The organism is Acidovorax sp. NCPPB 3576 (assembly GCF_028473605.1).
Classification (GTDB): domain Bacteria; phylum Pseudomonadota; class Gammaproteobacteria; order Burkholderiales; family Burkholderiaceae_C; genus Paracidovorax.
Genome location: NZ_CP097267.1, coordinates 1,882,088 through 2,337,130 on the forward strand (window position 1 = coordinate 1,882,088; position 455,043 = coordinate 2,337,130).

Annotated in this window: 404 protein-coding genes, 7 tRNA genes, 1 pseudogene and 3 riboswitches (2 of these 415 only partly in view); of the genes and pseudogenes, 240 read left to right on the forward strand and 172 right to left on the reverse strand. The window is 65.6% G+C overall.

Annotation, left to right across the window (positions count from 1 at the left end; all coding sequences use genetic code 11):
- The 6 genes from pgsA to M5C98_RS08730 all read left to right on the forward strand — a co-directional run.
- Window positions 1–452, forward strand: partial view of a CDP-diacylglycerol--glycerol-3-phosphate 3-phosphatidyltransferase gene (pgsA, locus tag M5C98_RS08705; protein WP_272552212.1) — the 3' portion only. 118 nt of this gene lie to the left of the window's left edge; only the last 452 of its 570 coding nucleotides appear in the window; its start codon lies beyond the left edge, outside the window; the stop codon is at window positions 450–452.
- A gap of 348 nt (window positions 453–800) precedes the next feature.
- Window positions 801–1,073, forward strand: a complete 273-nt coding sequence (locus M5C98_RS08710) for an HU family DNA-binding protein (protein WP_007858657.1) — start codon at window positions 801–803, stop codon at window positions 1,071–1,073.
- Window positions 1,074–1,091: 18 nt separating this feature from the next.
- A tRNA-Val gene (locus tag M5C98_RS08715) sits at window positions 1,092–1,167 on the forward strand.
- A 59-nt stretch (window positions 1,168–1,226) separates the two neighbouring features.
- Window positions 1,227–3,149 (forward strand): SurA N-terminal domain-containing protein, encoded by a 1,923-nt coding sequence (locus M5C98_RS08720; protein WP_272552214.1) that lies wholly within the window; start codon window positions 1,227–1,229, stop codon window positions 3,147–3,149.
- Between the two features lie 51 nt (window positions 3,150–3,200).
- Window positions 3,201–3,276: transfer RNA gene (locus tag M5C98_RS08725), tRNA-His, on the forward strand.
- Window positions 3,277–3,426: 150 nt separating this feature from the next.
- The gene (locus tag M5C98_RS08730) at window positions 3,427–3,702 is read left to right on the forward strand and encodes a hypothetical protein (protein ID WP_272552215.1); all 276 of its coding nucleotides are present in this window, start codon (window positions 3,427–3,429) and stop codon (window positions 3,700–3,702) included.
- 62 nt (window positions 3,703–3,764) lie between these two features.
- On the opposite strand, the gene ygfZ is transcribed toward M5C98_RS08730, so the two are convergent.
- Window positions 3,765–4,682, reverse strand: coding sequence for a CAF17-like 4Fe-4S cluster assembly/insertion protein YgfZ (ygfZ, locus tag M5C98_RS08735; protein ID WP_272552217.1), 918 nt, complete (start codon window positions 4,680–4,682; stop codon window positions 3,765–3,767).
- Window positions 4,683–4,728: 46 nt separating this feature from the next.
- Between ygfZ and mltG the strand changes: the two genes are divergently transcribed.
- From mltG to M5C98_RS08765, 6 genes are read left to right on the forward strand one after another with little or no spacing between them, the layout of a single operon-like run.
- On the forward strand, window positions 4,729–5,730 hold the full coding sequence (mltG, locus tag M5C98_RS08740) for an endolytic transglycosylase MltG (RefSeq protein WP_272552218.1): 1,002 nt from the start codon (window positions 4,729–4,731) through the stop codon (window positions 5,728–5,730).
- A gap of 29 nt (window positions 5,731–5,759) precedes the next feature.
- Window positions 5,760–6,440, forward strand: coding sequence for a dTMP kinase (tmk, locus tag M5C98_RS08745; RefSeq protein ID WP_272553218.1), 681 nt, complete (start codon window positions 5,760–5,762; stop codon window positions 6,438–6,440).
- Entirely contained in the window at window positions 6,437–7,441 is a 1,005-nt protein-coding gene (locus M5C98_RS08750) for a DNA polymerase III subunit delta' (protein WP_272552219.1), read from the forward strand. Before tmk ends, M5C98_RS08750 begins: the two co-directional genes overlap by 4 nt.
- Before the next feature lie 18 nt (window positions 7,442–7,459).
- A complete protein-coding gene (locus M5C98_RS08755; RefSeq protein WP_272552220.1) occupies window positions 7,460–7,819 on the forward strand; it encodes a PilZ domain-containing protein in 360 nt (119 codons plus the stop codon).
- Window positions 7,820–7,879: 60 nt separating this feature from the next.
- Window positions 7,880–8,689 (forward strand): TatD family hydrolase, encoded by an 810-nt coding sequence (locus tag M5C98_RS08760; RefSeq protein WP_272552221.1) that lies wholly within the window; start codon window positions 7,880–7,882, stop codon window positions 8,687–8,689.
- Window positions 8,686–9,369, forward strand: coding sequence for an ankyrin repeat domain-containing protein (locus M5C98_RS08765; RefSeq protein WP_272552222.1), 684 nt, complete (start codon window positions 8,686–8,688; stop codon window positions 9,367–9,369). Before M5C98_RS08760 ends, M5C98_RS08765 begins: the two co-directional genes overlap by 4 nt.
- Before the next feature lie 42 nt (window positions 9,370–9,411).
- Here the strand turns inward: M5C98_RS08765 and msbA are convergent, their stop codons facing one another.
- Window positions 9,412–11,193, reverse strand: coding sequence for a lipid A export permease/ATP-binding protein MsbA (gene msbA / locus M5C98_RS08770; protein WP_272552223.1), 1,782 nt, complete (start codon window positions 11,191–11,193; stop codon window positions 9,412–9,414).
- A gap of 122 nt (window positions 11,194–11,315) precedes the next feature.
- On the opposite strand from msbA, the gene tolB reads away from it, so the two are divergent.
- The 6 genes from tolB to M5C98_RS08800 all read left to right on the forward strand — a co-directional run bounded on the left by tolB (window position 11,316) and on the right by M5C98_RS08800 (window position 17,396).
- Window positions 11,316–12,635, forward strand: a complete 1,320-nt coding sequence (gene tolB / locus M5C98_RS08775; protein WP_272553220.1) for a Tol-Pal system beta propeller repeat protein TolB — start codon at window positions 11,316–11,318, stop codon at window positions 12,633–12,635.
- Between the two features lie 58 nt (window positions 12,636–12,693).
- Window positions 12,694–13,245: a peptidoglycan-associated lipoprotein Pal gene (pal, locus tag M5C98_RS08780; protein WP_272552224.1), complete on the forward strand. Its 552-nt coding sequence runs from the start codon at window positions 12,694–12,696 to the stop codon at window positions 13,243–13,245.
- Window positions 13,245–14,039, forward strand: coding sequence for a tol-pal system protein YbgF (ybgF, locus tag M5C98_RS08785; RefSeq protein ID WP_272552226.1), 795 nt, complete (start codon window positions 13,245–13,247; stop codon window positions 14,037–14,039). The genes pal and ybgF overlap by 1 nt, the downstream gene beginning before the upstream one ends.
- A gap of 92 nt (window positions 14,040–14,131) precedes the next feature.
- A complete protein-coding gene (locus tag M5C98_RS08790; RefSeq protein WP_272553221.1) occupies window positions 14,132–14,866 on the forward strand; it encodes a tRNA threonylcarbamoyladenosine dehydratase in 735 nt (244 codons plus the stop codon).
- A 68-nt stretch (window positions 14,867–14,934) separates the two neighbouring features.
- Window positions 14,935–15,010, forward strand: a tRNA-Lys gene (locus M5C98_RS08795).
- Between the two features lie 745 nt (window positions 15,011–15,755).
- Window positions 15,756–17,396, forward strand: coding sequence for a hypothetical protein (locus M5C98_RS08800; protein WP_272552228.1), 1,641 nt, complete (start codon window positions 15,756–15,758; stop codon window positions 17,394–17,396).
- A 1,037-nt stretch (window positions 17,397–18,433) separates the two neighbouring features.
- On the opposite strand, the gene M5C98_RS08805 is transcribed toward M5C98_RS08800, so the two are convergent.
- The 3 genes from M5C98_RS08805 to M5C98_RS08815 form a co-directional block, all read right to left on the reverse strand.
- Window positions 18,434–18,610 (reverse strand): DUF3606 domain-containing protein, encoded by a 177-nt coding sequence (locus M5C98_RS08805; RefSeq protein ID WP_272552229.1) that lies wholly within the window; start codon window positions 18,608–18,610, stop codon window positions 18,434–18,436.
- A 112-nt stretch (window positions 18,611–18,722) separates the two neighbouring features.
- Complete coding sequence (locus tag M5C98_RS08810; RefSeq protein WP_272552231.1) at window positions 18,723–19,004, reverse strand: hypothetical protein; 282 nt, start codon at window positions 19,002–19,004, stop codon at window positions 18,723–18,725.
- 43 nt (window positions 19,005–19,047) lie between these two features.
- Window positions 19,048–19,359: a hypothetical protein gene (locus tag M5C98_RS08815; RefSeq protein WP_272552232.1), complete on the reverse strand. Its 312-nt coding sequence runs from the start codon at window positions 19,357–19,359 to the stop codon at window positions 19,048–19,050.
- A gap of 152 nt (window positions 19,360–19,511) precedes the next feature.
- Here M5C98_RS08815 and M5C98_RS08820 point away from each other — a divergent pair, with 152 nt between their 5' ends.
- Both M5C98_RS08820 and M5C98_RS08825 read left to right on the forward strand, forming a co-directional pair.
- On the forward strand, window positions 19,512–19,871 hold the full coding sequence (locus tag M5C98_RS08820; RefSeq protein ID WP_272552233.1) for a hypothetical protein: 360 nt from the start codon (window positions 19,512–19,514) through the stop codon (window positions 19,869–19,871).
- Between the two features lie 125 nt (window positions 19,872–19,996).
- Entirely contained in the window at window positions 19,997–20,149 is a 153-nt protein-coding gene (locus M5C98_RS08825; RefSeq protein WP_272552234.1) for a hypothetical protein, read from the forward strand.
- Window positions 20,150–20,252: 103 nt separating this feature from the next.
- On the opposite strand, the gene M5C98_RS08830 is transcribed toward M5C98_RS08825, so the two are convergent.
- Window positions 20,253–21,158: a LysR family transcriptional regulator gene (locus M5C98_RS08830; RefSeq protein ID WP_272552235.1), complete on the reverse strand. Its 906-nt coding sequence runs from the start codon at window positions 21,156–21,158 to the stop codon at window positions 20,253–20,255.
- Between the two features lie 81 nt (window positions 21,159–21,239).
- On the opposite strand from M5C98_RS08830, the gene M5C98_RS08835 reads away from it, so the two are divergent.
- From M5C98_RS08835 to M5C98_RS08850, 4 genes are all read left to right on the forward strand, one after another.
- The gene (locus M5C98_RS08835) at window positions 21,240–22,592 is read left to right on the forward strand and encodes an acyclic terpene utilization AtuA family protein (protein ID WP_272552237.1); all 1,353 of its coding nucleotides are present in this window, start codon (window positions 21,240–21,242) and stop codon (window positions 22,590–22,592) included.
- Between the two features lie 23 nt (window positions 22,593–22,615).
- Window positions 22,616–23,050, forward strand: coding sequence for an AtuA-related protein (locus tag M5C98_RS08840; protein ID WP_442867248.1), 435 nt, complete (start codon window positions 22,616–22,618; stop codon window positions 23,048–23,050).
- A gap of 79 nt (window positions 23,051–23,129) precedes the next feature.
- Window positions 23,130–24,155 carry a Bug family tripartite tricarboxylate transporter substrate binding protein gene (locus M5C98_RS08845; protein ID WP_272552238.1) on the forward strand — a complete coding sequence of 342 codons (1,026 nt, stop codon included), beginning with the start codon at window positions 23,130–23,132 and terminating at the stop codon, window positions 24,153–24,155.
- Between the two features lie 187 nt (window positions 24,156–24,342).
- Window positions 24,343–26,436, forward strand: a complete 2,094-nt coding sequence (locus M5C98_RS08850) for an alpha/beta hydrolase domain-containing protein (protein WP_272553223.1) — start codon at window positions 24,343–24,345, stop codon at window positions 26,434–26,436.
- 78 nt (window positions 26,437–26,514) lie between these two features.
- Here the strand turns inward: M5C98_RS08850 and M5C98_RS08855 are convergent, their stop codons facing one another.
- Window positions 26,515–27,975 carry an aminotransferase-like domain-containing protein gene (locus M5C98_RS08855; RefSeq protein ID WP_272552239.1) on the reverse strand — a complete coding sequence of 487 codons (1,461 nt, stop codon included), beginning with the start codon at window positions 27,973–27,975 and terminating at the stop codon, window positions 26,515–26,517.
- 155 nt (window positions 27,976–28,130) lie between these two features.
- Here M5C98_RS08855 and M5C98_RS08860 point away from each other — a divergent pair, with 155 nt between their 5' ends.
- From M5C98_RS08860 to typA, 9 genes are all read left to right on the forward strand, one after another.
- Window positions 28,131–28,898, forward strand: coding sequence for a c-type cytochrome (locus M5C98_RS08860; RefSeq protein ID WP_272552240.1), 768 nt, complete (start codon window positions 28,131–28,133; stop codon window positions 28,896–28,898).
- Window positions 28,895–30,178 carry a cytochrome c gene (locus tag M5C98_RS08865; RefSeq protein ID WP_272552242.1) on the forward strand — a complete coding sequence of 428 codons (1,284 nt, stop codon included), beginning with the start codon at window positions 28,895–28,897 and terminating at the stop codon, window positions 30,176–30,178. The genes M5C98_RS08860 and M5C98_RS08865 overlap by 4 nt, the downstream gene beginning before the upstream one ends.
- Before the next feature lie 18 nt (window positions 30,179–30,196).
- The gene (locus M5C98_RS08870) at window positions 30,197–30,577 is read left to right on the forward strand and encodes a thioredoxin family protein (protein WP_272552244.1); all 381 of its coding nucleotides are present in this window, start codon (window positions 30,197–30,199) and stop codon (window positions 30,575–30,577) included.
- A 249-nt stretch (window positions 30,578–30,826) separates the two neighbouring features.
- Window positions 30,827–31,417 (forward strand): ribosome maturation factor RimP, encoded by a 591-nt coding sequence (gene rimP / locus M5C98_RS08875; RefSeq protein ID WP_272552245.1) that lies wholly within the window; start codon window positions 30,827–30,829, stop codon window positions 31,415–31,417.
- A gap of 76 nt (window positions 31,418–31,493) precedes the next feature.
- Window positions 31,494–32,978: a transcription termination factor NusA gene (nusA, locus tag M5C98_RS08880; protein WP_272552246.1), complete on the forward strand. Its 1,485-nt coding sequence runs from the start codon at window positions 31,494–31,496 to the stop codon at window positions 32,976–32,978.
- Between the two features lie 23 nt (window positions 32,979–33,001).
- A complete protein-coding gene (gene infB / locus M5C98_RS08885) occupies window positions 33,002–35,851 on the forward strand; it encodes a translation initiation factor IF-2 (RefSeq protein ID WP_272552248.1) in 2,850 nt (949 codons plus the stop codon).
- Between the two features lie 15 nt (window positions 35,852–35,866).
- Window positions 35,867–36,238, forward strand: a complete 372-nt coding sequence (gene rbfA, locus M5C98_RS08890; protein WP_272552249.1) for a 30S ribosome-binding factor RbfA — start codon at window positions 35,867–35,869, stop codon at window positions 36,236–36,238.
- Between the two features lie 89 nt (window positions 36,239–36,327).
- On the forward strand, window positions 36,328–37,317 hold the full coding sequence (gene truB / locus M5C98_RS08895) for a tRNA pseudouridine(55) synthase TruB (RefSeq protein WP_272553224.1): 990 nt from the start codon (window positions 36,328–36,330) through the stop codon (window positions 37,315–37,317).
- The gene (typA, locus tag M5C98_RS08900) at window positions 37,314–39,134 is read left to right on the forward strand and encodes a translational GTPase TypA (RefSeq protein ID WP_272552250.1); all 1,821 of its coding nucleotides are present in this window, start codon (window positions 37,314–37,316) and stop codon (window positions 39,132–39,134) included. The genes truB and typA overlap by 4 nt, the downstream gene beginning before the upstream one ends.
- 63 nt (window positions 39,135–39,197) lie before the next feature.
- On the opposite strand, the gene M5C98_RS08905 is transcribed toward typA, so the two are convergent.
- The gene (locus tag M5C98_RS08905) at window positions 39,198–40,964 is read right to left on the reverse strand and encodes an ABC transporter ATP-binding protein/permease (RefSeq protein ID WP_272552251.1); all 1,767 of its coding nucleotides are present in this window, start codon (window positions 40,962–40,964) and stop codon (window positions 39,198–39,200) included.
- Between the two features lie 240 nt (window positions 40,965–41,204).
- Here M5C98_RS08905 and M5C98_RS08910 point away from each other — a divergent pair, with 240 nt between their 5' ends.
- Window positions 41,205–42,305 (forward strand): enoyl-CoA hydratase/isomerase family protein, encoded by a 1,101-nt coding sequence (locus M5C98_RS08910; protein WP_272552252.1) that lies wholly within the window; start codon window positions 41,205–41,207, stop codon window positions 42,303–42,305.
- Between the two features lie 9 nt (window positions 42,306–42,314).
- On the opposite strand, the gene M5C98_RS08915 is transcribed toward M5C98_RS08910, so the two are convergent.
- The 4 genes from M5C98_RS08915 to smpB form a co-directional block, all read right to left on the reverse strand.
- A complete protein-coding gene (locus tag M5C98_RS08915; RefSeq protein ID WP_272552253.1) occupies window positions 42,315–43,136 on the reverse strand; it encodes an anti-sigma factor family protein in 822 nt (273 codons plus the stop codon).
- 7 nt (window positions 43,137–43,143) lie between these two features.
- A complete protein-coding gene (locus tag M5C98_RS08920; protein ID WP_272552254.1) occupies window positions 43,144–43,659 on the reverse strand; it encodes a sigma-70 family RNA polymerase sigma factor in 516 nt (171 codons plus the stop codon).
- 32 nt (window positions 43,660–43,691) lie between these two features.
- Window positions 43,692–44,075: a COG4315 family predicted lipoprotein gene (locus M5C98_RS08925; protein WP_272552255.1), complete on the reverse strand. Its 384-nt coding sequence runs from the start codon at window positions 44,073–44,075 to the stop codon at window positions 43,692–43,694.
- Window positions 44,076–44,175: 100 nt separating this feature from the next.
- The gene (gene smpB / locus M5C98_RS08930; protein WP_272552256.1) at window positions 44,176–44,649 is read right to left on the reverse strand and encodes an SsrA-binding protein SmpB; all 474 of its coding nucleotides are present in this window, start codon (window positions 44,647–44,649) and stop codon (window positions 44,176–44,178) included.
- Between the two features lie 141 nt (window positions 44,650–44,790).
- Between smpB and M5C98_RS08935 the strand changes: the two genes are divergently transcribed.
- Both M5C98_RS08935 and M5C98_RS08940 read left to right on the forward strand, forming a co-directional pair.
- A complete protein-coding gene (locus M5C98_RS08935; RefSeq protein WP_272552257.1) occupies window positions 44,791–45,231 on the forward strand; it encodes a type II toxin-antitoxin system RatA family toxin in 441 nt (146 codons plus the stop codon).
- Entirely contained in the window at window positions 45,224–45,580 is a 357-nt protein-coding gene (locus M5C98_RS08940) for an RnfH family protein (RefSeq protein WP_272552258.1), read from the forward strand. Before M5C98_RS08935 ends, M5C98_RS08940 begins: the two co-directional genes overlap by 8 nt.
- 75 nt (window positions 45,581–45,655) lie before the next feature.
- On the opposite strand, the gene M5C98_RS08945 is transcribed toward M5C98_RS08940, so the two are convergent.
- Window positions 45,656–46,171, reverse strand: coding sequence for a DUF4124 domain-containing protein (locus M5C98_RS08945; protein ID WP_272552259.1), 516 nt, complete (start codon window positions 46,169–46,171; stop codon window positions 45,656–45,658).
- A gap of 105 nt (window positions 46,172–46,276) precedes the next feature.
- Between M5C98_RS08945 and guaB the strand changes: the two genes are divergently transcribed.
- Window positions 46,277–47,752 (forward strand): IMP dehydrogenase, encoded by a 1,476-nt coding sequence (guaB, locus tag M5C98_RS08950; RefSeq protein ID WP_272552260.1) that lies wholly within the window; start codon window positions 46,277–46,279, stop codon window positions 47,750–47,752.
- Window positions 47,753–47,827: 75 nt separating this feature from the next.
- A complete protein-coding gene (gene guaA / locus M5C98_RS08955; protein WP_272552261.1) occupies window positions 47,828–49,447 on the forward strand; it encodes a glutamine-hydrolyzing GMP synthase in 1,620 nt (539 codons plus the stop codon).
- A 261-nt stretch (window positions 49,448–49,708) separates the two neighbouring features.
- On the opposite strand, the gene M5C98_RS08960 is transcribed toward guaA, so the two are convergent.
- Complete coding sequence (locus M5C98_RS08960) at window positions 49,709–50,191, reverse strand: Hcp family type VI secretion system effector (RefSeq protein ID WP_272552262.1); 483 nt, start codon at window positions 50,189–50,191, stop codon at window positions 49,709–49,711.
- A 627-nt stretch (window positions 50,192–50,818) separates the two neighbouring features.
- On the opposite strand from M5C98_RS08960, the gene M5C98_RS08965 reads away from it, so the two are divergent.
- The 19 genes from M5C98_RS08965 to M5C98_RS09055 all read left to right on the forward strand — a co-directional run bounded on the left by M5C98_RS08965 (window position 50,819) and on the right by M5C98_RS09055 (window position 76,739).
- Complete coding sequence (locus M5C98_RS08965; RefSeq protein ID WP_272552263.1) at window positions 50,819–52,780, forward strand: serine/threonine protein kinase; 1,962 nt, start codon at window positions 50,819–50,821, stop codon at window positions 52,778–52,780.
- On the forward strand, window positions 52,777–53,595 hold the full coding sequence (locus M5C98_RS08970) for a PEGA domain-containing protein (RefSeq protein WP_272552264.1): 819 nt from the start codon (window positions 52,777–52,779) through the stop codon (window positions 53,593–53,595). Before M5C98_RS08965 ends, M5C98_RS08970 begins: the two co-directional genes overlap by 4 nt.
- A 1-nt stretch (window position 53,596) precedes the next feature.
- Entirely contained in the window at window positions 53,597–54,076 is a 480-nt protein-coding gene (locus M5C98_RS08975) for a TssQ family T6SS-associated lipoprotein (protein ID WP_272552266.1), read from the forward strand.
- A 27-nt stretch (window positions 54,077–54,103) separates the two neighbouring features.
- Window positions 54,104–56,287, forward strand: coding sequence for a type VI secretion system-associated FHA domain protein TagH (gene tagH / locus M5C98_RS08980; protein WP_272552268.1), 2,184 nt, complete (start codon window positions 54,104–54,106; stop codon window positions 56,285–56,287).
- A complete protein-coding gene (locus M5C98_RS08985) occupies window positions 56,284–57,072 on the forward strand; it encodes a PP2C family protein-serine/threonine phosphatase (protein ID WP_272552269.1) in 789 nt (262 codons plus the stop codon). Before tagH ends, M5C98_RS08985 begins: the two co-directional genes overlap by 4 nt.
- 29 nt (window positions 57,073–57,101) lie before the next feature.
- Window positions 57,102–57,671 carry a type VI secretion system lipoprotein TssJ gene (gene tssJ / locus M5C98_RS08990; protein ID WP_272552270.1) on the forward strand — a complete coding sequence of 190 codons (570 nt, stop codon included), beginning with the start codon at window positions 57,102–57,104 and terminating at the stop codon, window positions 57,669–57,671.
- A 5-nt stretch (window positions 57,672–57,676) separates the two neighbouring features.
- Window positions 57,677–59,011, forward strand: a complete 1,335-nt coding sequence (gene tssK / locus M5C98_RS08995) for a type VI secretion system baseplate subunit TssK (protein ID WP_272552271.1) — start codon at window positions 57,677–57,679, stop codon at window positions 59,009–59,011.
- An 8-nt stretch (window positions 59,012–59,019) separates the two neighbouring features.
- Window positions 59,020–60,360 carry a DotU family type VI secretion system protein gene (locus M5C98_RS09000; RefSeq protein ID WP_272552272.1) on the forward strand — a complete coding sequence of 447 codons (1,341 nt, stop codon included), beginning with the start codon at window positions 59,020–59,022 and terminating at the stop codon, window positions 60,358–60,360.
- Window positions 60,361–60,362: 2 nt separating this feature from the next.
- The gene (tssM, locus tag M5C98_RS09005; RefSeq protein ID WP_272552273.1) at window positions 60,363–63,989 is read left to right on the forward strand and encodes a type VI secretion system membrane subunit TssM; all 3,627 of its coding nucleotides are present in this window, start codon (window positions 60,363–60,365) and stop codon (window positions 63,987–63,989) included.
- 80 nt (window positions 63,990–64,069) lie between these two features.
- Window positions 64,070–64,681 (forward strand): type VI secretion system-associated protein TagF, encoded by a 612-nt coding sequence (tagF, locus tag M5C98_RS09010; RefSeq protein WP_272552274.1) that lies wholly within the window; start codon window positions 64,070–64,072, stop codon window positions 64,679–64,681.
- Between the two features lie 71 nt (window positions 64,682–64,752).
- The gene (gene tssA, locus M5C98_RS09015) at window positions 64,753–65,754 is read left to right on the forward strand and encodes a type VI secretion system protein TssA (protein WP_272552276.1); all 1,002 of its coding nucleotides are present in this window, start codon (window positions 64,753–64,755) and stop codon (window positions 65,752–65,754) included.
- A gap of 315 nt (window positions 65,755–66,069) precedes the next feature.
- A complete protein-coding gene (tssB, locus tag M5C98_RS09020; protein WP_272552277.1) occupies window positions 66,070–66,609 on the forward strand; it encodes a type VI secretion system contractile sheath small subunit in 540 nt (179 codons plus the stop codon).
- Between the two features lie 18 nt (window positions 66,610–66,627).
- Window positions 66,628–68,124, forward strand: a complete 1,497-nt coding sequence (gene tssC, locus M5C98_RS09025; RefSeq protein WP_272552278.1) for a type VI secretion system contractile sheath large subunit — start codon at window positions 66,628–66,630, stop codon at window positions 68,122–68,124.
- A 198-nt stretch (window positions 68,125–68,322) separates the two neighbouring features.
- Entirely contained in the window at window positions 68,323–69,117 is a 795-nt protein-coding gene (locus tag M5C98_RS09030; RefSeq protein WP_272552280.1) for a type VI secretion system accessory protein TagJ, read from the forward strand.
- 8 nt (window positions 69,118–69,125) lie between these two features.
- Window positions 69,126–69,650, forward strand: a complete 525-nt coding sequence (tssE, locus tag M5C98_RS09035; protein WP_272552281.1) for a type VI secretion system baseplate subunit TssE — start codon at window positions 69,126–69,128, stop codon at window positions 69,648–69,650.
- A gap of 66 nt (window positions 69,651–69,716) precedes the next feature.
- Window positions 69,717–71,591, forward strand: coding sequence for a type VI secretion system baseplate subunit TssF (tssF, locus tag M5C98_RS09040; protein WP_272552283.1), 1,875 nt, complete (start codon window positions 69,717–69,719; stop codon window positions 71,589–71,591).
- Entirely contained in the window at window positions 71,588–72,718 is a 1,131-nt protein-coding gene (gene tssG, locus M5C98_RS09045) for a type VI secretion system baseplate subunit TssG (protein WP_272552284.1), read from the forward strand. The genes tssF and tssG overlap by 4 nt, the downstream gene beginning before the upstream one ends.
- Window positions 72,719–72,755: 37 nt before the next feature.
- Entirely contained in the window at window positions 72,756–75,506 is a 2,751-nt protein-coding gene (tssH, locus tag M5C98_RS09050) for a type VI secretion system ATPase TssH (protein WP_272552286.1), read from the forward strand.
- 498 nt (window positions 75,507–76,004) lie between these two features.
- Window positions 76,005–76,739, forward strand: coding sequence for a DUF2325 domain-containing protein (locus M5C98_RS09055; RefSeq protein WP_272552287.1), 735 nt, complete (start codon window positions 76,005–76,007; stop codon window positions 76,737–76,739).
- 140 nt (window positions 76,740–76,879) lie between these two features.
- Here the strand turns inward: M5C98_RS09055 and putA are convergent, their stop codons facing one another.
- Entirely contained in the window at window positions 76,880–80,683 is a 3,804-nt protein-coding gene (putA, locus tag M5C98_RS09060) for a trifunctional transcriptional regulator/proline dehydrogenase/L-glutamate gamma-semialdehyde dehydrogenase (protein WP_442867249.1), read from the reverse strand.
- Between the two features lie 62 nt (window positions 80,684–80,745).
- Here putA and M5C98_RS09065 point away from each other — a divergent pair, with 62 nt between their 5' ends.
- The 3 genes from M5C98_RS09065 to rlmD all read left to right on the forward strand — a co-directional run bounded on the left by M5C98_RS09065 (window position 80,746) and on the right by rlmD (window position 83,145).
- Window positions 80,746–81,222, forward strand: a complete 477-nt coding sequence (locus M5C98_RS09065) for an Lrp/AsnC ligand binding domain-containing protein (protein ID WP_272552290.1) — start codon at window positions 80,746–80,748, stop codon at window positions 81,220–81,222.
- A gap of 120 nt (window positions 81,223–81,342) precedes the next feature.
- Complete coding sequence (locus M5C98_RS09070; protein WP_272552291.1) at window positions 81,343–81,657, forward strand: hypothetical protein; 315 nt, start codon at window positions 81,343–81,345, stop codon at window positions 81,655–81,657.
- A 48-nt stretch (window positions 81,658–81,705) separates the two neighbouring features.
- The gene (gene rlmD, locus M5C98_RS09075) at window positions 81,706–83,145 is read left to right on the forward strand and encodes a 23S rRNA (uracil(1939)-C(5))-methyltransferase RlmD (protein WP_272552292.1); all 1,440 of its coding nucleotides are present in this window, start codon (window positions 81,706–81,708) and stop codon (window positions 83,143–83,145) included.
- A gap of 38 nt (window positions 83,146–83,183) precedes the next feature.
- Here the strand turns inward: rlmD and M5C98_RS09080 are convergent, their stop codons facing one another.
- On the reverse strand, window positions 83,184–83,561 hold the full coding sequence (locus tag M5C98_RS09080; RefSeq protein WP_272552293.1) for a hypothetical protein: 378 nt from the start codon (window positions 83,559–83,561) through the stop codon (window positions 83,184–83,186).
- A 158-nt stretch (window positions 83,562–83,719) separates the two neighbouring features.
- Window positions 83,720–84,412: a Bax inhibitor-1/YccA family protein gene (locus M5C98_RS09085; protein ID WP_272552294.1), complete on the reverse strand. Its 693-nt coding sequence runs from the start codon at window positions 84,410–84,412 to the stop codon at window positions 83,720–83,722.
- A 230-nt stretch (window positions 84,413–84,642) separates the two neighbouring features.
- Here M5C98_RS09085 and M5C98_RS09090 point away from each other — a divergent pair, with 230 nt between their 5' ends.
- Entirely contained in the window at window positions 84,643–85,050 is a 408-nt protein-coding gene (locus M5C98_RS09090) for a GlcG/HbpS family heme-binding protein (RefSeq protein ID WP_272552295.1), read from the forward strand.
- A gap of 212 nt (window positions 85,051–85,262) precedes the next feature.
- Here the strand turns inward: M5C98_RS09090 and hemP are convergent, their stop codons facing one another.
- The 8 genes from hemP to yedA all read right to left on the reverse strand — a co-directional run bounded on the left by hemP (window position 85,263) and on the right by yedA (window position 89,452).
- The gene (hemP, locus tag M5C98_RS09095; protein WP_272552296.1) at window positions 85,263–85,481 is read right to left on the reverse strand and encodes a hemin uptake protein HemP; all 219 of its coding nucleotides are present in this window, start codon (window positions 85,479–85,481) and stop codon (window positions 85,263–85,265) included.
- A 90-nt stretch (window positions 85,482–85,571) separates the two neighbouring features.
- Window positions 85,572–85,979, reverse strand: a complete 408-nt coding sequence (locus M5C98_RS09100) for an ExbD/TolR family protein (RefSeq protein ID WP_272552297.1) — start codon at window positions 85,977–85,979, stop codon at window positions 85,572–85,574.
- 5 nt (window positions 85,980–85,984) lie between these two features.
- Window positions 85,985–86,701, reverse strand: coding sequence for a MotA/TolQ/ExbB proton channel family protein (locus M5C98_RS09105; RefSeq protein WP_272552298.1), 717 nt, complete (start codon window positions 86,699–86,701; stop codon window positions 85,985–85,987).
- Between the two features lie 15 nt (window positions 86,702–86,716).
- The gene (locus M5C98_RS09110; RefSeq protein ID WP_272552299.1) at window positions 86,717–87,418 is read right to left on the reverse strand and encodes an energy transducer TonB; all 702 of its coding nucleotides are present in this window, start codon (window positions 87,416–87,418) and stop codon (window positions 86,717–86,719) included.
- A gap of 97 nt (window positions 87,419–87,515) precedes the next feature.
- Complete coding sequence (locus tag M5C98_RS09115; RefSeq protein WP_272552300.1) at window positions 87,516–87,788, reverse strand: (2Fe-2S)-binding protein; 273 nt, start codon at window positions 87,786–87,788, stop codon at window positions 87,516–87,518.
- A 38-nt stretch (window positions 87,789–87,826) separates the two neighbouring features.
- On the reverse strand, window positions 87,827–87,967 hold the full coding sequence (locus M5C98_RS09120) for a hypothetical protein (protein WP_272552301.1): 141 nt from the start codon (window positions 87,965–87,967) through the stop codon (window positions 87,827–87,829).
- A gap of 33 nt (window positions 87,968–88,000) precedes the next feature.
- Window positions 88,001–88,309, reverse strand: a complete 309-nt coding sequence (locus M5C98_RS09125) for an SWIB/MDM2 domain-containing protein (protein WP_272552302.1) — start codon at window positions 88,307–88,309, stop codon at window positions 88,001–88,003.
- A gap of 219 nt (window positions 88,310–88,528) precedes the next feature.
- A complete protein-coding gene (yedA, locus tag M5C98_RS09130) occupies window positions 88,529–89,452 on the reverse strand; it encodes a drug/metabolite exporter YedA (protein ID WP_272552303.1) in 924 nt (307 codons plus the stop codon).
- Between the two features lie 93 nt (window positions 89,453–89,545).
- Between yedA and M5C98_RS09135 the strand changes: the two genes are divergently transcribed.
- Window positions 89,546–90,037 carry an Lrp/AsnC family transcriptional regulator gene (locus M5C98_RS09135; RefSeq protein ID WP_272552304.1) on the forward strand — a complete coding sequence of 164 codons (492 nt, stop codon included), beginning with the start codon at window positions 89,546–89,548 and terminating at the stop codon, window positions 90,035–90,037.
- Window positions 90,038–90,058: 21 nt separating this feature from the next.
- On the opposite strand, the gene M5C98_RS09140 is transcribed toward M5C98_RS09135, so the two are convergent.
- A complete protein-coding gene (locus tag M5C98_RS09140; protein ID WP_272552305.1) occupies window positions 90,059–91,039 on the reverse strand; it encodes a DMT family transporter in 981 nt (326 codons plus the stop codon).
- Window positions 91,040–91,088: 49 nt separating this feature from the next.
- Between M5C98_RS09140 and M5C98_RS09145 the strand changes: the two genes are divergently transcribed.
- From M5C98_RS09145 to M5C98_RS09215, 15 genes are all read left to right on the forward strand, one after another.
- Complete coding sequence (locus M5C98_RS09145; RefSeq protein WP_272552306.1) at window positions 91,089–91,517, forward strand: gamma-glutamylcyclotransferase family protein; 429 nt, start codon at window positions 91,089–91,091, stop codon at window positions 91,515–91,517.
- A 249-nt stretch (window positions 91,518–91,766) separates the two neighbouring features.
- A complete protein-coding gene (aceA, locus tag M5C98_RS09150) occupies window positions 91,767–93,086 on the forward strand; it encodes an isocitrate lyase (RefSeq protein ID WP_272552307.1) in 1,320 nt (439 codons plus the stop codon).
- A gap of 267 nt (window positions 93,087–93,353) precedes the next feature.
- On the forward strand, window positions 93,354–95,273 hold the full coding sequence (gene thrS / locus M5C98_RS09155; RefSeq protein WP_272552309.1) for a threonine--tRNA ligase: 1,920 nt from the start codon (window positions 93,354–93,356) through the stop codon (window positions 95,271–95,273).
- A 152-nt stretch (window positions 95,274–95,425) separates the two neighbouring features.
- Window positions 95,426–95,950: a translation initiation factor IF-3 gene (infC, locus tag M5C98_RS09160; RefSeq protein WP_272552311.1), complete on the forward strand. Its 525-nt coding sequence runs from the start codon at window positions 95,426–95,428 to the stop codon at window positions 95,948–95,950.
- Between the two features lie 187 nt (window positions 95,951–96,137).
- Window positions 96,138–96,341 (forward strand): 50S ribosomal protein L35, encoded by a 204-nt coding sequence (gene rpmI / locus M5C98_RS09165; RefSeq protein WP_092745026.1) that lies wholly within the window; start codon window positions 96,138–96,140, stop codon window positions 96,339–96,341.
- Between the two features lie 24 nt (window positions 96,342–96,365).
- Complete coding sequence (gene rplT, locus M5C98_RS09170) at window positions 96,366–96,728, forward strand: 50S ribosomal protein L20 (RefSeq protein ID WP_092745027.1); 363 nt, start codon at window positions 96,366–96,368, stop codon at window positions 96,726–96,728.
- 111 nt (window positions 96,729–96,839) lie between these two features.
- Entirely contained in the window at window positions 96,840–97,892 is a 1,053-nt protein-coding gene (gene pheS / locus M5C98_RS09175) for a phenylalanine--tRNA ligase subunit alpha (RefSeq protein WP_272552313.1), read from the forward strand.
- A 75-nt stretch (window positions 97,893–97,967) separates the two neighbouring features.
- Entirely contained in the window at window positions 97,968–100,409 is a 2,442-nt protein-coding gene (pheT, locus tag M5C98_RS09180) for a phenylalanine--tRNA ligase subunit beta (RefSeq protein WP_272552314.1), read from the forward strand.
- The gene (locus M5C98_RS09185) at window positions 100,409–100,762 is read left to right on the forward strand and encodes an integration host factor subunit alpha (RefSeq protein ID WP_272553225.1); all 354 of its coding nucleotides are present in this window, start codon (window positions 100,409–100,411) and stop codon (window positions 100,760–100,762) included. The genes pheT and M5C98_RS09185 overlap by 1 nt, the downstream gene beginning before the upstream one ends.
- Before the next feature lie 98 nt (window positions 100,763–100,860).
- Window positions 100,861–101,280, forward strand: coding sequence for a MerR family transcriptional regulator (locus tag M5C98_RS09190; protein WP_272552315.1), 420 nt, complete (start codon window positions 100,861–100,863; stop codon window positions 101,278–101,280).
- A gap of 29 nt (window positions 101,281–101,309) precedes the next feature.
- A tRNA-Pro gene (locus tag M5C98_RS09195) sits at window positions 101,310–101,386 on the forward strand.
- Between the two features lie 293 nt (window positions 101,387–101,679).
- Window positions 101,680–102,852, forward strand: a complete 1,173-nt coding sequence (locus M5C98_RS09200) for a sedoheptulose 7-phosphate cyclase (RefSeq protein WP_272552316.1) — start codon at window positions 101,680–101,682, stop codon at window positions 102,850–102,852.
- On the forward strand, window positions 102,839–103,273 hold the full coding sequence (locus tag M5C98_RS09205; protein ID WP_272552317.1) for a GlcG/HbpS family heme-binding protein: 435 nt from the start codon (window positions 102,839–102,841) through the stop codon (window positions 103,271–103,273). Before M5C98_RS09200 ends, M5C98_RS09205 begins: the two co-directional genes overlap by 14 nt.
- Window positions 103,270–104,025 (forward strand): SDR family NAD(P)-dependent oxidoreductase, encoded by a 756-nt coding sequence (locus M5C98_RS09210; protein WP_272552318.1) that lies wholly within the window; start codon window positions 103,270–103,272, stop codon window positions 104,023–104,025. Before M5C98_RS09205 ends, M5C98_RS09210 begins: the two co-directional genes overlap by 4 nt.
- A gap of 9 nt (window positions 104,026–104,034) precedes the next feature.
- Complete coding sequence (locus M5C98_RS09215; protein ID WP_272552320.1) at window positions 104,035–104,934, forward strand: DMT family transporter; 900 nt, start codon at window positions 104,035–104,037, stop codon at window positions 104,932–104,934.
- Here the strand turns inward: M5C98_RS09215 and M5C98_RS09220 are convergent.
- Window positions 104,931–105,752: a LysR substrate-binding domain-containing protein gene (locus tag M5C98_RS09220; RefSeq protein ID WP_272552321.1), complete on the reverse strand. Its 822-nt coding sequence runs from the start codon at window positions 105,750–105,752 to the stop codon at window positions 104,931–104,933. The genes M5C98_RS09215 and M5C98_RS09220 overlap by 4 nt on opposite strands.
- Here M5C98_RS09220 and M5C98_RS09225 point away from each other — a divergent pair.
- Window positions 105,715–106,719 carry an ROK family protein gene (locus M5C98_RS09225; protein ID WP_272552322.1) on the forward strand — a complete coding sequence of 335 codons (1,005 nt, stop codon included), beginning with the start codon at window positions 105,715–105,717 and terminating at the stop codon, window positions 106,717–106,719. The genes M5C98_RS09220 and M5C98_RS09225 overlap by 38 nt on opposite strands.
- A gap of 1 nt (window position 106,720) precedes the next feature.
- Complete coding sequence (locus M5C98_RS09230) at window positions 106,721–107,638, forward strand: carbohydrate kinase family protein (protein ID WP_272552323.1); 918 nt, start codon at window positions 106,721–106,723, stop codon at window positions 107,636–107,638.
- Between the two features lie 87 nt (window positions 107,639–107,725).
- On the opposite strand, the gene M5C98_RS09235 is transcribed toward M5C98_RS09230, so the two are convergent.
- From M5C98_RS09235 to M5C98_RS09245, 3 genes are all read right to left on the reverse strand, one after another.
- Window positions 107,726–107,815, reverse strand: a tRNA-Ser gene (locus M5C98_RS09235).
- A gap of 61 nt (window positions 107,816–107,876) precedes the next feature.
- On the reverse strand, window positions 107,877–108,797 hold the full coding sequence (locus M5C98_RS09240; protein ID WP_272552325.1) for an SPFH domain-containing protein: 921 nt from the start codon (window positions 108,795–108,797) through the stop codon (window positions 107,877–107,879).
- 65 nt (window positions 108,798–108,862) lie between these two features.
- Window positions 108,863–109,288: an NfeD family protein gene (locus tag M5C98_RS09245; RefSeq protein ID WP_272553227.1), complete on the reverse strand. Its 426-nt coding sequence runs from the start codon at window positions 109,286–109,288 to the stop codon at window positions 108,863–108,865.
- Between the two features lie 134 nt (window positions 109,289–109,422).
- Between M5C98_RS09245 and M5C98_RS09250 the strand changes: the two genes are divergently transcribed.
- Window positions 109,423–111,804, forward strand: coding sequence for an arginine/lysine/ornithine decarboxylase (locus M5C98_RS09250; protein ID WP_272552326.1), 2,382 nt, complete (start codon window positions 109,423–109,425; stop codon window positions 111,802–111,804).
- Between the two features lie 176 nt (window positions 111,805–111,980).
- Complete coding sequence (locus M5C98_RS09255) at window positions 111,981–112,541, forward strand: fasciclin domain-containing protein (RefSeq protein ID WP_272552327.1); 561 nt, start codon at window positions 111,981–111,983, stop codon at window positions 112,539–112,541.
- Between the two features lie 140 nt (window positions 112,542–112,681).
- On the opposite strand, the gene M5C98_RS09260 is transcribed toward M5C98_RS09255, so the two are convergent.
- On the reverse strand, window positions 112,682–113,557 hold the full coding sequence (locus M5C98_RS09260) for a DNA ligase (protein ID WP_272552329.1): 876 nt from the start codon (window positions 113,555–113,557) through the stop codon (window positions 112,682–112,684).
- 75 nt (window positions 113,558–113,632) lie between these two features.
- Window positions 113,633–114,430 (reverse strand): enoyl-ACP reductase FabI, encoded by a 798-nt coding sequence (gene fabI, locus M5C98_RS09265; protein ID WP_272552330.1) that lies wholly within the window; start codon window positions 114,428–114,430, stop codon window positions 113,633–113,635.
- Between the two features lie 125 nt (window positions 114,431–114,555).
- Here fabI and M5C98_RS09270 point away from each other — a divergent pair, with 125 nt between their 5' ends.
- Genes M5C98_RS09270 through M5C98_RS09285 form a run of 4 tightly spaced genes read left to right on the forward strand, consistent with a single transcriptional unit; the run spans window position 114,556 to window position 120,236 of the window.
- Window positions 114,556–116,388 (forward strand): extracellular solute-binding protein, encoded by a 1,833-nt coding sequence (locus M5C98_RS09270; RefSeq protein ID WP_272552332.1) that lies wholly within the window; start codon window positions 114,556–114,558, stop codon window positions 116,386–116,388.
- A 59-nt stretch (window positions 116,389–116,447) separates the two neighbouring features.
- Complete coding sequence (locus M5C98_RS09275) at window positions 116,448–117,485, forward strand: microcin C ABC transporter permease YejB (RefSeq protein WP_272552333.1); 1,038 nt, start codon at window positions 116,448–116,450, stop codon at window positions 117,483–117,485.
- Window positions 117,478–118,563, forward strand: coding sequence for an ABC transporter permease (locus M5C98_RS09280; protein WP_442867250.1), 1,086 nt, complete (start codon window positions 117,478–117,480; stop codon window positions 118,561–118,563). The genes M5C98_RS09275 and M5C98_RS09280 overlap by 8 nt, the downstream gene beginning before the upstream one ends.
- Window positions 118,560–120,236 (forward strand): ABC transporter ATP-binding protein, encoded by a 1,677-nt coding sequence (locus M5C98_RS09285; protein ID WP_272552335.1) that lies wholly within the window; start codon window positions 118,560–118,562, stop codon window positions 120,234–120,236. The genes M5C98_RS09280 and M5C98_RS09285 overlap by 4 nt, the downstream gene beginning before the upstream one ends.
- 138 nt (window positions 120,237–120,374) lie before the next feature.
- Here M5C98_RS09285 and M5C98_RS09290 read toward each other — a convergent pair whose 3' ends face one another.
- From M5C98_RS09290 to M5C98_RS09300, 3 genes are read right to left on the reverse strand one after another with little or no spacing between them, the layout of a single operon-like run.
- A complete protein-coding gene (locus tag M5C98_RS09290) occupies window positions 120,375–120,758 on the reverse strand; it encodes a FlxA-like family protein (RefSeq protein ID WP_272552336.1) in 384 nt (127 codons plus the stop codon).
- A 58-nt stretch (window positions 120,759–120,816) separates the two neighbouring features.
- A complete protein-coding gene (locus M5C98_RS09295) occupies window positions 120,817–123,075 on the reverse strand; it encodes a diguanylate cyclase domain-containing protein (protein ID WP_272552337.1) in 2,259 nt (752 codons plus the stop codon).
- A gap of 47 nt (window positions 123,076–123,122) precedes the next feature.
- Window positions 123,123–124,181 (reverse strand): AI-2E family transporter, encoded by a 1,059-nt coding sequence (locus tag M5C98_RS09300; protein ID WP_272552338.1) that lies wholly within the window; start codon window positions 124,179–124,181, stop codon window positions 123,123–123,125.
- Between the two features lie 231 nt (window positions 124,182–124,412).
- Here M5C98_RS09300 and M5C98_RS09305 point away from each other — a divergent pair, with 231 nt between their 5' ends.
- From M5C98_RS09305 to M5C98_RS09325, 5 genes are all read left to right on the forward strand, one after another.
- Window positions 124,413–127,292, forward strand: coding sequence for a 2-oxoglutarate dehydrogenase E1 component (locus M5C98_RS09305; protein WP_272552339.1), 2,880 nt, complete (start codon window positions 124,413–124,415; stop codon window positions 127,290–127,292).
- Window positions 127,293–127,344: 52 nt separating this feature from the next.
- Window positions 127,345–128,631 carry a 2-oxoglutarate dehydrogenase complex dihydrolipoyllysine-residue succinyltransferase gene (gene odhB, locus M5C98_RS09310; RefSeq protein ID WP_272552340.1) on the forward strand — a complete coding sequence of 429 codons (1,287 nt, stop codon included), beginning with the start codon at window positions 127,345–127,347 and terminating at the stop codon, window positions 128,629–128,631.
- An 86-nt stretch (window positions 128,632–128,717) separates the two neighbouring features.
- A complete protein-coding gene (gene lpdA / locus M5C98_RS09315; protein WP_272552341.1) occupies window positions 128,718–130,145 on the forward strand; it encodes a dihydrolipoyl dehydrogenase in 1,428 nt (475 codons plus the stop codon).
- A gap of 86 nt (window positions 130,146–130,231) precedes the next feature.
- Complete coding sequence (zapE, locus tag M5C98_RS09320; RefSeq protein WP_272552342.1) at window positions 130,232–131,329, forward strand: cell division protein ZapE; 1,098 nt, start codon at window positions 130,232–130,234, stop codon at window positions 131,327–131,329.
- 14 nt (window positions 131,330–131,343) lie between these two features.
- A complete protein-coding gene (locus M5C98_RS09325; protein WP_272552343.1) occupies window positions 131,344–132,045 on the forward strand; it encodes a hypothetical protein in 702 nt (233 codons plus the stop codon).
- 53 nt (window positions 132,046–132,098) lie between these two features.
- Here M5C98_RS09325 and M5C98_RS09330 read toward each other — a convergent pair whose 3' ends face one another.
- The gene (locus M5C98_RS09330) at window positions 132,099–132,887 is read right to left on the reverse strand and encodes a PP2C family protein-serine/threonine phosphatase (RefSeq protein WP_272552344.1); all 789 of its coding nucleotides are present in this window, start codon (window positions 132,885–132,887) and stop codon (window positions 132,099–132,101) included.
- A gap of 196 nt (window positions 132,888–133,083) precedes the next feature.
- On the opposite strand from M5C98_RS09330, the gene M5C98_RS09335 reads away from it, so the two are divergent.
- Entirely contained in the window at window positions 133,084–135,189 is a 2,106-nt protein-coding gene (locus tag M5C98_RS09335) for an ATP-dependent DNA helicase (RefSeq protein WP_272552346.1), read from the forward strand.
- On the opposite strand, the gene M5C98_RS09340 is transcribed toward M5C98_RS09335, so the two are convergent.
- A complete protein-coding gene (locus M5C98_RS09340) occupies window positions 135,152–135,949 on the reverse strand; it encodes an outer membrane protein assembly factor BamD (RefSeq protein WP_272552348.1) in 798 nt (265 codons plus the stop codon). The genes M5C98_RS09335 and M5C98_RS09340 overlap by 38 nt on opposite strands.
- 189 nt (window positions 135,950–136,138) lie before the next feature.
- Between M5C98_RS09340 and dnaE the strand changes: the two genes are divergently transcribed.
- From dnaE to clpA, 3 genes are all read left to right on the forward strand, one after another.
- Window positions 136,139–139,687: a DNA polymerase III subunit alpha gene (gene dnaE / locus M5C98_RS09345; RefSeq protein ID WP_272552350.1), complete on the forward strand. Its 3,549-nt coding sequence runs from the start codon at window positions 136,139–136,141 to the stop codon at window positions 139,685–139,687.
- Window positions 139,688–139,776: 89 nt separating this feature from the next.
- Window positions 139,777–140,136: an ATP-dependent Clp protease adapter ClpS gene (gene clpS, locus M5C98_RS09350; protein ID WP_442867251.1), complete on the forward strand. Its 360-nt coding sequence runs from the start codon at window positions 139,777–139,779 to the stop codon at window positions 140,134–140,136.
- A 57-nt stretch (window positions 140,137–140,193) separates the two neighbouring features.
- Window positions 140,194–142,545, forward strand: a complete 2,352-nt coding sequence (clpA, locus tag M5C98_RS09355) for an ATP-dependent Clp protease ATP-binding subunit ClpA (protein WP_272552353.1) — start codon at window positions 140,194–140,196, stop codon at window positions 142,543–142,545.
- A gap of 139 nt (window positions 142,546–142,684) precedes the next feature.
- On the opposite strand, the gene M5C98_RS09360 is transcribed toward clpA, so the two are convergent.
- Window positions 142,685–144,070 carry a lytic murein transglycosylase gene (locus tag M5C98_RS09360; protein ID WP_272552354.1) on the reverse strand — a complete coding sequence of 462 codons (1,386 nt, stop codon included), beginning with the start codon at window positions 144,068–144,070 and terminating at the stop codon, window positions 142,685–142,687.
- A gap of 61 nt (window positions 144,071–144,131) precedes the next feature.
- On the opposite strand from M5C98_RS09360, the gene sbcB reads away from it, so the two are divergent.
- From sbcB to M5C98_RS09375, 3 genes are all read left to right on the forward strand, one after another.
- Complete coding sequence (gene sbcB / locus M5C98_RS09365) at window positions 144,132–145,568, forward strand: exodeoxyribonuclease I (RefSeq protein ID WP_272552355.1); 1,437 nt, start codon at window positions 144,132–144,134, stop codon at window positions 145,566–145,568.
- A gap of 120 nt (window positions 145,569–145,688) precedes the next feature.
- Window positions 145,689–146,504 (forward strand): NAD-dependent protein deacetylase, encoded by an 816-nt coding sequence (locus tag M5C98_RS09370; protein ID WP_442867278.1) that lies wholly within the window; start codon window positions 145,689–145,691, stop codon window positions 146,502–146,504.
- Between the two features lie 132 nt (window positions 146,505–146,636).
- Window positions 146,637–148,766, forward strand: coding sequence for a sigma-54-dependent Fis family transcriptional regulator (locus M5C98_RS09375; protein WP_272552356.1), 2,130 nt, complete (start codon window positions 146,637–146,639; stop codon window positions 148,764–148,766).
- Here the strand turns inward: M5C98_RS09375 and M5C98_RS09380 are convergent.
- The 3 genes from M5C98_RS09380 to adh all read right to left on the reverse strand — a co-directional run bounded on the left by M5C98_RS09380 (window position 148,705) and on the right by adh (window position 151,834).
- Window positions 148,705–149,166 (reverse strand): DUF779 domain-containing protein, encoded by a 462-nt coding sequence (locus M5C98_RS09380; RefSeq protein ID WP_442867279.1) that lies wholly within the window; start codon window positions 149,164–149,166, stop codon window positions 148,705–148,707. The two genes, M5C98_RS09375 and M5C98_RS09380, sit on opposite strands and share 62 nt — an antisense overlap.
- Window positions 149,167–149,171: 5 nt before the next feature.
- Window positions 149,172–150,206 (reverse strand): alcohol dehydrogenase AdhP, encoded by a 1,035-nt coding sequence (gene adhP / locus M5C98_RS09385; RefSeq protein WP_272552359.1) that lies wholly within the window; start codon window positions 150,204–150,206, stop codon window positions 149,172–149,174.
- Between the two features lie 107 nt (window positions 150,207–150,313).
- On the reverse strand, window positions 150,314–151,834 hold the full coding sequence (adh, locus tag M5C98_RS09390; protein ID WP_272552361.1) for an aldehyde dehydrogenase: 1,521 nt from the start codon (window positions 151,832–151,834) through the stop codon (window positions 150,314–150,316).
- A 321-nt stretch (window positions 151,835–152,155) separates the two neighbouring features.
- Here adh and M5C98_RS09395 point away from each other — a divergent pair, with 321 nt between their 5' ends.
- Window positions 152,156–152,560, forward strand: coding sequence for a TfoX/Sxy family protein (locus M5C98_RS09395; protein ID WP_272552362.1), 405 nt, complete (start codon window positions 152,156–152,158; stop codon window positions 152,558–152,560).
- Between the two features lie 259 nt (window positions 152,561–152,819).
- Window positions 152,820–153,533, forward strand: a complete 714-nt coding sequence (locus M5C98_RS09400) for a YebC/PmpR family DNA-binding transcriptional regulator (RefSeq protein WP_272552363.1) — start codon at window positions 152,820–152,822, stop codon at window positions 153,531–153,533.
- 161 nt (window positions 153,534–153,694) lie between these two features.
- On the opposite strand, the gene M5C98_RS09405 is transcribed toward M5C98_RS09400, so the two are convergent.
- On the reverse strand, window positions 153,695–154,243 hold the full coding sequence (locus tag M5C98_RS09405; RefSeq protein WP_272552364.1) for a hypothetical protein: 549 nt from the start codon (window positions 154,241–154,243) through the stop codon (window positions 153,695–153,697).
- A 114-nt stretch (window positions 154,244–154,357) separates the two neighbouring features.
- On the opposite strand from M5C98_RS09405, the gene M5C98_RS09410 reads away from it, so the two are divergent.
- Window positions 154,358–155,893: a winged helix-turn-helix domain-containing protein gene (locus tag M5C98_RS09410; RefSeq protein ID WP_272552365.1), complete on the forward strand. Its 1,536-nt coding sequence runs from the start codon at window positions 154,358–154,360 to the stop codon at window positions 155,891–155,893.
- Window positions 155,894–155,974: 81 nt separating this feature from the next.
- The gene (locus M5C98_RS09415) at window positions 155,975–158,104 is read left to right on the forward strand and encodes an NAD(P)/FAD-dependent oxidoreductase (protein WP_272552366.1); all 2,130 of its coding nucleotides are present in this window, start codon (window positions 155,975–155,977) and stop codon (window positions 158,102–158,104) included.
- A gap of 52 nt (window positions 158,105–158,156) precedes the next feature.
- Here M5C98_RS09415 and M5C98_RS09420 read toward each other — a convergent pair whose 3' ends face one another.
- Window positions 158,157–159,431 (reverse strand): amidohydrolase family protein, encoded by a 1,275-nt coding sequence (locus M5C98_RS09420; RefSeq protein WP_272552367.1) that lies wholly within the window; start codon window positions 159,429–159,431, stop codon window positions 158,157–158,159.
- A gap of 231 nt (window positions 159,432–159,662) precedes the next feature.
- On the opposite strand from M5C98_RS09420, the gene M5C98_RS09425 reads away from it, so the two are divergent.
- Entirely contained in the window at window positions 159,663–160,052 is a 390-nt protein-coding gene (locus M5C98_RS09425; protein ID WP_272552369.1) for a VOC family protein, read from the forward strand.
- 75 nt (window positions 160,053–160,127) lie between these two features.
- On the opposite strand, the gene M5C98_RS09430 is transcribed toward M5C98_RS09425, so the two are convergent.
- The 6 genes from M5C98_RS09430 to M5C98_RS09455 form a co-directional block, all read right to left on the reverse strand.
- Entirely contained in the window at window positions 160,128–160,832 is a 705-nt protein-coding gene (locus tag M5C98_RS09430; RefSeq protein ID WP_272552371.1) for an AraC family transcriptional regulator, read from the reverse strand.
- A 16-nt stretch (window positions 160,833–160,848) separates the two neighbouring features.
- The gene (locus tag M5C98_RS09435) at window positions 160,849–161,463 is read right to left on the reverse strand and encodes a GNAT family N-acetyltransferase (protein WP_272552372.1); all 615 of its coding nucleotides are present in this window, start codon (window positions 161,461–161,463) and stop codon (window positions 160,849–160,851) included.
- A gap of 28 nt (window positions 161,464–161,491) precedes the next feature.
- Window positions 161,492–162,415, reverse strand: coding sequence for an ABC transporter permease (locus M5C98_RS09440; protein WP_272552373.1), 924 nt, complete (start codon window positions 162,413–162,415; stop codon window positions 161,492–161,494).
- A 109-nt stretch (window positions 162,416–162,524) separates the two neighbouring features.
- A complete protein-coding gene (locus M5C98_RS09445) occupies window positions 162,525–163,586 on the reverse strand; it encodes an ABC transporter permease (RefSeq protein WP_272552375.1) in 1,062 nt (353 codons plus the stop codon).
- Window positions 163,583–165,235: an ABC transporter ATP-binding protein gene (locus M5C98_RS09450; protein WP_272552376.1), complete on the reverse strand. Its 1,653-nt coding sequence runs from the start codon at window positions 165,233–165,235 to the stop codon at window positions 163,583–163,585. The genes M5C98_RS09445 and M5C98_RS09450 overlap by 4 nt, the downstream gene beginning before the upstream one ends.
- A 33-nt stretch (window positions 165,236–165,268) precedes the next feature.
- The gene (locus M5C98_RS09455; RefSeq protein WP_272552377.1) at window positions 165,269–166,279 is read right to left on the reverse strand and encodes a BMP family protein; all 1,011 of its coding nucleotides are present in this window, start codon (window positions 166,277–166,279) and stop codon (window positions 165,269–165,271) included.
- A gap of 215 nt (window positions 166,280–166,494) precedes the next feature.
- Between M5C98_RS09455 and M5C98_RS09460 the strand changes: the two genes are divergently transcribed.
- The 11 genes from M5C98_RS09460 to M5C98_RS09510 all read left to right on the forward strand — a co-directional run bounded on the left by M5C98_RS09460 (window position 166,495) and on the right by M5C98_RS09510 (window position 189,197).
- Window positions 166,495–168,741, forward strand: a complete 2,247-nt coding sequence (locus M5C98_RS09460; RefSeq protein ID WP_272552379.1) for a type I secretion system permease/ATPase — start codon at window positions 166,495–166,497, stop codon at window positions 168,739–168,741.
- Entirely contained in the window at window positions 168,738–170,276 is a 1,539-nt protein-coding gene (locus M5C98_RS09465; RefSeq protein WP_272552381.1) for an HlyD family type I secretion periplasmic adaptor subunit, read from the forward strand. The genes M5C98_RS09460 and M5C98_RS09465 overlap by 4 nt, the downstream gene beginning before the upstream one ends.
- Window positions 170,277–170,531: 255 nt before the next feature.
- Window positions 170,532–171,413, forward strand: coding sequence for a hypothetical protein (locus M5C98_RS09470; RefSeq protein ID WP_272552383.1), 882 nt, complete (start codon window positions 170,532–170,534; stop codon window positions 171,411–171,413).
- Window positions 171,414–171,556: 143 nt separating this feature from the next.
- Window positions 171,557–172,405 (forward strand): hypothetical protein, encoded by an 849-nt coding sequence (locus M5C98_RS09475; RefSeq protein ID WP_272552384.1) that lies wholly within the window; start codon window positions 171,557–171,559, stop codon window positions 172,403–172,405.
- A 122-nt stretch (window positions 172,406–172,527) separates the two neighbouring features.
- Window positions 172,528–173,679 carry a hypothetical protein gene (locus M5C98_RS09480; protein WP_272552385.1) on the forward strand — a complete coding sequence of 384 codons (1,152 nt, stop codon included), beginning with the start codon at window positions 172,528–172,530 and terminating at the stop codon, window positions 173,677–173,679.
- 37 nt (window positions 173,680–173,716) lie between these two features.
- Complete coding sequence (locus tag M5C98_RS09485; RefSeq protein WP_272552387.1) at window positions 173,717–174,106, forward strand: hypothetical protein; 390 nt, start codon at window positions 173,717–173,719, stop codon at window positions 174,104–174,106.
- A gap of 4 nt (window positions 174,107–174,110) precedes the next feature.
- Entirely contained in the window at window positions 174,111–175,286 is a 1,176-nt protein-coding gene (locus M5C98_RS09490; RefSeq protein WP_272548362.1) for an IS5 family transposase, read from the forward strand.
- A 69-nt stretch (window positions 175,287–175,355) separates the two neighbouring features.
- Window positions 175,356–175,970, forward strand: a complete 615-nt coding sequence (locus M5C98_RS09495) for a hypothetical protein (RefSeq protein ID WP_272552388.1) — start codon at window positions 175,356–175,358, stop codon at window positions 175,968–175,970.
- Window positions 175,970–178,195 (forward strand): hypothetical protein, encoded by a 2,226-nt coding sequence (locus M5C98_RS09500; RefSeq protein WP_272552389.1) that lies wholly within the window; start codon window positions 175,970–175,972, stop codon window positions 178,193–178,195. Before M5C98_RS09495 ends, M5C98_RS09500 begins: the two co-directional genes overlap by 1 nt.
- A 29-nt stretch (window positions 178,196–178,224) precedes the next feature.
- Complete coding sequence (locus M5C98_RS09505; protein ID WP_272552390.1) at window positions 178,225–179,106, forward strand: hypothetical protein; 882 nt, start codon at window positions 178,225–178,227, stop codon at window positions 179,104–179,106.
- Window positions 179,107–179,222: 116 nt separating this feature from the next.
- Window positions 179,223–189,197, forward strand: coding sequence for a putative Ig domain-containing protein (locus M5C98_RS09510; RefSeq protein WP_272552392.1), 9,975 nt, complete (start codon window positions 179,223–179,225; stop codon window positions 189,195–189,197).
- 57 nt (window positions 189,198–189,254) lie between these two features.
- Here the strand turns inward: M5C98_RS09510 and upp are convergent, their stop codons facing one another.
- The 3 genes from upp to M5C98_RS09525 form a co-directional block, all read right to left on the reverse strand.
- The gene (gene upp / locus M5C98_RS09515) at window positions 189,255–189,884 is read right to left on the reverse strand and encodes a uracil phosphoribosyltransferase (RefSeq protein ID WP_272552393.1); all 630 of its coding nucleotides are present in this window, start codon (window positions 189,882–189,884) and stop codon (window positions 189,255–189,257) included.
- A 109-nt stretch (window positions 189,885–189,993) separates the two neighbouring features.
- Complete coding sequence (locus tag M5C98_RS09520; RefSeq protein ID WP_272552395.1) at window positions 189,994–190,968, reverse strand: threo-3-hydroxy-L-aspartate ammonia-lyase; 975 nt, start codon at window positions 190,966–190,968, stop codon at window positions 189,994–189,996.
- A 182-nt stretch (window positions 190,969–191,150) separates the two neighbouring features.
- Entirely contained in the window at window positions 191,151–191,993 is an 843-nt protein-coding gene (locus tag M5C98_RS09525) for an enoyl-CoA hydratase-related protein (protein WP_272552396.1), read from the reverse strand.
- Here M5C98_RS09525 and M5C98_RS09530 point away from each other — a divergent pair.
- Complete coding sequence (locus M5C98_RS09530; RefSeq protein WP_272552398.1) at window positions 191,962–192,615, forward strand: basic amino acid ABC transporter substrate-binding protein; 654 nt, start codon at window positions 191,962–191,964, stop codon at window positions 192,613–192,615. The genes M5C98_RS09525 and M5C98_RS09530 overlap by 32 nt on opposite strands.
- Before the next feature lie 96 nt (window positions 192,616–192,711).
- Entirely contained in the window at window positions 192,712–193,479 is a 768-nt protein-coding gene (locus M5C98_RS09535; protein WP_272552399.1) for an amino acid ABC transporter permease, read from the forward strand.
- Window positions 193,480–193,506: 27 nt separating this feature from the next.
- On the opposite strand, the gene M5C98_RS09540 is transcribed toward M5C98_RS09535, so the two are convergent.
- Both M5C98_RS09540 and M5C98_RS09545 read right to left on the reverse strand, forming a co-directional pair.
- Window positions 193,507–194,208 carry a glutathione binding-like protein gene (locus M5C98_RS09540; RefSeq protein WP_272552401.1) on the reverse strand — a complete coding sequence of 234 codons (702 nt, stop codon included), beginning with the start codon at window positions 194,206–194,208 and terminating at the stop codon, window positions 193,507–193,509.
- 36 nt (window positions 194,209–194,244) lie between these two features.
- Entirely contained in the window at window positions 194,245–195,753 is a 1,509-nt protein-coding gene (locus tag M5C98_RS09545; protein WP_272552402.1) for a helicase HerA-like domain-containing protein, read from the reverse strand.
- Between the two features lie 80 nt (window positions 195,754–195,833).
- Between M5C98_RS09545 and M5C98_RS09550 the strand changes: the two genes are divergently transcribed.
- The 5 genes from M5C98_RS09550 (at window position 195,834) to rlmH (ending at window position 200,437) form a co-directional block, all read left to right on the forward strand.
- Window positions 195,834–196,553, forward strand: coding sequence for a YebC/PmpR family DNA-binding transcriptional regulator (locus M5C98_RS09550; protein WP_272552404.1), 720 nt, complete (start codon window positions 195,834–195,836; stop codon window positions 196,551–196,553).
- 82 nt (window positions 196,554–196,635) lie between these two features.
- A complete protein-coding gene (gene purD, locus M5C98_RS09555; RefSeq protein ID WP_272552405.1) occupies window positions 196,636–197,916 on the forward strand; it encodes a phosphoribosylamine--glycine ligase in 1,281 nt (426 codons plus the stop codon).
- A complete protein-coding gene (hemF, locus tag M5C98_RS09560) occupies window positions 197,916–198,887 on the forward strand; it encodes an oxygen-dependent coproporphyrinogen oxidase (RefSeq protein ID WP_272552407.1) in 972 nt (323 codons plus the stop codon). The genes purD and hemF overlap by 1 nt, the downstream gene beginning before the upstream one ends.
- Window positions 198,888–199,078: 191 nt before the next feature.
- On the forward strand, window positions 199,079–199,948 hold the full coding sequence (gene rsfS, locus M5C98_RS09565; protein WP_272552408.1) for a ribosome silencing factor: 870 nt from the start codon (window positions 199,079–199,081) through the stop codon (window positions 199,946–199,948).
- A 21-nt stretch (window positions 199,949–199,969) separates the two neighbouring features.
- The gene (gene rlmH, locus M5C98_RS09570) at window positions 199,970–200,437 is read left to right on the forward strand and encodes a 23S rRNA (pseudouridine(1915)-N(3))-methyltransferase RlmH (RefSeq protein WP_272552409.1); all 468 of its coding nucleotides are present in this window, start codon (window positions 199,970–199,972) and stop codon (window positions 200,435–200,437) included.
- Between the two features lie 21 nt (window positions 200,438–200,458).
- On the opposite strand, the gene M5C98_RS09575 is transcribed toward rlmH, so the two are convergent.
- Window positions 200,459–201,094 carry a GNAT family N-acetyltransferase gene (locus M5C98_RS09575; protein ID WP_272552410.1) on the reverse strand — a complete coding sequence of 212 codons (636 nt, stop codon included), beginning with the start codon at window positions 201,092–201,094 and terminating at the stop codon, window positions 200,459–200,461.
- Window positions 201,095–201,209: 115 nt separating this feature from the next.
- On the opposite strand from M5C98_RS09575, the gene M5C98_RS09580 reads away from it, so the two are divergent.
- The 5 genes from M5C98_RS09580 to M5C98_RS09600 all read left to right on the forward strand — a co-directional run bounded on the left by M5C98_RS09580 (window position 201,210) and on the right by M5C98_RS09600 (window position 205,150).
- Window positions 201,210–201,827, forward strand: coding sequence for a Maf family protein (locus M5C98_RS09580; protein WP_272553230.1), 618 nt, complete (start codon window positions 201,210–201,212; stop codon window positions 201,825–201,827).
- A 76-nt stretch (window positions 201,828–201,903) separates the two neighbouring features.
- Window positions 201,904–203,391, forward strand: coding sequence for a ribonuclease G (rng, locus tag M5C98_RS09585; protein ID WP_272552412.1), 1,488 nt, complete (start codon window positions 201,904–201,906; stop codon window positions 203,389–203,391).
- 197 nt (window positions 203,392–203,588) lie between these two features.
- Window positions 203,589–204,104, forward strand: coding sequence for a TetR/AcrR family transcriptional regulator (locus tag M5C98_RS09590; RefSeq protein ID WP_272552414.1), 516 nt, complete (start codon window positions 203,589–203,591; stop codon window positions 204,102–204,104).
- Window positions 204,101–204,442 (forward strand): DMT family transporter, encoded by a 342-nt coding sequence (locus M5C98_RS09595; RefSeq protein ID WP_272552417.1) that lies wholly within the window; start codon window positions 204,101–204,103, stop codon window positions 204,440–204,442. The genes M5C98_RS09590 and M5C98_RS09595 overlap by 4 nt, the downstream gene beginning before the upstream one ends.
- A gap of 30 nt (window positions 204,443–204,472) precedes the next feature.
- Entirely contained in the window at window positions 204,473–205,150 is a 678-nt protein-coding gene (locus tag M5C98_RS09600) for a pentapeptide repeat-containing protein (protein WP_272552418.1), read from the forward strand.
- 128 nt (window positions 205,151–205,278) lie between these two features.
- Here M5C98_RS09600 and M5C98_RS09605 read toward each other — a convergent pair whose 3' ends face one another.
- From M5C98_RS09605 to lptF, 6 genes are all read right to left on the reverse strand, one after another.
- Window positions 205,279–205,890 (reverse strand): hypothetical protein, encoded by a 612-nt coding sequence (locus tag M5C98_RS09605; RefSeq protein ID WP_272552419.1) that lies wholly within the window; start codon window positions 205,888–205,890, stop codon window positions 205,279–205,281.
- Between the two features lie 211 nt (window positions 205,891–206,101).
- Window positions 206,102–207,274: a pyridoxal phosphate-dependent aminotransferase gene (locus M5C98_RS09610; protein ID WP_272552421.1), complete on the reverse strand. Its 1,173-nt coding sequence runs from the start codon at window positions 207,272–207,274 to the stop codon at window positions 206,102–206,104.
- Between the two features lie 68 nt (window positions 207,275–207,342).
- Window positions 207,343–208,284: a CysB family HTH-type transcriptional regulator gene (locus M5C98_RS09615; protein WP_272552422.1), complete on the reverse strand. Its 942-nt coding sequence runs from the start codon at window positions 208,282–208,284 to the stop codon at window positions 207,343–207,345.
- A 193-nt stretch (window positions 208,285–208,477) separates the two neighbouring features.
- Window positions 208,478–208,780 (reverse strand): sirohydrochlorin chelatase, encoded by a 303-nt coding sequence (locus M5C98_RS09620; RefSeq protein ID WP_272553231.1) that lies wholly within the window; start codon window positions 208,778–208,780, stop codon window positions 208,478–208,480.
- An 88-nt stretch (window positions 208,781–208,868) separates the two neighbouring features.
- The gene (gene lptG, locus M5C98_RS09625) at window positions 208,869–209,972 is read right to left on the reverse strand and encodes an LPS export ABC transporter permease LptG (protein ID WP_272552423.1); all 1,104 of its coding nucleotides are present in this window, start codon (window positions 209,970–209,972) and stop codon (window positions 208,869–208,871) included.
- Complete coding sequence (gene lptF, locus M5C98_RS09630; protein WP_272552424.1) at window positions 209,969–211,063, reverse strand: LPS export ABC transporter permease LptF; 1,095 nt, start codon at window positions 211,061–211,063, stop codon at window positions 209,969–209,971. Before lptF ends, lptG begins: the two co-directional genes overlap by 4 nt.
- 23 nt (window positions 211,064–211,086) lie before the next feature.
- Here lptF and M5C98_RS09635 point away from each other — a divergent pair, with 23 nt between their 5' ends.
- The 4 genes from M5C98_RS09635 (at window position 211,087) to M5C98_RS09650 (ending at window position 214,917) form a co-directional block, all read left to right on the forward strand.
- Window positions 211,087–212,598: a leucyl aminopeptidase gene (locus M5C98_RS09635; RefSeq protein ID WP_272552425.1), complete on the forward strand. Its 1,512-nt coding sequence runs from the start codon at window positions 211,087–211,089 to the stop codon at window positions 212,596–212,598.
- A 19-nt stretch (window positions 212,599–212,617) separates the two neighbouring features.
- A complete protein-coding gene (locus M5C98_RS09640) occupies window positions 212,618–213,052 on the forward strand; it encodes a DNA polymerase III subunit chi (protein WP_272552426.1) in 435 nt (144 codons plus the stop codon).
- Window positions 213,053–213,348: 296 nt separating this feature from the next.
- Window positions 213,349–213,636: a hypothetical protein gene (locus M5C98_RS24705; protein ID WP_336298497.1), complete on the forward strand. Its 288-nt coding sequence runs from the start codon at window positions 213,349–213,351 to the stop codon at window positions 213,634–213,636.
- Between the two features lie 150 nt (window positions 213,637–213,786).
- Window positions 213,787–214,917 (forward strand): branched-chain amino acid ABC transporter substrate-binding protein, encoded by a 1,131-nt coding sequence (locus M5C98_RS09650; RefSeq protein WP_272552428.1) that lies wholly within the window; start codon window positions 213,787–213,789, stop codon window positions 214,915–214,917.
- Window positions 214,918–215,058: 141 nt separating this feature from the next.
- On the opposite strand, the gene M5C98_RS09655 is transcribed toward M5C98_RS09650, so the two are convergent.
- Entirely contained in the window at window positions 215,059–216,066 is a 1,008-nt protein-coding gene (locus M5C98_RS09655; RefSeq protein WP_272552429.1) for a D-2-hydroxyacid dehydrogenase family protein, read from the reverse strand.
- Window positions 216,067–216,418: 352 nt separating this feature from the next.
- Here M5C98_RS09655 and M5C98_RS09660 point away from each other — a divergent pair, with 352 nt between their 5' ends.
- On the forward strand, window positions 216,419–218,131 hold the full coding sequence (locus M5C98_RS09660; RefSeq protein ID WP_272552430.1) for a long-chain fatty acid--CoA ligase: 1,713 nt from the start codon (window positions 216,419–216,421) through the stop codon (window positions 218,129–218,131).
- Window positions 218,132–218,155: 24 nt separating this feature from the next.
- Here M5C98_RS09660 and M5C98_RS09665 read toward each other — a convergent pair whose 3' ends face one another.
- Complete coding sequence (locus M5C98_RS09665) at window positions 218,156–218,539, reverse strand: PilZ domain-containing protein (protein WP_272552431.1); 384 nt, start codon at window positions 218,537–218,539, stop codon at window positions 218,156–218,158.
- Window positions 218,540–218,658: 119 nt separating this feature from the next.
- Here M5C98_RS09665 and M5C98_RS09670 point away from each other — a divergent pair, with 119 nt between their 5' ends.
- Both M5C98_RS09670 and M5C98_RS09675 read left to right on the forward strand, forming a co-directional pair.
- A complete protein-coding gene (locus M5C98_RS09670) occupies window positions 218,659–219,408 on the forward strand; it encodes a 2OG-Fe dioxygenase family protein (RefSeq protein ID WP_272552432.1) in 750 nt (249 codons plus the stop codon).
- 137 nt (window positions 219,409–219,545) lie between these two features.
- On the forward strand, window positions 219,546–219,983 hold the full coding sequence (locus M5C98_RS09675) for a universal stress protein (RefSeq protein WP_272552433.1): 438 nt from the start codon (window positions 219,546–219,548) through the stop codon (window positions 219,981–219,983).
- Between the two features lie 153 nt (window positions 219,984–220,136).
- On the opposite strand, the gene M5C98_RS09680 is transcribed toward M5C98_RS09675, so the two are convergent.
- The 10 genes from M5C98_RS09680 to gcvT all read right to left on the reverse strand — a co-directional run bounded on the left by M5C98_RS09680 (window position 220,137) and on the right by gcvT (window position 232,743).
- Window positions 220,137–221,120 (reverse strand): Bug family tripartite tricarboxylate transporter substrate binding protein, encoded by a 984-nt coding sequence (locus M5C98_RS09680; protein WP_272553233.1) that lies wholly within the window; start codon window positions 221,118–221,120, stop codon window positions 220,137–220,139.
- 134 nt (window positions 221,121–221,254) lie between these two features.
- Window positions 221,255–222,013: an SDR family NAD(P)-dependent oxidoreductase gene (locus tag M5C98_RS09685; protein ID WP_272552435.1), complete on the reverse strand. Its 759-nt coding sequence runs from the start codon at window positions 222,011–222,013 to the stop codon at window positions 221,255–221,257.
- A 133-nt stretch (window positions 222,014–222,146) separates the two neighbouring features.
- Window positions 222,147–222,848, reverse strand: coding sequence for an RluA family pseudouridine synthase (locus M5C98_RS09690; RefSeq protein ID WP_272552436.1), 702 nt, complete (start codon window positions 222,846–222,848; stop codon window positions 222,147–222,149).
- Window positions 222,832–225,027 (reverse strand): PAS domain-containing hybrid sensor histidine kinase/response regulator, encoded by a 2,196-nt coding sequence (locus tag M5C98_RS09695; protein ID WP_272552437.1) that lies wholly within the window; start codon window positions 225,025–225,027, stop codon window positions 222,832–222,834. The genes M5C98_RS09690 and M5C98_RS09695 overlap by 17 nt, the downstream gene beginning before the upstream one ends.
- Before the next feature lie 188 nt (window positions 225,028–225,215).
- On the reverse strand, window positions 225,216–226,547 hold the full coding sequence (locus M5C98_RS09700; protein ID WP_272552438.1) for an MFS transporter: 1,332 nt from the start codon (window positions 226,545–226,547) through the stop codon (window positions 225,216–225,218).
- An 81-nt stretch (window positions 226,548–226,628) separates the two neighbouring features.
- Window positions 226,629–227,651: a MerR family transcriptional regulator gene (locus M5C98_RS09705; RefSeq protein ID WP_272552439.1), complete on the reverse strand. Its 1,023-nt coding sequence runs from the start codon at window positions 227,649–227,651 to the stop codon at window positions 226,629–226,631.
- 22 nt (window positions 227,652–227,673) lie between these two features.
- Window positions 227,674–228,021, reverse strand: a complete 348-nt coding sequence (locus tag M5C98_RS09710) for an FKBP-type peptidyl-prolyl cis-trans isomerase (RefSeq protein ID WP_442867280.1) — start codon at window positions 228,019–228,021, stop codon at window positions 227,674–227,676.
- 174 nt (window positions 228,022–228,195) lie between these two features.
- The gene (gene gcvP / locus M5C98_RS09715) at window positions 228,196–231,114 is read right to left on the reverse strand and encodes an aminomethyl-transferring glycine dehydrogenase (protein WP_272552441.1); all 2,919 of its coding nucleotides are present in this window, start codon (window positions 231,112–231,114) and stop codon (window positions 228,196–228,198) included.
- 43 nt (window positions 231,115–231,157) lie between these two features.
- A complete protein-coding gene (gene gcvH, locus M5C98_RS09720; protein WP_272552443.1) occupies window positions 231,158–231,532 on the reverse strand; it encodes a glycine cleavage system protein GcvH in 375 nt (124 codons plus the stop codon).
- Window positions 231,533–231,612: 80 nt separating this feature from the next.
- Window positions 231,613–232,743, reverse strand: a complete 1,131-nt coding sequence (gene gcvT / locus M5C98_RS09725; protein ID WP_272552444.1) for a glycine cleavage system aminomethyltransferase GcvT — start codon at window positions 232,741–232,743, stop codon at window positions 231,613–231,615.
- Between the two features lie 47 nt (window positions 232,744–232,790).
- Window positions 232,791–232,904: riboswitch (glycine riboswitch) on the reverse strand.
- A 23-nt stretch (window positions 232,905–232,927) separates the two neighbouring features.
- Window positions 232,928–233,015: riboswitch (glycine riboswitch) on the reverse strand.
- A gap of 262 nt (window positions 233,016–233,277) precedes the next feature.
- On the opposite strand from gcvT, the gene M5C98_RS09730 reads away from it, so the two are divergent.
- Window positions 233,278–233,736 carry an Lrp/AsnC family transcriptional regulator gene (locus M5C98_RS09730; RefSeq protein ID WP_272552445.1) on the forward strand — a complete coding sequence of 153 codons (459 nt, stop codon included), beginning with the start codon at window positions 233,278–233,280 and terminating at the stop codon, window positions 233,734–233,736.
- Window positions 233,737–233,873: 137 nt separating this feature from the next.
- On the opposite strand, the gene M5C98_RS09735 is transcribed toward M5C98_RS09730, so the two are convergent.
- On the reverse strand, window positions 233,874–234,476 hold the full coding sequence (locus M5C98_RS09735) for a lipocalin family protein (RefSeq protein ID WP_272552447.1): 603 nt from the start codon (window positions 234,474–234,476) through the stop codon (window positions 233,874–233,876).
- Between the two features lie 293 nt (window positions 234,477–234,769).
- Window positions 234,770–236,476: an electron transfer flavoprotein-ubiquinone oxidoreductase gene (locus M5C98_RS09740; RefSeq protein ID WP_272552448.1), complete on the reverse strand. Its 1,707-nt coding sequence runs from the start codon at window positions 236,474–236,476 to the stop codon at window positions 234,770–234,772.
- A gap of 139 nt (window positions 236,477–236,615) precedes the next feature.
- On the opposite strand from M5C98_RS09740, the gene M5C98_RS09745 reads away from it, so the two are divergent.
- The 5 genes from M5C98_RS09745 to M5C98_RS09765 all read left to right on the forward strand — a co-directional run bounded on the left by M5C98_RS09745 (window position 236,616) and on the right by M5C98_RS09765 (window position 241,766).
- Window positions 236,616–237,398, forward strand: a complete 783-nt coding sequence (locus M5C98_RS09745) for an SDR family oxidoreductase (protein WP_272552449.1) — start codon at window positions 236,616–236,618, stop codon at window positions 237,396–237,398.
- Between the two features lie 10 nt (window positions 237,399–237,408).
- On the forward strand, window positions 237,409–238,323 hold the full coding sequence (locus M5C98_RS09750; RefSeq protein WP_272552450.1) for a DMT family transporter: 915 nt from the start codon (window positions 237,409–237,411) through the stop codon (window positions 238,321–238,323).
- A 154-nt stretch (window positions 238,324–238,477) separates the two neighbouring features.
- Window positions 238,478–239,197 (forward strand): autoinducer binding domain-containing protein, encoded by a 720-nt coding sequence (locus M5C98_RS09755; RefSeq protein WP_272552452.1) that lies wholly within the window; start codon window positions 238,478–238,480, stop codon window positions 239,195–239,197.
- A gap of 257 nt (window positions 239,198–239,454) precedes the next feature.
- The gene (katB, locus tag M5C98_RS09760; protein WP_272552453.1) at window positions 239,455–240,978 is read left to right on the forward strand and encodes a catalase KatB; all 1,524 of its coding nucleotides are present in this window, start codon (window positions 239,455–239,457) and stop codon (window positions 240,976–240,978) included.
- 146 nt (window positions 240,979–241,124) lie between these two features.
- The gene (locus M5C98_RS09765) at window positions 241,125–241,766 is read left to right on the forward strand and encodes an ankyrin repeat domain-containing protein (protein WP_272552455.1); all 642 of its coding nucleotides are present in this window, start codon (window positions 241,125–241,127) and stop codon (window positions 241,764–241,766) included.
- A gap of 93 nt (window positions 241,767–241,859) precedes the next feature.
- Here the strand turns inward: M5C98_RS09765 and M5C98_RS09770 are convergent, their stop codons facing one another.
- Complete coding sequence (locus M5C98_RS09770) at window positions 241,860–242,759, reverse strand: metal-dependent hydrolase (RefSeq protein WP_272552456.1); 900 nt, start codon at window positions 242,757–242,759, stop codon at window positions 241,860–241,862.
- Between the two features lie 369 nt (window positions 242,760–243,128).
- On the opposite strand from M5C98_RS09770, the gene M5C98_RS09775 reads away from it, so the two are divergent.
- The gene (locus tag M5C98_RS09775) at window positions 243,129–243,551 is read left to right on the forward strand and encodes an acyl-CoA thioesterase (RefSeq protein WP_272552458.1); all 423 of its coding nucleotides are present in this window, start codon (window positions 243,129–243,131) and stop codon (window positions 243,549–243,551) included.
- Window positions 243,552–243,564: 13 nt separating this feature from the next.
- Here the strand turns inward: M5C98_RS09775 and garD are convergent, their stop codons facing one another.
- The 3 genes from garD to M5C98_RS09790 form a co-directional block, all read right to left on the reverse strand.
- Window positions 243,565–245,160, reverse strand: coding sequence for a galactarate dehydratase (gene garD / locus M5C98_RS09780; protein ID WP_272552460.1), 1,596 nt, complete (start codon window positions 245,158–245,160; stop codon window positions 243,565–243,567).
- A gap of 70 nt (window positions 245,161–245,230) precedes the next feature.
- Entirely contained in the window at window positions 245,231–246,406 is a 1,176-nt protein-coding gene (locus tag M5C98_RS09785) for an L-talarate/galactarate dehydratase (RefSeq protein ID WP_272552462.1), read from the reverse strand.
- A gap of 67 nt (window positions 246,407–246,473) precedes the next feature.
- Window positions 246,474–247,433, reverse strand: a complete 960-nt coding sequence (locus M5C98_RS09790) for a Bug family tripartite tricarboxylate transporter substrate binding protein (protein ID WP_272552464.1) — start codon at window positions 247,431–247,433, stop codon at window positions 246,474–246,476.
- Between the two features lie 332 nt (window positions 247,434–247,765).
- Here M5C98_RS09790 and M5C98_RS09795 point away from each other — a divergent pair, with 332 nt between their 5' ends.
- On the forward strand, window positions 247,766–248,773 hold the full coding sequence (locus tag M5C98_RS09795) for a LacI family DNA-binding transcriptional regulator (RefSeq protein ID WP_272552465.1): 1,008 nt from the start codon (window positions 247,766–247,768) through the stop codon (window positions 248,771–248,773).
- 135 nt (window positions 248,774–248,908) lie between these two features.
- The gene (locus M5C98_RS09800; RefSeq protein WP_272552466.1) at window positions 248,909–249,571 is read left to right on the forward strand and encodes a TetR/AcrR family transcriptional regulator; all 663 of its coding nucleotides are present in this window, start codon (window positions 248,909–248,911) and stop codon (window positions 249,569–249,571) included.
- A gap of 20 nt (window positions 249,572–249,591) precedes the next feature.
- Here M5C98_RS09800 and M5C98_RS09805 read toward each other — a convergent pair whose 3' ends face one another.
- The 6 genes from M5C98_RS09805 to M5C98_RS09830 all read right to left on the reverse strand — a co-directional run bounded on the left by M5C98_RS09805 (window position 249,592) and on the right by M5C98_RS09830 (window position 256,056).
- Entirely contained in the window at window positions 249,592–250,368 is a 777-nt protein-coding gene (locus M5C98_RS09805; RefSeq protein ID WP_272552467.1) for a DJ-1/PfpI family protein, read from the reverse strand.
- A 2-nt stretch (window positions 250,369–250,370) separates the two neighbouring features.
- The gene (locus tag M5C98_RS09810) at window positions 250,371–250,859 is read right to left on the reverse strand and encodes a hypothetical protein (RefSeq protein ID WP_272552468.1); all 489 of its coding nucleotides are present in this window, start codon (window positions 250,857–250,859) and stop codon (window positions 250,371–250,373) included.
- 27 nt (window positions 250,860–250,886) lie between these two features.
- On the reverse strand, window positions 250,887–252,407 hold the full coding sequence (locus M5C98_RS09815) for a tyrosinase family protein (protein WP_272552469.1): 1,521 nt from the start codon (window positions 252,405–252,407) through the stop codon (window positions 250,887–250,889).
- Between the two features lie 42 nt (window positions 252,408–252,449).
- A complete protein-coding gene (locus tag M5C98_RS09820; RefSeq protein ID WP_272552470.1) occupies window positions 252,450–254,468 on the reverse strand; it encodes a multicopper oxidase family protein in 2,019 nt (672 codons plus the stop codon).
- 127 nt (window positions 254,469–254,595) lie between these two features.
- Window positions 254,596–255,168: a peroxidase-related enzyme gene (locus M5C98_RS09825; RefSeq protein ID WP_272552471.1), complete on the reverse strand. Its 573-nt coding sequence runs from the start codon at window positions 255,166–255,168 to the stop codon at window positions 254,596–254,598.
- Window positions 255,169–255,219: 51 nt separating this feature from the next.
- Window positions 255,220–256,056: an IclR family transcriptional regulator gene (locus M5C98_RS09830; protein ID WP_442867252.1), complete on the reverse strand. Its 837-nt coding sequence runs from the start codon at window positions 256,054–256,056 to the stop codon at window positions 255,220–255,222.
- A 111-nt stretch (window positions 256,057–256,167) separates the two neighbouring features.
- On the opposite strand from M5C98_RS09830, the gene M5C98_RS09835 reads away from it, so the two are divergent.
- The 6 genes and pseudogenes from M5C98_RS09835 to M5C98_RS09860 all read left to right on the forward strand — a co-directional run bounded on the left by M5C98_RS09835 (window position 256,168) and on the right by M5C98_RS09860 (window position 263,378).
- Entirely contained in the window at window positions 256,168–257,175 is a 1,008-nt protein-coding gene (locus tag M5C98_RS09835) for a Bug family tripartite tricarboxylate transporter substrate binding protein (protein ID WP_272552472.1), read from the forward strand.
- Between the two features lie 165 nt (window positions 257,176–257,340).
- Window positions 257,341–257,736 (forward strand): annotated as a pseudogene (locus M5C98_RS09840) (amidohydrolase family protein); the annotation flags it as partial.
- 168 nt (window positions 257,737–257,904) lie between these two features.
- The gene (locus M5C98_RS09845) at window positions 257,905–258,591 is read left to right on the forward strand and encodes an RraA family protein (RefSeq protein ID WP_272552474.1); all 687 of its coding nucleotides are present in this window, start codon (window positions 257,905–257,907) and stop codon (window positions 258,589–258,591) included.
- Window positions 258,588–259,526, forward strand: a complete 939-nt coding sequence (locus M5C98_RS09850) for an NAD(P)-dependent oxidoreductase (RefSeq protein WP_272552475.1) — start codon at window positions 258,588–258,590, stop codon at window positions 259,524–259,526. The genes M5C98_RS09845 and M5C98_RS09850 overlap by 4 nt, the downstream gene beginning before the upstream one ends.
- Window positions 259,527–259,675: 149 nt before the next feature.
- Window positions 259,676–261,931 carry a catalase/peroxidase HPI gene (katG, locus tag M5C98_RS09855; RefSeq protein WP_272552477.1) on the forward strand — a complete coding sequence of 752 codons (2,256 nt, stop codon included), beginning with the start codon at window positions 259,676–259,678 and terminating at the stop codon, window positions 261,929–261,931.
- A 166-nt stretch (window positions 261,932–262,097) separates the two neighbouring features.
- The gene (locus tag M5C98_RS09860; protein ID WP_272552478.1) at window positions 262,098–263,378 is read left to right on the forward strand and encodes an NAD(P)/FAD-dependent oxidoreductase; all 1,281 of its coding nucleotides are present in this window, start codon (window positions 262,098–262,100) and stop codon (window positions 263,376–263,378) included.
- A 79-nt stretch (window positions 263,379–263,457) separates the two neighbouring features.
- Here M5C98_RS09860 and M5C98_RS09865 read toward each other — a convergent pair whose 3' ends face one another.
- Complete coding sequence (locus tag M5C98_RS09865) at window positions 263,458–264,330, reverse strand: hypothetical protein (RefSeq protein WP_272552479.1); 873 nt, start codon at window positions 264,328–264,330, stop codon at window positions 263,458–263,460.
- 173 nt (window positions 264,331–264,503) lie between these two features.
- Window positions 264,504–265,049, reverse strand: coding sequence for a PAS and helix-turn-helix domain-containing protein (locus M5C98_RS09870; RefSeq protein ID WP_272552480.1), 546 nt, complete (start codon window positions 265,047–265,049; stop codon window positions 264,504–264,506).
- Window positions 265,050–265,127: 78 nt separating this feature from the next.
- On the opposite strand from M5C98_RS09870, the gene M5C98_RS09875 reads away from it, so the two are divergent.
- The 3 genes from M5C98_RS09875 (at window position 265,128) to M5C98_RS09885 (ending at window position 267,362) form a co-directional block, all read left to right on the forward strand.
- Window positions 265,128–265,940: a CoA transferase subunit A gene (locus M5C98_RS09875; protein WP_272552481.1), complete on the forward strand. Its 813-nt coding sequence runs from the start codon at window positions 265,128–265,130 to the stop codon at window positions 265,938–265,940.
- Window position 265,941: 1 nt separating this feature from the next.
- Window positions 265,942–266,583: a 3-oxoacid CoA-transferase subunit B gene (locus tag M5C98_RS09880; RefSeq protein ID WP_272552483.1), complete on the forward strand. Its 642-nt coding sequence runs from the start codon at window positions 265,942–265,944 to the stop codon at window positions 266,581–266,583.
- Between the two features lie 269 nt (window positions 266,584–266,852).
- Entirely contained in the window at window positions 266,853–267,362 is a 510-nt protein-coding gene (locus M5C98_RS09885; RefSeq protein WP_272552485.1) for a chemotaxis protein CheW, read from the forward strand.
- Window positions 267,363–267,516: 154 nt separating this feature from the next.
- Here the strand turns inward: M5C98_RS09885 and M5C98_RS09890 are convergent, their stop codons facing one another.
- Window positions 267,517–268,833, reverse strand: a complete 1,317-nt coding sequence (locus M5C98_RS09890; protein ID WP_442867253.1) for a GNAT family N-acetyltransferase — start codon at window positions 268,831–268,833, stop codon at window positions 267,517–267,519.
- Window positions 268,834–269,115: 282 nt separating this feature from the next.
- Between M5C98_RS09890 and M5C98_RS09895 the strand changes: the two genes are divergently transcribed.
- Together M5C98_RS09895 and M5C98_RS09900 are read left to right on the forward strand one after the other, a co-directional pair.
- A complete protein-coding gene (locus tag M5C98_RS09895) occupies window positions 269,116–270,768 on the forward strand; it encodes an NAD+ synthase (RefSeq protein ID WP_272552486.1) in 1,653 nt (550 codons plus the stop codon).
- A 62-nt stretch (window positions 270,769–270,830) separates the two neighbouring features.
- A complete protein-coding gene (locus M5C98_RS09900) occupies window positions 270,831–271,169 on the forward strand; it encodes a P-II family nitrogen regulator (RefSeq protein ID WP_272552487.1) in 339 nt (112 codons plus the stop codon).
- A 67-nt stretch (window positions 271,170–271,236) separates the two neighbouring features.
- On the opposite strand, the gene M5C98_RS09905 is transcribed toward M5C98_RS09900, so the two are convergent.
- From M5C98_RS09905 to M5C98_RS09930, 6 genes are all read right to left on the reverse strand, one after another.
- Window positions 271,237–271,833, reverse strand: a complete 597-nt coding sequence (locus tag M5C98_RS09905; RefSeq protein WP_272552488.1) for a TIGR00730 family Rossman fold protein — start codon at window positions 271,831–271,833, stop codon at window positions 271,237–271,239.
- A complete protein-coding gene (locus tag M5C98_RS09910) occupies window positions 271,826–272,221 on the reverse strand; it encodes a diacylglycerol kinase (protein ID WP_272552489.1) in 396 nt (131 codons plus the stop codon). The genes M5C98_RS09905 and M5C98_RS09910 overlap by 8 nt, the downstream gene beginning before the upstream one ends.
- Before the next feature lie 62 nt (window positions 272,222–272,283).
- Window positions 272,284–272,802 carry an RDD family protein gene (locus M5C98_RS09915; RefSeq protein WP_272552490.1) on the reverse strand — a complete coding sequence of 173 codons (519 nt, stop codon included), beginning with the start codon at window positions 272,800–272,802 and terminating at the stop codon, window positions 272,284–272,286.
- 33 nt (window positions 272,803–272,835) lie between these two features.
- Window positions 272,836–273,690 carry a DUF3106 domain-containing protein gene (locus M5C98_RS09920; RefSeq protein ID WP_272552491.1) on the reverse strand — a complete coding sequence of 285 codons (855 nt, stop codon included), beginning with the start codon at window positions 273,688–273,690 and terminating at the stop codon, window positions 272,836–272,838.
- Window positions 273,691–273,706: 16 nt separating this feature from the next.
- The gene (locus M5C98_RS09925) at window positions 273,707–274,153 is read right to left on the reverse strand and encodes a DUF3619 family protein (RefSeq protein WP_272552493.1); all 447 of its coding nucleotides are present in this window, start codon (window positions 274,151–274,153) and stop codon (window positions 273,707–273,709) included.
- Complete coding sequence (locus tag M5C98_RS09930; RefSeq protein WP_272552494.1) at window positions 274,150–274,719, reverse strand: RNA polymerase sigma factor; 570 nt, start codon at window positions 274,717–274,719, stop codon at window positions 274,150–274,152. Before M5C98_RS09930 ends, M5C98_RS09925 begins: the two co-directional genes overlap by 4 nt.
- A gap of 285 nt (window positions 274,720–275,004) precedes the next feature.
- On the opposite strand from M5C98_RS09930, the gene M5C98_RS09935 reads away from it, so the two are divergent.
- The 6 genes from M5C98_RS09935 to M5C98_RS09960 all read left to right on the forward strand — a co-directional run bounded on the left by M5C98_RS09935 (window position 275,005) and on the right by M5C98_RS09960 (window position 282,388).
- Window positions 275,005–276,792 (forward strand): acetolactate synthase 3 catalytic subunit, encoded by a 1,788-nt coding sequence (locus M5C98_RS09935; protein WP_272552495.1) that lies wholly within the window; start codon window positions 275,005–275,007, stop codon window positions 276,790–276,792.
- Window positions 276,793–276,934: 142 nt separating this feature from the next.
- Window positions 276,935–277,426 carry an acetolactate synthase small subunit gene (gene ilvN, locus M5C98_RS09940; protein ID WP_092743827.1) on the forward strand — a complete coding sequence of 164 codons (492 nt, stop codon included), beginning with the start codon at window positions 276,935–276,937 and terminating at the stop codon, window positions 277,424–277,426.
- Window positions 277,427–277,490: 64 nt separating this feature from the next.
- Window positions 277,491–278,507 (forward strand): ketol-acid reductoisomerase, encoded by a 1,017-nt coding sequence (ilvC, locus tag M5C98_RS09945; RefSeq protein WP_272552497.1) that lies wholly within the window; start codon window positions 277,491–277,493, stop codon window positions 278,505–278,507.
- Window positions 278,508–278,706: 199 nt separating this feature from the next.
- On the forward strand, window positions 278,707–279,540 hold the full coding sequence (gene pssA, locus M5C98_RS09950; RefSeq protein ID WP_272552498.1) for a CDP-diacylglycerol--serine O-phosphatidyltransferase: 834 nt from the start codon (window positions 278,707–278,709) through the stop codon (window positions 279,538–279,540).
- A gap of 96 nt (window positions 279,541–279,636) precedes the next feature.
- Window positions 279,637–281,175: a 2-isopropylmalate synthase gene (locus M5C98_RS09955; RefSeq protein ID WP_272552499.1), complete on the forward strand. Its 1,539-nt coding sequence runs from the start codon at window positions 279,637–279,639 to the stop codon at window positions 281,173–281,175.
- A gap of 115 nt (window positions 281,176–281,290) precedes the next feature.
- Window positions 281,291–282,388 (forward strand): serine hydrolase, encoded by a 1,098-nt coding sequence (locus tag M5C98_RS09960; protein WP_272552500.1) that lies wholly within the window; start codon window positions 281,291–281,293, stop codon window positions 282,386–282,388.
- A gap of 107 nt (window positions 282,389–282,495) precedes the next feature.
- On the opposite strand, the gene M5C98_RS09965 is transcribed toward M5C98_RS09960, so the two are convergent.
- From M5C98_RS09965 to M5C98_RS09990, 6 genes are all read right to left on the reverse strand, one after another.
- Window positions 282,496–283,299 (reverse strand): IclR family transcriptional regulator, encoded by an 804-nt coding sequence (locus M5C98_RS09965; protein ID WP_272552501.1) that lies wholly within the window; start codon window positions 283,297–283,299, stop codon window positions 282,496–282,498.
- Window positions 283,300–283,364: 65 nt separating this feature from the next.
- Window positions 283,365–284,102 carry an arginyltransferase gene (locus M5C98_RS09970; protein ID WP_272552503.1) on the reverse strand — a complete coding sequence of 246 codons (738 nt, stop codon included), beginning with the start codon at window positions 284,100–284,102 and terminating at the stop codon, window positions 283,365–283,367.
- On the reverse strand, window positions 284,099–284,857 hold the full coding sequence (gene aat / locus M5C98_RS09975; RefSeq protein WP_272552504.1) for a leucyl/phenylalanyl-tRNA--protein transferase: 759 nt from the start codon (window positions 284,855–284,857) through the stop codon (window positions 284,099–284,101). Before aat ends, M5C98_RS09970 begins: the two co-directional genes overlap by 4 nt.
- Window positions 284,858–285,066: 209 nt before the next feature.
- A tRNA-Asn gene (locus M5C98_RS09980) sits at window positions 285,067–285,142 on the reverse strand.
- A gap of 64 nt (window positions 285,143–285,206) precedes the next feature.
- Window positions 285,207–285,282: transfer RNA gene (locus tag M5C98_RS09985), tRNA-Asn, on the reverse strand.
- 93 nt (window positions 285,283–285,375) lie between these two features.
- A complete protein-coding gene (locus M5C98_RS09990) occupies window positions 285,376–285,795 on the reverse strand; it encodes a YbaN family protein (RefSeq protein WP_272552505.1) in 420 nt (139 codons plus the stop codon).
- 88 nt (window positions 285,796–285,883) lie between these two features.
- Here M5C98_RS09990 and def point away from each other — a divergent pair, with 88 nt between their 5' ends.
- Window positions 285,884–286,423 (forward strand): peptide deformylase, encoded by a 540-nt coding sequence (gene def / locus M5C98_RS09995; RefSeq protein ID WP_272552506.1) that lies wholly within the window; start codon window positions 285,884–285,886, stop codon window positions 286,421–286,423.
- A gap of 119 nt (window positions 286,424–286,542) precedes the next feature.
- Here the strand turns inward: def and M5C98_RS10000 are convergent, their stop codons facing one another.
- Together M5C98_RS10000 and map are read right to left on the reverse strand one after the other, a co-directional pair.
- Window positions 286,543–289,137, reverse strand: coding sequence for a [protein-PII] uridylyltransferase (locus M5C98_RS10000; RefSeq protein WP_272552507.1), 2,595 nt, complete (start codon window positions 289,135–289,137; stop codon window positions 286,543–286,545).
- A gap of 114 nt (window positions 289,138–289,251) precedes the next feature.
- Complete coding sequence (gene map, locus M5C98_RS10005) at window positions 289,252–290,067, reverse strand: type I methionyl aminopeptidase (protein WP_272552508.1); 816 nt, start codon at window positions 290,065–290,067, stop codon at window positions 289,252–289,254.
- A gap of 221 nt (window positions 290,068–290,288) precedes the next feature.
- On the opposite strand from map, the gene purL reads away from it, so the two are divergent.
- Entirely contained in the window at window positions 290,289–294,299 is a 4,011-nt protein-coding gene (gene purL, locus M5C98_RS10010) for a phosphoribosylformylglycinamidine synthase (protein WP_272552510.1), read from the forward strand.
- Window positions 294,300–294,364: 65 nt separating this feature from the next.
- On the opposite strand, the gene M5C98_RS10015 is transcribed toward purL, so the two are convergent.
- Window positions 294,365–295,081 (reverse strand): class I SAM-dependent methyltransferase, encoded by a 717-nt coding sequence (locus M5C98_RS10015; protein ID WP_272552512.1) that lies wholly within the window; start codon window positions 295,079–295,081, stop codon window positions 294,365–294,367.
- Window positions 295,082–295,283: 202 nt separating this feature from the next.
- Between M5C98_RS10015 and M5C98_RS10020 the strand changes: the two genes are divergently transcribed.
- Together M5C98_RS10020 and M5C98_RS10025 are read left to right on the forward strand one after the other, a co-directional pair.
- Window positions 295,284–296,276, forward strand: coding sequence for a DUF808 domain-containing protein (locus tag M5C98_RS10020; RefSeq protein ID WP_272552514.1), 993 nt, complete (start codon window positions 295,284–295,286; stop codon window positions 296,274–296,276).
- A 149-nt stretch (window positions 296,277–296,425) separates the two neighbouring features.
- Entirely contained in the window at window positions 296,426–297,022 is a 597-nt protein-coding gene (locus tag M5C98_RS10025) for an OmpW/AlkL family protein (RefSeq protein ID WP_272552515.1), read from the forward strand.
- A gap of 66 nt (window positions 297,023–297,088) precedes the next feature.
- On the opposite strand, the gene M5C98_RS10030 is transcribed toward M5C98_RS10025, so the two are convergent.
- A complete protein-coding gene (locus tag M5C98_RS10030; protein ID WP_272552516.1) occupies window positions 297,089–298,129 on the reverse strand; it encodes a metal-dependent hydrolase in 1,041 nt (346 codons plus the stop codon).
- A 311-nt stretch (window positions 298,130–298,440) separates the two neighbouring features.
- On the opposite strand from M5C98_RS10030, the gene egtD reads away from it, so the two are divergent.
- Window positions 298,441–299,358, forward strand: coding sequence for an L-histidine N(alpha)-methyltransferase (egtD, locus tag M5C98_RS10035; RefSeq protein WP_272552517.1), 918 nt, complete (start codon window positions 298,441–298,443; stop codon window positions 299,356–299,358).
- Complete coding sequence (gene egtB / locus M5C98_RS10040) at window positions 299,355–300,665, forward strand: ergothioneine biosynthesis protein EgtB (protein ID WP_272552518.1); 1,311 nt, start codon at window positions 299,355–299,357, stop codon at window positions 300,663–300,665. Before egtD ends, egtB begins: the two co-directional genes overlap by 4 nt.
- A gap of 123 nt (window positions 300,666–300,788) precedes the next feature.
- Here egtB and M5C98_RS10045 read toward each other — a convergent pair whose 3' ends face one another.
- Both M5C98_RS10045 and M5C98_RS10050 read right to left on the reverse strand, forming a co-directional pair.
- On the reverse strand, window positions 300,789–302,075 hold the full coding sequence (locus M5C98_RS10045; protein WP_272552519.1) for an O-acetylhomoserine aminocarboxypropyltransferase/cysteine synthase family protein: 1,287 nt from the start codon (window positions 302,073–302,075) through the stop codon (window positions 300,789–300,791).
- 201 nt (window positions 302,076–302,276) lie between these two features.
- On the reverse strand, window positions 302,277–304,286 hold the full coding sequence (locus M5C98_RS10050) for a peptidase U32 family protein (RefSeq protein ID WP_272552520.1): 2,010 nt from the start codon (window positions 304,284–304,286) through the stop codon (window positions 302,277–302,279).
- A 287-nt stretch (window positions 304,287–304,573) separates the two neighbouring features.
- Between M5C98_RS10050 and M5C98_RS10055 the strand changes: the two genes are divergently transcribed.
- The 6 genes from M5C98_RS10055 (at window position 304,574) to M5C98_RS10080 (ending at window position 310,898) form a co-directional block, all read left to right on the forward strand.
- Complete coding sequence (locus tag M5C98_RS10055; RefSeq protein ID WP_272553237.1) at window positions 304,574–305,647, forward strand: branched-chain amino acid ABC transporter substrate-binding protein; 1,074 nt, start codon at window positions 304,574–304,576, stop codon at window positions 305,645–305,647.
- A 195-nt stretch (window positions 305,648–305,842) separates the two neighbouring features.
- Window positions 305,843–306,094 carry a hypothetical protein gene (locus M5C98_RS10060; RefSeq protein WP_272552521.1) on the forward strand — a complete coding sequence of 84 codons (252 nt, stop codon included), beginning with the start codon at window positions 305,843–305,845 and terminating at the stop codon, window positions 306,092–306,094.
- A gap of 55 nt (window positions 306,095–306,149) precedes the next feature.
- A complete protein-coding gene (tadA, locus tag M5C98_RS10065) occupies window positions 306,150–307,547 on the forward strand; it encodes a tRNA adenosine(34) deaminase TadA (RefSeq protein WP_272552522.1) in 1,398 nt (465 codons plus the stop codon).
- A 65-nt stretch (window positions 307,548–307,612) separates the two neighbouring features.
- Window positions 307,613–308,596, forward strand: coding sequence for an LD-carboxypeptidase (locus M5C98_RS10070; protein WP_272552523.1), 984 nt, complete (start codon window positions 307,613–307,615; stop codon window positions 308,594–308,596).
- A gap of 236 nt (window positions 308,597–308,832) precedes the next feature.
- On the forward strand, window positions 308,833–309,771 hold the full coding sequence (locus M5C98_RS10075) for an adenylate/guanylate cyclase domain-containing protein (RefSeq protein ID WP_272552524.1): 939 nt from the start codon (window positions 308,833–308,835) through the stop codon (window positions 309,769–309,771).
- 110 nt (window positions 309,772–309,881) lie between these two features.
- Window positions 309,882–310,898 (forward strand): asparaginase, encoded by a 1,017-nt coding sequence (locus M5C98_RS10080; RefSeq protein ID WP_272552525.1) that lies wholly within the window; start codon window positions 309,882–309,884, stop codon window positions 310,896–310,898.
- A gap of 39 nt (window positions 310,899–310,937) precedes the next feature.
- Here the strand turns inward: M5C98_RS10080 and M5C98_RS10085 are convergent, their stop codons facing one another.
- Complete coding sequence (locus M5C98_RS10085; protein ID WP_272552526.1) at window positions 310,938–311,639, reverse strand: hypothetical protein; 702 nt, start codon at window positions 311,637–311,639, stop codon at window positions 310,938–310,940.
- 158 nt (window positions 311,640–311,797) lie between these two features.
- On the opposite strand from M5C98_RS10085, the gene M5C98_RS10090 reads away from it, so the two are divergent.
- Window positions 311,798–312,523: a hypothetical protein gene (locus M5C98_RS10090; RefSeq protein ID WP_272552528.1), complete on the forward strand. Its 726-nt coding sequence runs from the start codon at window positions 311,798–311,800 to the stop codon at window positions 312,521–312,523.
- A 63-nt stretch (window positions 312,524–312,586) separates the two neighbouring features.
- Here M5C98_RS10090 and M5C98_RS10095 read toward each other — a convergent pair whose 3' ends face one another.
- The 5 genes from M5C98_RS10095 to M5C98_RS10115 form a co-directional block, all read right to left on the reverse strand.
- Entirely contained in the window at window positions 312,587–313,861 is a 1,275-nt protein-coding gene (locus M5C98_RS10095) for an acyl-CoA dehydrogenase family protein (RefSeq protein WP_272552530.1), read from the reverse strand.
- A 62-nt stretch (window positions 313,862–313,923) separates the two neighbouring features.
- Window positions 313,924–315,009, reverse strand: coding sequence for a phosphotransferase (locus tag M5C98_RS10100; RefSeq protein ID WP_272552532.1), 1,086 nt, complete (start codon window positions 315,007–315,009; stop codon window positions 313,924–313,926).
- A gap of 35 nt (window positions 315,010–315,044) precedes the next feature.
- The gene (locus M5C98_RS10105; RefSeq protein ID WP_092743762.1) at window positions 315,045–315,764 is read right to left on the reverse strand and encodes a Crp/Fnr family transcriptional regulator; all 720 of its coding nucleotides are present in this window, start codon (window positions 315,762–315,764) and stop codon (window positions 315,045–315,047) included.
- A gap of 227 nt (window positions 315,765–315,991) precedes the next feature.
- Window positions 315,992–316,771 (reverse strand): oxepin-CoA hydrolase, alternative type, encoded by a 780-nt coding sequence (locus M5C98_RS10110; RefSeq protein WP_272552533.1) that lies wholly within the window; start codon window positions 316,769–316,771, stop codon window positions 315,992–315,994.
- A 72-nt stretch (window positions 316,772–316,843) separates the two neighbouring features.
- On the reverse strand, window positions 316,844–318,367 hold the full coding sequence (locus M5C98_RS10115; protein WP_272552534.1) for a 3-hydroxyacyl-CoA dehydrogenase: 1,524 nt from the start codon (window positions 318,365–318,367) through the stop codon (window positions 316,844–316,846).
- A 112-nt stretch (window positions 318,368–318,479) separates the two neighbouring features.
- On the opposite strand from M5C98_RS10115, the gene M5C98_RS10120 reads away from it, so the two are divergent.
- Complete coding sequence (locus M5C98_RS10120) at window positions 318,480–320,714, forward strand: hypothetical protein (protein WP_272552535.1); 2,235 nt, start codon at window positions 318,480–318,482, stop codon at window positions 320,712–320,714.
- Between the two features lie 103 nt (window positions 320,715–320,817).
- Here the strand turns inward: M5C98_RS10120 and M5C98_RS10125 are convergent, their stop codons facing one another.
- The 4 genes from M5C98_RS10125 to M5C98_RS10140 are packed head-to-tail and all read right to left on the reverse strand — an operon-like array spanning window position 320,818 to window position 323,891.
- Window positions 320,818–321,741: a thiamine phosphate synthase gene (locus tag M5C98_RS10125; protein ID WP_272552536.1), complete on the reverse strand. Its 924-nt coding sequence runs from the start codon at window positions 321,739–321,741 to the stop codon at window positions 320,818–320,820.
- Complete coding sequence (locus tag M5C98_RS10130; RefSeq protein ID WP_272552537.1) at window positions 321,734–322,564, reverse strand: thiazole synthase; 831 nt, start codon at window positions 322,562–322,564, stop codon at window positions 321,734–321,736. Before M5C98_RS10130 ends, M5C98_RS10125 begins: the two co-directional genes overlap by 8 nt.
- 5 nt (window positions 322,565–322,569) lie before the next feature.
- Window positions 322,570–322,767 (reverse strand): sulfur carrier protein ThiS, encoded by a 198-nt coding sequence (gene thiS / locus M5C98_RS10135; protein ID WP_272552538.1) that lies wholly within the window; start codon window positions 322,765–322,767, stop codon window positions 322,570–322,572.
- The gene (locus M5C98_RS10140) at window positions 322,764–323,891 is read right to left on the reverse strand and encodes an FAD-dependent oxidoreductase (RefSeq protein ID WP_272552539.1); all 1,128 of its coding nucleotides are present in this window, start codon (window positions 323,889–323,891) and stop codon (window positions 322,764–322,766) included. Before M5C98_RS10140 ends, thiS begins: the two co-directional genes overlap by 4 nt.
- A 246-nt stretch (window positions 323,892–324,137) precedes the next feature.
- Here M5C98_RS10140 and thiD point away from each other — a divergent pair, with 246 nt between their 5' ends.
- Entirely contained in the window at window positions 324,138–324,992 is an 855-nt protein-coding gene (thiD, locus tag M5C98_RS10145) for a bifunctional hydroxymethylpyrimidine kinase/phosphomethylpyrimidine kinase (RefSeq protein ID WP_272552540.1), read from the forward strand.
- Window positions 324,993–325,154: 162 nt separating this feature from the next.
- Here the strand turns inward: thiD and M5C98_RS10150 are convergent, their stop codons facing one another.
- The 10 genes from M5C98_RS10150 to M5C98_RS10195 all read right to left on the reverse strand — a co-directional run bounded on the left by M5C98_RS10150 (window position 325,155) and on the right by M5C98_RS10195 (window position 336,051).
- Window positions 325,155–326,432: a purine-cytosine permease family protein gene (locus tag M5C98_RS10150; protein WP_272552541.1), complete on the reverse strand. Its 1,278-nt coding sequence runs from the start codon at window positions 326,430–326,432 to the stop codon at window positions 325,155–325,157.
- 189 nt (window positions 326,433–326,621) lie between these two features.
- The gene (locus M5C98_RS10155) at window positions 326,622–327,767 is read right to left on the reverse strand and encodes an NAD(P)/FAD-dependent oxidoreductase (RefSeq protein ID WP_442867254.1); all 1,146 of its coding nucleotides are present in this window, start codon (window positions 327,765–327,767) and stop codon (window positions 326,622–326,624) included.
- A complete protein-coding gene (fdxA, locus tag M5C98_RS10160) occupies window positions 327,725–328,048 on the reverse strand; it encodes a ferredoxin FdxA (RefSeq protein WP_272552543.1) in 324 nt (107 codons plus the stop codon). The genes M5C98_RS10155 and fdxA overlap by 43 nt, the downstream gene beginning before the upstream one ends.
- Before the next feature lie 105 nt (window positions 328,049–328,153).
- A complete protein-coding gene (locus M5C98_RS10165; RefSeq protein WP_272552544.1) occupies window positions 328,154–329,533 on the reverse strand; it encodes a sulfate adenylyltransferase subunit 1 in 1,380 nt (459 codons plus the stop codon).
- Window positions 329,533–330,465: a sulfate adenylyltransferase subunit CysD gene (gene cysD, locus M5C98_RS10170; protein WP_272553239.1), complete on the reverse strand. Its 933-nt coding sequence runs from the start codon at window positions 330,463–330,465 to the stop codon at window positions 329,533–329,535. The genes M5C98_RS10165 and cysD overlap by 1 nt, the downstream gene beginning before the upstream one ends.
- 71 nt (window positions 330,466–330,536) lie before the next feature.
- Entirely contained in the window at window positions 330,537–330,917 is a 381-nt protein-coding gene (locus tag M5C98_RS10175) for a DUF934 domain-containing protein (protein ID WP_272552545.1), read from the reverse strand.
- 34 nt (window positions 330,918–330,951) lie between these two features.
- Complete coding sequence (locus M5C98_RS10180; protein ID WP_272552546.1) at window positions 330,952–332,790, reverse strand: nitrite/sulfite reductase; 1,839 nt, start codon at window positions 332,788–332,790, stop codon at window positions 330,952–330,954.
- Window positions 332,791–332,800: 10 nt separating this feature from the next.
- Window positions 332,801–333,604, reverse strand: a complete 804-nt coding sequence (locus M5C98_RS10185) for a sulfite exporter TauE/SafE family protein (protein WP_272552547.1) — start codon at window positions 333,602–333,604, stop codon at window positions 332,801–332,803.
- A gap of 159 nt (window positions 333,605–333,763) precedes the next feature.
- Window positions 333,764–335,764 carry a tRNA (5-methylaminomethyl-2-thiouridine)(34)-methyltransferase MnmD gene (gene mnmD / locus M5C98_RS10190; protein WP_272552548.1) on the reverse strand — a complete coding sequence of 667 codons (2,001 nt, stop codon included), beginning with the start codon at window positions 335,762–335,764 and terminating at the stop codon, window positions 333,764–333,766.
- Window positions 335,765–335,778: 14 nt separating this feature from the next.
- Complete coding sequence (locus tag M5C98_RS10195) at window positions 335,779–336,051, reverse strand: oxidative damage protection protein (protein ID WP_092743728.1); 273 nt, start codon at window positions 336,049–336,051, stop codon at window positions 335,779–335,781.
- Between the two features lie 143 nt (window positions 336,052–336,194).
- Between M5C98_RS10195 and M5C98_RS10200 the strand changes: the two genes are divergently transcribed.
- From M5C98_RS10200 to M5C98_RS10250, 11 genes are all read left to right on the forward strand, one after another.
- The gene (locus tag M5C98_RS10200; RefSeq protein WP_272552550.1) at window positions 336,195–337,217 is read left to right on the forward strand and encodes a sulfate ABC transporter substrate-binding protein; all 1,023 of its coding nucleotides are present in this window, start codon (window positions 336,195–336,197) and stop codon (window positions 337,215–337,217) included.
- Window positions 337,218–337,262: 45 nt separating this feature from the next.
- Window positions 337,263–337,853, forward strand: coding sequence for an NADPH-dependent FMN reductase (ssuE, locus tag M5C98_RS10205; protein WP_272552552.1), 591 nt, complete (start codon window positions 337,263–337,265; stop codon window positions 337,851–337,853).
- A 146-nt stretch (window positions 337,854–337,999) separates the two neighbouring features.
- The gene (locus M5C98_RS10210) at window positions 338,000–338,962 is read left to right on the forward strand and encodes a sulfonate ABC transporter substrate-binding protein (protein ID WP_272552553.1); all 963 of its coding nucleotides are present in this window, start codon (window positions 338,000–338,002) and stop codon (window positions 338,960–338,962) included.
- A gap of 12 nt (window positions 338,963–338,974) precedes the next feature.
- A complete protein-coding gene (locus tag M5C98_RS10215; RefSeq protein ID WP_272552554.1) occupies window positions 338,975–339,160 on the forward strand; it encodes a hypothetical protein in 186 nt (61 codons plus the stop codon).
- Window positions 339,161–339,179: 19 nt separating this feature from the next.
- Window positions 339,180–340,343 carry an FMNH2-dependent alkanesulfonate monooxygenase gene (gene ssuD / locus M5C98_RS10220; RefSeq protein WP_272552556.1) on the forward strand — a complete coding sequence of 388 codons (1,164 nt, stop codon included), beginning with the start codon at window positions 339,180–339,182 and terminating at the stop codon, window positions 340,341–340,343.
- Window positions 340,344–340,359: 16 nt separating this feature from the next.
- Window positions 340,360–340,734 (forward strand): VOC family protein, encoded by a 375-nt coding sequence (locus tag M5C98_RS10225; RefSeq protein ID WP_272552557.1) that lies wholly within the window; start codon window positions 340,360–340,362, stop codon window positions 340,732–340,734.
- Window positions 340,731–341,585 carry an aliphatic sulfonate ABC transporter permease SsuC gene (gene ssuC / locus M5C98_RS10230; RefSeq protein ID WP_272552558.1) on the forward strand — a complete coding sequence of 285 codons (855 nt, stop codon included), beginning with the start codon at window positions 340,731–340,733 and terminating at the stop codon, window positions 341,583–341,585. The genes M5C98_RS10225 and ssuC overlap by 4 nt, the downstream gene beginning before the upstream one ends.
- A gap of 159 nt (window positions 341,586–341,744) precedes the next feature.
- Window positions 341,745–342,701 carry an aliphatic sulfonate ABC transporter substrate-binding protein gene (locus M5C98_RS10235; protein ID WP_272552559.1) on the forward strand — a complete coding sequence of 319 codons (957 nt, stop codon included), beginning with the start codon at window positions 341,745–341,747 and terminating at the stop codon, window positions 342,699–342,701.
- 4 nt (window positions 342,702–342,705) lie between these two features.
- On the forward strand, window positions 342,706–343,545 hold the full coding sequence (locus M5C98_RS10240; RefSeq protein ID WP_272552560.1) for an ATP-binding cassette domain-containing protein: 840 nt from the start codon (window positions 342,706–342,708) through the stop codon (window positions 343,543–343,545).
- Between the two features lie 78 nt (window positions 343,546–343,623).
- On the forward strand, window positions 343,624–343,839 hold the full coding sequence (locus M5C98_RS10245; RefSeq protein ID WP_092743710.1) for a TOBE domain-containing protein: 216 nt from the start codon (window positions 343,624–343,626) through the stop codon (window positions 343,837–343,839).
- 261 nt (window positions 343,840–344,100) lie between these two features.
- Window positions 344,101–344,352 (forward strand): hypothetical protein, encoded by a 252-nt coding sequence (locus M5C98_RS10250; protein WP_272552561.1) that lies wholly within the window; start codon window positions 344,101–344,103, stop codon window positions 344,350–344,352.
- A 99-nt stretch (window positions 344,353–344,451) separates the two neighbouring features.
- On the opposite strand, the gene M5C98_RS10255 is transcribed toward M5C98_RS10250, so the two are convergent.
- On the reverse strand, window positions 344,452–345,174 hold the full coding sequence (locus M5C98_RS10255) for a TetR/AcrR family transcriptional regulator (protein WP_272552563.1): 723 nt from the start codon (window positions 345,172–345,174) through the stop codon (window positions 344,452–344,454).
- On the opposite strand from M5C98_RS10255, the gene M5C98_RS10260 reads away from it, so the two are divergent.
- The 6 genes from M5C98_RS10260 (at window position 345,166) to M5C98_RS10285 (ending at window position 352,356) form a co-directional block, all read left to right on the forward strand.
- Window positions 345,166–345,879: a nitroreductase family protein gene (locus tag M5C98_RS10260; protein WP_272553240.1), complete on the forward strand. Its 714-nt coding sequence runs from the start codon at window positions 345,166–345,168 to the stop codon at window positions 345,877–345,879. The genes M5C98_RS10255 and M5C98_RS10260 overlap by 9 nt on opposite strands.
- Before the next feature lie 370 nt (window positions 345,880–346,249).
- On the forward strand, window positions 346,250–348,412 hold the full coding sequence (locus M5C98_RS10265; protein WP_272552564.1) for a TonB-dependent receptor: 2,163 nt from the start codon (window positions 346,250–346,252) through the stop codon (window positions 348,410–348,412).
- Window position 348,413: 1 nt separating this feature from the next.
- Entirely contained in the window at window positions 348,414–349,190 is a 777-nt protein-coding gene (locus M5C98_RS10270) for an ABC transporter ATP-binding protein (protein ID WP_272552566.1), read from the forward strand.
- On the forward strand, window positions 349,187–350,185 hold the full coding sequence (locus M5C98_RS10275) for an ABC transporter substrate-binding protein (RefSeq protein WP_272552568.1): 999 nt from the start codon (window positions 349,187–349,189) through the stop codon (window positions 350,183–350,185). The genes M5C98_RS10270 and M5C98_RS10275 overlap by 4 nt, the downstream gene beginning before the upstream one ends.
- Window positions 350,182–351,228 carry a FecCD family ABC transporter permease gene (locus M5C98_RS10280; protein WP_272552569.1) on the forward strand — a complete coding sequence of 349 codons (1,047 nt, stop codon included), beginning with the start codon at window positions 350,182–350,184 and terminating at the stop codon, window positions 351,226–351,228. The genes M5C98_RS10275 and M5C98_RS10280 overlap by 4 nt, the downstream gene beginning before the upstream one ends.
- A 195-nt stretch (window positions 351,229–351,423) precedes the next feature.
- Entirely contained in the window at window positions 351,424–352,356 is a 933-nt protein-coding gene (locus M5C98_RS10285) for a CysB family HTH-type transcriptional regulator (protein ID WP_272552571.1), read from the forward strand.
- Window positions 352,357–352,384: 28 nt separating this feature from the next.
- Here the strand turns inward: M5C98_RS10285 and M5C98_RS10290 are convergent, their stop codons facing one another.
- On the reverse strand, window positions 352,385–352,669 hold the full coding sequence (locus M5C98_RS10290; protein WP_272552572.1) for a c-type cytochrome: 285 nt from the start codon (window positions 352,667–352,669) through the stop codon (window positions 352,385–352,387).
- 360 nt (window positions 352,670–353,029) lie between these two features.
- Here M5C98_RS10290 and M5C98_RS10295 point away from each other — a divergent pair, with 360 nt between their 5' ends.
- The 4 genes from M5C98_RS10295 (at window position 353,030) to alaS (ending at window position 359,457) form a co-directional block, all read left to right on the forward strand.
- Window positions 353,030–353,998 carry a sulfurtransferase gene (locus tag M5C98_RS10295; protein ID WP_272552573.1) on the forward strand — a complete coding sequence of 323 codons (969 nt, stop codon included), beginning with the start codon at window positions 353,030–353,032 and terminating at the stop codon, window positions 353,996–353,998.
- 84 nt (window positions 353,999–354,082) lie between these two features.
- Window positions 354,083–355,273, forward strand: coding sequence for a YeeE/YedE family protein (locus tag M5C98_RS10300; protein WP_272552574.1), 1,191 nt, complete (start codon window positions 354,083–354,085; stop codon window positions 355,271–355,273).
- A gap of 228 nt (window positions 355,274–355,501) precedes the next feature.
- Window positions 355,502–356,614 carry an ROK family protein gene (locus M5C98_RS10305; RefSeq protein ID WP_272552575.1) on the forward strand — a complete coding sequence of 371 codons (1,113 nt, stop codon included), beginning with the start codon at window positions 355,502–355,504 and terminating at the stop codon, window positions 356,612–356,614.
- Window positions 356,615–356,829: 215 nt separating this feature from the next.
- Complete coding sequence (gene alaS, locus M5C98_RS10310) at window positions 356,830–359,457, forward strand: alanine--tRNA ligase (RefSeq protein WP_272552577.1); 2,628 nt, start codon at window positions 356,830–356,832, stop codon at window positions 359,455–359,457.
- Window positions 359,458–359,522: 65 nt separating this feature from the next.
- On the opposite strand, the gene M5C98_RS10315 is transcribed toward alaS, so the two are convergent.
- The 5 genes from M5C98_RS10315 to M5C98_RS10335 form a co-directional block, all read right to left on the reverse strand.
- Window positions 359,523–360,569, reverse strand: coding sequence for a GGDEF domain-containing protein (locus tag M5C98_RS10315; protein WP_272552578.1), 1,047 nt, complete (start codon window positions 360,567–360,569; stop codon window positions 359,523–359,525).
- Between the two features lie 27 nt (window positions 360,570–360,596).
- Window positions 360,597–361,391: a tRNA (guanosine(46)-N7)-methyltransferase TrmB gene (gene trmB, locus M5C98_RS10320; protein ID WP_272552579.1), complete on the reverse strand. Its 795-nt coding sequence runs from the start codon at window positions 361,389–361,391 to the stop codon at window positions 360,597–360,599.
- On the reverse strand, window positions 361,361–362,347 hold the full coding sequence (gene gluQRS, locus M5C98_RS10325) for a tRNA glutamyl-Q(34) synthetase GluQRS (RefSeq protein ID WP_272552581.1): 987 nt from the start codon (window positions 362,345–362,347) through the stop codon (window positions 361,361–361,363). Before gluQRS ends, trmB begins: the two co-directional genes overlap by 31 nt.
- Window positions 362,344–363,366 (reverse strand): NAD(P)/FAD-dependent oxidoreductase, encoded by a 1,023-nt coding sequence (locus M5C98_RS10330; protein WP_272553241.1) that lies wholly within the window; start codon window positions 363,364–363,366, stop codon window positions 362,344–362,346. The genes gluQRS and M5C98_RS10330 overlap by 4 nt, the downstream gene beginning before the upstream one ends.
- A 211-nt stretch (window positions 363,367–363,577) precedes the next feature.
- Window positions 363,578–364,516 carry a LysR family transcriptional regulator gene (locus tag M5C98_RS10335; RefSeq protein ID WP_272552583.1) on the reverse strand — a complete coding sequence of 313 codons (939 nt, stop codon included), beginning with the start codon at window positions 364,514–364,516 and terminating at the stop codon, window positions 363,578–363,580.
- A gap of 110 nt (window positions 364,517–364,626) precedes the next feature.
- Here M5C98_RS10335 and M5C98_RS10340 point away from each other — a divergent pair, with 110 nt between their 5' ends.
- From M5C98_RS10340 to M5C98_RS10355, 4 genes are all read left to right on the forward strand, one after another.
- Window positions 364,627–365,328 (forward strand): pirin family protein, encoded by a 702-nt coding sequence (locus M5C98_RS10340; protein WP_272552584.1) that lies wholly within the window; start codon window positions 364,627–364,629, stop codon window positions 365,326–365,328.
- A gap of 107 nt (window positions 365,329–365,435) precedes the next feature.
- Window positions 365,436–365,990, forward strand: a complete 555-nt coding sequence (locus M5C98_RS10345; protein WP_272552585.1) for a flavodoxin family protein — start codon at window positions 365,436–365,438, stop codon at window positions 365,988–365,990.
- A gap of 45 nt (window positions 365,991–366,035) precedes the next feature.
- Entirely contained in the window at window positions 366,036–366,443 is a 408-nt protein-coding gene (locus M5C98_RS10350; RefSeq protein WP_272552586.1) for an OsmC family protein, read from the forward strand.
- Window positions 366,440–367,324, forward strand: coding sequence for a pirin family protein (locus M5C98_RS10355; protein WP_272552587.1), 885 nt, complete (start codon window positions 366,440–366,442; stop codon window positions 367,322–367,324). The genes M5C98_RS10350 and M5C98_RS10355 overlap by 4 nt, the downstream gene beginning before the upstream one ends.
- Before the next feature lie 56 nt (window positions 367,325–367,380).
- On the opposite strand, the gene M5C98_RS10360 is transcribed toward M5C98_RS10355, so the two are convergent.
- From M5C98_RS10360 to M5C98_RS10375, 4 genes are read right to left on the reverse strand one after another with little or no spacing between them, the layout of a single operon-like run.
- Window positions 367,381–368,169 (reverse strand): sulfurtransferase, encoded by a 789-nt coding sequence (locus tag M5C98_RS10360; protein WP_272552588.1) that lies wholly within the window; start codon window positions 368,167–368,169, stop codon window positions 367,381–367,383.
- 44 nt (window positions 368,170–368,213) lie between these two features.
- On the reverse strand, window positions 368,214–369,068 hold the full coding sequence (locus M5C98_RS10365; RefSeq protein WP_272552589.1) for a MinD/ParA family protein: 855 nt from the start codon (window positions 369,066–369,068) through the stop codon (window positions 368,214–368,216).
- 10 nt (window positions 369,069–369,078) lie between these two features.
- A complete protein-coding gene (locus M5C98_RS10370) occupies window positions 369,079–369,861 on the reverse strand; it encodes a GGDEF domain-containing protein (RefSeq protein ID WP_442867255.1) in 783 nt (260 codons plus the stop codon).
- 54 nt (window positions 369,862–369,915) lie between these two features.
- Window positions 369,916–371,607 carry a SulP family inorganic anion transporter gene (locus tag M5C98_RS10375; RefSeq protein WP_442867256.1) on the reverse strand — a complete coding sequence of 564 codons (1,692 nt, stop codon included), beginning with the start codon at window positions 371,605–371,607 and terminating at the stop codon, window positions 369,916–369,918.
- A gap of 132 nt (window positions 371,608–371,739) precedes the next feature.
- Here M5C98_RS10375 and M5C98_RS10380 point away from each other — a divergent pair, with 132 nt between their 5' ends.
- The 3 genes from M5C98_RS10380 (at window position 371,740) to M5C98_RS10390 (ending at window position 373,744) form a co-directional block, all read left to right on the forward strand.
- Entirely contained in the window at window positions 371,740–372,201 is a 462-nt protein-coding gene (locus M5C98_RS10380; protein ID WP_272552593.1) for a BON domain-containing protein, read from the forward strand.
- A gap of 69 nt (window positions 372,202–372,270) precedes the next feature.
- Entirely contained in the window at window positions 372,271–373,494 is a 1,224-nt protein-coding gene (locus tag M5C98_RS10385) for a PLP-dependent transferase (RefSeq protein ID WP_442867257.1), read from the forward strand.
- 73 nt (window positions 373,495–373,567) lie between these two features.
- Entirely contained in the window at window positions 373,568–373,744 is a 177-nt protein-coding gene (locus tag M5C98_RS10390; protein ID WP_272552597.1) for a hypothetical protein, read from the forward strand.
- 98 nt (window positions 373,745–373,842) lie between these two features.
- Here M5C98_RS10390 and M5C98_RS10395 read toward each other — a convergent pair whose 3' ends face one another.
- Window positions 373,843–374,502: an arylesterase gene (locus M5C98_RS10395; protein ID WP_272552600.1), complete on the reverse strand. Its 660-nt coding sequence runs from the start codon at window positions 374,500–374,502 to the stop codon at window positions 373,843–373,845.
- A gap of 15 nt (window positions 374,503–374,517) precedes the next feature.
- On the opposite strand from M5C98_RS10395, the gene M5C98_RS10400 reads away from it, so the two are divergent.
- The 4 genes from M5C98_RS10400 to ribB all read left to right on the forward strand — a co-directional run bounded on the left by M5C98_RS10400 (window position 374,518) and on the right by ribB (window position 377,988).
- Window positions 374,518–375,213 carry an ABC transporter ATP-binding protein gene (locus M5C98_RS10400; protein ID WP_272552601.1) on the forward strand — a complete coding sequence of 232 codons (696 nt, stop codon included), beginning with the start codon at window positions 374,518–374,520 and terminating at the stop codon, window positions 375,211–375,213.
- 113 nt (window positions 375,214–375,326) lie between these two features.
- Window positions 375,327–376,076: a 23S rRNA (guanosine(2251)-2'-O)-methyltransferase RlmB gene (gene rlmB, locus M5C98_RS10405; RefSeq protein ID WP_272552603.1), complete on the forward strand. Its 750-nt coding sequence runs from the start codon at window positions 375,327–375,329 to the stop codon at window positions 376,074–376,076.
- 22 nt (window positions 376,077–376,098) lie between these two features.
- On the forward strand, window positions 376,099–376,917 hold the full coding sequence (locus tag M5C98_RS10410) for an SIR2 family NAD-dependent protein deacylase (protein ID WP_272552604.1): 819 nt from the start codon (window positions 376,099–376,101) through the stop codon (window positions 376,915–376,917).
- Between the two features lie 3 nt (window positions 376,918–376,920).
- Window positions 376,921–377,123, forward strand: a riboswitch (FMN riboswitch).
- 106 nt (window positions 377,124–377,229) lie between these two features.
- A complete protein-coding gene (ribB, locus tag M5C98_RS10415) occupies window positions 377,230–377,988 on the forward strand; it encodes a 3,4-dihydroxy-2-butanone-4-phosphate synthase (protein ID WP_442867258.1) in 759 nt (252 codons plus the stop codon).
- An 85-nt stretch (window positions 377,989–378,073) separates the two neighbouring features.
- On the opposite strand, the gene M5C98_RS10420 is transcribed toward ribB, so the two are convergent.
- From M5C98_RS10420 to M5C98_RS10430, 3 genes are all read right to left on the reverse strand, one after another.
- On the reverse strand, window positions 378,074–379,033 hold the full coding sequence (locus M5C98_RS10420) for an aldo/keto reductase (protein WP_272552605.1): 960 nt from the start codon (window positions 379,031–379,033) through the stop codon (window positions 378,074–378,076).
- A 210-nt stretch (window positions 379,034–379,243) separates the two neighbouring features.
- Window positions 379,244–379,843, reverse strand: a complete 600-nt coding sequence (locus tag M5C98_RS10425; RefSeq protein ID WP_272552606.1) for a chromate transporter — start codon at window positions 379,841–379,843, stop codon at window positions 379,244–379,246.
- On the reverse strand, window positions 379,840–380,454 hold the full coding sequence (locus tag M5C98_RS10430) for a chromate transporter (protein WP_272552607.1): 615 nt from the start codon (window positions 380,452–380,454) through the stop codon (window positions 379,840–379,842). The genes M5C98_RS10425 and M5C98_RS10430 overlap by 4 nt, the downstream gene beginning before the upstream one ends.
- A 274-nt stretch (window positions 380,455–380,728) precedes the next feature.
- Between M5C98_RS10430 and xopAJ the strand changes: the two genes are divergently transcribed.
- The 3 genes from xopAJ to M5C98_RS10445 all read left to right on the forward strand — a co-directional run bounded on the left by xopAJ (window position 380,729) and on the right by M5C98_RS10445 (window position 383,480).
- A complete protein-coding gene (xopAJ, locus tag M5C98_RS10435) occupies window positions 380,729–382,264 on the forward strand; it encodes a XopAJ/AvrRxo1 family type III secretion system effector zeta toxin (RefSeq protein WP_272552608.1) in 1,536 nt (511 codons plus the stop codon).
- 11 nt (window positions 382,265–382,275) lie between these two features.
- The gene (locus M5C98_RS10440; protein ID WP_272552610.1) at window positions 382,276–382,572 is read left to right on the forward strand and encodes a hypothetical protein; all 297 of its coding nucleotides are present in this window, start codon (window positions 382,276–382,278) and stop codon (window positions 382,570–382,572) included.
- Window positions 382,573–382,634: 62 nt separating this feature from the next.
- Entirely contained in the window at window positions 382,635–383,480 is an 846-nt protein-coding gene (locus tag M5C98_RS10445; protein ID WP_272552611.1) for a fumarylacetoacetate hydrolase family protein, read from the forward strand.
- 21 nt (window positions 383,481–383,501) lie between these two features.
- Here M5C98_RS10445 and M5C98_RS10450 read toward each other — a convergent pair whose 3' ends face one another.
- Together M5C98_RS10450 and M5C98_RS10455 are read right to left on the reverse strand one after the other, a co-directional pair.
- Window positions 383,502–385,634: a TonB-dependent receptor family protein gene (locus M5C98_RS10450; protein ID WP_272552612.1), complete on the reverse strand. Its 2,133-nt coding sequence runs from the start codon at window positions 385,632–385,634 to the stop codon at window positions 383,502–383,504.
- Window positions 385,634–386,335 (reverse strand): superoxide dismutase family protein, encoded by a 702-nt coding sequence (locus M5C98_RS10455; RefSeq protein ID WP_272552613.1) that lies wholly within the window; start codon window positions 386,333–386,335, stop codon window positions 385,634–385,636. The genes M5C98_RS10450 and M5C98_RS10455 overlap by 1 nt, the downstream gene beginning before the upstream one ends.
- 371 nt (window positions 386,336–386,706) lie before the next feature.
- On the opposite strand from M5C98_RS10455, the gene M5C98_RS10460 reads away from it, so the two are divergent.
- Complete coding sequence (locus M5C98_RS10460) at window positions 386,707–387,276, forward strand: retropepsin-like aspartic protease family protein (protein WP_272552614.1); 570 nt, start codon at window positions 386,707–386,709, stop codon at window positions 387,274–387,276.
- 37 nt (window positions 387,277–387,313) lie between these two features.
- Here M5C98_RS10460 and mmsB read toward each other — a convergent pair whose 3' ends face one another.
- The 4 genes from mmsB to M5C98_RS10480 all read right to left on the reverse strand — a co-directional run bounded on the left by mmsB (window position 387,314) and on the right by M5C98_RS10480 (window position 391,564).
- The gene (gene mmsB, locus M5C98_RS10465; protein WP_272552616.1) at window positions 387,314–388,210 is read right to left on the reverse strand and encodes a 3-hydroxyisobutyrate dehydrogenase; all 897 of its coding nucleotides are present in this window, start codon (window positions 388,208–388,210) and stop codon (window positions 387,314–387,316) included.
- A gap of 93 nt (window positions 388,211–388,303) precedes the next feature.
- Window positions 388,304–389,470, reverse strand: a complete 1,167-nt coding sequence (locus M5C98_RS10470) for an acyl-CoA dehydrogenase family protein (RefSeq protein ID WP_272552618.1) — start codon at window positions 389,468–389,470, stop codon at window positions 388,304–388,306.
- A gap of 76 nt (window positions 389,471–389,546) precedes the next feature.
- Window positions 389,547–389,972: a lysozyme inhibitor LprI family protein gene (locus tag M5C98_RS10475; RefSeq protein WP_272552619.1), complete on the reverse strand. Its 426-nt coding sequence runs from the start codon at window positions 389,970–389,972 to the stop codon at window positions 389,547–389,549.
- Window positions 389,973–390,025: 53 nt separating this feature from the next.
- The gene (locus tag M5C98_RS10480) at window positions 390,026–391,564 is read right to left on the reverse strand and encodes a CoA-acylating methylmalonate-semialdehyde dehydrogenase (protein WP_272552620.1); all 1,539 of its coding nucleotides are present in this window, start codon (window positions 391,562–391,564) and stop codon (window positions 390,026–390,028) included.
- A 244-nt stretch (window positions 391,565–391,808) separates the two neighbouring features.
- On the opposite strand from M5C98_RS10480, the gene M5C98_RS10485 reads away from it, so the two are divergent.
- The 3 genes from M5C98_RS10485 to M5C98_RS10495 all read left to right on the forward strand — a co-directional run bounded on the left by M5C98_RS10485 (window position 391,809) and on the right by M5C98_RS10495 (window position 395,142).
- Window positions 391,809–392,729: a LysR family transcriptional regulator gene (locus tag M5C98_RS10485; RefSeq protein ID WP_272552621.1), complete on the forward strand. Its 921-nt coding sequence runs from the start codon at window positions 391,809–391,811 to the stop codon at window positions 392,727–392,729.
- Between the two features lie 216 nt (window positions 392,730–392,945).
- On the forward strand, window positions 392,946–394,415 hold the full coding sequence (gene cycA, locus M5C98_RS10490) for a D-serine/D-alanine/glycine transporter (RefSeq protein WP_272552623.1): 1,470 nt from the start codon (window positions 392,946–392,948) through the stop codon (window positions 394,413–394,415).
- A 331-nt stretch (window positions 394,416–394,746) separates the two neighbouring features.
- Window positions 394,747–395,142: an EF-hand domain-containing protein gene (locus M5C98_RS10495; protein WP_272552625.1), complete on the forward strand. Its 396-nt coding sequence runs from the start codon at window positions 394,747–394,749 to the stop codon at window positions 395,140–395,142.
- Between the two features lie 83 nt (window positions 395,143–395,225).
- Here M5C98_RS10495 and M5C98_RS10500 read toward each other — a convergent pair whose 3' ends face one another.
- From M5C98_RS10500 to M5C98_RS10520, 5 genes are all read right to left on the reverse strand, one after another.
- Entirely contained in the window at window positions 395,226–396,104 is an 879-nt protein-coding gene (locus tag M5C98_RS10500) for an alpha/beta fold hydrolase (RefSeq protein ID WP_272553244.1), read from the reverse strand.
- 249 nt (window positions 396,105–396,353) lie between these two features.
- Complete coding sequence (locus tag M5C98_RS10505; protein WP_272552627.1) at window positions 396,354–397,058, reverse strand: SDR family oxidoreductase; 705 nt, start codon at window positions 397,056–397,058, stop codon at window positions 396,354–396,356.
- A 75-nt stretch (window positions 397,059–397,133) separates the two neighbouring features.
- On the reverse strand, window positions 397,134–398,135 hold the full coding sequence (locus M5C98_RS10510; protein ID WP_272552629.1) for an NADP-dependent oxidoreductase: 1,002 nt from the start codon (window positions 398,133–398,135) through the stop codon (window positions 397,134–397,136).
- A 163-nt stretch (window positions 398,136–398,298) separates the two neighbouring features.
- Window positions 398,299–398,904, reverse strand: a complete 606-nt coding sequence (locus tag M5C98_RS10515) for a TetR/AcrR family transcriptional regulator (protein ID WP_272552631.1) — start codon at window positions 398,902–398,904, stop codon at window positions 398,299–398,301.
- Between the two features lie 149 nt (window positions 398,905–399,053).
- On the reverse strand, window positions 399,054–399,212 hold the full coding sequence (locus M5C98_RS10520; RefSeq protein ID WP_272552633.1) for a DUF3309 family protein: 159 nt from the start codon (window positions 399,210–399,212) through the stop codon (window positions 399,054–399,056).
- A gap of 220 nt (window positions 399,213–399,432) precedes the next feature.
- On the opposite strand from M5C98_RS10520, the gene M5C98_RS10525 reads away from it, so the two are divergent.
- The gene (locus M5C98_RS10525) at window positions 399,433–400,389 is read left to right on the forward strand and encodes a hypothetical protein (protein WP_272552635.1); all 957 of its coding nucleotides are present in this window, start codon (window positions 399,433–399,435) and stop codon (window positions 400,387–400,389) included.
- 15 nt (window positions 400,390–400,404) lie between these two features.
- On the opposite strand, the gene metE is transcribed toward M5C98_RS10525, so the two are convergent.
- Entirely contained in the window at window positions 400,405–402,792 is a 2,388-nt protein-coding gene (gene metE / locus M5C98_RS10530) for a 5-methyltetrahydropteroyltriglutamate--homocysteine S-methyltransferase (protein ID WP_272552637.1), read from the reverse strand.
- Window positions 402,793–402,901: 109 nt separating this feature from the next.
- Between metE and M5C98_RS10535 the strand changes: the two genes are divergently transcribed.
- Complete coding sequence (locus tag M5C98_RS10535) at window positions 402,902–403,828, forward strand: LysR family transcriptional regulator (protein ID WP_272552639.1); 927 nt, start codon at window positions 402,902–402,904, stop codon at window positions 403,826–403,828.
- Here M5C98_RS10535 and M5C98_RS10540 read toward each other — a convergent pair.
- Window positions 403,815–404,243 (reverse strand): nuclear transport factor 2 family protein, encoded by a 429-nt coding sequence (locus M5C98_RS10540; RefSeq protein WP_272552641.1) that lies wholly within the window; start codon window positions 404,241–404,243, stop codon window positions 403,815–403,817. The genes M5C98_RS10535 and M5C98_RS10540 overlap by 14 nt on opposite strands.
- Window positions 404,244–404,341: 98 nt before the next feature.
- On the opposite strand from M5C98_RS10540, the gene M5C98_RS10545 reads away from it, so the two are divergent.
- The 7 genes from M5C98_RS10545 (at window position 404,342) to M5C98_RS10575 (ending at window position 409,451) form a co-directional block, all read left to right on the forward strand.
- Window positions 404,342–405,259 (forward strand): LysR family transcriptional regulator, encoded by a 918-nt coding sequence (locus tag M5C98_RS10545; RefSeq protein WP_272552642.1) that lies wholly within the window; start codon window positions 404,342–404,344, stop codon window positions 405,257–405,259.
- 59 nt (window positions 405,260–405,318) lie between these two features.
- Window positions 405,319–406,608 carry a M20/M25/M40 family metallo-hydrolase gene (locus M5C98_RS10550; RefSeq protein ID WP_272552643.1) on the forward strand — a complete coding sequence of 430 codons (1,290 nt, stop codon included), beginning with the start codon at window positions 405,319–405,321 and terminating at the stop codon, window positions 406,606–406,608.
- Between the two features lie 82 nt (window positions 406,609–406,690).
- Entirely contained in the window at window positions 406,691–406,894 is a 204-nt protein-coding gene (locus M5C98_RS10555; RefSeq protein ID WP_272552645.1) for a hypothetical protein, read from the forward strand.
- A 13-nt stretch (window positions 406,895–406,907) separates the two neighbouring features.
- Window positions 406,908–407,258 (forward strand): helix-turn-helix domain-containing protein, encoded by a 351-nt coding sequence (locus tag M5C98_RS10560; RefSeq protein ID WP_272552647.1) that lies wholly within the window; start codon window positions 406,908–406,910, stop codon window positions 407,256–407,258.
- Window positions 407,259–407,406: 148 nt separating this feature from the next.
- On the forward strand, window positions 407,407–407,967 hold the full coding sequence (locus M5C98_RS10565; protein WP_272552648.1) for a sugar O-acetyltransferase: 561 nt from the start codon (window positions 407,407–407,409) through the stop codon (window positions 407,965–407,967).
- Window positions 407,968–408,082: 115 nt separating this feature from the next.
- Window positions 408,083–408,544 (forward strand): Rrf2 family transcriptional regulator, encoded by a 462-nt coding sequence (locus M5C98_RS10570; RefSeq protein ID WP_272552650.1) that lies wholly within the window; start codon window positions 408,083–408,085, stop codon window positions 408,542–408,544.
- Window positions 408,534–409,451, forward strand: coding sequence for an NAD(P)/FAD-dependent oxidoreductase (locus M5C98_RS10575; RefSeq protein ID WP_272552651.1), 918 nt, complete (start codon window positions 408,534–408,536; stop codon window positions 409,449–409,451). The genes M5C98_RS10570 and M5C98_RS10575 overlap by 11 nt, the downstream gene beginning before the upstream one ends.
- A gap of 173 nt (window positions 409,452–409,624) precedes the next feature.
- Here the strand turns inward: M5C98_RS10575 and M5C98_RS10580 are convergent, their stop codons facing one another.
- Window positions 409,625–409,777 carry a hypothetical protein gene (locus M5C98_RS10580; protein WP_272552652.1) on the reverse strand — a complete coding sequence of 51 codons (153 nt, stop codon included), beginning with the start codon at window positions 409,775–409,777 and terminating at the stop codon, window positions 409,625–409,627.
- Between the two features lie 234 nt (window positions 409,778–410,011).
- Window positions 410,012–411,847 (reverse strand): ABC transporter ATP-binding protein, encoded by a 1,836-nt coding sequence (locus M5C98_RS10585; protein ID WP_272552653.1) that lies wholly within the window; start codon window positions 411,845–411,847, stop codon window positions 410,012–410,014.
- A gap of 218 nt (window positions 411,848–412,065) precedes the next feature.
- Between M5C98_RS10585 and M5C98_RS10590 the strand changes: the two genes are divergently transcribed.
- Window positions 412,066–413,331 (forward strand): SLC13 family permease, encoded by a 1,266-nt coding sequence (locus tag M5C98_RS10590; RefSeq protein WP_272552654.1) that lies wholly within the window; start codon window positions 412,066–412,068, stop codon window positions 413,329–413,331.
- Between the two features lie 42 nt (window positions 413,332–413,373).
- On the opposite strand, the gene M5C98_RS10595 is transcribed toward M5C98_RS10590, so the two are convergent.
- The gene (locus M5C98_RS10595; RefSeq protein ID WP_272552655.1) at window positions 413,374–414,045 is read right to left on the reverse strand and encodes a hypothetical protein; all 672 of its coding nucleotides are present in this window, start codon (window positions 414,043–414,045) and stop codon (window positions 413,374–413,376) included.
- Between the two features lie 173 nt (window positions 414,046–414,218).
- Here M5C98_RS10595 and M5C98_RS10600 point away from each other — a divergent pair, with 173 nt between their 5' ends.
- The 4 genes from M5C98_RS10600 (at window position 414,219) to M5C98_RS10615 (ending at window position 418,182) form a co-directional block, all read left to right on the forward strand.
- On the forward strand, window positions 414,219–414,518 hold the full coding sequence (locus tag M5C98_RS10600) for an iron uptake protein (RefSeq protein WP_272552656.1): 300 nt from the start codon (window positions 414,219–414,221) through the stop codon (window positions 414,516–414,518).
- A gap of 90 nt (window positions 414,519–414,608) precedes the next feature.
- The gene (locus M5C98_RS10605) at window positions 414,609–416,291 is read left to right on the forward strand and encodes a PepSY-associated TM helix domain-containing protein (RefSeq protein ID WP_272552657.1); all 1,683 of its coding nucleotides are present in this window, start codon (window positions 414,609–414,611) and stop codon (window positions 416,289–416,291) included.
- Entirely contained in the window at window positions 416,284–416,628 is a 345-nt protein-coding gene (locus M5C98_RS10610; protein WP_272552658.1) for a DUF3325 family protein, read from the forward strand. The genes M5C98_RS10605 and M5C98_RS10610 overlap by 8 nt, the downstream gene beginning before the upstream one ends.
- Window positions 416,629–417,183: 555 nt before the next feature.
- Window positions 417,184–418,182, forward strand: a complete 999-nt coding sequence (locus M5C98_RS10615; protein ID WP_272552659.1) for a hypothetical protein — start codon at window positions 417,184–417,186, stop codon at window positions 418,180–418,182.
- Window positions 418,183–418,242: 60 nt separating this feature from the next.
- Here the strand turns inward: M5C98_RS10615 and M5C98_RS10620 are convergent, their stop codons facing one another.
- Complete coding sequence (locus tag M5C98_RS10620; protein WP_272552660.1) at window positions 418,243–418,713, reverse strand: CopD family protein; 471 nt, start codon at window positions 418,711–418,713, stop codon at window positions 418,243–418,245.
- Between the two features lie 295 nt (window positions 418,714–419,008).
- On the opposite strand from M5C98_RS10620, the gene M5C98_RS10625 reads away from it, so the two are divergent.
- From M5C98_RS10625 to ligA, 5 genes are all read left to right on the forward strand, one after another.
- Window positions 419,009–422,161, forward strand: coding sequence for a bifunctional diguanylate cyclase/phosphodiesterase (locus M5C98_RS10625; protein ID WP_442867259.1), 3,153 nt, complete (start codon window positions 419,009–419,011; stop codon window positions 422,159–422,161).
- Window positions 422,162–422,228: 67 nt separating this feature from the next.
- Complete coding sequence (locus M5C98_RS10630; RefSeq protein WP_272552670.1) at window positions 422,229–422,561, forward strand: YnfA family protein; 333 nt, start codon at window positions 422,229–422,231, stop codon at window positions 422,559–422,561.
- Between the two features lie 210 nt (window positions 422,562–422,771).
- On the forward strand, window positions 422,772–426,296 hold the full coding sequence (gene smc, locus M5C98_RS10635) for a chromosome segregation protein SMC (protein WP_272552672.1): 3,525 nt from the start codon (window positions 422,772–422,774) through the stop codon (window positions 426,294–426,296).
- A 28-nt stretch (window positions 426,297–426,324) separates the two neighbouring features.
- Complete coding sequence (locus tag M5C98_RS10640; protein ID WP_272552674.1) at window positions 426,325–427,431, forward strand: cell division protein FtsZ; 1,107 nt, start codon at window positions 426,325–426,327, stop codon at window positions 427,429–427,431.
- A 42-nt stretch (window positions 427,432–427,473) separates the two neighbouring features.
- A complete protein-coding gene (gene ligA, locus M5C98_RS10645) occupies window positions 427,474–429,711 on the forward strand; it encodes an NAD-dependent DNA ligase LigA (RefSeq protein ID WP_272552675.1) in 2,238 nt (745 codons plus the stop codon).
- Between the two features lie 53 nt (window positions 429,712–429,764).
- On the opposite strand, the gene M5C98_RS10650 is transcribed toward ligA, so the two are convergent.
- The gene (locus M5C98_RS10650; protein WP_272552676.1) at window positions 429,765–430,247 is read right to left on the reverse strand and encodes a hypothetical protein; all 483 of its coding nucleotides are present in this window, start codon (window positions 430,245–430,247) and stop codon (window positions 429,765–429,767) included.
- Window positions 430,231–431,202: a hypothetical protein gene (locus tag M5C98_RS10655; protein WP_272552677.1), complete on the reverse strand. Its 972-nt coding sequence runs from the start codon at window positions 431,200–431,202 to the stop codon at window positions 430,231–430,233. Before M5C98_RS10655 ends, M5C98_RS10650 begins: the two co-directional genes overlap by 17 nt.
- Window positions 431,203–431,626: 424 nt before the next feature.
- On the opposite strand from M5C98_RS10655, the gene M5C98_RS10660 reads away from it, so the two are divergent.
- The 3 genes from M5C98_RS10660 to M5C98_RS10670 all read left to right on the forward strand — a co-directional run bounded on the left by M5C98_RS10660 (window position 431,627) and on the right by M5C98_RS10670 (window position 435,325).
- Window positions 431,627–431,761: a hypothetical protein gene (locus M5C98_RS10660; protein ID WP_272552678.1), complete on the forward strand. Its 135-nt coding sequence runs from the start codon at window positions 431,627–431,629 to the stop codon at window positions 431,759–431,761.
- A 94-nt stretch (window positions 431,762–431,855) separates the two neighbouring features.
- Window positions 431,856–434,411, forward strand: coding sequence for a penicillin-binding protein 1A (locus tag M5C98_RS10665; RefSeq protein ID WP_272552679.1), 2,556 nt, complete (start codon window positions 431,856–431,858; stop codon window positions 434,409–434,411).
- 131 nt (window positions 434,412–434,542) lie between these two features.
- On the forward strand, window positions 434,543–435,325 hold the full coding sequence (locus M5C98_RS10670) for a transporter substrate-binding domain-containing protein (RefSeq protein WP_442867260.1): 783 nt from the start codon (window positions 434,543–434,545) through the stop codon (window positions 435,323–435,325).
- A gap of 134 nt (window positions 435,326–435,459) precedes the next feature.
- Here the strand turns inward: M5C98_RS10670 and M5C98_RS10675 are convergent, their stop codons facing one another.
- Both M5C98_RS10675 and M5C98_RS10680 read right to left on the reverse strand, forming a co-directional pair.
- A complete protein-coding gene (locus M5C98_RS10675) occupies window positions 435,460–436,008 on the reverse strand; it encodes an NUDIX hydrolase (protein ID WP_272552680.1) in 549 nt (182 codons plus the stop codon).
- 100 nt (window positions 436,009–436,108) lie between these two features.
- The gene (locus M5C98_RS10680) at window positions 436,109–436,804 is read right to left on the reverse strand and encodes a fumarylacetoacetate hydrolase family protein (protein ID WP_272552681.1); all 696 of its coding nucleotides are present in this window, start codon (window positions 436,802–436,804) and stop codon (window positions 436,109–436,111) included.
- Between the two features lie 160 nt (window positions 436,805–436,964).
- Between M5C98_RS10680 and maiA the strand changes: the two genes are divergently transcribed.
- Entirely contained in the window at window positions 436,965–437,633 is a 669-nt protein-coding gene (maiA, locus tag M5C98_RS10685) for a maleylacetoacetate isomerase (RefSeq protein ID WP_272552682.1), read from the forward strand.
- Window positions 437,634–437,641: 8 nt separating this feature from the next.
- Window positions 437,642–438,532 (forward strand): polyphenol oxidase family protein, encoded by an 891-nt coding sequence (locus M5C98_RS10690; RefSeq protein ID WP_272552683.1) that lies wholly within the window; start codon window positions 437,642–437,644, stop codon window positions 438,530–438,532.
- On the opposite strand, the gene M5C98_RS10695 is transcribed toward M5C98_RS10690, so the two are convergent.
- On the reverse strand, window positions 438,440–438,808 hold the full coding sequence (locus M5C98_RS10695) for a hypothetical protein (protein ID WP_272552684.1): 369 nt from the start codon (window positions 438,806–438,808) through the stop codon (window positions 438,440–438,442). The two genes, M5C98_RS10690 and M5C98_RS10695, sit on opposite strands and share 93 nt — an antisense overlap.
- 135 nt (window positions 438,809–438,943) lie before the next feature.
- Between M5C98_RS10695 and M5C98_RS10700 the strand changes: the two genes are divergently transcribed.
- From M5C98_RS10700 to phbB, 3 genes are all read left to right on the forward strand, one after another.
- The gene (locus tag M5C98_RS10700) at window positions 438,944–440,668 is read left to right on the forward strand and encodes a PHA/PHB synthase family protein (RefSeq protein WP_272552685.1); all 1,725 of its coding nucleotides are present in this window, start codon (window positions 438,944–438,946) and stop codon (window positions 440,666–440,668) included.
- Window positions 440,669–440,776: 108 nt separating this feature from the next.
- A complete protein-coding gene (locus M5C98_RS10705) occupies window positions 440,777–441,958 on the forward strand; it encodes an acetyl-CoA C-acetyltransferase (protein ID WP_272552686.1) in 1,182 nt (393 codons plus the stop codon).
- Window positions 441,959–442,179: 221 nt separating this feature from the next.
- A complete protein-coding gene (phbB, locus tag M5C98_RS10710) occupies window positions 442,180–442,917 on the forward strand; it encodes an acetoacetyl-CoA reductase (protein ID WP_272552687.1) in 738 nt (245 codons plus the stop codon).
- Between the two features lie 415 nt (window positions 442,918–443,332).
- Here phbB and M5C98_RS10715 read toward each other — a convergent pair whose 3' ends face one another.
- The 6 genes from M5C98_RS10715 to dapC form a co-directional block, all read right to left on the reverse strand.
- Complete coding sequence (locus M5C98_RS10715; RefSeq protein ID WP_272552688.1) at window positions 443,333–445,366, reverse strand: ABC-F family ATP-binding cassette domain-containing protein; 2,034 nt, start codon at window positions 445,364–445,366, stop codon at window positions 443,333–443,335.
- Between the two features lie 145 nt (window positions 445,367–445,511).
- Window positions 445,512–446,459: a 50S ribosomal protein L3 N(5)-glutamine methyltransferase gene (gene prmB, locus M5C98_RS10720; RefSeq protein ID WP_272552689.1), complete on the reverse strand. Its 948-nt coding sequence runs from the start codon at window positions 446,457–446,459 to the stop codon at window positions 445,512–445,514.
- On the reverse strand, window positions 446,456–447,631 hold the full coding sequence (gene dapE, locus M5C98_RS10725; RefSeq protein WP_272552690.1) for a succinyl-diaminopimelate desuccinylase: 1,176 nt from the start codon (window positions 447,629–447,631) through the stop codon (window positions 446,456–446,458). The genes prmB and dapE overlap by 4 nt, the downstream gene beginning before the upstream one ends.
- 39 nt (window positions 447,632–447,670) lie before the next feature.
- Complete coding sequence (locus tag M5C98_RS10730; protein ID WP_272552691.1) at window positions 447,671–448,831, reverse strand: PilT/PilU family type 4a pilus ATPase; 1,161 nt, start codon at window positions 448,829–448,831, stop codon at window positions 447,671–447,673.
- Between the two features lie 82 nt (window positions 448,832–448,913).
- Window positions 448,914–449,738, reverse strand: coding sequence for a 2,3,4,5-tetrahydropyridine-2,6-dicarboxylate N-succinyltransferase (gene dapD, locus M5C98_RS10735; RefSeq protein ID WP_272552692.1), 825 nt, complete (start codon window positions 449,736–449,738; stop codon window positions 448,914–448,916).
- 8 nt (window positions 449,739–449,746) lie between these two features.
- Window positions 449,747–450,949, reverse strand: coding sequence for a succinyldiaminopimelate transaminase (dapC, locus tag M5C98_RS10740; protein ID WP_272552693.1), 1,203 nt, complete (start codon window positions 450,947–450,949; stop codon window positions 449,747–449,749).
- A 214-nt stretch (window positions 450,950–451,163) separates the two neighbouring features.
- Here dapC and M5C98_RS10745 point away from each other — a divergent pair, with 214 nt between their 5' ends.
- Window positions 451,164–452,660 carry a methyl-accepting chemotaxis protein gene (locus M5C98_RS10745; protein WP_272552694.1) on the forward strand — a complete coding sequence of 499 codons (1,497 nt, stop codon included), beginning with the start codon at window positions 451,164–451,166 and terminating at the stop codon, window positions 452,658–452,660.
- A gap of 36 nt (window positions 452,661–452,696) precedes the next feature.
- On the opposite strand, the gene rsxB is transcribed toward M5C98_RS10745, so the two are convergent.
- The 3 genes from rsxB to M5C98_RS10760 form a co-directional block, all read right to left on the reverse strand.
- Window positions 452,697–453,380, reverse strand: a complete 684-nt coding sequence (gene rsxB, locus M5C98_RS10750) for an electron transport complex subunit RsxB (RefSeq protein ID WP_272552695.1) — start codon at window positions 453,378–453,380, stop codon at window positions 452,697–452,699.
- Window positions 453,377–454,801 carry a polyhydroxyalkanoate depolymerase gene (locus M5C98_RS10755; RefSeq protein ID WP_272552696.1) on the reverse strand — a complete coding sequence of 475 codons (1,425 nt, stop codon included), beginning with the start codon at window positions 454,799–454,801 and terminating at the stop codon, window positions 453,377–453,379. Before M5C98_RS10755 ends, rsxB begins: the two co-directional genes overlap by 4 nt.
- Window positions 454,802–455,017: 216 nt before the next feature.
- Window positions 455,018–455,043, reverse strand: partial view of a GTP pyrophosphokinase gene (locus M5C98_RS10760; RefSeq protein ID WP_272552697.1) — the final stretch only. It continues 1,042 nt past the right edge of the window; only the last 26 of its 1,068 coding nucleotides appear in the window; the start codon falls outside the window, past its right edge; the stop codon is at window positions 455,018–455,020.

Here is a 455,043-nt window from a genome sequence, read left to right on the forward strand (position 1 = left end):
TGTTCGTCATCTTCGCGGCGACCGACTGGCTGGATGGCTACCTTGCGCGCAAGCTCAATCAGACCTCTTCGTTCGGCGCCTTCCTCGACCCAGTGGCCGACAAGTTCCTTGTGTGTGCTTCGTTGCTCGTGCTCGTGCATCTGCAGCGGGCCGACGTCTTCGTCGCAATGATCATCATCGGCCGAGAGATTGCGATCTCGGCGCTGCGCGAGTGGATGGCGCAAATCGGTGCTTCCCGCAGTGTGGCAGTGCACATGCTGGGCAAGGTCAAGACCACGGTGCAGATGGTCGCGATTCCTTTCCTTCTCTACGACGGACGGGTGTTCGGCGTGATCGATACCGGGGTGTGGGGTACTTGGCTCATCTGGATTGCCGCAGTACTCACCGTTTGGTCGATGGTGTACTACCTTCAAAAAGCGCTTCCGGAAATCCGTGCACGGGTCAAGAAGTGATGTCTGCCTCATCGCTTCTCTGGTGGCAGTCTGAGCGTGAAAATTCCACTCCGCAGATTGTCAATACGGGATGAGCCTATGGCCGCAACGGCGCTCAGAAAAAGCCTCCGCAAGGCCCAGCCCGCTTCACAAATGCGTCTAGAATCCGCTGCTACGCTGCCGTTGAACGGCGCACTGTATTGACACCCGGAAAGTCGATGGCTTTAATCTGACACAGCAGAATCTGCCTCCGTGTCAGCCCTTCCCCGCCTGCTTGAAGTGCTGCCTTGCCGCAGTCCGACGTGGCGCGTTTCAGAGGGCCAGATTTGCAAAAGACATTCCATCCACTCTTTTCCCGAGAGGCTTCTTGTGAATAAAACCGAACTGATTGAGCACATTGCTAACAACGCCGATATCTCCAAGGCTGCAGCAGCGCGAGCGCTGGAGTCCACGATCGAAGCGGTCAAGAAGACCTTGAAAAAGGGCGGTACGGTGTCTCTCGTCGGTTTTGGTACTTTTGCCGTGGGCAAGCGCGCTGCGCGCACCGGCCGTAATCCCCGTACGGGCGATACGATTAAGATCAAGGCTGCTAAAGTTCCTAAGTTCCGTCCAGGCAAGGCATTGAAGGATGCTCTGAATTGATGGTTTATGTTTAAGGTGGGGTGCTTAGCTCAGTTGGTAGAGCGGCGCCCTTACAAGGCGTAGGTCGGCGGTTCGACCCCGTCAGCACCCACCACCGAACAAAAAGGCGAACGCGAGTTCGCCTTTTCTTTTGTCGCCACTGAAAGATCGCACATGTTCGAATCCATCCGCAAGCACTCCAAGATCGTGATGTTCTTGCTGTTCTTGCTGATCATTCCGTCTTTTGTCTTTGTTGGCATCGACCGCAGCTACTTCTCGGGCAAAAGCCCCGTGGTGGCCCGCGTCGATGGCCATGACATCACGCAGGACGAGTGGGACAACGCCCACCGCGCCGAAATGGATCGCATCCGCGCGCAATCTCCTACGGTGGACGCCAAACTGCTCGACACCCCCCAGGCACGCTATGCCACTTTGGAGCGCATGGTGCGGGATCGTGTGCTTCAGACCGCCGCAAAGAAGATGCACCTCATCGCCAGCGACGCGCAACTTGCCCGTACTCTGCAGGGTATTCCTGCCATCGCGAATCTCAAGCGTCCCGATGGCACGCTGGATGCTGAAGCCTATCGTGCCATCGTGGGCGCGCAAGGGCTGACTCCAGAGGGCTTCGAAGCCAACGTGCGCCGCGACCTCTCCGTCAATCAGGTGATGTCGGGGGTGCTCGGTTCGGCATTGAGCAGCAACGCACAGTCCCAGTTGGCGCTGGATGCCTTGTACCAGCGTCGCGAAATCCAGATCGCGCGCTTCAATGCTGCCGACTTCGCAGGGAAGATCGCACCCTCGGACGCTGACCTGGAGGCCTATTACACATCGCATGCCGCGTTGTTCCAGCAGTCCGAGCAGGCCAATGTCGAATATGTGGTGCTGGACACGAACGCAGTCCAGGCCAGCATGGTGGTGAACGACGAAGACTTGCGCACTTACTACAAGCAAAATCTGGAGCGCTTGGCTGGCAAAGAAGAACGCCGTGCCAGCCACATCCTGATCAACGCGAGCAAGGATGCCTCCAAGGCGGATCGTGAGAAGGCCAAGGCCCGAGCAACCGAGTTGCTGGAGCAGGTGCGCAAGGCGCCCGGAACGTTCGCTGAGCTGGCAAAAAAATACTCGCAGGACACCGGTTCTGCAGCCTCTGGCGGGGACCTGGATTTCTTCGGCCGCGGTGCCATGGTCAAGCCCTTTGAAGATGCCGCTTTTTCTATGAAGAAGGGCGATATCAGCAATGTGGTGGAGTCTGACTTTGGCTATCACATCATTTTGCTGACCGACATCAAGGCACCCAAGCAACCCAGCTTTGAACAGTTGCGCCCTACGCTGGAGGCAGAGCTCAAGCAGCAGCAGGCCCAACGCAAGTTTGCCGAAGTGGCCGAAGCCTTCACCAATGGAGTTTACGAACAGGCCGACGGTCTGCAATCCGTCGCAGACAAGTTAAAGCTCAAAGTGCAAACCGCCAACGGCGTGACCCGGACCCCTGCGCCGGGCACGCAAGGTCCGCTGGCCAATCAGCGCTTCCTTGAAGCGCTGTTCTCGCCGGACTCCCTGGAGCACAAGCGGAACACGGAAGCCATCGAAACCGGGCCGAGTGCTTTGGTTGCTGGGCGAATCACAGCGTACACGCCTGCACGTGCATTGCCGCTGCAAGATGTTCGCGCTCGCGTGAAGGATTTGTACGTGGCTGACAAGTCTGCCGAGATGGCTCGCAAGGAAGGGGAGGCAAAGCTGGCGGCCTGGAAGGCAGCGCCTGCGTCGGCCACGGGTCTTGCTCCTGCAGTCACTGTTTCCAGAGATCAGCCGCAGAATTTGCCCCGTGCCGTGATTGATGCCGCGTTGCAATCCAATGTGGATGCGTTGCCTTCATGGGCAGGCGTCAGCCTCGGTTCTCAGGGCTATGCTGTGTTGAAGGTTAACCGCGTGGTGCCGCGTCCTGCCCCTGATGAAGCAGCGAACCGCCAGCAGCATCAGCAATACGCGCAGGCGACGGCTTCTGCGGAAGCGCTTGCCTATTACGAGTTGTTGAAAGACCGCTTCAAGGTCCAGTTCAAGGTGCCGCGTCCGGTGGCCGCAACTGCTGTGGAAAATTGATCGGCATTCCTTCGGATTGTGACTAATTTATGGGTATAATTTGAGGCTACGGTGGCTGTAGCTCAGTTGGTAGAGTCCAGGATTGTGATTCCTGTTGTCGTGGGTTCGAGCCCCATCAGCCACCCCAAATCAGTCAAGCGCTGCAATCGAAAGGTTGCAGCGCTTTTTCTTTTTGCGCGATGTGTTGTCCCAATGTTGTGGGTTGCCGATAGGGTATCGATAAGCTGGGATCGCATAGGTTGGTCGCCTACAAAAACAGTCAGCCCACCTGTTCAGAATGGAGCAAATTCTGAAAGGGCTTGAAATGCACGAGAAACACGCGCAAGAAACAGTTTTCGGGGTTGCCGACGGAGCCACCTACACGGCTGAACTGTGCTTGAGCAAAGCAGGGCACTACTACTTCATGCAGATCCAGGTGGATGGCCACAACCTGCCTGTGACCGAAAGCCATTGGCCTACTCGCGACCAAGCTATGGTCGCTCTCACTGAATATGCGTCCGGTGCCCGAAGGCTGGACGATCCTCCGGTAGTGGGCATCCTCGCAAAAGATTGATCCAATTGCCCTTGGATGCTTTAGCCGCGCTACGGGCTCTACTCAGCCCCTTTTGAAGGCGTTCAGATGTCTTCAAGCAACGAATAAGGCAAGGTGTTCAATACAAATGGAACACCTTCAATGCCGCCCACGCGCAACGACTCGCCCGCAGAGGCAATTTGGAGCGATACCAGAGCATCCATTCCTCCATCAGGGGCCTCAGCGGTTTGCACCACTACACCGCAAGGTTGTTCCGTGTCGCTGGTGGCAAACACTTCCGACCCCACCGTGATCGGCGCGGGCGCATGAACGAGATAAGTGCGTCGTTTCAACGTGCCACGGAATTGGCTGCGAGCTACGATCTCCTGGCCGGGATAGCAGCCCTTCTTAAAGCTCACCCCTCCAAGGGATTCGTAATTCAACATCTGAGGCACGAACAAATCCACCAGGGGCGCAGTCAAGGTTGCCACACCACTCTGTACTTCGCTCCATTCCCATAATCCGGGCGCAAGCAAATTGCCCGCAGGCGCAGGCGCTGTGGATGGAGCAACCCATAAAGCGCGCGGGTGGCCAGCGGCAGGGTAGAGGTGCACAATGGTGGCCAGCTCTCGCATGGCCTTAGACCACGGAGGCAGTAGCACGCCGTCTGTCAGAGCTGTCAACGCCTCGCCTGCCAACCCATAGAGCGCAAAGTCTGCCGTGGCATCAGTCAATCGCGCCTTCGCACGCAGCACGAACATGGACAGCCTTTTGAGGGTAGGGGCCAGAAGGTCGCTGCTACAAATCAGCAGCACTTCCGTGGCACTGCGTTTGAATCCAATAAAACTCGCCTGAACACGTCCTTTGGCAGAAAGGAAAGCGGCCAATCGGGCCTGATCCATGCCCAGCAGCGCGAAGTCCTGTGTCAGCTGGCCATGCAGGAAATTCGCTGCATCTTCCCCCGCTACACGAATCACGCCGAGGTGGGATAGGGGGGCTATGCCGTTCAAGGGATAAGTCATGGCTGAATTATGATGCCCGGTTACTTTCCTACAGGCTGCCAAGGTTGTGCGTCGTTTTCTTGCGTTATTGCTAGTCATTGTTTGCGCTGCGACAGCTGCAGCGGCTTGGTGGTTGCACCAGCCGTTGCCCATTCGCGGCGGCTTGCCATCTTCCCAATCACTCGAGTTGGCGATCGAGCCTGGCACCACGCCCCGGGGCGTCGCGCGCGATGTGGTCGCCGCTGGTGTCGACACCGATCCGCGCTTGCTTTATGCGTGGTTCCGCCTGTCTGGCCAGGATCGTTTGATCAAGGCCGGTAATTACGAACTCCCACCAGGCACCACCCCCCGAGAGTTGCTCCAGAAACTCGTGCGTGGCGAAGAGGCCCTGCGTGCCGTTACTCTGGTGGAGGGGTGGACTTTTCGACAGGTCCGTCAGGCGCTGTCACGCGAAGACCAGTTGAAACCCGATACCAAGGGTCTGGCCGACGATGCCATCATGGCGCGGCTCGATCGCCCAGGCGTCCCGCCAGAGGGTCGTTTTTTCCCCGATACCTACACCTACGCGAAGGGAAGCAGTGATTTGGCCTTGCTACGCCGGGCAATGCACGCCATGGATCGGCGCCTGGAAGCGGCCTGGGCGCAACGATCGGCAGACACGCCTTTGCGAAGCGCTGACGAAGCCCTCGTTCTTGCGAGCATCGTGGAGAAGGAAACGGGCCGTCCTTCCGACCGCGCACAGATCGCCGGTGTCTTCAGCAACCGATTGAAAGCGGGCATGCTGCTTCAAACGGACCCCACGGTGATTTACGGTTTGGGCGAGAAGTTCGATGGCAACCTGCGAAGACGTGATCTGCTAGCGGACACGCCCTGGAACACCTATACCCGCCCGGGCCTGCCCCCTACGCCCATTGCCATGCCTGGGAAAGCGTCTCTGATCGCTGCTGTCCAGCCAGAGAGGACCAACGCTTTGTATTTCGTTGCAAGAGGCGATGGCACCAGCCATTTCAGCCCGACTCTCGACGAGCACAACCGGGCCGTCAACCGCTATCAGCGGAGCCAGCCCTGACCATGCCCAACGAAGCCAGAAAGTCCACCATGGAGCCAGCGGGTCGGTTCATCACATTCGAAGGCATTGACGGTGCGGGAAAGTCATCGCACATCGAGGCTCTGGCCTCGGTCTTTCGGCATCAGGGCCATACCGTCACGGTGACCCGGGAGCCCGGCGGCACCCCGCTGGCGGAGAAGATACGCGCGCTTTTGCTGAATGACGCCATGGATGCTCTCACGGAGTCGTTGCTGGTATTCGCGGGCCGTCGCGACCATCTGAGATGCGTGATCGAGCCTGCATTGGCGAAGGGCGAGGTGGTGCTGTGCGATCGCTTCACCGACGCCACCTTTGCCTATCAAGGCAGTGGACGCGGCTTCGATACCAAATTGCTATCAATATTGGAGCAGATGGCCCAATCTGGTATTGCGCTGGATGCAAAAAAGATGCGTGATCCTGATTTGACGCTGTGGTTCGATCTCGCCCCCGGGGTTGCGGCTGCACGCCTTGCGGATGCACGCGCGCCCGACCGTTTTGAATCCCAGCCTGCCGAGTTTTTCAGCCGGGTACGACAAGGGTACGCCGAGCGTGCATCGGCTGCGACGCATCGTTTTGTGCGCCTGGATGCAGGGAAGGCTCGAGGCGCGGTTTGGTCGCAACTGATCGGCTCGCTCGTGCAGCGGGGCTGGTTGCCAGCGACCGCGGCAGACATTGCTGCGGATGCGCCGTGAGTGGTCTTTCATCAATCGCACCGTGGATCGCGGCGCAGCGCCAGACGCTGCTGGCACAGCGAGGCCATGCATGGCTGCTGAGTGGCCCATCCGGGCTGGGCCAGTATGCGCTGGCGATGGAACTGGTTCGTGCCTGGTTGTGCGACGAGCCCACGGGTGACGGGGCATGCGGTCACTGTGGCAGTTGCCACGCGGTCGACGTCAGAACGCATGCTGATCTGTGCGTACTCATGCCTGAGACGCAAATGATGGAGCGTGCCTGGCCCCTGCCGGAAAAGGCGCAGTCTGAAATCGATGATAAAAAACGCAAGGCAAGCCGCGAGATCCGCGTCGATGCCATGCGGGATGCCGTGCAATTCGCGCAGCGCACATCTGCCCGTGGCCGTGGCAAAGCTGTGCTTGTGTACCCGGCCGAGCAGATGAACAACGTGACGGCCAATGCATTGCTCAAGACGCTGGAGGAGCCTGCGGGCGACGTGCGCTTTGTACTGGCCACCGAGGCGGCGCATCAGTTGCTGCCTACCATCCGCAGCCGCTGCCTCGGTCACTCGATGGTATGGCCCGCAGAATCCGACATGGTGACCTGGCTGGTGCAACAAGGGCTGGAATCCGATGCTGCCAGTGCCTTTCTGCGGGCGTGCGGTGGCCGCCCCGACGACGCGCTGAGCTTGGCCCGCGCTGGACGCAGTCCGCAAGCGTGGTCGCAACTGCCCAAAGCGGTTGCCAGGGGAGATGCCACGGCATTGGCCGACGTTTCTCCGGCCCAGGCAGTGGATACCCTGCAGAAACTTTGCCATGATCTGATGGCGTGTCGGGTCGGTGCCGCGCCACGCTACTTTGTGGCTGCCGATCTGCCGCCGCCGCCGGGTATCGGGCCTTTGAGCCGCTGGGCGAAAGCGCTGGCGAAGGAGGCGCGTACTGCAGATCACCCCTTCAATGCGGGCCTCATGCTCGAAGCGCTTGTTGCCCAAGCGCGAAACACCCTACACTCGCGCCATTGAAGAAGACGCCCCAAGACCATGAGCAGCCCCTCTACCGCGCCCCGTCCCAGCGTCATGCAGCTGGCCATCAAGGAGAAGGCGGCTCTGTATGCGGCTTACATCCCCCTCTTTTCCGAAGGCGGCATCTTTGTGCCTACGCAGCGCGAATACAAGCTCGGTGACGATGTCTATGTGTTATTGACGCTGCCGGAAGACACGCAGCGGTATCCCGTCGCTGGAAGGGTGGCCTGGGTGACGCCCGCCCGGGCTGCCGGCAATCGGACACAGGGTGTCGGCATCCAGTTTCCGAGGGACGAAAAATCCCGCGTTCTCAAGCTCAAGATCGAAGAGCTGCTGGGTACCAGCCTGGGATCGGATCGGCCGACCCAGACCCTCTGAGGGCCCCGCGCCGTTGCCATGCCGACCGTTTGCCGGTCGGCATTTTTGTTTGGATTGCGCATGTTCACAGACTCCCATTGCCATCTCACCTTTCCTGATTTGGCCACCCAACTCCCTGCCATCCGCCAAGCCATGGCCGATGCCGGCGTGGATCGCGCGCTTTGCATCTGCACCACCCTGGAAGAGTTTTCCGACGTGCATGGATTGGCCTTGGCCTACGACAATTTCTGGAGCAGCGTGGGCGTGCATCCCGACAATGAAGGCGTTACCGAACCATCCGAGCAGGACCTGCTCGACCGCGCCGCCTTGCCGAGGGTGATTGCCATCGGCGAAACCGGGCTTGACTATTTCGGCATGGAAGACCGCAAGGGCGGCCGCAGCATCGCCGATCTGGAATGGCAGCGCGATCGGTTCCGCACGCACATCCGGGCTGCTCGCAAGTGTGGCAAGCCATTGGTCATCCACACGCGAAGCGCATCGGACGATACCCTGGCTATCTTGCGCGAAGAGGGCGAAACTGGCGCTGGCAATCGGGCGGGCGGGGTCTTCCACTGCTTTACCGAGACGGCCGAAGTGGCCCGTGCTGCCCTCGATTTGGGCTACTACATCTCGTTTTCCGGCATCGTTACCTTCAAAAGCGCCCAGCACTTGCGTGATGTGGCAGCCTTCGTGCCCTTGGACCGGATGCTCATCGAGACGGACAGCCCTTACCTCGCCCCGGTGCCCTACCGTGGCAAGACCAACAATCCGTCTTATGTTCCCTTCGTGGCGAAGCAGCTGGCCGAAGTCAAAGGGCTGCCGGTGCAGGAAGTGGCGCAGGCCACCAGCCGCAATTTCGACACCCTGTTCTTTTCTGGAGCCACCCCATGATGATGGTCCGCCGCCGAGTGCTGGCTTCGTTCGCTTTGGCCACTGCGGCGCTGTGCGGTGCGTGCGCGCACGCCGGAGCCTACGAGGATTTCTTCACGGCCGTGATGCGCGACGACGATTCCGGCATCACTTCTCTGGTACGTCGGGGCTTCGATCCGAATACGCGCAGCGCCAAGGGCGAGGTCGCGCTGACGCTCGCTTTGAAAGAAGGTTCCATGAGGGCTTTCGCAGCACTGATGGCGGCCAAGGGCATTAAAGTGGAGGAGCGGAACGCCAAGGATGAAAGCCCGTTGATGCTGGCTGCGATCAAAGGCAATATTGAAGCGGCCCGTGCGCTCATTGCCAAGGATGCTGATGTCAATAAAACAGGTTGGACACCGTTGCACTACGCGGCATCCGGCACCACGCCGCAGCAAGCCGTCATCACGTCGCTGCTGCTTGAAAACCATGCCTACATCGATGCTGCCTCGCCCAACGGCACCACGCCGTTGATGATGGCCGTGAGCTATGGCACGGCCGATGTGGCCAAGCTGCTACTGGACGAAGGCGCAGATCCCACGTTGCGCAATCAGATCGGCCTGGGCGCCGCTGACTTTGCGCGCCGGGCCGATCGCAAGGACATGGAAGAACTTGTGGCGGAGGCCGTGCGCCGGCGCCAGCCTCGCCGCGGACAGTGGTAAGCCGGCTAAAAGCTTAAGTCTTGCCTGTGGCGCAGTCTGTGGTCAGTGCCCGGCCGGGCGGGTTTGAAGCCGGGCGTACAGGCCGCCTTGCGCCATCAGTGCAGCATGCGTGCCTTGTTCGGCAATGCGGCCGCGCTCCATCACCACCACGCGATCCGCGTGCTCGATGGTGGACAGCCGGTGCGCGATCACCAGCGTGGTCCGCCCCTGCATGAGGCGTTGCAGCGCGTCCTGTACCAAACGTTCCGACTCCGTATCGAGTGCCGAAGTGGCTTCGTCCAGAATCAGAATCGGCGCGTCCTTGTAGAGCGCCCGGGCGATCGCCAGGCGCTGGCGTTGCCCCCCCGAGAGTTGCGTGGCGTTGTGCCCCACCACCGTGTGCATGCCGGAAGGCAGGGCCGCCACATGCTCCGAGAGGTTGGCAGCCACCAGACATTCCTGCACGCGCTGCTCGTTCACTTCGCCTCCCAAGGCCACGTTGGCCGCCACCGTGTCGTTGAACATCACCACGTCTTGGCTGACCATGGCGAATTGCGACCGCAGGGTTTGCAGGTTCCATTGCGACACGGGATGCCCGTCCAGCAGGACTTGGCCGCTACTCGGTGTGATGAAGCGTGGCAACAGGTTCACCAAGGTGGTTTTGCCGGCGCCAGAAGGGCCCACCAGCGCTACGGTTTCTCCGGGGTGCACGGTCAAATTCACTCGGTCCAAGGCCATGGCCTGCTCATCGCCGAACGCCACGGTGACGTCTTGCAGCGTAATGGCTCCCGTTGTGCGCGCAGGCGCATGGCTGCCTCCTTGTTCTGCCCGCGTGTCTCCCAGCAAGGCCAATCCGCGTTCCAGGGCTGCGACACCGCGAGTCACGGGATTGGCCACGTCGGCCAAGCGTCGGATCGGAGCGATCAGCATGAGCATGGCGGTGATGAAAGCCGCAAAGCCGCCCACCGTCACGTCCCGGTCGCCGCTGGCATGGCTCTGCCAGAGTGCCACGCAGATAACGCCTGACAGCGCCGCTGCCGCGAGCAGTTGGGTGAGGGGGGTCATTGCCGCTGAGGCAATGGTGGCCTTGATGGCCAGGCGCCTCAGGCTTTGGCTCAGAACGCCGAAGCGCCGCGACTGGCTGGGCTGCGCGCCGTGCAGACGAACCATGCGGTGTGCCAGCACGTTTTCCTCCACCACGTAGGCCAACTGGTCCGTTGCTTCCTGGCTGCTCTTGGTGATGTGGTAGAGCCGTCTGGACAACGTCTTCATGATCCAGGCCACCCCTGGCACCACGATGGCAACGATCAGCGTGAGTTGCCAGTTGAGGTAGAGCAAATAACCCAATAGCGCGATCAAAGTGAAGCCATCGCGCGACAGTCCCATCAGGGCTTGAACCAGCAGCGTTGCGCCGGTCTGGACCTCATACACCACCGTGTTGGAAAGGGTGCTGGCCGACTGCCGTGTGAACAGGGCCATCTCCGCCGCGAGCAAGCGGTCGAAAAGCGCTTCGCGCAACTTCATCATGCCTTCGTTGGCGATGCGGGCAAGGGCATATTGACCGACGAACTGTGCCAATCCCCGCACCAGAAACACCCCCATGATGGCCAGCGGGACCATCCACAACTTCAAGGAACCTTCGGTAAAGCCCTGGTCGAGCAATGGCTTGAGCAGGGCAGGAATGAGGGGCTCGGTGACCGCTCCTATCAGCGTGGCCAGTATGGCGAGTATCCACGCGGAGCGCTGGTTGCCGAAGTACACCGAAAGCCGGCGAAGCCTCTCGGTCAGGGTCAGTCGGGTGGTTTGCTCGGAGGCCGGCGGGGTGCGTGGGTCTTGGGCTTGCATGAGGCGCGGATTCTACGTAGGACCGCATCCAAACCTTGCACAGTTTGTCACAGGGGTATCCCACCAGTGTGTAACATCCACGGTCTGTCCACCGGCATTTGCTCGGTATCCGATGGCTGCCAATGACTATTGACCGAAATCCATCCTCCATTCCTGCTGCGGCCCTGCCGCACCTCTCTCGCCGGCACGCTATCACCGCGCTGGTTTCTTCCTCCGCACTGCCTGCACTGGCTCAATTCAGGGTCGAGATCACCGGCGTGGGTTTGACCCAGCTTCCCTTTGCGGTTTCGCCATTTCGTGGTGAGGCGCAGTCTCCCCAAAAAATTTCCGCCATCATCCAGGCCGACCTGGAGCGAAGCGGCCAGTTTCGGGGAGTCGATTCGTCCGGCCCTGCGCTCGATGAAACGTCTCGCCCGGATGTTGCCCTGTGGAAGCAAAAGGGTGCCGAGTCGCTCACGACTGGCAGCGTCACACGCTTGCCCGATGGCCGTTTCGACATCCGCTTTCGCCTGTGGGACGTGGTGCGCGGCCAGGACCTCGGCGGCCAGAGTTTCGTAGTCACGCAGGGCGACCTGCGGCTGGTGGCTCACCGCATCGCTGATTTCATCTACGAAAAGCTCACGGGCCAGCGCGGCGTGTTCTCGACCCGCATCGCGTATGTCACCAAGTCCGGCACGCGCTATAGCCTTTGGGTGGCCGATGCGGACGGCGAGAACGCGCAATCAGCGCTGTCCAGCCCCGAGCCCATCATCTCGCCAGCCTGGTCGCCCAGCGGAGGGCAGTTGGCCTATGTGTCGTTCGAATCGCGCAAGCCGGTTGTCTACGTGCACGACGTGGCGTCGGGCCGGCGCCGTTTGATCGCCAACTTCAGGGGCTCCAACAGCGCGCCCGCGTGGTCGCCTGATGGCCGGACGCTTGCCGTGACGCTGAGCCGCGACGGTGGCTCCCAGCTCTACACCATCGATGCCAATGGCGGCGAGCCGCGTCGGCTCATGCAGAGCACCGGCATCGATACCGAGCCGATGTTCTCCAGCGATGGCCGAAGCATCTACTTCGTAAGCGACCGGGGCGGTGCGCCACAGATCTACAAGGTCGGCACCTCCGGGGGCAACGCCGAGCGCGTGACGTTCACTGGCTCCTACAACATTTCCCCCAGTATCAGCCCCGACGGCAAATGGTTGGCTTATGTTTCCCGCATCGGCGGCGCCTTCAAACTGCATGTCATGGATTTGGCAAACGGCACCGTCACGGCTGTGACCGACACGACGGCGGACGAGAATCCCAGCTTTGCGCCCAATAGCCGCTTGATCGTCTATGCAACGCAGCAACAGGGCCGTGAAGCGCTGATGACGACCACGCTGGACGGCAAGATCAAGGCACGCTTGGCCGGGCAGGGCGGTGACATCCGCGAGCCCGACTGGGGCCCGTTCCAAAAACAGTGAACCAACAAAATTTTTTCGATTTTCGATTTTTGATTATTTGGACTTGAGGAGTATTTCAATGAACCGTTTTCCCTTCAAACGCATTTCCGCCATCGTCATCGCTGCCGCCATCGTGGCCGGCTGCAGTTCCGGCGTGAAGCTGGAAGATGTGCCTGTCGAAGACAAGGGCGCAACGTCCACCATGCCAGGCAATGGTGGTGCCAACCCCAACGGCGCTTCGCAAAGCGGCGTTGCACCGGTGGACCTGAGCCAGTCGGCCCGTGACGGCGCTGGTCCAGTCGGGGTGAGCCGCATCGTGTATTTCGACTACGACAGCTACGCAGTCAAGCCTGAGTTCCAGTCGCTGATCGAACAACATGCTCGCTTCATCAAGGCAGGCCAGAACCGCAAGGTCATGATCGAAGGCCACACCGACGAGCGCGGTGGGCGGGAATACAACCTGGCCCTGGGCCAAAAGCGCGCGGAGGCCGTGCGCCGTTCGCTCGCTTTGCTCGGCGTGTCGGAAGCCCAGATGGAAGCCGTGAGCTTCGGTAAGGAAAAGCCTGCGGCCCAAGGCAGCACGGAAGACGTGTACGCCCAGAATCGCCGCGTTGAGTTGTCTTACCGTTGATGAGCGCGCAGATGGTGGTTCCCCGCAAGGCGCTGGCCGCACTGGCCTTGGCCATATCGGCGGCGTTTGCCCCGGCAAGCCATGCCGCACTGTTCGAGGATGAGGAAGCGCGTCGCGCCATTCTCGAACTGCGCCAGCGCGTGGACACATTGCAGCAGGCCAATCAGCGTGCTGGCGATGATCTACGCCGCTCTGGCGATGAAACCTCGCAGATGCGTCGCAGCCTGCTTGATCTGCAAACGCAGATCGAGACACTGCGTACCGAGCAGGCCAATCTGCGTGGGCAGAACGAGCAGTTGCTGCGGGACGTCTCCGAGTTGCAGCGCCGCCAGAAAGACATCGCTCAGGGGGTGGACGAGCGACTGCGCCAGTTCGAGCCTGCCAAGGTCGCCATGGATGGTCAGGAGTTCCAAGCCGATCCCGCCGAGAAGCGGGATTTCGATGCGGCACTGGCAGTCTTTCGCACCGGCAAGTTTCCGGATGCCGTGAGCGCATTCGGAAATTTCCTGAAGCAGTATCCACGCAGCGGCTATGCGCCTTCAGCCAGGTTCTGGCTGGGCAATGCGCAATACGCCACACGCGACTACAAGGAAGCCATCAACAACTTCAAGGCTTTGCTGGCCGCGGCGCCTGACCATGCACGTGCCCCGGAGGCCGCGTTGTCGATCGCCAACTGCCAGATCGAGTTGAAAGACACGCGCGCCGCCCGCAAGACGCTGGAAGACCTGATCCGCGTCTATCCCCAGTCCGAAGCGGCTGGAGCGGCCAAAGAACGCCTTTCGCGCCTGAAGTGACGGGCACGTTCGAGCCTTCGGCGAAGACCCATTCGCAGGCCCACGCGACGGAGGAGGTCGGCGGCGCCGATCTTCAGCGCCGCTTTGGCGGCCTGGAGCGGCTCTATGGCGTGGACGGCGCTGCACGCATCCGCAGCGCGCATGTGGCCGTGGTGGGCATTGGCGGCGTGGGTTCATGGACTGCGGAAGCGCTGGCCCGCAGCGGTGTCGGGCGCCTCACCTTGATCGACCTGGACCAGGTGGCTGAGTCCAATATCAACCGCCAGATCCATGCCCTGTCCAGCACGGTGGGCCAGGCCAAGGTCGAAGCCATGCGAGACCGCATTGGACAGATCAATCCTGAATGCGAGGTGATCTGCATCGAGGAGTTTGCGGATGCGGACAACTGGCCAGCATTGCTACCGCACCGGGTCGATGCGGTCGTGGATGCCTGTGACCAGGTCAAGACCAAGGCGGTGATCGCTGACTGGGCGATTCGCGGCAAACATCGGCTGGTGGCGGTGGGTGCCGCAGGCGGCAAACGGTTGGCGCACAAGGTGGACATCGACGATCTGTCGAATACCACGCACGATCCGTTGCTCGCCCAGATGCGCTACCGGCTCCGCAAGCACTATGGTGCCGCGAAAGAGGGGCGCCGCATCGGCGTTCAGTGCGTATTCAGCCGGGAAGCGGTGGCACCTCCCCATGCCTCCTGTGATATCGCGGGCGACAGTGATGGTTCGCTCAATTGCCATGGCTACGGCTCGGTGGTGGCTGTGACTGCCACATTTGGCCAGTGTGCCGCTGGTTGGGTTTTGGACATGTTGGCAACCAGCCCTGGGCGATAGATTCGCTCTTAAAAGACGCTATAATTCGAGGCTTTGCTGCGGCGGCTACGGCTGATGTGGCAAATGATGGGACGTTAGCTCAGTTGGTAGAGCAGCGGACTTTTAATCCGTTTGTCGTGGGTTCGACCCCCGCACGTCCCACCAAGTATGCAAAGGCGCTACAGCTATCAAAGTTGTAGCGCCTTTTTTATTCCCACCGTGGGAATTCAACCTAGGCCTGCTGCTGTCCCAACGCCAGCACCTGCCCCGCAGCCAGAAAGCTGGAGCACCTGGCCCGGCGCGTTCGCGACGTCCACGCGCGGGGGACAGAGCGCAAGGACAGCATCTCGCCCCTCGTGTCCGGTGGCGGCGGGGACTTTGGCGGCGGTGGCGCATCGGGCACCTGGGTCTCTGGATCCTCGTGCAGTGACGGCGGATCTTCCGCAACGTGTTCGTCATCCGATTGAAAGAATGCCATGACCATCAAAGTTGCCATCGAACTGGAGGCCGTGAAGATCGGGGCTGCCGTGCGCGCCGCTCTGTAGGAGTTCGCCCAGACCACTGCCATGCAAGCCATGTGAAAGTGGACTGGGTCACGGCGAACACCCTCGACAAGGCCAGCCCTGACCACTACGTCGGGCGCCTTGTCATCGAGGTTGGCGGCCTGTATGTCGAGGCGTGAACAAACCGCGCATCCCCGCTGCCGCCACCCGCATCACCATGGCCCAGGCCACACGGAAGCATGGCTCCGCATCTAGCAGGAAAATTGAACTCCACCTTCCTGCAGTGCAGCATCGAGATAAACCTCGTTGTATCCACGACCCCTCTATATGATCGTCAGTGACGCATCTGGTTAAGAAAATCGGAGGTCATCGCTCGCGAAAGCGCTCTATTTAAGAGGGAGAAACCAATGGCTACTGACGGTTGCTGGGTGCAGTTTTACGACGGTGAGAAAAAGAGCGGCGGAACGAAGCGTTTCGACGGCCCGCTAGACGTGGCGGACCTGAACGACTACACGTTCTCGACCGGCGAAAAGGGAGGCGACGAAACCGATTCCCTTGTACTCGGTTCGCGGGCGTGGATTCAGGTATTCAAAGATGATGATTACGGCGGCAAGACGGCCTATTTCTATCCCAACCAGACGATTGAAGACTTGGACGCGTACGGAATGGGCGGCACTATCGACAGCTTCAAGCTCTACGATTACCAACCGGCGTCCTTTCCTGCACCGACAACGGTGACCTGGGCCGTTGAGGACAACGACGGTGTGGTCTCAGCCTCTACCATCAACAACTTCTTCCGCACGGCTCTCGGCTCGGCGTTGATGCTGGTCCCCGTCGTGGGCGCTGCGCTCAAGACCATGGTGTACGGTCTTTGGCCCGATCCCCGAACCAACAAAGAGCAGGCTTGGGCCAGCTTTCAAAACTACATCAGTCAGGTGGTCGGCACGGTGTATGACCAGCTTATCGATAAAGAGCTCACCATTAAGCTGCAAGGCCTCTACAACGTGATGCGCAACTATGTGGAGTCGACAGAATCGGAGCGTGCAGGAAATTTCACAGCGCTGATTAACACGCTGGATTTCCTGGAGCCGAGTTTTCTTGACGTGGAGGATCCTCAGAAAACCCTCAAGTTTTCTTTGCCCTTCGGCTCGATCATGTTGCTCACCATGCGGGAGGAAATCCTGTTCCATGAGGAAATATTTGGTGACCGGCTTAGCCCTGATGAACGCGCTAAACGAGTACGCCGGTTGCAGGAGAAGATTGATGTATACCAAGCGGCCATCGCCGCAGCACGTGCTGAGCTGCTGGCGCTGCGGGCAACCATGATCAAGCTGCAGGACAATAGCTCGATCACCGTCGATAAGTGGACGCCGTATGACACTTACAGTGGATGGCGAGGTGTGGAGGAATACAGCGGTGGAGCCAAGAGGCGCGCCGAGTACGCGGCAGCCAAGCACACTGAGGTGGTGACAAACGAATTGGCTTGGCAGATCGATCAGAACACCGCTCAGACTCAGCTCTGGAGTTGGACTAATCCCGACAACCTCACACCCATTCGGGCGCCAGAAGTGGTTTTTGTGGAAGGGCCATATGGCGATTTTCAGGAGAGCACGAGGTTCAGCGCGGTAGCGGATGATGGCAAACGGATCACACAGGTGCGAGTGCGAGCGGGTGACCTGATCGATTCGTTGGAGGTGTTTATAGACGGCACTTCCACTGGTGTGCAGGGCCGCACCGGTGATACGAATGCCGCCCCTTTCGAGGTCGCACTGGCCACTGGCCAGAGCATCATTAACTCAAAAGGTCGCTCTTCCACTCTGATCAACGCGTTGGGTTTCACTGCTGATAACGGGCAGAGCTTTCTCGCCGGAAGCCCTGGAAATAGTGGATTCGACTCCCATGCGCCTGAAGGAACGGCCGACGGCCGGCTGGTTGGACTGTCGGGCTACAGCTTAAACGGCACCACCACCGGGTGTAATTTGAAGGTGCTAACTTTCCACTGGTACTGCACGTTGCCATTGCCGGAAAAGCCCGTTCTGCCAAATTGACGCGGCCTTTTCATTCCGACGGGAGCGCGACGTCGCCGCCCACTCCGCAATGCTCAGCTCAGGTGGCCCTGCGGCTCGCGCTGACCTGCCCGGATTCTTCGGTCTACTGATTTCTAGGAAGATGGCTCTGAATCAATGAATATTAGATTCTGCTCAGGACTTTAATCCGTTTGTCGTGAGTTAGACACCCGCACATCCCATCGGAGATAGCAAAGCGCTGCACCCGTTTGGGTTGCGGCGCTTTTTGCTTTGTGGTGGTCGGATTTTCAGGCCTTACATGGCTGCTCGATGGCATTGGTATACAGTATTTGCGCCTTCGCCGAAACTGAAAATGCTCGCGTATGAATGCTGCGATCAGCGGTGTGAAGCGTCTTGCGGCATCAACACGCCGCTCATTAAGAAACCACACCCCCCAGTGATTAGGAAGATGGCCATGACGCACTGCGAAGGCGCGTGAACAAGGCAATGGGCTTCTATCGCATCAACGGAGTATTTGCCCTGGGCCATGCCGTTTCGCAAGCATGACAGGCGTGACCTTTCTTCCATCCTTTTGCATTGTGCATTCAAGTCGGCCATGACGAGAACGAAAGTGCAGCACAAAAAAGGCAGCCCGCACGAGGCGGGCTGAAACTTGCTCAAGAGCAAGAAAGGGAGGTGTCGACAGGGAGTGTCGACAGGTCGATATTAGGTGCTGTTGGCCAGCGTTACGTCCCACTGCATGGAAAGTGCTTTATTGGTGCAGAGCAGCTCGATGTGGCCTGCTTGGGCACGGAGATGGTGCGCGAGCACCCAAGCGCTTGTTGGGCCAATCCAGCCATAGAAACCCTGCCGCTGATCCGTCCAGACAGCCATCAACCAGACTGTTTTGAAGGCGCGTCCGCATGGCTCATCTGTACGCGGGCTTCGGCTTCAAGTTGTGCTTGTTGTGGCTGCAGTGGCAAAAGAGCAGCGTCCATCGGGTCATCCCATGACTGCGACATGCAGGCTTGCCGAAGATCCGCCAATTTGCCTACTGGTTCTTTCCACATCGCGGCCACCTACCGGTTCGCAAGGTACGAGCGCACGGCCTGCGCCGAATGGCCCACGGCTTTGACTGCGGCGCGCAATTCATCTTCGGTGCAGTTCAAAGACTGGGTCCAGTCGCGCACCTCATAGGCTTCGGCCAAGCTGATGAGGTTGCGGTCTTCCGCGATTTTCGTGGAGTCATCCGACATGTCTCGCTCCTGATGATTTGAGAGCGCCCATGCTAGGTCTGCAGCGCTCAAGCGTCGCGTAGGACGAGTGCGGCAGGACGGGGAGCGTCGCGGCGCCTGGCCTGCAGCAGGATCACGGTCTGCGTTGCGGGGCCAGTTGAATGGTTGCAATGCCTTGCGGCGCGTGGCGTGCCGTCAGCCAATGAATCCACAGGCCGCGAAGCCAGGCACCCATGTAGAGGATGCTGACGGCGAAGATGCCCCACTGGCCGGCCGTCCAACTGGCATAGAACCAGAAAGGCTGGCCCAGCATGCCGAAGATGCAGGCCCAGCGCCGCCGCTCTTCGTGGCGTGACTGCGAAAGCCAGGCAGCGGTCGCCCCCAGCAATGCAATGGCGATTTGGTCGAAACCCATGGGCGTGGACAAGGATTGAAAAAGAACAGGCAACAACGCCGATTCATCCCGCCAGATGCACGTCGAAGTACGCGCCTTCCGCTTCGCCCAGTCCCTGGAATGCCGCCTGGCGCGCCGCGGTGCTGGCTTTGCCCCATTGCCGCAGCAAAGTGAGGTCTGCGGGTAGCACGACTTCCGGCGGCGACTCTTCCAGGCTGCGCAACGTGTCCAGCGCGGCGGCGACCTGGGCGGCCGACCCAAACGCCTTTTCCATCGCTTTGGCATAGCGGCGTTCAGCGCTGGCGCGCTCCCGTTCGGGCAAGGTCTCTGGATAGTCGCGCAGGGTGACCGTGTAGATGAGTTCTTCCGTTTCCATGGGGCGCTCCTGTGTTTGATGCTGTATGAATTTACAGTATTTTGGCGCAATTTTCATCCGGGTTTTTGGGCAAACGACTTGGAAGCACTGGTCCTACACCTGCCTTTCGGTACCAGGCCTAGGCTGGCAGCTTCCTTTTCAGGAGCGAAAAAATGGCACACGACAAATTGACGCCCGAGCAGGATCGCCAGCGCGATCAGGGCCACTTCAACCTCTATGGCATGCGGGACGACTCGCGCGGCAGCAGCGAGGTGGATGGTGAAAACCGGGGCGATGGCGCAAGCGCCAGGCGCTTTGGGGCCAGCGGCGACGAGTCCAGTTACGCCAACCGGGCGCCTGAAAACCCTGTGCATGAGGACCCCACCGGCCCGATCGCAGCCGTCGATGCTTCCGGCTCGGCGCGCGGCCTGGGCCTGGACTACGGGGGCGAGGCGCACAAGGCGCCCCGCCTGTCGTCACGGCAGGGAGCAGCGCTGATCGGCGAACTCGATGACCGGAAAAAGACGGAGTAGCACGCTCGCGTTGTTGTCCGCAGCTCGTTGCTGGGTTTTGCCGCGCTGCAACGCGCATCGACAACCCCCCATCGCTGTCGACAGAGCCCTTCCCGAGGTTTCCATTGACCCAATAGAGGCTACCCATGCACGCATCCTCCGTACCCATTCCGACCCCCACTCCACTGCCACCCCTGGACACGCCGCCGCAACCCGCCTGGGCTCCCGTATCGCCGGTCGAAGACCCGCCGCCTGCGGGCGATGAACCCCCGGTGCAGGAGCCGCCTCCGCACCACTGAGGCCGGTTCGCGGGTGGGTCGGCGATGATGGACTGCTGGTTCATTTGGCCGCCACCGCAATAACCACGTCTTTGTTTGCTATATAAATAGTAGCAAATGGCTGTCATCGCGGCCGGTGCGCCATGACCAGTGCATACATGGCCTTGGCAGCGACCGACAAGCTTCTATCCCGCCGGCGAACCAGGTAGATCTGCCGCGTGAGGCCCGGCAGTGTCAGGGCTCGCGTCACCAGCCCCGGCTGGTCGAAGTGGAACAGGGTGAGCGTGGGCACCACGCTGATGCCCAGGCCCGCACGCACCATGCCCATCACGGTGGCGAGCTGTTCCACTTCCATGAGCGTGCTCATTGCCTGTGGATGCAGGGCGGCTTCCAGGTACTGGCGCACGCTGCTGGTTCGCGCCAGGTGCACGAAAGGGAACGCTGCCAGGTCGGCGGGTTGCAGGGCAACGACCTTGCCGCCGCTGCGCCGGCGGCGCGCGAGCGGATGGTCGGCGCGGCACACCAGGTGAAAACCGTCGCTGCTGAACGGCTCGGCCTGCAATTCCGGCGTATCGGCCCGGATGGCGGCCAGCGCGAAGTCGGCCTTGCCCGTGGCCACACGCTCGATGCAGGGTTCCGACAGCACATCGGCAATGTCCAGCTCTATGCCGGGATGGGCTGCGCGATACGCCGCAAGCACGCCCGGCAGCCAGCCCGCCGCCAGGGATGGCAGCAATGCGATCGCCACCCGTCCACGCCGCAGCGTGGCGGTGTCGTGCACCGCGGCGAAAGCGTTGTCGACCTCGGCCCGGATGCGGCGCGCGGATTCCAGAAAATCCTCCCCTTCCGCCGTCAGGTCCACATGGCGCGTGCTGCGGTCGAACAGCCGCAGGCCCATCGCATCTTCCAGCGTGCGGATGAGCGCGCTGAATGCAGGCTGCGAAAGGTGGCAGTGCGCGGCCGCCCGCGTGAAGCTGCGCTGCCCGGCCAGGGCGAGGAAGGCGTCGATCTGTCGCGTGGAGATATTCATTGGAAATTTGGATGAATCAATCTTGATTATCTATTTCACAGAATAACGCGCGGAGCCTACATTGGCCACCAGGAGACAACCATGGCCCCCCCAAAGAACCTGCTGGTCGGCTGCGCCGCCGGCTTTTCGGGCGACCGCACCGATGCCGCCGCACCTGTGGTGCAGGCCCTCATCGCCAGCGGCCAGCCTGCGGTATTGATTTTCGAAACCCTGGCCGAGCGCACCCTGGCCCTGGCCCAGTTGGCGCGCCGTGCCAATCCGGACGCCGGCTACGAGCCGCTGCTCGACGACCTGCTGCGTCCCGTGCTGGCGCAATGCCTGCAGCACGGCATTCGCATCGTGAGCAATTTCGGCGCGGCCAATCCGTCGGGCGCTGCGCGCCGCATCCACCAATTGGCTGAAGCACTGGGTGCCCGCCGCCCGCGCATTGCCGTGGTGCAGGGCGATGACCTGAGCGGAGACGGGCACCGTGCCGTGCTGGCGAAGGCGCTGGGCGCGGCCCTGCCCACCGACCCCATCGTGAGCGCCAATGCGTACATCGGCGCGCAGCCGATCGCGGACGCGCTGCGCGCCGGCGCCGACATCGTGGTGTGCGGCCGCGTGGCGGACCCCTCGCTGGTGCTCGGGCCGGCCTTGGCGCACTTCGGCTGGGCCCCGGACGATTGGGATCGCCTGGCGCGCGCCACCATGGCCGGGCATCTGCTGGAATGCGGCGCGCAGGTCACCGGCGGGTACTTCGCCGACCCGGGCTACAAGGACGTGCCGGGCATGGCGCAACTGGGCTACCCCATCGCCGAGATCGACGCGGACGGCCACTGCACCATCGCCAAGCCCGCGGGCACCGGCGGGCGCATCGACGAGCGCACGGTGAAGGAGCAGTTGCTGTACGAGCTGCACGACCCGGCCGCCTACCTCACGCCCGATGTGGTGGCCGACATCACCACCGCGCGCGTGCTGCCGGCCGGCACCGACCGCGTGCGGCTGGAAGGGGTGAGCGGCCATGCACGGCCACCGTCGCTCAAGGTGAATGTGTGCTTCGAATCCGGCTGGTTCGCCGAGGGCGAGATTTCCTATGCGGGGGCGCGTGCCGAAGCGCGCGCGCGGCTGGCGGGCGAGGTTCTGCGCGAGCGCCTGGCCGGCGTCGCCCCGCTGCGCATCGACCTGATCGGGGTGACCAGCGTGTTCGGCGACGACGCCGGGCATTGGCGGGACGCGGCTGCGGCCGGCGATGCCCGCGATGTGCGCCTGCGTGTGGCGCTGCAGCACCGGGAGCATGCCAGCGCCCAGCGCCTGGTGCGCGAAGTGACGGCGCTTTACTGCTGCGGCCCGGCGGGCGGCGGCGGCGTGCGCACCGCGATGCGCCCGCGCCTGGGCACGGTGTCGTGCCTGGTGCCGCGCGAGTCCGTGGCCGTGGGCCACGTGATGCTGGATTGACGCCGAGCCCCGAGGAACCCGCCATGACCACCGCCATCCCTTCGATCCCCGCATCGGCTGCCGCCCCATCTTCCGATGCTGCCTCCGCTGCAGTGTCTGCCGCGCCCTTGACCGTGCCCCTGTACCGCCTCGCGCACAGCCGCACGGGCGACAAAGGCAACCGCTCCAACATCAGCGTGATCGCCTGGCATCCCGCGCTGTGGGAGGTGCTGACCGCGCAGGTCACCGAGGCCGCCGTGGCGCGCCAGTTCGCGCTGCGCCGGCCCAGCCGCGTCGCGCGCTACCTGCTGCCGAACCTGCACGCCATGAACTTCGTCATCGACGACGTGCTGGACGGCGGCGTGAACGATGCGCTCAACCTCGACAGCCACGGCAAGGCGCTGTCGTTCCTGCTGCTCGACCTGCCCGTCGAGGTGCCTGCCGCACTGGCCGCGCACCTGGCGGGACCGCCCGGGTGACGCTTTTCGAATGCCGCGCCCGGCCATGCGCCGGCCCGCGGTCCTGCATCGCTTTTTCCATAACCACACAGGAGACGACATGAACCCCTTTTCCCCACCCCAGCCTCGCCCCGAACCGCACCGGCATGCCTCGCGCCGCCATGCGCTCGCCGCCACCGCGGCGGCGGTTCTGGGCCTGGCGGTGGCCGGGCCGGCCGCTGCCCAGGTCCCGGCCTATCCGTCCAAGCCCATCACCTTCGTCGTGCCGTTCGCCGCGGGCAGCGCCACCGACCAGCTCGCGCGCGCCATCGGCCAGTCCGTGACCACCGACACCAGGCAGGCGGTGGTGGTGGACAACAAGGCCGGCGCCAGCGGCATGATCGCCGCGCAGGCCGTGGCCAAGGCCGCGCCGGACGGCTACACCGTGCTCATCACCACCAACACCACGCACGCCGCCAACGAGCACCTGTACAAAAAGCTGTCCTATGACCCGGTAAAGGATTTCGTGCCGGTCACCGGCCTGGGCAAGGGTGGGCAGGTGCTGGTGGTGAACGCCGCGGCACCCTACAAGAACGTGGGCGAGCTGATCGCGGCGGCCAAGAAAAGCCCGGGCAAGCTCAGCTTCGGCAGCGGCAGCTCGTCCAGCCGCGTCGCGGGGGAAATGCTCAAGCAACTGGCCGGCGTGGACATCCTGCACGTGCCCTACAAGAGCAACCCCCTGGCCATCACCGACCTGCTGGGCGGGCAGATCGATCTCATGATCACCGACACCTCCACGGGCGTGCCGCAGATCAAGGCCGGCAAGCTGCGCGCGCTGGGCTATTCGACGAAGAAGCGCGGCGCGCAACTGCCCGACGTGCCCACCATCGAGGAGGCCGGCGTGAAGGGCTACGACATGGGCTACTGGTTCGCCGCCTACGTGCCGGCGGGCACGCCGGCCCCCGTGGTGGCGCGGCTCAACGAATTGCTCGGGCAGGCCACCAAGAGCGCGGCGGCCCAGTCTTTCTATGACATGGCGGGCTCCGAGGCCTGGACCACCACGTCCGACGAACTCGCGAAGTTCCAAGCCACCGAAACCCAGAAATGGGGCCAGGTCATCAAGGCCGCGGGCATCCAGCCCGAATAGGTTCTCGACCCCTTCACGGCCCACCGGGCCGCGCCCTGAAGGCGCGCACGTCCCCGCCGCAGCGCACGGCGGGGTGGGCGCAGCCTTGCCCTGCACCGACGACGACACCCAAGAACCTTCCGGAGACAAGACCATGACATTCCCGTCCTTCGCGATTTCCTCGCCGGACCGCCCCCGGCTGCGCGCCATGGCGCCCGTGCTGGCCGCGGCGCTGCTGGCCGCCTGCGGCGGCAGCGATTCCCCTCCCGCGGCCACCGCCCCGCAGATGCGCCTTTCCATCACGGCCACCGAAGATGTCGCAGGCACCTACGGCAGCGTGGGCGCCTACGAGAAACTGACCGGCACCCTGCGCGGCGAGGTCGATCCGGCCGACCCGCGCAATGCGGTGATCCAGGACCTGCAGCTGGCCCCCGTCAACGCGCGCGGCATGGTGGAGTACAGCGCCGACTTCGTGATGCTCAAGCCCAAGGACATGGCCCGCGCCAGCGGCGTGCTGCGCTACGACGCGCCCAACCGCGGCAACATCCTCACGCAGCCCAACCCGGCCGCGACGCCGGGCGATGCGGTGTACTTCGAGCGGGGCTACGTGATGCTGTATTCGGCCTGGCAGGGCGATGTGCCCAAGAGCACGCCCGCACGCCTGACCGTGACGGTGCCCGTGGCCCGGAACCAGGACGGCAGCACCATCACCGGCCCCTACCGCACCGAACTCGTGCCCACGGCCGCCGTGCCTGCCATGGCGCTGCCGGGCGGCGTGTTCAACGGCACCATGATCCCGTACGAGCCCGCCAGCCTGGACAACACCCAGCCCGGCTATTCGCTCACCCGCCGGCGCAACGAGACCGATGCGCGCGAGCCCGTGCCCGCGGGCCAGTGGAAGTTCGCCACCTGCGATGCGGCCGCCAACCCGTTCCCGGGCACGCCCAGCCCGGCCAGCGTGTGCCTGCAGGGCGGCTTCGATCCGCAGTACCTGTACGAGCTGGTCTATGTGGCGAAAGACCCCAAGGTCATGGGCGTGGGCCTGGCGGCGCTGCGCGACACGGTGAGCTTTTTCCGCAGCGCGGCCGCCGATGCCGACGGCCGGGCCAACCCGGTCGCCGGCCGCATCCAGTCCACGCTGGGGCAGGGCACCTCGCAGTCGGGCAACGCGATGAAGACCTTCCTGCACCTGGGCTTCAACCAGTCGCTGCGCGGCGGCAAGGTGTTCGACGGCATGTTCGCCCACGTGGCCGCGCGCCAGACCCACATCAACACGCGCTTCGCCGTGCCGGGCGGCGGCGGTGGGCTGCGCACGGACCACACGGCCTTCGGCCAGACGGCGCCGCGCGGGCTGGACAAGGACTACCGCGACGAGGTGAGCGGCCGGCAAGGCGGCGTGATGAAGCGCTGCGCGGCCACCGACACCTGCCCGAAGTTCTTCCTGGGCCTGTCGGGCACCGAGTTCTGGCAACTGCAGGGCTCGCCGGTGCTGACGGATGCCAACGGCCTGCGCGACCTCGCCCAGCCCGCCAATGCACGCATCTACTACTACGCCAGCACGCAGCACGGCGGCACGGGCGGCACCGAAAGCATCAGCTACGCGCCCACGCGCAATGTCTATCCGGCCGGCACGGTGGTGCACTTCACCGACACCTTCCGAGCGCTGTTCATCGCGCTGGAAGACTGGGTGGTGCGCGGCACCGAGCCGCCGGCCAGCCAGGTGCCCAAGGTGGCCGACGGCACGCTGGTGCCGCCCGCGAAGCTCGTGTATCCGGCCATGCGGGGATTGACCTGGAACGTGGGCGGCACGCCGACCGTCATCCCGGCGTTCGACTACCTCGCGCGCTACAACGGCTTCTCGCTGCTGGACTTCGGGCCGCAGTACGTGCCGCAGGACGAGTCCGGCATCGCCACGCTGCAGCCGCCGCGCGCCCTGGGCCGCGACTACGCCATCTTGGTGCCGCAGGTGGACCCGTCCACCGGCCTGGCCCGCGCCGGCATCCAGAGCGTGGAAGCGCGTGCGCCGCTGGGCACGAGCATCGAGTTCAACTACGTGGCCACACCGGGCATCACCGACCTGTCCAACCTCACCGGCAGCTTCATTCCCTTCCACAAGACGCGCACTGCGCGGCTGGCGGCGGGCGATGCACGGCCCTCGCTGGAAGAGCGGTACGGCACGCAGGCCGGCTATGTGGCCGCGGTCACCCAGGCGGCGGATGCGCTGGTGGCAGGGCGCCTGCTGCTGCGGCGCGATGCGGATGCGCTGGTGGCCAAGGCCAGGGCGTCTTCCGTGCTTCCCTGACGCGGCAGGAGGGTGGGGCAGAGGTTTGAAAGAAAAAGTGCCGATGCCCTAGTACTCATTGCCTCTTTTGCTATTGATTTAATAGCAATCGGTGGCGGCGCCGGTGGACCCGCTCCGGCACAGCGCGCCGGCCAGCGCGCCCACGGTGCGCAGGGCCTCGTCGAACCGCACCGCGGCCGGGTGGCCGCAGTTGATGCGCACGCAATGCGAGAAGCGCCGATCGGTGGAAAAGAGTTGCCCCGGCGCCAGGCTGATGCCCTGGCCCAGCGCCGCACGGTGCAGGGCCAGCGCGTCCACCGGCTGGGGCAGCTCCACCCACAGGAAGTACCCGCCGTCCGGCCGCGACACGCGCGTGCCGGGCGGAAAGTGCTCGGCGATCAGCGCCTGTGCGCGTGCCTGCTGGCGCGCCAGCGTGCCGCGCAACTGGCGCAAATGCCGGTCGTAGCCGCCCTGGTCCAGGTATTCCGACAGCGCCTGCTGCGACGGCGTGGCGGTCGAGAGCGTGGTCATCAGCTTCAACCGCTGCACCGCGCCGGCAAAGCGGCCCGCGGCCACCCAGCCCACTCGGTAGCCGGGCGCCAGGCATTTGCTGAACGAACTGCAGTGCAGCACCTGGCCCCCGGTATCGAAGGCCTTGGCCGGCGGCGGGCGGCGCGGGGCGAAGTGCAGTTCGCCGTACACGTCGTCCTCGATCAGCGGCACGCCGTGGCGGGCCAGCAGCGCCACCAGCGCCTTTTTGCGCTCCTCGGGCAGGGTGCTGCCCAGCGGGTTCTGGAACGTGGGCATCAGCCAGCAGGCCTTGACGGGGTGCGCGTGCAGCGCGCGTTCCAGGGCGCCCAGGTCGATGCCTTCGCGCGGGTGGGTGGTGATCTCCACCGCGCGCAGCCGCAGCCGCTCCAGCGCCTGCAGCGCCGCGTAGAAGGTGGGCGACTCCAGCACCACGATGTCGCCCGGCTGCGTGATGGCCTCCAGGCACAGGTTGAGCGCCTCCATCGCGCCGTTGGTGGTCACGATCTCGGCCGCATCCACCGCCATGCCGTGCAGGCCGTAGCGCAGCGCGATCTGCTGGCGCAGCCGCTCGTCGCCCGGTGCCAGGCTTTGCACGATGGCGGCCGGGTCCAGCCGGCGCATGCCGCTGGACAGGCAGCGCGCCAGACGCGCCAAAGGAAAAAGTTCAGGGCCCGGGAACGCCGACCCGAGCGGCACCAGGTGCGGGTCGCGCGCCGAGCCCAGCACGTCGAACACCAGATCGCTGATCTCCACGCCGCGGGAGCCGTCGTGCGGCGCCGAAGGCTGGGGCTCGGCCGGGACGCGGTCCGTGGCGGACGGCTGCCGGTGGCTCACGTAGTAGCCCGAGCGCGGCCGCGCATGCACCAGTCCCTGCGCCTCCAGCAGGTCGTAGGCCGCGAACACGGTCGAGGGGCTGATGCCCCGGGCGCGGCTGGTCTCCCGCACCGAGGGCATGCGGTCGCCCGCGCGCAGAGCACCGCTGTGGATCAACTGGGCGAGGGCATCGGCATGGCGTTCGTAGCGTTTCATAGGCGGGTGCGTACGGGAAGGAAGGGGCAGTGGCGTGGACGGCGCGCAACTGATCCGTATTTTTAGCGGCAAACTGAATCTGTACTGTTTTGCAGGGCGTGCGTAGAGTCGCACCATGGCAGACCCGCCGCATTCCAACGTCCGAACGGATCCCCATGAATGAAACCGCACGCCGGGCCCGGCGCCTGGCCTTGCCGGCCCTTCTGTCGCTGCTGTCGCTGCTGACGGCGGCTGGGCCGTCCACCGCTGCGGCCCCTGCCGACGGGCCTGCCGCTCCGGGGCTGGGCGACCGCGTGCTGGCCTGCACCGCCTGCCATGGCCGGGAAGGGCGCGCCACCCAGGAGGGCTACTTTCCGCGCATCGCCGGCAAGCCGGCGGGCTACCTCTACCACCAGCTGCTCAATTTTCGGGACGGCCGCCGCAGCTATCCGCAGATGGCCTACCTGCTGGAGCACATGACCGACGACTACCTGCGCGAGATCGCCGCGCATTTCGCCGCGCTGGATCTGCCCTACGCCCCGCCGCCCGCGCCCCAGGCGACTCCTGCGGCCCTGGAGCGCGGGCGCACGCTGGTGCGCCAGGGGGATGCGGCGCTGGGCATTCCTGCCTGCGTGCAGTGCCATGGTGCCGCCATGACCGGCGTAGCGCCGGCCATTCCCGGCCTGCTGGGATTGCCGCGCGACTACCTCAACAGCCAGATCGGCGCCTGGCAGACCGGCCAGCGGCGCGCCCAGGCGCCCGATTGCATGGCCCACGTGGCCCGCCAACTGGCGCCCGAAGACGTGAGCGCAGTCACCGCCTGGCTGTCCGCACAGGCCGTGCCCGCCGATGCTCGGCCTGCCGCTGCCTTGCCCGGCCGGCTGCCGATGCCCTGCGGCGGCGTGGCCGCTGCCGGCACAGGCCCATCGGGGGGCTTGCGATGAAGCGCGCGCTGAAAGGGCTGGCCGGCCTGGTGCTGCTGGGCGCCTTGGTATGCACCGTGGTGGTGTTCCTGAACCTGAGCGGCGAAGCGCCCTTGCCGCCGCAGGACGTGCCCCTGGCCCAGCCCGCGCCGCAGGCCGTGCAGCGTGGCGAATACCTGGCGCGTGCGGGCAATTGCATGTCGTGCCACACCGCGCAGGGCGGGGCGCCGTTCGCCGGAGGCCGGGGCGTGGAGACGCCGTTCGGCGTGGTGTTCGCCAGCAACCTCACGCCCGACGCCGAGACCGGCTTGGGGCGCTGGACAGCGGCGGAGTTCTGGCGCGCGATGCACCACGGCCGGTCCCGCGACGGCCGTCTGTTGTACCCCGCGTTTCCCTACCCCAACTACACCCACGTCACGCGCGAGGATTCCGACGCGATCTACGCCTACCTGCGCAGCCTGCCGGCCGTGCAGCGGCCCAACACCCCCCATGCGCTGGCTTTCCCGTTCAGCACGCAGGCGGCGCTGGCCGGCTGGCGTGCGCTGTTTTTCCGGCCCAGCGCATTGGCGCCCGACCCGCAGCAATCGGTCGAGTGGAACCGCGGTGCCTATCTCGTACAGGGACTGGGCCATTGCGCGGCCTGCCACAGCCCGCGCAACGCCTTCGGCGCGACGAGCGAATCGCAGGCGTTCCGTGGCGGGCTCATCCCGGTGCAGAACTGGTACGCCCCGGCGCTCAACGCCGCCGCCGAAGCGGGCGTGGCCCACTGGCCGCAGGAAGACGTGGTGGCGCTGCTGCGCACCGGCGTGGCGCCGCGCGGGTCGGTCACCGGCCCCATGGCCGAGGTCGTTTTCCGCAGCACGCAATATCTGAACGATGCCGACCTGGGAGCCATGGCGACCTACCTGCGTGCGCTGCCTGAGCACGAGCGCCCTGCACCCGAGAGGGCCCCGCCATCGCCTTCAGCCATGGAGCGGGGCGCGGCGGTGTACGCGCAGCAGTGTGCGCAGTGCCACGGAGAGCGCGGCGAGGGGCGGGCCGGGGCGTTTCCTGCATTGGCAGGCAACCGGGCCGTGGCGATGGAAAGCCCGACCAACCTGGTTCGCATGGTGCTTCTGGGCGGCTATCCACCCACCACGGCGGGAAACCCGCGCCCCTATGGCATGCCGCCATTCCGGCAGGTGCTGAGCGACGAAGAGGTGGCAGCGGTCGCCACGTATGTCCGCAATGCCTGGGGCAACCGGGCGGCCGGTGTGGGTACGATGGACATCTACCGCGCCCGCGAGGGGCGCAGTCCCTGAGACCCATCCTTATCTTCCATGACCGAGCCGGCCGACTCTCCCGACATTTCTTTTCAAAGCGCTACCGCCGGTTGGTGGGTGGTCTGCCTGTGTGCCGGCTGGTGTGGCGCGTGCCGTGAATACCGGGCGGTGTTCGACTCCGTGGCGCCATCCCATCCGCAAGCGCGCTTTCTGTGGGTGGACATCGAAGACGAAGAAGACCTAGTGGGCGATCTGGACGTGGAAACCTTTCCCACCTTGCTCATCGCCGATCCGGCCGGGGCCCGCTTTCTCGGCCCGTTGCTTCCCCAGCCGGGGGTACTGGTACGCCTGCTGGACAGTTTGGCGTCGCAGCCGCCAGCACGGCGGGAGCCACAGGCCCAGACGCTCATCGAGCGCATCCGCGCAGCGCATGGGTAACAAAAACATTCCTTGATCTCATCGTTGGCGCACGGTCGAGCGGGCAGCCTGTGGCGCCAATGCAAATTGCATGCCGCCGCCTTTGCAAAGCGGCGCGTGACCGGCTACAATCCGGGCTTCACGACCAAACGGGCGGGTACCTACCGCCCGTTTTTTTTGGCCGTTCGCTTTTGGAGCTCGAAGCTGCCCTGGAAGGTCCTAGGTGGTTATCGGGTTTTTTGTACTTCTGGATACTGAACAGAACAACACGTGGCATTGCAGCAGATCGTTGAACAAACCGTGACCGGGCTGGGCTATGACCTGGTGGAGATTGAACGCTCCGCCGGCGGCCTGCTGCGCATCACCATCGATTTGCCTTGGCAGGCGCCCGTGGAGGGCGAGCCCGCGTTGCCTGAGCAGTTCGTCACCGTTGAAGACTGCGAAAAGGTCACGCGGCAGTTGCAGTTTGCGCTGGAAGTCGATGGCGTCGAATACAAGCGCCTGGAAATCTCCTCGCCCGGCATCGACCGTCCTTTGCGCCACGAGCAGGATTTCATCCGTTTCGCCGGGCACATGGTGGATCTCACGCTCAAGGCCCCCATCGGCGAAGCCGGGGGTGGGCAGGTCAATGCCAATCGCAAGAAATTCCGTGGCACCCTGGAGCGCGCCGAGGGCGGTGGCTGGCAAGTGGTCTGGAGCGAAGAGCCTCCCGTGAAGCCCGGGCACAAAGTCAGCAAGAAACGCGTTCCGGCGCCGCTGCAGGCGCTGGGTTTCACGATGGATGAGTTGCGCGATGTGCGCCTGGCGTCCATCGTCGATTTCAAGGGGCGGGGATCGAAAGACGGGCCGGTCCAGGCTTGACACAGCAAACGAATACAAAGGTTGGCGCGTTGTGCGCGGCGGCCTTCAAGAGATTGAAAAATAGGAGAGTCGTCGCATGAATCGCGAACTGTTGATGTTGGTTGAAGCCATTTCGCGCGAAAAGAACGTGGAACGCGATGTGGTCTTTGGCGCCGTCGAATTGGCCCTCGCCCAGGCCACGAAGAAGCTGTACCAAGGCGAAGTGGACATCCGTGTCGCCATCGATCGTGACAGCGGCAACTACGAGACTTTCCGTCGCTGGCTCGTCGTGCCCGACGATGCCGGTCTGCAGAATCCCGAAGCCGAAGAACTGCTGATGGATGCGCGTGAACGCATCGCCGACGTCGAAGTGGGGGAGTTCATCGAAGAAGGCGTCGATTCCGTGCCGATTGGCCGCATCGGCGCCATGGCCGCCAAGCAGGTCATTCTGCAGAAGATCCGCGATGCCGAGCGCGAAATGCTGCTCAACGACTTCATGTCGCGCGGCGAAAAGATCTTCACCGGCACCGTCAAGCGCATGGACAAGGGCGACATCATTGTCGAATCGGGCCGCGTGGAAGGCCGCCTGCGCCGCTCCGAGATGATTCCGAAGGAAAACCTTCGCAGCGGCGACCGCGTTCGCGCCATGATCATGGAAGTGGATCTGACGCTTCGCGGCGCACCCATCATCCTCTCGCGCTCTGCGCCCGAGTTCATGATCGAGCTGTTTCGCAACGAAGTGCCGGAGATCGAGCAGGGCCTTCTGGAAATCAAGAGTTGCGCCCGCGATGCCGGCAGCCGCGCCAAGATCGCCGTGCTGTCGCATGACAAGCGCGTCGATCCCATCGGCACCTGCGTGGGCGTGCGTGGCACGCGTGTCAATGCCGTTACCAATGAACTGGCCGGCGAGCGGGTCGACATCGTGCTGTGGTCCGAAGACCCCGCCCAGTTCGTGATCGGCGCCCTGGCTCCCGCCAATGTGTCGTCCATCGTGGTGGACGAGGAAAAACATGCCATGGACGTGGTGGTGGACGAGGAAAATCTCGCCATCGCCATCGGCCGAGGCGGTCAAAATGTGCGCTTGGCTTCCGACCTGACGGGTTGGAAGATCAACATCATGGACGCCGCCGAAAGCGCGCAAAAGCAGGCCACCGAGACCGACACGGCCCGCAAGCTGTTCATGGAAAAGCTCGATGTGGACGAGGAAATCGCCAACATCCTGATCGAGGAAGGTTTTGCCAGCCTCGAAGAAGTGGCCTATGTGCCGCTGCAGGAAATGCTGGAGATCGAAAGCTTCGACGAAGAAACCGTGAACGAGCTGCGTGCCCGCGCCAAGGATGCGTTGCTCACCATGGAAATTGCCCGAGAGGAAAGCGTGGACGGCGTTTCGCAGAACCTGCGCGATCTCGAGGGCCTAACGCCCGAGTTGATCGGCAAGCTCGCCGAAGGCGGCGTGAACACCCGGGATGATCTGGCCGACTTAGGCCTTGACGAACTGACCGCCCTGACCGGCCAGTCTGAAGAAGATGCCAAAGCCTTGATCATGAAGGCGCGCGAACATTGGTTCGCGGGGCAAGAGTAGGTCAGGGGAGGTACGAACCAAATATGTCCAGTAACACAGTCGCCGAGTTCGCCACTGAACTCAAGAAATCGCCAGAAACCCTGCTCGACCAGCTCAAGTCTGCCGGGGTGGCCAAGGCCGCCCCGACCGATGCCCTGACCGAAACGGACAAGCAAAAGCTGCTGGCCTTCCTTCAGGCCAGCCACGGCACCGCCTCGGCCGATCGCAAGAAGATCACCTTGACGAAAAAATCCACCAGCGAAATCAAGCAGGCCGATGCCACCGGCAAGGCGCGCACGATCCAGGTGGAAGTGCGCAAGAAGCGCACCTTCATCAAGCGCGACGAAGGCGGCGAAGGCACCTCTGACGCCGGAGCCGACGAGTCTGCGGAAGCCATGGAAACCGCGATGTCTCCGGAGTCGCAGGATCTCGTGCGCCGCGAAGAAGAAGCGCGCCGCCAGGCCGAGCTGATCGGCCACCAGGAAGCCGAGCTGAACGAGAAGCGCCGCGAGCGGGAAGCCCGCGAGCAGCGCGAGCGTGAAGCCGAAGAGCGTGCCGCTGCCTACGCTGCGCAGGAACAGAATCGCAAAGCCCAGGTGCAGGCCGAAAAGCAGGAAGCCTCCCGCGAGCAGGCGGCAGAAGCCGTTGCACGCCAGACGGCCCAGGCCGAAGCCCGCGCCAAGGCCGAAGAAGAATCCAAGGCCCGCGTGGCCGAAGAAACGGCACGCGCCGTCGATCTGGACGAGCGCCGCCGCAAGGCATTGGCCGAAGCCGAAGCGATTCGCGCCATGATGGCCGCGCCCAAGAAGGTGCTCGTGGCCAAGAAGCCCGAGGAGCCCAAGCCCGCCGCGACGGCTGTCAAGCCTGCGGGCGCCGATGCCAAGAAGGGCACGCTGCACAAGCCAGCCGCTGCACCGGGTGCCCGTGCGCCTGCAGCGCCTGTGGGTGGCAACAAGGAGGTGAAGTCCGCCAAGCTGTCGTCCAGCTGGGCCGGCGATCCTGCCAAGAAGAAGGAAATCAAGACGCGCGGCGACAGCAGTGGCGGCGTGGGCCGAAACAATTGGCGCGGTGGTCCCCGTGGACGCCGCAACGAGCGCGACGACCACCATCACCAGCAATCCGCGCCGGTGGAAGCCCGCATCATCGAAGTGCACGTTCCGGAAACCATCACGGTGTCCGAACTCGCGCACAAGATGTCGATCAAGGCGTCCGAGGTCATCAAGGCGCTGATGAAGATGGGCCAGATGGTCACCATCAACCAGCCGCTGGACCAGGACACCGCCATGATCGTGGTGGAAGAAATGGGCCACAAGGCCGTGGTGGCGGCGCTGGACGATCCAGAAGCTTTCACCAACGACGACGTGGCGGGTGCCCAGGCCGAGTCGGTCTGGCGCGCTCCAGTCGTGACCGTCATGGGCCACGTGGACCACGGCAAGACCTCGCTGCTGGACTACATCCGCCGTGCCAAGGTGGCGGCGGGCGAAGCCGGCGGCATCACGCAGCACATCGGTGCCTACCACGTGGAAACGCCGCGCGGCATGATCTCGTTCCTGGACACCCCAGGCCACGAGGCGTTCACCGCCATGCGGGCCCGCGGCGCGCAGGCCACCGACATCGTCATCCTGGTGGTGGCTGCCGACGACGGCGTCATGCCGCAAACCAAGGAAGCCATCAAGCACGCGAAGGCGGCCGGCGTTCCCATGGTGGTCGCGATCACCAAGTCCGACAAGCCCGATGCCAACCCCGACCGCGTCAAGCAGGAACTGGTGGCCGAGCAGGTCGTGCCCGAAGAGTACGGTGGCGATTCGCCTTTCGTGCCCGTGTCCTCCAAGACCGGCATGGGCATCGACGATCTGCTCGAGCAGGTGCTGCTACAGGCCGAAGTGCTGGAATTGCGCGCCCCGGTCGATGCAATGGCCAAGGGCCTTGTGATCGAAGCCGAGCTGGACAAGGGCCGCGGCCCCGTGGCCACGGTGCTGGTTCAGTCCGGCACGCTGAAGGTCGGCGATGTGGTGCTGGCTGGCCAGACCTACGGCCGCGTTCGCGCCATGCTGGACGAAAACGGCAAGGTCGCGAAGTCCGCTGGTCCGTCCATCCCGGTGGAAATCCAGGGCCTGACCGAAGTGCCGCAGGCCGGCGACGAATTCATGGTGCTGGGCGACGAACGCCGGGCCCGCGAAATCGCCACCTACCGTGCTGGCAAGTTCCGCAACACCAAGCTGGCCAAGCAACAAGCCGCCAAGCTGGAAAACATGTTCGCCGACATGACGGCGGGCGAGGTCAAGTACCTGCCCATCATCGTCAAGGCCGACGTGCAGGGTTCGCAGGAAGCGCTGTCGCAGTCGCTGCTCAAGTTGTCCACGGACGAGATCAAGGTCCAGCTCGTGTATGCGGGTGTGGGCGGCATCAGCGAGTCCGACATCAACCTGGCGATCGCCTCCAAGGCCATCGTGATCGGCTTCAACGTGCGTGCCGATGCCGGCGCGCGCAAGACGGCCGAGAACAACGGCGTCGATCTGCACTACTACAGCATCATCTATGACGCCGTGGACGAGCTGAAGGTCGCCATGTCCGGCATGCTGGCCCCCGAGCAGCGCGAGGAAGTCATCGGCACGGCCGAGATCCGCACGGTGTTCGTGGCCACGAAGATCGGCACGATTGCCGGTTCGTACATCACCTCGGGCATGGTCCATCGCAACGCACGCTTCCGCCTGCTGCGCGACAACGTGGTGGTCTATACGGGCGAAGTCGATTCGGTCAAGCGCCTCAAGGACGATGTCAAGGAAGTCAAGGAAGGCTTCGAGTGCGGTATCAAGCTCAAGAACTACAACGACATCAAAGAAGGTGATCAGCTGGAGTTCTTCGACATCAAGGAAATCGCGCGGACGCTGTAAGGCTCTGGGCTCGACATGGCTGCGAAGAAATCCTCTACCCCCAACCGCGGCTTCAAGGTCGCCGATCAGATCCAGCGCGATCTGACGGAGCTGATCGCGCGCGAATTGAAAGATCCGCGCGTGGGCATGGTGACGCTGCAGGCCGTGGAGGTGACTCCCGACTATGCGCATGCCAAGGTCTTCTTCAGCGTGCTGATCGGCGATCCCGACGCCACGCAGGTGGCCCTGAACCAGGCCGCGGGTTTCCTGCGCAACGGGCTTTTCAAGCGCTTGCACATCCACACCGTGCCGACGCTGCACTTCCTGTTCGACCGCACCACCGAGCGTGCGGCCGACATGAACGCCCTGATTGCCAAGGCGGTTTCTTCGCGCGCCCAAGAAGACTGAGCATGCATACCGACGGGCCGCCCCAGGGAGCGAGTGCCCCCTTGGGGGGCAGCGATTTGCACGCAGCGAACGGGCCGCGTGGTGGTGCAGTGCGCGTGCCACGCACCCGCATTCAGCGGCGTCCGGTGCATGGCGTCTTGCTGCTGGACAAGCCCCTGGGTCTTTCGAGCAACGATGCCTTGCAGAAGGCGAAGTGGCTGTTGCGCGCGGAAAAGGCCGGCCACACTGGCACGCTCGATCCGCTGGCCACGGGGGTGCTGCCGCTGTGCTTTGGCGCTGCGACCAAGTTCAGCCAGCTGCAGCTGGACGCACCCAAGACCTACGAAGCCATTGCGTTGCTCGGAACGACCACCACCACTGGCGATGCCGAAGGCGAGGTGCTGGCGCAGCGCGAAGTCGATCCGGCCCAACTCACTCCTGAGCGCCTGGCCGAAGTGCAACGCCAGTTCACGGGGCCGATCCGGCAGGTGCCGCCCATGCACAGCGCGCTCAAGAAGGACGGCAAGGCGCTGTACGAGTACGCGCGTGCCGGCATTGCGGTCGAGCGCGAGGCGCGCGACGTGGTCATCCATGCATTGAAACTGGCTCTGGCGCAAGAAAAACTAGGGCAGTTTGCTATCAAAATAATAGTAACCTGCAGCAAAGGCACCTACATCCGCACGCTGGGCGAGGACATCGGTGCCGCGCTCGGTTGCGGCGCGCACCTCACGTTCCTGCGGCGCATCGACACGGGTGGGCTGGCGGTGGAGCGTTGCGTGACGCTGGCCGAGCTGGAAGCGATGGAGGAAGGGGAGCGCATGGCCTGCGTGCACCCGGCCGAAATCCTGCTGGCACAGCATGTGCGTGTCACGCTGGACAGCGAGAATGCCGGGCGGTTCCTGTCCGGCGTGCGCCGCCGCGGTCCGTGGCCGGATGCGCCTGCGGTCGCGGTTTTCGGAGACGATCCCCATGCCTTGCTGGGCGTGGGCCACACCACAGCGGGTGAACTGGTGCCTGACCGGCTCCTGAGCCCCTTGGAAATTCAACAGATTCTAGAAAGCACGCCGCAGGTAGAGCGCGGCATATTGGAAGCACTATGAGCAAACAAATCCGCAATATCGCCATCATCGCCCACGTTGACCATGGCAAAACCACCATGGTTGACCAGCTGCTGCGCCAGTCCGGCACCTTCGCCGACCATGAAAAGGTCGTCGATACCGTGATGGACAACAACGCCATCGAAAAAGAGCGTGGCATCACCATCCTGGCCAAGAACTGCGCCGTGAGCTGGGAAGGCACGCACATCAACATCGTCGATACCCCAGGCCACGCGGACTTCGGCGGCGAAGTGGAGCGTGCTCTGTCCATGGTGGACAGCGTGGTGCTGCTGATCGATGCGCAAGAGGGCCCCATGCCCCAGACGCGTTTCGTGACCAAGAAGGCCCTGGCCCTCGGCCTGCGCCCGATCCTGGTCGTGAACAAGGTGGACAAGCCCGGTGCCAACCCCGACAAGGTGGTGAACGCTGCGTTCGACCTGTTCGACAAGCTGGGTGCCACCGACGAGCAACTCGACTTCCCCGTGGTGTATGCCTCGGGCATCAACGGCTGGTCGTCGCTGGAAGAAGGCGCGCCGGGCGAGCAGTGGGGTCCCGATATGTCGGCCCTGTTCAACACCATCCTGAAGCACGTTCCCCCGAACTCGGGTGATCCGGCCGCTCCGCTGCAACTGCAGATTTCGGCGCTGGATTTCTCCACGTTCGTGGGCCGCATCGGTGTGGGCCGCATCAGCCAGGGCACCGTCAAGCCCGGCCAGGACGTGCTGGTCATGGAAGGCCCGGACGGCAAGACCGCCAAGGGCCGTATCAACCAGGTGCTGACGTTCCAGGGCCTGGATCGCATGCAGACGCCGCTGGCGGGCCCGGGCGACATCGTGCTGATCAACGGCATCGAGGACATCGGCATCGGCGTGACCGTGACCGACCCTGCCAACCCAGCTCCACTGCCCATGCTGAAGGTGGACGAGCCCACGCTGACCATGAACTTCTGCGTGAACACCAGCCCGCTGGCCGGCCGCGAAGGCAAGTTCGTGACCAGCCGCCAGATCTGGGACCGCCTGCAAAAGGAACTGCAGCACAACGTGGCACTGCGCGTGTCCGAGACCGACGAAGAAGGCATCTTCGAAGTCATGGGGCGCGGCGAACTGCACTTGACCATTCTGCTGGAGAACATGCGCCGCGAAGGCTATGAACTGGCCGTGTCCAAGCCCCGCGTCGTGTTCAAAGACGTGAACGGCGAAAAGCACGAGCCGATCGAGCTGGTGACGGCTGACATCGAAGAAGGCCACCAAGGCGGCGTGATGCAGGCTCTGGGCGAACGCAAGGGCGAGCTGGTGAACATGGAGTCCGACGGCCGTGGCCGCGTGCGCCTGGAGTACCGCATTCCGGCCCGTGGCCTGATCGGTTTCACCAACGAATTCCTGAACCTGACGCGTGGTTCCGGCCTGATCTCCAACATCTTCGACAGCTACGAACCGCACAAGGGCGCCATCGGCGGCCGCAAGAACGGCGTGCTGATCTCCATGGACGACGGTGAAATCTTCACCTACGCCCTGGGCAAGCTGGACGACCGCGGTCGCATGTTCGTGAAGGCGAACGACCCGGTGTACGAAGGCATGATCGTCGGCATCCACAGCCGCGACAACGACCTGATCGTGAACGCCACGCGCACCAAGCAGCTGACCAACTTCCGCGTCTCCGGCAAGGAAGACGCGATCAAGATCACGCCGCCGATCGACCTCACGCTGGAATACGGCGTGGAGTTCATCGAGGACGACGAACTGGTCGAGATCACGCCCAAGAGCGTGCGCCTGCGCAAGCGCTTCCTGACGGAAAACGAGCGCAAGCGCGCTGGCCGTTGATCGGTTGAAGGGGCGATTCCCTTTGAGACAAGGCACCGCAAGGTGCCTTTTCCTTTTCTGCGCTCAGGCGGGCAGGCCGGTATCGACGCCGGACAGGCCTGGCGCTGGCTCTTGCGGGGCGGATGCGATGGGTGGTGCGGCGCCATGGCTGGGCCCCAGCACCAGTTGCCGCGAGTGGAAGTCGGCCAGAGCGTCCCGGTGGCCCACGCTGATGATCGTGGCGGCGGGCAGGCGCTCGGCCAGCAGCGTGTACAGCATGCCCTCCGCCGCCGGGTCCAGCGCGCTGGTGGCTTCGTCCAGCAGCAGCCATTCGGGTTGCTGCAGCAGCGCGCGCGCAAACGCCAGCCGCTGCTGCTCGCCGGGCGACAGGCGCTGCGCCCAGGGCGCCACCTCGCCGAGCAGGCCGCTGAACTGCGCAAGGCCCACGGATTCCAGCGCCGCGCGCACCTGCGATTGCGTATATTCGCCGGGCGTGCCTGGGTAGATCAGTGCATCGTTCAGGCTGCCCATCGGCAGGTAGCTGCGCTGCGGCACGAAGAGCATCCGCGTGCGCGGCCGGTCGATGGTGCCGCTGCCGAAATCCCACAAGCCTGCGAAGGCGCGCAGCAAGGTGCTCTTGCCTGCGCCGGAGGGGCCGCGCAGCAGCCAGCGTTCGCCCTGCGCGATGCGCAGGTCCGGCACGCTGAGCAGCGTCGCGCCGCCTGGCAGGGCCAGTTGCAGGCCGCGCGTGGACAACGCGGGGCCGTCCCCGGTTTGCAGCCGTATCCCTTGGGATGGCGCGGCAGGTACGGTGGCGAGCACGTCGCGCAGTTCAGCCAGCCGGTTCACCGTGGCGCGCCATTCCGCGAGCGTGGCGTAGCTGTTGATGAACCAGGACATCGCCCCGCTCACCGTGTCGAAAGCACGGCTGATCTGCATCAGCACCCCGAAGCTGTAGGCTCCCGCGAAGTAGCGCGGCGCCGCCAGCGCGAGTGGCAGCACGACGGCGATCTGTGCGTACAGCGAGTTCACCAGCGTGAGGCGCTTGGTGTAGCGCATCACCATCTGCCAGTTGTCCTGGATGCGGCCGAACAGGGTGGCGGAGTGAGCGGCTTCGGCCCGGGCCCCGTCGTACAGCGCAATGGGCTCTGCGTTTTCGCGAACCCGCACCAGGCCGAACCGGAAGTGCGCTTCCACCTGCTGCTGGCGGTAGTTCACGGCCACCAGGCGGTGGCCGAAGGCCTGCATGGCGATCGAGCCCACCACGGCATAGGCCGCCGCGGCCCAGACCATGTAGCCCGCAATGGTGGCGCTGTAGCCCGCGAAATGCACCAGGAGCGGCCCGCCCACGGACCAGAGGATGAAGACGAACGACCCGAGCGTGACCAGGGTGGACAGCAGATCCAGCGTCAGCGCCAGCGTAGTGGTCGCCAGGCTGCTCAGGTCTTCGGCGATGCGCTGGTCCGGATTGTCGGCCAGCCGGTCGCGCTCGATGCGGTAGAACGCGTTGCCGTGCAGCCACCGCTGCAGGTAGTCGGTCGTGAGCCAGCGGCGCCAGCGAAAGCCCAGCATCTGCTTGAAGTACAGCGCATACACGGCCAGGACGATGTAGGCCAGCGCCAGCCCGGTGAACAGGAGCAGCAGGGGCCCGAACCGGGCGGTGTCCCGCGCTTCCAGGGCATTGAAGAAATCGGCGCTCCAGCCGTTGAGGCGCACGTTGATGTACACGATGCCCAGGTTCATCGCCACGATCAGTATCAGCAGGCCGCGCGCGGACCAGCGCTCCTGCGAGAACCAGTAGGGGCGTATCAGGGACCAGGCAGACGTCTTCGCGGGCGCGGTTTTGGGCATCGATGGCACGGGTGTGGTTGGGGAAAGCCAGTGTGCCGTGTGCAATGGGCGGCTGGCTTAGCCCGGCCTTAAACGCGGTGCCGTGCGGTGGCGGGAACCAAGGTGGCGGCTGTCCATCGCCTGACATCCGCGGCGGGCAACAAGCCCTAAGATTCCGACCGGCTTGGCCGGCAGCGTGCAAGGATGCAGAAATGCAGGTGGGCCTTTCAGGTATTGGATCGTTTGCAAAAAGGAACAGCGATGACGGAGACGACAACGACGGAAGCAGAGGTTTTGGCCCAGGTGCGTGGGCAGGTGGGGTTCATCACCCTCAACCGCCCCCGGGCGCTGAATGCCCTGTCGCTGGGCATGGTGCGCGCGCTCATGGAGACCCTGCTGGCATGGCAGGCCGACGAGCGCATCCTGGCAGTGGCCATTCGCGGCAGCAACAAGGAAGGCCCGTTCGGCGCCTTCTGCGCGGGCGGCGACATCCGCTTTCTGCACCAGGCGGGCAGCCAGGGCGATCCGAGGCTGGAGGATTTCTTCACCGAGGAATACGCGCTCAACCACCTGATCCACCACTACGGCAAGCCCTACATCGCGTTCATGGACGGCATCGTGATGGGCGGCGGCATGGGCATCAGCCAGGGGGCGAGCCTTCGCATCGTGACCGAGCGCACGAAGATGGCCATGCCCGAGACGGCCATCGGCCTGTTTCCGGATGTGGGTGGCGGCTACTTCCTGTCGCGTTGCCCGGGGCACGCCGGCGAATGGCTGGGGCTGGCGGGCGACACCATCGGCGCGGGCGATGCGGTGGCGCTGGGCCTGGCCGACGGCTGCCTGCCCTCCGATCAGCAGGCGGCGGTCTGGGATGCGTTGGGTTCGGAGTCCTTCACTGACGCAGCGGCTCTGCAGGCCTCGATTGCTACTAAATTTGTAGCACAAGAGGCAATGAATACTAGGGCATCGGCCGAAATCGATCGGTATTTCGCGTTGGACAGCGTGCAGGCCATCGTAGCTGCCCTGGAGGCCGCCGGCACCGACTGGGCCCGCACCACGGCAGCCACCTTGCGCAAGCGCTCGCCGCTCATGCTGCACGTGGTGCTGGAGCAGATCCGCCGCGCCCGCAACATGGACCTGGCCGCCGACCTGCGCATGGAGCGCGACATGGTGCGCCACTGCTTTTTCCTGCGGCCCGGCCAGAGCGAAACGGTCGAAGGCATCCGGGCATTGGCGGTGGACAAGGACCACACCCCGCGCTGGAGCCCGGTGCGCATCGAGGACGTGACGCCGGACATGGTGGCGCCGTTCTTCGAGAGTCCGTGGCCGGCGCATGCCCACCCGCTCGCCGCGCTGCGCTGAGCGCGGCCATCACAACTGCGGATGCACCGCCGTGGCCAGCCCCAGCAGGGCGGCGCGCGGCAGGGCGCCGCTGAGCGCATAGCCGAAGCCGCCATCCGTCCAGTAAAAGCAGGGCACCGGGCCATCCGGATCGAAACGGAAGGCCGTGTCGGTGGCACCGGGCTGGCCCGCAGCCAAGGCGCCGAGGTACAGCGTGACGCGCTCTCCGGCGGCGTTCTGGTACATGAACTGGGCGCGTGCGCCCGTGTCTCCCGGCAGCAGCCGCCCGCCCACCAGCTCGTACCCCTGTGCCGCCAGCACGGGAATCCTGAGGGGCCGCCCCAGCCGCTTGGACAGCCACTGCACCAGATGCTCCTGCTGGGCGGCGGCCACCTCCACGGGGTGCCTCTGCTCGGGCTGGTACACCGCGTGCGCCACGGCCGCCTGTTGCGCGAATCGGCGGGCACCGGGCGGGGCATCGGCCATGCGGCCGGCGGTCTGGCCCCGGTGGTCGTTGGGCCACTGCCCATGCACGGTCCAGCCCAGGCCGAAGGCGAGGACCATCGAGGCGGCCATGCCGCCCAGGCGCCACCAGCGAGCCTCGCGCTCCCGCAAGGCTTGAAGGCGGCCCGCCGCGCGGCGCAGGCCATCCGGCACGGGGGCCGTATCCCAGGCGGCGTGCAAGGCTTGCAATTGCTCGCGCTGGGCCTGCCAGGCCGCTGCGGTGGCCTCGTTCTCGGCGTCACGGGCGAGGCGGGAACGCAGGACCTCGGCTTGCGCCGCTGAAAGCCGCCCGTCGGTCAGGGCGTGCAATGCGTCCTCGGAAATGGGGATGTCGTCTTGGGAGGCCATGGGGTCCTCACTTCATGCGGCGCAGCGCGGGTGGGGCGTCGCTGGGCGCTGGGCGCGCTGCGGCGGGCGCCTGCATCAGTTCGCGCAACCGGGCCCGTGCGCGGGACAGGCGCGACATCACCGTGCCGACGGGGATCTGCAGCACACGGGCCGTCTGCGCGTAGTCCATGTCTTCGAGTGTGACCAGCAGCAGCACCGCGCGCTGGTCGGAGGGCAGGCGCTGCAGGCAGCGGTCCAGATCGATGGCGTCGTCAGATGTCGGCGCAGGGGCCTGGAGGCTGTCCTGCACGGCCTCGATGTCCAGCAGTGGGAGGGCCGAAACCGAGCGCTGCTGGTTCAGGTACAGGTGGTGCATCAGGGTGAACAGCCAGGCCCGCAAATCGCTGCCCGAGCGCCAGAGCAGCCACTTGCGGCAAGCGCGCTCCAGCGTGTCCTGCACCAGATCGTCCGCCGCCCAGGCATTGCCTGTCAGGACCCGCGCATAGCGACGCAGGCTGGGCAGGTGTTCGACGATCTGGTCCATGGGGATGGGGCGGGCGCTGGGCCGGTCCCCGATCAGGGCTTGGCGGTGTGCCAGACCTGGTTGACACCGTCGCCGGTGCGATCGCCCGGCTTGGCGTCCTTGACCCAGTAGTAGAGCGGTTTGCCCTTGTAGGCGAGCTGGCTGCTGCCGTCGTCGCGGCGCACCACGCTGTAGTCGCCGGTCGGGGTGGCGTTGCCGGACATCAGCGGCGGCCAGTTGGTCGCGCATTGGCCGTTGCACACCGACTTGCCACTGCCGGCCGTATCGCGGTCGAAGGTGTACAGGGTCATGCCGTTGGGGCCGGTCAGCGCCCCGTCCTTGGCCTGGACGCCAGCCGGCGCTGTCATCATGGAAGAGCAGCCGGCCAGCGCCAGTGCAAAGGCGGCGGTGGCCACGGAGGAAGCGATGCGGATCATGGGTGTCTCCAGTCGATGGGGTGCGGGCGATGCGAAATGCGGCCCTGCACCGAGATGAACACCGAAGGATGCGCCTTTATTCCCCCGCACCGCTAAAAAACTACCGGCTGCGGCTTTTCATGGCGCGCTCCACTTCCCGCTTGCCTTCGCGGTCCTTGATGGTGTCGCGCTTGTCGTGTTCGGCCTTGCCCTTGGCCAGCGCGAAATCGCACTTCACCAATCCATCCTTCCAGTGCAGATTGAGCGGGACCAGCGTGTACCCCTTTTGCTCGACCTTGTTGATCAGGCGGTCGATCTCCTGGCGGTGCAGCAGCAGTTTCTTGGTGCGCGCTGCCTCGGGGCTGACGTGGGTCGAGGCGGTCTTGAGTGCATTGATCTGGCAGCCGATCAGGAACAGTTCGCCTTCGCGGATCACCACGTAGCCGTCGGTCAGTTGCACCTTGCCCTCGCGCAGCGCCTTGACTTCCCAACCATGCAGCACCATGCCGGCTTCGTAGCGTTCCTCGAAGAAGTAGTTGTAGGCTGCCTTTTTGTTGTCGGCGATGCGGGACTGTGTTTCGGGTTTTTTGGCCATGGGTGTTTAGATGCGGCGCAAACCGGGAGATGAAAGCCCTCCCTACAATCGTTGTCGTCTCGCTTCCAAGATTTTAGGCCCACGCGCTTGCGGCTCTCCGCAGGGCATTCGGCCCTTTGCCCTCGGCGCCTTCTTCCATTCATGAAAAACGTCAACAAGTCCGTCCTGATCTGGTACAGCCCCGAGGAAATGTTCGCCCTGGTCACCGACGTGGCCAAGTATCCGGAGTTCCTGCCCTGGTGCGACCATGCCGCGGTTTTGGACCAGGACGCGCAAGGCATGACGGCCGAGGTCGGCATTGCGCTGGGCGGTCTGCGCAAGACGTTCGTCACACGCAACACGCAGGAGGCAGGCCGACGCGTCCAGATGCGCCTGGTCAAAGGACCGTTCTCTCAACTGGATGGCGATTGGAACTTTCATCCCGTGGGAGATGGCTCGCAGCGGGCTTGCAAGGTCGAGCTGACGCTGAACTACGGCTTCGACAGCATGGCGCTCGCGGCCTTGGTCGGTCCGGTTTTTGATCGCATTGCCGGCACGATGGTGGACGCGTTCATCCAGCGCGCCGAGCAGGTATATGGCTGAACGGCCGGCGCCTCCGGAAGCCGCTGCTGCGTCAGAGTGGCTGACGGTCACCGTGGTGCACTCCTCGGCACCCCGATCGACCGTGGAGCGGGTCTTGCCGTTGCCCAGGGGTGCCACCCTGGCCGATGCATTGAAGGTCTGCGGGCTGAATGCGGGCGACGGCGCCTGCGGCCTATGGGGGAGGGTGGTGGCGCCCGACCAGGTTTTGCAGGACGGGGACCGGGTGGAGCTGTACCGGCCTTTGGTGGTGGACCCCAAGGTAGCGCGGCGCGAGCGTTTCGCCCGCCAGGGTGCCCGATCCACCGGCCTGTTCGCGCAGCGCAGGCCGGGGGCGAAGGCTGGCTATTGAGCGCTGGCGGGTACGGGGGTATTTGAGATGCCCGAGCGGGCGGTCATCCAATGACCGTGCCGGTTTTTGCCGGGCTCAGCGTGGCGCGCACTCGGACGCGATCACGCTGTCGGCACGGCGGGCCTCTGCGGCCTTGGCGGACTCGTCCATGAACACGCGCTCTCCCTGCGCATTGGTCTGGCTGAACAACTGGCCGGATGTCATCGCCGCCTTGGATTGCCGTGCCCGCTCGCAGTTTTCGGCCCGCAGCTTGGCTTGTCGGTCCTCGTCGGCCCTCTTCTTGGCGGCTTCCGCCGCGTCGGCCTGGGCCTTGCGCTCTTCCAGTTCCTTGTCTTTGCCGGTGGGGCGTGGCGCACTGGCTGCCGCCATGGCGGCAGATGCCCCATCCGCCGCAGGCGGCACGGCAACCGGGCGGGCCGAGATCGCATTGCCCCCTGGCTGCTTGAGAATGCTCTTTTGCGGAATCTCCGCCGGTGGTGGCCGGTCGCTGAAGACCTTGCGGCCGTCCTTGTCGATCCACTGCCATTGCGCCGCAGCGCCCATGGCCCACGTGCAGGCGAGGGCGGCCAAAAGAAGCTGGGAGGTTTTCATGCGACGCAAGTTTAGCGGTCGAAGCCCCCTGGCGCCATGGTTGCCAAACCACAACGCAAGCACACGCACTGCCCGCAGGTACAATCGTTTTTTTGGAGCTTTCTCATGCGTCTTCTTGGAAAAGCGCTCACCTTCGACGATGTGTTGCTGGTGCCAGCGTACTCCCAGGTCCTTCCCAAGGACACGTCCCTCGCGACGCGACTCTCTCGCAATATTTCCCTCAACCTGCCGCTGGTGTCCGCTGCCATGGACACCGTCACCGAAGCGCGCCTGGCCATTGCCATCGCGCAAGAGGGCGGGATGGGTATCGTGCACAAGAACCTCACGCCGCAGGAGCAGGCTGCCCATGTGGCCAAGGTCAAGCGATATGAGTCCGGCGTGGTCCGCGATCCCGTCGTCATCACGCCTGAGCACACTGTGCTGCAGGTGTCGCAACTGTCGGAGCAACTGGGCATTTCGGGTTTTCCGGTGTGCGACGGTGGCAAGGTCGTCGGCATCGTGACGGGGCGCGACCTGCGCTTTGAAACGCGCTACGACGTCAAGGTGCATGAAATCATGACGCCGCGCGACAAGCTCATCACGGTCAACGAGAAGGAGGGCACTTCTCCCGCCGCAGCCAAGGCCTTGCTCAACAAGCACAAGCTCGAGCGGCTGCTCGTGGTCAATGACGCATTCGAGCTCAAGGGCCTGATCACGGTGAAAGACATCACCAAGCAGACCAGCTTTCCCAATGCCGCCCGGGATGCCGCTGGCCGCCTGCGCGTCGGCGCGGCCGTCGGCGTGGGAGAGGGCACGGAAGAGCGCGTCGAAGCGCTGGTGAAGGCCGGTGTCGATGCCATCGTGGTGGACACCGCCCACGGCCACAGCAAGGGCGTGATCGACCGGGTGCGCTGGGTCAAGCAGAACTACCCCCAGATCGATGTGATCGGTGGCAACATCGCCACGGGCGCTGCTGCGCTGGCACTGGTAGAAGCCGGCGCCGATGGCGTCAAGGTCGGTATCGGCCCGGGGTCCATCTGTACGACCCGCATCGTCGCAGGCGTGGGCGTGCCGCAGATCATGGCCATCGACAACGTGGCCACGGCGCTCCGGGGCACCGGCGTTCCGCTCATCGCCGATGGCGGTATCCGTTACTCTGGCGACATCGCCAAGGCTTTGGCGGCCGGCGCCAGCGCCGTGATGATGGGTGGCATGTTCGCTGGCACGGAAGAAGCGCCGGGCGAGGTCATTCTGTTCCAGGGCCGCAGTTATAAAAGCTATCGCGGCATGGGCAGCATCGGCGCCATGCAGCAGGGCAGTGCGGACCGCTACTTCCAGGAATCCAGCACGGGCAACCCCAACGCGGACAAGCTGGTGCCGGAAGGCATCGAAGGCCGTGTGCCCTACAAGGGGTCGATGGTCTCCATCGTTTTCCAGATGGCTGGCGGCGTGCGTGCCGCCATGGGTTATTGCGGCTGCGCCACCATCGAAGAAATGAACAACAAGGCCGAGTTCGTCGAGATCACCACCGCAGGCATTCGCGAAAGCCATGTCCACGATGTGCAGATCACGAAGGAAGCGCCCAACTACCGCGCCGACTGATCTTGTCGCCCCCACAGGCCCGAACCCTTCTTGCGGTGTTCGGGCCTTTGTTTTTTCCTCTCTCCGTCGCCTGCCATGCAACACCAGAAAATCCTCATCCTCGATTTTGGCTCTCAGGTCACCCAGCTCATCGCGCGCCGTGTGCGCGAAGCGCATGTGCTCAGCGAAGTGCATCCCTGCGATGTCACGGATGAGTGGATTCGCGAATACGCCAAGGACGGCTCGCTCAAAGGGGTGATCCTCTCCGGCAGCCATGCCAGCGTGTACGAGGACACGACCGACAAGGCGCCGCAAGCTGTGTTCGAGCTCGGCGTTCCCGTCTTGGGCATCTGCTACGGCATGCAGGCCATGGCCCACCAACTGGGCGGCAAGGTCGAGGGGGGGCACAAGCGCGAGTTCGGTTTCGCGGCGGTGCGTGCTCGTGGCCACACCGAGTTGCTGCGTGGCATTGCCGACTTCACCACGGAAGAAGGCCACGGCATGCTCAATGTGTGGATGAGCCATGGCGACAAGGTCACGGAACTGCCCCCGGGCTTCAAGCTCATGGCCAGCACCGAGAGCTGTCCCATCGCCGGGATGGCGGATGAAGAGCGCAAGTTCTATGCAGTGCAGTTTCACCCGGAAGTCACGCATACGGTGCAGGGCAAGGCGCTGCTGGAGCGTTTCGTGCTCGGCATCTGCGGCGTTCGCCCCGACTGGATCATGGGGGACTACATCTCCGAAGCGGTTCAGAAGATCCGCGACCAAGTGGGTGATGAGGAGGTCATCCTGGGACTGTCCGGCGGAGTGGATTCTTCGGTGGCTGCCGCGCTGATTCACCGCGCTATCGGCGACCAGCTGACCTGCGTTTTCGTGGACCACGGCTTGCTGCGTTTGAACGAGGGCGACTTGGTCATGGAGATGTTCCAGGGCAAGCTGCATGCGAACGTCATTCGCGTCGATGCGAGCGATCTTTTCCTTGGCAAGCTGGCGGGAGTGAGTGACCCGGAAGCCAAGCGCAAGATCATCGGCGGCGAGTTCGTGACGGTGTTCAAACAAGAGGCCGCCAAACTCAAAGCGGGCGACAAGGGTCATAAGGGCGCCACCTTCCTGGCGCAAGGCACGATCTATCCCGATGTGATCGAGTCGGGCGGCGCCAAAAGCAAGAAGGCTGTCACCATCAAGAGCCACCACAATGTCGGCGGTCTGCCGGAACAACTGGGCCTGAAGCTGCTGGAGCCGTTGCGCGATCTGTTCAAGGATGAGGTGCGCGAACTAGGCGTCGCTCTGGGTTTGCCGCCTGAGATGGTGTATCGCCATCCTTTTCCTGGCCCCGGCCTGGGCGTACGCATTCTTGGGGAAGTCAAAAAGGAATACGCCGATCTGCTTCGGCGTGCCGATGACATCTTCATCCAGGAACTGCGCAATTTCGTTGATCCCGATACCGGCAAGAGCTGGTACGAGTTGACTAGCCAGGCTTTCACCGTGTTCTTGCCGGTGAAGAGCGTGGGTGTCATGGGCGACGGGCGTACTTACGATTACGTGGTGGCACTGCGTGCAGTGCAGACCAGCGACTTCATGACAGCGGATTGGGCCGAGTTGCCTTACGCATTACTCAAAAAAGTCTCGGGCAGGATCATCAATGAGGTTCGCGGTATCAATCGAGTGACCTACGATGTTTCCAGCAAGCCGCCTGCGACGATTGAGTGGGAGTGATTTGATCTATTGATGGTGGATGCCAATGTGTCCAGCCATCAGGCAAGGGGGCGGGGTCAATGTGTCCGGTCCACACTGATTGGCTGTGGAATCCGCGCACGGTTTCGTGAAGCGTTTGGCTTTTGTTCAGCCACCCCTCGATTGAGCGATGCATATGCATGGGTCATAGGCTGGTGGTTTACCGCAATTGATTACCAACGAAGAGCAGGAAATAAAAAAAGCCACACAGAGTGTGGCTTTTTTGTTGAGCAAGGGGGCTGATTAGGCTTCCTTGTTTTCCTTGATGTTGAAGCCCATTTGGCTTTCTGCACCTTTGCCGCCTTGGTTCGTTTGTTCCCAGTACTGGGTCTTGACCTTGGCTGCTTGGAAAGCGTAATTCACCAGAACGGAATCGCTGCCATCGGTTCCGCTCACGGTCACGCTGGTGACCATCACGTCGGTCAAAGTGATCTTGCCAAATTCGATTTGCGTACCGCCAGCCTTGCAAAGAGAAATTTCCACTTGCCCCAAGTGCTTACCCGTTGCGCAATGCTTGAGCACGGCGGGATAGCATTTGTCAATGGCCGCCACAATGTTCAGGTCATGGAAAGTGACCTTGCCGGCTCCGGCACCGCCACCGCTGGCCATGGAGTTCGGCTGGGTAGCGCCCCAGGTGAACGAGTTGATGTCAGTCCAGCCCTTATGGTTGGAATCTTGCGATTCACCGCTGGCGCCTTCGACCTTCATGAACATATCGACTGACATTATTGCTTCTCCTGTAGTTGCGATGTTTTGTACGCAAAGTCAATGAAAAGTCCGCGAATCCCAAAATTTCCGGGAGGCGCTGACCTGAAAAAACAGTCACTGTGTAGAAAGGCTGCAAGGGAAAGTACAAATGCCCATTGGAGCAAACTTTCCCGCTGCTCCACGTGTGCGGCGCCGATCCGTGATCTGTTTATCTGCCGGCGATCATAAGAGTGCCGCGTGTCATTTCGGTGATACAAGTTCGGACTAATTGGCGCCGCAAAGAAACAGAGGAAACAATTTGTTATGTACTTTGAATTGGCTTCAATAGGTAACTTGTTGCACATGCATGAAGGTAGACTCGCGACTTTTGAAAATAGGCGTGATGACAACGGCCCCCGTCCTGGGGACTGCGATCTGAGAGATCTGCAGCCTCCCGGGCCTATCGCTGCTCTATGATGCGGCGGCAACACTCCAGGGCTTGGGCTCGGTAGTGAAAGAATCCCGTCCACAATCCCACTTGACCTGTTTGGCGGCAAGTGCTTGTGCGTTCCATCCCTGCCGTTGGGGCTTGGTGCGCGGGGCACTCAGAGTTGACTTGATTCATTCTTCAACTTCCACGAAATAGATGCGCAAAAGCGTGAAAACATGCACAAGGAAATAAGTGGTTCGGCGAACTGCCTGGCTCCCGGTGTCCAGGTTGGTGAATACCGGCTGAGCGATGTCATCGGAGAGGGGGGGTTTGGCATCGTCTACCGGGCCAGAGACCTGAGTCTTGATCGCATCGTCGCGATCAAGGAATACATGCCATCGACGTTGGCAGGGCGTAAGGAATCCAATCAGATCCATGTCCGCTCCCAGCACCGTGGGGCTTTCGACGCGGGGTTGCGCAGTTTCATCAACGAAGCGCGTCTGCTGGCCAAGTTTTCGCACCCGGCTTTGGTGCATGTCTATCGTTTTTTCGAGGCGAACGGTACTGCGTACATGGTCATGCAGTATTACGAAGGCCAGACTTTCCGGACCTTTTTGAACCAGCAGCCCAAGGCCATGGATGAGCAGTGGCTTTCAGCCATCATTGCTCCAATACTGGATGTTTTGGAGATGTTGCACGCTGCGGATTGTTACCACCGGGACATCGCTCCGGACAACATATTCCTGCAGTCTTCCGGCATGCCTGTGCTGCTGGATTTCGGCGCTGCGCGGCGAATCATCGGTGACATGACCCAAGCCCTGACGATGGTATTGAAGCCTGGTTTTGCACCCATCGAGCAGTACGTCGACGACGGTGCCATGCCGCAAGGCGCATGGACCGATATTTACCAATTGGGCGCATTGCTCTATCTCTCGATCACCGGTCGCCCGCCTGCGACGTCGGTCGCTCGGATGATCAATGATCCGGTATCGGCTCTGGTGCCCGAGAACTGTCCAGGTTTCAGTGCCCGCTTCCTTAGTGGCGTACACCACGCTTTGGCGATCAAGCCGCAGGACCGCCCTCAGTCCATCGGGGATTTACGGCACCTGCTGGGTTTGAAGACGGTCACTTTGTCCTGGCCCAGTTCGGGTTTGATGGGCCTGGGTGCCGCGGAGGGCGCATCTCCTTCTTCGGATGCGCTCACGCCTGTACTCCCTGCTGTCTTGGTTCCGCCCGTGTCTGCGGCACCGCCGTCCCAAGTGCAGGGTGACGCGCCTCTTACCCCTCATCCCGATGCGCTGCATGGATTTGCGCACAACGATGCGCCTCCATCCACCGCTGTGGTGCCCAGCGGGGGGCAGGAGCATCGCTCTCCTGCCGAAGTCCAGGCGCCCAAAAGCGCAAAATCGGCAATGCCCGCGCAGCCCACACCCTCCGCGGAGGCTTCTGCCGAAGCGCTTTCCCGGAAAAACAAATCCGCTGCCAAGCAAGGCACGGCCGTTAAGCGCTCATCTGCTCAACGTCCTGCGTGGCTGATTCCTGTATTGGGCTTCGCCGTTTTCGTTGTTGTCGCAGGCGGTGCATGGTGGGCCACCAGCGGTGGGGACACTGCAAAGACAGCGGTTGTCGTCCCCGATGCGCAGGAGTTGGACCAGTGGACGTTGGCAGCCCGCATCAATACGCCTGATTCGCTGCGGACTTATTTGAGCCTCTTTCCGAATGGCGCTCATCGTGCTGAAGCGGAAGAGCGCATTGCCATCCTGACGTCTCCCTCTGCGCCGGCTTCCGCACCCCTGGCGCAGCAAGCACCGGCTGCCGCGCCCGCAGTGGTCGCTTCTGCGGCTGCGGTCGTGGCGGACGCCGCACCTGCAAAATTGCCTCCTGTGCCCACGCCTTCTGCTTCGGTTCCGACAATGCCGGGCGCTTTGCCAACACCTGAAGAGCCAGTCCGCTTACCTACGCAGGCGGCTCGCGCTGCAGATGCTGAAAGCAAGGGCAAGATCATTTTGCGCGTCATGCCTTGGGGGAATGTGTCGGTTGACAGGGTCCCGGCAGGAACGACCCCACCGCTCACTCAGTTGACCCTGTCCGAAGGCCTTCATCGCATCGACATCTCCAATCCTGTCGCGCCCACTGTGACGCAGATGGTGCTGGTGAAAAAAGGCGAGTCGGTCGTTTTGACGCACAAATTCGAATGATGCATTTCTGGTCATCCTTGACGGTTGGGCAGGCTGCCTGTGCACTTGCTTTGGCCTATGCGCCTTTGCTGCACGCAGCCGCAGACTGTGATGAGAAACCGGTATCCGCCAGATCGGAAACCGCACCAGCCAACACCGGGCGTCAATACCTGGGCCAAGGCATTGCACTGTTTGATGCCAAAGACTTTCAAACCGCTGAGCGCGCCTTTCAATCGGCATTGTTTGCCGGACTGCCGGATGTTCAGGAGCGAGCCTCTGCGCATAAATATCTGGCATTCATCTATTGCACGAACGGGGAAGGCAAGCGCTGCGAATCAGAATTCGATGCGGCGTTCGCTGCGCGCCCCTCGTTCAAAATCGATGGCTATGAACTCAACAATACCCCTTGGCGTAGTGCATATTTTCGCTCGCAGGCGCGATGGGCCACACGCTGTGGAAAGCCGGTGCTGGATGCTTCGTCGGACTCGATGGCAACCCCTGGCGCTGGCCGTCCTGCGGATGCAGTGACAGCGGTTGCTTCACCCGCCTCCCGGGCGCCGGTTGCTCAGGCGTCGAACTCCGTGCCGGTCAGCACGCTGTTCAAGGCCGTGGATAAAGAATCGGCGTTCAATGTTCGTATTCGGCTGGCGCCATGGGGCAACGTGCAAGTCGATGGAAAACCTCTGGGGGTGAGCCCTCCATTAACGCAGCTGAAATTGCCTGCTGGCTCCCATTCATTGGAACTGTCTAATCCAGGTTTTGAAACCGTTAAGAAAGTGATCACGGTCATCGATGGCGAGACGTTCACCATCGAGCATGATTTTGATGCGAGGTAGCATGAAATACAGATTCCCTTTGATAGTTGGCCATTGCCTGCTCGGCTTGTTGCTGACTGCTTGCCAAACGGCTCCCGAAGCACCCGCAGCACCGGGAGCGGATGCGGCGGCTCAGCAGCCCGCCGCGCAAGAGCCTGCCAAGCAGGACCCGGTGGCGGTTAAGGAGCAAGCGCTTGCGCGCGCTTTGGATGTCTACGCAGACGGCCGTTATGACGATGCGATTGCTTCGTTGAGTTCCTTGGCTGGTGCTCCCGAGTTGCCCTTGGCCTCTCAGGTGAAAGCACTCAAGTTCATTGCCTTCAGCCACTGTGCAATGGGCAGGCTCAGGCAGTGCCGCCAACACTTCGACCTGGCACTTGAACAAGACCCCACCTTCCAATTGACCGAGGCGGAAAAAGGCCACCCTGTATGGGGCCGGGAATTCAATGCAGCGCGTGCTGCAGCAGCCCGTGCAAAGCGCGGCAATCGAAAAACCCCTTAAGTCAAGTGGATCAGTCAGGCACCGTCCATGGATAAAGTCGAACTCAGAGTCGCTCAACAGGCCGATCTTTCAGTAGATCGGCCATGGTCTGCAGTTTTCGGCGTCGCCGGAGGCACCATCGGCCGCGGAGGCCAGAACAAACTGGTACTGCCGGACTCCGATGCAAGTGTGGCGCGCGTGCATGCAATGGTCCGCATGGAGTCCGAGGCGGCTTACATTGCCAATCTGTGCGAACGACGATCGATCACGGTGGCAGGACAGGAAGTGCGTTCTGGTGAAGAGGTGCCATTGGCGATCGGCGATGAAGTGATCATCGGTCCTTATCGCTTGTACGCGTTGCTGCCAGGGCAGCCGTTGCCAGCGCCCCAAACAACCGTTTCAGCGCCAGCCATGGACGCCGCAGTTGGGGTGCCAGCAGCAGCTCAGGCCCCGGCTGTGGCTCCGGTAGCGCAGGTGGTCGTTCCACCAGTGGAAGCAAATGGTTTCCTAGAGGTGGCGCCTGCGGTTAACGCGAACGATACCAACCCTTTCTCCATCCTGGGGCTGGTGTCCTCCCCCTCTGAGGCCGTGGCGGGCGCTGAGCCGCCGACCTTGCCTGCTTTCATGGCAGGTCCTCAGGATGTAGTAGGCGCTGCTGCCGTTCCGGCTCCGGCCGAGTTTTCTGAGCCACCGCTTTCTGAAGTGCCGCAGGAATTCGGCGTGCAGACGCCCGTCATCCCCGTTGCTGCCTTCAGCACGCCAGCAATGCCTGCTGCATCGCTTCCCTCGGGATGGGATGACATGCCGGTTGCTCGGCAAAAGCAGGCCGCTGTGCCTCGCGCACTGGTCATTCCCGACGATTTCGATCTGTTCGCTCAGGATCCGAACAAGCAGGCCCAAAAGGGTGATCCCTGGGCCGGAGGTTTGCAGACGAAGAGTTTGACGGACGTTGCCAATCTTAGGCACGACGAAATGCTCAAAGCGTTACCGATATCCGGTCGCTTCGAACATGAGATGGACGACCCGTCTCACACAGGGCTTCCGAAAGCCCTGGAGCCCCGCAACGAGTTGGACCCGCTGCGTCTATTCCAGCAGGGCAGCGAATTGCCTGCTGTTCAGGACGCCGGGCCCGCGGCGCTGGGATGCGATCTGTCGCAAGCTTTCAGCATGCCAAAAAATGCGGTGGCGGTTGGCCTTCCGCAGGAGCGTATCCAGGTGGCGTCGTTGGGAATTGAAGCCATCAGCGTCGATGCTGCCGTGTCTTCCACGATAGCCAAAGCTGCCTCTTCCGATTCCGCGCCACCTGCGCCGAAAGGGCCTGCGATAGAGCCTTTGACAGGCCTTCGCAAAGTCGAAGGGCTGAACCTGGACAGCTTCGGCAGTGCCTTGCCGATATCCGATTCCGATTGGATACCCTCGGGGGACACGGCGTTGCCCTCGGAAAAAAGCCAGGGCCATCCGACCTCCTTCGAAAGCAAGCCAAGCCACCAGGGCGAAGAAACAATTATTCCCTTTGCAGACCCCGCCGCGGCTGCGCCTTTCCCCTCCAATCTGCCTGCGCCTGCGCCTGCGCCTCAGCGGTCGGACGCCATGCCAGCGACCTTGCCGGGTCTGGCCACCTTGCCTCCTGCAGAGTTGAGTGCATTGGTCACCGCTTTTTTGGACGGTGCTGGCGTACTCCCCAAAAAGCTGGAACCCACTCTCACGCCAGAATTCATGCGTTCTTTCGGTGAAGCCTTCCGCGTCGCGGTGCAGGGGACCATTGACTTGCTGGCTGCGCGCTCGGAGATCAAGCGTGAGTTCCGTGCAGGTGTGACGGTGATCGCGTCCGGTGCCAATAATCCATTGAAGTTTTTGCCCACTCCCGATGGCGTCATCATGCAGATGATCGGGCAGAATTTTCCCGGTTTCATGCAGCCCGTTCCGGCCATGAAGGACGCCTATCAGGATCTGTGTGTCCACCAATTGGCATTGATGGCAGGCATTCGGGCTGCCTATGCAGAGGCACTGGCGCGGTTTGATCCTGTCGAGTTGGAAAAGCAGGCAGCTTCTATCGGCGGGATGCTTGGGAAAGTCTCCACGATCGGTCGCAAGGCGGCTTTGTGGGACGAGTACAAGAAGAACTTCGATGCCATCCGCCGAGATGCGGAAGACGATCTCACGGCATTCTCCGGCCAAGCCTTCCTGGAAGCCTACGAGAACGCTGAAGCCGCTGCAAAGGCCAAATTGTGATTGCACACGTTGTTGGCGATCAGTACCGTTTTCGTTTGACTGCAGCGTCGCTATCCGACAGGGGATCGCGTGCGACCAATGACGATTTCATGGGCATGGTGGATGTAGAGGGCCGCGGTTTTTGCTGTGCATTGGCCGATGGAGCCGGCGGCCACGGCCATGGCGGTTTGGCTGCACGGTTGACGGTCAATGCGGTACTCGATGGGTTCCGCCACAACCCGCTGTTTGCCCCGGCAGGCCTGGCCTCTCTAATTTCGTTGGCAGAACATACAGTCGCGGTGGAGCAGCCCTTATCGGTCTCCCGCAGGCACATGAGTGCCACGGTGGTCCTGCTGTGTCTGGATCTGGCCAAAGGCCGGGCGCTGTGGGCGCACTGGGGTGATTCACGCCTGTATTGGTTCAGGGACCAGCGGGTTCATCGCGTGACGGAAGACCACAGCGTAGTGCAGCAATTGCTGCACGCGGGTGTGTACCGCAATGAGGATCCTCGGGACCTTCCGAATCGGAGCGTTCTTGCCGGTGCCATCGGAGCCGAATCGCAGATTCCTCCAACAGTGCTTTCCAAGGCCGTTGACCTGTTGGCTGGAGATGCCTTTCTGCTGTGCTCGGATGGCCTTTGGGAAGGCATTCATGAGGACGATATGGAAGAGGCATTGCGGCTTAGCCAGAATCCAGAGGATTGGCTGGAGCACATGGAGACTACGCTGCGCGCGAAGGGAAAGCCGCATCAAGACAATTTCAGCGCATTTGCCGTCTGGGTGTCACCCAATGAAGACGGGCTGTGAAACCAGCTCTACGAATAAAGGAATCGACGATGCTTGATCGGATATATGGATTGCGCCGTGCTTTGCTGGCAGGAGCGATGGGCACTGCCGTTCTGGGTATTGCCGGGTGCGGCGTCATCGGTTCGATGAATCGCCCTCAAGAGGCGCCGACGGCTGTTCCCCCGGCCGTCTTTGAAATCGTTGCCGATGCCAAGCTCAACCCCGATGTGCATGGGGCTCCCAAGCCCATCTTGCTTCGGATGTACGAATTGCGCGCCACCGCTGCGTTCGACAAGGCCAGCTTTCTAGATCTTCAAGAAAAAGACGAAGCCCAATTGGCCAGCGACTTCGTGCGCAGGGAAGAGTTTCTGGTGGTCCCAGGTGAGCGTCGGGTTTTTGAGCGAAAGGGAAGTGCGGAGGTGCGCGCTTTTGCTTTTTTCGCCGGCTACCGGGATCTTGAGAAGAGCACTTGGCGTGCAACCGCTCCAGCGCCTAATTCTGTCGAGATGCGCCGACGCTGGTGGGGTCTGGGTGAGACCGAGCGTTTGAAGCCCGTGCGTTATCTGGTCACCGTTTCACAAGACGCGGTCAAAGTTCAAATCCAAGAAAAATCGCAGTAACTATCATGGTCTGGCAGCGCAAGGTCGTATGGGCAGAGGGCATGTTTTTGCGCCCTCAGCATTTTCAGCAGCAAGATCGGTTCACTGATTTTCTGGTGCAGGCACGCACGTTGCCGACGCAGTTTTTCTTCTGGGGGTTTTCGAGCCTCGTTCTGGATACGGAGCTTCTTGGGTTAGGAAAAATCGGGCTGATTTCCGCCGAAGGGGTGCTGCCGGATGGCACGCCCTTTAGCATTCCCCATCACGACGAGCCGCCGCCAGCACTGAGCATCGGCAAAGACGTGAAAGACACGGTCATTCATCTGGCCTTGCCGATGCGTAGGCGCATGGCGGCGGAAGTGTCTCTTGGCTCCGAGTCGAATGCGCTCGTGCGCTATGCCGCAGAGGTGGTCGAGGTTGCGGACGTCAACGACGTCGGTGCACAGGCGGCCGAAGTGCAGGTCGGGCAGATCAAGCTTGCACTGCGGGCATCGCAAGACGTTGCCGACGGTTGGGTGAGTCTGCCGGTGGCGCAGGTAGTGGAGCGCCGCGCGGACGGTTCACTGTTGCTCGATCCCACCTTCATACCCACCGTGGTCACCAATGCCGACATGTCCAATCTCGCGGTGTTCTGCCGCGAATTGTTTGGCCTGCTTCGGCAGCGTGGCGCAGCGTTGGAAGAGCGGCTTACCCAGCCAGGCCGCGGCGGTGTGGGCGAGGTGGGCGACTTCCTGATGCTCCAGTTTTTGAACCGTTGGGAGCCAGCGGTCGAGCATTGGGTTCGCATCCGCTCCATCCATCCTGAGCGGCTGTTTGACGACCTTCTCAAGATGGCAGGCGAACTGGCAACCTTCACGCGCGATCAGCGGCGTCCTGCGCCCATGCCTGCCTACGACCATGACGATTTGCGAAGCTCCTTTTTACCTTTGATGCTGGAGTTGCGACGTGGCCTGTCTTCGGTGCTGGAGCAGAATGCGATCCAGATCGAACTGCAAGAGCGCCAATATGGCGTGCATGTCGCGTTGATTCCGAGCACCGAGCTTTTGACCAGTTGCGAATTTGTGCTGGCTGTGCATTCCCAGGCAACGGTGGAGTTTCTGCGGGCGCATTTTCCGACCCAGATCAAACTGGGTCCGGTGGAGCGCATTCGCGACTTGGTGAATCTGCATTTGCCGGGCGTCACCCTGCGTTCCTTGCCGGTCGCTCCCCGCGAAATTCCATACCATGCGGGATATTCGTATTTCGAATTGGATACGGCGCACGACTTGTGGCGCCAACTTCAGAACTCCGGCGGGCTCGCCCTGCATGTGTCCGGCGAGTTCCCCGAATTGCAGCTTGAGATGTGGGCTATTCGCCGTTAAGAACCGATATGTCCATTCAAACCTCTGGCAATGTGTTTGCCTTCGATACGGGCACTGGGACCGCAGCCCCGCGGCCTGAGGCCGCTGCACAACAACCTTCCGGTGGCGCGGTGCGTGAAACGGCCCTGCCCGATGTCGTCAGCGGGGGCAATCCTCTGGTGGCTGCCTCCAACACGCTACTGAATCTCATCCCTCAGATCCGGGCCATGGCCACGAACGGGGATCCCGGCGGATTTCAGCAGTTTCTTCTGGAAAACATCCGCCAGTTCGAAAGCCGTGCGGGTAACACCGGCGTGCCGATGGAGACGATCATCGGTGCACGGTATTGCATCTGTACTGCCATCGACGAGGCCGCAGCACAGACCCCCTGGGGCGGTTCGGGCGTCTGGCCCAAATACAGCTTGCTGGTTGCGTTGCACAACGAGACCTGGGGCGGCGAGAAGTTCTTCCAGTTGCTTTCCAAGCTGGTGCAGACGCCCAATCAGCACATCGATCTCATCGAGTTGATGTATTTTTGCCTGATGCTGGGTTTCGAAGGCCGTTATCACGTCGTCGAAAACGGCAAGAGCCAGTTGGAGAGTCTCAAGTCCCGGCTACTGCAAGTCATCGAAGGGGCGAGGGGAGACCGCAGCGGTGCTTTGTCTCTGCATTGGCGTGGAGTCCAGCGCGCCGCCGTGCCGCCCTGGACGTTGATCCCTTTCTGGGTCGCTGCGGCATTGGCCTTGCTCATTGCTTTTTTGATCTTCCTTTGGTTCAACTATCGATTGGCATCGCGGTCTGACGATCTGTTTGCCGCGATCAATGGCATTCGCCTTCCCCAGGCCCCCGCTGTCATCGCCGCTGCGCCTAAACCCAGGCTGCGCCAGTTTCTGGAGCCCGAGATTCGAGAGGGCTTGGTCGAGGTGAACGATCTTGCGGATCGAAGCATCATCATCTTGCGCGGAGATGGGTTGTTCGATGCCGGGGCCACGGTGGTGAAGCCCCGGTATGTGGGCGTGATCGAACGCATTGCGGCTGCCTTGAACGAGGTATCTGGAAAGGTCGTCGTCAATGGCTACACCGATAACTCGCCCATCCGGACTGCCCGGTTTCCTTCCAACTGGCATTTGTCCCAGGAGCGTGCGCAAGCCGTTACCACCATGCTGACGAAGAGTGTCTCCGACGGGCGCAGGTTGCATGCCGAAGGCCGTGCGGAAAGCGATCCGGTGGCTCCGAACACCACACCTGAGGGCAAGGCGCTCAATCGCCGCGTGGAGATCGTTTTGCATGTTGCCCCGCAAACCCGCGACAGCGAGCTGCAGATCACCCCGGGTGCGAATCCCCGAGGCGGCGCTACCAATCAAAAATAAGCATGTTCCGCAAGATATTCGATTTCCTGTTCAACCGGTTCACTCTAGTCCTGCTCGGGCTGGTGCTTTTGAGCTTGGTCATCTGGTTCATTGGGCCGCTGATCTACATCAAGCCCTACCAGCCCCTGGAAAGTCCCCAAGTCCGTGGCTGGATGATCTTTGCGATCTTCGCTTTCTGGTTCTTGAAACTCACGGTTCAATGGTGGCGTGCGAAGCAGATGAATGCTCGCCTTCTGTCTCAGTTGGCACGGTTCGGCACGAGTGATCGACTAGCTGAAAAAGCCGGTCCCGGGCAGGAAGAGGTCGCTGAACTGGAAAGTCGCTTCAAAGAGGCGATCGGTGTCTTGAGCAAGACCCGGTTCGGCCAGACAGAGCAGGGCTGGTTCGGCAGGCTGAACCGTCGCTACATCTACCAGTTGCCCTGGTATTTGATCATCGGCTCGCCAGGCTCGGGCAAAACCACGGCGTTGGTCAATTCCGGCCTGGACTTTCCATTGGAGGCCCAATTCGGAAAGGCCTCCATTCGGGGGGTGGGCGGCACGCGCAACTGCGACTGGTGGTTTACCGACCAAGCCGTGCTTTTAGACACTGCCGGTCGTTACACGACCCAGGAAAGCGACGAAACACAAGACAAAGCCGCCTGGGGTGGATTCCTGTCTTTGCTACGTCGGTTCCGTGGGCGGCAACCTGTTAATGGCGTGCTAGTCACTCTCAGCGTCCAAGAGTTGCTGAGCAGCACCGATGCAGAGCGTGACCGTTTGGCGCGGCTCATTGGCATGCGCCTGGGTGAGCTATGCGAAGAGCTCGCCATCAAATTTCCTGTGTATGTGCTGGTCACCAAAACCGATTTGCTGGCGGGATTCAACGAATTCTTCGGCAACATGAATCGCGAAGAGCGGGCCCAGGTTTGGGGTTTCACCAGCCCTTACAACGAAGGGGGCGTCCAGGAGGAGCCGGCGGCTCGCTTCCGCGCCGAATTCGACGAGTTGGCAGGGCAGATCAATCGCCTGCTGCCTCAGCGCCTGCTTTCCGAGCCCGACTTGGCGCGTCGGGGGCTGATCTATGGTTTGCCACAGCAGTTCGTCGGTTTGCGCGATGTGTTGCAGGAAACGCTCTCCACGATCTTTGCATCGTCACGGTTCAAGGAAAAACCGCTGTTCCGGGGGGTGTATTTCACCAGCGGAACGCAGGAAGGCATGCCCTTCGACCGGGTGCTTTCGGCGCTCTCCCGCCGTTTCGCCGTTCCTTCGCCCGCAGGGGCGTCGGTAGGGGCCAAAAGTGGAAAGAGCTATTTCATTGAAACGCTGCTCAAAGGCGTGATGTTCAATGAGGCAGGCCTGACTGGCCGCAATGCCAAGAAGGAACGGCAGTTGCGTCTCGTCCAGGCGGGTGGGCTGATTGCTTTGGTTCTGGCTCTGGTTGGTGTGACGGTGGCATGGACTGTCAGTCATGACAACAACGTCGCCTACATCGGCGAGGTGAAAGATCGGGTTCCGGCGCTTAAGCAGGCAGTCAACGATGCGCGCGACGCCGACCCCGAAGACATGGTGAGCTTGCTGCCGCTATTGAACAACGCGGAGTCGCTGGCCGTGAGTCAACGCTATGAAGGGGACTCTGCTCCGCTGAGCTGGCGCCAGGGATTGCTTCAGGTGCCCAAGGTCCAGACGGCTGCGGATGCCACCTATATGCGCCTGCTCGAAGATGCGTGGCTGCCCCGCTTGTCGCGGCATCTGCGCCGTTCACTGCAGCAAACGTCCACCAGCAATCCGGAGGCGAGCTTCGAAGCGCTGAAGGTCTATCTGATGCTGTACGAACCTGAGCGGTTCAACGCCAAGTCGATACGCGCGTGGATGGTCAACGACTGGGAGGCATCTCTTCCGCCCGGCTTGGTGCAATCCGGCGTCGTCAATCAATTGGCCCATCACCTCGACAATTTGATGGAAGACCGTGCGCTGGTGGCGCCTGTGCCGATGGATCAGCAACTGGTGGCGGAAGTGCGCCAAAGATTGGCACAGATGTCCCCGGCGCAGCGGGCATACAGCCGTCTCAAGCAACTGCTGCTGACCGGCAATTCTTTGCCGCCTGAATTCACGGTGGTTCGGGCGAGCGGCCCGGAGGCGCCGCAGGTTTTTTCCCGCCGCAGCGGCCGTCCGCTGACGCAGGGCATTTCCGGCCTGTTCACCTATGACGGGTACTACGGGGCGTTCGCACAAGAATTGCCCAAGGTCACGGCATTGCTGTCCCAAGAGGAGAGCTGGGTGCTCGGCAAGGCCGATGGGCGGCGAAGTACCGCCAACGAAGTCCTGACGGGCCAGTTGGCGCTCGAGGTCAAGCGACTCTATCTGATGGAATACGCCAAGCTCTGGGAGGACTTCCTGGCCGATGTGCGGCCGGTACGCATCGCCTCCCTCGATCAGGCAGGGGAACAGGCGCGCCTTTACTCCGCCGCCAATTCCAGCCTCGAACAGTTCATCCGTGCCGTTGCCAAGGAAACCACGCTCGGTCAGCGCCCCTCAGCCGGGGGCGGAACCAGCAGTTGGCTCGGCGAGAAGATCAATCGCATCAAGGAAGAGCAAGAGCAATTGAGCCGGCTGACCGGCAAGCAGGTGAATGTGGCTGGGTTGACATCCAGCGGTACGCTGGAGGCTGATCTGGTCGATTTCCGCTTCCGCGAGTATCGGCGGCTGGCCACCTCGAACGGTTCGGGTCCTTCTCCCATGACCGCGAGCCTGCAGGTGCTGAATGAGGCGGCCGCGGTGATCGCATCGGCGCGGCAGCAGGTCAGTGCGGGCGGCACGGTGCCACCTTCGCTGTCCGCCACGCTGGAGCGGGTGCGCACGGAAGCCAAGCGCGTGCCGCCACCCCTCAACGTCATGTACGAAGATTTGGCAGGAGCCACTTCGGCTTTCGTGGGACGCGATGTACGGGCCGCCGTAGGCGGGAATCTCAACGCCACGATCGGTGCCTTTTGCCGGCGTGCAATCCTGGGGCGCTATCCATTCACGCGCAGCGCAGGCCGCGATGTGACGACGGATGACTTCGCCCGCCTGTTCTCCGTGGGCGGCACCATGGATGAATTCTTCCGGACCACGCTGCAGCCGATGGTCGATATTTCCACCAATCCCTGGAGCTTCAAGCAGGGCGTGGACGGTTCGCCCGTGGGCGGCTCTGCCGCGCTGGCTTCGTTCCAGCGCGCCGCCGTCATTCGGGATGTTTATTTCCGGGCCGGCGGCAAGGCACCCTCGATCCGGCTGGACATCAAGCCCTTGGAGATGGATGCTGCCATCACGCAAATGGTGCTCGATGTCGATGGCGAAGTGCTGCGCTACCAGCACGGGCCTCAGATTCCGAAGTCGGTCAACTGGCCAGGCGCCCGCGGTACGGGGCAGGTGCGGCTGCAGTTGACCGGATCGGGGGCTGAAAATACCGGCTTGGTCACCGAGGGCCCCTGGGCGTTGCATCGGTTTTTTGACCGGGCGCAGATTCTGCCCGGTAACGCGCCTGAGCGTTTCATTGCCGCTTTCAATATCGATGGGCGACGCCTGCGATTCGAAATCACCACTGGCAGTGTGCTGAATCCTTTCCGTCTCAAAGCCATGGAGGAGTTCGAGTGTCCTGGCAACCTGTGAGTCAAGCATCGCCGCAAGTGCAGTCCCGCATTTCCTGGTTTGGAAAGCTGCCGGGGCAGGGCGATTTCGTGGGACGCAGGATGCCCCGCTCCATCGGTGACGAATGGGACGCCTGGTTGAGCCACGGACTGGATCAATTGCGTGCCCAACGTCCTGGGCAGTGGGAGCCAGGCTTCATACAGTCGCCGCTGTGGTTCTTCATTGCCAGCCTGGGCGGGAAGACCCTTCCGGTGTGCGGCGTGCTGGCTCCCAGTGCAGACCGCATTGGAAGGTGCTATCCCATCACCGCAGTGGCCATCGCCGCCGATCGAGCCTGCTCCCTGGTGCCGGACCCCACCCTCGAGCGGTTTTTCTCTGGCACGCGGGAGGCCATCGTCGAGGCGCGCAGGCTGGCACTACCTGCCGAAGAGCTGGATGCGAGGCTTTCTTCGCTGCCGTGGCCATTCCATGCAGACCAGCCAGCGCCAGCGGCTGCGCCCTCGATGGCCGGCATCCTGGCAGACCTGGGGCTGAGTCCGTCCAGTGGCAACGCATCCGGTGGCCGGCCCTGGGGGGCTGGGCGCGATATCTTGCGCTCGCAGCAGGCGCGCAGCGTTTGGTGGTCCGACGCGGCCGGAGGCGGGGAAACGCTGGAGCACAGCGGTCCTTTCGATGGCCATTTGTTCTCACGGCTTTTCAAAAAGGCACTCTAGGATGTCCGTGCCCTTCGTTCTATTTTTATTGAGCCAATCGCGCATTTTCAATGCGAGCGGACGGATATTGAATGATTGATCTTGACGCCCTGCTGGTCCCTACCAACGATGCCCCACCCTGCGGGGAAGACCTGACGTACGACGCTGAGTTTCTCGCGCTTGAGAACGCGGCCAGCGGCAAGCCGGAACAGCAGTTCGGCGAAACCGTGATTCCGGCCGAGCCACCCGACTGGCGTGAAGTCGAGAAGCGGTCGATTGCGCTACTGTCCCGCACGAAAGACATCCGGGTGGTCGCAAAGCTCTCCCATGCCTTGACCAACACGCAGGGCGTGCGTGGCATGTCGCAAGGTGTGCAATTGATGGCCGCTATGTTCAGCCAGCATTGGGACCATCTCCATCCTCTGCCTGAAGATGGCGATCACTTCATGCGGATGAATGCCGTTGCTTCGTTGAACGACGTGACCGGGCAGTTGAGGGATCTTCGCCAGCAAGACTTTCTGCGATCGGCCGCCGGCGCCATCAATGTCCGCGATGCCGAGTCCCTCGCGCGCGGCACCGCAGCTGACGGCACCATCAAGATGTCGCTGGACCAGTTGCGAGGCGCTGTGTTCGACGCTTGGCGGCAGGGTAACGAGACACTTGGTGCTTGGGTCGTGGCGAGCGAGTCTTTCGATTCGATGCAAGCCATCTTCCGTGACCGGCTCGATGCGGACCAACGCCCCGATCTGGAACAGATTCGGGGTGTGTTCAGTGTGCTCTGCGACTTGATCCCCAAGGATGCCGATGCTCTCGCGCCACCGCTGGAAGAAACCCAGAATACAGTGCCAACGGACCCTTCGCCGGCTACTGCGGTGACTCAGGGGTTTGCGTTGCGCACGCGCTCGGATGCCGTGGCGCGCCTGATGGAAATTGCGGAATTTCTGGAGCGGACCGAGCCGACGAATCCCGCGCCCTTGCTGATTCGCAGAGCCGTCCGCCTGATGGGTCTCGATTTTCTGGACATTCTTCGTGAACTGTCGCCCGACAGCGTGGCACAAGTAGAAAATATTACCGGGGTGAAGAGCCCGCTTTGAAAACGTTTTGTAGCATTTGGGGGGCGGGGCATGGAGATACTGGCGGGACGGAGCGTGAACGCGATCTGATCGCACATCTAAAGTTCCCATGACAGTTGCCGGGCTGATCCAGACGGCTTTCTCTGCGTTATCTTCCAAGAACCGGACGATGGTCTTGCAAGTCAAGAATCGCACCGCAGAGTGTTCGAAAAAACGGGCGTTCCATTTCGTTATGAATTTGTAAGTCGATGTTATTGAGAAGTCGTTGTAACTGCGATGCCTTCACAAGACTCTACGCTCGCGTTTTATAAATCCTAGGAAAAGAGAAGTTACATCATGACACTGAGCAAAACGGGCAAGAGTGGTCAGAAATTCATTGCTCGCAATCGCGCGCCACGGGTTCAGATCGAATACGACGTGGAGATCTACGGCTCCGAGAAGAAGGTTCAGATCCCTTTTGTGATGGGTGTGATGGCCGATCTGTCTGGCAAGCCATCGGAGGCGCTTCCTGAGATCGCCGACCGCAAGTTTCTGGAAATCGACATCGATAATTTCGATGCGCGGATGAAATCCATCAAGCCCCGAGTGTCCTTCAATGTGCCCAATACACTGACCGGCGATGGTCGCCTGCACATCGAACTCACGTTCGACAGCATGGAGGATTTTTCGCCTGCCGCCATCGCCCGCAAGGTCGGCGCACTCAATTCCATGCTCGAAGCGCGCACCCAACTGCATAACCTCCTGTCATACATGGACGGCAAGCAAGGGGCTGAAGAATTGATCAGCAAGGTCTTGAAAGATCCGGCATTGCTCAAGTCGCTCGCCGCCATGCCCAAGCCGGCTGACAGCGCCGAGCCATCCACGGACGTGAAATAAGCGAGGAGTGACCCGATCATGAACGCACGCCAAATGGAAGCGGCACCAGCCGCCCAGACACTCGAAGGCAACGAATTCGCTTCGTTGTTGCAAAAAGAATTCAAGCCCAAGACCGATCAAGCACGCGAAGCGGTCGAGGCTGCCGTGCAGACCTTGGCACAGCAAGCCCTGGCGGCCTCTGCCACGCTGTCGGATGACGCCTATCAAACGGTGCAGGCCATCATTGCGGAAATCGACCGCAAGCTGTCCGAGCAGGTCAACCAGATCATTCACCACAGCGAATTCCAGCAACTGGAAGGCGCGTGGCGCGGTCTGCATCACTTGGTCCACAACACCGAAGTGGACGAAATGCTCAAGATCCGTGTGATGAACATCTCCAAGAAAGAACTGCACCGCAACATGCGGCGCTACAAGGGGGTGGGTTGGGATCAAAGCCCCATCTTCAAGAAGGTGTACGAAGAGGAATACGGCCAGTTCGGTGGCGAGCCCTTCGGGTGCCTGGTGGGCGACTACCACTTCGATCACAGCCCGACCGATGTCGAATTGCTGGGCGAGTTGGCCAAGGTGTCTGCCGCGGCGCATTGCCCGTTCATTGCCGGTGCCTCGCCTGCCATGATGCAGATGGAGTCGTGGCAGGAACTGGCCAATCCCCGTGACCTGACGAAGATCTTCACCAACACCGAGTACGCCGCCTGGCGCAGCCTGCGCGAGTCCGATGATTCGAAGTACATCGGCCTGGCCATGCCGCGTTTCCTGGCGCGTCTGCCCTACGGTGCCAAGACCAATCCGGTGGACGAATTCGACTTCGAAGAAGAAACCGCCAGCGGCGATCACAGCAAGTATTGCTGGGCCAACTCGGCCTATGCGATGGCTGTGAATATCAACCGCTCCTTCAAGTACTACGGCTGGTGCACGTCCATCCGCGGCGTCGAGTCGGGCGGTGCGGTCGACAACCTGCCTGCCCACACTTTCCCGACGGACGACGGCGGTGTGGACATGAAGTGCCCGACTGAGATCGCGATCAGTGATCGCCGCGAAGCGGAACTCGCCAAGAACGGCTTCATGCCACTGGTGCACCGCAAGAACTCCGATGTGGCCGCCTTCATCGGTGCGCAGTCGCTGAACAAGCCTGCCGAGTATTACGACGCAGACGCCACGGCCAACGCCAACCTGTCGGCACGCCTGCCTTATATGTTCGCCTGCTGCCGCTTTGCGCACTACCTCAAGTGCATCGTGCGCGACAAGATCGGCTCGTTCAAGGAGCGTTCCGACATGGAGCTGTGGCTGAACGACTGGATCATGAATTACGTGGATGGCGATCCAGCCAACTCCTCGCAGGAAACCAAGGCCCGCAAGCCGCTGGCGGCCGCCGAAGTGCAAGTGGAAGAAGTCGAGGGCAACCCCGGCTACTACACCTCCAAGTTCTTCCTGCGCCCGCACTACCAACTCGAAGGGCTTACCGTTTCGCTGCGCTTGGTTTCCAAGCTGCCGTCGGTCAAGCAAGCCGGCAACTGATCGAGGTTTGTCGCTGCAGGCGATGGGGTCGAGTTTCCCTTTCGCCTGTGGTGAATAGACTGCCGCTCCGGCTTTCAATCGGCGCATGCCACGAGGCGCCGTTCTTCGCGCATCGGTTCGGTCGCGCGCTGACTCCCTGTCGAAGGGCTTATCGGCGGCGGCGTCTCATGCCCCTTAGTTCAAGATTCCATCCCTCCCATGATCTTTGATTCCAAGCTTCCGTTGGATACGCAGTTGAGTTCTCTGAAGGACGCCATTCGCAAAGATCCGGCCGATGCTTCCCTGCGCGTCTATTACTTTCAAATGCTGGTGCTGTTTGGCGAATGGCAGAAGGCGCTCGATCAATTGCAGATCTGTGCCCAACTGGACAGCAAGACGGCCCCGATGGCCAAAGCCTACCGGGAAGTGATCCTCTGCGAAGTGGCTCGGCGGGACGTGTTCGCGGGCCGGCGCACCCCGCAGATCCTGGGGGACCCACCGGCTTGGCTGGGTTGGATGGTCGAAGCGCTCCAGTGCGCAGCGGATGGGCAGGCCGAAAAAGCAGCCGAATTGCGCAGCAGTGCCTTCGATGAAGCGCCGGCTTCGCCGGGCGAGCTGGACGGCAGCCCTTTCGAATGGCTGGCAGATTCCGATGCACGGCTGGGTCCGGTGTGCGAGTTGTATGCCAATGGCGGGTACTACTGGGTGCCCTTCACGGCGATCCAGCAGATCAATTTCGAAAAGCCCCAGGACTTGCGCGATCTTGTCTGGTCCGCCTGCGAAGTGACGCTGGTCAACGGCGGCCAGATGCTCGGATTCATTCCCACCCGATATCCCGGTTCGGAAAGCGTCGCATCCGACGGTGTGCGGCTGTCGCGCACCACGGAGTGGAGCGAGCTGGGGCAAGAGCAGGTGGCCGGCCTGGGCCAGCGCGTGTGGATTTCCGACCAGGCGGACCACGCGCTGCTGGACGTTCGCCGCATCAAGTTCTCGGCTGAAGCCACCGAAGGCTGACCCTTCTCATGGCGACCACGCGGCCCAACGACAATTTCGGCAACGGAAAAGACCGCCTGCAGCCGGCCCTGCTGGACCGCCTGACGGACCACGAGCCCAGCAAACGCACCGAGCGTGCCGATGCCGTCTATGTCACCGAGGCCCGCCTGCGCCAAGCCCTGTTGCGGGATCTGAACTGGTTGCTCAACGCCTCGGATGCGACCTCGCACATCGATTTCGAAGGGCTTCCCGAGGCGGAGCGATCGGTGATCAACTTCGGCATGACGCCACTGGCAGGCCAGTTGCTGTCCGAGCTGGACTGGAAGGACATCGAGAAAGCCATTCGCAAGTCCATCCTCGCCCACGAACCCCGCATTCTTCGCGACACGCTGACGGTGGCCTTGGCGCCCTCCAGCAAATTGTTCAGCCACCACAACACGCTGCAGTTCGAAATCCGCTGCCAGTTCTGGTCTGCGCCTTATCCGATGGAATTGCTGCTCAAGACCAGCCTGGACCTGGAAACGGGGCAGGTGGTCGTCTCTGATTTACGGTGAAGTGATCCAGGCCATGCATATTTGCGCCATCCGACCGGGCTTCGATGTGCCGGAGGGCATGTCCCGATGAATCCTCGCCTGGTCGAGTACTACAACCGCGAACTCAGCTACCTGCGGGAGTTGGGCGCTGAGTTTGCTGCCGCCTTTCCCAAGGTGGCCGGCCGCCTGTCGCTGCGCGAGCTGGAGGTGGCCGACCCCTACGTGGAGCGCCTGCTGGAGGGGTTCAGCTTCCTGACTGCCCGCATCCAGATGAAGATGGACGCGGAGTTTCCCCGGCTCTCCCAGCGCATTCTGGAAATGGTCTGCCCGCACTATCTGGCCCCCACGCCGTCGATGGTGGTGGTGCAGATGGACCCCAGCGCGAGCGAGGGCAGCCTCGCCGATGGCTACACGCTGCCCGTGGGCAGCGTGCTGAGGGCACGCAAGACGGCAGAGGAGCAGACGCCGTGCGATTTCCGCACCGGGCACGAGCTCACGCTGTGGCCGATCGATCTCACCCAGGCCCGTCTCGGCGGCCCGCCGCTGGATCTGCCGCTGTCGCGGTTGCGCCTGCCCGAAGAGCCGGCGGCGCATTTGCGCATCGACCTGTCTACACGCGGAGCGCTGCGGTTCTGCGATCTGCGCATGGACCGGCTGGATGTGCATATTTCGGCGGGTGATGCGGTGGCATCGCACCTTCAAGAACTCATCCATGAATCGCTGATCGGCATCGTGGTGCACGATGCGCAGGACCCCTCGCGGGTCTGGGCCCACTTGCCGGCCGATGCCCTGCTGGCGGAAGGCTACGAGCAGTCGCAGGCCCTGCTGCCGTACTCGCACCGCAGCTTCCAGGGGCACCGGCTGCTCCATGAATATTTCGCGTTCCCGGCGCGGTTCCGGTTCTTCTCGATTCGCGGACTGCAGACCGCACTGGCCAAGGCCGAGACCAAGACCATCGCCATCACCTTGCTGCTGCGCCGTGCCCAGCCTACGCTGGAAGCCCAGGTGGATCGGCACAAGTTCCTGCTGCACTGCGTGCCCGCGATCAACCTGTTCGAACGCCCGGCCGACCGCATCCATGTGGCGCCGAACGTCAACGAATACCACGTGGTGCCCGACCGCACCCGCCCTCGGGATTTCGAGGTGTACAGCGTTCTGGGCGTGACGGGCCACCGCGAGGGGCAGCTCAACGATCGCGAGTTCGTGCCGCTGTTTTCTTCCATCCATGGCATCCGGTCCAGCGACCAGGCGTACTTTGCCGCGCGCAGGGAGCCTCGGCTGTTTTCGGAGCATGCGGCACGGTTTGGCCCCCGCACGCAGTATCTGGGCAGCGAGGTGTTCATCTCCCTGGTGGATCAGCGGGAGGCCCCGTTCTCGGACGATCTGAAGCAGCTGAGCGTGCGCACCCTGTGCACCAACCGCGATCTGCCGTTGCTGATGGGCGGGCGCAGCAGCGAGGGCGACTTCACCACCGTGGAATCCGTTCCAGTGGACCGCGTGCGCACGGTGGCCGGGCCCACGCGGCCCACGTCCAGCGTGGCCGAGAACGAGATCACCTGGCGCCTCATTTCGCACCTGTCCCTGAACTACCTGGCGATGACCGACCTGTCGGAAGAAGAGGGCGCGGCCACGCTGCGCGATCTGCTGCGGCTTTACCTCGACCTGGGCGACAAGGATCTGTCCGGCCAAGTCTCCAGCATCAAGGGCGTGGGCATTTCCGCCATCACCCGCCGCCTGCCGCAGCATGGGCAACTGGTCTATGGCCGGGGCGTGGGGATCTCGGTCGGCGTGGACGAAAGCTCCCTGGCCGGCGTCAGCCCCTGGCCGCTGATGGCCGTCCTGGAGCGCTTCTTCGCGCGGCACGTGGGGGTGAACAGCTACACCGAATTGGCACTCGACTCGCGCCAGCGCGGACGCATCGCGCAGTGGCGGGTGCGGCCCGGCCAAAGGCCCTGCACATGAGCCGTTTGCCCACGCTCGACGCGGGCGACGCCCGGCAGGCGCGGATTGCACGGCCACCGAGCGATGCCGGGGTGGCGCTCTTTTGGCAGAAGCTGAAAGACAACCCGCACGAATTCGACCTGTTTTTCACCTTGCGGCTGCTGCAGGCCCGCCAGCCCGAGTTTCCCCGGTTCGGCCGGGCCCTGCGGCCCAAGGGCGAGTCCCTGCGCCTGGGCCAGGACCCGTCGCTGGCCTTTGCGCCGGCGACCCTCGCCGAAGTGTTGCCTGGTGTGGCGGGCCAGCCAGAGCGTTTGATGGTGTGGAATTTCGGGCTCTACGGGCCCAACGGGCCGATGCCCACGCACCTTACGGAGTACGTGCGGGAACGCCTGCGGCAGTACGACGACCCGACGCTGGCGCGCTTTTCGGACATCTTTCACCACCGGCTCTTGCTGCTGTTCTTTCGGGCCTGGTCGGACCCGCAGCCGACCACCTCGCTGGACCGGGCAGGCGACGATTCCTTCGGCCGGCACGTGCGCAGCCTGGTGGGGCTGGGCGAGCCCACGCAACTGTCCCGCGACGCGGTGCCGGACCACGCCAAGCAATACATGGCGGGCCATCTCACCCGCTGGACGCGCAACCCGGAAGGCCTGACGGCGGCCATTCGCCTGTATTTCGGCGTGCCGGTGGAGTTGATCGAATACGCGCTGCACTACCTAGAGCTCGAACCCCGCCAGCAGACGCGGCTGTCGCGCAATGCCTGCAATTCGCAGCTGGGCGTGGACACCGTGGTCGGTAGCCGCGTGCCCGACGCGCAGAGCAAGTTCCGGCTGCGGATCGGGCCGCTCACGCTGGCGCAGTACGAACGCTTCCTGCCTTCGGGCGAAGACTTCCAGGCGCTGGTGGACTGGGTGCGCAACTACCTGGGCATCGAGTTCGCGTGGGACTTCGAGCTGGTGCTGCGCCGCGAAGACGTGCCCCCCTGCCAGCTCGGCGGCGCCACGCGGCTGGGGTGGACGACCTGGTCACTTTCGGCTCCCGCCACCCGCGATCCGGACGACTTCCGCCTGGACCCCGAGCACTGGCTGACCCTGCGCAAGGGCGCTGCCCGCCGCGCCCCTGCTCCACCCAATTCCGCGCACGCCTGATGCGCTCCTTTTTTAAAAACTGACTCACCGAGGTCCCATGTCTGAAATTAGCCGGCAAGCCCTTTTCGGAAAATTGAATCCCCTGTTGTTCAAATCGTTGGAAAGCGCCACGGTTTTCTGCAAGCTGCGCGGCAACCCATATGTGGAGCTGGTGCACTGGCTGCACCAACTGCTGCAGGAAACCGATTCCGACCTGGTGCGCGTGTTCCGCCACTTCGAGATCGACGCCGAAAAGCTCGCGGCTGACGTGCTGCAGAGCCTGGACCGGCTTCCGCGCGGGGCCACCTCGATCAGCGATTTCTCGGCACAGATCGAAACCGCCATCGAGCGCGGCTGGGTCTATGCCACGCTGATGTTCGGCGAGTCGCAGATCCGCAGCGCCTACTGGCTCTCCGGCATGGTGCGCACGCGCGCGCTGGCCAATGAATTGCGGGCCATCTCCAGCGAACTGGGCCGCTTGACGGAGCCGGCCTTGAGCGACGCATTCGCGCGGCTGCTGCCCGATTCGCCGGAGTCGCGCCTGGGCGCGGCGGACGGGTCCGGCCTCTCGGGCGTGCCCGGCGAGGCCAGCGGTGCCACGGGCCCGGCCGGCACGGGGCGCGGCGAGGCACTGCAGAAATACACGGTCGATCTGACCGAGCGCGCACGCCAGCAAGAGCTGGACCCCGTGACCGGGCGCGACGAAGAAGTGCGCCAGATGGTCGACATCCTGATGCGCCGCCGCCAGAACAACCCCATCCTCGTCGGCGAGGCCGGCGTGGGCAAGACGGCCGTCGTCGAAGGCCTGGCGCTGCGCATCGCGGCGGGCGATGTGCCGCCGCCGCTCAAGGACGTGCAACTGCGCGTGGTGGACATCGGCCTGTTGCAGGCCGGCGCCAGCATGAAGGGCGAGTTCGAGAACCGCCTGCGGGCATTGCTGGACGAGGTACAGGCCAGCACCGCGCCCATCGTGCTGTTCATCGATGAGGTGCACACGCTGATCGGCGCGGGCGGGCAGGCCGGTACGGGCGATGCGGCCAACCTGCTCAAGCCCGCGCTCGCGCGCGGCGTGCTGCGCACAATCGGCGCGACCACCTGGGCCGAGTACAAGAAGTACATCGAGAAAGACCCGGCGCTCACCCGGCGCTTCCAACTGGTGCAGATCCACGAGCCGGACGAAGCCAAGGCCGTACTCATGCTGCGTGGCGTGGCCGCCAAGCTGGAGGGCCACCACCGCGTGCGCATCGGCGACGACGCAGTGGCCGCCGCCGTCAGCCTGTCGCACCGCTATATCCCCTCGCGGCAACTGCCCGACAAGGCGGTGAGCCTGCTGGACACCGCCTGCTCGCGCGTGGCGATGGGCCTGCACGCCACCCCGGCGCGCCTGGAGGCTGTGATCCGGCAACTGGAGTCGCTCGCGGTCGAGAAGGACATCGTGCAGCGCGAGCTGGACCTGGGCGTGGGCGAGACCGAGCGCTTCGACGAAATCAATGCGTCGCTGGCGCGGCTGGAGGCGGAGCATGAAGTGCTCAAGGCCCGCTTCGAAAGCGAAAAGGCCATGGTGCAGCAGATCGTGGACGCCGAGTCGGCCGTGCTGGCCCGCCGCGTGGCCAAGGAGGCTGCTGCCCAGGCCACGCCGCCGGGGGAGGCCGCACAAGGCAGTTCCATTGCAGCCGCCGAAGCAGAAACTCCCGCTGTCACGGCGCCTGCGGACGGGGCCGACCCCGCAGCCGTTCACCAACTGAGCGGCTTGCGCGACGAGCTGCTGCGCATGCAGGGAGAGGACCCTTTGCTGCAGCCCGTGGTCGATGCCAGCGTGGTGGCCGCCGTGGTGGCGGAGTGGACCGGCATTCCCGTGGGCCGCATGGTGCGCGACGAAGTGAAATCGGTGCTCACGCTGGCGGACACGCTGGAGAAACGGGTGATCGGCCAGCGGCACGGCCTGGAGGCCATCACACGGCGCATCCAGACCGCCCGCGCGCAGCTGGACAACCCGGGCAAGCCCATCGGCGTGTTCCTGCTGGCGGGCCCGTCGGGCGTCGGCAAGACCGAGACCGCGCTTTCGCTAGCCGAGGCGCTGTACGGTGGCGAACAGAACCTCATCACCATCAACATGAGCGAGTTCCAGGAAGCGCACACGGTCTCGACCCTGAAGGGCGCGCCGCCCGGCTACGTGGGCTACGGCGAAGGCGGCGTGCTGACCGAGGCCGTGCGCCGGCGTCCCTACAGCGTGGTGCTGCTCGATGAGATCGAGAAGGCCCACCCCGACGTGCACGAGCTGTTCTTCCAGGTCTTCGACAAGGGTTGGATGGAAGACGGGGAAGGGCGCTACATCGACTTCAAGAATACCGTGATCATCCTGACCTCCAACGTGGGCTCGGAGTTGATCGCCGGCATGTGCCGCGATCCCGATCTGGTGCCGCCACCCGAAGCCTTGGCCAAGGCCGTGCGCCAGCCGCTGCTCGAAAAGTTTCCGGCCGCGCTGCTGGGCCGTCTGGTGGTGGTGCCGTACTTCCCCATCTCGGACGCGATGCTGGACCAGATCATCCGGCTGCAGCTGCAGCGCATCCAGACGCGCATCCTGGAGCGGCACAACGCCCAGTTCACGTTCGACGAGGCCGCGGTGCAGCTGATTCGCCAGCGCTGCAGCGAGGTCGAATCCGGCGCGCGCATGGTGGACGGCATCATCACGCAGAACCTGCTGCCGCGCCTGGCCATGCAGTTTTTGCAATCCTCCGTTGACGCGCATGTCATCCGGAAGATCGAGCTCAGCGCATCGGACAGCGATTTCGAGATCGTGTTCGGCTGAGGCCCTCTTTGCGCTGAAACGCGCTCGGGTCTGACCACTACCTACCATGGGCCTGCGCTGCGCAGGGGCCCATGGTGGTCGCAGCGCCGCACGCATTGGAATAGGGAGAGGGACGGGCGCGGGCGGCAGTGCATGCAAACGCCCAATCCGTCGAACCCGCTCTCCAGAGCGGATGGATTCATCGCAAAAAAAGCCTGGCTACGCGAGCACGCCCGTTGGCTGGCAAAAAACGACCCGTCGGACGGAGAGTCCGGGAGTCGCCCCACGATGAAATTTGTCGGGGGCTGACCGGGCATTGCGGGGATTCCGAGATGAACCCACCGAACACCGAGCCAGCGATTGACGCCAGTGTATCATTAAATGAGAATGGTTATCAATCAATTGACTGACGGGCACCGTGGCGTCTTTGGCATCTCACTGCCTGTCGAGCGGGACGCGGCCTGATGGGCAGCACGGGCATACCGGCTGTCCAGAGTCGTTTTTCAAAAGGGAGTGCAGATGATCGCCAATCCAGTGGAGGACCTCATCGAAGAACACCGTGTGCTGCTGGATGGGTACGGGCGTGCTCAGATCCGCTGCAGCCGCCTGTTGGCCGCACAGGCCGCGGAGATCGAGCGGCTGCAGATCCAGGCCATTCGCCTGCGTGCGCGGGCCATCGTGGCGGAGTCGGCGCTGGCGTTTGCTCGCCAGGAGGCTGCCGAGGGGGCGGCCGCCGCTTCGCTGCACGGACCGGCCCGGCGGCGTGCCATGGGCCGGCAGATCGAAGCCCTGGGACAGCGCATCCATGAGCTGATGCGCGAGGTCTTGCACTGGCAGTGGCGGGCCGCGCGATCCCATCACGCCACGCCGCCGCCCGCCATGGTGTTTCGGTCAGGGCTTGCCGAGGCAGTTTCGGCCCCGGTCAGGCCCATGCGGTCGGTGGTCTGCATCGCGCAGGACGCGGCGGGCAGCCTCGTCGCGCAGCCGGTGGGTCGCAAGCTGCCAACTGCGCTGGAGGATGAAGCCGTTTCCTGCCCCTCCTTGCCCAGCGGCAATGCGGCCCTGGAGGCCAGCTTGATCGCCGCCGATTTCGTGATCTGCCAAACGGGCTGCGTCGGCCACGACGATTACTGGCGGGTACAGGACCATTGCAAACGCACGGGCAAGCCGTGTGTGCTGGTGGACCAGCCCCAGGTCGTTCAGATCATGCGGGGGCTGGCGCACCCGCAGGATGGGTTGGTAACGCAGAGGTAGGCGGGCGGCTTGCGCACCAGGGACAGGCCCGCCCGCATAACCTATGAGGGCTTGGCATCGAATGCTATTGAATTAATAGCAGTGTGCCCTAGTGAATCATGCGCTGGAGGCCATTTTGACCATTGGCCTCCTGTCACGCCTCAGGCCATGGTCATCAGGCTGGCGTTGCCTCCGGCCGCGGCGGTGTTCACGCTCAGCGCGCGTTCGATCACCAGCCGCTCCAGCGGCACCGCAGTGGTCCCTGCAGGCAGTGCGGTAATGCCGACGATGGGGCCCGGCCGCTGCGCCATCTGCTGGCACAACGCGGCCAGTGCGTCTGCGCTGCCCTGGTGCAGCACGGCATCCAGCGCCACGCCGGGGCTGCGCCAGTCGTTCACCAAGGCCACACGCGTCTGGACGCTGGCCGGCAGACGGGCGTGCAGGGCTGCGGTTTCGTCCGCAGGCCACACGGCGGTGCCGCCCACTGCCAGCACCGCGGCGAGCTGGGTGAGGCGGTCGGTATCGTTGTCGGCCAGGCAGAGCGTGCGGGCACGGGGCGCCAGCGTGTATTGGTTGCGCTCGCCGGTGGGACCGGGCAGGGTGCAGGCCAGGCCGGCCACCGCGGCATCGGCCAGGGCTGCGCATGTGTGGGCAAGCTGCGCGTGGCCGGCGGCCGGCGCCCATTCGGCCATTGCCTGCAGCGGAGCCTGCAGCACGGCGCGTGCGGCCAGATCGGGCGTGGCGGCGGCCGTGGTGGCAATGGCCGCCCGCGCTGCGTCGGCCGGGTGTCGGGAGAGCAGGCGCAGCAGGTACAGTGGCCCGCCGGCCTTGGGGCCCGTGCCGGACAGGCCTTCGCCGCCAAAGGGCTGCACGCCCACGACCGCGCCCACCATGTTGCGATTCACATAGACATTGCCGGCATGCGCGCGGCGCACCACACGCTCCACGGTTTCGTCGATGCGTGTGTGCAGCCCCTGCGTGAGTCCGTAGCCCGTCGCGTTGATCTGGTCGAGCAAGGTGTCCAGGCCATCGCTGGCATAGCGCACCACGTGCAGCACCGGGCCGAACACCTCGCGCTGGAGTTCGCCGATGCTGGCCAGCTCGATGAGCGTGGGGACAACGAAGGTGCCGCGTGCCAGCACGTCGGCATCCACCGCGGGGCGGAAAACGGCGCGGCCGGCGGCGCGCAGCGTGGCCACGTGCTGCTCGATGCCGGCGCGCGCCTCTTCGTCGATCACCGGGCCGACGTCCACCTTCAGCAGGCTGGGATCACCCACCGTCAGTTCGGCCATGGCCCCCTTGAGCATGGAGATGACGCGGTCGGCCGCGTCGGCCTGCACGCACAGCACGCGCAGGGCGGAGCAGCGCTGCCCGGCGCTGTCGAAGGCCGATGCCACCACGTCGCCCACCACCTGCTCCACCAGCGCGGAGGAGTCCACGATCATCGCGTTCTGCCCGCCGGTCTCGGCGATCAGCGGAATGGGGCGGCCTTGGGCGTCGAGCCGCCCGGCCACGCTGCGTTGCAGGATGCGCGCGACTTCAGTGGAGCCGGTGAACATCACGCCCATGACGCGGGCATCGCCCACCAGCCGCGCACCGACCGTCTCGCCGCGCCCCGGCAGCAGCTGCATTGCACCGGGTGGAACGCCCGCCTCGTGCAGCAGCCGCACGGCTTCGGCGGCGATCAGCGGGGTTTGTTCGGCCGGCTTGGCAAGCACGGCGTTGCCCGCCGCCAAGGCTGCGGCCACCTGGCCCATGAAGATGGCGAGCGGAAAATTCCACGGGCTGATGCAGACGACCGGCCCGAGCGGGGCGTGAGTGGCATTGTCGAAATGGCTCTCGGTCTGCACGGCGTAGTAGCGCAGAAAGTCCACCGCCTCGCGCACTTCGGCCACGGCGTTGGCGCAGGTCTTTCCGGCCTCGCGCATCAGCAGGCTCATCAACTGGGGCAGGCCGGCCTCGAGCAAATCGGCGGTGCGGCGCAGCGCAGCGGCCCGGGCTGCAGGCGCGGTGGCCGCCCAGGCAGGGCCGGCATCGCAGGCGGCCTGCAGCGCGCAATCCACTTCGGCATCGGTTGCCTCTTGCACATGGCCGACGACATCGGTGGGGTCTGCGGGGTTGCGCACGGCCAGCGTCGCACCTGCATCGGCCACCGGCCCATCGATGAGAGGCTCGGCCTGCCAGAACTGCTGCTTTTCAGCGGCCAGCGCATTCGACAGCCGGGCCAGCACGGCCTCGTTGGACAGGTCCACCCCCGCCGAATTGATGCGGCGGGCGCCATACAGGTCCTTGGGTAGCGGAATGCGGGGATGGGGCAGGGCGGTGGTGCCTTCTGCCACCGCGGCGGCATCCACCGTGGCGACGGGGTCGCTGACGAGCGATTCCAGTGCCAGCGTGGTGTCGGCCACGCGGTTCACGAACGAGGTGTTGGCCCCGTTTTCCAGCAGCCGGCGCACCAGGTAGGCGAGCAAGGTCTCGTGCGTTCCCACCGGTGCATAGATGCGGCAGGGACGGCCCAGTTTGCCGTCCGATGGCGCGCCCACCACCTGCTCGTACAGGGGCTCGCCCATGCCGTGCAGGCATTGGAACTCATACTGGCCGGGCCGATAGTCCGGGCCTGCCAGTTGGTAGATGGTGGCCAGCGTCTGGGCGTTGTGCGTGGCGAACTGGGGGTACACCACGTCGGTGGCTGCGAGCAGCTTGCGCGCGCAGGCGATGTAGGAGACATCGGTGTGGGCCTTGCGGGTGTACACCGGATAGTCGGCCAGGCCGTCCATTTGCGCCCGCTTGATCTCGCTGTCCCAGTAAGCGCCCTTGACCAGGCGGATCATCAGGCGGTGGCCCGTGTTGCGGGCCAGGTCGATCACCCAGTCGATCACGTGCGGACAGCGCTTCTGGTAGGCCTGGATGACGAAGCCGATGCCGTTCCAGCCCGCCAGCGAAGGGGCGCGGCACAGCCGCTCCAGCAGGTCGAGCGACAGTTCGAGCCGGTCCGCCTCTTCGGCGTCGATGTTCAGGCCGATGTCGTATTGGCGGGCCAGCTCGACCAAGTGCAGCACCTTGGGGTACAGCTCGTCCATCACCCGGGCATATTGCGCCCGGCTGTAGCGCGGGTGTAGCGCCGAGAGCTTGATCGAGATGCCGGGTCCGTCGTACACGCCGCGGCCGGCGGATGCGCGGCCGATGGCATGGATCGCCTCCACGTAGGAGCGCAGATAGCGCGCTGCATCGTGCGCGGTCAGCGCGGCCTCGCCCAGCATGTCGTAGGAGTAGCGAAAGCCCTGTGCTTCCATCGTGCGGGCGTTGGAGAGCGCTTGCTCGATCGTCTCGCCGGTAACGAACTGCTCGCCCATCATGCGCATCGCCATGTCCACGCCCTTGCGGATCAGCGGCTCGCCGCCCATGGCGGTCAGGCGCCGCAGTGCGGAGGTCAGGCCGCGTTCACTGTGCGTGGCCACGAGCTTGCCAGTGAGCAGCAACCCCCAGGTGGCGGCGTTCACGAACAGCGAGGGGCTCTTGCCCAGGTGGGGTTCCCAGTCGCCCGAACGGATCTTGTCGCGGATCAAGGCATCGCGCGTGGCGCTGTCGGGAATGCGCAGCAAGGCTTCCGCCAGGCACATGAGCGCGACGCCTTCCTGGGAGGACAGCGAAAATTCCTGCAGCAACCCCTGCACGATGCCGGCACGCCCGCCAGCGCTTTTGCGATGCCGAAGGGTGTCGGCCAAGCGCAGTGCCAGCGCCTGTACATCGCCGGACACGCGGGCCGGCAAACTTGCCAACTCCAGCAGAGGGGCCAGGGCCTCGGGTTCAGGCCGCCGGTACGCTGCGGTGATGGCATGGCGCAATGGATGGCTGTCCGGGGAGCGGGGCGCGAAGGCGAAAGCGGTCGCTGCGGTTGCGGCAGAGTCGGCGGTGAGGGACATGGCGGTGTGGAAAGACCAGCAAGGTGAAAGTCTTTCCATCATGCAAGGGTTTAATTTGAATTACTTTCCAAAAAAACCCGAGGTAACAGAATAAAAATCCAAAAATGCAAGACTCCGAACCCTTCATTGATCGCATCGATCGCCGCATCCTCAAAACACTGCAAGAAGACGGGCGCATTGCCAATCTCAAGCTGGCGGAACGCGTTGCGCTCTCGCCCACAGCGGTGCTGTCCCGGGTGCAGCGTCTAACGCGCGATGGCTACATCCTGGGGTACGAGGCCCGGCTCAATCCCATCAAGCTGGGGGCAGGGTTGCTGGTGTTCGTGGAGGTGCTGCTGGACCGAACCACGCCCAACGTGTTCGACCAGTTCAAGGCGGCGGTGCAGGTGCGCCCCGAGATCCTCGAATGCCACATGGTGGCGGGTGGGTTCGACTATCTGCTCAAAACCCGCTCTGCCGACATGAAGGCCTACCGCGAATTTGCCGGGCATGTACTCTGGCAGTTGCCGGGGGTGCGCGAGACACGCACTTATGCCGTGATGGAAGAGGTCAAGCACTCCACCCATCTGAATCTGGGCTGAAACGGCGCGATGGCTGTCGCGCCGTGGTTCCTGGTTCCAATCACTGATCCGCCCGGGCATGAAGTCCGCAATAATCGGCGCCATTCAACTGCGATAACGCATCGAGGAAGGGACCCCACCATGCCAGCCATCCGCTATGCCGCCGCCGCACTCCTGGCCGGCTTTTTCTCCCAGGGCGCATCCGCCGCCTGCTACCTCGTCTATGGCGCCGATCAGCAGGTGCTCTACCGCTCGCAACGGCCGCCGGTGGACCTGGCCCGCCAAGTCCACGAAACCCTCCCCCGCGTGGTTCCTGGCGGCACGCTGGTGTTCACCTTGGACAACTACGGCTGCGAGCTGGAGATCAACCGGCTTCCGGTGTCTGCCTCCATGGGGGGCGCTTCGGCGCGAGCCGTGCCCGCCACCCCGCGCCGGGCACGCGCCGATCGCAGTTGACGTTTTTCGTGCGCCGGGAAGGCCGGCGCGGCCTGAGACAATCGGGGAATGAGCGACCCCACAGAAACAAACATCCCCACGAACGAATGGCCCGAAGGCTGGCTGGAAGTCACGTCCATGGACATGGACGCGCAGGGCGTGGCCCGCAAGCCCGACGGCAAGGTCGTCTTCATTGACGGCGCCCTGCCACTGGAACTGGTCACCGCCAATACCCACCGCAAGAAGAACAACTGGGAGCAGGCCAGCCTGACGGCGATCCACCGCGAATCGTCGCAGCGCGTGCGCCCGGGCTGCCCGCATTTCGGCCTGCATGCCGGCGCGTGCGGCGGCTGCAAGATGCAGCACTTGCATGTGGCGGCCCAGGTGGCCGTGAAGCAGCGGGTGCTGGAAGACAACCTCTGGCATCTGGGCAAGGTCAAGTCTGAAACCATCCTGCGGCCCATCGAAGGCCCGGCCTGGGGATACCGCTATCGCGCGCGCCTTTCGGTCCGCCATGTGATCAAGAAGGGCCAGGTGCTCATCGGCTTCCACGAGCGCAAGAGCCGCTACGTGGCCGACATGGAGGTCTGCCCGGTTCTGCCCCCCCATGTGAGCGCCATGCTGTTGCCGTTGCGCGCCCTTATCGCATCCATGGAAGCGCGAGACACCTGCCCCCAGATCGAACTGGCCTGCGGCGACCAAGTCACGGCCCTTGTCCTGCGGCATCTGGAACCCCTGAGCGACGGGGACTTGGCCAAGTTGCGCGCCTTTGCCGCGGATCAAGGCGTGCAATGGTGGCTGCAGTCCAAGGGCCCAGACACCGTGAAGCTGCTGGATGCCGAGAGCGAGCAACTGTCCTATGCGCTGCCCGACTTCGGCATCACCATGCCGTTCAAGCCCACGGATTTCACACAGGTGAATCCGCACATCAACCGCGTCCTGGTATCGCGCGCATTGCGTTTGCTTGATGTGCGCAAGCACGAACGGGTGATCGACTGGTTCTGCGGCCTGGGCAACTTCACCCTGCCGATCGCCACGCAGGCGCGAGAAGTGCTGGGAATCGAAGGCAGTGAGGCGCTGGTGGCCCGCTCGCGCGAGAACTACCGATACAACCAAACCCTGGCTGCCGAAGGGCAGCCCCTGGCCTCGACGGACTTCGTTGCCAGGAATCTGTTCGACATGACCCCGGAGATGTTGGTGGCCGACGGCGTTGCCGACAAGTGGCTGGTCGATCCTCCCCGCGAAGGCGCCTTTGCTCTGGCCAAGGCCCTTGCGGACATCCACCAAGCCCGCCTGGGTGCCGAAGAGGCGCCTGCGCTGCCGGCGGGTGCCGAAGGATGGACTCCACCTCGGCGCATCGTGTATGTGAGTTGCAACCCGGCTACTTTGGCCCGTGATGCCGGGCTGCTGGTGCACCAGGCAGGTTATCGGTGCGTGGCTGCGGGCGTGGTCAACATGTTTCCGCACACGGCCCATGTGGAAAGCATGGCGGTGTTCGAACGTGTCTGATGGCAGGGCAATTGCAGGCCGATAGTGCGCTTGTCAGGTCAGCTGCGGTTGCGGGAAGGCGTGCTGGGCTCGCCTGAGTTTTCCGCCTCACTGCGGCTGGCTCGTTCAGGCTTGGCCTCCAGCTTGCCCAGCACGGAAGGAGCGCCCTCCAGCTTGTTGTCACGCATGTACTGGTCCATGTCTTTCCAGCCGGCAAAGACAGAGGCCTTGGCTGCCTTGGGATTCAGCGTGAAGCAATCCTCCAGGCCACGCAGCGCATGCCGGCATGCGCCGCCGATCGCCTTGGCTTCTGCTTCCTTCTGAGCCACCCGGGGATCTGGTCCCAGGCCCGGGATTTCGCAACCCGACAAAAGCACCAGTGCCAGGGATGCAGCGGCGTAGCGCGGGCGCAGGAGGGGGGCTGGAAGATAAGCCATGTGCATTGATTATCGGCATGCCGCCTGAAGGATTGAGGGCAGTGCACGGCTTTTCCATGGAAATATATTTCCCAGCGCTTGCCTGCATGCCTCTGTACCCCATTGAAAAAGGCCTCTCGCGAGGCCTTTTCGAATGAACGGTCAATCAATGCAGCGCATCAGTCGCGCTCACCGCCGGCGATTCCCAGCAAAGCGAGCAGGCTTTGGAACACGTTGAAGATGTCGAGGTAAAGGGCGAGCGTGGCGCTGATGTAATTGGTCTCGCCGCCATCCAGAATCTGCTTGAGGTCATACAGCATGTATGCACTGAAGATTCCAATGGCTGCGACCGAGATCGCCATCATGCCGGCCGACGAGCCCACGAACACATTGATCACGGCACCCACCATGAGCACCATCGCACCCACGAACAGCCACTTGCCCATGCCCGACAGATCGCGCTTGATCACGCTGGCCAGCGTGGCCATCACGAAGAACACGCCTGCGGTGCCGGCAAAAGCGGTCATGATCAGGTCCGTGCCGTTCTTGAAGCCCAGCACCGTGCCGATCAGTCGGGACAGCATCAATCCCATGAAAAACGTGAAGGCCAGCAACACAGGAACACCTGCTGCAGAGCGTTTGGTTTTCTCGATTGCATACATGAAGGCGAAAGCGCCGCCAAGGAACACGATCAGCCCAACGCCGCCGCGCAGCGACTGGGTGATGCCGGTTGCGACGCCGACCCACGCGCCCAGTACCGTCGGCAGCATGCTCAGTGCAAGCAGCCAATAGGTATTGCGCAGCACTTTCTGCCGCTGCTCCTGCGAGACCCCATATCCCGCTGAGCCCAGGGTGGTGACTTGATCGTTCATCTTCTATCTCTCCTTTGAGGCCTGCACAGCGCAGACCTACAAATTCTAGGTGGTGGCGATCACGGCACTTTCAAATACCCTCTCTCGATCCCGTACTTTAAGGATGCAGTCCTTTGCCCTGCACCCGCAGGATGCCGTCCTTTGGAGCCGGTATGCTCGTGCACTTCGTCGGGGCCTGGAGCCTCGCCCTCTCTGCTCTCTGATTTGTACTGGACTAGAACGCAACCGCCATGAAAACCAAACCTGAACTCGAAGCCGCCGACGTCAAGAAGATCGCTGCCGCAGCCGAGGCTGAAGCCCTCAAGAACCAATGGGCGGTCACGATTGCCATCGTGGACGACGGTGGGCATTTGCTGTCCCTTCAGCGCCTGGATGGAGCCGCCCCCGTGTCCTCCCATATCGCGCCTGGAAAGGCCCGCACGGCTGCACTTGGGCGTCGCGAGAGCAAGGTCTACGAAGACATCGTCAATGGTGGCCGCACAGCCTTTCTGAGCGCTCCGTTCATCGACGGACTGCTGGAAGGTGGCGTGCCGATCATGAAGGACGGCCAATGCTTGGGCGCGGTGGGGGTGAGCGGCGTCAAATCGACGGAAGACGCACAAATCGCCAAGGCTGGAATCGCCGCACTGGGGCTTTGAACAAATTGGTCGCCAGGATGCTGAGCGAACGCCGTGGTGTGAAGCCCGTGCGGCAAACGCCGGATCACCATGCAGCATGAAAAAACCGGCCTTCAGGGCCGGTTTTGTTTTGGTGCGGTGAGAAAAAAAGCCTGGCTACGCGGGCAAACCGTTGGCTGGCAAATACGACCCGCCAGGCACTCAACGTGCCCTGGAGTCGCCCCACGATGAATCTATTTGGTCAGGATCAGTTTGCCCAGCTTGGTGGCCTGCAGGCGGTACACCGAGCCGTTGTGGCAGATGGCGACCGTCTTCTGGCCCTTGAGCAATTCCCGGCTGTCTACGGCGGGGGCAGAACTCGCCAAGTGCGCTGCACCGGACGGCTCGCGCTCAGGAAAGACGGCAGAGCCAAAAAAGGAAGAAGAAGGCAGGGTGTTGAGACTGGCGTGCATGAGAAATCCTCTGTGCTTTGCGATTGAGTTAATGATAACTATTCGCAATTGTTCGTCAAGTAAAGCACGCGCCTATCTTGTAAATATTTATCACTGCGGCTCGGTCACAAAGCCGATTTTTCGCACGCCGGCCCGCTGAGCGGCAGACATGGCCTGCGCCACGCGCTCATAGCGCACTTCCTTGTCGCCACGAATGTGCAGATCGGGTTGCGGATCTTTCACCGCTTCGGCTTTGAGGCGAGGTTCGAGCTCTTCGTCGCCGATCGTCAGTTCGTTCCAGTGGTATTTGCCATCAGCGGTGACGCTGAGGCGAATGGTTTCGGGCTTGACGTCTTCGCGCTGATTGGAAGCGCGTGGCAAATCCACCGGCACAGCGTGCTTCATCACCGGCACCGTGATGATGAAGATGATGAGCAGCACCAGCATGACATCCACCAGCGGCGTCATGTTGATCTCGTTCATCACCTCGTCGGCGTCGTCCTGGGTTCCGAAAGACATGGTTTTCAGCCCTTCTTGATTGGCAGAACCTTGGCTTGTTCGCCAGGGGCGCTGACGCGTGCGCCCGTCACGAAGTAGGCGTGCAGGTCATGCGCGAAGCTGTTCAGGTTGTTCAGGATGGACTTGTTGCCCCGCACCAGCGCGTTGTAGCCCAGCACCGCAGGAATCGCCACGGCCAGGCCGAGGGCGGTCATGATCAGCGCCTCGCCGATCGGGCCGGCCACCTTGTCGATGGTCGATTGGCCCGAAGTGCCGATCGCCACCAGGGCATGGTAGATGCCCCAGACGGTGCCGAACAGGCCGATGAACGGGGCCGTCGAGCCGACCGAGGCCAGCACGGCCAGGCCCGATTGCACGCGGGCCGTGAACTCATCGATGCAGTTGCGCAGGCTGCGCGTGACCCAGTCGCTCACGTCCAGGCTGTCATGCAGATGCGCCTTGGTGTTGCGGTGGTGCGCCGTGGCTTCACGCCCTTCCTGGGCCAGATGGCGGAAGGGGTTGGCAGGGTCGTCGCCAAGCTTGCTCAGGCCAGCCGCGAAGTCTTCGCTGTGCCAGAAATCACGGGCTCCGCGCGCGTGCTTTTTGAAGCGGAAGATATCCATCGCCTTGATCAGGATGACGATCCAGGAGGCCAGAGACATGCCGAGCAGTAGCACCGCAACAGCGCGGGTGACAAAGTCACCCTGGATCCAAACGTTGGCAATGCCGAAATGCGATTCCATGAAAACTCCTGAAAATTATTCGAGAACAAAATTGACGGGGACCAGGTTCCACATGGTCTCGGGCTCGCCGTTGCGTTTGCCCGGGACGAAGCGCCAGCGCATCACGGCGTCCTGGGCCTGGCGATCCAGCCGGTCGAAACCGCTGGATTTGTTGATTTCCACCTTCTGCGGTAGCCCGTCCGTACCGATGAGCACGCGCAACACGACCTTGCCTTGTTCACCCAGCCGCTTGCTGATGGCGGGGTAGGTCGGCCTGGGATTGTTCAGGTAGGCCGCGTCGCTGGACGGCAACTCGATCTTGGGAGGTGCGGGCGGCGCAGGTGGAGCAGGCGGCGGCGCAGGGGGCGCCATGGGTGCTGCGATGGGCGGTGCAGGAGGCTGGGGTTCGGTGATCCCGGTGGGCGCATTGGGCGCGGGCGTGCGGTCGGGTATGGCCACCGGCATGGGAGCCGGACGGGGGGCGGGCGCTTTGGGGGCCGGTTTCGGCGGAGGGGGGGGCGCCGGCTTGGGCGGGAGTGGAACGGGCGGTGCAGGGGGCGCTGGCGGCGTGATGAACTCGCTCAGCACTTCGGCAGGCACGATGACCTCTGCGGCCTTGCGCAGCAGACCCGACTGCAGTGCCCACAATCCGGCCACGTGCAACAGCACGACGGAACCTGCGATCACGGCGTTGCGGCTCACACCCCGTGAGGAGCCATATCGATCAAATTGGGACATAAAAATGATAGCTGCCAACGCCCACAGGAAAAGCGCCAGAGGCCTAAAAGGCCAAGTTACTTACGGAAGATCCACCACACGGAGCCGATGACGAGGATCAGGCTGCCTGCGAGGGTTGAGAGCAGTTCCATGCTTTGCTTTCCAAAATGGAGTTGGCAAGCTGGATCGTCTGCGAGGCGATCTCTTTGTGCAGCGCGGCGACCGGGTGCGACACGCTGCACTGGGCCACGACATCCCGTGCGCAGCTTTCGCAACGGCCGCATTGCGTGGCCACGCCCAGCTCGAACTGGATCTCGTCGAAACTCATGCCAGCATGAGCATGGCGTGCAATTTCGCGGTCAGAAACCCGGCGGCAGACACAAACGATCATGGTGCAGGCAGTGTTGGCTGGCTGTTGACAATAGCGCATTATAAATGCGAATTCATCGCATTTGCAATCCGTGGAGCTTTTCCTTTTTGAAAAACAGTGTATTGACGCGGCGGCATCTCGCGGGTTCCCCCAGGCGAGGGCGAAAAAAAGCCGGCATGGATGCCGGCTTTGTTTTTCATGCGCCGTCTGCTGAACGCGCAGGCGATGAATTTTTACTTCACATGCTTGCCGATCAGGCCAGCCATTTCGAACATGGAAACCTGGGGCTTGCCGAACACTTCCTTGAGTTTGGCGTCGGCATTGATCATGCGCTTGTTGCTTGCGTCTTGCAGGTCGTTGGCCTTGATGTAGACCCACAGCTTGCTGATGATCTCGGTACGGGGCAAGGGCGTGGAGCCCACGACGGCAGCCAGGGCAGGGCTGGGCGTAAGGGCTTTCATGAAAGCGGCGTTCGGGGTGCGCTTCTTCGCGGGGGCTGCGGCCTTGGCTTCGGAGGCCGGCGCTTTCTTTGCAGTTGCCATGTTGGGTTTTCCTTGTTGGAAGTGAAATATCGTCACCAGCGAAAACCTGCTTCTCCACTGGCCCGCAGATGCTACTGGGAAAAAAACGCGTTTCCAAGGGAGACAGGGCTTTTTTTGCCTCCATTTGTTGCGCGGCTACTGCGCGGTCAGCACACCGAGTCAAGCTCCCGAAGCTATTGGAATGGATGCACATGCTCCCGAATGAACGTAGGCAGCATCTCAACGTGCTCGCCGCGAGATGAAAATGGCCACGACCGCTGACAGGATCACTGCGCAGGCCACCCATTCGCCAGCGGTCAGGTGCTCGCCAGCGATTGCGCTGCCGATTAGCAGGGCAATCAGTGGATTGACGAATGCGTAGCTCGATGCCAGTGCTGGAGTCGCATGGCGCAGCAAATAAAGGTAAGCGCTGAACCCGAACAGGGAGCCCAGTGTCACCAGGTAGAGCCATGCGGCCACGGCCTCGGGTTGTGGTGGCCACACAGGCTGCTCGCCCAGTGCCAGGGAGACGGCCATCAGCACGGCGCCTCCGCACAGCATCTCGCTGGCGAAACCACTGGCCCCGTCCGCTAGCGGGAAACGCGTGGTGGAGAGGACAGATCCCAAAGACCAGGACAAGGTCGCTGCGAGCATGCAGACCATGCTGAGGGGCGATGCAGAAAAGCTGGCACCTTGCATCAGCACCACAACACCCAGGGCGCCCAGCACCATGCCCATCGTCTCGCCGCCGGTCGGCCGCCTTCCCCACAACAGCCCCCATGCGGCGATCATCATTGGCACCACGGCCACGCAAGCCGCAATGAGGCCGGAGCCGACGTGCAGGCTCGCGGTGGCCGTCAGCCCCATCCCACCGCCCAGCATTAGCGCACCGACGATGAGCGCGTGGAGCCACTGCCGCTTCGTCGGGAGTCTTGGTGGGTTGCCGCAGCGGGGTGTGCGCCATGCCACCCACGCCATCAGCAGCGCCCCTGCAGCAAGAAAGCGGGTCCCCATCTGAAAGAACGGCGGAAAGCTTTTGAGCGCCACCTGGATGGCGAGATAGGTCGAACCCCAGATGAGATAGCAGGCCAAAAGGGCCAGGAGCAGCACCGTGGGGAGGCTGCGTGCAGCGGGGCTGGCGGGGGATGTGGAAAGTGAAGTCATGCCGCAAATGCTATGCAGGCTGAGCGTGCTATTCCATGGTATTTGAAAGGCTGAAGATATAGATCACCTTTGTTTCAATGGTTAAATAACGCCATGGCCGAAGTTTCTCAATTGGATGCCCACGACGGCAGAATCCTGGCCGAATTGCAGCAGGATGCCCGCATTTCGATGGCCGAACTGGGCCGGCGGGTGCACCTCAGCCAGCCTGCAGTGACCGAGCGGGTTCGCAAGCTGGAAGCCTCGGGCGTGATCCGGGGTTATGGCGTTCGTCTGGATTACTCCCGCCTGGGCTATGGCATTCGCGCAGTCATCCGAGTAGGCCGGGCGGAATATGCCCGGGTGGTTCGGCTGATCGAAGAGACGCCCGAGGTCTTGAACGCCTACAACGTCACGGGAGAAGACAGCTGGGTCCTAGAAATCGCAGTGATCGATGTCAGCCACCTGGATGCCGTGGTGACGGGGTTCTGCCTGCTGGCGGAAACCTCCACGTGCATCGTGCTCAACGCCCCTCGCGAGCACGCACAAGTGTTGCCGGCGCGGCGCGACAGCATCAAGCCCCCCATTCGCAAAGTGACAGGGCGTTAGCCACTGGAGCAGAAGGCGCAATCAATGCCGAGGCGATTGCGAGTCCATCGCTTCAGCATTGGCTTCAGATGAAAGCCGGCGCATTGAAGATTTTTCAGGAAGCGTGGCCAGGACGACGCTGGCGATCGCAATACCGAAAGCGATCAGTTGAACCGGGGCAAGACGCTCTCCGAGCACCAGCACCCCCACCAACGCCGCGCTGATGGGCAGCATCACGGTAAAGACGCCGCCTTGTGCGGCAGGCACCGCTTTGAGCCCCGTCATCCACAGCCACACGGTCCACATGCTCGCGGCTAGCGCATAGAAGATGAGTAGCGTCCACAGGCCGGGGGTAAGCGTGGCAAAGTCAAAATGCCATGCTGCGTACAGTCCCATGGGGGTGGCCAGCGCGAATCCCCACAGGTTGATCAATGAAGTGATGCGGCGCGGCCCCAGCGTGCCGGTCAGTTTCTTGCCGATGACCGAATAGGCCGCCTCGCACAGAACGGCACCCAGCAAGAGCAATTGCCCAAGCCAAACCAGATTGGGATCATTTTCGCCCTCATGCCGGGAATTTACTTGGTTGTGATGCTCTGAATTTGATAGCGAAAAGAGCGCGATGCCGACGACGGCGCACCCGACCGCGATCCAGGTTCGCGCAGAAACCTTTTCCTTCAAGAAGAACCAGCTCATCACCGCCACCGCGGCGGGTATTCCGGCCATCGTCACCCCTGCAGATACGGCGCTGGTGAGACTCACGCCCGAGATCATGCAAAGGGTGAAGAGGAAGTTGCCCAAAAAAGACTCGAGGAAAAGCAGGCGCCGGACTTGCGGTGTCATCGGGCCTTCATCTGCGGGTTTCTTGAGCCAGTGGAGCATTCCCAGCCCCCCAATGCCAAACCGCATCCACGCCAGCAAAAAGACCGGCAGCGCGGCAGCAAGGGGCTTGGACAAGGCGACGTAGCTGCCCACGAGCGACATGCTCAATGCAAGGCAGAGATAGGCTGCGGGGCGGCTTGGCATGTTCGCGTGTTGGATAGACTTTGCGGGTAGTACCCTGGAGCGCGCCATCATGCCCGACGAAACCCTTCATCCTTTTTCACGATATGTTTTTGTTTATGGCACTTTGCGCCGTGGCGGGAGCAACGACATCACCCGGTTGGCACCCCCGGCAATCTTTTTAGGGGAGGCGTTCGTCCGCGGGACGCTTTACGACTTGGGTGCCTATCCAGGAATCGCTCTGCACCTGGTGGATTCCGCGGAGCACGGAGACTTCTCCGTGCGTGGGGAGATCTATGCGATTTCGCCTGAACTGGAACGTCGGCTGGATGAAATCGAGGGTCTCCTTCCAGAGCCCAACGGGGAGTATCAAAAGCGTGAAATAACGGTTTTGTTGGATGGGCAGCACTTGGAATGCCTTGTCTACGAAATCAATTCTGAACATCTTGAGAACGCAATCCGCATAGCCCACGGCGACTGGATGAAAGATCGCAGGCTATAAGGTTTTGCATCGCAAAATTGGATTTTCACATTGCGAAATTATTGCGTGTTGCATTGCCGCAAAATTTCTTGATATGAGAAATTAAATTTCGCATTAAGAAATTTTATGTATAAGTCAATGATTTAAAACAACAATTTTTATCTCTTATATAAGACATAAGAGCTTGCTCCAGTCTTGTACAAGACTTAAAGTGATTTCCAAGGGCCGCCTCTTTCAGCCCGGCTTTTCAATCAACCCACGGAGTGACTCATGCCTCAATCCTTCAACGAACAACTCAGCCGCGAACAGCAAATTGCCGCCCTGGAAAAAGACTGGGCACAGAATCCCCGTTGGAAGGGAATCAAGCGTGGCTACAGCGCTGCAGATGTCGTGCGTCTTCGGGGTTCCTTTCAGGTGGAGTACACATTGGCTCGGCGGGGTGCCGAAAAGTTGTGGGGTCTGGTCAACAACGAGCCCTACGTGAATTGCCTGGGTGCGCTCACAGGCGGCCAGGCCATGCAGCAAGTCAAGGCCGGGATCAAGGCGATCTATCTGTCCGGCTGGCAAGTGGCAGCAGACAACAATGAATATGCGGCGATGTATCCCGACCAATCGCTTTATCCCGTTGATTCGGTACCGAAGGTGGTTGAGCGCATCAACAATGCCTTCACCCGTGCGGATGAGATTCAGTGGTCCAAAGGTGCCAACCCTGGCGATGCAGGCTTTGTCGACTACTACGCACCCATCGTGGCCGATGCCGAAGCAGGGTTTGGCGGCGTGCTGAACGCCTATGAGTTGATGAAGGCCATGATCCGCGCAGGGGCCGGCGGTGTGCATTTCGAAGACCAACTGGCCTCTGTGAAAAAGTGTGGCCACATGGGCGGCAAGGTGCTGGTTCCTACCCAGGAAGCGGTGCAAAAGTTGATCGCTGCACGCATGGCTGCAGACGTCTATGGTGTGCCGACCCTGGTGATTGCGCGGACCGATGCGGAGGCCGCCGACCTGATCACCAGCGATTACGACGCCAACGACAAACCGTTCCTGACAGGTGAGCGCACGGCCGAAGGTTTCTACAAGACCAAGAAAGGCTTGGATCAGGCCATCAGCCGCGCGGTTGCGTATGCGGATTACGCGGATCTGGTGTGGTGCGAGACCGGCACGCCGGACCTGGAATTCGCTAAGAAGTTTGCGGATGCCGTGCATGCCAAGCACCCCGGCAAGATGCTGGCGTACAACTGCTCGCCATCATTCAACTGGAAGAAGAACCTCGACGATGCCACCATCGCCAAGTTCCAGCGCGAACTGGGCGCCATGGGCTACAAGTACCAGTTCATCACGCTGGCCGGCATCCACAGCATGTGGTTCAACATGTTCGACCTAGCGCAGGATTACGTGAAGCGCGGCATGTCGGCCTATGTCGAAAAGGTGCAGGAGCCTGAATTCGCAGCACGCGATCGTGGCTACACCTTCGTTTCGCACCAGCAAGAAGTGGGGACGGGTTATTTCGACGATGTGACCACGGTGATCCAGGGCGGCAAATCCAGCGTGACGGCACTCACGGGTTCGACCGAAGAAGAGCAGTTCCACTGACCTTGCGTTGTCGATTGGCCTGGGGCTTCAAGGCCCCAGGCTTTTTCCATGGGGCAGGTTAGAATCCCGCGATCATCACATCAGCACAAGAGCGAGAAAGGCACATCTGGTTATGACACCGCGAACTACAACGGAGATGTTGACCGGCCTTTAAGGCTGCCTGTTCGCGCCTGCACAGATTTGCACTCTTCTTTCAAAAGCGCGGACTTCGTTCCGCGCTTTTTGCTTTGTGGCACCGCGCGCCACTCCCTCGACAAGGATTCTTCAATGATTCAGATCACGCTCCCCGACAACTCCCAACGCGAATATCCCGGCCCGGTGACGGTGGCAGAGGTGGCTCAGTCCATCGGCCCGGGACTGGCCAAGATGACGGTGGCAGGCAAAGTGGATGGGCGCCTGGTGGACGCCAGCGATGTGATCGACCACGATGCCCGCTTGCAAATCATCACGCCGCGCGATGAGGAAGGCGTGGAGATCATCCGTCACTCTTGCGCTCACCTGGTCGGGCACGCCGTGAAGCAGCTCTATCCTACGGCCCGGATGGTCATCGGCCCCGTCATCGACGAAGGCTTTTATTACGACATCGCCTATGAGCGGCCTTTCACGCCGGACGACATCGCTGCCATCGAGCAGCGCATGAAAGAACTGATTGCGCAGGACTACGACGTGATCAAGAAAATGACACCGCGGGACGAGGTGATCGAGGTGTTCAAGGCCCGAGGCGAAGACTACAAACTCCGCCTTGTGGAGGACATGCCCGAAGAGAAAGCCATGGGCCTGTACTACCACCAGGAGTACGTGGACATGTGCCGCGGCCCCCACGTGCCGAACACTCGATTCCTGAAAGTCTTCAAGCTGACCCGGGTGTCCGGTGCTTACTGGCGTGGCGATGCCAAGAACGAGCAATTGCAGCGTGTCTATGGCACCGCGTGGGCCGACAAGAAGGACCTGGAGGCTTACGTCAAGCGCATCGAGGAGGCCGAAAAGCGCGATCACCGTCGCCTCGGCAGAGAGCTGGACCTGTTCCACATCGACGAGCACTCGCCCGGTACCGTTTTCTGGCACCCAAAAGGCTGGACGATCTGGCAGGGCGTCGAGCAGTACATGCGCCAGGTGTATCGTGACAACGGCTATCAGGAGGTGAAGGGCCCGCAAATCCTGGACAAACACCTGTGGGAAAAGACGGGGCACTGGGACAAGTACCGCGAGAACATGTTCACGACGGAGAGCGAAAAGCACGACTACGCACTCAAGCCGATGAACTGCCCCGGGCACATCCTGATCTTCAACCAAGGCGTGAAGAGCTATCGTGATCTGCCTTTGCGCTTCGGCGAATTCGGCCAGTGCCATCGCAATGAGCCGACGGGTGGCCTGCATGGAATTATGCGGGTTCGTGCGTTCACCCAGGATGACGGACATATCTTCTGCACCGAAGAGCAGATTCAGCAGGAGTGCATCAACTTCACGACGCTGTTGCAGAAGGTCTACAAAGACTTCGGCTTCACCGACATCATCTACAAAGTCGCCACCCGGCCTGAAAAGCGCATCGGCTCTGAGGAAAGCTGGGACAAGGCAGAGAATGCATTGATTGAAAGCCTGAAAGCCTCTGGCTGCGACTACCAAATCGCCGTCGGTGACGGGGCTTTCTACGGCCCCAAGCTGGAATACACGTTGCGTGATGCCATTGGCCGTCACTGGCAGTGCGGCACCATTCAGGTCGATCCTTCCATGCCTGAACGGCTGGGTGCCGAGTACGTGGGGGAAGACGGTGCCCGGCATCGTCCCATCGTTTTGCACCGCGCCATTGTTGGCAGCTTGGAGCGTTTCATCGGAATTCTGATCGAACAGCACGCAGGCGCATTGCCAGTCTGGTTGGCTCCAGTGCAGGTGGCCGTGCTGAACATCACGGGTGCACAGGACGATTACTGTCGTGAAATCGCCGCAAAGCTTCAAAAAGCACTGCCGAATCAAGACCTTAGGGTGGCGCTTGACCTGCGTAACGAAAAGATTACGTATAAAATACGAGAGCATTCGTTGCAAAAGCTGCCTTACATCATCGTTGCCGGTGAGAAAGAAAAGGTAGCAGGAGCCGTCGCAGTGCGCGCCCGGGGCAATCGAGACCTCGGTGTGATGTCCCTCGAAGCGTTCGTAGCGCTCATCGCCCAGGACATCGCTTCTAAAGCTTGATTTGGTGTCAAACTTGGCTTTAGCCCGCGTGAGTTGTGCGGTATTCGCTACGGTATTCGTAGCATTTTGATTGAAGGAAGATAGCCATCGCTACTGAATTTCGTGATCGTCGCCAGCGCGAAGAGCGCAAGCACCGCCTGAACCGTGAAATCATGGCCCCTGAGGTTCGCCTCTCTGGTCCTGAGAACGAGCCGCTCGGGGTCGTAAGCCTCATGGAAGCCCTCCGCATGGCGGGTGAGCTGGATGTGGACTTGGTGGAGATTGCCGCAACGGCCAACCCTCCTGTGTGTCGCCTGATGGACTATGGCAAGTTCAAGTATCAGGAGCAAAAACGCGCGGCAGAGGCCAAGGCCAAGCAGACGGTCATCGAGATCAAGGAAATCAAATTCCGTCCCGGTACGGATGATGGTGACTACAACATCAAGATGCGCAACATTCGCCGCTTTCTGGCGGAAGGTGACAAATGCAAGATCACCTTGCGCTTCCGCGGCCGGGAGATCACCCATCAGGAATTGGGGTTGGCCTTGCTCAATCGCATTCGCGATGATTTGGGCGACACCATCCTGATCGAGCAGTTTCCCAAGCTCGAAGGCCGGCAAATGATCATGATGATCGCGCCTGGCAAGAAGAAGCCCGCTGGCAAGCCTGCAGCGGAAGGCGCCACCACCGCTGCTTGAGGTGGCTGGTGAGCTAGGCGTTTAAGTGAATTGACTGGGTCAGCCCCAAGGCTGGCTCGGGCATAGGGGCCGTGAAAGCGGCACCGAACGGCAGGCCAAGGTTTGCCGTCAAAAAGTGACTCGGGGCCAACAAGGTTGCGGATCGGTTCGCAAACGCCTCGCGAGCACAAACAAAAGGAGCATTCACATGCCCAAAATGAAGACCAAGAGCAGCGCGAAAAAGCGTTTCCGCGTTCGTCCCGGTGGTACCGTCAAGCGCGGTCAAGCCTTCAAGCGTCACATCTTGACGAAGAAGACCACCAAGAATAAGCGCCATCTGCGTGGTGCAGTTTCTGTGCATGAGACCAATATGGGCTCCATTGCACAAATGCTGCCTGGTGCTGGCCTTTAATAACGACGAACAAGGAGTACTCACATGCCTCGCGTCAAACGTGGTGTAACGGCCCGTGCCCGTCACAAGAAAGTTCTGGCCCTTGCAAAGGGTTTCCGTGGTCGCCGCGGTAATGTTTTCCGTATCGCCAAACAGGCGGTAATGAAGGCTGGGCAGTATGCCTACCGTGACCGCCGCACCAAGAAGCGCGTGTTCCGCCAACTGTGGATCGCCCGTATCAACGCCGCTTCGCGCGAATTGGGCCTGACCTACAGCCAATTCACGAACGGCTTGAAGAAGGCTGCCATCGAGATCGACCGCAAGATGCTGGCCGACCTCGCGGTGCACGACAAGGCTGCCTTCGGCAGCATCGTGGAGCAAGTCAAGGCCAAGCTGGCTGCTGCTTGAGTTCACGACTGGTAGCTATCTTATTGATAGCTGCTTGCGCAATAAACGCAAGGGCTAGGGCTTGAAAAGGCACTAGCCTTTGTTCATTTCCAAGAGACGATGAGAGTTGGTATGAACGAGTTGGACTCCCTGGTCGAAAGCGCGCGGAACCTGTTCGCGCAAGCCGTCACCCCTGCCGATCTGGAAAATGCCAAGGCGCAGTTCCTGGGCAAGTCGGGGCGCGTGACCGAGCTCATGAAAGGTATGGCCCAGCTGTCCGTTGAGGAAAAGAAATCTCGCGGTGCCGCCATCAACGTCGCCAAGCAGGCCATTGAAGCATCCCTGAACGCAAGCCGAAAAGCGTTGGCGGATGCCGAGCTGGAAGCACAACTGCAGGCGGAATCGTTAGATGTCACCCTGCCCGGCCGTCAACGTGGGCAAGGTGGACTGCATCCTGTGTCCTTGACCCTGGAGCGCATCGAGGGCATTTTCGGCTCGATGGGTTTTGACGTGGCCGAAGGACCTGAGATTGAATCCGACTGGTTCAATTTCACGGCCCTGAACACGCCCGAAGACCATCCGGCGCGCTCCATGCACGACACGTTCTATGTTGAGGGCGGCACTGCCACCGCTCCGAACCTGTTGCGCACGCATACCAGCCCAATGCAGATCCGCCATGCTGTTCAGCATGTCAAAAAAAATCGCGCTTTGATCGACTCGGGCCAGGCCATGCCGGAGATCCGAGTGATTGCCCCAGGTCGCACTTACCGGGTGGACAGCGACGCCACGCATTCGCCCATGTTCCATCAGTGCGAGGGTTTGTGGATCGGCGAAAACGTGAGCTTCAAGGATCTGAAGGTCGTCTTCACCGACTTCTGCCGTACTTTCTTTGAAAGTGATGACTTGGTCTTGCGCTTTCGTCCCAGCTTTTTCCCTTTCACCGAGCCCAGTGCCGAAATAGACATCCAGTTCCAGACAGGCCCCTTGGCCGGGCGCTGGCTCGAAGTGGCGGGCTCTGGGCAGGTGCATCCGAACGTCGTGCGGAACATGGGCCTTGATCCAGAAAAATACATCGGCTTTGCGTTCGGCATGGGCCCTGACCGGCTGACGATGCTGCGCTATGGGGTCAATGATTTGCGCCTGTTCTTTGAGGGCGACATTCGTTTTCTTTCGCAGTTCCAGTAAACCGCAAGCCGCGTTCCATACAGGCGGCCCACCTACCGCAGGGCTGCTGCGCTCAAGAATCACTGAAGACCGAATATGCAATTTCCAGAATCCTGGCTGCGCGAGTTTTGCAATCCTCCGCTTTCGACCGCTGAGCTGGCTGAGACACTGACCATGGCGGGGCTCGAAGTGGAAGAGCTGCAGCCTGTGGCGCCTCCTTTCACGAAGATAGTGGTGGGAGAAATCAAGGAGGCGGTGCAGCATCCAAATGCCGATCGCCTGCGCGTTTGCCAAGTCGATGTGGGGCAGGGTGCTTTGCTCAACATCGTGTGCGGTGCGCCCAATGCACGCGTCGGTATCAAAGTGCCCTGTGCGCTTGTTGGTGCGGAGTTGCCTCCCGGCGAGGATGGAAAACCGTTCTTGATCAAGGTGGGCAAACTTCGTGGCGTGGAAAGTCAGGGCATGCTGTGCTCTGCCAGGGAGTTGAAGCTTTCGGAAGACCATGGAGGCCTTTTGGAACTGGCGCCCGATGCTCCGCTCGGGCAGGACATTCGGGTGCATTTGAACCTGGACGACACGCTGTTCACCCTCAAGCTCACGCCCAACCTGGCACATGCCTTGAGCGTCTATGGCATTGCGCGCGAAGTCTCTGCGCTGACTGGATCGCCGCTGAAGCCGCTGCAATTTCCTGCGGTCCCGGTGGGCCATGGCGACGTTTTGCCGGTCAAGATCAGTGCCTCGGATCTGTGCGGGCGCTTCTCAGGACGTGTCGTTCGCAATATCAACACGCAAGCCGCAACTCCGCAGTGGATGCTGGACCGGCTGGCACGTTGCGGGCAGCGAAGCGTTTCCCCATTGGTCGATATTTCCAACTATGTGATGTTCGAGTTGGGCCGCCCCTCTCACATTTTTGATTTGGACAAAATTCACGGCGCCTTGGATGTGCGTTGGGCGCGTGCCGGTGAAGAGCTCAAGCTGTTGAATGGCAACACCGTCGCCCTTGATGAAAAGGTGGGTGTCATTGCGGATGCAAGCCAAGTCGAATCGCTAGCTGGCATCATGGGCGGCGATGCGACGGCAGTGTCGAACGACACCCGCCATATCTACATTGAAGCCGCTTTCTGGTGGCCCAAGGCCGTTGCTGGCCGCTCGCGCCGCTATAACTTCTCGACCGATGCCGGACATCGTTTCGAACGTGGCGTGGATCCCAGCCAGACCGTGGAGCACATTGAGCGCATCACCCAGTTGGTGATCGACATCTGCGGCATGCCTGAAACCGTTTGCGGGCCGATGGATGACCAGTGTCCGAACGTGCCTGAAGCCAAGCCCGTCACCCTCCGCGTTGCCAGAGCCGTCAAGGTGATCGGCATGCCATTGACGCAAGAGCAGTGTGCCGATGCGCTGGGGCGCCTGGGACTGCCGGTGACCTCCGGCGAGGGCACGTTGACGGTGCTGCCGCCTCCCTATCGGTTCGATCTCGCGATCGAGGAAGATCTTATTGAAGAAGTGGCCCGCATGGTGGGCTACCAGCAATTGCCTACCACGCCGCCATTGGCGCCCATCACGCCCAAGCTGCGTGCCGAAGCGCGGCGGGGGCCTTTTGCCGTGCGTCGTGCATTGGCGGGGCTTGGATACCAGGAAACCATCAATTTCAGCTTCGTAGAGGAGCATTGGGAGCATGAGTTGGCGGGCAATCCGCAGCCCATCCGTTTGCTGAACCCCATTGCCAGTCAAATGAGCGTGATGCGCTCGTCGCTGTTGGGCTCCTTGCTGCAGGTTTTGAAGTTCAACCTGGACCGCAAGGCGCCGCGTGTGCGGGTCTTCGAATTGGGCCGGGTCTTTCTGCGCGATACCTCCGTTGCGGGGTCCGATACCACGGTAGAGGGTTTTCATCAGCCCATGCGCGTGGCTGGCCTCGCGTATGGCGCATCCGATGTCCTCCAATGGGGATGCAAAGAGCAGGGGGTGGATTTCTTCGATGCCAAAGGTGATGTCGAGGCACTGCTTGCTCCCCTGAAGCCCGTTTTTGAGCCTGCAACGCACCCGGCCATGCACCCTGGCCGCTGTGCCCGCGTGCTGCTGGATGGCCAAGCCATTGGGTTCATCGGGGAGTTGCATCCTCGGTGGCGCCAATCCTGGGAACTTCCCCAGGCTCCGGTCATGTTCGAGTTGGAACTCGATGCGGTCATGCAGCGGCAAATCCCTCGATTTCATGCGGTGGCCAAGCACCAAGCGGTCGAGCGGGATCTGGCAGTGGTGGTTGCCGAGCGGGTCACGCACGCCGATGTGATGGCAGCCATTCAGGCTACCGTGCCTCCTACACGGCTTCGCGCAGCGGTATTGTTTGATGTGTTCCGGCCCAAGCCTTTGCGTGATGGCGAAGCAGCTGTTGGTGGTCTCGCCAGCGGTGAAAAGAGCTTGGCCGTGCGCCTGACGCTGGGGGCTGACGGTGCCACGCTGACAGATGCTGAAATCGAGGCGACGATTCAGTCGGTGGTCGAGCAACTGTCGAATCGTACCGGTGCGAGGTTACGGTGATGATGCTGAACGGGAGCGCTGACGTGATGGAATTTGCGGTAGAAAGCCTGGAAACCCCTGCGTTGACGAAGGCGCAGCTGGCAGACCTTCTGTTCGATCACATTGGGCTGAATAAACGTGAATCGAAAGACATGATCGATGCTTTTTTCGATCTGATTGCGCAGCGCCTGGTGGACGGTCAAGACGTGAAGCTGTCGGGCTTCGGTAACTTTCAGATCCGCACCAAGGCCCCGAGGCCAGGGCGAAATCCCCGGACGGGCGAGGCGATCCCGATCCAGGCTCGCCGCGTCGTGACCTTCCACGCCAGCAGCAAACTCAAGGAGCAGATCCAGAACGCGGGCGCTGCTGGCTGAAACGCTGTCTCTTTCCCGCCTGCCTCTGAACGGAAGTGGCTGGCGCCTTTGTTCCGGCTGCAGTACGCTGCTCGTTTATTCGCTAGAAACCGCGTCCCATGGGTACACCGCTTCCTCCCATTCCGGCCAAACGGTATTTCACCATTGGGGAGGTGGCCGCGTTGTGTGGCGTGAAACCCCATGTTTTGCGCTATTGGGAGCAAGAGTTCACCCAGCTTCGCCCGATGAAGCGCCGGGGGAACCGTCGCTACTATCAGCATCATGAAGTGCTCATGATTCGCCGGATCCGAGACCTGCTGTACGAGCAAGGTTTCACGATCAGCGGTGCGCGCAACCGGCTACAGGAGGTCGATTCCCAGCCTTCCGAGTTGAATAGTCACTCTTCTTTTGCTATGCAGACGGTAGCTGGGGCAGGCTTGGCTAGTTCCTCAACGGCGCTACCTTCGGTCTCCATCTTGGATGCGCAGGACCTGCGGCGGGAATTATTTGAAATTCGTGCACTGCTTTCTTTGAGCTAAGATTTTTGTGCATATAATCTAAGTCTTGTCGGCGTGTAGCGCAGCCTGGTAGCGCACTTGCATGGGGTGCAAGGGGTCGCGAGTTCGAATCCCGCCACGCCGACCATTTATAAAAAAATCAACGGGCTACCGCCAAAAGCGGTAGCCCGTTTTTTCTTGTCTTGTCCCGCACTTCGTTTGCTGCATCCCACCGCAAGACGGCGACCTCCCCCTTTTCTTCCAGTGTCAGCCTCCTAGTCCTTGGCGAGCTGCTCAGCAAAACTCAAGCTTGGCCCGTGCCGCTAGTTTGTGCTTTCGGGTAATTGATCAACGATGCCGTAGAAAGCTCGCGAAACGTTCAGCAATGCAAACGTCGCTTCGCAATACGCTTAGCCCCTATAAAAAAGGTGGAGGGCAGGGATGAACGATCGGGCGATATGGCCGGCAAGCATGGGGGCGTTGACCCGTTTTGAGCCGCAAAGCTGGAGGGTAAATGCAACACAGGAGGTTTCCTACGAAGTGCGTCAGGTCGATGGCATCTTCACACCCAACTCCCTTCAATTGATCACTTGTGGCAAGGCGAAGCCCTGTTCACGCCAAGTCATTGTGATCGACGCGCATGTGGACCAAATCTACGGAGATGAGATGCGTGCCTACTATGCTCATCATCGGGCTGACGTTTCCATCCTGAGCCTTTCGGTTTCAGAGGAATCGAAAGACCTGGATTCAGCATTGATGATTGCTCGCCATATCGAAACTGCAGGTGTGCTGCGTCGTTCTGAGCCCGTGGTTGCTATCGGCGGCGGAGTATTGCTGGACCTGGTTGGATTTGCTGCTGGCTTGTATCGGCGGGGCATTCCTTACGTCAAGGTTCCTACCAACGCGATGGCGCTGTGGGATGCCGCAGTCGGCATCAAGACCGCCGTGAATGCGCTTGAGCGTCGAAATCGCTTGGGCTCATACCATGCGCCAACCTTGGCCTTGCTGGATCGCAGCTTTCTATCGACGGTGGAGTCCCGCGAACTGTCCAATGGGATGGGAGAGTTGCTCAAGCTCGCGGTGATCAAGAGCCCCCGTTTGTTCGACCTGCTGGAGCGGCATTCCGAGATGCTGCTGCTGACACGATTCCAGGACGCGATCATTGCTCCGGAAGTCATCGGTTTGGCGGTTGAAGGCATGCTGGAGGAGTTGGCTCCCAACCTGTGGGAACTCACGCTGGATCGATGCGTCGATTTTGGGCACTCGTTTGCACCCCTTCTCGAGATGAAGGCCCTGCCTGAACTGCTGCACGGCGAGGCAGTCGCTCTGGATGTGCTGTTTTCTTGCCGTTTGGCGCGCGCTAGAGGACTCCTTTCTGACCGGGACGTTCATCGGGTCGTGCGTGTGATGAAATCCATGCAGTTGCCTTTGCGGCATCGCTTCTTCGAACAGCCCGGCTTGCTTCAGGAGGCGCTGGAGGACACGATGCGTCATCGTGACGGGAGACAGCGATTGCCTCTGCCTGACGGGATTGGTGCATGCTGCTTTGTGAATGATGTGGATGCCCATGCCATTTGCGCTGCTGCCAAGGAGATGGCACATGCAGACGCTTGAAACCGGTCTCTCGCGGTTGAGCGCCTGCCAGGCGCAGCAATTGGTGCAGAGCGCGCTGATCACAGGATTGGACGAAGGCTTGGCCGTCTCGGCTGCAGCAGTAGACAGCTCAGGACACTTGCTGGCGTTTGCCCGTGCGGATGATGCCTTTCTGGGATCGATCGACGCGTCGATTGCGAAGGCGCGGACGGCAGTTTATTTCCGCAGGGACACCGCCACGATGCAGCAGGCGCTGGAACAGGGCAAGACCGCTTATCTCGCTCTGGCCGACGTTCTGCCATTGGAAGGCGGCGTTCCACTCCTGGTCGGAGGAACGTTGGTGGGCGGACTCGGAATCAGCGGCGCCGCGTCTGTGCAGGATGGGGTGCTGGCCCGGGCCATTGCATCGTTGCTGAACTCGTTGTCAGGTCGGACCACATGAACGCTTTCAAGGAAAGAGTGGTGCTGGTGACTGGAGGAGGCACTGGCATCGGGAGGGCGACGGCGATGGCTTTCGCCAAGCAAGGCGCCCAGGTGGCCATTGCAGGGCGCACGGTGTCGTCCTGCGCGGAAACCGCAAAGATGATTCTGGATGCTGGCGGCATCGGCTTTGCGGTCGCCTGCGATGTTTCCAGCGAAAACGACGTCATGAATCTGATGGACGAAGTCGAGCGCCGTCTTGGCGTGGTGGACATCGCTTTCCTGAATGCGGGCGTCGGAACGGCCTCGGCCATCGTCGATCAAGACATTGATGCTTTTGAGGCGGTCATGCGCACAAACTGCACCGGGCTCATGCTGTGCATGAAGCACTTGCTGAGACCGATGTACGAACGTCGCTCGGGTTGCATCGTCAACAACCTTTCTGTACACGCCCATCGCACGATTCTGGAGGGGACTGGCGCGTACACCGCGTCAAAGCATGCGGCCCTTGCACTGACGAAGGCCGCCGCAGTCGAGGCGGCGACCTATGGCGTGCGTGTGAATGCCGTGTCCCCTGGGCCGATTTCCACAGAGATGCTGGCCCGCTCCAGTGCCGTTTCTGGAGGCCTCGAGGGCTGGGCGCAGCGTCTGCCCATGAAGCGCGTTGGTGAACCGCATGAGGTGGCGCAGGCCGTGCTCTGGCTCTGCAGCCCTGAGGCGTCATTTCTGACAGGTGCGGTCGTTCCAGTGGACGGTGGGTTTCTCTCACTTTGAAGCCCGGCCATGACATGGATTGTTTTGGGCCTGCTTGCGGGTCTGGTGCTGGGAACCTACGATTTTTTGACCAAGCTCGCGCTCAAGGAAAAAACAGTTCTGGAGGTGGTGTTTTGGTCATCCGTTCTTGGGGCGCTGATCTGGATACCTTTCTTCTTCCTACCCACCGTGTGGGCGGGCTCTTTGCAACCGATGGGTTTGTACCCCGCAGCGTTGACCACAGCCGAGCAACTGGCCTTGCTACCCAAATCCGCAATGATGGTGGTCACTTGGGTTCTGTCGTATTACTCGGTCAAATCATTGCCGCTTTCGATTTCCGCTGGCGTGCGCGCTTCGGGCCCCCTCTGGACGGCGGTAGGAGCCATCGTTTTTCTATCCGAGCAACTCAACTGGTGGCAGTGGCTGGGGCTCGCGGTTTCCATGGGTTCCTATTATTTGTTTTCGTTGATTGGGCAAAAAGAAGGCATCAGTTTCCAGCGCAACGGCTGGGTGCTTTGCATGCTCGCAGCCACATTGCTGTCGTCTGCCAATGCGCTTTACGACAAGCACATTCTTGCGACCCTTCAACTGGATTTGGCCGCGGTTCAAGCGTACTCGGCGGTTCAGCGCGGTGGGATGGCGCTGCTGCTGTTGCCGTGGGTACTCGGAACGCTGGAATGCCGAAGCCTGCTGTCCCGAAATTGGGCGGTGCCCGCCATCGCCGCAGCCTATGTACTGGCCGAGTTCATTTATCTGACCGCCGTGCAAACCGAAGGGGCACTGATCTCGGTGATATCGGTGCTTCGGCGAACCAATCTGGTCATGGTGTTTGCCTTGAGCGCTCTGTTTTTTGCCGAGCGATTCATCCGGCAAAAAATATTGGCGATTGCAGGTGTTCTGGTCGGTATCGTGCTCACCATCGTTCATTAGCCGTCCTGGACCAGAGAGCGAATCCAATGGATCACCGTGCTGCCATGGCGAGAGATCATGGCCCGTTCCGATGCAAGCAAAAAATACGACTGCTCAGAAGGAATGGCGATGTCGGAGACCTGGACCAAGCTGCCGTTTTGAAGGAGACCTTTGACAAGGGAACGTCGGCCCAGCGCGATTCCTTGCAGATTGAGAGCCGCATCCAACATGAAACCAGTGTCGGAATACGTCAGCGTCCGCTGTGCCGGAGAAATCTGTATCCCTGCTTTTGTCAGCCAGGGCTCCCAAGGCTGCCTGCTGTGGGACAGAAATACCGCGCGTTTGAACAGGTCAGCGACGCTGTGTGTATTCCACTGTTTCAGGTAAGCCGGAGCTGCCACGGGAAACCATTCGTCCTCCAGCAACGGTTCGCAATGATGGGCTTGAGGGCGGGCCTTGGCGAACCGGATGGCAATGTCTGCCTCCCCTTGGTCAATGTCTACTTTGCAAGTCGTCGGCGACACCTCGATGGAAACGGCGGGATGCAAGCGCTGAAATTCCGTGAGCGCAGGCACCAACCGAAAGCGCGCAAAGGAGGGCAATACGCTGATCCGGATGACGCTGCGCTCTTGAGCGAAGCCAGAGAAAGCGGCCTCCAGCGTGTCCAGCGAGTCTTTCATTCGTTGATGCAGATACTCGCCCTCAGTGGTCATTGCGACCGAGCGAGTGGTCCGCATGAACAAACTGCTGCCCAGCAGGCGTTCAAGTTCACGAATCCGGTGGCTCACAGAACTGTGGGAAATGTTCAGCTCATCCGCCGCTTTGTTGAAGCTGCGCATGCGCGCTACAGCGTCGAAAGCAAGAATCAAATGGATGGGAGGTATCTTTCGCATGGACGCGGATAAGGAAAATTCGAAGGAAAGATTCCATATCGGGATCGATCTGGGTGGGACAAAAATCGAAGGCATCGTACTCGACCATCAATATCGAGAATGCCGGCGAATCCGAATGGAAACCCGATCCAGCGATGGATATGCCAATGTTTTACAGCGCATTATCGAAATCCATTCCCAGCTGGCGATGGTGGCTTTGGGTAAAGAGGTGACATTGGGAATCTGCACTCCTGGATCCATCTCGAAAACCAACGGGCTGTTGAAAAATTGCAATGCAACCGAATTGAATGGGCATCCTTTGCAGGCAGATCTGCTTCAGCGTCTGGGCCGTCCGTTCACGATGGAAAACGATGCCAATTGCTTTGCGATCGCAGAAGCCCGCCATGGCGCGGGCAGCGGGCACGGCTGTGTGCTGGGAATCGTGCTCGGCACGGGAGTGGGGGCAGGCATCGTAGTCAATGGGCACCTTTGGAGCGGGCGTCATGGCATTGCCGGTGAGTGGGGCCATATGTCTGTCGATCCCAATGGACCTCCTTGCTACTGCGGCCGCAAAGGGTGTGCCGAGCGCTATCTGAGCGGGGCAGCCTTGGAGGCCAACTACCAGCAGTCCACAGGCCAGTCTGCCGATGCAGCCCGCATCGTCGAAATGGCGCGGCGGGGTAACAAAGCTGCGTTCGACGTGTTGGACCAGTTTCTCAGCCGGTTTGCCGGAGCGGTCGCCAACGTGGTTGCCGTGCTGGACCCGGATGCCATCGTCATTGGCGGCGGACTTGCAAGCATCGATGAACTGTACGAAGAAGGTGCCCTGCGGTTGCAGCGGATGGTTTTCAACGATGCCTTTCATACCCCGGTGCTACGCAATAGGCTCGGCAACTCGGCGGGCGTGATCGGCGCTGCCATGGTGGGGGTTTGACGTGCGTGTGGTCACGATTGGCGGTGCCACCCTCGATATCGTGGTTGCAGGAGCGAATACAGCGCTTGGCCCCGGAGCCAAACATGACGTGGCCAGCATAGGCTGGTCGATGGGCGGAGGTGCGGTGAATGCTGCGCTGGGGTTTGCTGCCTTTCACGCGCACGTGATTGCCTTGTGCGCCGTTGGTGCGGATGTGGAAGGCCGATGGTTGCGTGATACGTTGATCCGGCAAGGCATTTCGGTGGAAGGCGTACAAACCATTCCCGGATGCGCCACGGGTAAAGCCGTGATCCACCTGGACCCGCAGGGCGAGGCTGCCGTGTTCGCACAGCGTGGTGCCAGCACCCGGCTGTCGTTGAAGGGGGCGGCTGCGATGCTCATGCAAGCAGACGTGGTGTATATCTCTGCATTGGCAGATGCAGCCACTGTCCAATTGAACCAGACACTGACCGAGCCTTCGTGCCATCCTTTTCGTTTGGCGGTCAATCCGGGCGCACGTCAGTTGCGGCAATCGCCACACCTTTTGGAGCCGTCATTGCAAGCGGCAGACTTGATTTGCTTGAATGCAGTCGAAGCACAACTGCTGGCAGCCAGCAGGAAATTGGCCTGCACAGGAGATCTGAGCGCAAGCGACGCCGTAGAGCTCGCTTGTGCATTGGCGCATCGTCCGGCGCAATGCGTGCTGATTACCCTCGGAGCTGACGGGGCCGCGTTTTTCGATGGGTCGAAGGGACACTATCACCCTGCAGAGCGCGTAGCCGTCGTTTCCACGTTGGGCGCTGGAGATGCTTACGCGTCGGCCTTTGCTTTTCACTGGTTTTCAGGCCATGGCGCCAGCGCGTCCTTGCTGGCCGCCAATCGCAGCGCTGCCGTCGTGCTTCAAGTCGCTTCTGCAAATCAGGCAACTTTGGCCATGTAGAAAATCACCGGAGCGAACTGGCGAACAAATAAAAAAGCCACCCGAAGGTGGCTTTTTTATTTCCCGGCTTGGAGTCGGAACTGTTTTTGGCGGAGAGGGCGGGATTCGAACCCGCGGTGGGGATTAGCCCACACACGCTTTCCAGGCGTGCGACTTAAACCGCTCATCCACCTCTCCGAAGCCCGCGATTGTAGCAGCGGTTTTGGCCTGTTTTTTGAAAATCGTTGAAGGCTGCCGCTCAGGTCGCGCGCTGGGTGGTTTGAACCATCTTCATCGCAGAGCCGATGAGGGCGGACACCTCGCTCATGTTGCTGGGCACGATAAGGGTGGTCGTCGCATCTGCGGCCACCTTGCCGTAAGCGTCCACGGCCCGCTCTGCCACCTTCAGCTGCACGGCCTGCTCGCCGCCCGGTTGCCGGATGGCCGCCGCGATGCGTTCGATGGCCTGTGCCGTGGCTTCTGCCACCGCGGTGATGGACGCGGCCTCACCCTGTGCGTTGTTGATCTGCGCCTGCTTTTCGCCTTCGGAACGCGCAATGAATGCTTCGCGCTCGCCGGTGGCGATATTGATCTGCTCCTGCCGGCGGCCTTCCGATGCGGCGATGAGGGCGCGCTTTTCCCGCTCCGCCGTGATCTGGGCCTGCATGGAGCGCAGGATTTCAGCCGGCGGGGTGAGGTCCTTGATTTCGTAGCGCAGCACCTTCACGCCCCAATTCAGCGCGGCCTCGTCGATCGCCTGGACGATCTGGGCGTTGATGATGTCGCGTTCTTCGAACGTCTTGTCGAGTTCGAGCTTGCCGATCACGCTGCGCAGCGACGTTTGCGCCAGTTGGGTCACGGCCATGATGTAGTTGCTGGAGCCGTAGCTGGCGCGCATGGGGTCGGTCACCTGGAAGTAGAGGATGCCGTCCACCTGCAACTGGGTGTTGTCACGCGTGATGCAGACCTGGCTGGGCACATCGAGCGGAATTTCCTTGAGGCTGTGCTTGTAGGCCACGCGATCGACGAAGGGCACGAGGAAGTTCAGTCCTGGCGTGAGGGTGCCGGCATATTTGCCCAGCCGTTCCTTGACCCAGGCGTTCTGTTGCGGAACCACCTTCACCGAGCGTGCGATGAAGATGCCGGCGATGACGACGATGACGAGGGCAATGATTTCCATGGGGTCCTTTGCGATGGTGAAGATTCGGGGCGGTATGCCACTGTGCAGGATCGTGACGGAGAGACTCAGGCCTTGTCGACCAGCAGGCGGTTGCCGATGACTTCCGCCACGCGATGCAGACCGGAGGAGGGCGCGTTGCCGGGTCGCAGAACCACTGTCCATTGGGCGCCGCGGTAGCGCACCTGCGCGGTGCCGTCGGGATTCCATATCTCCACGTTCACGGACTCGCCCACGTCCATGTTCACGTCGCGGTTGCTCGATGCAGGCTGGGCGCCAGGGCTTTTCTTCCTGAACACATAGCAGCCCACCACACCCGCCGACCCGACAGCGGCGGCGGCCAGCAGTTGCACCGCGACCGAGGCGCCCGCATGGGCTGCGAGCGCGCCCGCGGCCAGGCCCACGGCCAGCATGAGCAGGTAGAACGTGCCTGTGAAAAGCTCCACGGCAACGGCCCCTCCCGCCATCAGCCACCAGAGGGTGGATTGCTCTATCACTGCATGCTCCTCGATGTGTTTAGTGCACCACATTCTGGGTCAAAAGACCGGACCGTCAAAGGCGTGACAACGTTATTCCTTACACTTCGCGCCTGTTTCGTTTTTTGAGCCCGCTCGCTCGGAGGCTGCGCATGAAATTCCGCTTTCCCATCATCATCATCGATGAGGACTATCGTTCCGAGAACACGTCGGGTCTGGGCATCCGCGCGCTGGCGCAGGCCATCGAATCGGAGGGCTTCGAGGTGCTGGGGGTCACAAGCTACGGCGACCTGTCGCAGTTTGCGCAGCAGCAAAGCCGCGCGAGCGCTTTCATCCTGTCGATCGACGACGAAGAGTTCACCCTCGGCTCGGGCCTGGACCCCATCGTGCTGAGCCTGCGCAACTTCATCGCCGAAGTGCGCCGCAAGAATTCCGACGTGCCGATCTACGTGCATGGCGAAACCAAGACCAGCCGCCACCTGCCCAACGACATCCTGCGCGAGCTGCACGGCTTCATCCACATGTTCGAGGACACGCCGGAGTTCGTGGCCCGCCACATCATCCGCGAGGCCAAGAGCTATCTGGAGGGCGTGCAGCCGCCGTTCTTCAAGGCCTTGCTGGACTATGCGGAAGACGGCTCCTACAGCTGGCACTGCCCTGGCCACTCGGGTGGCGTGGCGTTTCTCAAGAGCCCCGTGGGGCAGATGTTCCACCAGTTCTTCGGCGAGAACATGCTGCGCGCCGACGTGTGCAATGCGGTCGAAGAACTGGGCCAGCTGCTCGACCACAACGGCGCCATCGGCGAGAGCGAGCGCAATGCCGCGCGCATCTTCAATGCGGACCACTGCTTTTTCGTGACCAACGGCACCAGCACGTCCAACAAGATGGTGTGGCACCACACGGTGGCGCCCGGCGATGTGGTGGTGGTGGACCGCAACTGCCACAAGTCCATCCTGCACAGCATCATCATGACGGGCGCCATTCCGGTGTTCATGAAGCCCACGCGCAACCACTTCGGCATCATCGGCCCGATTCCCCAGTCGGAATTCGAGCCCGAGGCGATCCAGGCCAAGATCCGCGCCAATCCGCTGCTCAAGGGCGTGGATGCGAAGGCCGTGAAGCCGCGCGTGCTCACGCTCACGCAGTCCACCTACGACGGGGTGCTCTACAACACCGAAACCATCAAGGGCATGCTCGATGGCTACGTGGACAACCTGCACTTCGACGAAGCATGGCTGCCCCATGCGGCGTTCCACCCGTTCTACGGCAGCTACCACGCGATGGGCAAGAAGCGCGCGCGGCCCAAGCACTCGGTGGTGTATGCCACGCAGTCCATCCACAAGCTGCTGGCAGGCATTAGCCAGGCCAGCCACGTGCTGGTGCAGGACTCGCAGACGGTCAAGCTCGACCGGCCGCTGTTCAACGAGGCGTACCTCATGCACACCTCGACCTCGCCGCAGTACAGCATCATTGCCAGCTGCGATGTGGCCGCCGCGATGATGGAGCCGCCCGGCGGCACCGCGCTGGTCGAAGAGAGCCTGCTCGAAGCCTTGGACTTTCGCCGCGCGATGCGCAAGGTGGAAGAGGAGTTCGGCAAGAACGACTGGTGGTTCAAGGTGTGGGGGCCGGACAAGCTCGTGGACGAAGGCCTGGGCCGCGCCGAGGACTGGGTCATCCGCAGCGACGGCAAAGGCAAGAAGAACCACGCCAGCAAGTGGCACGGCTTCGGCCAACTGGCCGACGGCTTCAACATGCTGGACCCGATCAAGTCCACCATCGTCACGCCCGGCCTGAACCTGGATGGCAAGTTCGACGCGAACGGCATTCCCGCATCCATCGTGACCAAGTACCTGGCCGAGCATGGCGTGGTCGTGGAGAAGACGGGGCTCTACAGCTTCTTCATCATGTTTACCATCGGCATCACCAAGGGCCGCTGGAACACGCTGCTGACGGCGCTGCAGCAGTTCAAGGACGACTACGAGAAGAACCAGCCGATGTGGCGCATCCTTCCGGAGTTCTGCCAGCAGCACAAGAAATACGAACGCATGGGCCTGCGCGATCTGTGCCAGCACGTTCACCAGCTCTACGCCAAGTACGACATCGCACGCCTGACCACGGAGATGTACCTGTCGGACCTGACGCCTTCGATGAAGCCGAGCGACGCCTATGCGCACATCGCGCACCGCAAGACCGAGCGCGTGGAAATCGATGCCCTGGAAGGCCGCATCACGACGAGCCTGATCACGCCGTACCCGCCTGGCATTCCGCTGCTCATTCCGGGCGAGGTCTTCAACAAGAAGATCGTGGACTACCTCAAGTTTTCGCGTGAGTTTTCCAAGCTGTGTCCGGGTTTCGAAACCGACATCCACGGCCTGGTGGAGATCGAAGACGACAACGGCAACGTGCGCTATTACGCCGATTGCGTGGCAGCCGCGCCCCAGGCGGCGCCTGCACGCAAGAGCCGCAAGAACGCCCCTGCCGCACAAGACATCGTGCAGGTGGGCAGCGACGGACCGTTCGGCCGCACGATCTGATCGCCGCGCGGCGCGCTGGATATCCCTTTTGAAAAAGCCCGGCGGCGCGAAAGCGCCTCCGGGCTTTTTGTATGGGAATGTCAACGCGTGAATCCAAGCGGCCGCCAGGCCCGTATGAGTGTTCAGCCGCTCGAATTGTCGGGCGGCGTCAGACCACCAACTACCGGAGATTTGCAATGACCTTCCGCCTGAATGCCCGCCTGGCTGCCGCCGGCCTCACGCTCGCCCTGTCTGCTGCCGCAATGCCGGCCCTCGCGCAAGTGACCGTCGGTGGCGCGCCGATGTACCCCACCAAGGACATCATCGACAACGCGGTGAACTCCAAGGACCACACCACGCTGGTCGCCGCCGTGAAGGCTGCAGGCCTGGTGGACACGCTGAAGGGCCCTGGACCCTTCACGGTGTTCGCGCCCACCAACGCCGCGTTCGCCGCATTGCCTGCTGGCACGGTGGACACGCTGCTCAAACCCGAAAACAAGGCCACGCTGACCAAGGTGCTGACCTACCACGTGGTGGCGGGCAAGGTCGATGCGGCATCGCTGTCGAAGATGATCGCCGATGGCAAGGGCTCGGCCAGCTTGAAGACCGTGGCCGGTGGCATGCTGACCGCCAAGGCCAGCGGTTCCACGATCGCGCTGACGGATGAAAAGGGTGGCACGTCCAATGTGACCATCGCCGACGTGTACCAGTCCAACGGCGTGATCCATGTCGTGGACAAGGTGCTGCTGCCCAAGTAAGCCGAAGCGACAGGGCCGTTCTGTTCGCATTGCCGGTTCTGGGTGACTCCCAGCCGGTGCGAACCCTGCCAGAAAAAGCAAAGCCGCAAACGCGCCCATTGAGAGCGCCTTTGCGGCTTTCGTTTTGGCGCTGGGGCAGGCTAAGGGGCGGCGGTGTGCATGTCCTCGCGCACGCGCAGGAAGCTGGCGAAGCGCGGCAGACCGCCCTCGTGCGTGCCGCGAAAGCGGTAGGTCACCCAACTGCCCAGGGGCGGTGGATGATCCCGGTCCGCATCGGTGAAGCCCGCGCCCAGCTTGAATCGCTGGCCGCCGGGCATCTCCACCAGCAGCGCCCCCATGCGGCCCCGGTGCCGGCCTTTGCCGGGCACGTGGCCCACGACCCGCGCTTCGGTGTCCTCATGGGTCTTGAGCTTGATGAGATCATCCCCGCGGCCGGCTTGGTACAGCGACGCCCCACGGTGCAGCATCAGCCCTTCGCCCCCGTCGCGCACCGTGCGGTGCAGCAGGGCCTGCAACCGGGCATCGGTGGCGATGCGCTGCTGGGGCACGGCCTGCACCCAGGGCTGGCCGATGCGGGCCACGGCGGCCTGCAATGCCGGCAGGCGCTCATCGAAAGGGCCGCCCTGCGCAGGCAGATCGAACACCATGAACTGCAGGTGGCGCCAGGCCGTGTCGTCGGGCCGCCGCTGCCGCACGGTGGACTGCGCCTGGGCGAAGCGGCCCCGGCCGGCCCACAACTCGCCATCCATCGGGATCGCGGGCCAGCCCTGAGTGAACCAGGCGGGCGCATTCACCCGCTCGCCACCGCGCGTGTGCAGCTGATGTCCGTCCCAGTAGCCGCGCACCCCGTCGTACTTTTCGCTCACCCAGTAGTCCGCCAGCGGCAGCCCGGCACGGTAGATGTTGGCCAGGAGCAGTGGCGGCGGCGAGGCGGGCGATACCGGCGTCGGGGGTTGCGCCCAGGCCGGCAGCGCGCCGCAGACCAGCAGGACGGTGATGGCAATGCGGCGCAGCATGGGATTATTTTGCTATTGTTTTAATAGCGACATGCCCTAGGGAAATATGCGCTGGTGGCCGATTTGGCTCAAACCTCAGGACAGTTCGGCGCTTTCTCGGCTGATGCCGCCCGTTTGGCTGAAGCCGCCGTCCACGTACATGATCTCGGCCGTCACGCCGCTGGCCAGGTCCGACAGCAGGAAGGCGGCGGCGTTGCCCACGTCTTCGATCGTCACGTTGCGGCGCAGGGGCGAGGCGCCTGCGACCACGCCCAGCAGCTTGCCGAAGTCCTTGATGCCGCTGGCCGCCAGGGTCTTGATGGGTCCGGCGCTGATGCCGTTGGCGCGCATGCCGCGCGGGCCCAGCGATTCGGCCAGGTAGCGCACGCTGGCCTCCAGGCTGGCCTTGGCCAGGCCCATGGTGTTGTAGTTGGGCACCGTGCGCAGCGCGCCCAGGTAGCTCAGGGTGACCACGGACGATTTATCGTTGAGGTAGGGCAGGGCGGCCTTGGCCATGGCGGGAAAGCTATAAGCGCTGATGTCGTGCGCGATGCGGAACGACTCGCGCGACAGCCCTTCGAGGAAGTCGCCGGCGATCGCCTCGCGCGGCGCGAAGCCGATGCTGTGCACGAAGCCGTCGAACTTCGGCCAGGCCTGCGACAGGTCGGCGAATAGGCGGTCGATCTGCTCGTCGCTGCCCACGTCGCAATCGAAGATGAGCTTGGAGTCGAACTCGGCAGCGAAGTCGGTGATGCGGTCCTTGAAGCGCTCGCCGACGTAACTGAAGGCAAGTTCTGCGCCTTGTGCGTGGCAGGCGCGGGCGATGCCGTAGGCGATCGAGCGGTTGGACAACACGCCGGTGATAAGCAGCTTCTTGCCGGTCAGAAAACCCATGTTTCTTCTCCTGTGGAATGCGGGGGATTGGGGGCGTGGCGGCGGCGTGTGCGCCGCTGATAGACCCACCGGGGCATGTGACATGCGACCCGTCGGGGCGCAGCCAGCTAGTGCAGAATTGTCGCATGCGTCTTTGGCCGATCTTGTTGCTGTGGGGGAGTGCGATGCCCGTGTGGGCGGGACACGCCTATGCGCTGTGGGGCGAGCCCCGGATGCCTGCGGGCTTCGACCACTTCGGGTACGTCAACCCCGACGCGCCCAAGGGCGGCGAACTGCGGCTGGTGAGCAACCTGCGCGTCTCCACCTTCGACAAATACAACCCGTTCACCATCAAGGGCAATTCCCCGGCCTACCTGTCGGACCTGATGTTCGATACGTTGCTCACCGGCTCGCTGGACGAGACCGCCACCGGCTACGGCCTGCTGGCGCAGGACGTGGAGGTGGCCGCCGATGGCCTCTCGGTGGTGTTCCGCCTGCGGCCCGAAGCGCGCTTTCACAACGGCAAGCCGGTGCTGGCACAGGATGTGAAGTTCAGCTACGACACGCTGATGGGTCCCTACACCTCGCCGGCCTACAAGACGGCGCTGTTCGACGTGGCGGGCATCGACGTGATCGACGACCGCACGGTGCGCTACCGCTTCAAGCACCCCAACCGCGAGCTGCCGCTCACGGTGGGCGGGCTGCCGGTCTTCAGCCGCGACTGGGGCGTGCAGAACGGCAAGGCCAAGCGCTTCGATCAGGTGGTGATGGACATCCCGATCGGCAGCGGCCCCTACAAGATCGGGCCGGTGCGCTTCGGCAAGGACATCACCTACGTGCGCGATCCCGGCTACTGGGCGCGCGATCTCAACGTGCGCAAGGGCACCGCCAATTTCGACCGCATCCTGGTGAAGATCTACCGCGACAACACGGCGCGACTGGAGGCGCTCAAGGCCGGTGAGTTCGACCTGATGCGCTTTTTCAGCGCGGGCGACTGGGCCCGCCGCGTCACGGGACGCAAGTTCGATACCGGCGAGCTGGTCAAGGGCGATTTCGCGCACAAGCTGCCTTCGGGCTTCCAGAGCTACGTGCTCAACACGCGCCGCCCGCTGCTGCAGGATGCCCGCGTGCGTGAAGCGCTGGGGCTGGCCTACGACTTCGAGTGGATGAGCCGCCAGCTGTTCTACGGCGCCTACCAGCGCATCAACGGCCTGTTCGGCAACACCCTGTGCGAGACCCGCGGCACGCCCACGCCCGAGGAACTGGCGCTGATGGAGCCCTGGCGCCAGAGCCTTCCCGCCAGCGCCTTCGGCCCCATGACCATGCCGCCGCGCACCGAGGGCGGCACGACGCTGCGCGACAACCTGCGCCGTGCGCAGGCCCTTTTGAGAGAGGCGGGCTGGGAGGTCAAGGACGGCGCGCTGCGCAACGCCCAAGGCCAGGCCATGGTGCTGGAGTACCTGGACAGCAGCGAGGGCGGCGTGCGGTCGCTGTCGTCATGGATCCGCAACCTGCAAAAGCTCGGCATCACGCTGAACTTTCGTGCGGTGGATTTCGCGCTCTATCAGCAGCGCCTGAGCAAGTTCGACTTCGACATCACCACCATCGCGTACCAGGGCACCAACAACCCGGGGCAGGAGCTGGCCGACATGTTCGGCTCGCAGGCGGCGGACACGGAAGACTCGGGCAACTTTCCCGGCGTGAAGAGCAAGGCCGTGGACGCGATGATCCGGGGCATCGTGTCGGCCAAGACGCTGGACGAGTTGCTGCCCGCCTGCCATGCCCTGGAGCGCGTCATCGCGCACGGGCACTACCTGATTCCCCAGTACACGGCGCCCTCGCACCGCATGGTCTATAACGCCTGGCGCCTGGAGCGGCCGGCCACGCTGCCGCCGTATTCCACGGGCGAGGCCTGGGCCATCGACACCTGGTGGGCCCGCATGCCGCCCCAGACGGCGCCGGACCCCGCGCGGCGCTGATCCGCCCGCACCCCCCGGCCCCGTCCTGACCTGCCCACATTCCGACCCTCACCGCCGCCATGTTCGCCTACATCCTCAAGCGCGTGCTGCTCATGCTGCCCACCCTGCTCGGCGTGCTGCTGCTGACCTTCGTGGTGATCCAGTTCGTGCCCGGCGGCCCCGTCGAGCAGTACCTGGCCGAGTCCAAGGCGGGCATGGGGCGCGGCGGCGGCGGGGCCGAAGGCGGAGGCCTGGCTTACCGGGGGGCGCAGGGCGTGGACCCGAAACGGCTGGAGCAGATCAAGGCGCTCTACGGTTTCGACAAGCCGGCGCATGAGCGCTTTTGGCAGATGCTGGGGCAATTCGCGCGCTTCGACCTGGGCCGCAGCTTCTTTCAGAACAAGGACGTGTGGCAGCTCGTGAAGGAAAAGCTGCCCGTGTCGATCAGCCTGGGCCTGTGGACCTTCTTCATCAGCTACCTCGTGGCCGTGCCGCTCGGCGTGGCCAAGGCGGTGCGGGCGGGCTCGCGCTTTGACTTCGTCACCACGCTCATCGTGCTGGCGGGCTACGCCATCCCCGGCTTCGTGCTGGGCGTGGCGCTGCTGGTGATCTTCGGCGGGCAACTGCAGTGGTTCCCGCTGCGGGGGCTCACCTCGGCGAACTGGGACGAGATGACCTGGGGGGCGCGCATCGTGGACTACCTGTGGCACATCACGCTGCCGGTCACGGCGATGGTGCTGGGCAGCTTCGCGGTGACGGCCATGCTGACCAAGAACGCCTTCCTCGAAGAGATCCGCAAGCAATACGTGCTCACGGCCCGCGCCAAGGGACTGTCGGAGCGGCAGGTGCTGTGGAAGCACGTGTTCCGCAATGCGCTCATTCCCATCATCACGGGCTTTCCGGCAGCGTTCATCGGGGCGTTCTTCGCCGGCTCGCTGCTGATCGAGACGCTCTTCTCGCTCGACGGCCTGGGCCTGCTGAGCTACGAGAGCGTGATCCGGCGCGACTACCCCGTGGTGCTGGGCACGCTGTATCTCTTCACGCTGATCGGACTGGTGACCAAGCTGGTGAGCGATCTTTGCTACGTATGGGTGGACCCGCGTGTCAAGTTTGACTAACCCCCCTGAGCCGGCCGATGGCCGCCCCCGCGATGGCGCCGTGCCTGCACCCTCGCTCTCGCCCGGCCGCCGTGCGTGGCGGCGCTTCAAGCGCAACCGGTTGGGCTACTGGAGCCTGATCCTGTTCAGCGCGCTGGTGGCCTTGAGCCTGGTGGCCGAGCTGATCAGCAACGACCGCCCCTTGATCGTGCGCTACGAGGGGCAGACCTACCTGCCCATGCTGCACGACTACTCCGAAAAGACTTTCGGCGGCGATTTCGACACGCCCACCGACTACCTGGACCCCTTCATCCGCGATCGCCTGCGGCAAGGCAGCAACTGGGCGCTGTACACCCTCAATCCGTATGGCCCGAACACGCTGAACTATTTCGCGAAATCGCCCAACCCGTCCGGCCCCACGGCGCAGAACTGGCTGGGTACGGACGACCGGGGCCGCGACCTGCTCGCGCAGCTGATCTACGGCTTTCGCGTGAGCGTGCTTTTTGCCATCGCGCTCACGGTGGTGGGGGTGCTGCTGGGCGTCATCACCGGGGCGATCCAGGGCTTTTTCGGGGGCAAGACCGACCTGGCGTTCCAGCGCTTCATCGAGATCTGGGGCTCGATGCCCGAGCTGTACCTGCTCATCATCTTCAGCGCCGTGTTCGCCCCCAGCGTCGGCCTGCTGCTGGTGCTGCTGTCGCTGTTCGGCTGGATGGGCCTGTCGGACTACGTGCGTGCGGAGTTCCTGCGCAACCGGCAACTCGACTACGTGAAGGCCGCCCGCGCGCTGGGCGTGCCCAATGGGCAGATCATCTGGCGCCACATCCTGCCCAACAGCATGACGCCGGTGGTGACCTTTCTGCCGTTTCGCATGAGCGCGGCCATTCTGGCGCTCGCCTCGCTCGATTTCCTGGGCCTGGGCGTGCCACCCGGCACGCCGTCGCTGGGCGAGTTGCTCAACCAGGGCAAGAACAACATCGATGCCTGGTGGATTTCGCTGTTCACGTTCGCGGCGCTGGTGGTCACGCTGCTGCTGCTCACCTTCATGGGCGACGCGCTGCGCGATGCGCTCGATCCCCGCAAGGCAGACCATTCATGAGCGACGCACGCCTGCGCGGCACCGCGCCTTCCATCCCGCCGTCCCCGTCTTCTCCGCAGTCCCCACTGCTGCAGTTGCAGGACCTGCGTGTGCGCTTCGGCGACAAGGAGGTGGTGCGCGGGGTCAGTTTCGACATCGCGGCCGGCGAGAAGCTCGCGTTGGTGGGCGAATCCGGTTCTGGCAAAACGATTACCGCGCTGTCGATCCTTCGGCTGGCGGGCGATGCGCGCATCACCGGCCGCGCGCTGATGGACGGGCACGACCTGCTGGCCCTGTCCGAGCGCGAGATGCGCGGTGTGCGCGGCGGCGATATCGCCATGGTGTTCCAGGAGCCCATGACGGCACTCAACCCGCTCATGTCGGTGGGTGACCAGGTGGCCGAGGTGCTGCAGCTCAAGCAGGCGCTCTCGCGTGCGCAGGCCGGGCAGGCGGCCATCGAGTTGCTGGCCAGCACGGGTATTCCTGAGCCGGCCCGGCGCGCGGGCGCGTTTCCGCACCAGCTGTCGGGCGGGCAGCGCCAGCGCGCGATGATTTCCATGGCGCTGGCCAGCCGCCCGCGCCTTTTGCTGGCTGACGAGCCGACCACCGCGCTGGACGTGACGCTGCGCGGACAGATCCTCGACCTGCTGTCCGACCTGCAGCGCCAGACCGGCATGGCCGTGCTGCTCATCACGCACGACCTGCACCTGGTGCGCCAATTCGCCGACCGTGTGGCGGTCATGGAGCACGGGGTGCTGGTGGAGTCTGGCGCGGTGTCGGACGTGTTCCGTGCGCCGCAGCATGCATACACGCAGCGCCTCATCGGCAGCGTGCCGCGCCGCGACGTACTGGATGCAGCGCCTTCGCCCACCGCCGTGCCTGCCGCGCAGGCGCACGCGCTGCGCGTGGCCTATGCCACGCCGCTGCCGGGCATCCGTGGCTGGTTCCGGCGCGGAGAGTTCGTGGCGGTGAAAGGCGCCGATTTTTCCATCGGACCCGCGCGCACCTTGGGCGTGGTGGGCGAATCGGGATCGGGAAAATCCACCCTGGCACAGGCGCTGCTGGGGCTGCTGCCGTACCAGGGCGAGCTGCGGATCGCAGGGCAGGGCTGGCAATTGCCGGCCCAGCGCAACACCCCGGAGAACCAAGCCTTGCGCCGTCAGGTGCAGGTGGTGTTCCAGGACCCGTTTTCCTCCCTGTCGCCGCGCCTGACCGTGGAAGAGATCGTGGGCGAGGGCCTGCGGGTGCACGAGCCCGGCCTGTCGCCCGCCGACCGCCGCGCGCGCGTGCAGTCGGCGCTGGAGGATGTGGGCCTGACCGAGGCGCAATTCCCCGGGTTGCTGGCGCGTTATCCGCACGAGTTTTCCGGCGGGCAGCGCCAGCGGCTGGCGATTGCGCGCGCGCTCATCCTGAGCCCCCGGCTGCTGGTGCTGGACGAGCCCACCAGCGCCCTGGACGTCACCATCCAGCAGCAGGTGCTGGCGCTGCTGCAGCGGCTGCAGAAGGAGCGCTCGCTCAGCTACCTGCTCATCACGCATGACGTGGCGGTGATCCGTGCGATGGCGCACGACGTGATTGTGATGAAGGACGGCGAGGTGCTGGAGTCGGGCCCGGTGCAGGCGGTGCTGGATGCGCCCGGGCACCCCTACACCCAGCGGCTGGTGTCTGCGGCCGGGCTGGATGGGGTGGGTTGAACCGGATTTGGGGTGTTTTCGGCCCTATGCCGGGGCATTGATTGCCCTATTTGCTATCAATTAAATAGCAAAACGCTGGCTTGAGGCGTTGGGGCGCGCCGCATGTCCGGGCGGTGGGCCGGGCGCCGGGCGCGGCGATCAGGCGAAGGTATCGACTTGCGTGCCCAGGGTGGCGGAGGCGGCGGGTGGGGTCTTCTTCTTGTCGGCCGACTGCTGCAGCTCCATGGCCTTTTCCATGGCCTTTTGCTGCTGCTCCTGCTGCTGGGCCTGCTGGATGGCTGCGATCTGCTGCTGCACGAGCTGGATCTGGTTCTGCAGCGCCTGCAGCCTCTGCTGCTTGGCTTTGGCGTCGCTGGGGTCGGACGCCTGGCTGGCGTCTGCCGACGCCTGCTTGAGATCGGCCGTGAGGTCCTTGAGCTGCTTTTGAAGCGCCGCGATGTCACCGCTCGATTGGCCCGAAGCGCGGCTCCCCGAAACGCTGGTGGAAGAGGTGCTGGAGGCGGAGGAGATGGACAGGGACATGAACGAGGTATCGGCTGGTCGGGGGTGGAACTGTAGGCCTTGCCGGCTTTTATTCTGTTTATTTCTGGTTCAGCGGCACGATGGAGGGCTCCTGGTCAGGCCCGGCATACAGCCGGAAGTGCCCCCGCCCCGCACGCTTGGCCGCGTACATGGCCATATCGGCACTGCGGGACAGCTCTTCGAAATTGCTCCCGTGCTGGGGGAAAAGCGCAATGCCGCCGCTCAGACCGATCTGCCGTACTTCGCCCTGCAGATCGAATGGCGGCTGGCATGCCGCCATGATCTTTTGCGACACCAGGCAGGCCTGGTCGGCATTGTCCAGTTTGGGCAGCAGCACGACGAACTCGTCGCCCCCCTGGCGGCACACCGTGTCGGAATGCCGGACCGCGGCCTTGAAGCGGCGGGCGACCTGCACCAGCAGCATGTCGCCGGCATCGTGGCCGAGCGTGTCGTTGACCTGCTTGAACCCGTCCAGGTCGATGTACATCAGCGCCATGCTCCGGTGGTCACGCAACGCATGCGCGATGGCTTGCTGTGCGCGGTCCTGCAGCAGCACCCGATTGGGCAGGTCGGTCAGCACGTCGTACTGGGCCAGGTGGGCCATGCGGCGCGACATCTCCATGGCTTCCGTCACGTCGCGCAGCACCATCACGGTGCCGGTGACGTGGCCGTGCCGGTCGGTGATGGGGCTGACCGTTTTTTCGATGTCGATACGCCGCCCGTCGCGGCACTGCAGCACCACGCCGCGCTCGGAAGGCTGGGCCTTGCCCTCGGCCAATGCCTTGCGGGTGGGGCTGAGGCCGCCCTCGTTGCCTGCCTGATGCAAGGGAACCACGTCGTCGATGTCCGACCCCGCCGCGTGAAAGGCTTGCCAACCCGTCATCTTCTCGGCCACAGGGTTGATGTAGGTGACTTTGCCCTCGGCATCGGTGCAGATGACCGCATCGCCGATGGACTGCAGCGTCAGCCGGATCAGTTCCTTTTCCTCGAACAGCAGGTCTTCCATGCGCTTGCGATCAGTCAGGTCGTCGATCTGCACGAAGATGCCCTGCACCTCCTCGCCGTCCTTGTCCGGGATGTACGACACCAGGGTGTGGCGTACCTCGCCGGAGGGCAGCGGCATGGTGCGCTCGAACACCTGCTTGTGGCCTTGGAGCGCTTGCTGGATATGCGTCAGCGCATGTTGGTAGGTATCCCGGTCGAGCACGTCCAGCAGCTTCACGTTGGGCATGCGCTCCGGCGAGACGCCCAGCCAGTCCATGTAGGCCTGGTTGGCAAAGCGGTTGTGCTGGTTCTTGTCCCAGTAGCTCACCAGCGAGGGCAGGTTGTCGAGAATGGTGCGCGTATCGTGCTCGGCTTGCTTGAGCTGGGCTTCGATGGCCTGGCGGCGCTGCAGCTCGCGCGCGAACAGGACGGACAGGCCCAGGCAGGCGGCCATCAGCAAAATCGCGAAGGCGCCCAGCACTTTGGCGCTGGCGCGCCATTTGGCCAGGATGGTGTCGGCCGATTGCCCCACGCTCACCGCCAGGGGGTAGCCCCCGATGCGGCGAAAGGTGTGCAGGCGCTCGGTGTTGTCCTGCGGGTCCTGGGCGGTGTAGCTGCCGCTGTCCATCTTTTGCAGCCGTGCCAGCAGGCTCACGTCGTCCATCGGCTGGCCCACGTCTTTCTCTTCGTAGGGAAAGCGCGCGATGGTCGTGCCGTCCCGGGTGCTCCACAGCTCCACTCGGCTCAGCGGCCCGACGTCGATGGATGCGAACAATTCCTTGAAGTAATTGATCCTGACGGTGCCCACCACCACGCCGCCGAAACTGCCATCGCTGCGAAAGTAGGCGCGGCTGATGGGCAGGCTGTACGTGCCCGACACGCGGCCCTGGATGGGCTTGCCGACGTAGGCCCCTTCATGCGGGGCCAGCGTGTGGACCTGGAAATAATCCCGGTCCGCCAAGTTGAGGTTGATCGGTTCCAGGCTGGTGGACCGCATCACCACATTGCCTTCGGCATCCAGCACCGCCACCGCCCCCAAGCCTGGCGTGTCCAGCGAATGGTCGAAAAGGAACGTGTTGCGCATCTGCGCGTTCAGGCTCGGCAAGCCGGGGTCTGACAGGCTCTTGACCACGCCCATCAGCGAGTAGTCGAAGCCTTTGAGCGTGCGCTCGATATTTTGCTCGACCGTGCGTGCCAGGCTGCTGTTGGTGTGCAGCGCATACGACCAGGCGTCGTCGCGGATCGTGAGGATCGCTCGTACGAACAGCGCGCCGATGCCTGCCGACAGCACAAGGGCCAGCAGGACGAGTCGATGGGGCGAGATCTGGGGCATGGCGCATGGCAGCCGGCAGGGCTGCCGGCCGGAACTGCGCTATTACATTACTTTACCGAGGAATCCGCGGGTTGAGAGAACAAATCCCAGGTGGCGATGAAAAGGGCGGCGATCACCGGGCCGATCACGAAGCCCGTCAGCCCGAACAGCGCCATGCCGCCCAAGGTGGAGATGAGAACGATGTAGTCCGGCATCTTCGTGTCCTTGCCCACCAGCACCGGGCGCAGTGCGTTGTCCACCAGCCCGATCACGCAGACGCAGAAAGCCACCAGTACCGACCCCTGCCAGATGGCGCCGGTCGCGAAGAAATAGATGGCCACCGGACCCCAGATCAGGCCGGCGCCAATGGCGGGCAGCAGCGACAGGAAGGCCATCAGCACGCCCCAGAGGATGGGGCCCTGGATGCCCAGGATCCAGAAGATTCCGCCACCCAGCGCACCCTGGACTGCCGCGACCACGATGTTGCCCTTGACGGTGGCCCGGATCACCGTGGTGAACTTGCTGGCCAGCTGGCGCTTGTGTTCTTCGTCGAGCGGGACCGCCTGCCGGATGCGGTTGACCAGCGAACTGCCGTCGCGCACCAGGAAGAACAGCAGATACAGCATGATGCCGAAGCTCACGATGAACTGCAGCGTGTTCTGGCCCACGTCCAGCGCCTTCGTCGCCAGGAACTGGCCGGCTTGAACGGCCACGGACGACAGCTTGGCCTCGATCTCGGCGGCCGAGGTGAGGTTGAAGCGGTCCAGCAAACCCAGCAGCCACGAGGGCAGGGCGCCCAGCACCTGCTGCACGTAGGCGCCGAAGTTCAGTTGCCCCGACTTCATGCGTTCATAAATCAGCCCGGCCTCCTGAACCAGCGAAATGCTGATGAAGGTCATGGGCAGGATCACGATCACCAGGCACAGTCCGAGCGTGCACAGGGCCGCCAGGTTGCGCCGTCCGCGCATGCGGCGCAGCAGCCGCCGATGCAGTGGCGTAAAAAGGATCGCCAGGATGACGCCCCAGAAAACCGCTCCGTGGAATGGCCAGAGGATGGCTAAAAACGCGACAGTCACCGCGATGAGAAGAAGCAGCAGGGTGCGGCTCTGAAGGGTGGGTGAGTTCATAGAGACGGTTGCAGATGATGGGGAAATGTAAGCGACGTCGATGACGCGGCGGCGAAGGAACACGCGCTTACGCCGTGTAGGGCTCGCTCTTGGGCGTTCGGTGGCACAATGGCGCCCGCACCCCCGGCCCTTCCCCAGCCACAGTCGCATCCGCCAATCGGTTCAGCCGTGTCGCGGAAGGTTTCACCCACCAGCTAATGCTTCCCTCAGGGAAGCGGAGGTCAGCGGAATATGAGCGATACGACATCCGTATACCAAGCCTACCAAGGCAACACCTATCTTTTCGGCGGCAATGCGCCTTATGTCGAAGAGATGTACGAGAACTACCTCGTCAACCCCGGCAGCGTGCCCGACACGTGGCGCGAATACTTCGACGCCTTGCAGCATGTGCCTGCCGTCGATGGCTCGAACGCCAAGGATGTGCCCCACCTGCCCGTGGTCAACGCCTTTGCCGAGCGCGCCAAGCAAGGCGGCACGAAGGTCGTTGGCGCCACCAGCGCCGACTCCGAAATGGGCCGCAAGCGCACCGCCGTCCAGCAACTGATCTCCGCCTACCGCAATGTCGGCCAACGCTGGGCCGATCTGGACCCTTTGAAGCGCACCGAGCGCCCCGCCATTCCGGAGCTCGAAGCCTCCTTCTACGGCTTCAGCGACGCCGACCAGGAAACGGTGTTCAACACGAGCAACACCTTCTTCGGCAAGGAAGCCATGCCGCTGCGCGAGCTGATCAACGCGCTGCGCGAAACGTATTGCGGCTCCATCGGCGTCGAGTACATGTACGCCACCGACCAGAATCAAAAGCGCTGGTGGCAAGAAAAGCTCGAGACCATCCGCAGCAAGCCGACGTTCGGTCCCGACAAGAAAAAGCACATCCTGGACCGCCTCACGGCCGCTGAAGGCCTGGAGCGCTTCCTCCACACCAAGTACGTCGGCCAAAAGCGCTTCTCGCTCGAAGGCGGCGAAAGCTTCATCGCCGCCATGGATGAACTCATCCAGGCCGCTGGCTCCAAGGGCGTTCAGGAAATCGTGATCGGCATGGCCCACCGCGGCCGCCTGAACGTGCTGGTGAACACGCTGGGCAAGATGCCCAAGGACCTGTTCGCCGAGTTCGACCACACCGCTCCGGAAGAACTGCCTGCCGGCGACGTGAAGTACCACCAGGGCTTCAGCTCCGACGTCAGCACCCCTGGCGGCCCGGTGCACCTGTCGCTGGCCTTCAACCCTTCCCACCTGGAAATCGTGAACCCCGTCGTGGAAGGTTCGGTGCGCGCCCGCATGGACCGCCGCGCCGACCCGCATGGCAAGCAGGTGCTGCCCGTGCTGGTGCACGGCGATGCGGCTTTCGCCGGCCAGGGCGTCATCCAGGAAACGCTGGCGCTGGCCCAGACCCGTGGCTATTCCACGGGCGGCACGGTGCACATCGTCATCAACAACCAGATCGGCTTCACGACCTCCGACCCGCGCGACAGCCGCTCCACGCTGTACTGCACGGACGTGGTCAAGATGATCGAATCGCCCGTGCTGCACGTGAACGGCGACGATCCCGAAGCCGTCGTGTTCGCCACCCAGCTCGCCCTGGAATTCCGCATGGAGTTCCAGAAGGACGTGGTCGTGGACATCATCTGCTTCCGCAAGCTGGGCCACAACGAGCAGGACACCCCCGCGCTCACCCAGCCGCTGATGTACAAGACGATCGGTGCACACCCCGGCACCCGCAAGCTGTATGCCGACAAGCTGGCCACGCAGGGCCTGGGCGAAACCTTGGGCGACGACATGTCCAAGGCGTACCGCGCCGCCATGGACGCGGGCAAGCACACGGTCGATCCCGTGCTGACCAACTTCAAGAGCAAGTACGCGGTGGACTGGAGCCCCTTCCTGGGCAAGAAGTGGACCGATGCCGGCGACACCGCCATCCCGCTGGCCGAGTGGAAGCGTCTGTCCGAGAAGATCACCACCATCCCTGAAGGCGTGACGCCCCACCAACTGGTCAAGAAGGTGTACGACGACCGCGCCGCCATGGGCCGTGGCGACATTCCCGTGGACTGGGGCATGGGCGAGCACATGGCTTTCGCCTCGCTGGTGGCCAGCGGCTTCCCCGTGCGCCTGTCGGGCGAGGATTGCGGCCGCGGCACGTTCACTCACCGCCACTCGGTCATCCATGACCAAAAGCGCGAGAAGTGGGACACGGGCACCTATGTGCCGTTGCAGAACGTGAGCGAGAACCAGGCACCGTTCGTCGTGATCGACTCCATCCTGTCCGAGGAGGCGGTGCTGGGCTTCGAATACGGCTATGCCTCCAACGATCCCAACACGCTCGTGATCTGGGAAGCGCAGTTCGGCGACTTCGCCAACGGCGCGCAGGTCGTGATCGACCAGTTCATCGCCTCCGGCGAAGTGAAGTGGGGCCGCGTGAACGGCATCACGCTGATGCTGCCGCACGGCTACGAAGGCCAGGGCCCCGAGCACAGCTCGGCACGCCTGGAGCGCTTCATGCAGTTGTCCGCCGACGCCAACATGCAGGTGGTGCAGCCCACCACCGCCAGCCAGATCTTCCACGTGCTGCGCCGCCAGATGGTCCGCCACCTGCGCAAGCCGCTGATCATCATGACCCCGAAGTCGCTGCTGCGTAACAAGGACGCGACCTCGCCGCTGTCCGAGTTCACCAAGGGCAGCTTCCAGACGGTGATCCCGGAGCAGAACGAAGCCATCGAGAAGAAGGCCGACAAGGTCAAGCGCGTCATCGCCTGCTCGGGCAAGGTGTACTACGACCTGGTCAAGAAGCGCGAAGAGAAAGAAGCCGACGACGTCGTCATCCTGCGCGTGGAACAGCTCTATCCGTTCCCGCACAAGGCTTTCGCTGCCGAGCTGAAGAAGTACCCGAACGCCACCGACATCGTGTGGTGCCAGGACGAGCCGCAGAACCAGGGCGCTTGGTTCTTCGTGCAGCACTACATCCACGAGAACATGCTCGAAGGCCAGAAGCTGGGTTACTCCGGCCGTGCCGCTTCGGCATCGCCCGCGGTGGGCTACTCGCACCTGCATCAGGAGCAGCAAAAGGCACTGGTGGACGGCGCGTTCGCGAAGCTCAAGGGGTTTGTCCTGACCAAGTAAGGCCGGAAACCCGAACACACAAAAAGCAGAAACAATCCCCGAAAGAATTCCCATGGCTATCGTTGAAGTCAAAGTCCCCCAACTGTCCGAATCCGTGGCGGAAGCCACGATGCTCACGTGGAAGAAGAAGGCCGGAGAGGCCGTCGCCATCGATGAAATCCTGATCGAGATCGAAACCGACAAGGTCGTGCTGGAAGTGCCCGCTCCTTCTGCTGGCGTGCTGGCGGAAATCGTGCAGGGCGACGGCGCCACCGTGGTGGCCGAGCAGCTCATCGCCAAGATCGATACCGAAGGCAAGGCCGGCGCAGCCGCTCCTGCCGCGGCAGCAGCCCCCGCCGCCGCTCCTGCGGCGGCTTCGGCACCCGCACCAGCCGCTGCAGCCCCCGCTGCCGCTGGCGGCTCCAAGAGCGACGTGGCCATGCCCGCCGCCGCCAAGCTGCTGGCCGACAACAACCTGTCCGTCTCGGCCGTGGCCGGCACGGGCAAGGATGGCCGCGTGACCAAGGGCGACGTGCTGGGTGCCGTGGCATCGGGCGCCGGCAAGACCGCTGCGGCCGCGCCGAGCGTAATCCCCACCGGCGTGCCCACCAAGGCATTGCCCCAGGTGGCCGCACCCACCGCCAAGGAAGACCTGAGCGGCCGCCCCGAGCAGCGCGTTCCCATGAGCCGCCTGCGCGCCCGCGTGGCCGAGCGCCTGCTGCAGTCGCAATCGACCAACGCCATCCTGACCACGTTCAACGAAGTGAACATGGCTCCGGTGATGGATATGCGCAAGAAGTTCCAGGACGCGTTCACCAAGGAACACGGCGTGAAGATCGGCTTCATGAGCTTCTTCGTGAAGGCGGCCGTGCATGCCTTGAAGAAGTACCCGGTGCTGAACGCCTCGGTCGATGGCAACGACATCGTCTATCACGGCTACTTCGACATCGGCATTGCCGTGGGCTCGCCCCGCGGCCTGGTGGTGCCGATCCTGCGCAACGCCGACCAGATGACGTTCGCCGAGATCGAAAAGAAGATCGCCGAGTTCGGCCAGAAGGCCAAGGACGGCAAGCTGGGCATCGAAGAGATGACCGGCGGCACGTTCTCCATCTCCAATGGCGGCACGTTCGGCTCCATGCTGTCCACGCCCATCATCAACCCGCCGCAGTCGGCCATCCTGGGCGTGCACGCCACCAAGGACCGTGCCGTGGTGGAAAACGGCCAGATCGTCATCCGCCCGATGAACTACCTGGCCATGTCGTACGACCACCGCATCATCGACGGCCGTGAAGCCGTGCTGGGCCTGGTGGCCATGAAGGAAGCGCTGGAAGATCCTTCGCGCCTGCTGTTCGACATCTGATCCCCCTGGATGGACCCGCCCGCGTGGCCCGGCCGTTGGCCGCGCCCGCCGGTGGGTCTTTCTTCAACTGATTGAGTGAGATTGACATGAGCAAACAATTCGACGTGATCGTGATCGGCGGCGGCCCCGGCGGCTACATCGCCGCCATCCGTGCTGCGCAGCTGGGCTTCAACGTGGCCTGCATCGACGAGTGGAAGAACGGCAAGGGCGGCCCCGCACCGGGCGGCACCTGTACCAACGTGGGCTGCATTCCTTCAAAGGCGCTTCTGCAGTCGTCCGAGCATTTCGACCAGGCCAACCACCACTTCGCCGACCATGGCATCGAGGTCAAGGACGTGCGCATGGACGTGGCCAAGATGATCGCCCGCAAGGACAGCGTGGTGAAGCAGAACAACGACGGCATCCTGTACCTGTTCAAGAAGAACAAGATCACGTTCTTCCACGGCCGTGGCTCGTTCGTGAAAGCCGCCGACGGTGGCTATGAAATCCGCGTGGCCGGTGCTGCCGAAGAGTCCATCACGGGCAAGCAAGTCATCTTGGCCACGGGCTCCAACGCCCGCGCGCTGCCCGGCGTGCCGTTCGACGAAGAGTTCATCCTCTCCAACGACGGCGCCCTGCGCATCGGCGAGACGCCCAAGAAGCTGGGCCTGATCGGCGCCGGCGTGATCGGCCTGGAAATGGGTTCGGTCTGGCGCCGCCTGGGTGCCGAAGTGACGGTGCTGGAAGGCCTGCCCACGTTCCTGGGCGCGGTCGATGAGCAGATCGCCAAGGAAGCCAAGAAGGCGTTCGACAAGCAGAACCTCAAGATCGAGCTGGGCGTGAAGATCGGCGAGATCAAGACCGGCAACAAGAGCGTGAGCGTGGCCTACACCAATGCCAAGGGCGAAGCCCAGACGCTGGAGGTGGACAAGCTCATCGTCTCCATCGGCCGCGTGCCGAATACGATCGGCCTTGGGGCCGAGACCATCGGCCTGCAACTGGACGAGCGCGGCGCGATCGTGGTCGATGCCGATTGCAAGACCAACCTGCCGGGCGTGTGGGCGGTGGGCGACGTGGTGCGTGGCCCGATGCTGGCGCACAAGGCCGAGGAAGAAGGCGTGGCGGTGGCCGAGCGCATCGCGGGCCAGCACGGCCATGTGAACTTCAACACCATTCCCTGGGTGATCTACACCAACCCCGAGATCGCATGGGTGGGCCGCACCGAGCAGCAGTTGAAGGCCGACGGCGTGAAGTACAAGGCCGGCACGTTCCCGTTCCTGGCCAACGGCCGCGCCCGCGCGCTGGGCGATACGACCGGCATGGTCAAGTTCCTGGCCGATGCGACGACGGACGAGATCCTGGGCGTGCATATCGTCGGCCCCATGGCCAGCGAACTGATCTCCGAAGCCGTGGTCGCCATGGAGTTCAAGGCCAGCGCAGAAGACATCGCGCGCATCTGCCACGCCCACCCCAGCTTGAGCGAAGCCACCAAGGAAGCGGCCCTGGCCGTGGACAAGCGCACGCTGAACTTCTGATCCCGAGACTTTGGGTAAAAATGGCTATCCGCGCATGAAACACTAGGGCGGATAGCTATATTTTTTATAGCGTTGGGAGTGTGCGTGTGAATGTGAAGCAGGCGTATGAGGCGGAGCTGGCCAGCAAGGGCTACCAAAGCGATCCGGCCCAGTTGCGTGCCGTCGAGGCGTTGCAGCGGTGTGCCGACGAGTGGGCGCTGTACAAGGAGCGCCGTTCCAACGCCTTGAAGAAGCTCATCAACCGGCCCGAGGTGCCGCGCGGCGTGTACATGTACGGCGGCGTGGGGCGGGGCAAGAGCTTTCTCATGGACTGCTTTTTCAACGCCGTGCCCATCCGCCGCAAGGTGCGGCTGCACTTTCATGAATTCATGCGCGAAGTGCACCGCGAGTTGGCGGGGCTGCAAGGCACCGTCAATCCCCTGGACGTGCTGGGCGAGCGCATTTCCAAGCGCTACAAGCTCATCTGCTTTGACGAGTTCCATGTGGCGGACATCACCGACGCGATGATCCTGCACCGCCTGCTGGCGGCGTTGTTCGAAAACGGCGTGGGTTTTGTCACCACCTCCAATTTCCAGCCCGACGGGTTGTACCCCGGCGGGCTGCACCGCGACCGCATCCTGCCTGCCATCGAACTGCTGAACCAGCGGATGGAAGTGGTCAACGTGGACAACGGCACCGACTACCGCCGGCGCACGCTGGAGATGGTCCGGCTGTACCACACGCCGCTGGGGCCCCAGGCCGATGCGGAAATGTCCGAAGCCTTCGACCAACTGGCCGAAGTGCGCGATGAAGACCCGGTGCTGCACATCGAGGCGCGCGAGATCCGGGCGCGCCGCAAGGCGGGCGGTGTGGTCTGGTTCGATTTCAGCGTGCTGTGCGGTGGCCCGCGCTCGCAGAACGACTACCTGGAAATCGCCACGCAGTTCCACACCGTGCTGTTGTCTGACGTGCCCCACATGCCCGTGTCGATGGCGTCGCCGGCCCGGCGCTTCACGTGGCTGGTGGACGTGCTGTACGACCGGCGCGTCAAGCTCATCCTTTCCGCGGCCGTGCCGCCGGAAGAGCTGTACACCGAAGGCCCGCTGGCCCATGAGTTTCCCCGCACCGTGTCCCGCCTGAACGAAATGCAGTCCAAGGAATTCCTGGACCTGGAGCGGCGCGTGGTGGACACCGGACTGACGTAACCCCTTTGCTCACCATGCCCTCTTTCCAACGCCTTTTCCTCGCTGCCGCGCTGGGGCTCGCCTCCACGCTGGCAGCGGCCCAGTCACCGGTGGCCGCATCGCGCGCCGCCGCCGATGTCGCCCAGGCCGAGCGCCGTGCCGAGCGCGACCAGATCCAGCGCGACCGCCGCGCCCTTGAGGCCCGGCGCGTGAAGGAAGAGGGTGTTTGCTACCAGCGCTTTGCTGTCGAGGACTGCCTGGTGGGCGTGCGCGCCCAGGTGCGCGATCAGGAAACCGCCCTGCGGCAACGCGAATTGGCCATCAACGATGCCGAGCGCCGCGAAAAGGCCGCTCTGCGCGTGCAGTCGATCGAGCAAAAGCAGCAGGAGCAACGCCAGAAGCTCGAAGCCGGCGAACGCCCGGCGCCCATGCAGGCGGCCTCCCGCGCCCAGGCGCAAGCCCAGGGCCGTGCGGAGCGCGAGCACGACGCGCAGCAACGCGCCGCGCAGCAGCATTCGCGTGAGCAGACGCACGACGCCGCCAAGGCGGAGCGGGCGGCGGCGCAGCCCGGCCACATTTCCGAGGCACGTGCCCGGTACGAGGCCAAGCAGAAGGCTGCCCAGGAGCGGCGCGAAAAGCACGAAAAGGCGCGGGCCGATGCCCAAGCCCAGGGCCGCAAAGCGCCAGCGGGGCTGCCGCCGCCACCTCCCGCGCCGCCGGCAAGCATTGCCCCTTGAGGGCTCGCAGGGCAGGGGTAGCCACCGAGTGGTGGGCTCGCTCGCCGCCTGTTTCAGCGAACGAGCCGGGCCGGTTTTTTCTCTTCCGCCAGCGCTTCGATTTTCACGATGGCGAGCGACAGGTTGTCTCCGCCCCCGCGCGCCCGCGTGCGGGCTTTCTCGATGAGGAATTCCGTGGCCTCTCGCGGTGACAGGGAGTCCACCACCGAGGCCAGCTCCGTGGGCGAAAAATAGTGCCACACGCCGTCGCTGCACGCCAGCAGCACATCGCCGGGCAACAGCTGTGCAATCGTGTGCTGGGCCACCGGCGGATCGCTCTCGGTGCCCAGGCAGCCCACCAGGATGTTGGAGTGCGGATGGGTGTTGGCCTCGGCCTCGGTGATTTCGCCGCGGTCCACCAGGGCCTGCACATAGGAATGGTCGCTGGTGCGGTAGGCCAGTCGCGCGCCCTGGAAGTGGTAGATGCGCGAATCGCCTGCATGTGCCCAATGGCAGTCGCCCCGCGGGTTGATGATGAACGCCGCCACCGTGCTGTGGGGTTCCTGCTCGGCGGAGATGGCGGTGAGGCGGATCACGATATGCGCCTCTTCCACCATGTGTTTGAGCATCGCCGCGGTGTCGTCTGAATCCGGCGAATAGCGCTCGAACCACTGCCGCGCCGTCAGCATCACCTGGTCTGACGCTTTGCGGCCCCCGCTACGTCCCCCCATGCCATCTGCCACGACACCGAGCACGCAGCCGTTGTAGCGGGGGTGCGCAATCAGCGCGACCTGGTCTTGCTGGTATTCGCGATCGCCTTTGTGGATGCCGGTTGACGCAGTGAGGCGAAACGGTTTGGTCATGGCGGAAATGGTGGAGGGCGCGGGCCGGCCGGAGGGTCGGGCGAAGCACGTATTATCGGGCGCCCTCTGGCGTTTTTGCCATGCGACGCCTCTCCTTCCTCCTTTCCTTGCGCTGCCTTGTTTACTCCCCGTCCGACCTCGCCCCAATGATGCGGCCTGTGGCGGTCACCCGTGAGCGAAAGCCGAGATGACCGGCATGGACCTGCCCCGCATCGAATCGCTCGTCCACGCAGTGCAGGCCGCATTCGAGGAGGGCGGCGTGCTGTCGCTGGCCCAGGCGCATTTTTCGCCCCGGGCCGGCCAGACCGAGATGGCGCTGGCCGTGGCCGAAACCATCGAGCAAGGGGGCGCGCTGGTGGTGGAGGCGGGTACGGGCGTCGGCAAGACGTTTTCGTACCTCGTGCCGGCGTTGCTCAGCGGGGAGCGGGTGTTGGTATCCACCGCCACCAAAGCGCTGCAGGACCAGTTGTTCGCACGCGACTTGCCCCGCCTGGTGGATGCGCTCGCGTTGCCGGTGCGTACCGCCTTGCTCAAAGGGCGGGCCAGCTATCTTTGCCTTCATCGAATGGAGTTGGCCCGCCAGGACGGTGCCGCCCACGATGCGGCTGTGGCGCGGGTATTGGCCCGTGTGGAAACCTGGTCACAAGGCACGGTGAGCGGCGACCTGGCCGAGTTGCCGGGGCTGGACGAGCGCTCGCCTGTCATTGCGTTGGTCACGTCCACGCGCGAGAACTGCCTGGGCTCGCCGTGCCCGCGTTTTCGCGCCTGCCATGTGCACCGTGCCCGGCGCGAGGCTTTGGCCGCCGATGTCGTGGTGATCAACCACCACCTCTTTTTTGCCGATCAGGCCGTGCGCGATTCCGGCATGGCCGAACTGCTGCCCTCCGTGCGCGTCGTGGTCTTCGACGAGGCGCACCAGTTAAACGAAACCGGCGTGCAGTTCATGGGCCGACAAGCCTCCACCGCGCAATTGCTGGATTTTTCGCGCGACGTGATGGCTGCGGGCCTGCAGTTTGCCCGCGGACTGGCCGATTGGCTGGCGGTGGCCGCCGCGCTGGACCGCGCCGCCCGCGACCTGCGCCTGGCCGCAGGCCGTGCCCCGGCGGGGGCGCGGCTGCGCTGGATGGGCGAGGTGCCCGACGGGGTGGACCCTGGCGAGTGGCATGCGGCCATGCACCAGGTGGTCAGCGCGTGCCGCACGGCCCTGGCGGCCCTGGACACTGTGAGCGAGATCGCTCCGGACTTCGTGCGCCTGCATGGCCGCGCGGTCCAGATCATGGAGCGCATGGACGGCTTTTCCCAGCCCTGCGGTGCAGATGCCGTCCGGTGGGTGGATGTGGCGGCCGCGCTCCGGCTGGTGGAGGCGCCGCTGGACATTGCGGGCCCGATGCGGGCCCTGTGGCACCTGCCTTCCGGCGAAACTGCTGCTGCCGAGGCATCCGCCTGGGACGAACAAGCGCATGGGCAAGAAGAGGAAACGGGTGCCAGGCGATCGCAGGGCAAGCCCCGTGCCTGGATCTTCACCTCGGCCACACTGGGGGATGACGCGACCTTGCGCTGGTTCACCGAGCCCTGCGGTTTGCAGGACGCGCGCATTCTGAGGGTGGAAAGCCCATTCGACTATGCATCGCAGGCGGCTTTCCATGTGCCTTTGGCGTTGCCCAAGCCTTCCGACCCTGCCCACAGCGCTGCATTGGCAGCGTGGGTGGGCGATGCGGTTCTGGTGCTGGGCGGGCGTACCCTGGTGCTCACCACCACGCTCAAGGCCTTGCGTGCCATCGGCGAGGCGCTCCAGTCCCGATTCGCTGGCGAGCCCGGCATCGAAGTGCTGGTGCAGGGCCAGTGGCCCAAGCGGCGGCTGATGGAGCGGTTCCGCGAGGGCGCGTCCGAGGGGCGGGCCGGGTGCGTGCTGGTCGCGTCAGCCACGTTCTGGGAAGGGTTCGACGTGCCGGGCGAGGCCCTGCAACTGGTGGTGATCGACAAGCTGCCGTTTCCGCCACCGGGTGATCCGCTGGTGGAGGCGCGCTCCCAGCGGCTGGAACAGGCCAAACGCAGCGCCTTCCGGTACTTTTCGCTGCCGGAGGCAGCGATCACCCTCAAGCAGGGCGCGGGGCGGTTGATTCGCAGCGAAACCGACCGGGGCGTGCTGGTGGTGGCCGACACCCGCCTGGTCGAAATGGGCTATGGCAAGCGCCTGTTGTCGGCCTTGCCCCCGATGCGCCGCCTTCAGACGGCGCAGGAATTCGATGCAGCGCTGCGCGCGCTCACCACACCTTCCACCATGGCTCCGACTTGGCCTTGAGGCCTTCGCGGTTCAACTCGCTCTGCGGATAGGAGCTTGCCATCACGCGCTGCGCGTCGTCGCGCAACTGGGTCATGCCCAACGCATCGTAGGACTTGACCAGGATGTACAGGGCCTCTTCCAGGGCCGGCACTTCCTTGTAGTCGGCCAGGGCGATCTGGGCACGGCTGATGGCCGCCACGTAGGCTCCGCGCTCGTAGTAGTAGCGGGCCACGTGCACTTCGTACTGCGCCAGGGAATTGACGATATAGGTCATGCGCTGGCGCGAATCCTGGGCGTAGCGCGAATCCGGGAACCGCGTGGTCAGTTCGCGGAAGGATTCGAACGAATCCTTGGCGGCCTTCTGGTCGCGCTCGGACAGGTCTTGGCGCGACAGCCAGGAGAACAGGCCCAGGTTGTCGTTGAAGTTGACCAGGCCCTTCAGGTACAGCGCGTAGTCATAGGCGGGGCTGGCAGGGTGCAGCTTCATGAAGCGGTCCAGCGTGGCGATGGCCTGGGCTTTTTCGCCGGCCTTGTACTGGGCGTAGGCCTTTTCCAGCTGGGCTTGCTGTGCCAGCGGCGTGCCGGCAGCGCGGCCTTCGAGCTTCTCCAGCAAAGGCACGGCCTTGTCGAAGCCGCCGCTGTTGAGCTCGTCGCGGGCTTCTGAGTAGATGCGATTGGGACTCCAGCCGGCGGTCTTGTCTTCGGGGGTGCTGGAGCAGCCCGCCATCAGGCTGGCGGCCAGCAGGGCGGACAACAGGGGCAGGGGAAAACGCGGCATGGAGGCAGCTTTCAGGCAATAGAAGGGCATCGGTTCCCGATTCCGATCAGATGAGCCGGGAAGGCCACAGGGGCTTGCCGCGGCGATCGGGCAAGTGCCGGATTGTACCGGCGCGCCAGCCGATAGCCTGAACGAAACGCCGGGGCTCTGGCGCGGGGCCGGGAGGCTGGCGTTCCTACAATACCCGCCATGTTTGTTCATTTGCGCCTGCACACCGAATTTTCCGTCGTCGACGGCACCAACCGCATCGATGAGGTGGCCAAGGCGGCCGCCAAGGACGGCCAGCCCGCCCTGGCGATCACCGACCTCAGCAACCTTTTCGGCGCCATCAAGTTCTACAAGGAAACGCGGGGCAAGGGCGTCAAGCCCGTGCTGGGGGCCGAAGTGTTCGTCGAACCCGAGGAGCCCGGCAATCCCCCGTCCCGCATCATCTTGTTGGTGCAGGGCAAGCAGGGATACCTGAACCTGTCGGAACTGCTCGCCCGTGCCTGGACGCGCAATGTGGTCAAGAATCAGCCCGTCTGCACCTGGGCCTGGCTGGAAGAGCTGGGGGAGGGGCTCATCGCGCTGGCAGGCGCCCAGGCCGGCCCGGTGGGGCAGGCGATCGTCAAGGGCGACGACGCCGGCGCGGCGCGGCTGGCACTGCGTTTGGCCGGGTTGTTTCCGCATCGCTTCTATCTGGAGATCCAGCGCGCGGGCCGGCCCGATGACGAGGCGCATGTGGTCTCGGCCGTGCAACTGGCCGCCCGGCTGAACCTGCCCGTGGTCGCGACCCATCCCGTGCAGTTCGCCACGGCCGACGACTACGAGGCCCATGAGGCGCGCGTCTGCATTTCCGAAGGCGAAATCCTGGGCAACCAGCGGCGGGTGCGCAAGTTCACGCGCGAGCAGTATTTCAAATCCAGCGCGCAGATGGAGGCGCTGTTCGCCGACGTGCCGTCCGCGATCGCCAATACGCTGGAGATCGCCAAGCGCTGCAACCTCACGCTGGTGCTGGGCAAGCCGCAACTGCCGGACTTTCCGACCCCGGGCGGCATGCCCATCGACGAGTACTTCCGGGTGGCGTCGCTGGAAGGGCTGGAAGAGCGCCTGGCGCACCTGTACCCCAAGGAGGCAGAGCGCGACAAGGAGCGTCCGCGCTACCTGGAGCGGCTGGAGTTCGAGATCAACACCATCCTGAAGATGGGGTTTCCGGGCTACTTCCTGATCGTGGGGGACTTCATCCAGTGGGCCAAGAGCAATGGCTGCCCGGTGGGGCCGGGCCGGGGTTCCGGTGCGGGCTCGCTGGTGGCCTATGCGCTCAAGATCACCGACCTGGACCCGCTGCAATACAACCTGCTGTTCGAGCGGTTCCTGAACCCCGAGCGGGTGTCGATGCCCGACTTCGACATCGATTTCTGCCAGTCCAACCGCGACCGCGTGATCGACTACGTGAAGGACAAGTACGGCAAGGATGCCGTGAGCCAGATCGCCACGTTCGGCACCATGGCCGCCAAGGCGGCCATCCGCGACGTGGGCCGGGTCATGGACATGAGCTACACGTTCTGCGACGGCATTTCCAAGCTCGTGCCGGGCAAGCCCGGCATGTCGTACACGCTGCAGTACCCTCCCAACCCCAAGAAGGAAGGCGACAAGAACAACTACGCGCTGGAGCTGGAGCCGCTGCTGGCCGAGCGCGTGCAGAAGGAAGAAGACGTCAAGACCATCATCGAGATGGCGCAAAAGCTCGAGGGCATGACCCGCAACATCGGCATGCACGCCGGGGGCGTGCTGATCGCCCCGGGCAAGCTCACCGATTTTTGCCCCCTGTACCAGCAGCCGGGCAGCGATTCGGCCGTGAGCCAGTACGACAAGGACGATGTGGAGGCCATCGGCCTCGTGAAGTTCGACTTCTTGGGCCTGGCCACGCTCACCATCCTGGAGATCGCCAAGGAGTTCATCGTCAAGCGCCACAAGGGCCAGGAGAACTTCACGTTCGAGAACATTCCGCTGGACGATGCGCGCACCTACCAGTTGTTCTCCGACGGCAAGACCGAGGCCGTGTTCCAGTTTGAAAGCCGCGGCATGCAGGGCATGCTCAAGGAGGCGCGTCCCAGCCGGCTGGAAGACCTGATCGCCCTGAACGCGCTGTACCGGCCGGGTCCGATGGACCTGATTCCCAGCTTCGTGAACCGCAAGCACGGCAAGGAGGTGGTGGAGTACCCCCATCCGCTGGTCGAGAAGGTGCTGTCGGAAACCTACGGGATCATGGTGTACCAGGAGCAGGTGATGCAGACCGCCCAGGTGCTGGGCGGCTACTCGCTCGGCGGCGCCGACATGTTGCGCCGCGCCATGGGCAAGAAAAAGGCCGAGGAAATGGCCGAGCACCGCGAGATCTTCCGTGCGGGCGCGGCCAAGCAGAACATCAGCCAGGAGAAGGCCGACGAGGTGTTCGACCTGATGGAAAAGTTCGCGGGGTACGGCTTCAACAAGTCGCACGCGGCGGCCTACTCGCTGCTGGCCTACCAGACCGGCTGGCTCAAGGTGCACTACACGGCCGAGTTCTTCTGCGCCAACATGACGGTGGAAATGGATGACACCGACAAGCTCAAGGTGCTGTTCGAAGACGCCATGAAAAAGTTCGGGCTGACGTTCGAGCCGCCGGATGTGAACCGGGGCATGTACCGGTTCGAGCCGGTCACGGATAAGGTCATCCGCTACGGGCTGGGCGCCATCAAGGGAACGGGGCAGCAGGCCATCGAGGCCATCGTCGCGGCCCGGGAAGGGCGGGGCGCAGGGCCACGCGGCGATACCAAAGGGCCGTTCACCAGCCTGTTCGACTTCTGCGTCCGCGTGGACCGCACGCGCTTGAACAAGCGCACGCTGGAGGCGCTCATCAAGGCGGGCGCCTTCGACGCCATGAACATGAACCGGGCCTCGCTCGTCGCCTCGATCGACCGGGCCTTCGACTTCGCGAATGCCACGCTGGCCAATGCCAACCAGGGCGGCCTGTTCGACATGATGGGCGAAGATGCCCATGGCTCCAGCACCCAGGAGCCCGCGCTCGTCGAGATGGTGCCCTGGGGCGTGAAAGAGCGCCTCACGCAGGAAAAAACCGCCGTGGGCTTCTACCTGTCGGGCCACCTGTTCGATGAGGTGGCCAGCGAGGTGCGCCGTTTCGTGCGCACGCAGATCGAAGAACTGCTCGACAGCCGCGAGCCCCAGATCCTGGCCGGCATCATCAGCGACTTCCGGGTGATCAACGGGCAACGCGGCCGGCTGGCCTTGTTCAAGCTGGACGACAAATCAGCCACCATCGAAGCCTCGGCGGACGAGAACGTGGTCAACGCCCACCGGGACATGCTGAAGGACGACGAATTCGTGGTCATGAGCGGGCGTTTGCAGCTCGACCATTTCAGCGGCGGCTTGCGGGTGAAGGTGCAGCAGGTCTGGGACTTGGCCGCTGCGCGGGCCAAATTCGGGCGCTACCTGCAGGTCGCCATCGGCGACACGGCGCCGGACGTGCAACGTCTGGTGCGCGAGTTTCCGCCGCGCCGGCAGGAAACCGAGCAGGGCGAGGTGCTGGTGCATGGCCTTCGTGTGCGCATGGGCGTGCGCTGCCAGGCCGGCCAAGGCCAGGCGGTGGCGGAATTGCAGCTAGGCGAGGGCAGCCGCTTCTTCCCCTCCGACGCCGCTTTGGCGGCCTGGAGCGCCCAGGCCGGCACCGGTTCGGTCAATGTGGTGTACGACGCAGGCTGACCCGGCGCAGATGAGGCTTGAAACACCGTTGGTTCATCACTACATGTAAGAGGCTGCGCCGACCGCCGTGGCTCGCTAGAATGAAATCCATGGCAACTAAACCACCTTCCCCCACTCCCGCTCCGCCCGCCCGGACGCCAGCGCGGGACGATGGCGGTTCGGTCGTGCTCGAACGTCGCACGCTGAAAACCCAGCCGCCACAAATGTTTCAGGTGGTCATGCTCAATGACGACTTCACGCCGATGGAATTCGTCATCGTCGTGCTACAGGAATTCTTCAGCAAAGACCGGGAAGCCGCCACGCAGATCATGCTGAAAATCCATTTGGACGGCAAAGGCGTATGTGGGGTGTATTCCCGCGATGTCGCCGCCACCAAAGTGGAGCAGGTCCGTGAGGCAGCGCACAAGGCGGGCCACCCGCTGCAATGCCTCAGTGAGCCTGTTGAATAAACGGCCTTTGGTCCCGATCTACAGTAATCCCTTCCACGCAAGCACAAAGGAGTTCACATGATTGCTCAGGAACTGGAAGTCAGCTTGCACATGGCCTTTGTCGAGGCCCGCCAGCAACGCCACGAGTTCATCACCGTGGAGCATCTGCTGCTGGCACTGCTAGATAACCCCAGCGCAGCCGAAGTGCTGCGCGCATGCTCGGCCAACATCGATGACCTGCGTTCATCGCTGGCCAATTTCATCAAGGACAACACCCCTCAGGTCGCCGGCACCGACGAGGTGGACACGCAGCCCACGCTGGGTTTCCAGCGCGTGATCCAGCGCGCCATCATGCACGTGCAGTCCACGGGCAATGGCAAGAAGGAAGTCACTGGTGCCAACGTGCTCGTCGCCATCTTCGGCGAGAAGGATTCGCACGCCGTTTATTACCTGCACCAGCAGGGCGTGACGCGGCTGGACGTGGTCAATTTCATTGCCCACGGCATCAAGAAGGGCGAACCGCCGGAGCCCGCCAAGCCTGAGAACCAGGCCGAAGGCGAGGAGGGCGGCGGTGGCGGCGAGCGCAACGAGAAAGCCTCGCCACTGGAGCAGTACACCCAGAACCTCAACCAGGCGGCCAAGGACGGCAAGATCGACCCGCTGATCGGCCGCCACTACGAGGTCGAGCGCACGATCCAGATCCTGTGCCGGCGCCGCAAGAACAACCCGCTGCTGGTGGGCGAAGCCGGCGTGGGCAAGACGGCCATCGCCGAGGGCCTGGCCTGGCGCATCACGCAGAACGACGTGCCGGAGATCCTGGCCGAGGCAGTCGTGTATTCGCTCGACATGGGAGCCCTGCTGGCGGGCACCAAGTACCGCGGTGATTTCGAGCAGCGCCTGAAGGGTGTGCTCAAGTCGCTCAAGGACAAGCCCAACGCGGTGCTGTTCATCGACGAAATCCACACGCTGATCGGCGCCGGTGCGGCCTCGGGCGGCACGCTGGATGCGTCCAATCTGCTGAAGCCGGCGCTCTCCAGTGGCCAGCTCAAGTGCATCGGCGCGACCACGTTCACCGAATACCGCGGCATTTTCGAAAAAGACGCGGCCCTGTCGCGCCGTTTCCAGAAGGTCGATGTGGTGGAGCCGACCGTGCAGGAAACGGTGGACATCCTCAAGGGCCTCAAGTCGCGCTTCGAAGAGCACCACAGCGTGAAGTACGCTGCGGCGGCGCTGCAGGCGGCGGCCGAACTGTCGGCCAAGTACATCAATGACCGGCACCTGCCCGACAAGGCCATCGACGTGATCGACGAAGCCGGCGCAGCCCAGCGCATCCAGGTCGCCAGCAAGCGCAAGAAGACCATCGGCAAGGCCGAGATCGAGGAAATCGTGGCGAAGATTGCGCGCATTCCGCCCGCGAACGTCTCCAACGACGACCGCAGCAAGCTGCAGACCATCGAGCGCGACCTGAAGAGCGTGGTGTTCGGCCAGGACAAGGCGCTGGAGGTGCTCGCGTCCGCCGTGAAGATGGCGCGCTCGGGCCTGGGCAAGGGTGACAAGCCCATCGGCTCGTTCCTGTTCAGCGGTCCCACCGGCGTCGGTAAGACCGAAGCGGCCAAGCAGCTTGCCTACATCATGGGCATCGAGCTGATCCGCTTCGACATGTCGGAGTACATGGAGCGCCATGCGGTGAGCCGCCTGATCGGCGCGCCTCCGGGCTATGTCGGGTTCGACCAGGGCGGTCTGCTGACCGAGGCGGTCACCAAGAAGCCGCATTCCGTGCTGCTGCTCGACGAGATCGAGAAGGCGCATCCGGACATCTTCAACGTGCTGCTGCAGGTGATGGACCACGGCACGCTGACAGACAACAACGGGCGCAAGGCCGACTTCCGCAACGTCATCATCATCATGACGACGAACGCGGGTGCCGAGACCATGAACAAGGCCACCATCGGCTTCACGAACCCGCGTCAGGCGGGCGACGAAATGGGCGACATCAAGCGCCTGTTCACGCCCGAGTTCCGCAACCGGCTGGACGCCATCGTGAACTTCAAGGCGTTGGACGAGCAGATCATCCTGCGCGTGGTGGACAAGTTCCTGCTGCAGCTCGAAACCCAGTTGAGCGAGAAGAAGGTGGAGGTGACCTTCACCGACACGCTGCGCAAGCACTTGGCCAAGAAGGGCTTCGATCCGCTCATGGGCGCACGCCCGATGCAGCGCCTGATCCAGGACACCATCCGCCGTGCGCTGGCCGACGAACTGCTCTTCGGCCGCCTGACCGAAGGTGGCCGCCTGACGGTGGACATCGAGGTGAAGACGGACGACAAGGGCGTGGAAACGCCCGATGTGCTGCTGGACATCCAGCCGCTGCCCAAGCGGGAGCGCTCGGCGAAGTCCGAGCCTGCCGAGCCGGAAGAGGCCACGGCCGACTGACCGATCGGTCTCGCCGCCCTGTGTGGCGGCCTGATGTGAAAAAAGCCCGCGTTCTCCGTGGGCTTTTTCTTTTTATCGGGCATCAACGGCCCTTTGAGACAGTTCAGGTGATCGTCTTTGAATCCACCCGTGTCCAGGTTCAGGGCGCCATCAGCCGCTGCAGCAATTCCAGCGTAGGGTAGCCGTCGGCCACCACGCCGATGCTTTGCTGGAACTGGCGCAGGCCCGCTCTTGTGGCCGGGCCCATCACGCCATCGGCCATGCCGGCGGAAAAGCCGCGCTGGTTCAGCGCCATCTGCAGGTCTTTCACCTGGCTGCGCGACAGGGGCTGCAGGTCCCGTGGCCAGGCTGCCACCACGCCCGTACCACCCTCGATCTGCCGCGCCAGCAGGCCCACCGCCAGCGCGTAGTTCACCGAGTTGTTGTAGCGCAGGATGCTGCGGAAGTTGTCCCCCACCAGGAAGGCCGGCCCACGTGCACCTGCGGGTGCGATGACATAGGCGGCACCCAGGTCCGGCAGGGGTTGCCGATCGATGGCCACCACCCCTTCGCCGGCCCACTGCGCGGAGGTCTGCCGCACGGTGTTCTCGGCCCGGGCGTGGTCGAATCCCGGCGGCAATTGCACCTCCACGCCCCAGGGTTGCCCGCTGCGCCAGCCGGAGCTGGCCAGGTAGTTGGCGGTGGACGACGCGACATCGGGGATGCTGCCCCAGATGTCGCGTCGCCCGTCCCCGTCGGCATCGATGGCGTAGGCGAGAAATACGGAGGGCAGGAACTGCGTGTGGCCCATGGCGCCGGCCCACGATCCGATCATGCGGTCGGCGGCGATGTCGCCCTGGTCGAGGATGCGCAGCGCAGCCATCAGTTCATTGCGGGCCCACTGGGCGCGGCGGCCTTCGAACCCCAGCGTTGCCAAAGCATCGATCGCACGGAAGGTGCCGAAGTTGCCGCCGTAATTGCTTTCCATGCCCCAGATGGCAGTGACGACCGAGGCCGGCACGCCATACCGCGCAGCGGCGGCTTCGAGTGGCAAAGCATATTCGGTCCGCTTGGCCTGGCCTTGGGCGATGCGCTGGGTGGACACGGCGCTGTCGAGGTAAGCCCAAGGCGTGCGCGTGAACTCGGGTTGTGCGCGGTCCAGTTCGATCACGCGAGGCTGCAATTGGGCTCCGGCCAGCGCCGTTTGCACGGTGTCAGGCCGAATGCCTGCGGCCAACGCCTCCTGGGTGAAGGCCGCGATCCATACGGCGAAGCCGGCCTGTTCGGCGGCAGCGGCTTCTTCCGGGCTCGAGGGTGCGGCGGCAGCCGGGGCATCTGCTGATGCTGTTGCTGCAGGGATGACAGAAGGTGGCTGCGGTGGCGCGGCGACGGCCGAAGCGGCCGGGTTGGCCTGAGGTGCCTGCGCGCGCGGCGCCGACGAGCAGCCTGCCAGCGCCAACGCGGCAGCCAGGGGAATCAGCCAGGTGGCCACGGCGGGGTTGCGCGTGGAGCGGGAGGTCGATGGGGGGGCAAGGCGTCGTTGCATGCCTTATTGTCCCGCGGCCCGGCATACTTGCGGGCTTCGGTGTTACCGGCTGCACGATTTCATGCATACCTTTTTCTGGCACGACTACGAAACCTTTGGCGCCAACACGCGCCGTGACCGGCCCGCGCAATTCGCCGGCATCCGCACCGATGCGGACCTGAACGAAATCGGCGAACCGCTGATGGTCTATTGCCAGCCCGCGCCCGATTACCTGCCCGACCCGGTGTCGTGCCTCATCACCGGCATCACGCCGCAGGTCGCATTGGAGCGTGGCCTGCCGGAGCACGCATTCGCGGCACGCATCGAGGCCGAGCTGGCGCTGCCCGGCACCATCGGCGTGGGCTACAACACCATCCGGTTCGACGACGAGATCACGCGTTTCATGTTCTGGCGCAACCTGATGGACCCGTATGCCCGCGAGTGGCAAAACCAGTGCGGCCGGTGGGACCTGCTCGACGTGGTGCGCATGGCCTACGCGCTGCGCCCGGACGGCATCGTCTGGCCGAAGAAGGAAGACGGCTCCCCCAGCTTCAAGCTGGAGCACCTGTCCCAGGCCAACGGCCTCGCGCACGAGGCCGCGCACGATGCGCTCTCCGACGTGCGCGCCACCATCGCCCTGGCCCGGCTGCTCCGCGACCGGCAGCCCAAGCTGTTCGAGTTCGCGCTGGGGCTGCATAAAAAGGACCGCGTGGCCACCGAACTGCGCCTGCCCGCCACGGCCGATACCGCACGGCCCTTCCTGCACATTTCGGGCATGTTCCCCGCCGAGCGCGGCTGCGTCGCGGTGATGTGGCCGCTCGCCAGCCACCCCACCAACAAGAACGAGTTGATCGCCTGGGACCTGGCCCACGATCCGTCCGAACTGGCCCTGCTGGGCGCCGATGCGATCCGCGAGCGGCTGTTCAGCCGGGCGGATGCGTTGCCCGACGGCGTGGCGCGCCTGCCCATCAAGACCGTGCACTTGAACAAGTCGCCGATGGTGGTGGGCAACGTCAACACGCTGACGCCGCAGATGGCGCAGCGCTGGGCCGTCGATCTGGAGCGTGCCGCCGGCCATGCCGAGGTGGCGCGGGCCTTGCCCGACATGAGCGCCATCTGGGCCAGCGTGTTCACGCGGCCGCAGGAGGCCGCGCCGGACGTGGACCAGGATCTGTACGGCGGCTTCGTCGGCAACGAGGACCGTCGCCGCCTGAACCGCCTGCGCGCTTTGTCACCCCAGGAACTCGCATTGGCCAAGACAGGCTTCGACGACGAGCGGCTGGAGGAACTGGTGTGGCGCTACCGCGCGCGCAATTTTCCTCACACGTTGGACGAGGCCGACCAGGAACGCTGGGAAGGCCACCGTGTCGCCTGCCTGATGGAAGGCGCGGGCGGTGCACTCACCTTCGACGAACTGTTCGCCAAGCTGGACGAGTTGGGCGCCGAAGCGGACGAGCGGGGCGAAGAGATCCTGGGCGCGCTGTACGACTACGCGGAAAGCATCGCACCCGCGATGTAGCTGGAGGCACCGATGTCCATGGCCCCATCACCCTCGGAGCGCAGCGCAGCGCCTATGCAACCCCTGGCCCAGCAAGGGATTGCCAGCGCCGATGCCGGCGTGCAGGCATTGGCGGAATTCATGGCAGCGCACCCGCGGGTATTCGTGCTCACCGGCGCGGGCTGCAGCACGGCATCCGGCATTCCTGACTACCGCGATGGCAACGGCGACTGGAAGCGGCCACCACCGCTCACGTTCCAGGCTTTCATGGGCGACGAGGCCACGCGCCAGCGGTATTGGGCACGCAGCTTCATCGGCTGGCGGGTGATGGGGCAGGCACGTCCTGCGCCGGCGCACCATGCGCTGGCGGCTCTGGAAGCGGCCGGCCGGGTGGAACTGCTGCTCACGCAGAACGTGGACGGCCTGCACACGGCTGCGGGGAGCCTTCGCACGATCGATCTGCATGGCCGCATCGACACCGTGCGCTGCATGGCTTGCGAAGCCCGGCTGCCGCGCGCTGAGCTGCAGGAAGAGTTGCTGCGCCGCAACCCTGATTGGGCGGCGTTGCATGCGCAGGCGGCGCCCGATGGCGATGCGGATCTGGAGGGCCAGGATTTCAGCGCGTTCGATGTGCCGCCTTGCCCGCGCTGCGGCGCCGGCCCGCTCAAGCCCGATGTGGTGTTCTTCGGTGAAAGCGTGCCGCGCGATCGCGTGCAGGCCGCCCGCGACGCACTCCTGCGCGCCGATGCCATGCTGGTGGCCGGCTCGTCGCTCATGGTGTATTCGGGCTTTCGCTTCGTCCAGATGGCCGTGGATGCGGGCAAGCCCGTGGCAGCGGTCAACTGGGGGCGCACGCGGGCCGATCCGCTACTGTCGCTCAAGGTCGAGCACGAAGTCGGGTCGGCGCTGGGCGCGGTGGCCCAGGCACTGGCTGCAGGGCCTGCCGGGCCGGCTTGAGTGTCGGCCGGCTATGGGCCGGCAGGGCTTTGGAAACATCTTCGCCAGGCCATTGGTGCTAAGGTGCCAGTCGCCCAGCAGCACCCCGGCGCCTTGTTGCGCCGGGCGATGACAAAAGCCCAAGGAGACAGCATGCAGACGAACGCATTCCTCGGTGCGCCCGGCCCGACGCCGGGCGAGGTGGGCGCCTCGGCGGCGCAGCGGATCACGCAGGCGCACGAGCGCTCCACCGCCTTCGGCCTGCGGCGGCACGAATCGGCGGACCTGCGGCCCATGGATGCCGAAGCCCTGGCCTGGATGGTCGCCCGCAACGAGGCCCTGTTCGCCCACGCCCGGCCCGTGATGGAGACGCTGTCGGCGCAGATTGCCGGTACCCAGAGCATGGTGCTGCTGACCGATGCGCAGGGCGTGGTGCTGCATGCCCTGGGCGATGATGAGTTCCTGGACCGGGCGAGCCGGGTCGCCCTGCGCCCCGGCGCGGCGTGGTCCGAGCGCAGCAAGGGCACCAATGCCATCGGCACGGCCCTGGCGCTGGGCGAGGCGCTGCAGGTGAACGGCAATGAGCACTTTCTGCAGGCCAACCATTTCCTGACCTGCTCCTGCGCGCCCATCCTCGACCCGCACGGGCATGTGATCGGCGCGCTCGACGTGAGCGGCGACCACCGCAGCCAGAGCGCCCACACCATGGCACTGGTGCGCATGTCGGCCAAGATGGTGGAGAACCACCTGTTCGGCAAGGTGTTCGAAGACGCGGTGCGGCTGCGCTTCCATGCGCGGCCGGAGTTCCTGGGCACGCTGGTGGAGGGGCTGGCCGCGTTCACGCCGGACGGGCGGTTCCTCGCTGCCAACCGCAGCGGACAGTTCCAGCTGGGCATGTCGTCCAATGCGCTGCAGGCGCATACTTTTTCCTCGCTGTTCGGCATGCCCATGGCGGCGTTGCTCGCGCATGCGCGCCAGGCCGTACCGGAGCCGTTGCGGCTGCAGTTGCCGGGCGGCGTGGCGGTGCAGGCGCTGGTGGAGTTTCGGCCGCGTTCGGGCACGCTGCTGCCATGGCCCGATCAGGGCCAGGGGCTCGGCGAAGAGGGGCAGGCGGGCACGCCGAGGCCGACCGAAGGCCAGGGGCCGGCAGCGCTGCCGGCCCTCTCGCGGCCGCCCAAGCCGGCACGGCTGTCCAGCCTGCGCTATCTGGACACGGGCGACGCACAACTGGCCCAGGTGATCGACCGGGTCACGCGGCTGCTGGGCAGCGACGTTGCCACGCTGATCCTGGGCGAGACCGGCACCGGCAAGGAATTGCTGGCCCGCGCCATCCACCAGGACGGGCCACGCCAGCGGGGGCCTTTCGTCGCCGTCAACTGCGCGTCGATTCCCGAAACCCTGATCGAGTCCGAACTCTTCGGCTACGACGAAGGCGCCTTCACGGGTGCGCGGCGCAAGGGGCATCCTGGCAAAGTCGTGCAGGCGCATGGCGGCACGCTGTTTCTCGACGAAATCGGCGACATGCCGCTGTCGATGCAGGCACGGCTGCTGCGGGTGTTGCAGGAGCGCAGTGTGTCGCCGCTGGGCGCGTCGCGGCAGGTGCCGGTGGATGTGGCCGTGGTCTGCGCCACACACCGCAATCTGCGCGAGATGATGGCCCAGGGCACCTTCCGCGACGACCTGTACTACCGGCTGAACGGGCTCGTGGTGCGGCTGCCCGCGCTGCGCGAGCGCACGGACCTGGCCGTGATCGTCGAGCGCCTCCTGCGTGCGCAGGCCGACGCCCCGCCCGCCGGTGGCGCAAGCCCGGTGCCGCGCGTGGCGCCCGAAGCCATGGCGCTTTTTGCCACGCATGCCTGGCCGGGCAACCTGCGCCAGTTGAGCAGCGTGTTGCGCACCGCCGCGTTGATGGCCCGTAGCGATGGCGGGGTCATCCAGCAGGCCCATTTGCCCGAGGACTTTCTAGAGGATTGCGAGCTGCTTTTGACCCAGGCACATGGCGGTGCCGGTGTGGCCAGGATATCGACCGGCCCGGTGGGCGTTGCCGCGGCTGGCGGAATCACGCCGCAGTCCCGCGCAATCGCAGGCCGCTCCATCGCCGTGGCGCGCCTGGGCGATACGACCGCCGCTGCGTTGGTGCAGGCGCTGACGGCCCATGGCGGCAACGTATCGGCCGCGGCGCGTGCGCTGGGCGTGTCGCGCAACACCGTGTACCGGCACCTCAAGGCGGCGCAGGCCGCGGGCAGGCCCGGGCCTCTTGAGCCGGCGGTCCGAGCGCGCTGACGGCCTCCCATTCCGCATCGCTGTACAGCCGCGATCGTGTCAGGAAACGCAGGCCCGTGGGCCGCTCCAGCGAGAACATGCCGCCGTTGCCCGGCACCGCATCGATGATGAGGTGGGTGTGCTCCCAGTAGGCGAACTGCGAGCGGCTCATGTAGAAGGGCGTGCCCGCGATCTCGCCCAGCAGCACGTCGGCATCGCCCACCAGAAACTCCCCGAGTGCGAAGCACATGGGCGCGCTGCCGTCGCAGCAGCCCCCCGACTGATGGAACATGAGCGGACCGTGCTGCGCCGCCAGGCGCTCGATGAGCGCCACCGCCGCCGGCGTGGCCGAGACGCGGCCCACGGACCCGATCTCCTGCGGGGCGGGGACCGGGGTGGAGGGGGCAGCCGGCGTGTCCATCATGGTCAGGCCGCTGCCATGTCCAGCACGATGCGCCCCTGGATCTGCCCCTGGCGCATGCGTTCGAACACGGCGTTGATGTTCTCGAGCTTCTCGGTGGCCACGGTGGCCTTCACCTGGCCGCGGGCGGCGAAGTCGAGCGACTCCTGCAGGTCGAGCCGCGTGCCCACGATGGAGCCGCGCACCGTCACGCCGCGCAGCACCATGTCGAAGATCGGCAGGGGGAAGTTGCCGGGCGGCAGGCCGTTGAGCGCCACCGTGCCGCCGCGCCGCACCATGCCCAGGGCCTGCTCGAAGGCTTTGGGCGACACGGCCGTCACCAGCGCGCCGTGGGCGCCGCCGATCTCCTTTTGCAAGTAGGCGGCGGGGTCGGTGGTCTTGGCGTTCACCGTCACGGTCGCGCCCAGTTGCCTGGCCAGTTCCAGCTTGTCGTCTTCCACATCCACCGCCGCCACGTTCAGGCCCATGGCCTTGGCGTATTGCACGGCCATGTGGCCCAGTCCGCCGATGCCCGAGATGACGACCCAGTCGCCGGGCTTGGTGTCGGTCACTTTCAGGCCCTTGTACACCGTGACGCCCGCGCACAGGATGGGCGCGATCTCGACGAAGCCGATGTCCTTGGGCAGATGGCCCACGAAGTTCGGGTCGGCCAGGGCGTAGTCGGCAAAGCCGCCATTGACCGAGTAGCCGGTGTTGCTCTGCGACTCGCACAGCGTCTCCCAACCGCCCATGCAGTGCGTGCAGTAGCCGCACGCCGAGTGCAGCCAGGGCACGCCCACGCGGTCGCCTTCCTTCACGTGCTTGACGTTCTTGCCGACCGCGGCCACGAAGCCCACGCCTTCATGGCCCGGGATGAACGGCGGGTTGGGCTTGACGGGCCAATCGCCCTCGGCGGCGTGCAGGTCGGTATGGCAGACGCCGGACGCCTCGATCTTCACGAGGATCTGGTCGTCCGAGGGCGTGGGAACGGGCACTTCCTCGATGGTGAGCGGCTGGCCGAATGCGCGAACGACGGCGGCCTTCATGGTCTTGGCGGTCATGGGAGGAAAAGTCCTTTCGTCTGCAGCGGATGTGCAGTGGATTCAATGGGTGTCGGGCCTCACGTTAGGCCCGACACCCGGTGGCTGGGCTGATGCAGATCAATCGGTCAGAAAAAGCCCAGCGGCGCCTGCGAGTAGCTCACCAGCAGGTTCTTGGTCTGCTGGTAGTGGTCCAGCATCATCTTGTGGTTCTCGCGGCCAATGCCCGACTGCTTGTAGCCGCCGAAGGCGGCGTGCGCGGGGTACTGGTGGTAGCAATTGGTCCACACGCGCCCGGCCTGGATGCCTTTGCCCATGCGGAAGGCGCGAGCGCCATCGCGGCTCCATACGCCGGCGCCCAGGCCGTACAGCGTGTCGTTGGCGATCTCCAGCGCTTCCTCCTCGGTCTTGAAGGTGGTCACCGACAGCACGGGGCCGAAGATCTCTTCCTGGAAGATGCGCATCTTGTTGTGGCCTTTGAAGACGGTGGGCTTCACGTAGTAGCCGCCGGCCAGGTCGCCGCCCAGTTGGTTGCGCTCGCCGCCGATGAGGCACTCCGCGCCTTCCTGCTTGCCCAGATCCAGGTACGAGAGGATCTTTTCGAGCTGCTCCTGCGAGGCCTGCGCGCCGATCATGGTGCTCTTGTCCAGCGGGTGGCCTTGCTTGATGGCCGCCACGCGCTTGAGCGCGCGTTCCATGAACTTGTCGTAGATCGATTCCTGCACCAGCGCGCGGCTGGGGCAGGTGCAGACTTCGCCCTGATTGAGCGCGAACATCGCAAAGCCTTCCAGCGCCTTGTCGAAGAAGCCATCGTCGGCCGCCATCACGTCTTCGAAGAACACATTGGGGCTCTTGCCACCCAGCTCCAGCGTGACGGGGATGATGTTCTGGCTGGCGTATTGCATGATCAGCCGGCCCGTGGTGGTCTCGCCCGTGAAGGCTATTTTCGCGATGCGGGGGCTGCTGGCCAGGGGCTTGCCGGCCTCCAGGCCGAAACCGTTCACCACGTTCAGCACGCCGGGCGGCAGCAGGTCGCCCACCAGTTCCAGCAGCACCAGGATGGAGGCGGGCGTCTGCTCGGCAGGCTTGAGCACCACGCAGTTGCCGGCGGCCAGGGCCGGGGCGAGCTTCCATACCGCCATGAGGATCGGGAAGTTCCACGGAATGATCTGCCCCACCACGCCCAGCGGCTCGTGGAAGTGATAGGCCATGGTTTCGTGGTCGATCTCGCTGATGCCGCCTTCCTGTGCGCGGATGCAGCCGGCAAAGTAGCGAAAGTGGTCGATGGCCAGGGGAATGTCGGCCGCCATGGTCTCGCGCAGCGGCTTGCCGTTGTCCAGCGTCTCCGCCACGGCGATGGTGAGCAGGTTGGATTCCATGCGGTCGGCGATCTTCAGCAACGCGTTCGCCCGGTCGGTGGTGGAGGTCTTGCCCCAGGCGGCCTTGGCCTTGTGGGCGGCATCCAGCGCGGCGTTGATGTCCTTGTCGTTGGAGCGGGGGATGGAGGTGAATACCTGCCCGTTGATCGGCGACGTGTTCTCGAAATACTGGCCGTCGATCGGCGGCACCCACTGCCCGCCGATGTAATTGCCGTACTGCTTCTTGTAGGGGTTGGCGATGCCGAGGCTGGCGATTTCTGCCATGTTCATGGTGCTTGTCTCCTTGGGTCGGTTGGGGTGTTCCACGCCACTTTGGCGGCGCGGGCCACTTGTCTGTGCGCAATGCGCGTGCCAACCGGATCAAACCATTCAAACAATCAAAATTAATAGCATGAAAGCGAATGCTGTAAAGCGGCGGAGGCTTTTTTTTGAGGTGCCTATGGCGGGCATGCCTCGCTGCCGGGCCGCGCTGCAGTGGAGCGGTTGTTCCGTGACGGAACACTGCGCGGCGCAGCATGGAACAAGGCCCGTGCCCCGCACAATGGGCACATTCGCCGCCATTCCAGCGGCCCCCAGCCACCCCACCGACCCATGAGAAAACCGCCTTCGTCTCCCTTGAGCGCGTTTGCGCAGGAACTGTCCGGGGTGTTCGCCCCCTGGGGTGCCGTCCATCTGCGGCGCATGTTCGGCGGCTGGGGCGTCTTCCATGATGGCCGCATGCTGGCGCTGGTGGTGAACGATGCGCTTTACCTCAAGGCCGACGCGATCACGGCGCCGGTGTTCGACGCGCGGGGATTGCAGCCTTTCGTCTATGAGCGCAATGGCCGCCCGGTGGCCCTGTCGTACCGGCAGGCACCGGCGGAGATGTACGAAGGGCCGGCGGAAGCGGTGGAGTGGGCCGGCCGGGCGTGGGAGGCCGCCTTGCGGTCGGCCGCCAGCGCGGCCCCGGCTCGGGCCGGGCCAAGGACCCCCTCTGCGGACAAAAAGGCCCGATAAGCCGAAGCCTGGCGTTTTGCTATTTTTTTGATAGCTATCAGGACATTGAATACGGCGGCAGAGGCTCTTTTTGATCCCAAAAGCCGCAAGGACCGTGGCGGCGCGGGTTCGCGGGTGTATAACCGATGCCCTCCGGGTCGGGCGCCCGTGCGGCCTGCGGGCACGGGGGCAACTCCCCCCAGGCCGTCGCCCGGCCCACCCAACGAATCAATCAACGAAGCCGGACGCCTGGAGCGCCGCAAACCAAGGAATCGTCACGATGGGCGCGCAGTGGAAAGCAAAGGGCAAGGCACAGGTCGCGGATGCCAAGGGCAAGCTGTTCGGCAAGCTGGTCAAGGAAATCATGGTCGCCGCGCGCGGCGGCGCCGACCCGGCGGGCAATGCCCGGCTGCGCCTGGTGGTGGAGCAGGCCCGCAAGGTCTCCATGCCCAAGGACACCCTGGAGCGCGCCATCAAGAAGGGCGCGGGCCTGTCCGGCGAAGCGGTCAATTACGAACGGGTGATCTACGAAGGCTTCGCCCCGCACCAGGTGGCGGTGATGGTCGAGTGCCTGACCGACAACGTGAACCGCACGGCGCCGGAAATGCGGGTGCTGTTTCGCAAGGGCCAACTGGGCACGTCCGGCTCCGTGGCCTGGGACTTCAACCATGTGGGCATCATCGAAGCCGAGCCGGCGTCTGCCGACGCCGATCCCGAAATGGCTGCCATCGAGGCGGGCGCTCAGGATTTCGAGCCCGGCGAGGAAGAGGGCAACACGACGTTCTGGACCGATCCCACCGACCTGGACCTGGTGTGCCGCGCGCTGCCCGCGCAGGGCTTCACGGTGCTGGCGGCCAAGATGGGCTACCGGCCCAAAAACCCGGTGAACCCGGCCAATCTGAGCCCGGAGCAGATGGAAGAGGTCGAATCGTTCCTCGCGGCCATCGATGGCAACGACGACGTGCAGAACGTGTTCGTGGCGCTGGCGGGCTAAAGACGCTACAAGCCATTCGAATGCGATGAAAAAGGCCGCACTGGAATGTTCCAGCGCGGCCTTTTTCTATTTCGGATGGAGGTTGGGTGCCGATGAATAAATCATCGGCGCCGTTTCAAGGGTATTTGATTAACCCTTGCTGTCCTCCAGAGGTCGAATGATCAGCACTTGCCAACGGTCGTGCTGTAAATGGCATTGCCATTCAGATAAACGGTGACTTTCGCACCGCGGGGAATAATGCCGCAAGTTTGGGCGCAAACCTTGAGGTCTGCACCGAATGGCACGGGGATGGGCAGGGTAATGCAAAACTGGCCGATGATCGGCAGCTTGAAGCACAGCTTTTTCGTCGTCGGATCGTAGGTCGCGCTCACGCAGGCTTTGATCTGCGCGGCATCCACCCCTTCGAATGCGGAAGCGATGGCATCGAAGTTGGCCGTATGGTCACCGTCGAAGCCTGCCACGGCGAAATTCGGCAAATGCTCTGCGTTATTGCTGCTGGATTGAACGTTGTTTTGATTGCAATTACAGTCGGACATTTCTTTGCTTTCTCTTGTTTCTTTGCGAAAGACGCTTCGAAAAATACGGCGTATTTTTCTGAGCAATGGCTCATGACGCATGCTGAAAGCATATTCAGCGGCTTTTGCCAGCCCTTGAATAACCCCATCCCTAATGCTTTTCATGAGTGGACGGATTTTGTTTGTTAATCCCATCGATTGCCCTTAAAGCACCCTGGGAAAATCTGAAGCGTTCTGAAACAATCTTGGTGTAGAGTGGGCGACCCGCCGGGGAGGCTGGGTTTTTCAGGCAACAAGAACTTGCGGGCCATGACCACTGAATTCACGTTTTCCCATTTCACCCTCAGGGTCCACGAGCGTCAGTTGCTGGCCCATGGAAAGCCTGTCTTGTTGGGGGCGCGCGCTTTCGACGTGCTTTGCGCCCTGGTGCACAAAGCCGGCGCTCTGGTGACCAAATCGGAGCTGTTCAATCTGGTTTGGCCCGGCATGGTGGTGGAGGAAAACAACCTGCAGGTGCATGTGTCCTCGCTGCGCAAGCTGCTGGGCTCCGAACTGATCATGACGATCCCGGGGCAGGGCTACCGGTTCGTCGCGCGCGTTGCGCCGGTGGCTGCCGGCGAGCACGTCCCCGAGCCCTTGCCGCCCATGGTGTCCAGTGCGTCCCGCTCGGTCGCGGTGCTGGCTTTCGGCGTGGCGGGCGGTTTGGCCGACGACGGATACCTGGCCGATGGGATGGCCGAGGACATCATCAACCGGCTTTCGCGCTCGCGCTGGCTGTATGTGATCGCCCGCAGTTCGTCGGTAAGCTACCGGCATCCCTTGCCGCCCAACGGCACCATCAGCCGCGAACTGGGCGTGCGCTACCTCGTCTCGGGGCTGATCCGGTTCAACGGCAACCGGTTGCGGGTGACCGCCGAGCTGATCGACGGACCACGCAACGAAACCATCTGGGCGCAGAGCTTCGACCGGCCGGTGGACGACCTCTTTCAGGTGCAGGACGAGATATCGGCGGCCATCGTGAGCGCCATCGAGCCGGTGTACCTGCGGCGCGAGGAATGGGTCAGCAGCCAGTCCACGCCGCGTGACCGCGAGCATTGGGAATTGCTGATGCGCGCGCGCTGGCATTTTTGGCGCTCCACGCGCGACCACATGCAGAAGGCAGAGCACTTCGCGCAAAAGGCGCTGGACAGCAAGCCCGACGATCCGCCGACCCTCGCCTTGCTCGCGTTCATCCTGATGTCGCGCGTGTGGGCCGGGTGGTCCGAGTCCGCCCGCATGGACATTGCCGAAGCCAACCGGCATGCCCTGCAGGCCGTCAGCCACGACGACACCGATGCCTTCGCCCATTTCACGCTGGGCACCGTGCTTTCGTTCTCGCGCAATTTTCCGCAGGCGATATCAGAGCAGGAACATGCCCTGTCGATCTATCCGCAGTTCGCGGCAGCGGCGGGCGAGTTGGGGCGCCTGCTGGCGTTTTGCGGGCGCACGCAGGAGGCCGCGAGCTACGCGCTGCAGGCCTGCGAGGCCAGCCCGCTCGATCCGCACCTGAGCCTGTGGATCCGCACGCGGGCGCTGGCGAGCTTCATCGAACGGGACTACCAGGCTGCGCTCGGGTTCGCCCTGCAGGCGCTGTCCAAACGCCCGGACTGGTTCTTCAACCATTACCTGCTGGCGGCATGTCAGGTCGCGGCCGGGCGCCCCGAGGACGGGCAGCAGACCCTGCGGCAGGCACAGAAGTTCGGCCCGTACTCCCTGCAGGCGCTCAAGGCGGGTCACCCCTTCAGCGACGATGAGCATCTGAACCATTACACCGACTGCTTGCGGCAGGCGGGATGGAGCGAGTGATTGAGTGAGTGAGTGACCGGATGCGCGCCACGAAGCCATCCATAAGAAACCATCGGCAATCCGAAAGAGAGAGGGAAAGATATGTCTGAAGCGAATGCACCCCAGAAAATCGCCATTCTGGGCGGGGGCCTGGCCGCCCTGACGGCGGCCTACGAGCTGACCAGCCAGCCCGGCTGGCAGGAGAAATACGCTATCACGGTGTACCAGATGGGCTGGCGGCTCGGCGGCAAGTGCGCCACCAAGCGGGGGCCCAACAACCGCATCGAAGAGCACGGCATCCACGGGTTCCTGGGCAGCTACTACAACGCGCTGCCGATCATGGCCGACTGCTACAAGGCGCTGGGCCGCCCGGCGGACGCCAAGCTCGCCACGTTCGAGCAGGCCTTCATTCCCGAGAGCTTCGTGCTGATGTGGGAGTTCGAGAACGGCGGCTTCAAGCGCTGGCCCATGACGGTTCCCACCAATTCGCTGACCCCGGACGATTCCTCGTCGCTTCAGACCATCCGCCAATGGATCGGCGGGCTGATCGAGACCACGCAGGGCCTGATCGACCCCGAGGCCACGCCCGGCCTGAGCGAGATCCACAAGTTGGAACTGCGCGCCGGCCAGGACATCCTGGAGCGCCTGCAGAGCGCCATCCTCGACGAGAACGCCGAGCTGGGCACCAGCCACCCCGCGCTCGACGAGGTGTGGGAATGGCTGCACGCGCGGCTCAAAGGCCTGATCGACGAGAACGACGACCTGCGGCGCCTGTACATCCTGCTCGAATACCTGATGGCCATCGTGCGCGGCGTGCTGGCCGACCGCATCATCGAGCGCGGCTTCGATGTGATCGACAACGAGAATTTCAGCGACTGGCTGGCGCGCCACGGCGCTTCGGTGATGACCGTGTCGTCCCCGCTCGCGCTCAACACGGTCAACCTCTCGTACCAGTACCCGCAGGGCGACACGGCCCGCACCGCCAGCATGGCGGCGGGGGCCTACCTGCACTGGTCGCTGCGCAGCTATGCCTACATGGGCGCGTTCGCCTGGCTGTTCGCGGCAGGCACGGGCGAGACGGTGATCGCGCCGCTGTACCTGGTGCTGCGCCAGCGCGGCGTGCAGTTCGAGTTCTTCCACAAGGTCGAGAACCTCGCGCTGTCGGCAGATGGCGAGTCGGTGGCCGCTGTGGAGCTGGGCGTACAGGCCACTCTGGTGAATCCGGACGCGCCCTACGAGCCACTGGTGCCGGTCGAGGGCCTGCCGTCGTGGCCTTCCGGTCCCTGCTATGACCAGCTGGTGGAGGGCGATGCGCTGCGCGAGCAGGACATCGACCTGGAGTCGTACTGGACGCCCTGGAAGAACGTGGGCCAGAAGACCCTGAAGGCCGGCGAAGATTTCGACCAGGTGGTGCTGGCCATCGCGGTGGGTGCCGTGCCCTATCTTTGCAAGGAGCTGCTGGCCGCACGCCCCGCGTGGCGCGCGATGGTCGAGAAAGTGCCTACCGTGCAGACGCAGACCATGCAGGTGTGGCTGAACCGCAGCACCACCGACCTGGGCTGGGACATTCCCCTCAAGAACCCCACCGACACGGTGATCGGCGCCACCTACATGAACCCGCTGGATGGCCAGGTGGACTTCACCCACCTGCTGCAGTGGGAGTCCTGGCCGGCCAGCCAGATGCCCAAATCGCTGTGGTACTTCTCCGGCGCCATGGCCGACTACGAGCCGCCGCCGCCCCTGACCGACACCGGCTACCCCGCACGGGCCCATGCCCGGGTGAAGGCGCAGTGCATCCAGTACCTGCAGGTGTGCATGGGGCCGCTGCTGCCGAAGTCCACGACCAACGTGGTCTCCCCGCCGGGCGATCCGACGGGCATGGATTTCAGCCTGCTGCAGGACCACGACCCGGCCAACGCCGGGCTGGGCGTGCAGCGCTTCGACCAGCAGTTCTGGCGCGCCAACATCGACCCGTCCGAGCGCTACGTGATCAGCCCGCCGGGCAGCACCGCCGCGCGGCTCAAGGCGTGGGAGTCGGGTTTCAGCAACCTCGTGCTGGCGGGCGACTGGATCTACACCGGGCTGAACGTGGGCAGCGCCGAGGGCGCGACCATGGGCGGGCGGCTCGCGTCGCACGCCATCAGCGGCTATCCGGCGCTGACGGACATCGTGGGCTATCCGGCTTCCGCGGACACCCCTTGCGCGCCCCCCGCGGCGCCCGCCACCGAATAGGGCAAGGCGCAATCAGGGCACTCGGGCTGCGGCGGCGCAGCCCGTGTACTGTTCAGCCGTGCAGGAAGTCCGCGTGGCCGGGCCGGCCGGGCAGATGCAGCGCAGCCACGGGCGCCGGGCTGCTCGCCACCCGCCGGCCGCGCCGCCACACCCCCAGGCGCGCGGCGCGCAGCCGGATCGCCTCGGCCGGATCGCGCGCATGCAGCAGCACGAAGTCGGCATGGCAGCCGGCCTGCAGGCCGTAGCCCTCCAGGCCCAGCAGCCGGGCCGGCTGGGTGGTCACCGCCTCGAAGCACTGGCGCATGGCGTGCTGGCTGGTCATCTGGCCCACGTGCAGGCCCATGTGGGCCGCCTCCAGCATGTCGCCGCTGCCGCCGCCGTACCACGGGTCCATCACGCAGTCGTGGCCGAAGGCCACCGTCAGGCCCGCGGCCACCAGCTCGGGCACGCGGGTCATGCCGCGGCGCTTGGGGTAGGTGTCGTGGCGGCCCTGCAGGGTGATGTTGATGAGCGGGTTGGCCACAACGCCCAGCTGCGCCTCGGCCATGAGGGGGATGAGCTTGCTCACGTAGTAGTTGTCCATGCTGTGCATGGAGGTGAGGTGCGAACCCGTCACCCGGCCGTGCAGGCCCAGGCGCTGGGTTTCGAAGGCCAGCGTTTCGACATGGCGCGAGAGCGGATCGTCGGTCTCGTCGCAGTGCATGTCCACCCGCTTGCCCAGGTTGGCGGCCAGCTCGCACAGGATGCGCACGCTCTCCGCACCCTGCGCCATGGTGCGTTCGAAATGGGGAATGCCGCCCACCACGTCCACGCCCAGGTCCAGCGCGCGCTTGAGGTTGTCGAGGCCGCCCGCGGCGCGCAGAACGCCGTCCTGCGGGAAGGCGACCAGCTGCAGATCGAGGTAGGGCGCCACGCGGCGCTTCACGTCCAGCAGCGCGTGCACGGGCAGCAGCCGCGGGTCGCTGGTGTCCACGTGCGAGCGGATGGCCAGCAGGCCGCGCGCCACGGCCCAGTCGCAGTAGTGCATCGCCCGCTCCACGATGGCCTCGTGCGTGAGCTGGGGTTTCAGTTCGCCCCACAACGCGATGCCCTCCAGCAGCGTGCCGCTCTCGTTCACGCGCGGCTGGCCGTAGCTCAGCGTTGAATCCATGTGGAAGTGCGCATCGACGAACGGAGGGCTCAGCAGCAGGCCGCCCGCATCGACGGTGTCTTGCGCCGGGGCCTGCAGGCCCTCGGTCACTTCGGCAATCCGCCCGTCCTGCACGGCCACGGAAACGTTCGTGCGGCCATCGGGCAGGGTGGCGTTGTGGATGAGCAGGTCGAGCATGGTGTGGGGCCGGGGCGGGTGTTTGCGGGGGGGAATGGGCAGTACGGGCCGGCATGCAAAAGCCTTGCCTGCGATGCCAGCGGCCCTGCCAGTGTAGGCCGCTGGCAGATGCGAAAAGCGCATGCAGCTGGCGCTGCCCGGCCCGTGTCGGATTTCTTCCAGACCGCGCGCAAACCGCCCTCTATGCTGCGGGCACATTCGATCCACCCGTTTTTCCCTGAAGGAGACCCCATGCAGTTCGGCTACACCATTCTTTACGTCGAGGACGTGCCCGGCACCGTCGCTTTCTACGAGGCCGCATTCGGCCTTTCGCGCCGCTTCGTGCACGAGGCGGGCGATTTCGGCGAAATGGACACCGGCGCCACGGCGCTGGCGTTCTCTTCGCTCCAGCTGATGGCCCAACTGGGCAAGAACCCGCAGCGTGCGGTGGCGGGCGCGCCGCAATGCGAGGTCGCCTTCACCACGGCCGATGTCGCCGCGGCGGTGGACCGCGCGATCCAGGCCGGCGCCACCCTGGTGCAGGCGCCCGAGTCCATGCCCTGGGGCCAGACGGTGGCCTATGTGCACGACTGCAACGGCTTTCTGGTGGAGCTGTGCACGCCGATGGGTGCGAGCAGCTGACCGCGGGCCATGGCGGCGGTGCCGGCCGCGTCGTTCAACGCGGGTGGCTCGGTGCAGCGGGTGGCAAGGCAGCGTTCAGCCGTAGCCGCTGGACTGCACCGAGGCCAGCAGGTCCTTTGACGCCCGCAACCGGGCGGGCGTCTGTCCCAGCCAGTGCAGGCATTCGCGGCCGAAATGCGCCTGGTCGGCGTAGCCATGGTCCGCCGCGATGGCGGCCAGCGGCGGGGCTTCGTCGCCCGCCAGTGCCTGGGCCGCGCGGCGCACCCGCGCGAGGGCGCGCCAGTAGTGTGGGGGCTCGCCGGTCGCGGTGCGGGTCAGCCGCTCCAGCGTGCGTTCCGAAACGCCCAGCGCCCGCGCGGCGGCCCCCACGGTCGGGGCCTGCGCCAGGGCGGCCAGCGCATCCTGCATGCGCGCGTCGCACCGCGTGAACTCGGCCAGCGCCGCGTGCACGCGGGCGGCGCTCTCGGCCGGATCGCGGGCCAGGTCGATGGACTGCACCGATGGCAGCAGCGCGTCGGCGTCCACCCGCACGCCGGGATGCAGCCGAAAGCCCAGCCAGTCCTCGCCGGCGCTCGCGGGCACGCCGTAGGCCCGCTGCGGTAAAGGCGACACCATCCAGTGCACGGCACCCTGCGCGTCGATCTGCACGATGAGGTCGCGGCACCCGTCGGGCAGCACGCAGGTCACGCCGGCTTCGGTGCCCTGGTGCTGCCACCGTTCCAGCACCGTGGGCGGCAACCACACCGCGGTGGGACAGGCGGGCAGCAGGGGGCGTTCCATGGGAGGCCGGGGCCCTTCAGCCGCGATGCGCGCCGGCCTGCCAGTCGGTGCGGGCGAGCCGGTACAGGCAATGCGGCCGCACTGGGTGGCCCATCGGCACGGCCGGGTGGTCGAACGCTTCGGCGGGGCTTTCGCGCATGCCAAGGCGCTCCATCACCGCGCGCGAGCGCTGGTTGCCCAGGGTGGTGAACGACACGATCTCCTGCAGGCCCAACGTTTCGAAACCCACGCGCAGCGCCAGGCGCGCCGCTTCGCTGGCCAGGCCGTGGCCCCAAAAAGGGCGAGCGAGCCGCCAGCCGATCTCCACGCACGGAGCGAAAGGCAGTTCGGCCGAGGGCCTGTGCAGGCCGACGAAGCCCATGAAGCGCGGGCCGCCGTCGCCCAGCAGGCCATCCGCGGCCCAGAAACCCCAGCCGCGCTGCGCGATCAGCGCCTGGATCCGGTCGGCCATGGCATCGCTGGCGTCGCGGGCCAGCGGCGCGGGAAAGTGCTCCATCACCGCCGGGTCGGCATTCATCGCGGCGAAGGGCGCGCGGTCGGCGGCGGTCCATGGCCGAAGGCGCAGCCGCGGCGTGGTCAGCGACTCCGGGGCGATGGGGACGAAGGTGTCCGGGGGCAATAGCGTCGGCATGCGCCGATGTTAGGCGCAGCGGCGCGCCCTAACGCTCGCCCTTGCGGTACGGCTTCATCAGCGCCTGCGGATACGCCGCCTTGCGCGCCACCAGCACCAGCGCCAGGATCGACAGCAGGTAGGGCAGCATCAAATAGACCTGGTACGGCAGCCACGCATCGCCCGCCTGCTGCAGCCGAAGCTGCAGCGCATCGAAAAACGCGAACAGCAGCGCGCCCAGCAGCGCCTTGCCCGGTCGCCACGAAGCGAACACCACCAGCGCCACGCAGATCCAGCCGCGCCCGTTCACCATGTTGAAGAAGAACGCATTGAACGCCGACAGCGTGAGAAACGCCCCCGCCACGCCCATCAGCGCCGAGCCCGCGACGATGGAGGCCGTGCGCGTGGCCGCCACCGGAATGCCCTGGACCTCGGCCGCCTGCGGGTTCTCGCCCACCATGCGCACGGCCAGCCCGAGCGGGGTGCGCAGCAGCACCCAGGCCAGCAGCGGCACCAGCAGCAGGGCCAGCAGCGTGAGCGGCGTCTGGGCCGACAGGATGGGAATGCCCAGCCAGCCCATGGGCGCGAACGGCTCGACCGTGGGGGGCGTGGTCACTTTCGGAAAGCCCACGCGGTAGCCGTAGTAGCTGAGCGAGGTGGCCAGCAGCGTGATGCCCAGGCCGGACACGTGCTGCGACAGCGCGAGCCCCACGGTCAGCCAAGCGTGCAGCAGCCCGAAGGCCGCCCCGGTGAGTGCGGCCACCAGCACGCCGGTCCACAGGCCATGGCCGGCATACACCGTGAGCCAGCCCGTGAAGGCGCCCGCGACCATGATCCCTTCGATGCCCAGGTTCAGCACGCCTGCGCGCTCGCACAGCAGCACGCCCAGCGTGCCCAGGATGAGCGGCGTGGCCACCCGCAGCGTGGCGATCCAGAACGCCGGGTTGGCCAGGATGTCCATCAGCTCGGTCATACGGGCGGCGCCTTTTGTGCATTTGCTATTGATTTAATAGCATCGAGGGCAATAATTACTAGGGCATGGGGGCGATTCGGCTTGAAACCCGTCATGGCATGCTCCCGCATCACTTCCAGCGCACCCGGTACTGCGCGAGCAGCCCCGCCACCAGCACCGCGATCAGCGAGGCCGCCACGATCACGTCGGCGATGTAGGTGGGAACGCCCACCGCGCGGCTCATGCTGTCCGCCCCCACCAGCACCCCCGCCACGAAGACGCCCGCGGCCACCACGCCCAGCGGGTGCAGGCCCGCCAGCATGGCGATCACGATGCAGCTGTAGCCATAGCCCGGCGACATGTCCAGCGTCACGTAGCTGGTGCGGCCCGCCACCTCGATGGCGCCCGCCAGTCCCGCCAGCCCGCCCGACAGCAGTGCCACCAGCACCACCGTGCGCGTGATCGGCACGCCGGCGAACGCCGCCGCGCGCGCATTCGCCCCCGCGGCGCGGATCTGGAAACCCGGCACCGTGCGCGTGAGCAGTGCCCACAGCAGCACGGCCAGCCCCACGGCCCACAGCAGGCCGGTGTGCAGCCGCGTCTGCGGCACCAGGCGCGACAGTTCCAGCTCGCCTTGCAGCGCCACGCTTTGCGGCCAGCCAAGGGCGAGGGGGTCTTTCATCGGGCCATCGAGCAGGGCGGACACCAGCAGCAGCATCACGAAGTTCAGCAGCAGCGTGGTCACCACCTCATCGACCCCGAGCCGCGCCTTCATCAGCGCCGGCCCCAGCAGCAGCGCCGCCCCGGCCAGCGCGGCGGCCAGCATCATGAGCGGGAACAGCACCGGCACAGGCCACTGCAGGCCGGTTCCGCCGTGCATGCCCCCCACCGCCACCGCCGCGATCGCGCCGGCATACAGCTGGCCCTCCGCGCCAATGTTGAAGAGCCGCGCGCGGAACGCCACGGCCGCGGACAGCCCCGTCAGGATGAGCGGCGTGGCGCGCGTCAAGGTTTCGGTCAGCGCGAACACCGAGCCGAACGCGCCCTGCGCCAGCAGCGCGTAGGTGCGCCCCACCGGCGCGCCGGCCCACAGCACCAGCAGGGCGCTCACCAGCAGGGTGAAGGCCACCGCGCCGATCGGGGCCGCCACATAGGCCAGCGCCGAAGTGCGCTCGCGTTTTTCCAGTCTCATGGGGTGTCGCTTTCAGGGGCGGGCGCCACGGTGGCCGGTGCGGCGTCGGCGCTGCCGCGGGCCCCGCCGGGGTCTGCCCCGGCCATGGCCAGGCCGATGGCCTCGCGCGTCCAGCCCTCGGCGGGGCGGGCGTCGCTCAGGCGCCCGGCGTGCATCACGGCCACGCGGTCGCCCAGCGCCAGCACCTCGTCCAGGTCGTCGGAGATCAGCAGCACGGCCGCGCCGGCATCGCGTGCCGCCACTAGTTGCCGCTGCACGAACGTCACCGCGCCGATGTCCAGGCCCCAGGTGGGCTGGTGCGCCACGATCAGGCGGGGGGCCGGCTGCGTTCCGTCGCCCGGCGGCAGCAGGGCCCGGCCCAGGATGAGTTTTTGCATGTTGCCGCCCGACAGCGACCGCGCCGGCGCGTCCAGCCCGCCGCCGCGCACGTCGAACGTCTCGGCCACGCGGCGGGCATGCTGGCGCGCCACGCCGCGCCGTATCCAGAAACCGGCGAACGCGCCGCGCGAGAACCAGCGGCTGGACAGGCGCTCGGACACCGCGTTCTCCCACACCGGCAGATCGCCCACCACGCCCACGGCATGGCGGTCTTCGGGAATGCGGGCCACGCCCTGCGCCACCAGCCGGGTCGGCCGGGCGGCCAGCGGGGCGCCCAGCAGCGTGGCGGTGCCGCCCGTGGGCTTGCGCACGCCGCATAGCACATCGGCCAGCGCCACCTGGCCATTGCCCGACACCCCCGCGATGGCCACGATCTCGCCCGCATGCAGCGTGAGGCTCACGCCCCGCAGCGCGTCGTGCGCCGACCGCGCCGACGCCTGCGTGCGCACGTCGTCCAGGGTGCACACCGGCGCACCCACCGCGCGGGCCGGGCGGCGCGCCGCCATCTCCACCGCGTGGCCCACCATCCACTGCGCGAGCTGGCCCTGCGTGGTGCCCCGCGCGGGTGCTTCGGCCACCAGCCGGCCCTGCCGCAGCACGGCGATGCGGTGCGACACGCGCAGCACCTCGCCCAGCTTGTGGCTGATGAACACGATCGACAGGCCCTGCGCCACCATCTGGGCCAGGGTGTGGAACAGCGCCTCGCTCTCCTGCGGCGTGAGCACCGCCGTGGGTTCGTCCAGGATCAGGATGCGGGCGCCGCGGTACAGCGCTTTCAGGATTTCGACGCGCTGCCGCTCGCCCACCGAGAGGCGGCCCACCCGGGCATCGGGCGCCACCGGCAGGCCGAACCGGGCCGAGACGTCCAGCAGCCGTGCGCGGGCCGCGGCCCGGCGCGAGAACGGCTGCCACAGCGGCTCGCTGCCCAGCATCACGTTGTCCAGCACGCTCAGGTTGTCGGCCAGCGTGAAGTGCTGGTGCACCATGCCGATGCCGGCCGCGAGCGACGCGCGCGGCTGGCCCGGCGGCAGCGGCTGGCCGAAGACCTCGATGTGCCCCGCATCGGCCCGGTAGTGCCCGAACAGGATCGACATCAGCGTGGACTTGCCCGCGCCGTTCTCGCCCAGCAGCGCCAGCACCTCGCCCCGGGCGAGGGTCAGGTCGATGCCATCGTTGGCGACCAGCGGACCGAACCGCTTGGTGATGCCGCGAAGGCGCAGCACGGGCGGCGCGGCGTCTGCGGACGGCGGGCGGGCGGCGGGTTCACCCACGCGGCATGCTCCGCCCGGCGCAGCGCACGCGCATCACTTGGCCGTGGACTTGGGCTGGCTGTCGTCCACCTTCACGGCGAACTTGCCGGCCAGGATGTCGGCCTCCCTGGCCTTCACCTTGGCCACGACCTCGGCTGGCACCTTCTTCTCGAACGTGCCCAGCGGCGCGAGTTCGGAGCCCTTGTGCTTCATCATCGAATAGGGGCCGTAGTCCTCGGCGGCGAATTTGCCTTCCTTGACCAGCGCGATCGCGCGGTCCACGCTAGGCTCCATGTGCCACAGCGCCGAGGCCACCACCGTGTCCGGGTACTGGGCCTGCGTGTTGATCACGTTGCCGATGGCCAGCTTGCCCTTTTCCTTGGCGGCGTCGGACACGCCGAAGCGCTCGGCATACAGCACGTCCGCGCCCTTGTCGATCATGGCGAAGGTCGCCTCCTTGGCCTTCGGGGGATCGAACCAGCTGTTGATGAAGGTGATGGTGAACTCGGCCTTCGGGTTCACCTCCTTCGCGCCGGCCATGAAGGCATGCATCAGCCGGTTGACCTCCGGAATCGGAAAGCCGCCCACCATGCCGATCTTGTTCGTGCGGGTCATGCCGCCCGCCACCATGCCGGACAGGTAGGCCGGCTCCTGGATGTAGTTGTCGAAGACGCTGAAATTGGGCGCCTGCGGCTTGCCCGAGGAACCCATCACGAACGCCGTCTTGGGAAAGTCCTTGGCCACCTTGCGCGCGGCGGCCTCCACGCCGAACACCTCGCCGAAGATCAGCTGGTTGCCCCCCGTGGCGTACTCGCGCATCACGCGCTCGTAATCGGCATTGGCCACGTTCTCGCTGCTTTTGTATTCGATCTCGCCGCGCGTTTCCGCCGCCTTGAGCGCCTTGTGGATGCGGCTCACCCATTGCTGTTCGTAGGGCACCGTGTAGATCGCCGCCACCTTCAGCTTGGCCTGCGCGAAGGCCAGCGTGGGCGCCAGGCCGATGGTGGCGGAGATGGCCAGGGAGGTGCAGAACAGGCGGCCGGTGAAGAGGCGGCGAGAGGTCATGGAGCGTCTTTCTTGGAAGGAATACGGTGCAAATAAGCAAATCACATGCCCGGTGCGATGCGGTGAGTGGATCGATTATTTGAACTTTCCACCGAAGTCAAATTGTTTCGTTTTGTGTTGTGTGTACGCCCTGTAATGGAATGCATACAAAAAATACAAGAGATTTACACGGCTTTGTCGAATAGCATGCCGCCTCCGACAGACAGGAGTGTTCGATGGTGGTAGCAAATGCACTGGCAGATGCCAGCGGATCAACAGGGGAAGTGCGGGAGACGGGCCCCTCCATCGACCGTCGGAGTGATACCGGCATTGCAGCACTCTGCCTCGTGGCCCGCCTGCACCAAGTCGCAGCCGACCCGGCCACGTTGGGGCATCAGATGGGCCTGCAGCCCAGCGAAGTCGCCACGATGCAGGACCTGGTCCGGGCGGCCAAGCACATCGGCCTGAAAGCCAAGATCAGCCTGACCACCCCAGACCGGCTGGCCCTCAGCCCCTTGCCGGCCCTGGCCATGGTGCGCAACGCGGCCGGCGAAGTGCGGGCCATCGTCCTGGCGCAATGCAACGGCCAGCGTGTGCTGCTGCAAGACCCATCCGCCGGCACCGGCGGCAACCGCCCCACCATCGAATCCCTGGAAGACTTCGCCGCGCAGTGGACCGGCGAGCTGCTGCTCATCACCAGCCGCGCCAGCCTGGCGGGCGAGCTGGCCAAGTTCGACTTCTCGTGGTTCATCCCCAGCCTCGTCAAGCACCGCAAGCTGCTGGGCGAGGTGCTGCTGATCTCTTTCATGCTGCAGCTCTTCGCGCTGATCAGCCCCCTGTTCTTTCAGGTGGTGATGGACAAGGTGCTGGTGCACCATGGCGTGACCACGCTGGACGTGCTGGTCATCGGACTGGTCGTGGTGGTGGTGTTCGAGAGCCTGCTGAACGGCCTGCGCGGCTACGTCTTCAGCCACACCACCAACCGCATCGACGTGGAACTGGGAGCGCGGCTGTTTCGCCACCTCATGCAGCTGCCGCTGTCGTACTTCCAGGCGCGCCGCGTGGGCGATTCGGTGGCCCGCGTGCGGGAACTGGAGAACATCCGCAGCTTCCTGACCGGCAACGCCCTCACCGTGGTGCTGGACGTGCTGTTTTCCGTCATCTTCATCGCCGTGATGCTGTTCTACAGCGTGCCGCTCACGTTGATCGTGCTGGTCAGCCTGCCGCTGTACTTCGGGTTGAGCCTGGCCATCGTGCCCGTGCTGCGTCGGCGGCTCGACCACAAGTTTGCCCGCGGTGCCGAGAACCAGGCCATGCTGGTGGAAACCGTCACCGGCATCCAGACCGTCAAGGCCAGCGCGCTGGAGCCTTCGTTCGCCCGCCGCTGGGACAACCAGCTGGCCGCCTACGTCAGCGCCAGCTTCAAGACGCAGAACATTGCCGCCTGGGCACACGAGGGCGTCAACCTGATCGGCAAGCTGGTGAATGCCGCCACGCTCTGGTACGGCGCCCATCTGGTCATGGACAACCAGCTCACCGTGGGCCAGTTCGTCGCCTTCAACATGTTCGCGCAGCGCGTGGCCCAGCCCATCATGCGCATGGCCCAGCTGTGGACCGACTTCCAGCAGACCGGCATCTCCATGGCGCGCCTGGGCGACATCCTCAACACCCGCACCGAAGTGCCGCCCTCCAGCGCCGCGCAGTTGCCCCCCATCCAGGGCCGCATCACCCTGGACGGCGTGCACTTTCGCTACCGGCCCGAGGCCGCGCCCGTGCTGGGCGGTGTGAGCCTGGACGTGCGGCCTGGGGAGGTCATCGGCATCGTGGGCCGTTCGGGCTCGGGCAAGAGCACCCTTACAAAATTAGTGCAGCGCCTGTACGTGCCGGAGCAGGGCCGCATCCTGGTCGATGGCATCGACATCAGCCTCATCGATGCCGCCCAACTGCGCCGCCAGGTGGGCGTGGTGCTGCAAGAGAACCTGCTGTTCAACCGCAGCGTGCGCGAGAACATCGCCATCGCCGACCCCGCCGCGCCCATCGAAGCCGTGGTGCACGCCGCCCGCCTGGCCGGCGCGCACGACTTCATCAGCGAACTGCCCGAAGGCTACGACACCCTGGTGGGCGAGCAGGGCGGCAGCCTGTCGGGCGGCCAGCGCCAGCGCGTGGCCATTGCGCGGGCCCTGTTCACCAACCCCCGCATCCTCATCCTGGACGAAGCCACCAGCGCGCTGGACTACGAGAGCGAGGCCATCATCCAGCGCAACATGGCGCACATCTGCAAGGGCCGCACAGTGCTCATCATTGCCCACCGCCTGAGCGCCGTGCGGCATGCGAACCGCATCATCGTCATGGACAAGGGCAAGATCGTCGAGGCCGGGCCGCACGATGCGCTCATCCAGCGGCAGCAGGGCTTGTATGCCCACCTGTGGCGCATGCAGGACGGCAGCAAGGCCGCTCCCGCTGCCGAAGGGGCGATCGCATGACGGACACCGTGATCCCCAGCGCCGCCGTGCCTTCGGATACCGCTGCGAATGCCCCCGCGAGTGCCACCGTCGCCAAACCCCAAACGCAGCGCCACCCCGTCATCGAACTGCTGGGCCGCTACCGCGCCGTCTTTCGTGCCGCCTGGGCGCACCGGGCCGAACTGGCCGGCCCATCGCGCCTGGCGGACGAGCAGGCCTTTTTGCCCGCCGCTTTGAGCCTGCAGGAAACGCCGGTCCACCCGGCCCCGCGGCGCATCGCCTTCGTGCTGATGGCACTGTTCGTGATCGCGTTGCTGTGGGCCATCTTCGGCAAGATCGACATCGTGGCCGTGGCGCCCGGGCGGGTCATCGTGAGCGACCGCACCAAGCTCGTGCAGCCACTGGAGAACAGCGTCATCCGCCGCATCCTGGTCAAGGACGGCGACCACGTGCAGGCCGGCCAGCCCCTGCTGGAGCTGGACCCCACCGCCGCACGGGCCGACAAGGCCAGCTTTCATGAAGCGCGGCGTTCCGCGGATTCGGAATGGGTGCGCAGCCGCGTCCTGCAACAGGTGCTATCGAATCTGGAGCAACCAAGGCAAGGACCACTAGGGCAAGTGGCACGTTTGACCACCAAAGACGTACCGCCTGAATGGCAGACCCAGGACCTGGCCGAGGCCAATGCCCAACTGGCGGCCGAGTGGAGCGACATCACCGCGCGCCTGGCCAAGCTGGCCGCCGAGCGCCAGCGCCGCCAGGCGGAGATGGCCACCGTGCGGGCCATGATCGGCAAGCTGGAGGCCACCGTGCCCATCGCGCGCCAGCGCGAGCAGGACTTCAAGGCCCTGGCCGACCAAGGCTTCATGTCGGGCCACGCCAACCAGGACCGCACGCGCGAGCGCATCGAACTGGAGCGGGACCTGGCCACCCAGCAGGCCCGGCTGGAAGAAGCCCAGGCCGCGCTGCGCGAGGCCGAACAGACCCGCAGCGCCTACCTGGCCGAAACCCGCCGCGCCTTGAGCGATCGCCAGGCGCAGGCGGACTTGAAGCGCCAGCAATCGGGCCAGGAACTGGCCAAGGCCACCCAGCGCGAGCGGCTTGCCACGCTCACGGCCCCCGTTGCCGGAACCGTCCAGCAACTGGCCGCCCACACCGAAGGCGGGGTGGTCACCGAAGCCCAGGCGCTGATGGTGATCGTGCCCGACAGCGCCGGCGTGAGCGCCGAGGTGACGCTGGAAAACAAGGACATCGGCTTCGTGGTGCCAGGGCAGGAGGTGGCCATCAAGCTGGAGACCTTCCCGTTCACGCGCTACGGCACCGTGAAGGCCACGGTGGACAAGGTGACGCAGGACGCCGTCACCGACGAAAAGCGGGGCGCCATCTTCCCGGCGCTGATCACCTTGAACCAGAGCCACATCGACGTGGACGGCAAGCCGATCCGGCTGGCGCCGGGGATGAACCTGACGGCGGAGATCAAGACGGGCAAGAGGCGGGTCATCGAGTACCTGCTCAGCCCCATCCAGCGGGCGGGCAGCGAGAGCTTGAGGGAACGCTGACGGTAGCGCTCACGGCACCCTGGCGCGATCAGCGCAGCCCACGGGACCGCCGTCGGTTGCCACTTACCACTCGCCACTCGCCACTTGCCACTTGCCACTTGCCACTTGCCACTTGCCACCTTCCAACGTGGCAAGGCAGCACACACAGCGTGTCCGCACGACGAAACACCTCCTGCGAGCCATCGCACAGCCGCGGCTGCGAATGCGATGGGCGTGGGCTTTTGACAGATCCATTGATAAACGAAAGGAATCCCGATGAGCAGCAACAACAACAACCAGAACGCCCCCGCCGTCTCGTGGCGCTTCAAGGGCACCCAGGGAGCGACGCCCTGGAAGGAAAGCTATGTCGAATCCAGCGTCGCGGCGGAGCTCGCCAGCGCTCTGGTGCCGTCTGCAGGCGCCGCCGCCGCCGCGCCCGCACTCTCTGCCGCCGTGCAGGAAGCGCAGCTGACGCAGGCCTCCATTGCACAGGCGACGACCACTGCCGCAGACACCGTGCAATGGAATCTGGAGGCGCTGCATTCGCGTGGCCAGAACGGCGTGCTGGGTGAACTGGTGGCCACCGAGGTGGCTTCGCAGACCCTCGCCAGCGTGGAGAGCATGCGTCCCTACGCTTACGGGTTGGGGATGGGCGCGGCACAGGACCCAGCGCTCGCGGAACACACCAAGCCGCTGGAGTGGCCGGCGACCGAAGCCCGCATGGAAAGCACCCGTCCCTACACGACCGACAGCGAAGCGCTGGCGATCTTCGGGTCCACCAAACCGATGCTGCTGTCGGATGTGACGGACGGCGCAGGAACGACCAAGCCGCTGGAGTGGTCGGCGGCCGAAACCCGCATGGAAAGCACCCGTCCCTACACGACCGACAGCGAAGCGCTGGCGATCTTCGGGTCCACCAAACCGATGCTGCTGACGGATGTGACGGACGGAGCGGGAACGACCAAGCCGCTGGAGTGGTCGCCCTCGATGAGCGGCGCATTGGAGCAGCCCCTCGCGCTGGCACTGGAAGGCAGCGCGCAGCAATTGCTGCAGGCCATGGCGGGCTTTGCGCCATCGGCGATGGGGACTGCGGCAACCGCTTCGGGGACCCAGGCCGTCTTGTGGAATCAGGCCATCGCCGTGGGAGCGCAGTCGTGAGATACCGACAGGAACTGGATTGCTATTGAAAGAGTAGCAGCTTGCCCAATAAGTACTAGGGCATCAGGGCGATTTGACCCAAAAAACCGAGCAAGTACCGAAACCAGGCACCCCGCAACACCCCAGAAAGGCCAGGCTCACCAATGAAGAAGAACCATCGAATCCCGACAAACCCCCTGCGCACCGGCCTGCTGTGCCTGCTGCTGGCCCTGGGCGGCTGTGCGAGCAACTACGCGCCCGCCGCCGCGCCCGGCAGCGCCGCCGCGAACCAGTCCATGAAGGAACGCCAGCGCATCGCGGGCGAGATGTTCCGCGAGCGGTGCAAGAAATCGGGGGTGTTCATTCACCGGACGGTGGAGGGTGTGGAGGGGATTTTTGTGATGAAAATTCGGCCTAAAGGGATTAATTTTGAAAATCAATATGTCTTGGACGATCCTTATGGTCGTGATATCGGTGGCGATGGATATATGACAATGTTATTAAAGGGGAGCTTTGAGCATGGCACAAAACCTGGCCCCAATCGCCCCGTAGACGCTCCCGCTGACCCCATCGGTTATGAATACGTCGAAGCCATTGATCCGACAGACGGCGTGAGATACCGATATACGGGATCGATCGTAGAACCTTGGCAAACAGACAAGAGTTATTTGAAGGGCTATACAAAATATGTCCTTAATAAATCCCCTGCTAAAGTCCCCACTCCCCGGTACGGCGTGACCTACGACGACATTTCCACCAAGGAAGAACGCGATTACTGGATCGCCGGCAGTTCCCTCAAAGTCATTGACTTGCAAACCAATGAAGTGATGGCCGAAAGAATTGGCTATATGGTGGATTGGGCGCAGGGCATCCGTCTGGGAGGGCGTTCTCCCTGGTTACTCGCTGCAGACAATGCCTGTCCTGAATTCGCACCTCAACGCGGTTCGACAGTGCAACCAGCTCAAACCCTCCGTTTCATCAACAAATCACTCAAGCCCAAGGGAGCTAAATAATGACTGCACCGACCATCGCTGAATACCTGTCCTATGCCAATTTGCAAATCGCAGCGGAATCTTTCATTCGAGATGAGGCAACTAATCAACTGAGAAATTCAGGTATTTTTTACACGGATGCCTTGACGGCAGGCAATCGTCACTCCAGTCGCTTTGTAGCCACCCAGGCCGACAAATTCGCCGACGACTGGCAGGTCGTCGATCAGCTCGCCAACACCAAGACCGGCTTTAGCGGCACCTTGTTCCGCAGGGTCCGCGATGACCCCGCGACCGGCGCCAAGGCCGGAGAAACCGTCCTGTCCTTCCGCTCCACCGAATTCATCGACGACGCGGCGCGCGACAACAAGGCCACCAACGATCTGGAAATCAAGAACACCGGCTTCGCCTGGGGCCAGATCGCCGACATGCAGGCGTGGTACGCCGAACTGAAGGCCGATCCCACCAAGCTCGGCGGCGGGCAGGCGTTCAGCGTCACCGGCTACAGCCTGGGCGGGCACCTGGCCACCGCGTTCAACCTGCTCAACGCGGGCGAGGCGCAGCGCGTGGTCACCTTCAACGGCGCGGGCGTGGGGCAGATGAAGGACGGCACCCTGGCCGGGGCCTTGCAGGATTTCAACACGCTGCGCGGCAGCACCGACGAGCTGGCGGCCCGCTTCACCGAAACTGGCCTGGCCGCCACCTACCGCACCATCCGGGAGGGCCTGGCCAGCGGGTCCATGACCGCCGCCTCGGCGCAGACGTGGCTGCAAGCGCAGTACACCGATCCCGTCAGCGGCCAGGTGCGCGCGTTGGGCCCCCAGGCACAGATGCTGCAAACCGCCCTGCGCGAGATCGACGCCATCGCCAAGGAGGCCGTGCGCGTCACCACCCTGGTGGCCGGCGGCACGGGCGAAGGCGCCAGTGCCAATCCCAGGAACGTCCCTGCGCAGGACATCGCCGGGCTGGACTTGAACTACCGGCTGGCCATGCAGATCGCGGGCCAGCACACCCGCTCCGCCTCGCTGGCGGCCGGCGCGGGCCAGGGCTTCGGCGACAAGCAATACGGCGGGCAACTGGCCAACCAGTACGACGTGGTGGGCGACACCAGTCCTTCCGTGGTCTCCAACAGCCAGTGGCACTACGGGCAGGACGTGCGCATCGGCATCGAGGACCAGCCCCTGTACCGGGGCGTCAACACCAAGGGCGGCACCTGCCAGCGCAAGCGGGCCAAGGCGGGAAATCATCGTTTTGCTATCAAAAAAGAAGCAATCAAGGCAATGATTACTAAGGCGTAAGCGCGATTCGACTCAATAAATCAAGGAAGGAAGAACCATGACCAAAAACAACCCAACCCCCCGATTCCCGACCAGCCCGCTGCGCACCGGCCTGCTGTGCCTGCTGCTGGCCCTGGGCGGCTGCGCGAGCAACTACGCACCCGCCGCCGCGCCCGGCAGCGCTGCCGCGAACCAACCCATGAAGGAACGCCAGCGCATTGCGGGCGAGATGTTCCGCGAGCGGTGCAAGAAGTCGGGGGTGTTCATTCACCGGACGGTGGAGGATGTCGAGGGCGTGTTTCTGATGAAGCTGCGGCCTGAGGGACTTAATTATGGGGATCAATATAAATTGGATGATCCCTATCAGGCTGAAGAAATACCCCCGCTCAGCCAGCCCGGCAACCCAACCCCGGTAAGCTCACCAGTCCCTCCCATCTCCATTGCCTGACCCCATGCGCGGCGCCGACACCTTCACCGAGAGCCTGTTTTCCGTTCGCAAGCTCGACGACTTTGTCCCAGCCTCGCATCCCCTGCGTCCCATCCGCAAGATGGTCAACGCAGCCTTGGCCAAGATGGATGCCCTGTTCTCGCGCATGTACGAAGCAGACATCAAAGGCGGGCGCCCCAGCATCGCCCCCGAGAAGCTGCTGCGCGCCATGCTGCTGCAAGTGCTGTACAGCGTGCGCTCGGAGCGCCAGTTGATGGAGCAGGTGCAGTACAACCTCTTGTTTCGCTGGTTCATAGGCCTGTCCATGGACGACGAGGTCTGGGTACCCAGCGTGTTCACCAAGAATCGTGAGCGCCTGATCGAGCACGACGCCGTGATCGAGTTCTTCAACGAAGTGCTCAAGATCGCCGACAAGAAGCACTGGCTCTCGGGCGAGCACTTCAGTGTGGACGGCACGCTCATCCAGGCCTGGGCGGGCCACAAGAGCTTCGCGCGCAAAGGCGACGATGACGCGAGCGGTGATGGTCGTGATGGCAATAGTGACAACACAGATGATGGCCATGGTGCAGATGCCAAAGCCAACAGCGATGGCGGCAACTTCAAGGGCCAGCGGCGCAGCAACGACACCCACGAATCCACAACCGATGCCGATGCCCGGCTGTACCGCAAAGGCAATACCGCCAGCGAACTGCGCTACATGGGGCACACCCTGAGCGACAACCGCCACGGGCTGGTGGCCAATGCGGTAGTCACGCTGGCCGATGGCTACGCAGAACGGGAAGCAGCCAAGGCCATGATCAACGACGCCAGGCAGGCGCAGGCCGATCCCATGCGAACCATCACGCTGGGGGCAGACAAAGGCTATGACGCATGCGAATTCATTGAAGCGTGCCAGGCCATGAACGTCACGCCCCACGTGGCCCAGAACAAGTCAGGCAGAAACTCGGCCGTGCCCGAAGCCATTGCGCAAAGCGAAGGCTACGCGGTATCGCAACAAAAGAGAAAGCTCATCGAGCAAGGCTTTGGCTGGGCCAAGACCGTGGGCGGCATGAGGCAGGTGATGGTGCGAGGAATCAAGCGCGTGGACCAGATGTTCGTGCTGACGATGGCGGGCTACAACCTGGTGCGCATGCGCACGCTGGGGCAATGGGGACAGGTGCGTGCGCAGGCAGTGCATTGAGGGAAAACGGGTGCAAAGGTGGCCCCAACATGCGCAAGAACGCCTGATTGGCCGCTCGGATCCCGGGATGTGAAAGCCAGCGAGCCCGCCGACGACCGCAGGCCAGGACTGGCTTGGAATCTGGGGAGTATTTCTTCAGCCTGCTATGGCAGTGATTCCGCCGGAAAAGGATACATAGAGAATTTTCTGCGTGGTAGTTTTGAGGCTACCCATAAATACCCGGAATCTTTTGTTCCGCCTTTAGGTTACTTGTACGTCGAAGCCATCGACCCGGCAGATGGTGTGAGATACCGATATACGGGATCGATCGTAGAACCTTGGCAAACAGACAAGAGTTATTTGAAGGGGTATACAAAATATGTCCTTAATAAATCCGCCGCCAAAGGCCCCGTCCCCCGCTACGGCGTGACCTACGACGACATCTCCACCAAGGAAGAGCGCGATTACTGGATCGCCGGCAGTTCCCTCAAAGTCATCGACCTTAAAACCAATGAGGTGATTGCGGAGCGCATCGGCTACATGGTGGATTGGGCGCAGGGTATCAGTTTAGGTGGGCGCTCTCCTTGGCTATTGGCTGCAAATAATGCTTGCCCTGAATTCGCCCCCCGTCACGGATCGAGTGCGCAGCCGCGCCAAGCCTCGAATTTTGTTCAGAAAGTAGTTAAGCCTTCGGAGAAGAAGTAATGACACAGCCGACCATTGCGGAATATCTGTCTTATGCCAACCTGCAAATCGCTGCCGAATCGTTCATTCGTGATGAGAAAAATCCAGGTGTTTTCAGAAATCAAGGTCAAGCATTCCTTGACGCCCTGACCCGTGGCAACGACCACTCCAGCCGCTTCGTAGCCACCCAAGCCGAAAAATTCGCCGACGACTGGCAAGTCGTCGACCAGCGCGCCAACACCAAGACCGGCTTTAGCGGCACCCTGTTCCGCAGGGTCCGCGATGACCCCGCGACCGGCGCCAAGGCCGGAGAAACCGTCCTGTCCTTCCGCTCGACCGAATTCATCGACGACGCGGCCCGCGACAACAAGGCCACCAACGATCTGGAAATCAAGAACACCGGCTTCGCGTGGGGCCAGATCGCCGACATGCAGGCGTGGTATGCCGAGTTGAAGGCCGATCAGGGCAAGCTCGGCGGCGGCCAGGCGTTCAGCGTCACCGGCTACAGCCTGGGCGGGCACCTGGCCACCGCGTTCAATCTGCTCAATGCTGGCGCGGCGCAGCGCGTGGTCACCTTCAACGGCGCGGGCGTGGGGCAAATGAAAGACGGCACCCTGGCCAAGGCCTTGCAGGATTTCAACACGCTGCGCGGCAGCACCGACGAGCTGGCGGCCCGCTTCACCGAAACCGGTCTGGCCGCCACCTACCGCACCCTCCAGGAGGGCCTGGCCAGCGGGTCCATGACCGCCGCCTCCGCGCAGACCTGGCTGCAGGCGCAGTACACCGATCCCGTCAGCGGCCAGGTGCGCGCGTTGGGCCCCCAGGCACAGATGCTGCAAACCGCCCTGCGCGAGATCGACGCCATCGCCAAGGAGGCCGTGCGCGTCCCCAAGCTGGTGGCCGGCGGCAAGGGCGAAGACGCCAATGCACGGCCCAAGGAAGTCACGCCGCAGGACATCGCCGGGCTGGACCTGAACTACCGGCTGGCCATGCAGTACGCGGGCCAGCACACCCGCTCCGCCTCGCTGGCGGCTGGCGCGGGCCAGGGCTTCGGCGACAAGCAATACGGCGGGCAACTGGCCAACCAGTACGACGTGGTGGGCGACACCAGTCCTTCCGTGGTCTCCAACAGCCAGTGGCACTACGGGCAGGACGTGCGCATCGGCATCGAGGACCAGCCCCTGTACCGGGGCGGCATCGGTGGCGGCATCCTGCTGGACGCCATCGCGCTCAAGAGCCCGGACCTGCTGGTGGACGGGTATGCGCTGAAAGACTTCGGGGATACGCACAGCCTGGTGCTGCTGGTCGATTCGCTGTCGCTGCAGAACACCCTGCTGTCGCTGGTGCCGCCCGAGCAGCGCACGCAGGACAGCGCAAAGGAACTCTTCAAGGCCCTGTACCAGGCCGCCACCGACAAAAAGCGCGTGGACGGCGACCTGCTGGCTGGCGCAGGCCAGGGCAAGGCCGAAGGCGATCTGTTGGAAAACCTCGTCAACGCCCTGGCCGACACCGTGCTGGGGCCGCAGGCCAGGGCCACGCGCCTGAAGGGCAATACCGAGGGCGGCACCTGGGCACGCACCCAGGACGAGGACGGCTACAGCGGGCGCGACCGCTTCTATGCCGTGCTGGAAAAAGTCCAGAAAGGCATCGAGGACCTGAAACTCGACAAGCCCTTTGCGCTGGCATCCACCGGCGCGGCCACGTCGCTCATCCGCTCGGCGCGCAGCGACTTCGGCGACTACCTCGCCTTGCAGACCCTGAGCCCCTTCGCCCTGCACATGGCCGATGCCCAGGCGGGGCAGGACGCCATCGGGGCGCGCTGGGGCGCGGCGTACACCGACTGGAAGAGCGACCAACAGGCGCTGGCGGCCGGCCAATCCACCGCAGACCTGCGCATCAGCGACCAGTGGCTGACCGACCGTGCGGCGCTGCTGGAGCGCAAGAATGCATTCGGCATCGCCAACCTGAATTCCTTCGATCTCACGCCGATCCCCGAGCAAGGCCCCCGGGCCACCGCGCCCTACCATCTGGAGGACACCTACTACGAAGACGCGAACAGCGGCTACAAATTGCGCCAGGGCGCGATCACCAATGCCACACGGAACGTCTATTTCGGCGATGGCGAGGACAACCAGTTTTCCGGCCGGGCGCTGGAAGACCACCTGTACGGCGGTGCGGGCAACGATGTGCTTTTGGAATTTGCTATCGAAAGAAAAGCAACGAAGGCAATGGGTACTAGGGCGTAAGAGCAATTCGATTAGTCAAGGAAAAACCAATGAAGAGAAAGAACCAGACCCCTCGAAGCCCAATGAGCCCGCTGCGCACCGGCCTGCTGTGCCTGCTGCTGGCCCTGGGCGGCTGCGCCAGCGACTACGCGCCCGCCGCCGCGCCCGGCAGCGCCGCCGCGAACCAGTCCATGAAGGAGCGCCAGCGCATTGCGGGCGAGATGTTCCGCGAGCGGTGCAAGAAGTCGGGGGTATTTATTCACCGGACGGTGGAGGACGTGGAGGGGATTTTTGTGATGAAGCTGCGACCTGATGGGCTTAATTATGGGGATCAATATAAGTTGGATGATCCATACGGGAGTGATTCTGCGGGGAAAGGATACATACACAACTTTCTTCGGGGTAGTTTTGAAGCTACTCATAAATATCCTGATAGTTTTACTCCCCCTTTGGGGTATTTGTATGTCGAAGCCATCGACCCGGCGGACGGCGTGAGATACCGATATACCGGCTCCGTTAAAGCTGTGAGAAAAATGAAAATCGATGCACCGAATGTCCAATTGGAATTGAAGCGCGACCCAAATTTCGATCTAAATATCTATGATTACGTTCTAGATCGCGTTGCCGCCAAAGGCTTAGTCCCTCGGTACGGCGTGACCTACGACGATATTTCCACTAAGGAAGAACGCGATTATTGGATCGCCGGCAGTTCCCTCAAAGTTATCGACCTCCAAACCAATGAAGTGATTGCCGAACGTATCGGCTATATGGTGGATTGGGCGCAGGGCATCCGTCTGGGAGGGCGTTCGCCGTGGTTACTGGCTGCTAATAATGCCTGTCCAGAGTTTGCTCCTCGTCACGGATCAAGCGCACAGCCACGGCAAGCCTCCAATTTTGTGCAAAAAGTACTTAAGCCTTCGGAAAAGAAATAATGACTGCACCAACCATTGCTGAATACCTTTCCTACGCCAATTTGCAAATCGCTGCCGAATCGTTCATTCGTGATGAGCAGAATCCAGCGGTTTTCAGAAATCAAGGCCAAGCATTTTTGGATGCCCTGACCCGTGGAAACGACCACTCCAGCCGCTTCGTCACCACCCAGGCCGAGAAATTCGCCACCGAATGGGAAGTCCTGGACCAAAAGGCCAACACCAAGACCGGCTTCAGCGGCACCCTGTTCCGCAACCGGGAAACGCGAGAAACCGTCCTGTCCTTCCGCTCGACCGAATTCATCGACGACGCGGCCCGCGACAACAAGGCCACCAACGAGCTGGAGATCAAGAACACCGGCTTCGCCTGGGGCCAGATCGCCGACATGCAGGCGTGGTATGCGGAACTCAAAAAAGACGCGAACAAACTGGGCGGCGGCCAGGCGTTCAGCGTCACCGGCTACAGCCTGGGCGGGCACTTGGCCACCGCGTTCAACCTGCTCAACGCGGGCGCGGCGCAACGCGTGGTCACCTTCAACGGCGCGGGCGTGGGGCAAATGAAGGACGGCACCCTGGCCGAGGCCTTGGCGGAGTTCAACGACCTGCGCGGCAGCACCGACAAGTTGGCGGCCCGCTTCACCGAAACCGGCCTGGCCGCCACCTACCGCACCATTCAGGAGGGCCTGGCCAGCGGGTCCATGACCGCCGCCTCGGCGCAGACGTGGCTGCAAGCGCAGTACACCGATCCCGTCAGCGGCCAGGTGCGCGCGTTGGGCCCCCAGGCACAGATGCTGCAAACCGCCCTGCGCGAGATCGACGCCATCGCCAAGGAGGCCGTGCGCGTCACCACCCTGGTGGCCGGCGGCACGGGCGAAGGCGCCAGTGCCAATCCCAGGAACGTCCCTGCGCAGGACATCGCCGGGCTGGACTTGAACTACCGGCTGGCCATGCAGATCGCGGGCCAGCACACCCGCTCCGCCTCGCTGGCGGCCGGCGCGGGCCAGGGCTTCGGCGACAAGCAATACGGCGGGCAACTGGCCAACCAGTACGACGTGGTGGGCGACACCAGTCCTTCCGTGGTCTCCAACAGCCAGTGGCACTACGGGCAGGACGTGCGCATCGGCATCGAGGACCAGCCCCTGTACCGGGGCGGCATCGGTGGCGGCATCCTGCTGGACGCCATCGCGCTCAAGAGCCCGGACCTGCTGGTGGACGGGTATGCGCTGAAAGACTTCGGGGATACGCACAGCCTGGTGCTGCTGGTCGATTCGCTGTCGCTGCAGAACACCCTGCTGTCGCTGGTGCCGCCCGAGCAGCGCACGCAGGACAGCGCAAAGGAACTCTTCAAGGCCCTGTACCAGGCCGCCACCGACAAAAAGCGCGTGGACGGCGACCTGCTGGCTGGCGCAGGCCAGGGCAAGGCCGAAGGCGATCTGTTGGAAAACCTCGTCAACGCCCTGGCCGACACCGTGCTGGGGCCGCAGGCCAGGGCCACGCGCCTGAAGGGCAATACCGAGGGCGGCACCTGGGCACGCACCCAGGACGAGGACGGCTACAGCGGGCGCGACCGCTTCTATGCCGTGCTGGAAAAAGTCCAGAAAGGCATCGAGGACCTGAAACTCGACAAGCCCTTTGCGCTGGCATCCACCGGCGCGGCCACGTCGCTCATCCGCTCGGCGCGCAGCGACTTCGGCGACTACCTCGCCTTGCAGACCCTGAGCCCCTTCGCCCTGCACATGGCCGATGCCCAGGCGGGGCAGGACGCCATCGGGGCGCGCTGGGGCGCGGCGTACACCGACTGGAAGAGCGACCAACAGGCGCTGGCGGCCGGCCAATCCACCGCAGACCTGCGCATCAGCGACCAGTGGCTGACCGACCGTGCGGCGCTGCTGGAGCGCAAGAATGCATTCGGCATCGCCAACCTGAATTCCTTCGATCTCACGCCGATCCCCGAGCAAGGCCCCCGGGCCACCGCGCCCTACCATCTGGAGGACACCTACTACGAAGACGCGAACAGCGGCTACAAATTGCGCCAGGGCGCGATCACCAATGCCACACGGAACGTCTATTTCGGCGATGGCGAGGACAACCAGTTTTCCGGCCGGGCGCTGGAAGACCACCTGTACGGCGGTGCGGGCAACGACACGCTGGACGGCAAGGGAGGCGCGGACTACCTGGAGGGGGGCACGGGCAAGGACGTGTACCGCTTCAACGGCCAGTTCGGCAACGACACCGTGTGGGACACGGACGGGTCTGGCACGCTGGAGTTCGACGGCGTTGCCATGCCCCTGGCGGTGCTGCGGCGATACGGCACGGACGATGCCTGGGAGGACGCCAGCGGGCAGTTCCTGTTCACGCGAATCTCCCAAGGCAAGGGCGACCGGGTGGACGTGCGCATCACCAAGTACACCTCGGCCACGGACAAGACCGTGCAGGGCAGTGTGACCCTGCGCGGCTGGCAACCCGGCGCGTTCGGTTTGACGCTGGGGGAGGAGCAGGAGGCGGTGCCTGTGCAGGGTGGGGTCAAGACCTCTTTGGTGGTGCGGGCCGCGAATGTGAACGAGCCGACGCAGCCCGCCATGGGGGATGTGCCATGGCTGTTCGGCTCCTCTGTATCGCTGCAATACGAAGGAAAGGACGATGCGGTCAAGTGGGTGAATGCGGACCATTCCGACGGAGGGCAGATCGTGGAGACCGGTGGGGGTAACGACCGCATCTTCGTGGGGCGCGTTTATGAATCGTCGCAATATCCGGGGGATGAAAACTGGGAGCCCCGGCCGAACGAGGACGAGGACCATGTGATCGCGGGTGCAGGCAACGACGTGGTGTTGACAGGGTATGGCAGCGACACCATCGAAGGCGGGGATGGCGATGACGATCTGTTGTCTGGCATGGTCGGGTCATACATGGCCGTGGGTGTCGACGGCTTGGATTCCAGCGGAACGTGGACCCATGAGAACTTTGCGGAGCAAAACCACGATCCGGCCGATGCGGGAAGTTCGGACTTCGTGGACGGCGGCGCGGGCAACGACCAGATTCGCGGCGGCATGGGGGGCGACGTGCTGCTGGGCGGCACGGGCGACGATACGGTCTATGGAATGGAGGGCGACGACTTGCTGGTGGGGGGCGAGGGCGCCGATACCTTGTATGGCGATGGCTGGTACCGGGCGGATGATGAATTCCAGATGGACCAAAATATCCGCTCTTATGACCACCGTGGCAACGACACGCTGCTGGGCGGTGCGGGGGAGGACCGCCTGGTCGGTGGAGTGGGCGAAGACCAGCTCTTCGGCGGGGAGGGCAACGACGAGCTCTATGGCGACGGCAGTGGTGCTTTCACCGAGGGCATCAACAACCTGCTGTGGATTCCGGGGCAATACCACGCGGCGGACACCATCGACGGGGGCGATGGCAATGATGGCATCGTGGGCGGCGGCGGGGGCGATGTGCTGCTGGGCGGCAACGGCAACGATCTGATCCGCGGGGATCAGTACGACACCATCCTGGTCGATGCGCAGTACCAGGGGGATGACCGCATCGAGGGAGGGGAGGGCAACGACCAGTTGTATGGCGACGGTGGCGCCGATGTCGTGATGGGCGGTGCAGGCAACGACAGCCTGAACGGCGGCAATGGCAACGACGTGCTGTGGGGCGGTGCGGGCGCTGATCGGCTCGATGGTGGCTCGGGCGATGACGTGTATTACTTCGCGCCCGGGGATATCGAGGCCGGCCGCAAGGAGGTCATCCAGGACGAAGGCGGCAAGGACCGCATCGAGTTCACGACAGGGGTCTCGCCCAAGGACGTTTCGGTGCGCCGCGTCGGTGCAGAGATCGTGCTGGCCCTGGGGGACGGCGCAGTCGTGGGGGTTCAGGGCGATATCCGCACCATCGAATCCGTGGCGTTCTCGGACGGTACGCAATGGAGCACGAGCGAATTGGTGGCCGCGGCGACGCGCACCACCGATGAAAGCGATACGGTGCAGACCGTGCTGGCGGATTCGACGGTGGACGGCGGCGGCGGCAATGACCAGTTGTCGGGTGACGGCTGGAAGGACACCCTGCTGGGCGGCGCGGCAGACGACGAACTGCGTGGAAATGGCGGCGACGACGTGCTGGACGGTGGCGCGGGCAACGACGAGGTGTTCGGGGGAGAAGGGCGCGACGTGGTCCTGTTCGGCCGTGGCGACGGACGGGACCAGTATTTCGCGGGCGCGGCAGGTGCCGGCCAGGGGGATGTGCTGAGGCTGAAGGCGGGCTTGGCGCTGTCCGACCTGGTGCTGCTGCGCGGCGGCGATGACTTGATCGTGCGCATCGTTGGTGGGGACGAGCAGTTGACCGTTCGGTCCGCCTTCGGTAGCGAGCCGCTGGAGCGATTGGAGTTCGCGGACGGCCGTGTGGTGGCACTGGCCGACCTGCCTCTGGCCAGCGGACAGTCCCAGGCGACGCAAGGCGACGATGTGATTTATGTCGGCGCTGGCGGAGAGACGGTGGATGCGCTCAGCGGACAGGACACGGTGCAGGGCGGCAAGGGCGATGACACGCTTGACGGCGGTGCCGGAGACGACTCGCTTTTGGGCAATGCAGGCAATGACGTCCTGCGGGATTTCTCAGGGAGAAACGGCTTCTACGGCGGTGACGGCGATGACCGCATTTCGGGCACGGGCAATTACGTGGATGCGGGCGCAGGAAACGATACCGTGGATGTGGCCGGAGCGGTCATCCGGCTCGGCTCCGGGGATGACACCGTGGTTCTGCGCCAATCCGACGCATCGCCCGGCCGCTCACGCGTCATCGACGGCGCCTCCAATGAGGTCACCCAGCGTACCTTCCGTTTCGCGTCTGGCATCTCGCCTTCCCAGGTCGAGTTCAAAAGCTTGTCGGACGAGGGCCGCAAGGACCTTGGGGTGACATGGCCGGGCAGCGCCAGTGTGGGCGTGCAGGACCTGCGCATCGAAGGTTTCATGGATCTGCAGGTGTCATACCGCAGCGGCATCCGCTTCGTGTTCGAGGATGCGCCCGAGACGGTCTGGAGCTTCGACGATGTCTTCCTCCTTGCGAATTCCGGTACGGCGGGCGACGATGCCTTGCGCGGTACGCCCGGGAACGACGAGCTGCGCGGCCTCGCCGGCAACGACAGCATCGAAGGGCTCGCCGGCAACGATGTGCTCGACGGCGGTCCAGGCTCCGATACCTTGCGTGGAGGGGATGGCAACGACACCTTGATTGCCGGAGACGGCAGCGCAATGGGTTCCGACACGCTCTATGGCGACGCTGGAGACGACGTGCTGGTGGCCTCCACCAGCGGCATCTCGCGGCTGTCGGGCGGCGCAGGGGCGGACACCTTCCGCGTCGGCCCCGGCGGGCGGCATGTGATCGTGCAGGACGACACCGTGTCGCAGGACGTGCTGGAGTTCGACGCGTCGATCGCGCCGAAGGACGTGAGCGTCACGCACCTGAACGGCGCGGCCATGCTGGTCGCCCGGGACCCGGTGTCCGGCGCGATCCGCGTCTCGGTGGAGCTGCAGGGCCTGCTGCGCAACGCGCAGCCGGGCGGCGTGACCGAGGTGCGCTTTGCGGGCAGCCCCGCCACCGTGTGGACGCTGGAGAACCTGCGCGAGCGCGCGCTCCAGGGCGCCGCGGGTGCGGACACGGTGACCGGCTTCGACTGGCGCGACGACCGCCTCAGCGGCGGTGCAGGAGACGACACGCTCGTGGGAGGTCTGGGCAACGACGTATACCTGGTCGGCAAGGGCGAGGGGCGCGACGTGATCACCGAGGCCGGCGGCACGGACACGCTGCGCTTCGGTGCGGGCATCGCCGCGGCGGACGTGAAGCTGGTGCGCACCTCCAGCCCCCCCTCCGACCTGACCGGCCGCACGATGGAGTTCGCTGCGGCGGACTCCCTGGTGGCCGTGCTGCCCGGGGGCGGGCAGGTGTGGATTCCGGGGTTCTTCGGTACGGGGGGCGGGATCGAAGGGTTCGAGTTCGCCGACGGCGCGCGCTGGAGCCTGCAGGACATCCAGAGCCGCACGGTGGACGCCCGCGGCACGGCCAATGCGATGCAGGGCACGGCGGGCGATGACGCCTTCACCGTGGACCATGTGGCCGACACCATCGCCGAAGGCGCGGGCCAGGGCACCGACACGGTCAGCAGTGCCGTGTCCTATGTGCTGCCGGGCAATGTCGAGAACCTCACGCTCACGGGCACGCTGGACATTTCGGGCGTCGGCAACGCCGCCGCCAACGTGATCACCGGCAACGCGGGCAACAACGTGCTCAACGGCATGGGCGGGACGGACGGCCTGGTCGGTGGTGCGGGCGACGACATCTACGTGGACGCGTCCGGTGGCGCCTATGACAACAACAAGGACGTCATCGTGGAACGGGCCGGGGAGGGCAACGACACGCTGCTGCTCGATGCCAAGAACCGGGTGCTGGACGAGAACGTCGAGAACCTCGTGCTGATGGATTGGAGCAACTCGAGCCGAGTGACTCCTTTGGATTCCTACTACGGATTCCAGCCTTCCTACCAGCTCTACGATGGACGAGCGGACGACACCCGGCTCCAGCTCAGCGGAAACACCGGCGACAACGTCATCGACGCGACGAACCAGGGGCGCCTCAGTGCCACGCTGATGGGTGACCGTTCCAAGACATTCGGGGGCATCGTCCTGGACGGGGGCCTGGGCAACGACACGCTGATCGGCGGTGCCGAGGACAACTATTACGTCCTCGACAGCCTGGGCGACAAGGTGCTGGAGACGGGCATCGCGGACAACGGGGCCCAGTTGTCCCTCAACGACACGGTGGTGTCCTCCCGCATTTCCATCGACCTGCCGCTCCATGTGGAGAACATCGAACTGCTGGGCGACCAGGCGATCAACGCCACCGGCAACGACCAGGCCAACCAGATCCGCGCGTCCCGGAACACGGCGCGCAACGTGCTCACCGGCAAGGGCGGCGACGACACCTACTACGTGGGGATCGACGACGCGGTGGTCGAGCAGGCCGGCGGTGGCACGGACCGGGTCATCATCGACGTCATGGCGATTGGCGCCGCGGCCTACCATTCCAGCGGCAAGGTGTTCCGCCTGGACGACTACGCCAACGTGGAACACCTCGCGGCCAACGGGCAACTGCGCGGCAACCAGCCTGCGCAGGGCGTGCACCTGGTGGGCAATGCAGGCAACAACACCATGAGCGGCTCCTTCCAGGACGACATCGTGGAAGGCGGTGCGGGTGACGACGTGGTGGAAGACCAGTACGCGGCCATCCGCCCCAATGCTTCTTTGTACTCCAGCGGCTGGGACAACGACGAACTGCTGGGCGGCGCGGGCGATGACCGCCTGGTGAGCTATGCCGGGCGCGACGTGATGGATGGGGGCACGGGCAACGACACGCTCGTCGGAGGCGATGTCTTCCGTTTCGGCCGGGGCGATGGCCAGGACGTGATCACGGCATGGACGGGCCGCGCCAGCGCGGACCGGCAGCAGGCGCTGCGCTTCAAGACCGGTGTCGTGGCCTCCGACGTCAGCGTGCGGCGGGTCGGCGATACCTTGGTCGTGGCCATTCGCGGCACCACCGACCAGGTCACCGTGCAGGGCTTCTACGGAGACCAGGAATTCAACGCGGTGCGGCGCATCGAGTTCGCCGACGGCACGGCCTGGGGTTTCGATGCGCTGATGCGCATGACCGACCCGAACGCCGTGAACCACGCGCCGGTCCTGTCGGCGGCGCTGCCCGAGGCCAAGGCCGCCACGAACACGCCGTTCAGCTTCGCGTTGCCGGCGGGCGCGTTCAAGGACGAGGACGCGGGTGAGGTGCTGACGTACAGCGCCACGCTGGCGGATGGCAAGCCCTTGCCTGGGTGGCTGGCGTTCGATGCGTCCAGGCTCTCTTTCAGCGGCACGCCAGCCGCCGCCGACCAGGGCGCTTTGAGCGTGCGCGTGACGGCCACCGATGCGATGGGCGCGCAGGCGAGTGGCAGTTTCGCGATGAGCATCACTGCGGGCAACCGGCCGCCCGTGGCCAGTACAGAGATCGCACAGCAACGCGCAACGGAGGATGTCGAATGGCGGTTCACGGTGCCTGCCAGCACGTTCACTGATGCCGACGCCGGCGATTCACTGACCTGGAGCGCCAAATACTACGGCGGCCCGCTTCCCGATTGGCTTTCTTTCGATGCTGCCACCCGTACCTTCTACGGAACACCGGCGGGCCGCGACAGCGGTTTGTGGGGCGTGGAGCTGATGGCCACCGACCGGGCCGGTGATTGGGCCAGTGTGTTGGTGGAGGTTTTGGTCGATCCTGTAAACGATGCGCCTGTAGCAAAGACTCCGCTTACCCCCCAGTCATTCAAGCAAGGCGCCGCATGGAGCTTTGCCTTGCCGGCCGACGCGTTTGTCGATGAGGACGAGGGCGACGTGCTGACCTATTCCGCCACCCTGTCATCCGGCGCTGCGCTGCCGGCGTGGCTGACGTTCGACGCTGCCAAGAAGACGCTGCGCTCCTCCAGCACCTCGGCGCCGTCGGGCAGCTACGAAATCACCATCACCGCGACCGACCAGGCAGGCGCCAAGGCATCCCAGAAGCTCCCGCTGACCGTGCAGTCGAGCGCGATCACGGGCACAGCTAGCAACGACACCCTCACCGGTACCAGCGGCAACGACACCATCGACGGCGGCGCGGGCGCTGACACCATGACGGGCCTGGGCGGCAACGACACCTACACGGTCGATAACGCCTCCGACAAGGTGGTGGAGGCCGCCAACGCGGGCACCGATACCGTGCTGTCCAGCGTCACCCACACGCTTGCGGCGAACGTGGAGAACCTGACGCTGACCGGCACGGCCGCCATCAACGGCTCCGGCAACGCCCTCGCCAACACGCTCGTGGGCAACAGCGGGGCCAACCGGCTAGACGGCGGCGCGGGTGCGGACGCGATGACCGGTGGGGCGGGCAACGACGTGTACATGGTGGACAACGCGGGCGATGCGGTGATCGAGGCCGCCAACGGCGGGACCGATGCCGTGGAGTCTTCCATCACTTACGCACTTACGGCGAACGTGGAGAACCTGACGCTGACCGGCACGGCCGCCATCAACGGCACCGGTAATGCCCTTGCCAACACCCTGGCGGGCAACAGCGGTGCCAACCGGCTGGACGGCGGCGCGGGCGCGGACGCGATGACCGGTGGCGCGGGCAACGACGTGTACGTGGTGGACAACGCGGGCGACACGGTGACTGAGGCCGCTAACAGCGGGACGGATACCGTGGAGTCTTCCATCACCCACACGCTTGCGGCGAACGTGGAGAACCTGACGCTGACCGGCACGACCGCCATCAACGGCACCGGCAATGCCCTGGCCAACACCCTGGCGGGCAACAGCGGGGCCAACCGGCTGGACGGCGGCGCGGGTGCGGACGCGATGAGCGGTGGCGCAGGCGACGACGTCTATGTGGTGGACAACGCCAGCGACACCGTGACGGAAGGCGTCAATGGCGGCACGGACACCGTGGAGTCCTCCATCGCCTACACGCTGGGCAGCGACGTGGAGAACCTCACGCTGACGGGATCGTCCGCGCTCAACGGCACGGGCAACGCGCTGAACAACCGGCTGCTGGGCAACGCGGGCGCCAACACGCTGACCGGCGGCGCGGGCGCGGATTACCTGGACGGCGCAGCCGGGGCCGACACGCTGATCGGCGGTGTGGGCAACGACACCTACTGGCTCGGCAGAGGCTACGGGCTGGACACGATCCAGGAAAACGACAGCACCAGCGGCAACCAGGACATCGCGAAGTTCGGCAGTGACATCTCGTCGCGCCAACTGTGGTTCCGCAAGTCCGGCAACCACCTGGAGGTGAGCGTCATCGGCACGAACGACAAGTTCACGGTGAGCGACTGGTATTCCGGTACCAAGAACCAGGTGGAGCGCTTCGACGCGGGGGACGGCAAGAGCCTCACCAACAGCCAGGTGCAAAACCTGGTACAGGCCATGGCGTCGTTCTCGCCGCCCGCGGCAGGGCAGACGACGCTGCCGGCCAACTACCAGAGCGGGCTGGAGTCGGTGCTGGCGGCGAACTGGAAGTGAGGAGTGGTGCGGCCCGGGTCAATCGGGCCGCACCGCGCTGATCGATGTGGCACCGGGCTATTTCGTCCCGAAAATCCGATCCCCCGCATCTCCCAGCCCGGGCAGGATGTAGCCGTGGTCGTTCAACTCGCGGTCGATCGCTGCGGTGTAGATCGGCACGTCGGGGTGGGCCTTTTGCAGCGTGGCTACGCCTTCCGGTGCGGCCAGCAGGCAGACGAACTTGATCGAGCGGGGGTTGAGCTTCTTGAGGCGGTCCACCGCGGCCGCAGCGGAGTTGCCGGTGGCGAGCATGGGGTCCACGACGATGATGTCGCGCTCTTCCATCTCGGAAGGCATCTTGAAGTAGTACTCGACCGGCTGCAGGGTCTGCGGGTCGCGGTACAGGCCGATGTGGCCCACCCTGGCGCCCGGGATCACGTTGAGCATGCCGTCCAGAAAGCCGTTGCCGGCGCGCAGGATGGACACGAGCACCTGCTTTTTGCCGTCGATGACCTGGCCCGTCATGGTTTCCAGCGGGGTTTCGATCTGTACGTCCTGCAGCGGCATGTCGCGCGTGACCTCGTAGGCCATCAGCGTGCTGAGTTCGCCGAGCAGGCGGCGAAAGCTGTTGGTGCTGGCGTCCTTCTTGCGCATCAGGGTCAGCTTGTGCTGCACCAGGGGATGGGTGATGACGTGGACATTGCTCATGGGCTGGGGCCTCTTGTTGGGAAAGTGAAAAGCGGGAAAGAGCGGTCTGCAGATGCAGGAGAAAGAAAGGGTACGTGCGTCGCCGCGCAGGGGCGGCTCGGGGCGCCGATCAGTCTGCCAGAAAGCGTGCGTACCGCGCCAGATCGACGTTGCCGCCGCTGACCACGATGCCCACGCGCTTGCCGTGCAGGTCCACGCCGCCGTGCAGGGCGCCGGCGAAGGCGAGGGCGCCGGTGGGCTCGACGACGATCTTCATGCGCTCGGCGAAGAACCGCAGCGCCTGCACCAGCTGCTCGTCGGTGGCGGTGACGATGTCGGCCACGTCGCGCTGGATGATGGGAAAGGTGATGCTGCCCAGCGCCTGGGTCTGGGCGCCGTCAGCGATGGTGTGGGGCGTGTCGATGCGCACGATGCGGCCGGCGCGCAGCGATTGCTGGGCGTCGTTGCCGGCCGCTGGCTCGACGCCGATCACCTGGCAGTCGGGGGCCAGCGCCTTCGCGGCCAGGAGACTGCCCGACAGCAATCCGCCGCCGCCCAGGCAGACGAACAGGTAGTCGAGGTCGGGCACTTCTTCGAGCAGTTCCTTGGCGGCGGTGCCCTGGCCGGCGATGACATGCGGATGGTCGAACGGCGGCACCAGGGTCATGCCGCGTTCCTGTGCAAGGCGCTGGCTGATGGCTTCGCGGTCTTCGGTGAACCGGTTGTAGGTGACGACCTGGGCGCCGTACTCGCGGGTGGCGGCCATCTTTGCGGTGGGCGCGTCTTCGGGCATGACGATCAGCGCCGGCATGTCCAGCAGGCGGGCCGAAAGGGCAATGGCCTGGGCGTGGTTGCCCGACGAGAAAGCCAGCACGCCGCGCGCGCGCTGGGTGTCATCGAACTGGGCGAGCGTGTTGTACGCGCCGCGAAACTTGAAGGCGCCCATGCGCTGCAGGTTCTCGCACTTGAAGAAAAACTGGGCGCCGCATTGCTGGTCCGCCGTGCTGGAGCGCGCCACGGGCGTGCGGTGCGCGACGCCCTGGAGCCGGTGGGCCGCGTCGGCGACGTCGGTGTAGGTGGGCAGGGCCGGGATGTGCGTAGGCATGGCTGCGTCCTCGCGTAGACGGGATCGGGAAGGAGTCCGCATCATAGCCCGCCGGGGGGTGATCAAGGGTCAAAAGTGCCTGCAGCGCACACCCAGTATGTGTTGGCAGCTATCGATTTGATAATGATGGATGCCCTGGCCTAGCCGGCAGGCCTTGCAGATCGACGGACCGCGCCGACCGCTCAGCCCAGATCGCTGAATCGCTGCAGCGGCGCCAGCGCCGGAAAGTCGCCTGCGCGCCTGGTGCGCATCGCGTCCACGGCCTCGCCCACATGCCGGTTGCTCCAGATCGCACCCTGCAGCCAGCCCATCTGGCGCAGGCTGTCGTCCACCGAGTGGTCGCGCGCATAGTGCACAGCCTGCTTGGTGCCCCAGATGGCGACCGGCGGCTTGGCGGCGATCTCGCGGGCGCAGGCCAGGGCCGCGTCCAGCATCGCCGCCTGGGTGTCGAACAGTTCGTTGACCAGCCCGCAGGCCAGGGCGCGCGGTGCGGGCAGGCGCCGGCCGGTGTAGGCCAGTTCCTTGACGATGCCCAGCGGAATCAGCTTGGGCAGGCGCTGCAGCGTGCCCACGTCGGCCACCATGCCGATGTTGATTTCCTGAATGCAGAAGAACGCGTCCTGCGTGGCGTAGCGGATGCAGGCGGCCGTCACCATGTCCACTGCGCCGCCGATGCAGCCGCCGTGGATGGCGGCGATCACCGGGATGCGCAGCGATTCGATGCGCGTGAACGTGGCCTGCATGTCGGTCAGCAGATCGAAGAGGGCGGCGCGGCCTTCGGGGCTCTGGTCGTCCATGGTGATGGCGCCGCCGAAAGTCTCCAGCGCCATGCCGGCCGAAAAGTGCTTGCCCGTGCTGCTGATGACCAGCGCGCGCGCCTCGCCCGACCGATGCAGCCGCGCCAGCACGGAGTCCAGTTCGCGCCAGAATGCCGGGTGCATGGTGTTCATGGCCTCCGGCCGGTTCAGCACCAGATGCGCCACCTGGTCCGTGATGGCGAGCGAGAAGCAGGAGAACAAGGACAAGCAGATCGTCGGTTTCGACATCGACATCATCAACGCCATCGCGAAGAAGCAGTCGCTCAAGATCAAGGTGGTGAACACCCCCTGGAGCGGCATTTTCGCGGCGCTGAACAACGGCGATGTGGACCTGGTGATCTCCGGCGTGACCATCAACGACAAGCGCCGCCAGAGCTACGACTTCACCGAGCCGTACTTTGCCGCGCAGCAACTGATCGCCGTGCCCAAGGCGAGCACCGTGGCGTCGCTGAAAGACCTGGCGGGCAAGAAGATCGCGGTGGTGAACGCGTCCACGGCGGACGATGTGGCCTCGCGCGAGTTCGGCAAGACCAGTCCGAACATCCGCCGCTTCGAGAGCACGCCGCTCATCATTTCCGAGCTGGCGGGCGGCGGCGTGGATGCGGCCATCGGCGACAACGGCGTGATCGCCTACCGCGTGGCGCAGAACGCCGCGCTGAAGACGGTGGAAGACCCCGCGTTCCCCGTCGAGGGCTTCGGCATCGTCGTCAAGAAGGGCGACAAGGCGCTGCAGGACAAGCTCAACGCCGGCCTGGCCGCCGTGCGGGCTGATGGCAGCTACAGCGAGATCTACAAGAAGTGGTTTGGCAAGGAATACAAGCCACGCTGATCGGCACGCCGCTTTTCTGGCATGACACCACGGCCGCGCTGCGGCCGTTTTTGCGGGCGCCTATAGGCCCGCCGCGACCAATGAGAGGAAGAGGCCATGGAGCCTGTTGAGTGGTTTGGCTGGTTCCGGCCGGACATCCTGGTGGAATACAAGGACCTGTTCATCCAGGGCGCCTGGATGACGATCGGGGTGACGGTGGTGTGCGTGCTGCTGGGCGGCACGTGGGGCCTGCTGCTCGCGCTGGCCCGCCTGGCGCAGGCGCGCCATGCGCCGCTGAGCTGGGTGTGCCGCTATCTGCTGCGCTGGCCGTCCACCGTGTATGTGAGCTTCTTTCGCGGCACGCCGCTGTTCGTGCAGATCTTGCTGATGCACTTTGCGGTGCTGCCGCTGTTCATCCATCCATCGACCGGCTTGCTGGTGACGGGCGACTTTGCCCGCACGCTCAAGCAGGAGCATGGCGCGCTGATCTCGGGGATCGTGGCGCTCACGCTCAACTCCGCGGCGTATATCTCGGAGGTGTTCCGCGCGGGCATCCAGTCGATCGCGCGCGGGCAGTCCGATGCAGGGCGCTCGCTGGGCTTCACGCCCGGGCAGGTGATGCGCTACGTGGTGCTGCCGCAGGCCTTTCGCCGCATGCTGCCGCCGCTGGGCAACAACGCGATCGCGCTGCTGAAAGACACGTCCCTGATCTCTGCCATCGGCCTGGCCGAGATGGCCTATGCCGCGCGCACAGTGGCCGGGGCGTATTCGCGCTACTGGGAACCGTATCTGGCGATTGCCCTGGCCTACTGGATCATGACGCTCGCGCTGACCGGCGCCCTGCGCAGGCTGGAGAGCCACCTGGCGCGCAGCGACCGGGTCTGACGCCGCTGCTGAAAGGCGCTGGCGGTTTCAGCGCCGCACCGTGCTGGCATCCTGCCCGAACAGCACCTTCTTCGCGTCTTCGTCCACGGTGGGCGCGGTGTTGATGCCCTGGACCAAGTCGTACGCCCGCACGGTGGCGGGGCGTTCGCGGATGCGTTCGAACCACTGCTTCAAGTGCGGAAAATCGTTGAGGTTCTGCCGCTGGCGCTCGTGCGGCACGATCCAGGGATAGCAGGCCATGTCGGCGATGGAATACGTGCCGGCAATGTACTCGCGCCCATCGGACAGGTGCTTGTCCAGCACGCTATACAGGCGCGCGGTTTCCTTCACGTAGCGGTCGATCGCGTACGCGATGGGCTCCGGCGCATATTGCGTGAAGTGGTGGTTCTGGCCCGCCATGGGCCCCAGGCCGCCCATCTGCCAGAACAGCCATTGCAACGCTTCGGTGCGCCCGCGCAGGTCTTGGGGAATGAACTGGCCGGTCTTGTCGGCCAGGTAAAGCAGGATGGCGCCGGACTCGAACACCGGAATCGGTCCGCCGCCGCCCGCAGGGGCATGGTCCACGATGGCGGGAATGCGGTTGTTGGGCGCGATGCGCAAAAACTCGGGCTGAAACTGCTCGCCGCGGCCGATGTTTACGGGCAGCACGCGGTAGGGCAGTCCGGCCTCTTCGAGGAACATCGTTATCTTGTGGCCGTTGGGCGTGGTCCAGTAGTGCAGGTCGATCATGCAAAAAACTCCTTGGTTTGGTCCCCGCGAAAAAGATCAGCGCTTGCGGCCGCCGAACAGGCTGCCCAGCACGCCGCGCAGGATCTCCTTGCCCAGCGAGGTGCCCATGGTGCGGACGGCGGATTTGGCCATGGTCTGCACCAGCCCATCGTGCTTGCCGCCGCGCGGACCGGTCGATCCGAACAACACGTCGTTCAGCCCGCCCATGACGCCGCCTCCCGCGCCATCGGTGGTGCCGCCCTTCGTGCCAGCCGTTGCCGTGGCGGCAGCCTCGGTGCGGCCTTGGAGCTTTTCGTAGGCGGATTCACGGTCCACGGCTTTCTCGTACACGCCAGCGACGAGCGAGCCGGCCAGCAATGCCTGGCGCTGGGCGGGCGTGATGGGCCCCAACTGGCTGGCGGGGGGCAGCACAAAAACGCGTTCGGTCACGCTGGGCCGGCCCTTGGCGTCCAGGAAGCTCACCAGTGCCTCGCCCACGGCCAATTCTGTGATGGCGGTTTCGATGTCCAGTCCTGGCTTCTGGCGCATGGTGGTGGCCGTGGCCTTCACCGCCTTTTGGTCGCGCGGGGTAAAGGCGCGCAGCGCGTGCTGCACGCGGTTGCCCAACTGGGCCAGCACGCTGTCGGGAATGTCGAGCGGGTTCTGGGTGACGAAGTACACGCCCACGCCCTTGGACCGCACCAGCCGCACCACCAGCTCGATGCGCTCGATGAGCACCTTGGGCGCTTCGTTGAACAGCAGGTGGGCCTCGTCGAAGAAGAAGACGAGCTTGGGGACTTCCGGGTCGCCGATTTCGGGCAACTGCTCGAACAGCTCCGACAGCATCCACAGCAAAAAAGTGGCGTAGAGGCGCGGCGAATTCATGAGCTTGTCGGCAGCCAGAATGTTGACCACGCCGTGCCCCTCAACCGTCTGCATGAGATCGTTGATGTCGAGCATCGGCTCGCCGAAGAACTGGGTGCCTCCCTGCTGCTCGATCTGCAGCAGGCCCCGCTGGATCGCGCCTACGCTGGCGGCGCTGATATTGCCGTACCCTGTCGTGAATTCTTTGGCGTTGTCCCCGACATACTGGAGCATGGCCCGCAGGTCTTTGAGGTCGAGCAGCAACAGTCCGTTGTCGTCGGCAATCTTGAAAACCAGGTTGAGCACGCCCAGCTGGGTCTCGTTCAGGTTGAGCATGCGGCCCAGCAGCAGCGGGCCCATGTCGGACACCGTGGCGCGCACCGGATGGCCTTGCTGGCCGAACACGTCCCACAGTGCGGTAGGGCAGGCCAGGGGTTCAGGCAGGGGAAGCCCGCGTTCCTTGAGCGTGGCCGCCAGCTTGTCGCCGATACTGCCCGGTTGGCTGATGCCGGTAAGGTCACCCTTGATGTCGGCCATGAACACCGGCACCCCGATGCGCGAGAAGCCTTCGGCCAGCGTCTGGAGGGTGACCGTCTTGCCCGTGCCGGTGGCTCCGGTGATGAGGCCGTGGCGGTTGGCCAGGCCGGGCAGCAGGTGGCATTCGGTGGTGCCATGCTTGGCAATGAGAAGAGGTTCGGCCATGGCGTCGGGGTGCGGAGTGGGGGGATGCGTCAAAAGTAAAATCGCGGGCAGTAGATTAAATCAATACCAGAAGGACTCCTGTGGCAGGACACAGCAAATGGGCAAACATTCAGCACCGCAAAGGGCGGCAGGATGAAAAGCGCGGCAAGATCTGGACCCGGATCATTCGTGAAATCACGGTAGCGGCACGGGCGGGCGGGGGCGATATTTCGGCCAATCCCCGGCTGCGCCTGGCCATCGAGAAGGCCAAGGCCGCGAACATGCCGGCCGACCGCATCAAGTACAACATCGACAAGGCCACCGGCAATGCCGAGGGCGTGAGCTACGAGGAAATCCGCTACGAAGGCTATGGCATCGGTGGCGCGGCCATCATCGTGGACACCATGACCGACAACCGCGTGCGCACCGTGGCCGAAGTACGCCATGCCTTCAGCAAGCATGGCGGCAACATGGGCACGGAAGGCTCGGTCGCCTTCCAGTTCAAGCACTGCGGCCAGTTGATCTTCGCGCCCGGCACCAATGAAGACCAGGTGATGGAAGTGGCCCTGGAAGCGGGCGCTGAAGACGTGGTCACGGGCGAAGACGGGGCCATCGAAGTGCTCACCGCCTACGCCGATTTCGAAACCGTGAAAAACGCGCTGGAGGCCGCCGGCCTCGTGCCTGAAGTGGCCGAGGTCACGATGCGCGCCGAAAACACCATCGAGCTCGAAGGCGAAGACGCCGCGCGCATGCAAAAACTCCTCGACGTGCTGGAAGACCTGGACGACGTGCAAGAGGTCTATCACAACGCTGCCTTATGAATATGAGCCTGAACCTCTGCAATCGATCCCTGCCCGCCGAAGGGCCTACCGGCCTGTCTGAATCGGCCCACCGGAGCCCGGTATGAAAGTCCTTGTGATTGGCGGCGGCGGCCGTGAACACGCCATGGCCTGGAAGCTCTCGCAGTCGCCGAAGGTGACGAAGGTCTATGTGGCGCCGGGCAACGGCGGCACGGCATTGAACTCCAAGCTCGAGAACGTGCCCATCACCGAGGTGCGCGAACTGCGCTCCTGGGCGCAGGACCAGAAGATCGCGCTGACCGTGGTCGGCCCCGAGGCGCCCTTGGCCGCTGGCGTCGTGGACGAGTTCCGCGCGCACGGCCTGCGCATCTTCGGCCCGACCAAGGCTGCCGCGCAGCTCGAAAGCTCCAAGGCTTTCTCCAAGGCCTTCATGCGCCGCCATGGCATCCCCACGGCAGATTACGACACCTTCACCGACCCGGTGGCGGCCCATGCCTTCGTGGAGCGACTCGGCGCACCGATCGTCATCAAGGCAGACGGCTTGGCGGCCGGCAAGGGCGTGGTGGTGGCCATGTCGCTGCAGGAGGCCCACGATGCGGTGGACTTCATGCTGGTGGACAACAAGTACGGCGTGACGCACAACGAGGGCGGCGCGCGCGTTGTGATCGAAGCGTTCCTGCAGGGCGAGGAAGCCAGCTTCATCGTGCTGTGCGATGGCAAGAACGTCACCGCTCTGGCAACCAGCCAGGACCACAAGCGCCTGAAGGACGGCGACCAGGGGCCCAACACCGGCGGCATGGGCGCGTATTCGCCTGCGCCCGTGGTCACGGCCGACGTACACGCCCGCGCCATGCGCGAGATCATCCTGCCCACCATCCGCGGCATGGAAAAGGACGGCATTCCTTACACCGGATTCCTGTACGCAGGCTTGATGATCGATTCGACCGGCCACCCGAAGGCGCTGGAGTTCAACTGCCGCATGGGTGACCCCGAGACGCAGCCGATCCTCATGCGCCTCAAGAGCGATTTTGTCGATGTGCTGGGCGCTGCGGTGGACGGCAAGCTCGACCAGGTCGAACTGCAATGGGACCGCCGCACCGCGCTGGGCGTGGTGATGGCCGCGCACGGCTACCCGGAAGATCCCCGCAAGGGCGATGCGATCACGGGCCTGCCTGCGGACGCCGACGAAGCCATGGTGTTTCATGCCGGCACGGCCCTCGAAGACGGTGTGCCGCACACCACGGGCGGGCGCGTACTGTGCGTGACTGTGCTGGCCGACAGCGTCAAGCAGGCGCAGCAGCGCGTGTACGACGTGGCCCGCGGCATCCATTTCGATGGCGCGCAGTACCGCCGCGACATCGGCCACCGGGCGGTGAAGAGCTGATGCCGGCATTGACACCTTCTCCAGCGCCTGCTTTGAATGCGGTCGACACGGCCACCCGCGTGCGCACTTACCTGGAAGGATTGCAGACCCGGATCACCTCGGCCCTTGAAGAGGTCGAAGGCCCCGTGGCGCGCGGTGGCGCGCGGTTCTTGAACGATGCGTGGCGCAAGGCACCTGGCGAGCCGCTGCAGGGCGATGGCATCACCCGCATCCTGGAAGGCGGGCGCGTATTCGAGCGCGCGGGCTGCGGCTTCTCGCACGTGCGGGGCGCCAAGCTGCCGCCGTCGGCCACGCAGCACCGGCCCGAACTGGCCGGCGCGCCGTTCGAGGCCATGGGGGTTTCGCTGGTGTTCCACCCGCTCAACCCGTATGTGCCGACGGTGCACATGAATGTGCGCATGATCGTGGCCGCTCCGGCAGAAGGTGCGCCGGTGTGCTGGTTCGGCGGGGGCATGGATCTGACGCCGTATTACGGCTTCGAGGAAGACGCGGTGCATTTTCACCGGGCATGCCGCGACGCGCTCAACCCGTTCGGCGAGGGCCTGTACCTGCGCTTCAAGCGCTGGTGCGACGAGTATTTTTATCTCAAGCACCGCAACGAGCAGCGTGGCGTGGGCGGCATCTTCTTCGACGACTTTTCCGAGCTGGGTTTCGAGCGCAGCCTGGGCATGGTGCAGTCGGTGGGGGACGCACTGCTGGGCGCCTATCTCCCCATCGTGCATCGGCGCCAGGCCATCCCTTTCGGTGATCGCCAGCGCGAGTTCCAGTGCTATCGGCGCGGGCGCTATGTCGAGTTCAACCTGGTGTGGGACCGCGGCACGAACTTCGGTCTGCAATCGGGTGGCCGCACCGAATCGATCTTGCTGTCGATGCCGCCGATGGCGGGCTGGTCGTACCAGCGCCAGGAGGCTCCGGGCTCGCCCGAGGCCGAGCTCACGCGGCGCTTTCTGGTGCGGCGGGACTGGCTCTGACCAGCCCGTGCATTCGCAAAAAGGCCGAAAGCTATAATTTCAATAGCTGCCCGCGCTCATCCCATGAGCGCCCAAGGCCAAAAACACCCCTGATGTGCACGCGGTGGCCGATTCGCCACCCGGGCCCGCCGCATTGGCCGATGCCCGGGTTGCACGCTAGTATTGGCCCATCCTTTTTAGACAAACGCCTGATGACCACCTCCTCCAAATCGGAATCCGCTGCCAAGAAAGACGTCACCAAACTCCAGCGCGCCATCGTCGATGGCCTGGAGGACGTCAAAGCGCAAGACATCCAGGTGTTCAACACCGAGCACCTGTCGCCGCTCTTCGAGCGCGTGATCGTGGCGTCGGGCACGTCCAACCGCCAGACCAAGGCATTGGCGGCCAGCGTGCGCGATGCGGTGCGTGAAGCGGGCTTCGGCAAGCCCCGCATCGAGGGCGAGGACAACGGCGAGTGGATCATCGTGGACTGCGGCGCCGCCGTGGCGCACATCATGCAGCCGGCCATCCGCCAGTACTATCGCCTGGAAGAGATCTGGGGCGACACCCCTGTTCGCCTGAAGCTCGGCGCCGCCAAGCCCAAGGCCGCGGAAGGCACGGCTGGCGTTGCCAAGAAAAAGCCCGCTGCCAAGAAAGCCGCTGCCGCACCGGCGCAACCGGCCCGCAAGCCCGGCGTGAGCAAGGTGGCTGCCAAGTCGCCTGCGGCCGCACCCCAGAAGGCAGGCGCCAAGCCCCCGGCCAGGACAGCCGGAAAGCCGGGTGCCCGTGGCACCGTGAAGCAGGCCGCGCCTGCGAAGACGACCGCTAAAACCACGGCCAGAACGCCTGTGAAAGCGGCTGGCAAGGCGACCGCGAAGACGGTGGCCAAAGCCCCCATCCAGACCTTGATCGTCAAGCCCATCGCCAAGAAGCCGGCGGGCAAGCCTGCCGCCAAGCGGGCCCCTGGCCGCTCCTCGGCGGCTGCAGCCCCCAAAGCCGCACCCCGGACTGCCACGACGGCGAAGACGGCCGCCAAGCCGCAGCGCCCCGCTGCCAAGAAGTCGCCCACCCGCAGGGGTTGAGCCAGCGCCTGAGCGTTATCGATGAAGCTGTTGATCGTGGCCGTGGGCCAGCGTGTGCCCGACTGGGCGCAGACGGCCTACGACGACTACGCCAAGCGGTTTCCGCCGGAGCTGAAGGTCGAGATCAAGGCGGTCAAGACCGAGCCGCGCGGCTCCAAAACGCTGGAGACGCTATACGCCGCCGAGCGCGAGCGCATCGAGGCTGCCATACCCCGCGGCACCCGCGTGGTGGCGCTGGACGAGCGGGGCACGTCCCTCACTACGAAAGCACTTGCAGAGCGCCTCAAAGGCTGGCAATTGGGGGGGGACGATGTGGCCCTGGTCATCGGCGGGCCCGATGGTTTGGACCCTGCGTTTCGACAGTTAGCGCATGAACGCATACGGCTGTCCGATCTCACATTGCCGCACGCCATGGTGCGTGTGCTGCTGATCGAACAGCTCTACCGGGCCTGGTCGGTGAACGCGGGGCATCCCTACCACCGCGAATAGGCCGCCAAGACCAGGTCGGCGTCAGGCCTCGGCCCGTTCGGCCTGTGCAGACGGAATGCAAATCACGGGGGCCGCTGCGACAGAGCGCTCTTGCGCTTGCCGTGTACAGGCAGGCGCAAATTCCGTGGCCAGCAGGCTGAATGAAAGCAGATCATGGTGCCGTCCGTCCCAAAACCCTGCGCTGCGCAGCAGCCCTTCGCACTGAAACCCCCAACGCTGCAGCATGCGGATCGATGACACGTTGTCGGAATGGACGCTCGCACTGATTCGCATCAGTTGCAGGTGAAGGAAGCACCAGTTCAGCACCCTGCCAATCGCCTCGTTCATGAAGCCCTGGCCCTGGTATGGCGACGCCAGCTCATAGCCCAGCGCGGCGCTGAGCGCGGTGGCGTCGCAATGCGTGAAGTTGCATTGCCCGATCATGCCTGGCACGCCCTTGCGCTCGATGGCCCAGCAGAACCCAGGAACCGGCATCAGCGTTAATTGGTCGGCCCAGTTCACGAAATCCAATGCGCCTTCCAGATCGCGGATCGCGTTGTAGCCGGCCCACTGCCTTGATTCCGCATCCGCGTGCATGGAGAGCAGGGCCGGTGCATCGGATGCCACCATCTTGCGCAGCCTGAGCCGCGGTGTCTCCAGTGTGGGAAAGAAGGTCATGTGCCATTCTTGAAAAGGCCGGCAGCGCAAGGCTGCCGGTTCCCGAAGCCGGCGCCGGCGAACCGAAGCGGCACGCGCGAGCGATCGGCTATCCTCGCGCCCCGTGCCGTCCTCTATTCCTTCCTTCATCTATCTCGCATCCCAAAGCCCGCGCCGCCGCCAACTGCTCGAGCAGTTGGGGGTTCACCATGAACTGCTGCTGCCCAATGCCGATGGCGATGTGGCCGAAGACGCAGAAGCCATCGAGGTGCCGCTGGCCAGCGAGCCGCCCGCCCGCTATGTGCAGCGCGTCACGGGGCTCAAGCTCGATTCGGCCGTCGCCCGCCGTGCCCGGCGCGGGTTGACGGATGCCCCCATCCTTTGCTCGGACACCACGGTGGCCTGGGGCCGCACGATCTACGGCAAGCCGGAGGATGCCGCCGATGCGCGCCGCATGCTGGGCGAGTTGTCGGGGCGCACGCACCGCGTGCTCACGGCGGTGGCCCTGCAGCACGGGGAAACGCGGTCGGTCGCGCTGTCGGTCTCGAAAGTGACCTTTGCCGCGCTCACGCCCGCCCAGATCGCAGCGTATGTGGACAGCGGGGAACCCATGGGCAAGGCCGGCGCGTATGGCATCCAGGGGCCCGCGGCGCAGTACGTGTCGCACCTGGCCGGCAGCTATACCGGCATCATGGGATTGCCCTTGTTCGAGACGGCGCAACTGCTGCGCTCGGCCGGCATGCTGCGCGGCTGAATGGCGATGTGGGACCAGTGAGTCTGCCATGCAGGCGGGTTTCAGGCATCATGGGCGGCCACTTTTTTCCGACCCCATGCAACAAGACATCCTGATCAACTGGTCCCCCCAAGAAACCCGCGTGGCGGTGGTCGAGCACGGCGCGGTGCAGGAACTGCACGTGGAACGCACCCTGGAACGGGGCCTGGTGGGCAACGTGTATCTGGGCAAGGTCTCGCGCGTGTTGCCGGGCATGCAGTCGGCGTTCATCGACATTGGGCTGGAGCGCGCGGCGTTCCTGCACGTGGCGGACGTGTGGCACCGGCAGGAAGGCGGCGAGGCGCCCATGTTCGCGCGCAAGGGCGAGCCGCCGGTGCCGATCGAAAAACAGGTGTTCGAAGGCCAATCCCTCATGGTGCAAGTCATCAAGGACCCCATCGGAACCAAGGGTGCGCGCCTTTCCACGCAGATCAGCATCGCGGGCCGGCTGCTGGTGTTTCTGCCCCAGGATGACCACGTGGGCGTGTCGCAGAAGATCCCCGCCGACGAGCGCGATGCCTTGCGCGGACGGCTGCAGGCACTGGTGGGCGACAAGGCGTCGGGAGGCGGTGGCGGGTTCATCCTGCGCACCAATGGGGAAGATTCCACCGACGCCGAATTGGCCGAAGACATCGCTTACCTGCGCAAGACCTGGGCGCGCATCAAGGACGCCTCGCTGCGCTTGCCGCCCATGTCGCTGCTGCACCAGGACCTGAGCCTGCTGCAGCGCGTGCTGCGCGATCTGGTGGGGGAGGAGACGGCGACCATCCGCATCGACTCGCGCGAGCAGTTTTCCGCGCTGCAGGCTTTCGGCCATGAATTCATGCCGGCCGCGGCGCCGAAGCTGCAGCTGTACAAGGGCGAGCGGCCGATTTTCGACCTGTATGGCATCGACGAGGAAATCGGTCGCGCCCTGGGCCGGCGCGTCGATCTGAAGTCGGGCGGCTACCTGATCGTGGACCAGACCGAGGCGCTGACCACCATCGATGTGAACACGGGCGGCTATGTCGGTGCGCGCAATTTCGACGACACCATTTTCAAGACCAACCTGGAGGCCGCACAGGCCATTGCGCGCCAGTTGCGGCTGCGCAATCTGGGCGGCATCGTCATTGCGGATTTCATCGACATGGCGCGCGAGGACCACCAGCAGGCCGTGCTCGCGGAGTTCAAGAAGCAGCTCGCGCGTGACCGTGTCAAAACCATGGCCGGTGGCTTTTCCCAGTTGGGACTGGTGGAAATGACGCGCAAACGCACCCGCGAATCCCTGGCCCACATGTTGTGCGAACCCTGCGAGCATTGCCAGGGCAAAGGCATCGTGAAGACCGCGCGCAGCGTGTGCTACGACATCCTTCGCGAGATTTTGCGCGAGGCACGCCAGTTCAACCCCCGCGAGTTTCGCGTCGTTGCCTCACCGCGCGTCGTGGAGCTGTTTCTCGACGAGGAGAGCCAGCACTTGGCAGGGCTGTCAGATTTCATCGGCAAGCCCATTTCATTGCAGTCGGAAACGGCGGTGGGGCAGGAGCAGTACGACATCGTGCTGCTTTGAGGCGCGGTAGCGTGGCCGGTGCGCTCACTTGGCGAGCGCAGTCAACAGGATTTCGATCAGCCCTACGGCGGGCACGTGTGGAAGAGTTCTTATGAATATCCGGGGCTAGAATAAAACAATCCATCTGGATGGTTTGTATGTCTGAAGCCCATAAACGCCTGAAACAACCCGAACTGGTCCGAGCCCAATTGCTTGCCGTGGCCGCCGATCTGCTCGTGCAGGAAGGGCCGCACGCGGTCACTTTGGATGCTGTCGCGCACCAGGCCGGCGTGACCAAAGGCGGTTTGCAGCACCACTTTCGCAGCAAACAGGCACTGTTGGGCGCCCTCTGCGATCAGTTGTTCGATGTGTTCGATGTGTTCTACGCCGCCGCCCTCGACTCCGAGCCCCAGGCCCCTGGGCGGCACGCACGGGCCTATCTGAAAACCTGCTTTCACACTGCCCAGACCGCGCATGAGCGCCGAACGCAGCGCGCCATCGCTTTGCTCGCATTCGCGCTGCCTTCTTGCCGCGAACGCTGGAGCGCCAAGATGCGCGCCGCGCTCGCACAGGACGGCTCCGACCCGGACGCCGCGGACCGTTTGTTCCTATGCCGCCTGGCCGCAGACGGCATCTGGTTCGACCAGTTGCTGGATGTCTATGGGACGCCGCCGGACCGCAAGGGCCGCCTTCTTTCCCTCCTTGTCCAACTCACCCAAGGAAACGCGCCATGACCTTGAATCCCAGCTATCTCATTTTGGGACTGGCCATCGCTTTGGAGGTGGTCGGCACCACGGCGCTCAAGGCCTCTGACGGTTTCACCCGCCTGGTTCCGAGCCTGATCACCGGGGTGGCCTATGCCGCCTCGTTCTATGCGCTTTCCCTGGCCTTGAAGACGATACCGGTGGGCGTGGCCTATGCCATCTGGTCGGGTGTTGGCATCGTGCTCATTTCGGTGGTGGGGTGGGTGGTGTTTCGACAGCGGCTCGATCTGGCCGCCCTCGCCGGCCTGGGGTTGATCATCGCGGGGGTGCTGGTGGTCAACCTCTTCTCCAGCAGCGCGGGGCATTGAGTCGTGATAGGCCGTTCCGAGAGGGATTCCGTGATTTTCATCGACCAGTTTTTTTCGCGCGCTGCGCTCGCCGAGGTGCTTGCAAGCCCAAACGGACCACTGGCCTTCGAGCATTGCCGTTTCGACGGCGAAGACCTCTCCGGCTTGGTCCTTGGGGGCGCGCGGTTCCTGGACTGCACCTTCGCAGCGACCCGCTTGCAGAAAACGATGCTGGCAGATTCGCGCTGGCTCGATTGCAAGGCCGGGCTGGCGGATTTCAGTCTGGCCGATCTTTCCGGCGCCCGCCTGTGCAGCAGCGATCTGAACAACACGCGGTGGAATGGCGCCAAGCTGTCGGGCGTGCTGTTCACCGAGACCAAGCTGACCGGCGCTCGTTTCAACGAAGCGACCACGCTGGGACTGGAGTTCCACCAGTGCCGCCTGGTGGGCGCGGACTTGCGGGGCCTCTCTTTTCGCAAGCGCAGCCTGGAGCAACTGGACCTGTCCGAAGCAGACGTGGCCGGATGTGATTTCCGCGACGCGGTCTTCGAAGGCGGCAGCCTGCGGGACGCCAATTTGAAGCATGCCCGCTTCGATGGTGCAGATCTGCGCTCGGTGGACTTGGGCGGTCTGACAGTGACCACCGTTGCCCAATCGTTCAAGGGTGCGATGCTATCGATGGACCAAGCCGCCGCGCTCATCGGCGGCCTGGGCGTCCGCGTGGGCTGAGCGGGCAGGGTGCGACCGATCAGCGCCGTGGGTGCAGCCGCCGGATAAGCCCTGGCTTGGCCTGCTGGACGGGCATTCAACGGCGGTTATTTTTACCGGCAGGCCCGGCATGAACCGGCGTATTCCACTCAATGCGGGCAGCCGCCACGGGGGCCAGTGCATGGCATTGGCCCCGGCTGAATACCTCTGGCATGGCGGCGATGCAAAAAGGCCATGAGCCCCGCCGAGCCAGAAGCCGCCAGTACAAGCAGTGCCATATAGACGCCCAAAGCGTGTTCGAACGCGACGGTGTCGTTCCATGACCGCGCGATGCCGAGAAACGAGGCATACAGCCACGAGACCGATGACACGGTGGCGAACCCGGTGAGCAGCAGCACCCGGCCCAAAGGCCATTGCAGAAAGACCTTGCCCTGTTGCATGTACGGGAACGCGAAATGGTGCATGAGCAAACCGTTCAGCGTCAGCACGCACACGGTAAGTACCTTCATCCAGAGTTTCTCGTTGGCCAAATACCCTGGGTATTGTGTTTGGCCGATGCAGAGAAAGCCCAGCCCGGTCGCCCACAGCACGCCCAAAGCCACCGTCATCGTTCGTTTGGTGTGGAGAAGATCCTCCCATTGATGCGCGGAAATCGGGCGATGGACGGAGCGAAGAAACCGGAAGTCATACTCCAGCATCTTTCCCACGGCAACGGCCATGGCGAGCAGGTGAATGAAGACGAGCGCGTTCTTGAGGAGCATGGTGTGACGCACGGGGCGCCTTGAGAGGGATCGCAGCGTGAGTGCCCGGCCCATCCGTCTTTGGTTGCCTGCGTGCGTGCAGAATTTGCAACGGGCAGGCGTCTTCCATCAACCTCTTCGAGCAGGCCCCGTGACGCATCCTGACCGGCGATGTGGCCTGATCAAGGTGCCGCTTCCTCTGGCCTGCCTCCATTCGTCCGGCAGCGCGCAATCAGAGCTTGCGAAGCCGCTGCAGCGCCTCACGCAGCGTGTCGTCTTGCTTGGCAAAGCAAAACCGGACCACGCGCTGGTCGAACCCGTCGCCGTAGAACGCCGACAGGGGGATGGCCGCCACGCCCACCTCGCGGGTGAGCCACTGGCAGAAGTCGGACTCGTTCAGGTCGCTGACCGCCGAAATGTCCACGCACTGGAAGTAGCTCCCCGTGCTGGGCAGCAACCGCAGGCGCGATCCCTCCAGTCCCTGGCGGAACAGGTCGCGCTTGGCCTGGTAGAACGCGGGCAGTTGCAGGTAGGGCGCCGGGTCCTGCAGATAGGCTGCCAGCCCATGCTGCATGGGGGTGTTCACGGTGAACACATTGAACTGGTGTACTTTGCGGAATTCGGCCGTCAGGGCAGCCGGTGCGGCCACGGTGCCGACCTTCCAGCCAGTGACGTGAAAGGTTTTGCCGAAACTCGACACGATGAACGCACGCGCCGCCAGGCCCGGAAAGCGCGCCGCGCTTTCGTGCTGCACGCCGTCGAACACCATGTGCTCGTACACCTCGTCGCTGATGAGCAGCACATCGGTGGGCGCGAGCAGTTCCTCCAGCGTGCGCATGTCCTCGGCGGTCCAGATGGTGGCGCTGGGGTTGTGCGGCGTGTTGATGATGAGCGCGCGCGTGCGCGGCGTCATGGCCGCGGCGATCTTGCCGAAGTCGGGCCGGAAGCTGCCCGCCGTGAGCGGCACCCGCACCACCGTGCCACCCGCCAGATCCACGTTGGGCGCATAGCTGTCGTAGCACGGGTCGAGCACGATCACTTCGTCGCCCGCATGCACCGTGGCCAGGATGGCGGTCAGGATCGCCTGAGTGGCACCCGCTGTGATGGTGATTTCGGTGTTGGCGCAATACTGACGAGCGTGAAGTGCTTCAATTTTTGTAGCAACGGCTTCGCGCAGCGCAGGAACGCCTGCCATAGGGGGATACTGGTTGTGCCCGGCGCGCATGGCGCGATCCACGGCATCGATCAGCGCGGGGTCGCAGTGGAAGTCCGGAAAGCCCTGGCCCAGGTTCACGGCGCCATGCTCGGCTGCCAGCGCCGACATCACCGTGAAGATGGTGGTGCCCACCTGGGGTAGTTTGCTGGGGAAGGCGGGTGTGCGCGGAGCGATGTCGGTGAAGGTCATGGCGCGAAAAAACAGGCTGAAGGGCAGGCATTGAAAAACGGGCGGCCGGGCCGTAAGGCCGGGCAAACTCAGAGTTCGTAATCGTTCACGTGGCCGGTCATGGCCCGGGCGATGAGTTCCCGGTTCAGGCGGTCGCTCAGCAGTTCGGCGAACTTGTAGACGAAGTTGCGCAGGTAGGCGCCCCGCTTGAACGCCACGCGCGCAACGCTCTGGCCGAAGAGGTGCCCCACCGGGCGCACCACCAAGTCGCCCATCGGATCGTCGCGCATCGCCATCTCGGCCACGATGCCGATGCCCAGGCCCAGGCGCACGTAGGTCTTGATCACGTCGGAATCGATGGCCTCCAGCACGATGCGCGGCTGCAGCTTGCGGGCGGCGAATGCCTGGTCGATCTTGCCCCGGCCGGTGAACGAAGGGTGGTAGGTGATGAGTGCTTCGTGCGCGATGTCGTCCAGGCCCAGGCGTTCCTTTTGCGCGAGCGGGTGGGCGGTGGGCATCACCAGCACGTGCTGCCATTCATAGCAGGGCAGGGTGACGAGATCGGGGTAGTCGGCCAGCGACTCCGTGGCCATGCCGATCTCGGCCACTTCGTCGATCACCATGCGCGCGACTTCGTGCGGTGTGGCCTGGTGCAGGCTGATGTTGACCTTGGGGTAGGCCTCGCGCAGCTTGGCCACGGGCAACGGCAGCACGTAGCGCGCCTGCGTATGGGTGGTGGCGATGCTCAGGGTGCCGCTGTCCTGAGCGCTGAACTGCTCGCCGATGCGCTTGAGGTTGCCGACCTCGCGCATGATCAGCTCGATGCTCTTGAGCACATGCTGGCCAGGTTCGGTGATGCGCTTGAGCCGCTTGCCGTGGCGCGCGAAGATGTCCACGCCCAATTCTTCTTCCAATTCGATGATGGCCTTGGACACGCCAGGCTGCGACGTGTGCAGCGCCTTCGCGGCTTCGGTCAGGTTGAGATTGCGGCGCGCGGCTTCCTGAACGAAGCGGAATTGGTGCAGATTCATATCGTATCGCTGCTAAAGAAGGCGATCATTATGCTGCAGCTGTCTAAAGAAAAACAGCGGTTGGCTAAATTTTGAACCGTGGCAGGCCTTGGCAGGTTCCAAGAGCGGGCCTGTCCACGCGTAGCACTGGCGCAAGAAGCGATGGCCTGCCTTCGCCTGCCCGGGGGCATCCGCCCGAACTCCCCCGCCAGAGTCAGTCCGAGCCAGCGATCTCCGCCATCAATGCGGTCATGCGCGGGTCTTCGCCGATCGCTCCCTGGACCTCGAACCGCACTTCGGGGTGGGCGGCGCGCAACGCCTGCACCAACAGCGGAAGGTCCTCGCGAGCGTGCTTGCCGGTGCCCAGGAACATCGGCACCACAGTCACATGCCGGGCGCCTTCGCCGACCAGCGACTGCACCGCGTCGGCGAGGTCAGGCGTGGTCAATTCGAGATAGGCGCAGCGCACCAGCAACTCGGGGCGGTGGCGTTGCATATGGGCCTGGACCGCCTCCATGGGCGCGCGCCACAGCGGATCGCGCGAGCCATGGGCGAAGAGGACGACGCCTCGGGAGAGAGCAGGGGTCACGCCGGTGGTCCTTCGGTCAACGGCGCAGCACCAGCCAGCCGAAGGCCGCCAATGAAAGCACCGAATAGATCAATCCTGGCGCCGCCGCCGTGAGCCAGGGCGACCAGTTCTGCAGATTGCCCGCATAGCCGAACACATTGTTCAGCAGGAAGAAGCTGATGCCTGCCATCACCCCGCCGAACACGTAGCCTGCGATGCCGCCCGAGCGGAAGTGCAGGTAGGCGAAGGGCAGCGAGAGCACCACCATCACGAGGCAGCTGAGCGGGTAGAACACCTTGCGCCAGAACTCGATCTCATAGCGCTGCGCCGACTGGCCGTTGGCCTCCAGATGGCGGATGTACTGGAACAGGTCGATGGTCGCCATGCGATCGGGCTTGAGAAGCGAGGCGGACACCATGTCGGCGCTGATGCGCGTGGGCCAACGCAGGTCGGGCTCTTGCAGTCGCTCCACGCGCGCTTCGGCCTCGCCGCTGCGATGGAACACGCTGCGCTTGACCTGCTTCAACTCCCAGTGGTCGCTGCCGACCGTGCCGCTGGCAGCCTGCAGGGTGGATGCCACCCGGCCGTCGGCATCGAACTCGAACACGCGGATGTTGAGCATGCCGCCATCGGGGCTGAGGGCGCGCACGTTCACCGCCATCGAATGGGTGCCCTGTCGTTCCTTGAGCCATGCGCCCGTCGCACCAGTGGTCAGCTGTCCCAGATGCCGTGCCTTGACCAGTTGCGCGGCGCGGTCGGTCACCGGGGCGAGGTAGTCGCCCACGGCGAAGGTCAGCATCACGAAGCCCAGGCCCAGCGCCAGCAGCGTGCGCAGCGCTCGCCAGGGCCCCAGGCCGCTGGTGCGCATGATGGTGAACTCCGAGCTTTGCGCCAGCCGCGCCATCACGAAGATCGTGCCGATCAGCACCGTGATCGGCAGCAGTTCATAAAGGTGGCTGGGAATGCTGAGCGTGACGAACAGCATCGCATGGGACAGCTGGTAGCCGTCCGGCCCCGTGCGGCCCACCCAGCGGAGCTCATCGACCATGTCGAAGAAGAAGAACAGCGCGAGGAAGCCGAGCGTGACGAAAGCCACGGCCGACAGGGCCTCGCGGTAGATCAGGCGGCGGATGGTTTTCATGCGCGGCCTCCGCGGCGCCACAGCATGCTGGGCGACCAGCGATGGTGGCGAGCTGTCAGCAGGGCCAGGCCCAGGGCCAGCGTGCCGCCATGCAGCAGCAGCATGAACGGCACCACGCCGAGCCGTCCGGAACTGATCCAGCTTTGTCCCAGGGTCATGAGGTTGTAGTAGACGACGAAGGCAAATAGCGCCAGCACGAGGCTGCTGCTGCGTCCCGCGCGGGGGTTGACGCTGGCCAGCGCCAGGCCCATCACCACGAAGTTGAGCGCGGCGACCGCCAGCCCGAAGCGCCAGCCCAGTTCCGCGCGGAACGCGGGTTCGGCCGAGGCGAGCAGCGCGGGGGTGGAAAGCGTCTTGACCGCTTGCTCATCCTGCGCGCCGGGCGGCGCCGAGCCGATGCGCGTGCCGTATTCGATGAACTCGCTCACCTTGAGCCCGGGCTTGTCCACGGTGGTCTCCAGGCGTTGGCCGTCGCTCAGCAGCACCATGCGCTCGCCGTTGCGCGTCTCCAGCCGGGCGCTGCGGGCGGAGGTCACGGTCTCGCGGCCGCGCTCGGTGGAGGCGATGAACACATTGCTGGCTTGTTCGTTGTCCGGGCTTTCGCGGTCGATGAAGAAGACGCGGCTGCCGTTGGCGGACTCCTGGAATTCACCGGGCGCGATCCGGTCCACGTCCCCACGCTGCTCGTATTGCACCTTGAGCGCCTGGATCTGCTGGTTGGCCCAGGGCCAGATCACCAGGGCCAGCGTGGCGATGACCAGCATCACGGGCCAGGCAAAGCGCAGCAGCGGGGTGAGCAGGTTGATGAGCCCGCGGCCGCTGGCGAACCAGATCACCATCTCGCTGTCGCGGTACATGCGCGAGAGCGTGCCGACCACGGCCACGAACAGGCTCAGGCTCAGGATGGTGGGCAACTGCCCGAGAACGGTGAAGCCCATGACGAGCATCACGTCGGAGGGATTGACGCTGCCGCGCGAGGCCTGGCCGAGCGTGCGGATCAGCATCATGGTCATGACCACGGTGACCAGCACCACCAGGGTCGCGCCGAAGCTGCGCGCCAGCTCCTTGCGAATGGATGAATCGAATAACATTGGCTCGAAGGAAAACACCGATTATGAACTTCGATCTGAAGACCCTGAGCCTTGACGGCGCCGCCGCCGAGAAATGCGACCTGCTGGCCGTCGTGGTGGCCGATGGCGCAAAACCCGCAGGCGGTGCGTTGCCCAGCCTGATCGCGCATGCCCTCAAGAGCGGCGACTTCGACACCAAGGCCGGCAAGAGCCTGCAGCTGTACCAGATGCCCGCCGTGGCCGCACGCCGTGTGGTGCTGCTGGGCGGTGGCGACGGATCTCCGCGCGCCACGCGCCAGGCCATCGTGGCTGCGGCCTCGCTGCTCAAATCCCCCCAGGTCAAACGGGCGACGCTGTGCTTCGCCGCTCCCCCCGCCGCCGGCGCGGTCGCGGCGGCCGTGCAGGCACTCGCCGAAGCCACTTACATCTACACCGCCACCAAATCCAAGACCGAGCCGCGCGTGCTGTCGCGCGTGGTGGTCGGCGTGGCGGACTCCGCTGCGGCCAAGGCCGAGTTCGCTTGCGGCACAGCCTTGGTGTCGGGTATCGAATATGCCCGTGAATGGGCCAACCGCCCGGCCAACCACGCCACGCCCACGCTGCTGGCCGGCGCCGCGAAGGCCCTGGCCAAGTTTCCTTCCATCCAGTGCAAGGTGATGGGCCCGGCGGAAGCCACCAAACTGGGCATGGGCGCGTTCCTGGCCGTGGCGCGCGGGTCGGAAGAGCCGCTGCGCTTCATCGAGCTGCGCTACGACGGCGGCACGCGCGGTCAGGCGCCCATCGTGCTGATCGGCAAGGGCATCACCTTCGACACGGGCGGCATCTCGATCAAGCCCGCGGCCGAAATGGACGAGATGAAATTCGACATGGGCGGTGCCGCCAGCGTGCTGGGCGTGTTCCGCGCGCTGGCCGAACTGAAGCCCGCCATCAATGTGGTGGGCCTCATTCCCGCCTGCGAGAACATGCCCGACGGCCGCGCGGTCAAGCCCGGCGACGTGGTCACCAGCATGAGCGGCCAGACGATCGAAGTGCTGAACACCGACGCCGAAGGCCGGCTGGTGCTGTGCGATGCCATCACCTACGCCGCGCGCTTCAAGCCGGCCGCGATGGTGGACATCGCCACCCTGACCGGCGCCTGCGTGGTGGCGCTGGGCGGCCTGCGCAGCGGCCTGTTCGCGACCGACGACGCGCTTGCGCAAAGCCTGCAGGCCGCGGGCGATGCGGCGCTCGACCCGTGCTGGCGCATGCCGCTGGACGACGAATACGGAGAAGGGCTCAAGAGCAACTTCGCCGACATGGGGAACGTGGCAGGGCGTGCCGGTGGCGCCATCACGGCCGCCAAGTTCCTGCAGCGGTTCGTGGGCGACACGCCCTGGGCGCATCTGGACATTGCCGGCACGGCCTGGAAGGGCGGCGCAGCCAAGGGGGCCACGGGCCGGCCCGTGGGGCTGCTGGTGCAATACCTGCTCGACGCCGCGGCGCAGACCAAGGCCACGGCGCCTGCGCGCAAGCCGGCGGCCAAGGCCGTGCGCGCGTCGCGCGTGGCCGCCCGTTGATCGCCTTGCCTTCTCGGCCATGACGGAAATCGCTTTTCACTTCAATGCGCCGGACAAGCTGGCCTATGCCTGCCGTTTCGCGCGCAAGGTGATGCGCAGCGATGTCTGCCTGGTCATCACGGGGCCGGAGTCCGCGCTCGACAGCCTGGACCGTGCCCTGTGGGCCATGGCCCCGCAGGATTTCGTTGCCCACTGCAACGAACGCGACGCGGACGAATTGCGCGATGCCTCGCCCGTGCTGCTGGCGCAGGACCTGCGGCTGACACCCCATCACGAAGTGCTGCTCAACCTGGGTGGCACGGTGCCGCAGGGCTTCGAGCGGTTCGGCAAGCTGGTGGAAGTGGTCAGTGCGCACGACGAGGCCGACCGCAGCGGCGCGCGCGACCGCTGGCGCCACTATGCGGCGCGCGGCTACCAGATCGTCCGGCACGACCTCGTCTTGAAAGGCGCCTGATGTCTTCCCCGCCCAAGGGCCCCCCCAGATTCGTGCCCACGCTCACCGATGTGGTGCAGCTTTCGGACGCCGTACCCGGCGTGGGGCATGCCAATCCTGCCGCGCCGGTTTCCTCGGCCCCTCCAGGCCCTGCAATTTCTTCCTCCTTTCAAAAGCCTCCCTTGGTCCCCGGGCTACCGCCCCGGCCCGTCGTGACCCCTGTGGTGGCCCCCGCCGCCGTGCCTTCCATGGCGCGGCCCGTGGCCTCTCCGATGGCGCCTCCCGTGGCGGCCGTCCCTTTTCCCGTACCCCCTGCGATGCCTCCCATCCCAGTGCCGTCTTCACACGCGCCGACGCCTGCGGGTTTCGCGCGGCCGGCTGCCGGGCTGAAGGACATCGAAGAGGTGGTGATCCACCGGGTCATGCAGCGGGTGGACGTGGTGCTGGACCAGCGGCTGCGCGAGGCGATCGCCACCGTGGTGCTGGAGCAGACCCGCTCCATCGTGCCCCGCTTGCGCGAGGAAGTGGAGTCGGTGGTGCGCCATGCGGTGTACGAAGCCGTGGCCGAAGAACTGGCCGGACACCCGGGAACGCCCCTGGTTTGAGGTGCGGAAAGGGCAGTGGCAGGGTATTCCCCTGTGGTTTCTGCCGCATGTCATCGTGTTCCCTAGTGATCTGGCCCATAAATTGCGATATGTTTCCGGCGTTGAGACACAACAATATTTCTCAGCGCTCACCCCTTAATGGAGATTCATATGCAACTGAAGTTGAAACTGACCGTGGTTGCCGCTATCGCGGCTTTTGCCGGCGCGGCCTCTGCACAAGAGCAGGTGGTCAAGATCGGCCACGTGGGACCGGTTTCCGGCCCACAAGCCCACTACGGCAAGGACAACGAAAACGGCGCGCGCATGGCAGTTGAAGAACTGAATGCCCAAGGCGTCACGATTGGCGGCAAGAAGATCAAGTTCGAACTGCAAGCCGAAGACGACGCTGCAGATCCGAAGCAAGGCACCGCCGCCGCACAGAAGCTGTGCGATGCGAAGGTTGCTGGCGTGGTGGGCCATTTGAATTCCGGCACGACCATTCCTGCCTCCAAGGTGTACAACGACTGCGGCATTCCCCACGTCACCGGCGCCGCCACCAATCCCAACCTGACCAAGCCAGGCTACAAGACCACGTTCCGCATCATCGCCAACGACAACGCCCTGGGCGCTGGCCTGGCGTTCTATGCAGCCGACACGCTGAAGCTCAAGACCGTGGCCATCGTCGATGACCGCACGGCCTACGGCCAGGGCGTTGCCGACGTGTTCAAGAAGACGGCAACGGCCAAGGGCATGAAGGTGGTGGACGAGCAGTTCACGACCGACAAGGCCACCGACTTCATGGCCATCCTGACGGCCATCAAGTCCAAGAACCCCGATGCGGTGTTCTACGGCGGCATGGACCCCCAAGCCGGCCCGATGCTGCGCCAGCTGGAACAGCTGGGCATGAGCAACGTGAAGTTCTTCGGTGGCGACGGCATCTGCACGTCCGAGATCGCCAAGCTCGCCGCTGGCGCCAAGACGCTGGGCAACGTGGTGTGCGCCGAAGGCGGCGCCTCGCTGGCCAAGATGCCTGGCGGCACCGCATGGCGCGCCAAGTACGACGCCAAGTACCCCAACCAGTTCCAGGTGTACAGCCCTTACACCTACGACGCCACCATGCTGCTGGTCGATGCCATGAAGCGTGCCAACTCGTGGGACCCGAAGGTCTATATCCCTGAACTGCAAAAGTCCAACTACAAGGGTGTGACGGCCAACATCGCCTTCGAACCCAATGGCGAACTGAAGAACCCTGCCATCACGCTGTACGTGTACAAGGACGGCAAGAAGACGCCTCTGAACTGAGCGCGCCGGGAGCGCCTGCCGGTTGCAAGACCGGCGGGCAGTCCAAGCAAAAAGGCCTCCGTTTTCGGAGGCCTTTTTGCTTGGTGCGGCCGAAGCGGCCCGCTCTGTCCGTGTCGTTGGGGGTGTGGTGCGCGGGCCGCCTCAGCGGCGCACCTGCAGTGCACCGGGGTTCACGATGTTGGTCGGCGTGCCGCGGATGTAGTTGACCACGTTGTCGAACGCGGCCCCGAAGTACAGCTCGTAGCTGTCTTGCTCCACATAACCGATGTGCGGCGTGCAGATGCAGTTCTCCAGCCGCAGCAGGGCGTGGCCTTGCAGGATCGGCTCGCTCTCGAACACGTCCACGGCGGCCATGCCGGGGCGGCCGCGGTTCAGCGCGGCGATCAGCGCGTCGGCCTCGATCAGTTCGGCGCGGGAGGTGTTCACCAGCAGCGCGGTGGGCTTCATGCACGACAGGTCTTCGAGCCGGATGATCCCGCGCGTCTCGTCGTTCAGGCGCAGGTGCAGCGAGATCACGTCGCACTGGGCAAAAAACTCTTCGCGCGTGGTGGCGACCTGCAGCCCGTCGCTCAAGGCCTGGGCGCGCGAGGCCTCGCGGCCCCACACCCGCACGTTCATGCCGAAGGCACGGCCGTAGCTGGCGACGATCTGGCCGATGCGGCCATAGCCCCACACGCCCAGCGTCTTGCCGCGCAGCACGGTGCCCACGCCGAAGTTGGGCGGCATCGACGCCGCACGCAGGCCCGACTGCTGCCAGGCGCCGTGCTTCAGGTTGGAGATGTACTGGGGCAGGCGGCGCATCGCGGCCATGATGAGCGCCCAGGTCAGTTCAGCGGGCGCCACGGGCGATCCCACCCCCTCGGCCACGGCGATGCCGCGCTCGGTGCAGGCCGTCACGTCCACGTGCGGGCCGATCTTGCCGGTCTGCGCGATGAGCTTCAGGCGCGGCAGTTTCTCGACCAGCTGGCGCGAGATGTGGGTGCGCTCGCGCACCAGCACGATGATGTCCGCGTCCTTCAGGCGCACCGAGAGCTGGCCCAGCCCTTTGACGGTGTTGGTGTACACCTTGGCGTTGTAGGGGTCCAGGCGTGCGGCGCAATGCAGCTTGCGCACTGCGTCCTGGTAGTCGTCGAGAATGACAATGTTCATGTTGTCCGTAAAACCCGCAAGCTGCTGGGCAGTGCCTTCGTGAAAGCACCGCCGCAGAAATCGAAAAAAAAGCGTGCCGCGCGGCCTGCCGGGCCCGGGCGGTGCCGGCGGGGCAGGGCGCTTGGCCCAGCCGCACATTGTCGTTGATGCGCGCGCCGCCGACGGCGCGCCAGCCCTTCCAGACCGTCGGCGCGGGACACGCCGTTACAAAAGTCTCCGTCCTGGCACCATTGGCCGCCCCGAGCGCGCCATGGGCAGACCGGGTCGCCCACGTGACCGGCCGTAGGGGGCATCCCCAATGCCGGACCTGCGGCAGATCACTAGGCTGCACGCCAAAGGAACCGAATCGTCCATGCCTGCCCACCATGCCTTCTGGCCCCGCCGCCTGCCGCACGCACTCACCCCTCCTGCCACCTCCCTGTGGGACAACCTGGCGATCAGCGCCCGCCGCTACCCGGACAAGCCGGCAGTGGTCTTCTTCGGGCGCGCGCTGACCTACCGCGCCCTCGCCGAAGGGGCCGAGCGGATGGCCGCGCATCTGCATACCCTGGGCGTGCGCCGTGGCGACCGGGTGGTGCTGTGCATGCAGAACTGCCCGCAACTGGTGCTGGCGCACTTCGCCATCCTGCGGGCCAATGCGGTGGTCGTGCCCGTCAACCCGATGAACCGTGCGCAGGAACTGACCCACTACATCACCGACCCGGATGCGCGAGTGGCCATCACCACGGCCGACCTCGCGCCCGAGCTGGCCCAGGCCAGCGGCACCCTGGCGCCGGGCAAGGGCCTGGCCCACCTGGTGGTGGCGCAGTTCACCGATGCGTTCGCACCCGAAGAGGCCGGCGCCGACGCGATTCCGCCCGCATGGCGGGACTGGCTCTGCACGCGCCATGACCTGCCCGCATTCCCCGGCGGCCAGGTGCATGCCTGGGCGGGTGCCCTGGCCTGCAGCGCACCGCCCCCGGACCTGACGGTGGGCCCCGAAGACCTGGCCGTGCTGCCCTACACCAGCGGCACCACCGGGCTGCCCAAGGGCTGCATGCACCCGCACCGCAGCCTCATGCACAACGCGGTGGCCAGCAGCCTGTGGGGCACCGCCACGCCCGAGAGCGTGACGCTGGCCGTCGTGCCCATGTTCCACATCACCGGCATGGTCAGCGTGATGCATTCCTGCATCTACGTGGGGGCCACCCTGGTGGTCATGCCGCGCTGGGACCGCGACCTGGCCGGGCGCCTCATCTCCCGCTACCGCGTCACCAACTGGACCAACATTCCCACGATGGTGATCGACCTCATGGGCAGCCCGAACTTCGGCCAATACGACCTGTCCAGCCTGGTGTACATCGGCGGCGGCGGCGCGGCCATGCCGCAGGCGGTGGCGCAGCGGCTGTTCGAGCAATACGGCCTGCGCTACACCGAGGGCTACGGCCTTACCGAAACCGCCGCGCCGTCGCACACCAATCCGCCCGACCATCCCAAGCAGCAATGCCTGGGCATTCCCTTCATGAGCACCGATGCCCGCGTGATCGATCCCGACACGCTGCAGGAGCTGCCTGCCGGCGAGCAGGGCGAGATCGTGATCCACGGTCCCGGCGTGTTCAGCGGCTACTGGAAGCTGCCCGGGCCGACGGCCTCGGCCTTCATCGACCTGGATGGCAAGCGGTTCTTCCGCTCGGGCGACCTGGGGCGGGTGGACGGCGAGGGCTATTTCTTCCTGACCGACCGGCTCAAGCGGATGATCAACGCAAGCGGCTTCAAGGTCTGGCCGGCCGAGGTCGAAGCGCTCATGTTCCGCCACCCGGCGATTCAGGAGGCCTGCATCATCGCCGCACGCGACAGCTATCGGGGCGAAACGGTCAAGGCCGTGGTGGTGCTGCGCCAGGAACACCGGGGCCAGGTGACCGGCGAGGACATCATCGCCTGGTGCCGCGACAACATGGCCGTGTACAAGGTGCCGCGCGTGGTGCAGCTGGTGGATGCGCTGCCAAAAAGCGGCAGCGGCAAGGTGATGTGGCGGTCGCTGCAGGAGGCCGAACTGACCAGCCCTGCCGCCACCGCAGCCGCTTGATCCGACGCGCTTGGGCTGCGGCGGTTACTGCGCCGCGTGCGCGGCGATGAGTTCCGCCAGGTCCCGCTCCAGCAGCGCCGGATCGCCCAGTTGCAATTCGATCACGCGGCGCAGGTGGGTCACGCTGTCCAGATCCATCGTGCGGCACTGCAGGCCGGCCTGCTGCCCCTCGATGTGCACGATGTCGCCCGTGATGGCGATATGGTCGTTGTCGGCCGACAGCGGGATGACGAGTTGGCACGGTGCGCCCTTGGGCAGGGCAGCGGCCGAAGGCTCCGCCCCCAAGGTCAGCAGCGCGCCCTGCAGCGACAGATCCAGCACCTTCACGTCGAACGTGCCCAGGCCCGTGGTCAGCAGCGCGGGGGCATCGAAAGCCACGCGGACGTAGTGGCGGCGTTCATGGGGCATGGCGGGTTCCTGGAATGGCGAAGGCCCCGCCATGCTACTGCACGGCTGCGCTGCCGGCGGCCGCTGGCTGGCACTTTCGCGGCAGGTTCCAGCCCCGGGCCGGGTTAAGCTTGGCCGCCATGGCGCACATCACCTTCTCTCCTCCGTACCTGCCACCGGACCAGGTGGCAAGCCATCTGCGCAGCGCCGGCTATGCCGTGCTGCGGCCTGCCGATACCGCCGCGTGGATCGGTTGCCCGCTGGGCGACCTCGAAGCCCTGCACGCCGACTGGAGCGGCCTGCCGCCCGATGCGTTTTTGAAGGACGGCGGGCGATACCGCCGCCGCCGCCACGCGAGCTTCGTCTCGGATGGCGACCGCGTGCAGGCCGTGCCGCACCGCGCGCACTGGCAGCCGGTCGAATACAACGCGCTGCACGGCGGCATGCAGCGGATGTTCGCGCCCATGCTGGACGCCACCGTGGCGCGCCCGGCCTGGCAGCAATTGATCGCGGCGCTGGCGCGCGTGTCGCAACAGGCGCTGGCCACGCAGCCCGAGCGCTGGTTCGTCGAGGCGCACCAGTTCCGCATCGACACCACCGATGGCATCGGCCGGCCCACGCCGGAAGGCGCGCACCGCGACGGCGTCGATCTGGTGGCGGTTTTCCTGGTCGGCCGCGAGAATGTGAAAGGCGGCGAGACCCGTATATTCGAAGCGTCCGGGCCCAGCGGGCAGCGCTTCACGCTCAGCGAGCCCTGGTCGCTGATGCTGCTGGACGATGCGCGCATGATCCACGAGACCACGCCCATCCAGCCGCTGGCCGAGGGCGGGTTCCGCGACACGCTGGTCGTGACCTGCCGGCGCGGGGGATTCCAGGACGCGCCGGATTGAGGGCCATGACTTGATGCGGATCAACGGCCGGCAGGCCGGCCGCCGCGACACTAGGGCCTGAGGCGGGCAGGGGATCGCCAGAGCGATCCCCAGGCCCCCAGGCCCTGCCCGATCCATCAACCGAAGGAGAAGTAACCATGTTCAAGCACATCCTGATTCCCGTGGACGGCTCGCCGACCTCGATGACCGCCGTGTCCAAGGCCGCGGGCCTGGCCAAGGCGTTCGGCGCGGCGGTGACCGCCGTGTACGTGGTGGACCCGTACCCGTTCACGGGCGTGGGCGCGGACTTTGCCTATGGCCAGTCGCAGTACCTGAGCGCCGCCACGGCCGAGGCCAACGTGGCGCTGGACGGCGTGAAGAAGGCCATGCAGGAAGCCGGCGTGCCGGTGACGGCGGTGGTGGGCGAGGGCCATGCGGTGCACGACGGCATCCTGCGCGCGCTGGAGACCAGCCAGGCCGACCTGATCGTGATGGGCTCGCATGGCCGCCGGGGCCTGGAAAAGCTGGTGCTGGGCAGCGTGACGCAGCGCGTGCTGGGCGCGGTGCACGTGCCGGTGCTGGTGGTGCGCGACTGACCGGCAGTCGGTACTCTCGGGGGTGGGCGCTGGCCTGACCCTCCATGCAAAACGGCTCCCTCGGGAGCCGTTTTGCATGGAAGGGGCCGATGCCTTCGGCAGCAGGGCCGCGCAAGGCCCCGTGCCGGACGGCGCGGGGGCCAGGATCGGCGCCTATTCGATCTTGGCGCCCGAGGCTTCCACGATGCCCTTCCACTTCGCATAGTCGCTCTTGAGCAGTGCGGAGAACTGCGCGGCCGACAGCGACTCGGGCTCGGCGCCCTGGGCCTGGATGGCGGCCTGCATCTCGGGCGAGGCCAGCAGTTTGTTGACCTCGGCATTCACCGTGGTCACCACGTTGGCGGGCGTGCCGGCCGGCGCGAAGATGCCGTACCACGAACTCACGTCAAAGCCCTTGTAGCCCGATTCGGCCACGGTGGGCACGTCCGGCAGCGACGAGCTGCGCTTGGCCGAGGTGACGGCCAGCGGGCGCAGCTTGCCCGCCTTGATCTGCGCCATGGCCGATGGCACCGAGGACACCAGCAGGTCCACGTTGCCCGACAGCGCGTCCATCAGCGCGGGGTTGGAGCCTTTGTACGGAATGTGGCTCAGCTTGATGCCTGCGGCTTTCTCGAACAGGTCGCCGGCCAGGTGGATGGTGGTGCCGTTGCCGGGCGAGCCGTAGGTGATCTTGCCGGGTTCGGCACGGGCGGCGGCCACCACGTCGGCCAGGGTCTTGAAGCGCGAGTTGGCGCCGGTGGCGATGATGACCGGCGTGTAGGCCACGTGGGCCACCGCGATCAGGTCCTTGGTCGGGTCCCACGGCAGGTTCTTGTAGAGCCAGGGCGCGACGACCAGGTTGTCCTTCTGGCCCATCACCAGGTCGTAGCCGGTGGGTGCGGCCTTGACGGCCTCGGTGATGCCGATGGTGCCGCCCGCGCCCGCGCGGTTGTCGGGCACCACGGTCCATTTGGTCACCTCGGTCAGTTTGTTGGCCACCAGGCGCGAGAGGATGTCGGTGCCGCCGCCGGGAGGGAAGGGCACGATCAGGCGCACGGGCTTCGTGGGATACGCGGCGGCGGGTGCGGCCGTTTGCGCCTGGGCGGTGGCGCCCAGCGCCAGGGCGAGCGCGGTGAAGGAAAGCAGGCTGCGGATCATCGGTTGTGTCTCCATTTTTTGCGGGGAAAAATCAGGCCATCGATACAGGGTAAAAAATGCCTTCAGCGCAATATCCACTAGGGCATTGTGCTATAAAAAACGTAGCAATTGCCTTGCGCGCCGCAGGCCGTGCGTCAGGCAACGCGCACATCGGCCACGGGCGCCTCGCCGAAATCGGCACGCTCCAGCCAGGCCAGCACCCGCGCTGCCGCATCGGCGGGCGAGGTGAGCTGGCCGCCCGATTTGAGGTTGGCGAAGCTCTGCACATCGGGGAACTCCGCCGGGCTGGCGTCGCGCAGATGGGCCTGCATGTCGGTGTCGATCACGCCGGGCGCGAGCGAGCACACCTTGGCGCCGTTCGGCTTGGCCGCCTCGTCCAGCGCCAGGCAGCGCGTGAAGTGGTCCATGCCCGCCTTGGCGGCGCAGTAGGCGGCTTGCGAGGCCATCGCGCGGCGCCCCAGGCCCGAGGAAATGTTGAGCACCTTGCGCGGCACCGGCCAGTTCTCGGTGGCGCCCAGGAAGGCGCCGCTCAGCTGCATGGGGGCTTCGAGTCCCACGCGCAGCGCGTGCGCCAGGTCGGCCGGATCGCTGCTGGAGAGCGGGGCGATGCGCGGCACCACGCCGGCGTTGTTGATGAGGGTGGCGCTGGCATATTGGCCCGCCGGCACGTTGGCCAGCCAGGTGCGCAGCCGGGCGGCGGCGTGCAGGCCCTGGGACAGGTCCTGCTCCCACTGCTCCAGCGTGGCGCCGGCCTGGGCGGCTTCGGCTGCCAGCTCGGGGTTGGCGTTGCGCGAGAGGGTGAGCAGCGCGTGGCCGGGCTGCAGCAGTTGGCGGGCCATCGCCAGTCCCATGCCGCGCGAGGCACCCGTCAAGATCGTGAGGTGTTTTGGCATCCGGCGATGGTACTGCGTGGCCCCCGGGCGCGGCCGGCGGGCGCTGGAAGGGCGCTCAAGTTTCCGCGATGCATGACGCTATTGAATTGATAGCTATACGCCCTAGTGATGATTGCGCTGGAGGCCTAAAACCCTAAAAGGGTGCCGGCGCGAAAAATGCCAGGGGCTGCCCGGTGCGCGGATGGTCGAACGCCATGTGCCGCGCATGCAGCAGCAGGCGCGGCGCGCGGGCCTGCGCCGCCGCGGGCGCGTACAGCCCATCGCCCAGGATGGGGTGGCCGATGGCGGCCAGGTGCACGCGCAGCTGGTGGGTGCGGCCGGTCACGGGTTGCAGCTCCACGCGGGTGGTCTGGGCAGCGGTGTCCTGGGTCATCACGCGCCACCGCGTCAGGCTGGGTTTGCCTTGGGCCGGGTCGATCACGCGCAGCGGGCGGCGCTCCCAGTCGGCGGCGATCGGCAGGTCGATGGCGTGCCAGCCGCCGGTTTCCCCATCGGCGGCGGGCTGCGCGGGCGCGAGGCCCTGCACCACGGCCTCGTAGCGCTTGTCCACCTGCCGTGCGGCGAAGGCATCGCCCAGCGCGCGCTGGGCCGCCCTATGGCGCGCCATGAGCACGATGCCGGAGGTCGCCTGGTCCAGCCGGTGCACCACCAGGGCGTCCGGCCAGTGCTGCTGGGCACGGGCGCTCAGGCAGTCCTGCTTGTCGGGCCCGCGCCCCGGCACGCACAGCAGGCCCGAGGGCTTTGCCAGCACCAGCAGGTCGTCGTCGGCGTACAGGCACTCGGGCGAAGGTGCGGCAGACCCGGTCCCTTGCGCCACGTCAATGGCGTCCGCCATCCGCCGGGTCATCGGGGCCTTCGGCCGTGCCGTGCACCAGCTGGTGCACGGTGGCGCAAAGCTCTTCCACGTCGTTGGGCTTGTGGATGAGCGCGCTGGCGCCCTCGGCCAGGGCCGATTGTTCGATCTCCGCCGTCACGTGGCCCGACGCCAGCGCCACCGGCAGTTCGGGCCGGATGCGCTTGGCTTCGCGCACCAGATCCACGCCGCAGTAGCCGGGCATGTTGTAGTCGGTCACCAGCAGGTCGTAGGCGTGCGGGTCGGCGCGCAGGGCCTCGGTGGCTTCGTGCGGATCGGTGAAGCCGGTCACCTGGTAGCCGCGGCGGCGCAGCAGGCGGCGCACCAGGAACACCAGCGCCTCGTCGTCGTCCACGTACATCACGTGGCGCATGCGTTCGTCGGCGGCCTGCACCGGCTGCGGCGCGGCGGCGGGGGGCGTGTGGGGCGGGGCGCTCGCCACCGAGTCGGGCGCCACGGGGAAGTACAGCGTGAAGCGGCTGCCCTCGCCGGGAGCGCTGTGCACGTCCACCGCGCCGCCGTGCGTTCGCATCACGCCGTGCACCACGGCCAGGCCCAGGCCGGTGCCCTGGCCCACGGGCTTGGTGGTGAAGAAGGGCTCGAAGATGCGCTGCTGCGTGGCCGCGTCGATGCCCGGGCCGTTGTCCACCACGGTCAGCGCCACGTATTCTCCGAGCGGCAGCCCCAGGCGCTCGCACAGCCGAAGGTCGGGCTCCAGGGCCGAGGCTTGCATGCTGACGATGCCGCGCGCCTCGCCGATCGCATGGATGGCGTTGGTGCACAGGTTGAGCAGCGCCTGCTCGACCTGGGTGGCATCGGCCAGCACGGGCGGCAGACCCGCATCCAGGCGCATGTGCAGCTCGATGGCGGGCGGCAGGGTCACGCGCAGCAGCCGCTCGGTGTCGTGCATGGCGTCGTGCACGCTCACGGCGGTGCGCTGGGGCGGCTCGTTGCGGCTGAAGGTGAGGATCTGGCGTACCAGGTCGCGCGCGCGGCGGCCGGCCTTGTCGATCTCGTGCAGGCTCTCCAGCACGGGCGATGCGGCGTCGCAGTCGGCCTTGGCCAGCTCGACGTTGCCCAGGATGGCGCTCAGGATGTTGTTGAAGTCGTGCGCGATGCCGCCGGCCATGGTGCCCACGGCCTGCATCTTGTGCGATTCGCGCAGTTGCGCTTCCAGCTCGCTGCGGTGGGCCTCGGCCTTCTTGCGGCCGGTCAGGTCGCGCGCGAACACGGTGGTGGTCTCGCCCTCGGCATGGCGCTCGAACGACATGCTCACCTCCACCGCCAGCTCCTTGCCGCTGGCGGTGCAGGCCACCATCTCGCCCAGCACGGCCTGCGTGGTGAGCTGCGCGAACGCCAGCGCCTGCGCCGCATCGGGCAGGAAGCGGTCGAGCCGGCTGCCCATGGCGTCGGCCGTGGCGCATTGGAACAGCGCCGCCGCCGTGGGGTTGAAGACGGTGATGCGCTGGTTCTGGTCCACGCACAGGATGGCGTCCAGGGCGGAATTGATCACGGCCTCCAGCCGGCGCTCGCTGGCATGCAACTGGGCATTGCGCTCCTGCAGGGCCTGGGCGCTTTGCTGCAGCGCCTGGCGCTCGGTGAGCAGCGGGCCCTGGTCGATCACGGCGCACAGGAATTGCAGCACCGGCGGGCCGCTTTCCTGCGGCGCCTCGATGCGGGCGATGTGCAGGTCGCCAGTGATGGTGCCGCCCGATCCGACCGGGAACACCACCTCGGTCGCTTCGCTGTGGCCGAGTTCGCGCGCCTGGGCGAAGGCCTCGCGCACCCGCTCGGCATCGTCCACGCTCACGAACGGCATGAGCGAGGTGACGGGACGGTCGGTTTCGGTGGGCTGGAAGGAGCGGTGCGCCATCGAGTTGGCCTGCACCACCATGTCGTGCTCGTCAAGCACCATGAGCGACAGCGGCACGCTGGCGAACAGCGTCTCGAAGCGCTCGGAGGCGCTTTCCGCCGCGGCCTGGCTGTAGCGCAGCACCTTGTTCTGCACCTCCAGCTCGGCCTGGTAGGCACGCAGTTCGCCGATGAGCGCGGCCACGGGGCCCTCGGCCCGGTGCGCCGGTGCGCGGCGCTCGGGCGGGGGGGGCTCGGGCGGGTTCTCCGAACCGGGGGGCAGAAGGAGCGAAAGATCAGGACGGCTCATGGGCGAGGCAGCGACGGCAGGCAGCGGCAGCGGCGCCAGCGCCGCAGGGAAGTGGGCCAGTGTACGCCCGGCCCCTGGCGCAGGCCAGCAGGCGGGTGATGCCCTGCTGCAACCCTCCGGTCTGCCGGGCGAGGGGCCGTCCCCGGCGGCTTTCTCCGTGTGCCTTGGCGTTTTTCCCGACTGGCGGCTCAGCGCGCCGCGCCTGGCGCGTCGTTCACCTGCCGCAGCGGCGTGAACGCGAAGGCGAGCGCGGCCAGCACCACCAGCGTGCCGCCGCTGCCCACGAACAGCTGGGCGAGCGAGACGCTTTTCATCAGCCAGCCCGTGATGGCCGCCGAGAGCGGGGCCAGGCCCATGAAGATGAACATGAAAAGCGCCATGGCCCGGCCGATCAGCGCGGGCGGCACGCGCTGCTGTATCCAGGTGAACACGCGCACCTGCATGAAGCCGCCCAGCAGTCCGATGGCCAGCATCAGTGCGGCCCCTTGCCAGATGGCGTCGATCCAGCCCATGGGTATGAACAGCAGGCCGATGGCGGCGTCGAACGCCAGCAGCGTCATGCCCAGGCTGCCCCAGCGCAGGCGGGGAAACAGGCCCGAGGCCACCATGCCTGCCAGCGTGCCCGCGCCATGGGCGCCCAGCAAGGTGCCGAAGGCGGCGGCGCCCAGCGTGGGCATGCTGCTGGCAAGCACCGGCATGGCGATGTGAAGCGGCCCCATGATGAGCACCGCCACGGCGCTCCAGTAGAGAAAGCAGGTGCGCAGTTCGCGGTCGCGCCAGAAATGCACCAGGCCCTGCGCCACCGAGGCCAGAACCGCTTGCGGGGCCGCGCGGCGCGCGCCGGTGGCATCCCGTACCTCATCAGGTGCTTCGGGTGTTCTCGAAAGCGGACGCACCTTGCCCAGCGTCCACGCCGAAATGCCGAAGCTCAGCGCATCGAGCCCGAAGGCGATGCCGATGCCGGTCGCGTCGGCGCTGTGGCCGGCCAGGCGGTTGCCGTCGCCGAGCAGTGCGATCAGCAGGCCGGCCAGCAGCGGCCCGAGGAACATCGTGAGCTGGCGTATGCCCAGGCTGATGCCGTTGGCGGCCTGCAGCTGCGCACGCGGCACCACGTGCGGCAGCATGGCCGTGCCCGCCGGAATGCTGAAGGCCGTCGCCAGGCCGATCGCCAACGAGAGCGCATACACCATCCACAGCGCGAGCGTGCCGCTCAGCACCAGGCCGCTGAGCAGGGCCAGCAACGCCAGGTTGGTGTATTTGGTGAGCATCAGCACCCGCTTGGGCGAGTGGCGGTCCACCAGGGCGCCGCCGATCAGGATGAACAGCGCGCGCGGCACGCTCATGAGGGCGAGCACGGTGCCCAGCACCAGGGTATCGCCCGTCATCTGCAGCACGAGCCAGGGCAGCGCGATCAGCGTGAACTGGTCGCCCAGCATGGTGAGGGCAGAGCCGCTGGCCATCCAGCGGAAATCGGTATTTCGGAAAAGCGCAGCGCGCGGGTCTTTTTGCGAGGGGGTCATGGTTCGGTCCGTTGGCTGCGCTTCGTGGCAGCGATCGGAGCCGACTGTGGTGCCTCACGTAGCGTGAGGGTCAAGCTTTTTTCAGGAGGGCGATGGCGCGGCGGCCGGCAGGCGCGGCACGGCGTGCAGGTAGTTGCGCACGGGCTCGCTCAAGGGAGAGCCGGCGCGCAGCAGGGGCTCGCTGGCTGATGCGCGCATCAGCTTGGCGCGCAGCCCGGCGTCGTTGCAGCAAAGGGTGCCGAACAGGGCGTCCCAATGCGTGGCGGCCGCACGCGCGCGCGGATGGGCCGGGGGAACGCGCTGGTCCACCAACTGCTGCACCTCTTGCTCCAGCTGCTGCCACTGCGTGTGGTGCACGTGGCCCAACTGGCGCAGGTCATCGCGGTCCATGTACTTGAGCAGCAGGTCCATGCGCAGCTGGATGGCCGATTCGATGTAGCGGATCATGTCGCCCGGCGGCGCGTGGTTGCGTCCCTGGGTGCTGGGCTCGGTGCGGAACATGTGGCCCCAGCGTTCCAGCAGGTCGATGTCGCCGCCCATCCAGTGCAGCATCAGCGCCATCCAGCGATACGCGAGCGACTGCACCTCGGGCGCATCGACCGGCTGTCCCTGGTCCATGGCGCGGCGCACTTGCTCCTTGACCACCAACAAGTCGGCTTCGATCCGGTTCCAGTTGGAGAAGATGTGCTTGAGCTCGGCCGCGCTGAAGTACTTTCCGTAGGTGGCCATGAGCGCCAGCGCCTGCAGCCAGTTGCCCATGTCGGGCTCGGCGCCGGCCACCAGGCCGTCCCGCAGCAGGGACAGGCGGCCGCGCAGCTCGGTGGCCTGCGCGATCTGCTGGTCCAGCGCGCGGATCTGCTGCCCGATGAGTTGCTCTGGCGCCATGCCGCCGCCCGCGAGCAGGCCCGCGATGTCGCTGAGCGGCAACCCCATCTGGCGCAGCGTCTGGATGCCGTGCAGCCGTTGCACGTCGGCCTGGCTGTACAGCCGATAGCCTGCGTCCGACCGGCCCGAGGGCTTCAGCAGCCCGATCTCGTCGTAGTGGTGCAAGGTGCGCACCGTGAGTGCGGTGCGCCGGGCCAGCTCGCCGACCTGGAGCAGCATTGGTGGCGGGCCCTCGGACGGGTCAGCGGACCGAGATCAGCTCGATTTCGAAGTTCAGCGTGGCATTGGGGGGAATGACGCCGCCCGCGCCGCGCTCGCCATAGGCGATGGCCGGCGGGCAGGTCAGCTTGGCCTTGCCGCCGGGCTTCATGCGCTGCACGCCTTCGGTCCAGCAGGGGATGACGCGGTTGAGCGGAAACTCGGTGGGTTCGCCGCGCTTGTAGGAGCTGTCGAACTCCTTGCCGTCCGGCAGCGTGCCCTTGTAGTGCACCTTGACGGTGTCCGTGGCCTTGGGCGAGGTGCCGGTGCCTTCTTTCAGCGACTCATACACCAGCCCGCTGGGCAGGGTGACGGGGGCGGTCTGCGCCATGGCGGTGGGAACGATCACAAGCCCGGCAAGCAGGGCGCACAAGGAATTTCGCACGGAAACATCTCCTGAAAAAAGGTAGCCCGCGATCTTAAAGAGTCTGCCCGAGGCCCTGTAACCCCATGTTGGAGGGCCAGGCCGGCCGGGCCCATGGCGCGGCCGGCGCACCCCTCGCCGTCACGCGTAGTCGCTCACCGGAATGCAGCTGCACGACAGGTTGCGGTCGCCCCAGACGTTGTCCACGCGGCCGACCGGCGACCAGTACTTGCTGCGGCGCAAGGCGTCCACCGGAAAGGCCGCGGTCTCGCGGGCGTAGGGCCGCGTCCACTGCTGCGTGAGCAGGCTCTCGGCCGTGTGCGGCGCGTGCTTGAGCGGGTTGTCGTCCTGCGGCCAGGCGCCGGATTCGATCTGCCGGATCTCCTCGCGGATGGCGATCATCGCGTCGATGAAGCGGTCCAGCTCGGACAGCGTTTCGCTCTCGGTGGGCTCCACCATCAGCGTGTTGGGCACCGGGAACGACAGCGTGGGCGCATGGAAACCGTAGTCGATCAGGCGCTTGGCCACGTCCTCGGCCATCACGCCGCTGGTTTCCTTCAGGCCCCGCAGGTCCAGGATGCACTCGTGTGCCACGTGGCCGTTGGCGCTCGCGTAAAGCGTGGGGTAGTGGTCCTTCAGGCGCGCGCTGATGTAGTTGGCCGACAGGATGGCCGTCTCGGTCGCGGCCTGCAGGCCCTCGGCGCCCATCATGCGGATGTACATCCAGCTGATCGGGAGCACGGCGGCATTGCCCAGCGGGGCGGAGCTGACTGCGCCCACGCCGTTGGCGGCGGTCGATTCGGCGCGCAGCGCGCCTTGCTCGGCCGCGGTGCGGTGGCCCGGCAGGTAGGGCACCAGGTCGGCCACCACGCACACGGGGCCGACGCCAGGGCCGCCGCCGCCGTGCGGGATGCAGAAGGTCTTGTGCAGGTTCAGGTGGCTCACGTCGCCGCCGAACTCGCCGGGGGCGGCCACGCCCACCAGGGCGTTCATGTTGGCGCCGTCCACGTACACGCGCCCGCCGTGCTGATGCACCAGCGCGCACAGCTCCTTCACCTGCGTCTCGAACACGCCGTGCGTGCTGGGGTAGGTGATCATCACGCAGGCCAGGTGGGCGCTGTGCCGCTCGCATTGGGCGCGCAGGTCGGCCAGGTCCACGTTGCCGTTGGCGTCGCAGGCCGTCACCACCACCTGCATGCCCACCATCTGCGCGCTGGCGGGGTTGGTGCCGTGCGCGCTGCTGGGGATCAGGCAGATGTTGCGGTGGCCCTCGCCCTGGGCCGCGTGGTAGGCCTTGATGGCCAGCAGGCCGGCGTATTCGCCCTGCGAGCCCGCGTTGGGCTGCAGGCTGATGCCGGCGTAGCCCGTGGCCTCGCACAGCCAGGCGCGCAACTGCTCGTCGAGCAGGCGGTAGCCCTGCTGCTGGTCGGCCGGGGCGAAGGGGTGCACGTTGGCGAACTCAGGCCAGGTGATGGGGATCATCTCGCTGGTCGCGTTCAGCTTCATGGTGCAGCTGCCCAGCGGGATCATGCTGCGGTCCAGCGCCAGGTCCTTGTCGGACAGCTGGCGGATGTAGCGCAGCATGCCGGTCTCGGAATGGTGGGTGTTGAACACCGGGTGCGTGAGGAAGGCGCTGGTGCGGCGCAGCGCGGTGGGAATCAGCGGCTCTACGCCCTTTTCGAACGCGGCGACCGTGGGCAGTGTCTGGCCGTCCTGGGCGAAGACCTTCCACAGCAGCTCGATGTCGGCGCGCGTGGTGGTTTCGTCGAGCGAGATGCACAGATACTCTTCAAAGTAGATTCGCAGGTTGGCGCCCATGGAGACTGCGCGGGCAGCTATTTTTTTTGTAGCGCCCTCAGTGTGCAGCGACAGCGTGTCGAAGCAGGCCTGCGGGCGCAGCGGCGCGCCCAGTTGCTCCAGTCCCTTGGCCAGGATGGCGGTGTAGGCGGCCACGCGCTGCGCAATGCGCGTGAGGCCCTGGGGGCCGTGGTACACGGCGTACATGCTGGCCACCACGGCGGGCAGCACCTGGGCCGTGCAGATGTTGGACGTGGCCTTTTCGCGGCGGATGTGCTGCTCGCGCGTCTGCAGCGCCAGGCGGTAGGCGGGCTTGCCGTGCACGTCCACGCTCACGCCGACCAGGCGGCCGGGCAGGGAGCGCTTGTATTCGTCGCGGCAGGCCATGAAGGCAGCGTGCGGGCCGCCCGCGCCCATGGGCATGCCCAAGCGCTGCGTGGTGCCCACCACGATGTCGGCGCCCCATTCGCCGGGCGGCGCGATGAGGGTGAGGGCCAGCAGGTCGGCCGCGGCGATGAAGGCCGCGCCCTTGGCATGGGCCTTGGCAGCATCGGCCGCCAGATCGTCGATGCGGCCGCTGGTGGCGGGGTACTGCGCCAGCACGGCGAAATAGTCGCCGTCCAGCGCGTCATTCCACTCGGCCAGCGAGTTGGCCAGCACCACCTCGATGCCCAGTGGCGCGGCGCGCGTCTGGATCACCTCGATGGTCTGCGGATGCGCATCGCCGGCCACGACGAAGCGCATGCTTTTCGATTTGACCGAGCGCTTGGCCAGCGTCATGGCCTCGGCGGCGGCCGTGGCCTCGTCCAGCATCGACGCATTGGCGATGGGCATGCCCGTGAGGTCGCACACCATGGTCTGGAAGTTGACCAGCGCCTCCATGCGGCCCTGCGAGATCTCGGCCTGGTAGGGCGTGTAGGCCGTGTACCAGGCGGGGTTCTCCAGGATGTTGCGCAGGATGACGCCCGGCGTGTGCGTGCCGTGGTAGCCCTGGCCGATGAAGCTGCGCAGCACCTGGTTCTGCGCGGCGATGGCCTTCAGCTCGGCCAGCGCCGCGGCTTCCGTGGTGGCGGGCGGCAGGTCCATCGCCCGGCTGCGCGCGATGGAGCGCGGCACGATGCTGTCCACCAGCGCGCGGCGCGAGGCCTCGCCGATGGTGGAGAGCATGTGCTGTTCGTCCGCCCCGTCGATGCCGATGTGGCGGGGCAGGAACTCGGTGGCGTTTTCAAGCGCGCCAAGCGGCAGGGCGGATTGCATCAGCATGGAAGAGGACCGTGGACGGAAAAAGGAAGGGAAGGAAGAAGGCTCAGGCGTTCTTGGCGAAATCGGTGTAGGCCGTTTCGTCCATCAGCCCGGACAGCTGGGCCGGCTCGGACAGCTTGACCTTGAAGAACCAGCCGGCGTTCAAGGGGTCGGAGTTGGCGAGCGACGGATCGGCGCGCAGCGCCTCGTTCACTTCCACCACCTCGCCGGAGACGGGCATGTACACATCGGCCGCTGCCTTGACGGACTCGACCACGCCGGCCACTTCGCCCTGCGCGAAGGTCTTGCCGACTTCGGGCAGATCGACGAACACCACGTCGCCCAGCGCATCCTGTGCATGGACGGTGATGCCGACCACGGCGGCGTTGGCGTCGGTGGCGTTGATCCACTCGTGATCGCGGGAATATTGAACGGTCATGGGGGCTCCTGAAAGATGAAGGAAAGGAATCTGGAATGTAGCGGTCGCCGCAGCCTTGGCGGTAGCCAAAGTGGCCCGGTTCAGCCGCGGTAGTAGCGCGGCGCCACGAACGGCATCGCGCACACCTGCATGGGCACCGGCTTGCCGCGCACGATGGCCTGCACGCGCGTGCCGATGGCGGCCAGGGCCGGGGGCACGTAGGCCATGGCGATGGGCTGGTTCACGCTCGGGCCGAGGAGGCCGCTGGTGACCTCGCCGAGGGCCTCGCCCTCCGTGCTTTGCAGCGGGGTGTGTTCCCGCACGGGCACGCGCTCCAGCGCCGTGAGGCCCACGCGCTTGCGCGCCAGGTTGGCCGGGTCGTCGATCTGGGCCAGCACCTTGGCCGCGCCGGGAAAGCCACCGGCCCGCGCGCCGCCCGTGCGGCGCACCTTCTGGATGGCCCAGTTCAGGCCGGCCTCGGGGGGCGTGGTGGTGGTGTCGATGTCGTTGCCGTACAGGCACAGGCCCGCTTCCAGGCGCAGCGAGTTGCGGGCACCCAGGCCGATCGGCTTCACCTCGGGCTGCGCGAGCAGGGCGCGGGCCAGCGTCTCGGCCTGCGATGCGGGCACCGAAATCTCGAACCCGTCCTCGCCCGTGTATCCGCTGCGGGTGACGAAGGCATTGCAGCCCGCGATGTCGTAGCGTCCGCCGGTCATGAAGACGAGCTGCTCGATGCCGGGCGCCAGCCGCGACAGCGCGGTGACGGCCTGCGGGCCCTGCAGCGCCAGCAGGGCGTGGTCGGGCATGGGAACGACCTCGCAGTGCTGGCCGATGCGGGCCTTTATGTGCGCGATGTCGCCGGCCTTGCATGCGCCGTTCACGATCACGAAGATGTCGCCCTCGCCCTGCTTGATGAACATCAGGTCGTCGATGATGCCGCCATCGTCGTTCAGCAGCAGGCCGTAGCGCTGCTTGCCCACGGGCAGGTCGATCACGTCCACCGGAATGAGGGATTCGAAGGTGGCCGCAGCCTCGCTGCCCACCAGTCGCAACTGGCCCATGTGCGACACGTCGAACAGGCCGGCGGCCTGGCGCGTATGCAGGTGTTCCGCCATCAGGCCGGCGGGGTATTGCACGGGCATGGAATACCCGGCGAACGGCACCATGCGGGCCCCGAGTTCGAGGTGCAGGGCGTTGAGCGGGGTGGCGAGCAGGGGGGCGTCGGCGGACATGGCAATCTCCAGCAAGGGCAAATGGGAACGCGGCCCCATGGCCACGCCTTTGCCCCGCTGTCCGCTTTACCTGAGAGATTCACCCGCACGCCAAAGCGGCGCGGGGCTTGCTCCTTCGGTGGGCCCGCGCATGCGGCGGACCTCTCTCCAGCAAGGGGAACGCACACATCCCTGCGGGCGTTTTGCCAGTCCTTTTGCCTGAGCGTTCGGGGTCACCCTGCGCCTTCGGCGGCGCCGGCAATCCCGGTAACGGGGCGGCGCTCTCTCCTGACCGGGCGGATTCTAACTGCAGCGCCCGGACGCAACCGGCAACCCGACCGCTGGGTGCGCGGGGACTTGTCCGTGTCTTGAGCCAAGCGCCCTGGCGAACGGTAATCCGCCAGGGCCTTGCCAGTTTCGTGCGCCCCGGTAAGGGTGCCTTGATGGATCCAGTGTGCATCGCGGGCCTTGGATGGATTTTCTGAATTTCTTCTTTAAATGCTGATTTGCAGAAAAATCTTCTGAAATATGGCAATTTCAAGAACAATGCGATGCATGGACCGCCTTGACAGAAAAATTCTCTCCGTCCTGCAATCGGACGCCCGCGCCAGCCTGCAGGAGATCGGCAACGCCGTGGGCTTGAGCCCTTCGCCCTGCTGGGGCCGCATCAAGAAGATGGAGGAGGCGGGCGTGATCGAGGGCTACACCGTGCGCATCAATCCCAAGGCGCTCGATCTGAACGACACGGTCCTGGTCCAGGTCACGCTCGACAGCCATTCGGACAACACGCTGGAGAAGTTCGGCGAAACGCTGGCCAGCATCCCCGAGGTCATCGAGGCGCACCTGGTGTCGGGCGACTACGACTACCTGCTGCGCGTGGTGGTCAAGGACACGCGCGATTACGAGCGGCTGCTGCGCGAGAAGCTCTACAAGATCAAGGGCATTCGCCACAGCCGGTCGAGCTTCGTGCTGCGCACGCTCAAGCGGGCCGATCTGCCATTGTTCGCGCAGTGAAGGTGAAGGGGCCGCGAGGGCCTGCAGCGCCCCTTGGCAAGTGGATCGGGCTGAAAAGTGCAGATCGCCCTAGTGTTTATTGCCTTTATTGCTATTAATTAAGGAGCAATCGGGTGCGGCGCTGGCGCCGTGCCGCGTCAGGCCGCGATGCGCACGGCACCGTCCTCGTCCTGCGGCACCCAGACGATGCGGTCCATGTCCACGCCCATGGCGCGTGCCTGGGCCAGCAGGCGGGGCCGCACGCCGCGGGGCAGGGTGGGGGTGCGCGACAGGATCCACAGGTAGTCGAGGCTGGCGCCAACGACCATGGCCCAGCGGTAATCCTCGTCCAGCGCCACCACGTGGTAGCCACCGTAGAACGGGCCGAAGAACGACACCTTGAGCGATGCCTTGTCGGGCCGGCCGATGAACACCGCGCGGCCCCGGGCTTCGCGCCAGCGCTTGCGGGCGGCGTCGAAGCCACGGTTGACCACCTGAACCGAGCCGTCGGGGCCACGGCTGTAATGGGCGCTGGTCTGGACGAGGCCTTTTTCGAAACGGTGGTCGATTCGGGCCAGTTCGTACCAGTGGCCGGCATAGCGGTCCACGTTGAAATCCTCCACCACTACCACGCCTCGCGGAGCCCGCACGGATGCGCTGGCCGAGAAGGCCAGCGCTGCTCCCACGGCGGCCACGCCCACGGCCAGGGGCCAGAGCGGACGACGGTGGGTGCGATGGCGTGGGGCGGGGGAACGGGCCATGGGGTCTCCTGCTTCGATGGCGTTGGGGTTGTCAGGCGCCGCGCTGCGTTGCGCGGCAAGGCGTAATAGTCTCCCTTGCCACGGTGGAGGGGCCCTGTAGGCGCGTTCCTGCAATAGCCGTCGGAATGGTCACGAAATGCGCCTTGACCTTCCCGGCCCATGCCGTCTCGGCGGCCCATTCAGCGGCTTGATTTATTGCCCGGCGCCCCTCCACATCCCGATGGCCTTCCCATGCAAAAGGGCCTGCGTCGCAGGCCCTTGGCTTCGCCCCCGCACGAGGGACGAGGAAAGCATCACATGCCCGAGTAGTTCGGGCCGCCGCCCCCTTCGGGCGTCACCCACACGATGTTCTGCGTCGGGTCCTTGATGTCACAGGTCTTGCAGTGCACGCAGTTCTGCGCGTTGATCTGCAGCCGCTGGGCATCGCCCCCCTTGGCCTCGTCGGGCACGAACTCGTACACGGCGGCCGGGCAGTAGCGCGCCTCGGGGCCGGCGTACTTGGCGAGGTTGATGTTGACCGGCACGCTCGGGTCCTTGAGCGTCAGGTGCGCCGGCTGGTTCTCGGCATGGTTGGTGTTGCTGATGAACACGCTGGACAGCCGGTCGAAGGTGAGCTTGCCGTCGGGCTTGGGGTACACGATGGGCTTGCACTCGGCCGCGGGCTTCAGGTAGGCGTGGTCGGGCTTGTCGCGGTGCAGCGTCCAGGGAATGTTGCCCTTGAGCACGAACTGCTCGATGCCGTTCATCAGCGTGGCGGTGGCCAGGCCCTTCTTGAACCAGGTCTTGAAGTTGCGCGCCTTGTTCAGCTCGGTGTAGAGCCAGCTCTTTTCGAACGCCTCGGGGTAGGCCGTGAGTTCGTCGTGCTGGCGCCCTGCGTGCACCGCGTCGTAGGCGGCCTCGGCGGCCAGCATGCCGGTCTTGATGGCGGCGTGGCTGCCCTTGATGCGGCTCACGTTGAGGTAGCCCGCCTCGCAGCCCACCAGCGCGCCGCCGGGGAACACCGTCTTGGGCAGCGACAGCAGGCCGCCGGCCGTGATGGCGCGTGCGCCGTAGCCGATGCGCTTGGCCGGCTTGATGCCCTTGGCCTCGTCGCCTTCGAGGTAGTAGCGGATGTTGGGGTGGGTCTTCCAGCGCTGGAATTCCTCGAACGGGCTGAGGTAGGGGTTGGAGTAGTCCAGCCCGGTGATGAAGCCCAGGGTGACCTTGTTGTCCTCGGCGTGGTACAGGAACGCGCCGCCGTAGGTGTCGCTGTCCATGGGCCAGCCGGCCGTGTGCATGACGAAGCCGGGCTGGTGGCGCTGGGGGTCGATTTCCCAGAGTTCCTTCACGCCGATGCCGTAGGTTTGCGGATCGCGTCCCTGGTCCAGCTTGAAGCGGCTGATGAGCTGGCGGCCCAGGTGGCCGCGCGCGCCTTCGGCAAAGATCGTGTACTTGGCGTGCAGCTCCATGCCCAGCTGGAAGTCGGCCGTGGGCTCGCCTTCCTTGCTCACGCCCAGGTTGCCGGTCGCCACGCCCTTGACCGAGCCGTCTTCGTTGTAGAGCACCTCGGCGGCGGGAAAGCCGGGGAAGATCTCCACGCCCAGGTTTTCGGCCTGGGTGCTGAGCCAGCGCACCACGTTGCCCAGGCTCACGATGTAGTTGCCGTGGTTTTGAAAGCACTGCGGCAGCAGGAAGTTGGGGGTGCGCCAGGACGACTTCTCGCCCAGGAAGATCATGGCGTCGTCGGTGACCGGCTGGTTGAGCGGCGCGCCCAGTTCCTTCCAGTTGGGGATCAGCTCGGTCAGGGCCTTGGGGTCCATGATGGCGCCCGACAGGATGTGCGCGCCGGTTTCCGAGCCCTTTTCCAGCACCACCACCGAAATGTCCTGGCCTTTTTCGGTGGCCAACTGCTTGAGGCGGATGGCCGTGGCCAGGCCGCCGGGGCCGCCGCCCACGACCACCACGTCGTACTCCATGGCTTCGCGGGGGCCGTGTTGGGCGAGGATTTCTTCGTGGGTCATGGGTGTCTCGTGTGGTTTGATAATGGGTGATCCGGCGCGGGCATCCGGCCAGCCGCGCAGTCCGCCGGCCGGAGAGATTGTATTCACGGAAAACCGACAATCGAACGATCGTTCTATTTTCTGACAAGAGAGAGATCCCATGGCTTACAGCATCGATTTGGAAGGGCGCGTCGCCTTTGTGACCGGGGCGTCGAGCGGGCTCGGCGCCCAGTTCGCGCGCACGCTGGCCGCTGCCGGGGCGGGGGTGGTGCTGGCCAGCCGGCGCGTGGAAAAGCTCAAGGAGCTGCGCGCGCGCATCGAAGGCGAGGGCGGCGACGCCCACGTGATCGAGCTGGACGTGACCGACCACGACTCCATCAAGGCGGCCGTGGCCCACGCCGAGACGGAGATGGGCTCCATCGACATCCTGGTCAACAACTCGGGCGTCTCCACCACGCAGCGCCTGCAGGACGTGGAGCCCGAGGATTTCGACTTCATCTTCGACACCAACGTGAAGGGCGCCTTCTTCGTGGCGCAAGAAGTGGGCAAGCGCATGCTGGCTCGCTCGCGCGGGGCGGCGCCGGGCAGCTTCACCGGCGGGCGCATCATCAACATCGCCTCGATGGCCGGGCTCAAGGTGCTGCCGCAGATCGGCGCCTACTGCATGAGCAAGGCGGCCGTGGTGCACATGACGCGGGCCATGGCGCTCGAATGGGGCCGCTTCGGCATCACCGTCAATGCCCTGTGCCCCGGCTACATCGACACCGAGATCAACCACCACCACTGGCAGACCGAGCAGGGCCGCAAGCTCCTGGACATGCTGCCGCGAAAGCGCGTGGGACAGCCCAAAGACCTGGACGCGCTCATCGTCATGTTGGCCAGCGACCAGAGCCATTTCGTGAACGGCGCCGTGATCGCCGCCGACGACGGCTTCGCCCTCTGATTCCTGGCCGATGCTGACCGGAATCCTGGCGGGGCTCGCTGCGGGCGCACTCTGGGGTCTGGTGTTCGTCGCGCCGCGCATGGCGGCGGGGTTCGCTTCGGTGGATCTCACCGCCGGCCGCTTCGTCGCGTACGGCGCGATGGCCGTGGGCATGATGCTGTGGAGCTTGCGCCCCGGCAAGCGCCCGCCCGTGCGCTGGCCCACGGTCCGCCAGGGCGGGGCGGCGCTGGGCCTGAGCGTGCTGGGTTTCACCGGCTACTACCTGCTGCTGGTGCTGGCGATCCGCGATGCGGGAGTGGAGGTGCCGGCGCTCATCATCGGCACCATTCCCGTGTGGGTGATGCTGCTGGGCAAGCCCAAGGGCCTGCGGTGGGCGGCGCTGGTGCCTGGCCTGGCGCTCACCTTGGCGGGCCTGGCGCTGATGGCGTTCGCGCCGCATGGCGAGGGCGGTGCGGCGGCCATTGGCGGTGGCGTGTACTGGCGCGGCATCGGCATCACCCTCGTGGCCCTGGTCTTCTGGACGGCGTTCGCCATTCTCAATTCGGCCTGGGTGCAGCGCCATCCCGAGGTGGGCGCGACACAGTGGGCCAACTGGCTGGGCGTGGCCACGGGCCTGGGCGGATTGCTGCTGTGGGTCGCGAATGGCACCCCCGTAGCGGAACTGGCCGCGCACCCGGGGTTTGGCGCCTTCGTGCTGGTGTGCCTGGCGATCGGCGTCGGCGCGAGCTGGCTGGCCACCATTCTCTGGAACGTCGCCAGCCAGCGCCTGTCCGCCAGCCTGTGCGGCCAGTTGATCGTGAGCGAAACCCTGTTCGCGCTGTTCTATTCCTTCGCCTGGGTCGGCCACTGGCCCGCGCCCGTGCAATGGGCCGCCTGTGTGATGTTCACCCTGGGCATTCTGGCCACCATTCAAGCCCACCGCTGAGCGCCAGCCCGGCGCCGTCACCCGCCACCCCTGGCGGGGCAGGTTATGCGCCTTGTTTATATGGCGCATCCCAATCGGCATGGAGAAGGTGCACCATCCCAAAAAATTGCTGGGTAGACTGATTAATAAATAGTTAATCAATAAGGGAGCGGCAATGGCATTGCAGTCGTGGCGGCAGGAGATTTCAGAATGCTTCTCCAATGAAACGTGCAAGAAGAGAATCTTCAAGAAAATAAAGTCCGCAGCAGCGGATTTGGGATTCGAGCGATGCGCCTACACCCTCTACATTCCCGTGCCCATCTCTCGGCCGCAGGTGTATCAGGTGGATGATTTCCCAGAGGAATGGCAAAAACGTTATTCCCTTGCCGACTACCACCATATCGACCCCAGCGTGGCCCATTGCCGTAAATCCGAGCGGCCGGTGGTCTGGAACGACGAGCTTTTCGCGTCGGCGCCCGAGTTGTGGCGCGAAGCGCAGTCCCATGGCCTGAAGGTCGGCTGGTCGCAGGCCAACCAGAACACGGGCAGCCTGCGCGGCGTTTTGACCCTGGTGCGCTCGTCCGTCCCTCTGGCCGAGGCCGAACTCAAGGTGAGCGAGCCCCTCATGTCGTTCCTGGCAAGCGCGTCGTACGAAGCCATGGGCCGCGCGATGAAGGCGCTGCACGGCACGCACCAAAAGGCTTTCCTGACCTCCCGCGAGCTGGAAACCCTCAAATGGACGGCCGATGGAAAAACCATGGGAGATATTGCGCAGATTCTGGACGTGTCCGAAAACACGGTGCGTTTTCACCTGAAGAACGCCACAGCCAAATTGCAATCACCGAACAAGACGGCGGCGGCAGTCAAGGCGGCCCTGCTGGGTTGGCTGGACTGAGCGCCATGGAAGCAAAAGACCTTCAGAACCGCTTTGAAAATGTAATAAAAAGCCACCAGCGGAGTGCGAGGCTTTCAATTTTGCTATTTTTTTAATAGCGCCCATCCATGCGTTCCCGTGCATTGGAGGGATGGCATCCAAAGGGTTGTGATGCACCCATCGGCAATATTCATCGGGGCCATAGCCAAATCCCCCTTGTGAGCGACATTCCGCCACGTGGATCATTCGCTTCCCTTAACGACTGGAGCGGAGTTTCCATGACAACCAGAAAAATCTTCACCGCAGCGCTGGTGCTGCAAGGCGCCTTGGTGCCCGCGGCATTCGCCCAATCGGCCCTCACGCGCGACAACGGCGCCCTGGTGGGAGACAACCAGAATTCGCAGACCGCCGGTCCGAACGGCCCCACCTTGCTCCAGGACGTGCAGCTGATCCAGAAGCTGCAGCGCTTTGACCGCGAGCGCATTCCCGAGCGCGTCGTGCATGCCCGCGGCACCGGCGTGCGCGGCGAGTTCGTGGCGACGGAAGACCTGTCTTCGCTGACCCAGGCCAAGGTGTTCAGCGCCGGCGAACGCACCCCGGTGTTCGTGCGGTTCTCTTCCGTGGTGCACGGCAACCACTCTCCTGAGACGCTGCGCGACCCGCGCGGCTTTGCCACCAAGTTCTACACGAGCCAGGGCAACTGGGATCTGGTCGGCAACAACTTCCCGACCTTCTTCATCCGAGACGCCATCAAGTTTCCCGACATGGTGCATGCGTTCAAGCCGGACCCCCGCACCAACCTGGACGACGATTCCCGCCGCTTCGACTTCTTCTCGCACGTGCCGGAAGCCACGCGCACGCTCACGCTGCTGTACTCGAACGAAGGCACGCCTGCGGGCTACCGGTTCATGGACGGCAACGGGGTGCATGCCTACAAGCTGGTCAACAGCCAGGGCGAGGTGCACTACGTCAAGTTCCACTGGAAGAGCCTGCAGGGCCTGAAGAACCTCGACCCCAAGCAGGTCGCCGCTGTCCAGGCCAAGGACTACAGCCACATGACCAACGACCTGGTCAACGCGATCAAGCAGGGCGATTTCCCCAAGTGGGACCTGTATGTGCAGGTGCTCAAGCCCGAAGACCTTGCCAAGTTCGAGTTCAACGCGCTGGACGCCACCAAGATCTGGCCCGATGTGCCTGAACGCAAGATCGGCCAGATGGTGCTGAACAAGAACGTGGACAACTTCTTCCAGGAAACCGAACAGGTCGCCATGGCGCCCGCCAACGTGGTGCCGGGCATCGAACCGTCGGAAGACCGCCTGCTGCAGGGCCGCGTGTTCTCGTATGCCGACACGCAGCTGTACCGGGTCGGCACCAACGGCCTGAGCCTGCCGGTGAACCGCCCCCGCGTCGGCGTGAACAACGGCAACCAGGACGGCACGCTGAATTTCGGCCAGACCACCAGCGGCGTGAACTACGAGCCCAGCCGCCTGGAGCCACGCCCGCAGGTGTCTGCCGCGCGCTACAGCCAACTGCCGCTGTCCGGCACTACGCAGCAAGCCAAGATCGGCAAGGAGCAGAACTTCAAGCAAGCCGGTGATCTGTACCGCAGCTACGGCAAGAAGGACCGTGAGGACCTGATCCAGAGCTTCGGCGAATCGCTGGCCGGCACCGATGCCGAGAGCAAGCACATCATCCTGTCGTTCCTGTACAAGGCCGATCCCGAGTACGGCACGGGCGTGGCCCGCGTGGCCAAGGGCGACCTGGCCCGCGTGAAGCAACTGGCCTCCGCGCTGCAAGACTGACGCGGAGATGGCGAAGCGGGCGCGGCGCCGCGGGCGGCGCCCGCGCCTTGATAGAGCCGTTAGCGCAGTGACCAGCGGCGCATGCATGGCGCGTGTCGCTGGCGGCTGGCTCTCTGCGACCCGCACCCCCATTCAAGGAGATCGGCATGTCCCTTTCCCATCGATCGCGCCCATGGGTGCTGGCGGCGCTGTGCATGAGCGCGGTGGTTGCCGCCACCGCGGCGCAGGCGGCCACGACAGTGTCTGCGACGGCGGCCACCGTCCCGGCCCCGCCATCGCCTTCAGCGGCAGCTGAACCGGCGGCCTCTGCCGACCCGGCCCAGGTGCAGCGGCAACTGCGCCGCTATTTCTTCGATGCGGCACGCGAGGGCCGGCGCGACATGCTGGGCGAGTTCATCGCGGCCCGCTACGACCTCAATGTCCGCGATGAAAAAGGCTACACCGCGCTCATCCTGGCGGCCTATCACGGTCACCGCGAGATGGTGGAGCAATTGCTGAAAGCCGGCGCCGACCCCTGCGTGCAGGACCTGCGCGGCAACACCGCCCTGATGGGCGCGATCTTCAAGGGCGAGGTGGCGATCGCGCGGCGCCTGGTACAGGCCGACTGCGCGCCGGACCAGCGCAACAACGCCGGCCAGACCGCCGCCATGTACGCCGCGCTGTTCCAGCGCACCGAACTGCTGCAGGCCCTGGCGGCCAAGGGCGCGGACCTGGGGGCCAAGGACGCGCAGGGCAACGATGTGTCGCAGTTGCAGCGCGGGGAGTTCGCCCGTGCGCCTGCGCGGTGACTGTGCGATCGGGGGGGCAAGGGTCATGGTCAAATCGCCTTCCACCGCAATAAAAACTAGGGCATAGTGCTATAAAAACAATAGCATTGGTTGTCAGCCGCCGCGTGGCACCACGCGAAAGCGCGTGGCGTTCTCTGCCAGCCATTGCTGAGCCAGCGCCGCAGCCGTGGGTGACGCATGTTCCTGATCGGGATGGAAGTCGCGGCGCAGGTAGCGCGCCAGCGCCGGCAGCGTGCGCCAGGCCACGCCATCGCGGCCCCAGAAAAACCGCAGCGCGCTCCACGCGGTGGACAGGCGCCACAGCGTGCCGTCGCGGTGCAGGTTGATCGCCGTCTGGCGCATGGCATCGACCATGAAGACCAGGCCCACATACACGTACCAGCGCACCCGCCAGGCATTGCTGCCGCCCACGGCGCGGTAGAGATCGAAGGCGACGGCGCGGTGCTCGGTCTCCTCGGCCGCGTGCCAGCGCCACACGGTCTGCAGCGTGGCGTCGGCGCCTTCGAGCCAGGCCGCGTGGCGCAGCGTGCCGTCGGCCAGCAGGGCCGTGAAATGCTCGTAAGCGCAGGTGACTGCCAGGGCATGCAAGGGATTTTTGGTGCGCAGGTGCAGGCGGGCGATGCGTTTGCGCGCCCAGTGCTGCCAGCGGTTGGAGAGGCCCTGGCGCTCCAGCTCGGCGTTGTAGAGGCCATGGATGTGCCGGTGCGTCGCCTCTTGCCCGATAAAGCCGCGCAGCAGCGCCTGGAACTGATGGGCCAGCGGCCCATGGGGGCTGCCCAGCAGCGGCGCGGCACCGCGCACGGAGTCGATGAAGAACTGCTCGCCCACCGGAAAGCTCATCGACAGCGCATTGAAGAACTGCGTGCGAAAGGCATCGCCGCCGTGCCAGTGGCGGGCAAAGCCTTGCTGCAGATCCACTTCGAGCTTGCGCACGGGCAGAGCGGTTGCGCCAGTGTGCGGCGCATCGGCGGTGGAGGAAGGTGTCACAGGCATCGCGGCGGCTTTCCAAAAGACGACGGGGCGGCCCAGTTGCCGGGCCCCGGTTTCTGAGCATTATTCAGTTTTACGCCTGCTGCGCTACTCGCCTAACGCTCAGGTTTTGAACGCTCGGCTTGTCGGCCTGCGGCCAGGTGGCTGGCCCCTGTGAATGCTGCGTTTCCAGCATGACGCCATCGCGCTGTGTCGAGGTTTTCGGGCATGGTGCTCAGATTTGGGGCAAGGTCGCCATCGCCAAGATGGCGACGGGCTTCGAGAGGCACCCCATCGGGTGCGATACGCTGCGCACGTTGACGCATTTTCTTCGCCGGGGCGTCTGCGGGGTGCCTCCCGCGCAGCAAGTCCGGCACCATCCCGAGGCCACCGATGAAGATCGAGATTCCCGAAGCCAAGAAGCTCGTGCACACGATGCGTTTCCCCGTGCGCTGGGGCGACATGGACGCCATGGGCCATGTGAACAACACCGTGTATTTCCGCTATCTGGAGACGGCCCGCATCGACTGGCTGGTCGCGGCGGGCTGCAATCCCGACCCGCAGGGCCAGGGGCCGGTGATCGTGAATGCCTTTTGCAATTTCTACCAGCAGCTCGAATACCCGGCCGAAGTGCTGCTCAAGCTCTACGTGAGCGACCCGGGGCGTACCACGTTCGAGACCTGGGGCACCATGGAGCGCGCCGACCAGCCGGGCGTGGTGTGCGCGGCCGGCGGTGCCACGACGATCTGGGTGGACTTTCCCCAGAAGAAAGCCGTGAACCTGCCAGCGTGGGTGCGCGAACTGGTCAGCGGCTGAGGGATGCCGCCGCTCAGGTCACCGGCGCTGGATTGAACAGCACCAGCGCGTTGTGCAGCTTCCAGTGCTCGGCCCAGGTCTTCTTGCGGCCGCTGGCCACCTCCAGCATCAGGTGGAACATCTCCCAGCCCACGTCTTCGATGCTGGCTTGCCCGTCCGCGATGCGCCCGGCGTTGATGTCCATCAGGTCATGCCAGCGCCGCGCGAGGTCGCTGCGCGTGGCAACCTTGATCACCGGCACCTCGGCCAGCCCGTAGGGCGTGCCCCGCCCGGTGGTGAACACGTGCAGGTTCATGCCTGCCGCAAGCTGCAGCGTGCCGCAGATGAAGTCGCTGGCCGGTGTGGCGGCATAGAGCAACCCCTTTTGCGTGGCCTTGTCCCCGGGCGAGACCACGCCCGAGATCGGGGCGCTGCCCGATTTGACGATGGAGCCCATGGCCTTTTCCACGATGTTGGACAGGCCCCCCTTCTTGTTGCCCGGCGTCGTGTTGGCGCTGCGGTCCACCCGGCCCTTGTCCAGGTAGGCGTCGTACCAGGCCATCTCGCGGATCATGGCCTGGGCCACTTCCGGGGTGCTGGCGCGCGAGGTGAGCTGGTCGATGCCATCGCGCACTTCGGTCACTTCCGAGAACATGACGGTGGCGCCCGCGCGCACCAGCAGGTCGGTGCAAAAGCCCACGGCCGGGTTGGCGGTGACGCCGCTGAAGGCGTCGCTGCCACCGCACTGCACGCCGACCACCAGCTCGGCCGCGGGCACGGTCTCGCGGCGGCGGGCATTCAGGCGCTCCAGGTGCTTTTCCGCCTGGCGCATGACGGAGTCGATCATCGACATGAAACCCACATGGGCGTCGTCCTGCAGGCAGACCACGTCGAGCTTGGGCTCGGCACTGGTGCCCACGTCGGCCACGCTGCGTTCGTCCACCAGCGGGATGCTGCCCGGGGGCAGCAGGCGCTCGGGCTGGAGCTTCTCGCAGCCCAGGCTGACCACCATCACCTCTCCGCCGAAGTTGGGGTTCAGGCTGATGTTGCGCAGGGTGCGGATGGGGATGACAGCGTCCGGCGCGTCGATGGCGACGCCGCAGCCGTAGGTGTGCTCCAGCGCCACCACGTCGTCCACGTTGGGAAAACGCGGCAGCAGTTCGGCCTTGATGCGCGCGACGGCGAATTCGGTCACGCCGGCCACGCACTGCACGGTCTGGGTGATGGCCAGGATGTTGCGGGTGCCCACCGACCCGTCGGCATTGCGGTAGCCCTCGAAGGTGTAGCCGGTCAGCGCCGGCAAGGGCTCGGGGCGCACGGTGGCCAGGGGCAGGCCCTCCAGCGACAGGGCATCTGGCATGTGCAGCAGGCGCTCGTGCACCCAGCTGCCGGCCGGGATGGGCCGGATGGCGTAGCCGATGGGCACGTTGTAGCGGCGCACGGCGCCGCCCTGGGGGATGTCTTCCAGGGCGACCTTGTGGGCCTGGGGCACGCGGTCGATGAGCGCCAGGCCCGAGGCGAGGACCGTGCCGGCGGACAGGCCCCCGTCGTTGGCCACGATGGCCACGTTGTCGGCCGCGTGCATCTTGATCGTCAGGGGCGGGCGGGTGGTTGAGTCGGTTTCGGTCATGGGGTGGTTGTCGATCGTGGGGCGTTTTTTGAGGTGCGGCACAGCCGCTGCATTTTCGATGGCGCCGGGATCACGCGCGGGTGCCGAACTCCACCGTTTCGCGCGTCCAGCCACGGGCCTGCTCGCTCAGGCTCAGGCCGAGGCCCGGGCGCGTGGGCACCAGCATGCGGCCGTCGCTGATTTCCAGGCGCTCCTTGAACAGCGGCTCGAGCCAGTCGAAGTGCTCCACCCAGGGCTCGGTGGCATAGACCGCGCCCAGGTGCACGTGCAGCTCCATCGCGAAGTGCGGGCCCAGGCTCAGGCCCGCATGTTCTGCCTGTGCGGCGATCTTGAGGAACGGAGTGATGCCCCCGACGCGCGGTGCATCGGGCATGAGGTAATCGGCCGCGCGGTGGCGGATCAGTTCGCCGTGCTCGGCCGCACTGGTGAGCATCTCGCCGGTGGCAATGGGCGTGTCGAACTGGGCGGCCAGCGCGGCGTGGCCTTCGAAGTCATAGGCGTCCAGCGGCTCTTCGATCCACACGAGGTCGAAGCGCTCGAAGACGCGGCACATGCGCTGCGCGGTGGGGCGGTCCCACTGCTGGTTGGCATCGACCATGATGGGCATGGCGTCGCCCAGGTGCTTGCGCACGGCCTCGACGCGCTGGATGTCGAGCGCATGGTCGGGCTGGCCCACCTTGAGCTTGATGCCGCCGATGCCACGCTCGCGCGAGGCGCTGGCGTTGCGCAGCAACTGGTCCAGCGGCGTGTGCAGGAAGCCCCCCGAGGTGTTGTAGCAGCGCACCGAATCACGCTGCGAGCCCAGCAGCTTGGACAGCGACAGGCCGGCGCGGCGGGCCTTGAGGTCGTACAGCGCCACGTCGAACGCACCGATGGCCTGCACCGCCATGCCGCTGCGGCCCACCGAGGCCCCGGCCCAGCACAGCTTGGTCCACAGCCGGGAAATGTCGCTGGGGTCTTCGCCCAGCAGGGCCGGCGCGACTTCCTGAGCATGCGCGAACTGCCCGGGCCCGCCCGCCCGCTTGGAGTAGCTGAAGCCCAGGCCCCGGTGGCCGTCCTTCGTCTCGATCTCGGCGAACAGCATGGCGATCTCGGTCATGGGCTTTTGCCGCCCGGTCAGCACCTTGGCGTCGCTGATGGGGTTGGCCAGGGGCAGGTAGCACGACGAGACGCGGACCCAGGCGATGCTGTCGCTGGAGGAAGACGAAGACGACGAAGGGGAGGAAGAGGGCGCAGAAGCGGTCATGGTGCGGTTCGTTCAAGCGAAACAGGGGCGGGCGCAGAAGGCCCGGCAAAAACCGGGCAAGGGCTGGTCAGTCGATCGAAATCTTTCCGGCTTCGATCACTTTCTTCCAGCGGGCGTATTCCTGCTGCTGGAAGGCGGCGAACTGCTCGGGCGTGTTGGTCACCATCTCGAAGCCGATCGACGTGAACTGCTCGCGCACCTTGGGGTCCTTGAGCGCCTCGACGAACGCGGCGTGGGCCTTTTCGCGCACGGCGGGTGGCAGCCCCTTGGGCGCGACGATGGCCTGCCAGGAGGCGACCTCGACATTGGGCACGCCCGCTTCGGCCAGCGTGGGCACATCGGGCAGCACGGGCGAGCGCTTGGCGCTGGTGATGGCCAGGGCGCGCATCTTGCCGGCCTTGATGTATTGCGACACGGCGTTGATGTTCTGGAACGAGGCATCGACCTGCCCGCCGATCAGGTCGGTGTGCGCGGGCGCGCCGCCCTTGTAGGGAATGTGCACGCCCTGGGTGCCGGTCTGCTGCCAGAACAGCTCGGCGGTCAGGTGGTCGCTCGATCCGTTGCCGGCGGAGGCGAAGCTCATCTTGCCGGGGTTGGCTTTTTCATAGGCGATGACGTCGGCCACGGTCTTGTGCGGGGAATTGGCCGGCACCACCAGCACGTTGGGTGACTGCACCGCCACCGTGATCAGGTCGAAGCCATGCAGCGCGTCGTATTGCAGGCCCTTGAGCAGGTGCGGCACGATGACCAGTGGGCCCAAGGAGGTCACGAGGAAGGTGTAGCCATCGGGGGCGGCCCGCTGCACGAACGTGGCACCGATCGTTCCCGTGGCGCCGGGCTTGTTGTCCACCAGAAAGGACTGCTTGAACTTCTCGGTGAGCCGGGGCCCCACGGCGCGTGCGACCTGGTCGGTCGAGCCACCGGGCGGGAAGGGCACCACCAGGGTGACGGGTTTTTCGGGCCAGGCCTGAGCCTGTGCGCCAAGGGCCAGGACGCCGAGGGAAATCGCTGCGAGAAATCGTTTCATGCTTGTCTCCTTAGGAAAATGTTAACGTTGTCATTTTTGTTTTTGAACGAACCAACATGAAGGGCGCCATGAAAATGCATGGTTTTTATGGTTTTTCAGCAAATAGGCGAACCGATCATCTGAAATGATATCGTTGTCATTTCGGATGATCAAGGGATGACGCTGGGGGTTTCCCCTGGTTCATGCCTGCCATCTTTGCGCGGGCTCGGCGCCGGAATGCGGTCCGCATGGCCCACTGGCTGTGGCATGCCGAGGCAGTCATTCAACCGGGCCACGGGGCGCGATGCGGTATGGTCCTCGTCTTTCGCCAGATCGATGTACTCCGAAACCCCATGAACGCCCCCTCCCACTTCAAGGCGGTCACGCTTCACGACGTGGCCAAGGCCGCTGGCGTGTCCTTGATCACCGCCTCGCGCGCGCTGAGCAATCCGGGCGTGGTCTCCGAGAAGACGAAGGCACGGGTGCAGCAAGCGGTGGAGGCGACCGGGTACATCCCCAACCTGCTGGCCGGGGGGCTCAAGTCCCGCCGCAGCCTGATGGTGGCGGCGGTGGTGCCGGCGCTGTCGGTGTCGCAGTTTTTGCCCACGGTGCAGGCGTTGACGACCACCCTGGCCGCCGAGGGATACCAGCTCATCCTGGGCCAGACGGCTTACGACGCCGAGCGTGAAGAAGCCGTGTTGAACACCATGATCGGCCGCCAGCCCGATGGGCTGGTGATGACCGGGCTGGTGCAGTCGCAGCGTGCACGCGACCGGCTTCGCCGATCCGGCATTCCCGTGGTGGAAACCTGGGACCTGAGCGACCGTCCGGTGGACATGGTGGTGGGTTTTTCGCACCTGAAGGTGGGCAGTGCGGTGGCGGGGTATTTCTTGTCCCGGGGCTGGCAGCGCGTGGGAATCGCCACGGGCGCGGACCACCGCGCCATGCTACGCCGCGAAGGCTTCATCGCCACCTTGGGGCGTGACGTGCCCACGGCCACCGTGCCTGCGCCGAGCAGCCTGGCGCTGGGGCGAAGGGCGTTGGCGGAACTGCTGGAGAAAGAGCCGTGCCTGCAAGCCGTGTCCTGCAGCTCGGACACGCTGGCGCACGGCGTTCTCGTCGAAGCCGGTGCCCGCGGGCTTCGGGTGCCACAGGACCTGGCCATCTGCGGCTTCGGCAATGCCGACTTCAGCGAACACATGCTGCCGTCGATCACCACCGTGCATGTCGATGGCCCGGAAATCGGCCGGCTGGCGGCTCAACTGGTGATCGACAGGTGCCGGGGCAACGCGGGCACGCAATCCATTTTCGACCTGGGGTTTCGCCTGATCGAGCGGCAATCGACGGCACCAGCCGGCTGAATCGGGTGAATCGGCCAGGTCGGCGGGAGTGGGGCCATGCCGGGTTCGCCTGCTTGCCGCGGCCCTCGCTTCTGAGCATTATTCAGTTTTAGGGCCTGGCCCAAGCCAGGCAGTGCCCGCCGCCTGAAAGTTCCCTTGAAGAAATCACCGCCCACCGACAGCTCCTCCGGCATGCGCCGCCAGCCCACGCAGACGCGGGCGCGCCAGACCATCGAGGCCATCTTCGGTGCCACCGCCAAGATCGTGGAAAAGGAAGGCGAGGCGGGCGTCACCACCAACAAGGTCGCGCAGGTGGCAGGCTTTTCCATCGGCACGCTCTACCAGTATTTCCCTTCGAAGGAAGCCATTTTGCTGGCCATGGTGGAGCGCGAACGCAACCGAGTACAGCAGCAACTGCGCGAACTGCTGGATGAGGCCGTGGCCGAGCAGCGCGAGGTGCGTTCGGTATTGCGGGACATGGTGCGGTTGCTGGTCACCGCCTTCGGCACTGGCGGGCATTCGCATGTGCGGCGCGGCATGGTGCGGCTGGGCTGGCGCATTGACCACCACGACCGCGTGACGGCTGCGCTGCGCGAAGGGGCTGAGCGCAATGCCCTGGCGCTGGCGCGGCTCATCGAGGTGGGCGACACCTCGGTGCGTGCTCCCACGCCGGCCATGATGTTCGTTGCCACGCGCGCCATCATGGGCACCATCCGCAGCGCCGCGCTGGAGGACTCGCCCCTGCTGGGTCAGCCGGCGTTCGAGGACGAACTGGTGCGCATGCTGTGGGGCCTGCTGCGCACCGACGCGGACGCTTGAGAATCGCCTCTTCGCCTCTTTCAGGAAGAGGCGGGGGCAGACGGAACGGCGGCTTGCTGCGGATAGAAGATGGGCTCCTGCGGATCGCGATGCCAGTCGTACTCGGCCGCGAGGGCGGCCGCCTCCGCCACCGCACGCCCGGCCAGGCGCGCGACCAGGTGCCAAGCCATGTCGGTCCCGGCGGACACGCCTGCTGAGGTCACGTATTGACCCGCATCCACCCACCGCGACACGTTGTCCCACAGCACGGCCGGGCCATAGGTTGCCACCCAGCCGAAAGCCTGGTGATTGGTGGCTGCGGGCCGGCCATCGAGCAGGCCCGACCGCGCCAGAATGGCCGCGCCAGTGCAGACCGAAGTGACCAGCGCCACGTGTTGGTCCATGGCCCGCACCCACTGCATCAGGGCCTCGACCGCTGCAGTGTCCTGATCCATCAGCAATGTGTTGACGCCCTGGCCGCCGGGAATCATGAGCAGGTCCAAGGGCTGTTCCAGCGCCTCGTCGCGGAACAGGTCGGGAACCACGCGCGGGCCGTTGAAGCTGGCGACGGGGGCGGGGGCGCTTCTGTTCGCCGCTGACCTGCATTCGTTGGAAATCAGCACCACCTGGAACGGTAAGGCCGGTGCCTTGGCATAGGACGTGCCGATGAAGCGCGCGATGGAAAACGCCTCGATGAAGCCCCAGACGTCAAGCGGCTCGAAATGGGGAAACACCAGAACCCCGATGCGCTGCGTACGGGGAAAGGCCGTGGTTGCAGTGGACGTGGGTGCAGGCGTGGGCATAGGGGCTGTGAGCATGGTCATTGGACAGGAAAGAGTTCAATGGCAACATCGGCCCGACCGCCTTCGTGGGGGTGGCCGTCGGTGGGAAAGCCGATCTGCAGGCAGACGGGCTGGCCCGCCTGCAGCAAGTGGGCATAACCGGCCAGGGAGACGAGAAACCGCTGGCTGCGCTGTGGCTGCGCGGCGGTGAAGGCCCGCAGCGGGTGCACCGCGAAGCGGGTGATCTCCCGTGGTGTGGGCGGCTCGCCAGCAAGCAGGGAGGCCACCAGCCGCCCGTTGGCCGGCCGTGGCGGCTCGAAGGCCCGCAGCACGATCACCACGCGTTGGCGGTCCTCCTGCAGGGCCTGCAGATCCGCGGCTGTGGGCGTCACGCAGACCTGGGCAGGCACCGTGCTGGTGGCAATGGGGCCGGGTGCCGGCGCCTGGCCCATGCCGTGCGCTGCAACGGCAGGCAACCCGGCGAGGGCGCATGCCAGCAAGGCGCTGACGGAAGCGGGCGGGGCCATCGCTGCGGTGCCGGGTTGCGTCGCGCGTCAGATCAGTGCGATCTCGATCGAGCCGGGCACCACGGTGCCAACCTCCGAGGCGGGCGTGCCTGCCACCGGCAAGGCCACCAGTTGCACAGTGATCGTGTTGCCCGGCAAGCCTTGCGTTTGCGAGAGCCGCCGCAGCGTGTCGGTGAGGTTGACGAGGGTCGAGGGCAGGCTGCCCGCATGCGCACCGTCGCCATGGCCATGGCCGTGGCGCAGAAAGCTCAGCGTCGTCACGAAGTGCGGGTCGGTGACGGGCACCTGCGGTCCCACGGTGTCGCGGTTGACGAAGACACGGATCGCGCGCACGTTGTCTGCGATGCGGATGTCCGAGATCAGCGCAACCACTTCTCGCGGCGCGCCAGTCGCGGGGGCCGAAGGCGGCGACTGCAAAGGCGCGAGGGCCCCCGCGTCGAGCTGGAAAGGCACGCCCAGCGACGTGGCGGCAACGGCCGCCGCCATGTCGGTTTTCTTCTGGCGCAGGAGGTTGCTGCCGATCGCGGGATTGAACAGTGCAGACAGGTTGGCCCGGCGCTGCGGATCGACGGGCTGGTTGTCAGGCTGCGGGAGTGTGTCGTAGGTGTAGCCGAGTGCGGTGGTGCTCAGCAGGTCGCGCACCCGCTTGGTATAGAACGTGCCGTTGGGTGCGATGTAGTTGTCGCGGAACGGCATGTCGAGCCACAGCGGATCGTTCGAGTTCTGGCGGCCGAGCGCGTTCCACGATGCCCAGATGCGGTCGATGTTGCCGTGGTGCATCATGAAAATCGGGTCGCGCGGCGAGTTCGATTGCGGCATGAATCCGCCGATGTTGTTGTGCACGTTGTTGTGCGGCGTGCGCTCCAGGATGCCCTGGTTGCCCCCGCCCATCGGAACCCATTTGGCATCGAGGTTGTTCTGCACCACGGGCTTCTTCGGATTGCTGCGATCGACCGAGCGGCTGGTGCCGAAGGCCTCGTAGTTGGTTTCCTGGTAGATCTTGCGGATCACTTCGGGGCCCACCAGCTCGTCGGTCAGCGCGTTCTCGCCCGTGAGCTGGTTGCGCAACAGGGTGGGGTCGTCCCCTTTGCCCGGCACATACAAGGGATTGGGCTTGCCCTTGTAGGTTTTGTCGGTGAAAGCTGCGGGCAGTTGGCGCAGCGCGGTCCAGTCCCAGTAGGGCATGGCGAATTCGGGGTGGCGGGTCAGGACGGCGGCGGCCCTTTCGTACATCTCGACGAAGCCGCGGTGCCATGGCAGGAAGTACCAATCGCCGTGCGGGCAGTACTTGAAGTTGTGCTCGTCTCCATGCTGGTTGGCAAAGCCCAGCCAGCTGACCCGGCTGCGCTGAGGCTGGGCCTGCATGATGCCGACGAAGTCGCGGTAGGTGGACAGGTCCGGATCGTCCAGCGCCATGGTGTTGACGCAGCGGCGTGTGCGCAGCTTGGGCGCGGCCACGGCCTGCAGCAGGCCGGGCACCATGCCGGAGAAGGCGGAGATGGCGCCGGCGGCGACCACGGTTTTCAGTGCGTTTCTTTTGTTGATCATTGTCGAGTCCTCCCTTGTGTGATGGCTATGTGCCTTGGTTTTTCAGTGATGGCCTTTGCTGGCTCCGCCAGCGCCGTCCGGTACGGCCACCCGCACGATCTGCATCATTCCCTGGTCTTCGTGGTCCAGGATGTGGCAGTGCAGTACGTAGTCGCCGATGTAGCGCTGGTAGCGCGTGCGCACGATCAGCGTGTATTTGCCGTTCGGCTTTTCCTTGGTCGCGATGTTCTTGACCCAGAGCGTGTCTTTCCAGACGCCTTTGAGCGCACGGTACTGCGGGTCGAGATCGCCCGCGGCCTTGTCTTCCACGTCCGGCCCGGAGACGTCCTTGCCGTCCGGATCGAGGATCTTCACGATCTGGAACGGGTTCACATGGATGTGGAATGGGTGGCTCACGAAGTCCGATTGCAGGGTCCATTCATCCACGCCGCCCAACGTGAGAACGCGGTCGATGCGGTTGGGATCGAACGGTTTGCCGTCCACCTGGAACTGGATCGGTTTCGTGTCCAGGTCGATGTTGAACGCGAGTGTCTGCGTGCCCGTGACTTCGCTGTCCTGCACGGTGGGGTGGGGCACAAAGCTGGTGAGCTTCAGGCCGTCCTTCAATTCAGCGCTGACCTTGGCCCGCACGTCGGGCGGCAGATTGACGGCCGCGGCTGCGGCCAGTTCCGCGGCGATGTAGGCCGAAACATCCTGCGGCACCGGACTGCCGGGGGCCACCTTGCGCACGGTGCCCAGCAATTGGCGCGATGGGGGGGCTTGGTTCACGCTGGCGGAAGGGGGCGAGGCAGCGTCGATCACGCAGTAGTCGCCTGCCTCGGGAAACACCATCAGGGTGTCCCAGCGGTAGGCCGGCTGGTAAACCGTGTGGGTGCTGCGGATCGCGGCTGCGGTGGTCAATCCGTCGGCTGCGATCAGGTGCTGCGGCAGCGGGGCGCCGGTGCAGTTCTGTTCGATGTAGGCGTCGTGCTCGCTGGCGCGCAGGGCCTGCGCGCTGCGCGCGCCTGGCCGCAGCTTGCGAAACTCCAGATTGATGGTGTCGCGGACGCCGCCGTGGATGGTGCGCCAGCGCTCGATCTGCCCGGCCTTGGCGCCCTCGAAGGTGGGCAGCACCTCGCCGTTGATGCTGGTGTAGCGCCCGGAGGCCGGCCAGGACCCGGGGCCGAACTGGTCCTTGTCCTCTTTGTCCACCGCCTTGTAGTGCTCGATGCCGCCCACGTCGCCTTCGTTGCAGCGGTAGGTTCCGTCCGGGTTGAACTGGATGCGGTTGTTCTTGTCGCGGCAGGCGTACTGGATCTGTTGCAGCACCAGCACCCGCTCCTTGAACGCCTGGCGGGCCGTGGGGCGCAGCAGGGTGTCAACGTCGCCCGTTTGCGTGGGAGTAGGCGGCCGGTCGCCACGGATGACGAGGGCACCCGCCATGCCGCTGGCCACCTGCAGCGCGGTGGAGCCATGGCGGTGCGTGTGGTACCAGAAGGTGCCGGCGGGATGGTCCGAGGGAATGTTGTACTCGTACTCGAAGCTCACCGTCGGGTTGATGGAGATCAGCACGTTGTCGCCATTGCCTGCGGGGTTCACCCAAAGGCCATGGGTGTGCAGGTTGGTGCCGTTGAAGCAGTGCGGCGTGTTCACCCCGTCTGCGAACGTGGTGCAACTGGGGTCGGGCGGCAACTGGTTGTTCAGGCGGATGCGGATGGTGTCGCCAGGGCGGATCTCCAGCATGGGCGATACGAAGGGCGCCTTGGGATCGACGCGGGTGCCCTGGTAGCTGCGCAGGCGCACCTTGTCAAAGCGCTGTTCCGCAGGGTTCCAGAGCTTGCCGTCGGTGTAGACGACGTTCAGGTCCAGCGAGGCTTCATGGGGAACCGTCCGCGTGGCAGGGCTCGCGGCGAGCTGGAGCCTGCGGGGCGCCTTGCGCTGGAGTTCCAGCAGGGGTGGGTTGGACACCTGCCGTAGGGTGTCCGACTGGGCCTGTGCGGGCAGTGCAACGATGCACGCCAGCGCGGCGGTAACGGCGGCTGCAGACGCAGATGCGCGCGCATTCCGAAACGCGAGTTCCATGATTTTCCTCCCCCTCTTACGGGTATTGCAAAGCCGAGTCGGCTGCTGGTGCAGCTCTTGCCGTGATGGCCTCGGCCCAGTATGGGGGACGCCCCAGGGTCGGGTCAACGCATTTTCGATGCGTGCGCTATTTCTGGCGCGGTACGCGGCCCATCAGGTAGAACTCGGGATTGGGCTGCATGCCCGCGAAGCTCGCCATGCGGTTCGACAGTCCGAAGAATGCGGTGATGGCCGCGATGTCCCAGATGTCTTCGTCGTCGAAGCCGTGCGCGTGCAGGGCGGTGAAGTCAGCCTCTTCGATGGCATGCGATTGGCTGCAAACCTTCATCGCGAAGTCGAGCATGGCCCGTTGGCGCGCACTGATGTCTGCCTTGCGGTGATTGACCGCCACCTGATCGGCCACCATCGGTTTCTTTTCATAGATGCGCAGGATGGCACCATGCGCGACCACGCAGTAAAGGCACTGGTTGGCGGCACTGGTCGTGGTGACGATCATCTCGCGCTCGCCTTTGGTCAGGCTCCCTTCCTCCTTGAGCATCAGGGCGTCGTGATAGGCGAAAAACGCGCGCCATTCGGCCGGGCGGCGTGCAAATGCCAGGAACACGTTCGGCACGAAGCCGGCTTTTTCCTGCACTTCGAGAATGCGTGTGCGGATGTCTTCGGGCAGGGTGGCGAGGTCAGGGAAGGGATATCGGCTCAAGGGGTTGTCTCCGTTGTTGTATGGCTGGCGCGAATAGCCGGCAGCAACTTATCACGGATGCCACTGGGTGGCTCGCATCCCGGTGGAGGAGGGCGGAGCGGAGCTGCCCGCCAGCGCATAGGACAGCTGCGTGGCAGCCGCGATGACCGTCTTGGCCAATGCCTGCAGACGGGCTTCGGGCAGGCGCGATTGCGGCCCCGAGATGCAGACTGAACCCATCAGCCGCCAATGCATGCCGAACACCGGGGCCGAGACGGTGGCCACGCCTTGCTCCCGCTCGCCGATGGACCAGTGGTAGCCGCGCTGGCGGATGGCTTCGTAATCCGCGCCGGGCTCTCCGGAGAACGCCAGGATCACGCGGCCCGGCGATCCCTTGTCGAGTGGCAGGCCTTCACCCATGCGGGCATGGTGGCGCAGCGCCTGCGGGCCCTCCACTCGGACGAGACAGGTGCGCACATTGCCTTCGCGCACGTAGAACGCCGCGCTTTCGCCCGTGGCCTGGGTGAGTTCGCGCAAGGCGGGTTCCAGCACGTTCTGCACGTCGAAGCCGGCCTGATAGCGCGCCCCCAGCCAGCCCGCGGCCGGACCAAGACGCCAGTCGCCATCCTCGCGCTGCACCATGAAGCCGGACTGCGCCAGCGTGCGCGCCAGGCGCAGCACAGTGGTTTTGTGCAAGCCACAACGGCGGCTCAACTCTGCAAGGGGGAGATGCGACTCCCCCAGCGCGAAGGCCTCCAGCAACTGGAGGGCGCGGGTCACGGCGATGACGCCGCCGGCGTGACTCGACCCTGACGCAGAGGCGGGCGCCTGATCTGAGGGAAGAGACTCGTGAGCGCCATCCACTAACGGGGAAAAGTCGATTTTGACGCTTTGATTGGCGTTGCTCATGGTGCAATTCGTTGCGCTGTATGAAACTGTATTGTATGGGTTGAAACGTTTTCGTAAAGTTGCCGCAATGCCTGGAACAAGGCGACCGGTTCACCACAACGGAGACAAACCATGCAAGCTTTCTCGCTGACTCGACGCGCCCTGGGCGCTCCTTTGTCCGCCGCCCTGCTGGGGCTGACAGTTCTGGCCTTTTTTACGGGCTCGGCCCATGCCCAGTCGGGTTACCCGAATAAGCCGATCCGCCTGATCGTGCCGTTCCCGCCGGGTGGCGGCACCGACATGATTGCGCGCACCGTGGCGCAAAAGCTGACCGAACAGCACAAGTGGAACGTGGTGGTGGACAACCGCCCCGGTGCTGGCGGGAACCTGGGCGTGGATGCGGTGGCCAAGGCGGCTCCCGATGGCTACACGCTGGTCATGGGCCAAACCAGCAATCTCGCCATCAATCCCTCGCTGTATGCCAAGCTGCCCTACGACCCCTTGAAGGATCTGGTCCCAGTGGCGTTGGTATCGTCGGCCCCCATCGTGATGGCCGCGCCCGCCAACTCGCCTTACAAGACGTTCGCCGATGTGGTCGCCGCCGCCAAGGCCAAGCCCGACGGCATCACGCTGGGTTACTCCGGCAACGGCACCGTCGCCCATCTGGCCGGTGAACTGGCGGAGAACGCCGCCGGCATCAAGTTGCGCCATGTTCCCTACAAAGGTGCGGCGCAGGCCATGACCGACCTGGTGGGCGGGCAGATCGACCTGTACATGTCGGCCGTGCCCACGCTGCTGGGGCAGGTGCGCAATGCCAAGCTGCGCGCGGTGGTGATCACTTCGCTCAAGCGATCCGACCAGTTGCCGCAGACGCCCACGCTGGCCGAGTCGGGCTACAAGGATTTCGAGGCGGCTTCCTGGTATGGCGTGCTGGCCCCCGCCGGCACGCCCGCCCCCATCGTGCAGCAGTTGAACAAGGCCATCAACCAGGCGCTGGCGCAACCCGATGTGGCAGAAAAGCTCCGCTCCGAAGGCGGCGATGTGCTGGGCGGCACCCCCGAGAAGTTCGGCGCGCTGCTGAAGTCCGAAGTGCCCCGCTGGGCCAAGATCGTCAAGGATTCTGGCGCCAGCCTGGATTGACGGGCGACCTACAAAGCCCCGTTTCCCACGCCCATCGAGCCCTCGCCATGCACCGCGAAAGCTTTGCCACGCCTGTGCGTTTATCGGCCGGTACTGCCGCGCCGCGCACGGCGCTGCCGAAAGACGCCTGCGACTGCCACGTGCATGTCTATGACGGCCGCTTTCCCATTGGTCTTCTACCAATTTGGCTGCATTGCGCCGGCGCAGTCCGGGCAACACCCTGCACACGCGCTGCTGCAGGATCTGCTGCAGCGCGGACAGGCGTGGATCAAGCGGTCCGGCAGCTTCGTCGTGAGCGAGCGCCACTCGACCGAACAAACCGCCCCCGATGCGCTGGCCGCGAGTTACCTGCGCAGCGTGCCCGAGCGCGTGGTCTGGGGCAGCGATTGTCCCTACGCCACCGCGTCGTCTGGTGCGCACCCCATGCCGGACGACGCGCGACAGGTGGGCCGACTGGTGGACTGGGCCGGCCACACCGGCGATGCGGCCACCCCGCATCGCGTGCTGGTGGGCAACCCCGCCGCGCTGTACGGTTTTAAGCCGACTTCCTCGTTCGCCTGACCACACAGAGACGAGCCCATGACCACCTCGATCCCTTCCTCTTCAGAAGGCCGACTCCGCCAAGTGGGCCAAGGTCATCCAGGACGGAAACATCAAGGCCGAGTGAGGTTGTTGCAGTCCACCGTTTCTGCCGTTTTTCTTTTTCTTCCCAACTCCCCTGGAACCACCATGAGCCAACTCCCAGAAGTCATCCGTGACATCGAGCGCGTCAGCGCCGAGGTCGTCGCCAAGGCCGCGACCTTCCAGGCCGCCATCCTGGCCGATGTGGCTGGCCGCCGCGGCACCATGCATGCTCGCGTGGCGCCTGTCCACCAGGACATGAAGGTGGCTGGCCCGGCCTTCACCGTCGAAGTGCGCCCGGGCGACAACCTCATGATCCACGCGGCCATGGCGCTGGCGAGACCGGGCGATGTGCTGGTCATCGACGGCAAGGGCGACCAGACCGCCGCGCTCATGGGCACGCTGATGCTCAGTGCCTGCAAGAAGATCGGCCTGGCCGGCGTGATCGTGGATGGTGCGATCCGCGACAAGCTGGAACTGCTTGAACTCGGTTTTCCGGTGTTCAGCACCGGCTTCAATCCTGCCGGCCCCACCAAGTGCGTGCCGGGCCGCATCAACCATCCCATCTCGGCTGGCGGCGCAGTGGTGAACCCGGGCGACCTGGTGGTGGGCGATGCCGACGGCGTGGTGGTCATCGAGCGCGCCAAGGCGCCCGCCATGATGGCCCTGGCCGACAAGAAAGTGGCCGATGAGGCCGCGCGCATCGAGGCGATCGCCCGTGGCGATACCGCCTCCAAATGGCTGCCCGCTGCACTGCGTGCCGCCGGCGTGCTGAAGGAAGGGGAGTCGCTGTGAGCGCCATCCTCGTGACCGGCGCTGACCTGGCGCAGCAGGCACTCGATCTGCTTCAGGATTTCGATATCGTGTATGCCGGCAAGACACCCACCGAAGACGACCTGGTGGCGCTGTGCCAGCAGCATGACCCGGTGGCCATCATCGTGCGCTACGGCAAGGTGGGCGCTGCCGTGATGGATGCGGCGCCATCGCTCAAAGTAATCTCCAAGCACGGCAGCGGCACCGACACCATCGACAAAGTAGCGGCAAAGGCGCGGGGCGTGGAGGTGGTGGCCGCTGCGGGTGCCAACGCCGCGGCGGTGGCAGAGCAGGCGCTGGCCCTGTTGCTGGCCTGTGCCAAGTCGGTGGTGCAACTCAATGCCCGCATGCATGCCGGCCATTGGGACAAGGCCACGCACAAGAGCGTCGAGTTGGGCGGACGCACGATGGGCCTCGTGGGCCTGGGCGCGATCGGCCTGCGCTTCGCCAGGATGGCCGACGCGCTGGGCCTGCGCGTGATCGGCTTCGATCCTTTCGCCAAGGACCTGCCGGCCTGTGTGCAGAGCGTGGACCTGGCGACGATCTGGCGCGAGTCCGATGCGATTTCACTGCACTGCCCGCTGACCGACGAGAACCGGGGCATGCTGAATGCGGCCACGCTGGCACAGTGCAAGCGCGGCGTGATCGTGGTGAACACCGCGCGCGGCGGACTCATCGACGAAGCCGCCCTGCTGGCTGCCGTTCAATCGGGCCAAGTGATGGCCGCGGGCCTGGACAGCTTCGCTGTGGAGCCGATGGTGGCCAACCACCCATTCCATGGCGAGCCGCGCTTCATCCTGAGCCCGCACATCGGCGGCGTGACGGGCGATGCCTACGTGAACATGGGCGTGGGGGCTGCCAAGAACCTGCTGGAGGTGTTGGCCCGGGCCCCGGCTGCCCTCGCCGCGGCTTCCTAACACCAAGACCCCATGCACCAAGGCCGGGCATGCCAGCGCTGCGGCTTTCCATTTTGAAAAACTATTCCAGGCATGTGATTAATTGCCTTTTCTGCCCGGAGGCTTTTCTCTAGCATTCACCCATCAATCAGCCGCAAGAGGAATGCCCCATGAGCCAAGAGACCAAGTGCCCGTTCCATGCCGCCGCCGTCAATGGTGGAACCCTCAACAAGGACTGGTGGCCCAACCAGTTGCGCGTGGATCTGCTGCACCAGCATTCGTCCAAGTCCGACCCGCTGGGCGACCGCTTCAATTACGCCGAAGAGTTCAAGAAGCTCGACTACGAAGCCCTGAAGAAAGACCTGCGCGCGCTCATGACCGACTCGCAGGAGTGGTGGCCGGCCGACTTCGGGCACTATGGCCCGCAGTTCATCCGCATGGCATGGCATGCCGCCGGCACCTACCGCACGGGCGATGGCCGTGGCGGCGCGGGCCGTGGGCAGCAGCGCTTCGCTCCGCTCAACAGCTGGCCCGATAACGTCAACATCGACAAGTCGCGCCGCCTGCTCTGGCCCATCAAGCAAAAGTACGGGCAGAAGATTTCGTGGGCCGACCTGCTGGTGCTGACCGGCAACGTCGCGCTCGAAACCATGGGCTTTCGGACCTTCGGCTTCGCCGGCGGCCGCGAAGACACGTGGGAACCGGACCTGGACGTGTACTGGGGCAGCGAGAAGACGTGGCTCGGCGGCGACGCCCGCTATGGCAAGGGAACCCCCGGCGACGGCACGCTGGTGGCCGACCCCGCCATGCACGGCCAGGAAACCGATCGCACTGACAGCCAGGGACGTAACCTGGAAAACCCCCTTGCCGCGGTCCAGATGGGCTTGATCTACGTGAACCCGGAAGGCCCTGAAGGCAACCCCGACCCGATCGCTGCCGCGCACGACATCCGCGAAACCTTCGGCCGCATGGCGATGGACGACGAGGAAACCGTGGCCCTGATCGCCGGTGGTCACACCTTTGGCAAGACCCATGGCGCGGGCGCCGCTGACCATGTGGGGGCCGAGCCCGAAGCCGCAGGCATTGAGCAGCAGGGCCTGGGCTGGGCGAGCAGCTTCGGCTCCGGCAAGGCCGGCGATGCGATCACCAGCGGCCTGGAAGTCACCTGGACCACCACGCCCGCGCAGTGGAGCAACAATTTCTTCGAGAACCTGTTCAAGTACGAATGGGAGCTGACCAAGAGCCCGGCCGGCGCGCACCAGTGGCAGGCCAAGAACGCCGAGGCCATCATCCCAGACGCGCACGACCCGTCCAAAAAGCGCCTGCCCACCATGCTGACCACCGACCTGTCGCTGCGCATGGACCCGGCCTACGAAAAAATCTCGCGCCGCTTCCTGGACAACCCGCAGGCCTTCGCCGAGGCCTTCGCACGGGCCTGGTTCAAACTCACGCACCGGGACATGGGGCCGCGCGCCCGCTACCTAGGCCCCGAAGTGCCGAAGGAAGTGCTGATCTGGCAAGACCCCGTGCCTGTGGTGGACCACCCGCTGGTCGAGGCGGCAGACGTGGCGGCCCTCAAGGCCAAGGTGCTGGCCTCCGGTCTGTCGGTGTCCGAACTGGTCGGCACGGCCTGGGCTTCGGCCTCCACCTTCCGCGGTTCGGACAAGCGCGGTGGTGCCAATGGCGCCCGCATCCGCCTGGCGCCGCAAAAGGACTGGGAAGTCAACCAGCCGGCGCAACTGGCCCGCGTGCTCCAGGTGCTCGAAGGCATCCAGAGCGACTTCCATCGCGGCGCTGAGGGAGGCAAGCGCATCTCGCTGGCCGACCTGATCGTGTTGGCGGGTGCCGTGGGCGTGGAGCAGGCGGCCAAGAGTGCGGGTGTCGAGGTGACGGTTCCGTTCTCCCCGGGCCGCACCGATGCGCGGCAAGACCAGACCGATGTGGAATCGTTCGCCGTGCTCGAGCCCGTGGCAGACGGTTTCCGCAACTACCAAAAGCGCCGTTACAGCGTGCCTGCCGAGGTGCTGCTGATCGACAAGGCCCAGCTGCTGACGTTGACCGCGCCTGAATTGACGGTGCTGGTCGGCGGGCTGCGCGCGATCAACATCAATGTCAACGCAAACTCCCACGGTGTCCTGACCGCAACGCCCGGCGCGCTGACCAACGATTTCTTCGTCAACTTGCTCGACATGGGCACGGAGTGGAAAGCATCGGCCCAGGATTCTGGGGTGTTCGAAGGCCGCGACCGCAAGACCGGCGAGGTGAAGTGGACCGGCACCCGGGTGGATCTGGTCTTCGGCTCCAACGCGCTGCTGCGGGCCCAGGCCGAGGTGTATGCCGGTGCGGACGCCAAGCGCAAGTTCGTGGACGACTTCGTGGCGGCCTGGACCAAGGTGACCGAGCTCGATCGCTTCGATCTGGCCTGACCTGCCGCGCCGGCTCTCCCGAGCCGGTGCGCTTTCTCCGAAAAAAGCCCGCGGCTTCGAAGGCGTGGGCTTTTTCGCATCCGCGGGCGGCAGAGGAGCCCTTTTGGGTGCGGACAGCGCCATCGCCCCCTAAACTTGCTGCATCGCACAAAAAGCGGGAGATGGAATGCATTTCGACATCGTGATCGTTGGCGGCGGCGCGGGCGGCCTGGAATTGGCGGCGCGCCTGGGCCGTGGTCTGGGCCCCCGGGTCGGGCGGGAGAAGGTCCTGCTGGTGGACCGCAGCCCGTTCCACATCTGGAAGCCCACCCTGCATGAGGTGGCCGCCGGCACGCTCGACGCGCACCAGGAAGGGCTGTCTTACACCGTGCTGGCGCGGCGCAACCATTTCAGCTTTGCCATGGGCGAGATGGCGGCGCTCGACACCGAGCGCAAGGGCATCACCTTGTCCGAGATTCGCGACGCTCAAGGCGAAGCCGTGGTGCCCAGGCGCACGGTGAGCTACACGCGCCTGGTGCTGGCGATTGGCAGCGGGTCCAACGCCTTCGGCACGCCGGGTGTGGAACACGCCTACCTGCTGGAGAACGTGCGCGATGCGCAGCGTTTTCATGCCGACTGGCTGGCCGCCTGCGCGCGGGCTTCGTTTTCTGAAAGCCGCGCGCTGGGCGTGGCCATCGTGGGCGGCGGTGCGACCGGCGTGGAACTGTCGGCCGAGTTGCTGGAAGCCCATGCCGAAATCCAGGAAAGCATGGGCGACGGCCAGCGCTTTCGGCTCGACATCACCCTGGTGGAAGGCGGCCCCCGCATTCTGGGAGGCCTGCCCGAAAAGATCTCGGCGCAAGCCCGGCTGGCGCTGGAGCGCAAGCAGGTCAACGTGCGCACCGGCACCCGCGTGACGGAGGTGCGCCGTGGCGCGCTGGTCACCGCGGAAGGCAACATTCCCGCCGAAATGATCGTCTGGGCCGCAGGCATCAAGGCCGCAGACGCCAACGCCCGCATGGGGCTGGCGGTGAACACTTTGAACCAGTTCGTGGTGGACGACCATCTGCGCACGTCGGTGCCTGGCGTCTATGCCTTCGGCGATTGCGCTGCCTGCCCTTGGGAAGGAGGCAAGACCGTCCCGGCCCGTGCCCAGGCCGCGCACCAGCAAGCCGACTACCTGGCCAAGGTGCTGGGCGCGATGCTGCGCGAGCGCGAGGTGACCGGGGCTTTTGTGTACCGCGACTTCGGCTCGCTGGTTTCGCTGGGCGATAACAAGGGCGTGGGCAACCTGATGGGCGGCCTGATGGGACGCAACTTCTTCGTGGAAGGGCTCATTGCCAAGTGGATGTACATCTCCTTGCACTTGAATCATCACCGGGCCATCCTGGGCCTAGGCAAGACGGCCGTGCTGGCTCTTGCGCGGCTTTTGCAGCAGCGCGTGTCCGGACGGCTGAAGCTGCACTGAGCGTGGCCGCAGGATGCGGGGCAGGCATGCCGGTTCCAACCCGGCTGCCTGCCACCGTTTTTCTGTCCGGTTGAGCGTCCTACTTGGGGGTATAGGTGATCTTCGTCACTTCGTAAGTGGAGGGCCTGCCGTTGGAACTGGAGGTGGCGATCTTGATGGTGCGGCCCTGGTAAGGGCCTTCGGCGACCACCCAGGTCTGGAAGTTGGCCACGACGCGCCCGGTGGGCCCCACCGTGACGAAGTCGTTGTTGAACTTGCAGACGTTGAAAGTGCCCATGGCGGTCTGAAGCGACTCCCTGCCCACGTACGTGAACTGGTCTTCCACGGTTTCCGAATAGGAACTGGGCGCTGAGCCCGCCTTGGGCACGATCGTGAACTGGTTCTTGTGGTCCCGCTGAACGGTCTGGCCGGGCTGCATGTCCAAAGGTGTGGACACGGGTGGATCGTAGACCTGCGTCAGCACCTGGGTGGAGGTGTCGGAGACGACGCCGTAAGCCAGTTCGCTGCTGCTGGTGCGGTCGCGGAACAGCCGGTTGTTACCGAGGGACCCGGTGGATTGCGGCGTGAACATGACCGGTTTCGCGCCCGCGAAATCCTGCCGGCTTCCCGTCGTCGTCGTGCTGGTGGTGGTGAGGTCGGGTTGCCCGTCCATCTTCGTGAGCCCCTCTTCGACGAGCACGGTGCCTTCGTTGAAATCCGCCGCGTTGTAGCAAGCCGCGGAGCTACTGCCTGAAGGGGCGGGGGCTGGCGTCGGAGCCGGTGCAGGGGTCGGTGCCGGGGCAGGAGTCGGGGCTGGTGCGGGAGTCGGCGCCGGGGCAGGGGCACTGCCGCCGGGCGGTGTGGTCACGTCGCCACCACCTCCGCCGCCGCCACATGCGGTCAGGGAAGCGGTCAATGCGGTAAAGGCGGCGAAAGCAGCCGCCGCGCGGAAGGAGTTAAAACTGGTGGCCATGGTCTATGAAGTGGTCGCCGCTCTGCCGCGCCGCGCACCATGCGCAGCGCCTCCGAACGACGGATTCGGATGCAGGAACGGTATCTTTCGCCACCTTGCCGCGATACCCCACCCAGGGAGCGCAGATGAAAGCAAGTGTTAGTGGGCGCAGTGATCGCGCCGGTGCCCGTCCGTTATCCCGCCATCAGCTTTTGCACCAGGTCGGCCGCTGTAGAAGCCGCGTATTTGCGCATGAGGCGCGCGCGGTAGATCTCCACCGTGCGGTGGCTGATGTCGAGCGCGCGGCCGATCTCCTTGGAGGTCAGGCCGTCCAGCAGCCGCGCCGCCACCTCGCGCTCGCGGCCGGTCAGTTCGGCCTTGACGGACCGCTGCGAGCTGAGGTCTTCGAAACTCCAGATGCCCGATTCGTGCGGGGCCTCTCGATTGAGCGCCCGGCCCGAGACATGGCACCAGAACACCTCGCCGCTGGCACGCTTCATGATGCGGTTGTCGGCGTAGTGGCCCCGTGCATTCAGGATGGGCTCCATGTGCTTGCCCAGGCGTTCGTACTCATCCGCGCTGGGATAGAGAATCCGGAAGGACTGTCCGATCAGAACCTCGCGCGAGGCGCCGAACATCTCGCACACCTGGCGATTGCAGTCCACCATCGTGCGGTTGCGCGAAATGACCAGTCCCACCGGGGCCATTTCGAAAGCGAGGCGGTAATCGGGGACATCCATGGAAGTATTTAGGGAGAACTACGTAGCGGGGTACGTAGTATCGTAGCGGCCATCCAACCTGATGTTGAGGAGTCTCCAATGAACAAGCTTTTTCCCTCCGCGGCCGAGGCGCTCAAGGGCGTCGTGGCCGGCGGCCAGATGCTGGCCGTCGGCGGCTTCGGGCTCTGCGGCATTCCCGAGGCGCTGATCGATGCGCTGCGTGACAGCGGAGTCAAGGACTTCACCGTCATCTCCAACAACGCTGGCGTGGACGGCTTCGGCCTCGGCAAGCTGCTGGAAACACGCCAGATCAAGAAAATGATCTCTTCCTACGTGGGCGAGAACAAGGAGTTCGAGCGCCAGTATCTGGCTGGCGAACTGGAACTGGAATTCACGCCGCAAGGCACGCTGGCCGAGAAATTGCGCGCGGGCGGCGCAGGCATTCCGGCTTTCTTCACCAAGACCGGTGTCGGCACCATGGTGGCCGAGGGCAAGGAATTGCGAGAATTCGACGGCGAAACGTATGTGATGGAGCGCTCCCTGGTGCCCGACGTGTCCCTCGTCAAAGCCTGGCGCGCCGACAAGTCAGGCAACCTGCAATTTCGCCTGACTGCGCGCAACTTCAATCCTGCCGCTGCCACGGCGGGCAAGGTCTGCATCGTCGAAGTGGAAGAGGTCGTGGAGACGGGCGACATCGCTCCGGACGATGTGCATCTGCCTGGCATCTACGTGCACCGCATCGTGCACAATCCCAACCCCGAAAAGCGCATCGAAAAGCGCACCGTGACCGCTGCGCCCGTGGATGTCGTCGCCGCAAAGGTCGAGGCCCAGGCCGTGATCGCGCAGGCCGCTGCCAGCAGCGAAGCCGTGCCCACGGTAACGGTGCCCGTCAACAAGAAAGAAGGAGCCTGAGATGCCCTGGACCCAAGACCAGATGGCCGCGCGCGCGGCACAAGAACTCGAAGACGGCTTCTACGTGAACCTGGGGATCGGCATCCCCACGCTGGTGGCCAATTTCACGGGCGACAAGGAAGTGTGGCTGCAGTCCGAAAACGGCATGCTGGGCATCGGCCCGTTCCCCGCCGAAGACGCCGTGGATGCCGACCTCATCAACGCCGGCAAGCAGACCGTGACCACCATCAAGGGCTCGTCCATCTTCGGCAGCGACCAGTCGTTCGCGATGATCCGGGGCGGCAAGGTCAACCTGTCGATCCTGGGCGCCATGCAGGTGAGCGAAAAGGGCGATCTGGCCAACTGGATGATCCCCGGCAAGATGGTCAAGGGCATGGGCGGCGCCATGGACCTGGTGGCCGGCGTCAAGCGCGTCATCGTGCTCATGGAGCATGTGGCCCGCAAGAAGGATGGCACCGAAGACCTCAAGATCCTGCCCGAATGCACGCTGCCACTCACCGGCGTGGGCGTGGTGGACCGCATCATCACCGACCTGGCCGTGATGGACGTCACGCCGAAGGGGCTGCAGTTGGTCGAACTCGCGCCGGGCGTGACCTTTGAGGCGCTGCAGGCCAAGACGGGTGTCACGCTGCTGCCAGCCTGAGACCGTCCTGTCTGAGTCGGGCAGGGCAGGCGGCGGGGCAGGGCTTCGCAGACCCTGTCGCCTTCTGGCGGTCCGCTGCAGGCGGCAGCAGCCGGCGCTGCCGCAACTCCCCAGGTCAGGCTGTTGCTAGCACAGCAATGGCCTTCTTTGAATAGGAGGAATCGGCAAAATGTCAGCACAAGTAACAAGGCGGCTGATATGCTGCCCCATTGCCGCGCGCGTCAGACGGCCGTCTGCGCTCGCCGAATCCGAACTGTGAAGGACCTGCCATGTTGTCGACTCCCGCTTCCGCCTCATCCCGCAACACTGCGGGTGCCACCCCCAACACAGCGGAGTACCTGACCTTCCGGCTGGGCCAGGAGGAATACGGCATCGACATCCTGCGCGTGCAGGAAATCCGCTCCTACGAGCAACCCACGCGCATGGCCCATGCGCCGGACTTCATCAAGGGCGTGATCGATCTGCGCGGCGTCATCGTCCCCATCGTCGATCTGCGGCTGAAACTGCGCTGCGCCCAAGCCGAGTACACCGATTTCACGGTCGTCATCATCCTCAACGTGGGCGGTACCGTCATGGGCGCTGTCGTGGATGCGGTGGCCGACGTGGTTCCGCTACAGGCCGAAGCCATCCGGCCCGCACCGCAGTTCCAGGGCGAAGTGGATTCGGCCTTCGTTACCGGAATCGCCACCGTCGGCGAGCGCATGCTCATCATGATGGACATCGAATCGCTGCTCAGCAGCTCTGAAATGGGGCTGGTGCGCTCCGCTGCCGTTGCCTGACCCTGGCCTTTCTTGAGGTGTTTGCTATATTTTTTATAGCTAAATGCCATAGTGAATATTGCGCTGGAAGGGATTTTGGCTCCTAAGCCTGGCGGGCTGCACCGCCACCACGGGCGGAGGTCTGGTCAGGCGCCTGCGCTTTTAGCGCGGCGGGTCACCGGCCCGTCTTGAACGGGTTGCGCGACTGCAGTTCCTCCAGGTACTGCGCCACGCCTTCCCCCTCGCGCTCCAGAAACCGGTCCACTGCCTCGGCGAAAGCGGGGTGGGCGAGCCAGTGGGCGCTCGTCGCCTGCACCGGCAGCAGGGCCCGTGCCATCTTGTGCTCGCCCTGGGCCCCGCCCTCGAAGCGCTGCACGCCATGCGCGATGCACCACTGCAGCGGCTGGTAGTAGCAGGCCTCGAAATGCAGGCAGTCCACCCGCTCCAGCGCGCCCCAATAGCGGCCGAATGCCACCCGTTCCGGGTCTTTTGTGCCCGCTGCCCTGGTATCGTTTGCCCCGAATGCTATCAAACTGCTAGCAATGGGGTGTCCGCCGCGTTCGGCGATGAACAGCACCCAGGCCTCGGGCATGTCGGTGGCCATGAGGCGGAAGAATTCGCGCGTGAGGTAGGGCGGGTTGCCGTGCTCCAGGTAGGTGCGCTCGTAGCAGCGGTAGAAGAAATCCCAGTCGCTTTTCGTGATGTCGGTGCCCCGCATCCAGCGAAACGCCACGCCCGCGTCGGCCACCCGGCGCCGCTCCTGCCGGATCTTCTTGCGCTTGTCCTGCGACAGGCTGGCCAGGAAATGGTCGAAGGATTCGAACGGCCGTTCGACGGCAGGCGAGGGCGCTTCGCCGCTCGCGTCGGCAGTCGGCCCGGGCCCTTCGCTCCTGCACGGGGCAGCCCCCCCGGCCGGCGAGGCGGGCGTGCCGGTGCCGGGCGAGGGCGCCGCGTTCGTCCAATGGAACTGCACGGTGTGCCGCAGCATCAGCCCCGCCGCCTGCGCGGCCTCGACGTCCTGCGGCGCGGTGAACAGCAGGTGCAGCGACGACAGGCCCGCTTCTTCGCACCACTGCACCAGCGCCTGCACCAGCGCATGCCGCGCCGCTTCGTCCACTGCCAGCAGCCGTGCGCCGGGCACGGGGGTGAAAGGCACGGCCACGACGGCCTTGGGGTAGTAGTCCATGCCGTGGCGCGCATAGGCACCGGCCCAGCCCTGGTCGAACACGTATTCTCCGTAGGAGTGCGGCTTGGCATACACCGCGCACGCGCCCTGCAGCACCTCATCCCGCCAGAGCGTGCAAAACACGGGCGTCCAGCCGGTTTCCGGCACGGCGCTGCCGCTGGCGTGCAGCGCCGCAAGGTACGCGTGGCGCATGAAGGGAGTGGCGTGGGGCTGGGTGGCCAGGAGTGCATCCCATGCATCGGCATCTACGTCGTGGGGAGACGGGTGCAGACGCAGGACGTAGGCGGTGTCGGCGGGTTGGGGCAAGGCAGCGTACGGTCGTTGGAGGGTGGCCGCCATCATGGCCCAAACCGGGTTGCGCCGCCGCCGGGCGGGCATGGCATTCACACCGGCCCGCGTGCCTAAAAAGAGGGCATGGGGACATTCTTTCAGTCCTGACAAGGACTTAGGACCGCCTTACAGGGCAAGTCACGACTTATCCACAGAGTTTTCCAGTGCCTGCGGGGATAACGCAGGGCCTTGCGGCGTGAGGTGCTGCCGTGCGGGACGCGGGTGACATAATCGTCCGAGTCCTTTTTCCATCCCCGTATGCCATTCGTTATCAGCGTTGCCCAGCTCAATTTCGTGGTGGGCGATCTGCCGGGCAATGCCCGCAAGATCATTGCCTGCGCCCAGGAGGCCCATGCGGCTGGCGCACGCCTGCTGCTCACGCCCGAGCTGTCGCTGTGCGGCTATGCCGCCGAGGACTTGTACCTTCGGCCCGCCTTCCTGTCGGGCTGCGAAGACGCCCTGGCGACGGTGGCGCGCGAAACGGCGCCACTCGAGGGGCTGGCCATCGTGGTCGGCCACCCGCAACGGGCCGAAGCGGATGGCGAGGGCCTTTGCTACAACGCTGCCAGCGTGTTGCGCAACGGGGCGGTAGAGCAAACGTACCTCAAGCAGGAACTGCCCAACTACGACGTGTTCGACGAGCGGCGCTATTTTTTGCCGGGCGACGGCACCTGCATCTTCGACGTGGACGGCGTGCGCATCGGCCTGCTGATCTGCGAGGACGCCTGGTTCGAAGGCCCCGCACGCCGCGCGGCCGATGCGGGCGCGCAGATGCTGGTCTCCATCAATGCCTCTCCGTTCCATATCGGCAAGAGCGCGGAGCGCGAGCAGATCATGCGCGAGCGGGTGACCGAGACGGGCCTGCCCTTGGTCTATGCCCACTTGGTCGGCGGGCAGGACGAGGTGGTCTTCGAAGGGCGCTCCTTCGCATTGCAGTCCAACGGTTTTGTGGCCGGTCGCGCGTTGGGCTTTGAAGAAACATGCTTTGCTGTCCGCGTGGACTCCGCACATGGCGCTATCGAGTTGAATGCGGAGGTGGCACCGCTGCCTGCGCTGGAGGCCGATCTGTGGAGCGCGCTGGTCATGGGCGTGCGCGACTACGTCGGCAAGAACGGCTTTCCCGGCGCGCTGCTCGGGCTGTCGGGCGGCATCGACTCGGCGCTCGTCCTGGCCATCGCCGTGGATGCCCTGGGCGCCGACAAGGTGCGGGCCGTGATGATGCCGTCGCCCTATACCGCGGACATCAGCTGGATCGACGCGCGCGACATGGCCGAGCGCCTGGGCGTGCGCTACGACGAAATCTCGATCGCTCCGCAATTCGAGGCCTTCAAGGCCGCGCTCTCCCATGAATTTGCCGGCCTGCCTGAAGACACCGCAGAGGAAAACCTGCAGGCGCGCATCCGCGGCACGTTGCTCATGGCGCTGTCCAACAAATTCGGTTCGGTGGTGTTGACTACCGGCAACAAGAGCGAGATGGCGACGGGCTACTGCACGCTGTACGGCGACATGGCTGGGGGCTTCGCTGTCATCAAGGACGTGGCCAAGACGGCCGTGTTCTCCCTTGCGCGCTGGCGCAATGCCAACGATCCCTTTGGAACCGGCGCGCAGCCCATTCCCGAACGGATCATCACGCGCCCGCCGAGCGCCGAGTTGCGGCCCGACCAGAAGGACCAGGACAGCCTGCCGCCCTATGACGTGCTCGACGCCATCGTCGCCCGGTACATGGAGAACGACGAGCCCATCGATGCCATCGTCGAAGCCGGCTACGACCGGGCCGACGTCGAGCGCGTGACACGGCTCATCAAGCTCAATGAATACAAGCGCCGCCAGGCGCCAGTGGGCATCCGCATTACCCGCCGCAGCTTCGGCAAGGATTGGCGCTATCCCATCACCAACCGTTTCCGGGCGTGAGCGATCGACGACGACGCGGCCTTGAGCATCCCTCGCATTTCACCTTTCCAGGAGTTTCCGCCATGAAAATGATCACCGCCGTCATCAAGCCCTTCAAACTCGAAGAAGTCCGCGAAGCCCTGGCCGAGTGCGGCGTGACGGGCCTCACCGTCACTGAAGTGAAGGGTTTTGGCCGCCAGAAGGGCCACACCGAGCTGTACCGTGGCGCCGAGTACGTGGTGGATTTTTTGCCCAAGGTGAAGGTGGAAGTGGTCGTGAAGACCGATGACGTGGACCGCTGCGTGGACGCCATCGTCAGCGTGGCGCGCACGGGCAAGATCGGCGACGGCAAGATCTTCGTTACCGCCGTGGAACGTGTGGTGCGCATCCGCACGGGCGACCTGGACGAAGCCGCCGTTTGATGGTCGATTCCGAGCCTGGGCGGCAGCTCGGATGCTGCCGGTAGATCTGGCGAGGTTCAGGCTCGGCTCAGATCACCGCCCGCAGCGGAACCTGCTGTGCAGTCTGCGTGCCGGCGGCTTCAACCAGGGATTGCAGGAGGCTGTCGCGGTCGGAGGAGGCCTTCATCAGTCCCATCTGCCAGTCGCTCATGAGCCCGCTGGCCACGCTGGTCTGCAGAAACGCCATCAGGCCGTCGTAATAGCCGTCCACATTCAGCAGGCCGATGGGCTTGTCGTGGTAGCCGAGCTGGCGCCACGTCCATACCTCGAACAATTCTTCGAACGTTCCGATACCGCCCGGCAAGGCCAGGAAGGCGTTACAGCGCTCAGCCATCATGGCCTTGCGCTCGTGCATCGTCTCGACAATGTGCAATTCATCGCAGTCGCGGTTGGCCAGTTCCTTGTCCACGAGCGCCCGGGGAATCACGCCCAGCACGCGGCCACCCGCGCGCCGTGTGGCCTCGGCCACCGTCCCCATCAGGCCGCTGCGACCGCCGCCGTACACCAGCTGGCCGCCATGGCGGCCGATCCATTCGCCAACGGCGATGGCCGATTCGGTGAACAACGGGTTCTCGCCAGGGCGTGAACCCAGATAGACGCAAAGGGAAAAAGACGGCTCAGCCATGGAAAAACCTCTGAAACAGGGCTGCAGCCCAGACGCCTGAGCACAGCAGCAAACTCAACAAGACGGCGGCGCTGCCCATGTCCTTGGCGCGCTTGGACAGCTCGTGCAGTTCGGGCCCGATGCGGTCGATGGCGGCTTCGATGCCGGAGTTGAGCAATTCGGTGATCAACACCATCACCACCGTGCCGGCGAGCGCCGCCACCTCCAGCCAGCCACGACCCAGCCAGAACGACGCGGGCAGCAGCACGAAGGCCATGCATGCCTCCAGCCGAAAAGCCTTCTCGCCCCAACCGGCTTGAAGACCCTCCAGTGAATATTGCCAGGCATGCCATAGGCGATGCAGGCCTGTGCGCGACTTGTGGGGGTGGGGCGTGAAGGGTGCGGACATGGGGCAAGCATTTTCGCCTGCCTATGTGGCAGTTGCCCCATCCGGCGAAAAAAGTGGGCGGCTTACTTTTTGGCGTGCTCGAAATGCACGAGCCGAGTACCAGCCCAGACGTCGTGCCAGAACTGCCGCTGTGGCTGAAAGCGGCTCAGCAAAGCCCAAACGACCACCCAGCCCGTAAGAATGACCGCCGACTCGCTACCCGATAGCTGGAACGGCGCCATGGCCGCGAGCGGGGGCAAAAACCACATCCAACTCAGTACGTAACGAGCCAGGGCCCGCATCTGGGTGATGGGTTTGCCCCCCCGATCCACCACCCGGATGTGCCACGTCTTCATGGCCAGCGTTTGACCCCTGGCCCAGAACCAGACGAAATAGATGCCGAAAATAACGAAAAGAAATCCCTGGAGCGCATGGCGGTTATCCAGTGCATTGCGTGTCTGGCTGAGTGTGCCGAAAAGATATCCGGCAATGAACACGACACCGAACATCAGCATGCCTTCGTAGAGCCAGCAAGCCATACGGCGGCGCAGGGAAGGAGTCACTCCATTCATGGCCGCACGAGATATTCCATGGCCGGCCATGGTGGTCTGGGGTGTAGACGCAGGCATGGCAGGTTATTGCGGCGGATGAAGGGGCGTGTTGTCCTGGGATGGCGCCGCCAAGGGGGCTGCCTCTGCAGCCGCAGGCTCTCCTGCGCTCAGCGGCGCCAGCGGAGAAGGAACTGCATTTGGCACAGAGACCGGAGCCGTTTCAACCGGGAGCGCCAGGCTGGCTGCGGGGACCGCCACTGGCAAGGCTTGGGTCGGATGGAAGTCGCTGACCGGAGGAATCTTGGGTGGATTGGGCCGGTTCGCATTCGCGACCGCAGCCGCAGGCACGCGGGCCAGCTTGCGAGGCGGCACGGGCCGGACCGCCGTGGCTGCACCGGTGGGCCGGGGAGCTGCCCGGGCTGCCAACTGTTTCTTTTCCTCGCTGGGAAGGGCTTGGTAAGCTTCCCATTGGGCCCATTTGTCATCCACCGCCAATTTCTTGGTGGCAGCGTAGTTCAAGCGGGCCTGGCTGCGCTGCTGGAGGCTGAGATTGGCCCAGTCGGTCATGCGCCCCAGCATCTTTTCGCGCTCCTGTGGCGCCAAGGTGGGAAAGCTCGCGGACAGAGTGATCCAGCGCCGTTTCTGAGCTTCGCTGAGCATGGTCCAGCGAGAGGCGAGGGGGGCGAGCGCTTCTTTTTGCGCAGCCGTCAACGATTGCCACGCAGGCCCAGAGCCTGCACTATCGGGATCCTGAACCCGCAACTCCGGTCCGCGGGCCGTGTGTTTACTGGCAAGCGCTTCCGCCGGCATGGGGGCCACCGGCGCCATCCCGACTTGTGTCCAAGCCTGCCAGCCGCCCGCTACGAGCGCGCCCAGCAACACAAAAGCCAGCACGGCGGCTGGCATCAGGCGGGGGGCGTCCAAAGGGCTGGTCGGCATGCAATCTGCAATAAGTTCAATGATTTTGGTTGGCGGACGTCTTGAGGAATTGAAGGAATCCCGGATCGGCATACGCGGAGGGCGGCAGATCATCCGTGAGCAAGGCGGCATCTACCTCTGCCACTTCATTCACCCCTTTTTCGTCCTGCGAGACATTGATGACCACCAAGCCCACCAGCAGGGCGGTAATCGGGACGGCGGAGACCAACGCACGCCACCAGCTGCCGCCTTCACCCCCCCAGCCCAGTACCGCGCTGTTGCCCGAAGTCAACACCGCAGGCGCCGTCTGCCGCACCGGCGCGACCACCTTGCGCTTCGCAAGCGCCTGCACTCGAGCTGCACGGAGACGCTCGGAAATGTCGTAGGGAAGTTCGTCGGTGCCATCCGTAAGGCGCGCTGTGACACGGCGCGCAAAACGTTCTGCGGCAATCTCCGCAGGATGGGTAGAGGACTGGTAATTCATAGTTCGATTCCTTTCGCCTTCAGTGCTTTGCTGAGGGTCTGGACGGCACGAAAACAGTGCGTTTTGACGCTGCCCTCTGAGCAGCCCATTGCAGCTGCCGTTTCCGCAACGTCCATCTCTTCCCAGTAACGCATCAAAAACGCCTCCCGTTGACGGGCGGGCAACTCTTGAATTTCTGCCTCGATGTTATGAAAAACTTGGGCACGCCTGACCAGATCTTCCGCGCTTTGGGCTGTCTCGCCTCCCTCCGGACCCGAATAGGCTTCCAGAAGATCGAAATCGGCCCCATCTTCTCCCGGCCCTTCGAAGTCGCTCATGCTGGAAAACAACGCATTGCGTGTCTTCTGGCGCCTGAACCAATCCAGCGTGCAATTGGACAAGATCCGCTGAAAGAGCATGGGCAACTCGGCCACAGGCTTGTCGCCATAATGCTCCGACAGTTTGAGCATGCTGTCCTGAACGATGTCCAGTGCCGATTCCTCATTGCGCACGTGATATAGCGAGCGCTTGTAAGCCCGCTTTTCTACGCTTTTGAGGAAATTGGAAAGTTCTTGTTCGGTGGCCAAGACAAAGATGCCCGCTTGCGGGAGGGCGTGGTCCGCTGGCGGTAAACGTCAGCGCATGGAGTGCCGAGTTTATCGCATTGACTTCAAGTCTTTTGTGGCATGCGTGTCCGAAATGCATGTTGCAGTGCCATAATCCGCGCTGCAATTCAAAAGGCAAACGGGTTTCGGTCCGGCGCAGCAATCATCTCGCCCATGTCCGAAGCCTCAAGTTCCAAGTCGGCTTCACAAGAGTCCGCACAAGGGGCACCCAAGGTTTTTCGTCAGAGAAATTCGCAAAGGTTGATCATGGAAATCTCCAAGGCCGAAATCACTTCGGCGGCCGCTGCCACGCAGGGCTCATCGCATTCACCGTCCCAGGATCTCATGGGGTCAGAGATCCTCATCAAGTCTCTGCAAGCCGAAGGCGTGCAGTTCATTTGGGGTTATCCGGGCGGCGCAGTTCTCTACATCTACGACGCGCTCTACAAGCAAGACACCATTCAGCATGTGCTGGTGCGTCACGAGCAGGCTGCAGTGCACGCTGCCGACGGCTACGCCCGTGCGACCGGCGAAGTAGGTGTTGCACTCGTCACGTCTGGGCCTGGGTTGACCAACGCAGTGACCGGTATTGCGACGGCCTACATGGATTCCATTCCTATGGTCATCATTTCCGGACAGGTGCCAACGCCCGCGATCGGGCTGGACGCCTTCCAGGAGTGCGATACCGTAGGCATCACGCGCCCGATCGTGAAGCACAATTTTCTCGTCAAAGATGCCCGCGACTTGGCCATGACGATGAAAAAGGCTTTCCACATCGCCCGGACCGGCAGGCCCGGCCCCGTAGTCGTCGATATTCCGAAAGACGTTTCTTTTAAAAAGGTGGCCTATAGCGGTTATCCGCAGAGCGTAGAAATGCGTTCCTATAACCCTGTACGCAAAGGCCATGGCGGACAGATTCGCAAGGCCCTGCAGCTGCTCCTGACCGCCAAGCGCCCCTACATCTACACGGGTGGCGGCGTTCTGTTGGGCAATGCCACGCAAGAGTTGCGTACCTTGGTGGACATGCTGGGCTATCCGGTGACCAACACCTTGATGGGGCTCGGTGCTTACCCGGCAAGCGATCGCAAATTTCTCGGCATGCTGGGCATGCATGGCACGATCGAAGCCAACAATGCCATGCAGAACTGCGACGTGCTTTTGGCCGTCGGCGCGCGGTTCGATGACCGCGTCATCGGCAATGTGAAACACTTTGCCCAGAACGATCGCAAGATCATCCATATCGATATTGATCCTTCGAGCATCTCCAAGCGCGTCAAGGTCGATATTCCCATCGTTGGCGACGTCAAGGATGTGCTGACAGAGTTGATCAACATGATCAGTGAGTCAACCACGCGGGCCGATGCCGGTGCCCTGGCTGCATGGTGGGACACGATCGAAGGCTGGCGCAAGCGCGATTGCCTCAAATACGATCGCAGCAACCCGGAGGTGATCAAGCCGCAATATGTGGTCGAAACCCTCTGGAGCATGACCAAGGATGCTGACGCTTACGTAACATCCGACGTGGGCCAGCACCAGATGTGGGCGGCGCAATACTATCGGTTCGATGAGCCCCGTCGCTGGATCAATTCCGGAGGCCTTGGCACGATGGGTGTGGGCATTCCCTATGCCATGGGCATCAAGCTGGCCAAGCCGGATGCCGAAGTGTTTTGCATCACCGGCGAGGGCTCGGTGCAGATGAACATCCAGGAACTGTCCACCTGCCTGCAATACAACACGCCGATCAAGATCTGCGCTTTGAACAACCGTTACCTGGGCATGGTGCGGCAGTGGCAGGAAATCGAATATTCCGGTCGCTATAGCCACAGCTACATGGATGCGCTGCCCAACTTCGTGAAGCTGGCGGAGGCTTATGGCCACGTGGGCCTGCTGATCGAACGGCCACAGGATGTGGAGCCTGCCTTGCGCGAGGCGCGAAAGCTCAAGGACCGCACGGTTTTCATGGACTTCCGCACTGATCCGACGGAAAACGTCTTTCCGATGGTGCAGTCCGGTAAAGGCATTACCGAAATGCTTTTGGGATCGGAAGACCTCTAAGCCCAATCGGCATCCAGCGCTTTATTGCTAAGCGTTTCTAGCTATTCTTTGAATAGCAATTTCTCAAACGACGAATCTATTGCCTGCCGAGCTTGGCGCTTACCAGCGCCAGGGGAGGGCAGCGAAAAGAGGAATCTGCACCATGAAGCACATCATTGCCGTTCTGCTGGAAAACGAACCCGGCGCTCTTTCCCGCGTTGTCGGTCTGTTTTCCGCTCGGGGTTACAACATCGAGTCGCTCACCGTGGCTCCCACGGAAGACGCGTCGCTTTCGCGCATGACCATCCAGACCACCGGGTCCGATGACGTGATCGAGCAGATCACCAAGCATCTGAACCGCCTCATCGAAGTCGTGAAGGTGGTCGACCTGACCGAAGGCGCCTACACCGAGCGAGAGCTCATGATGGTGAAGGTGCGTGCCGTCGGCAAGGAGCGTGAAGAGATGAAACGCATGGCCGACATCTTCCGAGGCCGGATCATCGACGTCACCGAGAAGAGCTACACCGTCGAGCTGACGGGAGATCAGTCCAAGAACGATGCGTTTTTGCAGGCCATCGACCGCACCGCCATCCTGGAAACCGTGCGAACCGGCGCCAGCGGGATCGGCCGCGGCGAACGCATCTTGCGCGTCTGAGCTGTTCCCCTTACTTCATCACCCTTTTCCTAACACCCCCTCATCGATTCAACCTGGAGCCAACATGAAAGTTTTCTACGACAAAGACTGTGACCTGAGCCTGATCAAGGGCAAGACCGTGGCCATCATCGGCTATGGCTCCCAAGGGCATGCCCATGCACAAAACCTGAACGACAGCGGCGTGAAGGTCGTGGTTGGCCTGCGCAAGGGCGGAGCTTCGTGGGACAAGGTCGGCAAGGCCGGTTTGAATGTGCTGGAAGTGAACGACGCGGTGAAGGCTGCCGACGTCGTCATGATCTTGTTGCCCGACGAGCAGATCGCCGAGGTCTACACCAACAATGTGGCCCCCAATATCAAGCAAGGTGCATCGCTGGCCTTCGCACACGGGTTCAATGTCCACTACAACCAGGTTGTACCCCGCGCCGATCTGGACGTTTGGATGGTCGCTCCCAAGGCGCCTGGCCACACCGTGCGCAACACCTATACCCAAGGTGGCGGCGTGCCCCATCTGGTGGCAGTGCATCAAGACAAGTCCGGTAAGGCCCGCGACTTGGCCTTGTCCTATGCCATGGCCAATGGTGGCGGCAAGGCTGGCATCATCGAGACGAACTTCAAGGAAGAGACCGAGACGGACCTTTTCGGCGAGCAGGCTGTGCTGTGCGGCGGCGCTGTCGAATTGATCAAGATGGGTTACGAGACTTTGGTCGAAGCCGGATATGCCCCTGAAATGGCGTACTTCGAGTGCCTGCATGAGCTCAAGCTCATCGTGGATCTGATCTACGAAGGCGGCATCGCCAACATGAACTACTCGATCTCGAACAACGCCGAGTTCGGTGAGTACGTGACCGGCCCCGAGGTGATTAACGCCCAATCGCGCGAAGCCATGCGCAATGCCCTGAAGCGCATTCAGAACGGCGATTACGCCAAGATGTTCATTCAGGAAGGCCGCCTGAACTATCCTTCGATGACGGCCCGCCGCCGCAACACTGCCGATCACAGCATCGAAGTGGTTGGCAACAAGCTGCGCGCCATGATGCCCTGGATCGCCAAGAACAAACTGGTGGATCAGACCCGCAACTGAATATCGGGCGTCGCTCCAGCGATTGTTCCGCTGGAGCGAGAGCCGCAGCGAGAGGCCACTTCGGTGGCCTTTTTCTTTGTTTTCTCGCTGGGTGTGCAGGCACTACACTCCGCTGTCCGCCGATCGTTGGGATCAGGCAGTAGGACGCTAATTTTGATAGCTGCTTGCGCTGATGGCGTGGGCGCCGGAGGTTGATCTGATGCACGAGGGCAATGATTTCGCCAATGACACGCCCATGGTGGTGCGCAAGCGGCGAAAAGGTATCTACATACTGCCCAATCTGTTCACGTTGGCAGCGCTGTTCGGGGGGTTCTATGCCATCGTCATGGCCATGAATGGGCGCTTCGATCTTGCTGCCGTCGGCGTGTTCTGTGCCATGGTGCTCGATAGCCTGGATGGACGTGTAGCCCGGATGACCAATACGCAGAGTGCCTTTGGCGAGCAGATGGATTCGCTCTCCGACATGGTGTCTTTCGGGGCAGCGCCTGCACTCATTGCGTATGAGTGGGCGTTGAAGGGGCTGGGGCGCTGGGGATGGATCGCCGCTTTCGTTTACTGCGCGTGTGCCGCCTTGCGGCTGGCCCGGTTCAATGTCAATACCGGGGTCGTCGACAAGAGATACTTTCAAGGGTTGCCATCACCCGCTGCCGCAGCGCTGGTGGCGGGCTTCATCTGGTTGCTGACGGAACTCGGGGTACGCCGCGGCGAGACGAACTGGATGAGTTGGCCTCAGGTGAGTTGGACCATGTTCGGGTTCACGCTGTATGCCGGCCTCACGATGGTGACCAACGTGCCTTTCTACAGCTTCAAAGACATTCAGATGAAGAAGAGCGTGCCGTTCGCCGTGATCGTTCTGATTGCACTGGGCATTGCCATCATCAACATCCACCCACCCACCGTGCTTTTCAGCGTGTTCGTGCTATACGGCGTGAGCGGGTATTTCGTTTATGCATGGCGCAAGGCCAAGGGGCAGCACAGCAGTGTGATCAGCATGTCCACCGATGAGCCAGACGAGCGTGGGTTGCACAAATAGATCCACTGATCGAGACGCTTCGCACCTGCAAAGGGATCTCCGTTTTGCGTACCAGAATTTCAATTTAGCAGGCCCCACCATCTCTGGAGAAAAACAATGGCAGACAAGCTGATCATTTTCGACACCACGTTGCGCGATGGAGAGCAATCGCCCGGTGCATCGATGACCAAAGACGAAAAATTGCGCATCGCGCGGCAACTCGAGCGTCTCAAGGTCGATGTGATCGAAGCCGGTTTTGCGGCCAGCTCCAACGGCGATTTCGAGGCGGTGCAGTCCATTGCCCAAGCCATCAAGGACTCGACCATTTGCTCTCTGTCTCGTGCGAACGATCGTGATATTTCACGCGCAGCGGAAGCGCTCAAAGGCGCGAACAGCGCACGCATCCATACATTCATTGCGACTAGCGCCCTGCACATGGAAAAGAAGCTGCGCATGACACCGGAGCAGGTGTTGGAGCAGGCCAGGCAGTCGGTCCGATTCGCTCGCAATCTGATCGGAGACATCGAATTCAGCCCGGAGGATGGGTATCGCAGCGAGATGGATTTCCTCTGCCGTGTGCTGGAAGCCGTGATTGCCGAAGGGGCAACCACGATCAATGTGCCTGATACCGTCGGGTATGCCGTTCCCGAGTTGTATGGCAACTTCATCAAGACGTTGCGGGAGCGGATTCCCAACAGCGATAAGGCCATCTGGTCCGTGCACTGCCATAACGATCTCGGCATGGCCGTGGCGAACTCGTTGGCGGGCGTGAAGATTGGTGGCGCTCGCCAGGTCGAGTGCACGATCAACGGGCTGGGTGAGCGTGCAGGCAACTGTTCGCTGGAAGAGGTGGTGATGGCAGTCAAGACGCGCAAGGACTACTTCGGACTGGAAATGGGCATCGATGCGCAGCACATCGTGGCAGCAAGTCGGATGGTCAGCCAGACGACCGGCTTCGTCGTGCAGCCCAACAAAGCCGTGGTGGGGGCCAATGCCTTCGCGCACGCCAGCGGGATTCATCAGGACGGCGTGCTGAAGGCGCGCGACACCTACGAAATCATGCGAGCCGAAGATGTGGGCTGGTCCGCCAACAAGATCGTGCTGGGCAAGCTGAGCGGTCGCAATGCCTTCAAGCAGCGTTTGCTGGAGTTGGGCGTGCAGCTGGACAGCGAAACGGACGTGAACAGCGCTTTCGCCAAATTCAAGGAATTGGCGGATCGGAAAAGCGAGATCTTCGACGAAGACATTCTGGCGTTGGTCAGCGGCGAAAGCGCCTGCAACGAACAGGAGCAATACGGCTTTGTATCGCTGTCTCAGCACAGCGAAACGGGCGAGCGGCCACAGGCCACCATCGTCTTCACCGTGGCGGGCAAGGAAGTGCGAGGCCAATCGGATGGAAACGGTCCCGTGGATGCCTCGCTCAAGGCCATTGAATCGCACGTCAAGAGTGGCGCCGAAATGGTGCTTTATTCAGTCAACGCCATCAGTGGTTCGACGGAGAGCCAAGGCGAAGTGACTGTGCGGTTGCAGAACAGCGGTCGTGTGGTGAATGGAGTAGGCGCCGACCCGGACATCGTGGTTGCGTCAGCCAAAGCCTACATCAGTGCGTTGAACAAATTACAAAGTAAAGCCGATCGAGTCGCCGCACAGGGCTGACCATCGAATTTATAATTCATTCACTTTATTGAAAGGTCGCGCAAGGTATTGATCTTGCGCGACTTTTTTCGATTCTGTACACTGACAAACACTTTTTACCGCTTGGAGCATTCTGATGCACGTACGTCCTCGCGCTTCTTCACGTTTTTTTCGCACCGTCGCGTTTTTCGCTATGAGCATCGCGCTCGCGGCCTCCACGGTGCACGCGGCAGAGCGCAAGAAAGTGCAGGTCAAGAAGCAGGCTGCATCCGCGACGGCCAAGCAGCGTCCCGTGGCGCGATCTGCCACGGTGGTTTCTCGCAAAGCCGTGACTCGCGTCAAGGCCACCCCTCGGGTATCTGCGCGAAGCATGAAAGCGGCTACGCGCCTAGTGGTTGTGCCTGAAAAGCTTTCCTTTGGGCAAGTTGCTGGCTTGCACTCTCTTGCCGACCCTCTGGATTTGAAATCCAGCGTGGCCTTGGTCATTGACCAAGACACGAACGAAGTCTTGCTGAGCAAAAACGATCATGCCGTTTTGCCGATTGCATCGTTGACCAAATTGATGACTGGCCTGCTTGTGTCGCAAGCGCATCTGCCGATGGACGAGCCCATCACCATCACGCAAGACGATGTCGATACTGAAAAATTCAGCAGTTCCCGCCTCGCCGTGGGCACGACCCTCACACGCGGCGAAATGATGCACTTGGCGCTGATGTCCAGTGAGAACCGCGCAGCCCATGCTTTGGGCCGCACGTTCCCGGGTGGGCTGGCGGCTTTCGTGGCGCAGATGAATGCCAAGGCAAAGCTGCTGGGTATGACGGACACGCGCTATGTCGAGCCCACTGGGTTGTCCAGCCACAACCAGTCCAGCGCCCGTGACCTGGCAACCTTGGTGAACGTGGCCCATGGTGATCCAATGCTGCGCGAACTCACTACCTCTCCCAGTTACGAGGTGGCGGTGGGCCGTCGCACCTTGCAGTTCAACAACACCAATCGTTTGGTGAAAAGTCCTGCCTGGGATATCGGCCTTCAGAAGACCGGTTACATCTCTGAAGCTGGCCGTTGCTTGGTGATGCAGGCCCATATTTCGGGCCGTAAACTGATCATGGTTTTCCTGGACTCTGCTGGCAAGTTCAGTCGCCTGGGCGATGCAGAGCGTGTGCGCAACTGGGTGGAAAAACTGCCGTCCATCGGTGGCGCACCAACCCTTCACGCCATCGGTGCCAAAGAATAAAACCTTCGCTTGCGTTTCGCCTGCACCACAGGCTCGGATCAAACGGACTACGCTGTAAGTTATTGACGCGCATTGCTCTTTGCAATGCGCGTTTTTCATTTCGCAGTCTACGGAGCAACAGCCTTGTCGCGCCGGCTCAGGGAATAGCCCAAGGCTTGTGAAATCTCGCTCGCGGTCGCCTGAAGCTTGGGCAGCCAATTTTCATCAAGGCGATCCGCTGGCGCAGAGATCGAAAGGCCTGCCACCAAGTGGGCTTGGTCGTCATACACCCCGGCGGCCATGCAGCGCACGCCCAGTTCCAGTTCTTCGTTGTCCCGGGCAATGCCGTATTGCCGGGCTTTTCCCAATTCGCGCTCCAGCACTGGCAGTTGCGTAATGCTGTTGCGGGTGTGCCCAGGGAGCCCGGTGCGCATCGCGTAAGCGCGAACCCGTTGCGGATCATCCGCAGCGAGGAAAAGCTTGCCTGTGGAGGTCAGATGCAGCGGGGCCCTGCCGCCAATGGCGCGCACCACCTGCATGCCAGAACGTTCACTGTAGGCGCGCTCCACATACACGATCTCATCGCCTTGGCGCATGCTCAGGTTGACCGGTTGCTGAATCAGCTTGTGCAGATTGCGCATGGGGGTCAAAGCAGCGTCGCGCACACTCAAGCGCGCCTTCACCAAGTTGCCCAATTCCAGCAGACGCATGCCGAGGCGATAGCTGCCGGATTCCGGACGATCCACGAAACGGCCAATGGTCAGGTCGTTCAGGATGCGGTGGGCGGTGGAAGGGTGGAGTCCGGTCTTCTCGCTGATTTCCTTGAGGGAGATCGCTTCTTCGCGCGAAGTAAGCACGTCGATGAGTGCAAACATGCGCTCCAGCACCTGGACGCTGGGTTTGGCGGGTACGCCGTCATCGTCTTTTTTCATGGTGATGTATGTTGACGAGAAGCCCGCATTTTATCTTGTGAAATGCGAGAAGCCGTCTCACCACCTTATGGCGCCAGTTTCCATTCGCTGTTGATCCGCAACTCATGCGGTAAGAAGCGCGCCTTGTAGTTCATCTTCGGACTCTCTTCGATCCAATAGCCCAGGTAAACATGCGGCAGTCCCAGCGTGCGCGCCTGCTCGATTTGCCACAGTACGTTGTAGGTGCCATAGCTGCAGTGGGGCTCGGGTTCATAGAACGTATAGACGGCAGACAGGCCATCGTCCAGCACGTCCAGGATCGAGACCATCCGCAACGCACCGGGATTGCCATCCACGTCGGGTTCGCGAAACTCCACGAGCCTCGAATTGACCCGGCTCTGCAGCAAGAACTGGGTGTATTGATCGATGCTGTCGTGGTCCATCCCGCCCCCGCAATGGCGCAGGTTTTGGTAGCGCAGGTAGAGCTGGTAGTGCTCTGGCACATAGCCCAATCGAAGGACCCGCGCCTGCAGGTGGCTGTGTTTCGTCCAGGCACGGCGCTGGCTACGATCCGGCTTGAAGGATTTCGACAGCACGCGCAACGGAGTGCAGGCCTGACACCCATCACAGTAGGGACGGTAAGTGAACATGCCGCTGCGGCGGAACCCCCGTGCCACGAGGTCTGAATAGACATCGTTCTGTATTAAATGGCTGGGCGTGGCGACCTGCGAGCGCGCTTGCCGTGCAGGCAGATAGCTGCACGGATAGGGGGCCGTGGCATAAAACTGCAAGGTGTGCAGCGGCAGATCGTTGAGTTGCGTCATCCCGAATTCCCGGTGTTGGGCAGCAGCGCTGTCCAGTATACGGGCTCGAATTTCCAGGAAACTGCGGATTCCTGCGAGGCTGCCGCAACGCTTTGCAGGAACTGGGCGCGACCTATTTCGTGGGCTCCGAAAGATGCCAGATGGGCCGTGTTCTGCTGGCAATCGATGAGCGTTACACCGTGGTGCCTGCACAAGCAGACGAAAGCTGCCAGTGCCACCTTGGAGGCGTCGGTGGCGTGGGCGAACATCGATTCGCCAAAAACGGCTTTGCCCAAGGCAATGAAATAAAGCCCCCCCACCAACCGGCCATCGACCCAGGTTTCCACGCTGTGCGCGAAGCCGGCAGCGTGGAATGCGCGATAAGCCTGCACCATCTGCGGGACGATCCAGGTGCCGTTCTGGCCCTGCCGGGGCGTTCCGGCGCATGCCTTGATGACGGCGCCGAAGTCATAGTCCACACGAATTTCACAATCGGGTGAGGTCCGGAATTTCTGCAAAGTGCGTCGCAGCGAGCGGTGCAGCCGAAACTCCTCCACCGGCAACACCATTCGGGGATCGGGGCTCCACCAAAGCACGGGCTGCCCGGGACTGAACCACGGAAAAATGCCCCGTTGGTACGCGCTGTGCAGTTGCGCAACGCTGAGGTTTCCACCCGCAGCCAGCAGTCCTGGGGCCGCCGAGTCGTCGCCCCAACTGAGTTCAACGCTGGGAAATTCGTCGCCGGGTTGCAGCCAGGGCAAAGGATCGTCAGCCATGCGCGGGGAGGAAGTGGAGGATGAAAAGCATTGTCACCGACTGCGTAGAGCGAGATGGCGGCTGTCCTAGGATGATAGGTGGTGGTGCGGACTCGGGAGGCCTGTCGCCATGCTTTGTCGCCTTCGCCAACCAGATCCACAGTGAATAAAAACGAAAAAGCCCGCTATCGTGAAAATAGCGGGCTTTTTGCAGCCGAAACGGCTGACAGTGGCTCCTCGACCTGGGCTCGAACCAGGGACCTACGGATTAACAGTCCGGCGCTCTACCAACTGAGCTATCGAGGAATATCGGTTATCTGACTGACGATGTAAAAGGCCCTGCGTACACATGCAAGGCCTTGATGATTCTTGGCTCCTCGACCTGGGCTCGAACCAGGGACCTACGGATTAACAGTCCGGCGCTCTACCAACTGAGCTATCGAGGAACAAGACTTAGATTATATACACAAAAAGTGAGCAGATTTCGAGAACTCAGGTCGGCCGGTGGATCGATCCGATGCACGGAGTGGTTCCGAAGCTCAACGCCCTGGCTCCGGCCGCTGCCACAGCCAGGCGAGCACGCAGGCCATGCACAGCGAAGCACTGATGGCGACCCAGCGGGGCGCCTGGCTGAAGATGAGCACCGCCGTTGCTAGCGCCATGAGGATGCTGGCGCTCCACTTGGCGCGCCGGCTCACCTGCCCGCCGTTGGCCCAGTCGCGCAGCATGGGGCCGAAGAGCGGATGGCGCCACAGCCAAGCGTGCAGCCGTGGGGAACTGCGGGCCGCGGCCCAGCCGGCCATGAGGATGAAAACCGTCGTCGGCAGGCCGGGCACGAAGATGCCGATGATTCCCGTCACCAGGCTCAAGACCGCGAAGCACAACAGCAGCCAGCGCACTGGCAGGGGCAGCGGGGCAGGGCGTGGCGGCGGCGGCAAAGGCTCTGGCGGGGGCGGCATGCCTGGATTGTGCCTGCCGCCCCGCGGCTTGCGGCACGCTATGCTGATGGGCGTATCGACGCAGGCCGTCGGCTTTTTCTACATTCCCATGACCGTTCAAAACATCCTCAAGATGGGCGATCCGCGCCTGCTGCGCGTCGCCCAGCCCGTGACCGAATTCGATACCGACGCGCTGCACCTGCTGGTGCGCGACATGCTCGAGACCATGGAGGCGGTGGATGGCGCGGGCCTGGCCGCACCCCAGATCGGGGTGGATCTGCAATTGGTGATCTTCGGCTCGGACCGCAGAAATCCCCGCTATCCCGACCGCCCGCTGGTGCCGCGCACGGTGTTGCTCAATCCGCAGATCACGCCGCTGGGAGACGATGAGGAAGAGGACTGGGAAGGGTGCCTGTCCGTGCCTGGGCTGCGCGGCAAGGTGCCGCGCTGGTCCCGCATCCGCTACCAGGGTCTGGACCCGTATGGCGACGCGATCGACCGGACGGCGGAGGGGTTTCATGCGCGTGTGGTGCAGCATGAATGCGACCACCTGATCGGCAAGCTCTATCCGATGCGGGTGCGCGACTTCACACAGTTCGGCTACACCGACGTGCTGTTTCCCGAACTGGCGGATGCGGAAGACGACTGACCGGCAGGACCTCGCTAGTATCTGCCAGCACGCTCATTGAAAAAAGCCGCCAGAGCAATAAAGACTAGGGCAGTGTGCTATTGAATTGGTAGCAATTCGCCGCGCACACAACAAGCCCTTCATTCGGACAGGGCGTTCAGCAGTTCGGTTTCGATCTGAATCTGCCGGGCATTGCTTTGCAGTTCGGGTCCATGCACCAGAAAGATGTCTTCCACCCGTTCGCCCAGCGTGCTGACCTTGGCCAGTTGCACGCTCAGGTGGTGCCGCGAAAGGATGCGCGCCACCAGATAGAGCAGGCCCGCACGGTCGCTGGCGGAGATGTTGATGAGCCAGCGCTGGGCCTTTTCATCGGGGCGCAGGGTGACGCGCGGAGCCACGGGAAAGCTTTTGACCCGGCGCGAGACACGCTTGCGCGCCGGCTCAGGCAGGCCCGCGGTTTCGTCCTCGATCGCGCGGGCGAGGTCGCTTTCCACCATGTGCGTGAGTTCGCGGTAGTGGCCGGCCTGCTCCGAGGCCACGACCTGGAAGGTGTCGAGCGCGCAGCCATCGTGGGCGGTGTGCACCCGCGCGTCGAGGATGCTGAAGCCCGCCCGGTCGAAGTAGCCGCAGATGCGTGCGAAAAGATCGGGCTGGTCCGGGGCATACACCGCGACCTGCAAGCCTTCGCCCGCCAGCGATTGCCGTGCGCGGACCACGGTGCGGCCCGTGCCCACATGGCGCGAGAGATGGCGTGTATGCCAGGCGATGTCGGCCGCTTCGTGACGCATGAAATAGCCCACATCCAGCGTGTCCCACAACTTCTTGTGTGCCTCGAACGGCTGGGCCTGCAGCGCCAGCATGACCATGGCTTCGCGTTTGCGGGCCTCGATCTCGGCGGCGGCATTGGGGGCGTGGCCGCCCAGGGCGCGAAGCGTGGCGCGGTACAGGTCTTCCAGCAGCTTGCCCTTCCAGGCGTTCCAGACCTTGGGGCTGGTGCCGCGGATGTCGGCCACGGTCAGCAGGTACAGCGCCGTCAGGCGCCGTTCGCTGCCCACGCGCTGGGTGAAGGCTTTGATCACGTCGGGATCGGACAGATCCTGCTTTTGCGCGACCTGGCTCATGGCCAGGTGCTCGCGCACCAGGAACTCGACCAGCGCCGCGTCTTCCTCGTCCACGCCGTGCTGGCGGCAGAAGTGGCGCACTTCTTCGGCGCCGATCTTGGAGTGGTCGCCGCCACGGCCCTTGCCGATGTCGTGGAACAGCGCGGCCAGGTACAGCAGCCACGGCTTGTCCCAGCCGCCGGCCAACTGCGAGCAGAACGGGTATTCGTGCGCATGCTCGGCCATGAAGAAGCGGCGCACGTTGCGCAGCACCATCAGGATGTGCTGGTCCACTGTATAGACGTGGAACAGGTCGTGCTGCATCTGGCCCACGATGCGGCGAAACGGCCAGAGATAGCGCCCGAGCACCGAGGTCTGGTTCATGAGCCGCATCGCATGCGTGATGCCCGAGGGCTGCCGCAGGATCTTCATGAAGGTCGCGCGGTTGACCGGGTCGCGGCGGAAGGCGCTGTCCATCGCCCCGCGGGCGTTGTAGAGCGCGCGCAGCGTGCGCACCGACAGGTCCTTCAGCCCCAGCGTGGTTTCGTAGAGTAGGAAGGTTTCCAGGATGGCATGGGGGTTCTTTTCGTACAGGTCGTCGCTGGCCACTTCGACGAGGCCGGCCTTTTCGAAAAAGCGGTCGTTGATGCGGTGCAATTCGTGCGTGGAGGGGCTGAGCCGCTCCTCGATGTTCAGCAGCAGCATCTGGCTGAGCTGCGACACGGCCTTGGCCGCCCAGTAATAGCGGCGCATGAGCGTTTCGCTCGCGCGCATGGCCAGGCGCTTGCCGTCGGGCGAGTGCGAGCGGTAGCCGAACGATTCGGCCACGGCGGTCTGCAGATCAAACACCAGGCGGTCTTCATGCCGGCCGGCCACGGCGTGCAGCCGCGCGCGGATGAGGAACAGCACGGCCTCGTTGCGCTCGATCTGGGCCACCTCGAACGGCGTGGCCATGCCGTTGGCGGCCAGTTCGCGCCAGTCGCGCCCCAGGCCCGCGGCACGGGCCACCCACAGCACCGTCTGCAGGTCGCGCAGGCCGCCGGGCGATTCCTTGCAATTGGGCTCCAGCGAGTAGGGCGTGTTTTCGTATTTGTTGTGGCGCTGGCGCATCTCCAGCGTCTTGGCGATGAGAAAGTCTTCCGCGTGCATCTGGGCGTCGTAGCGCTCCTGAAAGGCACCGAACAGCGACGCGCTGCCGCAGATGCGGCGGGCTTCGAGCAGCGAGGTCTGCACAGTGACGTCGGCCGCGGATTCGGTCAGGCACTCGGTGACCGTGCGCACGCTGGAGCCGATCTCCAGGCCTGCGTCCCAGCAACTGCCGATGAACGATTCGATCGGCGTGCACGAGGTGCTGCCGGCCCCGGGCGAGGTGCCGTCGGGCAGCAGCACCAGCACGTCCACGTCGGAATGGGGAAACAGCTGCGCCCGGCCATAGCCGCCCACGGCCACCAGCGCCAGATCGTCCGGCATGCCGGCGCGCTGCCACAACTGGCGAAGCAGGCGGTCGGCCAGGGTGGAGAGCTTGTGGAGAAGGGTGCGGACGCCGCGCGTGTAGGCGCCCGTGGATTGCAGCGAAGCGAGCAGCGTGGCCTTGTCTTGGCGGTACGCGTCGCGCAGGGTGTGCAGGTCGGTCATGGACGGCGGCGGAAGTGGCTGGCGCTGGTGGGGCAACATAGATTGCAGGTTACACCGGCCGAAGCAAGAACCGTGCGGCCAGCCACCGCGCGGCCGGCCGCGCGCCGTCCCCGGTCAGGTCTTGGTGGCGGTCACGAAGCCCGGCAGGGGAGGCGATCCGGCCGACAGGGTGAGCACTTCGTAGCCGGTCTCGGTCACCAGCACGGTGTGTTCCCACTGGGCCGACAGGCTGCGGTCCTTGGTCACGATGGTCCAGCCGTCGTTGCCGAATTCCTTCACCTCGCGGCGGCCGGCGTTCAGCATGGGTTCGATGGTGAAGGTCATGCCGGGCAGCAGCTCATCCAGCGTGCCGGGGTAGCCGTAGTGCAGCACCTGGGGCTCTTCGTGGAATTTCTGGCCGATGCCGTGGCCGCAGAACTCGCGCACGACCGACAGGCCATGGTGTTCGGCGTATTTCTGGATGGCATGGCCGATGTCGCCCAGGCGGGCGCCGGGCTTGACGCGCTGGATGCCGATCCACATCGCGTCGAAAGTGAGGCTGCACAAGCGCTTGGCGGCGATGGACACGTCTCCGATCAGGTACATGCGGCTGTTGTCGCCGTACCAGCCGTCCTTGGTGATGACGGTGACGTCCACGTTCATGATGTCGCCCTTCTTCAGGGGCTTGTCGTTCGGGATGCCGTGGCAGACCACGTGGTTGATCGACGTGCACAGCGACTTGGGGTAGGGCGGGTAGCCCGGCGGCTGGTAGCCGATGGTGGCGGAGATGGTGCCCTGCTGCGCCATGCACTCGGCCGCGAGGCGGTCGATTTCGTTGGTGGTGATGCCAGGCTGGATGTGGGGCGCGATGTAGTCCAGCACTTCCGAAGCCAGTCGGCATGCCTCTCGCATGCCGGCGATGCCTTCGGCGTCTTTGATGGTGATGCTCATGGGGGCAATTATCCCATCGGCGCCTGAGGGCGCAGGCCACCCAGGCGAAGGACTCGGCTGCGGTGCGATGCGGCCCCGGTAAAATGCCGGGCTCAGCATTCTTCCGCACCCTGTGGTGCCGGTCCCAGTCAGCGGCCGGCCGTTCGGGGTGGGGCCGCACCTTTTCCATCACCCAACAGGCCGCCGAAGTGATCTCGCCGACATCGTCCACGAAGCCCTCCTTGCACCTCAGCACGTTCGAAGGCGGCAACGCCCTCAGCGCCTTTCGCATGCGCCAGCTGCTGCCCCAGCTGCAAGCCATCCACGATCGCATCACGGGCATCGCCGCACGTTTCGTGCACCTGGTGGCCACCGACGCGGTGCCGACCCCGGCCGAGACCGAGCGCTTCGCCGCGCTGCTGACCTACGGCGATCCCTACGGCGGCCCGGCCGATGGCCCGGCCATCGTCGTCACGCCGCGCATGGGCACGGTGTCGCCCTGGGCATCGAAGGCGACCGACATCGCGCACAACTGCGGTCTGGCGCTGCGCCGGGTGGAGCGCATTACCGAGTACCGCATCTCCCTCAAATCCGGGCTGTTGGGCGGCACACCCACGTTGACGGACGCGCAGCGCGGCCAGATCGCCGCGCTGCTGCACGACCGCATGACCGAATCGGCCGTGTGGGACCGCTCGGGCGCATCGGCGCTGTTCACCGAACTGCCGGCCGCGCCGATGGAGTTCGTCGATGTGCTGGGCGGCGGGCGGGCGGCGGTCGAGGCGGCCAATGCCCAGTGGGGCCTGGCGCTGGCCGACGACGAGATCGACTACCTGGTCAATGCCTTCCAGGGCCTGGCGCGCAACCCCACCGACGTGGAGCTGATGATGTTCGCGCAGGCCAACAGCGAACACTGCCGCCACAAGATCTTCAACGCGCAGTTCACCATCGACGGCGAAAAGCAGGACAAGAGCCTGTTCGCCATGATCCGCAACACCCACCAGCTGGCGCCCCAGCACACGGTGGTGGCGTATTCGGACAACGCCTCGGTGATGGAAGGCACGCACGTCGAACGCTTCTTGGCCAAAATGCCATCCAGCGCAATTGGGACTAGGGCAGTGTGCTATGAAAAAAGTAGCGCCACCAACCACATCCTGATGAAGGTCGAGACGCACAACCACCCCACGGCGATTTCGCCATTTCCCGGCGCCTCCACCGGCGCGGGCGGCGAAATCCGCGACGAAGGCGCCACGGGCCGCGGCTCCAAGCCCAAGGCGGGCATGACCGGCTTCACGGTGTCCAGGCTCTGGGGCGGCTGGAGCGATGAACAGGGCGGCAAGCCCGAGCACATCGCAAGCCCGCTGCAGATCATGGTGGAAGGCCCCCTGGGCGGCGCGGCGTTCAACAACGAGTTCGGCCGGCCCAACCTGCTGGGCTACTTCCGCGAATACGAGCAGTCGGTGGGCGGCGTGGACCGCGGCTACCACAAGCCCATCATGATCGCGGGCGGCCTGGGCACCATCGATGCGGGACTCACGCAGAAGATCGAATTTCCGGCCGGCTCGCTGCTGATCCAGCTGGGCGGCCCGGGCATGCGCATCGGCATGGGCGGCAGCGCGGCCAGTTCCATGGCCACGGGCGCGAATGCGGCGGAGCTCGATTTCGACTCCGTGCAGCGCGGCAATCCCGAGATCGAGCGGCGCGCCCAGGAGGTCATCAACCACTGCTGGGCGCAGGGTGCCGACAACCCCATCCTCGCCATCCACGACGTGGGTGCGGGCGGGCTGTCCAATGCCTTCCCCGAACTGACCAACGACGCCGGCCGGGGTGCGCATTTCGACCTGCGCGCGGTGCAGCTCGAAGAGTCGGGGCTGGCCCCGAAGGAAATCTGGTCCAACGAAAGCCAGGAGCGCTACGTGCTGGCGATCGCGCCGCAGTCGCTGGAACGGTTCCGCGCGTTCTGCGAACGCGAGCGCTGCCCGTTCGCCGTGATCGGCACCGCCACCGAGCACCGCCAGCTGGTTCTGGAAGACACCGCCGCCACTGGCGAGCAGAAGCTGCCGGTGGACATGCCCATGGAAGTGCTGCTGGGCAAGCCGCCCAAGATGCACCGCGACGTGAAGACCGTGCAGCGTGAATTCGCGCCCATCGACCTCACGGGCGTGGCGCTGCAAAAGGCGGTGATCGACGTGCTGGCGCACCCCACGGTGGCGAGCAAGCGCTTTCTCATCACCATCGGCGACCGTACGGTGGGCGGGCTGTCGCACCGCGACCAGATGGTGGGCCCCTGGCAGGTGCCGGTGGCCGACTGCGCCGTCACGCTGGCCGACTATCGCGGCTTTGCCGGCGAGGCCATGAGCATGGGCGAGCGCACGCCGCTGGCCGCCATCGACGCGCCCGCCTCGGGCCGCATGGCCGTGGCCGAGGCCATCACCAATCTGCTGGCCGCGCCGATCGATTTGCCGCGCGTGAAGCTGTCGGCCAACTGGATGGCCGCCTGCGGTGAGCCCGGCGAAGATGCCGCGCTGTATGCCACCGTGAAGGCCGTGGGCATGGAGCTGTGCCCGGCGCTGGGCATTTCGATCCCGGTGGGCAAGGATTCGCTGTCCATGCGCACCCAGTGGAAAGATGAAAGCGGTGCGAAGAAGGTCACCTCCCCCGTGAGCCTGATCGTCAGCGCCTTCGCCACGCTGGCCGACGTGCGCGGCACGCTCACGCCGCAATTGGATGCCGTGGAAGACGACACCACGCTGGTGCTGATCGACCTGGGCCATGGCAAGGCCCGCATGGGCGGCAGCATCCTGGGCCAGGTGCTGGACCAGAGCGGCGATGTGGCGCCCGACCTGGACGACGGGCAGGACCTGGTGCGTCTGGTCGATGCCGTGAACGCACTGCGCGCCAAGGGCCAGATCCTGGCCTACCACGACCGCAGCGACGGCGGCCTGCTGGCCGCAGTGGCCGAGATGGCCTTCGCCGGCCATGTGGGCGTGGCGTTGAACGTCGATCTGCTCGTGACCGAGGGCGATGGCATCAGCGACAGCCGCATGGAAACGGGCGATGCCAAGAATTGGGCCTCCCAGGTCAGCGCTCGCCGTGAGGAGTTGACGCTCAAGGCGCTGTTCAACGAAGAGTTGGGCGTGGTGCTGCAGGTGCGCACCGCCGAGCGCAACGAGGTCATGCAGACCCTGCGCGAGCATGGCCTGTCCAAGTCCAGCCACTTCATCGGAAAGACGCGGCCCCCGTCGTCCGCCATGGACGCCGGCAAGGGCGAGCTGCAGGTGTGGCGCGATGCCAAGAGCGTGTTCAGCGCCACCCTGTCCGACCTGCACCAGGTGTGGGACGCGGTGAGCTGGAAGATCACGCAGCAGCGCGACAACCCGGCCACGGCCGATGCCGAGCATGCCGCAGCGGGCGTGCCGAACGACCCGGGCCTGCACGTGGCGCTCACGTTCGATCCGGCCGAAGACGTGGCCGCGCCGTTCCTGAACCTCGCGCGGCCGAAGGTCGCCATCCTGCGCGAGCAGGGGGTCAACTCGCACATCGAGATGGCCTACGCCTTCACCGAGGCGGGCTTCGAGGCCTACGACGTGCACATGACCGACCTGCAGACGGGCCGCGTGCAACTGGCCGACTTCGCCGGCGTGGTGGCTTGCGGTGGCTTCAGCTACGGCGACACGCTGGGCGCGGGCATCGGCTGGGCGCGTTCGATCACGTTCAACCCGGTGCTGTCGGACCAGTTCCAGGGCTTTTTCGGCCGCAAGGACACGTTCGGCCTGGGCGTGTGCAATGGCTGCCAGATGTTCGCCGAGCTGGCCGACATCATTCCCGGCGCCGAGGCCTGGCCGCGCTTCACCACCAACCAGAGCGAGCGCTTCGAGGCGCGGCTGTCGCTGGTGGAAGTGCTGGAGTCGCCCAGCCTGTTCTTCGCCGGCATGGCGGGCAGCCGCCTGCCGATCGCCGTGGCGCATGGCGAGGGCTATGCCAATTTCAAATACCGTGGTAACCCGGAGCAGGCCATCGCCGCGATGCGGTACGTGGACCACCACGGCGCGGCCACCGAGCAGTACCCGTTCAATCCCAACGGCAGCGCGGGTGGCCTCACGGCGGTGACCACGGCCGATGGACGGTTCACGGCCATGATGCCGCACGCCGAGCGCGTGTTCCGCAACGTGCAGATGAGCTGGACCAGCGGCGATCAGAGCGAGCTAAGCCCGTGGATGCGCATCTGGCGCAACGCGCGCCAATGGGTGGGCTAGGAGCGTAGCAGGCGAGGGGCGCCCAGCGCCCGCTGCTGCGGCCGGCGGGCGGCTGGCCCTGCCCTTCAGGCGCGCTGGTACACCAGCAGCCGCCCCTTGTACGCGGGCGCTTCGCCCGCAGCGGCGCGGTCCAGGCGCTCCTCGTGCAGCCCGAAGCCTTGCGCGGCCATCTGCTTGCTGAACGCGGCGCGGTTGCCCCGGTCGGGGTCCACGATCCAGACCTGCGCCGCCGGCCCCGCATGCAGGGCGATGTAATGGGCGAGGCTGGCGCGCGCGTCGCGTTCGTACAGCAGGTCGCTGCCCATGATCAGGTCGAACACGCCGTGCACCGGCCCGCCGTGTGCCTGCGCGAGCGGGCTTTCATCCGGCTGCGGAGGCCCCAGCGCTTCGCCGCTGCCCCATTGGCCCTGGCGGTACTTCATCGGGGCCATGCCATTCAGGCGCAGGTTGTCTTGCAGGAAGGTGCCCGCCAGCGGGTGGCAGTCGCTGGCCGTCACGTCGGCGCCCAGGCGATGGCACACCAGGCTGGCCAGCGCCAGGCCGCAGCCCAATTCCAGAATCCGCTCGCCGGCCTGCACGGGCCGGGCCGCCATGCGCGCCGCCAGTTGGGCGCCCGAGGGCCACAGAAGGCCGAAAAGCGGCCAGGCGGCGGAGGAGATGCCCAGAGATTCGGCATCGCCTGCAGGGTCGAAGAACTGCTGGCGGTCCAGCAGCGACTGGATGACGAGGTCGTCGGTGCCGGCGATGGCGATGGTTTCTTGCTTGGTGAGGTAGCCTGGCATGCGGCGTGAGCGAGAGCCCGCGTGAAGGACCCCGGTGTCGGTGGGAAGGCCGCCAGTATGCGCCTTGCACCGACACGAAGGCCTGTCAGCGCATTGCTATAGTGGGCGCCGCCTGGGCGCTTGGCGCCCGTTGTCGGCTGGCGTGTCTCGCCTGCGCGGCGCCCACGGGCCCGCTTTCTCCCTCGATTTTTTAAGGATTCCCATGGCCGGTGCCAGCCTTTTGACGCTGCTCGACGATATCGCCACCGTTCTGGACGACGTGGCCCTGATGACCAAGGTCGCTGCCAAGAAGAGTGCCGCCATGGCCGACGACGTGTCCGTCATGACCAAGGTGGCGGCGCAGAAAACCGCCGGCGTGCTGGGCGACGATCTGGCGCTCAATGCCCAGCAGGTCACGGGTGTGCGCGCCGAGCGCGAGATTCCGGTGGTCTGGGCGGTGGCCAAGGGCTCGCTCATCAACAAGGCCATCCTGGTGCCGGCCGCTCTGCTGATCAGCGCGTTCATTCCCTGGGCGGTGACGCCGCTGCTGATGGTGGGCGGCGCGTTCCTGTGCTTCGAGGGCGCGGAAAAGCTGGCCCACCGGTTTCTGCCCCACGGCGATGCGCCCAAGGAAGAAGCGGGCCGCGAGGCGCATGCCCTGGCCAATGCCAACCCGGCGGTGGACATCGCCGCCTTCGAGAAAGACAAGGTCAAGGGCGCGGTGAGAACCGACTTCATCCTCTCCGCCGAAATCATCGCCATCACGCTGGGCACGGTCGCCAGTGCGCCGTTCGGCCAGCAGGTGGCCGTGCTGGCCGGCATCGCGCTGATCATGACGGTGGGCGTGTACGGCCTGGTGGCCGGCATCGTCAAGCTGGACGACCTGGGCCTGTGGCTGACCCGCAAGACCAGCCGAGCCGCACAGGCCCTGGGCCGCGGCATCGTGGCCGCCGCGCCGTGGCTCATGAAGGTGCTTTCGGTGGCGGGAACGGCCGCGATGTTCCTCGTGGGCGGCGGCATTCTGGTGCATGGCGTGCCGTTCATCCACCACGCGGTCGAGGGCCTGGCGGCATCGGCTGCCGAGTGGCCGGCCGGCGGATTGTGGCGCGTGCTGGTGCCCAATCTGCTCAATGCGGTGGTGGGCATCGTGGCGGGCGCGATCGTGCTGGCGGGAGTCACGCTGGTGCAGCGCATGCGGGGCAAGGGCGCGCATTGACGGAAGGGGAGAGGGGCAGGGCGCCTTCCGGCCTGCTCGGCGCGCAGCGCAACCTGCTGGCGGTTTGATCCATGGCAAGGCCGCCCGGGCCGTTTGCCGGCCCAATGCATGCACGGGGGTCGTCCCCGTTCAACGCATCGAGTTTCCGTATGAAAAAAAACCTGCTGGCCCTGGCCGTTCTGTGCGCATTGACCTCCGGCGCCGCCTTCGCGCAAACGGCGGAAGGCCCCTGGCTCATTCGTGCGCGGGCCGTGAACCTGGATTCCTCCAACAAGGACAGCACCGGCCTGGGCCTGTCGATCAACGACAAGACACTGCCTGAAGTCGATATCTCGTACTTCTTCAACCGCAACATCGCTGCCGAACTGGTGCTGACCGTGCCCCAGAAGCAGCGGCTGTCCTCCAGCGCCCTGAATGCGCAGATCGGCACGCTCAAGCACCTGCCGCCATCGCTGATGCTGCAGTACCACTTCGACACCGCAGGCTTTCGCCCCTACGTGGGTGCGGGCGTGAACTACACGCGGTTTTCCAGCGTGCGCCTGCCCGCCGGTGTGAGCATCGATAAAAGCAGCTGGGGCGGCGCCCTGCAGGTCGGCGTGGACATTCCGCTCACCAAGAACCTGGTCCTGAACTTCGACGTGAAGAAGGTCTATATCCAGACCGACGTGGTCGCAGCGGGCGCCAAGCTGGGCACGTTCAAGATCGATCCGATCCTGGCCGGCGTGGGCCTGGGCTGGCGGTTCTGACCGCGGGCCGCGGGTTCGGCCATTGACAGCCTGGTGGGCGAAGCCGGCGCGTTGCGCCGGCTTTTTTCATGGGCTGCTGCGTCCCACATCGGCGCCGAAAGGTCCCGATCCGCCCGAATGGCCCCACATGCGCCGCCACAGCGCGGCGAGGGCCGTGCCGATGTCCGTCGGGCGCTGTCCGCGCAGCGCCACGTCGGGCTGGCCGGCGTCCAGTTGCTCGGGCGTGCCGAGATCGAACTGGAAGGTGTAGTCGGGCTCCTGCCCCATGCGCAGGTCGGTCACCAAGACGCGGCCTGCCCGCGCGCGCATGCGATAAAAGCCGTGGCTGAAGCGTGCCACCTGCTGCACGGCGGGCACGGCCTGGTAGCGGCTGATGAGCGGGGCGCCGCGCTCGTGCACCGTCCATTGCATGGGCTTTTTGCCGTCGGCCAGGGCATAGAAGCCCTCGGCGTACTGGGTCGGCGTGACGGCCACCACGCGCCACAGCAGGGTGTTGAAGGGCGTGGGGGTGACCAGCACCGTCTGCACCGGCAGGCCCTGCGTGTGCAGCGATTGCAGGGCCACGCCGGTGACGTGCTGCTGCACGCCCACGCTCCACGCCAGGTAGAGCGTGCTGAGCGCCAGGCCCCAGCGGTTCCAACGCGCCCCGAGCGGCGCGCCGCTGACCAGCGCTGCCACCACGCCGACGATCAGCGGCACGGTGTACAGCGGGTCGATGATGAAAATGCTGCCCACGCCATAAGGGTGGCTGGTGAACGGCTTCCACAACTGGGTGCCGTACACCGTCATGGCATCCAGCAGTGGATGGGTGATGAGCGCAAGCCACATCGCCAGCCACCACCTTCGCCAGCCGGCCTGCTCGCCATGCAGGCGGGCCACCAGCGCCCCCAGGGGCAGCGAAAACAGGCTGAGGTACAGCAGGGCGTGGCTTTCCGCCCGGTGCTGAACCATGTCGGCAATGGCATTGCCGTGGTCGATGAAGGCGTCCAGGTCGGGCAGTGTGCCCGCCACCGCCCCCCACAGCGCGGCTTTCCAGGGGGCGGTGCGCCGGCCCATCACGGCCAGGGAGACGGCGGAACCAAGGGCGATCTGGGTCAGGGAATCCATGGCGTCAGGGCGGGCCGCATCGGCGGCGATGGTGTCGATCGGCGGAGTGTGGCCCAGCCGCGCCAGTGTGCCAACGCGGCCGGGAAAAAGCCGTGCGGCGGCGGGGATGATCTGGGGCGGAGCTGCCTAAAAACGCCGTTCCGGGCCGAGCCGAGGTAGCGGACGTGTCCTACAGCCGGGCGCTGAGCCGTCTGTAATGCTCTGTTACATGGCGTTTGCACGTCGCCCGAGAGCGATCCGAGAATGGCCATGCGTTGCAGCGCTGCCCGATGGTGCGCTGCGATCCAACCGACCCCCAGCCCCCGAGCGCCATGCAAAACACACCGCACCACGACATCCTCCAGGGGCTGCTCAGCCATCCCGCGTTCATATCTCCCAAGTATTTCTACGACCAGCGGGGCTCCCAGCTCTTCGAGGAAATCACCCGATTGCCCGAGTACTACCCCACCCGCACCGAGCACGCCTTGATGCGGGCACACGGCGACGACATCGCCCGCACCGTGGGGCAGGGCGGCACGGTCATCGAACTGGGCGCCGGCAACTGCGAGAAGGCGCGCACGCTGTGCCGGCTGCTGCAGCCTCAGCGGTTCGTGGGCGTGGACATTTCGGCCGACTTCCTGCGCGAGGGCGTGGCCCGGCTGTGCGCCGACCTGCCGGGGCTGAAAGCCCACGCGGTGGCGGGCGACCTGACACGCGCCATCCAGTTGCCCCCGGACATTCCCCGTGCCCGCCGGGTCGTGTTCTACCCCGGCTCGTCGATCGGCAATTTCGATCCGCCCCAGGCGCTGGAGCTGCTCTCTCGCATGCGCGCGATGGTGGATGGCGACGGGGCTTTGCTGATCGGCATCGACCTGCCCAAGGATGTCGAGGTGCTTGAGGCGGCATACGACGATGCCGCCGGCGTGACGGCCGCGTTCAACCGCAACGTGCTGGCCCATGTGAACCGGCTCATCGGCAGCGATTTCGCGCCCGAGGCCTGGGAACACCGGGCGTTCTTCAATGGGGAGCAGTCGCGCATCGAGATGCATCTGGAGGCGCGCGACGGTGCCCAGGTGCGATGGCCCGGCGGTGGCCGCGACTTTGCCGCGGGCGAGCGCATCCACACCGAAAACAGCTACAAATACAGCCTCACGGCCTTTCAGGCGCTGCTGGCGCGCGCGGGTTTTTCGCGCGCGCAGGCCTGGACGGACGAGCGGGGCTGGTTCGCCGTGGTGCACGCCCAGCCATGAACCTCGCCACCCGCATTCCCCACCCCGTCGCACCCGGCACGCTGGGCGCGCGCTACACCGAGGTGCGCCGCGCCTCCATGGCCCTCGCCCTGCCGCTGTCCGACGAGGACTGCTGCGCGCAATCCATGCCCGACGCCAGCCCCGTCAAATGGCACCTGGCGCACACCACCTGGTTCTTCGAGACCTTCGTCCTGGAGCCGAACGAGGCCGGCTTCGCGCCGTTCCATCCGGCTTTCCGGGTGATCTTCAATTCCTACTACAACGGCGTGGGCGACAAGCATCCGCGCGCACAACGCGGCCTGCTGACGCGGCCCGAGCTGCCGCAGGTGCTGGCCTACCGCGCCGACGTGGACGGCCGCATGACCCGCCTGCTGGCCGAGCGGCCCCATGATGCCGCGCTGGCCGCTTTGGTCGAGCTGGGGCTGCAACACGAGCAGCAGCATCAGGAGCTGATCCTCACCGACGTCAAGCACCTGCTGTCGTGCAGCCCGCTGTGGCCGGCGTACCGGCTCCCGGGCCACGGGGCGCAGGCGCAGCAGGCCCAGCCGTCGCCGGCCGGGGGCGTGCCGCTGGCGTGGCAGCCCTTCGCTGGCGGCGTATGCGAGATCGGCCATGCCGGCGCCGAGGGCTTTGCCTTCGACAACGAAGGCCCCCGCCACCGGGTGTATCTGCAGCCATTCGAGCTGGCCCATCGCCCGGTGACCACGGCCGAGTACCTGGCCTTCGTGGAAGACGGCGGCTACCAGGAATCCGCCCACTGGCTGGCCGAGGGGTGGGACTGGGTCCGTGCGCAGCAACTGGCGCATCCCATCTACTGGCAACGCAAAGGCGCGACGTGGTATGAGTTCACCCTGGCCGGCCCGCGCCCGCTGCAGTCCCATGCACCGGCGGTGCACCTGTCCTATTACGAGGCCGACGCCTATGCGCGCTGGGCGGGCGCCCGCCTGCCCACCGAGGCCGAATGGGAGGTGGCTGCGGCCCAGCAGGGCGCCCATGCCGACAATGGCCATTTCGCCGACAGCGGCACGCTGCATCCGCGGCCCGCGTCCTATGCAGGGCGGGGCCTGGTGCAGTTGTTCGGCGACGTGTGGGAGTGGACGCAGTCCAGCTATGCGGCGTATCCCGGGTTTCGCGTGGCCGACGGCGCGGTGGGGGAGTACAACGGCAAGTTCATGGTCAACCAGTACGTGCTGCGTGGCGGCTCGTGCGCCACGCCAGCGGGGCATGTGCGGGCGACGTACCGCAACTTCTTTCCCGCCACGGCGCGCTGGCAGTTTTCGGGGCTGCGGCTGGCGCGGGACCTGTGACAAGATTGATTTGCTATTGAATCAATAGCGGTATGCCCTAGTGCTGATTGCGCTGGAGGCCAAAAAGACCATGAATTGCGTGGAAGCCGGCGGCCGCAGTCCGCCGCCCCGGCCGCGCGGCGGTCACACCGCCTGCAACGCCTGCGCCAGATCGGCCTGCAGGTCGTCGATGTGCTCGATGCCCACGGACAGCCGCACCATGCCTTCGGTGACCCCGGCCTTGGCCAGCTCGCCCGCGTCGAGCTGGCGGTGCGTGGTCGATGCGGGGTGCGTGGCCAGCGAGCGGGCGTCGCCGATGTTCACCAGCCGCGTGAACAGCTGCAGTGCATCCAGGAAGCGCGCACCCGCTGCACGCGGGTCGGTGCCTTCTTGCGAACGCAGGCTGAACGACAGGATGCCCGATGCGCGCCCGCCCAACTGGCGCTGCACCAGCGCATGGTCCGGATGGTCCGGCAGGCCGGCGTAGCGCACCCACTCCACCTTGGGATGGCCTTGCAGCGCACGAGCGATGGCCAGCGTGTTCTCGCAGATGCGGTCCATGCGCAGCGCAAGCGTCTCGATGCCTTGCAGGATCAGGAACGCGTTCTGCGGCGCCAGCGCCGCACCGGTGTTGCGCAGCGGCACCACCCGCGCGCGGCCGATGAAGGCCGCCTCGCCCAGCGCCTCGGTATAGACCACGCCGTGGTAGCTCACGTCGGGCTCGTTCAGGCGCGGAAAGCGCGCCTTGTGCTTTGCCCAGGGGAACTTGCCGCTGTCCACGATGGCACCACCCACGCTGTTGCCGTGGCCGCCCAGGTACTTGGTGAGCGAGTGCACCACGATGTCGGCGCCGTGCTCGATGGGGCGCAGCAGGTAGGGGCTGGGCACCGTGTTGTCCACGATGAGCGGCACGCCGTGGTCGTGCGCGACCTTGGCCAGGGCTGCGATGTCGGTCACGTTGCCCAGCGGGTTGCCGATGGATTCGATGAAGATGGCTTTGGTGCGCGCGTCGATGTGCTGCGCGAAGCTGGCCGGGTCGCGCGGATCGGCAAACCGCGTGGTGATGCCCTGCTGGGGCAGCGTGTGGGCGAACAGGTTGTAGGTGCCGCCGTAGAGCGTGCTGGCCGAGACGATGTTGTCCCCCGCCTCGGCGATGGTCTGGATCGCATAGGTGATGGCCGCCATGCCCGACGCCACGGCCAGCGCGGCGATGCCGCCCTCCAGCGCCGCGACGCGCTTTTCCAGCACGTCGTTGGTCGGATTCATGATGCGCGAGTAGATGTTGCCCTGCACCTTGAGGTCGAACAGGTCGGCGCCGTGCTGGGCGCTGTCGAAGGCGTAGGCCACCGTCTGGTAGATGGGCACGGCCACCGCCTTGGTGGTGGGGTCGGGCGACTGTCCGGCATGGACGGCGAGGGTTTCGATCCGCATGGGTTGTCTCTTTCTGGGGTGACGGGAACAGGTTGCGTGAAGCGCAGGCGAGGCCTGCGCAACGCGGCGCGGGCCATTCTTGCACCGCGCGCCCGGTGCCCGAACAACGCATTGGCTATGTGCTTATGCGCGCACCGTGGCCCGTGCGCCCGCCACCGATCCCGTGCGGGTGGGGCTTCCCGCTTGTCGGCCCCTCGGGCTTTACGCGGTGGCTTTGCCCGTCGCGGGCCGTGTGCGGTAGAACTGCATCGGCACCGCCTGCATGTCGCGCGCGTGCTGGTTGATCACCGACTTCTTCATCTTGCCCACCACGTGCATCTCGCAGGGCTTGCAGTCAAAGCGCAGGGTGAGCTTTTCCTTGCCGTTGATGAGCTGCAGCGGCTCGGCCTTGATGGTGCCCTTCACGCCGATCACGCCCTTGGCCTGCTTGGGGCACAGGCTCATGGAAAAGCGCACGCAGTGCTTGGTGATCATCAGGCTGACTTCGCCTTCCTCTTCCTTCGACTCGTAGGCCGCATCGATCACCTTCACGCCGTGCTTCATGTAGAAGTCGTGCGCCTTCTGGTTGAACACGTTCGCCAGGTAGCTAAGCGTGTCTTCGGGGAAGGGCGCGGGGGGCTGGACGGGCTCGGCGCGGGGCAGGCGCACGAGGCCGGCGGTGCGCGCCGATTCGAGCGCGGCCACCGCGTCGCGGCGCAGCGGGTTCAATGCCGAGGCCGGAATGAACCAAGGCTGCGAGAGGCTCAGGGCGATGTCGTGCACGGAGAACAGCGTGGCGCCGAAGCGTCCGAGCTGCTCGCGCAGCGTGGCCTCGGCTTGGGGCCCGTCGGTGGCGCGCTGGTGCGGGTGCACGATCGCCGCGCTGCCGACGAAGCCGTCCTCGTCGGTCAGCGTGAGGTCGAAGCCATCGGGCGTTTCGGACAGCTGCGCCCACAGGCCGATGCGCCGGTCGCTCGACTTCTTGTCGAGCGTGCGCACCCAGTCCATGTCGCGGTTGCGGTTGATCTCCAGCCCTTTGCGCAGATCCTTGAAGCCGGCGATGGGGTCCTTGGGGAACACGCGCCACAGGCCTTTTCTGGCGTTGACGGCCTCGGCGCGGTTGATCTGCAGGCCCACCAGTTCCTTTTGCAGGTCGTAGTAGCACAGGCCGTCGCCGTTGTGCAGCACGGTGTCCGGGCGGGACAGTTCGAGTTCGGCGAAGTTCTCGCCCACCTTGGTGACCCACCCGATGGCGCGACCCGGCGTCTTGGGCGTGTCGAACGCGCCGATGTCGTCCTGGCGCCCATTGACGAAGTAGTCGGTGAACTCGCGGTTGAAGTTCTGGTCGGGGTCGGGCGTGAAGGTGAACGTGGTGCGCCCGGACGACGAGCGCACCAAAGGCTCGGCCGAGAACTCGCGCTCTTCGATGATCTCGTCGAGCAGCTTGCGGTAGTGCGCCGTGATGTTCTTCACGTAGCCCATGTCCTTGTAGCGGCCCTCGATCTTGAAGCTGCGCACGCCGGCATCGATGAGCGCCCGCAGGTTGTCGCTCTGGTTGTTGTCCTTCATCGACAGCACGTGCTTTTCGTGGGCGATGATGCGCCCGCTGCCGTCCAGCACCTCGTACGGCAGGCGGCAGGCCTGGTTGCAGTCGCCCCGGTTGGCGCTGCGGCCGGTGTGCGCATGGGTGATGTAGCACTGGCCGGAATAGGCCACGCACAGCGCGCCGTGCACGAAGAATTCGATGGTGGTGCGCGCCGGGTCGGTGGCGGCTCGCACGGCGGCGATCTCCTGCAGGTCCAGTTCGCGCGCGATCACGATCTGCGACAGGCCCGCGTCCTGCAGGAAGCGCGCCTTCTCGGGCGTGCGGATGTCGGTCTGGGTGCTGGCGTGCAGCTGGATGGGCGGCAGGTCCAACTCCAGCAGGCCCATGTCCTGGATGATGAGCGCGTCGGCCCCGGCGTTGTACACCTGCCAGGCCATCTGCCGCGCGCCTTCCAGCTCGTCGTCCCGCAGGATGGTGTTCAGCGTGACGAAGATGCGGCTGTGAAAGCGGTGCGCGTGGCGCACCAGGCGCTCCAGGTCGCGCAGATCGTTGCCCGCGCCGGCCCGGGCGCCGAAGGCCGGGCCGCCGATGTAGACGGCGTCGGCGCCATGGTTGACGGCCTCGATGCCGATGTCGGCGTCGCGCGCGGGAGAGAGCAGTTCGATCTGGTGGGGCAGCAGGGACATGGGGCGCGATTATCCCAGCGGCCGCCGCCGGTGCCTACCCAGGCGAGCCTGGCCAGCCGGGCATTAGCGCCACGAATGCCCCGCAATCTGCACTGAATTGGTGCGATTTGTCCCGAATCGGGTGCATGGCGCGGCTAGCATACGCACGCCTTGCCGCCGGCTCTGGCGGCTTTCCAACGACAAGGATGGAGACTTTGAGAGTGCTGAACCTGAACGCTTCCCGACGGAGTTTTTCCCTGCGGTCCACGGCGCTGGCCTGCGCGGCCTTCGCGGTCTGCGGCGCCGCCATGGCCCAGGACGTGCAGACCGTCAAGATCGGCCACGTCGGCCCCCTCTCTGGCGGCATCGCCCACATCGGCAAGGACACCGAAAACGGTGTGCGCATGGCGCTGGACGACCTGAACACCCAGAACCTGGTCATCGGCGGCAAGAAGATCCGCTTCGAGCTGGCCGCCGAAGACGACGCCGGCGACCCGCGCCAGGCCACGGGCGTGGCGCAGAAGCTGTGCGACCTGAAGGTGGCGGGCGTGGTCGGCCACCTGCAGTCGGGCACGTCGATTCCCGCGTCGTCCATCTACGACAAGTGCGATCTGCCGCACATCACGGCCGCCGCCACCAACCCCGACCTGACCAAGCCCGGCTACAAGACCACCTTCCGCCTGATCGCCAACGACAGCGCGCTGGGCGCGGCGCTGGCACTCTACGCGGCGGACCACCTCAAGCTCAAGACCGTGGCGATCATCGACGACCGCACGGCCTACGGCCAGGGCGTGGCGGCAGTGTTCAAGGCCACGGCGCTGCAAAAGGGCCTGACGGTGGTGTCCGAGGAGTTCACCAACGACAAGGCCACGGACTTCATGGCCATCCTCACTGCCATCAAATCCAGGAAGCCCGACGGCATCTTCTACGGCGGCCTCGATGCCCAGGCCGGCCCCATGCTGCGACAGATGGAGCAACTGGGCCTGGGATCGGTGAAGTATTTCGGCGGCGATGCGCTGTGCACCGAGAAGCTGCCCGACCTGTCGTCCAAGGCCGCCGTGCTCAAGAACGTGACCTGCGCCACCGGCGGCGCCTCCGTCACCAAGATGCAGGGCGGCGCCGACTGGAAGAAGCGCTACGACGCCAAGTTCCCCGGCCAGTTCCAGATCTACAGCCCCTACGCCTACGACGCGGCCATGGTGCTGGTGGACGCGATGAAGCGCGCCGATTCGGTGAATCCCAAGGTCTATACGCCGTTCCTGGCCAAGACGCAGTACAAGGGGGTGACGGCGAACATCGCGTTCACGCCCAAGGGCGAGCTGACGGCACCCGCCGTGACGCTGTACCACTACCCGGCCAATGCCCGGGTGGCGCTGAACTGATCTCCTGTCCATGCGCACCTGCCGGTGCGCTGTTCTTCGTTACAGTGGCGGCTCTGTCCGGCGCCGCCACTGATGCAACTGCCCGTGCGATTTCGATCCCGTGATCCCGTGACCCCGCGAATGGGCTGGCCGGCGGAATCGAAGCGTGGCACGGCATCGGGCCGCAGCCGGTCGCGCAACACACGGAGATTGACCATGCGCATGGGATTCGGACTGGTGGGCCTGCTCGTGGCCCTGGCGATCGTCGGCGTGCTCGTCAAAAAGCAGATGGGCGCCACGCGCGTTTCGGTGCCTGTGATCTCGGTGCCGGGCGCCCAGCCACCGGCCAGCGGCGCCTCGGCCGCCACGGTGCGCGCGCAAAGCCAGCAGGTGCAGCAGCAGGTCAAGCAGCAGATGGAGGCGCTCATGCAGCAGGCGCGTCCCATGCCAGAAGACGAATCCAAGTGAAATCGGCCCCATGCCGCCGTTTTTCATGTCTTGGTAGCTATAAAAAAAATAGCAAATGACGTTGCCGGCCCAGGATGAAGATGCCCACTGGATGCGCCAGGCGCTGGCCGAGGCGCGCGCTGCGGCCGAGGCGGGCGAGGTGCCGGTGGGCGCGGTGATGGTGCGCCAGGGCCAAATCATCGCCACGGGCCGCAACGCCCCCATCGCCGGCCACGATCCCACCGCGCACGCCGAGATCGCCGCGCTGCGCGCCGCCGCGCAGCGCCTGGGCAACTACCGGCTGGAAGATTGCACCCTCTACGTCACGCTGGAGCCCTGCGCCATGTGCAGCGGCGCCATGCTGCACGCCCGCCTGCCGCGCGTGGTGTACGGCGCGGCGGACGCCAAGACCGGCGCCGCCGGCTCGGTGGTCGATCTGTTCGCCGAGCCGCGGCTGAACCACCACACCCAGGTGCGGCGCGGCGTGCTGGCCGATGAGTGCGGCGAGCTGCTCAGCGGCTTTTTCCGCCAGCGGCGCCGCCAGCAGCGCGCCCAGGCGCTGGCCGCCCATCCGCTGCGCGACGATGCGCTGCGCACGCCGGACGCCGCCTTCGCCGGGCTGCCTGGCTACCCCTGGGCTCCGCATTACCTGAGCGATCTGCCTGCTTTGGCGGGCTTGCGCCTGCACTACCTGGACGAGGGCCCGCGCGACGCCGCGCGCACCTGGCTGTGCCTGCACGGCCTGCCCACCTGGAGCTACCTGTACCGCCACATGCTGCCGGTGTTCGCCGCGGCGGGCGACCGGGTGGTGGTGCCGGACCTCATCGGTTTCGGCCGCAGCGACAAGCCCAAGAAAGAGGCTGCCCACCGCTTTGAATGGCACCGGCAGGTGCTGATCGAATGCATCGAACGTCTCAACCTGCGCCACGCCGTGCTCGTGGTGCAGGGCTGGGGCGGCGCGCTGGGCCTGACGCTGCCCATGGCCTTGCCCGGGCGGTTCGACGGCTTGCTGGCCATGAACAGCTGGCTCGCGGGCGCCGATGCGCCGCCGCCCGCCCGCCTGCGGGCATGGCAGGCCGAATGTGCACGTGCTGGCCGCGGCGCGGGCGCGGGCCGCGTGGTGGCGCAGGCCGGCAGCCTGCTGCCTCCCGAGGTGCAGGCGGCCTACGACGCGCCGTTTCCCGATGTGGGTTTTCGTGCCGCGCTGCGGGCGCTGCCGCAGGCCGTGCCCGATGGGCCGCAGGGCACCGGGATCACGCAAGCCGCCCGCCGCTTCTGGCAAAGCGAATGGACCGGGCGCAGCCTGCTGGTGGCCGGTGCGCCCGATGCCGCTCTCGGCCCCGACGCCATGCAGTCCCTGCACGCCCTGGTGCGTGGCAGCGCGCCGCCGCTGGCGGTGCCCGGCGCGGGGCATTTCGTGCCGGAGCAGGGCGCCGAAATCGCCGCACGGGCTGTGGAATACTTCCGACCCTAGCGCGCCGGCATGGCTCCGGCGCACACACCGCATCCACCGGAGCAGGCCCGCGCGGCCTGAATGCCTTGTCCCTTGCTTCCCACGACGACCACGCCCATTGCGGCCACGACCACGGCCCCCGGCACATCTATATCTATTCGCCGTCCGGCGCGGTGCGCGACAAGGCGGCGTTCAAGCGCGGCGTCGCCCGCCTGAAAGCCATGGGCCACGAGGTCGAGGTGGATGCCGATGCCCTGGCCACGCACACGCGTTTTGCGGGCGACGACGCCACGCGGCTCGCGTCCATCCACCGCGCGGCGGCCAGCGGCGCCGACCTGGCCCTGATCTCGCGCGGGGGCTACGGCATCACCCGCATCCTGCCGGGCATCCGCTACAAGGCGGTGGCCAAGGCGGTCGCGGGGGGAATGCGCTTCGTTGGCGTGAGCGATTTCACGGCATTCCAGAACGCATTGCTGGCCAAGACCGGCGCCATCACCTGGGCCGGCCCGTCGCTGTGCGGAGACCTGGGCCCGGAAGGCGAGCCCGACGACATCATGCTCGCCTGCCTGGACGACCTGCTCACCGGCCACGGCGAGGGCAGCGGCTGGCGCATGAACGCCGAAAAGCCCAACGCCGCCGGCCAGCCCGCGGTGCGCGACATCTACGTGAAAAGCGCGCAGCTCTGGGGCGGCAATCTGGCCGTGCTGGCCGCGCTGGTGGGCACACCCTACCTGCCCGCGGTGCGCGGCGGCATTCTCTTCATCGAAGACGTGAACGAGCACCCCTACCGCGTGGAGCGCCTGCTGACGCAACTGCTGCACGCCGGCGTGCTGGCGCAGCAAAAAGCCGTGATCCTGGGCCAGTTCACGGGATACAAGCTCGCGCCGCACGACAAGGGCTTCAAGCTGCAAAGCGTGGTGGACTGGCTGCGAACGCAGATCAAGGCGCCGGTGCTCACCAACCTGCCTTACGGCCACGTGGCCACCAAGGTGCTGCTGCCCGTGGGCGCCACCGTGTCGCTGTCGGTCGAAGGACGCGATGCGCTGCTGTATTGGGGCCACATCCACTGACGCGCGCTGGCCGAGGGCGCCCGCCGCGCCTCCAGGGCGGCCGGCAAGGCGCGCTGCAGGCCGTCAAAACCGGCCCCATAATTTGCACTCCGTTTCCATTTTTTCTCCTACGTGCCTGGCCTGTTCCCGTGTGTCCACACGCCCCTGATCGCTGCTGAAATGTTGGGCGCCACCGTCCCGTGGCGCGCTGCGCGGGCGGCTGGCTCGTTGCAAACCCTGCGCCGCAAGGCCGTTCCATGACGGACCGCACCGTGCACACCGTCGTATTCGCCGACATCACAGGCAGCACCGCGCTGTTCGAGGCCGTGGGCAATGAGCGCGCCACCGCCGCGGTGACCCAGTTGACCGACTGGATGGGCGAGACCGTCACTACGCACGGCGGCCGCGTGGTCAAGACGCTGGGCGACGGTGTGCTCGGCGTGTTCGAGGACGGCGCGTCCGGCGTGGCGGCCATGGCCGCCATGATGCGCAGCCACCGCCAACGCATGCATGCCTGGCCGCGCGAGTTGCGCCTTGACCTGCGCGCGGGGCTGGCCAGCGGCGAGATCGTTCAGGTGGACGGCGACTGCTACGGCGATGCCGTCAACGTGGCGGCCCGGTTGTCCGAGCGCGCCGGCCCGCGCGAGATCTGGGCCACCGAAAGCACCGTGGAGCAGGCCGGCTCGGTGGACGGCACCTGGTTCGTGCGCCTGGGCGCCATGGACCTGCGCGGCCGGTCCGAACCCATCGTGATGTACCAGGTCGAGTGGCGCGACGGCGAGGAGGGCGATTCGGTGACCATGCAGGCGGCCCTGCCCAGCGCGGTGGTGCCGCTCGATTCCGGCAGCGCCTGCCTCGAGCTGTCCTGGGGCGGCGCGCACCGCGCCTTCCTATCCACGCAAACGCCCGTCCACCTGGGCCGCGCCACGCAGGCCGAGGTGCATGTGGGCGACCCCCGCGTCTCGCGGCTGCATGCCCGCATCGACTGGCGCAACGGCACCTTCGTGCTCACCGACCTCAGCAGCTTCGGCACCTGGGTGCACTTCGGTGGCGGCAGCACCGTCGTCAATTTGCGCCGCGACGCCTGCCTGCTGCATGGCACGGGGCTGATCGCCCTGGGCGTGCCGCTGGGCAAGGCGGGCGGCGGGCCGACGGTGGGGTTCCGTGTGTCGGGCGGGATCGTTCTGCCGCATTGAATCCGCTGCATCGATGCGGTGTGGTGCGGTGCGGTGCGTCCCGCCGCTGAATTTTTCTGGCCCGGTGCCCGATGGCGTGCCTGGTCCTTCCAACGAAAGCGAGTTGCCCCATGCGCCATGTCCCGTTGATCGAACTCACCCGCGGCGGAATCCCCGAAAGCCTGCATGCCGGCTCGGTGGCTGTGGTGGACCGCCAGGGCCGGCTGCTCGCGCAGGCGGGGGACCCGGGAGCGCAGGTGTTCACCCGGTCCACCATCAAGGCCTTCCAGGCGCTGCCGCTGCTGCGGTCCGGTGGGGTCGAGGCCCTCGGCTGGGGCGAGCGAGAGCTGGCCCTTTTGTGCGCCAGCCACAACGGCGAGCCGCAGCACGTGGAGGTGGTGCAGGGCATGCTGGACAGCGCGGGCCAGAGCCACACGGTGCTGCGCTGCGGTTGCCACGTGCCGCTGTTCGCCGCGCTCGGGCTGGGCACGATGGCGCCGGGCTTCGTGCCCGACGAACGCCACCACAACTGCAGCGGCAAGCATGCGGGGTTCGTGGCCTATTGCGTGCAGCAGGGGCTGCCCTTGCCTGACTACACCGACCCCGCCCACCCGCTGCAGGCCCGGGTGCGCGAGGAGGTCGCTGGCGCGGTGGGGCTTGCGCCGCACGAGTTGGCCATGGGCATCGACGGCTGCTCGGCACCCAACTACGCGATGCCATTGGCCCACCTGGCGCGGGGCTATGCGCGGCTGGCCAGCGAAGGGCCGCAAGACAGCGAATTGGGCCGGCACCTGGCGCCGCTGGCCGACGCCATGGTGGCGTTTCCCGCGCTGGGATCGGGCACCGGCCGGCACGATGCCGACTTCATGCGGGCCGGCGGGGGCGACTGGGTGTCGAAGACGGGCGCCGATGGCGTGCAGGTCCTGGGCAGCCGCAGCCGGGGCGAGGCCTTCGCGCTCAAGATCATGGACGGCAACATGACCGCGCAAATCGCCGCCGCCGTCGAGGTGCTGGACCAGCTGGGCTGGATGAATGCGGCCCAGCGCGAAGCCTTGCAACCCTGGCGCGCCGCACCGCTGCTGAGCGCGCGGGGCGTGCCCGTGGGCGAGCGCCGCCCGGTGTTCCGGCTGGAGCGCGCGGCGCCTTGATCTGCCAAGCCGCTTCGATAAAAATCGGCCTCCACCGCTTCACTGGTATGCGCTGGCAGCTACAAAAACCGTAGCAAAAGGCCAGGTGTCCGGCAGGATGTACGCCACGCCGGCCGATTGGCCGAACACGGGCGCGATGAGCCGGTCGTAGAACGCGGCGTCCACATTCACGCAGCCGTACGAGATCCGCTTGTCCTGCGCGCTGCCCTGGGTGAGCCGCTCGCGCCGCCGCTCCGCGGGGCTCACGCTGCGCAGCCGGTGCATCGAGACGGCGGCGTCGTAGTCGATCCAGACGATGTCGTCGCCGCGCAGGTTCAGCCCCGGCTCGGTGACGAACCGGCCGGCCGGGGTGGTGCGTTCTTCGGGGCGTATCCTGGACAGGGGCTTGTCGCCGATGCCAGGCACCGAGGCATCCCCGCGGGCGGAGCCCAGCAACACCGCCGCACTGCCACGCCAGCGGCCATCGGCCGCAAAGACATGCAGCCGTGCGCCCAGCTTGTCGATCACGGCGAACGGCAGGCCGGCGTTGTCGGCCATGCCCTGCACCCAGCGCACCAGTTGCACCGCCGTGTCGGATGTGCCTTCGGGCGGCCAGGCGACTGCGGTGCCAGCCCATGCCCCTTTGAACGGCGACAGACTCAGTGCGGCAGCACCGACGATCTCCCGGCGCGACAGGGCGGTTGCAGAGGGCATGCCGGCAGGCGCGGCGGTTGGGGCCGGGGCGATGGGCTGGGTGGTCATGCGGGGATTTCTGGCAGCCGGGCGAGTACGGCCCAGCCAGGACCGAAGAAGTACCAAAGGGTGGAAAGTGCCGTGCATGCTAGCGTGTGCGAGCAGAGGTTGCGGGTTTGGGCGAATAATGGGTGCTTTTCCCTGCCATTTCCCTGATTTTCCACACCATGTTCGAGCGCTTTCGCAAAGCCTTCGCCCTGGGATCGCGTCCCGACGATCCTCCGCGCCCCGTGTCGCTGGAGGACACCCAGCAGTGGGCTGCCGCGCAGGGCCTGGCTTTCTCGCGCACCGCCGAGCCGGGCGGGTTCCTGATGCTGGGCCAGTACGAAGGGCGCACCTGGCGGCTGGAATGCGGGGCGCCGCAGCGCCACTACCTGCGGGGAACGGAGCTGCGCGCACGCATCGACGTGGGTGTGCAGCCCGACCTGGCGCTGATGCTGGTCTCCCGTCCGCTCAAGGAGGCGCTGGAACGCGAAGCCTACGGCGCCTTCACCGACACGCTGCAAACCTCGCTCACCGGCGAGTTGTCCGAAGAGGTGCGCTGGCTCGCCATGTTCGAGGAGATGGCCTGGCCCGGCGTGCCGCTTCCGTTCTGGCAGCATTTTGCGGTGGTGGGCGAGGGCGGCAGCCACGCCAAACGCTGGGTACAACCGGCCATGGTGTCCCACCTGTTGGAAATGTTGCTGCCCGCCCAGGGCGAACCCGACGAGGCCGGCACGCGCGCGCCGAAGGCACCGCCGCTGATGCTGATGGTCGCGCGCGGCAAGGTGTCGCTGCGCATCGAATACCCGGGCGATCACCTGCAGACGCTGGCCGATGCGGTGATGCTGCTGCACGAAGCGGCCCGCAGCGCCTTGCAGCATTTGCCCCAGGGGACCGGCGCCGCGGATTAGCGGGGCCCACCCCGAGGCAGGGCCCGAAACGGGGCCCTGCGCCTCGGGGCGATGCCCGCGCTCTCAGCAGCCGCGCGTGATGGGCGGCTCCACGCTGCTTCCGTACGTTCCGTACTTGCCCAGTTCCCACTTGGCGATGGCATTGCGGTGCACTTCGTCCGGGCCATCGGCAAAGCGCAGGGTGCGCGCGTTGGCATAGGCATAGGCCAGGGGGAAGTCGTCGCACATGCCGCCGCCGCCATGCACCTGCATGGCCCAGTCGATCACCTGGCAGGCCATGCTGGGCGCCACCACCTTGATCATGGCGATCTCGGTGCGCGCGACCTTGTTGCCCGCCACGTCCATCAGCCACGCCGCTTTCAGCGTGAGCAGGCGGGCCATGTCGATCTTGCAGCGCGCTTCGGCGATGCGCTCCTGCGTCACCGTCTGCTGCGAGACCGGCTTGCCGAAGGCGACGCGGCTGCTGGCGCGGCGGCACATCAACTCGAGCGCGCGTTCGGCCAGGCCGATGAGCCGCATGCAGTGGTGAATGCGGCCCGGGCCCAGGCGGCCCTGGGCGATCTCGAAGCCGCGGCCCTCGCCCAAGAGGATGTTGGAGGCGGGCACGCGCACGTTCTCGAACACCATCTCCACGTGGCCATGGGGCGCGTCGTCGTAGCCGAACACGTTCAAAGGGCGCAGGATGCGGATGCCCGGCGCATCGGCCGGCACCAGCACCATGCTCTGCTGCGAATGGCGGGCCGCTTCGGGATCGCTCTTGCCCATGGTGATGAACACCGCGCAGCGCGGGTCCGCCGCGCCGGAGATCCACCACTTGCGGCCGTTGATGACGTACTCGTCGCCTTGGCGTTCGATGCGCGTCTCGATGTTGGTCGCGTCGCTGGAGGCCACGTCCGGCTCGGTCATGGCGAAGGCCGAGCGGATCTGGCCCTCCAGCAGCGGCTTGAGCCAGCGCGCCTTGTTCTCGTCGCTGCCGTAGCGGGCGATGGTCTCCATGTTGCCCGTGTCGGGCGCCGAGCAGTTGAACACCTCGCTGGCCCATGGCACGCGGCCCATGATCTCGGCCAGGGGCGCGTATTCCTGGTTGGTCAGCCCGGCGCCGTCATAGCCCGAGGCGGCAGCGCTGTCCACCGGCAGAAACAGGTTCCACAGCCCGGCGGCGCGGGCCTTGGGCTTGAGCTGCTCGATGGTGTTCAGTGCCGTCCAGCGCTTGCCCGCGGCAGTGTTGGCCGCCAGTTCGGCGGCATAGGCGGGCTCCGAAGGGTAGATGTGGTCGTCCATGAACTGCCGCAGGCGTGCCTGCAGGTCCTGGGTCTTCGGTGAGTAGTCAAAATCCATCGCGGTCCTCCGGTTGAAAGGCTTGGGGGCCGGCCGGCGGTGCTGCAGCGCCGGCCGTGGTTTCACATGCGCTGGGCGAATCCCCACGCCATCTGGGCGAGGGGCCGGGCGCCTTCGCCCGAGGTGCGGGCCTGGGCGCTGGAGGCGGTGCCGGCCTCGACCCGCTTGGCGATGCCTTGCAGGATGGAGGCCAGGCGAAACAGGTTGTAGGCCAGGTAGAAGTTCCAGTCGGGGCGCAGCGCCTCGGGCGTGGTGAAGCCGGTGCGCTCGCAGTAGCGGCGGATGTAGTCCGCCTCGTCCGGAATGCCCAGGGCCGCGATGTCCAGCCCCGCGATGCCGCGGAACATGCCCGGCGGGATGTGCCAGGCCATGCAGTGGTAGCTGAAATCGGCCAGCGGATGGCCCAGGGTGGACAGCTCCCAGTCCAGCACCGCGATCACGCGGTTCTCGGTGGGGTGGAACATCAGGTTGTCGAGCCGGAAGTCGCCATGCACGATGGACACGCGGTTCTCGTCGCGGGCGCTGGCCGGAATGTGCGCGGGCAGCCACTTCATGAGCCGGTCCATCTCCTCGATGGGCTGGGTGATGGAGGCGGCGTACTGCTTGCTCCAGCGGCCGATCTGCCGGTCGAAGTAGTTGCCCGGCTTGCCGTAGCTGGCCAGGCCCCGCTCGGCGAAGCGCACCGTGTGCAGCGCGGAGATCACACGGTTCATCTCGTCGTAGATCGCGCCGCGCTCGGCCGGCTGCAGGCCGGGCAGGGACTGGTCCCACAGCACGCGGCCTTCCATGAACTCCATCACGTAGAAGGCGCGGCCGATCACCGACTCGTCCTCGCACAGCACATGCATTTGCGGCACGGGCACGTCGGTGCCGGCCAGCCCGCTCATCACCGCGAACTCGCGCTCGATCGCATGGGCCGAGGGCAGCAGCTTGGCGACGGGCCCGGGCTTGGCGCGCATCACGTAGCTGCGGCCCGGCGTGACGAGCTTGTAGGTGGGGTTGGACTGGCCGCCCTTGAACATCTCCACCGTCAGCGGTCCGGCGAACCCGTCCAGGTGCCGGCCCAGCCAGTCGCTCAGGGCCCGGGTGTCGAACGCATGCTGGTCGGAGACAGGCCGGGTGCCGATGAAGTGGTCGTAGTTGCTCATGGAGTGCGGTGGAGGTGGGAGGCCGGCGGGGGCGGTCAGTTGTCGGTTTCTGCGATGCGCATCAGGGCTTCGCGGTCACGCACCACGAGGCCGCCCGGCTCGATGCGGATGGCGTCCTCGCGCTCCATCGATTTGAGTTCCTGGTTCACGCGCTGGCGCGAGGCGCCCAGCAGCTGCGCCAGTTCTTCCTGCGCCAGCTGCAGGCCGATGCGCATCTCGCGCCCGTCCGACAGGCTGGGAATGCCGTAGCTGCGCACCAGGTGCAACAGCTGCTTGGCCAGCCGCGCGCGCAGGGGCAGGGTGTTGAGGTCTTCCACCAGGCCGTAGAGCTGGCGGATGCGCCGCGCGTGCAGCCGCAGCATGGCTTCGTAGAACTCCACGTGCGCGCTGAGGATCTTGCGGAAGTCGGCCTTGGCCACGCACAGGATGGTCGTGTCGCCATGCGCATAGGCATCGTGCGTGCGGCGGTCCCCGTCGAAGATCGCCACGTCGCCGAACCAGATGCCGGGCTCCACATAGGTCAGCGTGATCTGCTTGCCCGAGATGGAGGTGGAGCTCACCCGCACCGCGCCGCGGGCGCAGGCGATCCATTCCTCGGGCGGATCGCCGCGGGCGGCGATCAGGCCGCCGTCCTTGAAGCGTTTGACGTACGCGCATCGGAGAATGTCGTGCCGCAGAGAGGGGGAGAGGGAAGAGAACCAGCGACCGGTATTGATCGCTTCACGTTCTTCGATGGTAAGAATGGGGTCGTCCATTGGTCTGTCTTTTGGGTGACTGGTATCGCTTTCATTGTCGCGCGCGGGACCGGCGCCACTGCCTCTCGTTGTCCCGGGGCTGTCGCCTGCGTGTCTGGCGTGCGCGCACGGGCGCACTGCGCCGCTGCCCCCCCAAGGGCAGGCGCAGAGACGATGAACGAGGTCAGGCGCGGCGATTCAAGGCGGAATGCCCCGATGCCGCCGTTTCATATGCCTGGATTGCTATCTTATTGATAGCGCGCCGAGCGCTTTTCAAGAAAGGCGGAGATGCCTTCGCCCGCGTTGGGGTGCTGCAGGTTGCGCACGAAATGCTGGCGCTCCTGGGCCAGTTGCGCGGTGAGCGTGTTCTGCGGCGCATCGCTGATCAGCTCCTTGATGCTGGCCAGCGCATTGGGTGCGCGTGCGTTCAAGGTGTCCGCCAGTTCCAGCGCGCAGGCCAGGGCCGATCCGGACTGCGACAGCCGGTTGACCACGCCCAGGGCATGCAGGCGCTCGGCATCCACCTTGCCGCCGCCCATCAGCATTTCGGAGGCCAGCTGGCGCGGCACGGCGTGGGCCAGGCTCCAGCTGGCGCCGCCGTCCGGCGACAGCGCAATGCTGCTGTAGGCCATGGTGAAGCTCGCGTTGCGCGCCGCCACGATGAGGTCGCACGCCAGCGCCAGCGAAAAGCCCGCGCCGGCCGCTGCGCCCTCGACCGCGGCGATCACCGGCTTGGGGTAGGCGCGGATGGTTTCGATCCAGTGGTGCAGCGCCTCCACGCCCTGCGCCTGCGATTCGGCATCTTCCTGGCGCCGCGCCAGCAGCCGCTGCAGGTTGCCGCCCGCGCAGAAGGTGCCGTCGGCGCCGGTGATGACCACGCTGCGTACCTCCGCGTTGCGCTCGGTGCCGTTCAGTGCTTCGATGCCTGCCGCATAGATGGCCGGATCGAGCGCGTTGCGCATTTCCGGATGGCGGATGGTCAGCACGAGGGTCTGGCCGTGGCTGGTGCTCTGGAGTTGTGCGGGCATGGGCGCTTTAGGTAAAGAAGAAGAGGCGGTTGGGGCCGGCAACGCGCCGGCCCGCGGGGAGGGGCGGTGGGTTCACTCTTCTTCGTGCAGCAGGCTGAGCCCGATCGCACCGCGCCGGCGCAGCCAGGGGCTGGGCCGGTAGCGCGTGTCGCCATACACGGTCTGCATGTTGAACAGCACTTCGAGGATATTGGTCGGCCCCCAGCGGTTGCCCATGGCCAGCGGCCCGAGCGGATACCCCAGGCCCAGCGTGACCGCCGTTTCCAGATCGGCCGGGCTGCAGATGCTCTGCTGGCAGATGTCGCTGGCGATGTTCACGATGGTGGCCACCACGCGCTGCGTGACGAAGCCGCCACTGTCGCGGATCACGCTCACCGGCTTGCCGTCGCGCGCGAACAGCGCATGCGCTGCATTGCGGATGTCCACGCGCGTGGCGGGGTTGGTGGCCAGCACGCGGCGCTTGGTGGCAGCGTCTTCCACCAGCATGTCGATGCCGATGGTGCGGGCCGGATCGAGCCGCTCCACCACGGCCACCGTGGTGATGTCGAACCCCAGGGGCGCGACCAGCGTGATCGCATGGGGCGAGGGCGAGGTGCCGGTCTCGATCTGCGCGCCCAGGTCCTTGAGCAGCTGGTACAGCTCGGCCCGGCGCGCGGCGCGGGGGGATACCCAGACCGGCGGTATGTGATCCACGACCGGCGCGGCCGGCTCCGCGGGCACCTGTGCCACGCCGTCGGCATAGCGGTAAAAGCCCTCGCCCGTTTTCTTGCCGAGCATGCCGCCGGCCAGGCGCTGGGCGGTGATCACGCTGGGCCGGTAGCGGGGCTCTTCGAAATACTGGTGATAGACCGACTCCATCACGGGATGCGACACGTCCAGCGCCGTCAGGTCCATGAGTTCGAAGGGGCCGAGCTTGAAGCCGACCTGGTCGCGCAGGATGCGGTCCACCGTGGCGAAGTCGGCAACGCCCTCGCCCACGATCCGCAGCGCCTCGGTGCCGTAGCCCCGTCCCGCGTGGTTGACGATGAAGCCCGGCGTGTCTTGCGCCTGCACGGGGGTGTGCCCCATGCAGCGGGCGTGCGCCGCGAGCCGTTCGCACACGGCGGGGTCGGTGCGCAGGCCGGCGATCACCTCCACCACCTTCATCAGCGGCACCGGATTGAAGAAATGAAAACCCGCCAAACGCTGGGGGTGTTGCAGCGCCGCACCAATGGCCGTCACCGAAAGCGATGAGGTGTTGCTTGCCAGCACGGCATCTGTGGCGACAATGCGCTCCATCTGTGCAAAAAGCGACTGCTTGGCGTCGAGCCGTTCCACAATGGCTTCCACGATCAGGTCGCATTGCGCCAGCCCCTCCAGGGAGGAGACCGCTGCTAACCGTGCTTGCCAGTCGGAGGCCTGGCTTTCGGTGATGCGGCCCTTGCCTGCAAGACGCAGCCATTGCTGCTTGATATGGTCAATCGCTTCGCCTGCTGAGTTAGGCTTGGCATCAAATAGAAGAACATTGCTGCCGGCCTGTGCCGCCATCTGGGCAATGCCCTGGCCCATGGCACCGGTGCCTATGATGCCCACGAAGGAAAATGGGTTGCTGGTCATGGGGCGCATTATGGCGGCGGCTTATTGGGGAGGACTTATGTGCCAGAATGGGCCGAACAAAAAAGAAACTGTTGTGAAAATAAGTAACGCGATTCTTGGTGCAAGTTTGTCGATGGTTGCCTGCAGCGCCACGGCACTTTCGCTGGGCGCGAGCCGCGGCGCCGTTGTGCTGGGCGCTCCGGTGGATCTGGTGTTTGAAATCCAGCCCGATCCGGGCACGGATGTCGAATCCTCCTGCGTGGCGGCCCGCTTGGTGTCTGGCGAAACGCCGGTGCCCGACTCGAGGGTGCGGGTGACGCCCATACCGGCTTCTGCCGGGCGCTCGCCGGCAGTGCGGGTGCAGGCCAACGTCTCGGCCGACGAGCCCATTCTCACCGCCACACTGACCGCGGGATGCCGCGGCGGTGTTACACGAAACTACACTTTTTTTGCGCAACTGCCTGAGGCGGCTGCGGGCGCATCGCGTCCGGTGGATCTGGGCCAATGGGCCCGGCCCAGCACCGCAGCCAGTCCGGGCGCTGGCTTGGCCGGCGACGGTGCCGGCGCCACAAGCGTGGGGCGCTCCTCCGCCGCAACCGACAGCGCCCCCCGCAGGCCGGCGGCCGCACCCCGTCCACCGCGCGCGCCCGCAGCGACCGCGATGGCGCCCCGCGCCAATGCGGCACCGGCCGCGCCCGGCACCGGCCGAGCAGCGTTCGCCCCTCCGCAGCAGCCAGTACCGCCCGAGCGCCCCCGCCTGGTGATGGAACCGCTGGATGTGTGGCTCGACGCGCCGTTGCCGTTGCGTTCGGCCCCGGAGATGGCGGCACCGACTGCAACCGACTCCAGCCCCCAGCGCACCGAAGCGGCCGCATTGTGGAAGGCCCTCAACACGCCGGTGGAAGAATTGCAGCAGTCCGCGGCGCGCACCGGCAAGCTCGAAGCCGAAGTGGCTGCGCAGCGCGCACAGGCCACGTCCGAGCGTGCCGCAGCCGCTCAGCTCAAGCAGCAGCTCCAAGCCGCCGAGTCCGAGCGTTTTTCTTCCACGGTCGTCTATGGGTTGCTGGCTTTGCTGGCATTGGCCCTCGGGTTGGCGGCGTGGATCTGGGCGCGGGCGCGCCGGCAATCGTCCCTGGGCTGGAACCACGCTGTAGCGGCCAGCGGCGGCATGGAACCCGTGCCTGCCGGTGTGATGGACGGGCCGACAGGGCGTGAGTCGCTCCAGACCGCCCCCCAGTCCGCCGACGATTGGTCCAGCCTGCCGGCGCCTGTCGCGCACGCCACGCCGGTCGCGGTGCCCATGCCAGTGCCGGTTCCGGTCCCTGCGCCGGTGCCTGCCCCCGCAAAGGTCACCCCGCGCGGCGCCACCTTGCCCGAGCGCGCACCGCCTCCGGTCATGCGCCGGACCGAGCCGTCCTTGCGCAGCGCCCCGGCGCCCCTGGCACCACCGGTTCCGCCGGCCCCCGTGCCGCCGGTGCCCGTCGTTCCGCCACCGCTGGCCGCCGTGCGGGCCGCGCCGATCGTCCACCCGGAAGAGCTGTTCGACATTCAGCAGCAGGCCGACTTCTTCGTGTCGGTGGGCGAACATGACCAGGCCATCGGCGTGCTCAAGCGCCACATCGCCGAGCATGGAGAGACCTCGCCCTTCGCTTACCTGGAGCTGCTGCGCCTGTACCACACGCTCAGCCGGGTAGAGAGCTTCAACCAGCTTCGAGCGCAGTTCCAGGCGCAGTTCAATGCCCAGGTGCCGGAGTTTTCCTCGTTCCACAAAACGGGGCTGACGCTGGAGAGCTACACGGAAGCGCTGGCGGCCATCGAAGCCGAATGGTCTTCCCCCGCGGTTCTGGAAACGCTCGAGGGCTGCCTGTTCCGGCGCGGCGAGGATGCCATCGCATCGCCTTTCGATCTCGCCGCCTACGACGACTTGCTGCTGTTGCTGGCCATCGCGCAGACCACCCCGGCCAGCGCGCGCGGGGCGCCGCCACCGCGGGCCCGCACCACGCCCCTGACACCGCCGCCTGAAGAGGTCGTGCCAGCGCCGGCGCCTGTGGCGACTGCACCAGGGGCGTTCGGTGTGGACAGCCCGGCAGTGCGCAGAGAGCAGGAACTTCAATCGCTCGATTCGCTGTCTGCCGGGTTTTCCTGGGAGTCGATCCCGGCGCCCCTGGCAGCCAAGCCGATCTCCGAGGCCATGCTGGACATCGACCTGACCGATCCGCCGCCCCTCACCCTGAGCGAGCTGCCGCCGGTGCCGGTGACCGAGCCACCCCCCGCCGGCCAACCCATCGGGTTTGGCATGGACAACGACAAGATGGAGTTGCGGCTGGAGCTGGAAGAGCTGGAGCGAAAGCAGCGCACGGACAAATGAAAAAGGCCCTTCGGGGCCTTTTTCGATGGTGGTGTTGCGTATGCGTTTCTTGGCGACGGCACCTGATCAGCCCGGTGTCCGGGCCCGGCAGGCTTTGCCCGTCTCAGTGCGCCATGCGGGCCATCAGATCCCGTGCGGCGGCTTCCGGATCGTCTGCATTGACGAGCGCCCGCACCACGGCGATCGAGCCCACGCCCGTGGCCAGCACCTCGGCGAATTGCGAGGCGCCAATGCCGCCGATGGCGACCATCGGGTAGTGCCGCATCAGGCGGGCATAGCCCGCCAGCCGTGCGACCCCTTGTGGCACGGTGGCCATCTTCTTGAGCGTGGTGGGAAACACCGCCCCCATGGCCACGTAGCTGGGCGCAGCGGCATCGGCGCGCACCATCTCCGCATAGCCGTGGGTGCTGACCCCCAGGCGCAGGCCGGCATCGCGGATGGCCTGCAACTGCGCAGGCGCCAGCGCATCCAGGTCTTCCTGGCCCAGGTGGACGCCGTAGGCGCCCGCCTCGATGGCGGCCTGCCAGTGGTCGTTGATGAAGAGCAACGCGGGCGTGCCGCGCACGGCCTCCACGGCGGCCCGTACTTCGTACGCGATGGTGGCCGCATCGTCGGTCTTGTAGCGCAGCTGAACGGTCGGCACGCCGGCGCGGGCCATTCGGCCCACCCATTGGGCGTCGGGCAGCACGGCATACAGGCCGAGCCGCTGGGGGCAGGCGGGGAAGGGCTGGCGGTGCGGCAGCGGCTGCAGTCCGAAGTCTTCGGGGGCATCGGGCCACTGCGCGGCGTCGAAGCCGCCGCTGCGGTCCGTCTGCGCCTGCCAGGCCCGGGCGAGGCATTCGGCATCGCTGGCGATGAAGCCCAATGCGCTGCAGGCCTCCAGCGCCGCGCGGTACACCGGGCCGCCCGACAGCGGCACGGGGGCCGGTTGAGAGGGAAAGTCGGCGAAGGCGGCGCCCTGCGCGGCCACGATGGCGCGCACCGATGCGGCGTGCCCCGAAGCGCTTCCGTGCAGCATTTCAGCCATGGTCGTGGTGCCAGAAAGGGGTGCCCAGTACGGGGGTGCTGGGCTGGGCGGCTTCCTGCGCGGCCATGGCGCCCGCGCGGCGGGCGGTGCGGCCGGCCTGCACGGCGTCGGCGAAGGCGCCGGCCATGGCCACCGGGTCTTGCGCCAAGGCCACGGCGGTGTTCAGCAGTACGCCGTCATAGCCCCATTCCATCACCTGGCAGGCATGGGACGGCAGGCCCAGGCCGGCGTCCACCAGCATGGGCACGTCCAGGCGCTCGCGCAGCAACTGCAGCGCATAGGGGTTGACGGGGCCGCGGCCGGTGCCGATGGGCGCGGCCCAGGGCATCACCGCCTGGCAGCCGACATCGACGAGGCGTTGGCACAGCACGAGGTCTTCGGTGCAGTAGGGCAGCACCTGGAAGCCGTCGCGGATCAGCTGCGAGGCGGCATCGACCAAGTTCAGCGTATCGGGCTGCAGGGTGTAGTCGTCGCCGATCAGCTCCAGCTTGATCCAGGGCGTGCCGAACACCTCGCGCGCCATCTGCGCGGTGGTGATGGCCTCCTGCACGCTGTGGCACCCGGCGGTGTTGGGCAGCACGGGCACGTCCAGGCGCCGCAGCAGATCCCAGAAGCCGCTGCCGGTCTCGGCGGCGTTGCTGCCCTGGCGGCGCAGCGAGGCGGTCACCATGGCGGGCCGGGCGCGCTGCACGGCGGCCTCCAGCACGCTGGGCGATGGGTAGCGCGCGGTGCCCAGCAGCAGGCGGCTGGAAAAGCGCTGGCCGTACAGGACCAGCGCGTCGGTGTCGTCGTTGTCGTGGGAAGGGTTGGAAGGGGAATGCATGGCGCTCAGCCGCCCGTCACGGGCGAGATCACTTCCACCCGGTCGCCCGCGGCGAGCTGGCGCAGGTGGTACTGGGTGTTGGGAACGAAAACGGTGTTCACCGCCACGGCGAAGGGCGGGCGCGCGGCGATGGTGGCCAGGGCGTCGGCCACGGTGGCGGGCTCCGGCAGGGTCGTGGCGGTCTGGTTGATGGTGATGTTCATGGGGAAAGGGCCGCATCTTCGGCGAGGTGCAGGGCCAAATCGAAACGGGAGGCCAGCGCCGATTGTCCCTGGTTCAACCATTCCATGACGACATCGAGGATGGCCGGGGCGATCATGAAGCCATGGCGGTACAGGCCGTTGACCTCCAGCACGCGCGGGCGCACCTGGCGGAGTGCGGGCAGGTTGTCGGGCAGGGTCGGGCGGCATTGCGTGGCCACTTCGAGGATGCGGGCCTCGGCAAAGCCCGAATGCACCGCATAGGCCGCGCTCAGCAGCTCCAGCGTGGAGCGCACGCTGGCAGGGGACAGGTCGTCCGATTCGATCTCGGTCGCGCCGATCACGAACAGGTGGTCTTCCTTGGGGGCGATGTAGATCGGGTAGCGCGGGTGCACCAGGCGCGTGGGGCGCCGCAGGGTCACCTCGGGCGCATGCACGCGCACGACCTCGCCGCGCACGCCGCGCAGCGCGCTCCACTGCGTGCGGGCGCCCAGGCCCCGGCAGTCGATCACCCAGTCCGGCTGGCCGGGCGTGCCGGGTGAAAAGTCCGACGGTGCGCGCGGGCAGTGCCAGTGGGCCTCGATGCCCAGGCCGGCGAAGCTGGCCTCCAGCGCGGCCAGCAGCTGCCGGTTGTCCAGCTGGCCCTCGCCGGGTAGATACAGCCCCTGGGCGAAGCGCTGGCCCACGGCCGGCTCGTGCGCCTGCACTCCGGCGCTGTCGAGCACCTGCAGGGCCGGCAGTTCGGGCAGGGAGGCCGTGGTGCGTTCGAGCTGTCCGCGCAGCCGCGCGGCCTCGGGCGCGTCCTGGCGGTGCCACAGGATCAGCGTGCCTTCCTGCTGAAAGAACACGGGCCCGTTCAGGCGCGCCAGCAACTGGGGCCAGCGCGTGAGCGCGTAGTGGCCCATGCGCACCACGCCGGGCTCGGTCACCGCGGACTCGGCCAGCGGTGCCAGCATGGCCGCGGCGATGCGCGCCGCGGCGCCTTGCGCATCGGGCCCGGCGGCGTCGTAGATCGTGACCGCATGGCCCTGGTGGGCCAGCTCCACGGCCAGCAGCCGGCCCATGAGGCCGGCGCCCAGAATGGCAAGGGAAGAGGGCGAGGAAGGGGAAAGAAGAAGGGGGCGCATCGGGTCCGTCTGTCTGCAAGCCAACAGGGGGACAAAACGGGAAGGCTCCGCCGATGAAACTCCCCACGCCAGCATGACCTGGATCGGGTCGCGGGGCACGCGGGGCGGTGGTGTGGCCGCCAGGCCCCAGGGTATTTCTCAGTCGCGCGCCATGGGCGGGACACCCCTGTTTCGTCCGTGCAGGGATTACAGCACAGTGACCGCGCCCGCCGGTTTGACCTGGCGCATGGGCCATAATTTTTGCCCATGAACACTGAGACCCTCTCGCCGCCGGCCGTGCGCCGCTACGCACGCGTGCTGTCGATTGCCGGATCGGACAGCGGCGGCGGAGCGGGCATCCAGGCCGACCTGAAAACCTTCAGCGCCCTGGGCTGCTACGGCATGACCGCCATCACCGCCCTGACTGCACAGAACACGCAGGGCGTGCGCGCCATCCACGGCGTGCCCCCGGACATGCTGCGCCAGCAGATCGATGCGGTGGTGGAGGACATCGGCGTGGACGCCGTGAAGATCGGCATGCTGCATTCGCCCGAGGTCGTGCGCGTGGTGGCCGATGCCATCCGCCGCCACCGTCTGCCGCATGTGGTGCTGGACCCGGTGATGGTCGCCACCAGCGGCGACCGGCTCATCGCGCAGGAAACCGTGGGCGTGCTGGTCGAGGCATTGTTTCCGCTCGCCACGCTGGTCACGCCCAACCTGGACGAAGCGGGCTTGCTGCTGGACCGGGCGGTGGACGGCGCCGATGCGCTGGACGCTGCGGCGCAGGACCTGCTGGCCCTGGGCGCGCCGGCCGTGCTGCTCAAGGGCGGCCACCTGCCGGGCGACTGGGTGATCGACGTGCTGGCCGGACCGCAGGGCTTGCACCACCGGCTGCAGTCGGCCCGCATCGCCACGCACAACGGGCACGGAACGGGCTGCACGCTGTCGTCCGCGATCGCCGCGCACCTGGCGCTCGGCGAGCCGCTGGTGCAGGCCGTGGAGCATGCCCGGGCCTACATCCTGGCGGCCATCGCCGCGGGCGCCGACGTGCACACCGGCCGGGGCCACGGGCCGCTCAACCATGGGCACAGCCCCGTGGCGCAGCGCATATTGCAGGGCTGACCGCGCAGGGCATTGCCTACCACTTCCTCACCGATCAAGGCTGGTGATTGGTGCTATAAAAATAATAGCTATATGCCGGCGAATTGATTGCGCTGGAGACCGATTCGGGCATAAGGCCATCACGCGGCCACGCAAGCTGGCCGTGTGCGCCACAGGCGTTGTTCAGCGACGGCCCGGGCGGGTGAGGAACGCCAGCGCGAAGCACAGGCACAGCGTCGGCAGCGCCGCGCCCAGCGCCGGCAGCACCCGCGGCAGCCCGTGGTAGCAGGCGATGCCCGCGATCCAGAGGCCGACGGGCAGCCACTCCACCTGCCGCGCCTTTGCCAGGGCCTGCTGCACCGGCGCGCCGAACGCCAGCCGGCCGAGGATCACGCCGAACAGCGGCACGAACACCGAGCTGAGCAGCAGCAGGAACGGCTCCAGGCTGTGCATGGGCAGCACCAGCGCCAGCGCCGTGCACAGCGCCGCCACCGCCAGGCCCCAGCGGCGCACGCCCCAGCGTGGCACCAGGCTGTGGGCCGAGACCGCGCCCGAGTACGCATCGCCATAGGCGTTGTCCACCTCGTCGATCAGGATGAGCGACAGCGCGATCAGCCCGCCCTGGGCCAGCAGCAGCGCGGTGACCAGGTCCTGGCTGGGCAGCGTGAGCGCCACCAGCACGCCGAGCGCATAGCACCACAGGTTGGCCAGCGCGTAGCCCAGCCAGGTGCCGCGCAGCGCGGCCCGGCCGGAGGTGCCATGGCGTGCGTAGTCGGCCACCAGCGGCAGCCAGGAGATGGGCATGGCGATCACCAGGTCCAGCGCCGGCAGCACGCCCATGCCGCCCGCGCCGGGGCGCATCCACAGCGTGGCGAAGCCCTGGGACTGCGCCAGCGACACGAACTGCCAGCTCAGCCACAGCAGCGACAGCACCACCAGGGGCAGCGCCACCCGCGCGATGAGCCGGCGCACCAGCTGCACCATCGATCCGCTGATGAGCAGCATCACCACGCCGCCCCACAGCAGCGTGGCCAGCACCGGCCAGTGGGCCCCGCCCATGGCGCCGGCCTGCCGGCCGATGGCCACCGTGGCATCGCGCATCACCACCAGCTCGAACGCGCCCCAGCCCGCGAGCTGCACGATGTTGAGCCCGATGGGCAGGCCCGCGAACGCGCGCCCATAGACGGCATGCATCAGTCCGGCGCTTGCCAGGCCGCTGTCGCAGCCGATCTTGGCCACCCAGCCCAGCAGGCCGGCGCCGATCAGCGACCCGGCCACGATGGCCGCCAGCGCCTCGCGCGGGCTCAGCGCGGGCATCAGATAGGCGCCCACCTGCATCACCAGCAGGCCCACGCCGAGGCTGAACCACAGCGAGGCATGGTCGCCGAAACGGAAGACGCGGCGGTCGGGCGCGATGGGGATCAGCGCGTCGTTGGCGGGCGCAGGGGACGAGGGTGGCATGGGATGCTCCGTGAATGGCAGGCAGAGCAGGGTCGCGGCACGGGCTTGGCCCCAAGGCACGCGGGGTCTGCGCGCGGTGGGCGTGGCGGAAGGCGGCTTCCCTGCGCGAGGATGACTTTCAACCGGTCAAGGCGACTTTTTCAGTCGCCGGTCGGCTGGCCGGTGGCTGCCTCTGGCGAAGTCGCGATTCTATGGCGCTGGGGCCGCCGGCACCGCCACCCCCAGCCGCTCGTGCAGCCGGGCGCTGGTGGTGGTGTATTGCAGCGCCACGGGCGCGCCGGCCAGGTATTCCGCCGCGCCGAAGGCCGCCAGCGTGGCTTCGTGGAAGCCGCACAGGATCAGCTTGCGCTTGCCGGGGTAGGTGTTGATGTCGCCCACGGCATGGATGCCCGGGATGGCCGTGCGGAACGCCGCGGTATCGACGACGAGTTGCTTGCGCTCCATGGCCAGGCCCCAGTCGGCGATGGCGCCCAGGCGCGGCGAGATGCCGAGGCAGGCGATGAGCACGTCGAGCGGCAATGGCCGGGGCTGGCCGTCCGGGTCGATCAGTTGCAGCGCGGCCAGGCGGTCCTGCTGCACCTCGATGCCGACGATCTGCCCGGCCACTACCGCGATGCGGCCGGCATCGCGCAGGGCCTGCAATTGAGCGAGGGCCTCGGGCGAGGCCTGGAAGGCATCGCGCCGGTGCAGCAGGGTCACGCTGGCGGCGGCTTGCGGGCCCAGTTGGGCGCAGGCGATGGCGCGGGCCACGGCGGTGTCCTCGCCGCCATGCACGACCACATGGCGGCCGGCGGTGTCGGCCGCATCCTCGTGGTAATGCAGTTGCGTGCCTTCGAAGCGCTCGATGCCTTCGGCCTTGACGGCGCGCGGCACGAACGCGCCCACACCCGCGGCGATGAAGACGGTGCGCGCCAGCAGCGCGGTGCCGGCCGTGGTCTGCAGCAAAAGCCGCCCATCGGGCTGCGGCACGAGCGTGGCAACGCGCTGGCCCAGGTGCAGGGTGGGCTGGAACGGCGCGATCTGCCGCTGCAGCAGCGCGACGAGTTCGCGCCCGGTGCAGACGGGAATGCCGGGAATGTCGTAGATGGGTTTGTCGCCGTACAGCTCGGCGCACTGGCCGCCCACGTGGGGCAACGCATCGATCACATGGGCTGCGATGCCCTGCAACCCGAGCTGGAACACCTGGAACAGCCCGACCGGCCCCGCGCCGATGACGGCGGCATCCGTCTCGACGGCCCTCTGGGGGGATGGGGTCGCGGCGGTCTTCACGGGGCGTCGGGGGCCTGTGTGCTTCAGCGGATCAGTTCGGCCACCTTGCCGGGCTTGCCGTTCCATTCGTCGGCGTCGGGCAGGGGCGCCTTGCGCTTGGTGATGCTCTTGAACTGGGGCGACAGGTCGGCGTTGATCTTGATGAAGGCGATCTGGTCCGGGGGCAGGTCTTCCTCGGCAAAGATGGCGTTGGCCGGGCACTCGGGAATGCACACGGCGCAGTCGATGCATTCATCGGGGTCGATCACGAGGAAGTTGGGGCCTTCGCGGAAGCAGTCCACGGGGCACACGTCCACACAGTCGGTGTACTTGCACTTGATGCAGTTTTCGGAGACGACGTGAGTCATGGCAGGAGTTGTCTTTGGATCGGGGGTAACCCGCGATTTTAGGGCGTTTCAGGGAGCGGCTCGTTGGGCCGCCCCTGCAACGGCAAGGATTCGGCGTCGCCGGTGTCAGGCCGCCGGGCCGTTCACCAGCACCGCGCCGGCGGTCTTGTGGCTGGCGGTGTCGACCAGGATCAGCGAGCCCAGCACGCGCGCCTGGGTGAACGGCGCAGCGGGCAGGGGCTCCTGCAGCAGCAGGTCCACGTGGCCGATCGCGTTGGGGTCGAGCTGGGCGGCGTCTTCTTCGGCCAGCGTGTGGATGTTGAGCTTGTGCACCACGCGCTGCACCTTGGCCTTGACCCAGCGGTGGCCGTGCAGCGCCCAGTACACGCGGCCGGCGACCAGGGGCTCGTCGTCCATCCAGGCCACGGTGGCGCGCAACTCGCGCCGGCCGGGCCAGGCGGGTGTCGATGCGGGGGTGTCGAAATCGTCGGCAGCTACGGCGGCGGCCTGCGGCGCGGCAATGATCCAGTCGCCGCGCGACACGTCCACCTCGCGGTCCAGCACGATGCCCGCGCTCTGGCCGGCGGGCACGCCCACGGGGCGGCGCGCGTGGTCCAGCACCTGGGCCACGGTGGCCTGCTGGCCGCTGGGGAACACCTGCACGGCCGTGCCAGGCGCCACGCTGCCTGCGGCAACGCGGCCCCAGAACACGCGGCGGCCTTGCGACGTGTCGGCGGAGGACGAGAATTTTTCGACCCACTGCACCGGAAAAGCCAGCGGCAGCGCAAGGTCGGTGGGCGTGTTGGGCAACTGCTTCAGGATCTCCAGCAGGCTGGGGCCTTCGTAGCCGCACCAGCCGGGGTGCCCGTCCACCACGTTCCAGCCCTTGAGGGCGGACACGGGCACCGTCGCCCGCGCGGCGATGCCGGCGGCCTGCGCGAACGCGCCGAGCGCATCGCGGATGTGCCGGAAGGCAAGGGCCGGGTCATCCACCGCGTCGAGCTTGTTCACCGCGAACACCAGCGAATGCACGCGCAGCAGGTGCACCAGCAGCGAGTGGCGGCGCGTCTGCACCAGCAGTTCGAGGCCGGGGTTCTTCCAGTCGAGCTTGGTGGCATCGACCAGCACCACGGCCGCGTCGGCGCTGCTGGCGGCAGTGACCATGTTGCGCGTGTACTGCTCGTGGCCGGGTGCGTCGCCGATGATGAACTTGCGCTCTTCGGTGGCGAAATAGCGGTAGGCCACGTCGATGGTGATGCCCTGCTCGCGCTCGGCCGAGAGGCCGTCGGTCAGCAGGGCCAGGTCGGTCTCCCCCTGGCGCTGCACGCCGGCCAGGTGGTCCTGCAGCACGGCCTTGCTGTCCACCAGGAGGCGGCCGATGAGCGTGCTCTTTCCGTCATCGACCGAGCCGCAGGTGATGAACTTCAGTGCCGACACTGTATCGTTTTGACCCAATGCCGGCGGATTGCTTGCCTGTGCTGCTATCGAATTGGTAGTGGTGGTCATCAGAAGTACCCGTCTTTCTTGCGCTTTTCCATCGAGGCGTCGGAGGTCTTGTCGTCCATGCGCGTGGCGCCGCGCTCGCTCACATCGGCCGCCAGGGTCTCGATCACGATGTCGGCGGCCGTGGCGGCCGGGCTTTCCACCGGGCAGGTACAGGTGATGTCGCCCACGGTGCGAAAGCGCACGTCGCGCGTTTCCACCGTTTCGCCGTCGCGCGGCGGGGTGAGGTCGGTCACCGGCACGAGCAGGCCCTTGCGCTCCACCACCTGGCGCTTGTGGGTGTAGTAGAGCGACGGCAGGGCGATCTGCTCGCGGTCGATGTACTGCCACACGTCCAGCTCGGTCCAGTTGCTGATGGGGAACACGCGAAAGTGCTCGCCCGGCGCCAGGCGCGTGTTGAACAGCGTCCACAGCTCGGGCCGCTGGGCCTTGGGTTGCCATTGGCCGAAGCTGTCGCGGTGGGAGAAGATGCGCTCCTTGGCGCGGGCCTTTTCCTCGTCGCGGCGGGCGCCGCCGATCAGGGCGTCGAAGCGGAATTCCTCGATGGCCTCAAGCAGCGTGACCGACTGGTGCACGTTGCGGCTCTCGCCGGGATGCGCGAGGCGCACGGTGCCACGCGCCATCGAATCCTCCACGCTGCGCACGATCAACTCGGCCCCCAGTTCCTTGGCGCGGAAGTCGCGGAAGTCCGTCACCTCGGGGAAGTTGTGGCCGGTGTCGATCATCAGCAGCGGGTACGGGATGCGCCCCACGCCGAAAGCCTTCTCGGCGCACCGGAGCATCACCAGCGAATCCTTGCCGCCCGAAAACAGCAGGGCGGGGCGCTCGAAGGCGGCGGCCACCTCGCGCAGGATGAAGATGGTTTCTTCTTCCAGCGCGTCCAGGTGGCGGTTGCTGAGGTGGCTCAGCACATGGGATTCGGTGCGGGCATTCATGCGGGGGATCTCGGTGGGGGCGCCGGTGTGCGGCGCGTTCGTCGGCATCGGTGGCGGGGTGGCGTCGTCGGTCAGGCGGCGTCGCGGAAATGCGGCAGCGGGTGCGTCACGTCGCCCTGGTAGAAGGCGTGGAAGCGGTCCAGCTGGCGCTGTGCGTCGGCCCTATCCACGCCCTCGCGCAGCACGGCCACGTCGAAGCCGCAGCGGGCCATCTGCACCAGCTGGTCGATGAGCACGTCGCCCGTGGCGCGAATCTCGCCTGCGAATTTCAGACGCTGGCGCAGCAGGCGGGCCTGGCTGAATGCGCGGCCGTCGGTGAATTTCGGAAAGTGCAGGTCGATGCGCGTGACGCCTGCAAGGTCTTGCGCGAGCGGGTCGGCGTCGTTGGCCAGTTCAAGGACTTTTTGGCCTTCCGCGCTAGTGCTATGTGCGCTGGCAGCTATTATTTTCATAGTAATTCGATGGGGCTTGGGGACGGCGGCGGGTTCAGGCGGACAGGACTTCGGCGGGGTGGCGCGCGGCATTGGCGGCGGCCTTGAACGGCTCGATGCCCACGCGGCGCACGGTGTCGATGAAGTTCTCGTGCCGGGGACCATGGGCGGCATCCGCCACGGGCAGGCGCTCGGTGCGGTAGGTGGCCAGCAGCGCCTCGATCACGCCCGGCACTTCGCTGGCGCTGAACGAGGGGCCGATGATCTTGCCGGGAACGGCCGGGCCCGACAGGTTCGTGCCGTCGGCGCCGCCCAGCGTGATCTGATACCACTCCTTGCCGTCCTTGTCGACGCCCAGGATGCCGATGTGGCCGCTGTGGTGGTGGCCGCAGCTGTTGATGCAGCCGCTGATGTGCAGGTCGATCTCGCCCAGGTCCCACAGTTCGTCAAGGTCCTGGTAGCGCTCGGTGATGGCCTCGGCGATGGGCAGCGAGCGGGCATTGGCCAGCGAGCAGAAGTCGCCGCCGGGGCAGGCGATCATGTCGGTCAGCAGCCCGATGTTGGGCTTGGCCAGGCCCAGCGCCTTGGCGGCCTTGTACAGCTCGGGCAACTGGTCGCGGCGCACCCAGGGCAGCAGCAGGTTCTGTTCGTGCGTCACGCGGGCCTCGCCGCCCGAGAAGCGGTCGGCCAGGTCGGCCGCGGCTTCCATCTGCTCTGCGGTGGCGTCGCCCGGCGCATAGCCCAGGCGCTTGAAGGACAGCACCACGGCGCGCAGTTGGGGGTGGCGGTGCGGCATCACGTTGCGCACCAGCCAGCGGCCGAAGTCCTGGTCGTTCTCGGCGGCGGTGCGCAGCAGGGCCACGGTTTCGGCCTCGGCATCGGCCGGGCGCAGGTCCAGATCGGGCTCGCGGAACGAGGCGGTCACGCGGTCCAGCTCGGCCTGGGTGATGGTGTGCGGGCCGCCTTCGATCTCCACGATCTGCCGGAACTCCTCCTCGACCTGATCGATGTAGGTCTGGCCTTCGGACTTGACGAGGATCTTGATGCGCGCCTTCCAGGCGTTGTCGCGGCGGCCGTAGCGGTTGTACACGCGGATCACGGCCTCCAGGTAGTTCATGAGCTGGTTCCACGGCAGGAACTCGCGCAGCACCGGGCTGATGACCGGCGTGCGGCCCATGCCTCCACCGGCACGCACGCGAAAGCCCAGCTCTCCGGCATCGTTCTTGTGCAGTTGCAGGCCCACGTCGTACCAGCCGAGGGCGGCGCGGTCTTCCAGTGCACCGTTGAGCGAGATCTTGAACTTGCGCGGCAGGAAGGCGAACTCGGGGTGCAGCGTGCTCCACTGGCGCAGGATTTCGCAGAACGGGCGCGGGTCGGCGATCTCGTCGGCGGCGATGCCGGCCAGCGCGTCGCTGGTGATGTTGCGGATGCAGTTGCCGCTGGTCTGGATGCCGTGCAGCTGCACGGAGGCCAGCAGGTCCATCACGTCGGCGCTTTTGTCGAGCGGAATCCAGTTGTACTGCACGTTGGTGCGCGTGGTGAAGTGGCCGTAGCCGTATTTCAGCTGCGTGCCGATGCGCCGGCCGTCGTGCAGGGGAATGTCGCCCAGCTTTTCCTGCGTGGCCTGGGCCTCGGCCAGCAGGGCGGCTTCGGGCTGGTCGTATTCGCGGGCGACCTTTGCCAGCACGCGCAGCTGGGCGCTGGACAACTCGCCGTAGGGCACGGCCACGCGCAGCATGGGCGCGTAGCGCTGCACATACCAGCCGTTTTGCAGGCGCAGGGGCTTGAATTCGTCGCCCGAGAGCTTGCCGGCCTGGAAGCGTTCGAGTTGGTCGCGGTACTGCTCAGCGCGCAGGCGGATGAATTCGCGGTCGAAGTCTGTGTATTGGTACATCGTGGGTCACTCAGATCAAAACCAGTTTGGCGCCCGCCCAGGCGAGCAGCACGGAAAGGGCCGAGCGGATCAACCGCTCCGGCGCGCGGGACACGAGGCGCGAGCCCAGCCAGATGCCGGGCAGCGATCCCGCCAGCAATTGGACCAGAAGCGGCCAGTCCACGGAGCCGAGCGATGCATGCCCCAGGCCCGCCACCAGGGTCAGCGGCACGGCATAGGCGATGTCGGCCGCGATGATGCGCGGCAACGGCAGCAGCGGAAACACCATCAGCAGCACCGTCACGCCGATGGCGCCCGCGCCCACGGAGGTGAAGGTGACCAGCGTGCCGATCACCGCGCCCAGCAGTACCGGCAGGCTCCAGTGGCGCGGGCGGGCGGCATCGTCGCCGGCGTTCGCCCGCGCCACGTTGTCGGCCGCCTGGCGTGCAGGAGAAAAAACGAAAGCCTTGTACAGCATGGCAGCGGCGGTCAGCAGCAGGGCGACGCCGAGCGTGGTCGTCATGATGCGCTGGGCGGCGCTGCTGCCCGGGCCCATCACCTGGAGTGCCCACAGCGACAGCAGCGCGGCCGGCACGCTGCCGGCGCACAGCAGGCCCACCACCTTCCAGGGCACCAGCCGCTGGCGCGCCAGGCTCACGGTGCCCCCCATTTTGGTGAAGGCGGCGAACAGCAGGTCGGTGCCGATGGCCAGGTGCGGCTTCACGCCGAAGAAAAAGATCAGGATGGGCGTCATCAGCGAGCCGCCACCGACCCCGGTGAGGCCGACGATCAAGCCCACCGCGAAGCCCGCGAAAACGAATGCCAAATCATGCATGCGGGCGAATGTAGTGGGAGTCTTTATGGAAACAAACGATTGTTTTGTGCAGCCGTTATGCGGATAAGCATATTCCTCAAGCCTGGTGCGGGTTGCCGCGGGACGGGAGCCGGAAAATGGCGATGAGGGGTTTGGCGCCGTTTTCGCCGGGGCCGCGGGTCAGGCCGGGGTCACAAGCCGCTCCGTGCCCAGCGCCCGGGCCAGGCGGGCGTCCAGCGGCAAGGGTTCGCCATGCAACCGGGCGGCCACCAGTTCGCCGCACAGTGGCGCCAGCGTGATTCCGCGCGCCCCCATCGCCGTGCACACCCACAGCCCGGGCAGGGCGTGCGGATCGACGGGGCCGGCGATGGGCAGGCGGTCCGGCGCGGCGCAGCGCACGCCGGCCCAGGCATGCACGGCGGGCGGGGCATTGCCGGCTGCACTCCCGTTCGGGTCGAAGGGGTCTGCGCTTTGGGCGGTAAGGGCAGCCGATGTCTCGGTGCCTTGGCCGAAGGCGGGTGCCAATTCTTCGGCCACTGCCGGCAGCAGGGTGCGCAGCTTGTCCCAGTTGGCCGCATGGGCCGCGGCCTCTTCCTTGGCGCTCAGCGGGAGCTGCGTTGCATCGCGTTCGAAGGTGGAGCCCGCGTACCAGCGCCGCGCGCCATTCGCGCCATGCGGTCCGGGGATGTGGGGCACCAGGCTGCCGTTGCCGTTGACAGGGAAAGGGGGCCAGTCTTGCGCGCCATGGCCCTCTTCGGCCCACGACACCTGGCCGCGCAGCGGTTGAAGCACCCAGCGGTGGTCCAGCAGCGGCATGCTGCCGGGCCCGGCAGCGACGAAAACGCAAGGGGCTTCGGCCAGCACGTTTCCTTTTGGATCGATCGCTTGCCAGCGGGTAGCGGCTGCTTCGGCTGCTCCGTCTTCCTTTGCCGGCAATGGGCGCAACTGCGCGACGTTCGCGCCGCCGTGCCAGGCGATGGCCGGGTGGTCCAGCAGCGCCTGCACCAGCCGTGCCGGCCGCACCCATCCGGCCTGCGCGTGCCAGCAGGCGACGGCCTGTGCCGGCAAGCCGGCCTGGTGAAGCCTTTGGGCGTCGGCAGGGCGGCTCCAGTCACTGCCGCTGCCGCCCGCCCAGGTCGGTGGCACACCGGGGCTGCCGTCCACGCGGTGTTCCAGCACGCCGCAGGGGCTCCAGGCCTCGCCCACCGGCAAGGACGACAGCGCTTGCAGCGTGACGCGCACGCCGCTTCGCGACAGGCGCGACAGCACGCTGTCGTCGGGCGACACATGGGGCGCGAACAGGCCGGCAGGCAGTCCGGAGGCGCCGCGGGCCGGTGCATCGGCGCGGTCCAGCACCTGCACCTTCCACCCGCGCCGCGCCAGGCTCGCGGCCACCGAGGCGCCGGCCAGGCCCGCGCCGATCACCAGGCATTCGGACGCGGCCGCCACTTCCAGCGGCGGCGGAGCATTGCGCGCCGCCCGGGGCTCCCAGGCGGGATCGAACGTGGCCTGCAGGTTGTCGCGCTTCGGGGGAACGCCCGGCACCTTGGCCACGGTGAAGCCGCATTGCGCGAGCGTGTCGCGCACCGCCCGCGCGATGGTCCAGGTCGCCAGCCGCGTGCCCCGCCGGCAGCAGCGCGCCACGGCCTTCAAGGTGTGTTCGTTCCAAAGGTCGGGGTTGCGCTGCGGACTGAAGCCGTCCAGGTACACCGAATCGGCCGTCGGCATCTGCTGGCGCAGCATGGCCTGGGCATCGCCCACATAGAGCGTGAGCAGCACGCGGCCCTGCTCGAACGACAGGCGGTGCACGCCCGGCAGCAGGCCCCAGAACTGGTCGTGCAGCTGCATCGACAAGGGCACAAGGTCGGGATGGGCGAGACCGGCGCGCAGCAGATCGGCCGCCGCCACCGGGTGGGCCTCGCACGAGGCGAAATGGAGCAGCGCGGGGCGCTCGGGGTCGCTGCGCCAGGCTGCCCAGGTCACGAGGAAGTTCAGGCCCAGGCCGAAGCCCGTCTCCAGAATGCGCCAGCGCGGCTGGCCGGCCCAGGCCTGGGGCAGGCCGCAGCCGTGCAGGAACACGCGGCGCGCCTGGTCCAGGCCGCCGTTTTCACTGTGGTAGCGGTCGCCGAACCGCGGGCTGTAGGGGGTGCCGTCCGCCAGCCAGTCGATGGGCTCGGGCATGAACCGCGGGTGGCTCAGGCGCTCGGGGGCACGTAGCCCTGGGCGGCGTCGGCGCCTTCGCCGAAGAAGTGCTGCTCCATCTGGCGGGCGAGGTATTGGCGGGCGCGGGCGTCGGCCAGGTTCAGGCGGTTTTCGTTCACCAGCATCGTCTGGTGCTTGAGCCAGGCGGCCCAGGCTTCCTTGCTGACGCTTTCCCAGATGCGCTTGCCCAGGTCACCGGGATAAGGAGGAAAGTCGAGGCCTTCGGCTTCTTTGCCGAGTTTGATGCATTGAACGGTACGTGCCATGGGGAAGGGTCCTGGAAAGGTTGTTTAGATGTTTTGGGTATTTAAAACTGAAATTTCAGTAGTTCCAGTTTTGAAGAGGGACTTTCAGAATGCGTTGCATCGGTGATTCGCACCGGACCGCATTCCACAAAAGAAAGCCTCTCATGAACGTTCGCCGCGACTTTATCAAGTTTCCTCTCGCCGCCGCCCTGCTGGCCGGCATGGCCCTGACGGCTTTGCCGGCGCTGGCCCAGCCGGTGCAGTTCCTGAACGTGTCCTACGACCCCACCCGGGAGCTGTACGTCGAATACAACCAGGCGTTCGCCAAGCACTGGAAGGCCAAGAGCGGGCAGGACCTGTCGATCAAGCAATCGCACGGCGGCTCCGGCAAGCAGGCGCGCTCGATCATCGACGGCATCGATGCCGACGTGGCCACGCTGGCGCTGGGCGGCGACATCGATGCGCTCGTCACGCACGGCGGCCTTGTCAAGGCCGACTGGCAAAAACGCCTGCCGCACAACTCGGCTCCCTACACCTCGACCATCGTGTTCCTGGTGAAGAAGGGCAACCCCAAGGGCCTGAAGGACTGGGACGACCTCACGAAGCCCGGCGTGCAGGTGATCACCCCCAACCCCAAGACCTCCGGCGGCGCCCGCTGGAACTATCTGGCCGCCTGGGAATTCGCCAAGCGCAAGTACGGCGGCGACGCACAGGCCAAGGACTTCGTCGCCAAGCTGTACAACAACGTGCCCGTGCTGGACACCGGCGCGCGCGGCTCCACCATCACCTTCGTGCAGCGCGGCGTGGGCGACGTGCTGCTGGCCTGGGAGAACGAAGCCTTCCTGGCGCTCAAGGAGTTCGGCCCCGAGAAGTTCGAGATCGTCGCGCCATCGCTCTCCATCCTGGCCGAGCCCAGCGTGGCCGTGGTGGACAAGAACGTGGACAAGAAGGGCACCCGTGCCGTCGCCGAGGAATACCTCAAGTACCTGTATTCCGAGGAAGGCCAGGACATCGCCGGCAAGAACTTCTACCGCCCCACGGGCGACAAGGCCAAGGCCAAGTACGACAAGCAGTTTTCCAAGCTGACGCTGGTGACCATCGACCAGGCCTTCGGCGGCTGGGCGAAGGCCGACAAGGCGCACTTCGCCGATGGCGGCAGCTTCGACCAGATCTACACCAAGAAGTGAAGACGACGGCCTTGCCGATCCGCCAGCGCTAGAAAGCCTTATTCCATGTCCGTCCTCCTGATCGCCGGTAGCCCCTCGGAGCGTTCCCGCTCCGCCGCTCTGCTGGATACCGTGTCGCAGCGCCTGTCGGTGCGCGGTGCGCTGGTGCAGCGCCTGCACATCCGCGACCTGTCGCCCCAGGCGCTGCTGCTGGCGGACACGGGCCACCGCTCCATCGCCCATGCGGTGGACAGCGTGGCCGAGGCCAGCGTGCTGGTGGTGGCGACGCCCGTCTATAAGGCGGCCTACAGCGGTGTGCTCAAGGTCTTTCTCGACTTGCTGCCGCAGACGGCGCTCAAGGGCAAGACCGTGCTGCCGCTGGCCACCGGCGGCAGCGCTCACCACATGCTGGCGCTGGACTACGCGCTGCGGCCGGTGCTGCAGTCGCTGGGTGCCAAGCACATCCTGCCGGGCATCTACGCCACCGATGCCCAGGTCACGCTCACGCCCGAAGGCGCCTACGAGGTGGGTCGCGACGTGTCCGACCGGCTGGACGACGCCGTGAACGTGCTCATCACCGAAACCCTGCAGCCCGCGCCGGCCCAGGCCACGCGGTTCGCGCCGGTGCACTTCTCCCAGGTGCGATGTAGCGTCTGACGCACCCGGACGGCGCCGGCCTTGGCCGTTCTCCGCCGTCCTCTCCTCCCCCCAGCCTTCCCCCCATTTTCGAGAACCCGCCAGCTGCGGGCAGGCCGCTGCATCGCCGCCCGCACCCGCTGGCCCTCGCCAGAAAGACCGATCGCATGACTTCGAATTTCTCTTCCCTGCGCCGCAAGCTGGTGGCCTCCGGCTTCGGTGCCGCGCTGGCCACCGGCCTGCCGAGTGCCTTTGCCCAGAAACCGGAACGCACGCTGCGCATCGGCCATCAAAAGGGCTGGCTGTCGCTGCTCAAGGCCCGCGGCACGCTGGAAAAACGCCTGGCGCCGCTGGGCGTGAAGGTGACCTGGACCGAGTTCAATGCCGGCCCGGTGCAGCTGGAGGCGCTGAATGTCGGCTCGATCGACTTCGGCGACGTGGGCGAGGCGCCCCCCATCTTCGCCCAGGCCGCCGGCGCGCCGCTGGTGTACGTGGGTGCCACGGTGCCGCGCCCGCAGCTGGAAGCGGTCGTCGTGCCCAAGGGCTCGGCGATCCAGAGCGTGGCCGAACTGAAGGGCCTGCGCGTCGCGCTCAACAAGGGCTCGAACGTGCACTACCTGCTGGTCAAGGTGCTGGAAAAGCATGGCCTGCACTACCGCGACGTGCAGCCGGTCTTCCTCGCGCCGCCCGATGCGCGAGCCGCGTTCGAAAAAGGTGCCGTGGACGCCTGGGTGATCTGGGACCCTTTCCTCGCCTCCGCGCAAAAGACGCTGCAGGCCCGCGTGCTGGCCGATGCCACGGGCGTGGCGAACAACCGCGCCTACTACTTTTCGTCGCGCGAATATTCCGCCAGGAACGCCGACGTGCTGCGCGTCGCCATCCAGGAGGTGGACAGCATCGACAAGTGGATTTCTGCGCACAAGGCCGAGGCCGCGGCGGAGCTGTCCACCGTGCTGGGGCTGGACCGCTCCGTCACCGAGCTGTTCGTGGGCCGCGCGGGCTACGGCACCTCGCTGGTGTCGCGCGACATCCTGGCCGAGCAGCAGGTGATCGCCGACACCTTCTTCGACCTGAAGCTCATCCCCCGCAAGCTCAACCTGCAGGACGCCGCTCCGGTGGACCTGCTCTGAAAGGGCGCACCCATGTCCGCACCTTTCCCAACCCCTTTGCAGGTGCGCGTGCGCCGGGTGCTGGGCGTGACCGCCCAGGCCTGGGGCCTGGCGGCACCGCGCGAAAGCGCCCGCGTGCTGGCGCTCGCTCCCGCACCCCGGGCTGCGCGCCGGCGCCGGCCGGTGGCCCGGGCGCCATTTTTCGCCATCTCCTACTGAACGACGACGAGGTCATCGCATGCAAGTGTTCTGGTTCATTCCCACCCATGGCGACAGCCGCTACCTGGGCACCACCGAAGGCGCGCGCCAGCTCAGCCACGACTACGTGAAGCAGGTGGCCGTCGCGGCCGACAGCCTGGGCTACGAAGGCGTGCTCATTCCCACCGGACGCTCGTGCGAAGACCCGTGGGTGGTGGCCTCCAGCCTGGTGGCGGTGACGCGCCGCCTCAAGTTCCTGGTGGCGGTGCGGCCGGGGTTGCACCAGCCCAGCCTGGCCGCGCGCATGGCGGCCACGTTCGACCGGCTCTCCGGCGGGCGGCTGCTGATCAACCTGGTGACGGGCGGCGACCAGGTCGAGCTGGAAGGCGACGGGGTGTTCCTCGACCATGCGGCGCGCTACGAGCAATCGGCCGAGTTCATCCGTATCTGGCGCGAGATCCTCACGCGCAGCCACGATGGCGGCACCTTCGACTACGAAGGCAAGCACCTCTCGGTCAAGGGCGCCAAGCTGCTGTTTCCGCCGCTGCAAAAGCCGTATCCGCCGGTGTATTTCGGCGGCTCCTCGGCTGCGGCGCACGATCTGGCGGCAGAACAGGTCGAGGCCTACCTGACCTGGGGCGAGCCCCCCGCCGAAGTGGCCAAGAAAGTGGCCGACGTGCGCGAGAAGGCCGCGCGGCTGGGCCGCACGGTGAAGTTCGGCATCCGCCTGCACGTGATCGTGCGCGAGACCGATGCCGAGGCGTGGGCCGCGGCCGAGAGCCTCATCAGCCGCGTGAAGGACGAAACCGTGGTGCAGGCCCAGGCCGTGTTCGCGCGCATGGACTCCGAGGGCCAGCGCCGCATGGCCGCGCTGCATGCCGGCGGGGCCAAGCGCTCCCGTGCCGACCTGGAGATCAGCCCCAACCTGTGGGCCGGCGTGGGCCTGGTGCGCGGCGGCGCGGGCACGGCCCTGGTGGGCGATCCGCAGACCGTGGCCGACCGCATCAAGGAGTACGCCGCCTTAGGGATCGACACCTTCGTGATGTCGGGCTACCCGCACCTCGAGGAGGCATACCGCTTTGCCGAGCTGGTGTTCCCGCTGCTGCCGCTGGCGGTGCAGGAAAAGCTCGCGGGCGGCTCGCCCGGCGGGCCGTTCGGCGAGGTGGTGGGCAATCAGTACGCGCCGCGCGCGGCGCAAAGCTGAGCGGCGGGGGCACACCATGGCGATCCATTCCATCAACCATGTGCAACTGGCCTTTCCGGCGGGTGCCGAGGGCCAGATCCGCAACTTCTACAGCACGCTGCTGGGGCTGCCGGAGTTGATCCACCCCGTGGGCAACACCCTGCGCTTTGCCGCAGGGGCGCAGCGCATCGAGCTGGTGCCCACCGAACGCTGGCAGCCGGCGCCTGCCGTGTCCCACCTGGCGTTCGAGGTGGAGAACCTGCCCGAGCTGCGCGGGCGGCTGCTGCAGGCCGAGCTGCCGCTGGTGGAGAACCGGGCGCTGCCCGGCTACCTGCGCTTTTACGTGAAGGACCCGGCGGGCAACCAGCTGGAGTTCCTGGAGCCCGACAACGAACCGAGGTACGACGCATGACCGATACGGTACGAGAGCTGCAGGTCTCGCCCCTGCCTGAGTCGCCCGAAGGCCCGGCAGGCGCCTTGCCCGCGCCGCTGGTGCAGTTGGCGGCCGCCGTGTGGCGCCGCCTGCTGCCCTGGCTGGTGCCGGTCGGACTGATCGCGCTGTGGCAGGTGGCGTCCGCCCTGGGGTGGCTGTCCACCCGCGTGCTGCCGGCGCCGCTGGACGTGGTCAAGGCCGCATGGACGCTCACCGAATCGGGCGAGCTGTGGACCCATGTGAAGGTGAGCGCCAGCCGCGCCCTGGCGGGCCTGGCGATCGGCGGCGGCCTCGGGCTGGTGCTGGGGCTGCTGACCGGCTCGCTGCGGCTGGCCGAAACGCTGCTCGACTCCACCATCCAGATGGTGCGCAACATCCCGGCGCTGGCGCTCATTCCGCTGGTGATCCTGTGGTTCGGCATCGACGAGTCGGCCAAGCTGTTCCTCATCAGCGTGTCGGTGTTCTTTCCGATCTACCTGAACACCTTCCACGGCATCCGCAACGTGGACCCCGGCCTGATCGAGATGGGCCGCACCTACGGTCTGTCGCGCTGGCAGCTGTACCGCGAAATCATCCTGCCCGGCGCGCTGTCGTCCATCCTGGTGGGCCTGCGCTTTTCGCTCGGGCTGATGTGGGTGATCCTGATCGTGGCCGAGACGATTTCGGCCCAGGCCGGCATCGGCTACCTGACCATGAACGCCCGCGAGTTCCTGCAGACCGACATCGTGCTGGTGGGCATCCTGCTGTATGCGCTGCTCGGCAAGCTGGCCGACGTGTTCGCCCGCGGGCTGGAGCACTGGTGGCTGCGCTGGCATCCCGGGTATCAGTGAACAACCCCCTGAGGCGCTGCGCGCCTTCCCCCTTCTCTCGACTCGCGCGGCGAGTCGGGAAGGGGGACGCCGCCGGTGGCCCGGCAAAGCCGGTTCCACGGCGTCTGCTGGCCCTGAGCCGCGCCAGTTTTTGACATCTCTCACCTGTACAGGAACGTCATGAGTTTGCATTTTGATCGCCGTGCCTTGCTGGCCGCGTTGGGGTTGTCCGTAGCGGGGCTGGCTAATGCGCAGCCTGCGGGCGCCACCGTGCGCATCGGCTACCAGAAGTCTTCCACGCTGACCGCGCTGCTGAAAGTGCAGGGCACGCTGGAAAAGCAGCTCGCGCCGCTGGGCGTGCAGCCCGTGTGGCACGAGTTCACGAGCGGCCTGCCGCTGCTGGAGGCGCTCAACCTCGACAACCTGGACTTCAGCGCCGACGTCGCCGACACCGTGCCGGTGTTCGCCCAGGCCGCCGGGGCCCGCGTGACCTTCGTGGCACAGGAGGCGCCGTCGCCCACGGCCCAGGCCATCCTGGTGCGGGCGGACTCGCCGCTCAAGACCGTGGCCGAGCTCAAGGGCAAGAAGGTCGGCTTCGCCAAGGCGGCGGGCGCGCACTACCTGCTGATCGCCGCGCTGGAAAAAGCCGGCCTGTCGTTCAAGGACATCGAGCCCGCCTACCTCACGCCCGCCGACGGCCGGGCCGCCTTCGAGCGCGGCGCCATCGATGCCTGGGTGGTGTGGGACCCGTTTCTTGCGGCCGCACGGCAGCAGTCGGGCGCCCGGGTGCTGGCCGACGGCACGGGCCTGGCGTCGTACCAGCGCTACTACCTGGCCAGCACCCGGTTCGCCCAGGCGCGGCCCGACGTGCTGCGCACCCTGTATGCCGAGCTGGAAAAGGCCGGCCGCTGGACCAAGGCCTACCCCAAGGAGGCCGCCGCGCTGCTGGCGCCCGTGTGGGGCCTGGACGCCGCCGTCATCGAGCAGGCCAACAGCCGCCGCAGCTATTCCGTGCGGCCCGTGGTGCCCGAAGGCCTGGCCGAGCAGCAGCGCATCGCCGATGCCTTCTTTGCCGAAAAGCTGATCCCGCGCCGGGTGGATGCCCTGGCTGTTCCCCTGTTCAAGCCCGGAGCCTGACCCCATGCCTGACGCCCAACCTTCCTCTTTTGCTTCTCCCGCATCCCCTGCATCCCCGGCCGGCGGCGTGCGCCTGCAAGCCCGCGGCCTGTCCAAGCGCTACGGCCAGCGCGAGGTGCTGCGCAGCGCACAACTGGAGATCGAGCCCGGCGAATTCATCGCTATCGTGGGCCGCAGCGGCTGCGGCAAGAGCACCTTGCTGCGGCTGGTGGCTGGCCTGGAGGCCGCCAGCAGCGGCACGCTCACCACCGACGGGCAGGCCGTGGCCGGCCTGCACGACGACACGCGCATCATGTTCCAGGAAGCCCGCCTGCTGCCCTGGCGCCGCGTGCTCGACAACGTGACGATCGGCTTGCCCAAGGCCGCCCAGGCGCGCGGCCGCCAGGTGCTGGCGCAGGTGGGCCTGGCCGACCGCGAGGGCGAATGGCCCGCGCGCCTGTCGGGCGGACAGCGCCAGCGCGTGGCCCTGGCGCGCGCCCTGGTGCACCAGCCCCGCCTGCTGCTGCTCGACGAGCCGCTGGGCGCGCTCGATGCGCTCACCCGCATCGAGATGCATCGCCTCATCGAGGGGCTGTGGCAGCGCCACCGCTTCACGGCGCTGCTCGTCACGCACGACGTGCAGGAGGCCGTGGCCCTGGCCGACCGCGTGGTGCTGATCGAGGATGGCCGCATCGCGCTGGACGAGCGCATCGACCTGGCCCGCCCGCGCTCGCAGGGCGACGCTGCCTTCGCCGCCATCGAAAAACGCATCCTCGACCGCGTGCTGCAAAAGCCCGAGGCCGACCCGCCGGCCGATTCCGCTTGGCCGGGCATTCCCGCGCACGGGTTGCGCTGGGCCGTTTGATCTTCCGTTCGCCGTTTTTCGTTCACCTGCTTTTCACCCGTTCCGTTTTCCGTTCCCGGACTTTTCAAGGAGAAACCCATGTCCATCCAAGCCATCAACGTGCGCAATCAATTCAAGGGCAAAGTGCGCGAGATCGTTCGCGGCGACGTCGTGTCCGAGGTCGATGTCGAAACGCCCTGGGGCATCGTCACCTCCGTCATCACGACGCGCTCGGTCGATGAACTGAGCCTGGTCGTCGGCTCCGACGTCGTGGCGCTGGTGAAGTCCACCGAGGTCTCGATCGCCAAGCTGTGAAGGCGGTGAGCAGCGTTCGAACAAAAAAGGGCTCCAGCGCATGATTATCTAGGGGGTATTGCTATAAAAATAATAGCATCTGGTTTTCTGAAGGCGGCCCTCGGGTCGCCTTTTTGTTGGGGGCGTGCGATCGGATGTGGAGAGTGGGCCATTGGATGGGCCGGCATGTCCGCCTTCGTTCATGCGGGCGCTTTCCGACATGGCGGCCCGCGGGACTTCGGTAGCTTCAGTGGCTGCATCAACGATCAAAGAGACACTCCCATGAACCCGTCGCCCATCGAAGCCTTCAAGCGCCTCAAGCGATACGACGACAACCGTCCCGGCTTCCAGGGCGAGCACTGGCTGGTGCTGGGCGCCGGCGCCGCTTTGCTGCTGGCCTCGCGCCGCAGCCCGTCCGCTGTGCGGCGCACCGTGGGCTCTGCGCTTGGCAGCGCTCTGCTGATGCGCGCTGCCAGCGGGCGCCAGGGGCTGGCCGGGGTGTTGCGGTATCTGCCGCTGGGCCGGCGCTGGTAAAAAGTTAGCGCAGTGCGCCGAGGGCAGGACGGTCACAGCGTCCAGGCGCCGTGCCCACGGCAGGCAGCCAGCTTCCAAATGCCGTACCAGCCGGCCATCCTACGAGCCGCCGGCTTCCTCGTCTGGATGGGCACGGCAAAGGTAGTTTTCCAGCAGGGTGACCAGCTCCGGAACGAAGCGCGGGTCACCCAGCAGCTTCGGCCGTTCGGCCGTGACGGTGTGGATGACGGCATGCGCCGCCACACCCACCATGTAGGTCGCCAGATCCGGGTCCGGCACGTTCTTCATGAACGGCTGGATGACCTGCAGAAACTCGCCGCGCAACTGCTTCCTGTCGTCCTCCATGCAGCGCATCGTGCGCGGCAGCTCGTCGTACAGCGCCTTGTGCACGGCGGGCGCGACGCGGTGTTCATCGACGAGCGTTTCCACCACCACGGTCAGCGCCTTGCGCAGCGAAGGCTGCCCGGGCAGCCCTTGCAGCGCCTTGCGCAGGTCGGACCGCGTTTCGACGGCGTGGCGCCGCTGCAATTCGGCGATCACCGCTTCTTTGTTGGGAAAGAACTGGTACAGCGACCCGATGTTCACGCCCGCGCGCTCCGCGATGGCATTGGTCGTAAACCCTTCCCACCCGACCTTGGTCAAAATGTAAGTCGCTGCTTGAATAATGGCATCGACGGTGGCGCGGGAGCGTGCCTGGACCGGCGTTTTGCGGGGCTTGGCGGCGGATCGGGCTTTGGTCATGCGTGGCTTGAGAAATGCGAGTTTCAGAAACAAAAGCTTTAACTTACGATTTAAAGCATGAAAACACAAGACATGCTGCATTCCTGGGATGCCTTCCAAGCCGCCAACCGCTTTCGCCGAGCGATTCGCAAATTTCAATTTCGATCGATTCCGGAGGGTGACGTCCGGGCGCTCCTGGCCGAGGCGACGTTCGCCCCATCGAGCGGAAACATGCAGCCCTATCAGTTGCACTGGGTTCGCACCCCCGCCTTGAAGGCCAGCCTGGCGCAAGCCTGCAACGGGCAGAAGGCGGCGGCTTCGGCGGCGGACTTCGTCGTCTTTGCGGCCAGTCCCGCCATTGGGCGCCGCACCGCCGAAGCGCAGCTCGACCACGTCGAAAAATCGACTGTGCTCGGGCCGGAGTCCAAGGCCTACTACCGCAAGCAGATCGGCAAGTTCCAGCGGGTGCTCGGGACCGGTTCGTCCGTGTTCTGGTCGCCATTTCTGATGCTGGCCGCATGGATTCGCCCCACGCTGTCGCTGCTGCCGGTGGGCCACCTCGGCAGCCGCCAGTGGGCCGCGCGCAACGCCATCTTCGCGGCACAGACCCTCATGCTGGCCGCTGCGGCCAAGGGCATCGACTCCTGCCCAATGGAAGGCTTTTCTGCCTCCCAGGTCTCCAAGCTGCTGGGGTTGCCACGCGGCACCGTGATCCCCCTCGTCGTGGCGCTGGGCTACCGCGCCGACGACGCGCGGATCGAGGAACGCTGGCGCCTGCCTTTGTCGGAGTCGGTGGTTTCTCACTGAGTGGATGGTGGATGGAGATGGACATGGCGGTGGAGACGGAAAGCAGGGTTCGCCGGGATCGATCGGGCAAATAACGCATCTCTGTTGCGTTATTGGGTCTAGAATTCGTTATTGCAACCCGGTTGCAGTAGTAAATAAATTCACCTTCGACCCCCTTCATCCCCTTTTAAACTGCGGCACTTTCCCTCTGTGATCCAGCTGCGGCGCTCTGCCGTGGCCGCCGACGGTCTTGGCGTCCGTACGGCTTGCGCGCATGGGGCCCTGCCTTCTCCACCCTGAAGACGGCCTTCGCTTTTGGCGGGGGCTTGCTGTCGTTTTCCACACCACCATGCGACCCCTGCGCCCGACCGCTTCCCTCTGGTTGACTCCCTTGCTGGCACTGTCCGCGCCCGGCGCCATGGCCCAGGAGGGCGGCAGCGCCGGTGCTTTGCCGACGGTGGTCGTGAAGGAGCGGGCAACGCCGGGCGCGCTGGACCAGCCGGCCGAGGGCGCGTCCCGTCTGGGCCTGTCGGTGCGCGAGACGCCGGCGTCCATCGACGTGGTGCCCCGCCAGGTGCTGGGCGAACGCGGGCTGCGCACCGTCACCGAGGCGGCCCAGGCCGCGGTGGGCGTGACAGCGGGGGACTTTCCGGCCGAACCCAGTGCGTTTTCGATGCGCGGCTTTGCCAACAGCCAGATCAACACGCTCTACAACGGCATCAAGATCGGGCCGCCCAACATGACCTCGCGCGTCATGGACACCGCCAATCTGGAGCGCATCGAATTCTTGAAGGGCGCTGCCTCGCTGATGTCGGGCGAGGGCGCCTCGGGCGGGGCGGTGAATTTCGTCACCCGCGCGCCGCACCGCGGCCCGGTCGAGACCGAGGTCGAGACGGCGGCGGGCTCGTTCGGCGAACGCCGCGTCCGCCTGGGCTCGGGCGGCACCACGGGCTGGAAAAACCTGGATTACCGCATCGACCTGAGTGGCTCGGACAGCGATGGCCCCGTGCAGGGCACGAACCAGCACAACCGCCATCTGTCGGGCGGGCTGGACTGGCACGTCCAGCCGGGCCTGAAATTCTTCGTGGCCGGAGAAATCAAGCGTGACCGGGGCAGCAGCTACTGGGGCACGCCGCTGGTTTCCGCCGCGGCGCCCGGCATCGAGCCCGAGGGCGGCGTGGTGTCCGGCACTTACACGTCGGGCTTCAACGGCAGCGCGCTCGGCCCGGTCGCGATCGACCGGCGCACGCTGCGCACCAATTACAACGTGCTGGACAACCGCAACGACGCGCGTGAGACCTGGCTGCGCACCGGCATGGACTGGCGCATCGACAGCGCCTTCACGCTGCGCACGCAGATCTACCGCTACACGGCCACGCGCACATGGTTCAACAATGAGATCGCCGCGTTCAACGCCGGCACCGGCCTGGTGGACCGCGAGCGCTTCTACGTGGCCCAGGACCAGACTTCGGTGGGCCAGAAGACCGAGCTGCAGTGGGACGGCCAAATCGCCGGCCGCGACAACCGCTGGGTGGCGGCGTTGGAATACAGCGACCTCGACCTGACACGCCCCGGCGCGGCCAACTTTCCGGGCGACAGCGTGAGCCTGGTGAACCCCGATCGCGGCACCTACGGCCCGCTCACCCGGCAATGGCAGACGAGCGGCGTGCGCAACACGGTGCTTGCGCTGGAAGACCGGTTCTCGGTCGCGCCGGGCTGGACGCTGCTCGGCGGACTGCGGCACGAATCCATCGAGCTGTCACGCACCTCCACCGATGCGGCTGGTGCGCCGCGCACCGGCTTTCCGTTCGACAAGGCCTGGCACCCGACCACGGGGCGCATCGGCCTGACCTGGACCCCAGCCGCCGGCACCACGGTGTATGGCCAGTACGCCACCGGCGCCGACGTGGCGGCCAACAACCTGTTCCTGCTGCGCGGCACGCAGCCGCTGGACCTGACCCGCACGCGCAATGTGGAGGCCGGGGTCAAGCAGTCGTTCTGGCAGGACCGCGGCGAATGGACGTTCGCGGTGTACGACACCGAGCGCCGCAACGTCTATGCCGCGCAGGGCGGGCAGTCGCTGGCCGTGGCAGGTGCCCTGCAGTCGCGGGGCGCCGAGGCCTCGGTGGCGCTGCGGCCCGATGCGCACTGGAGCGTTTGGTCCAACCTGTCGCTGAACCGCGCGCGCTACCAGGACTACGCGCTGGCTGGTGGCGGCTCGCTGTCGGGCAACACGCCGCCCAATGCACCGCGCGTGGTGGCCAATGCTGGCGTGGGCTACCGCTTCGTGGCGGGCGTGCCGGTGCAGGTGTCGGCCTCGCTGCGGCATGTGGGCGAGCGGTTCCACAGCGATGCGAACACCGTGCGGCTGGCGGCCTACACGGCGCTGGATGCCGCCGTGGCGGTGGACGTGGCCCGCGGCGTGCAGCTGACCCTGCGCGGGCGCAACCTGACCAACCGCGTCTATGCGGCCTGGTCCGATCCGTTCTACCCCGACCAGATCCTGCTGGGCGCCCCGCGCAGCTTCGAGCTGGCCCTGCGCTGGACGCTGTGACATGCAGGCGCTGCTGCAGGCCGAGGGCCTGGGCTTTCGCACCCCGCAGGGGCGCCCGCTGCTGCACGGCGTGAACGCCAGCGCGGCCCGCGGCGAATGCGTGGCCCTGGTCGGCCCCAACGGCGCGGGCAAGAGCACGCTTTTGAGGCTGCTGGGCGCGCGGGCCGTGCCCGCCGAGGGCCGGGTGAGCGTGCTGGGGCACGACCTGGCCGGTTGGCCATCCCCCGAGCGTGCGCGGCACATCGCCGTGCTGGGGCAGACCGAAACCGCCGACCTCGCTTTCCGCGTGCACGACTACGTTGCCCTCGGGCGGCTGCCCCACCAGCGCCACGCCGGCCGCGCGGAACACGCGCGGGCGGTGGACGAGGCCCTGCACACCTGCGCGGTCGATTCCCTGGCGCACCGGGCGCTGTCCACCCTTTCGGGCGGCGAGCGCCAGCGCGTGCACCTGGCCCGCGCCCTCGCGCAGCAGCCCGCGCTGCTGTTGCTGGACGAGCCCACCAACCATCTCGACCTCGCGGCGCGCGCCGACCTGCTGGCCCTGGTGCGCGGGCTCGGCATCACCGTGGTGGCCGCGCTGCACGAGCTGGGCCTGGTGCCTTCGTTCGCCGACCGGGTGTGGATGCTGGACCGCGGCGCCCTGGTGGCCGACGGGCCACCCGATGAGGCGCTGAGCGCCGACCGCGTGGCCGGCGTGTTCGGCATGGAGCTGGTTCACACGCGGCACCCGCGCCATGGCGGCACGCTCTGGTCGTTCGAGCGCAGGGGGGCGGCATGAGGCGCGCGCTGTGGCGGTGGGCGGTCGGCCGATCCCTGGCACTGATGGCGGCCGGCGTGCTGTGCGTCGCGGGCCCCGCGCTGGCGCAGGGCGCGGGCGCCGTGCCGGGGTTTCCCGTCACCGTGTCCAACTGCGGCGACACGCTGCGCATCGCCGCGCCACCCCAACGCATGGTCGTGCACGACCTGAACATGGTCGAGATGGCGATGGCGCTCGGGCTGCAGTCGTCCATGGTGGGCGTGACGGGCATCACCGGCTGGTACAAGACCGATGCGGCATTCCTGCGCAGCCTGGGGACCATTCCGGAGCTGGCCCCCAAATACCCCACGCTGGAAACGCTGCTGGCCGCCAGGCCCGACCTGTTCTTCGCCGGCTGGTACTACGGCATGCAGCCCGGGGGCGAGGTGACCCCCGCCACCCTGGCGCCGCACGGCATCCAGACGCTGATCCTGACCGAAAGCTGCGCGCACACGCTCGGCGAAAAACCGCGCGCCACGATGGCTCTGCTGTACGGCGACCTGCTGCGCCTGGGCACCGTTTTCGGCCGCCGTGCCGAGGCCGAGCGGCTCATCGCGCAATGGCGCGCACGCGTGCGGGCCGCGACCCATTCCCCGCTGCCGCAGCCGCCGCGCGTGTTCGTCTATGACTCGGGCGAGGACAAGCCCTTCACCGCGGGCCGCGCCGCCATGCCCACGGCCCTGATCGAGGCCGCGGGCGGGCGCAACGTGCTGGGCGATGTCGCCATGAGCTGGGGCACCAGTGCCTGGGAGACGGTCGCAGCAAGCGACCCGCAGGTCATCGTGCTGCTGGACTACCAGAACGGGCAGGGCCCGGAGCACCTTCAGAAAATCCTGCAGGCCCACCCTGCCATGCGGCTCACCGAGGCCGTGCGCCAGCGCCGCTTCGTCACGCTGCGCTATGCCGAGTTGACGCCCGGGCCCGCCAACATCGACGCCATCGAAAAGCTGGCCCGTGCCCTGAGGCAGTCGCCATGATGTCGCCGGGGGCGGATGCCGCAACCCGCTCCACATTGCGCCGCACTGTGCCGCCGCTGCTCGCCCTGGCCTTGGCGCTGCTGGTGATGCTGTCGCTCACGGCAGGCAGTGCACCCGTGTCGTGGCGCGAGGCCGCCGCGGCGCTGGCCGGGCCTTGGGCCGGGCTTTTCGGCGCACCGGCGAGCGACATGGCGCAGGCGATCGTGCGCGACCTGCGCCTGCCGCGCGTGGTGCTGGCGCTGCTGGTGGGCGCCACGCTGGCCTTGGTGGGTGGCTTGTTGCAAAGCACCACACGCAACGATCTGGCCGATCCGTTCCTGTTCGGCCTGTCCTCGGGCGCTTCCACGGGCGCCGTGGCCGTCATCACGTTGACGGGCGAATGGCTGGGCGCCTGGACTTTGCCGGCCGCCACGTTCGCCGGGGCCTCGGTCGCGGCGGGCGCCGTGCTGCTGCTCGTGCGCCGCGCGGGCGGGCAGGGGCCCGCGCAGACGGTGCTGGCCGGGCTGGCGGTGTCGTTCCTGTTCGGCGCGCTGACGCACGGGCTCGTCTTTGCCGGCGACCAGCGCGCGGCGCATGCCGTGGTCTTCTGGTCGCTCGGGGGCCTGGGCCTGGCGCGTTGGGACAACCTGTGGCTGGCATGCCTGGGCTTGGCCGTGCTCGCAGTTTTTATCTGGCGCCGGCACCGCGCACTGGATGCGCTGCTGGCGGGGGACGACACGGCGCACAGCCTGGGCATTGCACCCGAGCGCCTGCGCACGCAGGCTTTCGTGGTGGCCGCAGTGGCGACGGCCTGCTGCGTGGCTCTGGCCGGGGTGATCGGCTTTGTCGGCCTGATGGTGCCGCACTTGGCGCGGCGGCTGTCGGGGCCGTTGCATGCGGCCTTTCTGCCGCTGGCGGCGCTGCTGGGCGCGGGGCTGCTGTTGGCCAGCGACCTGGTGGCCCGCACGCTGCTCGGCTCGCAGGAACTGCCCGTGGGCATCGTCACGGCCGGGATCGGCGCGCTCTTCGTGATGGCGCTGCTGCGGCGTCCTGCGGTGGGCTAAGGGCTGAGGCGCTTTGTTAGATGTTTTTGATCCTAAGTCATGGAAATATATTCTTTTTGGTTTTAAGAGGCGACTCCTAAGATCGCGGCAGCTTCCCTGAAAGGTGTCTTCCGTGATCCGACCGCTTCCCGTGGCAACCGCGTTTTTTCCAGGCCTTCCACGATCGGCTGATGCCTGCCCAGCAAGGGGGGGCGCATGAACTTTCAGCAATTGCGCTCCGTGCGCGAGGCCGTGCGCTGCGGCTTCAATCTGACCGAGGTGGCCGCCATGCTCTACACCTCGCAACCCGGCGTGAGCCGCCAGATCCGCGAGCTGGAAGAAGAACTGGGCCTCGAAATCTTCGCCCGCGCCGGCAAGCGCCTCACGGGCCTCACGCCGCCCGGCGCCACGCTGCTGCCCATCGTGGAGCGGCTGCTGCTGGAGGCCGAGAACCTCAAGCGCGCCGGCCTGGACTTCAGCGCCGCTCAGGAAGGGCGCCTGTCCGTGGCGGCCACGCACTCCCAGGCGCGCTATGCCTTGCCCCAGGTGGTGCGCGACTTCCGGGCGCTGTATCCCCACGTGTCGCTGCACCTGCACCAGGGCTCGCCCCGCCAGGTGGCCGAGATGCTGCTGTCCGGCGAGGCCGACATCGGCGTGGCCACCGAGGCGCTGGCCGGCTACGACAGCCTGGTCACGCTGCCGTGCTATCGGTGGTCGCACAGCATCGTGGTGCCGCCGGGGCATGCGCTGCTGGACCAGGCCGAGCCCGTCACGCTGCAGCAGTTGGCGCGATTTCCGATCATCACGTACGAGCTGGGCTACACCGGCCGCGCGCACATCGACGAGGCCTTTGCCCGTGAGGGCCTGACGCCCGATGTGGTGCTGACCGCCATGGATGCCGACGTGATCAAGACCTACGTGGAACTGGACATGGGCGTGGGCATCGTCGCCTCCATCGCCGTGGACCCCGACCGTGACCGCCATTTGCGCATGCTGGACGCGCGGCACCTTTTCGAGGTCAACCTGACCCGCCTGGGCCTGCGGCGCGGCAGCTGGATGCGCGGCTACGCCTACCGTTTCATCGAGAGCTTCGTGCCCACCCTGACACGCGAGGCGGTGGAAGCCGCCATGAAGACGCCCGCGCCCTGAGCCGGGGCGAAAGCGGGCCAGCCATCGTTCAAGGCGGCGGGGCAGGCTGCGACAGAACCCACAGCGCGAGCGCCCTGGCTTCGGGTTCGGTGATCCGCGCCTGGCGCGGCATGATCACCCGCCCCCAGGTGCCGACGCTGCCGTTGCGGATCTTGCCGGCCAGCCGGACCGGCGCCTCCGGGTCGTTGCGGTAGCGCTCGGCGATCTGAGCGAATCCCGGCCCCACCTGCTTGCGGACCATGCCGTGGCAGGCCATGCAGCCATGCTCCCGGCCCGGATGCACTTCGTCCGCCGCATGGCCGGTGGCGGCCATGCCTGCCAACCCAACCCCCAGGCACACCGCCATCAACCCGCGCCAGCCGGATCGCCGGCCCGCAACCAAGCCTCGGGGGTGGGGCAGGGGCTTTGCGGCGAGGGCCGTGCGGCATGGGGCATGGGTCATGGGTCATGCAGCTAAGCATAGCGGTGTGGATGGCGGGTGTTCCGCCGAGCGGCGGCTCCGTTTCGGCCTTTGCGCGGCTGCACCGTTGGCCCCCGACGGGCATCTTGGGCCCGCATGCCGGTTTTGCGCATATCCAAACGCGTTCTTGTCGCTTGGGCCCGCGTGTCGCCCCCGATAGATTCGCTCCAAGCCCACCGCACAACGTGGCGGGAAAAAACGAAAGGACGAGGGATGACTGCAGCACTGCGATTTCACCGCCACCTCCCCACGTGGCGCGACGGCCTGTATGCCCTGGCATTGGGCGCGGCCATCGCGCTGTGCGGCACGGCCTTCGCGGCCACGCCCGTGCCGCAGGGCCCGCTGGTCACCACCGACTGGCTGGCGCAGAACCTGGACAACGCCAAGGTCCGCGTGATCGAGGTCAGCGTGAACCCCGGCCTGTACGAGCGCAGCCACGTGCCCGGCGCGGTCAACTTCTCCTGGCATTCCGACCTGAACGACAAGGTGCGCCGCGACATCGTGGGCAAGGAGGCGTTCGAGGCGCTGCTGTCCAAGGCCGGCGTGGCGCCGGACACCACGGTGGTGCTCTACGGCGACACCAGCAACTGGTTCGCCGCCTGGGGTGCCTGGGTGTTCGACATCTACGGCGTCAAGGATGTGAAGCTGCTGGACGGTGGCCGCAAGAAATGGGAGGCCGAGAACCGGCCGCTGAACAACCGCGTGCCCGAGCCCGTGGCCACCACCTACCGCGTCGCCAGCGTCAACACCCAGTTGCGCGCCCGGCTGTCCGACGCGCTGGCGGTGGCCGAGGGGCGCAGCGATGCCCGGCTGGTGGACATCCGCTCGGCGGACGAATACACCGGCAAGGTCTTCGCCCCGGCCGGCGTGCCCGAGCTGTCGGTCCGTGCGGGCCACATTCCCGGCGCGGCCAACGTGCCGTGGGGCCAGGCCGTGCGCGAAGACGGCACGTTCAAATCGGCCGAAGAATTGAAGAAGCTTTACGCCGCCGCGGGCATCGACGGCAGCAAGCCGATCATCACGTATTGCCGCATCGGCGAGCGCTCCAGCCACACCTGGTTCGCGCTGAGCAAGATCCTGGGCTACGAGGTGCGCAACTACGACGGTTCGTGGACCGAATACGGCAACGCCGTGGGCGTGCCCATCACCAACCCGGCCGGCACCCTCTGGGCCGCCAAGTAACGCCGGGCCAAAACAGTTTGTCAGTAGGGGGTCTCTTTTCAAGCCCGCCGCGTGCGGGCTTTTTTTTGTCTGGAGGTTTCTGCCATGCGTGTTGCGGGACTGTTTTCATGGGGGCTGCTGGCCGCGGTGGGGGTTGTTGCCTATGCGCTGCAGGCCCTGCCGGGCGGGCGCACGCTGGCCTTCGCGCTGGCCGTGGGCGCCGTGCTCGGGTTGGTGCTGCAGCGGTCGCGCTTTTGCTTTTATTGCCATGCCCGCGACTGGTTTGAACGCGGCAATCCGCGGGGCCTGCTGGCCCTGGTGCTGGCGCTGGCCGTGGGCACGGTGGGCTACACGGTCGTGCTGGGCAGCTGGGTGCCGGTGCCGACGGCTGGCCAGTTGCCGGCGGACATGCACATCGGCCCGGTGAGTTGGGGCTTGGTGGCCGCAGGGCTGGCCTTCGGCGCCGGCATGGTGGCGTCGGGGTCGTGCATCAGCGCGCACTGGTATCGGCTGGCGGAGGGCTCGCTCGTGGCGCCTTTCGCTCTGATCGGATCGGCCGGCGGCTTCATCCTGGGGTTTCGCACCTGGAACGTGCTCTACAGCGCCACCATGGCCGAAGCGCCCACCGTGTGGCTCCCCGCGCACCTGGGCTACGGCGGTGCGCTGGCGCTGCAACTGGCCGTGCTGGCGGCCATCGCGGCCTGGCTGTGGCGCGGGTTTGCCCACGAGGCACCCGCAAACGTTGCCGCGGCCCACGGCGTTCCGCGACTGGGCCAGGCGTGGCGGCGGCTGTGGGTGGGCCGCTGGCCGTATTGGGCGGGCGGGCTGGCGGTCGGACTCATCGGTGCCTTCGTGATCGTTCGCATGCGCCCGCTGGGCGTGACGGCGACGCTGGGTAGCGCCGCCCGCGCATTGGCCCAGGAGCAGGGCTGGATTCCGGACCGGCTCAATGGCCTGGACATGCTGGCGGGATGCGCCACGGCCTTGCAGGCCAGCTGGCTCACGCCGAACGCGCTGCTGATCGCCGGGCTGGTCGCGGGCGCTTTCATCGCCGCGCTGGCCAGCCGCCAGTTCGCGCCGCGCTGGCCCACCTGGCGCGACGCGGGCCGGGGCCTGGCCGGCGGCGCGCTGCTGGGTTGGGGTGCGATGACCGGGCTGGGATGCACCGTGGGCACCCTGCTGTCGGGCGGCATGGCCGGAGCGCTGTCAGGATGGGTTTTCGGGGCGGCTGTGTTCCTGGCGGTCTGGGCCGGCGTGCGGGCACAGGCTTGGCAGGCACGCAGGGCAGGCGGCTGATACCTTCAGGCATTTTTGCTCCCTGCCCTAGTATTCATTGGCTTTATTGCTATTTAATTAATAGCAATCGCTCGGGGGATAGGGCGCGATGCAAATTTGTCCCCCCGGGCCGCCATCGCGGTGCCGTCCGACACCAAAGGGCGCCTTGGCTGACGGAGGCCTGTGCCCGGCCGAGCCACCATCGGCGGGTCGCCCGCGCCGCGGGCCTGCAACAGACTCAGGGAACGCATGGCATCCAAAGACAAAGCCGCCGATCGGGCAGCGACGGTGAACGAGAAGGAAGAAAAGGCACGGCGCGAATTGGGCGTGCTGGGGCCGCATGGCGATATGAGGCTGGAGTCGGTCGTCATCGATGGCTACAGCCTGGAGCTGCGCGATGGCGACGGGTTCGTGGGCGACAACGCCAGTCGCACTGCCTTTCGCGAAATGCTCGACGCATGGCGCAAGCTCTACACCGACATGGCGGGCAAAGACCCGCTGGGCAGCAAGCCCACGCGCGAGATCAGCAAGCAGCGCCTGGACGAATTGCTGGAAAAAGACGGCACCGCCGCCCGCGCCATCGAGGCGGCTTCTGAGGACTACGCGCTGCAACTGGCCCACGTGGTGCAGTGCTTTCTGAAGCACAAGAGCTGGCGCGGCGTGAAGCGCGTGATCATCGGCGGGGGCTTTCACCAGAGCGAGGTTGGCGAGCGTGCCATCGCCCGCGCCGCTGAAATCCTCAAGAAAGAAAAGACGGCGGTCGAACTGCGCACCTTGCACCACCACGCGGACGAGGGCGGGCTGATCGGTTGGGTGCACCTGGCACCGCCGGCGCTGCTGCAAAGCTACGACGCCATCCTGGCCGTGGACATCGGCGGCACCAACGTGCGCTGCGGCATCGTGCAGACCCATCTGCATGCCGCGGCCGACATGTCCAAGGCCGAGGTGGTGATCCGCGAAAAATGGGGCCATGCCGACGACGCGCCCAAGCGCGACGAACTGGTCGAGGGCATCGCTGAGATGCTGGAAGACCTGGTGGCGTACGCCGAGAAAGAAAACATCCGCCTGGCGCCCTACGTGGGCGTGGCCTGCCCGGGCCTGGTCTGCGAGGACGGCTCGCTGGCGGGCGGCACGCAGAACCTGCCGGGCAACTGGGAGAGCCTGCGCTTTCACCTGCCGCGCGACCTGTGCGAACGCCTGCCCTACATCGGCCAGGGCCGCACGCAGGTCTGCATGCACAACGATGCGGTCGTGCAGGGACTGTCGGAGTTGCCCTTCACCACCGATGTGAAGCACTGGGCGGTGCTCACGGTGGGCACCGGGCTGGGCAACGCCAGCTACACCAACCGCACGGACGGCTGAGCCGCTAAAGCATGCCCCGCCTGGCTTCGCGATGAAGGCCGGCGTAGGCCTGGCGAGGACGATCGCTGCCCCTTGTTGCAAGCGCTGCGCCGTGCAATGGGGCACGCCGTACTTCGGCATGGCCCGAAACCTATAATCGACGTCCCCAGCCCTCGCCGGGCCTTCATGTGCCTTCACATGCGTTGAGGCACCTCGGCACCCCACCAGATTCCAAGATGAGCCAGCCCACTTCCAGCGTCGCAGACATCCGCAAGACCTTCCTCGACTTCTTCGCATCGAAGGGCCACACCGTCGTGCCGTCCAGCCCGCTCGTGCCGGGCAACGACCCGACGCTGATGTTCACGAACTCGGGCATGGTGCAGTTCAAGGACGTGTTCCTGGGCACCGACAAGCGCCCTTACCAGCGCGCCACGTCCGTCCAGGCCTGCCTGCGCGCCGGCGGCAAGCACAACGATCTGGAAAACGTGGGCTACACCGCGCGCCACCACACGTTCTTCGAAATGCTGGGCAACTGGAGCTTCGGCGACTATTTCAAGCGCGAATCGCTGAAATGGGCGTGGGAACTGCTCACCGAGGTCTACCAACTGCCGGCCGAGCGCCTGCTGGCCACCGTCTATGAAGAAGACGACGAGGCCTACGACATCTGGACCAAGGAAATCGGCCTGCCGCCCGAGCGCGTGATCCGCATCGGCGACAACAAGGTCGGCCGCTACAAGTCCGACAACTTCTGGATGATGGCCGACACCGGCCCCTGTGGTCCCTGCAGCGAAATCTTCTACGACCACGGCCCCGAGATCCCTGGCGGCCCGCCCGGCAGCCCCGACGAGGACGGCGATCGTTTCATCGAAATCTGGAACAACGTGTTCATGCAGTTCGACATGGCCGAAGACGGCTCCGTCAAGCCGCTGCCCGCGCCGTGCGTTGACACGGGCATGGGGCTGGAGCGCCTCGCGGCCATCCTGCAGCACGTGCACAGCAACTACCAGATCGATCTGTTCGACGCGCTCATCCAGGCCGCAGGCCGCGAGACGCACACGGCCGATCTGTCCAACCCGTCGCTGAAGGTGATCGCCGACCATATCCGTGCCACCTCGTTCCTCATCGTCGACGGCGTGCTGCCGAGCAACGAAGGCCGAGGCTATGTGGAGCGCCGCATCGTGCGCCGTGCCATCCGCCACGGCTACAAGCTGGGCCAGAAGACGCCGTTCTTCCACAAGCTCGTCAAGGATCTGGCGCAGCAGATGGGCGACGCCTACCCCAAGCTGCGCGAGCAGGAGCAGCGCATCACCGAGGTGCTCAAGGCCGAAGAGGAACGCTTCTTCGAGACGCTGGCCAACGGCATGGAAATCCTGGACGCCGCCCTGGCGGGTGACGCGAAGGTGCTGCCGGGCGACGTGGCCTTCAAGCTGCACGACACTTATGGCTTTCCGCTGGACCTGTCGGCCGACGTGTGCCGCGAGCGCGGCGTGACGGTCGATGAGGCTGGTTTCGCCGAAGCCATGAACAAGCAGAAGGCGCAGGCCCGTGCCGCCGGCAAGTTCAAGATGGACAAGGCGCTGGAGTACACCGGCGACGTCAACCGCTTCACCGGCTACGAGCGATTGGCCGAAAAGACCGCCAAGATCACCGCCATCTATGTGGACGGCGTCGGCGTTGCCGCGCTGCGCGCCGGGCAAGAGGGCGTCGTGGTGCTCGACACCACGCCGTTCTATGCCGAAAGCGGCGGCCAGGTGGGCGACCAGGGCGTGATCACCAGCGGCTCGGCCCGCTTCGCGGTGGCCGATACGCTCAAGATCAAGGCCGATGTGTTCGGCCACCACGGCAGCCTGGAAGCCGGCACCCTCAACGTGGGCGACACGGTCCATGCCGAGGTGGACACGGCCCTGCGCGCGGCCACCATGCGCAACCATTCGGTCACCCACCTGATGCACAAGGCCCTGCGCGAAGTGCTGGGCAGCCATGTGCAGCAAAAGGGCTCGCTGGTGAATGCCGAGCGCACGCGCTTCGACTTTGCGCACAACGCGCCGGTGACGGACGCGCAGATCCGCGAGATCGAGCGCCGGGTGAATGAGGAAATCCTGGCCAACACCGCCACGGGCGCCCGGGTGATGGACATCGAGTCGGCGCAAAAGACCGGCGCGATGATGCTGTTCGGCGAAAAATACGGCGAAAGCGTGCGGGTGCTGGACATCGGCACCAGCCGCGAACTGTGCGGCGGCACGCACGTGGCGCGCACCGGCGACATCGGGCTGTTCAAGGTCGTGGCCGAAGGCGGCGTGGCGGCGGGCGTGCGGCGGATCGAGGCCGTCACCGGCAGCAACGCGCTGGCCTACCTGCAGCAACTGGAAGACACCGTGACCCGTGCGGCCGGCGTATTGAAGGCGCCTGTGGCCGAGCTGAACGGCCGCATCGGCCAGACGCTGGACCAGGTGAAGGGGCTCGAGCGCGAAGTGGCGGCACTGAAGGGCAAGCTGGCCTCGGCCCAGGGTGACGAGATGCTCGCGCAGGCGGTGGACGTCAAGGGCGTGAAGCTGCTCGCGGCCCAGTTGCCCGGCGCGGATGCCAAGACCCTGCGCGACACCATGGACAAGCTCAAGGACAAGCTCAAGTCTGCCGTGATCGTGCTGGCCGCCGTCGATGGCGACAAGGTGCAATTGGCCGCTGGCGTGACCGCCGACAGCCTGTCGAAGGTCAAGGCGGGCGAGTTGGTCAACTTCGTGGCCAGCCAAGTCGGCGGCAAGGGCGGCGGCAAGCCCGACATGGCCATGGCCGGCGGCACCGATGCGTCCGCATTGCCCGCGGCGCTGGCGTCCGTGCACAGCTGGGTGAGCGAACGGCTTTGATTCTCAAGGCCCAGCAAAAACAAAGGCCCGCTATGCGGGCCTTTGTTTTTTGGACTGCCGGCCGTTCAGAACAGCTCGACGTCGTCGTTGGACACCTTGGTGTGCAGGTGGCCCTGGTCGATCAGTTCGTCGTAGTAGCACACCCGGTTGCGGCCGTTTTCCTTGGCGAAATAGAGCGCCTGATCGGCCTGGCCCAGGATCTCCACCGGGGCGCCCCGGTCGGTGCAGACAAACCCCAAGCTGACCGTGACCTGGCCCACCTGCGGGAAGTTGTATTCCTGCACCGCCAGGCGAAAGCGGTTGAACACCTTGTGCGCTGTCGATAGCGTGGTCGAGCGCAGCAGCACCACGAATTCCTCACCCCCGAAGCGGAAGATGCGGTCATGGCTGCGGAAAGACGAGCGCAGGATGTTGGCGATCAGGATCAGCACTTCGTCGCCGTACAGGTGGCCGAAACGGTCGTTGACCTGCTTGAAATGGTCGATGTCCACCACCGCCAGCCACTGCTGCAGCGGCTCGCTCGCGTCGGCGTTGTCGCCCTCCGCGAGCATTTCGTCGGCCGCGATTCGCACGCTGCCCGAAACCCCCGCACGCCGCGCGAACTGCTCATCGAAGGTCTTGCGGTTGAACAGCCCCGTGAGTGCATCGCGCTCGCTGTAGTCCAGCAGGCTCTGGTAATTTTGATAGACGTAGAAGACGCTCTGGATCACGTCCAGCTTGTGCACCGAAAACGGCCGCGACTGCGTCACCTCGATGCAGGCGTGCACCTCGTCGTGCATCCACACCGGCATCCACAGCGTGTGCTCGCCCTTGCGCAGCGAATGCAGCGCGCGCCGCTCTTTCTTCACGATGCATTCGTGCAGTGCGGCGTATTGCGTCAATGGCTCGCGGCGTGAATCGGCTGCGGCTTCGGAATTGGTCGAGACCATCTGGCCTTGGTCGCACCAGGTGCGGGGCCGCACGTACGGCACACCGTCGTCACTGAAGATTTCAAGCGCACGCACGGCCTTGATCGCAGGCAGCTTCTGCAGCGTGGAGAGCACCGACACCTCCAACCGAAGATGGTCGCGGTGGCCGGTCATTTCGACCAGGTTGTCGAGAATGGGCTTCATGGATGCGTCGATTCTGCAGTCATGCGGTCAACTTCGGCGCACGAACACCACGTCCCACACGCCGTGCCCCAGACGCAGGCCACGGTTTTCGAACTTGGTGAGGGGGCGATATTCGGGCTGCGGCGCGTATCCGTCGGCGGTATTGGCCAGTTGCGGCTCAGCCGACAGCACTTGCAGCATCTGCTCGGCATAAGGCTGCCAGTCGGTCGCGCAATGCAGATACCCACCTGGCTTGAGCCGCGACGCCAGTTTGGACACGAGCGGCGGCTGGATCAGGCGGCGCTTGTTGTGCTTTTTCTTGTGCCACGGATCGGGAAAGAAGATGTGCACGCCATCCAGCGTGCCTGGCGGCACCATGTGGTCGATCACCTCGACCGCGTCGTGCTGCAGGATGCGGATGTTGGTCAGGCCCTGCTCGCCGATGCGCTTGAGCAGCGCGCCCACGCCGGGCTCGTGCACCTCGCAGCACAGGAAGTTGTCCTGCGGCCGCACGCCAGCAATGTGCGCGGTGGCCTCGCCCATGCCGAAGCCGATCTCCAGCACCAGCGGGGCGGTGCGGCCGAACACGGCAGGGGCATCGATGGGGTGGGGCGCATAGTCCAGCACGAAGCGGGGGCCCAGCTCTTCGAAGGCTTTGGCCTGGCCCGTGGTGGTACGGCCTGCGCGGCGCACATAGCTCTTGATGGTCTTGGGATAGGGGACGTCGGCGGGGGCGCCGCCACCCGTGCGCGCCGGGCGCGGCTCGGGGAGATTCGTCGGGCCGGCATCGGCCAGGGGCAATTGCGTTTCTGTCACGGTGAGCGATTGTAGATTCCGGACCATGCCCGCGCCCAGAGCTCTAGCGCAAGGCCGACCGGGGTGTCGCTTGGCCGCACCAGCGGCGGCAGGCCCAACTGGTGCGCGGCGGATGCCAGTGCCTTCAATGGATCGCGCGTGTCCAGGGGCGGCGCGCCATGCTGTTTGGACAGCTTGGCCCCGTCGGGGGCATACACGAGCGGCGTGTGCAGGTAGTGCGGGGTGGCAAAGCCCAGGGCCTGCTGCAGCAGGATCTGGCGCGGCGTGTTGTCGGCGAGGTCTTCCCCGCGCACGACGTGGGTGACGCCCTGTGCGGCATCGTCCACCACCACGGCGAGCTGATAGGCCCACAGGCCGTCGGCGCGGCGCAGCACGAAGTCGCCGACCGTGCCCGCCACGTCCTGCGCCTGCAGGCCGAGGCGGCGGTCTTCCCATACCACGCCGTCCTGGGAAACCGACGGCCCGGCATCGCGCCCGCACGGCCCCGGACGGGTCGGCAGTTTTTTCTGGTTTTCCGATGAGCGGAACCGCCAGGACCGGCCCGGCCGGCCCTGCAGTCCCCCGCGGCAGGTGCCGGGGTAGGGCAATTCCACATGGGGCTGGCGGACGTGGCCTAGCCTGGAGTGGGCTTGTTCGATATCGCTGCGCGAGCAGGCGCAGGGATAGGCCTGGTCTTGCGCCTGCAAGCGGTCCAGCGCCCGCTGGTAGTGCGCTGCGCGCTCCGATTGCCGCAGCACCGGGCCGTCCGGCAGCAATCCGCAATCGGCCAGTTGGGACAGGATGACCGCGTCGGCCCCCGGTGCGCAGCGCGGCGTATCGACGTCTTCGATGCGCACGAGCCACTGCCCGCCACGCTCCCCGTGCGCCGAGCGCGCATCCAGCCAACTGGCCAGCGCGGCCACCAGCGATCCCGCATGCAGCGGGCCCGTGGGCGACGGCGCGAAGCGGCCGATGTAGCGGGGGGACGAGGAGGCAGGTGTCATGCCACTGCGAGCGCGAGTTCCAGTCCGGAAACGAACGCATCTTCCAGGCGATGGCCCAGGCACCAGTCGCCGCACAGGCCGATGCCGGCCTTGGCGTCCCACAGGTGCGAGCGGCCCAGGGGCGAAAGCGTCTGGGCGTAGCGCCAGCGGCAGACCTCGGCGTGCGCGGGCTCGGCGCGGATGCCGGTCACCTCGGAGAACGCCTTGGTGAGCTTGGCTTGCACGCGTGCTTCGCCGTCTTCCAGGTGTTCGCGCGACCAGGCCGGGCTGGCCTGCACGGTCCAACGTTCCACCGCGCCTCGGCCGGGTTTGGAGGACTCGCGGGCCAGCCAGGCGATGCGGTGGTGCGTGCTGCGGGCCGCGTTCCACTGCGGCCCCAGCGTGGTGAGGCCGGGGCGAACGGCTTGCGGAAACGCCAGCATGAGGGTCCAGCACGGGGCGATGGTCACCTGGGCCAGTGGTGCATGCAGCGAGGGCGCGACGGTGGTTCCCGATGCCTCGCCCGAGGCCTGCAGCAGTGCCAGGGCCGGCACAGAAGGCTGCGCCAGCAGCACCGCATCGAATCCTGCATGCACCTGCGCCGCGCCGTCCGGCGATTCGGTGCGCAGTTGCCAGCGGCTGCTGTCCAGCGGGTCGCGCTCGATGCGTGTCACCTGGTGGCTGGTGCGCAGGCGGCCGGCCTGCGCCAGCGGCTGGGACCAGGCATCCACCAGCGACTCCATGCCGGGGCTGGCGACCCAATGCGGCTCTCCCGGTGGGGGCGCCGCAGCAGCCACGCGGCCTGCCGCGTCGAGCACGCGCACGGTGTTGGCGCTCCATGGCCGGCACAGGCCGGGCACGGTGTCCAGTGCACGTTCGAAGCGCGGATCGCGCACGGTGAAGTACTGCGCCCCGGCATCGAAGCTGCCAAAGGGGGTGTCGAGCGTGGTGGTGCGTCCGCCGGCATGCGGTGCTTTTTCGAACACCGTGACCTCATGGCCTGCCTGCACCAGGGTGCGGGCGCACACGATGCCCGCCATGCCGGCACCGATGACGGCGAAGCGACGGGCCGGTGCCGAGGGCTTGGGGGATGGGGCCGGGGTCTCCGTGGAGGGGCTGCGTCGCAGCCGTTGCTTGGATCGTTGGGCGGGTGCTGGGGGCATGGGGCCGGGCCTTTCGGAAGCGAAGTTCAGGAGCAGTCAAACAAGGCCCACTCTACACGCGCGGCCCCTGGCCGCGTGGCTTCGTGCGCTAGAAATGATGATGGTTTTCGAGCAGTGCCTTGCGCGTGGCGGGGCTTTGCAATTGCGACAGCCACCATTGCAACGCCCGCCCCGGCGCGCTGTGGCCCGGCCCGCCCCAGGCGTAGTGCACCGGCACGCTGCGCCTGGCACGGGCCACCCGGCGTGTGACCAGCCGCCCGGCCTGCAGGTAGGGCCGGGCCATCGGTTCGGGAAGGAATCCTCCGCCCAGGCCCCTCAGCTGGGCCTGCAGCTTGGCCTGCATGCTGTCCACGGTGAAGACGTCCTGCCCCCCGAGCAGGCCCATGGTGACGCTGCCGCGCTGCGCCGAATCGGCCACGGCCACCGCACGGTGCGTGCGCAGCACGGTGTCGGTGACGGGCTCTGGCGCATCGGCCAGCGGGTGATGGGGGGCCACGGCATAGAGAAACTCCAGCTCTCCCATCGCCTCTTGCTGCAGGCCCGACACCGTGGAGCCGTTGACGGCCACACCGATGGCCAGGTCGGCCCGGCCGGAGGTCAGCATCTCCAGCGTGCCCGACAGGATGCCGGTGCGCAGCTTGAGCCGCGTGGGCGGCTGCATCGCGTAGAACGCCTCGGTCAGCTCCAGCAGGGTCGTGGGCGAGATGATGCCGTCCACGCTGATGGTCAACTGCGGCTCCCATCCCGTCGCGACGCGGCGGACCCGGTTGGCCACCGCATCCACTTCTTCCAGCAGCCGCGCGCCTTCGCGCAGCAGTTCGGTGCCGGCCTCCGTCGGGCGCGCCTGGCGCGCGCTGCGATCGAACAGCAGCACGTCGAGCGCATCCTCGATCTGGCGCACGCGGTAGGTGAGGGCGCTGGGCACCAGCCCGAGCCGCCGCGCTGCCGCGGCGAAGCTGCCGGTGTCGGCAATGACCTGCAGCATGGACAAACTGTCGGGGGTCAGGGCATCGCGGGCGTTTTGCATGGTGGGTGCTCTGGGACTTCAAAGATTTTGAATGATGCCTTCAATCCGCTTGGGCTTGCAAGCCGCACCGTGCTTCTAAAGTCGCTGCACCCAAGGAACACCTGCCGCCCATGCTGACCGTCCGAAAATCCCAAGACCGGGGCCACGCCGACCACGGCTGGCTGCAGTCGTACCACAGCTTTTCGTTCGCCGGCTACTACGATCCCCGCTACATGGGCTATGGCAGCCTGCGCGTCGTCAACGAAGACCGCATCGCGCCGGGCACCGGCTTCGGCACCCACAGCCACCGCGACATGGAAATCCTGAGCTACGTGCTGTGCGGCGAACTGGCGCACAAGGACAGCCTGGGCAACGTGCGGGGCATTCCCCAGGGCGACGTGCAGCGCATGAGCGCCGGCACCGGCGTGGCGCACAGCGAGTTCAACCATGCCCCGGGGCAATCCACCCATTTCCTGCAGATCTGGCTGGAGCCCGATGCCCGCGGCATCGTCCCCGAATACGAACAAAAGAGCTTTGCCGACGCGGACAAGCGCGGCGCCTTGCGGCTGCTGGCATCGCCCGACGGCGCTTGCGGGTCGCTTACCGTCCATGCGGATGCCCGGATGTATGCCGGCCTGTTCGATGGCTGGGAGGCCGATACGCTGGAGCTGTCGCCCGGCCGCAAGGGTTACGTCCAACTGATGCGCGGTGCCATCGAGGTCAACGGGTATGCCTTGGCGGCCGGCGACGCCGTCTTTGCAGAGCAGGAGCCCTCGCTTTCGTTCGCGCTGGGCGCGCAGGCGGAAGTGCTGGTGTTCGATCTGGCAGCCTGAGGAATTCTGAATACTGGCAATCGTTTTTTTGTCGTTCCGCTGTCCTGCTCGCTCTCCCGCTTCTTTCTTTTTCTTCAACCCATCTCCCACAACCCGAGGAACTTCCCATGGCAAAAATCGCAGTGGTCTTTCATTCCGGCTACGGCCATACGCAGCGCCTGGCCCAGGCCGTCGCCGAAGGCGCGAACGCACAACTCGTCGCCATCGATGCCGACGGCAATCTGCCCGAAGGCGGCTGGGAAACGCTGCAAGCGGCCGATGGCATTCTGTTCGGCACGCCAACTTACATGGGCGGCCCGAGCTGGCAGTTCAAGAAGTTCGCCGATGCCTCGTCCAAGGCCTGGTTCGGTCGCAGCTGGCAGGACAAGGTGTTCGGCGGCTTCACCAACAGCGCCAGCCTGAACGGCGACAAGCAGGGCACGCTGGCCTATCTGCACACCCTGGCGTCGCAGCACGGCGGCATCTGGGTGAGCCTGGGCCTGATGCCCAGCAACGCCAAGGCCGCCACCCGCAACGACCTGAACAACCTGGGCGGCTCGGTCGGCGTGCTGGCCCAGTCGCCCTCCGACGCCAGCGTGCAGGAAATGCTGCAGGGCGACCTGGACACCGGCCGTTCGTACGGCGCGCGCGTGGCGGAGATTGCACGCCGCCTGCACGGCTGATAGATTGGCCGGCCATTCCCTGACCTTTTCACCGGAGCCTTCCCCATGACCCTGGAACTGCGGCGCATTGCCGGCGCACCGCTGGCGCAGACCCTGACGGTGCGCGAGCACCGCATGGTCGTGGACGCAGCGGTGGCCGAGGACGGCGAAGACACCGGCCCCAATCCGCACGATTTGTACGACGCCGCGCTCGGCGCCTGCAAGGCGCTTACCGTGCTGTGGTACGCACGCCGCAAGGGCATGGCGGTGGCCGACGTGCGCACGGTGATCGACCGCGACGCCTCGGCCGAACGCAGCGGCACCTACCGCCTGGCCGCCCGCCTGCAGGTGAGCGGCGACCTCACCGACGCCCAGATCGCAGAGCTGCAAGCCGTTGCCGCCAAGTGCCCGGTGCACAAGCTGATGACCAGTGTCACCACCGAGATCACGACCGCCGTGGAGCGCATGCCATGAGCGGGCCGGTGATCCTCAAAGGGCACGACAAGGACCTGGGCGGTGGATTCACCGTGCGCCGGCTGCTGCCGTCGCTGCAGCGGCGCTCGGTCGGGCCCTTCGTCTTCTTCGACCATTTCGGGCCGGTGACCGTGGAGCCGGCGTCCGAATACGACGTGCGGCCCCACCCGCACATCGGCCTGGCCACCGTCACCTACCTGTTCGACGGCGCCATCCTGCACCGGGACAGCCTGGGCTCGCTGCAGCAGATCGCACCCGGCGCCATCAATTGGATGACGGCCGGGCGAGGCATCGTGCATTCCGAGCGGCGGCCCGAGGCGCTGCGCGACCGCAGCTACGTGAACCATGGCATCCAGCTGTGGGCGGCGTTGCCGGTGGCCAACGAGGACGACGCGCCCAGCTTCGTGCACACGCCGGCCGCCGACATTCCCGAGCTATCGCACGAGGGCGCCACCGTGCGCGTGCTGATCGGCCAGGCGTTCGGCCACACCTCCCCGGTGGCGACGCTGTCGCCCACGCTGTACCTCGACGTGCAACTGTCCGCAGGCGGCGCGCTGACCCTGCCGCCGCTGGCGCAGGAGACCGCGATCTATGCCGTGGACGGCGACTTGCTGCTCGATGGCGAGCCGTTCGCGGCCCACACGCTGGCCGTGCTGGAGCCGGGCGCGGGCGCCGCGCTGCGCGCGCCTGACCGCGCGGTGCGGCTGATGGTGATCGGCGGCGACGCGCTCGATGCGCCGCGCCACATCTGGTGGAACTTCGTCTCCAGCCGCAAGGAGCGCATCGTGCAGGCGGCTGACGATTGGGAGGCCCAGCACATGGGCCAGGTGCCTGGCGAGACCGAGTGGATTCCACTGCCGGAGCGGCGATTCAAGCCCTGAACCTGAATTTTTGGGTCAAAACGGCCTTGCGCCCTAGAAAATCATGCGGCGGATGCTCACTTTTCGATAGCGATAGCGCTTGGTTCGATGGTGCGCTCCGGCTGGGCCGATAAATCGTTCGCCAGCACCCGGCGTTCGTCGAACACGAAGCAGCCGCCGCGGTAGTGCGCACCGTCGGTTTCCTCGAAGTATTTGAGGATGCCGCCTTCGAGCTGATAGACGTTCTCGATGCCTTCCTCGCGCATCAGGATGGCCGCCTTCTCGCACCGGATACCGCCGGTGCAGAAGCTCACCACCGTCTTGCCCGCGAACTCGGCCTTGTGTTCGCGCAGCGCGGGTGGAAACTCGGTGAACTTGTCGATGCGCCAGTCGATGGCGTTGTCGAACGTTCCCTGGTCCACCTCGAAGGCGTTGCGCGTGTCCAGCGTGACCACCGGGCGGCCCGTGTCGTCGTGCCCTTGTGCCAGCCAGCGGCGCAGCGTGGGTGCATCCACCGCCGGTGCACGGCCGCTTGACGGTCGGATGGTGGGGTGGTCCATGCGGATGATCTCGCGCTTGACCTTCACCAGCATCTTGCGAAACGGCTGCGTGGCCGACCAGCTTTCCTTGGGGGCAAGGGGCTCGAAGCGTTCGTCCGTCTTCAACGCATCGATGAATCCGCGCACGGCAGGCGCCGGGCCGGCCAGGAACAGGTTGATGCCTTCCTCGGCCAGCAAGATCGTGCCTTTGAGGTGCGCCGCTTCGGCGCGCGCGTGCAGCAGTTCGCGCAGTTCTGGCGCGTCCGGCAGCGGCACGAACAGATAGCAGGAGATATTGAGAACGTCGTTCACGGTGGAGTCGGGCATGGCAGGGCGGGCCGGACGGCCAACGGTGTGGCCCCGGCGTTCGGCTAACTGGCGGGCGTGAGCAGCGCGGTGTCGATCTTGTTGGCCAGCTGGGCAATGGCCAGCGCCGCAGGGCAGCCGGGCATCTGCAGCAGCAGCAACTGGCGGCGCATGACGGCATCGCGCACCGACGTGTCGGCGGGAATGTCGCCCATGTGCAGCAAGCGCATGGAGCGGCCCGATTCGGTGCTCACGAAACGGTCCAGCACCTGCTGCAACTGGCTCGTGATGGCACGGCCATCGCCGGGCCGCGCGGCCTGGTTGACCACCAGGCGCACATGCTGGCGTTTTTGCTGCGTGGCCAGCACCTTGATGGCGGCGTATGCGTCGGTGAGGGAGGTGGGCTCGGGCGTGGCGACGATCAGCACCTCGGACGCGAGCGACACCGAGAACAGCACCACATCGGAAATGCCGGCGCCGGTGTCCAGCAGGATCACGTCGAAGCGCGGCGCGAGCGTCTGGATCACGTTCAGGAATTCGCTGCGAACCTCGGGCGTGAGGCGCGAATATTCGACCATGCCCGAGCCGGCAAGCACGACCGAAAAGCCACCGGGGGCGTCGATCACGGCGTCGTCCAGATCGGCCTTGCCGGTGAACACGTCATGCAGCGTGACCTTGGGGTGCAGGTTGAGCACCACGTCCAGGTTGGCCAGGCCCAGGTCGGCGTCAAGCACGAGCACGCGGTGGCCGCGGCGGGTGAGGGCGGCCGCCAGGTTGGCGGAAACGAAAGTCTTGCCCACGCCGCCCTTGCCGCTCGTGATGGCGATGATGCGGGCGCCGGGCGGCGTCGGGCCGCCGGGGCGCGCGGGCATGTTCGGGCCTGCGGGGGTGGTGGGTTGGGGGGACAGCGCGTCGGTCATCTCTGGGCTTTCAATAGGCGCTGCCTGTGGAATCCATGGGCGGTGGCAGATCGCCCCATCCCGACGGAGTGTATAGCGGGCCGAAGAGCAGGCTCTTCTCTTCGGCACTCACGGTGCTGTCCGGTTGTTCTTCGATGCTGACACGGTTGCGGCCGGCCATCTTGGCTTTGTAGAGCTGGCTGTCGGCGCGCTCGCTCCACAGCAGCGTCGTGCTGCGAATCCACTGCAGGGCAAAAGCGCCGCCGATGCTGACGGTGACGCTGAGCTCGACCGAGGGCGAGATGCGCACCGGCGTGCGCTCGATCGCGCGGCGGATGCGTTCGGCCACCACGCGGCCGAAGCCTGCCTGGCAGGCCGGCAGCACCACGGCGAACTCTTCGCCGCCGTACCGCGCCAGGGTGTCCATGGGGCGCACGCAGCCGTTCAGGGTGCGCGCCACCGACTGCAGCACGATGTCCCCGGCCAGATGGCCGTAGGTATCGTTCACCCGCTTGAAATTGTCAATGTCGAGCATGAGCAGCAGCGCCGCCTCGCCAGCGCGGGTGACACGGTCGATCTCGCGCTCCAGCACCGTGCGGAAGTGGCGCCGGTTGGCCAGCCCGGTGAGGGGGTCCTTGAGCGACAGCTCGCACAGGCCGTCGATCAAGCCCTGCAAATAATGCAGTGGCGTGTCGGAGGGCAAAGCCGCTTCGGAGCCCGCGGCCTGCGCAACCAACGCATGCGCAGTCGTCAGGCGCAGGTCGCGCAGGTTCACGAATTGAGGGGTCGCAGATTCAGTCACAAAATGCAACAAACAGTATGTACCGAGTGTAGCAGCGGGGTCGGGCTTTGGCCTTGCGATCCTGGCTCATTCCGTTAATTGTTGCAACACGGCCAGCGCCTGGGTGTCGGTGCGGTAGAGCGCGAGACCCGGCCCCGCTTCCAGAAGCCCCGCGCGGCGCAGCACCTGCTCCACCGGCAGCTTGATGCCGCTCACATGCAGTTGCCCGCCGCGCGAGGCCGCCAGCGTGCGCAGACGGCCGAAGGTTTCCACGCCGGTCACGTCGATGCGGTTGATGGGCTGGGCGAACAGGCACAGGTGGCGGATCTGGGGGTGGGCCGCCCAGTGTTCGGCGATGCGGCGCTCCAGGGCCGCGGCAGAGGCGAAGTCCAGCTCGGCATCCATCCGCAAGGCGAACAGCCCCGGCGCGATGGGCGGCAAAAGCCACAGGTGGCGGTCGCGCAGGCTGCCGTCCGGGTGCGGGGCCACCTCGATGATGCGCGGGTGCAGGCGCTGATAGAGGAAGTGGCCGAGGTTCAGCACCAGTCCCACCAGCACGCCCCAATACATGCGCGGCGCGGTCGCCAGCGTCAGCGCGAACGTCACGCCCCCGATGACCGCCTCGACCCGCGACAGGCGCCACAGCCGCAGCAGCGTGCCGGGCTTGATCAGGCTGGTCACCGCCGTGACCACCACCGCCGCCAGCACCGAATGCGGCACGTGGTAAAGCGCCGGGGTGAGCCACAGCAGCACTGCCAGCACCAGCGCCAGGGCGAACAGGGTGGCCCAGCCGCTCTTGGCGCCGGCATAGAGGTTGATGGCCGAGCGCGAGAACGACGCGCTGGTGGCAAAGCTGCCGCACAGCCCGGAACTCATCTTGGCCAGGCCGTGTGCGATCAGGTCCTGGTTCTCGTTCCAGCGCGTGCCGCCTTGCTGGTGCTCGACCTTCGCGCTGGATGCGGTTTCCAGAAAGCTCACCAGCGTGACGACCAGCACCGGCAGCACCAGCGCGCCGAACTCGTTCCACGACAGCCAGCCCGGCCAATACGGTGCGGGCAACCCGGCAGGCAGATGGCCCACCACGGCACCGTCGCGGTCGGCATAGCCGATCGCCCAACTGGCCAGCGCCGCCAGCCCGACGATCACGATGGCCGCAGGAAACGTCGCGCGCCAGCGCCGCGCTGCCACCAGCAGCGCCAGGCTGCCCAGGCCGAAAGCCGCCGCCGTGAGGTCGAAATGGTGCAGCGACGGCGACACGGCCAGCGCGTTCCAGGTGGTGCGCAGACCCACCAGATCCGGCAGTTGCGAGGCGAGGATGAGCAGGGCCGCCGCCTGGGTGAAACCATTGAGCACGGGCGATGTGACCAGGTTGAGCAGCCAGCCGAACCGCACCACGCCCAGCATCATCTGCAGCAGGCCCGACAGCAGCGCCATCCACGCGGCCAGTGCCACCCAGTGCGCGCTGCCGGGCTCTGCCAGGCCCGTGAGCGAGGCCCCGATCAGCAGGCTGGTGAGTGCGGTGGGCCCCACGCCCAGGCGGGTGGACGAACTCCACAGCACCGCGATCAGCGCCGGCACCAGCGAGGCATAGATGCCCGTGATCACCGGCATGCCCGCCAGCGCCGCATAGGCCACCCCTTGCGGCACCAGCATCAGGCCGACCGTCATGCCGGCCCAGAACTCTCCCCGCATCAGGTGGCGGTCTGGCCTCGGCCAGGCCAGGAAAGGAAACCATCGGTAGAGAGACTGCACGCGCATCCGTCGATTGTCGCGCGGCATGGGGGAGCTGGCGGCGTTCTCGCGCCCGTCTTGTCCTACGCCAGCTTCGGCGGCGCTCCCACTGGGGGGCGCGCAGCCCAAACTTAAAGTGCCATCCAATCCCCCACCTTTCCTTGCACGGAGGCCAACGCCATGAGCAAAACCCATTCTCCTTCCATCCCGTCCACCCGCCTCGTGACCATTTTGTCGGCCGCCTTGCTGGCGTTCGGGCTGGCTGCCTGCGACAAGGCCGATGACCGCACGGTGGGCCAGCAGATCGATTCCGCCGTCGCCAAGAGCGGCCAGGTAGCCTCCGATGCCCAGCGCAAGATGGAGACGGCCGCCAACGAAGCCGGCGACGCCACGCGCCAGGCCGCCGAGCGCGCTGCTGCGGTGATGGACGATGCCGGCATCACTGCCAAGGTTTCCGCCGGTCTGGCCCAGGACGCGGAACTGAGCGCGGTCAAGATCGATGTGGACACCCGCAACGGCATCGTCACGCTGAACGGCCCCGTCAAATCCAAGCAGGCCAGCGAGCGTGCCACCACCATCGCCCAGGGTGTGCAGGGCGTGAACTCGGTGGTGAACCAGCTCACCGTCTCCAGCGCCGGCTGATCCCGGGCCGCCACGGCGCCGTCCGGCACGCTCTCGAAGCAGGGCAAGCCGGGCGCTACCATGGCGCCCATGACTTCTTCTGCCGACCTCGTCACCCGAATCGTCCACCACGACTACACGCCGCCTGCGGGCTTCGCCGCGCCGCAGCCTGCGGTGTACAAAGCCTCCACGGTGATCTTCCCCAACGTGGCCGCCATGCGCGCCCGGGAGTGGAAGGACAAGACCAGCTACACCTACGGCCTGCACGGCACGCCCACCACCTATCAGCTCGAAGAGCGCCTGTGCGAGCTGGAGGGCGGACAGCAGTGCCTGCTCGTGCCCAGTGGCCTGGCAGCCATCGCCAATGTGTCGCTGGCCCTGCTGCGCACCGGCGACGAGGTACTCATTCCCGACAACGCCTACGGGCCGAACAAGGCGCTGGCCGAGGTGGAACTCGCTCACTACGGCATCCGCCATGTCCTCTACGACCCGATGGACCCTGCCGACCTGGCCGCCCGGATCACGCCCGCCACGCGCCTCGTGTGGCTGGAGGCGCCTGGCTCGGTCACGATGGAATTCCCCGACCTGGTTGCGCAGGTGCGCATCTGCCGCGAGCGGGGCGTGATCTGCGCCCTGGACAACACCTGGGGCGCGGGCCTCGCGTTCGCGCCCTTCGATCTGCTGGGCGATGGGCAAACGGGCGTGGATGTGTCGGTGCATGCCCTGACCAAATACCCCAGCGGCGGCGGCGACGTACTCATGGGCAGCATCGTGACGCGCGACCAGGCACTGCACCTGCGCATGAAGCTGTGCCACATGCGCCTGGGCCTGGGCGTGGGCGCGAACGATGTCGAATCCGTGCTGCGTTCGCTGCCGAGCATCGGCCTGCGCTACCGCGCCCATGACGTGGCGGCGCGCTCGCTGGCCCGGTGGATGGAGGATCAGCCTGCGGTCGCGCAGGTGCTGCACCCGGCGCTGGCCGCATCGCCCGGACATGCGCAGTGGCGCGCGCTGTGCGCGGCGGATGGCGGGGAGGGCGCAGCGGCGGGCCTTTTCAGCGTGGTGATCGACCAACGCTATTCGCAAGCGCAGGTGGACGCGTTCTGCGACCGGCTGCAATATTTCAAGCTCGGCTACAGCTGGGGTGGGCCGATGAGCCTCGTGGTGCCTTATGAACTGGCGACCATGCGCAGCCGCCCGACGCCGCAGCTCGTGCCCGGCACGGTGGTCCGTTTCTCGATCGGGTTGGAAGCCGAGGCCGATCTGCGCCGCGATCTGGCGCAGGCCCTGGCGCATGCCTTTCCGTCACCCTGACGGCCTACCGGGAGACCGTGGGCCTTGAGGGCATGCTGTTACATTGACCGCTTCAATTCAGGAAGGTACTACCTTGGCAACACCCAACTACGGATACGAAAAGCGCCAGCGCGAGCTCGCCAAGAAGAAGAAAAAAGAAGAAAAGGCGCAAGCCAAGTCCCATCGCAAGGACGACCCGCGGGAAGGCCCCGGACAGGACGACGGCCAGCCGAGCGCGCCGCCGGCCGACGGCAACGCCCCTGCGGCCTGACCCATCCACGGCCTGCCTCGGTCGCACTGCACACATTCAGTGGAGCCAGGCGACCATGCAGGCCTGACGGAAACGCAAGTCCGTCGCTGCGCTGCCTGTCAGCGCAGCAGCTTGCGCAGCTCGGGCCACACGTTGGCCAGCATGGCCGGGTGGGCTTCGGCCTTGGGATGGATTCGGTCGGACTGGAACAAGGCGGTCGGGTCGGCCACATCGGCCACGCCCTTGAGCAGGAACGGCACCAGCGCCGACTGCGTGTCCTTGGCCACGCTGGCGAACGTGCCGGCAAAACGTTTCGCGTAATCGGTGCCGTAGTTGGGCGGCACCTGCATCCCCACGATGAGCACCTTGGCACCCGACTGCCTGGCCGCCTGGGCCATGGCCTTCAGGTTGTCGGCCGTGTTCTGCAGCGGCAGCCCACGCAACGCGTCGTTGCCCCCCAGCTCGATCACGACATGGCTGGGCCGGTGCTGCTTCAGCAGGGCGGGCAGGCGGGAGCGGCCCCCCGAGGTGGTGTCGCCGCTCACACTGGCGTTCACGACCGTGGCATCGATCTTTTCCTCGGCCAGTTGTTTTTCCAGCAGCGCCACCCACCCTGTGCCGCGGGCCAGCCCGTACTCGGCGCTCAGCGAATCGCCCACCACCAGGATGACCGGCTTGGCCCCCGCAGCGGCCAACGCTGCGGGGGTGCAAAGCCCCGCGGCCGCGCCGGCCGCCAGGGCCGCGATAAAGTCACGCCGGTACAACAGATTTCGATTCACAGCAAAGCACCTTTCATGTCGGAAACTCCTTCCTTGCCCTCTCACCCCATCATCGCCGTGGAGCACGTGCACAAGTCGGTGACGGACTCGACCGGCACCCTCGACATTCTGCGGGATATCGATTTCCGGCTGGCCGCGAGGGAAACCGCGGCCATCGTGGGCGCCTCGGGCTCGGGCAAGAGCACGCTGCTGTCGATCATCGCGGGGCTCGACACGCCCACCCGCGGCACCGTGCGCCTGGATGGGCAGGACCTGTTCGCCATCGACGAAGACGCCCGGGCCGCGCTGCGCGCGCAGAAGGTGGGCTTCGTGTTCCAGAGCTTTCAGCTCATGGGCAACCTGACCGCGCTGGAAAACGTCATGCTCCCGCTGGAGCTGGCCGACCGCCGCGACGCGCGCAAGCTGGCGGCCGACATGCTGGGGCGCGTGGGGCTGGGGCAGCGCCTGTCGCACTACCCCAAGGTGCTGTCGGGCGGCGAGCAGCAGCGCGTGGCGCTGGCGCGCGCCTTCGTGGTCGAGCCCGCCGTGCTGCTGGCCGACGAGCCCACCGGCAGCCTGGACTTCGCCACGGGCGAGACCATCATGCGGCTGATGTTCGAGCTGAACCGCGAGCAGGGCACCACGCTCGTGCTTGTCACGCACGACCGGGGCATCGCCGCGCAGTGCGAGCGGCGCATCACCATCGACGCAGGGCGCGTGTCCGAGGCCTGAGGTTTTCGGGGGTTTTTGGGTCTTTTATGCCTCGTGCCGGGGTATTGCATGCCTTGTGTGCTATCAAATGAATAGCAATCGGGCGACCGGCCCGTGGCGCGGATAATCGCCGCATGTCCAGCCCCAAAGTCCTCTTCGGCTTCCACGCCGTGGGCGTGCGCCTGAAGACCGCGCCGCAATCCATCATCGAGATCTACTACGAGGCCACGCGGCGCGATGCCCGCATGCGCCAGTTCCTCGACCGCGCCAACGCCGCCGGCGCGCGCCTCATCGAAGCCGACAGCGCGCGCATCGCCAAGCTGGCAGGCAGCCAGGGCCATCAGGGCGTGGCGGCGCGGGTGGAGCCGGTGGCCCTGGCCACCTCGCTCGACGAACTGCTCGAAGACCTGGAAGCCTCCGGTGTCGCCCAGCCCCTGCTGCTGGTGCTGGACGGCGTGACCGATCCGCACAACCTGGGCGCCTGCCTGCGCGTGGCCGACGGTGCCGGCGCCCAGGCCGTGATCGCGCCCAAGGACCACGCGGTGGGCCTGAACGCCACCGTGGCCAAGGTGGCCAGCGGCGCCGCCGAGACGGTGCCTTACTTCATGGTGACCAACCTTGCGCGCACCCTGAACGAACTCAAGGAACGCAACATCTGGTGCATCGGCACCAGCGACGATGCGCCCAAGACCATCTACCAGGTGGATTTGAAGGGCCCCGTGGCCCTGGTGCTGGGCGCGGAAGGCGACGGCATGCGCCAGCTCACCCGCAAGACCTGTGACGAGCTGGTTTCCATCCCCATGAAGGGCGCGGTGGAAAGCCTGAACGTGTCGGTGGCCAGCGGCGTGTGCCTGTACGAAGCGCTGCGCCAGCGCACCGTTTAAACCATAAAGCCCGGCTCCCCGCATGCCGCGCGCGCCGCAACCTGCCCCTCAAGGTGATCGGCACGGCACCGGCGATCTGCACGCCGCCATCGCCTGGGTGGCCGTCGCGCAGCGCATCGCCGTGCTGACCGGCGCGGGAGTGAGTGCCGAGTCCGGCGTGCCCACTTTCCGCGATGCGCAGACCGGCCTGTGGGCGAAGGTCCGCCCCGAGGACATGGCCAGCGAGCCCGGCTTTCGGGCCGATCCCGCCGGTGTCTGGGCGTGGTACGAACACCGCCGCGCGCTGCTGCAGGGCGTGCAGCCCAATGCCGGACACCGGGCGCTGGCGGACTTCGCCCGGCGCCATCCCGGCCGCCTCACGCTCATCACGCAGAACGTGGACGGCCTGCACCAGCTGGCGGGCAGCGAAGGCGTGCTGTGCCTGCACGGCGAGCTGCACGCCAACCGCTGGCTGGACGAGCCGCGCGGCTGCTGCGACCTGGCCCGGGCAGAGGCCGGCGCACCGCCGCGCTGCGCCACCTGCGGCAACCTCGTGCGCCCGGCCGTGGTGTGGTTCGGCGAGTCATTGCCGCTCGACATCCTCGGCCAGGCGGAAGAGGCGGTCAGCGCCTGCGACCTGATGCTGGTGGTGGGCACCGCAGGCGCGGTCTATCCCGCTGCCGGCCTGGCCCACATGGCCCGTCGCATCGGGGCGCGCGTGGTCATCGTCAACCCTGCACCGAGCGAACTCGACGCAACGGCCCATGCGGTGCTGCGAGGCCCGTCGGCCGAACTCTTGCCCCTGCTGCTGGGCCGGGATCGGCCCGCTGGCGACACGCCACCGGCGGCTGCGCCGCGATAATCGCCCGGTCTTCAGGGCGGGGTGGAATTCCCCACCGGCGGTAGGCGGTGCGGGAGGTCTCCCCGCGCTGCGAGCCCGCGAGCGCTCCGCTGGTCCTTCGGGCCCGGCGCAGGTCAGCAGACCCAGTGCGATGCGGCGAAAGGAACCGATTCCGAGCCCGTCCAGTCTGGGGCCGACGGTCACAGTCCGGATGAAAGAAGATGGGTCGCGCAGCCATGCGCGCCCTGGTGCCTGCGCGCGTCCGTTGCTTCGGCCGCGTGCGGGTGCTTCTTGCATGCCTTGAGGCGTTTCCTCACCTTTCAGGAGCGTTTCATGAACACCGCTGTTTCCGTTTTTTCTTCCCCTTCCCCTTCCGCTCCCTCGCCCGTTCCCGTCGATCACGGCGTGCGGACGGCGCCCATGGCAGACGTCATCGCCGCCATCGCGTCCGGCCGTCCCGTGCTGGTCATGGACGACGCCGACCGCGAGAACGAGGCCGACCTGATCTGCGCGGCCGACAACCTGACCGAGGCCACCATGGCCCTGATGATCCGCGAGGGCAGCGGCATCGTCTGCCTGTGCCTCACGCCCGGGCATGCGGGCGCCCTGGGCCTGCGGCCGATGGTGGAGGTCAACCGTTCATCGTTCGCCACCGCCTTCACCCAGTCCATCGAGGCGGCGCACGGCGTGAGCACGGGCGTGTCAGCGGCCGACCGGGTGCAGACCATCCGCTGCGCGTTGCAGGTGCCGGCGGCGGGCGAGGCGCTGCAGATCGTCAGCCCTGGCCACGTGTTTCCGCTGGTGGCGCGCCCGGGCGGCGTGCTGGAGCGCACGGGCCACACCGAGTCGGCCGTGGACCTGGCCCGCCTGGCCGGCCGGGCGCCCGCCGGCGTGCTGTGCGAATTGATGAATCCCGACGGCAGCATGGCCCGTGGCGCCGATGTGGCGCGGTTCGCCGAACTGCATGGCCTGCTGTGCACCACGGTGCAGGCGCTGGTGGCGCATCGTCAGGGGTTGGCGGCGAGGGCCGTGGAAAGCGGGCGGGCCTTCGGTCATGCCACCGCCACCGAGGCCATCAGCGAACCTGCCTGACGGTGAAGGCACGGCCAGCAGCCATGCGGCCATGATGGCTGGCCGCTGCAGGCGCGCACCCGGCGCCCCGCAGCGGCGCGGGGCATCAGACCGTCTCGGCGCTGGCCTGGCTCAGCGATTCGAGCGCATCGGCATCCAGCTTCAAGCTGGCGGCCTGCACCAGTTCCTGCAGTTGCTCCAGCGACGATGCACTGGCGATGGGCGCGGTGATGCCGGGCTGCGCCATCTGCCATGCGATCGCCACCTGGCCGGGGGTGACTTCGTAGCGCCTGGCCACCTGGTCGAGTTCAGCCAGGATGCGCAGGCCCCGGTCGTTCAGATAGGTCTGCACCACCTTGGCGCCGCGCGGGCTCTTGTCCACGTCCGTTGCGCTGCGGTACTTGCCGGTCAGGAAGCCTGCGGCCAGCGCATAGAAGTTGATCACGCCCACTCCCTTTTCCAGGCACAGCGGGCGCAGCTCTTTCTCGAACACGTCGCGGTCGTACAGGTTGTACAGCGGCTGCAGGCTTTCGTAGCGGGGCAGGCCCAGGCGCTCGCTGGTGGACAGGGCCTCTGCCAGGCGCTGCGCGGAGTGGTTGGAGGCGCCGATTGCGCGCACCTTGCCCTCGCGGATCAGGTCGGCATAGATGCCCAGGGTCTCCTCCAGCGGGGTGCCGGCATCGTCGTCGTGCGACTGGTACAGGTCGATCACATCGGTGTGCAGGCGGCGCAGCGAGTCGTCCACCGCGCGGCGGATGTAGTCGCCGCCCAGGCCCACCTTGCCATGGCCCATGTCCTTGCCGACCTTGGTGGCCAGCACGATGCGGTCGCGCTTGCCGCTGCGCTTGAGCCACTGGCCGATCATGGCCTCGGACTCGCCGCCCATGTGCCCCGGCGCCCAGCGCGAGTACACATCCGCCGTGTCGATGAAATTGAAGCCCGCGTCCACCCAGGCATCGAGCAGCGAAAACGTGGTGGGCTCGTCCACCGTCCAGCCGAACACGTTGCCGCCGAAGCACAGCGGCGAAACCTGCAGGCCCGAACGGCCGAGGGGGCGAAATTGCATGGGGACTCCTTGGATTGCGGAAAGGGACAGGCCCGACGAAAGCGGGGCCGCGAAGAACGGACGGCGCTGCTGCCGGCCGGGGCCGGCCACCGCCCGCGGCGGATGCGCCAGGGCCATTGTCATGACCGATGCCGCTCGGCGCGGTAAGACAGCCGCTCAACCTGCAAGCCCGGATCGACTGAGCCCTGCGCCGAAGGAACGGCGCCGCGCTCACACCACGCCCAGCGCCCCCAGCAATGCACCGGCCGCCAGCAGCCACAGCAGGTAGATGCGGGTGTGCCACACCACCAGCGCGCACGCGCCGCTCAGCACCCACAGGCGATGATCGGTGCCCGCGCCGTGGTGCGCGCTGCCCAGCAGCCAGGCCGTGGCCAGCAGCAAGCCGATCACCACCGGCGCCAGGCCCTGCTTGAACGCACGCACGCTGCGCCGGTGCCGGTTGCGGTGGCCCCAGCGTGTGGCCAGCCAGGTCAGCACGGTGCTGGGCAGCATGATGCCGATCAGGCTGAGCGCCATGCCCAGTGTGGCCGCCACCCAGCCGGCCGCGCCCGGCCCGCCGGCGTTCAGGCCCACGTTCCAGCCCAGCAGGCCGACGAAGAGCACGTTCGGCCCCGGCGCGGCCTGGGCGATGGCGATCGAGGCGTTGAATTGCAGGTCGGTGATCCAGCCCTGGCGCTCCACCAGGAAACGGTGCATGTCGGGCGCGGCGGCAATGGCGCCGCCCACGGCCAGCAGCGAGATCGACAGGTAGTAAAGGAACAGGTTCAGCCAATCCACCGGCTGCAGGGCAAGGGGGGTGGCCGGCGTCATGGAGCGATCTTTCGCCAGGTGATCACGCACGCCGCACCGCCCACCAGGGGCAGCACCCAGGCCAGCGGCCAGCGCAGCAGCGCCATGGTGCCGAAGGTCGCAGCCACGAAGGCCCAGCCGGCCACCGGGCCCAGCGGGTGCGTGCGCAGCGCCCCGGACATCCGCAGCGCCACGCCCGCCACGAGGCCCGCCGCCACCGCGCCCATACCGCGCAAGGCGCCGCTCACGGCGGCATGTCCCGAAAACCGGGCATAGACCACGGCCAGCGCCAACACCAGCAGCAGGGGAAACAGCAGCATGCCCGCCAGCGCCACCAGCGCGCCACGCAGTCCGAAATAGCGGTCGCCGACCACCACGGCGAGGTTGACCACGTTCGGCCCCGGCAGGATCTGCGCCACGGCCCAATCTTCCAGGAACTCCTCGTTGGTGAGCCACCCCTTGCGGTCCACCAGCTCGCGCTGCACCACGGCCAGTACGCCGCCGAAACCCTGCAGCGCCAGCAGCGTGAACGACCAGAACAGGTCGGCCAGATGGGCCGGGCGGGGGCGGGCCGCCTCCGCAGGCGGCAGCGCGGCGGCGAGGGCAGGGGGCGGCGTGGATGAACGGGGCATGGCGGATTCGGGGCAGAAAGAGGAGCGGCGGGCCGGCCGGTGATTCCGGCCGATATTACGGCTGGCGGCGATCGGGCTCTGGCTGGGTGGGCAGGCGTCCGGTCTCCCCGCATGGCACCCTTCGTCCATTCCTCCCGCCCGGGGAAGCCAGCAGCGGTTCGCAAAACACGCTCGATGTTCGTGCATCGGAGGTCATCGTCGAGTGCGTGCCGGTAACTTTGCCGGCCATATGATTTATCGCATTGCCGCTCGGGCGGGCCTGTCACGGCAGCACATGTCCAAGCCGCAACCGGGCGCTTCGCTGCCGGCAAGCGCTGCGCCGAAATGGCCAGGCAGCGCCCCTGCGTTGAAGGCCGCCCCGCACAGCACAGGCCGCGCAACCATGTCGCCGGTTCGATCGGGCAGTGCGGCGATGCGGAGCCTGTCCGCCAGACTGACGACGCATTGCGCCTTCCCCGGCACGTACGCCAACGGTTCCGTCGAGATGTTCGCGGTCGGCACCCTCCCGCCCGTCGGGCCCGGGCGATGGACATTCCTGGCCGATCCTGCGAACTGGCGCCCGGAACGCCGGCAACTGCACAAAGAACTGGTCGAAGGTGCTCTTCACCAGGCCGCTGTCTTTGCGGAATCCATCGAGCGATCCGGCCGCGAGCCGACGCTGTTCGCCTTGCGGGGCAACACGGCTGCCGGGAAGACCCGGATGGCCCGGTCGGCCATGCCTTTCCTGGCCGAGGCGATGAAGGAGAGCGGTGGGGGCAGCATCAATCCGGACGCGTTCAAGCGGCGGCTCGGGAAAGCACCCGGCCAGCCCTTGCTGACGTCCGCCAATGTGCACGCGGAGGCCTGCGTGCTGGCCGACCGGCTGGAACGCAAGGTCGCCCAACTGAGAACGGAGAGCGGAAAGCCGGCCAGCCTGCTGGTCGATAAACGGCTGGGCGGCGCGCACGAAGTCGCCAGCTACATCGCACTGTCCGAAGACACCGGCCGCAAGGTCGAGATGTACGACATCGACACCCCGCTGGAGCGTTCGCTGCTCGGTGTCCTGCAACGCAAGCCCGACGGGGACGATCCGCGCCCGCCCTATGCCGCCGTCGTCGCAGGCTACTCCGCCATTCGCGACCATCGCCTCGAGATCATCGACCAGTTCCTGGCGAAGCCGCAGATCGGCACCTACCACCTGATGGGCACGTTGGCGACGGGCGAGAAGGCGCCTGTCGCGACCATCGTGAACGGTGACCTGACCATAACGGAGAGCGGAAAGCCGGCCAGCCTGCTGGTCGATAAACGGCTGGGCGGCGCGCACGAAGTCGCCAGCTACATCGCACTGTCCGAAGACACCGGCCGCAAGGTCGAGATGTACGACATCGACACCCCGCTGGAGCGTTCGCTGCTCGGTGTCCTGCAACGCAAGCCCGACGGGGACGATCCGCGCCCGCCCTATGCCGCCGTCGTCGCAGGCTACTCCGCCATTCGCGACCATCGCCTCGAGATCATCGACCAGTTCCTGGCGAAGCCGCAGATCGGCACCTACCACCTGATGGGCACGTTGGCGACGGGCGAGAAGGCGCCTGTCGCGACCATCGTGAACGGTGACCTGACCATTCACGACGCGGAAAAATACACCGAGATCATGGCGCTCGCCGACTTGCCCGCCAGCGACATCGGCGAACAGGTGATCGGCGACGAGACGATCAGGCAGTTGACGCAAGCCATGCCCCCCGACATCGCCGCGAACGCTTGCGAAGCCTTGCAGAAATATGCCGGCATGTCGTGGTCCCAGGCGCTGGGAACCCACTGCACGCTGAAGTGACAGGACCGAAGATGACCCAACTCCAAGGCGAGGCCGCCCTGGCTTTTCATCGGCAGCTCAAGGACCGCGCGCAGCAGCAGCGAGCGGCGCGGCTGCAGGCCGCCCAGGCGCAAGCCGCAGCGAGCGGCAAGGAGGCCTTCGACCTCGAGAAGCTGCAGACGCTTTACGATACGGCGCAGCGCGGCCGCTGGACCGATCTCGCGCAACAGGCGGTGGCTTACGAGTACCTGTACTACGTGGAGTACCCGCAGGTTCCCGATCTGCAGGCGTTCGCCCGCCGCCTGGAAGAGATCGACTATTGGTCGTGACGCGTCGGACGGGCCTCGCCGCCTGCATCCGATCCTGAAATCTTCCGCCGGTAGGAGACACCTTGAAACTGATCCGATATGGCCAGCCGGGCGCGGAGCGCGCCGGGCTCGTCGATGCGCAAGGCATTGTCAGGGACCTGTCCATGCTGCTGCCCGACATCGGCCCTGCCCAGCTGTCGCCCCGCACGCTGGCCGCCCTCGCGGCGCTGGACACTTCGCGGCTGCCCGTGGTGCCCGGCACGGAACGCCTGGGCTGCCCCGTGGGCGGCGTGGGCAAGATCGTCTGCGTGGGTCTCAACTACGCCGACCATGCGGCCGAGGCGGGCCTGGCTGCACCGGCCGAACCCGTGCTGTTCATGAAGGCCACCACCGCGCTGAGCGGGCCGGCCGACCCCGTGCGCATTCCGCCCGGCGCGCAAAAGGCCGACTGGGAGGTGGAGCTGGGCATCGTGATCGGTACGCGCGCGCAGCATGTGGCCGAAGATGCGGCGCTGCAGCATGTGGCGGGCTACGTGCTGGCCAACGATGTGTCCGAGCGCAGCTACCAGATGGAGCGCGGCGGTCAGTGGGACAAGGGCAAGGCCTACGACACCTTCGCGCCCATCGGCCCGTGGCTGGTGACGGCCGACGAGGTGCCCGACCCGCACGCCATCGGCCTGTGGCTGGAGGTGAACGGCGAGCGCATGCAGGACGGGAACACGCGCAACTTCATCTTCGGGGTGCCCCGGGTGCTGTCGTACATCAGCCAGTTCATGACGCTGGAGCCGGGCGACATCGTGCTCACCGGCACGCCGGCCGGCGTGGGGCTGGGCAAGAAGCCCGCGCCGCGCTTTCTGCGGCCGGGCGACGTGATGCGCCTGGGGGCCAGCGGCCTGGGCGAGCAGCGCCTGGTGTGCGAGGGCGGCTGAGCCGCACCGTGAGGAGCGTGGTTAAAGGAACTGCGCGCGCAGCCCCAACATGACGCGCCGGCCCGCCGCGGGCTCGAAGAAGCGCCCGTTGCCATCGTTCACGATGAGCGAGCCCGCGTAGCGGCGGTCGAACAGGTTGTCCAGCCGCGCCCAGGCCTGCCAGCGGGTGTCCCCGGTGCGAAACGCGTAGCCCGCCCGCAGCCCGGCCACGGCAAAGCCGGCGGCGGCCTCGGTGTTCACATCGTTGGCGTACACCTTGCCCGAAACATCGAGCGTCGCACCCCATTGCCATGCGGGAGACAGGGCGTGGTCCAGCGCCAACTGCACGGTCTGGCGCGCCGTGCCCGGCAGCCGGTTGCCCGAGGGCACGGTGGCCCCGCCCGCCACGGCGTAGGCGCTGTCGAAGAACGCATCGAGGTAGGTGTAGGCCACGCGCGGCTTGAAGGCGCCGGCCTGGGCGCTCCAGGCCAGCTCCAGCCCGCGCCGGCGCACCCGGTCGGCGTTCTGGTACACGGTGCGCCCGTTCACGGTGGCCGCCGGCACGATCTCGCCCCGGCTTTGCGCATCGAACCAGGCCGCGTCGATGCGGTGCACCGCGCCCTGCCACTTGGCGCCGATCTCCATCTGCCGGCTGCGCGAGGCATTCAGGCCGTAGTTGGGGCCGGTGTTGCCGGTGCTGTAGGCCATCTCGGCCAGGGTGGGCGTCTCGAAGCCGCGGCCGATGTTGGCGTACAGGTTGAGCTGGTCGGTGGCGCTCCACACCAGGCCCAGCACGGGACTGGTCTGGCGCCAGGTGCGCTGGCCGCTGTCGTCGAGGTTGGCGGCGGTGACGAAGCCGTCGTTCACGCTCGCGCGCACGCGGCTGGCGCGCACCCCGGCCACGGCGCGCCAGGTGGGCGTGAGCCACGCGTCCACCTGGGCGAACAGATCGGTATTGCCCGCGCGGTCCTGCTCGTCGCGCCGCAGCGCGCCGGGCGTGCCGTTGTTGTTGACCAGGCCCTGGCGGTGCTCGGACAGCCGGTCGGCATCCAGCCCCAGCGTCCAGGTCAGCGGCAGGCCCGAGGCGCGGCGCACGGTATGCGTCCAGGCCATGCCGATGCCGTAGTAATCGCGGTCCAGGTCCACCACGCCGCCCGCGCTGCTGGCCGCGGCGCCGCTGAACGACAGGAACTGCGTGAGCGTGCGCGTGCCGCCATAGGCCCGCACCCGAACGCTGTCGGCCGCGCCCAGTTGCCGCTCCAGCACCACACCGAACTGGTTTTGCGCCACGGATTTGCGCGTGCCGAAGTCCGTCGCCACGGACGGCGCCTGGCGCGGGTCGGCGTCGAACTGCGCCCGGGTCAGACCCAGCGGGTCCTGCGCCAGGGGCTGGTCGTACAGATTGAGCAGCGCGGTGATGCGGGTGTCGGCATCGGGCTGCGCCACCAGCTTGCCGTTCAGGTGTGTGCGCCGCGCGGCGCTGTGGTCGCGCCAGCCTTCGGTCTCGAAGTGCGACACATCGACCAGCCCGCCGAGCGTGCGGTCGCCGAAGTCGAGCGACGCATCCACCAGCCGCTGTCCGAACGAGCCCGCCGCCACCGATGCCGCGGCGCCGCCGCCTTCGCGCGGCTCCCGCGTGGTGACCTGCAGCACGCCACCTGCCGCGTTGCCGTAGAGCTGGGCCAGCGGCCCGCGCAGCACCTCGACCTGAGAGGCCGACTGCAACTGCGCGGTGGCGGCCTGGCCCTGGCCGTCCGGCATGGTGGCCGGAATGCCGTCCACCAGGATGCGCACCCCGCGCACGCCGAAAGTGGAGCGTGCGCCGAAGCCGCGCACCGCGATCTGCAGGTCCTGCGCGTAGTTCTGCCGGTCCAGCGCCACCACGCCCGCCTGGGCCGCGAGCAGCTCGGACAGGTTCACGAGCGGGCTGGGGGTGGAGAACGCATCGACCGCCACGCTGGTGTGGCTGGCCGCGGCATCGAAGCGGCGCTGCGCTGCGGCCTGGCCCTGCACTTGCACGGCCGGCAGCGTGGAAACCGCCACGGCTGCTTGCGTGGATGGCGTGGCGGTTGGCGCCTCCTGCGGCGGATTGGCCTGCGCCCGCGCGAGCCCGGCGGATGCCAGCGCGCAGCACAGCAAAGCGGCTTGGGGCACCGCGCGCCGTGCGCGGCGCATCAACGGACCAGCAGCGAAGGCACGGCGGCCTTGTCGCCCACCATGGTGCTGGCCGGCGCGGGCTCGATCAGGCCGCACAGCAGCCGGCCACCGGAATTGCCGGCGGGGTTGGTGGTGTAGTCGTCTTCTTTTTCATGGACGACCAGCGTGCGGCCGACCACCGAGGTCTTGCCCGGGGTGAGAGAGATGTTGGCGTTCACGAAGCGCACGCTGCCCCGGCCGTCGTCGCCCACCGGAATGTTGGGCAGTTCGCCCGCATGGGCCTCTTGCGAAGGCTGGCCAGGATGGCCGTGCTTCTTGGCCATGCCCGGATCGAAGTGGCCGCCGGCGCCGCCGAAGGCGATGGTTTGGCCCGTGGTGGCATCCGGCCCGGGGGCGCAGGCACCGTTCGTATGGATGTGAAAGCCGTGCTTGCCCGGCGACAGGCCCTGTACCTGGATGGCCACCTCCACCCCGGCGGAGGTTTCGGTCAGGACCGCATTGCCGGCCGCTGCCCCCTCCGGCGTGACCAGCCGCGCGGTGGCGGTGGCGCGCTCCAGGCCGGGCACGGGGGTCTTGGCGACGGCGGAGCGGGCGTTGTCCGAGGCGCCGCCGGCGCAGCCTGCCAGGAACAGCACTGCGGCCATGGCTGCGCCGCTGGCCGCGAGGGTGGTGCGGCGCTGGGGTGAAGAAGTGTGGGATGTGCGGGAAAGAGGGGCCATGGAGATCTCCTGAGGAAGAGTGCGTCTGAATTGACGAAAGAACGTCGGCGATAAAAGGTCGGCAGGGACAAGCGAAGAAGCCGCCGGTGGCGGCAAGACGACGCATTCAATGGATCGTGCCGTGCCGTGCCGTGCCGTGCCGTGCATGGCTTGCCGGGCTGGGGTCGGGGACCCCACCAGCGGTCGCCGTGGGTCCCTGTGCCGCCGCGGGCGAAGGCCCGAGGATGGACGCATGCGCCGCCCGCAGGCGTAGGACAACGGCGGCGATGCGCTCCGCGCGGTGGGCCATACTGGCCGCTACGACCCCTGTGCAGAGCGCCGTGCAGGACGGGCGCGGACGGCACGGCAGCACATCAACCGGAGGACAACGAATGGCATCGGATGGCGAAGACCGCCAGCGCTTGGCGCATGGCGGCGATGTGGAAGACGCCCACCTGCCCGGCGAGCGCCGCACGCGCGCGCTGGCGCGCCGGGGCATGTGGGGCATCCTGGCCTTCTGGCTGGCGGTGATGGGCGTGCTGTACGTGGCCATGGACCACTACCTCAAGCCGCGCGGCGCCAGCGTGACGGCCGAGGGTGCCCTGGTGATCCCGCGCCACCGCGACGGGCACTTTCGCGTGGCCGGCACGGTGAACGGCCAGCCCGTCATGTTCATGGTGGACACCGGGGCCAGCCTGGTGGGCGTGACCGACGCGGTCGCGCGCAAGGCGGGCCTCACGGGCGGGGATGTCACGCAGTTCCGCACCGCCAACGGCACGCGCCAGGGCCGGGTGGTGGTGGCCGATTCGGTCACCGTGCGCTCGCTGGCCGTGTCCGGCCTGCGCGTGGGCACGGGCTACACGGGCGATGACGACGAGGACGCGCTGCTGGGCCAGAACTTCCTGCAGCACTTCGACGTGGAGATCGGGCGCGACCGCATGGTGCTGCGGCCGCGCGGCTGATCGCCGAGTTCAGCGCAGGGCGCCGCCCCGTCGCGGATCAGCCCTTCTTTTGCACCGTCTGGATGATGCTGGAGAAATCCAGCGCCCCCTGGCCGGCCAGGCTGTGCGCCGCGTACAGGCTGCGCGCCAGCCCGCCCAGCGGCGTGGCGGCCTTCACGGCCATGGCGTTTTCCTGGGCCAGGCCCAGGTCCTTGAGCATCAGGTCGGTGCCGAATCCGCCCGCATAGCCCTTGCTGGCGGGGGCGGTTTCCATCACGCCGGGGTAGGGGTTGTACTTTTCGAGGGCCCAGTTGCCGCCCGAGCTGCGGCGCATGATCTCGGACAGCACCTTCGGGTCCAGCCCGTTGGCCACGCCCAGGGCGATGGCCTCGCTGGTGCCGGCCATCAGGATGCCGAGCAGCATGTTGTTGCAGATCTTGGCCGTCTGCCCCGCGCCCACGGCGCCAGCGTGGAACAGGTTGGCACCCATCTTTTCCAGGATGGGACGGGCGCGCTCCAGGTCGGCCGCATCGCCCCCCACCATGAAGGTCAGCGTGCCGGCCACGGCACCACCGGTGCCGCCCGAGACGGGCGCGTCGATGAACGCCAGCCCGCGCGCCTGGGCGGCCTCGGCCACCTTGCGCGAGGTGGCGGCGGCGATGGTGGAGCAGTCGATCACCAGCGTGCCGGCGGCCAGCAGCGGCAGCAGGCCGGGCTGCTGCCCGTTGCCCAGGTACAGCGATTCCACGTGCTGGCTGGCGGGCAGCATGCTGATGAGCACCTCGGCGCCCTGCACGGCCGCCGCCGCATCGGCGAAGGCGGCCACGCCGCCTTCGGCCAGCTTGTCACGCGCGGGCTGAGAGAGGTCGAACGCGCGGACCTCATGCCCCGCCTTGTGCAGGTTCAGCGCCATGGGGCCGCCCATGTTGCCCAGGCCGATGAATGCGATCTTCATGGAAGTGTCTCCTTTTGGTTTTGAATGAAAAAGGCCGCCAGCGCAATAAGCACTAGGGCATATTGCTATGAAATTAATAGCTATCGAATGCGGTCAACGGATGGCGTCGGGCGCGTCGCCCTCGAGCATGCGGCGCGCGATGATGACCCGCATGATCTCGTTCGTGCCCTCCAGGATCTGGTGCACGCGCGCGTCGCGCATCAGGCGCTCCAGCGGGTACTCGCGGATGTAGCCGTAGCCGCCGTGCAACTGCAGCGCCTCGTTGCACACGTTGAAGCCCGCATCGGTGGCGAAGCGCTTGGCCATGGCGCAATAGGTGCTGGCATCGCGCGCGCCCGCATCCAGCTTGGAGGCCGCCAGCCGCACCATCTGGCGCGCGGCCACCAGTTCGGTCGCCATGTCGGCCAGCTTGAACTGCAGCGCCTGAAAGCTCGCAATGGGCTTGCCGAACTGCTTGCGGTCGTGCATGTACTGCTGGGCGTGCGCCAGCGCCCCCTGCGCCGCGCCCACCGAGCAGGTGGCGATGTTGATGCGCCCGCCGTCCAGGCCCTTCATGGCGATCTTGAAGCCCTCGCCCTCGCGCCCCAGCAGGTGGTCGGCCGGAATGCGCACGTTGTCGAAGCTGATGGTGCGGGTGGGCTGGCTGTTCCAGCCCATCTTTTCTTCCTTCTTGCCGTACTGGATGCCCGGCGCATCGGCCGGCACCGCGAAGGCGCTGATGCCCGCCGCGCCCGATGCGGCGTCGCCCGTGCGGGCCATCAGCACCAGCACATCGGTGCTGCCCGCGCCGCTGATGAAGGCCTTGGCGCCGTTGATGACGTATTCGGTGCCCGCCAACTCCGCCCGGGTCTTGAGCGAGGCCGCGTCCGAGCCCGCGCCGGGCTCGGTCAGGCAGTACGAGGCGAGCTTCTCGCCGCTGGCCAGCAGGGGCCCCCAGCGGTCGCGCACGGCGTCGGTCGCCCAGGTGCCAAGCATCCAGGTCGCCATGTTGTGGATGGTGATGAAGGCGGTGGTGGAGGGGTCCACCGCCGCCATTTCCTCGAACACCAGGGTGGCGTCGAGCCGGGGCAGGGCGAGGCCGCCCGCGTTCTCGGGGGCGTACAGGCCGCAAAAGCCCAGGGCGCCGGCCGCGGCGATCGCCTCGCGCGGGAAGATGCCCTCGGCGTCCCAGCGGGCCGCGTGCGGCGCCAGTTCGGCGCGCGCGAAGTCGCGGGCCGTCTCGGCGAAGGCGCGCTGTTCTTCGGTCAGTTCAAAGTCCATGGGTCGGGTCTCGCTGGCGGTCGTTCGTTGTTCTGCTTGGTCGGGGTGCTGGCGGGGCGGGACGGTGGCGGATGCGTCAGGGCTTGGCGGAGGGATGGTCCAGCGTCAGCCACCGCATCAGGCCCTGGCGGCGCGCCTCGGTCTCGGCGGTCAGGCAGGCGTGGTACAGGCGCGGCCACTCGGGCAGGCCCTCGGTGGACTGGGTTCCCTGCTTGCACAGCATCGTGCGCTGGCGTTGCCAGGCCGTCTGCTCCTGCCGCAGCTGCGGCCGCTCGTGCGCCGACAGCGCGCGCATCACGTCGCTGTAGAGAATGGCAATGGCCGTATCCGCCTGCTGGTAGGTTTGCACCGCGCAGGCATTGGTCTCGGCCACCGTGCCCTCGGGCCGGCAGGGCGCGCCCGCCTGGGCGTGGGCCCCCGCGCTGAACAGCAGGGCGCAGGCCGCGCCGCCACCCCAGGCGATTGCGGCCCACCGTTTCGTCGTGGTCTTGAGAATGTGCATCCCTGGCCTTGTAGCACCGCGCGGCCCCGGCCGGCCGTTTCCGCGCCAGCGGGCTACTTCAGGCTGATGGTGGTGTTCACGCCGTGCGAGATGGTGCTGTCGTCGAACCAGCGCGCCGTGACCGTCTTGGTCTGCGTGTAGAACAGCACGACCTGCTTGCCATAAGGCCCCAGATCGCCCAGCTTGGATGCGCGCGAGCCCGAGAAAGAGAACAGCGGCACGGGCACGGGAATCGGCACGTTGATGCCCACCTGGCCCACGTCGATCTCTTCCTGGAACTTGCGGGCCGCCGCGCCCGACTGCGTGAAGATGGCCGTGCCATTGCCGTTCGGGTTGTCGTTGATGAAGGCAATCGCCTCGTCGATGTCGGCCGCTGCGCCCAGGCACAGCACCGGGCCGAAGACTTCCTGGTCGTAGATGGACATGCCGGGCTTCACGCCGCTGAACACCGTGGGGCCGACGAAATTGCCGCTTTCGTAGCCCGCCACCTGCGGCTTGCGGCCGTCCAGCTCCAGCGTGGCGCCGTCGGCGATGCCGCGCTCGATCAGGCCCTCCACCCGGTCCTTCGCTGCGCACGAGACCAGCGGGCCCACGTCGGTGCCCTTGTCGGTGCCACCGCTCACCTTGAGCGTCTTGGCCTTGGCGACGAGGTCGGGAATCCATTGCTGCGCCTCGCCCACCAGCACCACCACCGACAGCGCCATGCAGCGCTGGCCCGCGGCGCCGAAGGCTGCGCCGGCCAGGGCGTTGAGCGTCTGCTCCTTGTTGGCGTCGGGCATGACGATGGCGTGGTTCTTGGCGCCCATCATGCATTGCACGCGCTTGCCGTTCAGGCTGGCGCGGTTGTACACGTGCGTGCCCACCTTGGTGCTGCCCACGAAGCTGATCGCCTTGATGTCCGGGTGGTCGCAGATGGCGTTCACCGCGTCCTCGCCGCCGTGCACCACGTTCAGCACGCCCGGGGGCACGCCGGCTTCCAGCGCCAGCTCGCACAGGCGCATGGTCACCATCGGGTCCTGCTCGGAGGGCTTGAGCACGAAGGTGTTGCCCGTGGCGATGGCCATGGGGAACATCCACAGCGGGATCATGGCGGGGAAGTTGAACGGCGTGATGCCCGCGCACACGCCCAGCGGCTGCATCAGCGTGTACGTGTCCACGCCATTGGCCACGTTGTTGGCCAGCTCGCCCAGCTGCAGGTTGCCGATGGCGCTGGCATGCTCCACCACCTCCAGGCCGCGGAACACGTCGCCCTCGGCATCGGGCAGCGTCTTGCCCTGCTCGGCCGTCAGGATCGCGGCCAGCTCGGCCATGTTCTCGCGGATCAGCTGCTGGTACTTGAGGAAGATGCGCGCCCGGGCACCGATGGCCGTTTTCTTCCAGGTCTTGAACGCTTCCTTGCCCGAGGCCACGGCCGCGTTGATCTCCTCTGGCGTGGCGAAGGGCACGCGGGCCAGCACTTCCTGCGTGGCGGGGTTCACCACGTTGCGCCACTGCGTGGTTTTTGACTCCACGAACTGGCCGCCGATCAGAAGCTTGACGGTGGGGGCTTGGGCGGCCTGTTGGGCCTGTTGTGCAGTGATGGATGCGTCCATGGTGTTTTGTCTCCTGTGATGTCTGTCATGCGGGGCCGGGACAATCGCTTTTTCCAGGCCCCGATTGCGGGTGGCCGGGCGGCAACCGCGGGCAAATCCCGGTGGCCCATGCATCCTAGCTGTGCGAAATTGCCAGTGCAAGGCGCATGGGCGCACCTTGGGTTTGCAAATTTGCACAGGCGATGGCTGGCTGGACCCGCACGCACCCCACGAAGAACACCACGAACGAGAGAGCCACACACGAATGGACTGGGACAACCTGCGCTACTTTCTGGAGCTGGCGCGCTCCGGCACCCTGGCCGGCGCGGCGCGCCGCACGGGCGTGGAACACACCACGGTCGCCCGCCGCATCCAGTCGCTGGAAAAGCAGATGGGCGCGCCGCTGTTCGCGCGCGAAGCCGGCGGGCACCGCCTCACGGAGGCGGGCCGGCAGCTGCTGCCGGCTGCGGAATCGATGGAGTCGGCCGTGCTCAGCGTGGAACAGGCGGCACCCACGGCGGGTGGCGGCCCTTCCGGCGTCGTGCGCGTGGGGGCCACGGAAGGCTTCGGCACGCTGATCCTGGCGCCGCATCTGGCGCGGCTCACGCAGCAGCATCCGAACTTGACCATCGACCTGCTGGCCCTGCCGCGCATGCTGCATTTGAGCCGGCGTGAGGCCGACATCGTCATCTCGCTGGAGCGGCCCACGCGGGGATCGGTCATCGTCACCCGGCTGGCCGACTACACGCTGCACCTGTACGGCCAGCGCGAATACCTTGCCCGCCGCCCCCTGGTCGCCACGCGCGCGGACCTGCGCCACCACGCCTTCGTGAGCTATGTGGACGACCTGCTGTTCACCAAGGAACTGCAGTTTCTGGATGCCTTGCACCAGCCCGAGCGGTTCGCGTTTCGCAGCACGAGCATCACGGCGCAGTACGAAGCCGTGCGGGCCGGGGCGGGGCTGGCGGTGCTGCCGGCCTTTTTGGCCGACCGCGATCCGGTGCTGGTCCGGGTGCTGCCGCAGGAAGCCCGGTTCACCCGGACGTTCTGGATGAGCATGCCGGCCGAGGCCAAGCACCTGGCCCGCACGCAGGCCGTGTGGACCTTGCTCAAGGACACTGCGGCGCTGGAAAAGCGGCGGCTGTGCCCCGAGTGTCCTGCTGCCCTGAATGTGGGGACGGTGTAACTCCTTGAAAAGGATGGCGAACGCCGTCTGTTGAGCCCGCCTGCGCAACAGGGTGCATTGCACCAAAGCAGGGCGCGGTTGGTTTATTCTCTCGCCCTTCCACGGGGGCCGGGCGGCCGATCCATCGGTGGCGGCAAGGCTTCGGCCGCCTCGGCATCGCAGGGATGGTGCCTGGCCTCGCATGGAAAAACAAAAAACCAATCCAGGAGGTTCTTCATGACAAGCAAGGTTTCGCCCGGAAGTCCGGGCCAGCACGACAGCGACCATCTGCAGCGCAGCCTGTCCAACCGGCACATCCAGCTCATCGCCATCGGCGGGGCCATCGGCACGGGCCTTTTCATGGGGTCGGGCAAGACGATCAGCCTGGCCGGCCCGTCGATCATCTTCGTCTACATGATGATCGGCTTCATGCTGTTTTTCGTGATGCGGGCCATGGGAGAGCTGCTGCTGTCCAACCTGCAGTACAAGTCCTTCATCGATTTCGCGGCCGATCTGCTCGGCCCCTGGGCCGGGTTCTTCACCGGATGGTCCTACTGGTTCTGCTGGATCATCACGGGCATCGCCGACGTGATCGCCATCTCGGCCTACTCGCAGTTCTGGTTTCCCCACCTGCCGCAGTGGGCGCCGGCGCTGGCCTGCGTGGGGCTGCTGCTGTCGCTGAACCTGCTCACGGTGAAGCTCTTCGGCGAGATCGAGTTCTGGTTCGCCATGATCAAGATCGTGGCCATCGTGGCGCTGGTGGCCACGGGGCTGTACATGGTCTATGCCAACTTCGTCTCCCCCGCAGGCCGAACGGCGAGCGTGGCCAATCTGTGGAACGACGGCGGCATGTTCCCGCACGGGTGGATGGGCTTCTTTGCCGGCTTCCAGATCGCGGTGTTCGCCTTTGCAGGCATCGAGCTGGTGGGCACGACCGCCGCCGAGGCGAAAGACCCGGAGCGCACGCTGCCCCGCGCGATCAACTCCATCCCGCTGCGCATCATGGTGTTCTATGTGTTCTCGCTGGTGGCGATCATGGCGGTCACGCCCTGGCGCGAAGTGGTGCCCGGCAAGAGCCCGTTCGTCGAGCTGTTCGTGCTGGCGGGACTGCCCGCGGCGGCTGGCGTGATCAATTTCGTGGTGCTGACCTCGGCGGCCTCGTCGGCCAACAGCGGCGTGTTTTCCACCAGCCGCATGCTGTTCGGCCTGGCGGAAAAGGGCGTGGCGCCAAGCCGTTTCGCGAAGCTGTCGCGCCGCGGCGTGCCTTCGAGCGGGCTGCTTTTTTCATGCACCTGCCTGCTGGCCGGCGCTTTCCTCATGTGGGTGATTCCGGATCTGGTGGAAGCCTTCACCCTGGTGACCACGGTTTCGGCCATCCTCTACATGTTCGTCTGGTCGATGATCTTGCTGTCCTATATCGCGTACCGCCGCCAGCGGCCAAAGCTGCATGCGGCCTCGCTGTACAAGATGCCGGGTGGTGTGTGGATGTGTGGCGTGTGCCTGGCGTTCTTTGCCGGCATCGTGGTGCTGCTGTCGTTCGAGGCCGATACGCGGCAGGCCCTGCTCGCCACGCCTGCCTGGTTCGTGCTGCTGGCGCTGGCTTATCAGGTCGTGCGGCGCCGGCTGCCGGGCGCGGGCGCGTCGCCTGCGCAGGGCAAGGCTGCTGGGGCGCCGCTGGGCGCCCGCGTGGTGCCCGAGCGGGGTTGATGGTCGCGGAGGCCGCAATGGCTGCCATCGTTCGGCTTCGCGCTGGCGCTGCCGATGGGAGCCAAACCGGGTAATGGCCGGGAGATCGGGCGTTTTTTACCGCATTGGAATCTCCGCCAGGGCCTACCCTGCGGAGGCCGGGCGAAGGGCGTTTTCTTCTGTGGATTGCTTCGCCACCGACAGGAGTACTTTGGCGATGACACCCCTTATTTCCGGCCTTGCATCGGTCGCATCCTTTCTGTTCAACGCGTCGTCCTCCGGGACGTCGAAACCCTCGGCTTCCACGCGGGGCAGCAATGCTTCGCCCGCTGAGCCCTCCACGCAAATCACCTTGAGCAAAGAGGCCGAGACGCTGTCCGGCGTCGCGAGCCACAGCGTGGCTGCCTCGGCCCGGGGCGGGGCGGGGCGGTCTGCGCTCCCCTCATCGACGGGAGGCTCGGTCTCTGCGCAGAAGTTCGGGGAGCTGCTCACCCAGTTCGGCGCGACCGAAGCCCAGAAAGAGCAGTTGACGGCTGGCTTCGATGCCAATCACGACGGCAAGATCTCCCAGGACGAATTCATGAAGGGCCTGGGAGACACGTCCGGTGCCAAGACAGGCGCCAGCGAACTGTCCCAGGCCATCCTGCAATTGATGGATCAGGACGGCAATGCCAATGGCGTAGTGGATGGCAAGGAGTTTGCGAAGTTCTCGATGGCGTTCGTCGCGGCCGAGAAACGGCCTGCCTGAGGCTGAGGCCCCACAACGCCCCGAATCACAGCCGGAGGTGCTCATGCGGGGCGCTTTTTCGAGGCGCTGCCTGCAGTCCAGGGTTACTGAAGGAATCTCAGCGACTTCAGGACGAAATCCTCATGGAACTGAAAAAGTGCGCCATGGCCGGCATCGGGATAGATCACGAGTTCGCTGTGGGGAAGGCGCCTTGCCAGATCGTAGGTATTGGCCGTCGGGACCATCCGGTCGTCGTCGCCGTTGACCACCAGAACCGGCTGCTGGACCGCCGACAGATCGGCGGGCGGTTTCTGCCCCCAGGCATAGAGCGCCCATAGCTGCGCCATGTAGGCCGTCGGGGAAATTTCCTTGTCCCGGTTGTCCGTGCGTTCTGCGAGGCGAGCCAGAAATGCCTGGCCCGCTTCGATGCCATTGGGCGTGCGCGTGAAGAAAAGGAATTGCTTCGGGTCCTGGCTGCTGAACAGACCTCGAAGAAGGTCATAGTTGGCCACCGCCGCTACCTTGCTGATGCCTTCGCCCCCCGCAGGGCCCGTTCCCGCAAGGATCATCCTGCGGACCCGTTGTGGCTGTTGCAGAACGATCTCCTGGGCGATCATGCCGCCCATCGAAAATCCGACGAGATCGACCTGCTCGAATCCCATCGCCTGTATGAAGGCGATGGCATCGCTCGCCATGGCCTCGATGGAGTTCGACGGCGAGCCACTGGAGGCCCCGACGCCGCGGTTGTCGAAGGCGACGATGTGGTGGCTTGCTGCCATGCCATCCACGATCCGTGGGTCCCAGTTGTCCAGGACTGCGGCCAGATGGGTCAGGAATACCACGGGCGTGCCGCCGTGGTGCTTTCCCAACTCCCGGTATGCAAAACGCACATCGCCGGCCCCGATGGCCTGGGTGGGCACGTTCTTCCAGGAAGACTCGGAATCTCGGCCCGCTGACTGCAGCAGGTTGGGTACGGTGTCCATAGCGGCTTTCTCTGCCGCCCCGGCGGCGGTCAAATGACCCATTGCCAGCGCAAGCGCGAGGAGGACCGGCTTCAATGAAAAAGGGTTCATGGCCTCGATCTCCCGGTCAGGCAGGGAGCGCCGGACCATCGGTGTGCGATGCCTGCGTCAGGGCGGTGCGGCGGCCGAGCGATGAGGAAGAGGCTTTCAGCGTTGCAAAAAAGGGCATGCTTGTCTTTCGTCGAAGTGGCGAGGCTTTCAGGCTTTGACTCATCCAACCTGGGGCAGATAGGCCGGACCCGGTGCGGTCAGCCCCTGCTTGACCTGCTGGGTCAGCGTGTCGGCCAGCACTTCGTCTTCACCGGCTTCCAACCCGTCGAGTGCACGGCGGACGATCTCTTCGGGGCTGCTCTTGGGCACTTCGAACCCGCGTGTGAGGTCGGTGTCCACGTAGGCCATGTGCAGGCCCAGCACCTGGGTTTTCTGCGCGCTCAACTCGTGGCGCAGGGCATTGGTCAACGACCAGGCGGCCGACTTGCTCGCCGAGTAGGCGGCCAGTTCACCCCCGTTGACCCACGAAGCCACCGACAGCACATTGAGGAATGCGCCGCCGCCGTTGGCTTGCAGCACGGGAGCAAAGGCTTTGCTCATGTTGAGCACGCCAAAGACATTGGTCTCGAAGAGACGGCGGGTCACTTCTTCACTGTCTTGCGCCAGAAAGCCGCCGGGCTGGGCGATGCCTGCGTTGTTGATGACCAGCGTCACATCAGCGGCCAGAACGGCCGCAGCGGCGATCTGGCCGCGATCGGTCACGTCCAGCTGCAAGGCTTGCACCCCGGGCAGCGTGACGGACGCGGGATTGCGCGCGGCGGCGTACACCTTTCGGGCGCCGCGGGCGAGCAGTTCACGCGAGAAGGCCAAGCCGATTCCGCGATTGGCACCGGTGACGAGGACGACAGCATTTTCGATTTTCATAGGGTGGCTCCAGGGTTGAAAAGATTTTCAATATGATATTTATCATATGAAATTTCAAAAAAAGAAAAAGGTACTTCAACGTATCTTGATGACGACCTTGCCCTTCGCGCGTCCGCTTTCCACATAAGCGATGGCCTCGTTGGTCGCGTCGAACGGAAAGATCTTGTCGAGAACGGGAAGAATGGCGCCTGATTCGATCAAAGCCGTGATCTGGCGCAGTTGGTTTCCGCTGGCTTTCATGAATAAGAATGAATAATCGATATTCAATCGTTTTGCGGCTTTTCTGGTTCCATAACTCAGAATGCGCATGATCTGCTTCACGAGCCAGGGGGCTTTGATGTCGTCGGCAAAAACGGGGTCCGGCGGGCCTGAAATGGAAATGAGATTGCCGCCGGGCTTGAGCACATTCATCGATTTTTTCAACGTGGCAGCGTCTTGGCTGTTCAGAACCACATCGTAATGGCGCAGGGTTTTCTCGAAATCGGCCTTCTTGTAGTCAATGACGATATCGGCGCCCAAGTTCTTCACCAAATCAACGTTGGTCGTGCCCGTGGTGGTGGCCACCGTAGCCCCCAGATGTTTGGCGAGTTGAATGGCAAAGGTTCCGACCCCTCCTGAACCCGCTTGAATGAAGACTTTCTGGCCTTTCTTCAGTTTGGCTTTTTCGACCAGTGCTTGCCAAGCCGTCAGCCCCACCAGAGGAAGGGAGGCCGCCTCTTCCATGGTGATGTTGTCGGGCTTGATGGCAAGAGAAGCTTCTTTGATGGCGACATATTCTGCAAACGTACCCATCCGAAAATTATCCGGCCGGGAATAAACCGCATCACCCGGTTTGAAGTGGCGAACCTGTGCGCCTGTTCGGACCACAGTGCCCGCCACATCGTGCCCTAAAACAAAGGGTGTTTTATAGGGCAGGATGATTTTGAACTCTCCACTCTTGATCTTCGAGTCCAGCAGGTTGACACCTGCAGCGTGCACTTGGACCAAGACTTCGTCGTCTTGCAAATCAGGTTCTGGAATGTCCTTGAGTTGCAGTTTCTCCGTCTTGCTATAGTTTTCAACGATGAATGCTTTCATGATTTCACCTTCTTATGAAATAAAAACAGGGCTATATGAGTGATATTCGGTGGCTCAATATCAATATATTTATATTCACTCATTCGGTAAAAAATTTTTTATAAGCCATTTGGCATGATGATCATCATATTTTTTGTCGAACGAAAAGGCGCGTGTGGTCTTTTTAAGAACAGGTCGCTGCCAGATTGGCAAGGGCCGCTTCACGCAGTGCATCCGACAGGGCCGGGTCATCCACCGCGCGGGCCAGTATCAATGTGCCCACCATCGTGGCTGCGGTCACCAATGCACGTTCGTGCGCGCTTGGCTGTCCCCAGTCCGGGGATTGCCGGGCGATCAGATCGATCATTTCCTTGATACGACGCGTGGCGGCTCGGCGCACTTCGGGGGATTGGCGTGGCATCTCGGAACCCAGCGCCGAAATCGGGCAACCCAGTTCGATGCTGTCCAGGTGCAATTTGGACAGGTAGGTTTGTATGAGCGCCTTCAACGCCTGCTCGGGCGGCGCGGCGGCGATGATGTCGGCCGCCGCCGCATTGGATTCAGCGCCCGCCCGGTCTGCGGCTTCGGCCAGCATGGCTTCGCGCGATTCGAAATGGGCGTAGAAGGCGCCGTGCGTCAAGCCGGCTTCTTTCATGATGTCGGCCACGCCTGTGCCGGCATACCCGCTTCGCCGTATGGCCCGTGCTGCGGCACTGACGATACGTTCATGGGAGGCTTCCTTGGCTGCGCTTCGAGAGGTCGTTTGCGTTTTTCGCATGATGTGCATCATATTTCATGTGCCGAGCTTCGCCAAGCTGTTCATTGATCGATCAGCACACGGCCCTGGCTTTGTACCGACGAAAAAAAGCGACCTCGAGGGGTCGCTTCGCTGAATCGGTGCCAACCACGTGTCGATGGCATCGAATGGTTTTATTCCACTTAGATCCTGCCCATCAGCAACAGGACCAGCAGGATCACGACCACCAGACCGATGCCGCCGCTGGGACCGTATCCCCATGAGCGGCTGTGGCCCCAGGTGGGAAGCGCGCCGACCAGAATCAGGATCAGGACGATGAGCAGAATGAGCGAAATAGACATGAGGGCATCCTTTGGAAGCGGTTGGTGTTGATGGACCGATTGTTGGAGGCGGTCAGCCCCCATCCAGCAGGACCGGGGCCCCAGCGCACGTAGGAGGGCATCGCTGCCCCCGCTGCCCCACATCCATTCGTTTGGATGATGTCGTCTTCGCTACTTCGACGGGGCAGGGCAGCGGGCTTGCGCACACTTGGACCACCATCGATCCACGCCCAGGCTTGCCATGACTACTTCTGTGAATAACCTTTCCTCCAATAAGCTGGGAGGGCTTCCCAGCCTGAAAGATTCAGGCCCCGTCAAGGAGCCGACCCTTCAGAGGTCGGAATCGCGCAAAAGCCTGGGTGGCCCCGAGGGCCTGCAGGCCAATAGCCAATCGAAAGGGGAGCTTGGAGGCAGCCTGGCACCGCGTTCCAACATCAACATGCTGCGAAAGAACGCGCTGATTCAAAGCCAGAAGCGAGAACTGAATGCCGAAGCGGCAGTGGTACGCGACGGCCTGATCAAATCTCGCGATGGTAAAAATTCCGATGACGTTAAAGCCTCCCTGCTGAATGACATTCACAGCAGCCCGCTTTTTCAGAAAATGCAGAAGACCAATAGCGGTGATGAAGACGCGATCATCACGATGACGCCTCCTTCCAAGGAGCAGGTACCTGCCGAAGCGACCGAGGTGCCTGTCAGTGGCCCGCCCACGCCGCCCCCGCCACCACCGTTGCCGGTGAAGCCGAGCCACAGCAGCCCGGAAGAAATCAAGTTGGACATGGACGCGCCCCCTCCTTCGGACACCGATTCCGACAGCGAGACTGAGTTGGACCTGGATGTCCACATCAGCACCGCGCCGAAAAATCATGACACTCATGAAGAAATCGATGTGCACATGGAAGGGCCGCCTCCTTCGGACAGCGGCGCCGGCGATGAGCGCGACATGGATATCGATGTGCACATCAATGCCGGCCCCGGAAACCACGAGTTTCATGAAGAAATCCAGGTCGACGAAAAGACGCAGCGGCTGATACGAATGCAAGAACAGCAGGAGGTCAACGCGAACGCGATGACTGAGTTGAATATCAGGACTCAGGAACAAGCGGCCATTCGCGATGTGATTACAAAAATGGCCGAGGCTCACCGCAAGACCATGGAAGCCGCCGCCAAAGCGATGGTCGACGCAGCACCCAAGTAAGCCGGCACATCGTTTTCAGACATTCGCGACCCCCTCGGGTTCTGCTGCGTTCAAGGTGGTCCACTCGCGTCGCAGCGCGCGAGTGGCGTCCACCATATTGCGCAGCGCCGCTTCGGTTTCAGGCCAGCCACGGGTTTTCAGCCCGCAGTCGGGGTTGACCCAGAGGTTTTCCACCGGCACCACCTGCGCGGCCTTCTCTAGAAGCCGCCGCATTTCCTGCACGCCGGGCACGCGGGGCGAGTGGATGTCGTACACGCCGGGGCCGATTTCGTTGGGGTACTGAAACTCCCCGAACCCCCGCAGCAGTTCCATGTCGGAGCGGCTCGTTTCGATGGTGATCACATCGGCGTCCATGGCCGCGATCTCGGGCAGGATGTCATTGAACTCGCTGTAGCACATGTGGGTGTGGATCTGCGTGTCGGCGCGCACGCCCGAGGCGCTGATGCGAAACGCCCGCGTCGCCCATTGCAGATACGCCTTCCAGGCTGCGTGGCGCAGCGGCAGCCCTTCGCGGATGGCCGGCTCGTCGATCTGGATGATGCCGATGCCGGCACCCTCCAGGTCGGTCACCTCGTCGCGGATCGCCCAGGCGATCTGCTCGGCTGTGCGGCTGCGCGGCTGGTCGTCGCGCACGAAGGACCATTGCAGGATGGTGATGGGCCCGGTCAGCATGCCCTTCATGGGGCGCGGGGTGAGGCTTTGCGCAAAGGCCGTCCAGTCCACCGTCATGGGCCGGGGCCGGGCCACGTCGCCGAAGAGGATGGGCGGCTTCACGCAGCGCGAGCCATAGCTTTGCACCCAGCCGTTGGCGGTGAAGGCGAATCCGTCGAGTTGCTCTCCAAAGTATTCGACCATGTCGTTGCGCTCGGCCTCGCCATGCACCAGCACGTCCAGGCCCAGCGATTCCTGCATGCGCACGGCCTGCTCGATCTCGGCCTGCATGGCGGCGCGGTAGGTGTCCAGTGCCTGATCGCCCCGCTTGAAGGCAGCGCGGGCGGCGCGGATTTCCTGAGTCTGCGGAAAGGAGCCGATGGTGGTGGTGGGCAGCAGCGGCAACTGCAGCCGCTGGCGTTGCGCAGCCTGCCGGACAGGGAAGGGCGCATCGCGCTGGTCGGCGCCGGCCGGCGCGCTGTCCAGGCGCTGGGCCACATCGGGGCGGTGTACGCGCTGGCTGGCACGGCGGCTGTCGATGGCGGCGCGCGAGGTGGCCAGGGCGGCCGTGTCGGGCTGGCCGTTGAGGGCGCTCTGCAGGGTCTGCAACTCGCCCAGCTTTTCCAGGGCGAAGGCCAACCAGGACTTCACCTCGGCATCGAGGCGATCCTCCGACGCCAGGCCAACAGGCACGTGCAGCAGCGAGCACGAAGGCGCGATCCACAGCGGTCCCTGGTGCTTGGCGGCGATGGCGGCCAGGCGCTCCAGAGCGGCGTCCAGGTCCGTGCGCCAGATGTTGCGGCCATCCACGATGCCGACCGACAGCAGTTTGTGGCTGGGCAGCCAGTCGGTCACGGCCACGAGGTCCTCCGGCGCCCGCACGGCGTCCACATGCAGGCCGGCCACGGGCAACTGGCACGCGAGCCGGGTGTTGTCCTGCAATGGCGAAAAATAGGTGACCAGCAGCACCTGGGCGCCTGCGCGGTTGAGCTGCCAGTAGGACGGCTCGAACGCATGGCGCCAGGCGTCGGGCAGGTCCAGGCCCAGAATGGGTTCGTCGATCTGCACCCAGGCGACGCCCTGGCCCTTCAGCCGCGCAAGGATCTGTTCGTACACGTCCAGCAGCGGCTGCAGCAGCGAAAGGCGATCGAAGCCCTCGGCTTTTTCCTTGCCCAGGTACAGAAAGCTCAAAGGCCCGAGTAGCACCGCCTTGACGGGGTGGCCCAGCGCCTGCGCTTCGGCCACTTCGCCGAACAGGCGCTCGCTGGCCAAGCGGAAGGTGGTGGCTGGCGTGAACTCCGGCACGAGGTAGTGGTAGTTGGTGTCGAACCACTTCGTCATCTCCAGCGCGAACTGGCTGGCGTGCGGTGCCCCCGCCGCACCGCTGCAGGTGCTGTGGCCGGATTCGCCCTGGCAGGCGGCGGCGCCACCGGATTTACCACGGGCCATATTGAAGTAGCGCGCCAGCTCGGGCTGGTCGGGCGAGAAGCCGTAGCGCGCCGGCTCGGCCCCCAGCAACTGGATGTGGTTGGCCACATGGTCGTAGTAGGCGAAGTCGCCCACGGTGGCGAAAGCCAGGCCCGCCTCGCGCTGGGCCTGCCAGTGGCGCGCGCGCAGTTCGGCGCCCACGGCCTCCAGCGCCTGGGCGGTCATGTCGCCGCGCCAATGCTTTTCCAGAGCGGCTTTGAGTTCGCGGTGCGCGCCCATGCGCGGAAAGCCGAGGGTGTGGGTGGAGACGGGGAGCTGGGCCATGTCGGAAATTCCTTGGATTGGGGTGGTGCGCGAAGGCAGGCCGCCATGGTCCGGTGAATGCATTTATTATTCAAACGAAAGTTTTATGCATTCATCTTGAGAATAATTAATGAACCAGTCGATTCTCGAAATCCGCCACCTGCGCACTTTGGCCGCCTTGCGCGACAGCGGCAGCCTGGTGCGCGCCGCGCAGTTGCTCAATCTCACCCAGTCGGCGCTTTCGCACCAGATCAAGCTGCTGGAAGACCGCTACAACGCGCCCCTGTTCGAGCGCAAGTCGGTGCCGCCCCAGTTCAGTGCCACCGGCACGCGGCTGCTGGCACTGGCCGATGCGCTGCTGCCGCAGGTGGAGGCGGCCGAGCGCGACGTGGCGCGGCTGTCGATGGCCTCCGCTGGCCAGTTGCGCATCGCCGTGGAATGCCACACCTGCTTCGACTGGCTAATGCCCGCGATGGACGCCTTCCGCAGCCGCTGGCCCGAGGTGGAGATGGACATCGTGAGCGGCTTTCACGCCGATCCGGTGGGCCTGCTGCACCAGGACCGGGCGGACCTGGCCATCGTGTCGGAAGTGGACGGCGACGAGGCGGGCGTGGACTACCACCCGCTTTTCGGCTTCGAGATCCGCGCGCTGCTGGCCAACGGGCATCCGCTGGTCGACAAGCCCTGGCTGGCCGCGCAGGACTTTGCCGACCAGACCCTCATCACTTACCCGGTGCCCGACGAGATGCTGGACATCGTGCGCCAGGTGCTGGAGCCCGCCGGCATCCGCCCGCCCCGGCGCACCACCGAACTCACCGTCGCCATGCTGCAGCTCGTAGCCAGCGGCCGCGGCGTGGCGGCCTTGCCGCTGTGGGCGGTGCAGGGCTATCTGGACCGCGGCTATGTCACGGCTCGGCCTGTGGGCGAGCAAGGCCTGATGGGCGAGCTGCATGCGGCCTGCCTGCCGCAGCTATCGGGCCGGCACTACCTGCAGGACTTCGTGGGCGTGATCCGCGAGACGAGCTTTGTCGGGCTCAAGGCCGTCACGCTGCTGTAGGCGGCGGCGGGGCCGGTGCGTATTTGTCGCCGACCTGTTCTCGCAGGGGATGCGTGTCGTACACGATCTGCATGTCCCGGATGCGTGCGCTGTCGCGGTCGAAGGTGAACACATCGACGCAGGTGAAGGTCACCTCGCGGCCGTCGCTCAAGGTCCAGTCATAGCGGAAGTAGGCCGCGATGCGCACGGCGCCGCTGTCCTGCGGTGCCACCGAGGCAAAGAGGTCCAGCACGGTGATCACGCTGCCATTGGAGGCCTGCGCGAGCCGCTGGAAAAAAACGCGGGCGCCCAGGGTGCCGAGAAAAGGCGAGTGCACGACCCCGTCGTCTTCGAAGCAGGCGATCAGGCCCTCGGTATCGCTGGCGTGAAGGTGGCCCAGGTAGGCCTTGACGGTGTCGATCGGGTGCGTTGTCATGCGGTGTCCTTGGTGGTTCGCTGGGGATGCCGCCGTAGCTTGGCGGCGACGGCGCCGCCCGGCAAGCCACAATCGGTGCCAATACATAAAGGGAGCTTATGTATCTGCGCCATCTGCAATACCTTCGGTCGGTCGTCGAGCACGGCTCTTTTGCCCGGGCCGCGCAGGCCTGTGGCGTCTCCCAGCCTGCCATCAGCCAGGGAATGAAGGCGCTGCAGGCGCACTTTTCCACCCCCTTGCTGGTCCGTGCGGGGCGCCGCTACGTGCCGACCGAGCTGGCGCGATCGGTGGCAGCGCAATCGTCTTCGCTGGGGCAGCGCATGGAGGCGCTGGGGCTGGAGCCACGGCCGGCGCCCGACCGGAACGTGCTGCGCATCGGGCTCACGCCATCCGCCGCCCTGGTATGGGGGCCCGTGCTGTACGTGCACTGGTGCCTTCCCCATCCCCGGCGCTGCCTCGACATGGCGACGGCGGATGAGGGCGTGCTGCTCACCGGACTGCTGCAGGGGCGGTTCGACGCGGTCATCGCGCCCAAGCCGCGCCAATTTGCGCACCCGGACCTGGCCGAGCGCCTGCTTTACGAGCTGCAGCCGCAGGTCTATGCCCGCCGAGGCCATCCCCTGGCGCGGGCCCGAACGCTGGCACAGCTGCAAGGCGCCGCTTGGGCCTGCGTCGGACCCAGCGTCAAAGGCCCCGTCGATGTGCTCACCGAGGCGCACCGCGTGCGCCGCATGCCTCTGCCCAAGGTCGCGGTGCGCTGTCCCGATTTCGCCAGCATGCTCCACCTGGTGGGGCAGTCCGATCTGCTGGCCGTCGTGCCCCATCCGGCACTGCTCGGCGCCGCAACGCCGTTGCTCAAGGCGCTTGAACTCACCGAGGCCTTGCCGCTGTATGGCATGTGGCTGTTTGAACTGCGCACCCGGCAATCCCGCATCGATCCGCAGTGGGCCGCATTCGATCCCTCTTGCCGCGGTCCTGCATTTGAATGGGATATTGCAAAAAATCAGAGGGTATGAATCTTCCGTTGCAGCGGCCCATAATGGCTTTTCCACCACTCATTCCCACTGCTGCCACCATGCCTTCCTCGCAGACCCTTCCCTTGTTCGTGCGTCCATTGATTGCACTCCTGTCCCTGGCTTTCGCCGGCACCCTGGCGCAAGCCGCACCAGTGGCCGATGTGCACGCCCTGGCGCAGAAAGAGCAGCAGCCGCTGCTGGACACGCTGCGCGATCTGGTGCACATCGAATCGGGCAGCAAGGACATCGAGGGCCTGAACCAGATCGCCGCGTTGATCGCCCAGCAGCTGAAGGCACAGGGCGGCAGCGTGGAGATCTTGCAGCCCACCGACATCTACCGCCTGGACGACACGCCCGAGAAGGTGGGCCCGGCGGTGCATGCCGAGTTCAAGGGCACCGGCACGAAGAAGATCCTCTTCATCGCGCACATGGACACGGTGTATCTCAAGGGCATGCTCAAGGACCAGCCCTTTCGCATCGATGGCGGCAAGGCCTATGGCCTGGGCATTGCGGACGACAAGCAGGGCGTGGCCGCCATCCTGCACACCGTGGGCCTGCTGCAAAAGCTCGGCTTCAAGGAGTACGGCACGCTCACCGTGCTGATCAACGGCGACGAGGAAATCAGCTCGCCCGGCGCGCGCAGCACCATCACCCGCATCGCGGCCGACCAGGATGCAGTGTTTTCCTTCGAGGGCGGCGGCACGGACGGCAGCCTGCGCCTGGCCACCAGCGGCATCGGCGCGGCCTACCTCACGGTCCAGGGCCGGGCCTCGCACGCGGGTGCCGCGCCCGAAAAGGGCGTGAATGCGCTCTACGAGCTGTCGCACCAGCTGCTGCAGCTCAAGGACCTGTCCAAGCCCGAGCAGGGCCTGAAGCTGAACTGGACGGTGGCGCAGGCCGGCACCAACCGCAACGTGATTCCCGCCGAGGCCACGGCCCAAGCCGACGCACGCGCCCTGCGGGTGTCGGATTTCGACGGGTTGGAAAAAGAACTGCAGGCCAAGGTGCAGACCCAGTTGCTGCCCGAATCCAAGGTGTCGGTGAAGTTCGAGGTGCGCCGCCCGCCGCTGGAGGCCACCGACGCCTCGCGCCGCGTCGCCGGCCATGGCAAGGCGATCTACCAGGAACTGGGGCTGCCGCTCAACGTGCTGGAAAAAGCCACCGGCGGCGGCACCGACGCTGCGTTCGCCGCGCTGAAGACCCGTGGCGCCGTGGTGGAGGGCATGGGCCTGTCGGGCTACGGGGCGCATTCCAACAATGCTGAATACGTGCAGATCGACACCATCGTGCCCCGGCTGTACCTGGCCACGCGCATGGTGATGGACATTTCGCGCGGCGTGCTCAAGTAAAGCGGATGGATGGGGCGCCGGCTGAATCAATCGGGCCGAACAACGGGAAGGCCCAGCTTTTTGATGGCCGGGGCAATTTTCGTTGTTTGGTAGAAAACTATCGGGCCTGCCCGAGACGGCAGAGGCCACGGCCGACTGGCCGCTGCTGCTGGCCGGCGCCGGCAACCCCATCGGCCCCCTGGAGGCGGTGGCGCGCGATGGCGGCGGCTTTGGCCTGGAGCCGGAGGTGCACCGCTTTCTGCAGCCTGCCATCGCGGCACAGTTGCATGTGCTGCAGGCCCTGTGACCTGACATTGACCTTGACATTCAAAGCGGGCCCCTTCGCATGGACAAGCGCTACACCCCCCCTTCCGCTGGCACAGCAACTGCTGCTGCGCCGCCAGGCCGTGCAGGACCTGCTGGACCACCCTCACTGGACGCTGCGCGAGTCCATTCGCCACCTGCGCAGCACCTTGCGGCTGACTTCAGCCGAGCTGGCACGCCTGGCGGGCATCTCCTACCGCGCGCTGCAGGACATCGAGCAGGGCCGCAGCCCGGGCACGGTGCAGACGATGAACCGCATCCTGGGCGTGCTCGGCCTGCGGCTGGGCGTGGTGCGAGCACCGGCAGAGTCTGTGGCGCCGGACGACGGCGGCGACCCCGTTGCCTGACGGGCCACAACGTGCGGCATCCTGTTTGCTATTAATTTGATAGCTATATGCCCTAGTGGTAATTGCGCTGGAGGCCATTTGGGCCTTAACCCCTTCACGGGGTCACCCAGGCGACCGCCTGCGCCCGCGGCCCCTTCACAATGGCCCGATGACTTCACAGAAAGAACACATGCTGGCCGGCCGGCCCTACCACGCCGGCGATCCCGAACTGCAGGCCGATCTGGCGGCCAATAAACGCTGGCTTGTGCGCTACAACGCGGCGCTGGCCGCGGACCCCGCCGAGCGGTGCGCGCTGCTGGCCGAACATTTGGGCTCGGTGGGCGAAGGCGCCGTGGTGCGCCCACCGTTCCATTGCGACTACGGCTTCAACATCCACCTGGGCACCGGGGTGTTCCTCAACTTCAACTGCGTGATCCTGGATGTGGTCGAAGTGCGCATCGGCGATGGCACGCAGATCGGGCCGGGCGTGCAACTGCTCGCGGCGGACCACCCGCGGTCGCCGCAGGAGCGGGCGCAGGGCCTGGAGTTCGGCCGGCCGGTCACCATCGGCCGCAACGTGTGGATCGGCGGCGGTGCGCTGGTGATGCCCGGCGTGACGGTGGGCGACGACGCGATCATCGGCGCCGGCAGCGTGGTCACGCGGGATGTGCCGGCCGGCGCCACCGTGGTGGGCAACCCGGCCCGGGCGCTGCCGCCGCGCCACGGCTGAATCGTGCCTGGCGGGGCGCATGGCAGAGCGCGCCGCCTGCGTCCTTGCAAGCAGGGCCGAATCCGCTCCAGGCAGGCCTCTTGCCAAAAACATTTCATGCAACTAATAATGTTGCATGAAACAAGACAGCAAGCTATCGGGCGTGCTCCATGTGCTGCTGCACATGGCCGAGAGCGAAACCCCGTCCACCTCCGAATCGCTGGCCCAGGCCATGCACACCCACCCCGTCGTCGTGCGGCGGGTGATGGCGGGCCTGCGCGAGGCGGGCTTTGTCGCCTCGGCCAAGGGCCATGGCGGCGGGTGGGCGCTGTCTTGCCCGCTGGAGGACGTGAGCCTGGCCGACATCCACCGCGCCGTGGGCGAGCCGCCGTTCCTGGCGGTGGGCCACCGCACCGAGCGCCCGGAGTGCCTGGTCGAGCAGGCGGTGAACGCCGCGCTCGACGGCACCTACCGCGAAGCCGAGGCGCTGCTGCTGGCGCGCCTGGAGCAGATCACCCTGGCCGATCTGTCGCGCGATTTCCACCGCCGCTTCGCCGAGAGCGGCGCTTCGATGAAGGACCTGTCCCATGCAGTTTGATGCTTTGATCATTGGCGGCAGCTTTGCCGGCCTGTCGGCCGCCATGCAGATCGCCCGCGCGCGGCGCAACGTGTGCGTGGTGGACGCCGGCGCGCCCCGCAACCGCTTCGCGGCGGCGTCGCACGGGTTCTTCGGGCAGGACGGCGCGAGGCCGCAGGACATGATCGCCCTGGCGCGCCGCCAGCTCATGGCGTACCCGTCGGTCACCTTCAAAGCGGGACAGGCCGTGGACGCGCAGGCCACCGGCCATGGCAGCAATGACGGCAATGGATTCATGGTGACGATGGAGTCGGGCGAGCAGCTCACCGCCCGCAAGCTGCTGCTGGCCACGGGCGTGCGGGACGAACTGCCCGCCATCGACGGCCTGCCCGAGCGCTGGGGCGCCACCGTGCTGCATTGCCCGTACTGCCATGGCTACGAGGTCGGTGGCAGACCGATGGGCACGCTGTATGCCGCGCCCGCATCGGTGCACCACGCGCTGCTCGTGTCCGACTGGGGCCCGATGACGCTGTTTTTGAATGGCCATGGCGCACCCGACGCCGAATCGCTGGCGTCACTGGCCGCGCGCGGCATCTCCATCGAGCCGGCCCGCATCGCGCGTCTGGAAGGGTATGCGTCCGCGCTGTCGGGCGTGCGCCTGGACGATGGCCGCTTCGTGCCCATCGACGCGCTGTTCGTGCCGCCGCGCACGCACATGGTCAGCCCGCTGGCCGAGCAACTGGGCTGTGCCTTCGACGAAGGGCCCTCTGGCCCGGTGATCCGCACCGATGCCACGCAGCAGACCACCGTGCCCGGCGTGTTCGCCGCGGGAGACGCCGCCATGCCGGGCCACAACGCCACGCTGGCATCCGCCAATGGGCTGATGGCAGGCGTGTGGCTGCACAAGGCGCTGGTGTTCGGTACTTGATGCCCGGGCGCAGTCGTTGGAGGACGGCCGAGGGCGAAAGAGGAAGGGACAACGAAGAGGGCGGGGCGGTGGCAAACCGCTGGCGGTTGCGGCTGCGGCATTGGCCGCCTGCGCGTGGCCGCCCCGCCTGTTGGCAACGCCCCGCCGCCCTTGGCGCGGGGCCGCTGCTCAGATCAAAGAATGATCTTGAGCACGATGAAAACGACGACGCCGGTGCCCACGCAAAGCAGCACGCGCTTGCTCTGCGGCATGGGGTTCTTCTTCATCGAGAAATAGGCGCCGAAGCCTGCGCCGATCGAAATACCGAGAATGGATGCAACTGACATGGGTTTCCCTCTGCAGAGTGTTGAGTAAGGATGGAAGGGATATGTGCGGCCGGCGGTGCGAACCGCGTTGCGCAAGAAGAGGGCGCAAGTCTAAGTAGCCTGGCGCCTCACACCTGTAACCTCCAGTAAGGCGCTCGGGCATGGTTGCCAGATTGCTATATGAATGATAGCGATCCACCGGGATGGAATCAGCGCTGCGGCCCTGCAGCGCCCCAGGCTTGGCGCGCCCCGCCGTCAGTCCTCTTCCGATTCGCCCAGGAACCCGCCGCTCTGGTGGCCCCACAGCCTGGCATACACACCGCCCTGGGCCAGCAACTGCGCGTGCGTGCCTTCTTCGATGACCTGCCCGGCATCCAGCACGATGAGGCGGTCCATCGCGGCGATGGTGGACAGGCGGTGGGCGATGGCGATCACCGTCTTGCCCTGCATCAGCCCGTCCAGGCTTTGCTGGATGGCGGCCTCGACCTCGGAGTCGAGCGCGCTGGTGGCTTCGTCCAGCAGCAATATGGGCGCGTCCTTGAGCATCACCCGCGCGATCGCCACGCGCTGGCGCTGGCCGCCCGAGAGCTTCACGCCGCGCTCGCCCACGTGGGCGTCGTAGCCGCGACGGCCCTGCAGGTCGGTCAGCGTGTCGATGAAGTCCGCGGCCTGTGCGCGGTCGGCGGCCGCATGCAGGTCCTGCTCGCTCGCATCGGGCCGGCCGTAGAGGATGTTGTCGCGCATCGAGCGGTGCAGCAGCGAGGTGTCCTGCGTGACCATGCCGATCGCCTGGCGCAGGCTGTCCTGCGTCACGTGGGCGATGTCCTGCCCATCGATCAGCACGCGGCCCGTCTGCACGTCGTGAAAGCGCAGCAGCAGGTTCACCAGCGTCGATTTGCCGGCACCCGAACGGCCGATCAGGCCGATCTTCTCGCCCGGCCGGATGGTGAGGTTCAAGCGGTCGATGACCGGCTTGCCGCCCTGGTAGGCGAAGGTCACGTTGTCGAACCGCACCTCGCCGCGCGGCACGGCCAGGGGGCGTGCATCGGGCGCGTCCACCACCGTGCGTGGACGGGTGAGGGTGTTGATGCCGTCCTGGATGGTGCCCACGCTCTCGAACAGCGTGGTCATCTCCCACATCACCCAGTGGGCGTGCCCCGAGACGCGCAACGCCATGGCCGTGACGGCCGCCACCGCGCCCGCGCCCACCTGGCCCAGCGACCACAGCCACAGGGCGGTGCCACAGGCGCCCACCATCATGCCGACCACCAGGATGTGGTTCACGATCTCGAACCGGCTCACCAGGCGCATCTGCGCGTAGCCGGTGTGCTTGAACGCATCCATCGCCGCACGGGCGAACTCCGCCTCGCGCCGGGTGTGAGAAAACAGCTTGACGGTGGCGATGTTGGTGTAGGCGTCGGTGATGCGCCCGGTCATCACCGACCGCGCATCGGCCTGCGCCTTGCCCACCTGGCCCAGGCGCGGCACGAAGTACCAGCAAGCGAGGCCATAGAACCCGATCCAGACCAGAAACGGCACCAGCAGCCGCACATCGAAACCGGCCGCCAGCAGCAGGATGGTGAACAGGTACACGCCCATGCCGATCACCACGTCGGTCGTGGTGAAGATCATGTCGCGCACGGCCAGCGCCGTCTGCATGATCTTGGTGGTGATGCGGCCCGCGAACTCGTCGGCGTAGAAGGCCATGCTCTGGCCGAGCATCAGCCGGTGGAAGTTCCAGCGAAGGCGCAGCGGAAAGTTGATGGCCAGCGTCTGGTGCTTGACGCTGGTCTGCACCGCCACCAGCACGATGCTGCCCAGCAGCATCCCGATCACCAGCGCCAGCGTGCCCTTGCGTTCGGCCCACAGCGCGGCCGGGGTCACCTGGGTGAGCCAGTCCACCACATGGCCCAGCACGGCGAACAGCAGGGCTTCGTACACGGCGATGGCGGCCGACAGGCCCGCCATGAGCACCACATAGCGGCGCAGCCCTTGTGTGCCAGACCACACGAAGGCCATGAAATCTTTGGGGGGCGGGGTGGGTTCGGTGCCGGGGTAGGGGGGCAGTCGCTTTTCGAAAAACTCAAACACAGGCTCAACTCCTTGGGCTGCCATCGTAAGGGGCGCGTGTGAATCATGTGCCAGCGGGGTCTTGGCATCCCCCTTTGCTGGCGATCCTCCGATCGCGTCCGACGCCTGGCGGACAGGCGCGCTGCATAGAATGCCCCCGCATGCGGGCCGTGGCGAGGGCCCGCACATCGGTTTTTCCCTTTCTTGTCGCCGATCGATTTTTAGGAACAAAGGTTTTCATGCTTGCACCGCAGCAGTGGATTTGGGGCGTGGTCGCCGTGGCGACCAGTGCGGTCATCCTGCGCCCCTGGCGCCTGCCCGAAGCGGTATGGGCCGTGGCGGGCGCGCTGGCACTGGTGGGCTTCGGCCTGTTGCCCGCCAGCCAGGCCTGGAAGGGCGTGCTGCGCGGCGAGGACGTGTACCTGTTTCTGGCCGGCATGATGCTGTTGTCCGAAATGGCGCGCCGCGAAGGCGTTTTCGACTGGCTGGCGGCGCTGGCGGCCCGCCGTGCCGGCGGCTCGGGCAGCCGGCTTTTCACCTGGGTCTATCTGGTGGGCACGCTGGTCACGGTGTTCCTGTCCAACGATGCGACGGCGGTCGTGCTGACCCCGGCGGTGTTCGCCGTGGCCCGCGCGGTGGGGGCCTCGCCGTTGCCCTATCTGTTCATCTGCGCCTTCGTCGCCAATGCGGCGAGCTTCGTGCTGCCCATCTCCAACCCGGCCAATCTGGTGCTGTGGGGCGGGCACATGCCGCCGTTGCCGCAGTGGCTGGCGCTGTTCGCGCTGCCTTCCCTGGCATCGATTGCCGCAACGTTCCTCGCCCTGCGATTCGCGCTGCGGCACCGCATCGACGCCACCATCCGGACCGAAGTGCCCCCGCATCCGCTCAGCCGCGGCGGCCTGCTGGCGGCGGGCGGGCTGGCCGTGTCGGTGGTGGTGCTGGTGGCCTGCGCCTGGCTGCGCGTGCCGTTGGGCTGGCCCACCTTGGGTGCGGCGGTGGTCACGCTGGCGCTGCTGCGCATCGGTTGCGGCAGCCCGGCCTGGCCGGCGGTGCGGTCGGTGTCCTGGAGCGTGCTGCCGCTGGTGGCGGGGCTTTTCGTGTTCGTGCAGGCTTTGGAATACACCGGCGTGGTCGGCCTGCTGGCCGGCGCCCTTCGGCACGCTGCGACGGCCTGGCCGGGGGGCGCCGACGTGGGCGTGGGCGCCTTGCTCGGCATCGCGGCCAACCTGGTCAACAACCTGCCGGCCGGGCTGCTGGCGGGAGCGGCGCTGGATGCCGCGAACGCCTCGCCGTCGATGCGGGCCGCGGCCTTGATGGGCATCGACATCGGGCCCAACCTGTCGATCACCGGCTCGCTGGCCACGCTGCTGTGGCTGGCCGCATTGCGGCGCGAGGGCGAATCGGTGAGCGGCTGGCAGTTCCTGCGGCTGGGCGCCTGGGTGATGCCGCTGGGCCTGGGGGCAGCGCTGCTCACCCTTTGGATCACCCACGTCGCGCTGCGCTGACCGGTTGAGCCAACGGCGGCCATCGGGCCGGTGCCCGAAGGCCTATCGGTACACCACGGTGATGCGCGGCACGGCCTTGACGCCGGGCTGGCGCGCCAGGAAATCCGACAGGAACGCGATCAGGCTTTTCTCGCACAGCGCCATCACGGCCGGGTCCGAGGCCATGGCCGCGCCTTGCTTGGCAGCGCGCTGCGACGCCTCCTGCGTGAGGCGGATGACCGCGCCCTTGTTGTCGGTCAGCAGGCCGCCGGACAGCACGCGGTGGCGCAGCTGGGTGATGGCGGGTGTCGCCACCAGCGTGGGTTTGGCCAAGTGGATCTCGATGCCGGCCGGGGTGCTGCGCAGCTCATAGCTCTGGGGCCGCAGGTCGTAGCCGAACGAGTATTCGGCCGAATACCAGATCGCCACCACGCCCGTGGAGGCCAGGCCCAGCACGGATTTTTCGACGATCTGGGTGGTGCCTTCCTCGCGCACCACGGTGGCCGCCATCAGCTTCATCTGTTCCGACAGCGATTGCTTGCCCACCGTGAGGTAGTCGGTGTAGCGGGTGTAGCCCAGCAATTGCTCGGTCTTCTGGCTCACCTCCTGCTGCAGCTGCGCGACCTGGGCGCGCGCGGCGCGCATGCGGCCCTGGGAAACCCACCAGGCCGTGGCGGCAATGGCGGCCAGCATGGCCAACAGCAGGGTCAGGAGGGTGAGGCGGGCACGTGACATAAGCGGAAGGAAGACTGAAAAACACGAAGGGGCAGAGCATAGCCGGGCGCTGCCTTCGTGATGGGCGGCGATCCATGCATCGCGCTGAGGGCACACGCCGTGCATGGGTTTTTCGCCCGGCACTCCAACGGGCATAATTGAGAATTAATCGCATTTTGAAACCAAGGCAAACGATGGCTGGCAGCACTGCAGCGTCCCGCCTGCATGTCGTCTCGCGCATCGCGGCCGGCATGCTGGGCGGCTACGCATTCACCTGGGGGTTCATCGCGCTGTGCGTGGGCCTGGCGTTCGCGGCGGGCATGCCGTTCCATGACGCCGAGGCCATGGGCTACATCGTGGGTTTCATCGTGTTCCTGGTGGCCTTCTTGTGGGCCTTTTCGGATTCCCGCCTGGGCCGTGTGTGGCTGGTGCTGGCCGGAGGCGGGGCGCTGATGGCCGGCGCGGCATCGCTGGTGCAAATGGCGCTGGTCTGACCGGCGCTTGCCGGAGCTTGCCGGCGGTTTTTGCGGCCATTCATCCATTTGTCCTGCGTGTCCTGTCTTTAGCGGAAAGGCATTTGTCCCGTGTTCCAGAACTTTCGGCTCACCATGGCCTGGCTGCATACCTGGTTCGGCCTGGTGCTGGGCTTCGTGCTCATGGTCGTTTTCTTCTTCGGCTCGCTGTCGGTGTTCGACCGCGAGATCGACCGCTGGGCCATTCCTGAAACCCGGTTCGCCCCGCAGCCCATGCCGTCGTTCGACCGCGTGCTGCAGCCGGCCTTCCAAACCATGGTGCGGCCCGACGCCGCAAACATCGAGGCGGCGCGCAGCCGGGTGAACGGCCCGCTGGCCGACAGCTTTCCCGTCGTGAACAGCTGGGGCGCCTACACCACCCACCGCGATCCGGTGCTCAGCCTGTTCACCAGCTTTGCCCTGCCCAATGCCAAGGAGGCGGACGACCAGGTCTGGGGCACGCGCACCATCGACCCGCGCAATGGCCAGGCCCTGCCGGACGACCACCTCAAGATCGGCAGCCGGTTCTTCTACCCGCTGCACTACAGCCTGCACCTGGAGTGGAAGAGCCTGGGCTACTGGATCGTGGGCTTCGCCGCGCTGATGATGCTCGTGGCGCTGGTGAGCGGCGTGGTCATGCACCGCAAGATCTTCCGCGAGATGTTCACCTTCCGGCCGCACAAGCACACCCAGCGCAGCGCCCTCGATCTGCACAACCTGACCGGCGTGGTGGCGTTGCCGTTCCATTTCATCTTCGCGCTCTCGGGCCTGGTGATCTTCGGCGGCATCTACTTTCCCGTCACCGAAACCCAGCTGCATCCGCTGCACGAGCTGCATGAGCAGCACGAAGCGCTGGAGACCGGGCTGCCGGCCAAGCGGGCGGGGACGCCCGGCACGCTCGCCTCGGTGGACGCCATGGTGGCCGAGGCCCAGCGCCGCTGGGCGGCCAGGGGCATGGCGGGCGAGGTCGGCTACCTGAACGTGCAGCACGTGGGCGATGCCAATGCCTATGTCAGCGTGTTCCGCGCCGGAACCGACCGCGTCACCCTCACGGGCGAGGGTATCCATTTCAAGGGCGCCACCGGCGAAGTGCTGCGCGAAGACCCGCCGCCCACGGCGGTCGCGGGCATCAACAACTTCCTCACCGGCCTGCACCTGCAGCATTTCCGGCACTGGCTGCTGCGCTGGCTGTATGTGCTGGGCGGGCTGTCGGGCTGCGTGTGCATTGCCACCGGCTTCCTCTTCTTCGTGGAAAAGCGCAAGCGCCAGCATGCCAGGCAAGGCATCTCGGGCGCGCGCTGGGTGGACGCCTTCGCGGTGACGACCGTCACCGGCATGCTCATAGCCACCTTCGTCATGCTGATCGGCAACCGGCTGCTGCCCACCGACCTGCCGGGCCGGGGCAGTTGGGAGCAATCCGTGTTCTGGGGCACCTGGGTGCTGGCCTTCCTGCATGCCGTGTGGCGCACGGCCCCGGTGGCGCAGGCCCGCATGGCGCCGGCCTGGGGCGAGCAGTGCTGGGCGGCCGCGGCGCTGGCCGTGGCGGCGGTGCTGTTGAACTGGGCGACGACCGGGGACCACCTTCTGCGCACCATCGGCAATGGCTACTGGCCCGTGGCCGGCATGGATCTGGCGTTGCTCGCCAGCGCGGCCCTCGCCGTGGTGGCCGCGCGCAGGCTCCGCCGGCGCGCCCAGGGCGCTGTTGCGATGGCGGGCCGGGCGCCCCAAGGCGTACCGGAGGCCACCCGTGCTTGACGCCTTGTTGTTGCTGGCTGCGCTGGCAGCCAATGGGGCCGGGCTGGGCTGGCTGGCCCTGGCCATGGAGGTGCACTGGGCGCAGGCGCTGGGCGAAGGCGTGCCGCAAACCCGGCGCACCGTGGCGCTGCTGCGCGTGGCGGGTGCCGCCGCGCTGGCCGGTTCGCTGGCCCTGTGCCTGAGCGTGGACCACGGCTCGATGGCATCGCTGGTCTGGGTCATGGCACTGGCGGGTGCCGCGCTGTCCATCGCGTTCACGTTGGCCTGGCGTCCGCAGGTGCTGGGCGTGCTGGTTCCGTGGATGCGAGTCTCCAGAGAGCAAGCCGCAAAGATCTGACCCACGCGACCGACAGGCTCAGCAAAAAGAAAACCCGCCGAAGCGGGTTGAAAAGCAGCCCAGGAGGGAGGAGGAGATCGATTGATGCGGGCTGCTGGGTTCAATGATTCCCTGGCCAGCTTAGGTGAGGCTTAAATGCACCAATTCTTGCTCAGCCTCGGGGGAGGCTATTTGCCTCGGGTTAAGTCCCCGGCATATCAGGGCTCCTGCGAGGGCCTATTGAGTTCTCGTTTTCTCTTGGGCAACGCTCTGACAGTGAGGTGAAAACGGCGGCTTGGCCTGAATTTTTTCGCAGATATCCTCAATGCTTCGGTCGCGGTGAAGAGATTCATCTGGTCAATGCCGACCATGACGTGATCAAAGGATCTCTGTGCCATGACACCATTTTCTCTTTCTGGAACGCGTGGACGTGCCTCGCATTCGTCTTCGCAACAAGAATCTACTCCCGCCTCGTCACGTGCCCGCGCAGGCAGCAGTTCGACCGGCAGCCCGTCGGAACTGGACAACTTAACGCATCGCAGACATCGGCAAGACTCGCCCGAAACTCCTCGGCCTATGACGGCCAGGGCCAGTGTTCCGGGATATTCCAGCAGCGACGACGAAGAGCCGATAGACACCCGTGCCTGGCTGGCCCGGCTATCGCTTGAGCCAACGCCCCAAGCCGAGAAGAGCCCCGAGCAAAAAACGCTGGTTCCGGCAAGCACGATCGGCGGCTTCTACGCAACGTGTTCCAACATCGTCGGGTTGGTAGATCACTCCAAGTCCAAGCTGCCCTCGCAAGGTCCCGCGCAGTGGTTCGCAGAGCCTTACATCCGCGCAAAGGACGGAGTCGTACGCCGCTTTCCCGAAATTCGCGGCCAGTTCGGACACTTTGCGGAACAAATCAAAAATGGTTTGATTTATGACGCTCCCGCTCGACTTACGACAAAGCGGTTTGCAGGACTTGAGGTAACTGGTGACGGAAAAACTCCGGCATTCGTCGCGAACGGCACCTCCATTCCGGCCATCAAATTCGGACATTTCAGCGTCTATCCCATGCCAGGAAATCGATTCATGGTTCCACAACCTGGCTTTAAAGACTGCTCTGCGGCCTGTGAACTGATGCTGCTGCTGGACCATGGGAAGGTCAACCCGGGAGATCTGAGTTCTTCCAAGGTCTATGCTTCAAACAGTGCGCGGGACACGCGTACTGTCATGTACTCGATCAAGTTAGCCACTGGCTTGGAGCCTTTTCAGGTGACGCACGAGTTAAGCTACAAAAGCAGTCTATTCAGCAAAGATAAAAGCAGAAAGGTGGCTTGGCGCGACTTGGCGACAAAAATCGAGCAGCACGGCCCCTGCATTCTCAGCAAAGGGGGACACATGCTCATGCTGGATAACGTCCGCGAGAGCAAGGGAAAATTCTTTCTCAGTATTCGCGATCCCTTCCATGGCACCAGCCTGGAGATTCAGGAATCAGCGGAGTTTTTCAACAGCGGCAACAAAGCGCCGGACCATGGGCAGGTGGAAGCCATTTTCTTGCCAAGTGAAGCGGGCGCCTCATCAACGCGGTGATGTTCGATCGGTTGGCTGGTGCCGAGCAATGGCGCCGATGGAGTTCCATTCTGCCGGCACTCACCGCACCAGAAACACCACCACTACGATTACCGTCCCCAGCGCCAGGTTGACCCCCACCCAGGTGCGAATGGATGCCAGCGCCTTGCCGCCCGCTGCCCAGTCGCTCGCCGCCACCGCGCGTTGCAGGCGCTTGAAAAGCGCGAACCGCACATGGGCGAAGAGCGCCATCATCACAATGCCCAGCGTGGCCATGATCGTCCACGACAGCGGCATGGAAAACCGACCACCCGATTGCGCCGCGGCACGGGCGACGTTGCCGATCATCCACAGCCCGCTGGACAGCACCAGCACGACGGCCAACAGCACCGCGCCCAGAAAACGCTGCAGCACGCCATGCATCAGCGCCACCCGTTGGGAGGGCTCCAGCGATTGCGCCGCGGGGCGCAGGAAGAAATGGGCGAAGGCCATGCCGCCCAGCCACACGATGATCGCCAGGACATGAATGAGTTTGAGCGTGTCATACAGCATGGGTGGGACTTTCTCTTTCTGATGGAAGCGGGAGGAACCGGGAACGGCCCGGCCAAGGGCCAGGGAAGGAGGAAAGGAGGGCGACTACGTCCGGCGGACGAGCGGCCTTGCGGCGTGAAAGCCACGATCCGCCGCCATGCCCGCATTGCAATGGCTATGGAAAATGGCCTCGCCATTGTTACAAAAAAGAACAGCAAGACTATTGACGGCAAAACCGACGTCGATTGTGGCTATCCTCGTGGGTTATCGTGGACGGATTCCCCGCGCCGCGACCGGGAATTCCCTCCACATGCCCATGACGCTTCCAAAAGCACTGCGAATGCAACGCTGGCCCTGGCTGCCAGGGGTGCTGTGCGCGCTGGTGGGCGTGGTCGCCAGTGCGGCGCTGTGGCAGCAGCAAAGCGACTCGGTGGCGCGCATCGCGCGCGAGCGGTTCACGCAGGAGGCCCGGTCGTTCTCCAGCGCGCTGGAAAACCGCATCGCCTCGCACACCGAGTTGGTGGTCGGCCTGCGCAGCCTGTTCCTGGTCAACCCCCGGCTGGGCCGCGCCGATTTCGAGCACGCGGCGCGCGAGCTGCGCCTTGCGCAGCATTACCCCGGCGTGAAGAACGTGGCCTTCACCCGCTATGTGGCGCTTGCCGACAAGGAAGCCTACGAAGCGCGTGTGCGGGCCGACGACCTCGTGCGCACGGCCCTTGCATCCACCTTTGCGATCCGTCCGCCCGGTGACCGGCCCGAATACCACGTGGCCGACTACATCTGGCCGACCGTGGGCAACGAATACATCGTGGGCCTGGATGTCGGCTCGCTGCCGGCCACCATGGCGTCCATCCGCTACAGCCGCGACACCGGGCAGATCGTGGCGTCGGAGCCGTTCGATCTGCTGCAGGAACGCGAGAACCGCGCCGGCTTCGTCATCCGCCTGCCCGTGTTCGACGACAGCGCGGCCGGCGTGCGCCGCTACATCGGCTCGGTGGCGGCCACGATCCGGTTCTACGACATGGTCAAGAGCCTGCAGTCCGAGGGCCAGCTGCGTGGCGTGGCCATGTCGGTGCGGGACATCGGCTCGGTGCGCGATGTGGCGGCGTCCTCCGAGCGCCCGCTGCTGGCGCTGGAGAGCGGCGTGCGGCCCGCCATGGAGCGCTACGAACGCGAACTGCTCGTGCACGACCGGCGCTGGCGGCTCACGTTCCAGCCGCTGCAACCCTTCCTGTCGCACTCGGAGGCGCAATTGCCCGCGCTCATGGGCGGCGGCGGGCTGCTGGTGACGGTCCTGCTGTCCGCGCTCATCACGCTGCTGGTGCGCCGCCGCACCCAGGCCGTGAGCTTTGCCACCGCGGCCGGCTCGGCATTGCGCGAGAGCGAGGAGCGCTTTCGTGCCCTGTTCAACCAGGCCGCCGTGGGCGTGGCGCAGGTCGAGGCCGCCAGCCGCCGCTTCGTGCGGGCCAACAGCAAGTTCTGCGACATCCTCGGCTACACGGAGGCCGAGCTGTCGGCCAAGACGGTCGGCGACATCACCCACCCCGACGACCTGATGGCGGGCGAATCGCTCATGCAGCAGATCGCGCAGGGGCAGATCGAAGAGTTCCGCTACGAAAAGCGCTACTTCCACAAAGATGGCCGCGTCATCTGGGCCGACCTCACCGTGACGCCCATGCGCATACCCGGCAACCCGGCCACGCATTCCATCGCCGTGGTGCAGGACATCACCGAGCGCAAGCAGATGGAAGAGAGCCAGCGCGACAGCGAACTGCGCCTGCGCGGCATCCTGTACCGCCTGCCGGTGGGCGTGTGCCTGGTGCGCAAGGACGGCGGGGTGAGCTTTCGCAACGAGCGCTTCGTGCAGATCTGCGGCTATACCGCCGACGACGCCCCCACGGTGGACGACTGGTGGCGCCTGGCGTTTCCCGATGCGGCGCAGCGCGAGCAGGCCATCGCCGACTGGCTGGCCGTGTGCGCCGAGGCGCCGGGCGACGAAGCCACCGCTGCGCGTGAACACGCCATCACCTGCAAGGGCGGGCAACTGCGCACGGTGGACCTGGCCGGCGTGGTCCTGGGCGACGACCGGCTGATCACCTTGGTGGACATGAGCCAGCACAAGGCCGCCGAGGAAGAGATCCGCTACTTGGCCTACTACGACCCGCTCACGCAGTTGCCCAACCGCCGGCTGCTCCTCGACCGGCTGCAGCAGGCCCTGGCCGCCAGCACGCGCAGCCACCGCTGCGGCGCGGTGCTGATGCTCGACCTGGACAACTTCAAGACCCTGAACGAAACCCAGGGCCACGAGCGAGGCGACATGCTGCTGCGCCAGGTGGCGCTGCGGCTGCGCGACTGCGTGCAGACCGAAGACACCGTGGCCCGCCACGGCGGCGACGAGTTCGTCGTGGTGCTGGAAGACCTGGGCGACAGCCCGGAGGACGCCGCCGCACGCGCCGAGGAAATGGGCCAGAAGATCCTCACCGCGCTGCGCCGGCCTTTCGTGCTGGAAGGCGAAGCCCACCACAGCACGCTCAGCATGGGCGTGACCATCTTCCAGGGCGTGCGCGAGACGGTGGACGAACTGCTGCAGCGCGCCGACCTGGCCATGTACCAGGCCAAGGCCGGCGGGCGCAACAGCCTGCAGTTCTACGACCCGCGCATGCAGGCGTCGGTGGCGGCCCGCGCGGCCCTCGAATCGGACCTGCGCGAGGGCATCGCGCTGCAGCAGTTCGAGCTGTTCTACCAGCCGCAGATGGACAACGGCCGCATCACCGGCGCCGAGGCGCTGCTGCGCTGGCGCCACCCGGTGCGCGGCTTCGTGTCGCCGGGCGAATTCATTCCCTTGACCGAGGAAACCGGCCTCATCCTGCCGCTGGGCGAATGGGTGCTTCAGGCCGCGTGCGCGCAACTGGCGCGTTGGGCGCAGCAGCCCGCGCTGGCCCACCTGGGCCTGTCGGTCAACGTGAGCGCGCGCCAGTTCCATCAAAGCGGTTTCGTCGGCCAGGTGCTGGCGGCGCTGGCCAGCACCGGCGCCGATGGCCGCCGGCTCAAGCTGGAGATGACCGAAAGCCTGCTGCTGCAGGACGTGGAAGACACCATCGACAAGATGGCGCAGCTGCGCGCCTATGGCGTGGGCTTTTCGCTAGACGACTTCGGCACGGGCTATTCCTCCCTGGCTTACCTCAAGCGCCTGCCGCTGGACGAACTCAAGATCGACCAAAGTTTCGTGCGCGACGTGCTCACCGACCCCAACGACGCCGCCATTGCCCGCACCATCGTCGCCCTGGGCACCAGCCTGGGCCTGCGCGTGATCGCCGAAGGGGTGGAGACCGAGGCGCAGCGCGCCTTCCTGGCACGCAACCAGTGCTACGTGTGGCAGGGCTACCTGCTCAGCCCGCCGCTGCCGGTGGACGGCTTCGAGCGGCTGGTGGTCGATCACGCCGCAGGCCAGAGCCCGCTGATCGTGTGATGCGGACCGGGTGCCGCCCGCCTTGCCGCCAAGCTTCCAGCCCGTCCAAAGCCCCCAGAGCCTGCCCATGTTCGAGTTGAAAACCCTGGCGCTGTACGCCGTCACCGCGCTGGCGGAGATCGTGGGCTGCTATCTGCCGTGGCTGTGGCTGCGCCAGGGCGCGAGCCCCTGGCTGCTGGTGCCGGCGGCCGCAAGCCTCGCGCTGTTCGCCTGGCTGCTCACCCTGCATCCGGCCGCGGCCGGGCGGGTGTATGCGGCCTATGGCGGCGTCTATGTGGCGGTGGCCATCGGCTGGCTCTGGGCGGTGGACGGCGTGCGCCCCACCGCGTGGGACGTGGCAGGCGTGGCCGTCACCCTGGCTGGCATGGCGATCATCGCCTTCGCGCCGCGCACGGCCTAGTGCTACTTATTTAATAGCAATATGCCCTAGTGGATATTGTGCTGGGGGCCTATTTGGCTGAATATGCGGGCCGGCGCGCCAGCGGCCCGCGCCCCTGGCAGGGGCGCCAGCCCGGCACGGTATCATCCAGGGCTTGGCCACGCTGGCCCGCCCGGCGGCGTGGACCTGCCTTTTTTTGCGCTCCGGCGCCTCCAGCCCGCCCACAGACCCGTGCGTCTCAACTCCATCAAACTCGCCGGCTTCAAGTCGTTCGCAGAGCCCACCAATTTCATGCTCCCAGGCCAGCTGGTAGGCGTGGTGGGCCCGAACGGCTGCGGCAAGTCCAACATCATGGATGCGGTGCGCTGGGTGCTGGGGGAGTCGAAAGCCAGCGAGCTGCGCGGCGAGTCGATGCAGGACGTGATCTTCAGCGGCACCACCAGCCGCAAGCAGGCCAGCCGCGCCAGCGTGGAACTGGTCTTCGACAACGCCGACCACCGCGCCGGCGGACAGTGGGGCCAGTACGGCGAGATCGCCGTCAAGCGCGTGCTCACGCGCGACGGCAACAGCAGCTATTTCATCAACAACCAGCCGGTGCGCCGGCGCGACGTGCAGGACGTGTTCCTGGGAACGGGACTGGGGCCCCGCGCCTACGCCATCATCGGCCAGGGCACCATCAGCCGCATCATCGAGTCGCGCCCCGAAGAGCTGCGCCTTTTCCTGGAAGAGGCCGCGGGCGTCTCCAAATACAAGGAGCGCCGCCGCGAGACCGAAAACCGGCTGTCCGACACGCGCGAGAACCTCACGCGGGTCGAAGACATCCTGCGCGAGCTGAACGCCAACCTGGAACGCCTGGAAAAGCAGGCCGAGGTGGCTGCCCGGTACAACGCGCTGCAGGCCGACGTCACCCTCAAGCAGCACCAGCTGTGGTTCTTGAAGCGTGCCGATGCCGAGGCCGAGCAGGCCAAGGTGCGCGCCGACGGCCTGCAGGCCGTGAACGACCTCGAATCGCGCATGGCCGACCTGCGCTCGGTCGAATCCGACCTCGAAACCATCCGCCAGGCGCACTACGCCGCGGGCGACCACGTCAACCAGGCGCAGGGCAAGCTCTACGAGGCCACGGCCGAAGTGGGCCGGCTGGAGGCCGAGATCCGCTACGTGGTCGAAGGCCGCCAGCGCGTGGAACTGCGCCTCACCCAGTTGGCCGAGCAGATCGCCCAGTGGTCGGCCCGCAAGGAAGAGGCCGAACACGAGATGGAGAACCTCGCCGGTGCCGGCGTGGACGCCGACGAGCGCGCCGAACTGCTGGCCGCCCAGGTCGAGGAGCAGGCCATGCAATTGCCCGACCTCGAAGAGGCGCTGCGCCAGGGCCAGCAGCACGCCAACGAACAGCGCGGCGCGGTGGTGCAGGTGCAGCAGCAGATCGGCGTGCTGGCCGCCGAGCAGCGCAGCATCGACGAGCAGAGCCGCCAGCTCGATGCCCGCCATGAACGCCTGCGCACCGACCGCAACGCCCTGGCCGCGCCCGACGAGGCGCGGCTGGCCAACCTGCGCGGCCAGCTCGATGCCGCCCAGGAGGGCGCCGAAATGGCCGAGGCCCGGCTGGCCGAGCTGCAGGAATCCGTGCCGCAACTGGACGAAGACCGCCGCACCCGCCAGCAGGCCGTGAACGTGGAGAGCGCCCGCCAGGCCGATCTGTCGGCGCGCATGGAGGCGCTCAAGGCGCTGCAGGAAAAGGTCAAGACCGATGGCAAGCTGCAGCCCTGGCTGGCGCGCCACGGCCTGGATGGACTGCAGGGCCTGTGGAGCCGCATCCACATCGAGCCCGGCTGGGAGAACGCGCTGGAAGCCGCGCTGCGCGAGCGCCTGGGCGCCCTCGAAATCAGCCGGCTGGACAGCGTGCGCGGCTTTTTGGGTGCGGGCGGCAACGACGCCCCCCCGGCCCGCCTGGCCTTCTACACCGCGCCGCCCGCCGGCATTCCCGAGCCCACCGGCGCTGCCACCCGCCTGTCGGACCTGCTGCGCCTGAACGACGCCGGCCTGCGCGCCGTGCTCACCGACTGGCTGCAGGGCTGCTACACCGCGCAGACGCTCGACGAGGCGCTGAACCGCCGCCCCGCGCTGCAGCCCGGCGAGGTGGTCTATGTGCCCACGGGCCATGCGGTCAGCGCGCACAGCGTGAGCTTTTACGCCCAGGACTCCGAGCAGTCCGGCCTGCTGGCCCGCGCGCAGGAGATCGAGCACCTCGAAAAGGAACTGCGCGCGCAGGCCCTCATCAGCGACGAATCGCGCACGGCGCTGGTGCGTGCCGAGTCGGCCTATGCCGACGCCTCGCAGCGCCTCGTGGCCGCGCGCCGCGAAGCCAGCGAGGCGCAAAGCCGTGCCCATGAACTGCAGGTGGAAACGTTGCGCCTGACCCAGCTGGCCGACCAGGCCCGCGCGCGCAGCGAGCAGATCGGCGCCGACCTGGCCGAGGTCGAGGCGCAGCTGGCCGACCTGCAGGAGCGGCGCGTGACGGCCGAGGCGCGTTTCGAAGAACTGGACATGCAACTGGCCGACAGCCAGGAGCGCCACGCGCAACTGGACGAGCGCGTGATCGCCGCCGAGCGCAAGCTCGCCGAATGCCGCGAGCAGCAGCGCAGCCTGGAGCGCCAGGCGCAAGAGGCCACGTTCTCCCGCCGCAGCCTGGAGGCGCGCCGGGCCGAACTCGCCCGCACGCTCGACACGGCCGGCAGCCAGACCCGCGCGCTGGCTGATGAGCAGCAGCGTGCGCAGGACGAGAGGGCGCGCCTGTCCGACGCGGCGGCACAGGGCGGCCTGCAGCAGGCGCTGGACCTCAAGATCGAGCGCGAGAAAGCCCTGGGCGCCCAGCGCAGCGAGTACGACGACCTGACCGCCAAGCTGCGCGCCAGCGACGAGCGCCGCATGCAACTGGAGCGCGCGCTCGATCCGCTGCGCGCCCGCATCACCGAATTCCAGCTCAAGGAGCAGGCCGCGCGCTTGGGCCTGGAGCAATACACCACGCTGCTGGCCGACGCGCAGGCCGACCTGGAGGCGGTGGCGCAGTCCATCGAGGCCGGCGGCGTGCGCTCGGCCGGCCTGCAAAGCGAGATCGACCGCCTGCACCGCGAGATCGCGGCACTGGGCGCGGTCAACCTCGCCGCGCTGGAGGAGCTGAACCTCGCGCGCGAGCGCAAGACCTTCCTCGACTCGCAGACCGCCGACCTGACCGAGGCCATGACCACGCTGGAAGACGCGATCCGCAAGATCGACGCCGAAACCCGCGAGCTGCTCTCGGGCACCTTCGAGACGGTGAACGGCCATTTCGGGCGCATGTTCCCCGAGCTGTTCGGCGGCGGCAATGCGCGCCTCATCATCACCGGCGACGAAATCCTCGACTCCGGCGTGCAGGTGATGGCGCAGCCGCCGGGCAAGAAGAACCAGACCATCCACCTGCTGTCGGGCGGCGAGAAGGCCCTGACCGCCATCGCGCTCGTCTTCGCCATCTTCCAGCTCAACCCCGCGCCGTTCTGCCTGCTGGACGAAGTGGACGCGCCGCTGGACGATGCCAATACGGAGCGCTATGCCAAGCTCGTGTCCAGCATGAGCCGCGGCACGCAGTTCCTTTTCATCAGCCACAACAAGATCGCCATGGAAATGGCCGAACAACTGATCGGCGTGACCATGCAGGAGCAAGGCGTGTCGCGTATCGTGGCGGTGGACATGGAGTCCGCCTTGTCCATGGCCGATGCCTGAACCCCCAGAAGCCGCACGTTTTTTCACCATGAGCAACTTCCAACTCGGCCTCATCATCGCGGGCGGCGTCGTTCTGGCGGCCATCGTCGCCTTCAACGCCTGGTCCGCCCACCGCAATGCCCCCAAGCGCGCCAAGCCGCCCGAGCCCGACGGCGCGGCCGAGCCCGCGCTGCGGCAAGAGCCGGCCTTCGATGCCACGGGAGCCCCGGTCGAAGGCCCCGACGTGCCGGGCACGGGCGCCGACCCGTCCTTCGACGGCCACACCGTGGACCTGCGCGATGCGATGCAGCTGCCCGTGCCGCCGTCCGAGCGCCGCGGCGGGCTGGACCCGCTCATCGACGCCATCGCCCCGCTGGTGGCCGAGCAGATCGTCTCGGGCGACGCCGCCCTGGCCGCACTGCCGCCCACGCGCCGCGCGGGCAGCAAGGCCTTCGCCATCGAGGGCTTCAACGAATCCACCCAGCAGTGGGAGACGCCCGTGGCCGGCCAGCGCTACACCCACTTCCAGGCCGGCGTGCAACTGGCCAACCGCGTGGGCGCGCTCAACGAGATCGAGTTCTCGGAGTTCGTCGTCAAGGCCCAGGGCTTCGCCGATGCCATCAACGCCGCGGCCGACTTCCCCGACATGCTGCACGAGGTGGCCCGCGCCCGCGAGCTGGACCAGTTCGCGGGCGATCACGACGCGCAACTGGCCTTCGTGCTGCGCGCGCGGCAAGCTGCGTGGAGCCCCGGCTACGTGCAGCAGAACGCCGTGCGCCTGGGCTTCACCGCGGGCGCCATTCCCGGCCGGCTCGTGCTGCCCGCGAGCGGCCCGGGCCTGCCGCCGGTGCTGACCCTGGCCTACGACACGCAGTTCGCGCTGTCGGACGACCCGGAGCAGTCGGCCATCCGCGACATCACGCTGAGCCTGGACGTGGCCCAGGTGCACCGCTCCGAGCAGCCGTTCGCGCGCCTGCGCGAGGTGGCGGCCGCCCTGGGCGAGGCCATGGACGGCGCGCTGTGCGACCAGAACGGCACGCCGCTGCCCGCCATGACCATGGACCCCATCGCCGCCGACCTAGAGCTGCTGTACGACAAGCTCGACAGCCGCGAGCTGTCGGCCGGCTCGCTGCTGGCGCGCCGCCTGTTCAGCTGAGCCCCACGTTCACCGCTCCCCCAGAAAGCAGAGGCCAAGGCCATGGCCAAGAGTCCGGACCTTTTTTCCGCCCCAGCGCATGATTCCCTAGGGCAGGTTGCTATAAAAATTGAAGCACTTCGCGCCCAGCTCAACCAGTGGGCGCACCAGTACTACGTGCTGGACGAGCCCACCGTGCCCGACGCCGAGTACGACCGCGCCTTCCAGGCCCTGCAGGCCCTGGAGACCGCCCACCCCGAGTTGCTCACGCCCGACTCGCCCACGCAGCGCGTGATCGGCGCGGTGATGGAGGGCCTGTCGCCCGTGCGCCACCGCGTGCCCATGCTCAGCATCCGCACCGAGACCGACACCGAAGCCAGCGGCGCGCGCACCTTCGACGCCCGCGTGCGGCGCGAGTTGAAACGGGCCGAGGGCGATGCGCCCGTCGAATACGTGGCCGAGCCCAAGTTCGACGGCCTGGCCATGAGCCTGCGCTACGAAAACGGCCGCCTGGTGCAGGCCGCCACGCGCGGCGACGGCGAGGTGGGCGAGGACGTGACGCACAACGTGCGCGCCATCCGCCAGATTCCTTTGACGCTGCCCACGGGCGGCCAAAACGGCGCTCCGCCGGTGCTGGAAGTGCGCGGCGAGGTGTACATGCGCCGGGCCGATTTCGACCAGCTCAACGAACGCCAGCGCGAGGCGGGCGGCAAGACCTTCGTCAACCCGCGCAACGCGGCGGCGGGGGCGGTGCGGCAGCTCGATTCGAGCATCTCTGCGCAGCGTCCCTTGAGCTTTTTCGCCTACGGCCTGGGCGACATCACGCCGGCCGGCGAGGGCGGGCCCGACTTCGGCACGCACTACGACATGCTGCAGGCGCTGAAAGCCTGGGGATTCCCGGTGGCGGCGCAGGTGCGCGTGGCGCATGGCGCCGACGAACTCATTGCCTTCCACCAGGAGATCGGCGCCTCGCGCGACCGCCTGCCCTACGACATCGACGGCGTGGTTTACAAGGTCAACCGCCTGGACCTGCAGCGCCAGCTGGGCTTCGTCACGCGCGAGCCGCGCTGGGCCGTGGCGCACAAATACCCGGCGCAGGAGATGGTCACCCGCATGGACGGCATCGACGTGCAGGTGGGGCGCACCGGCAAGCTCACCCCCGTGGCGCGGCTGGCGCCGGTGTTCGTGGGCGGCGTGACCGTCACCAACGCCACGCTGCACAACCTGTTCGAGCTGCGCCGCAAGAAGGCCCGCGTGGGCGACCAGGTGATTGTGCGGCGCGCGGGCGACGTGATTCCCGAGGTCGTGGCCGTGGTGCCGCCGGCGCTGGGCGCGGCCATGCCGGCGCCCGAGCCCATCCGTGAAGACGCCGCCGCCGCGGCAGCCACCGATGCGCTGGTGGATCGGGTCGATCTGGCCGCTGCCGCCGATGCGGCGGGCAGTGACGTGCCCGTCAGCCTGCCCGCCCCGCCGCGCGATCCCTATGTGCCCAACTTCCGCATGCCCCGGCAGTGCCCGATCTGCGGCAGCGCTGTGGTGCGCGAAAAGGGCGAGGTCAACCACCGCTGCTCGGGCGGCCTGTTCTGCGCCGCCCAGCGCAAGGAAGCCATCCTGCACTTCGCCGCGCGGCGCGCCATGGACATCGAAGGCCTGGGCGACAAGCTGGTGGACCAGTTGGTCGAGGGCCAGGTCATCCGCACCTTGCCCGACCTGTACCGCCTGGGCCTCACCGCCCTCAGCAGCCTGGAGCGCATGGCGGAAAAGTCGGCCCAGAACGTGCTCGCCGCGTTGGAAAAGTCCAAGCAGACCACCTTGCCGCGCTTTCTGTTCGGCTTGGGGATTCGCCACATCGGCGAGGCCACGGCCAAGGACCTGGCGCGCCACTTCGGCGGCCTGGACGCGATCATGGACGCGAGCGTGGAGCAACTGCTGGAGGTGAACGACGTCGGCCCCATCGTGGCCGAGGCGATCCGCACCTTCTTCGACCAGCCGCACAACCGCGAGGTCGTCGAGCAACTGCGCGCCTGCGGCGTCACCTGGCCCGAGGGCGCCCCGGCCGAGCGGGCCGTGCTGCCCCTGGCCGGCCAGACCATCGTGCTCACCGGCACCTTGCCCACCCTGAGCCGCGACGATGCCAAGGACCTGCTGGAGTCGGCTGGCGCCAAGGTGGCGGGCTCGGTCAGCAAGAAGACCAGCTACGTCGTCGCGGGCGAAGAGGCCGGCAGCAAGCTGGTGAAGGCGCAGGAGCTGGGCGTGCCCGTGCTGGACGAGGCCGGCATGCTGGCCCTGCTGGGCCGCTAAAACACGTGAGTCGGTTATCCCCAGCCCCTGCAAGTTGCAATCGACATCAAACATCAGCAGCCGTTGATTCCGGTGTCGGAAATCATGTTGCAGATTGGCTCGTTAAAAAATCCGTCGGGATAAATATTGCCGACGGTCACTACCCCCACAGGTACAGGATCGACGAAACCACCGGACCCGGGTGCGCCTGCATTTCCCGGATTTGGATCAAGCCCCCCACCATCTGCAAGGGGTTGCCCTTCACCTTTGTAATCTATTCCGGGATCTGGGTATTTAAGCTTTGGGCTCCATAAAACGCCTTGATTCGGTGTTAAATATTGCGTACAGGTGGTGCCATCACAAATAGACACTGTGTCGTTAGCGGCCCACATGCTTACATTGGGATTCACAAAAACTCCAATAAATGCCCTTACTTCAGCGGGACTCATGGTGATGGAGCAAGTAGGGCATTTATACCTTCCATAATCACGCGCAATAACAAAAGCAGTTACAAGCAATAGCCCAATCAGCAAAATATTCTTAATTTTTTGAATCATTTTCAACCCTTTGAATAACGGATAAAATTTTTTCGGCGTTGTGCTTTCCTCGTTGAATTTGATCTGTACTAAGATTCCTTTCAAAATGGTTTAAATAGTTGGAAAGCGCATTATTTATATTCATATTGCCGTCGGGCTTCATTGAATAAACCCATGCGTATGCATACCCATAGGATTTAACTGGGTCGTACATATCAACGAACATAGAGTTCAATTCGTCGTGGCTTTTAGGTGAGACGCTATATATAGAAGCGAGGGTATTCAGTGCGGCAAGATTCTTTGCCATTGCCGCTTTTTCAAGGTAATCAGCGGCCGTGTGCTTCCACGCTTGAAGTTCTTCGGCACTGATTCCAGCTACCGCAAAATCGGCTTGCCAGCGTCCCCGAGGCCCTACGTCCATGAAGGCCAACATGGCCTCCGTATCTCCTTTTTGGGCACGTGCAGCGACAATATCGGACCTGATCTGATAGTCACTGTCTAATAACCGGCCACAAAACTTTGAAGACTGATCGACGTTATTTTCTAGTGCCGCGATTTCGCCGGCTACGGCTGTGCCACTGCTTTTTGCTTTAATTAAAGCATCTGAACTCCCCTGCATGTTGATGCAATATGACAGTGACGACAAGACTTTGGCGTCGTCTTCAGCCGTTTTCTGTGATTTTTTTCTGTAATCCTGAACGATTTCCCAGGTCGGCTTCTCAGGCGGGGTTAATGCTGTAAGTAATTCAGAAATGCGCTGCTGATATTTTTGAATATTCTTATTGACCGTAGGTCTCATGGGCGAAATGGTGGTATTTTGCCCGTCGGTCATCTTTGGGTATTCCATAACCGAAGGGGTATTGATATTTGTATTGCCTGCTTGATTTTTTTGCGGACTGTTATTGGTTTTTGTTGGAAAAAATATGGCGATCAGAATCGCTGCCAATACACCGAATATTAATATCTTGTGTTTCATAAATATCATTTGACTTCGAGTTTCGAAGAGGCACTCTTCGTTTCGGCCTTGACTATATTACATATTTTCCAAGTTAACTCATAATTAATAATGCTACAAAAAGCCACAGACGTAAAAAATCTTGTCAGTATTCACGTCGCATTTACCAAGTTGCTCGATCCGCATTACCCCGCAGCGGATGTGCGGGGCCGCCAAGCATTGAGGCGCAGCGGGTATTGCCTCGTGCCGCGGACGGCGTTACCGTCACCAGCCTCACACAACCTGGGGCTATCATGACGACCCGCGCGTGGGCAGCCGCTGGCGGTCAACGACAGCGGCGCCTTTGTGCCGAAGCCCTCTGCTCCATCTACCAATTCCACTAGCAGGAGATGGTTGAGAAACAAGGTTCCTGAGGAGAGCAAGGGGAGATGGGTGCCTCGGCCGAGTGCGCCGTGCAGTTCCTGGTGGTCAAACCATCGTCCTGACGGGGACTCGCAAGCACGTCAAGTTGCGGGAGTTGGGCGTGCCCGTGCTGGACGAGGCCGGCATGCTGACCCTGCTGGGGCGCGAGTCCGCTTGAGGCGTGCCAGGCCCTGAATTGGTTTGCTATATTTTTAATAGCTGTCAGCGCATGATGAAATTGCGCTGAGGCCCTTTTTTATTCAAAGCTTTTGATGCCTCCCGTGCTTGCCTCCCTGCGCGCGCGCCTGTCTTCCGCGTGGCAGGGCCACGCCCCGGCGCCGCTGCAGCGCCTGGCCTCGTTCATTGCCCAGCAACTGTCCCGGCGCGCCGTGCTGTGGGCGCTGCTGGCCGTGCCCCTGGCCCTGCTGCTGTACGTACTGGCGCTGATCCCGTTTACCCCGGCCATCAGCGACATCCGCAAGGCCAAGACCGAGCAGCCCGCGCAACTCGTCTCGGCCGATGGCCGCCTGCTGGCCGAATACAAATGGGTCAACCGCGAATGGGTGCCCCTGGAGGGCATCGCCCCCTCGGTGAAGGACGCCCTCATCGCCACCGAGGATCACCGCTTCTACGACCACTTCGGCCTCGACTGGCGGCGCACCGGTTCGGCGCTGATCCGCACACTGGGCGGCGACAAGCAGGGCGGCTCCACCATCACGCAGCAGCTCGCGCGCAATCTCTATCCCGAGGACATCGGCCGCGCGCCCACGCTCACGCGCAAGCTGAAAGAAGCCATCACGGCGCTCAAGATCGAGGTGCTGTACTCCAAGGACGAAATCCTGGAGACCTACCTGAACACCGTGCCGTTCCTGTACAACGCCTACGGCATCGAGATGGCCGCGCGCACGTACTTCGACAAGTCGGCCGACAAGCTCACCGTGCTGGAGAGCGCCACCCTCATCGGCATGCTCAAGGGCACGAGCTACTACAACCCCGTGCTCAACCCCGAGCGAGCGCAGGAGCGGCGCAATACCGTGCTGTCGCAGATGAAAAAGCGCGGCAAGCTCACCGCCGAGGAGTACGACACCCTGTCGCGCCGGCCGCTGCGCATCCGCTTCGAGCGCCAGGTCGAAACCGCCGGCCCCACGCCGCACCTGGCGCAGCAATTGCGCAAGCAGCTCATCGACTGGGCCGACCGCAACGGCTACAGTCTGTATGCCGATGGCCTGGTGATCCGCACCACCATCGACTCGCGCCTGCAGGCCTTCGCCAACCAGGCGGTCACCCGGCAGGGCCGGCAATTGCAGGGCGTGGCCGACAGCGCCTGGGCCTCGCGCAATGCCTGGAACCCCAAGGGCCCGCTGGTGCAGTCGCTGGTGCGCGAATCGGCGCAATACGAAGCCGCCGTGGCCAAGGGCGCCACGCCCGAAGAGGCCCTTCAGGGCTTGCTGGACGACGCTCCCTTCATGCGCCAATTGCGCCAGCAAAAGACGCGCGTGCAGGCCGGCTTCCTGGCGCTGGACCCGCGCAGTGGCGAGGTGCGCGCCTGGGTGGGCAGCCGCGACTTCGCCATCGATCCGTTCGACCACGTGCAAGCCGCGCGCCGCCAGCCGGGCTCCACCTTCAAGCCGTTCGTGTACGGCGCGGCATTCGCCAACGGCCTGCTGCCCACCGACACGCTGATGGACGAGGCGGTGGAGATTCCCCTGGGCGGCCGCCAGGTCTGGCGCCCCACCGACGAAGGCCCGCCCACGAACGAGCCCATGACCCTGGCCGACGGCCTGGCGTATTCCAAGAACACCATCACCGCGCAGGTCATGCAGAAGGTCGGCCCCGAGCGCGTGGCGCGCTGGGCGCAGGCCATGGGCGTGCGCGAGTCGCGCCTGGACGTGGTGCCCTCGCTGGCCCTGGGCACGAGCCCCGTCACGCTCAAGGAAATGGTGGCTGCCTACGGCACCATCGCCAACGGCGGCCAGTACCGCGCGCCCATCGTCATCACGCGCATCGAAGACAAGAACGGCAAGGTGCTGGAGGACTTCGCCCCCGCCGACCCCGAGCGGGCCGCGGGCCTGTCGGCCGTGCAGGCCCTGCGGGACGCCATGCGCGGCGTGATCGACAAAGGCACGGGAGTTGCCATCCGAAGCCGCTACGGCATCACTGCCGACGTGGCGGGCAAGACCGGCACCACGCAGGACAACACCGACGGCTGGTTCATCCTGATGCACCCGCAGCTGGTGGCCGGTGCCTGGGCCGGCTTCAACGACGGCCGCATCACCCTGCGCAGCGACTACTGGGGGCAGGGCGCCCACAGCGCGCTGCCCATGGTGGGCGAGGTGTTCCAGCAGGCCCTGCGAACCAAGGTGATCGACACGCGCGAGCGATTCATCGACGAGGAGGAAAAGGGCGGCTGGATGGACAACGCCGTGGGCGGCATGCGCACCTGGGTCTATGACCTCTTCGGCCGCCGCACCGGCCCGGCCACCGACACGCCGCCGCCCGCGCAGGGCATGGCCCCGGTCGAGCCCGCGATGCGCCCGGCCTCCGATGCGTCGGCGCCCCAGGGGTTGCCCGAGGCCCCGGACATCTCCGAAGCACCGCTCAAACCGCTGCAGGATGCGACGCCCGAGGCCCCACCCGTAGCCGCGCCGCCCGAGAGCAACGGTTTTCCGGGCGCGAGCTTCGGCGGGCAGCAGACCATGCCGGCGGTGCCGCAGCCCACCGCTCCCCAGAACGGCGGCACGGGCGATGCCTCCACCCCCGTGGCGCCAGCGCCTGCGCCTGCGCCTGCAGGCGGCGGGCTGCCGTTCTTCATCGAATCCAAGCCCTGAACGCGCTTTCCGCACGCCATGGCCCGCATCCCGACCGCTCTCCGCTATGCTTGCCAGCGGTGCGTTCGCGGCCGGTGCCATGGCCGCCGCGCCGTTGCGATCCTCCCCCTCAACCTCTGGATACCCTTGCCATGATTGCTCGAAAAATGCGTTCCCTGGTCGCCGCTGGCGCCGTGATCTGCCTGTCGCTCGTGACCGCTGCCCACGCCGGCCCCCGGCTGGACAAGATCATGGAAAGCAAGGTCCTGCGCGTGGGCACGCCCGGCGACTACCGCCCCTTCGCCATCAAGACCGATGCCGGCTACAGCGGGCATGACATCGACGTGATCGAACTGATGGCCAAGGAAATGGGCGTGAAGGTCGAATACGTGGCGACGAGCTGGCCCAACCTGATGAAGGACCTGCAGGGCGACAAGTTCGACGTGGCCGTGGGCGGCATCACCCGCAACGTCACGCGCATCCGCCAGATCGAGATGCTTCCCGGCTACGCGCCGTTCGGCAAGGTGGCTCTGGTGCGCACGGCCGACAAGGCCCAGTACCAGACGCTGCAGGACCTGAACAAATCGTCCGTGCGCGTCATCAAGAACCCTGGCGGCACCAACGAAACCTTCGTGCTGCAGAACCTGACCGCCGCGCAGGTCAGCACGCACGACAAGAACGCCGAAATCCCCGCGCTGATCGCCGAAGGCAAGGGCGACGTGATGATCACCGAAACCTACGAAGCCCTGCACTACGCCAAGGCCGACCCGCGCCTGACCGCTGCGTTCATCAATGCGCCGCTCACGCCCACCAACACCCTGGGCTTCATGCTGCCCAAGGACGACGCCGACTATTCGCGCGTGATGGAGTTCGTCTGGGGCCTGCTGGACGCCCGCGGCACGCTCAAGCAGTCGGCGGACAAGTGGCTCAAGTGATCGCCTGAGGCGATCTTCGGGTGCCCGCTCCGGTGGCGGGTGCCCGAAAAGCAAGAGGGCGCAGGCCACGGTGACGTGGCTGCGCCCTTTTTTATGGAACCGGCCGCAGGGCCCGCCCCGCGAAGGCATCAGGGTCAGTCGATGTCCACGCAGTGCAGCCCGAACCGGCCTGCCTTGCGGTCGGCGAAATAGCGCTCCAGCGTGGTCTTCACGGTGCGGAAGGCGATCTCGTCCCAGGGCACCTCGTCTTCGGCGAACAGGCGCGCCTCCAGGGTCTCGTAGCCCGGGTCGAACTGGTCGCTGAGCAACTCGGCCAGGTAGAAGAAATGCACCTGGCCCACGTGGCGCACGCTCAGCAGGCTGAACAGCGGCCCCATCCGGATCTGCGCGCCGGCTTCCTCGTCGGTCTCGCGCTCCGCGCCCTGGGCGGTGGTTTCGTTCAGTTCCATGAAGCCTGCCGGCAGGGTCCATTTGCCGAGGCGCGGCTCGATGGCGCGCCGGCACAGCAGCACCTGGTCGCGCCACACGGGCAAGGTGCCCACCACGTTCAGCGGGTTCTCGTAATGGATGGTGTGGCAGGCGGGACAGACGGCGCGGAGCTTGGTGTCCCCATCGTCGGGAATGCGGTACGCCACGGCCGCTCCACATTCGCGGCAGTGCTTGATCGGGCTGCGGGAGGTCATTCGGTTTTTATAACGTGAAGCGTGGGACGGCGGCAGAACGGCAACAGCGGCCCGGCCGGTGGCGGCAACGCCAGGGCCAGGCCGCGCTCGGCAACCGGGGTCAGGCGACGGCCAGGCGCAGGGTGCCCAGGCCGTCCACGCCGCCTTCGAGCGTGTCGCCGCGCACTACGGCGGCCACGCCTTCCGGCGTGCCCGTGAAGATCAGGTCGCCGGGCTGCAGCTCCCACGCGGCCGACAGGTGCTCGATGGTTTCGGCGATGTTCCAGATCAGCTGCGAGACGGTGCTGCGCTGGCGGTCGGCGCCATTCACCTGCAGCCAGATCGCGGCCTGTGCCACGTTGCCCGCCTGCGCGGCCGGCGTGATGGGGCCGATGGGCGCGCTGTGCTCGAAGGCCTTGCCGATCTCCCAGGGGCGGCCCTGCTTCTTCATGTCGTTCTGCAGGTCGCGGCGCGTCATGTCCAGGCCCACGGCATAGCCATAGACGTGCTGCAGCGCGTCGGCCGCGGTGATGCCCTTGCCGCCCTTGCCGATGGCCACGACCAGTTCGATCTCGTGGTGCAGGTTGGCAGTGAGCGTGGGGTAGGGCAGCGTGCCCGTCTGGCCGGCATCGACCACGACCAGGGCGTCGGCGGGCTTCATGAAGAAGAAGGGCGGCTCGCGGCCGGTGAAGCCCATTTCCTTGGCGTGTTCTTCGTAGTTGCGGCCCACGCAGTAGATGCGGTGCACGGGGAATCGGTCGCCGGTGCCGATGACGGGCACGCTGGCCACAGCCGCAGGAGGAATCACATAGCTCATGTCTGCCTTTCTTCGAAAAGGGAATGGCGCGGGGCATGCCGGGCCGGGTTTTGGGGTGGCCGCGCGGCGGCTTCTTGCCGGCGCGGGCGCAAACCGGCAGTGTGCCACGGGGCCGGTGCGGTCGCTGTCCGCGGCGGGGCGGCGTTATGCTCGCCGCACCATGCAGCTGTTCAACTACTTCCGTTCATCGTCCTCGTACCGCGTGCGCATCGCCCTGGGGATCAAGGGCCTGCCCTACGACTATGTGCCGGTGCACCTGGTGCGTGCCGAACACCGCCTTCCTGCCTATGCCGACCGGCTGGGCGACCCGCTCGTGCCGGCGCTGGTCACCGACGACGGCCACACCCTGGCGCAGTCGCTGGCCATCATCGAGTACCTCGACGAGACGCATCCCGCGCCCCCTTTGCTGCCTGCCGATCCGCTCGGCCGCGCTCAGGTGCGGGCGCTGGCACAGATGATCGCCTGCGAAATCCACCCCATCAACAACCTGCGCGTGCTCAAGTACCTCACGCAGGAGCTGCAGCAGAGCGAAGACACCAAGAGCGCCTGGTACCAACACTGGACGCGCAACGGCCTGGCGGCTTTCGAACGCCAGCTGGGCCTGCTGGCGCAGGAGCGGCAGGCCGCGGGACTGGCCCCCTCGCAGTTCTGCTGGGGCGATGTGCCCACGTTGGCCGACTGCTGCCTGGTGCCGCAGATCTTCAATGCCCAGCGATTTCGCGTGAATCTGGACGGCCTGCCGCTCACCATGGCCGCGTGGGAAGCCGCCATGGCGCTGCCGGCCTTCCAGGGCGCGCACCCGTCCGCCTGCCCGGACCACGAAGCCTGACCGCGCCGATGTCCACGCCACCACTGGGCCACGATTGGCTGGTGCCCGACTGGCCGGCGCCCGCCCATGTGCGCGCGCTGTGCACCACGCGCGCGGGCGGCGTGAGCGCGTCGCCCTACGACGCGCTCAACCTGGGCGACCATGTGGGAGACGATCCGCTGGCGGTGCAGGCCAACCGGCGCATCCTGCAGGAAGCGCTGCGCTGGGGTAACGACCAGGTGGCCCGCCCGGTCTTTCTGCGTCAGGTGCACGGCTGGCAAGTGGCTGAACTCGGCCCCGACACCGATGACGGCACGCAGTCCGATGCCTGCACCGCCACCGGGCCCGGCGTGGCCTGCACGATCATGGTGGCCGACTGCCTGCCGGTGCTGCTGACCGATGCGCACGGCAGCCGCGTGGCGGCGGCGCATGCCGGCTGGCGTGGCCTGGCGGGGCAAGAAGGGCGCGGTGTGCTGGAAGCGGCCTTGGAGTGTTTTGGGCCTCCGCCGCAATCAAAACTAGGGGGTGATGCTATAAAAAATGTAGCATCTGTTTCGGGGCCTGCAGCGGCATCCGAGGCCCCGGCGTCCGACTGCATGGCCTGGCTGGGCCCCTGCATCGGCCCGACCGCGTTCGAAGTGGGCGCCGAGGTCCGCGCTGCGTTCTGCGATGTGCACGCCTTGGCCGATCGGCATTTCGTCTCTCGGGGCGGCGGCAAATACCTGGCCGATCTCGCGGGCCTGGCGCGGCAGCGGCTCCAGGCGCTGGGCGTCAGCCGCGTGTACGGCAATGACGGCAGCGCCGCATGGTGCACCGTGGGCCAGTCGTCACGGTTCTTTTCGCACCGCTACGGCAGCGCCTTCGGGGGCAGTGGCCGCTTTGCCGCCTGCATCTGGCTCGACCATGCCGCCGGCCGTTGATGGATGCGGCTGAGCGGGCTCCGAGGTTTTTGGAGACGCCGCTGCCTGTGCTTGCGCTTGCGCTTGCGTGTGCGCTTCCCGCTCGGCCAGCTGCCTTGCATGGATCGCGCGTTTGCGGCCCGGCGTGCCCAGGATGTACACCACGATGGACATGGGCAGCAGCCCGTAGAACGCGAACGTGATGATGGCGCCCAGCACCGTGCCGTTCGGGGCCATGGCTTCGGCCACCGCCATGAGCAGCGTGACATACAGCCATCCAATGACAACGAGATACATGTTTCGGCCTGGGTTTGGAGGCAGTTGGTGAAAAAAGGAAAGCGGCGTTGCCACGGCGCTCGCCGCTCGGCAACAATGGCCGCCATGGCTCGCCCCTGACGCGGCCAAGCATATTCTTGTGGAGGAGACGAACATATGGCGGATTCTGAATCACCCTGGGGACCGGACACCCAGGCATTCCAGCAGTTCCAGCAAATGCTGGGCAAGGGCTGGACCCAGGCGATGCAGGCTTTCCAGCAGGCCGCCCCGGCGGGCGTGGCTGGCATCCCACCCAAGGCGTCTGCCGCGCCGGTGCAGTTTGCTCCTGAAAAACTCGCGGCCCTGCAGCAGCAATACGTGAAAGACGCCACCGCGCTCTGGACGCAGGGCGCCCAGCCCAACGCCAGCGCGGACCGCCGTTTCAGCGGCGATGCCTGGGCGCAGAACCCCGTGGCCGCCTTCTCGGCGGCGGCCTACCTGCTCAATGCGCGCACCCTCATGGGTTTGGTCGATGCGGTCGAGTCCGATGCCAAGACCCGCGCCCGCATCCGCTTCGGCGTGGAGCAATGGATGGCCGCCATGGCGCCCAGCAACTTCCTCGCCTTCAATGCCGAGGCCCAGAAGAAAGCCATCGAAACGCAGGGCGAGAGCATCGCCAAGGGCGTGGCCAACCTGCTGCATGACCTGCGCCAGGGCCATGTCTCGATGACCGACGAAAGCCTGTTCGAGGTCGGCCGCAACGTGGCCACCACCGAGGGTGCGGTCGTGTTCGAGAACGCGCTGTTCCAGCTCATCGAATACAAGCCGCTCACCGACAAGGTGCACGAGCGGCCCTTCCTCATGGTGCCGCCGTGCATCAACAAGTTCTACATCCTCGACCTGCAGCCCGAGAACTCGCTGATCCGCCATGCCGTGAGCGAGGGGCACCGCACCTTCGTCGTAAGCTGGCGCAATCCCGACGATTCGCTGGCCCATAAAACGTGGGACGACTACGTGGAAGAGGGCGCGCTGGCCGCCATCGGCACGGTGCAGGACATCACCGGCGCGGCCCAGATCAACGCCCTGGGCTTCTGCGTGGGCGGCACCATCCTGAGCAACGCGCTGGCCGTGCTGGCCGCGCGCGGTGAAGAGCCGGTGGCGAGCGCCACGTTCCTCACCACGCTCATCGACTTTTCCAACACGGGCATCCTGGACGTATTCATCGACGAGGCGTTCGTGCAGTTCCGCGAGCTGCAGATGGGCAAGGGCGGCATGATGAAGGGGCAGGACCTGGCCTCCACCTTCAGCTTCCTGCGGCCCAACGACCTGGTGTGGAACTACGTGGTGGGCAACTACCTCAAGGGCGAGACGCCGCCACCATTCGACCTGCTGTACTGGAACAGCGACAGCACCAATCTGCCCGGCCCCTTCTATGCCTGGTACCTGCGCAACTTCTACCTCGAGAACAACCTGGTGCAGCCCGGCCGGCTCACGGTGTGCGGCGAGCCGATCGACCTGAACTTCGTGGACCTGCCGGTGTACATCTACGGCTCGCGCGAGGATCACATCGTGCCCATCGACGCGGCCTACGCCTCCACCCAGGTGCTGCCGGGCAAGAAGCGTTTCGTCATGGGCGCGTCCGGCCACATCGCCGGCGTGATCAATCCGCCGGCCAAGAAAAAGCGCAGCCACTGGCTCCGCGAAGACGGCCAGTTGCCCGGCTCGCTCGACGAATGGCTGAAGGGCGCCACCGAGCACCCCGGCAGCTGGTGGACCGACTGGTCGCGCTGGCTCAAGGGCCATGCCGGCAAGCTGGTCGCGGCGCCCAAGACCTATGGCCGGGGCACGCGCTTCAAGGCCACCGAACCGGCGCCGGGGCGCTACGTCAAGCAAAAGGCCTGACGCGGCTGGCGTTTCATCGGCGGCTGCAAGAATCGGCCGCAGGGCGTGCCGCAGCCCGCATGCCACCTCGATTTCAAGATTCCCGTTTCTGCACAAAAAAGGACTGATATGGAAGACATCGTCATCGTTTCCGCCGTTCGCACGGCCGTGGGCAAGTTCGGCGGCGCGCTCGCCAAGACCCCCGCCACCGAACTGGGCGCCATCGTCATCAAGGAGGCCCTGGCCCGCGCCAAGGTGCCGCTGGACCAGGTCGGCGAAGTCATCATGGGCCAGGTGCTGACGGCCGGCGTCGGCCAGAACCCCGCGCGTCAGGCCATGATGAAGGCCGGCGTGGCCAAGGAAACGCCCGCGCTCACCATCAACGCCGTCTGCGGCTCGGGCCTGAAAGCCGTCATGCTGGCCGCCCAGGCCATCGCCACGGGCGACAGCGAGATCGTGGTGGCCGGCGGCCAGGAAAACATGAGCCTGTCGCCCCACGTGCTGAACGGCTCTCGCGAAGGCCAGCGCATGGGCGACTGGAAGATGACCGACACCATGATCGTGGACGGCCTGTGGGACGTGTACAACCAATACCACATGGGCATCACCGCCGAGAACGTCGCCAAGGAACACGGCATCACGCGCGAGCAGCAGGACGCGCTGGCCCTGGGCAGCCAGCAAAAGGCCGCCGCCGCACAGGATGCCGGCAAGTTCTCCGATGAGATCGTGACCGTCAGCTTGGCGCAGAAGAAGGGCGACCCCGTGCTCTTCAACGCCGACGAGTACCTCAACCGCAAGACCAATGCAGAGGCCCTGTCGGGCCTGCGCCCGGCCTTCGACAAGGCCGGCACGGTCACCGCGGGCAATGCCTCGGGCCTGAACGATGGTGCCGCCGCCGTGGTGGTGATGAGCGCCAAGAAGGCCGCTGAACTGGGCCTGGAGCCGCTGGCACGCATCGTCTCCTACGGCACCAGCGGCCTGGACCCCGCCACGATGGGCATGGGCCCGGTGTCGGCCACGCGCAAGGCCCTGAAACGCGCCGGCTGGACGGCGGACGACGTGGACCTGTTCGAGCTGAACGAGGCCTTCGCCGCCCAGGCCTGCGCCGTGAACCAGGCGCTGGGCCTGGATGTCTCCAAGGTCAACGTGAACGGCGGCGCCATTGCCATCGGCCACCCCATCGGGGCGTCCGGTTGCCGCGTGCTGGTCTCGCTGCTGCACGAAATGAAGCGCCGCGGCGCCAAGAAGGGTGTGGCCGCCCTGTGCATCGGCGGCGGCATGGGCGTGTCGCTGGCAGTCGAGCGGGCTTGATCGGCGAGCGGCGGGCCAGCCGCCGCTTCTCGTCTTCTGCCCAGCAGGCCGCACCCGGGTGCGGCTTTTTTTTCGCCCGCAGCCTCTTTTGCTGCGGTTCTGATAGCACGCGGGCCCCGCATGGCTTTGTCAAAATTTGTATGGCTCGGTGTTTTCCTCAGCGGCCGGGCGTGGAATCTTGGTTAGAGTGCTCGCGTGAATCGTTGATAAGGAGAACTCACATGAACCAGAAAGTAGCGTATGTCACAGGGGGCATGGGTGGCATCGGAACGGCCATCTGCCAGCGTTTGCACAAGGATGGATTCAAGGTCATCGCGGGCTGCGGGCCCACGCGTGATCACGCCAAGTGGCTGGCCGAGCAAAAGGCGCTGGGGTACAGCTTCTATGCCTCGGTGGGCAATGTCGGCGACTGGGATTCCACCGTGGATGCCTTCACGGCCACCAAGGCCGATCACGGCACCATCGACGTGCTGGTGAACAACGCGGGCATCACGCGGGACCGCATGTTCCTCAAGATGTCGCGCGAAGACTGGGACGCGGTCATCGAAACCAACCTCAACAGCATGTTCAACGTGACCAAGCAGGTCGTGGGCGACATGGTGGAAAAGGGCTGGGGCCGGATCATCAACATCAGCAGCGTGAACGGCGAGAAGGGCCAAGCCGGCCAGACCAACTATTCCGCCGCCAAAGCCGGCATGCACGGTTTTTCGATGGCTCTGGCGCAGGAACTGGCGAACAAGGGTGTGACCGTGAATACGGTGAGCCCGGGCTATATCGGCACTGACATGGTCAAGGCCATTCGCCCGGATGTGCTGGAAAAGATCGTCGCCACCGTTCCGGTCAAGCGCCTGGGCGAGCCGAGCGAAATCGCATCGATCATCGCCTGGCTGGCCTCGGAAGAGGGCGGCTACGCCACGGGGGCCGATTTTTCGGTCAATGGTGGCTTGCACATGGGCTGAAGCCGAATGGCAGATGCCGCATGCATTGCGGCACTGCTCAGGCAACAAAAACCCCGCCATGGCGGGGTTTTTTCAATTGGGGGAGGGAAGAGAGGGGGAAGGAAGGAGGCGCTGGCGGAGGCTGCGATGTCGAGGGGACTGGAGCCTTCTGGGCCGATGCGCCAGCCCTCAGAGGCGGGCCGGTGCGCGCTTGCGGTCGCGTTCGTCTTCGGGCCAGGCGGACATGATAGCGGTGGTATTCATACGGTTATCTCCTGTGATGGATGAACAACGCCCCGCCCGGAAAGCCCGTTGACAGAAGAATGCAAAAAAACGCAACCAGTTGGCGGCAATTTTTTTGCTCCTAAATTAATAGCTATTAAAGCAAGTGCCATCTGTACCAGAACTGCAATTCAGTGGCAATGGTTACATGGTTTTACGCTTCGTTGGCTTGAGATTCGAGGGCCTCCACCTCGGATGAAATTTCCAGCCAGCGTTCTTCGAGCCGGTCGGTTTCATCGGTGCACGCTTTCAGTCGACGGCCGTTTTCGGCGATTTCGGCGGACGGCAGTGACTGGGTCAGGCGTTCCTCGATCTGGCCCTTTTCGGTCGTCAGTGCGGCCAATCGTTGATTGATCTGTTCGAGTTCGCGTTTCAGAGGGCGTGTTTTCTCGGTCAGTTGTTGCCGGGCCTGGGCGCCGAGCTTGCGTTGCTCTCGCGCATCGCGTGCCACGGGCGCTGCAATGGGCGCCGCTGCAGCAGGGGGTGCCGTCGTTGCCGCCACCACGGGCGCGGTCACGGCCACTGCGGGTGCTGAAGCCGCTGCCGACTCGGCCGCCTTGGCCTGTTCACGCAGGCGCTTGGACTCTTCGAGCAGATAGCGCTGGTAGTCGTCCAGGTCGCCGTCGAAGGGTCCGACCACGCCGCGTCCCACCAGCCAGAATTCGTCGCAGACCGCGCGCAGCAGCGCCCGGTCATGGCTGACCAGCATCACGGTGCCCTCGAACTCGTTGAGCGCCATGGACAATGCCTCGCGCGTCGCCAAATCCAGGTGGTTGGTGGGTTCGTCCAGCAGCAGCAGGTTGGGGCGCTGCCAGACGATCATCGCCAGCACCAGACGGGCCTTCTCGCCACCGCTCATGGTGCCAACCGACTGCTTGACCATGTCGCCGGAGAAGTTGAAGCTGCCCAGGTAGCTGCGCAGGTCCTGCTCGCGGCTGGGTTCGCGGGCGCTGGCGCCCATTTCCCTGGCCAGGCGGATCATGTGCTCCAGCGGATTGTCGGCGGGCCGAAGCACGTCCAGCTCCTGCTGCGCGAAATAGCCGATCGACAAGCCCTTGCCCTCGATGACCGAGCCGGCCAGCGGCTTCATCTCGCGCGCGATGGTCTTGACCAGCGTGGACTTGCCCTGGCCGTTGGCGCCCAGAATGCCGATGCGCTGGCCTGCCAGCACGGAGCGGCTCACGTGCCGCAGGATGGTCGTCGGCTCGCCTTCGTCGGGCGTGTAGCCGAACGATGCGTCGCTGATCGCCAGCATGGGGTTGGGCAGGTTGACGGGCTCCTTGAACTCGAAGGTGAACTCCGCCTCGGCCAGCAGCGGCGCGATCTTTTCCATGCGCTCCAGCGCCTTGACGCGGCTCTGCGCCTGTTTGGCCTTGCTGGCCTTGGCCTTGAAACGGTCGATGAACTTCTGCAAGTGGGCGATCTTGTCCTGCTGCTTGGCGAACGAGGCCTGCTGCAGCTCGATCTGCTGCGCGCGCAGTTCCTCGAAGCGGCTGTAATTGCCGCCGAAGCGGTTCAACTGCGCGTTCTCGATCTGCAGCGTGACGTTGGTGATCGCATCGAGGAATTCGCGGTCATGGCTGATCACGATCAGCGTGCCGGCGTAGCGCTTGAGCCAGGCCTCCAGCCACACCAGTGCATCCAAGTCCAAGTGATTGGTGGGCTCGTCGAGCAGCAGCAGGTCGCTGGGGCTCATCAGCGCGCGCGCCAGTTGCAGGCGCATGCGCCAGCCGCCCGAGAAGCTGTTCACTGGGTGTTCCAGTTCGGACACGCGGAACCCCAGGCCCAGGATCAGCGCCTGGGCGCGCGGCACGGCGTCGTGGTCGCCGGCATCGGCCAGGTCGGAATAGGCATGCGCGATGGCCATGCCGTCTTCGTCCTGCTCGGCGCGGGTCAGCGCCTGGCGCAGTTCGGCCAGCCGGGTGTCGCCGTTCAGCACGAATTCGGTGGCCGACTCCGAGGTCTCGGGCATGTTCTGCGCGACCTGGGCCATGCGCCACTGGGGCGGCACGAAGAAGTCGCCGCCGTCTTCGTGCAGCGTGCGGTTGAGCAGAGCGAAGAGGCTGGATTTGCCCGCGCCGTTGCGTCCGACCAGGCCCACGTTCTCTCCGGGGTTGATGGTGACGGAGACGCGGTCGAGCAGGACCTTCGCGCTGCGGCGCAAGGTGACGTTTTTGAGTGTGATCATCGATAAAAGCCAGCAAGGGTGTTCAAAAGAAACACCCGGAGAAAAATCCAAGGGCCCGGCGGCAGCCGTGGCCCGGCGCGTGCCACCCGGGGCGGCATGCGCGAAAGGGTGGGGCGCACGGGCGGCCCCGGTCAGCGCGCTGAAATCAGGTCGGGTGTGCCACCAAAGCCTCGCGGGTGATGAGCAGCACCTGGTCTTCGCCTGCGCTGGTGTCGAGCCAGAATACGGGAAGTTCCGGAAATGCCGCCTCGAAATGGTGGCGCTCGTTGCCGATCTCCAGCACCAGCACGCCGTCTTCGGTCATGCAGCCGGGCGCCTGGGCGAGCAGGCGGCGCACGAAGTCCATGCCATCCGTGCCACCCGCGAGCGCCAGTGCGGGCTCGGCGCGGTACTCCTGGGGCAGCGCGGCCATGCTCTGCGCATTCACGTAGGGGGGATTGCAAAGAATCAGGTCCCACGGGCCGGGCACGGCGTCCAATCCATCCGACAGCTGCAGGGCCACGCGGTCCTGCAGGCCATGCTTGTCCACATTGATGCGGGCCACGGCCAGCGCGTCGGGCGAGAGGTCGGCCCCGGTGATCTGCACGTCCGGATAGACCATGGCCGCCAGGATGGCCAGGCTGCCGTTGCCAGTGCACAGGTCCAGCACGGCGCGCGTCTGCTCTCCCAGAAAACCGTCGATGCCGCCGTCCACTGGCGGATTCACCAGCAGCTCGGCAATGAAGCTGCGCGGCACGATGGCCCGCTCGTCCACATAAAACGGCACACCTTGCAGCCACGCTTCGCGCGTCAGATAGGCCGCGGGCTTGCGGGTGGCGATGCGTTCTTCGAACAGTGCGGCCACCTGGGCCTGATCGGCGGCGGCAACGGCGCGGGCGGAGACGGGCTCCAGGCCATCGTCCAGCGGCTCGTCCAGGGGAATGCCCAGGCGCCACAGCACCAGCCACACGGCCTCGTCGCGCGCATTGGTGGTGCCGTGCCCGAAGGCCACGCCCGAGGCCTGCAGCCGCGCGGTGCCGGAGGCGATGAGGTCACCGACCGTGCCGCCGTGCACCACCACAGCATGGGCAGCGGATTGCGAACCCATGCTCATGCGGCCGCCTGTGCGTTCAGATGCTCGAGCGTGCGGCGGTAGATGTTCTTCAGCGGCTCGATGTCGGCCACGACCACGTGCTCGTCGATCTTGTGGATGGTGGCGTTAGGGGGGCCCAGTTCGATCACCTGCGGGCAGATCTGGGCGATGAAGCGCCCGTCGCTGGTGCCGCCGGTGGTGGACAGCTCGGTGGCCAGGCCTGTTTCATCCAGGACTGCCTGCTGCACGGCCCGCACCAGTTCGCCGGGCTCCGTGAGAAACGGCTGGCCGCCCAGCGTCCAGGAAAGGCCGTATTCGAGGCCATGGCGGTCCAGCAGCGCATGTACGCGCTGTTTCAGGCCCTCGGCCGTCGATTCGGTGGAAAAGCGGAAGTTGAAGTCGATCACCACCGCGCCCGGGATGACGTTGGTCGCGCCCGTGCCGCCGTGCATGTTGCTGATCTGCCAGCTGGTGGGCGGGAAGAAGGTGTTGCCCTCGTCCCAGCGGATGGCGGCCAGTTCCGCCAGCGCCGGCAGGGCCTGGTGGATGGGGTTGCGCGCCAGTTGCGGGTAGGCGATGTGCCCCTGCACGCCCCGCACGGTGAGCCGCCCGCTCAAGGTGCCGCGGCGGCCGTTCTTGATCATGTCGCCGGTCTTCTCGACCGAAGTGGGTTCACCCACGATGCAGTAGTGCAGCGCCTCGCCGCGTTCGCGCAGCCGATCGACCACGACCTTGGTGCCGTCCACCGAGGGGCCCTCTTCGTCGCTGGTGAGCAGGAACGCGATCTGCAGGTCCGGCTCGGGCGTGGCCGCCAGAAACTCTTCCACGGCCACGACGAATGCGGCGATCGACGTCTTCATATCGCTTGCGCCGCGGCCGTAGAGCTTGCCGCCCCGGTGCATGGGGGTGAAGGGATCGCTGCCCCATTGCTCCACCGGGCCGGTGGGCACCACATCGGTGTGGCCGGCGAATGCTACTGTTTTAATAGCATCACGCCCTAGTATCGATTGCGCTGCGGGCCGTTTTGCCCACAAATTGCTGACCCGGAAATCCTGCGGCCCGCTGTCCATGCGTTCGCATTCGAAGCCGAGCGGCCGCAGGCGGTCGGCCAGCAGCTCCAGGCAGCCCGCGTCGTTGGGGGTGATGGAGGGGCGGGCAATGAGCTGTTCGGCCAGGTGCAGGGTTCGGGACATCGTGTGGGCAGGCGGTTCGGACGAAAGAGGGCGGGCAGGTCAGGACGGCTTGACGTCCAGCACGATCTCGGTAAAGGACGGCTGGTCTTCCTCTTCCCGCGCGGCCTCGCTCTGGGCTTTGGCGTTCTTGGAGGCCAGGGAGAAATCGTTTTGCAGGCGCCACATCAGATTGGTGGGCGAATCGGCATAGGCCATGCCTTCCTTGCGGTCGATGCGGCCTTCCAGGATGAGCTGGGCCAGCGCCTCCTCGAACGTCTGCGAGCCTTCGGCCATGGACTTTTCCATGGCTTCGCGCACGCCGGAAAAATCACCCTTCTCGATCAGGTCGCCCACCAGCTTGGTGTTGAGCATGACCTCGACGGCGGGGACCCGCTCGCCGGCCGGGGTGCGCACCAGGCGCTGCGACACGATGGCTTTCAGCGCCGAGCCCAGGTCGCCCAGCATGGTGGGGCGCACCTCGACGGGGTAGAAGCTCAAAATCCGGTTGAGCGCGTGGTAGCTGTTGTTGCCGTGCAGCGTGGCCAGGCACAGGTGCCCGGATTGCGCGTATGCGATGGCGGCGGACATGGTCTCGCGGTCGCGGATTTCGCCGATCAAAATCACATCGGGTGCCTGGCGCAGGGCGTTTTTCAGGGCGATCTGCAGCGACTGCGTGTCGGCCCCGATCTCGCGCTGGTTCACGATCGACTTCTTGTTGCGGAACTGGTATTCCACCGGGTCTTCCACGGTCAGGATGTGGCCGGTGAGCTGCTCGTTGCGGCTGTCGATCATCGACGCGAGCGTGGTGCTCTTGCCCGAGCCCGTGGCCCCCACGACCAGCAGCAGCCCGCGTTTTTCGAGGATGAGGTCGCTCAGCACAGGCGGCAGGTTCAGCGTGGCCAGCGGCGGAATGTGCTGGGCGATGAAGCGGATCACCACCGCGTAGCTGCCGCGCTGGCGCATCGCGCTCACCCGGAAGCGCCCGACCCCGGTGAGCGGCACGCCCATGTTGAGCTCGCCGGTTTCCTCCAGCTCCTCGATGCGGTCGGGCGGAACGATCTCGGCCAGCAGGTTCTTCGGCGCGTCGGCCGGCAGCACCTGCGTGTTGATCGGCACGCACTCGCCGTTGATCTTGATCAGCGCCGGCGCGTTGGCCGACAGGTACACGTCCGACGCCCGCTTTTCGGCCATCAGTCGAAGAATCCGTTCCATCGTGCTCATGGGGACTTCTCTTTCGTTCGTCGAGTGCGGGTGGCGGGTGAGGCGGATCGGATGGATCTCGGGCAGTGCGGCGTGCGGCGCCTTAATCGCGCAGCAGGTCGTTCAGGCTGGTGGTGGAGCGGGTCTTGGCGTCCACCTTCTTGACGATGATGGCGGCGTACATGCTGTAGCGGCCATTGTCCTTGGGCAGGCTGCCGCTCACCACGACCGAGCCGGCCGGCACGCGGCCGAAGCTCGTCTCGCCAGTGGCGCGGTCATAGATGGGGGTGCTCTGGCCGATGTACACGCCCATCGAGATGACGGAGTTCTCTTCGACGATCACGCCTTCGACGATTTCCGAGCGTGCACCGATGAAGCAGTTGTCCTCGATGATGGTCGGGTTGGCTTGCAGCGGCTCCAGCACGCCGCCCAGGCCCACGCCGCCGGACAGGTGCACGTTCTTGCCTACCTGGGCGCAGCTGCCCACGGTGGCCCAGGTATCGACCATGGTGCCTTCGTCCACATAGGCGCCGATGTTCACGTAGCTGGGCATCAGGATGGCTCCCTTGGCGATGTAGCTGCCGCGGCGCGCCACGGCGGGGGGCACCACGCGCACGCCGGTGGCGGCCATTTCCTGGGCCGACAGGTGGCCGAACTTCGTGGGCACCTTGTCGTAGAAGCCCAGCTCGCCGGCCTTCATGATTTCGTTGTCCTTCAGGCGGAACGACAGCAGCACGGCCTTCTTGATCCACTGGTGCACCGTCCACTGGCCGACGCCTTCGCGGGTGGCCACGCGCAGCTTGCCGTTGTTCAGCTCGGCGATCACGTGTTCCACGGCGTCCTTCACCTCCTTGGGGGCCGCGGCGGGCGAGAGGCTGGCGCGGTTGTCCCAGGCGTTGTCGATGAGGGTCTGAAGTTGTTGGGTCATGGGTCGGTTCAGGGATGGGATTGGATGAATTGCACGATGCGCCGGGCTGCCTCCACGCATTCTTCGGCTTCGGCCACGAGGGCCATGCGGATGCGCTGCGCGCCGGGATTGACGCCGCCGGCCTCGCGGGCGAGGTAGCTGCCGGGCAGCACCGTCACATTGTATTGAGCGAGCAGTTCGCGGGCGAACTCGGCATCGGTCAGGCCGAGGGCGTCTGGCACGCGGGCCCAGAGGTAGAAACCCGCGTCGGGCAGCGCCACGTCCATGACGCTGGCCAGCAGCGGCGTGACTTCTTCGAACTTGCGCCGGTAGAGCGCGCGGTTGTCGTCCACATGCTGCTCGTCGTTCCAGGCCGCGATGCTCGCGCCCTGCACGGCCGGGCCCATGGCGCTGCCATGGTAGGTGCGGTAGAGCAGGAAGGCCTGGATGAGCCGGGCGTCGCCCGCCACGAAGCCGCTGCGCAGGCCGGGTACGTTGCTGCGCTTGGACAGGCTGGTGAAGGCGACCAGGTTGCGGAAGTCGGCACGGCCGAGCCGGGCTGCAGCCTCCAGCCCGCCCAGCGGCGGCTCGTCCCGGAAATAGATCTCGCTGTAGCACTCGTCCGAAGCGATGACGAAGCCGTGGCGGTCGCTCAGCTCGAAGAGCTTTTTCCACTCCGCCAGCGGCATGACCGCGCCGGTGGGGTTGCCGGGAGAGCACACGAAGAGCAGTTGCGTGTTCTGCCACACGCTTTCGGGAACGCTGTCCCAGTCCACGGCGAAGTTGCGAGCCGGGTCGCTGGGAGCGTAGTAGGGCGTTGCGCCCGACAGCAGCGCTGCGCCTTCGTAGATTTGATAGAAGGGATTGGGGCAAACCACCGTTGCGCCCGCGCGCGTTGGGTCGATGATGGTCTGCGCGAAGGCGAACAGCGCCTCGCGCGATCCGTTGATGGGCAAGACCTGCGTGGCCGCATCCAGCGCCAGGCCATAGCGCCGCTGCATCCAGTCGGCGCAGGCCTGGCGAAGGCGCAGGTCGCCGGCCGTGGCGGGGTAGCTGGCCAGGCCCGACAGGCTTTGGGTGAGCGCTTCCTTGATGAAAGCGGGCGTGGGGTGGCGGGGTTCCCCCATGCCGAGGCTGATGGCGCGGTGCGACGCCGGGGGCGTGACCCCCGCGAAGAGCTGTCGCAGCCGCTCGAAGGGGTAGGGCTGCAGGTGGGAGAGCAGGGGATTCATGGGCCGCCATTATGGTGGATGGAGGGCGGCCTTCCGCCGGCTGCGCGCCCGCCCGCGGCGGTACTGGCGTGGTGGGACAAAGCGGATGGCTGCCGGCCGGCCCGAGCCGGATTCGTGGCAGGGTGCGGCTTTTTTGCGGCCGGGTGCGTGTCAATCGTGCGTAAGTCGCACCCTCTAGCATTTGCGCACTAAAAGCGCTTTGGGAGACATCGGAATGGGTTCATTTTCGCCAATGGGGCCGGGGGTGCGGCTGATGCGCCGCTTGGCTCTGCCCGCCAAGATGGCGCTGCTGTCCGTGAGCGCGCTGGCCTCCCTGCTGGCCGTGGCGCTGGCAACGGACGGGCGGTGGTGGTGGTTCGCCGCCGGAAGCGTGCTGGTGGCCTACCTGGCGGCTGCGATGCACCGTGGCATGGCGGACGACCTGGCGGTGCTGGCCCATGCCATGGACAGCGCGGCCCGCGGCGACCTGGGTGCGCGGCCGCGCATCGCGGGGCGGGACGAGATGGCCCGCCTGGGCGGCCTGCTGGAGCGCATGGTGCTCATGCTGTCCTCGATGGTGGCCGACATCCGCAGCAATGCCGCACTGGTGGCCCATGCCGGCGAAAGCCTGGCCTCCGACAACCGGGCCCTGGCCGAGCGCACCGAGCAGCAGGCGGCCAATCTGGAGCAGACCGCGGCCAGCGTCGAAGAGCTTTCGTCCGCCGTGCAGCAGAACGCCGAAACCGCCCGGTCGGCAGACCAGCAAGCTGCCCAGGTGCGCACGTCGGTCGATGCCGGCGCGCAGGCCATGGGCCGGGCGGTGCAGTCGGTCGAGGCCATCCAGCAGGGGGCCAGCCGCATGGCGGAGATCACCGCGGTGATCGACGGCATCGCCTTCCAGACCAACATCCTGGCGCTGAACGCAGCGGTGGAGGCAGCGCGCGCGGGCGAGCAGGGCCGGGGGTTCGCCGTGGTGGCGTCCGAGGTGCGCTCCCTGGCCGGCCGCTCGGGCGCGGCGGCGCGGGAGATCCGTGACCTCATCAGCGATTCGGTGCGGCAGGTGGAAACCAGCGCGCAGCTGATCCGCGCGGCGGGCTCGGGCATCGCCGAGATGGCGGGGGGCGTGCGCAGCGTGGCGGCCAACGTGAGCGAAATCTCGGCCTCCAGCGCCGAGCAGAGCACCGGCCTGAGCGAAATCAGCGCCGCCGTGCAGCAGCTCGACCAGATCACCCAGCGCAATGCCCAGATGGTGGGGCAGGCCGTGCACCAGGCCGAGGCGCTGGAACACCGCGCCTCCACCCTTTCGCGCGCGGTGATGTCGTTCCGCCTGCAGCAAGGCACGGCGGACGAGGCCAAGGCCCTGGTGGAGCGGGCCGCCGCCCTGGCGCGCACGGCACCGCAGGCCAGCCTGCTGCGAACGCTGACGGACGCGGCCCAGCCCTTCCATGACCGCGACATGTATGTGTTCGCGCTGCGCTCGGACGGCACCTACCTGGCCTTCGGCGGCAACCCGGCCAAGGTCGGGTCCCGGGTGCAGGACATTCCCGGCATCGACGGCGCCGCGCTGATGGCGTCCATCGCGGGTCAGGCCGAGCAGGGGCCGGGCTGGGTGGAGTACGACATCACCAATCCCGCCACCGGCCGGGTGCAGACCAAGATGTCTTTCGTGTGCAAAGCCGGGGACATCTACCTGGGCTGCGGCGTTTACAAGTCGCTCATCGCGTCGGCCTGACTGCTTGGCTGCCCGCAAGGGCGCGAGCCGCCCGCGTCAGCCCGCAGGGCCGGTGGAACGCCTGGCGCGGGCGCGCGCCATGGCCGCGGCGATGGCGGCCTGCTTGGCATCGCCGGGCGATGCAGAAGACACCGCCGAGCTTGCCTCGGCGCAGGCCCCTGCGGGGAGCAGCGCAGGCGGTGCAACCTCCGCCACCTGGGCTTCGCGAGCCAGCCGCTGAGTGCGGGCCACGTAGCGGTCACGCGCATGCCCCGCTTGCGCCGGGGACCAAGCCTCCCAGCCGGTCGCGCTGCCACTCGCGTTTTCAAGCACGATGCAATCGACCGGGCACACCGGAATGCACAGTTCGCAACCCGTGCAGTGGTCCTCGATCACCGTGTGCATCTGTTTGTTGGCGCCCAGGATGGCGTCGGTCGGGCAGGCCTTGAGGCACAGCGTGCAGCCGATGCACCAGGCCTCGTCGATGAACGCTACGGCGCGCGGCCCCTCGGTTCCATGGTCGGCCGACAGCGGCAGCACGGGCCGCTGCGTCAGGGCGGCCAGACGTTCCACGCCTTGCGCGCCGCCGGGGGGGCATTGGTTGATGCCGGCCTCGGCGGTGGCCACCGCCAAGGCATAGGCTGCGCAATCGGGGTAGCCGCAGCGGGTGCACTGCGTCTGCGGGAGCGCCGCGTCGATGCGCGCCGCGAGCGCGCGGACGGCATCCGCGGCGGGGGTCAAGCCTTGCGGGGCGCGCGCTTGCTGCGCGGCGCGCTGGCGGCTGTGGCCGCGGCCTTCAACCCGGCGGTTTCCGCCTGCACTGCCGCGGCAGCGCCGGTGCGGCGGCGCGGTGCGTCGTCGCTGGGCAGCGTCGTCGCGACCGCCTCTGCGGCATGCGCAGGCTCATGGGCCAGGATGAAGTCCCGCACCTGGGGATACACGAGATCGCGCCAGCGACGGCCGCTGAAGATGCCGTAGTGGCCTGCGCCCTTCACTTCATAGTGGCTGCGGTTCTTCTCGGCGATGCCGGTGCACAGGCTGTGCGCGGCCTCGGTCTGGCCGGAGCCCGAGATGTCGTCCAGTTCACCTTCGACGGTGAGCAGGGCGGTGGTGTGGATGTCCTGCGGGCGCACGCGCTCGGGCTGCCCCTCGGGGGCGCGAACATCCCAGGTGCCATGCACGAGGCTGTAGTCCTGGAAGACGGTCTTGATGGTCTCGAGGTAGTAGTCCGCATCCATGTCCAGCACGGCGTTGTATTCGTCGTAGAACTTGCGGTGGGCCTCGGCGCTGGCATCGTCGCCCTTGATGAGGTCCTTGAAGTAGTCGTAGTGGCTGGTGGCGTGGCGGTCGGGGTTCATCGCCACGAAGCCCGTGTGCTGCAGGAAACCGGGGTACACGCGCCTGCCCGCGCCGGGGAAGCTGTCGGGCACGCGGTAGATCACGTTGTTCTCGAACCATTCGTAGCTGCGGTTCGTGGCCAGGTTGTTCACCGCCGTGGGGGATTTGCGCGCGTCGATGGGGCCGCCCATCATGGTCATGGACAGCGGCGTGGTCTCGCCGCGGCTGGCCATGAGCGACACGGCAGCCAGCACCGGTACCGTGGGCTGACACACGCTCACCACGTGGCAGTTGCCGTAGCGCGACTGCAGGTGGCGGATGAACTCCTGCACGTAGTTCACATAGTCATCCAGATGGAAGGCACCGTCGGCCAGCGGCACGAGGCGGGCATTCTTCCAGTCGGTGATGTACACCTTGTGGCCCTGCAGCATGGTGCGCACGGTGTCGCGCAGCAGCGTGGCGTAGTGGCCGGACAGCGGCGCCACGATCAGTACGGCAGGCTGCTGCTTGATGTGCGTGAGCGTGGCAGGGTCGTCCGAGAAGCGCTTGAAGCGGCGCAGTTCGCAAAAAGGCTTGTCGATCTCCACGCGCTCGTGGATGGCGACATCGGTGCCCTTCACGCTGACGGTGTGGATGCCGAACACCGGCTTCTCGTAGTCCTTGCCCAGGCGGTACAGCAGGTCGTAGCCCGCGGACATGCGTTGGGCGAATACCGTCTGGCTGAAGGGCGACACGGGGTTGCTGTAGAGCTTGGAGGCGGTCTGGGCAAAGTCCGCGAACGGCTCCATGAGCGAACGCTGGGTTTCGTAGATGTTGTAAAGCATTTGGCGCGAAACTCCGGATATGTTGCAGTGCAATATAGCAGTACCACGCAACCCCTGTATGGCGTGAAAGTACTGACAACGAGTCACCTATGCGACAAATAGAAACAATTGCCGGGCCGTGAAAAGCCATTGAGACGCTATTAAATATATAGCAATATGCCCTAGTGCTGATTGCGATGAGGGCTATTTTTGCGGTTGGCTCAAAGGCGTGCCCCGTCAGGCCTGCTCTTTCAGCCAGGCCT

Bases quoted from the DNA above. Each gene is read 5' to 3' on its own strand.
- M5C98_RS09755 (WP_272552452.1), top strand. From the start codon at position 238,478: ATGGCATTGCAGTCGTGGCGGCAGGAGATTTCAGAATGCTTCTCCAAT.
- M5C98_RS10020 (WP_272552514.1), top strand. From the start codon at position 295,284: ATGGCCGGTGCCAGCCTTTTGACGCTGCTCGACGATATCGCCACCGTT.
- M5C98_RS09790 (WP_272552464.1), bottom strand. From the start codon at position 247,433: ATGAAACGATTTCTCGCAGCGATTTCCCTCGGCGTCCTGGCCCTTGGC.
- pheT (WP_272552314.1), top strand. From the start codon at position 97,968: ATGCAATTTCCAGAATCCTGGCTGCGCGAGTTTTGCAATCCTCCGCTT.
- dnaE (WP_272552350.1), top strand. From the start codon at position 136,139: ATGTTTGTTCATTTGCGCCTGCACACCGAATTTTCCGTCGTCGACGGC.
- M5C98_RS09765 (WP_272552455.1), top strand. From the start codon at position 241,125: ATGTCCCTTTCCCATCGATCGCGCCCATGGGTGCTGGCGGCGCTGTGC.
- M5C98_RS10140 (WP_272552539.1), bottom strand. From the start codon at position 323,891: ATGCGCCCCCTTCTTCTTTCCCCTTCCTCGCCCTCTTCCCTTGCCATT.
- M5C98_RS09325 (WP_272552343.1), top strand. From the start codon at position 131,344: ATGCCCTCTTTCCAACGCCTTTTCCTCGCTGCCGCGCTGGGGCTCGCC.
- M5C98_RS10570 (WP_272552650.1), top strand. From the start codon at position 408,083: ATGAAACAAGACAGCAAGCTATCGGGCGTGCTCCATGTGCTGCTGCAC.
- M5C98_RS09575 (WP_272552410.1), bottom strand. From the start codon at position 201,094: ATGACCTTCTTTCCCACACTGGAGACACCGCGGCTCAGGCTGCGCAAG.
- M5C98_RS09440 (WP_272552373.1), bottom strand. From the start codon at position 162,415: ATGACCGAGCTGATGGACATCCTGGCCAACCCGGCGTTCTGGATCGCC.
- M5C98_RS10450 (WP_272552612.1), bottom strand. From the start codon at position 385,634: ATGCGCCGCGCACGGCGCGCGGTGCCCCAAGCCGCTTTGCTGTGCTGC.
- M5C98_RS09340 (WP_272552348.1), bottom strand. From the start codon at position 135,949: ATGCCGCGTTTTCCCCTGCCCCTGTTGTCCGCCCTGCTGGCCGCCAGC.
- M5C98_RS09955 (WP_272552499.1), top strand. From the start codon at position 279,637: ATGGCAGACAAGCTGATCATTTTCGACACCACGTTGCGCGATGGAGAG.
- M5C98_RS09875 (WP_272552481.1), top strand. From the start codon at position 265,128: ATGAACAAGCTTTTTCCCTCCGCGGCCGAGGCGCTCAAGGGCGTCGTG.
- M5C98_RS10185 (WP_272552547.1), bottom strand. From the start codon at position 333,604: ATGCATGATTTGGCATTCGTTTTCGCGGGCTTCGCGGTGGGCTTGATC.
- thiD (WP_272552540.1), top strand. From the start codon at position 324,138: ATGAACACTGAGACCCTCTCGCCGCCGGCCGTGCGCCGCTACGCACGC.
- aat (WP_272552504.1), bottom strand. From the start codon at position 284,857: ATGGCTGACGATCCTTTGCCCTGGCTGCAACCCGGCGACGAATTTCCC.
- M5C98_RS09215 (WP_272552320.1), top strand. From the start codon at position 104,035: ATGACATGGATTGTTTTGGGCCTGCTTGCGGGTCTGGTGCTGGGAACC.
- M5C98_RS09900 (WP_272552487.1), top strand. From the start codon at position 270,831: ATGAAAATGATCACCGCCGTCATCAAGCCCTTCAAACTCGAAGAAGTC.
- M5C98_RS09030 (WP_272552280.1), top strand. From the start codon at position 68,323: ATGATCTTTGATTCCAAGCTTCCGTTGGATACGCAGTTGAGTTCTCTG.
- upp (WP_272552393.1), bottom strand. From the start codon at position 189,884: ATGAGCAATGTCCACGTCATCACCCATCCCCTGGTGCAGCACAAGCTG.
- pal (WP_272552224.1), top strand. From the start codon at position 12,694: ATGAACCGTTTTCCCTTCAAACGCATTTCCGCCATCGTCATCGCTGCC.
- M5C98_RS10120 (WP_272552535.1), top strand. From the start codon at position 318,480: ATGGTTGCCTGCAGCGCCACGGCACTTTCGCTGGGCGCGAGCCGCGGC.
- M5C98_RS10255 (WP_272552563.1), bottom strand. From the start codon at position 345,174: ATGCAGCATGTCTTGTGTTTTCATGCTTTAAATCGTAAGTTAAAGCTT.
- M5C98_RS10030 (WP_272552516.1), bottom strand. From the start codon at position 298,129: ATGGATTCCCTGACCCAGATCGCCCTTGGTTCCGCCGTCTCCCTGGCC.
- M5C98_RS09925 (WP_272552493.1), bottom strand. From the start codon at position 274,153: ATGAATTACCAGTCCTCTACCCATCCTGCGGAGATTGCCGCAGAACGT.
- M5C98_RS09330 (WP_272552344.1), bottom strand. From the start codon at position 132,887: ATGACCAAACCGTTTCGCCTCACTGCGTCAACCGGCATCCACAAAGGC.
- smpB (WP_272552256.1), bottom strand. From the start codon at position 44,649: ATGGCCAAAAAACCCGAAACACAGTCCCGCATCGCCGACAACAAAAAG.
- M5C98_RS08920 (WP_272552254.1), bottom strand. From the start codon at position 43,659: ATGGACCAGATCGTCGAACACCTGCCCAGCCTGCGTCGCTATGCGCGG.
- ilvC (WP_272552497.1), top strand. From the start codon at position 277,491: ATGAAAGTTTTCTACGACAAAGACTGTGACCTGAGCCTGATCAAGGGC.
- M5C98_RS10275 (WP_272552568.1), top strand. From the start codon at position 349,187: ATGAGGCGCGCGCTGTGGCGGTGGGCGGTCGGCCGATCCCTGGCACTG.
- M5C98_RS08720 (WP_272552214.1), top strand. From the start codon at position 1,227: ATGTTCGAATCCATCCGCAAGCACTCCAAGATCGTGATGTTCTTGCTG.
- M5C98_RS09540 (WP_272552401.1), bottom strand. From the start codon at position 194,208: ATGATCGACCTGCACTACTGGACCACGCCCAACGGCCACAAGATAACG.
- M5C98_RS10095 (WP_272552530.1), bottom strand. From the start codon at position 313,861: ATGGATTTTGACTACTCACCGAAGACCCAGGACCTGCAGGCACGCCTG.
- M5C98_RS09615 (WP_272552422.1), bottom strand. From the start codon at position 208,284: ATGAATCTGCACCAATTCCGCTTCGTTCAGGAAGCCGCGCGCCGCAAT.
- M5C98_RS08960 (WP_272552262.1), bottom strand. From the start codon at position 50,191: ATGTCAGTCGATATGTTCATGAAGGTCGAAGGCGCCAGCGGTGAATCG.
- M5C98_RS09145 (WP_272552306.1), top strand. From the start codon at position 91,089: ATGCCCGACGAAACCCTTCATCCTTTTTCACGATATGTTTTTGTTTAT.
- M5C98_RS09770 (WP_272552456.1), bottom strand. From the start codon at position 242,759: ATGCCTGTGACACCTTCCTCCACCGCCGATGCGCCGCACACTGGCGCA.
- fabI (WP_272552330.1), bottom strand. From the start codon at position 114,430: ATGGGTTTTCTGACCGGCAAGAAGCTGCTTATCACCGGCGTGTTGTCC.
- M5C98_RS09545 (WP_272552402.1), bottom strand. From the start codon at position 195,753: ATGGCCGAACCTCTTCTCATTGCCAAGCATGGCACCACCGAATGCCAC.
- M5C98_RS09435 (WP_272552372.1), bottom strand. From the start codon at position 161,463: ATGCCGACGCTATTGCCCCCGGACACCTTCGTCCCCATCGCCCCGGAG.
- M5C98_RS09430 (WP_272552371.1), bottom strand. From the start codon at position 160,832: ATGGAACGCCCCCTGCTGCCCGCCTGTCCCACCGCGGTGTGGTTGCCG.
- M5C98_RS09475 (WP_272552384.1), top strand. From the start codon at position 171,557: ATGAAGAAGAACCATCGAATCCCGACAAACCCCCTGCGCACCGGCCTG.
- M5C98_RS10355 (WP_272552587.1), top strand. From the start codon at position 366,440: ATGAGCGGGCCGGTGATCCTCAAAGGGCACGACAAGGACCTGGGCGGT.
- alaS (WP_272552577.1), top strand. From the start codon at position 356,830: ATGAGCCAGCCCACTTCCAGCGTCGCAGACATCCGCAAGACCTTCCTC.
- M5C98_RS09000 (WP_272552272.1), top strand. From the start codon at position 59,020: ATGTCCATTCAAACCTCTGGCAATGTGTTTGCCTTCGATACGGGCACT.
- M5C98_RS08865 (WP_272552242.1), top strand. From the start codon at position 28,895: ATGAAGCGCGCGCTGAAAGGGCTGGCCGGCCTGGTGCTGCTGGGCGCC.
- metE (WP_272552637.1), bottom strand. From the start codon at position 402,792: ATGGCCCAGCTCCCCGTCTCCACCCACACCCTCGGCTTTCCGCGCATG.
- M5C98_RS10680 (WP_272552681.1), bottom strand. From the start codon at position 436,804: ATGAGCTATGTGATTCCTCCTGCGGCTGTGGCCAGCGTGCCCGTCATC.
- adhP (WP_272552359.1), bottom strand. From the start codon at position 150,206: ATGACCGCCAAGACCATGAAGGCCGCCGTCGTTCGCGCATTCGGCCAG.
- M5C98_RS10700 (WP_272552685.1), top strand. From the start codon at position 438,944: ATGGCGGATTCTGAATCACCCTGGGGACCGGACACCCAGGCATTCCAG.
- msbA (WP_272552223.1), bottom strand. From the start codon at position 11,193: ATGCAAGCCCAAGACCCACGCACCCCGCCGGCCTCCGAGCAAACCACC.
- adh (WP_272552361.1), bottom strand. From the start codon at position 151,834: ATGAACATGGCAGAAATCGCCAGCCTCGGCATCGCCAACCCCTACAAG.
- M5C98_RS09680 (WP_272553233.1), bottom strand. From the start codon at position 221,120: ATGATCCGCAGCCTGCTTTCCTTCACCGCGCTCGCCCTGGCGCTGGGC.
- M5C98_RS09595 (WP_272552417.1), top strand. From the start codon at position 204,101: ATGACCTTGAATCCCAGCTATCTCATTTTGGGACTGGCCATCGCTTTG.
- gluQRS (WP_272552581.1), bottom strand. From the start codon at position 362,347: ATGACACCTGCCTCCTCGTCCCCCCGCTACATCGGCCGCTTCGCGCCG.
- M5C98_RS09240 (WP_272552325.1), bottom strand. From the start codon at position 108,797: ATGGAAATCATTGCCCTCGTCATCGTCGTCATCGCCGGCATCTTCATC.
- M5C98_RS08835 (WP_272552237.1), top strand. From the start codon at position 21,240: ATGGCCCCCCCAAAGAACCTGCTGGTCGGCTGCGCCGCCGGCTTTTCG.
- M5C98_RS10260 (WP_272553240.1), top strand. From the start codon at position 345,166: ATGCTGCATTCCTGGGATGCCTTCCAAGCCGCCAACCGCTTTCGCCGA.
- M5C98_RS10510 (WP_272552629.1), bottom strand. From the start codon at position 398,135: ATGAAAGCATTCATCGTTGAAAACTATAGCAAGACGGAGAAACTGCAA.
- tssF (WP_272552283.1), top strand. From the start codon at position 69,717: ATGAATCCTCGCCTGGTCGAGTACTACAACCGCGAACTCAGCTACCTG.
- clpA (WP_272552353.1), top strand. From the start codon at position 140,194: ATGATTGCTCAGGAACTGGAAGTCAGCTTGCACATGGCCTTTGTCGAG.
- garD (WP_272552460.1), bottom strand. From the start codon at position 245,160: ATGACCGAAACCGACTCAACCACCCGCCCGCCCCTGACGATCAAGATG.
- M5C98_RS08925 (WP_272552255.1), bottom strand. From the start codon at position 44,075: ATGATCCGCATCGCTTCCTCCGTGGCCACCGCCGCCTTTGCACTGGCG.
- M5C98_RS10595 (WP_272552655.1), bottom strand. From the start codon at position 414,045: ATGTCACGTGCCCGCCTCACCCTCCTGACCCTGCTGTTGGCCATGCTG.
- M5C98_RS08855 (WP_272552239.1), bottom strand. From the start codon at position 27,975: ATGAAACGCTACGAACGCCATGCCGATGCCCTCGCCCAGTTGATCCAC.
- M5C98_RS08825 (WP_272552234.1), top strand. From the start codon at position 19,997: ATGCACGCATCCTCCGTACCCATTCCGACCCCCACTCCACTGCCACCC.
- M5C98_RS08755 (WP_272552220.1), top strand. From the start codon at position 7,460: ATGAGCAGCCCCTCTACCGCGCCCCGTCCCAGCGTCATGCAGCTGGCC.
- M5C98_RS10210 (WP_272552553.1), top strand. From the start codon at position 338,000: ATGACTTCGAATTTCTCTTCCCTGCGCCGCAAGCTGGTGGCCTCCGGC.
- M5C98_RS10505 (WP_272552627.1), bottom strand. From the start codon at position 397,058: ATGAAAATCGAAAATGCTGTCGTCCTCGTCACCGGTGCCAATCGCGGA.
- mmsB (WP_272552616.1), bottom strand. From the start codon at position 388,210: ATGAAGATCGCATTCATCGGCCTGGGCAACATGGGCGGCCCCATGGCG.
- M5C98_RS09380 (WP_442867279.1), bottom strand. From the start codon at position 149,166: ATGGACACGCCGGCTGCCCCCTCCACCCCGGTCCCCGCCCCGCAGGAG.
- M5C98_RS09710 (WP_442867280.1), bottom strand. From the start codon at position 228,021: ATGGCGCAGACCGCCCCCGTCACCCTGCCCAGCGGGCTGGTGTATGAG.
- M5C98_RS09375 (WP_272552356.1), top strand. From the start codon at position 146,637: ATGCAGACGAACGCATTCCTCGGTGCGCCCGGCCCGACGCCGGGCGAG.
- M5C98_RS10055 (WP_272553237.1), top strand. From the start codon at position 304,574: ATGGCCCAGGACGTGCAGACCGTCAAGATCGGCCACGTCGGCCCCCTC.
- ssuE (WP_272552552.1), top strand. From the start codon at position 337,263: ATGTCCGTCCTCCTGATCGCCGGTAGCCCCTCGGAGCGTTCCCGCTCC.
- rng (WP_272552412.1), top strand. From the start codon at position 201,904: ATGCAACAAGACATCCTGATCAACTGGTCCCCCCAAGAAACCCGCGTG.
- M5C98_RS10590 (WP_272552654.1), top strand. From the start codon at position 412,066: ATGCTTGCACCGCAGCAGTGGATTTGGGGCGTGGTCGCCGTGGCGACC.
- M5C98_RS08915 (WP_272552253.1), bottom strand. From the start codon at position 43,136: ATGGCCTCCCAAGACGACATCCCCATTTCCGAGGACGCATTGCACGCC.
- M5C98_RS10115 (WP_272552534.1), bottom strand. From the start codon at position 318,367: ATGACCAGCAACCCATTTTCCTTCGTGGGCATCATAGGCACCGGTGCC.
- M5C98_RS09105 (WP_272552298.1), bottom strand. From the start codon at position 86,701: ATGGAATCGCATTTCGGCATTGCCAACGTTTGGATCCAGGGTGACTTT.
- M5C98_RS10245 (WP_092743710.1), top strand. From the start codon at position 343,624: ATGTCCATCCAAGCCATCAACGTGCGCAATCAATTCAAGGGCAAAGTG.
- tssE (WP_272552281.1), top strand. From the start codon at position 69,126: ATGGCGACCACGCGGCCCAACGACAATTTCGGCAACGGAAAAGACCGC.
- M5C98_RS09690 (WP_272552436.1), bottom strand. From the start codon at position 222,848: ATGGCGGACGCCATTGACGTGGCGCAAGGGACCGGGTCTGCCGCACCT.
- sbcB (WP_272552355.1), top strand. From the start codon at position 144,132: ATGCATACCTTTTTCTGGCACGACTACGAAACCTTTGGCGCCAACACG.
- M5C98_RS09115 (WP_272552300.1), bottom strand. From the start codon at position 87,788: ATGATCGTTTGTGTCTGCCGCCGGGTTTCTGACCGCGAAATTGCACGC.
- M5C98_RS09255 (WP_272552327.1), top strand. From the start codon at position 111,981: ATGACCTTCCGCCTGAATGCCCGCCTGGCTGCCGCCGGCCTCACGCTC.
- dapD (WP_272552692.1), bottom strand. From the start codon at position 449,738: ATGACCCAACAACTTCAGACCCTCATCGACAACGCCTGGGACAACCGC.
- M5C98_RS09410 (WP_272552365.1), top strand. From the start codon at position 154,358: ATGACCACTGAATTCACGTTTTCCCATTTCACCCTCAGGGTCCACGAG.
- rsfS (WP_272552408.1), top strand. From the start codon at position 199,079: ATGACCACCTCCTCCAAATCGGAATCCGCTGCCAAGAAAGACGTCACC.
- M5C98_RS09775 (WP_272552458.1), top strand. From the start codon at position 243,129: ATGAAGATCGAGATTCCCGAAGCCAAGAAGCTCGTGCACACGATGCGT.
- M5C98_RS10340 (WP_272552584.1), top strand. From the start codon at position 364,627: ATGCTGACCGTCCGAAAATCCCAAGACCGGGGCCACGCCGACCACGGC.
- M5C98_RS09960 (WP_272552500.1), top strand. From the start codon at position 281,291: ATGCACGTACGTCCTCGCGCTTCTTCACGTTTTTTTCGCACCGTCGCG.
- M5C98_RS09895 (WP_272552486.1), top strand. From the start codon at position 269,116: ATGCCATTCGTTATCAGCGTTGCCCAGCTCAATTTCGTGGTGGGCGAT.
- M5C98_RS10075 (WP_272552524.1), top strand. From the start codon at position 308,833: ATGACGGACCGCACCGTGCACACCGTCGTATTCGCCGACATCACAGGC.
- gcvP (WP_272552441.1), bottom strand. From the start codon at position 231,114: ATGCTGATGCAATCCGCCCTGCCGCTTGGCGCGCTTGAAAACGCCACC.
- M5C98_RS10480 (WP_272552620.1), bottom strand. From the start codon at position 391,564: ATGGACGCATCCATCACTGCACAACAGGCCCAACAGGCCGCCCAAGCC.
- M5C98_RS10730 (WP_272552691.1), bottom strand. From the start codon at position 448,831: ATGAGCACGATGGAACGGATTCTTCGACTGATGGCCGAAAAGCGGGCG.
- M5C98_RS09935 (WP_272552495.1), top strand. From the start codon at position 275,005: ATGGAAATCTCCAAGGCCGAAATCACTTCGGCGGCCGCTGCCACGCAG.
- M5C98_RS10215 (WP_272552554.1), top strand. From the start codon at position 338,975: ATGTCCGCACCTTTCCCAACCCCTTTGCAGGTGCGCGTGCGCCGGGTG.
- M5C98_RS10540 (WP_272552641.1), bottom strand. From the start codon at position 404,243: ATGACAACGCACCCGATCGACACCGTCAAGGCCTACCTGGGCCACCTT.
- M5C98_RS10690 (WP_272552683.1), top strand. From the start codon at position 437,642: ATGTCCACGCCACCACTGGGCCACGATTGGCTGGTGCCCGACTGGCCG.
- M5C98_RS09970 (WP_272552503.1), bottom strand. From the start codon at position 284,102: ATGACGCAACTCAACGATCTGCCGCTGCACACCTTGCAGTTTTATGCC.
- M5C98_RS09535 (WP_272552399.1), top strand. From the start codon at position 192,712: ATGGAGCCTGTTGAGTGGTTTGGCTGGTTCCGGCCGGACATCCTGGTG.
- M5C98_RS09470 (WP_272552383.1), top strand. From the start codon at position 170,532: ATGAGCAGCAACAACAACAACCAGAACGCCCCCGCCGTCTCGTGGCGC.
- M5C98_RS09745 (WP_272552449.1), top strand. From the start codon at position 236,616: ATGGCTTACAGCATCGATTTGGAAGGGCGCGTCGCCTTTGTGACCGGG.
- tssJ (WP_272552270.1), top strand. From the start codon at position 57,102: ATGCTTGATCGGATATATGGATTGCGCCGTGCTTTGCTGGCAGGAGCG.
- M5C98_RS09605 (WP_272552419.1), bottom strand. From the start codon at position 205,890: ATGCTCCTCAAGAACGCGCTCGTCTTCATTCACCTGCTCGCCATGGCC.
- M5C98_RS09610 (WP_272552421.1), bottom strand. From the start codon at position 207,274: ATGACCTTCACCGACATCGCTCCGCGCACACCCGCCTTCCCCAGCAAA.
- pssA (WP_272552498.1), top strand. From the start codon at position 278,707: ATGCACGAGGGCAATGATTTCGCCAATGACACGCCCATGGTGGTGCGC.
- M5C98_RS09905 (WP_272552488.1), bottom strand. From the start codon at position 271,833: ATGGCTGAGCCGTCTTTTTCCCTTTGCGTCTATCTGGGTTCACGCCCT.
- putA (WP_442867249.1), bottom strand. From the start codon at position 80,683: ATGATGGAAAGACTTTCACCTTGCTGGTCTTTCCACACCGCCATGTCC.
- M5C98_RS09675 (WP_272552433.1), top strand. From the start codon at position 219,546: ATGTTCAAGCACATCCTGATTCCCGTGGACGGCTCGCCGACCTCGATG.
- gcvH (WP_272552443.1), bottom strand. From the start codon at position 231,532: ATGACCGTTCAATATTCCCGCGATCACGAGTGGATCAACGCCACCGAC.
- M5C98_RS10100 (WP_272552532.1), bottom strand. From the start codon at position 315,009: ATGAGCAACTACGACCACTTCATCGGCACCCGGCCTGTCTCCGACCAG.
- M5C98_RS10235 (WP_272552559.1), top strand. From the start codon at position 341,745: ATGAGTTTGCATTTTGATCGCCGTGCCTTGCTGGCCGCGTTGGGGTTG.
- M5C98_RS09795 (WP_272552465.1), top strand. From the start codon at position 247,766: ATGAACGCCCCCTCCCACTTCAAGGCGGTCACGCTTCACGACGTGGCC.
- M5C98_RS09055 (WP_272552287.1), top strand. From the start codon at position 76,005: ATGATCGCCAATCCAGTGGAGGACCTCATCGAAGAACACCGTGTGCTG.
- M5C98_RS10650 (WP_272552676.1), bottom strand. From the start codon at position 430,247: ATGATTCAAAAAATTAAGAATATTTTGCTGATTGGGCTATTGCTTGTA.
- M5C98_RS10545 (WP_272552642.1), top strand. From the start codon at position 404,342: ATGTATCTGCGCCATCTGCAATACCTTCGGTCGGTCGTCGAGCACGGC.
- M5C98_RS09135 (WP_272552304.1), top strand. From the start codon at position 89,546: ATGGCCGAAGTTTCTCAATTGGATGCCCACGACGGCAGAATCCTGGCC.
- M5C98_RS09915 (WP_272552490.1), bottom strand. From the start codon at position 272,802: ATGGCCGGCCATGGAATATCTCGTGCGGCCATGAATGGAGTGACTCCT.
- M5C98_RS09920 (WP_272552491.1), bottom strand. From the start codon at position 273,690: ATGCCGACCAGCCCTTTGGACGCCCCCCGCCTGATGCCAGCCGCCGTG.
- M5C98_RS10600 (WP_272552656.1), top strand. From the start codon at position 414,219: ATGGCTGGCAGCACTGCAGCGTCCCGCCTGCATGTCGTCTCGCGCATC.
- M5C98_RS10420 (WP_272552605.1), bottom strand. From the start codon at position 379,033: ATGCAATTTCGCCCCCTCGGCCGTTCGGGCCTGCAGGTTTCGCCGCTG.
- M5C98_RS10015 (WP_272552512.1), bottom strand. From the start codon at position 295,081: ATGCCAGGCTACCTCACCAAGCAAGAAACCATCGCCATCGCCGGCACC.
- M5C98_RS09445 (WP_272552375.1), bottom strand. From the start codon at position 163,586: ATGAGACTGGAAAAACGCGAGCGCACTTCGGCGCTGGCCTATGTGGCG.
- tssH (WP_272552286.1), top strand. From the start codon at position 72,756: ATGTCTGAAATTAGCCGGCAAGCCCTTTTCGGAAAATTGAATCCCCTG.
- M5C98_RS10625 (WP_442867259.1), top strand. From the start codon at position 419,009: ATGACGCTTCCAAAAGCACTGCGAATGCAACGCTGGCCCTGGCTGCCA.
- M5C98_RS09275 (WP_272552333.1), top strand. From the start codon at position 116,448: ATGTTCGCCTACATCCTCAAGCGCGTGCTGCTCATGCTGCCCACCCTG.
- M5C98_RS08965 (WP_272552263.1), top strand. From the start codon at position 50,819: ATGCACAAGGAAATAAGTGGTTCGGCGAACTGCCTGGCTCCCGGTGTC.
- M5C98_RS10565 (WP_272552648.1), top strand. From the start codon at position 407,407: ATGACTTCACAGAAAGAACACATGCTGGCCGGCCGGCCCTACCACGCC.
- M5C98_RS08940 (WP_272552258.1), top strand. From the start codon at position 45,224: ATGGCTGAACGGCCGGCGCCTCCGGAAGCCGCTGCTGCGTCAGAGTGG.
- M5C98_RS08870 (WP_272552244.1), top strand. From the start codon at position 30,197: ATGACCGAGCCGGCCGACTCTCCCGACATTTCTTTTCAAAGCGCTACC.
- M5C98_RS10305 (WP_272552575.1), top strand. From the start codon at position 355,502: ATGGCATCCAAAGACAAAGCCGCCGATCGGGCAGCGACGGTGAACGAG.
- tssK (WP_272552271.1), top strand. From the start codon at position 57,677: ATGGTCTGGCAGCGCAAGGTCGTATGGGCAGAGGGCATGTTTTTGCGC.
- M5C98_RS10655 (WP_272552677.1), bottom strand. From the start codon at position 431,202: ATGAAACACAAGATATTAATATTCGGTGTATTGGCAGCGATTCTGATC.
- M5C98_RS08730 (WP_272552215.1), top strand. From the start codon at position 3,427: ATGGAGCAAATTCTGAAAGGGCTTGAAATGCACGAGAAACACGCGCAA.
- M5C98_RS08845 (WP_272552238.1), top strand. From the start codon at position 23,130: ATGAACCCCTTTTCCCCACCCCAGCCTCGCCCCGAACCGCACCGGCAT.
- M5C98_RS10675 (WP_272552680.1), bottom strand. From the start codon at position 436,008: ATGACCTCCCGCAGCCCGATCAAGCACTGCCGCGAATGTGGAGCGGCC.
- M5C98_RS08975 (WP_272552266.1), top strand. From the start codon at position 53,597: ATGAAATACAGATTCCCTTTGATAGTTGGCCATTGCCTGCTCGGCTTG.
- M5C98_RS09455 (WP_272552377.1), bottom strand. From the start codon at position 166,279: ATGACCTCTCGCCGCCTCTTCACCGGCCGCCTGTTCTGCACCTCCCTG.
- M5C98_RS09620 (WP_272553231.1), bottom strand. From the start codon at position 208,780: ATGGAGGCGGTCCAGGCCCATATGCAACGCCACCGCCCCGAGTTGCTG.
- M5C98_RS09295 (WP_272552337.1), bottom strand. From the start codon at position 123,075: ATGCCCCAGATCTCGCCCCATCGACTCGTCCTGCTGGCCCTTGTGCTG.
- M5C98_RS09635 (WP_272552425.1), top strand. From the start codon at position 211,087: ATGAACTTCGATCTGAAGACCCTGAGCCTTGACGGCGCCGCCGCCGAG.
- M5C98_RS08815 (WP_272552232.1), bottom strand. From the start codon at position 19,359: ATGGAAACGGAAGAACTCATCTACACGGTCACCCTGCGCGACTATCCA.
- M5C98_RS10200 (WP_272552550.1), top strand. From the start codon at position 336,195: ATGAACGTTCGCCGCGACTTTATCAAGTTTCCTCTCGCCGCCGCCCTG.
- M5C98_RS10425 (WP_272552606.1), bottom strand. From the start codon at position 379,843: ATGACGCCGGCCACCCCCCTTGCCCTGCAGCCGGTGGATTGGCTGAAC.
- M5C98_RS10455 (WP_272552613.1), bottom strand. From the start codon at position 386,335: ATGGCCCCTCTTTCCCGCACATCCCACACTTCTTCACCCCAGCGCCGC.
- M5C98_RS09085 (WP_272552294.1), bottom strand. From the start codon at position 84,412: ATGAACGATCAAGTCACCACCCTGGGCTCAGCGGGATATGGGGTCTCG.
- M5C98_RS10365 (WP_272552589.1), bottom strand. From the start codon at position 369,068: ATGACCGACGCGCTGTCCCCCCAACCCACCACCCCCGCAGGCCCGAAC.
- ygfZ (WP_272552217.1), bottom strand. From the start codon at position 4,682: ATGACTTATCCCTTGAACGGCATAGCCCCCCTATCCCACCTCGGCGTG.
- M5C98_RS10285 (WP_272552571.1), top strand. From the start codon at position 351,424: ATGAACTTTCAGCAATTGCGCTCCGTGCGCGAGGCCGTGCGCTGCGGC.
- M5C98_RS10130 (WP_272552537.1), bottom strand. From the start codon at position 322,564: ATGCATTCCCCTTCCAACCCTTCCCACGACAACGACGACACCGACGCG.
- M5C98_RS10470 (WP_272552618.1), bottom strand. From the start codon at position 389,470: ATGGACTTTGAACTGACCGAAGAACAGCGCGCCTTCGCCGAGACGGCC.
- M5C98_RS08860 (WP_272552240.1), top strand. From the start codon at position 28,131: ATGAATGAAACCGCACGCCGGGCCCGGCGCCTGGCCTTGCCGGCCCTT.
- M5C98_RS09210 (WP_272552318.1), top strand. From the start codon at position 103,270: ATGAACGCTTTCAAGGAAAGAGTGGTGCTGGTGACTGGAGGAGGCACT.
- M5C98_RS09910 (WP_272552489.1), bottom strand. From the start codon at position 272,221: ATGTCCGCACCCTTCACGCCCCACCCCCACAAGTCGCGCACAGGCCTG.
- M5C98_RS09250 (WP_272552326.1), top strand. From the start codon at position 109,423: ATGAAATTCCGCTTTCCCATCATCATCATCGATGAGGACTATCGTTCC.
- M5C98_RS10165 (WP_272552544.1), bottom strand. From the start codon at position 329,533: ATGACCACCACTACCAATTCGATAGCAGCACAGGCAAGCAATCCGCCG.
- ssuD (WP_272552556.1), top strand. From the start codon at position 339,180: ATGCAAGTGTTCTGGTTCATTCCCACCCATGGCGACAGCCGCTACCTG.
- M5C98_RS08765 (WP_272552222.1), top strand. From the start codon at position 8,686: ATGATGATGGTCCGCCGCCGAGTGCTGGCTTCGTTCGCTTTGGCCACT.
- M5C98_RS09110 (WP_272552299.1), bottom strand. From the start codon at position 87,418: ATGTCCCAATTTGATCGATATGGCTCCTCACGGGGTGTGAGCCGCAAC.
- M5C98_RS10240 (WP_272552560.1), top strand. From the start codon at position 342,706: ATGCCTGACGCCCAACCTTCCTCTTTTGCTTCTCCCGCATCCCCTGCA.
- M5C98_RS10105 (WP_092743762.1), bottom strand. From the start codon at position 315,764: ATGGACGACCCCATTCTTACCATCGAAGAACGTGAAGCGATCAATACC.
- M5C98_RS10315 (WP_272552578.1), bottom strand. From the start codon at position 360,569: ATGAAGCCCATTCTCGACAACCTGGTCGAAATGACCGGCCACCGCGAC.
- M5C98_RS10360 (WP_272552588.1), bottom strand. From the start codon at position 368,169: ATGCCCGACTCCACCGTGAACGACGTTCTCAATATCTCCTGCTATCTG.
- M5C98_RS10670 (WP_442867260.1), top strand. From the start codon at position 434,543: ATGATTGCTCGAAAAATGCGTTCCCTGGTCGCCGCTGGCGCCGTGATC.
- M5C98_RS10300 (WP_272552574.1), top strand. From the start codon at position 354,083: ATGCGTGTTGCGGGACTGTTTTCATGGGGGCTGCTGGCCGCGGTGGGG.
- tadA (WP_272552522.1), top strand. From the start codon at position 306,150: ATGACGTTGCCGGCCCAGGATGAAGATGCCCACTGGATGCGCCAGGCG.
- M5C98_RS09640 (WP_272552426.1), top strand. From the start codon at position 212,618: ATGACGGAAATCGCTTTTCACTTCAATGCGCCGGACAAGCTGGCCTAT.
- M5C98_RS10380 (WP_272552593.1), top strand. From the start codon at position 371,740: ATGAGCAAAACCCATTCTCCTTCCATCCCGTCCACCCGCCTCGTGACC.
- hemF (WP_272552407.1), top strand. From the start codon at position 197,916: ATGCCGGCATTGACACCTTCTCCAGCGCCTGCTTTGAATGCGGTCGAC.
- M5C98_RS09425 (WP_272552369.1), top strand. From the start codon at position 159,663: ATGCAGTTCGGCTACACCATTCTTTACGTCGAGGACGTGCCCGGCACC.
- M5C98_RS09405 (WP_272552364.1), bottom strand. From the start codon at position 154,243: ATGGGATTAACAAACAAAATCCGTCCACTCATGAAAAGCATTAGGGAT.
- M5C98_RS09465 (WP_272552381.1), top strand. From the start codon at position 168,738: ATGACGGACACCGTGATCCCCAGCGCCGCCGTGCCTTCGGATACCGCT.
- M5C98_RS10460 (WP_272552614.1), top strand. From the start codon at position 386,707: ATGGCATCGGATGGCGAAGACCGCCAGCGCTTGGCGCATGGCGGCGAT.
- M5C98_RS10195 (WP_092743728.1), bottom strand. From the start codon at position 336,051: ATGGCACGTACCGTTCAATGCATCAAACTCGGCAAAGAAGCCGAAGGC.
- M5C98_RS10375 (WP_442867256.1), bottom strand. From the start codon at position 371,607: ATGCCGCGCGACAATCGACGGATGCGCGTGCAGTCTCTCTACCGATGG.
- cycA (WP_272552623.1), top strand. From the start codon at position 392,946: ATGACAAGCAAGGTTTCGCCCGGAAGTCCGGGCCAGCACGACAGCGAC.
- M5C98_RS09335 (WP_272552346.1), top strand. From the start codon at position 133,084: ATGGACCTGCCCCGCATCGAATCGCTCGTCCACGCAGTGCAGGCCGCA.
- ilvN (WP_092743827.1), top strand. From the start codon at position 276,935: ATGAAGCACATCATTGCCGTTCTGCTGGAAAACGAACCCGGCGCTCTT.
- M5C98_RS10440 (WP_272552610.1), top strand. From the start codon at position 382,276: ATGACCCAACTCCAAGGCGAGGCCGCCCTGGCTTTTCATCGGCAGCTC.
- dapC (WP_272552693.1), bottom strand. From the start codon at position 450,949: ATGAATCCCCTGCTCTCCCACCTGCAGCCCTACCCCTTCGAGCGGCTG.
- thrS (WP_272552309.1), top strand. From the start codon at position 93,354: ATGATTCAGATCACGCTCCCCGACAACTCCCAACGCGAATATCCCGGC.
- M5C98_RS10155 (WP_442867254.1), bottom strand. From the start codon at position 327,767: ATGGAACGGCAAGCCCGGCAAGGTGGCCGAACTGATCCGCTGAAGCAC.
- M5C98_RS08905 (WP_272552251.1), bottom strand. From the start codon at position 40,964: ATGCCCAAAACCGCGCCCGCGAAGACGTCTGCCTGGTCCCTGATACGC.
- katB (WP_272552453.1), top strand. From the start codon at position 239,455: ATGACAACCAGAAAAATCTTCACCGCAGCGCTGGTGCTGCAAGGCGCC.
- M5C98_RS10125 (WP_272552536.1), bottom strand. From the start codon at position 321,741: ATGGCTGAAATGCTGCACGGAAGCGCTTCGGGGCACGCCGCATCGGTG.
- ssuC (WP_272552558.1), top strand. From the start codon at position 340,731: ATGACCGATACGGTACGAGAGCTGCAGGTCTCGCCCCTGCCTGAGTCG.
- phbB (WP_272552687.1), top strand. From the start codon at position 442,180: ATGAACCAGAAAGTAGCGTATGTCACAGGGGGCATGGGTGGCATCGGA.
- tssG (WP_272552284.1), top strand. From the start codon at position 71,588: ATGAGCCGTTTGCCCACGCTCGACGCGGGCGACGCCCGGCAGGCGCGG.
- M5C98_RS09505 (WP_272552390.1), top strand. From the start codon at position 178,225: ATGAAGAGAAAGAACCAGACCCCTCGAAGCCCAATGAGCCCGCTGCGC.
- M5C98_RS10665 (WP_272552679.1), top strand. From the start codon at position 431,856: ATGCCTCCCGTGCTTGCCTCCCTGCGCGCGCGCCTGTCTTCCGCGTGG.
- M5C98_RS10060 (WP_272552521.1), top strand. From the start codon at position 305,843: ATGCGCATGGGATTCGGACTGGTGGGCCTGCTCGTGGCCCTGGCGATC.
- M5C98_RS09100 (WP_272552297.1), bottom strand. From the start codon at position 85,979: ATGTCTTTCGGAACCCAGGACGACGCCGACGAGGTGATGAACGAGATC.
- M5C98_RS08820 (WP_272552233.1), top strand. From the start codon at position 19,512: ATGGCACACGACAAATTGACGCCCGAGCAGGATCGCCAGCGCGATCAG.
- M5C98_RS09880 (WP_272552483.1), top strand. From the start codon at position 265,942: ATGCCCTGGACCCAAGACCAGATGGCCGCGCGCGCGGCACAAGAACTC.
- M5C98_RS10090 (WP_272552528.1), top strand. From the start codon at position 311,798: ATGTTCGAGCGCTTTCGCAAAGCCTTCGCCCTGGGATCGCGTCCCGAC.
- M5C98_RS09705 (WP_272552439.1), bottom strand. From the start codon at position 227,651: ATGCTGCTCCAGGTCGGCGAGCTGGCCCGGCGCACCGCACTCACGGTG.
- tmk (WP_272553218.1), top strand. From the start codon at position 5,760: ATGGAGCCAGCGGGTCGGTTCATCACATTCGAAGGCATTGACGGTGCG.
- M5C98_RS10475 (WP_272552619.1), bottom strand. From the start codon at position 389,972: ATGCACATTCTCAAGACCACGACGAAACGGTGGGCCGCAATCGCCTGG.
- M5C98_RS09400 (WP_272552363.1), top strand. From the start codon at position 152,820: ATGGGCGCGCAGTGGAAAGCAAAGGGCAAGGCACAGGTCGCGGATGCC.
- M5C98_RS09650 (WP_272552428.1), top strand. From the start codon at position 213,787: ATGCAACTGAAGTTGAAACTGACCGTGGTTGCCGCTATCGCGGCTTTT.
- M5C98_RS09655 (WP_272552429.1), bottom strand. From the start codon at position 216,066: ATGAACATTGTCATTCTCGACGACTACCAGGACGCAGTGCGCAAGCTG.
- def (WP_272552506.1), top strand. From the start codon at position 285,884: ATGACCGTTCAAAACATCCTCAAGATGGGCGATCCGCGCCTGCTGCGC.
- M5C98_RS09695 (WP_272552437.1), bottom strand. From the start codon at position 225,027: ATGAGCCGTCCTGATCTTTCGCTCCTTCTGCCCCCCGGTTCGGAGAAC.
- cysD (WP_272553239.1), bottom strand. From the start codon at position 330,465: ATGAATGCCCGCACCGAATCCCATGTGCTGAGCCACCTCAGCAACCGC.
- M5C98_RS09070 (WP_272552291.1), top strand. From the start codon at position 81,343: ATGCCAGCCATCCGCTATGCCGCCGCCGCACTCCTGGCCGGCTTTTTC.
- M5C98_RS10640 (WP_272552674.1), top strand. From the start codon at position 426,325: ATGAGCAACTTCCAACTCGGCCTCATCATCGCGGGCGGCGTCGTTCTG.
- lptG (WP_272552423.1), bottom strand. From the start codon at position 209,972: ATGAAAACCATCCGCCGCCTGATCTACCGCGAGGCCCTGTCGGCCGTG.
- M5C98_RS09520 (WP_272552395.1), bottom strand. From the start codon at position 190,968: ATGCCTACGCACATCCCGGCCCTGCCCACCTACACCGACGTCGCCGAC.
- xopAJ (WP_272552608.1), top strand. From the start codon at position 380,729: ATGTCCAAGCCGCAACCGGGCGCTTCGCTGCCGGCAAGCGCTGCGCCG.
- M5C98_RS09300 (WP_272552338.1), bottom strand. From the start codon at position 124,181: ATGAACTCACCCACCCTTCAGAGCCGCACCCTGCTGCTTCTTCTCATC.
- rlmH (WP_272552409.1), top strand. From the start codon at position 199,970: ATGAAGCTGTTGATCGTGGCCGTGGGCCAGCGTGTGCCCGACTGGGCG.
- tagH (WP_272552268.1), top strand. From the start codon at position 54,104: ATGGATAAAGTCGAACTCAGAGTCGCTCAACAGGCCGATCTTTCAGTA.
- M5C98_RS09815 (WP_272552469.1), bottom strand. From the start codon at position 252,407: ATGATCAACAAAAGAAACGCACTGAAAACCGTGGTCGCCGCCGGCGCC.
- M5C98_RS09285 (WP_272552335.1), top strand. From the start codon at position 118,560: ATGAGCGACGCACGCCTGCGCGGCACCGCGCCTTCCATCCCGCCGTCC.
- M5C98_RS09205 (WP_272552317.1), top strand. From the start codon at position 102,839: ATGCAGACGCTTGAAACCGGTCTCTCGCGGTTGAGCGCCTGCCAGGCG.
- M5C98_RS09420 (WP_272552367.1), bottom strand. From the start codon at position 159,431: ATGCTCGACCTGCTCATCCACAACGCCACCCTGCCCGATGGCCGCACG.
- M5C98_RS10620 (WP_272552660.1), bottom strand. From the start codon at position 418,713: ATGCTGTATGACACGCTCAAACTCATTCATGTCCTGGCGATCATCGTG.
- M5C98_RS09885 (WP_272552485.1), top strand. From the start codon at position 266,853: ATGTTGTCGACTCCCGCTTCCGCCTCATCCCGCAACACTGCGGGTGCC.
- M5C98_RS09270 (WP_272552332.1), top strand. From the start codon at position 114,556: ATGCGTCTTTGGCCGATCTTGTTGCTGTGGGGGAGTGCGATGCCCGTG.
- nusA (WP_272552246.1), top strand. From the start codon at position 31,494: ATGAATCGCGAACTGTTGATGTTGGTTGAAGCCATTTCGCGCGAAAAG.
- M5C98_RS09290 (WP_272552336.1), bottom strand. From the start codon at position 120,758: ATGTCCCTGTCCATCTCCTCCGCCTCCAGCACCTCTTCCACCAGCGTT.
- M5C98_RS09485 (WP_272552387.1), top strand. From the start codon at position 173,717: ATGACCAAAAACAACCCAACCCCCCGATTCCCGACCAGCCCGCTGCGC.
- M5C98_RS09865 (WP_272552479.1), bottom strand. From the start codon at position 264,330: ATGGCCACCAGTTTTAACTCCTTCCGCGCGGCGGCTGCTTTCGCCGCC.
- M5C98_RS10705 (WP_272552686.1), top strand. From the start codon at position 440,777: ATGGAAGACATCGTCATCGTTTCCGCCGTTCGCACGGCCGTGGGCAAG.
- M5C98_RS09190 (WP_272552315.1), top strand. From the start codon at position 100,861: ATGGGTACACCGCTTCCTCCCATTCCGGCCAAACGGTATTTCACCATT.
- M5C98_RS09360 (WP_272552354.1), bottom strand. From the start codon at position 144,070: ATGCAACGACGCCTTGCCCCCCCATCGACCTCCCGCTCCACGCGCAAC.
- M5C98_RS08830 (WP_272552235.1), bottom strand. From the start codon at position 21,158: ATGAATATCTCCACGCGACAGATCGACGCCTTCCTCGCCCTGGCCGGG.
- M5C98_RS10150 (WP_272552541.1), bottom strand. From the start codon at position 326,432: ATGCCACCCTCGTCCCCTGCGCCCGCCAACGACGCGCTGATCCCCATC.
- M5C98_RS09260 (WP_272552329.1), bottom strand. From the start codon at position 113,557: ATGCTGCGCCGCATTGCCATCACCGTCCTGCTGGTCTGCGGCGCGCTG.
- M5C98_RS10045 (WP_272552519.1), bottom strand. From the start codon at position 302,075: ATGCGGATCGAAACCCTCGCCGTCCATGCCGGACAGTCGCCCGACCCC.
- yedA (WP_272552303.1), bottom strand. From the start codon at position 89,452: ATGACTTCACTTTCCACATCCCCCGCCAGCCCCGCTGCACGCAGCCTC.
- M5C98_RS09415 (WP_272552366.1), top strand. From the start codon at position 155,975: ATGTCTGAAGCGAATGCACCCCAGAAAATCGCCATTCTGGGCGGGGGC.
- M5C98_RS08840 (WP_442867248.1), top strand. From the start codon at position 22,616: ATGACCACCGCCATCCCTTCGATCCCCGCATCGGCTGCCGCCCCATCT.
- M5C98_RS09490 (WP_272548362.1), top strand. From the start codon at position 174,111: ATGCGCGGCGCCGACACCTTCACCGAGAGCCTGTTTTCCGTTCGCAAG.
- M5C98_RS09730 (WP_272552445.1), top strand. From the start codon at position 233,278: ATGGACCGCCTTGACAGAAAAATTCTCTCCGTCCTGCAATCGGACGCC.
- M5C98_RS09225 (WP_272552322.1), top strand. From the start codon at position 105,715: ATGTTCAGCTCATCCGCCGCTTTGTTGAAGCTGCGCATGCGCGCTACA.
- M5C98_RS09200 (WP_272552316.1), top strand. From the start codon at position 101,680: ATGAACGATCGGGCGATATGGCCGGCAAGCATGGGGGCGTTGACCCGT.
- M5C98_RS08910 (WP_272552252.1), top strand. From the start codon at position 41,205: ATGACGGAGACGACAACGACGGAAGCAGAGGTTTTGGCCCAGGTGCGT.
- rpmI (WP_092745026.1), top strand. From the start codon at position 96,138: ATGCCCAAAATGAAGACCAAGAGCAGCGCGAAAAAGCGTTTCCGCGTT.
- guaB (WP_272552260.1), top strand. From the start codon at position 46,277: ATGCGTCTTCTTGGAAAAGCGCTCACCTTCGACGATGTGTTGCTGGTG.
- rlmD (WP_272552292.1), top strand. From the start codon at position 81,706: ATGAGCGACCCCACAGAAACAAACATCCCCACGAACGAATGGCCCGAA.
- typA (WP_272552250.1), top strand. From the start codon at position 37,314: ATGAGCAAACAAATCCGCAATATCGCCATCATCGCCCACGTTGACCAT.
- M5C98_RS09120 (WP_272552301.1), bottom strand. From the start codon at position 87,967: ATGAAAAACAAAGCCGGCATCCATGCCGGCTTTTTTTCGCCCTCGCCT.
- M5C98_RS08760 (WP_272552221.1), top strand. From the start codon at position 7,880: ATGTTCACAGACTCCCATTGCCATCTCACCTTTCCTGATTTGGCCACC.
- M5C98_RS10350 (WP_272552586.1), top strand. From the start codon at position 366,036: ATGACCCTGGAACTGCGGCGCATTGCCGGCGCACCGCTGGCGCAGACC.
- M5C98_RS09830 (WP_442867252.1), bottom strand. From the start codon at position 256,056: ATGAGCAACGCCAATCAAAGCGTCAAAATCGACTTTTCCCCGTTAGTG.
- tssB (WP_272552277.1), top strand. From the start codon at position 66,070: ATGACACTGAGCAAAACGGGCAAGAGTGGTCAGAAATTCATTGCTCGC.
- M5C98_RS10515 (WP_272552631.1), bottom strand. From the start codon at position 398,904: ATGATGCACATCATGCGAAAAACGCAAACGACCTCTCGAAGCGCAGCC.
- infC (WP_272552311.1), top strand. From the start codon at position 95,426: ATGGCCCCTGAGGTTCGCCTCTCTGGTCCTGAGAACGAGCCGCTCGGG.
- dapE (WP_272552690.1), bottom strand. From the start codon at position 447,631: ATGTCCCGAACCCTGCACCTGGCCGAACAGCTCATTGCCCGCCCCTCC.
- M5C98_RS09530 (WP_272552398.1), top strand. From the start codon at position 191,962: ATGGCGAGCGAGAAGCAGGAGAACAAGGACAAGCAGATCGTCGGTTTC.
- odhB (WP_272552340.1), top strand. From the start codon at position 127,345: ATGGCTATCGTTGAAGTCAAAGTCCCCCAACTGTCCGAATCCGTGGCG.
- M5C98_RS09700 (WP_272552438.1), bottom strand. From the start codon at position 226,547: ATGACCCCCTCGCAAAAAGACCCGCGCGCTGCGCTTTTCCGAAATACC.
- rlmB (WP_272552603.1), top strand. From the start codon at position 375,327: ATGTCCAGCCCCAAAGTCCTCTTCGGCTTCCACGCCGTGGGCGTGCGC.
- M5C98_RS10525 (WP_272552635.1), top strand. From the start codon at position 399,433: ATGACTACTTCTGTGAATAACCTTTCCTCCAATAAGCTGGGAGGGCTT.
- map (WP_272552508.1), bottom strand. From the start codon at position 290,067: ATGAGCATCACCATCAAAGACGCCGAAGGCATCGCCGGCATGCGAGAG.
- purD (WP_272552405.1), top strand. From the start codon at position 196,636: ATGAAAGTCCTTGTGATTGGCGGCGGCGGCCGTGAACACGCCATGGCC.
- M5C98_RS09220 (WP_272552321.1), bottom strand. From the start codon at position 105,752: ATGCGCAGCTTCAACAAAGCGGCGGATGAGCTGAACATTTCCCACAGT.
- infB (WP_272552248.1), top strand. From the start codon at position 33,002: ATGTCCAGTAACACAGTCGCCGAGTTCGCCACTGAACTCAAGAAATCG.
- M5C98_RS08935 (WP_272552257.1), top strand. From the start codon at position 44,791: ATGAAAAACGTCAACAAGTCCGTCCTGATCTGGTACAGCCCCGAGGAA.
- M5C98_RS09750 (WP_272552450.1), top strand. From the start codon at position 237,409: ATGCTGACCGGAATCCTGGCGGGGCTCGCTGCGGGCGCACTCTGGGGT.
- tssC (WP_272552278.1), top strand. From the start codon at position 66,628: ATGAACGCACGCCAAATGGAAGCGGCACCAGCCGCCCAGACACTCGAA.
- M5C98_RS10110 (WP_272552533.1), bottom strand. From the start codon at position 316,771: ATGCCCGCACAACTCCAGAGCACCAGCCACGGCCAGACCCTCGTGCTG.
- maiA (WP_272552682.1), top strand. From the start codon at position 436,965: ATGCAGCTGTTCAACTACTTCCGTTCATCGTCCTCGTACCGCGTGCGC.
- M5C98_RS09740 (WP_272552448.1), bottom strand. From the start codon at position 236,476: ATGACCCACGAAGAAATCCTCGCCCAACACGGCCCCCGCGAAGCCATG.
- tagF (WP_272552274.1), top strand. From the start codon at position 64,070: ATGCCCCGCTCCATCGGTGACGAATGGGACGCCTGGTTGAGCCACGGA.
- M5C98_RS08850 (WP_272553223.1), top strand. From the start codon at position 24,343: ATGGCGCCCGTGCTGGCCGCGGCGCTGCTGGCCGCCTGCGGCGGCAGC.
- M5C98_RS09065 (WP_272552290.1), top strand. From the start codon at position 80,746: ATGCAAGACTCCGAACCCTTCATTGATCGCATCGATCGCCGCATCCTC.
- M5C98_RS09395 (WP_272552362.1), top strand. From the start codon at position 152,156: ATGAGAAAACCGCCTTCGTCTCCCTTGAGCGCGTTTGCGCAGGAACTG.
- egtB (WP_272552518.1), top strand. From the start codon at position 299,355: ATGAACCTCGCCACCCGCATTCCCCACCCCGTCGCACCCGGCACGCTG.
- rbfA (WP_272552249.1), top strand. From the start codon at position 35,867: ATGGCTGCGAAGAAATCCTCTACCCCCAACCGCGGCTTCAAGGTCGCC.
- M5C98_RS10535 (WP_272552639.1), top strand. From the start codon at position 402,902: ATGAACCAGTCGATTCTCGAAATCCGCCACCTGCGCACTTTGGCCGCC.
- M5C98_RS09370 (WP_442867278.1), top strand. From the start codon at position 145,689: ATGGCAGCGCACCCGCGGGTATTCGTGCTCACCGGCGCGGGCTGCAGC.
- M5C98_RS10745 (WP_272552694.1), top strand. From the start codon at position 451,164: ATGGGTTCATTTTCGCCAATGGGGCCGGGGGTGCGGCTGATGCGCCGC.
- M5C98_RS09870 (WP_272552480.1), bottom strand. From the start codon at position 265,049: ATGGATGTCCCCGATTACCGCCTCGCTTTCGAAATGGCCCCGGTGGGA.
- M5C98_RS08945 (WP_272552259.1), bottom strand. From the start codon at position 46,171: ATGAAAACCTCCCAGCTTCTTTTGGCCGCCCTCGCCTGCACGTGGGCC.
- M5C98_RS10520 (WP_272552633.1), bottom strand. From the start codon at position 399,212: ATGTCTATTTCGCTCATTCTGCTCATCGTCCTGATCCTGATTCTGGTC.
- aceA (WP_272552307.1), top strand. From the start codon at position 91,767: ATGCCTCAATCCTTCAACGAACAACTCAGCCGCGAACAGCAAATTGCC.
- M5C98_RS10615 (WP_272552659.1), top strand. From the start codon at position 417,184: ATGACGGCCAGGGCCAGTGTTCCGGGATATTCCAGCAGCGACGACGAA.
- M5C98_RS09090 (WP_272552295.1), top strand. From the start codon at position 84,643: ATGAAAACCAAACCTGAACTCGAAGCCGCCGACGTCAAGAAGATCGCT.
- guaA (WP_272552261.1), top strand. From the start codon at position 47,828: ATGCAACACCAGAAAATCCTCATCCTCGATTTTGGCTCTCAGGTCACC.
- M5C98_RS09500 (WP_272552389.1), top strand. From the start codon at position 175,970: ATGACACAGCCGACCATTGCGGAATATCTGTCTTATGCCAACCTGCAA.
- katG (WP_272552477.1), top strand. From the start codon at position 259,676: ATGAGCCAAGAGACCAAGTGCCCGTTCCATGCCGCCGCCGTCAATGGT.
- ybgF (WP_272552226.1), top strand. From the start codon at position 13,245: ATGAGCGCGCAGATGGTGGTTCCCCGCAAGGCGCTGGCCGCACTGGCC.
- M5C98_RS10695 (WP_272552684.1), bottom strand. From the start codon at position 438,808: ATGTATCTCGTTGTCATTGGATGGCTGTATGTCACGCTGCTCATGGCG.
- M5C98_RS09125 (WP_272552302.1), bottom strand. From the start codon at position 88,309: ATGGCAACTGCAAAGAAAGCGCCGGCCTCCGAAGCCAAGGCCGCAGCC.
- M5C98_RS10050 (WP_272552520.1), bottom strand. From the start codon at position 304,286: ATGTCCCTGCTGCCCCACCAGATCGAACTGCTCTCTCCCGCGCGCGAC.
- M5C98_RS09080 (WP_272552293.1), bottom strand. From the start codon at position 83,561: ATGGCTTATCTTCCAGCCCCCCTCCTGCGCCCGCGCTACGCCGCTGCA.
- M5C98_RS09140 (WP_272552305.1), bottom strand. From the start codon at position 91,039: ATGCCAAGCCGCCCCGCAGCCTATCTCTGCCTTGCATTGAGCATGTCG.
- M5C98_RS10485 (WP_272552621.1), top strand. From the start codon at position 391,809: ATGGACTGGGACAACCTGCGCTACTTTCTGGAGCTGGCGCGCTCCGGC.
- M5C98_RS09685 (WP_272552435.1), bottom strand. From the start codon at position 222,013: ATGCCAAAACACCTCACGATCTTGACGGGTGCCTCGCGCGGCATGGGA.
- M5C98_RS09860 (WP_272552478.1), top strand. From the start codon at position 262,098: ATGCATTTCGACATCGTGATCGTTGGCGGCGGCGCGGGCGGCCTGGAA.
- M5C98_RS10290 (WP_272552572.1), bottom strand. From the start codon at position 352,669: ATGGCCGCCACCGGCCATGCGGCGGACGAAGTGCATCCGGGCCGGGAG.
- trmB (WP_272552579.1), bottom strand. From the start codon at position 361,391: ATGGTCCGGAATCTACAATCGCTCACCGTGACAGAAACGCAATTGCCC.
- mnmD (WP_272552548.1), bottom strand. From the start codon at position 335,764: ATGCCCGAGCCCATCGACTGGCTGGCGGACGGCACCCCCTACAGCCCG.
- M5C98_RS09735 (WP_272552447.1), bottom strand. From the start codon at position 234,476: ATGGCCCGTTCCCCCGCCCCACGCCATCGCACCCACCGTCGTCCGCTC.
- ligA (WP_272552675.1), top strand. From the start codon at position 427,474: ATGGCCAAGAGTCCGGACCTTTTTTCCGCCCCAGCGCATGATTCCCTA.
- M5C98_RS08800 (WP_272552228.1), top strand. From the start codon at position 15,756: ATGGCTACTGACGGTTGCTGGGTGCAGTTTTACGACGGTGAGAAAAAG.
- M5C98_RS10430 (WP_272552607.1), bottom strand. From the start codon at position 380,454: ATGCCCCGTTCATCCACGCCGCCCCCTGCCCTCGCCGCCGCGCTGCCG.
- M5C98_RS09305 (WP_272552339.1), top strand. From the start codon at position 124,413: ATGAGCGATACGACATCCGTATACCAAGCCTACCAAGGCAACACCTAT.
- M5C98_RS10345 (WP_272552585.1), top strand. From the start codon at position 365,436: ATGGCAAAAATCGCAGTGGTCTTTCATTCCGGCTACGGCCATACGCAG.
- M5C98_RS09990 (WP_272552505.1), bottom strand. From the start codon at position 285,795: ATGCCGCCCCCGCCAGAGCCTTTGCCGCCGCCGCCACGCCCTGCCCCG.
- M5C98_RS10280 (WP_272552569.1), top strand. From the start codon at position 350,182: ATGATGTCGCCGGGGGCGGATGCCGCAACCCGCTCCACATTGCGCCGC.
- rplT (WP_092745027.1), top strand. From the start codon at position 96,366: ATGCCTCGCGTCAAACGTGGTGTAACGGCCCGTGCCCGTCACAAGAAA.
- M5C98_RS10330 (WP_272553241.1), bottom strand. From the start codon at position 363,366: ATGGCGGGCATCGTGTGCGCCCGCACCCTGGTGCAGGCAGGCCATGAG.
- tolB (WP_272553220.1), top strand. From the start codon at position 11,316: ATGACTATTGACCGAAATCCATCCTCCATTCCTGCTGCGGCCCTGCCG.
- M5C98_RS09460 (WP_272552379.1), top strand. From the start codon at position 166,495: ATGGTGGTAGCAAATGCACTGGCAGATGCCAGCGGATCAACAGGGGAA.
- M5C98_RS10755 (WP_272552696.1), bottom strand. From the start codon at position 454,801: ATGCTTTACAACATCTACGAAACCCAGCGTTCGCTCATGGAGCCGTTC.
- M5C98_RS10385 (WP_442867257.1), top strand. From the start codon at position 372,271: ATGACTTCTTCTGCCGACCTCGTCACCCGAATCGTCCACCACGACTAC.
- M5C98_RS10500 (WP_272553244.1), bottom strand. From the start codon at position 396,104: ATGGACACCGTACCCAACCTGCTGCAGTCAGCGGGCCGAGATTCCGAG.
- lpdA (WP_272552341.1), top strand. From the start codon at position 128,718: ATGAGCAAACAATTCGACGTGATCGTGATCGGCGGCGGCCCCGGCGGC.
- clpS (WP_442867251.1), top strand. From the start codon at position 139,777: ATGGCAACTAAACCACCTTCCCCCACTCCCGCTCCGCCCGCCCGGACG.
- fdxA (WP_272552543.1), bottom strand. From the start codon at position 328,048: ATGACTCACGTCGTCTCCGAAAACTGCATCAAGTGCAAGTACACCGAC.
- gcvT (WP_272552444.1), bottom strand. From the start codon at position 232,743: ATGTCCGCCGACGCCCCCCTGCTCGCCACCCCGCTCAACGCCCTGCAC.
- tssA (WP_272552276.1), top strand. From the start codon at position 64,753: ATGATTGATCTTGACGCCCTGCTGGTCCCTACCAACGATGCCCCACCC.
- M5C98_RS10335 (WP_272552583.1), bottom strand. From the start codon at position 364,516: ATGCAAAACGCCCGCGATGCCCTGACCCCCGACAGTTTGTCCATGCTG.
- M5C98_RS10025 (WP_272552515.1), top strand. From the start codon at position 296,426: ATGAAAAAAAACCTGCTGGCCCTGGCCGTTCTGTGCGCATTGACCTCC.
- M5C98_RS10295 (WP_272552573.1), top strand. From the start codon at position 353,030: ATGACTGCAGCACTGCGATTTCACCGCCACCTCCCCACGTGGCGCGAC.
- pheS (WP_272552313.1), top strand. From the start codon at position 96,840: ATGAACGAGTTGGACTCCCTGGTCGAAAGCGCGCGGAACCTGTTCGCG.
- M5C98_RS09965 (WP_272552501.1), bottom strand. From the start codon at position 283,299: ATGAAAAAAGACGATGACGGCGTACCCGCCAAACCCAGCGTCCAGGTG.
- M5C98_RS09660 (WP_272552430.1), top strand. From the start codon at position 216,419: ATGCCTGCCCACCATGCCTTCTGGCCCCGCCGCCTGCCGCACGCACTC.
- hemP (WP_272552296.1), bottom strand. From the start codon at position 85,481: ATGCACGCCAGTCTCAACACCCTGCCTTCTTCTTCCTTTTTTGGCTCT.
- M5C98_RS09665 (WP_272552431.1), bottom strand. From the start codon at position 218,539: ATGCCCCATGAACGCCGCCACTACGTCCGCGTGGCTTTCGATGCCCCC.
- M5C98_RS24705 (WP_336298497.1), top strand. From the start codon at position 213,349: ATGCCTCCCATCCCAGTGCCGTCTTCACACGCGCCGACGCCTGCGGGT.
- M5C98_RS09185 (WP_272553225.1), top strand. From the start codon at position 100,409: ATGATGCTGAACGGGAGCGCTGACGTGATGGAATTTGCGGTAGAAAGC.
- M5C98_RS09810 (WP_272552468.1), bottom strand. From the start codon at position 250,859: ATGGCCCCGCCCGCTTCCGTCAGCGCCTTGCTGGCATGCGCCCTCGCC.
- M5C98_RS10580 (WP_272552652.1), bottom strand. From the start codon at position 409,777: ATGTCAGTTGCATCCATTCTCGGTATTTCGATCGGCGCAGGCTTCGGC.
- M5C98_RS10410 (WP_272552604.1), top strand. From the start codon at position 376,099: ATGCCGCGCGCGCCGCAACCTGCCCCTCAAGGTGATCGGCACGGCACC.
- M5C98_RS09820 (WP_272552470.1), bottom strand. From the start codon at position 254,468: ATGGAACTCGCGTTTCGGAATGCGCGCGCATCTGCGTCTGCAGCCGCC.
- M5C98_RS09785 (WP_272552462.1), bottom strand. From the start codon at position 246,406: ATGACCGCTTCTGCGCCCTCTTCCTCCCCTTCGTCGTCTTCGTCTTCC.
- M5C98_RS09670 (WP_272552432.1), top strand. From the start codon at position 218,659: ATGGCGCACATCACCTTCTCTCCTCCGTACCTGCCACCGGACCAGGTG.
- prmB (WP_272552689.1), bottom strand. From the start codon at position 446,459: ATGAGCATGGGTTCGCAATCCGCTGCCCATGCTGTGGTGGTGCACGGC.
- M5C98_RS10085 (WP_272552526.1), bottom strand. From the start codon at position 311,639: ATGACCACCCAGCCCATCGCCCCGGCCCCAACCGCCGCGCCTGCCGGC.
- tssM (WP_272552273.1), top strand. From the start codon at position 60,363: ATGTTCCGCAAGATATTCGATTTCCTGTTCAACCGGTTCACTCTAGTC.
- M5C98_RS09845 (WP_272552474.1), top strand. From the start codon at position 257,905: ATGAGCCAACTCCCAGAAGTCATCCGTGACATCGAGCGCGTCAGCGCC.
- M5C98_RS09805 (WP_272552467.1), bottom strand. From the start codon at position 250,368: ATGCTCACAGCCCCTATGCCCACGCCTGCACCCACGTCCACTGCAACC.
- M5C98_RS10000 (WP_272552507.1), bottom strand. From the start codon at position 289,137: ATGACCGACCTGCACACCCTGCGCGACGCGTACCGCCAAGACAAGGCC.
- M5C98_RS09835 (WP_272552472.1), top strand. From the start codon at position 256,168: ATGCAAGCTTTCTCGCTGACTCGACGCGCCCTGGGCGCTCCTTTGTCC.
- M5C98_RS08805 (WP_272552229.1), bottom strand. From the start codon at position 18,610: ATGTCGGATGACTCCACGAAAATCGCGGAAGACCGCAACCTCATCAGC.
- lptF (WP_272552424.1), bottom strand. From the start codon at position 211,063: ATGTTATTCGATTCATCCATTCGCAAGGAGCTGGCGCGCAGCTTCGGC.
- egtD (WP_272552517.1), top strand. From the start codon at position 298,441: ATGCAAAACACACCGCACCACGACATCCTCCAGGGGCTGCTCAGCCAT.
- M5C98_RS10550 (WP_272552643.1), top strand. From the start codon at position 405,319: ATGCCTTCCTCGCAGACCCTTCCCTTGTTCGTGCGTCCATTGATTGCA.
- M5C98_RS10225 (WP_272552557.1), top strand. From the start codon at position 340,360: ATGGCGATCCATTCCATCAACCATGTGCAACTGGCCTTTCCGGCGGGT.
- M5C98_RS10175 (WP_272552545.1), bottom strand. From the start codon at position 330,917: ATGAAAATAATAGCTGCCAGCGCACATAGCACTAGCGCGGAAGGCCAA.
- M5C98_RS08970 (WP_272552264.1), top strand. From the start codon at position 52,777: ATGATGCATTTCTGGTCATCCTTGACGGTTGGGCAGGCTGCCTGTGCA.
- M5C98_RS10250 (WP_272552561.1), top strand. From the start codon at position 344,101: ATGAACCCGTCGCCCATCGAAGCCTTCAAGCGCCTCAAGCGATACGAC.
- M5C98_RS10630 (WP_272552670.1), top strand. From the start codon at position 422,229: ATGTTCGAGTTGAAAACCCTGGCGCTGTACGCCGTCACCGCGCTGGCG.
- M5C98_RS10270 (WP_272552566.1), top strand. From the start codon at position 348,414: ATGCAGGCGCTGCTGCAGGCCGAGGGCCTGGGCTTTCGCACCCCGCAG.
- M5C98_RS08810 (WP_272552231.1), bottom strand. From the start codon at position 19,004: ATGGGTTTCGACCAAATCGCCATTGCATTGCTGGGGGCGACCGCTGCC.
- M5C98_RS10575 (WP_272552651.1), top strand. From the start codon at position 408,534: ATGCAGTTTGATGCTTTGATCATTGGCGGCAGCTTTGCCGGCCTGTCG.
- thiS (WP_272552538.1), bottom strand. From the start codon at position 322,767: ATGAACATCACCATCAACCAGACCGCCACGACCCTGCCGGAGCCCGCC.
- M5C98_RS10715 (WP_272552688.1), bottom strand. From the start codon at position 445,366: ATGATCACACTCAAAAACGTCACCTTGCGCCGCAGCGCGAAGGTCCTG.
- M5C98_RS10180 (WP_272552546.1), bottom strand. From the start codon at position 332,790: ATGTACCAATACACAGACTTCGACCGCGAATTCATCCGCCTGCGCGCT.
- M5C98_RS10400 (WP_272552601.1), top strand. From the start codon at position 374,518: ATGTCGGAAACTCCTTCCTTGCCCTCTCACCCCATCATCGCCGTGGAG.
- M5C98_RS10080 (WP_272552525.1), top strand. From the start codon at position 309,882: ATGCGCCATGTCCCGTTGATCGAACTCACCCGCGGCGGAATCCCCGAA.
- ribB (WP_442867258.1), top strand. From the start codon at position 377,230: ATGAACACCGCTGTTTCCGTTTTTTCTTCCCCTTCCCCTTCCGCTCCC.